Origin of the sequence: Schaalia odontolytica, assembly GCF_031191545.1 — a bacterium.
Lineage (GTDB): Bacteria > Actinomycetota > Actinomycetes > Actinomycetales > Actinomycetaceae > Pauljensenia > Pauljensenia odontolytica.
The window spans coordinates 1,785,174-2,246,546 of sequence record NZ_CP133472.1 but is presented as its reverse complement, the minus strand read 5'-3'; the positions used below and the strand labels follow the sequence as shown (position 1 = coordinate 2,246,546).

371 protein-coding genes, 8 tRNA genes, 3 rRNA genes, 1 other RNA gene, 3 pseudogenes and 2 riboswitches (2 of these 388 running past the window's edge) are annotated in these 461,373 nt (G+C 64.7%); of the genes and pseudogenes, 102 read left to right on the top strand and 284 right to left on the bottom strand.

Translation table 11 applies throughout. The annotated features are described in order from the left end of the window. Nucleotides 1–230, top strand: the 3' portion of a protein-coding gene (locus RDV55_RS09570) for a hypothetical protein (RefSeq protein ID WP_111824152.1). Its footprint begins 4 nt before the window's first position; 230 of the gene's 234 nt are visible here — the last part of the coding sequence; its start codon lies beyond the left edge, outside the window; the stop codon is at nucleotides 228–230. 17 nt (nucleotides 231–247) lie between these two features. Here the strand turns inward: RDV55_RS09570 and RDV55_RS09565 are convergent, their stop codons facing one another. The 9 genes from RDV55_RS09565 to glgA all read right to left on the bottom strand — a co-directional run bounded on the left by RDV55_RS09565 (nucleotide 248) and on the right by glgA (nucleotide 15,885). Further along, nucleotides 248–5,494 carry a tetratricopeptide repeat protein gene (locus RDV55_RS09565; RefSeq protein WP_165835863.1) on the bottom strand — a complete coding sequence of 1,749 codons (5,247 nt, stop codon included), beginning with the start codon at nucleotides 5,492–5,494 and terminating at the stop codon, nucleotides 248–250. 290 nt (nucleotides 5,495–5,784) lie between these two features. Continuing rightward, on the bottom strand, nucleotides 5,785–7,170 hold the full coding sequence (locus RDV55_RS09560) for an esterase/lipase family protein (RefSeq protein WP_111824150.1): 1,386 nt from the start codon (nucleotides 7,168–7,170) through the stop codon (nucleotides 5,785–5,787). 172 nt (nucleotides 7,171–7,342) lie between these two features. Then, on the bottom strand, nucleotides 7,343–8,014 hold the full coding sequence (locus RDV55_RS09555; RefSeq protein WP_111824149.1) for a histidine phosphatase family protein: 672 nt from the start codon (nucleotides 8,012–8,014) through the stop codon (nucleotides 7,343–7,345). Continuing rightward, nucleotides 8,011–10,947 (bottom strand): bifunctional [glutamine synthetase] adenylyltransferase/[glutamine synthetase]-adenylyl-L-tyrosine phosphorylase, encoded by a 2,937-nt coding sequence (locus RDV55_RS09550; RefSeq protein ID WP_111824148.1) that lies wholly within the window; start codon nucleotides 10,945–10,947, stop codon nucleotides 8,011–8,013. The genes RDV55_RS09555 and RDV55_RS09550 overlap by 4 nt, the downstream gene beginning before the upstream one ends. Then, a complete protein-coding gene (locus RDV55_RS09545) occupies nucleotides 10,944–12,284 on the bottom strand; it encodes a glutamine synthetase family protein (RefSeq protein WP_111824147.1) in 1,341 nt (446 codons plus the stop codon). The genes RDV55_RS09550 and RDV55_RS09545 overlap by 4 nt, the downstream gene beginning before the upstream one ends. 68 nt (nucleotides 12,285–12,352) lie before the next feature. Next, nucleotides 12,353–13,312 carry an SPFH domain-containing protein gene (locus RDV55_RS09540; RefSeq protein ID WP_111824146.1) on the bottom strand — a complete coding sequence of 320 codons (960 nt, stop codon included), beginning with the start codon at nucleotides 13,310–13,312 and terminating at the stop codon, nucleotides 12,353–12,355. Nucleotides 13,313–13,353: 41 nt separating this feature from the next. Continuing rightward, nucleotides 13,354–13,827 (bottom strand): NfeD family protein, encoded by a 474-nt coding sequence (locus RDV55_RS09535; protein WP_111824145.1) that lies wholly within the window; start codon nucleotides 13,825–13,827, stop codon nucleotides 13,354–13,356. Nucleotides 13,828–13,836: 9 nt separating this feature from the next. Then, nucleotides 13,837–14,625: an ABC transporter ATP-binding protein gene (locus RDV55_RS09530; RefSeq protein WP_111824144.1), complete on the bottom strand. Its 789-nt coding sequence runs from the start codon at nucleotides 14,623–14,625 to the stop codon at nucleotides 13,837–13,839. Nucleotides 14,626–14,661: 36 nt separating this feature from the next. After that, nucleotides 14,662–15,885 carry a glycogen synthase gene (gene glgA / locus RDV55_RS09525; RefSeq protein WP_111824143.1) on the bottom strand — a complete coding sequence of 408 codons (1,224 nt, stop codon included), beginning with the start codon at nucleotides 15,883–15,885 and terminating at the stop codon, nucleotides 14,662–14,664. Between the two features lie 171 nt (nucleotides 15,886–16,056). Between glgA and RDV55_RS09520 the strand changes: the two genes are divergently transcribed. Together RDV55_RS09520 and serB are read left to right on the top strand one after the other, a co-directional pair. Continuing rightward, nucleotides 16,057–17,292 carry a glucose-1-phosphate adenylyltransferase gene (locus RDV55_RS09520; RefSeq protein ID WP_111824142.1) on the top strand — a complete coding sequence of 412 codons (1,236 nt, stop codon included), beginning with the start codon at nucleotides 16,057–16,059 and terminating at the stop codon, nucleotides 17,290–17,292. 2 nt (nucleotides 17,293–17,294) lie between these two features. Beyond that, nucleotides 17,295–17,978 (top strand): phosphoserine phosphatase SerB, encoded by a 684-nt coding sequence (gene serB, locus RDV55_RS09515; RefSeq protein ID WP_111824141.1) that lies wholly within the window; start codon nucleotides 17,295–17,297, stop codon nucleotides 17,976–17,978. Between the two features lie 9 nt (nucleotides 17,979–17,987). Here serB and RDV55_RS09510 read toward each other — a convergent pair whose 3' ends face one another. The 12 genes from RDV55_RS09510 to RDV55_RS09455 form a co-directional block, all read right to left on the bottom strand. Further along, nucleotides 17,988–18,515: an NUDIX hydrolase gene (locus RDV55_RS09510; RefSeq protein WP_111824140.1), complete on the bottom strand. Its 528-nt coding sequence runs from the start codon at nucleotides 18,513–18,515 to the stop codon at nucleotides 17,988–17,990. Continuing rightward, complete coding sequence (locus RDV55_RS09505; protein WP_111824139.1) at nucleotides 18,512–19,360, bottom strand: PrsW family intramembrane metalloprotease; 849 nt, start codon at nucleotides 19,358–19,360, stop codon at nucleotides 18,512–18,514. The genes RDV55_RS09510 and RDV55_RS09505 overlap by 4 nt, the downstream gene beginning before the upstream one ends. Before the next feature lie 90 nt (nucleotides 19,361–19,450). Beyond that, nucleotides 19,451–21,367, bottom strand: coding sequence for a PrsW family intramembrane metalloprotease (locus tag RDV55_RS09500; protein WP_245907748.1), 1,917 nt, complete (start codon nucleotides 21,365–21,367; stop codon nucleotides 19,451–19,453). Between the two features lie 15 nt (nucleotides 21,368–21,382). Then, entirely contained in the window at nucleotides 21,383–22,678 is a 1,296-nt protein-coding gene (locus RDV55_RS09495) for a PrsW family intramembrane metalloprotease (RefSeq protein WP_111824138.1), read from the bottom strand. Nucleotide 22,679: 1 nt separating this feature from the next. Then, nucleotides 22,680–23,303: a hypothetical protein gene (locus RDV55_RS09490; protein ID WP_111824137.1), complete on the bottom strand. Its 624-nt coding sequence runs from the start codon at nucleotides 23,301–23,303 to the stop codon at nucleotides 22,680–22,682. Further along, nucleotides 23,303–24,481 carry a glycosyltransferase family 4 protein gene (locus RDV55_RS09485; RefSeq protein WP_111824136.1) on the bottom strand — a complete coding sequence of 393 codons (1,179 nt, stop codon included), beginning with the start codon at nucleotides 24,479–24,481 and terminating at the stop codon, nucleotides 23,303–23,305. Before RDV55_RS09485 ends, RDV55_RS09490 begins: the two co-directional genes overlap by 1 nt. After that, nucleotides 24,478–25,404 carry a phosphatidylinositol mannoside acyltransferase gene (locus RDV55_RS09480; protein WP_111824135.1) on the bottom strand — a complete coding sequence of 309 codons (927 nt, stop codon included), beginning with the start codon at nucleotides 25,402–25,404 and terminating at the stop codon, nucleotides 24,478–24,480. The genes RDV55_RS09485 and RDV55_RS09480 overlap by 4 nt, the downstream gene beginning before the upstream one ends. Further along, a complete protein-coding gene (gene pgsA / locus RDV55_RS09475; protein ID WP_309187916.1) occupies nucleotides 25,401–26,027 on the bottom strand; it encodes a phosphatidylinositol phosphate synthase in 627 nt (208 codons plus the stop codon). The genes RDV55_RS09480 and pgsA (RDV55_RS09475) overlap by 4 nt, the downstream gene beginning before the upstream one ends. Continuing rightward, the gene (locus RDV55_RS09470; RefSeq protein ID WP_111824134.1) at nucleotides 26,027–26,620 is read right to left on the bottom strand and encodes an HIT family protein; all 594 of its coding nucleotides are present in this window, start codon (nucleotides 26,618–26,620) and stop codon (nucleotides 26,027–26,029) included. The genes pgsA (RDV55_RS09475) and RDV55_RS09470 overlap by 1 nt, the downstream gene beginning before the upstream one ends. A 5-nt stretch (nucleotides 26,621–26,625) precedes the next feature. Next, complete coding sequence (gene thrS / locus RDV55_RS09465; protein WP_111824133.1) at nucleotides 26,626–28,659, bottom strand: threonine--tRNA ligase; 2,034 nt, start codon at nucleotides 28,657–28,659, stop codon at nucleotides 26,626–26,628. 72 nt (nucleotides 28,660–28,731) lie between these two features. Further along, nucleotides 28,732–29,757: a lipid II:glycine glycyltransferase FemX gene (locus RDV55_RS09460; protein WP_111824132.1), complete on the bottom strand. Its 1,026-nt coding sequence runs from the start codon at nucleotides 29,755–29,757 to the stop codon at nucleotides 28,732–28,734. A 103-nt stretch (nucleotides 29,758–29,860) separates the two neighbouring features. Beyond that, on the bottom strand, nucleotides 29,861–31,138 hold the full coding sequence (locus RDV55_RS09455) for a carboxylate--amine ligase (protein WP_111824131.1): 1,278 nt from the start codon (nucleotides 31,136–31,138) through the stop codon (nucleotides 29,861–29,863). 71 nt (nucleotides 31,139–31,209) lie between these two features. Here RDV55_RS09455 and RDV55_RS09450 point away from each other — a divergent pair, with 71 nt between their 5' ends. The 3 genes from RDV55_RS09450 (at nucleotide 31,210) to RDV55_RS09440 (ending at nucleotide 34,654) form a co-directional block, all read left to right on the top strand. Further along, nucleotides 31,210–31,938, top strand: a complete 729-nt coding sequence (locus RDV55_RS09450; RefSeq protein ID WP_111824130.1) for a hypothetical protein — start codon at nucleotides 31,210–31,212, stop codon at nucleotides 31,936–31,938. Between the two features lie 397 nt (nucleotides 31,939–32,335). Then, on the top strand, nucleotides 32,336–32,866 hold the full coding sequence (locus tag RDV55_RS09445) for a hypothetical protein (RefSeq protein WP_245907746.1): 531 nt from the start codon (nucleotides 32,336–32,338) through the stop codon (nucleotides 32,864–32,866). An 18-nt stretch (nucleotides 32,867–32,884) separates the two neighbouring features. Further along, entirely contained in the window at nucleotides 32,885–34,654 is a 1,770-nt protein-coding gene (locus tag RDV55_RS09440) for an alpha-glucosidase (protein WP_111824177.1), read from the top strand. 474 nt (nucleotides 34,655–35,128) lie between these two features. Here RDV55_RS09440 and RDV55_RS09435 read toward each other — a convergent pair whose 3' ends face one another. From RDV55_RS09435 to RDV55_RS09410, 6 genes are all read right to left on the bottom strand, one after another. Then, nucleotides 35,129–36,778: an Ig-like domain-containing protein gene (locus RDV55_RS09435; protein ID WP_111824128.1), complete on the bottom strand. Its 1,650-nt coding sequence runs from the start codon at nucleotides 36,776–36,778 to the stop codon at nucleotides 35,129–35,131. A 463-nt stretch (nucleotides 36,779–37,241) separates the two neighbouring features. Beyond that, nucleotides 37,242–37,316: transfer RNA gene (locus tag RDV55_RS09430), tRNA-Val, on the bottom strand. 1 nt (nucleotide 37,317) lies between these two features. Beyond that, nucleotides 37,318–37,388 (bottom strand) — tRNA-Cys (locus RDV55_RS09425). A 34-nt stretch (nucleotides 37,389–37,422) separates the two neighbouring features. After that, nucleotides 37,423–37,495 (bottom strand) — tRNA-Gly (locus RDV55_RS09420). A gap of 56 nt (nucleotides 37,496–37,551) precedes the next feature. Then, nucleotides 37,552–37,623 (bottom strand) — tRNA-Val (locus tag RDV55_RS09415). 1 nt (nucleotide 37,624) lies between these two features. Then, a tRNA-Gly gene (locus tag RDV55_RS09410) sits at nucleotides 37,625–37,697 on the bottom strand. 153 nt (nucleotides 37,698–37,850) lie between these two features. On the opposite strand from RDV55_RS09410, the gene glgX reads away from it, so the two are divergent. From glgX to RDV55_RS09395, 3 genes are all read left to right on the top strand, one after another. After that, a complete protein-coding gene (glgX, locus tag RDV55_RS09405) occupies nucleotides 37,851–39,962 on the top strand; it encodes a glycogen debranching protein GlgX (protein ID WP_111824127.1) in 2,112 nt (703 codons plus the stop codon). 140 nt (nucleotides 39,963–40,102) lie between these two features. Continuing rightward, on the top strand, nucleotides 40,103–40,627 hold the full coding sequence (locus RDV55_RS09400) for a DUF3000 family protein (protein ID WP_165835864.1): 525 nt from the start codon (nucleotides 40,103–40,105) through the stop codon (nucleotides 40,625–40,627). Then, nucleotides 40,628–41,872, top strand: a complete 1,245-nt coding sequence (locus tag RDV55_RS09395; RefSeq protein ID WP_111824125.1) for an HRDC domain-containing protein — start codon at nucleotides 40,628–40,630, stop codon at nucleotides 41,870–41,872. 10 nt (nucleotides 41,873–41,882) lie between these two features. Here RDV55_RS09395 and dxs read toward each other — a convergent pair whose 3' ends face one another. Next, a complete protein-coding gene (gene dxs, locus RDV55_RS09390) occupies nucleotides 41,883–43,784 on the bottom strand; it encodes a 1-deoxy-D-xylulose-5-phosphate synthase (RefSeq protein ID WP_111824124.1) in 1,902 nt (633 codons plus the stop codon). Between the two features lie 134 nt (nucleotides 43,785–43,918). Here dxs and RDV55_RS09385 point away from each other — a divergent pair, with 134 nt between their 5' ends. Together RDV55_RS09385 and RDV55_RS09380 are read left to right on the top strand one after the other, a co-directional pair. Further along, the gene (locus RDV55_RS09385) at nucleotides 43,919–45,919 is read left to right on the top strand and encodes a S9 family peptidase (protein ID WP_111824123.1); all 2,001 of its coding nucleotides are present in this window, start codon (nucleotides 43,919–43,921) and stop codon (nucleotides 45,917–45,919) included. Nucleotides 45,920–45,969: 50 nt separating this feature from the next. Beyond that, nucleotides 45,970–47,757 (top strand): chloride channel protein, encoded by a 1,788-nt coding sequence (locus tag RDV55_RS09380; protein WP_111824122.1) that lies wholly within the window; start codon nucleotides 45,970–45,972, stop codon nucleotides 47,755–47,757. Here RDV55_RS09380 and RDV55_RS09375 read toward each other — a convergent pair. Further along, nucleotides 47,754–49,100, bottom strand: a complete 1,347-nt coding sequence (locus tag RDV55_RS09375) for a class I SAM-dependent RNA methyltransferase (RefSeq protein WP_111824121.1) — start codon at nucleotides 49,098–49,100, stop codon at nucleotides 47,754–47,756. The genes RDV55_RS09380 and RDV55_RS09375 overlap by 4 nt on opposite strands. Continuing rightward, complete coding sequence (locus RDV55_RS09370) at nucleotides 49,097–51,175, bottom strand: APC family permease (RefSeq protein ID WP_111824120.1); 2,079 nt, start codon at nucleotides 51,173–51,175, stop codon at nucleotides 49,097–49,099. The genes RDV55_RS09375 and RDV55_RS09370 overlap by 4 nt, the downstream gene beginning before the upstream one ends. A 105-nt stretch (nucleotides 51,176–51,280) precedes the next feature. Between RDV55_RS09370 and RDV55_RS09365 the strand changes: the two genes are divergently transcribed. Continuing rightward, nucleotides 51,281–51,931: a potassium channel family protein gene (locus RDV55_RS09365; protein WP_245907752.1), complete on the top strand. Its 651-nt coding sequence runs from the start codon at nucleotides 51,281–51,283 to the stop codon at nucleotides 51,929–51,931. A gap of 2 nt (nucleotides 51,932–51,933) precedes the next feature. Then, on the top strand, nucleotides 51,934–52,632 hold the full coding sequence (locus RDV55_RS09360; protein ID WP_111824118.1) for a potassium channel family protein: 699 nt from the start codon (nucleotides 51,934–51,936) through the stop codon (nucleotides 52,630–52,632). Here the strand turns inward: RDV55_RS09360 and RDV55_RS09355 are convergent. Genes RDV55_RS09355 through RDV55_RS09340 form a run of 4 tightly spaced genes read right to left on the bottom strand, consistent with a single transcriptional unit; the run spans nucleotide 52,581 to nucleotide 54,575 of the window. Next, nucleotides 52,581–53,249 carry a DUF3159 domain-containing protein gene (locus RDV55_RS09355; RefSeq protein WP_111824117.1) on the bottom strand — a complete coding sequence of 223 codons (669 nt, stop codon included), beginning with the start codon at nucleotides 53,247–53,249 and terminating at the stop codon, nucleotides 52,581–52,583. The two genes, RDV55_RS09360 and RDV55_RS09355, sit on opposite strands and share 52 nt — an antisense overlap. Next, nucleotides 53,249–53,629: an OB-fold nucleic acid binding domain-containing protein gene (locus RDV55_RS09350; protein WP_111824116.1), complete on the bottom strand. Its 381-nt coding sequence runs from the start codon at nucleotides 53,627–53,629 to the stop codon at nucleotides 53,249–53,251. Before RDV55_RS09350 ends, RDV55_RS09355 begins: the two co-directional genes overlap by 1 nt. Nucleotide 53,630: 1 nt before the next feature. Next, on the bottom strand, nucleotides 53,631–54,263 hold the full coding sequence (locus RDV55_RS09345; RefSeq protein WP_111824115.1) for a DUF3710 domain-containing protein: 633 nt from the start codon (nucleotides 54,261–54,263) through the stop codon (nucleotides 53,631–53,633). Between the two features lie 9 nt (nucleotides 54,264–54,272). Beyond that, on the bottom strand, nucleotides 54,273–54,575 hold the full coding sequence (locus tag RDV55_RS09340; RefSeq protein WP_111824114.1) for a DUF4193 domain-containing protein: 303 nt from the start codon (nucleotides 54,573–54,575) through the stop codon (nucleotides 54,273–54,275). 166 nt (nucleotides 54,576–54,741) lie between these two features. On the opposite strand from RDV55_RS09340, the gene sepH reads away from it, so the two are divergent. Beyond that, complete coding sequence (sepH, locus tag RDV55_RS09335) at nucleotides 54,742–55,983, top strand: septation protein SepH (protein ID WP_111824113.1); 1,242 nt, start codon at nucleotides 54,742–54,744, stop codon at nucleotides 55,981–55,983. Between the two features lie 63 nt (nucleotides 55,984–56,046). Here sepH and RDV55_RS09330 read toward each other — a convergent pair whose 3' ends face one another. After that, nucleotides 56,047–57,195, bottom strand: coding sequence for an alkaline phosphatase family protein (locus RDV55_RS09330; protein WP_111824112.1), 1,149 nt, complete (start codon nucleotides 57,193–57,195; stop codon nucleotides 56,047–56,049). Then, nucleotides 57,188–57,724: a DUF5998 family protein gene (locus RDV55_RS09325; protein WP_111824111.1), complete on the bottom strand. Its 537-nt coding sequence runs from the start codon at nucleotides 57,722–57,724 to the stop codon at nucleotides 57,188–57,190. The genes RDV55_RS09330 and RDV55_RS09325 overlap by 8 nt, the downstream gene beginning before the upstream one ends. A 67-nt stretch (nucleotides 57,725–57,791) precedes the next feature. Here RDV55_RS09325 and RDV55_RS09320 point away from each other — a divergent pair, with 67 nt between their 5' ends. Beyond that, complete coding sequence (locus tag RDV55_RS09320; RefSeq protein ID WP_111824110.1) at nucleotides 57,792–60,260, top strand: DNA gyrase/topoisomerase IV subunit A; 2,469 nt, start codon at nucleotides 57,792–57,794, stop codon at nucleotides 60,258–60,260. A 70-nt stretch (nucleotides 60,261–60,330) separates the two neighbouring features. On the opposite strand, the gene RDV55_RS09315 is transcribed toward RDV55_RS09320, so the two are convergent. From RDV55_RS09315 to RDV55_RS09285, 7 genes are all read right to left on the bottom strand, one after another. Continuing rightward, the gene (locus RDV55_RS09315) at nucleotides 60,331–61,518 is read right to left on the bottom strand and encodes a S8 family peptidase (RefSeq protein WP_309187913.1); all 1,188 of its coding nucleotides are present in this window, start codon (nucleotides 61,516–61,518) and stop codon (nucleotides 60,331–60,333) included. A 5-nt stretch (nucleotides 61,519–61,523) separates the two neighbouring features. Next, nucleotides 61,524–62,969, bottom strand: coding sequence for a hypothetical protein (locus RDV55_RS09310; RefSeq protein WP_111824108.1), 1,446 nt, complete (start codon nucleotides 62,967–62,969; stop codon nucleotides 61,524–61,526). Nucleotides 62,970–63,805: 836 nt separating this feature from the next. Then, nucleotides 63,806–64,756, bottom strand: coding sequence for a PfkB family carbohydrate kinase (locus tag RDV55_RS09305; RefSeq protein WP_111824107.1), 951 nt, complete (start codon nucleotides 64,754–64,756; stop codon nucleotides 63,806–63,808). Continuing rightward, nucleotides 64,749–66,215 carry a sugar porter family MFS transporter gene (locus tag RDV55_RS09300; protein ID WP_111824106.1) on the bottom strand — a complete coding sequence of 489 codons (1,467 nt, stop codon included), beginning with the start codon at nucleotides 66,213–66,215 and terminating at the stop codon, nucleotides 64,749–64,751. The genes RDV55_RS09305 and RDV55_RS09300 overlap by 8 nt, the downstream gene beginning before the upstream one ends. A 219-nt stretch (nucleotides 66,216–66,434) precedes the next feature. Further along, entirely contained in the window at nucleotides 66,435–67,457 is a 1,023-nt protein-coding gene (locus tag RDV55_RS09295) for an N-acetyltransferase (RefSeq protein WP_111824105.1), read from the bottom strand. Nucleotides 67,458–67,475: 18 nt separating this feature from the next. Beyond that, complete coding sequence (locus RDV55_RS09290) at nucleotides 67,476–68,414, bottom strand: GNAT family N-acetyltransferase (RefSeq protein WP_309188129.1); 939 nt, start codon at nucleotides 68,412–68,414, stop codon at nucleotides 67,476–67,478. A gap of 185 nt (nucleotides 68,415–68,599) precedes the next feature. Further along, complete coding sequence (locus RDV55_RS09285) at nucleotides 68,600–70,720, bottom strand: DNA gyrase/topoisomerase IV subunit B (protein ID WP_111824425.1); 2,121 nt, start codon at nucleotides 70,718–70,720, stop codon at nucleotides 68,600–68,602. 235 nt (nucleotides 70,721–70,955) lie between these two features. Here RDV55_RS09285 and RDV55_RS09280 point away from each other — a divergent pair, with 235 nt between their 5' ends. The 5 genes from RDV55_RS09280 to RDV55_RS09260 all read left to right on the top strand — a co-directional run bounded on the left by RDV55_RS09280 (nucleotide 70,956) and on the right by RDV55_RS09260 (nucleotide 74,019). Next, nucleotides 70,956–71,171, top strand: coding sequence for a DUF7455 domain-containing protein (locus tag RDV55_RS09280; RefSeq protein WP_111824424.1), 216 nt, complete (start codon nucleotides 70,956–70,958; stop codon nucleotides 71,169–71,171). 237 nt (nucleotides 71,172–71,408) lie between these two features. Further along, nucleotides 71,409–72,509, top strand: a complete 1,101-nt coding sequence (locus RDV55_RS09275) for an ABC transporter permease (protein WP_111824423.1) — start codon at nucleotides 71,409–71,411, stop codon at nucleotides 72,507–72,509. A 1-nt stretch (nucleotide 72,510) separates the two neighbouring features. Beyond that, nucleotides 72,511–73,194 carry an ABC transporter ATP-binding protein gene (locus tag RDV55_RS09270; RefSeq protein WP_111824422.1) on the top strand — a complete coding sequence of 228 codons (684 nt, stop codon included), beginning with the start codon at nucleotides 72,511–72,513 and terminating at the stop codon, nucleotides 73,192–73,194. Between the two features lie 253 nt (nucleotides 73,195–73,447). Continuing rightward, a complete protein-coding gene (locus tag RDV55_RS09265; RefSeq protein WP_165835869.1) occupies nucleotides 73,448–73,642 on the top strand; it encodes a type II toxin-antitoxin system HicA family toxin in 195 nt (64 codons plus the stop codon). After that, complete coding sequence (locus RDV55_RS09260; protein WP_111824421.1) at nucleotides 73,639–74,019, top strand: antitoxin HicB; 381 nt, start codon at nucleotides 73,639–73,641, stop codon at nucleotides 74,017–74,019. The genes RDV55_RS09265 and RDV55_RS09260 overlap by 4 nt, the downstream gene beginning before the upstream one ends. Nucleotides 74,020–74,356: 337 nt before the next feature. Here the strand turns inward: RDV55_RS09260 and smc are convergent, their stop codons facing one another. From smc to RDV55_RS09230, 6 genes are all read right to left on the bottom strand, one after another. Then, nucleotides 74,357–77,965, bottom strand: a complete 3,609-nt coding sequence (gene smc, locus RDV55_RS09255) for a chromosome segregation protein SMC (protein ID WP_111824420.1) — start codon at nucleotides 77,963–77,965, stop codon at nucleotides 74,357–74,359. A gap of 20 nt (nucleotides 77,966–77,985) precedes the next feature. Continuing rightward, the gene (gene ndk / locus RDV55_RS09250) at nucleotides 77,986–78,456 is read right to left on the bottom strand and encodes a nucleoside-diphosphate kinase (protein ID WP_003792595.1); all 471 of its coding nucleotides are present in this window, start codon (nucleotides 78,454–78,456) and stop codon (nucleotides 77,986–77,988) included. Next, entirely contained in the window at nucleotides 78,453–79,205 is a 753-nt protein-coding gene (gene dhaM / locus RDV55_RS09245) for a dihydroxyacetone kinase phosphoryl donor subunit DhaM (protein WP_111824419.1), read from the bottom strand. The genes ndk and dhaM overlap by 4 nt, the downstream gene beginning before the upstream one ends. Beyond that, nucleotides 79,202–79,843: a dihydroxyacetone kinase subunit DhaL gene (gene dhaL, locus RDV55_RS09240; RefSeq protein ID WP_111824418.1), complete on the bottom strand. Its 642-nt coding sequence runs from the start codon at nucleotides 79,841–79,843 to the stop codon at nucleotides 79,202–79,204. The genes dhaM and dhaL overlap by 4 nt, the downstream gene beginning before the upstream one ends. A 28-nt stretch (nucleotides 79,844–79,871) precedes the next feature. Then, nucleotides 79,872–80,864 carry a dihydroxyacetone kinase subunit DhaK gene (dhaK, locus tag RDV55_RS09235; RefSeq protein ID WP_111824417.1) on the bottom strand — a complete coding sequence of 331 codons (993 nt, stop codon included), beginning with the start codon at nucleotides 80,862–80,864 and terminating at the stop codon, nucleotides 79,872–79,874. 119 nt (nucleotides 80,865–80,983) lie between these two features. After that, nucleotides 80,984–82,654 carry a bifunctional folylpolyglutamate synthase/dihydrofolate synthase gene (locus tag RDV55_RS09230; protein WP_111824416.1) on the bottom strand — a complete coding sequence of 557 codons (1,671 nt, stop codon included), beginning with the start codon at nucleotides 82,652–82,654 and terminating at the stop codon, nucleotides 80,984–80,986. 259 nt (nucleotides 82,655–82,913) lie between these two features. On the opposite strand from RDV55_RS09230, the gene RDV55_RS09225 reads away from it, so the two are divergent. From RDV55_RS09225 to RDV55_RS09215, 3 genes are read left to right on the top strand one after another with little or no spacing between them, the layout of a single operon-like run. After that, a complete protein-coding gene (locus tag RDV55_RS09225; protein WP_111824415.1) occupies nucleotides 82,914–83,390 on the top strand; it encodes a hypothetical protein in 477 nt (158 codons plus the stop codon). A gap of 39 nt (nucleotides 83,391–83,429) precedes the next feature. Next, on the top strand, nucleotides 83,430–84,146 hold the full coding sequence (locus RDV55_RS09220; RefSeq protein ID WP_111824414.1) for a hypothetical protein: 717 nt from the start codon (nucleotides 83,430–83,432) through the stop codon (nucleotides 84,144–84,146). After that, nucleotides 84,133–84,678: a hypothetical protein gene (locus tag RDV55_RS09215; protein WP_009211710.1), complete on the top strand. Its 546-nt coding sequence runs from the start codon at nucleotides 84,133–84,135 to the stop codon at nucleotides 84,676–84,678. The genes RDV55_RS09220 and RDV55_RS09215 overlap by 14 nt, the downstream gene beginning before the upstream one ends. A 118-nt stretch (nucleotides 84,679–84,796) precedes the next feature. Here RDV55_RS09215 and ileS read toward each other — a convergent pair whose 3' ends face one another. Next, nucleotides 84,797–88,075 (bottom strand): isoleucine--tRNA ligase, encoded by a 3,279-nt coding sequence (ileS, locus tag RDV55_RS09210; protein ID WP_111824413.1) that lies wholly within the window; start codon nucleotides 88,073–88,075, stop codon nucleotides 84,797–84,799. A gap of 531 nt (nucleotides 88,076–88,606) precedes the next feature. On the opposite strand from ileS, the gene RDV55_RS09205 reads away from it, so the two are divergent. The 7 genes from RDV55_RS09205 to RDV55_RS09175 all read left to right on the top strand — a co-directional run bounded on the left by RDV55_RS09205 (nucleotide 88,607) and on the right by RDV55_RS09175 (nucleotide 96,962). Next, entirely contained in the window at nucleotides 88,607–89,527 is a 921-nt protein-coding gene (locus RDV55_RS09205) for a permease (RefSeq protein WP_373462914.1), read from the top strand. Beyond that, nucleotides 89,524–90,372, top strand: a complete 849-nt coding sequence (locus tag RDV55_RS09200) for a TIGR03943 family putative permease subunit (protein WP_111824410.1) — start codon at nucleotides 89,524–89,526, stop codon at nucleotides 90,370–90,372. The genes RDV55_RS09205 and RDV55_RS09200 overlap by 4 nt, the downstream gene beginning before the upstream one ends. Before the next feature lie 134 nt (nucleotides 90,373–90,506). Further along, nucleotides 90,507–91,955, top strand: a complete 1,449-nt coding sequence (locus tag RDV55_RS09195) for a sugar porter family MFS transporter (protein WP_174703846.1) — start codon at nucleotides 90,507–90,509, stop codon at nucleotides 91,953–91,955. Nucleotides 91,956–91,997: 42 nt separating this feature from the next. Next, on the top strand, nucleotides 91,998–93,518 hold the full coding sequence (locus RDV55_RS09190; RefSeq protein ID WP_111824408.1) for a sulfatase family protein: 1,521 nt from the start codon (nucleotides 91,998–92,000) through the stop codon (nucleotides 93,516–93,518). A 156-nt stretch (nucleotides 93,519–93,674) separates the two neighbouring features. Further along, nucleotides 93,675–94,892 (top strand): ROK family transcriptional regulator, encoded by a 1,218-nt coding sequence (locus RDV55_RS09185; protein ID WP_111824407.1) that lies wholly within the window; start codon nucleotides 93,675–93,677, stop codon nucleotides 94,890–94,892. Then, complete coding sequence (locus RDV55_RS09180) at nucleotides 94,889–96,166, top strand: anaerobic sulfatase maturase (RefSeq protein ID WP_111824406.1); 1,278 nt, start codon at nucleotides 94,889–94,891, stop codon at nucleotides 96,164–96,166. Before RDV55_RS09185 ends, RDV55_RS09180 begins: the two co-directional genes overlap by 4 nt. Beyond that, a complete protein-coding gene (locus RDV55_RS09175) occupies nucleotides 96,156–96,962 on the top strand; it encodes a sulfite exporter TauE/SafE family protein (RefSeq protein ID WP_111824405.1) in 807 nt (268 codons plus the stop codon). Before RDV55_RS09180 ends, RDV55_RS09175 begins: the two co-directional genes overlap by 11 nt. A 40-nt stretch (nucleotides 96,963–97,002) precedes the next feature. On the opposite strand, the gene RDV55_RS09170 is transcribed toward RDV55_RS09175, so the two are convergent. The 5 genes from RDV55_RS09170 to glpA all read right to left on the bottom strand — a co-directional run bounded on the left by RDV55_RS09170 (nucleotide 97,003) and on the right by glpA (nucleotide 102,835). Then, entirely contained in the window at nucleotides 97,003–97,677 is a 675-nt protein-coding gene (locus RDV55_RS09170) for a hypothetical protein (RefSeq protein ID WP_111824404.1), read from the bottom strand. A gap of 226 nt (nucleotides 97,678–97,903) precedes the next feature. Then, nucleotides 97,904–98,659, bottom strand: a complete 756-nt coding sequence (locus tag RDV55_RS09165) for an SDR family oxidoreductase (RefSeq protein ID WP_111824403.1) — start codon at nucleotides 98,657–98,659, stop codon at nucleotides 97,904–97,906. Between the two features lie 62 nt (nucleotides 98,660–98,721). Continuing rightward, a complete protein-coding gene (locus RDV55_RS09160; protein ID WP_111824402.1) occupies nucleotides 98,722–100,005 on the bottom strand; it encodes an anaerobic glycerol-3-phosphate dehydrogenase subunit C in 1,284 nt (427 codons plus the stop codon). Continuing rightward, complete coding sequence (gene glpB, locus RDV55_RS09155) at nucleotides 100,002–101,252, bottom strand: glycerol-3-phosphate dehydrogenase subunit GlpB (protein ID WP_111824401.1); 1,251 nt, start codon at nucleotides 101,250–101,252, stop codon at nucleotides 100,002–100,004. The genes RDV55_RS09160 and glpB overlap by 4 nt, the downstream gene beginning before the upstream one ends. Continuing rightward, nucleotides 101,249–102,835: an anaerobic glycerol-3-phosphate dehydrogenase subunit GlpA gene (gene glpA, locus RDV55_RS09150; RefSeq protein WP_111824426.1), complete on the bottom strand. Its 1,587-nt coding sequence runs from the start codon at nucleotides 102,833–102,835 to the stop codon at nucleotides 101,249–101,251. The genes glpB and glpA overlap by 4 nt, the downstream gene beginning before the upstream one ends. Nucleotides 102,836–103,101: 266 nt before the next feature. Here glpA and RDV55_RS09145 point away from each other — a divergent pair, with 266 nt between their 5' ends. Next, nucleotides 103,102–105,129 carry a M13 family metallopeptidase gene (locus RDV55_RS09145; RefSeq protein ID WP_111824400.1) on the top strand — a complete coding sequence of 676 codons (2,028 nt, stop codon included), beginning with the start codon at nucleotides 103,102–103,104 and terminating at the stop codon, nucleotides 105,127–105,129. Between the two features lie 115 nt (nucleotides 105,130–105,244). After that, nucleotides 105,245–107,809, top strand: coding sequence for an aminopeptidase N (pepN, locus tag RDV55_RS09140; RefSeq protein WP_111824399.1), 2,565 nt, complete (start codon nucleotides 105,245–105,247; stop codon nucleotides 107,807–107,809). Nucleotides 107,810–107,999: 190 nt separating this feature from the next. On the opposite strand, the gene RDV55_RS09135 is transcribed toward pepN, so the two are convergent. From RDV55_RS09135 to RDV55_RS09075, 13 genes are all read right to left on the bottom strand, one after another. Then, nucleotides 108,000–108,923 (bottom strand): cell wall-binding repeat-containing protein, encoded by a 924-nt coding sequence (locus RDV55_RS09135; RefSeq protein WP_111824398.1) that lies wholly within the window; start codon nucleotides 108,921–108,923, stop codon nucleotides 108,000–108,002. Nucleotides 108,924–109,471: 548 nt separating this feature from the next. Then, nucleotides 109,472–110,401, bottom strand: coding sequence for a cell wall-binding repeat-containing protein (locus tag RDV55_RS09130; RefSeq protein WP_111824397.1), 930 nt, complete (start codon nucleotides 110,399–110,401; stop codon nucleotides 109,472–109,474). Between the two features lie 237 nt (nucleotides 110,402–110,638). Beyond that, nucleotides 110,639–112,393: a CAP domain-containing protein gene (locus RDV55_RS09125; RefSeq protein WP_309187910.1), complete on the bottom strand. Its 1,755-nt coding sequence runs from the start codon at nucleotides 112,391–112,393 to the stop codon at nucleotides 110,639–110,641. Nucleotides 112,394–112,718: 325 nt separating this feature from the next. Beyond that, nucleotides 112,719–112,791: transfer RNA gene (locus RDV55_RS09120), tRNA-Ala, on the bottom strand. A 136-nt stretch (nucleotides 112,792–112,927) separates the two neighbouring features. Further along, nucleotides 112,928–113,662, bottom strand: a complete 735-nt coding sequence (locus RDV55_RS09115) for a histidine phosphatase family protein (protein WP_111824017.1) — start codon at nucleotides 113,660–113,662, stop codon at nucleotides 112,928–112,930. Further along, nucleotides 113,659–114,084: a ribosome silencing factor gene (gene rsfS / locus RDV55_RS09110; RefSeq protein ID WP_111824016.1), complete on the bottom strand. Its 426-nt coding sequence runs from the start codon at nucleotides 114,082–114,084 to the stop codon at nucleotides 113,659–113,661. Before rsfS ends, RDV55_RS09115 begins: the two co-directional genes overlap by 4 nt. Before the next feature lie 13 nt (nucleotides 114,085–114,097). Continuing rightward, the gene (nadD, locus tag RDV55_RS09105) at nucleotides 114,098–114,808 is read right to left on the bottom strand and encodes a nicotinate-nucleotide adenylyltransferase (RefSeq protein ID WP_111824015.1); all 711 of its coding nucleotides are present in this window, start codon (nucleotides 114,806–114,808) and stop codon (nucleotides 114,098–114,100) included. Then, nucleotides 114,805–116,103 (bottom strand): glutamate-5-semialdehyde dehydrogenase, encoded by a 1,299-nt coding sequence (locus tag RDV55_RS09100; RefSeq protein ID WP_111824014.1) that lies wholly within the window; start codon nucleotides 116,101–116,103, stop codon nucleotides 114,805–114,807. Before RDV55_RS09100 ends, nadD begins: the two co-directional genes overlap by 4 nt. A 19-nt stretch (nucleotides 116,104–116,122) precedes the next feature. Continuing rightward, nucleotides 116,123–117,250 carry a glutamate 5-kinase gene (proB, locus tag RDV55_RS09095; RefSeq protein WP_111824013.1) on the bottom strand — a complete coding sequence of 376 codons (1,128 nt, stop codon included), beginning with the start codon at nucleotides 117,248–117,250 and terminating at the stop codon, nucleotides 116,123–116,125. After that, the gene (obgE, locus tag RDV55_RS09090) at nucleotides 117,247–118,770 is read right to left on the bottom strand and encodes a GTPase ObgE (protein ID WP_111824012.1); all 1,524 of its coding nucleotides are present in this window, start codon (nucleotides 118,768–118,770) and stop codon (nucleotides 117,247–117,249) included. The genes proB and obgE overlap by 4 nt, the downstream gene beginning before the upstream one ends. Nucleotides 118,771–118,845: 75 nt before the next feature. Next, nucleotides 118,846–119,103 (bottom strand): 50S ribosomal protein L27, encoded by a 258-nt coding sequence (rpmA, locus tag RDV55_RS09085; RefSeq protein ID WP_111824011.1) that lies wholly within the window; start codon nucleotides 119,101–119,103, stop codon nucleotides 118,846–118,848. A gap of 34 nt (nucleotides 119,104–119,137) precedes the next feature. Beyond that, entirely contained in the window at nucleotides 119,138–119,458 is a 321-nt protein-coding gene (gene rplU / locus RDV55_RS09080) for a 50S ribosomal protein L21 (RefSeq protein ID WP_003796298.1), read from the bottom strand. Between the two features lie 219 nt (nucleotides 119,459–119,677). Beyond that, nucleotides 119,678–122,467 carry an Rne/Rng family ribonuclease gene (locus tag RDV55_RS09075; RefSeq protein ID WP_111824010.1) on the bottom strand — a complete coding sequence of 930 codons (2,790 nt, stop codon included), beginning with the start codon at nucleotides 122,465–122,467 and terminating at the stop codon, nucleotides 119,678–119,680. A gap of 363 nt (nucleotides 122,468–122,830) precedes the next feature. Between RDV55_RS09075 and RDV55_RS09070 the strand changes: the two genes are divergently transcribed. The 5 genes from RDV55_RS09070 (at nucleotide 122,831) to RDV55_RS09050 (ending at nucleotide 130,706) form a co-directional block, all read left to right on the top strand. Continuing rightward, complete coding sequence (locus RDV55_RS09070) at nucleotides 122,831–124,378, top strand: cytochrome ubiquinol oxidase subunit I (protein WP_111824009.1); 1,548 nt, start codon at nucleotides 122,831–122,833, stop codon at nucleotides 124,376–124,378. 14 nt (nucleotides 124,379–124,392) lie between these two features. Beyond that, nucleotides 124,393–125,514, top strand: coding sequence for a cytochrome d ubiquinol oxidase subunit II (gene cydB, locus RDV55_RS09065; protein ID WP_111824008.1), 1,122 nt, complete (start codon nucleotides 124,393–124,395; stop codon nucleotides 125,512–125,514). Nucleotides 125,515–125,635: 121 nt separating this feature from the next. Beyond that, complete coding sequence (gene cydD, locus RDV55_RS09060; RefSeq protein WP_218017141.1) at nucleotides 125,636–127,312, top strand: thiol reductant ABC exporter subunit CydD; 1,677 nt, start codon at nucleotides 125,636–125,638, stop codon at nucleotides 127,310–127,312. Continuing rightward, a complete protein-coding gene (cydC, locus tag RDV55_RS09055; RefSeq protein WP_111824007.1) occupies nucleotides 127,309–129,063 on the top strand; it encodes a thiol reductant ABC exporter subunit CydC in 1,755 nt (584 codons plus the stop codon). The genes cydD and cydC overlap by 4 nt, the downstream gene beginning before the upstream one ends. Beyond that, nucleotides 129,060–130,706: a sensor histidine kinase gene (locus RDV55_RS09050; protein ID WP_111824006.1), complete on the top strand. Its 1,647-nt coding sequence runs from the start codon at nucleotides 129,060–129,062 to the stop codon at nucleotides 130,704–130,706. The genes cydC and RDV55_RS09050 overlap by 4 nt, the downstream gene beginning before the upstream one ends. A gap of 105 nt (nucleotides 130,707–130,811) precedes the next feature. Here RDV55_RS09050 and RDV55_RS09045 read toward each other — a convergent pair whose 3' ends face one another. The 9 genes from RDV55_RS09045 to RDV55_RS09005 form a co-directional block, all read right to left on the bottom strand. Then, nucleotides 130,812–134,348: an alpha-L-fucosidase gene (locus tag RDV55_RS09045; protein WP_245907732.1), complete on the bottom strand. Its 3,537-nt coding sequence runs from the start codon at nucleotides 134,346–134,348 to the stop codon at nucleotides 130,812–130,814. Between the two features lie 255 nt (nucleotides 134,349–134,603). After that, nucleotides 134,604–135,218: a response regulator gene (locus tag RDV55_RS09040; RefSeq protein ID WP_111824032.1), complete on the bottom strand. Its 615-nt coding sequence runs from the start codon at nucleotides 135,216–135,218 to the stop codon at nucleotides 134,604–134,606. A gap of 81 nt (nucleotides 135,219–135,299) precedes the next feature. Then, nucleotides 135,300–136,022, bottom strand: coding sequence for a ribonuclease III (gene rnc, locus RDV55_RS09035; protein WP_111824005.1), 723 nt, complete (start codon nucleotides 136,020–136,022; stop codon nucleotides 135,300–135,302). Next, complete coding sequence (locus tag RDV55_RS09030; RefSeq protein ID WP_111824004.1) at nucleotides 136,022–136,591, bottom strand: YceD family protein; 570 nt, start codon at nucleotides 136,589–136,591, stop codon at nucleotides 136,022–136,024. Before RDV55_RS09030 ends, rnc begins: the two co-directional genes overlap by 1 nt. Then, nucleotides 136,584–137,294 (bottom strand): F0F1 ATP synthase subunit B family protein, encoded by a 711-nt coding sequence (locus tag RDV55_RS09025; RefSeq protein ID WP_174703823.1) that lies wholly within the window; start codon nucleotides 137,292–137,294, stop codon nucleotides 136,584–136,586. Before RDV55_RS09025 ends, RDV55_RS09030 begins: the two co-directional genes overlap by 8 nt. 30 nt (nucleotides 137,295–137,324) lie before the next feature. Beyond that, a complete protein-coding gene (gene coaD / locus RDV55_RS09020; RefSeq protein ID WP_111824002.1) occupies nucleotides 137,325–137,795 on the bottom strand; it encodes a pantetheine-phosphate adenylyltransferase in 471 nt (156 codons plus the stop codon). Then, a complete protein-coding gene (gene rsmD, locus RDV55_RS09015; RefSeq protein ID WP_111824001.1) occupies nucleotides 137,792–138,430 on the bottom strand; it encodes a 16S rRNA (guanine(966)-N(2))-methyltransferase RsmD in 639 nt (212 codons plus the stop codon). The genes coaD and rsmD overlap by 4 nt, the downstream gene beginning before the upstream one ends. A 23-nt stretch (nucleotides 138,431–138,453) precedes the next feature. After that, nucleotides 138,454–140,601, bottom strand: coding sequence for an ATP-dependent DNA helicase RecG (locus RDV55_RS09010; protein WP_111824000.1), 2,148 nt, complete (start codon nucleotides 140,599–140,601; stop codon nucleotides 138,454–138,456). Continuing rightward, nucleotides 140,589–142,202: a DAK2 domain-containing protein gene (locus tag RDV55_RS09005; RefSeq protein WP_111823999.1), complete on the bottom strand. Its 1,614-nt coding sequence runs from the start codon at nucleotides 142,200–142,202 to the stop codon at nucleotides 140,589–140,591. Before RDV55_RS09005 ends, RDV55_RS09010 begins: the two co-directional genes overlap by 13 nt. A gap of 205 nt (nucleotides 142,203–142,407) precedes the next feature. On the opposite strand from RDV55_RS09005, the gene rpmB reads away from it, so the two are divergent. Further along, nucleotides 142,408–142,599, top strand: coding sequence for a 50S ribosomal protein L28 (rpmB, locus tag RDV55_RS09000; protein WP_003792657.1), 192 nt, complete (start codon nucleotides 142,408–142,410; stop codon nucleotides 142,597–142,599). A gap of 184 nt (nucleotides 142,600–142,783) precedes the next feature. On the opposite strand, the gene RDV55_RS08995 is transcribed toward rpmB, so the two are convergent. From RDV55_RS08995 to RDV55_RS08935, 13 genes are all read right to left on the bottom strand, one after another. Next, complete coding sequence (locus tag RDV55_RS08995; protein WP_111823998.1) at nucleotides 142,784–146,323, bottom strand: proline dehydrogenase family protein; 3,540 nt, start codon at nucleotides 146,321–146,323, stop codon at nucleotides 142,784–142,786. 272 nt (nucleotides 146,324–146,595) lie between these two features. Beyond that, nucleotides 146,596–147,240, bottom strand: a complete 645-nt coding sequence (locus tag RDV55_RS08990) for a TetR/AcrR family transcriptional regulator (protein WP_111823997.1) — start codon at nucleotides 147,238–147,240, stop codon at nucleotides 146,596–146,598. A 122-nt stretch (nucleotides 147,241–147,362) separates the two neighbouring features. Next, nucleotides 147,363–148,382, bottom strand: a complete 1,020-nt coding sequence (locus RDV55_RS08985; RefSeq protein WP_111824031.1) for a hypothetical protein — start codon at nucleotides 148,380–148,382, stop codon at nucleotides 147,363–147,365. A 377-nt stretch (nucleotides 148,383–148,759) separates the two neighbouring features. Then, a complete protein-coding gene (locus RDV55_RS08980; RefSeq protein WP_309187904.1) occupies nucleotides 148,760–148,999 on the bottom strand; it encodes a hypothetical protein in 240 nt (79 codons plus the stop codon). 320 nt (nucleotides 149,000–149,319) lie between these two features. Further along, nucleotides 149,320–149,511 (bottom strand): hypothetical protein, encoded by a 192-nt coding sequence (locus RDV55_RS08975; protein WP_111823996.1) that lies wholly within the window; start codon nucleotides 149,509–149,511, stop codon nucleotides 149,320–149,322. A gap of 80 nt (nucleotides 149,512–149,591) precedes the next feature. Next, nucleotides 149,592–150,587: a thiamine-phosphate kinase gene (gene thiL / locus RDV55_RS08970; protein WP_111824030.1), complete on the bottom strand. Its 996-nt coding sequence runs from the start codon at nucleotides 150,585–150,587 to the stop codon at nucleotides 149,592–149,594. Nucleotides 150,588–150,633: 46 nt separating this feature from the next. Next, a complete protein-coding gene (locus tag RDV55_RS08965; RefSeq protein WP_111823995.1) occupies nucleotides 150,634–151,482 on the bottom strand; it encodes a TrmH family RNA methyltransferase in 849 nt (282 codons plus the stop codon). Nucleotides 151,483–151,485: 3 nt separating this feature from the next. After that, a complete protein-coding gene (gene rplT / locus RDV55_RS08960; RefSeq protein WP_007587751.1) occupies nucleotides 151,486–151,866 on the bottom strand; it encodes a 50S ribosomal protein L20 in 381 nt (126 codons plus the stop codon). 27 nt (nucleotides 151,867–151,893) lie between these two features. Then, nucleotides 151,894–152,088: a 50S ribosomal protein L35 gene (gene rpmI / locus RDV55_RS08955; protein ID WP_003792667.1), complete on the bottom strand. Its 195-nt coding sequence runs from the start codon at nucleotides 152,086–152,088 to the stop codon at nucleotides 151,894–151,896. A 37-nt stretch (nucleotides 152,089–152,125) separates the two neighbouring features. Beyond that, entirely contained in the window at nucleotides 152,126–152,749 is a 624-nt protein-coding gene (infC, locus tag RDV55_RS08950; protein ID WP_281267700.1) for a translation initiation factor IF-3, read from the bottom strand. Between the two features lie 315 nt (nucleotides 152,750–153,064). Continuing rightward, the gene (locus RDV55_RS08945) at nucleotides 153,065–153,832 is read right to left on the bottom strand and encodes an SseB family protein (RefSeq protein ID WP_111823994.1); all 768 of its coding nucleotides are present in this window, start codon (nucleotides 153,830–153,832) and stop codon (nucleotides 153,065–153,067) included. Then, the gene (locus RDV55_RS08940; RefSeq protein ID WP_111823993.1) at nucleotides 153,829–154,554 is read right to left on the bottom strand and encodes a HisA/HisF-related TIM barrel protein; all 726 of its coding nucleotides are present in this window, start codon (nucleotides 154,552–154,554) and stop codon (nucleotides 153,829–153,831) included. The genes RDV55_RS08945 and RDV55_RS08940 overlap by 4 nt, the downstream gene beginning before the upstream one ends. Further along, nucleotides 154,551–155,198 carry a hypothetical protein gene (locus RDV55_RS08935; protein ID WP_111823992.1) on the bottom strand — a complete coding sequence of 216 codons (648 nt, stop codon included), beginning with the start codon at nucleotides 155,196–155,198 and terminating at the stop codon, nucleotides 154,551–154,553. The genes RDV55_RS08940 and RDV55_RS08935 overlap by 4 nt, the downstream gene beginning before the upstream one ends. A gap of 91 nt (nucleotides 155,199–155,289) precedes the next feature. On the opposite strand from RDV55_RS08935, the gene RDV55_RS08930 reads away from it, so the two are divergent. Beyond that, complete coding sequence (locus tag RDV55_RS08930) at nucleotides 155,290–155,520, top strand: RNA-binding S4 domain-containing protein (protein ID WP_111823991.1); 231 nt, start codon at nucleotides 155,290–155,292, stop codon at nucleotides 155,518–155,520. 54 nt (nucleotides 155,521–155,574) lie between these two features. Here RDV55_RS08930 and dnaE read toward each other — a convergent pair whose 3' ends face one another. The 19 genes from dnaE to mraZ form a co-directional block, all read right to left on the bottom strand. Further along, a complete protein-coding gene (dnaE, locus tag RDV55_RS08925; protein WP_111823990.1) occupies nucleotides 155,575–159,117 on the bottom strand; it encodes a DNA polymerase III subunit alpha in 3,543 nt (1,180 codons plus the stop codon). 125 nt (nucleotides 159,118–159,242) lie between these two features. After that, a complete protein-coding gene (locus RDV55_RS08920) occupies nucleotides 159,243–160,148 on the bottom strand; it encodes an RluA family pseudouridine synthase (RefSeq protein ID WP_111824029.1) in 906 nt (301 codons plus the stop codon). Between the two features lie 11 nt (nucleotides 160,149–160,159). Beyond that, complete coding sequence (lspA, locus tag RDV55_RS08915) at nucleotides 160,160–160,660, bottom strand: signal peptidase II (RefSeq protein ID WP_111823989.1); 501 nt, start codon at nucleotides 160,658–160,660, stop codon at nucleotides 160,160–160,162. A gap of 70 nt (nucleotides 160,661–160,730) precedes the next feature. Then, on the bottom strand, nucleotides 160,731–161,315 hold the full coding sequence (locus tag RDV55_RS08910) for a DivIVA domain-containing protein (RefSeq protein WP_111823988.1): 585 nt from the start codon (nucleotides 161,313–161,315) through the stop codon (nucleotides 160,731–160,733). Nucleotides 161,316–161,487: 172 nt separating this feature from the next. Next, a complete protein-coding gene (locus RDV55_RS08905) occupies nucleotides 161,488–161,799 on the bottom strand; it encodes a YggT family protein (protein WP_111823987.1) in 312 nt (103 codons plus the stop codon). 8 nt (nucleotides 161,800–161,807) lie between these two features. Continuing rightward, a complete protein-coding gene (locus RDV55_RS08900; RefSeq protein ID WP_111823986.1) occupies nucleotides 161,808–162,260 on the bottom strand; it encodes a cell division protein SepF in 453 nt (150 codons plus the stop codon). A gap of 177 nt (nucleotides 162,261–162,437) precedes the next feature. Continuing rightward, nucleotides 162,438–163,196 (bottom strand): purine nucleoside phosphorylase YfiH/LACC1 family protein, encoded by a 759-nt coding sequence (locus RDV55_RS08895; RefSeq protein WP_111823984.1) that lies wholly within the window; start codon nucleotides 163,194–163,196, stop codon nucleotides 162,438–162,440. Then, nucleotides 163,196–164,443 (bottom strand): cell division protein FtsZ, encoded by a 1,248-nt coding sequence (gene ftsZ / locus RDV55_RS08890; protein ID WP_111823983.1) that lies wholly within the window; start codon nucleotides 164,441–164,443, stop codon nucleotides 163,196–163,198. The genes RDV55_RS08895 and ftsZ overlap by 1 nt, the downstream gene beginning before the upstream one ends. 127 nt (nucleotides 164,444–164,570) lie before the next feature. Then, nucleotides 164,571–165,533 (bottom strand): cell division protein FtsQ/DivIB, encoded by a 963-nt coding sequence (locus tag RDV55_RS08885; protein ID WP_111823982.1) that lies wholly within the window; start codon nucleotides 165,531–165,533, stop codon nucleotides 164,571–164,573. Next, nucleotides 165,530–166,921, bottom strand: coding sequence for a UDP-N-acetylmuramate--L-alanine ligase (murC, locus tag RDV55_RS08880; protein WP_111823981.1), 1,392 nt, complete (start codon nucleotides 166,919–166,921; stop codon nucleotides 165,530–165,532). The genes RDV55_RS08885 and murC overlap by 4 nt, the downstream gene beginning before the upstream one ends. Continuing rightward, entirely contained in the window at nucleotides 166,914–168,038 is a 1,125-nt protein-coding gene (gene murG, locus RDV55_RS08875; RefSeq protein ID WP_111823980.1) for an undecaprenyldiphospho-muramoylpentapeptide beta-N-acetylglucosaminyltransferase, read from the bottom strand. Before murG ends, murC begins: the two co-directional genes overlap by 8 nt. Before the next feature lie 32 nt (nucleotides 168,039–168,070). After that, entirely contained in the window at nucleotides 168,071–169,327 is a 1,257-nt protein-coding gene (locus tag RDV55_RS08870) for an FtsW/RodA/SpoVE family cell cycle protein (RefSeq protein WP_165835856.1), read from the bottom strand. Next, entirely contained in the window at nucleotides 169,314–170,759 is a 1,446-nt protein-coding gene (murD, locus tag RDV55_RS08865) for a UDP-N-acetylmuramoyl-L-alanine--D-glutamate ligase (RefSeq protein ID WP_111824028.1), read from the bottom strand. Before murD ends, RDV55_RS08870 begins: the two co-directional genes overlap by 14 nt. Next, on the bottom strand, nucleotides 170,756–171,841 hold the full coding sequence (mraY, locus tag RDV55_RS08860; protein ID WP_111823978.1) for a phospho-N-acetylmuramoyl-pentapeptide-transferase: 1,086 nt from the start codon (nucleotides 171,839–171,841) through the stop codon (nucleotides 170,756–170,758). The genes murD and mraY overlap by 4 nt, the downstream gene beginning before the upstream one ends. Continuing rightward, entirely contained in the window at nucleotides 171,838–173,235 is a 1,398-nt protein-coding gene (locus RDV55_RS08855; RefSeq protein ID WP_111823977.1) for a UDP-N-acetylmuramoyl-tripeptide--D-alanyl-D-alanine ligase, read from the bottom strand. Before RDV55_RS08855 ends, mraY begins: the two co-directional genes overlap by 4 nt. A 17-nt stretch (nucleotides 173,236–173,252) precedes the next feature. Continuing rightward, complete coding sequence (locus RDV55_RS08850; protein WP_111823976.1) at nucleotides 173,253–174,986, bottom strand: peptidoglycan D,D-transpeptidase FtsI family protein; 1,734 nt, start codon at nucleotides 174,984–174,986, stop codon at nucleotides 173,253–173,255. 18 nt (nucleotides 174,987–175,004) lie between these two features. Beyond that, nucleotides 175,005–175,397 (bottom strand): cell division protein FtsL, encoded by a 393-nt coding sequence (gene ftsL / locus RDV55_RS08845; RefSeq protein ID WP_111823975.1) that lies wholly within the window; start codon nucleotides 175,395–175,397, stop codon nucleotides 175,005–175,007. Then, complete coding sequence (gene rsmH / locus RDV55_RS08840) at nucleotides 175,394–176,401, bottom strand: 16S rRNA (cytosine(1402)-N(4))-methyltransferase RsmH (RefSeq protein WP_111823974.1); 1,008 nt, start codon at nucleotides 176,399–176,401, stop codon at nucleotides 175,394–175,396. The genes ftsL and rsmH overlap by 4 nt, the downstream gene beginning before the upstream one ends. 113 nt (nucleotides 176,402–176,514) lie before the next feature. Next, nucleotides 176,515–176,946, bottom strand: coding sequence for a division/cell wall cluster transcriptional repressor MraZ (gene mraZ, locus RDV55_RS08835; protein ID WP_007587853.1), 432 nt, complete (start codon nucleotides 176,944–176,946; stop codon nucleotides 176,515–176,517). Between the two features lie 1,308 nt (nucleotides 176,947–178,254). On the opposite strand from mraZ, the gene RDV55_RS08830 reads away from it, so the two are divergent. Together RDV55_RS08830 and RDV55_RS08825 are read left to right on the top strand one after the other, a co-directional pair. Then, nucleotides 178,255–179,124: a DUF6318 family protein gene (locus tag RDV55_RS08830; protein WP_111823972.1), complete on the top strand. Its 870-nt coding sequence runs from the start codon at nucleotides 178,255–178,257 to the stop codon at nucleotides 179,122–179,124. Nucleotides 179,125–179,344: 220 nt separating this feature from the next. Further along, the gene (locus RDV55_RS08825) at nucleotides 179,345–180,064 is read left to right on the top strand and encodes a hypothetical protein (protein WP_245907729.1); all 720 of its coding nucleotides are present in this window, start codon (nucleotides 179,345–179,347) and stop codon (nucleotides 180,062–180,064) included. 183 nt (nucleotides 180,065–180,247) lie between these two features. Here RDV55_RS08825 and RDV55_RS08820 read toward each other — a convergent pair whose 3' ends face one another. Both RDV55_RS08820 and dinB read right to left on the bottom strand, forming a co-directional pair. Beyond that, nucleotides 180,248–180,664 carry a DUF3040 domain-containing protein gene (locus tag RDV55_RS08820; protein ID WP_111823971.1) on the bottom strand — a complete coding sequence of 139 codons (417 nt, stop codon included), beginning with the start codon at nucleotides 180,662–180,664 and terminating at the stop codon, nucleotides 180,248–180,250. Nucleotides 180,665–180,732: 68 nt separating this feature from the next. Beyond that, a complete protein-coding gene (gene dinB, locus RDV55_RS08815) occupies nucleotides 180,733–182,076 on the bottom strand; it encodes a DNA polymerase IV (RefSeq protein WP_111823970.1) in 1,344 nt (447 codons plus the stop codon). Nucleotides 182,077–182,123: 47 nt separating this feature from the next. On the opposite strand from dinB, the gene RDV55_RS08810 reads away from it, so the two are divergent. Then, the gene (locus RDV55_RS08810) at nucleotides 182,124–182,945 is read left to right on the top strand and encodes a spermidine synthase (RefSeq protein ID WP_174703822.1); all 822 of its coding nucleotides are present in this window, start codon (nucleotides 182,124–182,126) and stop codon (nucleotides 182,943–182,945) included. 71 nt (nucleotides 182,946–183,016) lie between these two features. Here the strand turns inward: RDV55_RS08810 and RDV55_RS08805 are convergent, their stop codons facing one another. Continuing rightward, entirely contained in the window at nucleotides 183,017–184,090 is a 1,074-nt protein-coding gene (locus RDV55_RS08805; protein WP_111823969.1) for a PAC2 family protein, read from the bottom strand. Between the two features lie 176 nt (nucleotides 184,091–184,266). Here RDV55_RS08805 and RDV55_RS08800 point away from each other — a divergent pair, with 176 nt between their 5' ends. From RDV55_RS08800 to RDV55_RS08790, 3 genes are all read left to right on the top strand, one after another. Next, nucleotides 184,267–186,540, top strand: coding sequence for a HelD family protein (locus tag RDV55_RS08800; protein ID WP_111823968.1), 2,274 nt, complete (start codon nucleotides 184,267–184,269; stop codon nucleotides 186,538–186,540). A gap of 59 nt (nucleotides 186,541–186,599) precedes the next feature. Beyond that, nucleotides 186,600–187,805: a phosphoglycerate dehydrogenase gene (serA, locus tag RDV55_RS08795; protein WP_111823967.1), complete on the top strand. Its 1,206-nt coding sequence runs from the start codon at nucleotides 186,600–186,602 to the stop codon at nucleotides 187,803–187,805. Nucleotides 187,806–187,890: 85 nt separating this feature from the next. Next, nucleotides 187,891–189,900, top strand: coding sequence for an AMP-binding protein (locus RDV55_RS08790; protein WP_111823966.1), 2,010 nt, complete (start codon nucleotides 187,891–187,893; stop codon nucleotides 189,898–189,900). A gap of 72 nt (nucleotides 189,901–189,972) precedes the next feature. On the opposite strand, the gene nrdR is transcribed toward RDV55_RS08790, so the two are convergent. Both nrdR and RDV55_RS08780 read right to left on the bottom strand, forming a co-directional pair. Beyond that, on the bottom strand, nucleotides 189,973–190,563 hold the full coding sequence (nrdR, locus tag RDV55_RS08785) for a transcriptional regulator NrdR (protein ID WP_111823965.1): 591 nt from the start codon (nucleotides 190,561–190,563) through the stop codon (nucleotides 189,973–189,975). Between the two features lie 55 nt (nucleotides 190,564–190,618). Then, nucleotides 190,619–191,083 carry a LysM peptidoglycan-binding domain-containing protein gene (locus RDV55_RS08780; protein ID WP_111823964.1) on the bottom strand — a complete coding sequence of 155 codons (465 nt, stop codon included), beginning with the start codon at nucleotides 191,081–191,083 and terminating at the stop codon, nucleotides 190,619–190,621. A gap of 187 nt (nucleotides 191,084–191,270) precedes the next feature. Here RDV55_RS08780 and lexA point away from each other — a divergent pair, with 187 nt between their 5' ends. Then, nucleotides 191,271–191,951, top strand: coding sequence for a transcriptional repressor LexA (gene lexA, locus RDV55_RS08775; RefSeq protein ID WP_111823962.1), 681 nt, complete (start codon nucleotides 191,271–191,273; stop codon nucleotides 191,949–191,951). 68 nt (nucleotides 191,952–192,019) lie between these two features. Here lexA and RDV55_RS08770 read toward each other — a convergent pair whose 3' ends face one another. From RDV55_RS08770 to hflX, 3 genes are all read right to left on the bottom strand, one after another. Next, nucleotides 192,020–193,009, bottom strand: a complete 990-nt coding sequence (locus RDV55_RS08770; protein WP_111823961.1) for an L-lactate dehydrogenase — start codon at nucleotides 193,007–193,009, stop codon at nucleotides 192,020–192,022. A 108-nt stretch (nucleotides 193,010–193,117) separates the two neighbouring features. Beyond that, the gene (locus RDV55_RS08765; protein ID WP_111823960.1) at nucleotides 193,118–195,052 is read right to left on the bottom strand and encodes an ATP-dependent DNA helicase; all 1,935 of its coding nucleotides are present in this window, start codon (nucleotides 195,050–195,052) and stop codon (nucleotides 193,118–193,120) included. After that, the gene (gene hflX, locus RDV55_RS08760) at nucleotides 195,049–196,581 is read right to left on the bottom strand and encodes a GTPase HflX (RefSeq protein WP_111823959.1); all 1,533 of its coding nucleotides are present in this window, start codon (nucleotides 196,579–196,581) and stop codon (nucleotides 195,049–195,051) included. Before hflX ends, RDV55_RS08765 begins: the two co-directional genes overlap by 4 nt. Before the next feature lie 85 nt (nucleotides 196,582–196,666). On the opposite strand from hflX, the gene RDV55_RS08755 reads away from it, so the two are divergent. Continuing rightward, nucleotides 196,667–197,281: a class I SAM-dependent methyltransferase gene (locus RDV55_RS08755; protein WP_111823958.1), complete on the top strand. Its 615-nt coding sequence runs from the start codon at nucleotides 196,667–196,669 to the stop codon at nucleotides 197,279–197,281. A gap of 69 nt (nucleotides 197,282–197,350) precedes the next feature. Here the strand turns inward: RDV55_RS08755 and dapF are convergent, their stop codons facing one another. Both dapF and miaA read right to left on the bottom strand, forming a co-directional pair. Continuing rightward, nucleotides 197,351–198,274 carry a diaminopimelate epimerase gene (gene dapF / locus RDV55_RS08750; RefSeq protein WP_111823957.1) on the bottom strand — a complete coding sequence of 308 codons (924 nt, stop codon included), beginning with the start codon at nucleotides 198,272–198,274 and terminating at the stop codon, nucleotides 197,351–197,353. A gap of 47 nt (nucleotides 198,275–198,321) precedes the next feature. Then, entirely contained in the window at nucleotides 198,322–199,311 is a 990-nt protein-coding gene (miaA, locus tag RDV55_RS08745) for a tRNA (adenosine(37)-N6)-dimethylallyltransferase MiaA (protein ID WP_111824025.1), read from the bottom strand. A gap of 60 nt (nucleotides 199,312–199,371) precedes the next feature. Here miaA and RDV55_RS08740 point away from each other — a divergent pair, with 60 nt between their 5' ends. Further along, nucleotides 199,372–199,818, top strand: a complete 447-nt coding sequence (locus RDV55_RS08740) for a histidine kinase (RefSeq protein ID WP_111823956.1) — start codon at nucleotides 199,372–199,374, stop codon at nucleotides 199,816–199,818. After that, nucleotides 199,811–200,353: a YbjN domain-containing protein gene (locus RDV55_RS08735; RefSeq protein WP_111823955.1), complete on the top strand. Its 543-nt coding sequence runs from the start codon at nucleotides 199,811–199,813 to the stop codon at nucleotides 200,351–200,353. The genes RDV55_RS08740 and RDV55_RS08735 overlap by 8 nt, the downstream gene beginning before the upstream one ends. 380 nt (nucleotides 200,354–200,733) lie before the next feature. Here the strand turns inward: RDV55_RS08735 and miaB are convergent, their stop codons facing one another. From miaB to rimP, 32 genes are all read right to left on the bottom strand, one after another. Then, nucleotides 200,734–202,272 carry a tRNA (N6-isopentenyl adenosine(37)-C2)-methylthiotransferase MiaB gene (gene miaB / locus RDV55_RS08730; protein WP_111823954.1) on the bottom strand — a complete coding sequence of 513 codons (1,539 nt, stop codon included), beginning with the start codon at nucleotides 202,270–202,272 and terminating at the stop codon, nucleotides 200,734–200,736. Nucleotides 202,273–202,283: 11 nt separating this feature from the next. Next, the gene (locus RDV55_RS08725; protein WP_165835859.1) at nucleotides 202,284–202,778 is read right to left on the bottom strand and encodes a CinA family protein; all 495 of its coding nucleotides are present in this window, start codon (nucleotides 202,776–202,778) and stop codon (nucleotides 202,284–202,286) included. 5 nt (nucleotides 202,779–202,783) lie between these two features. Beyond that, nucleotides 202,784–203,410 (bottom strand): regulatory protein RecX, encoded by a 627-nt coding sequence (locus RDV55_RS08720; RefSeq protein WP_111823952.1) that lies wholly within the window; start codon nucleotides 203,408–203,410, stop codon nucleotides 202,784–202,786. Nucleotides 203,411–203,413: 3 nt separating this feature from the next. After that, the gene (gene recA, locus RDV55_RS08715) at nucleotides 203,414–204,505 is read right to left on the bottom strand and encodes a recombinase RecA (RefSeq protein ID WP_111823951.1); all 1,092 of its coding nucleotides are present in this window, start codon (nucleotides 204,503–204,505) and stop codon (nucleotides 203,414–203,416) included. 252 nt (nucleotides 204,506–204,757) lie between these two features. Continuing rightward, nucleotides 204,758–204,982 carry a DUF3046 domain-containing protein gene (locus RDV55_RS08710; protein WP_111823950.1) on the bottom strand — a complete coding sequence of 75 codons (225 nt, stop codon included), beginning with the start codon at nucleotides 204,980–204,982 and terminating at the stop codon, nucleotides 204,758–204,760. Between the two features lie 3 nt (nucleotides 204,983–204,985). Continuing rightward, nucleotides 204,986–205,300, bottom strand: coding sequence for a helix-turn-helix domain-containing protein (locus tag RDV55_RS08705; RefSeq protein ID WP_034496157.1), 315 nt, complete (start codon nucleotides 205,298–205,300; stop codon nucleotides 204,986–204,988). A gap of 170 nt (nucleotides 205,301–205,470) precedes the next feature. Continuing rightward, on the bottom strand, nucleotides 205,471–206,190 hold the full coding sequence (gene pgsA, locus RDV55_RS08700; protein WP_111823949.1) for a CDP-diacylglycerol--glycerol-3-phosphate 3-phosphatidyltransferase: 720 nt from the start codon (nucleotides 206,188–206,190) through the stop codon (nucleotides 205,471–205,473). Between the two features lie 17 nt (nucleotides 206,191–206,207). Continuing rightward, on the bottom strand, nucleotides 206,208–209,048 hold the full coding sequence (locus RDV55_RS08695; RefSeq protein ID WP_309187901.1) for an FtsK/SpoIIIE family DNA translocase: 2,841 nt from the start codon (nucleotides 209,046–209,048) through the stop codon (nucleotides 206,208–206,210). A gap of 56 nt (nucleotides 209,049–209,104) precedes the next feature. Next, the gene (locus RDV55_RS08690) at nucleotides 209,105–210,004 is read right to left on the bottom strand and encodes a PfkB family carbohydrate kinase (protein ID WP_111824024.1); all 900 of its coding nucleotides are present in this window, start codon (nucleotides 210,002–210,004) and stop codon (nucleotides 209,105–209,107) included. A gap of 117 nt (nucleotides 210,005–210,121) precedes the next feature. Next, nucleotides 210,122–211,813, bottom strand: a complete 1,692-nt coding sequence (locus RDV55_RS08685) for a ribonuclease J (protein WP_111824023.1) — start codon at nucleotides 211,811–211,813, stop codon at nucleotides 210,122–210,124. 99 nt (nucleotides 211,814–211,912) lie between these two features. Further along, on the bottom strand, nucleotides 211,913–212,587 hold the full coding sequence (locus RDV55_RS08680) for an ABC transporter ATP-binding protein (protein WP_111823948.1): 675 nt from the start codon (nucleotides 212,585–212,587) through the stop codon (nucleotides 211,913–211,915). Between the two features lies 1 nt (nucleotide 212,588). Further along, nucleotides 212,589–213,797 carry an ABC transporter permease gene (locus RDV55_RS08675; RefSeq protein WP_111823947.1) on the bottom strand — a complete coding sequence of 403 codons (1,209 nt, stop codon included), beginning with the start codon at nucleotides 213,795–213,797 and terminating at the stop codon, nucleotides 212,589–212,591. A gap of 27 nt (nucleotides 213,798–213,824) precedes the next feature. Beyond that, nucleotides 213,825–215,015 (bottom strand): ABC transporter permease, encoded by a 1,191-nt coding sequence (locus RDV55_RS08670; RefSeq protein WP_111823946.1) that lies wholly within the window; start codon nucleotides 215,013–215,015, stop codon nucleotides 213,825–213,827. Then, on the bottom strand, nucleotides 215,012–215,893 hold the full coding sequence (locus RDV55_RS08665; protein ID WP_111823945.1) for a DUF6273 domain-containing protein: 882 nt from the start codon (nucleotides 215,891–215,893) through the stop codon (nucleotides 215,012–215,014). Before RDV55_RS08665 ends, RDV55_RS08670 begins: the two co-directional genes overlap by 4 nt. A gap of 13 nt (nucleotides 215,894–215,906) precedes the next feature. Then, complete coding sequence (locus tag RDV55_RS08660) at nucleotides 215,907–216,323, bottom strand: DUF4418 family protein (protein ID WP_174703821.1); 417 nt, start codon at nucleotides 216,321–216,323, stop codon at nucleotides 215,907–215,909. 225 nt (nucleotides 216,324–216,548) lie between these two features. After that, on the bottom strand, nucleotides 216,549–217,445 hold the full coding sequence (gene dapA, locus RDV55_RS08655; protein ID WP_174703820.1) for a 4-hydroxy-tetrahydrodipicolinate synthase: 897 nt from the start codon (nucleotides 217,443–217,445) through the stop codon (nucleotides 216,549–216,551). A gap of 103 nt (nucleotides 217,446–217,548) precedes the next feature. Continuing rightward, nucleotides 217,549–218,091: a GNAT family N-acetyltransferase gene (locus tag RDV55_RS08650; protein ID WP_111823943.1), complete on the bottom strand. Its 543-nt coding sequence runs from the start codon at nucleotides 218,089–218,091 to the stop codon at nucleotides 217,549–217,551. Next, entirely contained in the window at nucleotides 218,088–218,828 is a 741-nt protein-coding gene (gene dapB / locus RDV55_RS08645) for a 4-hydroxy-tetrahydrodipicolinate reductase (RefSeq protein WP_111823942.1), read from the bottom strand. Before dapB ends, RDV55_RS08650 begins: the two co-directional genes overlap by 4 nt. A 99-nt stretch (nucleotides 218,829–218,927) precedes the next feature. Continuing rightward, a complete protein-coding gene (locus RDV55_RS08640) occupies nucleotides 218,928–220,232 on the bottom strand; it encodes a M16 family metallopeptidase (protein ID WP_111823941.1) in 1,305 nt (434 codons plus the stop codon). A gap of 130 nt (nucleotides 220,233–220,362) precedes the next feature. Next, nucleotides 220,363–222,708, bottom strand: coding sequence for a polyribonucleotide nucleotidyltransferase (locus RDV55_RS08635; protein ID WP_111823940.1), 2,346 nt, complete (start codon nucleotides 222,706–222,708; stop codon nucleotides 220,363–220,365). A 183-nt stretch (nucleotides 222,709–222,891) separates the two neighbouring features. After that, entirely contained in the window at nucleotides 222,892–223,194 is a 303-nt protein-coding gene (gene rpsO / locus RDV55_RS08630) for a 30S ribosomal protein S15 (RefSeq protein ID WP_003792740.1), read from the bottom strand. A gap of 208 nt (nucleotides 223,195–223,402) precedes the next feature. Beyond that, nucleotides 223,403–224,392 (bottom strand): bifunctional riboflavin kinase/FAD synthetase, encoded by a 990-nt coding sequence (locus tag RDV55_RS08625; protein ID WP_111823939.1) that lies wholly within the window; start codon nucleotides 224,390–224,392, stop codon nucleotides 223,403–223,405. A 10-nt stretch (nucleotides 224,393–224,402) separates the two neighbouring features. Beyond that, complete coding sequence (gene truB, locus RDV55_RS08620) at nucleotides 224,403–225,455, bottom strand: tRNA pseudouridine(55) synthase TruB (RefSeq protein WP_165835855.1); 1,053 nt, start codon at nucleotides 225,453–225,455, stop codon at nucleotides 224,403–224,405. Between the two features lie 5 nt (nucleotides 225,456–225,460). Next, entirely contained in the window at nucleotides 225,461–225,910 is a 450-nt protein-coding gene (gene rbfA, locus RDV55_RS08615) for a 30S ribosome-binding factor RbfA (protein WP_111823937.1), read from the bottom strand. Nucleotides 225,911–226,009: 99 nt separating this feature from the next. Further along, a complete protein-coding gene (infB, locus tag RDV55_RS08610; RefSeq protein WP_111823936.1) occupies nucleotides 226,010–228,826 on the bottom strand; it encodes a translation initiation factor IF-2 in 2,817 nt (938 codons plus the stop codon). 136 nt (nucleotides 228,827–228,962) lie between these two features. Beyond that, nucleotides 228,963–229,238 carry a YlxR family protein gene (locus RDV55_RS08605; RefSeq protein ID WP_165835858.1) on the bottom strand — a complete coding sequence of 92 codons (276 nt, stop codon included), beginning with the start codon at nucleotides 229,236–229,238 and terminating at the stop codon, nucleotides 228,963–228,965. Nucleotides 229,239–229,294: 56 nt separating this feature from the next. Next, nucleotides 229,295–230,323: a transcription termination factor NusA gene (nusA, locus tag RDV55_RS08600; RefSeq protein WP_111823935.1), complete on the bottom strand. Its 1,029-nt coding sequence runs from the start codon at nucleotides 230,321–230,323 to the stop codon at nucleotides 229,295–229,297. A gap of 226 nt (nucleotides 230,324–230,549) precedes the next feature. Continuing rightward, nucleotides 230,550–231,464: an ABC transporter substrate-binding protein gene (locus RDV55_RS08595; protein WP_245907726.1), complete on the bottom strand. Its 915-nt coding sequence runs from the start codon at nucleotides 231,462–231,464 to the stop codon at nucleotides 230,550–230,552. Beyond that, entirely contained in the window at nucleotides 231,446–233,062 is a 1,617-nt protein-coding gene (locus tag RDV55_RS08590) for an ATP-binding cassette domain-containing protein (protein WP_245907725.1), read from the bottom strand. Before RDV55_RS08590 ends, RDV55_RS08595 begins: the two co-directional genes overlap by 19 nt. Next, the gene (locus RDV55_RS08585; RefSeq protein ID WP_245907723.1) at nucleotides 233,046–234,074 is read right to left on the bottom strand and encodes an ABC transporter substrate-binding protein; all 1,029 of its coding nucleotides are present in this window, start codon (nucleotides 234,072–234,074) and stop codon (nucleotides 233,046–233,048) included. Before RDV55_RS08585 ends, RDV55_RS08590 begins: the two co-directional genes overlap by 17 nt. Before the next feature lie 11 nt (nucleotides 234,075–234,085). Beyond that, the gene (locus tag RDV55_RS08580) at nucleotides 234,086–235,204 is read right to left on the bottom strand and encodes a phosphotransferase enzyme family protein (RefSeq protein WP_111823933.1); all 1,119 of its coding nucleotides are present in this window, start codon (nucleotides 235,202–235,204) and stop codon (nucleotides 234,086–234,088) included. Nucleotides 235,205–235,237: 33 nt separating this feature from the next. Continuing rightward, nucleotides 235,238–235,345, bottom strand: a riboswitch (TPP riboswitch). Nucleotides 235,346–235,441: 96 nt separating this feature from the next. Beyond that, complete coding sequence (rimP, locus tag RDV55_RS08575) at nucleotides 235,442–235,912, bottom strand: ribosome maturation factor RimP (RefSeq protein WP_111823932.1); 471 nt, start codon at nucleotides 235,910–235,912, stop codon at nucleotides 235,442–235,444. 70 nt (nucleotides 235,913–235,982) lie between these two features. On the opposite strand from rimP, the gene RDV55_RS08570 reads away from it, so the two are divergent. Further along, complete coding sequence (locus RDV55_RS08570) at nucleotides 235,983–236,987, top strand: hypothetical protein (protein ID WP_111823931.1); 1,005 nt, start codon at nucleotides 235,983–235,985, stop codon at nucleotides 236,985–236,987. Between the two features lie 90 nt (nucleotides 236,988–237,077). Here the strand turns inward: RDV55_RS08570 and RDV55_RS08565 are convergent, their stop codons facing one another. The 5 genes from RDV55_RS08565 to RDV55_RS08545 form a co-directional block, all read right to left on the bottom strand. Then, nucleotides 237,078–238,127, bottom strand: coding sequence for a 3-isopropylmalate dehydrogenase (locus RDV55_RS08565; protein ID WP_111823930.1), 1,050 nt, complete (start codon nucleotides 238,125–238,127; stop codon nucleotides 237,078–237,080). A gap of 143 nt (nucleotides 238,128–238,270) precedes the next feature. Continuing rightward, nucleotides 238,271–240,493: a sialidase family protein gene (locus tag RDV55_RS08560; protein WP_111823929.1), complete on the bottom strand. Its 2,223-nt coding sequence runs from the start codon at nucleotides 240,491–240,493 to the stop codon at nucleotides 238,271–238,273. Nucleotides 240,494–241,149: 656 nt separating this feature from the next. After that, nucleotides 241,150–242,175 (bottom strand): ketol-acid reductoisomerase, encoded by a 1,026-nt coding sequence (gene ilvC, locus RDV55_RS08555; protein WP_111823928.1) that lies wholly within the window; start codon nucleotides 242,173–242,175, stop codon nucleotides 241,150–241,152. 3 nt (nucleotides 242,176–242,178) lie between these two features. Beyond that, nucleotides 242,179–242,691, bottom strand: coding sequence for an acetolactate synthase small subunit (gene ilvN / locus RDV55_RS08550; RefSeq protein WP_111823927.1), 513 nt, complete (start codon nucleotides 242,689–242,691; stop codon nucleotides 242,179–242,181). Further along, entirely contained in the window at nucleotides 242,691–244,454 is a 1,764-nt protein-coding gene (locus RDV55_RS08545; protein ID WP_111823926.1) for an acetolactate synthase large subunit, read from the bottom strand. Before RDV55_RS08545 ends, ilvN begins: the two co-directional genes overlap by 1 nt. Before the next feature lie 337 nt (nucleotides 244,455–244,791). Between RDV55_RS08545 and RDV55_RS08540 the strand changes: the two genes are divergently transcribed. After that, nucleotides 244,792–246,384, top strand: a complete 1,593-nt coding sequence (locus tag RDV55_RS08540) for an aspartate:alanine exchanger family transporter (RefSeq protein ID WP_111823925.1) — start codon at nucleotides 244,792–244,794, stop codon at nucleotides 246,382–246,384. Between the two features lie 489 nt (nucleotides 246,385–246,873). Here the strand turns inward: RDV55_RS08540 and RDV55_RS08535 are convergent, their stop codons facing one another. The 9 genes from RDV55_RS08535 to gatC form a co-directional block, all read right to left on the bottom strand. After that, complete coding sequence (locus RDV55_RS08535) at nucleotides 246,874–247,041, bottom strand: hypothetical protein (protein ID WP_165835854.1); 168 nt, start codon at nucleotides 247,039–247,041, stop codon at nucleotides 246,874–246,876. Continuing rightward, on the bottom strand, nucleotides 247,038–248,333 hold the full coding sequence (locus tag RDV55_RS08530; protein ID WP_111824018.1) for a threonine/serine exporter family protein: 1,296 nt from the start codon (nucleotides 248,331–248,333) through the stop codon (nucleotides 247,038–247,040). Before RDV55_RS08530 ends, RDV55_RS08535 begins: the two co-directional genes overlap by 4 nt. Nucleotides 248,334–248,700: 367 nt before the next feature. Next, a 5S ribosomal RNA gene (rrf, locus tag RDV55_RS08525) occupies nucleotides 248,701–248,818 on the bottom strand. A 108-nt stretch (nucleotides 248,819–248,926) separates the two neighbouring features. Continuing rightward, nucleotides 248,927–252,052, bottom strand: a 23S ribosomal RNA gene (locus RDV55_RS08520). A gap of 341 nt (nucleotides 252,053–252,393) precedes the next feature. Then, nucleotides 252,394–253,933: ribosomal RNA gene (locus RDV55_RS08515) — 16S ribosomal RNA — on the bottom strand. Together the 16S, 23S and 5S rRNA genes form the textbook arrangement of a ribosomal RNA operon. A gap of 416 nt (nucleotides 253,934–254,349) precedes the next feature. Then, entirely contained in the window at nucleotides 254,350–255,777 is a 1,428-nt protein-coding gene (locus RDV55_RS08510) for an NAD-dependent malic enzyme (RefSeq protein ID WP_111823801.1), read from the bottom strand. Nucleotides 255,778–256,018: 241 nt separating this feature from the next. After that, nucleotides 256,019–257,515, bottom strand: a complete 1,497-nt coding sequence (gene gatB, locus RDV55_RS08505; RefSeq protein ID WP_111823800.1) for an Asp-tRNA(Asn)/Glu-tRNA(Gln) amidotransferase subunit GatB — start codon at nucleotides 257,513–257,515, stop codon at nucleotides 256,019–256,021. Then, nucleotides 257,515–259,020, bottom strand: a complete 1,506-nt coding sequence (gene gatA, locus RDV55_RS08500) for an Asp-tRNA(Asn)/Glu-tRNA(Gln) amidotransferase subunit GatA (protein WP_111823799.1) — start codon at nucleotides 259,018–259,020, stop codon at nucleotides 257,515–257,517. Before gatA ends, gatB begins: the two co-directional genes overlap by 1 nt. Further along, on the bottom strand, nucleotides 259,020–259,316 hold the full coding sequence (gatC, locus tag RDV55_RS08495; protein ID WP_111823798.1) for an Asp-tRNA(Asn)/Glu-tRNA(Gln) amidotransferase subunit GatC: 297 nt from the start codon (nucleotides 259,314–259,316) through the stop codon (nucleotides 259,020–259,022). The genes gatA and gatC overlap by 1 nt, the downstream gene beginning before the upstream one ends. An 18-nt stretch (nucleotides 259,317–259,334) precedes the next feature. Between gatC and RDV55_RS08490 the strand changes: the two genes are divergently transcribed. After that, the gene (locus RDV55_RS08490) at nucleotides 259,335–260,600 is read left to right on the top strand and encodes a phospholipase D-like domain-containing protein (protein ID WP_111823797.1); all 1,266 of its coding nucleotides are present in this window, start codon (nucleotides 259,335–259,337) and stop codon (nucleotides 260,598–260,600) included. 18 nt (nucleotides 260,601–260,618) lie between these two features. On the opposite strand, the gene ligA is transcribed toward RDV55_RS08490, so the two are convergent. Next, a complete protein-coding gene (gene ligA, locus RDV55_RS08485) occupies nucleotides 260,619–262,952 on the bottom strand; it encodes an NAD-dependent DNA ligase LigA (RefSeq protein ID WP_111823796.1) in 2,334 nt (777 codons plus the stop codon). Nucleotides 262,953–263,127: 175 nt separating this feature from the next. Between ligA and RDV55_RS08480 the strand changes: the two genes are divergently transcribed. Continuing rightward, nucleotides 263,128–266,160, top strand: a complete 3,033-nt coding sequence (locus RDV55_RS08480) for an FtsK/SpoIIIE domain-containing protein (RefSeq protein ID WP_111823795.1) — start codon at nucleotides 263,128–263,130, stop codon at nucleotides 266,158–266,160. 158 nt (nucleotides 266,161–266,318) lie between these two features. Then, nucleotides 266,319–266,570: a WhiB family transcriptional regulator gene (locus RDV55_RS08475; protein ID WP_111823794.1), complete on the top strand. Its 252-nt coding sequence runs from the start codon at nucleotides 266,319–266,321 to the stop codon at nucleotides 266,568–266,570. A gap of 89 nt (nucleotides 266,571–266,659) precedes the next feature. Here the strand turns inward: RDV55_RS08475 and RDV55_RS08470 are convergent, their stop codons facing one another. Continuing rightward, nucleotides 266,660–268,120, bottom strand: a complete 1,461-nt coding sequence (locus RDV55_RS08470) for a sensor histidine kinase (RefSeq protein WP_111823793.1) — start codon at nucleotides 268,118–268,120, stop codon at nucleotides 266,660–266,662. Nucleotides 268,121–268,219: 99 nt separating this feature from the next. On the opposite strand from RDV55_RS08470, the gene RDV55_RS08465 reads away from it, so the two are divergent. From RDV55_RS08465 to fumC, 6 genes are all read left to right on the top strand, one after another. After that, nucleotides 268,220–268,702, top strand: coding sequence for a DUF2505 domain-containing protein (locus RDV55_RS08465; protein WP_174703816.1), 483 nt, complete (start codon nucleotides 268,220–268,222; stop codon nucleotides 268,700–268,702). Nucleotides 268,703–268,787: 85 nt separating this feature from the next. Then, entirely contained in the window at nucleotides 268,788–269,213 is a 426-nt protein-coding gene (locus RDV55_RS08460) for an OsmC family protein (protein ID WP_111823791.1), read from the top strand. A gap of 1 nt (nucleotide 269,214) precedes the next feature. After that, nucleotides 269,215–270,018, top strand: coding sequence for a thymidylate synthase (locus RDV55_RS08455; RefSeq protein ID WP_111823790.1), 804 nt, complete (start codon nucleotides 269,215–269,217; stop codon nucleotides 270,016–270,018). Continuing rightward, nucleotides 270,015–270,548 (top strand): dihydrofolate reductase, encoded by a 534-nt coding sequence (locus tag RDV55_RS08450; RefSeq protein ID WP_111823789.1) that lies wholly within the window; start codon nucleotides 270,015–270,017, stop codon nucleotides 270,546–270,548. Before RDV55_RS08455 ends, RDV55_RS08450 begins: the two co-directional genes overlap by 4 nt. A gap of 78 nt (nucleotides 270,549–270,626) precedes the next feature. Beyond that, nucleotides 270,627–271,961, top strand: coding sequence for an MFS transporter (locus tag RDV55_RS08445; RefSeq protein ID WP_111823788.1), 1,335 nt, complete (start codon nucleotides 270,627–270,629; stop codon nucleotides 271,959–271,961). 77 nt (nucleotides 271,962–272,038) lie between these two features. Further along, nucleotides 272,039–273,448, top strand: a complete 1,410-nt coding sequence (gene fumC, locus RDV55_RS08440) for a class II fumarate hydratase (protein WP_111823787.1) — start codon at nucleotides 272,039–272,041, stop codon at nucleotides 273,446–273,448. 469 nt (nucleotides 273,449–273,917) lie between these two features. Here the strand turns inward: fumC and RDV55_RS08435 are convergent. The 5 genes and pseudogenes from RDV55_RS08435 to RDV55_RS08415 form a co-directional block, all read right to left on the bottom strand. After that, nucleotides 273,918–274,719 (bottom strand): annotated as a pseudogene (locus RDV55_RS08435) (sulfite exporter TauE/SafE family protein). 1 nt (nucleotide 274,720) lies between these two features. After that, nucleotides 274,721–275,032 carry a TfoX/Sxy family protein gene (locus RDV55_RS08430; RefSeq protein WP_111823786.1) on the bottom strand — a complete coding sequence of 104 codons (312 nt, stop codon included), beginning with the start codon at nucleotides 275,030–275,032 and terminating at the stop codon, nucleotides 274,721–274,723. Between the two features lie 229 nt (nucleotides 275,033–275,261). Beyond that, a complete protein-coding gene (locus RDV55_RS08425) occupies nucleotides 275,262–275,612 on the bottom strand; it encodes a hypothetical protein (RefSeq protein ID WP_111823785.1) in 351 nt (116 codons plus the stop codon). Between the two features lie 295 nt (nucleotides 275,613–275,907). Then, entirely contained in the window at nucleotides 275,908–276,540 is a 633-nt protein-coding gene (locus RDV55_RS08420) for a DUF4232 domain-containing protein (protein WP_111823784.1), read from the bottom strand. A gap of 114 nt (nucleotides 276,541–276,654) precedes the next feature. After that, a complete protein-coding gene (locus tag RDV55_RS08415) occupies nucleotides 276,655–278,157 on the bottom strand; it encodes an amino acid permease (RefSeq protein WP_174703815.1) in 1,503 nt (500 codons plus the stop codon). Nucleotides 278,158–278,371: 214 nt separating this feature from the next. Between RDV55_RS08415 and RDV55_RS10565 the strand changes: the two are divergent. Then, a pseudogene (locus RDV55_RS10565) lies at nucleotides 278,372–278,779 on the top strand (MgtC/SapB family protein); the annotation flags it as partial. Nucleotides 278,780–278,838: 59 nt separating this feature from the next. Here the strand turns inward: RDV55_RS10565 and RDV55_RS10560 are convergent. From RDV55_RS10560 to RDV55_RS08390, 5 genes are all read right to left on the bottom strand, one after another. Continuing rightward, complete coding sequence (locus tag RDV55_RS10560; protein WP_373462913.1) at nucleotides 278,839–279,042, bottom strand: sensor histidine kinase N-terminal domain-containing protein; 204 nt, start codon at nucleotides 279,040–279,042, stop codon at nucleotides 278,839–278,841. A gap of 86 nt (nucleotides 279,043–279,128) precedes the next feature. After that, a complete protein-coding gene (locus RDV55_RS08405) occupies nucleotides 279,129–281,249 on the bottom strand; it encodes a variant leucine-rich repeat-containing protein (RefSeq protein ID WP_111823781.1) in 2,121 nt (706 codons plus the stop codon). Nucleotides 281,250–281,393: 144 nt separating this feature from the next. Continuing rightward, nucleotides 281,394–281,470: transfer RNA gene (locus RDV55_RS08400), tRNA-Met, on the bottom strand. Nucleotides 281,471–281,573: 103 nt separating this feature from the next. Then, a complete protein-coding gene (locus RDV55_RS08395; RefSeq protein WP_111823780.1) occupies nucleotides 281,574–282,398 on the bottom strand; it encodes a hypothetical protein in 825 nt (274 codons plus the stop codon). Between the two features lie 183 nt (nucleotides 282,399–282,581). Further along, the gene (locus tag RDV55_RS08390; RefSeq protein ID WP_245907691.1) at nucleotides 282,582–285,692 is read right to left on the bottom strand and encodes a UPF0182 family membrane protein; all 3,111 of its coding nucleotides are present in this window, start codon (nucleotides 285,690–285,692) and stop codon (nucleotides 282,582–282,584) included. A 101-nt stretch (nucleotides 285,693–285,793) separates the two neighbouring features. On the opposite strand from RDV55_RS08390, the gene RDV55_RS08385 reads away from it, so the two are divergent. After that, on the top strand, nucleotides 285,794–286,363 hold the full coding sequence (locus tag RDV55_RS08385) for a PPA1309 family protein (RefSeq protein ID WP_111823779.1): 570 nt from the start codon (nucleotides 285,794–285,796) through the stop codon (nucleotides 286,361–286,363). A 101-nt stretch (nucleotides 286,364–286,464) separates the two neighbouring features. Here the strand turns inward: RDV55_RS08385 and RDV55_RS08380 are convergent, their stop codons facing one another. Further along, nucleotides 286,465–287,643 (bottom strand): YlbL family protein, encoded by a 1,179-nt coding sequence (locus RDV55_RS08380; RefSeq protein WP_111823778.1) that lies wholly within the window; start codon nucleotides 287,641–287,643, stop codon nucleotides 286,465–286,467. 135 nt (nucleotides 287,644–287,778) lie between these two features. On the opposite strand from RDV55_RS08380, the gene RDV55_RS08375 reads away from it, so the two are divergent. Beyond that, nucleotides 287,779–289,245 carry a zinc-dependent metalloprotease gene (locus RDV55_RS08375; protein ID WP_111823815.1) on the top strand — a complete coding sequence of 489 codons (1,467 nt, stop codon included), beginning with the start codon at nucleotides 287,779–287,781 and terminating at the stop codon, nucleotides 289,243–289,245. A 110-nt stretch (nucleotides 289,246–289,355) separates the two neighbouring features. After that, the gene (locus tag RDV55_RS08370; protein ID WP_111823777.1) at nucleotides 289,356–290,234 is read left to right on the top strand and encodes a hypothetical protein; all 879 of its coding nucleotides are present in this window, start codon (nucleotides 289,356–289,358) and stop codon (nucleotides 290,232–290,234) included. A gap of 1 nt (nucleotide 290,235) precedes the next feature. Here the strand turns inward: RDV55_RS08370 and RDV55_RS08365 are convergent, their stop codons facing one another. Both RDV55_RS08365 and nudC read right to left on the bottom strand, forming a co-directional pair. After that, nucleotides 290,236–292,251 carry an ATP-dependent DNA helicase UvrD2 gene (locus RDV55_RS08365; protein WP_111823776.1) on the bottom strand — a complete coding sequence of 672 codons (2,016 nt, stop codon included), beginning with the start codon at nucleotides 292,249–292,251 and terminating at the stop codon, nucleotides 290,236–290,238. Nucleotides 292,252–292,277: 26 nt separating this feature from the next. Then, nucleotides 292,278–293,213, bottom strand: coding sequence for an NAD(+) diphosphatase (gene nudC / locus RDV55_RS08360; RefSeq protein ID WP_111823775.1), 936 nt, complete (start codon nucleotides 293,211–293,213; stop codon nucleotides 292,278–292,280). A 36-nt stretch (nucleotides 293,214–293,249) separates the two neighbouring features. On the opposite strand from nudC, the gene rph reads away from it, so the two are divergent. Both rph and rdgB read left to right on the top strand, forming a co-directional pair. Beyond that, the gene (gene rph, locus RDV55_RS08355) at nucleotides 293,250–294,017 is read left to right on the top strand and encodes a ribonuclease PH (RefSeq protein WP_111823774.1); all 768 of its coding nucleotides are present in this window, start codon (nucleotides 293,250–293,252) and stop codon (nucleotides 294,015–294,017) included. Further along, nucleotides 294,014–294,628: an RdgB/HAM1 family non-canonical purine NTP pyrophosphatase gene (gene rdgB / locus RDV55_RS08350; protein WP_111823773.1), complete on the top strand. Its 615-nt coding sequence runs from the start codon at nucleotides 294,014–294,016 to the stop codon at nucleotides 294,626–294,628. The genes rph and rdgB overlap by 4 nt, the downstream gene beginning before the upstream one ends. Nucleotides 294,629–294,703: 75 nt before the next feature. Here the strand turns inward: rdgB and RDV55_RS08345 are convergent, their stop codons facing one another. Both RDV55_RS08345 and RDV55_RS08340 read right to left on the bottom strand, forming a co-directional pair. Continuing rightward, a complete protein-coding gene (locus RDV55_RS08345) occupies nucleotides 294,704–294,826 on the bottom strand; it encodes a hypothetical protein (protein WP_281267698.1) in 123 nt (40 codons plus the stop codon). Between the two features lie 253 nt (nucleotides 294,827–295,079). Then, a complete protein-coding gene (locus RDV55_RS08340; RefSeq protein WP_111823772.1) occupies nucleotides 295,080–295,412 on the bottom strand; it encodes a CBU_0592 family membrane protein in 333 nt (110 codons plus the stop codon). An 86-nt stretch (nucleotides 295,413–295,498) separates the two neighbouring features. Between RDV55_RS08340 and RDV55_RS08335 the strand changes: the two genes are divergently transcribed. Next, complete coding sequence (locus RDV55_RS08335) at nucleotides 295,499–296,416, top strand: LysR family transcriptional regulator (RefSeq protein WP_111823771.1); 918 nt, start codon at nucleotides 295,499–295,501, stop codon at nucleotides 296,414–296,416. Between the two features lie 46 nt (nucleotides 296,417–296,462). Here RDV55_RS08335 and RDV55_RS08330 read toward each other — a convergent pair whose 3' ends face one another. Genes RDV55_RS08330 through clpS form a run of 4 tightly spaced genes read right to left on the bottom strand, consistent with a single transcriptional unit; the run spans nucleotide 296,463 to nucleotide 298,967 of the window. Then, nucleotides 296,463–297,260 (bottom strand): MBL fold metallo-hydrolase, encoded by a 798-nt coding sequence (locus RDV55_RS08330; RefSeq protein ID WP_111823770.1) that lies wholly within the window; start codon nucleotides 297,258–297,260, stop codon nucleotides 296,463–296,465. Further along, the gene (murI, locus tag RDV55_RS08325; RefSeq protein WP_111823769.1) at nucleotides 297,257–298,087 is read right to left on the bottom strand and encodes a glutamate racemase; all 831 of its coding nucleotides are present in this window, start codon (nucleotides 298,085–298,087) and stop codon (nucleotides 297,257–297,259) included. The genes RDV55_RS08330 and murI overlap by 4 nt, the downstream gene beginning before the upstream one ends. 19 nt (nucleotides 298,088–298,106) lie before the next feature. Continuing rightward, complete coding sequence (locus tag RDV55_RS08320) at nucleotides 298,107–298,676, bottom strand: DUF2017 family protein (protein ID WP_111823768.1); 570 nt, start codon at nucleotides 298,674–298,676, stop codon at nucleotides 298,107–298,109. A gap of 3 nt (nucleotides 298,677–298,679) precedes the next feature. Next, on the bottom strand, nucleotides 298,680–298,967 hold the full coding sequence (clpS, locus tag RDV55_RS08315) for an ATP-dependent Clp protease adapter ClpS (protein WP_111823767.1): 288 nt from the start codon (nucleotides 298,965–298,967) through the stop codon (nucleotides 298,680–298,682). Between the two features lie 81 nt (nucleotides 298,968–299,048). Between clpS and RDV55_RS08310 the strand changes: the two genes are divergently transcribed. After that, nucleotides 299,049–300,392 carry a nicotinate phosphoribosyltransferase gene (locus RDV55_RS08310; protein ID WP_111823766.1) on the top strand — a complete coding sequence of 448 codons (1,344 nt, stop codon included), beginning with the start codon at nucleotides 299,049–299,051 and terminating at the stop codon, nucleotides 300,390–300,392. Nucleotides 300,393–300,493: 101 nt separating this feature from the next. On the opposite strand, the gene RDV55_RS08305 is transcribed toward RDV55_RS08310, so the two are convergent. The 7 genes from RDV55_RS08305 to RDV55_RS08275 form a co-directional block, all read right to left on the bottom strand. Next, nucleotides 300,494–302,236 (bottom strand): DEAD/DEAH box helicase, encoded by a 1,743-nt coding sequence (locus tag RDV55_RS08305; RefSeq protein WP_111823765.1) that lies wholly within the window; start codon nucleotides 302,234–302,236, stop codon nucleotides 300,494–300,496. Next, on the bottom strand, nucleotides 302,233–302,565 hold the full coding sequence (locus tag RDV55_RS08300) for a DUF3039 domain-containing protein (protein ID WP_111823764.1): 333 nt from the start codon (nucleotides 302,563–302,565) through the stop codon (nucleotides 302,233–302,235). The genes RDV55_RS08305 and RDV55_RS08300 overlap by 4 nt, the downstream gene beginning before the upstream one ends. A gap of 134 nt (nucleotides 302,566–302,699) precedes the next feature. Then, entirely contained in the window at nucleotides 302,700–303,473 is a 774-nt protein-coding gene (nagB, locus tag RDV55_RS08295; protein WP_007590223.1) for a glucosamine-6-phosphate deaminase, read from the bottom strand. Between the two features lie 44 nt (nucleotides 303,474–303,517). Then, nucleotides 303,518–304,228, bottom strand: coding sequence for a copper homeostasis protein CutC (locus RDV55_RS08290; RefSeq protein ID WP_174703814.1), 711 nt, complete (start codon nucleotides 304,226–304,228; stop codon nucleotides 303,518–303,520). Next, nucleotides 304,225–305,157, bottom strand: a complete 933-nt coding sequence (locus tag RDV55_RS08285) for an ROK family protein (protein ID WP_111823762.1) — start codon at nucleotides 305,155–305,157, stop codon at nucleotides 304,225–304,227. Before RDV55_RS08285 ends, RDV55_RS08290 begins: the two co-directional genes overlap by 4 nt. Continuing rightward, nucleotides 305,154–306,611, bottom strand: a complete 1,458-nt coding sequence (locus RDV55_RS08280; protein WP_111823761.1) for a M81 family metallopeptidase — start codon at nucleotides 306,609–306,611, stop codon at nucleotides 305,154–305,156. Before RDV55_RS08280 ends, RDV55_RS08285 begins: the two co-directional genes overlap by 4 nt. Further along, on the bottom strand, nucleotides 306,608–307,756 hold the full coding sequence (locus RDV55_RS08275; RefSeq protein WP_111823760.1) for an ROK family transcriptional regulator: 1,149 nt from the start codon (nucleotides 307,754–307,756) through the stop codon (nucleotides 306,608–306,610). The genes RDV55_RS08280 and RDV55_RS08275 overlap by 4 nt, the downstream gene beginning before the upstream one ends. 249 nt (nucleotides 307,757–308,005) lie before the next feature. Between RDV55_RS08275 and RDV55_RS08270 the strand changes: the two genes are divergently transcribed. The 4 genes from RDV55_RS08270 (at nucleotide 308,006) to RDV55_RS08255 (ending at nucleotide 313,809) form a co-directional block, all read left to right on the top strand. After that, a complete protein-coding gene (locus tag RDV55_RS08270) occupies nucleotides 308,006–309,811 on the top strand; it encodes a peptide ABC transporter substrate-binding protein (RefSeq protein WP_111823759.1) in 1,806 nt (601 codons plus the stop codon). 80 nt (nucleotides 309,812–309,891) lie between these two features. Then, the gene (locus tag RDV55_RS08265; protein WP_111823758.1) at nucleotides 309,892–310,851 is read left to right on the top strand and encodes an ABC transporter permease; all 960 of its coding nucleotides are present in this window, start codon (nucleotides 309,892–309,894) and stop codon (nucleotides 310,849–310,851) included. Further along, a complete protein-coding gene (locus RDV55_RS08260) occupies nucleotides 310,848–311,747 on the top strand; it encodes an ABC transporter permease (RefSeq protein ID WP_111823757.1) in 900 nt (299 codons plus the stop codon). The genes RDV55_RS08265 and RDV55_RS08260 overlap by 4 nt, the downstream gene beginning before the upstream one ends. Before the next feature lie 10 nt (nucleotides 311,748–311,757). Further along, nucleotides 311,758–313,809 carry an ABC transporter ATP-binding protein gene (locus tag RDV55_RS08255; protein ID WP_111823756.1) on the top strand — a complete coding sequence of 684 codons (2,052 nt, stop codon included), beginning with the start codon at nucleotides 311,758–311,760 and terminating at the stop codon, nucleotides 313,807–313,809. A 259-nt stretch (nucleotides 313,810–314,068) separates the two neighbouring features. Here the strand turns inward: RDV55_RS08255 and RDV55_RS08250 are convergent, their stop codons facing one another. After that, entirely contained in the window at nucleotides 314,069–314,350 is a 282-nt protein-coding gene (locus tag RDV55_RS08250; protein WP_003790058.1) for an HU family DNA-binding protein, read from the bottom strand. A gap of 162 nt (nucleotides 314,351–314,512) precedes the next feature. Further along, the gene (locus tag RDV55_RS08245) at nucleotides 314,513–314,797 is read right to left on the bottom strand and encodes a LacI family DNA-binding transcriptional regulator (protein ID WP_245907695.1); all 285 of its coding nucleotides are present in this window, start codon (nucleotides 314,795–314,797) and stop codon (nucleotides 314,513–314,515) included. A 192-nt stretch (nucleotides 314,798–314,989) separates the two neighbouring features. On the opposite strand from RDV55_RS08245, the gene RDV55_RS08240 reads away from it, so the two are divergent. Then, a complete protein-coding gene (locus tag RDV55_RS08240) occupies nucleotides 314,990–316,930 on the top strand; it encodes a solute carrier family 23 protein (RefSeq protein ID WP_111823755.1) in 1,941 nt (646 codons plus the stop codon). 410 nt (nucleotides 316,931–317,340) lie between these two features. Here the strand turns inward: RDV55_RS08240 and RDV55_RS08235 are convergent, their stop codons facing one another. The 10 genes from RDV55_RS08235 to RDV55_RS08190 all read right to left on the bottom strand — a co-directional run bounded on the left by RDV55_RS08235 (nucleotide 317,341) and on the right by RDV55_RS08190 (nucleotide 337,255). Then, nucleotides 317,341–321,321, bottom strand: coding sequence for a S8 family serine peptidase (locus tag RDV55_RS08235; RefSeq protein WP_111823754.1), 3,981 nt, complete (start codon nucleotides 321,319–321,321; stop codon nucleotides 317,341–317,343). A gap of 566 nt (nucleotides 321,322–321,887) precedes the next feature. After that, complete coding sequence (locus tag RDV55_RS08230; RefSeq protein ID WP_309187898.1) at nucleotides 321,888–324,632, bottom strand: leucine-rich repeat protein; 2,745 nt, start codon at nucleotides 324,630–324,632, stop codon at nucleotides 321,888–321,890. 472 nt (nucleotides 324,633–325,104) lie between these two features. Beyond that, on the bottom strand, nucleotides 325,105–331,746 hold the full coding sequence (locus RDV55_RS08225; RefSeq protein ID WP_111823752.1) for a leucine-rich repeat protein: 6,642 nt from the start codon (nucleotides 331,744–331,746) through the stop codon (nucleotides 325,105–325,107). Between the two features lie 304 nt (nucleotides 331,747–332,050). Then, nucleotides 332,051–332,368: a heavy metal-binding domain-containing protein gene (locus tag RDV55_RS08220; protein WP_111823751.1), complete on the bottom strand. Its 318-nt coding sequence runs from the start codon at nucleotides 332,366–332,368 to the stop codon at nucleotides 332,051–332,053. A 132-nt stretch (nucleotides 332,369–332,500) separates the two neighbouring features. Next, nucleotides 332,501–333,142, bottom strand: a complete 642-nt coding sequence (locus RDV55_RS08215; protein WP_111823750.1) for a GyrI-like domain-containing protein — start codon at nucleotides 333,140–333,142, stop codon at nucleotides 332,501–332,503. A gap of 472 nt (nucleotides 333,143–333,614) precedes the next feature. After that, entirely contained in the window at nucleotides 333,615–334,259 is a 645-nt protein-coding gene (locus RDV55_RS08210) for a DarT1-associated NADAR antitoxin family protein (protein ID WP_111823749.1), read from the bottom strand. Nucleotides 334,260–334,465: 206 nt separating this feature from the next. Then, nucleotides 334,466–334,831, bottom strand: a complete 366-nt coding sequence (locus RDV55_RS08205; protein ID WP_111823748.1) for an iron ABC transporter — start codon at nucleotides 334,829–334,831, stop codon at nucleotides 334,466–334,468. 166 nt (nucleotides 334,832–334,997) lie between these two features. Then, a complete protein-coding gene (locus RDV55_RS08200; RefSeq protein WP_111823747.1) occupies nucleotides 334,998–335,177 on the bottom strand; it encodes a DUF8730 family Cys-rich protein in 180 nt (59 codons plus the stop codon). Between the two features lie 92 nt (nucleotides 335,178–335,269). Further along, entirely contained in the window at nucleotides 335,270–335,575 is a 306-nt protein-coding gene (locus RDV55_RS08195; protein WP_111823746.1) for a metal-sensitive transcriptional regulator, read from the bottom strand. Nucleotides 335,576–335,584: 9 nt separating this feature from the next. After that, on the bottom strand, nucleotides 335,585–337,255 hold the full coding sequence (locus RDV55_RS08190) for an FAD-dependent oxidoreductase (RefSeq protein WP_111823745.1): 1,671 nt from the start codon (nucleotides 337,253–337,255) through the stop codon (nucleotides 335,585–335,587). Nucleotides 337,256–337,493: 238 nt separating this feature from the next. On the opposite strand from RDV55_RS08190, the gene RDV55_RS08185 reads away from it, so the two are divergent. Together RDV55_RS08185 and RDV55_RS08180 are read left to right on the top strand one after the other, a co-directional pair. Next, entirely contained in the window at nucleotides 337,494–338,138 is a 645-nt protein-coding gene (locus RDV55_RS08185) for a hypothetical protein (protein ID WP_111823744.1), read from the top strand. After that, nucleotides 338,122–339,252 carry an ImmA/IrrE family metallo-endopeptidase gene (locus RDV55_RS08180; RefSeq protein ID WP_165835852.1) on the top strand — a complete coding sequence of 377 codons (1,131 nt, stop codon included), beginning with the start codon at nucleotides 338,122–338,124 and terminating at the stop codon, nucleotides 339,250–339,252. Before RDV55_RS08185 ends, RDV55_RS08180 begins: the two co-directional genes overlap by 17 nt. A 932-nt stretch (nucleotides 339,253–340,184) precedes the next feature. Here the strand turns inward: RDV55_RS08180 and ssrA are convergent. The 16 genes from ssrA to RDV55_RS08100 form a co-directional block, all read right to left on the bottom strand. Next, nucleotides 340,185–340,562, bottom strand: a transfer-messenger RNA (tmRNA) gene (gene ssrA / locus RDV55_RS08175). Nucleotides 340,563–340,741: 179 nt separating this feature from the next. Then, on the bottom strand, nucleotides 340,742–342,946 hold the full coding sequence (locus RDV55_RS08170; RefSeq protein WP_111823742.1) for a YhgE/Pip domain-containing protein: 2,205 nt from the start codon (nucleotides 342,944–342,946) through the stop codon (nucleotides 340,742–340,744). Continuing rightward, nucleotides 342,943–345,642, bottom strand: coding sequence for a YhgE/Pip domain-containing protein (locus RDV55_RS08165; RefSeq protein WP_111823741.1), 2,700 nt, complete (start codon nucleotides 345,640–345,642; stop codon nucleotides 342,943–342,945). Before RDV55_RS08165 ends, RDV55_RS08170 begins: the two co-directional genes overlap by 4 nt. 18 nt (nucleotides 345,643–345,660) lie before the next feature. After that, nucleotides 345,661–346,188 carry an SsrA-binding protein SmpB gene (gene smpB / locus RDV55_RS08160; protein ID WP_111823740.1) on the bottom strand — a complete coding sequence of 176 codons (528 nt, stop codon included), beginning with the start codon at nucleotides 346,186–346,188 and terminating at the stop codon, nucleotides 345,661–345,663. 86 nt (nucleotides 346,189–346,274) lie between these two features. Beyond that, nucleotides 346,275–347,549 (bottom strand): peptidoglycan DD-metalloendopeptidase family protein, encoded by a 1,275-nt coding sequence (locus RDV55_RS08155; protein WP_111823739.1) that lies wholly within the window; start codon nucleotides 347,547–347,549, stop codon nucleotides 346,275–346,277. Between the two features lie 5 nt (nucleotides 347,550–347,554). Beyond that, nucleotides 347,555–348,469 carry a permease-like cell division protein FtsX gene (ftsX, locus tag RDV55_RS08150; RefSeq protein WP_111823738.1) on the bottom strand — a complete coding sequence of 305 codons (915 nt, stop codon included), beginning with the start codon at nucleotides 348,467–348,469 and terminating at the stop codon, nucleotides 347,555–347,557. A 5-nt stretch (nucleotides 348,470–348,474) separates the two neighbouring features. Further along, nucleotides 348,475–349,164, bottom strand: a complete 690-nt coding sequence (ftsE, locus tag RDV55_RS08145) for a cell division ATP-binding protein FtsE (protein WP_007588428.1) — start codon at nucleotides 349,162–349,164, stop codon at nucleotides 348,475–348,477. Nucleotides 349,165–349,355: 191 nt separating this feature from the next. Next, nucleotides 349,356–350,477 carry a peptide chain release factor 2 gene (gene prfB, locus RDV55_RS08140; RefSeq protein WP_111823737.1) on the bottom strand — a complete coding sequence of 374 codons (1,122 nt, stop codon included), beginning with the start codon at nucleotides 350,475–350,477 and terminating at the stop codon, nucleotides 349,356–349,358. Nucleotides 350,478–350,612: 135 nt separating this feature from the next. Next, entirely contained in the window at nucleotides 350,613–351,974 is a 1,362-nt protein-coding gene (gene gdhA / locus RDV55_RS08135; RefSeq protein ID WP_111823736.1) for an NADP-specific glutamate dehydrogenase, read from the bottom strand. A 73-nt stretch (nucleotides 351,975–352,047) separates the two neighbouring features. Then, nucleotides 352,048–352,488, bottom strand: coding sequence for a hypothetical protein (locus tag RDV55_RS08130; protein WP_111823735.1), 441 nt, complete (start codon nucleotides 352,486–352,488; stop codon nucleotides 352,048–352,050). Continuing rightward, the gene (locus RDV55_RS08125) at nucleotides 352,481–352,879 is read right to left on the bottom strand and encodes a 1-hydroxy-2-methyl-2-(E)-butenyl 4-diphosphate synthase (RefSeq protein WP_111823734.1); all 399 of its coding nucleotides are present in this window, start codon (nucleotides 352,877–352,879) and stop codon (nucleotides 352,481–352,483) included. Before RDV55_RS08125 ends, RDV55_RS08130 begins: the two co-directional genes overlap by 8 nt. Beyond that, nucleotides 352,876–353,277: an ABC transporter gene (locus RDV55_RS08120; RefSeq protein ID WP_111823733.1), complete on the bottom strand. Its 402-nt coding sequence runs from the start codon at nucleotides 353,275–353,277 to the stop codon at nucleotides 352,876–352,878. Before RDV55_RS08120 ends, RDV55_RS08125 begins: the two co-directional genes overlap by 4 nt. After that, nucleotides 353,249–353,419, bottom strand: coding sequence for a hypothetical protein (locus tag RDV55_RS08115; protein ID WP_165835851.1), 171 nt, complete (start codon nucleotides 353,417–353,419; stop codon nucleotides 353,249–353,251). The genes RDV55_RS08120 and RDV55_RS08115 overlap by 29 nt, the downstream gene beginning before the upstream one ends. A gap of 15 nt (nucleotides 353,420–353,434) precedes the next feature. Next, nucleotides 353,435–354,331, bottom strand: coding sequence for a type II secretion system F family protein (locus tag RDV55_RS08110; RefSeq protein WP_111823732.1), 897 nt, complete (start codon nucleotides 354,329–354,331; stop codon nucleotides 353,435–353,437). After that, nucleotides 354,328–355,206: a type II secretion system F family protein gene (locus RDV55_RS08105; protein WP_174703813.1), complete on the bottom strand. Its 879-nt coding sequence runs from the start codon at nucleotides 355,204–355,206 to the stop codon at nucleotides 354,328–354,330. The genes RDV55_RS08110 and RDV55_RS08105 overlap by 4 nt, the downstream gene beginning before the upstream one ends. Further along, nucleotides 355,191–356,405, bottom strand: coding sequence for a TadA family conjugal transfer-associated ATPase (locus tag RDV55_RS08100; protein WP_111823730.1), 1,215 nt, complete (start codon nucleotides 356,403–356,405; stop codon nucleotides 355,191–355,193). Before RDV55_RS08100 ends, RDV55_RS08105 begins: the two co-directional genes overlap by 16 nt. A 143-nt stretch (nucleotides 356,406–356,548) precedes the next feature. On the opposite strand from RDV55_RS08100, the gene RDV55_RS08095 reads away from it, so the two are divergent. Then, on the top strand, nucleotides 356,549–357,724 hold the full coding sequence (locus RDV55_RS08095; RefSeq protein ID WP_111823729.1) for a phosphotransferase: 1,176 nt from the start codon (nucleotides 356,549–356,551) through the stop codon (nucleotides 357,722–357,724). A gap of 126 nt (nucleotides 357,725–357,850) precedes the next feature. On the opposite strand, the gene RDV55_RS08090 is transcribed toward RDV55_RS08095, so the two are convergent. The 3 genes from RDV55_RS08090 to rfbA are packed head-to-tail and all read right to left on the bottom strand — an operon-like array spanning nucleotide 357,851 to nucleotide 359,868. Continuing rightward, nucleotides 357,851–358,243: a DUF2304 domain-containing protein gene (locus tag RDV55_RS08090; RefSeq protein WP_111823728.1), complete on the bottom strand. Its 393-nt coding sequence runs from the start codon at nucleotides 358,241–358,243 to the stop codon at nucleotides 357,851–357,853. Then, the gene (locus RDV55_RS08085; RefSeq protein WP_111823727.1) at nucleotides 358,240–358,995 is read right to left on the bottom strand and encodes a glycosyltransferase family 2 protein; all 756 of its coding nucleotides are present in this window, start codon (nucleotides 358,993–358,995) and stop codon (nucleotides 358,240–358,242) included. Before RDV55_RS08085 ends, RDV55_RS08090 begins: the two co-directional genes overlap by 4 nt. Next, a complete protein-coding gene (gene rfbA / locus RDV55_RS08080; protein ID WP_111823726.1) occupies nucleotides 358,996–359,868 on the bottom strand; it encodes a glucose-1-phosphate thymidylyltransferase RfbA in 873 nt (290 codons plus the stop codon). It abuts the gene before it with no gap. 195 nt (nucleotides 359,869–360,063) lie between these two features. On the opposite strand from rfbA, the gene RDV55_RS08075 reads away from it, so the two are divergent. Next, complete coding sequence (locus RDV55_RS08075; RefSeq protein ID WP_111823725.1) at nucleotides 360,064–361,491, top strand: sugar nucleotide-binding protein; 1,428 nt, start codon at nucleotides 360,064–360,066, stop codon at nucleotides 361,489–361,491. 646 nt (nucleotides 361,492–362,137) lie between these two features. Here RDV55_RS08075 and RDV55_RS08070 read toward each other — a convergent pair. The 6 genes from RDV55_RS08070 to RDV55_RS08045 form a co-directional block, all read right to left on the bottom strand. Next, the gene (locus RDV55_RS08070) at nucleotides 362,138–362,629 is read right to left on the bottom strand and encodes an HD domain-containing protein (protein ID WP_111823724.1); all 492 of its coding nucleotides are present in this window, start codon (nucleotides 362,627–362,629) and stop codon (nucleotides 362,138–362,140) included. Then, a complete protein-coding gene (locus tag RDV55_RS08065; protein ID WP_245907689.1) occupies nucleotides 362,626–363,513 on the bottom strand; it encodes an NUDIX domain-containing protein in 888 nt (295 codons plus the stop codon). Before RDV55_RS08065 ends, RDV55_RS08070 begins: the two co-directional genes overlap by 4 nt. Before the next feature lie 2 nt (nucleotides 363,514–363,515). Beyond that, on the bottom strand, nucleotides 363,516–364,796 hold the full coding sequence (locus tag RDV55_RS08060) for a CorA family divalent cation transporter (RefSeq protein WP_111823722.1): 1,281 nt from the start codon (nucleotides 364,794–364,796) through the stop codon (nucleotides 363,516–363,518). Between the two features lie 214 nt (nucleotides 364,797–365,010). Further along, nucleotides 365,011–367,071, bottom strand: coding sequence for an N-acetylmuramoyl-L-alanine amidase (locus tag RDV55_RS08055; protein ID WP_111823721.1), 2,061 nt, complete (start codon nucleotides 367,069–367,071; stop codon nucleotides 365,011–365,013). 275 nt (nucleotides 367,072–367,346) lie between these two features. Beyond that, nucleotides 367,347–368,525, bottom strand: coding sequence for a glycosyltransferase (locus RDV55_RS08050; protein ID WP_111823720.1), 1,179 nt, complete (start codon nucleotides 368,523–368,525; stop codon nucleotides 367,347–367,349). Beyond that, nucleotides 368,519–369,823 carry a nucleotide sugar dehydrogenase gene (locus tag RDV55_RS08045; protein ID WP_111823719.1) on the bottom strand — a complete coding sequence of 435 codons (1,305 nt, stop codon included), beginning with the start codon at nucleotides 369,821–369,823 and terminating at the stop codon, nucleotides 368,519–368,521. The genes RDV55_RS08050 and RDV55_RS08045 overlap by 7 nt, the downstream gene beginning before the upstream one ends. Nucleotides 369,824–369,895: 72 nt before the next feature. Here RDV55_RS08045 and RDV55_RS08040 point away from each other — a divergent pair, with 72 nt between their 5' ends. Continuing rightward, nucleotides 369,896–371,017, top strand: coding sequence for a glycosyltransferase (locus RDV55_RS08040; protein ID WP_245907688.1), 1,122 nt, complete (start codon nucleotides 369,896–369,898; stop codon nucleotides 371,015–371,017). A gap of 76 nt (nucleotides 371,018–371,093) precedes the next feature. Here the strand turns inward: RDV55_RS08040 and RDV55_RS08035 are convergent, their stop codons facing one another. Continuing rightward, entirely contained in the window at nucleotides 371,094–372,365 is a 1,272-nt protein-coding gene (locus RDV55_RS08035; protein ID WP_111823717.1) for an oligosaccharide flippase family protein, read from the bottom strand. 90 nt (nucleotides 372,366–372,455) lie between these two features. On the opposite strand from RDV55_RS08035, the gene RDV55_RS08030 reads away from it, so the two are divergent. Beyond that, nucleotides 372,456–373,562, top strand: a complete 1,107-nt coding sequence (locus RDV55_RS08030) for a glycosyltransferase (RefSeq protein WP_111823814.1) — start codon at nucleotides 372,456–372,458, stop codon at nucleotides 373,560–373,562. 9 nt (nucleotides 373,563–373,571) lie between these two features. On the opposite strand, the gene RDV55_RS08025 is transcribed toward RDV55_RS08030, so the two are convergent. The 3 genes from RDV55_RS08025 to RDV55_RS08015 are packed head-to-tail and all read right to left on the bottom strand — an operon-like array spanning nucleotide 373,572 to nucleotide 376,310. After that, nucleotides 373,572–374,555, bottom strand: a complete 984-nt coding sequence (locus RDV55_RS08025) for a Gfo/Idh/MocA family protein (protein WP_111823716.1) — start codon at nucleotides 374,553–374,555, stop codon at nucleotides 373,572–373,574. Nucleotide 374,556: 1 nt separating this feature from the next. Continuing rightward, the gene (locus RDV55_RS08020) at nucleotides 374,557–375,657 is read right to left on the bottom strand and encodes a DegT/DnrJ/EryC1/StrS family aminotransferase (protein ID WP_111823715.1); all 1,101 of its coding nucleotides are present in this window, start codon (nucleotides 375,655–375,657) and stop codon (nucleotides 374,557–374,559) included. Then, nucleotides 375,654–376,310 (bottom strand): acyltransferase, encoded by a 657-nt coding sequence (locus RDV55_RS08015; RefSeq protein WP_111823714.1) that lies wholly within the window; start codon nucleotides 376,308–376,310, stop codon nucleotides 375,654–375,656. Before RDV55_RS08015 ends, RDV55_RS08020 begins: the two co-directional genes overlap by 4 nt. 95 nt (nucleotides 376,311–376,405) lie before the next feature. Here RDV55_RS08015 and RDV55_RS08010 point away from each other — a divergent pair, with 95 nt between their 5' ends. From RDV55_RS08010 to RDV55_RS07995, 4 genes are read left to right on the top strand one after another with little or no spacing between them, the layout of a single operon-like run. Beyond that, nucleotides 376,406–377,086: a glycosyltransferase family 2 protein gene (locus tag RDV55_RS08010; protein ID WP_174703812.1), complete on the top strand. Its 681-nt coding sequence runs from the start codon at nucleotides 376,406–376,408 to the stop codon at nucleotides 377,084–377,086. Continuing rightward, the gene (locus tag RDV55_RS08005) at nucleotides 377,083–377,553 is read left to right on the top strand and encodes a DUF2304 domain-containing protein (RefSeq protein ID WP_111823712.1); all 471 of its coding nucleotides are present in this window, start codon (nucleotides 377,083–377,085) and stop codon (nucleotides 377,551–377,553) included. The genes RDV55_RS08010 and RDV55_RS08005 overlap by 4 nt, the downstream gene beginning before the upstream one ends. Next, nucleotides 377,546–378,865: an LCP family glycopolymer transferase gene (locus tag RDV55_RS08000; protein ID WP_245907687.1), complete on the top strand. Its 1,320-nt coding sequence runs from the start codon at nucleotides 377,546–377,548 to the stop codon at nucleotides 378,863–378,865. The genes RDV55_RS08005 and RDV55_RS08000 overlap by 8 nt, the downstream gene beginning before the upstream one ends. Continuing rightward, entirely contained in the window at nucleotides 378,862–380,244 is a 1,383-nt protein-coding gene (locus RDV55_RS07995; RefSeq protein ID WP_111823710.1) for an LCP family protein, read from the top strand. The genes RDV55_RS08000 and RDV55_RS07995 overlap by 4 nt, the downstream gene beginning before the upstream one ends. A gap of 97 nt (nucleotides 380,245–380,341) precedes the next feature. Here the strand turns inward: RDV55_RS07995 and galE are convergent, their stop codons facing one another. The 6 genes from galE to RDV55_RS07965 form a co-directional block, all read right to left on the bottom strand. Further along, entirely contained in the window at nucleotides 380,342–381,337 is a 996-nt protein-coding gene (galE, locus tag RDV55_RS07990; RefSeq protein ID WP_111823709.1) for a UDP-glucose 4-epimerase GalE, read from the bottom strand. Nucleotides 381,338–381,402: 65 nt separating this feature from the next. Further along, a complete protein-coding gene (purE, locus tag RDV55_RS07985; RefSeq protein ID WP_111823708.1) occupies nucleotides 381,403–381,957 on the bottom strand; it encodes a 5-(carboxyamino)imidazole ribonucleotide mutase in 555 nt (184 codons plus the stop codon). 67 nt (nucleotides 381,958–382,024) lie between these two features. Beyond that, entirely contained in the window at nucleotides 382,025–383,179 is a 1,155-nt protein-coding gene (locus RDV55_RS07980) for a 5-(carboxyamino)imidazole ribonucleotide synthase (RefSeq protein WP_111823707.1), read from the bottom strand. A 33-nt stretch (nucleotides 383,180–383,212) separates the two neighbouring features. Then, nucleotides 383,213–384,541: a HAMP domain-containing sensor histidine kinase gene (locus RDV55_RS07975; RefSeq protein WP_111823706.1), complete on the bottom strand. Its 1,329-nt coding sequence runs from the start codon at nucleotides 384,539–384,541 to the stop codon at nucleotides 383,213–383,215. A 12-nt stretch (nucleotides 384,542–384,553) separates the two neighbouring features. Continuing rightward, entirely contained in the window at nucleotides 384,554–385,231 is a 678-nt protein-coding gene (locus RDV55_RS07970; protein WP_111823705.1) for a response regulator transcription factor, read from the bottom strand. Between the two features lie 93 nt (nucleotides 385,232–385,324). Then, complete coding sequence (locus RDV55_RS07965) at nucleotides 385,325–386,359, bottom strand: adenylate/guanylate cyclase domain-containing protein (protein WP_111823704.1); 1,035 nt, start codon at nucleotides 386,357–386,359, stop codon at nucleotides 385,325–385,327. Nucleotides 386,360–386,585: 226 nt separating this feature from the next. On the opposite strand from RDV55_RS07965, the gene RDV55_RS07960 reads away from it, so the two are divergent. Together RDV55_RS07960 and dapD are read left to right on the top strand one after the other, a co-directional pair. Next, on the top strand, nucleotides 386,586–387,296 hold the full coding sequence (locus tag RDV55_RS07960) for a Maf family protein (protein WP_111823703.1): 711 nt from the start codon (nucleotides 386,586–386,588) through the stop codon (nucleotides 387,294–387,296). A gap of 44 nt (nucleotides 387,297–387,340) precedes the next feature. After that, a complete protein-coding gene (dapD, locus tag RDV55_RS07955; RefSeq protein ID WP_111823702.1) occupies nucleotides 387,341–388,297 on the top strand; it encodes a 2,3,4,5-tetrahydropyridine-2,6-dicarboxylate N-succinyltransferase in 957 nt (318 codons plus the stop codon). Between the two features lie 77 nt (nucleotides 388,298–388,374). Here dapD and dapC read toward each other — a convergent pair whose 3' ends face one another. Next, a complete protein-coding gene (gene dapC / locus RDV55_RS07950; RefSeq protein ID WP_111823701.1) occupies nucleotides 388,375–389,520 on the bottom strand; it encodes a succinyldiaminopimelate transaminase in 1,146 nt (381 codons plus the stop codon). 19 nt (nucleotides 389,521–389,539) lie between these two features. Beyond that, entirely contained in the window at nucleotides 389,540–389,881 is a 342-nt protein-coding gene (gene fdxA, locus RDV55_RS07945) for a ferredoxin (RefSeq protein ID WP_111823700.1), read from the bottom strand. Between the two features lie 52 nt (nucleotides 389,882–389,933). On the opposite strand from fdxA, the gene RDV55_RS07940 reads away from it, so the two are divergent. Continuing rightward, nucleotides 389,934–390,260 carry a putative acetyltransferase gene (locus RDV55_RS07940; RefSeq protein ID WP_111823699.1) on the top strand — a complete coding sequence of 109 codons (327 nt, stop codon included), beginning with the start codon at nucleotides 389,934–389,936 and terminating at the stop codon, nucleotides 390,258–390,260. Between the two features lie 22 nt (nucleotides 390,261–390,282). On the opposite strand, the gene typA is transcribed toward RDV55_RS07940, so the two are convergent. Next, nucleotides 390,283–392,202, bottom strand: a complete 1,920-nt coding sequence (gene typA, locus RDV55_RS07935; RefSeq protein ID WP_111823698.1) for a translational GTPase TypA — start codon at nucleotides 392,200–392,202, stop codon at nucleotides 390,283–390,285. Between the two features lie 248 nt (nucleotides 392,203–392,450). Here typA and RDV55_RS07930 point away from each other — a divergent pair, with 248 nt between their 5' ends. Genes RDV55_RS07930 through RDV55_RS07920 form a run of 3 tightly spaced genes read left to right on the top strand, consistent with a single transcriptional unit; the run spans nucleotide 392,451 to nucleotide 394,866 of the window. Further along, nucleotides 392,451–393,305 carry a D-hexose-6-phosphate mutarotase gene (locus RDV55_RS07930; protein ID WP_111823697.1) on the top strand — a complete coding sequence of 285 codons (855 nt, stop codon included), beginning with the start codon at nucleotides 392,451–392,453 and terminating at the stop codon, nucleotides 393,303–393,305. A gap of 47 nt (nucleotides 393,306–393,352) precedes the next feature. Then, nucleotides 393,353–393,931: a 1-acyl-sn-glycerol-3-phosphate acyltransferase gene (locus tag RDV55_RS07925; RefSeq protein ID WP_111823696.1), complete on the top strand. Its 579-nt coding sequence runs from the start codon at nucleotides 393,353–393,355 to the stop codon at nucleotides 393,929–393,931. Then, nucleotides 393,928–394,866, top strand: a complete 939-nt coding sequence (locus tag RDV55_RS07920) for a hypothetical protein (RefSeq protein WP_111823695.1) — start codon at nucleotides 393,928–393,930, stop codon at nucleotides 394,864–394,866. Before RDV55_RS07925 ends, RDV55_RS07920 begins: the two co-directional genes overlap by 4 nt. Before the next feature lie 61 nt (nucleotides 394,867–394,927). Here the strand turns inward: RDV55_RS07920 and RDV55_RS07915 are convergent, their stop codons facing one another. Beyond that, entirely contained in the window at nucleotides 394,928–396,421 is a 1,494-nt protein-coding gene (locus RDV55_RS07915) for a glutamine synthetase family protein (protein ID WP_111823694.1), read from the bottom strand. A gap of 372 nt (nucleotides 396,422–396,793) precedes the next feature. Further along, nucleotides 396,794–397,333, bottom strand: coding sequence for a GNAT family N-acetyltransferase (locus tag RDV55_RS07910; protein WP_245907686.1), 540 nt, complete (start codon nucleotides 397,331–397,333; stop codon nucleotides 396,794–396,796). Nucleotides 397,334–397,661: 328 nt separating this feature from the next. On the opposite strand from RDV55_RS07910, the gene RDV55_RS07905 reads away from it, so the two are divergent. Continuing rightward, a complete protein-coding gene (locus tag RDV55_RS07905; RefSeq protein WP_111823692.1) occupies nucleotides 397,662–400,676 on the top strand; it encodes a hypothetical protein in 3,015 nt (1,004 codons plus the stop codon). A 15-nt stretch (nucleotides 400,677–400,691) separates the two neighbouring features. Here the strand turns inward: RDV55_RS07905 and RDV55_RS07900 are convergent, their stop codons facing one another. After that, entirely contained in the window at nucleotides 400,692–401,771 is a 1,080-nt protein-coding gene (locus tag RDV55_RS07900; RefSeq protein ID WP_111823691.1) for an EcsC family protein, read from the bottom strand. A 151-nt stretch (nucleotides 401,772–401,922) separates the two neighbouring features. Further along, complete coding sequence (locus RDV55_RS07895; RefSeq protein WP_245907685.1) at nucleotides 401,923–403,005, bottom strand: EcsC family protein; 1,083 nt, start codon at nucleotides 403,003–403,005, stop codon at nucleotides 401,923–401,925. Between the two features lie 108 nt (nucleotides 403,006–403,113). Between RDV55_RS07895 and RDV55_RS07890 the strand changes: the two genes are divergently transcribed. Next, entirely contained in the window at nucleotides 403,114–403,932 is an 819-nt protein-coding gene (locus RDV55_RS07890) for a type III secretion system chaperone family protein (protein WP_111823690.1), read from the top strand. Nucleotides 403,933–403,994: 62 nt separating this feature from the next. Here the strand turns inward: RDV55_RS07890 and RDV55_RS07885 are convergent, their stop codons facing one another. The 3 genes from RDV55_RS07885 to RDV55_RS07875 form a co-directional block, all read right to left on the bottom strand. After that, complete coding sequence (locus RDV55_RS07885; protein WP_111823812.1) at nucleotides 403,995–405,482, bottom strand: alpha-amylase; 1,488 nt, start codon at nucleotides 405,480–405,482, stop codon at nucleotides 403,995–403,997. A gap of 118 nt (nucleotides 405,483–405,600) precedes the next feature. Beyond that, complete coding sequence (locus tag RDV55_RS07880; RefSeq protein WP_111823689.1) at nucleotides 405,601–406,608, bottom strand: hypothetical protein; 1,008 nt, start codon at nucleotides 406,606–406,608, stop codon at nucleotides 405,601–405,603. Between the two features lie 150 nt (nucleotides 406,609–406,758). After that, nucleotides 406,759–407,847, bottom strand: a complete 1,089-nt coding sequence (locus RDV55_RS07875) for an EcsC family protein (protein ID WP_111823688.1) — start codon at nucleotides 407,845–407,847, stop codon at nucleotides 406,759–406,761. A gap of 146 nt (nucleotides 407,848–407,993) precedes the next feature. On the opposite strand from RDV55_RS07875, the gene RDV55_RS07870 reads away from it, so the two are divergent. Then, complete coding sequence (locus RDV55_RS07870; protein WP_111823687.1) at nucleotides 407,994–408,866, top strand: EamA family transporter; 873 nt, start codon at nucleotides 407,994–407,996, stop codon at nucleotides 408,864–408,866. A gap of 19 nt (nucleotides 408,867–408,885) precedes the next feature. Here RDV55_RS07870 and RDV55_RS07865 read toward each other — a convergent pair whose 3' ends face one another. Further along, the gene (locus RDV55_RS07865) at nucleotides 408,886–409,470 is read right to left on the bottom strand and encodes a hypothetical protein (protein ID WP_309187894.1); all 585 of its coding nucleotides are present in this window, start codon (nucleotides 409,468–409,470) and stop codon (nucleotides 408,886–408,888) included. Nucleotides 409,471–409,801: 331 nt separating this feature from the next. Beyond that, on the bottom strand, nucleotides 409,802–410,512 hold the full coding sequence (locus RDV55_RS07860; RefSeq protein WP_245907684.1) for a DUF6318 family protein: 711 nt from the start codon (nucleotides 410,510–410,512) through the stop codon (nucleotides 409,802–409,804). A 497-nt stretch (nucleotides 410,513–411,009) separates the two neighbouring features. On the opposite strand from RDV55_RS07860, the gene RDV55_RS07855 reads away from it, so the two are divergent. Beyond that, on the top strand, nucleotides 411,010–411,975 hold the full coding sequence (locus RDV55_RS07855; RefSeq protein WP_111823685.1) for an Abi family protein: 966 nt from the start codon (nucleotides 411,010–411,012) through the stop codon (nucleotides 411,973–411,975). Nucleotides 411,976–412,041: 66 nt separating this feature from the next. On the opposite strand, the gene RDV55_RS07850 is transcribed toward RDV55_RS07855, so the two are convergent. The 3 genes from RDV55_RS07850 to RDV55_RS07840 all read right to left on the bottom strand — a co-directional run bounded on the left by RDV55_RS07850 (nucleotide 412,042) and on the right by RDV55_RS07840 (nucleotide 417,642). Beyond that, nucleotides 412,042–412,746 carry a hypothetical protein gene (locus RDV55_RS07850; protein ID WP_245907683.1) on the bottom strand — a complete coding sequence of 235 codons (705 nt, stop codon included), beginning with the start codon at nucleotides 412,744–412,746 and terminating at the stop codon, nucleotides 412,042–412,044. A gap of 211 nt (nucleotides 412,747–412,957) precedes the next feature. Next, nucleotides 412,958–413,659, bottom strand: a complete 702-nt coding sequence (locus RDV55_RS07845; RefSeq protein ID WP_309187893.1) for a DUF6318 family protein — start codon at nucleotides 413,657–413,659, stop codon at nucleotides 412,958–412,960. 1,004 nt (nucleotides 413,660–414,663) lie between these two features. Then, a complete protein-coding gene (locus tag RDV55_RS07840; RefSeq protein ID WP_111823684.1) occupies nucleotides 414,664–417,642 on the bottom strand; it encodes a DUF5979 domain-containing protein in 2,979 nt (992 codons plus the stop codon). 412 nt (nucleotides 417,643–418,054) lie between these two features. On the opposite strand from RDV55_RS07840, the gene RDV55_RS07835 reads away from it, so the two are divergent. Continuing rightward, nucleotides 418,055–418,759, top strand: a complete 705-nt coding sequence (locus RDV55_RS07835; protein WP_245907682.1) for a hypothetical protein — start codon at nucleotides 418,055–418,057, stop codon at nucleotides 418,757–418,759. 237 nt (nucleotides 418,760–418,996) lie between these two features. On the opposite strand, the pseudogene RDV55_RS10555 reads toward RDV55_RS07835, so the two are convergent. From RDV55_RS10555 to RDV55_RS07795, 9 genes and pseudogenes are all read right to left on the bottom strand, one after another. Next, nucleotides 418,997–420,079, bottom strand: a pseudogene (locus tag RDV55_RS10555) (zinc-ribbon domain-containing protein); the annotation flags it as partial. 331 nt (nucleotides 420,080–420,410) lie between these two features. Further along, entirely contained in the window at nucleotides 420,411–420,536 is a 126-nt protein-coding gene (locus RDV55_RS07830) for a hypothetical protein (protein WP_281267697.1), read from the bottom strand. A 13-nt stretch (nucleotides 420,537–420,549) separates the two neighbouring features. Beyond that, nucleotides 420,550–421,116, bottom strand: coding sequence for a type I restriction-modification system subunit M N-terminal domain-containing protein (locus RDV55_RS07825; RefSeq protein WP_218017139.1), 567 nt, complete (start codon nucleotides 421,114–421,116; stop codon nucleotides 420,550–420,552). Nucleotides 421,117–421,207: 91 nt separating this feature from the next. Next, entirely contained in the window at nucleotides 421,208–422,263 is a 1,056-nt protein-coding gene (mcrC, locus tag RDV55_RS07820; RefSeq protein ID WP_111823682.1) for a 5-methylcytosine-specific restriction endonuclease system specificity protein McrC, read from the bottom strand. Then, nucleotides 422,260–424,431: a DUF8426 domain-containing protein gene (locus RDV55_RS07815; RefSeq protein ID WP_111823681.1), complete on the bottom strand. Its 2,172-nt coding sequence runs from the start codon at nucleotides 424,429–424,431 to the stop codon at nucleotides 422,260–422,262. The genes mcrC and RDV55_RS07815 overlap by 4 nt, the downstream gene beginning before the upstream one ends. Nucleotides 424,432–424,550: 119 nt before the next feature. Further along, on the bottom strand, nucleotides 424,551–424,922 hold the full coding sequence (locus RDV55_RS07810) for a type II toxin-antitoxin system VapC family toxin (RefSeq protein ID WP_111823680.1): 372 nt from the start codon (nucleotides 424,920–424,922) through the stop codon (nucleotides 424,551–424,553). Further along, the gene (locus tag RDV55_RS07805) at nucleotides 424,919–425,113 is read right to left on the bottom strand and encodes a type II toxin-antitoxin system VapB family antitoxin (RefSeq protein ID WP_111823679.1); all 195 of its coding nucleotides are present in this window, start codon (nucleotides 425,111–425,113) and stop codon (nucleotides 424,919–424,921) included. Before RDV55_RS07805 ends, RDV55_RS07810 begins: the two co-directional genes overlap by 4 nt. 145 nt (nucleotides 425,114–425,258) lie before the next feature. Further along, the gene (ychF, locus tag RDV55_RS07800) at nucleotides 425,259–426,341 is read right to left on the bottom strand and encodes a redox-regulated ATPase YchF (protein WP_111823678.1); all 1,083 of its coding nucleotides are present in this window, start codon (nucleotides 426,339–426,341) and stop codon (nucleotides 425,259–425,261) included. Between the two features lie 37 nt (nucleotides 426,342–426,378). After that, nucleotides 426,379–427,446 (bottom strand): 4-hydroxy-3-methylbut-2-enyl diphosphate reductase, encoded by a 1,068-nt coding sequence (locus tag RDV55_RS07795; RefSeq protein WP_111823677.1) that lies wholly within the window; start codon nucleotides 427,444–427,446, stop codon nucleotides 426,379–426,381. 264 nt (nucleotides 427,447–427,710) lie between these two features. Here RDV55_RS07795 and xseA point away from each other — a divergent pair, with 264 nt between their 5' ends. The 3 genes from xseA to RDV55_RS07780 are packed head-to-tail and all read left to right on the top strand — an operon-like array spanning nucleotide 427,711 to nucleotide 430,309. Then, nucleotides 427,711–429,039, top strand: a complete 1,329-nt coding sequence (gene xseA, locus RDV55_RS07790) for an exodeoxyribonuclease VII large subunit (RefSeq protein WP_218017138.1) — start codon at nucleotides 427,711–427,713, stop codon at nucleotides 429,037–429,039. A 57-nt stretch (nucleotides 429,040–429,096) separates the two neighbouring features. After that, nucleotides 429,097–429,327, top strand: coding sequence for an exodeoxyribonuclease VII small subunit (locus RDV55_RS07785; RefSeq protein WP_111823676.1), 231 nt, complete (start codon nucleotides 429,097–429,099; stop codon nucleotides 429,325–429,327). 46 nt (nucleotides 429,328–429,373) lie between these two features. After that, nucleotides 429,374–430,309: a carbohydrate kinase family protein gene (locus RDV55_RS07780; protein WP_111823675.1), complete on the top strand. Its 936-nt coding sequence runs from the start codon at nucleotides 429,374–429,376 to the stop codon at nucleotides 430,307–430,309. A gap of 84 nt (nucleotides 430,310–430,393) precedes the next feature. Here the strand turns inward: RDV55_RS07780 and RDV55_RS07775 are convergent, their stop codons facing one another. Next, complete coding sequence (locus tag RDV55_RS07775) at nucleotides 430,394–431,155, bottom strand: isoprenyl transferase (protein ID WP_111823674.1); 762 nt, start codon at nucleotides 431,153–431,155, stop codon at nucleotides 430,394–430,396. A 178-nt stretch (nucleotides 431,156–431,333) separates the two neighbouring features. Between RDV55_RS07775 and trhA the strand changes: the two genes are divergently transcribed. Then, nucleotides 431,334–432,017 (top strand): PAQR family membrane homeostasis protein TrhA, encoded by a 684-nt coding sequence (gene trhA, locus RDV55_RS07770; protein ID WP_111823673.1) that lies wholly within the window; start codon nucleotides 431,334–431,336, stop codon nucleotides 432,015–432,017. Nucleotides 432,018–432,132: 115 nt separating this feature from the next. Then, complete coding sequence (gene greA / locus RDV55_RS07765; protein ID WP_111823672.1) at nucleotides 432,133–432,612, top strand: transcription elongation factor GreA; 480 nt, start codon at nucleotides 432,133–432,135, stop codon at nucleotides 432,610–432,612. 99 nt (nucleotides 432,613–432,711) lie between these two features. Here greA and RDV55_RS07760 read toward each other — a convergent pair whose 3' ends face one another. Further along, nucleotides 432,712–434,196: an AI-2E family transporter gene (locus RDV55_RS07760; protein ID WP_111823671.1), complete on the bottom strand. Its 1,485-nt coding sequence runs from the start codon at nucleotides 434,194–434,196 to the stop codon at nucleotides 432,712–432,714. Between the two features lie 100 nt (nucleotides 434,197–434,296). On the opposite strand from RDV55_RS07760, the gene msrA reads away from it, so the two are divergent. Further along, nucleotides 434,297–434,923 (top strand): peptide-methionine (S)-S-oxide reductase MsrA, encoded by a 627-nt coding sequence (gene msrA / locus RDV55_RS07755; RefSeq protein ID WP_111823670.1) that lies wholly within the window; start codon nucleotides 434,297–434,299, stop codon nucleotides 434,921–434,923. Between the two features lie 70 nt (nucleotides 434,924–434,993). Here msrA and RDV55_RS07750 read toward each other — a convergent pair whose 3' ends face one another. The 12 genes from RDV55_RS07750 to galK form a co-directional block, all read right to left on the bottom strand. Beyond that, complete coding sequence (locus RDV55_RS07750; protein ID WP_111823669.1) at nucleotides 434,994–435,392, bottom strand: FKBP-type peptidyl-prolyl cis-trans isomerase; 399 nt, start codon at nucleotides 435,390–435,392, stop codon at nucleotides 434,994–434,996. A gap of 40 nt (nucleotides 435,393–435,432) precedes the next feature. Then, nucleotides 435,433–436,458, bottom strand: coding sequence for a Bax inhibitor-1/YccA family protein (locus tag RDV55_RS07745; RefSeq protein WP_111823668.1), 1,026 nt, complete (start codon nucleotides 436,456–436,458; stop codon nucleotides 435,433–435,435). Nucleotides 436,459–436,607: 149 nt separating this feature from the next. Further along, nucleotides 436,608–436,684, bottom strand: a tRNA-Leu gene (locus RDV55_RS07740). Nucleotides 436,685–436,704: 20 nt separating this feature from the next. Continuing rightward, nucleotides 436,705–437,706, bottom strand: a complete 1,002-nt coding sequence (locus tag RDV55_RS07735) for a Ppx/GppA phosphatase family protein (protein ID WP_111823667.1) — start codon at nucleotides 437,704–437,706, stop codon at nucleotides 436,705–436,707. Nucleotides 437,707–437,766: 60 nt separating this feature from the next. Then, nucleotides 437,767–438,276: a DUF501 domain-containing protein gene (locus tag RDV55_RS07730; RefSeq protein WP_111823666.1), complete on the bottom strand. Its 510-nt coding sequence runs from the start codon at nucleotides 438,274–438,276 to the stop codon at nucleotides 437,767–437,769. After that, complete coding sequence (locus RDV55_RS07725) at nucleotides 438,273–439,022, bottom strand: FtsB family cell division protein (RefSeq protein ID WP_111823665.1); 750 nt, start codon at nucleotides 439,020–439,022, stop codon at nucleotides 438,273–438,275. Before RDV55_RS07725 ends, RDV55_RS07730 begins: the two co-directional genes overlap by 4 nt. 110 nt (nucleotides 439,023–439,132) lie before the next feature. Beyond that, nucleotides 439,133–440,410 (bottom strand): phosphopyruvate hydratase, encoded by a 1,278-nt coding sequence (eno, locus tag RDV55_RS07720; RefSeq protein ID WP_245907681.1) that lies wholly within the window; start codon nucleotides 440,408–440,410, stop codon nucleotides 439,133–439,135. Between the two features lie 184 nt (nucleotides 440,411–440,594). Next, the gene (locus RDV55_RS07715) at nucleotides 440,595–441,218 is read right to left on the bottom strand and encodes a hypothetical protein (RefSeq protein WP_245907680.1); all 624 of its coding nucleotides are present in this window, start codon (nucleotides 441,216–441,218) and stop codon (nucleotides 440,595–440,597) included. 27 nt (nucleotides 441,219–441,245) lie between these two features. Continuing rightward, nucleotides 441,246–444,830, bottom strand: a complete 3,585-nt coding sequence (mfd, locus tag RDV55_RS07710) for a transcription-repair coupling factor (RefSeq protein ID WP_111823662.1) — start codon at nucleotides 444,828–444,830, stop codon at nucleotides 441,246–441,248. A 54-nt stretch (nucleotides 444,831–444,884) separates the two neighbouring features. Further along, nucleotides 444,885–445,487: an aminoacyl-tRNA hydrolase gene (gene pth / locus RDV55_RS07705; protein ID WP_111823661.1), complete on the bottom strand. Its 603-nt coding sequence runs from the start codon at nucleotides 445,485–445,487 to the stop codon at nucleotides 444,885–444,887. Then, complete coding sequence (locus tag RDV55_RS07700) at nucleotides 445,477–446,340, bottom strand: SGNH/GDSL hydrolase family protein (protein ID WP_111823660.1); 864 nt, start codon at nucleotides 446,338–446,340, stop codon at nucleotides 445,477–445,479. Before RDV55_RS07700 ends, pth begins: the two co-directional genes overlap by 11 nt. Before the next feature lie 101 nt (nucleotides 446,341–446,441). After that, nucleotides 446,442–447,689: a galactokinase gene (gene galK, locus RDV55_RS07695; protein WP_111823659.1), complete on the bottom strand. Its 1,248-nt coding sequence runs from the start codon at nucleotides 447,687–447,689 to the stop codon at nucleotides 446,442–446,444. 132 nt (nucleotides 447,690–447,821) lie between these two features. Between galK and RDV55_RS07690 the strand changes: the two genes are divergently transcribed. Further along, nucleotides 447,822–448,370: a 2'-5' RNA ligase family protein gene (locus RDV55_RS07690; RefSeq protein ID WP_111823658.1), complete on the top strand. Its 549-nt coding sequence runs from the start codon at nucleotides 447,822–447,824 to the stop codon at nucleotides 448,368–448,370. Between the two features lie 362 nt (nucleotides 448,371–448,732). Here RDV55_RS07690 and RDV55_RS07685 read toward each other — a convergent pair whose 3' ends face one another. The 3 genes from RDV55_RS07685 to glyA form a co-directional block, all read right to left on the bottom strand. Further along, complete coding sequence (locus RDV55_RS07685) at nucleotides 448,733–449,560, bottom strand: exodeoxyribonuclease III (RefSeq protein WP_111823657.1); 828 nt, start codon at nucleotides 449,558–449,560, stop codon at nucleotides 448,733–448,735. 129 nt (nucleotides 449,561–449,689) lie between these two features. Next, nucleotides 449,690–450,598: a bifunctional methylenetetrahydrofolate dehydrogenase/methenyltetrahydrofolate cyclohydrolase gene (locus RDV55_RS07680; RefSeq protein ID WP_111823656.1), complete on the bottom strand. Its 909-nt coding sequence runs from the start codon at nucleotides 450,596–450,598 to the stop codon at nucleotides 449,690–449,692. 2 nt (nucleotides 450,599–450,600) lie between these two features. After that, the gene (glyA, locus tag RDV55_RS07675) at nucleotides 450,601–451,884 is read right to left on the bottom strand and encodes a serine hydroxymethyltransferase (protein WP_111823655.1); all 1,284 of its coding nucleotides are present in this window, start codon (nucleotides 451,882–451,884) and stop codon (nucleotides 450,601–450,603) included. Between the two features lie 39 nt (nucleotides 451,885–451,923). Further along, nucleotides 451,924–452,008, bottom strand: a riboswitch (ZMP/ZTP riboswitch). Between the two features lie 309 nt (nucleotides 452,009–452,317). On the opposite strand from glyA, the gene RDV55_RS07670 reads away from it, so the two are divergent. Further along, on the top strand, nucleotides 452,318–453,013 hold the full coding sequence (locus RDV55_RS07670; protein WP_111823654.1) for a sugar transferase: 696 nt from the start codon (nucleotides 452,318–452,320) through the stop codon (nucleotides 453,011–453,013). 1,649 nt (nucleotides 453,014–454,662) lie between these two features. Here RDV55_RS07670 and RDV55_RS07665 read toward each other — a convergent pair. From RDV55_RS07665 to RDV55_RS07655, 3 genes are all read right to left on the bottom strand, one after another. Beyond that, nucleotides 454,663–455,451 (bottom strand): WecB/TagA/CpsF family glycosyltransferase, encoded by a 789-nt coding sequence (locus tag RDV55_RS07665; protein WP_111823653.1) that lies wholly within the window; start codon nucleotides 455,449–455,451, stop codon nucleotides 454,663–454,665. Beyond that, nucleotides 455,448–458,912, bottom strand: a complete 3,465-nt coding sequence (locus tag RDV55_RS07660) for a fibrinogen-like YCDxxxxGGGW domain-containing protein (protein ID WP_111823652.1) — start codon at nucleotides 458,910–458,912, stop codon at nucleotides 455,448–455,450. Before RDV55_RS07660 ends, RDV55_RS07665 begins: the two co-directional genes overlap by 4 nt. A gap of 226 nt (nucleotides 458,913–459,138) precedes the next feature. Next, a protein-coding gene (locus RDV55_RS07655) for a fibrinogen-like YCDxxxxGGGW domain-containing protein (protein ID WP_111823651.1) crosses the window boundary here: on the bottom strand, nucleotides 459,139–461,373 show its 3' portion. Its footprint extends 1,215 nt past the window's final position; the window shows 2,235 of its 3,450 coding nt (coding positions 1,216–3,450); its start codon lies beyond the right edge, outside the window; the stop codon is at nucleotides 459,139–459,141.

Sequence of the window (461,373 nt, the reverse complement as noted above, 5' to 3'; positions counted from 1 at the left end):
CTCTGGGAGTCGAAAGCGCCTCGGGCATCTGCTCAGCGCGCGAATGCACGAACGCCGCGATCTATCGGATCGACTGGCGCAACCCTGCGATCCACCGCGGGCGCACGAAGACGTGGCTGGCGTGTGAGGAGCACCTGTCGCACTTGCGCAACTACTTCACGTACCGCTCGTTCCCTTTCGAGGTGTCAGCCTTCGTTGCACCCGATCAGGAGCAGCATCAAGACCACTGATCGAGGGGCTTGCCCGATCACTGTTGACGCGATCCCGAGTTCCTGGTCCACGAGAGGATGTCCGCGAAGGCTGGCGTGCATTGGTCGGTTCTGAGGGCCTTGTCGAGCAGGGCCTGGAGCTGCCTGCGGTGGATCGCGTCCATCTCCTCGTTCGCATGCTCGTAGAGTTCGCGCAGCCTCTGTACAGGTTCGTCGGTGACGGCTTCAGACAGCAGACGGGCGATACGCCCGTAGGTCGACTCCGCCACGGACGGGCGTAGTCCGAGGACAAGGATCATCGCCCGCCAATTGCGCGCTTCGAGGAACTCTCTGAGCGTGTCTTCGGCGCCTTCGTCGCTGCGTTGCGCATCGTAGGCGGTACTCTGATCAGCGAGTTGTGCGAGCTCAATTATTGCGTCCATAATGGCTACCTCATCCTCCGGGAGCGTTGCCGCCAGCACCTGGAGGACCCGGATTCTCATGTCGGGGTCGCCTAGGTCTTTCTCCCTTTCCTCTGGCTCTTGCTTGCCACCCTCGCTGATCTGGCCCTCGCCACGCGACGCATCGGGGTTGCCCCTCATGTGCTCGCGCAGGAAGCTTGCTCCTCTCCCGTTCAGGTGCGCCTCATACCAGTCGCGAGCAAGCAGCTGAGCTCGGTGATGGGTCCGCAGATCGGTTGTGACGGCCTGGATGCCGCTGTCAGCGATGCGCTCCACGAGGGCAGCGAGCTCGGCGACAGAGGGACGGTCCACGTTCAGCTCGGCAAGGGCGGCCAGCGTTTCTTTCTCGGAGGCCGACGGCGAGCTCCACTGCACTTCGAGGAAAGCCACCCGCTGCGCTAGATCGCTACACTCGAGCCATCCCTTAATCCTGGAAGTCGCCGACTCAGCGTCGACGGTGACCCAGCGGGGAAGACCCGTGCCCATTATTCCCGCATCGGTGATCACGCGGGCGATCATGCGGCGCACCGGGCCCAGGAGCACCGGATCATCAGTAGAGTCTGCTTCCCGGGCCGCCGCGACGACATCCCCCGCTTCTCCGCCGTCGTCGCGCCAGGTGGCCCTAGCCACCAGCAGGCGGGCACGCACAGCTGGCGAGAAGCAATCAAAGCCTTCAACGAAGGTCTCCAACGCCTCATTCCGCTCCCCCACCGCCGACAAAATGTTCGCCAGGTTAGTCAACGACATTGCCAGGTTCGGGGTGTAGGCCTGCGGGGAAGCCTCAGCCAGCGCCCGGCGCAAACGCACCGCCTCGCGGGCCGCCTCCAACGCCTCATCCTGCTTTCCCACCTCCGACAAAAAGGCCGCCAGGTTAGTCAACGACATTGCCAGGTCGGGAGCGTAGGCCGCCGGGGAAGCCTCAGCCAGCGCCCGGCGCAAACGCACCGCCTCGCGGGCCGCCTCCAACGCCTCATCCTGCTTTCCCACCGCCGACAAAAAGGCCGCCAGGTTAGTCAACGACCCAGCCAGGGCGGGGGCGTAGGCCGCCGGGGAAGCCTCAGCCAGCGCCCGGCGCAAACGCACCGCCTCGCGGGCCGCCTCCAACGCCTCATCCTGCTTTCCCACCGCCGACAAAAAGGCCGCCAGGTTATTCAACGACGCAGCCAGGTCGGGGGTGTAGGCCGCCGGGGTAGCCTCAGCCAGCGCCCGGCGCAAACGCACCGCCTCGCGGGCCGCCTCCAACGCCTCATTCCGCTCCCCCACCGCCGACAAAAGATTCGCCAGGTTAGTCAACGACATTGCCAGGTCGGGGGCGTAAGCCGCCGGGGTAGCCTCAGCCAGCCCACGATACAGCTCCACCGCCTCGCGGGCCGCCTCTAACGCCTCATTCCGCTCCCCCACCTCCGACAAACGATTCGCCAGGTTATTCAACGACATTGCCAGGTCGGGAGCGTAGGCCTGCGGGGAAGCCTCAGCCAGCGCCCGGCGCAAACGCACCGCCTCGCGGGCCGCTACCAACGCCTCATTCCGCTCCCCCACCTCCGACAAACAATTCGCCAGGTTAGTCAACGACCCAGCCAGCTTCGGGGTGTAGGTCTGCGGGGTAGCCTCAGCCAGCCCGCGATACAGCTCCACCGCCTTGCGGGCAGCCTCCAACGCCTCATTCCGCTCCCCCACCTCCGACAAACGATTCGCCAGGTTATTCAACGACATTGCCAGGGCGGGGGCGTAGGCCTGCGGGGAAGCCTCAGCCAGCGCCCGGCGCAAACGCACCGCCTCGCGGGCCGCCTCCAACGCCTCATTCCGCTCCCCCACCGCCGACAAAATGTTCGCCAGGTTATTCAACGACATTGCCAGGTCGGGGGTGTAGGCCTGCGGGGAAGCCTCAGCCAGCGCCCGGCGCAAACGCACCGCCTCGCGGGCCGCCTCCAACGCCTCATCCTGCTTTCCCACCTCCGACAAAAGATTCGCCAGGTTAGTCAACGACATTGCCAGGTCGGGGGTGTAGGCCTGCGGGGAAGCCTCAGCCAGCGCCCGGCGCAAACGCACCGCCTCGCGGGCCGCCTCCAACGCCTCATTCCGCTCCCCCACCGCCGACAAAAGATTCGCCAGGTTAGTCAACGACATTGCCAGGTCGGGGGCGTAAGCCGCCGGGGTAGCCTCAGCCAGCCCACGATACAGCTCCACCGCCTCGCGGGCCGCCTCCAACGCCTCATCCTGCTTTCCCACCTCCGACAAAAAGGCCGCCAGGTTATTCAACGACATTGCCAGGTCGGGAGCGTAGGCCTGCGGGGAAGCCTCAGCCAGCGCCCGGCGCAAACGCACCGCCTCGCGGGCCGCCTCCAACGCCTCATCCTGCTTTCCCACCTCCGACAAAAAGGCCGCCAGGTTAGTCAACGACATTGCCAGGTCGGGAGCGTAGGCCGCCGGGGAAGCCTCAGCCAGCGCCCGGCGCAAACGCACCGCCTCGCGGGCCGCCTCCAACGCCTCATTCCGCTCCCCCACCGCCGACAAAAAGGCCGCCAGGTTAGTCAACGACCCAGCCAGGGCGGGGGCGTAGGCCGCCGGGGAAGCCTCAGCCAGCGCCCGGCGCAAACGCACCGCCTCGCGGGCCGCCTCCAACGCCTCATTCCGCTCCCCCACCGCCGACAAACAGGCCGCCAGGTTATTCAACGACCCAGCCAGGTCGGGGGCGTAGGCCGCCGGGGAAGCCTCAGCCAGCCCACGATACAGCTCCACCGCCTCTCGGGCCGCCTCCAACGCCTCATTCCGCTCCCCCACCGCCGACAAACAATTCGCCAGGTTATTCAACGACCCAGCCAGGTCGGGGGCGTAGGCCGCCGGGGAAGCCTCAGCCAGCCCACGATACAGCTCCACCGCCTCGCGAGCCGCCTCCAACGCCGCTTTTCGCTCGCCAATGTCGGACAGACGAATGGACAGATTATTGGCCCAGTGTGCCTGTTGCTCCGGACTCCGCTCAGCGGAATTCGCAAGGCGCATGGTCGCCGCCAAGGCAGCTCCCGCCAACGCCGGGTGCCCGACAGGAATCGCATCATCAATCACACCGAGTGGCAGGGTCGCACCTGATTCGATGAGTGCTTCGAGAGCGGGTGCCAGCGGTCCTCCCTGAATGAGCGCGACGTCCAGCGCCTCCTTCCATAGGAATGGCCTCTCACGGAGAGCACGCCGGGCCAGGCGAAGTGCCACCTCTCTATCGAGAGAGGAGGCCCGTGTAATGGTCACGCACGCGTTGCGCGCCTGTTGGCCCATCTCGAGCGCACGCGTAACGACCGAGTCCTCAGCATCGGAGTCGTCTAAGCCAGGTAGCTGCGCCGGATCCTGTGGAACCACCCGATCCAGCAGTTCCGGATTCTTTCCGAATACGTCCAGGATGAGGTGTTCGGCAACCGGATCGGGCCGCAAGCTAACAGAATTCGCACCATCATCACGCAGAAGAGACTGCACCACCAGCTCTGCCAAACGATTGCGCAGCAGATGGTCTTGGTTCCACTCTGGAAGGCGGCTCAGGACGTCGTCGATCTCATCTGTGTCCCGCTTCGGGGCGAGCAGGCTGAGTGTGGCAGCCGCACGACGCAGATGGTCACGGCTGATCCCTTCCAGCTTCGGTTCCTTACGCCACCGGGCAAACTCAATCGATAAAACCCTGTCGTAGAGCTCTTCCCGGGTCGGGATGTCATTCTTAGCCACCTCGTCGTTATCGCACACGGCAAGCCATGCCCTCAACACCACGTCAAGAGCGGTGTCCCCCAGGCCCTCGGGAACCTCAACGTCTGTAGGAACAGCCTTATTGAGCTTGTCAGAGAATTGCTGAACCGCCCTGCGATACATGCGTCCGAAAAACCATGGATCCGCCTCCACCTGTTGCTTGCCCCGAATGGACATTGACAGCGTGTTACTCAGTGGGGTTCCCTCTTGCTCCGCCTCCTCGCGGAACTCCTCCCACCACGCGTCGGCACCACGCGCTGTCAACACGATCCGGGTCGGCGAGTGCCTCGCCCGCAGCTTGCGTACCACCCGTGCCACGAGACCTCGCCGAGCTTCCTCAGCGTAGTCCACCACCACCAGAAGCTCAGTGGTCACCTCCGTGAGAGCAGACAGCTCCTCATCCGTCACATCGACCGTCGAGGGCAAGAACCCCGCGTACCAACCAATCGAGGACAGTTCATGGCACAGCTGCGCGGCCAGGCGTGTCTTCCCGGATCCCCCCGTCCCCGTCACCACAGCGACAGCAATGTCCGCGTTATGTCCTCCCTGCGACGGTGCGGTAGCATCCGCCGTCGTCGTTGCCCACTCACGAAGCTGACGGATCTCATCACACTGCTGATATGGCACCGCACCATAACGCCCCCACATGAGCTGCAGGGGCGTGAAATTCTCGGGCAGCTCGGCATAAGCAGGGGCCAAGACCTTCTCGATGTGTCCCCCGGGAGGAAGCACACAATCAGGGGTACGGCTGCGCAGCCCCCCAACGTCCACACAGACGTCCCACTCCCAGTCGTGGACATACTCAGCGCCCAAAAACAGTGCAGTTTTCCAATTGCCATCTGATTCAGTGACCTGCTGTACGTCAATCGCCAGCCACGTACCCCCGGGATCATCGGCGGACCCGACCACGAGATCTCTCAGGTCTTCCCGATTAGGCAGCATCGGCTCGCGGCTGAACCCCTCGTCGATGAGGACGTCGCACCCCATGGCCCACTGACGTTCCATGGGCACCAAGACGATCGCGTGCCGCCGCTGCCCACCGTCAGCCGTCACCGTCAGGATCAGCGGGTAGATCCCGGCATCGAGCGCAGCGCAACAAAAGGCCACACACAGATCCACGCACGTCGCCTTTCGGAGACCGAGCACCTCGTTGACAGGCCGAATACGCTGCGCCCCAGGCTCGCTATCTGTCGGCTCCCCAACGTATCGAAGCCCCAGCTCGGCGAACTCCTCAAAAATCTTCCTCGCATGAGGGCCCACTCGCGTCTGTCCGTGAGCGACGAGGTCAGGCTCAGGACCAGGGAAACCGCTCCACTCCGCAGAGCTAAGCAAGCGCTGCACCCACCCGACGTGAACCATATCTACCAACCCCGTCGGGTGGTTGATTGAATCCCACAGATTGCGCTCATTCACGATGCTGCCCCCACACGCGTCTTCAACACAAGACGATCGACGTTGGGCACACCCGTCGCCGACAACATCAACGAGTGCACACCCTCCTCCAGCGCCGGAAGCTGGGCCGACCACCATCCGTCGTCACAGCGCTCTGCCCGGAACCGTTTACCGCCGACGTTGCCGCCGACATTCCCCACATCCAGTACACTGCCAGCCTTGTCTACAACGCGCAGCCTCACCTCAGCTTGAGTGCCCGCGAGCACGACATCCTCGAGATCAAGCTGCAGGTATGCATCGACATCATGTCGGCGAGCCCCCCTGGCCGCAGCGGGCAAACGATCCCGCGCATGCTCCGACACATGCTCAAACACCAACGTCTCTTCCACCAGGTCTTGATGCTTACCTCTCAGCCGCCGCCGGTGGGATACGTTGTCTTCGAGGACATCGGGAATCGCAGAAAACGTAGGAACCGTCCCGTCGCCACCATCCCAGCTCGCTGGGATCGCTCGCGGATTCCCCTTGGCCACCACGAGTCCATCCGAGTGAGTATCGATGCTGGCGTGCCCCAGAGTCGTGTGTCCCTGCGAGTAGTAGACGGTGAACGGGTTACTCCCACTCTCTGCAACCATATTGGCCAGTGCTTTATGCAAACATCGGTTCTTCTCATAGGCCACGCGCGCTTTACCTGAGAACCCAGCGACGGCCGATGTGATGCCAGAAGGCAATTCGTACGGGTACCGGTAGTTATCATTCCCGCTGACAACCTGGTAGTGGGGCAGCAGATCGAAGACCGAATCCCATGTCCTCACCGTGTCAGAAACAGCCTGAGTCGCGGGAAATGGCCCGATGCGCATCCCATTGACCAAGACATCGAGAGCCTTCGCCGCCCCGCGAAAGGGCGTACCAAGAGTAATAATCTGGTCGACATCGATCCCCTCACTCATGAAGGACCACCACCACGCGGCAACCAGGCCGCCCATCGAGTGCGCGACGAGTACAACGTGCCGTCCCTGCGCCCGCTCGCGCACGACACGGTCCAGATCGTTGGCGATCTGTTCCACCGACCGGCGAAAATCATAGGGAAAGGCGACGACGGTGGCGTCTCGATCAACCAGGTCCTCACCCGCGGTTACGACACGCCCCGGGGATAGTCCCAGTCCCTTGGTAATACCGCTCAGCAAGCCGTCGTAACCGGTAATGAATTGCCAACATATCAACGAACAGGGCCCGATGAGTCCGACCGGGCGCAGCTCGTTGTTCGGATCGAGCGCGCTCGGATCTCGCCCCACGCTGAGGAGAGAACCCAAACCAGCTCTATAGACGATTGTGCCGGACGCATCCGCGAGTTCACTTCCCCCGATACCGGGAATGACGACGACCAGTGGCAGGGAACGGGACATCGGTGTACCTCCTCGTTGTGGTGTCTTACATGACACTGACCACAAGCTCAGGGTACCTCGACTGACGGTTTGACGACAACAAACGGATCAACCGGTATCAGTTCTCATACAGCCCCCTACGAGGTCTCGCCCTTCGTCGCCCCGCCGCCGGACCGTCAGGCGCCGAGGCCGCTCAGTCCCACTGATCGAGGGGACGGTCGTTCCAGGTCAGGGCGTGGAGCCCCTTCGCCAGCTCGTCCGCGGAGGACGGGGTGAAGTCGGGCGCCCACTCGAAGGTGGACGTGCCCGTGTTGGACATGAAGTGCTTGGAGACGAGGTCCTCGTCGATGTCGGTGGACAGCCACGTGGCCAGCAGGCGCGTGAGGGCACCATGGATGACGAACACCGCGACGGCCTCGTCCCCAGCTTGCTCGCGTGCGGCCAGGCCCACCCGACGCACGGTCTCCAGCGAGCGGGCCAGGGCCTCGCGCCCGCTTTCGCCGCCGGGCATGTGATTATCCAAATCCCCGGCGCACCACGACAGGGTCGTGCGCACGTAGAGGGACTGCGATGCCGGGTCGGCCGCCATTTCGAGATCGCCGGAGCGTAGCTCGCGGATGCCGGGGTGCACCTGCGGGGTCAACCCGTAGGCGCTAGCCAGAGGCGCCGCGGTCAGGCGCGTACGGTGCAGCCCGGACAGTGCGATGACGGTGGGAGGCGGCGCAACCTCGGACTCCCATCGATCCGCGAGGCGCTGGGCCTGGAGGAGTCCTTCGGGAGTCAGCCCGAGACCGGGGCGCACCGTGTCGAGCGCACCGAGGCGATTCGCGGGGGTCTGTCCGTGCCGTACCAGCACAATCTTCACTGCTGCTCCCAGAAAAGTCGTTCCATGACGGCGCGCGCTTTGCGTCCAGCGCGCAGCCAGTCGTCTTCGAGGGCGTTTAGCCCGCCGCTACCGTACCCGAGGATCGCCGCAAGGGCACGCAGCTCCGCGCTGTCACGGGGTAAGACGTCGAGTTTCACTCCGCTCATGCGGCCACTTGCCAGCGTGTTGGCCGCGCGAATACGGGTTGCCATGTCCCACGCATCCAGCAGTGTGTGTGCATCGCTCGCTTCCAGCAATCCACCCTCGCGCGCCGCCAGAATCGCGCCCGTCGTGGAGGGCGTGCACAGGGCCGGCACCCGCTGCGCATCGCGCATTTGAATGAGCTGGATCGTCCACTCGACATCGCTGAGGCCGCCCGGGCCGAGCTTGACGTGGCGTGCAGCTTCGATTCCCCGCGGCAGACGCTCGTTCTCCATGCGCGCCTTCAGCAGGCGAATGTCACGCAGATCCGTTTCGCTCACTCCCCCATAGGCGAACTCCGCGAACAGTTCTCGGGCCCGATCAGCAAGGCGGCCCTCCCCGATCGGACGGGCACGCACCGCCGCCTGCCTCTCCCACGTCGAAGCCCAGCGCTGGGCGTACTCACGATGGGACTCGATCGTGCGGCTCATTGGGCCGTTCTTGCCCTCGGGGCGCAGGCCTAGGTCGACGACGATACCCAGCTGGCTCGTCGCCGACCCTAGTAGGCTCTTCACGCGGTTAACAATCGCGGTTGCACTGGCCGCCGCCTCAGCGTCGCAGACTCCGCCTACGGCCTCGTGTAGGGCGATCACGTCGGCATCGGAGGCGTACGAGCACTCGCGTCCACCGTAGCGTCCCATCGCGACGAAGACGACGTGGGCCCGCTCGCGCCCCCAGCGCTGGGCTTCCTCACGTTGGGCGATGGCGAGTGCGCCGAGAATCGCCGCGTCCGTTGCGTCTGCGATCGCGTGCCCACGCGGATCGACGCCGCCCAGCAGGTCGCTCATCGCGCAACGCGTGAGCTCACGCGTGCGCACGGCTCGGACTCGAGCGGCCGCCTCGGCCGCGTCCTCGTGACGGTCAATGAGGGCCGCAACTTCCCGAGCTAGCCGATGCGGCTCGCGCGGAGCCAACTCGCCATCGTCGTCGAGCCAGGCCACGGCCTCGGGACGCTTGGCGAGGGCCTCGGCGATCCAGCGCGAGTTCGGGAGCATGGTCGTGAGCCTGTGGGCAGCGACGCCCGAGTCTCGCAGAAGCGCGAGATACCAATGCGAATCGCCAATGTCCTCGGACAGGATCCGGAAGTTCAACAGGCCCATGTCGGGGTCGGCCCCACCGGCCAGCCACGAGATGAACACCGGAAGGAGGTGGCGTTGAATAGCCGCACGCCTGCTCGTTCCCTGGGTAAGTGCGCGAATGTGTGTGAGCGCTCCGGCCGGGTCCCGATAGCCGATAGCCGCCAGTCGGTCACGCGCACCGTCGGCATGCAGGGACGCCTCGTCCTCGCTCAGCGATGCCGTCGCGGCGATGATCGGACGGTAGAAAACGTCTTCATGGAGAGCCCTCACACGCGTACGAACCTCATCGATCCTGGAGGTGATCGACTCCGCGTCAGGGAAACGCGCCGGACCCATCGCCCGCCCGAGCACCCGCAGTTCGCGTTCCTTGTCGGGAATCAGGTGCGTGCGTCGCATGCGGGGCAACTGGGTCCGGTGCTCGACGGCTCGGAGGAAGCGATAGCACGAGGCGAGCTGACCCGCGTCGCTGCGGGCGATGTAGCCGCCCTCGCGCAGCGCGTCGATCGCGTCCAGCGTCGACCTCACGCGCAAAAAGGCATCGGTACGTCCGTGGACGAGCTGGAGCAGCTGGACGGTGAACTCGACATCGCGCAGGCCGCCGCGCCCGAGCTTTAGCTCGCGCGAGACATGAGAACGAGAAATGTTATCTTCGACGCGTCTGCGCATCGCGCGCGCAGCCTCGACGAATCCTTCGCGGGTGGCGGCACTCCACACGTAGGGCTGCGCGGCCTCCTCGAACGCTCGCCCAACGCTTTCATCTCCCGCGCAGGCACGCGCCTTGAGCAGCGCTTGAAACTCCCATGTTTGTGCCCACTTGTCCCAGTACTGTCGGTAGGATTCGACGGTGCGCACGAGCGCTCCGTTGCGTCCCTCCGGGCGCAAATTCGTATCGACGGTCCACAGCGGAGCTTCGGTGCCGGGTCCCGAGCACGCCGAGGCCGTTGCCGCAGCGAGGCGCGTCGCGACCTCAAGGACACCTCGTTCGTCTCCATCCGCCCCGGAATCGGCGACATAGACGACGTCAACGTCGGAGATGTAGTTGAGCTCGCGCGCTCCCGTTTTGCCCATCGCGATAATGGCGAGGGGGATGCGCCCCTGCGGGTCTATGTCGCGCCTCGCCAGGGCGAGGCTGGCTTCGAGGGTCGCGTCGACCAGATCCGCGATGCGCCGCCCGACCTCGGGCATCACGCCTTCAGGGTCGTCGCTCGTCAGATCGTCGGCGGCCAGGAACAGCAGCACGCGACGATAAGCGGCACGCAGGTGGTCCACAGTTGCCTTCTCCGAGGCCACGAAAGCCCCGGTGTCCAGCCTCGTCGCGCCCACGGACGCCAGCAGTAGCTGTGCGCTCTCCCCTGGATCCTCCCAGATCGCTGGCGCGCGGGCGGGATCAGCGATGACGTAGTCGCCAAGCCACTGGCTTGCCCCCAGGACGGCGCACAGTCGACGCCGCACACGCGGGTCATCGACAGCACTGCCCACGAGGCCGGGGTCGGCCTCGTGAAGACGGATCACCGCGAGCAGCGCCAGATCGGGGTCGGCGCTTGCCCCCAGATCTGGTGCCCAGGCCTCGGCCCCACCCGGAAGCTCCTCAAGGAAGCCGAGGGCGCGCTGAGGGTCCAGGAATCCTGCAACCCGTAGTTCGTCGGGCGTCACCGGGGAACGACCTTGAGGAATTGCTCGAGTTCCTGGCGAGTGATCTGCTGACGGTACTCCGTCCACTCCTTGCGCTTGTTCCGGATGACGTAGTCAAACACCTGCTCACCGAGGGTGGATGCCACCAGGTCGGAGCTCTTCATACAACGCACGGCGTCGGACAGGGAAGCCGGAAGGGCGCGAATACCCATGACCTGACGCTCACGGTCCGACAGATCCCACACGTTGTCCTCAGCCTCGGGCATGAGCTCCATCTTCTGTTCGATACCGTCCAAGCCCGCCGCGATGAGGACTGCGAAAGCCAGATATGGATTCGCACTCGGGTCGGGCGCGCGGTACTCGATGCGTGCCGCGGCCGCCTTCTTCGGCTTGTACAGCGGAACACGCACGAGAGCGGATCGGTTCAGGTGCCCCCAGCACACGTAGGACGGTGCCTCTCCCCCACCCCACAGACGCTTGTAGGAGTTCACGTGCTGGTTGGTGATCGCCGCGATCTCCTCGGCGTGGGCCAGCAAGCCCGCGATGAACTGGCGTCCGGTCGTGGAGAGTCGATACTGGCCCGCCGGTGAGAAGAACGCGTTTTCTTCTCCCTCAAACAGCGACAGGTGCGTATGCATTCCGGAGCCCGGGTGTTCTATGAAGGGCTTGGGCATGAACGTCGCGACGAGTTCTTCGCGCAAGGCGACCTCTTCGATGAGAGTGCGGGCGGTCATGATGTTGTCGGCCGCGCGCACGGGATCCACAGCGCGCAGGTCGATTTCGTTTTGTCCCGGTCCGCCCTCGTGATGCGAAAACTCGACCGGGATCGCCATATCTTCGAGCATGCGCACAGCCCGGCGGCGGAAGTCGTTCGAGTCCCCGCGAGCGACATGATCGAAGTATCCAGCCTGGTCCACAGGAATCATACGGTCGGGCGTGACGGGCTGGCGCAGCAGGTAGAACTCGATCTCGGGATGGATCATGACCCGGAAACCCGCGTCGGCGGCACGCTCCACCGCGCGCTCCAGAACACCGCGAGGATCGGAGGGCGCCGGTCGCCCGTCGGGCATAAGAACGTCGCAGAACATGCGCGCTACCGGGTCCTCGTTGGAACGCCAGGGCAGCAGCTGAAACGTCGAGGCATCGGGTTTGAGAAGCATGTCCGACTCATACACGCGCGTCAGGCCCTCGACGGCCGATCCGTCAAAGCCGATGCCCTCAGCGAAAGCCTCCTCGAGCTCGCCGGGGTCAATCGAAATCGACTTGAGCACACCCGCAACGTCCGTGAACCACAAACGGATAAAGCGAATGTTCTTCTGCGCTACCTCGCGCAGCACGTATTCCTGATGCGAATCCACCGCTGTCCTCCCATTGAGATAAAACGGGCCGACCGCAGGGACTGCGGTCGGCCCGGCACGGCTTCAGTTTACTTGCCCAGGTTGAAACCCTTCGAGATGGATTCCAGTGCGCCGGTGAGATCGGAAGGAAGCATCCACAGCTTGGACGCCTGACCGTCGGCGATCTTCGGCAGCATTTCGAGGTACTTGTAGGACAGAAGCTCGGGCGTAGCCTTACCCGCGTTAATCGCGGCGAAGACCGTCGCGATGGCCTCGGACTCGCCCTGTGCGCGCAGGATCTGCGCCTGGCGAGCACCCTCGGCCTGCAGGATCAGCGCTTCCTTCTGGCCCTTCGCCTGAAGAACCTGTGCCTCCTGCTGGGCAGAAGCTGCCAGAACGGCGGCCTGCTTAGCACCCTCGGCCTTCTTAATCTGAGCCTCGCGCTCGGCTTCGGCCGTCAGAATCGTCGCGCGCTTGGTGCGCTCAGCCGTGATCTGCTGTTCCATGGCCGCTAGGACTCGCGGCGGCGGCTCGATCGACTTGAGTTCCACGCGGGTCACGCGAATACCCCAGGGGCCCGTTGCCTCGTCGAGAACACCACGCAGCTGCTTATTGATCGACTCACGAGACGTCTGGGTCTGCTCCAGATCGAGAGAGCCAATGAGGTTACGCAGTGTCGTCGCGGTCAGCTGCTCGATCGCCTGCAGGAAGTTCGCGACTTCGTAGGTCGCGCTGCGTGGATCCGTGATCTGGAAGTAGATGACGGAATCGATCGACACCATCGCCTGGTCGGCGGTGATGACGGGCTGAGGCGGGAAATTAGCGACCTGCTCACGCAGATCGATACGGGCAGCGACGCGGTCCACGAAGGGGACGAGGAGGTGGAAGCCTCCCTGCATCACGGCCTGGAAGCGGCCCAGGCGCTCAACGACGTAGGCCTGAGACTGCGGGACGATCCGCACCGCACGCACGAGCGAGACGACGACGAAAACAATGAACGCAAGAACCACGATCACCACGATGTTGCCGATGACATCACCAGAACTCATAACGTGTTTCCTTTCTACTACACGAACCAGAAGATGAACTGTCAGGAGGCCGAGCCCTGATGCGGCTGGGTCGGCGACGGGACCGTCGGGTTGAGGGCACTGACGACGGCGGTAGCTCCGTCGATACGCTCGACACGAACCTCGGCACCCGCAGGAAGCTCAGGCCCCTCGGTTCGCGCGCTCCACTCACCGCCCGAAAACTGGATGCGACCGTGGCGCTCCCCCACGACCTCGGTCACGTAGCCGGTCTTGCCAATCAACCCATCCGTATTGCTCGGGACATAGTCTTTGGAGCGCTCGATCCGGCCCTTCAGGAAGGGACGCGCAGCCACCAGCAAAACGATTGAAACAACGACGAAGACGATGACCTGGATCGTGAGGTTCGCGCCAAACGCGCCCGCGATACCGGCAGCCAACGCTCCGATAGCGAACATGAGGAACACGAAGCTCACGCTCATGACCTCGACGATGCCACACACCAGGGCGGCGAGAATCCACAGCCACCAGGTAGTCATACTTCCTCCTTAGTCGGTGACGCCGTGCGCCCACCAGCGGCCATCGCTGCGACCCGCGAGCAACGGCATTCCATAGACCTGCGACAGGTTGAGCCCCGTCAATACGTCCTCGATGGGGCCTTGATGGGCGACCTGCCCCTGCGACATGATCGCGCAGTGCGTCACGCCATCGGGAATCTCCTCAATCTGGTGGGTCACCAGGATGATCTGCGGAGACTTCGAACCCTTCATGATCTCCGACAGCGCGGCGATGAGCAACTCGCGCGCGCCCAGGTCGAGTCCGGAGGTGGGCTCGTCGAGGACGAGAACCTCGGGGTCGGTCATGAGCGCACGGGCGAGCAGCACTCGCTGCGCTTCGCCCTCCGACAGGGTCGCGTACTCGCGCTCGGCGAGATGGTCGACTCCGAAGATCCCCATGAGCGCGCGGGCACGCTCGTCGTCGACCTGTTCGTATTCCTCGTCGTGAGCGACAGCCAGACCCCAGGCGGCGCTGCGCACCGTGTCGAGAACCGACTGCGTCGGCACGATCTTGGCACCCACCGCGGCCGAGGCGAGCCCGACGCGGGTCGCCACCTCAGCGGGATCAGCCTGCGCCAGATCCGTCTCTGAGACGGTCACCTCGCCGCTGTCCGCGGCGATGCGACCGGAGGCCACGCGGGCCAGCGTGGTCTTACCCGCACCGTTGGGTCCGACAATGACCCAGTGCTGACGCGGCCGCGTCGACCACGAAACGTCGGATAGGATCTGAGTGTCGCCTCGCTGGACGGACACGTGAGAGAGATTCAGGACATACGTCATGTATCTAGCCTAGTCGTCTGACGGGTGGCGTGCGCCCTAAACGAGCGAACGATACAGCTCGGCCGTCTTCAGTCCGATCGCTTCCCAGGAGAAGTGATCGCGTGCGCGAGCGAGTCCAGCCTCGCCCATGCGACGACCCAGCTCGGCATCGTCGAGGACCTTCACCAAGCGGTCGGCCATCGCCTCTTCGAAGGCACGCGGATCAAGCGGCGTTCCCGTACCGTCCTGCATCTGCTCGATTGGGACGAGGTAACCGGTCTCGCCGTCGACGATCACGTCGGGGATACCGCCGGTCGCGGTACCGACGACGGGCAGGCCCAAAGCCATCGCCTCCAGGTTGACAATCCCGAGGGGTTCGTAAACCGACGGCGTAATAAAAACCTGTGCCGAGGACAGGATCGCAGCAACCTCGGGCTGAGGGAGCATCTCGGAGATGAGCACGACGCCGGAGCGGCGGGCACGTAGATCTGCGACGAGGCCGTCGACCTCGGCCGCGATCTCAGGAGTATCGGGGGCACCGGCGCATAGGACCACCTGGACGTCATCGGGCAGAAGCTGGGCAGCACGCAGGAAGTAGGGCAGGCCCTTCTGGCGAGTAATGCGACCGACAAAAACGACCGTGCGGCGCGACGGGTCGATCCCGTGCTCGGCGAGCACGCGCGCACGCAGCTCCTCACCCTCATCGCCCACGGGCGCGTGCCACTTGTTCAGGTCGATGCCGTTGTGGATGACGTGCACGCGGTCAGGATCGACGCCCGGGTAGCAGCGCACGATGTCATCGCGCATGCCGTTGGAGACAGCCACAATCGCGCTCGCGGCCTCGTAGGCGGTCTTCTCCACGTAGGAGGACAGACGGTAGCCGCCTCCGAGCTGCTCGGCCTTCCACGGACGCAGCGGCTCGAGAGAGTGGGCGGAGATAACGTGCGGAATATCCCCGAGGAGTGAAGCGACGTGCCCTGCGAAGTTCGCGTACCAGGTGTGGGAGTGAACCACATCGGATCCCTCGCACGCAGCAGCGATCTCGAGGTCGACTCCGAGCGTGCGCAGGGCCGCATTAGCGCCGGCCAGCTGAGGCAGATCGGCATGACCGGTCACGCCCGGATCGGCACCGTCGGTCCCGGGTTCGCGCGGACCGTCAAACGCCTGCACGCGCAGGTCATCGACCAGACCACGCAGCACCTTGGCCAGTTCGAGCACATGGACACCGGCTCCTCCATAGACATGAGGCGGGTATTCGCGGGTAAGGAGATCAACGCGCATGATGGGATCCTTCCGACGGTAGCGACGTGTGAGAGATATCGTATCCGATCCCACGTCAGACGCGGTCGAAAACGAGACGGTGTAGCAAACGATAGACATTTGTAATACAGTGTGACCACTCCCACGGGCCTGCGCCGATGCAGGTCCACTCGACCAACGAAGAGGTGCCACATGGCAAAGAACCACGTTCTGGCAATCGTTCTCGCGGGCGGTGAGGGTAAGCGACTGATGCCCCTGACGGAGGACCGCGCAAAGCCGGCCGTTCCGTTCGGTGGTCACTTCCGTCTGATCGATTTCGCGCTGTCGAATATCGTGAATTCCGGATACCTCAAGATCGTTGTCTTGACGCAGTACAAGTCCCATTCGCTCGACCGCCACGTCACGAAAACCTGGTACACGTCTCCCCTGCTCGGCAATTTCATTGCCCCTGTTCCGGCCCAGCAGCGTCGCGGACCGCACTGGTACCTGGGTAGCGCGGACGCGATCTACCAGTCGCTCAACATCGTCGACGACGAGCAGCCTGAATACATCGTCATCATCGGTGCAGACAACATTTACCGCATGGACTTCTCGCAGATGGTCCAGCACCACATCGATTCGGGCCTGCCAGCCACGGTCGCCGGTATTCGTCAGCCCATCGAGCTGGCGTCCGCGCTCGGCGTCATCGACGGCGAGGACGGCGTCGTGAAGAACTTCCTCGAGAAGCCGAAGAACGCCGTGGGCCTGCCCGACGATCCGACGAAGGTTCTTGCCTCAATGGGCAACTACGTGTTCACCACGAAGGATCTGGTCAACGCCCTGCGGGAGGATGCCGCAAACCCCGATTCGAAGCATGACATGGGCGGCAACATCGTTCCGTGGTTCGTCGAGCGCGGCGAGTGCGGCGTCTACGACTTCCAGGACAACGACGTGCCGGGTTCAACCGACCGCGACCGCGACTACTGGCGTGACGTTGGCACACTGGACGCCTACTACGAGGCAAACATGGACCTGATCTCGGTACACCCGGTGTTCAACCTGTACAACCGTGAGTGGCCGACCATGACGATGATCGACGGTTCCCTTCCTCCGGCCAAGTTCGTCTACGGCGACGAGGATCGTCTGGGCCACGCGATCGACTCCTTCGTGTCTCCCGGTGTCATCGTCTCCGGCGGCGAGGTCGTGCGCTCGATCATTTCCCCGAACACTTACGTCCACTCGTGGGCGAAGATCGAGGATTCGGTCGTCATGCACGGCTGCCGCATCGGTCGCTACGCGCGGGTCGTGAAGACGATTCTGGATAAGAACGTCGTCGTCGAGGAAGGTGCCGAGGTCGGTGTCGATCTCGAGCACGACATCGAGCGCGGCTTCACCGTCACCGAATCCGGCATCACGGTCGTCCCCAAGGGCACGGTCGTCCGCAAGTGAGCATGATTCACCGTCTCGATGAGCCGGGTGCGCCGCTGCTGTTCGCCAGCGGGGCACCCGGCCTCGTCGTCACCGACGTCGACTCGACACTCATCAGCGAGGAAGTCATTGAAGAGCTGGCCGAGGCCGCGGGCACGCGGGCACGCGTCGCTGAGATTACATCTCGCGCGATGAACGGCGAGCTCGATTTCGGCGAGTCGCTGCGTGAGCGTGTCGCCACGTTGGCCGGTGTGCCCGAGTCTGTCTTCGCCAGCGTCTTGGCGTCCATCACCCCGACGAAGGGCGCTCGGGAGCTGATCGCCGCGGCCCATCGCGCAGGCGCAAAGTTCGGCGTTGTGTCGGGTGGCTTCGAGGAAGTCGTCGCTCCCCTGGCCACTTCCTTGAACATCGATTTCTACGCGGCAAATCGCCTAGAGGTCGCCAGTGGAGTGTTAAGCGGCCGCGTGTTGGGGCGCATCGTCACCTCACAGGTCAAGGTCGACTGCCTGCGATCATGGGCCTCGTCCCTGGATGTCCCCCTCGAGCGCACGGTCGCGATCGGCGACGGAGCAAACGACATCCCCATGATGCACGAGGCGGGGGTCGGCATCGCTTTCTGTGCCAAGCCCGCTGTGCGTGAGCAGGTGCCGGTCCAGCTAAATACGCCGGATCTATCCCTGGCGATCGCTCCCCTCGGCCTCGCCTGACCGGCACCCCTAGGGTTCTCGCGCGTCGGACAGGCGGATCATGTGTCCGTCCCAGCCTTCGCGCCACCTGCGCGCATACTCGAGGATCTGAGCAGGGTAGATTTCTCCGTTGATCTGTGCAGCTGCCTCGTCGATGTCCCACCATGCCTGAGCATCGATGACGGTGCGTTCCAGCTCGGTCCACCCGTCTCGACTCAACGCAGTCGACGGCGCCTGTGCGATGAAAAACCACTCGTCCTGTCGGGCGGTGACCGCCAGGAAATCGAACTCGGCGCTCCGGTACAGGACGGGACCGACCAAGTCGTCGGGGGCCAGCTCGATACCGGTCTCTTCAAAAACCTCGCGCACTGCGGCGCTGCGGGGGTCCTCCGCCTCCTCGATGCCGCCGCCGATCGTAAACCACCAGAATCGCTCCGGCTGGTCCTCGTCATGTCCTTTCGCCAAAAGAACGCGTCCCTCATCATCGAACAGAAGGACGCGGGCGGCCTCCCGGTGGGGATAGCCGTCCGCGTCCAATGGCCAGTCCAGCGTGCTCATGCCTCCAGGGTAGCCCGCTGGCGGCGCAGCCCCCACACGAGGAGCGCTGCGCTCACGACGAGTACGGGGATCTCGATAGCGCCATACGTCAAGTTCCACGAGTCCTCAGGGGCCACGAACCCAAGGCCGTTAGCCTGAGCGTGCAGCGCGAGCGCCCCGGCAAATCCTGCGATTCCGACAACGACTGCTCGCATGGCGTTACTGGCCCGCAAGAATGCCCAGGCCAGCGCGTAACCGAACACGCCGGTGAAGATGGCATGGGCGTACGCGCCAAGAATGGCCCGCACGAGGAACGATTCCCACAGTCCGCTCATGCCGTCTTCAAGTGCGCTGACGTAGTACCCTACATCCTCACCCCAGGCAAAACCCATGCCAACGAGGGCACCGATTGCACCGCCCTGGGCGGGACGTTCGAGAACCTCGCGCGCGGCGACAATCAGCACGAGCGCACCGAGGCCCTTGCCTGTCTCTTCGACGACTGGGCCCGTGAGCACAGACGTCGCGAAGTCGACGGTGTTCTCCCCGAGCCCCGACGCTTCGACAGCAGCATCCAGAAAGCCGTTTCCAAAGCCAGCGAAAATGAGGGCACCGCCAGTTCCCCATCCAAACGCTGCCAGCCACGCAAGAACCGTCGGCTTGATGCGCGCAAAGAACCCGAGAAACGCCAGGCCAATGAGCGCACTCAGGGTCGAGGCACCGACCGCCAGCCAGGCATCGGACGCAGACACACCCGCCAGGGCATTCGCAAATTCATAGATGGCCGCCGGGATGCTCAGCGCAATCAGGACGAGGGAGCTAACGACCAACGCCCGGGAACGTGGGCGCGTCGAAGATTCATGAGTCACGTAGTTTCCTTTCTGTCGACGCTATCGTGAGACACGAACCTGTGCGTGTCCTTTGAAAAGGCGATGCTCCGCCCGTGAGAAGCGAAACACTCACATGGGGCGGATACCCATGAGCGACTGGAATGTCAGGCGCTGCGTGGTCGCCTCTTGTATCTTCTGCTGAGTCTCCTCGATACGGATCTTCTCCGGTCCACGGACGTACATGACGACCTGGTCGAGTCCGACGGAAGCCAGGTTGTTCATGAAGGACTTCATCGCACCCTTGGCTGCCGGGCCACCGCTCGTCACCCAGGACAGAGCGCTGCGGCGAGCACCGGGATCGCAGACCATCTGTACCTCGCTGGGCAAGATCCATCCCTGGTTCACGTAGGGCATCAGGCCGGCAGCGATATCGCGCCGCTCGCGACGCATCGTGCGAGACACGAAGTACAACCAACAACAGAACAGGGGCATCTGAAGGATGAAGTAGACAAAATAGAAAGCAAGTCCACGACCCGTGAGCACGGCGGTACCGTTCCACACGCCGTGCATCGTCACGCCGATCAGGTAACCGAGTGCAATGACGCCGATGCCTGTGCCCACCGAACGCGTGCGTGTGACTGCCCATCCGATCGCCCAGCCAGTACACGTCGTGTACATAACGTGCCCGAACACACCCATCACGACGCGTACAAAGAAGGTATGGGCGAGGAATCCTTGGCTCGCACTCGACACAAAGTAGGTGAAATCTTCGACCACGAGGAAGCCCGCCGCTGAATATCCGGCGTAGACCAGCCCATCGAGCGGGGAGGAAATGCTGTTGCGCCGAAGCAACACGATCGCGAGCACGCCGAGGGCCTTGAAGAACTCCTCGCCGACTGGAGCGCCGACGACGACAGCAAAAATCTCTCCTATGTCACCGCTACCGGTCGCACCCGCGACGATACTACCGGCGAGGGTGTTTGAAATCTGAGCGAAGAAGACTGCCATTCCTCCACCCCATAGGAGCGCCGCGATCTTCGTCCACCAGGGCTCGGGCTCGAATCGATCGACAAACTGAAGGAAAGCAACAATGATGGCGAGGGGAACAAGGCAACAAATGGACAGGAAGAAGGCGAGGAACGGTCCACTGGCGAGAAGGAAGCCGCTGACACCCACGAGCATCAGCGCAGCACCGGCACCGATGACGACGGCTTCGAAAACCGGCGCCTTCTTGACGGCAGTGGGCATGGCCCACGACTGCACCTGCTGCGGTGCAGCCTGCGGGTACTGTGCGGCGCTCGGTCCGGGCATAGCTGGTGCGCTGTTCACGAACGACTGGAACGAAGAGGTGAACTGCGCTTCGGGCTCGAATCTCGTCATCGGATCCGGCGCGGGTAACTGCGCCGACGCGGACGCACCATCGGTTGAGGACTGCTGCGTGGCGGCAGAAGAGGGCGCGTAGGGTGACGCAGCCTGCGGCTGCGGAATCGGTACACTGTCGGGCTGAGGAACATCAGTTTCTCGCTGCGAAGTCGCATCGGAGGCACCGATTCGGGGATCGGACGACGGCTGCACAACGGCTGTGCTCTCCGATGCCTTGCCAGTGTCGACCTCCGGCTGAGGAGCGGGAGCATAGCTAGAGGCCGCAGGCGCACCAAACTGTCCACCCGGAACCTGCCCACCCTGCGGAGAAACGGGAGCATAACCAGAGGCCGCAGGCGCACCAAACTGTCCACCCGGAACCTGCCCACCCTGCGGAGAAACGGGAGCATAACCAGAGGCCGCAGGCGCACCAAACTGCCCACCCGGAACCTGCCCACCCTGCGGAGAAACGGGAGCATAACCAGAGGCCGCAGGCGCACCAAACTGCCCACCCGGAACCTGCCCACCCTGCGGAGAAACGGGAGCATAACCAGAGGCCGCAGGCGCACCAAACTGCCCATTCGAGGCAGGAGCGCCGTACTGTGGGTCGGGGTCAATCTGCCCCTGCTGGTTCGGCGAGACGTAGCCCTGCTGGGGACCGGGATGAGGGTAATTGTTACTCACGCGTTATCTTCTTTCTTATTGCGCCCGAGCCAGCCGGGACACGGCATCCGTCACGTCTTGCTGCTGCTCAGCGATAGAGGTCAAACGCAAGAATTCTCGCCGGTTTTCAACAGCTTGGGTGAGCATCTGTTGATCGTTCTCGATGCGCGCGTGGTCGGGTCCATACTTTGCCATGAGCCGTTGATCCATCCCCAGTGAAGCCACATTGACGAGGAACGAACGCATGGCTCGCTTCGCCTCACGACCACCGCTGCCCGCCCACTTGAGGGCAGCCCGGCGTGCGCGCCTATCGGTGACCATCGTGACCTCGCCGGGAATGAGCCACCCGGTACGCACGTAAGGTACGAGTCCAACGCGAATCTTCTCCGCCTCCTTGTGAGACAGGATGATGAGCGTGACTGCCCATACGAGGAAGGCTGGCACCCCGACGAGCACATACAGGAGGAAGAAGTACTGCCCCAAGAACGTTACGGTACCGTTCCATCCGAAGTGGACGACCATCGCGAAAAACCAGAACACCAGCACAACGCCGGTCTTGGACCAGCCTCGTTTGAATCTCATGAGCGCCAGGGCGAGGCCGATGCCGGTCATTGAGGTGGCCATCGCGTGCACGAAGGGGCTCGCCAGGCCTCGTATGACAAAGGTCCACAGGACGCCGCCGGCCTCGGGATTATCAAGCCTGACGAAGTACAGGATGTCCTCAGCGAACATGAATCCGCCGGCAGAAAAGCCCGCATAAACGACGCCGTCAATGACTGAGTTGATACTCGTGCGGCGTACGACGACGACGATGAGGACGCCCAACCCCTTGAGGGTCTCTTCCACGAGAGGAGCGATAAACGACGCACCAAGGGCCTGAGATTGCTGGAGATCGCCGGTCGAAAGGATGATGTTCTCCTCCAGGGCGGTATTGAGGATACCGGAGGACAGCGTTGCGACTCCCGCTCCCCACAGGAAGAGTGCCCCCTTTGTCTTCCAGGGCTCGGGCTCCCAGCGGTCGATGAACAGGATGAAGCTAAGGACAATGCTCAGGGGAACGACGGCGAGGAGAGTCGTCTTGGCAAGGGAAGCAATGCCAGACGAGGCGGGGCTGAGCCAGAAGACAACAAGGCCGAGAAGTCCGATGCTACCGACCGTCATCATAAGCACCTCGAACCACGGGAACGAGTGCAGCGCCTTCGGCGTCTGCCACACCGGCGCGGCGTCATCGGGGGCGGGTGCAGAGATGCCGTTGACCTCATTGATGTTCACACTACTGATTTTCTTCAGGCGGTAGTCTTCTCCCGGCCCTCCCCAGTGGGTCGCGTACATGTCAATATCCCCGTCCGCCGATGTGTGTATCGTCATCAAAGTCGATGGGCTCGGGAACCGGCGCGTGTCCGGCGAGCCGAAGCAATTTTACCATCCGTGCGGAACGCAGGGCGCGCACTCCTGCCACGTCGACGTTGTGGACGTTTCGTATCAGCTCGATGCGGTAGCAAGTTGCATCGAGGGCCTCAAGACGTGCGTTCGCCTGAGGATCCACCGCAATCTGCGCGCGCACGTCGGGCGTGAGAGTCTCCCGGATCGCGCGCGTGAGAGCCGATGCCCGCTCCAGGCGAGCGCGAACCTCGACGCGATCCGCCTGGCGCTGCGCACTCGTGCGCCTATCGAGTCCGTCAGTCGTCAGCAGATCACCACCGTCTTGGATGTAGGCACGCGCGGCATCGACAAGGCCCAGGTTTCCCGGGCTTTCGCATCCGGAAGCGTGCGCGAGTAGTTCCGCCTCGGAGGCGCGACGCAGCAGCAGTCGCGACAGCGAGTCACGGGAAGCAAGAATGCGCTGGTGGAGGCGGTCGAGGCGGCGGGCCCGGGAGACAGCGACACCGGCGATGACCGCCGCGATGAGGAAGCACACACACGCGAGAGCAACGCCCCAGATTGAAACATGAATCATCACGACTCTTCTTCCTCATCGTTACGGCCACGAATAAGGTCACGCGCCCGCCTCGTACCCGAATCCGCGGGGCTCCCCATGTCGATGGAAAGCTTGTAGACCTCGAACACCTTGTCTGCGACGACTTCCCAGTCGTACTGTGCGGAGGCGAGCTGGCCGGCATCTGCGAGGGCATCGAGTCTCTCGCGATCGCGCAGCAGCTCAAGGAGCGTTGCGGCAAGCGAGTCGGGGTTCCCTGTCTCGAAGAGCGCTCCCGCACGGCCATCATCCAAGACAGCACGGAACGCCGGGATATCGGAGGCGACGACGGTCGTGCGCGCCGCCATCGCCTCGACGAGGACAATGCCGAAGGACTCTCCGCCGGTCTGAGGGGCCACATAGATCGAGGCCCCCGCGAGCAGAGCTTCCTTCTCCTCGTCACTGATCCCACCCAGGAACGAGACGGACTCGCCAAAACGCGCAACAGCAGCGCGGGTCTCGGGAGCATCTCCGCGTCCCGCGATGAGGAAGCGCGTCCCTGGAACGCTCTCGAGGACACGCTCGATCGCTGCGGCGAAAATACTCAGTCCCTTGCGAGGCTCGTCGAGTCGACCAAGGAACACGATCACCGGACGCTCATCGGTCGCAGCCCACTGCTCCAGGGGCTGCGCACCCCGGAACGAGGCCGTCTCCACGCCGTTCGGGATGATGACGGCATCGCCGCCGTGGTGTTCGATGAGTGTGCGGCGGGCCTCCTCAGAGACGGCGATACGCACTCCGATACGCTCCATGTACAGGCGCATCGGAGCCGAGGCAATGGACCGGGACACTGATCGGCCGAGGGCCGCGTGGAAAGTACCCACGAGAGGAGCACTCGACAGCATCGCGGCAGCCATCGATACCGAGGGTACGACAGGTTCGTGGACGTGGACGACGTCGAAATCGTTGACCGCAAGCCAGCGCCGCGTTCGCGCCAGGGCCTTGGGCCTGACGGAAATATTCGCGACCGATCCGTTAAACGGAATAGACACGGACGAACCCGCGGAAGTAATCCACTCGGGTAAGTCCTCGGAAGTTGACGGTGTCAGCACCTGCACGTCGTGGCCACGCGAGCGTAGCTTCAATGCGAGGTCGCGAATATGAAAGCCTACTCCCCCGGGAACGTCCCAGGAGTAGGGGTTCACGATCCCGATCTTCATCGATTCTTCCTCTCGTGCTCGGCCCTCGCGCGCGCGAGCCGCTCGGGGTCAAGGTCTTCGACGAACACCCTCTGCATCATGTGCCAGTCCTGCGGCTTCGCTGCCATCATGGCGCAAAACTCATCCACCCACGCCTGCGTGAGCGCCTCGACGCGGTTCAAGCCAGGTCGTTCCTCGTCACCGGGACTGATCGGTCCGACGCAACGCACGCGCACGTCCGCACCCGTCGATGCCTCGTTCTCGTAGGTAATGCATGCGGCAAAGAGCGGCCGCTTCAGCTTGATTGCAAGCGCAGCGGGGCCGGCGGCGACGAGCGCCCGCCGAGTACCAAGGGTGACCTCAATACCGGAACCGGAAACATCCCGATCTGCCAGAAGAGGGACGATGACGCTCCGCCCACGAACACGCTCGACGAGCGTCGAGAAAACCGACTCCCCTTTCGCGACGCCGATGATCTCCATGCCGAGCCCCTCGCGCAGGGAGACGAAACGATGAAAGAGGCTGGGAGGCTCTACCTTTTCTGCGACGGTAACGATACCTCGACCCTGCGCGCACACCCACGCGCCAGCGCGGTCCCAGCTACCCGAATGCCCCAGGGCGAGCACCACCGGACCATCCTCGCTGGCCGCAGCCAGGGCCTCGAAGCCCTCAAAAGACACTCCTTCCAGCAGCGGAGCACCGCGACGTGAGCCGAGCATGAGCTGTTCCGCGTAGTTGCGGATGTGGGAGCGAACTGCGTCACGCAGCTCATCGGCAGACGGCTCAGTGCCGGCTAAACGTCCCATGTTGGCACGTAGCCGATCGATCATGGCCCCGCCACGCCTCGCTGCGATTGATGCGCCCGCATCGGCCACGCGCATGACGACGCGCAGCGGGAGGCGTGGAGCGAGTGCGAAAGCGAAGGACAGGGCCGAGAACGTCACCGGGGTCCCTCGTCGATATGACGTGCGGTGAACCAGATGCGCTGGCAGACGGTCACGAAGGACGCGAGGGCCACCCAGGTCAGGCCGAGCGCAAACACCCACTCCGGCAGGCCGAGGCTCATCAGCATAGCCGCGCCCATACCGACAATAAGGCGGTCGGTTCGCTCGGCGATCCCCAGCTTGGCCACGACTCCGACGGACTCGGCGCGGGCGCGCGCGTAAGGAACGGCGGCCGCGCCGACGATCGAACAGATACCGGCGATGATCGCCCACGTTCGCACGATAGAGTCATCCATCTGAAAGACCGCGTAGGCGGTGAGAGAACCGAAAACGGCTCCGTCACCCAGACGGTCCAGCGTCGAATCGAGGAAAGCCCCGAAGCGAGTGCCCCCCGTCGTCATGCGCGCAAGCGTGCCATCGACAGAATCGCCGAACATGATGACGGCCAGGGCGATGCCGCCCTGCCAGATCCAACCCTGAGGAATGCAAACAATCGCGATCGCGACCGTCGCAGCGGTGCCTGCGACCGTCACCATGTTGGGTGTTACGCCGACTCGCGCAAGAACGCGAGCGAGAGGCGTAAATGTGGCTTTCGCGATGGAACGCCCGTGATTTCCGAGCATCAGTTCTCCTTCGGCCAGGCGGCAGCAAGCCGGGCGCGAGCGTCCTCGAGGAGCTCGGGAACGGCCTTCGTCTGGGCGATGATCGGCAGGAAATTAGCGTCGCCCAGCCAGCGGGGAACGACATGCTGGTGAAGGTGAGCGGCAATACCCGCACCGGCGACCTCTCCCTGGTTCATTCCGAGATTGAATCCCGCGGGAGCGGCCACGTCGCGGGTCACTCGCATCGCGGTGGCCGTCAAGTTCCCCAACTCGACGCGTTCTTCGTCCGTCAGCTCCGTGTAGTCGGAGACGTGGCGGTACGGGCACACCAGCAGATGGCCCGAGTTGTAGGGGAACAGGTTCATCAGGACGAAGCAGGAGTCTCCCCGAAACACGATGAGCCCCTCGGCGTCGGGCTTTCCCGGGGCGCTGCAGAAGGGGCACGAGCGATCCGAGGCGTCGGCAGGCTTGCCTTCACCGCGGATGTAGGCCATCCGGTACGGAGTCCAGAAACGCCCGAAGCCGTCCGGGACGCCCGCAAGTGCGCGGGCGTCCTCCGTGGGCAAGGCCTCACGCCGCGCGCCGACGTTACCGGCGTCTGCGTCGGGAGTCATGGCTGTCACGCCTCGTCGAGGCCGTCGATCTGGTCGGCGTTGTTGCGCCCCTCGATGTGGGAGACGATCAGCTCGACGGCCCGCTCGACGGGTACGCCGTTGTGCTGCGATCCGTCGCGCAGGCGGAAGGACACGGCACCCGCCTCAACGTCGTCGCCGCCGGCGATGAGCGTGAAGGGGATCTTGTCCTTGGAGGCGTTGCGGATCTTCTTGCCGAAGCGGTCGTCCGACAGGTCGGTCTCGACGCGAACGCCTCGCTCGCGCAGTCGCGCGGCCACGTCGGTGACGTAGCCATCGAAGGCTTCCGCGACCGGGATCAGACGCACCTGGACGGGCGCGAGCCATGCGGGGAACGCGCCCGCGTAGTGCTCGGTCAGAACGCCGATGAAGCGCTCAACGGAGCCGAGCTTCGCAGAGTGGATCATGACGGGGCGCTGACGGCTACCGTCGGCTGCCGTGTACTCCAGGTCGAAGCGGTCGGGCTGGTTGAAGTCGTACTGGATCGTCGACATCTGCCAGGTACGACCGATGGCGTCCTTGACCTGCACGGAGACTTTGGGTCCATAGAAGGCGGCTCCGCCCGGATCGGGAACGAGGTCGAGGCCGGTCGCAGCGCAGGCATCCTCGAGAGCCTTGGTGGCGGCCGCCCAGTCCTCGTCGGAACCGATGAACTTGTCCTTCTTCTTACCGTCCTCGTCGCGCGTGGACAGCTCCAGGTAGAAGTCCTTGAGGCCGAACGCCGACAGGATCGACAGGAAAAACTCGATCTGGGTGCGAATCTCCTCCGAGGCTTGCTCGGGGGTGCAGTAGGTGTGTGAGTCATCCTGGGTGAAGCCACGCATGCGGGTCAGGCCGTGGACGACGCCGCTCTTCTCGTAGCGATAGTCGTGGCCCAGCTCGTAGAAGCGCAGCGGCAGCTCACGGTAGGAGCGTCCGCGCGATCGGAAGATAAGGTTATGCATCGGGCAGTTCATGGCCTTGAGGTAGTACTCCTGGCCCGCCTTGGTGACGTTGCCCTCCTCGTCGCGTTCCTCGTCGACGAGCATGGGCGGGAACATCGTGTCCGCGTAGTAAGGAAGGTGGCCCGACGTGTGGAAGAGGCCACCCTTGGAGATCTCGGGAGTGCGCACGAAGTCGAATCCAGCCTTCTTGTGGCGGTCAGTCACGTAGGACTCAATCTCGTGGCGCAGGATGCCACCCTTAGGGTGGAAGACGACGAGGCCGGGTCCGATCTCCTCGGGGAAGCTGAAGAGGTCCAGCTCAGCGCCGAGGCGGCGGTGGTCGCGGCGCTCGGCTTCCTTGATGCGCTCCTGGTAGGCGACAAGATCCTCCTTGGAGGCCCAGGCGGTGCCATAGATGCGCTGGAGTTGATCGCCCGCCTGGTCGCCCTTCCAGTAGGCGGCCGAGGCCTTGGTCAGCGCGAAGCCGTTACCGATCAGCTTGGTGGAGGGCAGGTGGGGGCCTCGGCACAGGTCCTTCCACGCGACGGAGCCGTCGCGGCGGACGTTGTCGTACATGGTGAGCGTGGCACCGCCGACCTCGACGGATGCCCCCTCAGCTCCCTTCCCCTTCGTGTTCACGAGCTCGAGCTTGTAGGGCTGCTCAGCGAGCTCGACGACGGCCTCCTCCTCGCGGATCTCGCGACGAACAAAACGCTGGCCTTCCTTGATGATGCGCTTCATGCGCTTCTCGAGGTCGCGCAGCAGCTCGGGAGTCACCGCATCAATGTTGCCGAAGTCGTAGTAGAAACCATCGGTGATGAAGGGGCCGATGCCCAGGTTGACGTCGGGGAAGACGTCCTGGACGGCTTGCGCGAGCACGTGGGTGGCGCTGTGGCGCAGAATGTTCAGGCCGTCCTCGCTGGCCAGGGTGATGCCTTCGACCGTCGTTCCTTCCTCGAAGGGGGTCTCCAGGTCGCGCGGAGTGCCGTCGACCTTGATAGCAACGACATCACGAGACTTCTCGAACCACGTCGTGCCCGTGGTCCCCGCCGGTACGGTGTGTTCATGTCCGTCGATGACGAGCGAGATATCGGGCACTGTGTCTCCTAGTTTCGTTGGATACGCGAGGTTGTGTTGTTAAGGGGATTCTATCCCCGTGGCGCGCTCGGTTCAGGAGCGGGCGCGCCAGTCCTTGACTGCTTTCGCGGCGCTCAGGGCGCGGTAGGTCGCTTTTTTGATCGGCATGTCCCAGCCGCCGGGTACGTCTGTGAAGTGTGAAGCAAATGCGCTCTTGTACTTTCCGACGCTGTAGAGGTCGGGGCAGCGCGGCGAGTGGGCACCCATGAGGTCGAATTCACGCACGCCGTCACGAGCGAGAAACTCGGCGGCCAGGAAATCCAGAACGGGAGGCTGGCGCAGGCGTCGTGCGGCCTCGGTGGAGGCACCGTACTCGGCCTGGGCACGGATTCCCTCGACGAGGCACAAATCCCAACACAGGATGTTTCCCTGCGCATCTCGCATCGAGAAGATGCGCGCATGCTTAGGGCCCAGCGTCGTCAGCAGAGTGAGGTAGTACTCCTTGGGGTGGGCGCGGAAACCGTCGCGCTTCGCGGTCTCTTCCATGACGGCGTAGTACTCGTCGATCACGTCGACCACGTTCGCGGTGTCCTCGTGGAACGTCACTCCCTCGGCCTTGCCCTTCTTCAGACCGGAGCGAATCGAGCGCTTACCAGCCTTGGGCATGGCGGCGAGGATCGCTTCCTCGGTCTTACCGGAGGTGTCGATGACGACGGTGCGGTCGTAGGAGATCGTCTGCAGCGGCATGACCAAGTCGGGGTGCTGATAGATGGCGTGCAGGCGCACGAAAGCAACCGACTTGTCCTTCGCCTTGATTTCGCGCAACAGGTCGGCGCGCAGGGCGGCCTCGCGGTCGGGGGTCGCCTCCTTCACCCACGCCGGTCCCCACTTTGCCCACAGGTAGTGCACGCCGCGCACGGAGTACTTGTACAGAGTGATGAACGCGATCTTAGAGTCGTCCTCACACCAGGCGTAGCGGCCCCACACCCCGTGTCCCTGGGATTCCTCGAACGCCTCCCACACGCACGCCTGTTCGATGGGCAGCGAGCGGTCCTGGAAGCCGGAGACCGCTGCGGTCTTATCGTCCTGAGAGATGGGCACGAGTGCGGTTATCGTCATGGTGTCCTCGTTGGTCGGGATGATCGGTCGAATAGGGGGTCAGTCTATCAGGACTCACTCCCCCGCCGACGAGGCCGTTGCCGGGCGGGGAGCGGACGTGACGTCAGTAGGACTTCTCGGTGGGCTCCGGGTAGTAGCGCGCAAACTTACGCCGGTGGTTCTGCTTCTGGAGCCACACGGTGAGGTTACGTCGCAGGTCCTTCTCCGTCGGGTTGAGGAGTAGGTCGAAGCGGCGCCCCTCACGGATAATTCTCTTCACGCGTGTACGCAGGTCAGCGTCGGAGATGTAATGCAGGAGCAGGGAGTCCGGGACGAGGGTGTAGAGGATCTCGTCGCGCGCCTGTGTCTGCTCGCACTCCTGTCCATCAATGAGGTCGGCGACCATGGGAATCATAGGGTTGGCACCGGCGGCGGCCATGTACCAGTTGTTGCGCCCGATCCGTGGGTTGACCTCGAAGAAGAGGGCGCGCCCGTCACGCGGATCGATCTTGACGTCGAAGTTCGCGAATCCGCGGTAGCCATTCTCGGTGAGAAGAGTGCAAGCGTGCGCCCACAGCTGCGGGAAGTCCTCGGTGATCATCGCGACCGGGTTGCCGATCATCGTGGGGGCGTGATCCTCGAGCAGTACCCGGGCAGATCCGATGAGGGTCACCTTCCCACGCGAATCGACGTAGGCGGTGATCGAACGCATCGCCGTATTGTCGCCGGGAATCAGCTCCTGGACGAGGAAGGTGTCGCGGAAACCCGCGTCCTTGAGGGTCTGCCACAGCTGCGTGAGTTCCTCAGGCGTGTCGATGAACCAGATCTTGCGCTTGCCGTCGAACTCGAGCACGTCGTAGGGCTCTCCCTTTGCGGACTTTGCCACAACCGGGAAGCTGAACGGAATCTCTGGGGCGGCCCAGGCCTCGTCCTCGACGCCAGAAAAATCGACGGCAAGCGTGCGGGGAGTATCGATTCCCGCGCGCTCACACGCGTGAGCGAATTCCTCTTTATCCGTGAGGCGATCCATGACCTCTTCGTTCGGGAATGGCAGCGCGTAGTGCCTCGACAGCGTTTCCATGTTACGCGCGACGAACGCCGAGAAGATGTCGTGATTCGCCATCAGGATGAGCTTCTTGTCCGCGTTCTCAGCGGCAATCGTCATTAGGATGTCAAGCAGCTGCGCGTCGCTCGCATGCGCGCTCACATGCCGAACGTCGAAAAAGCGCGACCGCGTGATCGACTCGGTCGGCTGGGAACCGACGCAGATGCAGCGGCACCCGAAGGCCTCATTGAAACAGCGTCCAATTCCATACACGCCGAAGTCTCCCCCAATGATGACGGGCAGGATGTCGTCGCGGGGCGACAGGGGGCGAGGCCGGGTCAGGTAGTCGATCGTCATGCCACAAGCCTAGCGCCTGGTAGGATACGGATCGTTCCCTGAGACTTCTTTCACCTCAACGAAAGTTCGCTATGAGTTCGCCATTTTCGCAGAATAACCAGCAGCCCTACCAGCCTCAGCAGGGCATGGGCGGATACGCGCAGCAGGGAGGCTATCAGCAGGGCGGGTACCCGCAGCAGGTCGGATATCAGCAGCAGGCGTCCCAGTCCAGCTACGGCACATCCCCGTACGGTCATCCTGCGTACCCGGGCGGGCCGATGGGGCCCCAGCCCTCGGGATCCAACAACGGCAAGCTCATCGCGATCATTGCCGGCTCATTCGTCATTGCGCTCATCGTCGCGGTGATCGTCACGTTCATCTTCACGTTTGCTTCATCTTCTTCCCAGAATGATCGATCAGCAGGCCCCTCACCGTCGAACTCTCCATCCTACGGATCACAGCCGACGAGCGGACATTCTCCGTCGCCCTCGTACGGCTCGAAGCCTCACCCGACGTCGGGCTCCGGCTCGGGTTCCTCGGGCGCTTCAAACGGTTCGAGCGGCAGTGCCGACCCTGAAGTCGAGCAGAGGATCAAGTCAACCTGCGATAGCCAGCTCCGCACGGCCGTACTCGGCGCGAACATCAGCAATCAGAAGTTTGAGCTGGTTTCGTCTTCTTCCGACAAGGAAAGCTACGAGTATACCGGCCACGTGACCGGTACGAGCGCCAAGAACAAGGGACAGGTTGACACGGACTTCATCTGCAAGGTGGACTACGACGTGTCCTCCGGCTTGATCGAGACAAGCCTGAGCGAGAAGTAACGCTGTTCCTGCCGCTGATCTCACTACCTACCATTCCTTCGGTCGCACTACGGTCGGCCAAGCGTTTTTCACGCCATGAGCCTATCGACATCAGGGAGTTCTCGTGTCTAATCCCTACGGACCCAGCCAGTCACCCCAGCGGGGTGTTTCTCAGGTTCCGAACGGCTACTATCCGGCCGAGTCTCAGGGCGGAGCATCCTACGAAGCTCCTTCGGGGCACCAGCAGCCCTCTAGCCCGATCGGAATGGGATACGTGCAGGGGCAGCCAAGCGTCACTCCACCGGGACAGCCGGGATATTACGGTGTTCCTACGCCCATGCCACAGGTGCTTCCTACGAGCGGTCCAAGTTATGGGGCTGGCGTTGGCGTCGCGCCGCGAAAGAGTTCCCACGCGGGGATGATTATCGGGATCGTCGCGGCCATCCTGGTTATTGTTCTGATGGTCGCTTTCGCCTTCATCGCCACGAGTAACAGACCCCGCACGTCGGGCCAGGCACCCGCGACTTCAACGCCAACGACCGGCGCATCCGCGGATTCAACGTCCGGGTCATCCTCCGGCACGTCGTCCGGGTCATCCTCCGGCACGTCGTCCGGGTCATCCTCCGGCACGTCGTCCGGTTCCGGCCACGGCTCGTCCAAGCCTCGGAACAAGAACGGCAATGAACCGCTCAGCGCCGACGAAGAATCCAATGTTGTTAGCCAGTGCAAGGCTTCCCTCGCTCGTGTCGTGGCATCGGGGAACATCACTGATTGGACGATGCAGCGTGACGGTGCGACCGACAAGGGCAATCTGCAGTACCTCATGAAGGGCACCTTTGAGGGGAAGCTTAACTCCGGCAAGAGCGGGACGTTTGGCTTCACCTGCAACGCCGTTCAGGACTTGAACAACGGCCAATACATTGCCACCGCTACGGTCGACACCAAGTAAGTCGATGTGCAGGTCCTCATGATTCACCGCCCACATCTGCTGCCAGCGGCACACACCCACGCCTCTCCCTGGTGGACAAACGCTGTCCTCTACCAGATCTACCCGCGCTCCTTTCAGGACACAAACGGCGACGGTTTCGGCGATCTGGAAGGGATTCGTCAGCGCCTGGACTATCTGGCGGACCTGGGCATCGACATCGTGTGGATCTGCCCTATCTACCGCTCACCTCAAGCGGACAACGGCTACGACATCGCGGACTATCGAGACATTGATCCTCTCTTCGGGGATCTTGATGCCTTCGACCGACTCATCGCTCGCGCCCACGAGCTCGGCATGCGTGTCGTCATGGATCTCGTCGTCAACCACACATCGATCGAACACCCGTGGTTCGTCGAATCCGCTTCCTCCGTGCACTCAGCGCGCCGCGACTGGTATTACTGGCGCGACGCGCGCCCCGGAATGCAACCGGGAGCGGCCGGTGCGGAGCCGAACAATTGGGAGTCGTTTTTCGGAGGATCGGCGTGGCAGTACGATCCCAATTCGGGCCAGTACTACCTCCATCTATTCGCCCGCGAACAGCCGGATCTGAACTGGGAGAACCCCCAGGTACGCGACGCCGTCTACGACATGATGAACTGGTGGCTCGATCGCGGCGTCGACGGCTTCCGGGTTGATGCCATCGACGTGATCTCCAAGGCACCGGGCCTACCGGACGGCGGTCCTGCACGCCCGCCATTCGGCGTGGGCCACGAGTGCTACGCGGACGGGCCGCGCCTGCACGAATTCTTGCAGGAGATGAACAGCCGAACCTTCGCTCATCATCCGGGTTCATTCACGGTTGGCGAGGCGTCGAATGCCTCCGCCGAGTCTGCGCTCTTATTCTGCGCGCCCGACCGTGGCGAGTTCAACATGCTCATTCAGTTCGAGCACGTGAATCTCGGGCTCGAAAACGGCAAGTTTACGCCTCGCCCCATGTCGGACGGAGAGCTGGCCGACGTGTTCACTCGCTGGCAGAACGCGCTCGGAGAGCGAGGGTGGAACGCTCTCTACCTGGAGAACCACGACCAGCCGCGATCGGTATCACGCTTCGGTGATCCCACAGCCTATTGGCGCGAGTCGGCCACGGCCCTGGCCACTGCGTACTTCCTGCAGCGCGGCACGCCCTTCATCTACCAGGGCCAGGAAATCGGAATGCTCGGAGGAGCGTTATCGACGCGTGCCGATTTCCGCGACGTCGAGTCCCTGAATTACCTCGATGGTCGCGAAGGCAACGAGGTACCGACCGGCCTGGCAGCCATGTCGCGCGACAATGGACGCACCCCGATGCAATGGGACGACTCCCCCACAGCCGGTTTCACCTCCGCCCACCCGTGGATCGGTCTTCCGCCTTCTTCCTCTTCCATCAACGTCGCGACACAGATCCAGGATCCGGGATCGATTCTGTCGTACTACAAGGCGCTTATCGACGCTCGCCACCGCATTCCCGCGTTGACCCAGGGCACCTTTGAGCGCATCGACGTCGGTGAGCCCGCACTCTTCGTCTACCGCCGCCACGCGCCGGACAGTGAGGTTCTCGTGATGGTGAACCTTTCGGGCGCCGTTCTCACCCCGCACTTCCCGGGTCCAGACGAGGCGTGGGTGCCGACGCGCTGGGCGCTCTATCTGGGTAATACGGATGTGCCGCATTCATCTGATTCTGTGCGTATGGGCAGCGATGAGGTACACGATGTATCTCCGCACGACGCGATGGGGCCGTGGGAGGCTCGCGTGTACCTCGTGGCGAACTAGCAACGAAAGGTTGCCCCCTGCGACTGTCTGCGCCTCCACTCCCAGCGGGTCAGCCTGATACAGAGGACCCCAGTCGAGGCCAACGCTGTCGTGAACAAGCGTCGTGGGCGAAGGGCAGATAAGGGCAACGCCGAACCCGGTGCCGGTCGTCAGCAGTTGTGCAGCGTCAATGACACTCAATCCCAAAGCAAAAGCTACAACAAGGGCGTCAAGCCGACTGCTCTACGACGAAGCCGTTACAATCTCTTATCGATGAGCATGAGCCGGTGGCACCTCGGATACCTACGGATAGAGTAACGCCGCAAGATGCCGGCCAGATCGCTCATTCGTGAAAGAACACCACCACAACATCGCGCGTCACAACAGCTGCCCGCGCCGTATCCGCGTCAACAAAAGAATGGGCGGGATGAGCAACGCTCATCCCGCCCACCGCAGTGTTCTCATGCCCTCAGGAGCAGGAGAAACACTTCATCGTCAGCGGTTGCGACGCTTGGCGACCACGAGGGACAGCCCCGCGATCGCGACGATTCCAGCCATCACACCCAAGCCTGCCGCGTCGGTACCGGTCTTGGCCAGCTGGGGAGCGGGCGACGGGGTCGGGGCAGGGGCAGAAGGCGTGGCCGACGGGGTCGGGGCGGGGGCAGAAGGCGTGGCCGACGGGGCCGGGCTGGGTGCGACCGTGTTGGTCAGTGTGAGCGAGTAGATCAGATCGTCAGTCAGGGTGAAGGTGGCCTCGCGCTTATCCGCCGAGAGTGTCACGCCACCAGCGGCCTCAAACACGCGGCTGTCACCGTCGACCCAGGTGATGCCAGCACCGGCGGGCAGATCACCCTCGGCTACCGTTACGACCGTGCCCAGAGGGAGGGACGTCGGGTAGGTGTAGGTCTCGCCAGCCTTGACGGTGGCCTCGACGGTCTTGTTCACAGCGGGATCCGCGTCATTCTTGAGCGTGATCGTCAGGGGATACTCAAGATCCTTCGCGGAGTCGGGCAGCGGACCCTCGATCTTCTTGGTCACCGAGAAAGTCTGGTGCGCGTAGGCATCGGCGGCCGCACCATAGCGGAGGACCTTCGTGATCGGCTCAACGACCTTACCACCGGGAACGTTGAAGTTAACGGTGTTGGCGAAGGCACCCACAACGTCGCCGGCACGCTTCGCACCCTCAATGTGGGCGGGGAGCAGAATGATCGCGGACTGGTTCGCGGGAATCTCCGCGAGAGTGACAGTCACCTTCGTGGAGGTGCACTCGATCTTCGCGGCGGCACCGAAGGCACCCTTCGACGTGTCATTGCCCTGGGCCAGCCCTTCGGAGGTGGTCGGATCAGTCACCAGGTAGGTGTGGTTCTTGGTGTACTCGTTAACGACGTCACAGTTGAAGCTCCAGTTAGAGCCCGCCGGCACCTCGTCGACGATCGACGCACCGGTCACAGCCTTGTCGCCGGCAGGGAAGACAACTCGCCACATGATGGCCTTATTCTCGTCGCCATCCTTGTCCTCGGAAAGGGTTAGCCAGCCGTCCTTCTGGTAGCGCGGAACCCCGGGGGTCCGACGCAGCATGTCAAGCTCACGCTCGACCTTGTCGCCGAGCTTGACGGTGTACTTCTCGCCACCGGGGCCGGTGTAGGAAGTAAGGCCGTTCGTCGAGATGTGGCCGTACCACTGTGCAGCAGACTCAACCTTGTCGTTGAAGACCACAGTCACCGTTCCGTCAGCAGCCCATGAGCCACACCCGACGACGACGCCATTGTTGGAGGTGACATCAAACTTACGAGCGACGTTGGGACGCAGGACGGACTCCCCCGTCGCGGCGTTGACGATCGACGCGCTGTAGGTAAAGTAGTCGCCCGCCTTAACGCGGCCCTCGGTGTTCCACGGCAGTTTGATGCCAAGACCCCACCAGTCGCCGACGGCGCGGGTTTCGCGACCCGCGTCATCAACGAGTTGGGCATTGTCCCAATCCAATGTGACCTTATTGCTGACATTCGTCGTAGGATCCGGGCAGCTCAACGGAACCGCGGCTGCCGGTGCCTGCGGGCCAACGACCTGCGCCAGACCCAAGAAACTCAGAACCAATGCGAAAACTGCAAGAAGAGCACCGAGGTAACGACGCTTTTGAGTAACCATAGAAAACTCCTGTCAAGGGGATGGGCGACAACGTCGCTTCATGCGTGTCCATCTTATGTCAATAATCTGCAAGGTGGTCAAGAATTAGCAAAAAGAGTTTTGCGTTCATCACATAATCCCAGGTCGACAAGCGTTGCTTTCCTTGTTCAATCGACACAATCCACAACGTGGCAACATTTGATATCCGTATGTGTCACTCACTGCACAAACACCCAACTGGGCAACTCGTCAAACTCATCAACCGCTCATGCATCAACAAAGAACGCTGCGGGCCACAACGTCACCGCCCCCGAGAACGCGCTTATCGAGCGGGGCATAGGCCGGAACGAGCAGACGAACCCATGCAGGCACAGGAGAGTTACGCCCTCAACAGCATGAGAGGAACACCGCCAAAATATGACGTCCCGCTCACCACCCAAAAGACGCGAATAAACAAGAAGCCGGATCGTCAGATCCGGCTTACTGGTGGGCGATACTGGGATCGAACCAGTGACCTCTTCCGTGTGAAGGAAGCGCGCTACCCCTGCGCCAATCGCCCGAGGTGGGTACGGGATTCGAACCCGTGTATACGGCTTTGCAGGCCGCTGCCTCGCCTCTCGGCCAACCCACCACACCCAATGGGATCGAATGGATTCCCGTTTGAGAGCGGATGACGGGACTCGAACCCGCGACCCTCACCTTGGCAAGGTGATGCTCTACCAACTGAGCCACATCCGCGTGAACCGCTTGTGCGGCCGGGCCATAGCCCGCCAATCCTGATTTCAGGATGACCGTGGGCGATACTGGGATCGAACCAGTGACCTCTTCCGTGTCAGGGAAGCGCGCTCCCGCTGCGCCAATCGCCCGAGCGGATGACGGGACTCGAACCCGCGACCCTCACCTTGGCAAGGTGATGCTCTACCAACTGAGCCACATCCGCGTTTCTCAGAACGTTTACCGTTCTTTGCAACGGGTAAAACCTTAACAGAAGATCCCCGCAGAACGCAAAACCAAAGCCCCGTTATCCAAGTCACATCGTCATAGTTGCGCGGATTATTGCCAGTCAGGAAGCATTCGTGGGACGCTTAGCGCTATGGAAACGCGACCCGGCAAGGCATACCCCCTGGGTGCCACCTTTGACGGAACCGGCACAAACTTTGCGATCTACTCGTCGGTGGCAACGTCCGTGACACTGTGCCTCCTAGATGACGACCTCAACGAGATGCGCATTCCCCTCACCGAGGTCGATGCCTATGTGTGGCACGTCTACGTCCCGCAGGTGCGCGCCGGCCAGCGCTACGGCTATCGAATCGAAGGACCGTGGAATCCTCACAACGGTCTACGCTGCGATTCTTCGAAGCTTCTACTGGACCCCTACGCGAAGGCGATCGAAGGACAGCTCACCGACTCCCTTGACCTTCTCTCCTACCGCGCAGACGATCCTCTCATGCTCAAGGGCGGGGATTCCGCGGACGCTACCATGCATTCGGTCGTCGTCAACCCCTTCTTCGACTGGGAGGGTGACTGCAGCCCGAGACACGACTATTCCGAGTCGATCATCTATGAGGCCCACATCAAGGGCATGACGATGCGTCACCCCGAGGTTCCCGAGGAGCTGCGCGGCACCTACGCCGGCATGGCCCACCCCGCGATCATCGAACATCTCACAAAACTGGGCGTCACCACGGTCGAGCTGATGCCGATCCATCAGTTCACAAACGACACGACGCTGCAGTCCAAGGGACTGTCGAACTACTGGGGCTACAACACGATCGGCTATTTTGCGCCGCACAACGCCTACGCCGCCACACGGGAGCCCGGTGCACAGGTTTCCGAGTTCAAGGCGATGGTAAAGGCGCTGCACGCCGCCAACATCGAAGTCATCCTCGACGTCGTCTACAATCACACGGCCGAGGGCAACCACATGGGCCCGACCCTGTCCTTCCGCGGCATCGACAACCCCTCCTACTATCGACTCGTCGACGGGGACCGCCAGCACTACTTCGACACGACGGGCACGGGCAACTCACTCCTCATGAGTTCCCCCCAGGTCCTGCAGCTCATCATGGATTCGCTGCGCTACTGGGTGACAGAAATGCACGTCGACGGCTTCCGTTTCGACCTCGCCTCCACGCTGGCCCGTCAGTTCGCCGAGGTCGACCGCCTGTCTGCGTTCTTCGATCTGATCCATCAGGATCCCATCGTGTCCCAGGTCAAGCTAATCGCAGAACCCTGGGACGTCGGCACCGACGGCTACCAGGTCGGCGGCTTTCCTCCCCTCTGGTCGGAGTGGAACGGTAGGTACCGCGACACGGTACGCGACTTTTGGCGCGGAGAGTTCTCCTCGCTGCCTGACTTCGCGTCCCGCCTGGCCGGCTCCTCGGACCTCTACGGGACGACGGGCCGCAAGCCGATGGCATCCATCAACTTCGTCATCGCCCACGACGGCTTCACGCTGCGCGATCTGGTGTCCTACAACGAGAAGCACAACGAGGCAAACCTCGAGGGCGGCGCGGACGGCGCGAACGATAACCGCTCGTGGAACTGCGGCGTCGAAGGCGACACAGACGACCAAGAGATTGTCGAGTTGCGCTACCGTCAGCAGCGCAACTTCCTAACGACCCTCATGTTCTCCCAGGGCGTTCCCATGATCGCCCACGGCGACGAGCTTGGCCGAACTCAGCGCGGCAACAACAACGTGTACTGCCAGGACAATGAGCTCTCGTGGATCAACTGGGATCTGGACGAGCATGATCACAAGCTCCTGCAATTTACCCGCCACCTCATTCACCTGCGCCGCGATCACCCGGTGATGCGCCGCCGTCGTTTCCTGGAGGGCCCCGCGCAGCGCGGCGGCGAGTCCGAACTCGGCGAGATCGAGTGGTTTACTCCCTCCGGCACACACATGACGGAGGAGGAATGGAACCAGCCGTGGGCACGTTCGACGATGGTCTTTTACAACGGCGACGCCATCCGCGAGCCTGACGCGAACGGGCGCCCAATCCTCGACGACGACTTCCTGCTGCTACTCAACGCGGCACCGGAGTCCGTCGACTTCACGCTTCCGGATACGAAGTACGGTCAGATCTGGCACACCGTCGTCGACACGGCCGGCGATGACGATCGCGACGAGTACCACTCGGGCGACATCGTGCACGTCGGCCCGAGGACCTCGTTTATTCTGCGCAACCCGCGCGGACTGTAGTGCAGACCCTCACCACCAACTTCCGGGTACGAGTGCCGGCTACTTATCGACCTGAGAATTGGCGGCGAGTCTGGCCCAAAAGGCATGTGCACACCCGTACGATTTGATTTGTGAATGAAAACGCGGTGCCCGAGGAGTTTATGCGGGCTCTGCTGTCCCTGCGTCAGGCGGACCACCTGCCGCACATACTCCTCGAGGAGGTTCCCCCTCCTAGTCGCCTTGCACCGTTTACTGCGGCGCTCGCGATGCGCACGACGGACGAGGATGAGGCCGGACAGCCCCTGTCGACTGGTCGCATGGTGATCCTGCACGACCCCGTGGAGCAGATCGGTTGGAACGGAACCTTCCGTGTCGTCGCTCAGATGCGCGCGCAGGTAGATTCGGAAATGATCGGCGATCCGATGCTCTCGGAGGGAATCTGGGGCTGGATGCTCGACTGCCTGGACACCGCAGGGGCCGGCCTCCGTGAGTTGACCGGTACAGTGACCCGGGAAATGAGCGAAACCTTCGGCGGCCTGGAGCTGCGAGGGTCTTCCCTGTTCGTCGAGGTCCGTGCGTCGTGGACGCCGAACAGTGAGTATCTTGGTGAGCATCTGTCCGGTTGGGCGGATGTGATGCGTCGGACGGCTGGAATCATACCAGCCCGTCATCTCGAAGGAGTCTGAGTGCTGGTGAACAATGGCGGCGGTTTGCCGCAGGGCGATACGGATAATCCGGAGCTTATCGCGCAGCCGCGTGGGGGCACCCCCGCCGTCATTGATACCCAGGTGGAGCTTGAGGCAGCAGCGCGCGCACTGAGCGCCGGTGCGACCCCGATTGCCCTGGACGTGGAACGCGCGCAGGGCTTCCGCTACGGGGCAGACCCGTATCTCGTCCAGATCCGACGCGAAGATGTGGGCACCTTCCTCATTGATACGCACGCGCTGCCGGAGCTATCCGTGCTTCAGCCGGGCGTGCAGGACGTGTGGCTGCTGCACGATTGTCTTCAAGATCTGCCGAATCTGCACCAGGTTGGCCTGCGTCCCTCGGCTCTCTTCGATACGGAGATCGCCGCGCGCCTCATCGGACTGGAGCGTTTCGGTTTGGCCGCCGTCACCGAGCAGGTTCTCGGCCTGGGACTCGTGAAGGATCATCAGGCCTCGGATTGGTCTGTGCGCCCTCTGCCTAAGGACTGGCTGCGCTACGCGGCTCTCGACGTCGAGCTGCTGACCGAGCTCTACTACCGACTCTCCAAGAGGCTGGATCAGATGGGTCGATGGGAGTGGGCGCAGCAGGAGTTCGCCTATGCCCTGTCGGTAACCCCCTCCGGCCCAAAGCCCGATCGCTGGCGTTCCGTTCCCGGAGCGGGCAAGATCCGTTCGCGCCGAGGCCTCGGCGTGCTTAAAGCCCTGTGGGAGACGCGCGAGTCGATCGCTATGCGCATCGACCTGTCCCCGGGGCGCCTCGTCCGTAACGCCGCGCTCGTGCGCGCGGCCTCGAATCCTCCGCGCAATAGGCGCGCCCTCATGAGCATCAGCGAGTTCCGCTCCCCCATTGCCCGCCAGTACGAGGCTGAGTGGATGCGGGCACTGGCTGCCGTAGCCGCAATGACGGAGGATGAGCTTCCCCCCAAGCGTCGGCCCGTTCAGCCCGGTTCGATCCCGGAGCCACGCCAGTGGAATCGCATTGACGAGGCCTCGGCCGCTCGCCTGGGAACGGTTCGTAACGCGGTCGCGTCGGTGGCGTCGAGCCTCGGGCTGGCACCCGACGTTGTGCTGGCACCCCAGGTACAGCGTTACCTGGCGTGGGCACCCCTGGACCCGTCGCGCCCGTCGGGCGACGAAGTTGAGGAGCGCATGGTCAATCGTGGCGCGCGCGACTGGCAGATCGATCTGACACTCGACCCGATCTGCGACGCGCTCGGCGTCTGATCGGGGTGCGTCAGCGGGCGCTGATGCACTCGAGCTGCTCGCGAACCGCACGCTCGATGCCGTCGGCGTCGAAACCAAAGCGTGCGATCATCTCGCCGCGATCTCCGTGTTCGGGGAATCCCTGCGGAACGCCCAGGCAGCGCACGGGCACTCCCGCATCTGCCACAGCGTCGCGCAGCGACCAGCCGAAGCCGCCCTGGACGATGCCATCCTCAACGGTGACGACGCAGTCGTATTCACGGGCAAGAGATGCCAGATCCGGCGAGATCGGAATCAACCACTGCGGGTCCGCGACCGTCACGCTCACGCCATCGCCAGCCAGGCGACGCGCGGCCTCGATCGCGTCGGGGGCGCACGCGCCTGTGCCAACGATGAGCACCCGAGCCGACGAGTCAGGCGCGGCCTCGTCGACGAGGATGTCCACTCCCCGCTCCGTGCGCAGCGCGGGCATGGGTTCGGGCAGCGAGCCCTTGCGGTAACGGATGACCGTGGGGGCATCGTCAACGTCGAGGGCCTCTCGCAGGCGGCAACGCAGAGTTTCCTCGTCGCGGGGAGCCGCCAGACGCAGGGTCGGGATCAGTGAGCACATCGCGATATCCCACACGCCGTTATGCGAGGCCCCGTCCGTGCCCGTCACACCCGCGCGATCCAGAACGACCGTGACTCCCGCTCGGTGCAGGGCCACATCCATGAGGAGCTGGTCGAAGCCACGATTCAGGAACGTCGCATAGAGAGCGACGACGGGGTGGGCACCCCGGAACGCCATGCCGGCGGCGGAGGTGATGGCCTCGGCCTCGGCGATACCGACGTCGATGACGCGCCCCGGGTAGGCCTCGTGCATGGGGCCCAGCCCAACGGGACTCATCATCGCGGCAGTGATACCGACGATGTCGTTACGCTTGGCCGCCTGGGCGCAAATCTCATCGGCGAAGACACCCGTCCAGCCGAAGCGTTCGGTAGCCACCGGCAACCCGGTCTCGGGGTGGATCGGGCCGACCGCGTGGAAGCGATCCGCGATGTCTTCCTCAGCAGGCGTGTAGCCGCGGCCCTTTTCGGTGATCATGTGGACGAGGACTGGCCCGTCAAGGGATCGCCCGCGGCGCAAAGCTGTCTCGACCGCGGCGATGTCGTGGCCGTTGACGGGGCCGATGTACTTGAGGCCCAGGTCTTCGAACATCACCTGGGGCATCAGCGCGTCCTTGATGCCCGACTTCAGGCCATGCAGCGCGTCGTAGGCCGCGCGTCCCGGCGTACCGTGACTGAGCAGATGCTGCTTGCCCCACGCCAGAGCCTTCTCGTACCTGGCGGAGGTGCGCAGCGCGTCCAGGTGGGCAGCGAGACCGCCGATCGTCGGCGCATAGGAGCGACCATTATCGTTAACGACGATCATGATGCGGCGCTTCTTCGACGTCGAAATGTTATTGAGCGCCTCCCACGCGAGGCCGCCGGTGAGCGCACCGTCTCCGATCACGCCCACGGTCCAGGTCCGATCCCCCTGGCGATGTTTCTCCCGCGAGATACCGTCCACCCACGCGATCGAGGCCGAGGCGTGCGAGGACTCGACGACGTCGTGTTCCGATTCGGCCCGCGACGGATATCCGGACAGGCCGCCCTGGCAGCGCAGCGAAGAAAAGTCCTGGCGCCCGGTGAGGAGCTTATGCACGTACGCCTGGTGGCCCGTGTCAAAAATAATCGTGTCTTGAGGGGAACGAAAGACCCTATGTAGGCCGATCGTCAGCTCGACAACACCCAGGTTCGGACCCAGGTGCCCACCTGTTCGCGACACGTTGTCAATCAGGAACCCGCGAATTTCCGCCGCCAATTCTTCCAGCTGCTCGCGTTCCAGGCGACGCAGCTCCCGCGGGGTGGTGCAGCGCGACAACAGGTCGCGTGACTCTCGTGTTCCAGACATGAGATCCAGTGTAGTTGCCCGAGCGTCTCATCTACGTATCAAAGTGCATGTCTGTCTCCTTCGGCCCGCGCAGGCGACAAGCGCGCGCACTAAGATGAGTGGTGTTGGCTCGCCGTACCGCTCAAGGAGGCACTATGTCCGTCACCGTCGCACCCCACGGCCTGTGGAAGTCGCCCATCTCGGGTGATTCCTTCACTGCCCGTTCGGTCACGCTCTCCCAGGTTCGTGTCGACGGACCCGACACCTACTGGGTCGAGGGGCATCCGCGCCAGGGCGGACGCGGAACACTGCTGCGTCGTCGCGGCACTGGCGAGACGGGCGAGGTTCTGCCCCTCATTGACGGCTCCCGCCTACCCGATGTCGGCACACGAGTCCACGAGTACGGCGGCAAGGCATACGCCGTTCACCACGGCGTTATCGTGTTCTCCGATCAGACCGACGGCCGCGTCTACGCCTTCGATACTGCCGATGCGCGCCGCGTCGTACGCCCCCTGACAACCCTGTCGAAGGTTCGCTACGGCGACTTCTGGATCGCGGACGTTCGCGACCTCGTCTACGCGGTGGCGGAGGACCACTCCGCCCCGGGCGATCCCGTCAACAAGATCGTGGCGATTCCGCTTGACGGATCCGCAGCCCGCGACGACAGCGCAATCATCACGGTGTTCGAGGGCACCGACTTCGCCCAGGCGCCGACGGTTTCCCCGGACGGCACGAAGATCGCCTGGCTCACGTGGAACCACCCGAACATGCCGTGGACCTATTCGCAGCTGCGCGTCGCGTCCCTGACCTTCGAGGGCACCATCGATCAAGAGGTCGTCCTGGTGGACCGCCCGGGTGTGTGCGTCTATGAGCCGCGCTGGAGCCTCGACGGCGACCTCATCCACGTCGACGACTCCTCCGGCTGGGCAAACCTGTACCGCACCCAGGGCTTCGTGTGGCGAGAGGGCGAGGACCTCAACGCGTGGGTCTCGCGTCTGCGAACGCGCGCGCTTCACCCGGGCACCCAAGCCTTCTCACACCCGCACTGGCAGCTCGGCCTGCACTCTTTCGACAACTACGACAACGACTACCTCATCTGTTCGTGGGCCGAGGACCAGGTCTGGCACATCGGCACCATCCGCATCGACAACGGAATGGCCGAGGAGTGGGCGACCGGCTGGTGGCCCATCGGTAACGTGGCTGCCGCGGACGGTCGCGTCGTCTTCCTGGCGGACTCCTCGACGCACACTCCCGCGATCATCGAGGTGTCGCGCGGCAAGACGAAGGTCCTGCGTCCTTCGTCCGAAGCGGAGGTGCCCACCGCTTTGGTCTCCGCTGCCGAGATGCTCACCTGGAAGACCTCGGACGGCGAGGAGGCCCACGGCTTCTACTACGCGCCCGTGAACCCCGACTTCGCAGCTCCCGAAGGCGAGCTGCCACCGCTTATCGTCAACGTGCACGGCGGCCCAACCAACGCGGCACGCCCCGGCCTGCAGGTGCCCTTCCAGTACTGGACCAGCCGCGGCTTTGCGGTTCTGGACGTGAACTTCCGCGGGTCGACGTCCTTCGGCCGTCCCTACCGTGAGCGCATCAACGGCAACTGGGGAGTCATGGACGTTCAGGACTGTATCGACGGCGCTCAGTACCTCATCGATTTGGGCCGCGTCGATCCGAAGAGGATCGCAATCCGTGGTCGTTCTTCGGGTGGCTTCACCGTGCTCAACGCGCTTGCGTCCTCCGACGTGTTTACCGCCGGCGCGTCGTTCTCGGGCATCGCCGACCTGGTCAAGCTGAAAGAAACCAGCCACAAGTTCGAGTCGCACTACGACGCGATTCTGCTCGGCACCGACGACACCTCCGACCCGGTGTGGGCGCAGCGCTCGCCCATCAACCGTGTTGGCGAGATTAAGGTGCCGCTCATGCTCCTGCAGGGCACCGACGACCCGGTCGTTCCCGCCTCGCAGGCCCAGGAGATGTACGAGGCCTTGCGCCAGGCGGGCAACGCTGTCGCACTCAAGCTCTACCAGGGAGAGGGGCACCGCTTCCGCTCGGCCATCAACATCAAGGATGCGTGGCAGTCGGAGCTGGCCTTCTACAGGACCGTCTGGGGCATCGCCACCGACGCCCCCATTCACGTGGAGATCGCAAACCTGTGACACCTCTTAGTCAGTCCCCGCAGCGCCAGGAACCGGCTGCGGGGACTCGCTTGCGCATCGGTCATGCGGTCGCTGCGCATCGTTCCTTGCTCGGCCTCGCCGCCGCGCTCGTTGGCGCGATCGTTGGCGCGGCAGCCGTTTTGTTTAATCTGGCGATTCGCGCGTGGACGTGGGTCTCCACCGGCTTCGACGAGTACACGAGCCACATCGGCGAGGCACACGGCGTGTGGGGGTGGGCACCGTGGCTGTTCCTACTCTTCTCCCCCGCGATCGCCGGCCTGCTGTACGGGCCGCTCATTCAGCGTTTCGCGCCCTCCGCAAAGGGGCACGGCATTCCCGAGGTGATGCTCGCGGTGCGTCGTAAGGGTGGGCGCATCCCGGGGCGCGTCGCCGTCGTGAAGATCCTGGCCTCGGCCCTGACCATCGGCTCGGGTGGCTCGGCGGGGCGCGAGGGCCCGATCGTGCAGGTGGGCGCGTCGCTGGGATCCACCATCGCGTCGTGGCTGCGCATGCCCGTTTCTCGCGTGGTCCTGTTGGCCTCGTGCGGCTCGGCGGCCGGTATCGCGGCCACGTTCCACGCTCCCCTCGCTGGAGCGGTTTTTGCGCTCGAGGTGATCCTCGTCGAGTTCACGGCAGAGACCTTTGGCTTCGTCGTGCTCTCGGCAGTCACGTCTTCGGTGGTCGCGCGTGTCCTGCAGGGCGATGAGATGGTCATTCGCGTCGCCGACAACCTGACCTTCGCGTCGATGTCCGACATCTGGTGGGTGGCGCTTCTCGGCCTCGTCGCGGGGCTGTGCGGGCTCGGATTCTCCAAGCTCCTGTACGCGTCGGAGGACGCGATCGACTGGGTCTGGGAGCGCACTCACCTGCCCGAGTGGGCTCGTCCGGGCGTGCTCGGTCTGCTGCTCGGTGCGGCCCTCGTCGCATTCCCCTACATGTTCGGCTCCGGCTATCCGCTTGAGGAAGAGGCGATCGCGGGCGACTACTCGATCGCGTTCCTGCTGGCCCTCATGCTCGGACGCGCCCTCTACACGTCTTTCACGATCGGTATGGGCGGTTCGGGGGGTGTCTTCGCGCCCACGCTGTTCATTGGCGCGATGGCGGGCGCGGCCTTCGGCAGCGTCGTCTCTGGCCTGTCAGATTCGCCCGTCGGCGTGTTCGCCGTGGTCGGAATGGGTGCCGCCTTCGCGGGGGCCGCGCGAGCTCCGATGACGGCGGTCCTCATCATCGTGGAGATGACCGGCCAGTTCTCTCTGATCCTGCCGATGATGCTCGCGGTGGTCATCGCGACGGGCGCATCGCGTTTCCTCACCCGCGCGACGATCTACACCGAGAAGCTGCGCCGCCGCGGCGACATCCTCGACGATCCGGTCGAGGGAACGCTACTCGGTACGCGTGCGGCATCCGAGTGGATGACGCAGGCTCCCGAAACGCTCACGTGCCGGGCGAGCGCGGCATCGGCGATCGCCGCTCTGCGCCGCACGAAGGAGACTGTGTTGCCCGTCGTGTCCGAGGACCGGCGCTTCGTCGGCCTCGTGTCCTCGCTGCGCCTGGCCGAGCTCACGCAGGAGGATGGCTCGCTCGACGCTCCCCTGTCCGATTTGCCCCTCATCGACGAGGCCGTGGCCGCCGCCGCTCCCCCGTCCGAGGTTCTCGGGGCGCTGCGGCGCACGGGCTTGCAGTCCCTGCCGGTCGTGGATACGGATCGCCGAGTCGTCGGCTGGGTGTCCGAGCGCGACCTGGTGGATCGCATGTACCGCGACCAGCGCCGAGCGATCGAGGCCCGCACGCAGACGTCATGGGGTTCGCGCATGCAGGAGCGCCGCAGAAACCGCTAGCGACTCAGGACCGAGACCATCTCGACGTGGTGGGTATGCGGGAAGAGGTCCCACGCCTGCAGTGATTGGAGGGCGTAACCGGCTTCGGAGAGAGCCCGCAAGTCGCGCGCACCGGCGGCCGGGTCGCAGGACACCAGGACGACGCGGGGGGCGCCCGTGGCCGCGATGGCCTGGCACACCTCGGCACCCGCGCCGGCGCGCGGCGGGTCGGCGACGACGACGTCGGGGACAGCTCCGAGCTGACCGGACAGATCAACGACACCCGCGCGGTCCACGTTCCCCGCAAACGCATCGACCCACGGGAAGGCGGCGAGATTCTCCCCCGCGTCACGCACGGCCCCCTCGTCTCCTTCCAGCGTCACGAGGTGCCCGCTCTGCCCGACAGCGCGCGCGAACGGCACGGAGAACAGGCCGGCACCCGAGTACAGCTCCATGACCGCCCGGCCGGCAGGCGCCTCGCCCCCGAAGGCAGCGGACAGGACGGCGTTCGCGAGCACTTCCGCGCCACGCACGTGCGTCTGCCAGAAACCGGAGGGACGCACATAGTATGACTCCACGCCGGAGGCGACGGGCACGTTCCATCGCACGACGTCGGTGTCGATGCGCACGCCGTCGGCCGCGTAGGTGTCCTCGCCGATCAGGACGACGGGATCGCCGCCGGAGGGGGCCACCGCCCGCACGCGGTCCCCCTGCTTCCACAGGGTTCGCCACGGCGTGTCCTCGTCGAACAGGCCGAGGTCACGAATCGCGGGCACAGCCAGCGGCATGTCCTCGAGTGCGATCACGCGGCGTCCGCGGAACTCGTGCATGCCGGCGCGCCCCTGTGCGTCGATGACGACATCGATTCGAGAGCGGCGACCGGTCAGCGGATCGCCTGGGCCCTCGTCCCCGGGCGCGGGTGCGACCCGCACTCCCCCGAGGTGTTCGACGGCCGCAGCCAGTGCCTCGCCACCCACGCGACGCAGCTGCCCAGCGATCACGCGGGCCTTCCACTCGCGCTGTGCGGCCGGGGTCAGGTGTGCGAGCTCGCCGCCACCGACGCCGCCCGGTCCAGCCTGAGGCCAGACGGACTCGACGCGGTCGCCCGAGGCCTCGACGACCTCGATGGCGTCCGCCCAGGCCAGCTTCTTCTGGACGGCAGTCACCCGCGCGCGGACGATTTCGCCGGGTGCCGCGTGGCGCACGAAGACGACGCGTCCACCGTCATCTCGGGCGACGCACGCGCCCCCGTGGGCTGGCTCACCGACGGTCAGCTCGAGGATATCGCCGAGGCCCTCGCGAGGCTGTACCTGAGCGGGACGGCGACGCGGCGACGGGCGACGATGGGACCGGCGGGGGCTCATGCGTTCTCCTCGGGGGCGGACTCGCCGCGGAGGTCGCCGGGCTCGTCGTTATGGGGCTGCGATTCATCGGAAGACGGAGCACCGACACGCAAGAAGGGGTCGTTGACGCGCTGGCGGCCCTCCACGACGTCGTCCTCGCCCAGCTGCCACGGGACCACGGTGATCACCACGCCCGGCACGCTCAGCAGCGCGGCCCGCAGACGCAGAGCCGACTGGTTGTGCACGAAATTCTCCCACCAGTGGGTCACGAGGAACTGCGGCATGTAGACCACGAGCATCTCGGTGGGCATCGCGCGACGGCGCCCGCGCACGTACTGCAGGATCACAGAGGCGATGTCACGGTAGGGCGCGGACAGGAGCGTCAGCGGCACGGGAACGCCGGAGGCCTTCCACTGGCGAAGGATCTTGTTCTCTTCCTCGTCGTCGGCGACGACGGAAACGAGCTCAATCGACGTCGGCGAGGACGCGCGAGCCGCCGCGATCGCTCGCATGGCGGGGCGCGACAGGGAAGACACGAGCACAAGGGCACGCACGCGGGTAGGCAGCGCACGACGGGCGTTCCAGTCGTCGACGCGCAGCTGTGAACTGACCGTCTCGTAGTGGCGGTGGATCGAAATCTGGAGACCGAAGGCCACAGCAATCATCAGCAGGGTAATCCACGCACCGTGGGTGAACTTCGTCGCCAACACGATGACGAGTACAATGCCGGTCATCATGAAGCCGACGATGTTGACGGCGCGCGAGCGCAGCACAGTCATCCGCTCCTGGCCCGACTGGCGCGAGCGCAGCTGCTTGTTCCAGTGCTTAATCATGCCCAGCTGGGAGAGCGTAAAGGAGATGAAGACGCCGACGACGTAGAGCTCGATGAGGCGTGTCGTCTGCGCCTCGAAGCCGACGATCAGCGCGATCGCCGCGACGGTCAAAACGACGATGCCGTTCGAGTACGACAGGCGATCGCCGCGACGCACCATCTGGTGGGGCAGGAAGGAATCGCGCGACAGGACGGATGCCAGCGTCGGGAAGCCGTTAAACGCCGTGTTGCCCGCGAGCACCAGGATGAAGCCGGTGACGACGGTGATGAGGATGAAGAGGATCGATCCCTGACCAAACACTGCGGAGGCGATCTGCGAGATCGCCGGGTCGATCGGCGTGTTCTCCGGGACGGGCGCGCCCTGGTAGGTCAGCTGGGAAGCAGCATCGTCGACGATCTTGACACCGGTCGCGCGTGCCAGAACGAGGATTGACATCATCATCGAGGCGGCGATAAGTCCGAGCATCGCCAGGGTTGTTGCCGCGTTGCGAGACTTGGGTCGACGGAACATCGGTACGCCATTCGAGATCGCCTCGACGCCAGTGAGGGCCGCGCAGCCCGAGGAGAACGCCCGCATGAGCAGGAAGGCACCGGCGAGTCCGGCGAGCCCATCGTTGTGCCCGGGGGCGGCCACGAGGTCGTAGGCGGCGGTTGGGGCAGCTCCCAGGTGCCCCGTGGCAAGCTTTGCGAAACCGACGACAACCATGAGCCCGATCGCGCCCATGTACAGGTAGGTGGGCACGGCGAAGGCGCTACCGGCCTCGCGCGTACCGCGCAGGTTCAGGGTGGCAAGAATGACGACGAGGGCCACCGCGATGGGGACCTCGTGTCCAACGAGGGCCGGGACGGCGGTCGTGATGTAGTTGGCTCCCGACGAGATCGACACAGCAACGGTCAGAATGTAGTCGACCAGCAGGGCCGAGGCGACGAGCAGCCCCCACGAACGACCCAGGTTCGTGGTGACGACCTCGTAGTCACCGCCACCGGACGGGTAGGCGTGCACCGTCTGGCGGTAGGAAGCGACCACGACGGCCAGCACGAGGGCAACAACGACGCCCACCCAGACGGATTGCAACGCAGCCATGGATCCGGCGAGCGCGAGCGTCAACAGGACTTCGTCGGGTGCGTAAGCAACCGAGGAGAGCGCGTCCGACGCGAAGATCGGCAGGGCGATGCGTTTGGGGAGAAGCTGGTGACCCATCGCGTCCGATCGCATCGGGCGCCCGATGAGCACGCGCTTTGCGTAGGCCAACAAGTTCGTCACGGGTGTTAAGCGTAGTCCAACTGACGCGGCAGTGACAGCGCCGACTGTCACACTTGGCTATTACGCGGGGACCGGAGTAGTTTGGTAGTCGTGCACTTTGTGATCATGGGTTGCGGGCGCGTTGGCGCTCGCCTGGCATCGACGTTGGACGCAGCGGGGCATTCCGTGGCGGTTATTGACCAAGATTCCAAGGCTTTCTCTCGTCTGTCGCCGGACTTTTCCGGTCGTCGCGTGACGGGCGTGGGCATGGACCGCGATTGCCTGCGTCAGGCGAACATTAAGGATGCGTACGCGTTCGCGGCCGTCTCATCGGGTGATAACTCGAACATTATTGCCGCGCGCGTCGCTCGTGAAGTCTTCCACGTCGAGCACGTGGTTGCCCGTATCTACGACCCTACGCGCGCTTACCTCTACGAGCGCCTCGGCATCCCGACGGTCGCTTCCGTACAGCGCACCGCAGAGTCGGTGCTGCGTCGCATGTTGCCACCGGACGCGTCGCTGATCTGGTCGCATCCGACGGGTGCCGTCGGCCTCGTCAACGCGACCCCGTCCCCCGGCTGGTACGGCCTGAGCTTCCAGCTCATCGAGGAGCTGACGGGCTCCCGCATCGTGTTCACTTCGCGCCTGGGCTCAATTCGAACGGCGTCGCCCGACCTGGTCGTTCAAGAGCACGACCAACTCTACTTTGCGATCAACGGCACGCAGACGACAGCTCTGCGTGATCAGCTGTCCAACCCGCCCAAGACCGAGGAGTGAGCATGAAGATCGTCATTGCTGGAGCCGGTTCGGTGGGGCGCAGCGTGGCCTTGGAACTCCTCGCTCACGGTCACGACATCACCCTGATCGACAACATGCCCGAGAAGCTACGTATTTCAACGGTCGCTGACGCCGACTGGGTGCTCGCCGACGCCTGTTCCCCCGATGCTCTGCACGACGCGGGAGTGGACGAGGCTGACGTGATGGTCGCGGCCACGGGTGACGACAAGGCGAATCTGGTGATTTCTCTGCTGGCCAAGACAGAGTTTGCTGTCCCTCGCGTCGTCGCCCGCCTGAACAACCCGAAGAACGAGTGGCTGTTCGATCAGGCGTGGGGTGTGGACGTGTCGGTGTCGACCCCGCGCATCATGACATCCCTCGTCGAGGAAGCCGTCTCGGTGGGTATCCCGGTGCGTCTTTTCTCCTTCAACACGGCGGCGGTATCAATGCATGCGCTCATCCTGCCGGACGATTCTCCGGTCGTGGGCAAGCGCGTCCATTCCCTTGAGTTGCCTGCACGAGCGGTGCTCGCTGCGCTCCTGCGAGACGGGCGTCCGCTCACTCCGAGTACCGACGACGTGTTCGAGGCAGCTGATGAGTTGCTTCTGCTCGTCCCCGACGCGGACGCCGACGAACTGGCGAATCTGCGTCAGTTGGTCGCCTCCCCGTCCACGGAAGAATCCGCGGGCGACGAGGAGTAGCGGCGCAGGCCCCACCAGGTCGCCCATGCGCCAAGAGCGAAGAGCGGCAGGCCGAGGATCAGTTTGGCCACGCCGAGCGCGGCGACCTGGCCGCCGAGCCACAGGGGTACCTGGACGAGAACGCGCAGCGCGAAGACAGCGGCCCACATCCACGTGAGTCGATTGCAACTACGGCGCAGGTTCGCGTACCTCGGATCTGAGTGCCAGCCCTTTGCCAGGCCGGTGAGCGGGCCGTAGAACTGTGCGACGAGGCCTCTCCTCACCAGGACAGACACGGCGAAGACGAGAGCCATGGCGACGTTGGTCACGATGCCCCACGCGAAATAGTTCTCACCGCGTCCCGTGGCCGCCGCGAAGATGACGCCGATCGCGACACCGAACAAACCGGACACCGCCTGCTGGAGCCCCTGCCGCTGGATGAGGCGGATGACGCAGGCGAGGAGGGCGACGCTCGACGCAGCGATCAGCGTCGGGACAAGCGCGCGGGTGGCCACGTAGACGAGAACGAACACGAGGCCGGGTGCGGTTGCTTCGATGACGCCGCGCGTGCCTCCGAGCGCGTCGGACCACGAGAAGTCGTCGGAGGTTGCCTGGCTCATCCAGCGCGGGGTCGGCATCAGCCTTCCCCCGCAATGACGCGATAGAGGGGGTTGACGATGACGAGGCGCTCCCCCGACCTCCCCACGGTGCCCTCGACTTCAAGGCGCTGACCGACGCTGAGCCCGGGAATGGAGGAGCGGCCTGGCCAGCGCAGCTCCATGGTGTCGGTGCCGTCGTAGAGCGTCGCGACTAGGACCCGCTGGGCTCCCTCCTCGGGCGGGTAGGTCATGCCCATGAGCGTTCCGAAGACGAGCGCGTGGCTCCGGTCGGTCACGTCGCGGATGGGCGTGACCCCACGTGCGGCGCGCGCCGAGTCCTCGTCAAGGGCCGCGTCCAGGGAACGTGTGTCCTTGTCGAGGCCGAGGGCCGCGCCGACCCGAGCGATCCACGAGGCCATGTCAGGCTTCCTGAGCACCCGCGGGCAAGTGCACCGGGAGTAGCTCCAGGCGCGTGCGCGGGTGATCGTCGCGTCGCACGACGATGCGGTCGATGACCTTCTCGATGTCGACGCCGGCTTCCGCGTTCGCCGCGGCGGGGCCGAGGACGTCGATGCGGGCGAACCAGCGGTCTCCTTCGCGGCCGATAATGCGCATGCGGGATGTCGCGGAGCGACCATCGGGCATCTGCATAGGCATATCGACGAGGAGCTCGTTGCCGTAGCGCGTCGGGTAGTCGGCGACCTTAGCGCCCTGCTCTTCGAAACCCTTACGGATTTCTTCACGCAGCTCGCCCCACACGCCGCCGGAGCGGGGCGCGGCGGCGACGCTCATCTGGATGCCGGAGCTACCGAGCACGACGAGGATCTGCAGGACGGTGGTGCCGTCGTCTGCGACCTGCGTGCGCAGCTGCATGCCCTGGACCGCGGGGAACAGGATGGACCCCATGTCGACGTAGCCTTCGGAGGCGTCGACGTCGCCGTAGTTGCGCGGGCCGGGTTCGTTCCAGATGTCCGCGTCTTCGTCGCTGAGTCGGGGCAGCGCCTCGACGTCTTCGATCTCGTCTTCGACAGTCTTCTTGTTGCGTCCGAACATCGCCCTACCTCACATCGCGCACTCGGTGCACACGGGGGCACCGCTGGCGTCCACGTGGTCGAGCTGCGACGCGTGGTGCACGAGGAAGCACTGCGAGCAGGTGAACTCGTCATCTTGACGAGGAACGACGTGAACGGTCAGTTCTTCCTTGGACAGGTCGGCACCGGGAAGCTCAAAGTTCTCGGCTGCCTCGTTCTCGTCTTCCTCGATCTCGGCGGAGCCGGCGTCGTTGCGACGGGACTTCAGCTCCTCGATCGAGTCCTCTGCGACCTCATCTTCGTTCTTGCGCGGCGCATCGTAATCGGTTGCCATGGTTCTCCCCTTTCGCCTCTCGAGCCGGTTTGCGCGAGTGGTCTATGCGCAGGGAGGATAACACTTGTGAGAGTAATGTGCCATCGTATGTGTGACACGCGCCCGGCTACGCGACATTCTTGGCTTTATTTGAGACGATTCGACCTAGACGTCTGAGGAGGAAGTGATGATTGAGCTCGAATTGCTCGGGACCAGCGCCGATGGCGAGTCCCTGGTGCTCACCGATGCCCAGGGTGAACGCTATTCCGTGTTGATCTCAGACGAGCTCCGCGGCGCGACGCGCCGCGACCGCCCGCGAGTGGAGCTCGCTCCCGCCCGTCCCACCCTTGCTCCTCGCGAGATTCAGGCCCTGCTGCGTGCGGGCGCGACTCCTCACGAGATCGCTTCCGAGCACGGGATGGAGGTTAGCGCGGTGCAGCGCTTTGAGGCTCCCGTGCAGGCGGAAAAGGACTATGCGCTCACCCGTGCGCGCGCCGTTCGCGTCGGTGACGGCGGTCCGACGATGGGTGATCTTGTCGTCGATCGTCTGGCCGCGCGTGGTGTTGACCCAGCGTCACTGGAGTGGGCGGCGACACGCGAAGCAGGTGAGCCCTGGCAGATCATCGTGACGTTCGTACAGGGAGCGGCGGAGCACGCGGCCCACTGGCACCTGTCTAGTTCCGGATCCCTGGAGGCTATCGACCAGGAGGCCCAGTGGCTGACCGAGCAGGTGTCCGTGTCCCCGACGGCCTCAATCTTCACTCCCCTGCCTCGCACCGCTCCCACCCCCGCGCCGGATCCGGACGAGGAGGATCTGCGTAATCGCGAGGCGATCCTCGATCAGCTCAACGCTGTGCGCGGCAAGCGCCAGCAGATTGACCTGGGTCTGGACGACGAGGTGGACGAGGAGGCCGAGTACCTGGCCGCGATCGCTGGGGAGGACGAGCCCGAGGTAAGCGAGCCCGAGACATCCACCGGCCCCATTTCGGCGCGCATCTATTCGCTTGCGTCGGCGCGCACGAAGGCCGAGACGCCGGCGCAGCCCGCCGACGATGCGCTGTTCCCCGCGACCGGCCAGATCCCCTCCGCTCGACCCGCTGCGACCGGCTCACTTCCCCTTGCTTCACGGCCCAGGAAGAACGAGGCCCAGGCCTCGTCGGGCGTCTTGCCATGGCTCGCTGCCGCCCCCGCATCCTCCCAGGATGAGGAGGCAGCCCCGCCCGAGTCCGAGGAGCAGCCGACCCCGGCTATTCCCATGAAGGCCGTCGCCCCCACCGATTCGGCGGTGCCCGCGAAGGCCGAGGAAGGCGCGACGGGGGCCGTCCCCTCCCATGGCGTCACAGGTTCGCGCATGGCGCGCTCGTCGTCGAAGAAGAACCGCAGGTCCGTGCCCAGCTGGGACGAGATCCTCTTCGGCTCAAAGTCCTGACTACACGCGTACGCAAACGGCCGCTCTCGTGGGAGGGCGGCCGTTTGTCGTATCAGAGCATACTCAGGACAAGGCGACGACGGGGATCCGCATCTCCGTGGAGGACAGCGACCCGTGAACGCCGGGCATCGCGATGGCTGAGGGGCTCTGGGTGCGCGAGTCGACGACTCCGCCCCTGCCTCGCGCGAGCACCAAGATGTCTCCGATCACCGACGCACCGTCACCCTCACCGATGAGGCTGGAGATGTCCCCGCCGGACACGATCCAGGCATTCTCCCCCAGGACATCGCGCCAGCGCGCCTCCACCTCGCCCGCACGTCCTTCCTCCGCGTGTACATGCACCGCACGCGTTTCCCCCGCGACGATGCGCACGCCCTCGCGCAGTGCGGGCGTGGAGGCGACGTCGACGATCTGCGTGGCGTCGACATTGATCATGCCGTGGTCGGCCGTCAGGATGGTACGCACCCCCGCGGGCAGCGACCTCAGCAGGCGCGAGAGGCCCGCATCGAACTCTTCGAGGCTGCCGATCCAACTATCTGAGCCGACCCCCGAGCCGTGGCCTGCATGGTCAATCTCGGACCAGTACAGGTACACGAGAGGCGTGCCCGCGCGCAGTTCGCGCAGGGCTGCGCTCACCCGATCGTCGAGCGTTTCCGCGGGGACGTGACGCGCGCCCCGCAGGGCGGCACCCGTCAGTCCGGAGCCCGCGAAACGCGCCGGAGAGACGATCGCGGAGGAGATGCCGGTCGCGGCTAGGCGTTCAAAGTACGTGGGGGTTGGCTGCCACTCGGTGGGGGCGGGCCCTCCCTCCATGGCAAGCAAATTCATGACGCCGCCGCCGTAGGCGACGGAAAAACCCACCATGTTCGTGACACCGGGGCGAGCGCCCGTCCCGAAAGCTGTGATCGCCGCAGCCGTCGTCGAGGGGACGACGGTGTGAATCGAGCGCATGTCGCCACGCACCCGGCGCAGCGTCGGGGTATGCCCGGCGTATTCCTGGATGAGTTCGTATCCAAGGCCATCGACCAGGATGAGGAGCAGCTGAGCGGCCCCGGCTTCGATACCGAGGGCTGCGGCCGCCTGCGCGGATGCACCGGGCAGCGCGGGATCGATCGACGCGAGGGCACCAGCAACGATGTCCGTGATGAGGGGATCGCCCGCGCCGGGCAGATCGGCACCGGGAAGGTCGAGTATCACGCCGCGCTCACTCACTGCGGGTTCCCATCAAAGACGCGAGATGGTCCACGAACACCATGGCCTCGTTGAGGGAATCTTGTCCGTCTGCGGCCGCGGAGATACGGAAGGTCATGTCGTCGGGGAAGGACGTGCCCGACAGGCCGTGGTCGGCCATGCAGTTGGGGTCGTCGCAGCGGGCGGGTTCAAGCTCCAGACGACGGGCACCGTTCAGGTCCAGCGCTATCGTCATCTCGGACAGACCGGTGGCGTTTTCGGGATCCGTGTAGACCTCCATCGTGGAGTATCCGGCGATGTCGCACACGCGATGCACGGCCGTCGCGATCGTGGCCGAGCCGCCATCCATCTCGTCAACGTGCAGCTGAACGATGGCGCGGTCCGTCAGCGATGCGACGGTGAGGTGACGGAACACCGATCCGCGGTCGAACCCTGTATCCACCTGGCACAGCGTAGCCAGGGGCTCTGTAGCGCCCAGAGCCCGGCGCAGCGCACGCTGCACCGCCTTGGGGTAGAAGCCCCCACGTTCAATACGGGTCCATGTGTCCATCCCCCAATTGTGCCCCGAAGCGGCGCGCCAGTCGAAATGAGGGCCGACCCGCGCAATAATTGCGCGTATGGCTAAGAAGGTCCAGGTCGTTGACATCCCCGAGAAGGACGAGAACATCTCCGAGATCGACGTGTCCGATGAGATGCGCGGCTCCTTCCTCGAGTATGCCGTCTCGGTGATCTACGCGCGTGCGCTCCCCGACGCACGCGACGGCCTCAAGCCCGTGCAGCGCCGCATCCTCTTCCAGATGGACCAGATGGGCCTGCGCCCCGACAAGGGACACGTGAAGTCCCAGCGCGTCGTCGGCGAGGTCATGGGTAAGCTCCATCCGCACGGCGATTCCGCGATTTACGAGGCATTGGTACGCCTCGCGCAACCCTTCAATCTGCGCGTTCCCCTGGTCGATGGACACGGCAACTTCGGCTCTCTAGACGACGGTCCGGCCGCCGCGCGTTACACCGAGGCGCGCATGGCACCCGCCGCGCTGGACCTGGTAATGGGCCTGGACGAGGACACTGTCGACTTCGTCCCCAACTACGACAACCAGTTCATGCAGCCCGACGTGCTGCCTGCCGCTTTCCCGCAGCTGCTGGTCAACGGGGCCTCGGGCATCGCCGTGGGCATGGCGACGAACGTCGCCCCGCACAACCTGTCGGAGACGATCGCGGGCGCGATTCACCTGCTGGATAACCCCTCGGCATCCGTCGCGGACCTCATGCGTTACATTCCGGGCCCCGACCTGCCCGAGGGCGGCGTCATCGTCGGCCTCGAGGGTATCAAGGAGGCCTACGAGACCGGGCGCGGCGCGTTCAAGACGCGCGCGAAGGTGCAGATCGAGCGCGTGACGGCCCGCAAGATGGGCATCATCGTCACGCAGCTGCCCTACATGGTGGGTCCCGAGAAGGTTATCGAAAAGATCAAGGAGAACGCGAACGCGGGACGCCTCAAGGGCATCTCCTCGGTTCAGAACCTCACCGACCGCATCCACGGCCTGCGCCTGGTCATCGAGGTGAAGAACGGCTTTAACCCCGAGGCGGTGCTTCAGCAGCTCTACCAGCGCACCCCGTTGGAGGATTCGTTCTCGATCAATGCCGTGGCTCTCGTGGGCGGCCAGCCGCGCACTCTGGGCCTCAAAGAGATGCTGCAGGTCTTCCTGGACCACCGCCTGGACGTCACGACGCGTCGCAGCCGCTTCCGCTTGAAGAAGTGCGAGGATCGCCTGCACCTGGTCGAGGGCCTACTCATCGCGATCCTGGACATCGACGACGTTATCGCGATCATTCGTTCCTCCGACGACGCCGAGATCGCGCGCGAACGACTCATGACGGCCTTCGACCTGTCCGAGGCCCAGGCCAACTACATCCTGGAGCTGCGTCTGCGTCGCCTCACAAAATTCTCCCGCATCGAGCTGGAGACCGAGCGTGACGAGCTGGCGGCCAAGATCGCCTCTCTGCGAGAGATCCTGGCGGATCCGGAGCTGCTGCGCGCTCTCGTGAAGAAGGAGCTGCACGAGGTCTCGGATCGCCTGGGCACGCCGCGCCGTACGCTGCTGCTGGCCTCGACGGGTACGCCCGTGGGCGTGGCCTCAGACGATGCCGCGCTGGCCGCACTGCCGTCGGTGTCGCGTTCGGGCAAGGGCCTGGACCTGCAGATTCCGGACGACCCATGCGTGGTGGTCCTGTCCTCGAGCGGTGCGCTCGCCCGCGTGGAGGGCGCGGATCCGCTGGAGCCCGGGCCGCGGGCGGCGTCGGACGGTTGGCGAGCGCAGCTGCCCTCGACGGCTCGATCGCAGGTTGCCGTGGTAACGCAGGACGGTATCGCGCACCGTATCGACGTCGTGGACCTGCCTGCGCTCCCCCGCTTCGAGACGGGCCTCTCTCTCGCCGGGGCGATGCCCGCCTCCTTGCTGCTGCACACGGACATTCCCGCCGTCGGTCTGCTGGACCCCGAGGGCACCGACGTCGTTGCGATGGGCACGGCTCGTGGTACGGTCAAGCGCCTGCGCCCCGACGTGCTCCAGCGAGACGAGTGGGAGGTCATCGCCCTGGAGGATGGCGACCGCCTGGTGGGCTTCGATCGTTGCTCGGACGAGGCGGATCTCGTGTTCATCTCGTCGGACGCGCAGCTGCTGCGCACGCCGGCCGCGAAGGTTCGCCCGCAGGGCCGCACGGCTGGTGGTATGGCTGGCATGAAGCTGAACGGCGGTGCCGAGGCCTTGGGCTTCTGGGTGGTCGAGGCTCCCATCGATGCGGTGGTGGTGACGGTGGCGGCGGCGCTGGGCGCTCTGCCTGGAACGGGCCAGACGACGGTGAAGGTGACGCCCTTCGATTGCTACCCGGCGAAGGGTCGAGGAGGTCAGGGGGTGCGCTGTCAGCGTTTCCTGCGCGGCGAGGATCGGCTTGACATCGCCTGGGTGGGCTCGAAGCCGGGACGCGCCGCTTCTGCGGATGGTTCCCCGATTGAGCTGCCGGCCGAGGACGAGCGCCGCGACGGCTCGGGCGTGCCGATCACCTTCGCGATCGCGTCGATCGGCTGACTCTTCCCTGTTGTCATGACGGTGGGGTGGCTGGGATTGCTCCCGGCCACCCCACCGTCGTCTCTACACACTATTTCGCGTGGTAGCGCGGGCTTGTTCCCAGGTGGGTCACCGAGGTGTTCATCGGGTCCGTCAGCTTCGATTCGTCCAGGCCACGATACGTGTAGGAGTTGTCATTGACTATCTGAGTCGGATCGACGACGCCGTCCGCGTACTGCTGCACTTCCTCCCGCGTGGGACTCGAGCCTCCCCCTTTATCGGCAAGCGGATTCTCGTCGGGGAATTGACTCGGGTCCGTGTTCACCATGGCAGCGGGATCAATGGCGCCATATCCCGTGTATTGGTTCCATCCATGATCGGGATTCAGTCCCGTCTTCACGAGAAGTTGAAGGAGCTGGTTGCTGGTCGCATTGGGCCACTTCTGACGCGCGAGGGCGAGGGTCCCAGCAACGATGGGCGCGGAAACGGAGGTTCCCGACACCTGTGTCACCTGCCCACTTACGTAGTCGTGTACCGCGAGTGGACCTCCAACTGCCGCAGTCGTAACTCCCTGACCCCACGACGAATAGTCCTGCCGACTGTTATCAATCCCAATTGCTGCAACGCCAACTACTCCAGACCATTGCGATAGAGAAGTCGCGTTACCATCGGTTGCATCGTTACCCGCAGAGGCAGTAATGATCGTCCCATGGTCCATTGAACGGGCGATTGCCCACTTTAACTCGTTTTCTTGGGAAATACTGGAGGACGATAGATTGATAATCTGCGCACCATCGTTCATTGCTGCGTTCAGCAACCATGCATAGCCGTACTTAATGTGTGTAGTACCGTCGATGCAATCGGAGGAAGGTTGGTCACCATCCTGCTTGGAACCTGTCCGATACGCCAGCAAGGTTGCATCTGGGGCGACACCATAATCTGGGGATACCAGAATTGAAGCCACCGAGGTTCCGTGACTTTTGGAAGCCAGAGACGAGTTGATCGTACATGTCTGCTTGTCCCGAATCGATGCGCTGGCAAGTTCGGCTGCACCAGTCTCAACTGGTCCATCGATCATCGCAATCGTGACGCCCGCACCGGTGTAGCCTTTCGCCCTGGCTTGATCGAGGTGATAGTAGGCGAAGTATGGCTGGTCGGCAGCCGTAATGGGGTCGGCCGCATGCGCTGGAGGAGTCGCTCCGACGAGCGAGACTGCCGCGAGAGCGACGGCAGAGGCAACGATGCCACAGCTCCGCCAAGGACGGCGAGTGGCCCTCATTGTTGTCACCATTGCCTCTCATCCCATCCGTCGTCCTTTGGCTTCACTGGCTCAATATCCTTATCCGATCCGTACGTCTGCGAGAGAGGATTGATGTAGCCCTCGGGCAGCTCGTCATCATCATCGACGCGAAATGGCGTGTATTTGCGACGACGCGCTTTCTTCTCGTCTTTTCCAGCACCGCCGGCACCTCCAGTTCCGCCCATGAAGCCGCCTTGGCCAGCTGTCCCACCACGATTAACAGACGCGCCAGACGCGGCGGAAGATGGTTTCGTTGTTCCCCTCGCCGCGAAGGAACCGTATCCCGCTCCCGAGTAGGCGCCGCCACGCAATGCGGTCATTCCGCTGATTGCGTTACCTGACGATGTCGAAGCGAAGCGTGCAGCTGCCCCCACTCCGAGGGCCCCCGCAGCCAGCAGTCCGGCTCCTCCGAGACGCGCGGAAAGCGAGCTCACGTCTCCTGGACCGCCGTTGACCTTCCATAGCGGATGATGACGATCGGTCGGCGGCGCGGGCGTATAACCACCAATGGTTCCATTCGCATGGCGATCCCCATTGACGCGTGTATGGAGCAGATCGATTCCCCTCAAGTCATCGGGGTCCATGATTGGATTCAAGCGCGACCCTGGCGCTCCTTCCTCGGCGAAACGATTCGGAATCCGCGGGGATGACATCACACGATCACTCATGGGGCCACCTTCGTCGTAGCCATCGGGATAGAGGCCGGAGCGCGGGCTTCGCAGATCGGAACGCCCATAGTCGTTATCCCTGTTTCCAGGATAGACGCCGGGTTGATGCGGAGAGACGTTAAGATATCCATCCTCAATGTCTTTACGCACAGACGGGGTAGAAGGTCCTTTAGAGGCCCATTGGTGTGAACCAGGGTCTTCCAGCTGAATGGTCTGCTCCGTAACCCCATTTGCAAGTTCCTGCATCGTATTGTTTGCGCGTTCCAGGATGTCCGTCGAATTGACTTCTCGCCGATCATTGGCTTGCGCGATCAGCGCTTGGAAGTAGGCGTCCGCAGAAACGGCGAGTGCATTGATCGGCTGTCCAAGTGGACCCAGATACCTTGTGACTGGCACAGCCACGTGCGCTGCATCCGCGAGCTGCTGGAGGCCCGAATCGATGAGGGTCGGTGAAAGCTGCCGGGCTTCCTCACAGATATGCTTCATCGCGCGTCGGGCCTCAACGTAGTATTCCATCGCCGAGTTATGACTATCTTTGATGCCTTGGACCCGCTTCATCGTCGCGTCCGCCCACGCATCGATCTCATTACCCGTTTGACCCGTAAATCCTTGGTACGCGCGCAAATGGTACGTGGAATTGTTTGCTTCATTCAAGCCGCAAACGATGGCGTTGTGCTCATCGTCGGATGCCACCAAGGCTTCTGCACCTTCAAGAGCCGATACAAGGCGCATAAGCCTGTCATACATGGGGCTATCAACCATAACTCTCTCCTGTTCCCTGCCTAGAACTCCGACGGTGCGTTCTGCACCGGCGCTTGGTCTGTCGACGGTGCGCCCGAGGATCCCCCAGTACCGCTGCCACCTGCAGCCCCACTGGTCGTTGCGCCGGAACCGGCAGCAGCGGAGCTACCACCGCTATTCGTAGTCGCACCACCGCCCGCGCTTGAGGACGATCCTCCGGTTGAGGATGTGGCACTACCTTGTGAGGAGCTACCGCCGACAGGCGAACCCGGCTGGGCGCTACTCGTCGATGAACCTCCTGATGTCTGGGAAGGAGGTGCGCTGGCAGATCCAGAACCCATCTGCCCGGATTCCATCTGAGCGAGAATTCGCGCTAGTTCATCAGTGTTTCCCTGCTCCGCAGCCGTGAATGCAGCAACGGCTGACCGCACATCCCCATCAAACTTCACGAAACGGCCTGTCTCGCCCCTGATGACCCGATCTTCCGTCTTGAGAAAGGAAATGAGGGCGGTACGCATCGCCAGGAAACCCGCTTCCTGCGACCAATGCTCAAGCTTCTGCGCTTCGACCAGACGTCCGATAGCCTCGCAGGAATTAGTCAGCGATTGCCCCCCCTTCTCCATATCTCCGTTTGTTTGTGCGTGCTTATCGGAGTCGAAGCCAACGTCGCCACTTCGCGCCTCCATGAAAACCGGACCTGAAAAACGTGCTCCACGGAACACGATGGGACGTTTGCAAGCATATGACCACTCGTTCACATTGACAAGCGCATCAGAGGAAACAGGCACTGCGACCAACGTGGGTGTGGGCCCGGCCAATTGGCCGGGCCCACACCCACCAGTAGAAGAACGCTCCCGTCAGCCTCGCAGCGTCGGGTCGGCGGCCAAAATTCCGGCCACCTCCTCGCGCGTGGGCGAGTACGCACCCTGGTACAGAATCGTGATGCCGGAGGTGATGATGCCGCGGTGGATGGCGGGTAGGATCTGGTCCCACGACGCCTCGCGCAGGCGCTGCTTCGCCTCGCCCGACCCCAGCAGGCTTGCGTCAACCAGGCCGGAGATCAGGCCGGCCATGAGCGAGTCACCCGCCCCCACGGTGTCCACCAGCTCGACGTCGAGCGGGTCGACGACGAGCATGTCGCGCTCGGCGGCAGCCTTGATGTAGACGCCCCACGGGCCGCGCGTGCACAGGATCAGCGACGGGCCGGACTGTGACCACTCGCGGATGACGTCCTCGACGGGGCGGCCCGGGTAGAGCCATTCGAGGTCCTCGTCCGATGCCTTCACGACGTCAGCAAGGGCCACAATCGCCTCAATGTGCGGGCGTGCCTCGTCGGGCGTGCCCAGCAGAGCGGGACGGATGTTCGGGTCGTAGGAGACGGTGCCGCGGATCGCCTGTCGCTTAACGGCGGCCAGGACCTTGTCGGCGCCGGGCTCGAGCACAACCGCATAGGAGCCGGTGTGCACGTGTCCAACAGTGTCCGGGTCCTCAACGGCGGGCACATCCCAGGACAGGTCAAACTCGTAGGTGGCGTGCCCCCTGTCATCGACGGTCGCATGTGCAACCGTCGTGAACTCGGCGCCGTCGCTGCCGGGTGTCAGGGTGACTCCCGCGGCCTCGGCGTGGGCGCGCACCTTGTCGCCGCGGGCGTCGCGGGCGAACCAGGTCGCCAGCTCGGAGTCGTGTCCGAGGCGCGTGAGGCCGGCTGCAACATTGAGCATCGAGCCGCCGACGACCTCGACGGGAGCGGTATTCGGGCGAGTAATCTCATCGATGAGCGCTTCACCGATGTTCACGATCCTAGTCATTCGTCAACCCCAGCTTCTCTTCCATTTCTTCGAGCGGAATGCCCTTGGTTTCGGGCATGACCTTCAGCACCCAGAATAGCTGACCAACCATCGCGAGGAAGAAGATTCCAAAAGCGTAGCCACCACCGAGTTTATCCGTGAGCACGGGGAATGCGTAGGTGGTAATGAAGGCAAACACCCAGTGCGTGAGCGAGCCCAGGGACTGACCGCGGGCGCGCACGCGGTTGGGGAAGATCTCCGAGATAAAGACCCAGATGACGGATCCCTGTCCGAAGGCGTGCGAGGCGATGAAGCCGAGCAGGCCGAGGAGTATCAGCCACACGGGGGCGGCGCTGCCTTCCTCAAAGTAGCCACCCTCGTAGGCAAACATCATCCCGGCGAGGAAGCCGAGGGAGATCAGGTAGCCGACAGATCCGACGATCATCAGCTGGCGACGGCCAATACGATCGATGACTGTGAGGGCAGCCATCGTGGCGATCAGGTTCATGAGGCCGACGATGACGGAACCGATGTAGGGGAAGGCGTCCCCCAGGACGTCGGCACCTCCGGCGAGCTTCATGACCTTGGGCGCGTAGTAGAGGATCGCGTTGATACCGGAGAGCTGATTGAACATTGCGATGCAGAAGGCCATGAGAATGACCTTGCGGTAGCGGGCCGTAAAGAAGGCAACCTTGCCGCCGGCTGCGTCCTCCGCGATCTGTGCTTTGATTTCGCCAATCTGCTCGTCGCACTCGGCCTGGGAGGTCGTGAGGCGCTCGGAGATCTTCACGGCGAGTTCCTCGCGGCCGTGCGAGAGCAGCCAACGCGGAGTCTCGGGCACGGTGGCCAGGAAGACCAGGAAGAACACGGCGGGCACCGCCATGACGCCAAGCATCCAGCGCCAGGCGGTCTCTTCGTGCGCGATCTCCCGGATCACGGCGTTCGAGGCGTAGGCCAGGAGGATACCGAAAACGATGTTGAACTGGACGAGGCCGACCAGGCGTCCGCGTACTCGGGCGGGCGCGATCTCTGCGGTGTAGATGGGGGCCACGACGGAGGACAGGCCCACGCCCACGCCACCGAGGAAGCGGAAGATCATGAAGAAGGTGATCGGGAACGCGGAGGAGGCCGACACACTTCCGTCTGCTGCGCTCACCAGGGTGGGCAGCGGGGCAAGCGCGGTGGCGAGAGCTCCGACACCGAAGAGGACGCCGATCCAGAAGAGGACGGGCTTACGACCGAAGCGGTCTGCGAGATTGCCGGCGATGATTGCGCCGACGATGGTGCCGATGGTTGCGATTGCCACGAGCAGGCCTTCGCCTGTGGACGATAGAGCGTAGAGCTCGGTGAGTTTTTCTTCCGCACCCGAGATGACGGCGGTGTCAAAGCCGAAGAGCAGGCCGCCGAGGGAGGCGACGATGGCACTTCGAATGACCAAGGGCGGAATGGAGGTGTTTCGTGCTGACGACTGAGGTGTCATGCTGGCTCCGCACTGTGGAGATGGGACGCGCGTGGCGCCGAGGCCGTACCTGCCTCTGCGGCGAGCCTACGAAATTAATTGGTCGGACAATTAGGACCTAGGCAGTGGTTATATGGAAACCTCAAACAGAAACAGGCGTACTCGCGGCCCATCGCAAAGAAAAAGTAACCACAGTTACACAAACACCTACGTAGAAATATCCACCATGCAAAACGGCGATCAGATTTCGATGGCGTAGAGCCTCGTCTGGCCCACCGTGCGGAAGCCAAGGTAGTCGTAGATAGCGAGCGCACCCGTATGGTTCGCCGACCCCACGCCCGTGCCCGAACGATCCATACCATCGCGCTTCTGCGCCCACATCGATGCCAGAATCAGAGCATCGGCGACGCGGCCCTCACGCCACTGCGAGAGCACACCCATCTGATCGATGTATCCCTCACGCCAGCCCAGTGCTGCCCAATCCTGCTCGTAGCGGGAAGCCAGCAGGAAACCGGCGACGCGAGGCCGGTCCCCGGTACGATCGACGGCCACGAAAGACCATTCGGGGGCAAAAGCGGTACGCCCCTGCATCCACTGCTCCTGAGTGAGCGGAGGGCGGCCCCACTCCGACTCATTCAGCCGGTTCGCAGCGCGCAGAGCAGGCTCCTCCCACTGGGGGGCCCAGGCCTCGATACTCGTGTACGATCCCAGGTCTGGCACCGGCGGCAGCCCCTCCAGGGACGCGCGCAGCTCGTAGTAGGTGCGTGCCCAACGGAAGCCGTGCACCTTCAGCTGCGCCTCGAGATCATCCTGACCGGACTCGACGTGACAGGTGATCTGAGCTGGGGCATCGCCCTCGACGCCGGCGAGCATCTGTCGGGCGGTGCCTTCCTGCCAGTCGACGATCGCATTGCCGAGGCCGATGCGGCGGAAGTCGGGATCCACTCCCCCGACGCACACGCATTCCACACGGCCGGGAAAACGAAGGACCACCTGCGCGAAGGCGACGACTCGTCCGGCCGCGATGCCCCTGCGGGCGATGCCAACGAGGCCTCGCCACTGCGAGGCACCGGAGAGCATCTCTTCGACCTCGTCCGGGCTGGTGCGGTACGGCGGATTGTCGCGAGCCTCCATGCGAGCAAAAAGGGCGGCAAGACCGACGTGGTGAGCAGCCGTCAGCTGCTCCCACTCGATCCCATGATGCTCGCCCGGGAAGGGGACGAACTCTGGGGCCTCTGCTCGCTGCGCGAGAGGAATGCTCATGCTCGCCTCCTTCCTTTCCTACTGATCGATCGTGTAATAAACCTCGGCGGCTTCATCGACGAAGCCAAGGTGCTCGTAGATACTATGCGCGCCATCGGGACTCGACATGTCGACATCCAGACCGATACAGCACGCTCCCGAGGCCGACGCTGCCGCGACCGTGTGTCCCACGAGGGCCGTCGCCACAGAACGCCCACGGTGAGCCTCGGCGACGCCCAGCAGGTAAATGTAGGCCTCCGGACGCCCCGTAGCCACCCAGCGCTGCGCGGGGCGACCCGTGATCGCGTAGCCAACCACCTCACCCGCGGAGTCGACGGCGAGAAAAGACCACCGCGGGTCGAAGTGGTTCATCGCGTCGTCCCACCACAGGGCGCGCAGCGGGGAGCGGAACGCCTGCTGGAATGCCTCCATGTGGATGGCGCGAATCTGATCCTGCGGAACCTGATTCCACGGCACGATCCTGTAGCCGTGGCGCGGCTGCGGGGCAACCTCACCGCCCGCAAGGTCCCGATACATCACCCGATAGGTGCGCTTGGCGAAGAAGCCCGCCGCGATATAGAGGCGGCGACGGTCGGTCATGTGCGCGTCGACGAGGTTCGAAATGGACACCGGCACCTCGGACTCGGCACCGAAAGCCTCGACGAGCATCTGGCGGGCGCGTCCATCCTGCCAGTACAGCAGGGCGCGGCCCACGCCTCGCCCACGCCAATGAGGGTGAATATACGCGCCGACGACGGCGGTCGCCGCCTCGTGAATGCCACGCAGCACGCGCACGGAGGCAACGGCACAGATGTTTCGTTTCGCATCGAGACCGACGATCGTGTCGACCCAATCGCGTCCGTTCTCCCCCTCCATCATGTCCGCGATGTCCTCGACGGACGTGCGCCTAATGGCGCTGTCGTGGTCTTCAATCAGCGAGATGAGTGCGTACACGGCGGGCGCGTCACGGCCGATCATGGGCCGCCAGCGCAACCCGAGGTGGTTGCCCGGGTACGGGACGGACCCGGGCGGCGTGAGTCGCTGCGCAAGTCCTGTCATGCGAATCATCTTACCGGCTGATAGGGCCTTTAGTCACACTGACTCTTGACATACGACCAACATACGCGAACATGTGTGCAACACGCGGGCTATTCTGCCCGCAATCACGCGTCGATACGCGTACGGTCCAGCCCCGCCGACTCCTCGACGATGAATTCCTTCCGCGGCCCCACGGTGGACCCCATGAGCAGCTCGAACACGTCCTCGGCCTGGCGCAGGGCCTCCTCGTCAGCCAACGTGATGCGGCGCAGCGAGCGATGCGCACGATCCATGGTCGTCTCCGCCAGCTGGTCGGCGTCCATCTCACCCAGACCCTTGTACCGCTGGATGGGCTCCTTCCATGTGCGGCCCGAGCGGCGCAGCGCGGCGAGCTTGCGGTGCAGCTCGTCCTCGGAGTAGGTGTACACGTACTCGCGCTTCTTTCGTCCCTTGCCCGCGACCTCGATGCGGTGCAGTGGCGGGACGGCGGCGTAGATGCGGCCGGCCTCGACCATGGGGCGCATGTAGCGGAAGAACAGGGTGAGCAGCAGGGTGCGGATGTGCGCGCCGTCAACGTCGGCGTCGGTCATGAGGATGACCTTGCCGTATCTCGCCTGAGACAGGTCGAAGGTGCGTCCCGAGCCCGCACCGATCACCTGGATGATGTTGGCGCACTCGGCGTTGGCCAGCATGTCGGCGGTCGAGGCCTTCTGCACGTTGAGGATCTTGCCTCGGATCGGGAAGAGCGCCTGATAGTGGGAGTTGCGAGCTGCCTTGGCCGTGCCCAGGGCGGAGTCGCCCTCGACGATGAAGAGCTCGGTCTCGGCGACGTCCTCGAGGCGACAGTCCGCGAGCTTGGCCGGCAGCGAGGACGTTTCCAGCGCGTTCTTCTTGCGCGAGATTTCCTTGTGGATGCGCGCGGAGACACGCGCCTTCATCTCTCCGACGACCTTCTCCATGAGGAGGGAGGTCTGCTGCTTATCGTCGCGCTTGGAGGAGGCAAACTTGGCTTTGAGCCAGTCTGAGACCACGCGGTTAACCACGGCGCGGATCTGCGGGGTGCCCAGCGTCTCCTTCGTCTGGCCTTCGAACTGAGGCTCGGGGAAACGCACCGTGATGACGGCGGTCATGCCGGCCTGCACGTCATCCTTTTCGGGGCGACCGTCCTTGGCGCCGACCTTGAGCTTGCGCGCATTCTTGTCGATCGCGGCGCGCAGGATCTTCAGGACCGCCTGCTCGAAGCCGGCGACGTGCGTGCCCCCCTTGGGGGTGGCGATGATGTTGACGAAGGACTGCACGGTCGTGTCGTAGCCGATGCCCCAACGCAGCGCGATGTCGACGTCGCAGGTGCGTTCGACCTCGGTGGCGCGCAGGTGCCCGGTCTCGGAGTCAAGGGCCTGCACGGTCTCGCTGTAGGTGCCCGACCCGGTGATGTGCCAGGTGTCGGTGACGGGGCCATCCGTGGCCAGCCAGTTCGCGAAGTCGACGACGCCGCCGTCGAAGCGGAAGCTCTCGCGCAGCTCTTCGTCGCCGCGCTCGTCGTAGCAGTTGATGGTCAGGCCGGGAACGAGGAACGCGGTCTGGCGGGCGCGAGACAGGAGGTTCTCCCACGAGAAGCCTTCGGTGGCCGGGAAGATCTGGAAGTCCGCCCAGAAGCGCACGCGCGTGCCGGTCTGCGACTTCTTGACCTTGCCGACGGTGGTGAGGGTGGAGCCGTCCACGAAGGGCGTAAAGGGTGAGTTGGGGGTGCGCTGCTTCGAGTCGTCGAACTGCCCGGGTTCACCGCGGCGGAAGCACATCTCATGCGTCTTGCCCCCACGATCCACCTGCACATCCAGGCGGGCGGAGAGGGCATTGACGACGGAAGCGCCGACGCCGTGCAGGCCGCCGGAGGCAGCGTAGGAGCCGCCACCGAACTTACCGCCGGCATGGAGCTTCGTGTAGACGACCTCGACGCCCGTCAGGCCCTGTCCAGGCACGATATCGACGGGGATGCCTCGGCCGTTGTCGGCAACCGAGGCGGAGTGGTCGGGGTGAAGGCGCACGTCGATCGTGTCGCAGTGACCCTCCAGGGCCTCGTCGACCGCGTTATCGATAATCTCCCAGAGGCAGTGCATGAGGCCCCTGTGGTCGGTCGAGCCGATGTACATGCCGGGGCGCTTGCGCACGGCCTCAAGCCCCTCAAGGACGGAGAGGTGTCGCGCGTTGTAGTCGGATGCGTCGGTAGGAGTCACGATGTGCATCATATGTGGCCCCGTGCGCGTTTGCGGGCAACGGTGCGCGTGGCGCGGGTTCTGGGACGCTTTCCACGATGGGCGAGGCCGGGGACGAATTGCGCTGTTGAGGGCCGCTTCACCCGGGCGCGAGACTCTGATGCCGGCGGATTTGCGCCCGGCGCCCGTAGCGTTGGCGGCCATGGAGGTGATTGCGCCCCGGGTGAACAGGGGTGCGCGGGGCGGGGTCATGGTGTGTGATGGAAGCATGAACGCACAGACTCTTGAACGCCCCATCCTGGACGGGCCGCAGCTGAACGCGGCGAATCGTTGCGACGCCTGCGGCGCTCGCGCCCGGGTTCGTGCGACGATGCCTTCCGGCGGCCAGCTGTTCTTCTGTGGCCACCACGCCAACGAGCACCTGCCCTCGCTGGTGGGCGCGGGCGCGCAAATCCTTGACGAGCGCCATTTCATGAACGACTGAGAGCGAGCCTCCCGCAGCGGCGGGACGCATGGCTTGCGGGTGCGGGCGGGGACCAACGGTTCCCGTCCGCACCTTTTCTCACAGTGTCAATATGCGCCCTGTCACGAAGACGCACTTCCTCGGCGATTTCATGAGATGACGTCGCGCACCTGTCAAAACTCCCGTGATACAGTTGCGCATCACTGTCGGGCACATACAGTGGTGGACCAACACCTTGCGCCCCAATGGAGCTCACACATGAAAATAGCGTGGAACGAAATTAAATACCAACCAAAGAAATTCGTTCTCATCGAGTTTCTGATCGCCGCGCTCATGTTCATGGTCGTGTTCCTCTCCGGCCTTACCAACGGCCTCGCATCCTCCGTATCCGCGCAGATCCAGAACTACGGGGCCGCGACGTACATCTTGTCGACGGACTCCGAGGGCGTCATCCCCTATTCCTCCGTGACGGAAGAGGACATCGAGGAGCTGGAAGCTCGCGGCTTGTCGGGCTACGCCGGCCTGGTCATCCAGCGAGCCGCCATCACGCGTGGCGATGACTCCAACACCCTGGACATCACCTACTTCGCGACAGACCATAACGAGGACGGCATTCTCGAGCCCGCGGTCATCGACTCCGACGTGAGCGTGTCTGGGCTCAATGAGAACGAGGTTATCCTGGATCGCGCGTTTGAGGACGAGGGGATCCGCTTGGGCGACCAGGTGATCGACAAGATGTCCGAGCAGGCGCTGACCGTCGTTGCTTTCGCGAAGAACGCCAACTATGGCTACAGCGACATCGGCTTCGTGTCCTCGCAGACCTATGCGGCCATGCGCACGAAGACCGACCCTAACTACCGGTGGCAGGCTCAGACGATCGTCACCTCGAAGGAGATTGCGGCCGACGATCTGCCCAGCGACCTCATGGTGGCCGACCGCCAGCAGGTTATCGACAAGATTCCGGGATACAAGGCTCAGAACCTCACCTTGAAGATAATGACCTGGGTGCTCCTCGTGGCCTCGTCGTCCGTCCTCGGCGTGTTCTTCTACATCCTGACTCTTCAGAAGCTTCGGCAATTCGGAGTGTTGAAGGCGATCGGTATGCGGATGCGGACCATCACCTACATCCAGATCTCCCAGCTGATGATCATTTCGTTGATCGGTGTGACGATCGGGCTGGGCCTGGCGGCTCTTGTTGCCCCCTTCTTGCCAAGTACCGTCCCGTCCATCATGACGCTCTCGGACACCGTGACAGTCGCGGTGAGTTTCGTCGTGACCTCGATCCTGTGCGGTGCGCTGTCGCTACTCAAGATCAAGAAGGTGGACCCCATCGACGTCATCGGCGGAAACGGAGAATAAAATGGCGATCATCGAACTGGACAACATCGGAAAGTCCTACGCCGACGGTGACGAGATCCACCACGTGCTCAGCGGGCTGAACCTACGCGTCGACAACGGCGAATTCGTCGCGATCCTGGGGCCCTCCGGTTCCGGTAAGTCCACTCTCCTCTCCATTGCTGGCCTGCTGCTGTCCGCTGACGAGGGGAGCATCAGCATCGCCGGACAGGATCTGACCAAGCTGAGCCAGAGGCAGTGGACGCGCAAGCGTCTGGAGCTCCTCGGCTTCATCTTCCAGGATCACCAGCTGCTGCCTCACATGAGGATCGGCGACCAACTTGAACTGGTTGCCAAGCTCAAGGGTGAGAAGGATAGGCATAAGCGCCACGCGGAGGTTCGTTCCCTGATGGCGGACCTTGGCATCGAGGATTCGTATCGCAAGTACCCGCGCCAGATGTCGGGCGGGCAGAAGCAGCGCGCGGCCATCGCGCGTGCCTTCATCGGCAACCCGCAGCTAATCTTGGCCGATGAGCCGACGGCGAGCCTGGACCCGGATCGCGGCCAGGAGATCGCGCAGCTGATCAGCAAGGAAGTCAAGTCCACCCACAAGTGCGCCATCATGGTGACCCACGATCGCTCGATCCTGCCCTACGTAGATACGATCTACGAGCTCAAGCACGGGACACTTATCCCGGTCGCAGCCTGAGCGCGTCGGGCGCTCGTTTCGTGCGCGCTGTCAAGGAGTCAGTACTAACGCTCTCCAAGACAAGCGCGGACTACGGAGCAACTAAGCAGAGCTCACCCGCTACTCGCGCGAGCATTGTACCCAGCTGCGCCAGGTGATAAAGCGCTTGACGCTCCCACCGGCGCACAGCTGTGGAGCACTGTGAGTCCCACCATCTGAGCTCTCCCGGATCACGGGTATTGTGCGACCAGTTTAGAGGGGCTAAAGTAACGTCATGACGCGACCGATGCCGTACCGCAAACTAAAGCGGGAGCTTCTCAAGGCGGGTTTCGTGGCGCGCCAGGGTAAAGGAGATCACGAGGTCTGGTCCAAGGACGGTATTCGCGTCGTTGTTACTCAAACGCGGGAAGTATCGCCGGCACTCACTCGACAAGCACTTGAGGCAATTGAAAGGAGCAAACAGCAATGACAAAGCTCATCGTCACCGCGCAGCGGTGGGACAGTAAACTTGGCGGCGGTTGGGAACTCCTGGACGGCGACCACGCAATGACGCAGGTTCGTCGGCTCTCTGACGCCCGCCAGCAAGTCATCGATTATCTGGACACGGTCGATCCCGATGTCGCGCACGCCGACTGGGACATCATCATTATCCCGGCTATCCCTCAAGCAACTTTGGTCGAACAGGCTAAAGCTGCGACCAAGGAAGCCGCTGACGCACAAGCCACAGCAGCCGCACAGTCCCGCGAGGTCGCTCGTTCGCTTCGCGCTTCTGGACTCTCCATCGATGATGCAGCCTGGATTATGGGAGTTTCCCGTTCTCGCATTTCCCAGCTCGCTCGCGCGTAGCGAACACAGCTTGCAACAAGTTTCCTCACATCCAACAGAGTCACCCTTGTCACACGCCAGTCTGTCTGGGCCGCTTCGTTTATTTCGTATTCGATGGGGGATTTGCCGCCGAGGCTGGTGTGGTTGCGGCGGCGGTTGTAGAAGTCTTCGATCCAGGTGGCGACCCCGGTGTAGACCTGGTCGCGGGTGGTGAGCACGCCTGTAGCAGTATTCGTTGTGAGCGTTGCCCGAGAGGTTTCCACCATGGCTCCACCTCAGCAAGCACCGGCCTTCCCCGCCCATTACATTCCCTTCACGGTCCACATACGGTGGACCGCCTCACCGCACAACGGGACTCTTAAGGATAGGTTTCTAGGCGCTGGGAGACCACCGTCGTGACGCCGTCGCGCATCGTGACGCCGTAGAGGGCGTCCGCGATCTCCATCGTGCGCTTCTGGTGCGTAATGACGATGAGCTGCGAGGTCTCCTGCAGCTCCTTGAAGATGGCGAGCAGGCGCGACAGGTTCACGTCGTCCAGGGCGGCCTCGACCTCGTCCATGACATAGAACGGGGAGGGCCGCGCCTTGAAGATCGCGACCAGGAACGCGATCGCGGCCAGGGAACGCTCGCCGCCCGACAGCAGCGACAGGCGCTTGACCTTCTTGCCCGCGGGCCGCGCCTCGATCTCGATGCCGGTCGAAAGCATGTCGTCCGGGTCGGTGAGCACCAGGTCACCCTGGCCTCCCGGGAAGAGCACCCCGAACACGTGTTCGAATTGCTCACGAGTTTCGGCGAATGCAGAGGCGAAAGCCTCCTGCACCAGGCGATCCACGTCCGCCACGATGCGCAGCAGGTCCGCCTTCGACTGCTTAAGATCCTGCACTTGGTCCACGAGGAACTTGTGCCGCGAAGCCAGCGCCTCGTGTTCCTCGAGCGCCAGCGGGTTCACGCGCCCCAACTTCGCCAGGTCCCTTAGCGCCTTAGCGAGCGCGCGCTCCTGCTCGGCGCGCACGTACGCGCTCGGCTCGGCGGCCGCGGCCTTCTCAACCTGATCGGGGTCGAGCGGCAGCATCGGTACCAGCGTCTGCGGCCCGAACTCGGCGAGCAGCTGCTCGGGCTCAAGGGACAGCTCTTCCAGGGCACGCCGCTGCAGATCCTCCACGCGCAGGCGCGTCTGCTCGGCGGCGATCTGCCCCTGGTGCGCCGAGGCCGTGGCCTCCGACAGCTCCGCGCTCAACCGGTCCAGGGCGCGGCGTGCGTCCGAGACCTCCTGGGAGACCTGGGAGCGCCTCTCGCTCAGGCGGTCGCGCTCGGCGGCAGCCCGGGACAGGGCTCGCTCTGCGGCCTCCAAGGCCACGCGCGCGGCTGCCTCCACGTCCGAGGCCGTGGCCAGCTCCGTCTTTCGCGCGGCCTCGCGCCGGGCGTAGCGGGTGCGCTCCTCGCGCTCGGCTGCAGCCGCCTGGCGCAGGGAGCGGGCGCGGGAGGCGGCGCGCCGCGATTGTTCTTCCAGGGCGCGAAGCGCCAGGCGCGCCTCGTTTTCGGCCTCGCGAGCCTCGCGCGCGGCGCGGGACGCGGCGTCGGCGCGGGCCTGGGCGTCTTCGAGGGACTCGGGCGGGCCTACCGTGTCGGCACCCTCGAGGCGTGCTCGCGCGGCCACGTCGCGGTCCCGGGCCCATGTCACCTGCTCGTCGGCGCGTCGGGCCACGTCGTGGGCGCGCTCGGCCTCGGCGCGCGCGGCCTGAGCGGCAGACTGGGCGCGGGCCAGCTCCTGGGCCTCCTTCGCGCGCTGGGCGTCCTCCTCGCGCAGTGCCTTCAGGGCGTCGTTCGCCTCGCGGATGCTGCGGTCTAGGTGTTCATTCGCCTCGCTGAGCTGGTCGGAAACCTCGGCCATGCGGGCCGTAGCTGCCGCGGCCTGCGCGCTGGCCTCCTCGAAGTCGGCGCGCACGGAGAGCACGGAGGATGCCCGGTGCCCGCCTTCGACGGACCAGCGGCGCAGCACATCGCCAGTCTCGGTCACAACCGCGCGTACGCCGGGCACGCCCAGCGCGGCCGCAGCGACTTCGACGGAACACGAGACGACCCCGTCCAGCAGGGACGCGAGCAGCGCGGCGGCACCCTCGCAGGTCACGGCATCGGCCAACCACGTCGCGCCCTCGGGCAGGTCGGCGCGGGCGGCCCCGCCGGTCACATCCGGAGAGTCGTCGGAAGAAGCGCAAGACTCGGATGCCACGACGAGGCGCAGCGAGCGCCCGGCTGCGCGTGCAGCGTCCAGCTCGCCAAGGCCTCGGGCCAGTGAGTCGACGACGACGGCGTCGGCGAAGGGAGCCAACGCGGCGGCGACGGCATCCTCGAAACCGGGGGCGACGTGCAGGAGGGGCGCGACCTGGCCGAGCACGCCGGGGTGTCCGAGCAGCTCGGCGGTGCCGTCCTCGGGGGCGAGCAGCTGCTCGAGGGCGTCGCGGCGCGCCTCCCAGCGCGCGCGGTCGGCGCGGGCCTCGCGCTCAATGCCGAGCAGCTCATCCACGCGCGCGCGGGCGGCGTCGCGGCGGGCCGAGGCCTCGGTGTGTGCGCGGGCCGCTCCCCCGCCGCTCTCCTCCCCGGAGGCGGACTCGACAGAGGCGGCAGAAGCATCGGAGGCCTCGTCCGCGGAGGAGAACAGACCGCCGCTCGCGGGCACGGCCTTCTCGGCGGCCTCGGCGCGTTCCTGCGCACCCCGGTACGCGCCCCACGCACGATCGGCTTCGGCGATGGCGGCCTCCAGTCGGGAGGCTGCCGTGGAGGCGTCGCCCGTCAGGCGCGCGACCTTCTCACGGTGATCGGCGATGACGCGGTTGACGCGGGCCAACTCACGAGAGGCCGAATCATCAGCGTCCTCCGCGGCCTCGCGCGCACGAGTCGCAGACGTGAGGGCACTGCGCGCCTCCTCCACCTGGCCGACCAGCGCGGTGTCCTCGGCCCCGGCGACGCGGGCGCGCTCGTCGAGCACGTCGGGATCTTCGCCGCCAGGAGGCAGCTCGGGGGTGGCACGCAGGGAAACCTTCTGGGTCGCGGCCATCAGCGTGCCACGTAGACGCTCAGTTATCGTGGTGAGCGACTGCCAGTCGGCAGACGCCTGCTCAAGCGCCGGCGACGAGGCGCGCTCGGCCTCCTCCAGGCGGGCAAGCTCGTTTCGCGAGGCGGCGATCTGTTCCTCGAGAGATGCCCGGCGGGTGGCGGCAGACTCATCCGATGCCTCGAGCACCGACAGCTTGGAACGCGCAGACGCCAGGTCGTCGGCGAGCAGGCGGGCCTTCGCGTCGCGCACGCGCGCCTGGATCAGCGAGGCGCGCCGGGCCACCCGCGCCTGGCGTGCCAGGGGCCCGAGCTGGCGGTGAATCTCGTTCGTCAGGTCGAGGACGCGCACGAGGTTCGCGTCCATATCGGCCAGCTTCTTGAGCGCGCGCTCCTTTCGACGACGATGCTTGAGTACACCAGCGGCCTCTTCGATGAATCCGCGACGCTCCTCGGGCGTGGAGGACAGGATCGCGTCGAGCTGCCCCTGGCCGACGATGACGTGCATCTGGCGGCCCATGCCCGTGTCGGACAGGAGCTCCTGCACGTCCAGCAGCCTCGCCGGAGTGCCGTTAATGGAGTATTCGGAGCCGCCCCCGCGAAACAGGGTGCGGCTGATCGTCACCTCGGAATACTCGATGTCGAGAAGCCCGTCGGTGTTGTCGATCGTCAGGTCCACCTGGGCGCGCCCGAGCGCCGCGCGCCCAGATGTCCCCGCGAAAATTACGTCCGCCATCTGCCCGCCGCGCAGCGCGCGGGCACCCTGCTCGCCCATCACCCAGGCGAGCGCGTCGACGACGTTGGATTTACCCGACCCGTTGGGGCCAACGACGCACGTGATGCCCGGTTGGAGGGCAAGCGTGGTCGCACTGGCGAAGGACTTGAAGCCCCGCAGCGTCAGGTTCTTGAGGTACACCCTTGCAGGTTAGCCCTGAGTCAGTAAATCTCCGGGAACCACAGGGAGATTTCGCGCGTTGCGTTATCCACAGAGTCCGAGCCGTGGATCAGGTTCTCCATGTGGGGGCTGTTCCATGCCCGTCCCAGGTCACCGCGGATCGTGCCCGCGGGGGCCGTCGTCGGATCGGTCGAACCCATGAGGACGCGCATGCCCTCGACGACGCGCTGGCCTTCGACGATGATGGCGACGACCGGTCCGGAGCTCATGAACTCCAGGAGGCCCTCAAAGAAGGGCTTGTCCTTGTGGTCGGCGTAGTGCTCGGCGAGCAGCTCGCGGGAGGCGATCATGAGCTTCAGCCCCTTGATCGTGTAGCCCTTGGCCTCGATGCGGCGCAGGATCTCACCGGTCAGGCCGCGCGCGTAGCCGTCGGGCTTCACGACGATGAGGGTGTGCTCCAGGGTGGGGTCGAGAAGGTGCTGGGGCTCCAGTAGAACACTCTTAGCGCTCACGTTGTCTCCTTTGATTCTGACGGTTGCTTGGTTGCGCTTTCAAGCATATCTGTCAGCGCCGCGACCGCCGCTGTGGCGTCGGCCCCATTGGCCTCGATGTGGACGCTCTGACCTTGGGTAATGCCCAGGGCCATGAGGTCCAGGACCGACCCTCCATCCGCCCCGTTGACGGTAATCTCGGCGTCGAAGGAACCCGCCAGTCGCACGAAAGCGGCGGCCGGGCGCGCGTGCAGGCCGACCGGGTCGGCGACGACAGCGTCTCCCTCCGCCCACATCGACGAGGCCGAGGCCGCTCCCCCTCCGGGCCCGGGGGCGGCTGGGCTGGGTGCCTCCTGGGCGGACGCGTCGTCCAGACGAGGGGCCAAGGCGGCTGCGACATCGGCAACCTGGTGAAGATCTTCGCCGAGCTGCGCCCGCACGGAGGAGGCGACGGCCCCTTCAACGAGGCAGGTGTCGACGAATCGCACGCGCTCGGGCTCGTCACTCATGTCGATGACGGACTCGACCGTCATCGTGGCCGACCCGAGGTCGGTCAGGACGATCACGCCGCTGCCGTCCCCGTCCACGGCCGCGAGGGAAGCCTCGAGGGCCGCTTCCACGCGGTCGTAGGAGGTGCCGATGCGGCCGTCGTCCGTGCCACCGGCGGCCTCAAAGTGCACGTCGGGGGCCATCTGTGCAGCCAGCTCGCATACTCCGCGGGCCAGCGCATCAGAGTGGGAGACGACGACGAAGGAGACGCGCACGCTCATGCCGCGCCGGCCTCGCCCGCTGCTCGCGCCGCGGCTCGCAGGATCAGGGAGGTGGAGACGGCACCCGGGTCGAGGTGACCGATGGAGCGCTCGCCCAGGTAGGAGGCGCGTCCCTTCGTGGCGCGAAGCGGCTCGGTGGCGGCCGCGCCGGCCTCGGCTGCCGTGGCTGCGGCCTCAAGGACTGCCGCCCCGTCGCTCCCTGCCTCGGCGGCCGCGCGTGCGGCCTCGAGTGCTGGGGTCCACGCGTCGACCATGGTCTTCTCGCCCGTCACGGCCTTGCCTCGCGCCCGGATTCCCTCGAGTGCGCCCGCGATCACGGCGGCCACGCCCGCGCCGTCCAGCTCACCGTCCCCAGCGGCCTTCGATGCACGCAGGAACGCAGTCCCGTACAGGGGCCCGGCGGCACCGCCGACCGTCGACATGAGGGTCTTGGCCACCGTCTTGAGGGCCTCGGCGACGCTGCCCGGCTGGGCCTCGCGCAGGGCCTCGACAGCGGCGGTGAATCCGCGGTCCATGTTTTCTCCGTGGTCACCGTCCCCGATTGCTCGGTCCAGGTCCACCAGGTAGTCGCGCTGCTGGGCGACATCGGCCGCCGCCAGCTCGATCCACCGCAGTGCCCACTGCGCATCTAGGCTCATCGCGATCCTCCTCGTCCTTCCTCGTCGCTTACTTCCACGCAACCGTTGTCACAGGCGCGTCAAAGAGCTCAAGCAGCTCGTCGTCGGCGCGCATGAGGGTCACCGAGACGCCGGGCATCTCCAGGCTGGTGACGTAGTTTCCGACCATCTGCCGGGCGATCTCGATGCCATCCGACGCCAGGAGGGCGCCGAGGGCGCGGAAGCAGATGTAGAGCTCGGAGAGCGGGGTCCCTCCCATCCCGTTGATGAGGGCCACGACGCGCTCACCCTCGGTGAGGCCAAGATCATCGCGGACGCGCTCATAGAGCTCGGCGACGAGGCTGTCGGCGCTCTCCATGGCACCGCGACGATATCCGGGTTCGCCGTGGATGCCGATACCGAGTTCGATCTCATCCTCGCCCAGGTCAAAGGAGGGCTTGCCCGCGTGGGGCACGGTGCAGGGCCCCAGGGCCAGACCCATGGAGCGGGTCTGGTCGTTGACCTTGGTCGCGATGCGCGTAACTTCCTCGAGGGAGTCTCCGCGCTCGGCGGCCGCGCCAGCGATCTTTTCGACGAAGATCGTTCCGGCGACGCCGCGGCGCCCCGCCGTGTAGAGGGAATCCTCGACGGCCACGTCATCGTTGACCACGATCGTGGCGACCTTGATGTCTTCCATGTCGGCCAGCTCTGCGGCGGTCTCGAAGTTGAGGACGTCACCCGTGTAGTTCTTGACGATGTGCAAGACCCCAGCGCCGTGATCAGCGGCCTTCGTGGCCTCCAGGATCGGGTCGGGCGTGGGCGAGGTGAAGACCGCGCCGGGCACGGCCGCATCCAGCATGCCTTCTCCGACGAAGCCCGCGTGCAGGGGCTCGTGACCGGATCCGCCACCGGAGACGAGGCCGACCTTGCCATCAGCCTTAGGGGCGTGGCGGGTGACGAAATCCGGCGAGTAATGGACATCGACGAGGTCGGAGTGGGCCAGGGCGAAACCTTCGAGGGTTTCGCGCACGACGGCGTGGACGTCATTGACGAGCTTCTTCATGATGCCTCCTTGCACATTGCTCATCTGTCATTGTATGCATGCTCAATCGTGCCACCTTCGAGCACAAAATCCCAACCGTGGCGGCCACCACGATGCGGCCGCCACGGTCGGGTTCCATCCTAGCGGGGAGAGTGCCCGGCCAGGGCCAGCATCTCCCCGGCCAGCATCACCGATCCAAACACGAGGACTCCACTGCGATCCGCGGACTGCGCCCCCGCCTCGGCGATCTCGGCTGCACGATGGACTGCGTCGGCGAGGGACTCTCGCACGTCTACCCGGTCGGGACCGAATACGTCCTCGGCGATCTCGGCCAGGCTGGCGATGTCGGCCGCGCGCTCGCCCGGCATCTGTGTGACGACGAGGTGATCGATGAAGGGCTCAACCTCGGACAGGACGCCCTCGACGTCCTTGTCCCCCATCGCGGCGTACACGCCAGCGATGCGCGCGAAGGAGAAGGAGGATTCCACGGCCTCGCGCAGGGTCGCGGCGCCCGCGGGGTTGTGCGCGGCATCGACGATGATCGTGGGCGAATGGCGCACGACCTGCATGCGGCCCGGGCTGGAGGCGTTCATGAGGCCCTGCTCGACGATGCGACCGTCCAGGCCGCGACCGCCCATGAAGGCCTCGACGGCGACGAGTGCGGCCGCCGCGTTGTGCGCCTGATACTGACCGAACAGCGGGACGAATACGTCCTGGTAGACGGCGGAAGGCGTGCGGATGGTGACCATCTGGCCGCCCACGCCGATCTGGCGATCCACGACCTCGAAGTCACGGCCCTCGACGCGGACAATCGCGTCGACGGAACGAGCCTGGTCTAGGAGGACGTCGAGGACTTCCTCCTGCTGTTTCATGATGACGACAACCTGACCGGGCTTGATGATGCCGGCCTTTTCGACTGCGATCTCTTCGATCGTGGAACCCAGCCACTTCGTGTGATCCAAGGCAATCGGGGTGATGACGGACACGCCGGCGTCGATGACGTTCGTGGCGTCCCAGCGTCCACCCATGCCGACCTCGACGACGGCGGCGTCGACCGGATAGTCGGCGAAGGCAGCGTAGGCCATGATGGTGAAGACCTCGAAGAAGGACAGGCGGGGGCCGCCCTCCTGCGAGCTGCGCTCGTCCACCATTCCGACGTAGGGTTCGATGTCCTCCCATGCGCGCACAAAGCCCTCGCGCGTGATCGGGTGGCCCTCCAGCGAGATGCGCTCGCGCACGTCGAGCAGGTGCGGGCTCGTGAAGCGGCCCGTCTTCATGCCGAAAGCGGTGAGCAGCGAGTCGATCATGCGCGAGGTGGAGGTCTTGCCGTTCGTGCCCGTGATGTGGATCGACGGGTAGGATCGTTGCGGGTCGCCGAGGATGTCGAGGGCGAGCTTCACGCGCTTCAACGTGGGGTCGATGTCGTGCTCGGGGGCTCGCGCGACTATGGAGCGGTAGATCTCCTCCACGCGCGCGTCGAGCTCAATGTCGTCCTCAGCGCGGGCCAGGGCGGCTTCGTGGGAGGCACGCTCGCCACGTTCCTGAGCGGCATCGTCGGCAAAGTCTTCGTCCACCTCACCCTCGATCTCGGCGAGGACGGAGGGGTCGGGGCCCAGCAGCAGCGAGTGCTCGACGAGGGCGCGCAGCGCGGCCTCGCGCTCGCTCTCCTCGGCCTGCGCCTCGGTGCCCTCCCCCGCATCGGTCTCCTCGACCTCGTCGGCTGCTTCCAGGTACGGGATCAGGTCGGCCGGGATACCACCCTGGGTGTCCTCGTGTGTGGGGTCTTGCCCGAAGAACGATTCGCCTGCCATGTTTCCTCCGCTGCTTGCGTCTGTCCCCAGTAGTGTAACGGCAGGGAGGCGGCACGCGAGATATGCGCACCGTCGCGCAGCTCTCGTTCCCACTCTCACGATCCGCGCGCCGAGCGCCACTCGGGGCGCGGACGATTGCGCTCCATGGGCGGCCCCGCAACGAAGCTGGTGAGACGAACCCGCTCCACCCCTGTTTGAGTTTCTGTCGGGCGGCTACACTTCCCCTCAGGGGCAAAACCCTTGGACGGAGGACAATCTCATGGGAAAGTGGTTTGGTCAGGCCGCCGAGATCGAGGCGCTGCGCGCCGAGAATCACCAGTTGAAGGGCCAGGTGGCGAGCCTTGAGGCGCGCCTTCGCGCGGCTTACGGCGAGGCAGGGATCACCGCGCTCGCGCAGGAAGCACCCGCTCCTTCCGGGGGCGGCGAGGCTGGCCCCACCGTCCCTCCCGTTGGGGTGGGTGTAGCGGAGCTGACCGAGGCCGAGCGTGCGCTGGTGGCCTCAGGCCGCAAGATCGCAGCCATCAAGGCCTACCGGGATCGCACCGGGGCTGACCTGTTGCACGCCAAGGAACTCATTGACGAGGCCGCGGCGATCAAGCGAGTGAGCCCGGACCTGACCGAGGAGGAACTCGCGCTGGTGGCCTCGGGCCGCACGGTCGAAGCCGTCAAGGCCTACAAGGACCGCACCGGCGTGAGCCTCAAGCAGGCAAAGGCGGCCATTGGCGCGGCGCGTTGACATACTCCCCCAACCGCCCTCGATGAAAAGTGAGGTCCAATGCCACAAGAGCTACCTGCCGCCAACGACCGGGAACACATCGCGACCCAGAGCGCTTACTTTCTCACCCGAGCACCCGGCACCGGGGATATGTTGCCCAACTCAGAGGAAGGCCTGGGGGAACGCTACCGGTGCGGTGGCGATGTGACCATGTCCAGCGCGTGGCAGATGTCCCGTGGCACAGATCCCGAGATTCGCTCAACCAACGCATGGCTAGAGTCGCGCTATGCGGTACCCGGGTGGGGATACCCGGCGTGGCGAGAGGATCGAGACCACGCAGAGATCCCCAACAGCGACCGGTACTTCCTTGACAAGTCCGAGTTCATCAGGGCCTTCGATATCGACGGGCTAGACCACATCGGCCATGTCGGTTTACGCACCCTGACCCCGATCATTAACGGAACGGTTTTCCCGTCGGAGTTTCGCTCGGGACCGCCCGCCAACTTCAACGAGCTATACCGCCAGTTCCGCTTGACTCATGCGCCTCTCCCCGAGGACGTCGTTATCGAGATAAGCCTGCGCGATGAGGACATGGGATCCTTCGGGCAGACGCCGCAAGTGCGCGTCCTCGAGAGGGCGATGGCGGATAACTGGGTACCCATGACCATCGACGAACTGATCACGCAACGCATTATCGAAGGGGTCTCGGAGCATGTTGGAGAAGTTAGAGACGTTGATTGGGAATCTCTGTACGGGTACTTTCTTGGCCCAAGCTGACTTTCAGGACGGCCACGGATACTCATTTTCAAGCTACAACACCGACTTTTTCGCAGTGTGGGAAACGTCGGGCAGCTACCGCTTCAGTTGGTCCGAACGCCACCCCAGCGCACGCTTTACGATGGAGACGCGTAGCGACGTCATGGCCTCGTACATGCTGATCACCGAACTCGGTGCCCGACGACGGGCCAGTCTGTGGTTTCCGCCCATCGTCATCCCCGGCGAAGCGCCATCGGATCAACGCTGGAAGGTCTCAAAAACCCGCTGGCCGCGAGTCACGCGTTACACGAGCACCACCGATCCCACGATGAGTGTCGAAGCAACAAACAGCCTCGAACTGCGCAGGCTTCTCTTTTCCACACAATTCCCCGACGAGGACTACCTGGAATCCTACATGTACCCGGATGCCTATCCCCTCTTGCACCCGTATCTTTCCTCGATCACACCCTATCTGCAGCATCTGCATGACGCCGGCGTCGTCCTGCCGGAACAACCCGGCTACTACGGCTTCTCAGACACGCTGACGCTCTAGCGTCTCCTCACACGCGGGCAAGCGACGAGCCACCGCCATGAGAGGGACCTCTCGCGGGTCAGACGCGTCAGTGGGCGGGCTCGGGAGTAGTTTCTCTCGAGCCCGCCCACCGGTTCACTCAGCGTTTGGCGACGCTCACGGCGAGCTTGTCGCCGGGCTCGATCGCAACCGACAGGGCGAGGGTCTCGGCGGCGATCATGTCGCGCCAGGTCTCAACGTCGGCCACGTGATCGGACGGAACCGTCAGCGACAGGTCGATGCGATCAGCGATGTGTAGGCCGGCGTTCTTGCGCTCGTCCTGGACCGCACGAACCACGTCGCGGGCGTAGCCCTCGGCCTCCAGCTCGGGGGTCAGCTCCGTATCGAGGACCACGAAGGTGCCCGAGGCGAGCACGTCCGCGACCTGGCCCTCGGCGGCGTCTACGGAGGTGGACACGGAGAACATGTCGCCCGTCAGCTCCAGCGGAGCGCCATCAAGCTGCACGCCCGGGAAGCGGCATGCGCCGTCCTCGGTGATCTCCCACTCGCCGGCCTTCTGTGCCTTGAACAGCTGGCTCGTCAGCTTACGAACCGACGGCTCGAAGGCGCGCGGGTTCAGGGCGAGCTCGGTGCGCACGCTCAGGCCCGAATTCTGCGGGTCGTTGAAGACCACGGACTTCACGTTCACCTCGGAAGCGATCAGATCCGCGAAAGGCTCCAGGTCCGCGAAGTTCTCCGACACGACCTGCAGGGAGGCCAACGGCTGGCGCACGCGCAGCTGATGCGTCTTGCGCAGCGCGTGGGCCGCCGACACGGTCGAGCGAACCTCGTCCATGGCCGCCACGAGCGCGGGGGCCACCACGGCCTCGTCGATAACCGGGAAGTCGACCAGGTGCACGGACTCCCCACCCGTCAGGCCGCGCCAGATCTCCTCGGTCAGCAGCGGCAGCAGGGGCGCAGCCAGCTCCATGAGGGTCACGAGCGCCGTGTACAGCGCGTCGAAGGCCGAGGCATCCTCATCCCAGAAGCGCTGACGCTGGGTACGCACGTACCAATTCGTCAGAACATCCAGGTACTCGCGGATCGCCTCGCAGGCACCTGCGACGTCGTACTCATCCAGGTCGGCGCGCACGTCCTCCGCGAGGGTGAGCGTGTGGGCCAGCAGGTAGCGGTCCATCTCCGGCAGGGCAGCGACGACGTCGGCCGAGGACAGGTCCAGACGACGCGCCTCGTAGCCCTCGCCCTTGTTGCATGCTCCCGCGTACAGCGTGAAGAAGTAGTACGTATTCCAGATGGGCAGAAGCACCTGACGGACGGTGTCGCGGATCGACTCCTCCTTGACGATCAGGTTGCCGCCGCGCACGACCGGGCTCGACATGAGGAACCAACGCATGGCGTCAGAGCCGTACTTGTCGAAGACCTCGGCCACGTCCGGGTAGTTGCGCAGCGACTTAGACATCTTCAGGCCGTCGTCGCCCAGGACGATGCCGTGGGAGACGCAGGAGCGGAACGCGGGGCGATCGAAGAGTGCCGTCGCCAGGACGTGCAGCGTGTAGAACCAGCCGCGCGTCTGACCGATGTACTCGACGATGAAGTCGCCCGGGTAGTGGTTCTCGAACCATTCCTGGTTCTCGAACGGGTAGTGCACCTGCGCGAAGGGCATCGATCCGGACTCGAACCAGCAGTCAAACACGTCGGAAATGCGACGCATCGTCGACTTGCCCGTCGGGTCGTCCGGGTTCGGGCGGGTCAGCGAGTCGATGAAGGGACGGTGGAAGTCCGTGACCTTCACGCCGAAGTCTGCCTCCAGCTCGGCGATCGAGCCGTAGACGTCGGTGCGCGGGTATGCCGGGTCGTCAGAGACCCACACGGGGATCGGCGCGCCCCAAAAGCGGTTGCGCGAAATCGACCAGTCGCGAGCACCCTCCAGCCACTTGCCGAAGATCCCGTGTTTGGTGTGTGCAGGAGTCCAGGTGATCTCCTCGTTCAACTCCACCATGCGGTCGCGGATCTCGGTGACGCGCACGAACCAGGAGGACACGGCCTTGTACATCAGGGGCTTGCGGCAGCGCCAGCAGTGCGGGTAGGAGTGCACGTAGGACTTCTCGCGCACCAGAACGGCGCGGATCTCGGGCGCACGGCGCGCGATCGGGCCACCCTGCTCGCGCAGGTCGGCCACAACGTAGCGGTTCGCGTCAAAGATCTGCATGCCCGCGTAGTCGCTCACCTCGGAGGTGAAGACGCCGCCGTCGTCGACGGGCAGGACGACGCCGATGCCGTACTCCATGCAGGTCCACATGTCGTCCTCACCGAAGGCCGGAGCCTGGTGGACCAGGCCGGTGCCGTCCGTGGTGGTCACGTAGTCGGCGGCGATGATGGACCAGCCGTTGGGGCCGGGGGCGCCGCCCTCGGCGCGGCGTTCGGGGGTGTCGAAGTAGTCGTAGATCGGGTGGTAGTGGACGCCGACCAGCTCCGAGCCCTTGTAGGTGGCGACGACGGCGGGTTCCTCGCCCAGTTCCTTGGCGTAGGCGCCGACCAGGTCGGTGGCGATCAGGACGCGCTCGCCCGCGAGGACGCCCTCGTGGTCGGCCGCGACCTCGACGAGTGAGTACTCGATGTCCGGCCCCACGGCGACGGCCGAGTTCGACGGCAGGGTCCAGGGCGTGGTCGTCCAGATGAGGGCCAGCTCGGGGCGCGCCGAATCCTCGCGCAGCTTGGTTTCGAGGCGCAGGCCCACGGTCACCGTGTTGTCGGTGCGGTCCTGGTACACGTCGTCGTCCATCTTGAGCTCGTGGTTGCTCAGAGGCGTGCGGTCGTTCCAGCAGTAGGGCAAGACACGGTGGCCCTGGTAGGCCAGGCCCTTGTCGTAGAGCTGCTTGAACGCCCAGATCACGGACTCGGTGTAGGACATGTCGAGCGTCTTGTAGTCGTTCTCGAAGTCCACCCAGCGAGCCTGGCGGGTGACGTACTCTTCCCATTCCTTGGTGTAGCGCAGGACGGAGGAGCGGCAGGCTGCGTTGAACGCCTCGATGCCGACGCCACCCTCGCGGGTGATCTCGGTGACGTCCTCGATGCCGAGCTGGCGCTGCGCCTCGAGCTCGGCGGGCAGGCCGTGCGTGTCCCAGCCGAAGCGGCGCTCGACGCGGTGGCCCTTCATGGTCTGGTAGCGGCCCACTACGTCCTTGACGTAACCGGTCAGGAGGTGACCGTAGTGGGGCAGGCCGTTGGCGAAAGGCGGGCCGTCGTAGAACACGAACTCGTTGGCACCGTTCTCGCCGGCGTCACGCATCTCAATGGACTTGCGGAAGGTGTCGTTGCTGGCCCAGAAAGCCAGGGTGCCAGCTTCCATCGTGGGGAAGGAAGGGCTGGGGTCCACCTCGTCTTGCCGGTGGCGGGGGTAGAAGCCGTGCTTCGTCATGAGTGTCCTCGTCTCGCGCCTATACAGGGACGAGGACCGGCGTCGCCGGCACCCGCGGTACCACCCCGCTTGCCGCTCCCTCACTGGGTGCGGCCGCTTCGTTGGGGCTGTGTCGGGCCCTCCCGTCCGGTTCTACTCGAGGGGACGAGGCCGTGGCCGGCTCTCGCGTCCTTCTTTCTTCCGGATGCTCCCCGGTGATGCCCCGTTGCCGGGCCGGATCGTAGCGAGAACCCAGTGTAGCGAAGAAATGCTCGTGCGCCCACCGGGCGCAGCGTCTGCCTGACCACAGCACAGCGCTTGCTCGTCGCGGTCTGCCCGAACATGGCCTCGCCCCCTAAGAATCGACACCCCGCGGCACCCACCGGCGCCGCGCTGGCCTCGTCTCGCATCGCCTCGGCGCGTGCTCGCGAGGACCGCGCTGCCCTGCCCTAGAGTTGTGGGGTGATTGAAATCGAAACGACACGCACCGTACGCCCCTGGGGCGCACTGATCGGCGCATGTGTTCTGGCCGCGCTGATTGCCGTGTGGGCGATGCAGGGAGCTATTTCCGCAACGGGGCTACCCATTGGCCGCGCGGCGACGATCGCCGTGGGAATGACGCTGCAGGCGATTCCCTTCCTGCTGCTGGGCGTGTTCGTCGCCGAGCTCATCGAGGCATTCGTTTCCCCATCACTGATCGCTCGCGTGTTCCCGACAAACCCGGTCGCATCCGTGTTTGCCGCGCTCATTGCGGCGTTCCTGCTGCCCGTCTGCGACTGCTCGGCGGTTCCGATTTTCCGTTCGCTGCTGCGCAAGGGGGTGCCGCTGTCGGCCGCGACGACCCTCATGCTGGCGTCTCCCGCTATCAACCCGCTGGTGATCGCCTCGACGTATTATGCCTTCGGCTCATGGTCGCTGGTGGGCGCACGCATCGGGCTGAGTATCGTCGTCGCACTCACGGTCGGCCTGTCTATGTTGGTCTCCTCTCCGCGCGCTCTGCACGAGGAAACGGATCTCCACGGCAGCAACACGTGCGGGTGCGAGGGTGGCTGCGCGGTTCCGGATCGATCAATCTCGGGCGTTCTGGGCGCGACAGGTCAATCTTTCGGCAGGATCCTGCCCTACCTGCTCGGAGGCGTTGCCGCGTCCACACTCGCTCAGGTTTTCTGGCCGGTGTCGTCTCTGCTCGCAGGACTGCCCGCGCCCGGCGCGTTGGCGCTCATGATGGGTGCCGGTTTCGCTCTCTCCCTCTGTTCGTCTTCTGACGCGGTGATCGCCCGATCTTTGGCTTCCCTCGCCCCAACGGGCGCGCTCATGGGCTTCATGGTCTACGGGCCGATGATGGACATCAAGAACGTAGCCCTCCTGGCTTCACAGTTCCGCATCGCGTTCGTGGTTCGTTTGTTCGTGACGGTGACGGCTGTGGCAGCGCTCGTTATCGGCTGCGCCTGGTGGATGGGGGCACTCTCGTGAAGGTTCTTGATCGACTCGCTCCGATTGCGCAGTCGCTGTCGCTGGCATGCCTGGGTGGCGGACTCCTTTGGCTGTCGCTCTCGGGCCGTTACGCGTCGTTCGTGCCCCCGTCCGCGCGCCTGGGGATCATTGCTTCGGGAGTTGGCTTGCTTGCCTGTTCGCTCGCCCTGTCCGCTCGGCTCGGCTTGAGCGAACACGCACAGAACGACAGCGATCAGGCTCGTCATGCGCTGACGCGCACCTTTGTCGCGCTCGTTGCGAGCGCACTCATCGTTCTTCCTTTCCACGTCTCTCCGTCGGAGTTGGCATCCACCGCGTGGAGCGCCCGCGGGGCTGACGCGGGTGCGAACCCCGGCCTCGACGCTGGCAATGAAGAGACTAGCTCCGCGCCGACTTCCTCCTCGGACGGCGACACCCCCTCCACCGATAGCCAGAGTGGGGGCGCATCTGCGGTGCCGTCGGCGGGGACGCTCGAGCTCACGACGGACAACTTCTACGGGCAGGTCGAGGAACTGATCGCCAACGGGCGCGCTCACGACGGCCAGCGCATCGACCTCGTCGGTTTCGTGGTGAGTCCGGAGGCAGCCCGTGGCCAGGCTTCCATTCCACGCGTGACGGAGGAAGAGAGTTTCGCTGTGGCTCGCATGGCGATCTGGTGCTGCGCGGCTGACGCGTACCCGGTTGGCTTCGCGGTGCGCTGGAGCGGCCCCACCCCCGAAGCCGATAGCTGGGTGCACGTGAGCGGCACGCTGCGGGTACGCGGCACGAAAGCACTGTTGATCGAGGCTGACTCGGTGACGCCGGCGGATACTCCAAATCCGGAGTTCGTCCTTCAGACACGCTAAACTCACACATTCTAGTGACCTAGTTCACTACGTCTGTTTATGTCCGTTACTTCGGACACAAAAATGCGCGCGTACGGTGAATGAAGCGCACACGGCAGGCGCGGGCGCATCACCACACCTTCAAGGATGAAGACATGTCATCGACAACCACACTCACACCCCGCGAGAAGCAAGCGAGGCGCTACGCAACGACTCTCGCTCTCATCGCCACCCTCGGCCCCTTCTTCTACGGATTCGAGGGCATGGTCCTCAACGCCGCCATCAAGGCCGTGGGATCCACCTTCGAGCTCGGCCCGATCCTGCAGGGCGTTGCGGGCGCGGCAGGTGTCATCGGCGGCCTGATCGGTGCCCTCGCCGCGGGACGCATCTCCGACAAGATCGGCCGCAAGACCACGCTCATGTGGGTCGGCCCCTTCCTGCTTTTTGAGGCCCTCCTCGGCCCCATCTCTCCCCTCCTGGGCAGCTTCGGCTATCCCTTCCTCCTCCTGACCCGCATCGTTGGCGGTATCGGCTTCGGCGCGGCGACCACGGTTGCCCCCGGCTACGTCGCGGAAATTGCGCCCGCAGACATCCGCGGGCGTCTCATCGGCTTCCGCCAGCTCGCGATCATCCTGGGCCTGTTCTTCGCCGGCCTCATCAACACCGCGGTCGTCTCGATCACAGGCGGCGCCGCTAAGCCGGCGTTCGGCGGCCTCATGACCTGGCAGGTCCTCTTCGCCTGCCTCATCATCCCGGCCCTCCTCTTCGTCATCTTCACGGCGAAGATTCCCGAGTCTCCCCGCTACCTCGTCTCCGTGGGCCGCACCAAGGAGGCCGAGGAGATCCTAGCCAAGCTGTCCGGCGAGGAAGACCCCGCAGACCGTGTCGAAGCCATCGCCCAGTCCCTGACAATCACGGGCGGCGCGAAGCTGTCGATCGGGCAGATCCTGTCCTCGCAGTGGCGCGGCCTCGTGTTTGTCGGCATGGCGATCGCCGCGTTCCAGCAGCTCACCGGCATCAACGGCGTCTTCTTCTACTCCAACTCCCTGTTCGCCGCAGTCGGCTTCACCGAGTCGATGGCCCTGGCCCAGACCCTGCTCATCACCGCCTTCAAGATCGTCGGCGTCCTGTCGGGCATCATGCTGGTGGACCGCGTGGGCCGCAAGCGCATGCTGATCTACGGCGGCACCCTCATCTTCGTATCGCTGGGCATCGTGGCCACGGTCTTCACGGTCGCCCCCACCGTCGACGGCAAGCCGGATGTCGCAGACTCCCCCGTCCTGGCATTCCTGGCGGTCGCGGCCTTGTGTACCTTCCTCCTCGGATTCACCTCCTCGTGGGGCCCCATCTTCTCCATCGTCATGGGCGAGATGTTCCCCAACTCGATCCGCGGTGGCGCCATGTCGCTCGCATCGGGCGCCGACTTCCTCGTCAACTTCCTGGTTGTCCTCCTCTTCCCCTTCCTCATCGGCTGGTCGCCCGCTGGCACCTACTGGATTTACTGCGCCTTCGGCGTCCTCGCAGTCATCTTCACGGCGAAGTTCCTCACCGAGACCAGCGGTGCCGAGCTTGAGGACATGGACAAGGTCATCACCCAGAAGTGAACACTCCCCCCCCTTCTATTTCAACGACGAAAAGGCATTGCAATGACTGATACGACTCGGGATATTCCCGACAACGTGCGCAACGTCCTGGTCATTATGACCGACCAGCATCGCACCGACACGATCGGCTGCCTGGGCAACCCCCATGCGCGCACCCCCGTCATCGATGCGATGGGCGAATCCGGATTCGCCTTCACCCACTGCTTCACCCCCACAGCTATCTGCACGCCGGCGCGCGCCTCGCTGCTCACCGGCAAGCGCCCAGGTAAGCACCAGGTGCTGGCCAACCCCGAGTGGAACATCGCCTACCAGGTCTCGATCCCCGAGGGAACGTGGACATACACGCAGGAGCTGCGCGACGCCGGATACAACGTCGGCATCGTGGGCAAGTACCACTGCGGCTACAACCTGCCCGACAAGTTCGGCGCGGACGACGACACCTACTGGGGTGCCGAAAATCCGGTGGCCAACGAGTTGTACGTCGCCTGGCTCGAGGCCAACAACCTCCCGCCTGTTCGCGCGCACGACCTGTGGCGCGGCAAGCTGCCCGGCGGGCGCGACGGCCACATCATCGCCGCGCGCCTCGACCAGCCCGAGGAGGCCACCTTCGAGCGCTTCCTGGCGGACCGCGCGATCGAAAAGTTGCGTGAGTACGCGGCCGACTGGAAGGACTCGGGACAGCCCTTCTGCCTCGACGTGCACTTCTTCGGCCCCCACCTGCCTTACTTCCTGCCCGACGAGTGGTTCGACCTCATCGATCCAGACGACGTCGAGCTGCCGGAAAACTTCGGCGACTCCCTCATCGGCAAACCCCCAATCCAGGAGAACTACGCGACCTACTGGTCCACGTCCTCGTTCACGAACGAGCAGTGGAAGAAGCTCATCGCGGTCTACTGGGGATACACGGCCATGATCGACTTCGAGATCGGGCGCATCATGGACGTGGCGCGCGAGCTGGGCATCCTGGACGACACGGCGGTCTTCTTCTGCGCGGACCACGGTGAGTTCACGGGCTCGCACCGCCTCAACGACAAGGGCCCGATGATGTACGACGACATCTACAACGTCCCTTTCATCGCCCACATCCCCGGCGTCTCGACCGTGGGCCGCTCCGACGCGTTCGTCTCCCTCATCGACCTGCCGGCCACGGTGCTCGACATCGCGGGTCTGGACACCTCGCTCGTGGAGGATGGCCGCTCGATCGTGGACCTGACCCGCGGCGAGGACGTCGAAGGCTGGCGCGAAGACATCGTGTGCGAGTTCCACGGCCATCACTTCCCCCTCCAGCAGCGCATGCTGCGCACGCGGGACTTCAAGCTCGTCATCAACCCCGAGTCGATCAACGAGCTCTACGACCTGCGCCTGGATCCGGCGGAGATGAACAACGTGTACACCGTGCCCGTCTACGATGAGATCCGCAGGGAGTTGGCGACGAACCTGTACCTGCAGCTGCGCGAGCGCGGGGACCATTCCTTCGCCAAGTGGATGGCGGCGATGACGGACTTCGACGTCCCGCTGGTGAACACGGCTCGCTCCGACCTCGACGAGGTCACGAGCGACTAACCCCCGGCCTCGGCGGCGGGAGGACTGACGCGCCCCCGCCGCCGAGGCAAACTCGCGCCCTACACACCCCTCACAGTGACGCGTATCATAGAAACTGTCAACGAGGTCGAAGCGCCCCGATCGGGCACCAAAGATGAAGCGTCGGAAAGGAGAGGCATGCAATACCCCACACGCAGACCTCTGCCCACCCTCGAAGACCGCATCGTCGCCCGCCTGACCAAAGCCCCCGCGACGCGCTCCCAGCTATGCGAGGCGCTCGACACCTCGCGCACGAACCTGGGGCGCGCGCTCACCACCCTCCTCGACGAGGGCTCAGTGACTCCGGTGCGCACGAACGCCCCCGGACGAGGCCGGCCCACCCAACTCCTCACCCTCAACTCCTCGGCGGTACACTGCGTCGGCCTGAACGTCACGCGCACGTCATGCGCGGGCGTCATGCTCTCGCGCAACGGCACCGTCCTGGCAGCCGTCCACATCGTCTCCCCCACCTCCCCTTCCCTCCAGCTCTCTCTCGAACAGACCTGCGAGGCCCTCGCCGCGAGCGCGGCCCGTCAGGGGATCGACACCTCGACGGTGCGCGCGGTGGGCGTGGGGGTTCCCATTCCGATGGGGCGTAACGCCAGGCTTTCCTCGGACGCATACCCAACCATGGAAGAGCTCAGCGAGCTCACGCGTCGCTGGTGGGATCCGCTCCCGGTCGTCGACAACACCGTGCGTGTGGCGGCACTGGCGGAGGCCTTGTGGGGCGCGGGCGCGGACATGTCCTCGTTCATCTATCTGCGCCTGTCGGGAGGCGTGGGCGGCTGCGTCGTCTCCGATTTTCGCCTGGTTGGCGGTGCGGGTGGCCTGGCCGGGGAACTGGGACACATGACGGTGGGGTCCAATGACTCACCCTGCGCCTGTGGCAAGCGTGGGTGCCTCGAGACGCTGGCCTCCGTCCCGGCGCTGTGTGAGCGCGCGGGCGTTGCCGATATTGCTCAGCTGCGAGCCGCTGTCCTCTCGGGTGACACGCATGCGCGCGAGGCCCTGGAGCGAGCGGCGCAGGCCGTCGGCTATGTCCTCGGGTCGGCCGCGCTCCTCATTAACCCGAGGGCCATCATCGTTGCCGGCGAAATCGTCGACGCGTTCCCCTCCCTGCGATCCGACATAGCGGCCTCCATGTACGGGGAGCTCCTTCCCGTCATGGAGTGGGACATCGACGTCGTGGGGGCATCGCTGGGGCCCCTGGGCGCTGCTCAGGCCAGCGCGTATATAGCCGCCCATCCCTTTGAGGAGGACGACCCGGCTGCCCACTGCCCCGAGGAAGGCTCACCCCAGCGGGAGGAGCCGGCCTCGTCGTTGAGGGCGAGCGTCGTTCGAGGGGAGCGGCCGTGACGCGCCCAATCCCCTTCTCCGTGGTCACTAAACCGACGGGAGCAGCCTGCAACCTGGATTGCCAGTATTGCTTTTTCCTGTCCAAGGAACTGCTCTACGACGCTGCCGCGCAGACTATGTCCGAGCAGACCTTGGAACGTTACGTCGAGGCGTTCCTGGACTCGAGCACCGACGGCGAGGTGACGATGCTGTGGCAGGGCGGGGAGCCGACCCTGCGCGGTCTGCCTTTTTTTGAGCGCCTCATCGAGCTGTGCGAGGCCTACCGCCGACCCACCCAGCGCGTGCGTCACGCACTGCAAACCAATGGCACGCTGGTGACCGACGCGTGGGCCCGCTTTTTCGCGGACCACAACTTCCTCGTGGGCGTGTCCATTGACGGGCCCGCTCCCCTGCACGACGCCTACCGGCTCAACCGTGGCGGGCGCGGCACCCACGCGATGGTTGTGCGCGGCTGGGAGGCCCTCGCCCGCGCGGGCGTGGAGACGAACATTCTGTGCACGGTCAACGCCGCGAACGAGGACCACGGGGCCCGGGTATACCGCTACTTCCGTGACGATCTAGGGGCCCGATATCTGCAGTTCATCCCCATCGTCGAGCGTGTGCGCGCCGCCGACCTGGCCCAGGCCGAGCGCGGCTGGCGCTCGGGCACTTCTGCGCTCCTGTACCGACAGGATGGGGACTGCGTGACGAGCCGTTCCACGACTCCAAGCCGCTACGGGAACTTCCTATGCGAGGTGTTCGACCAGTGGCTGGCATCCGACGTCGGCGAGGTCTTCATCCAGGACGTGGACTCGACCCTGTCGGCCATGTTCGGCTCGGCCACGGTGTGCGTGCACGCACCCCAGTGCGGGGCGAACATGGCAATGGAATTCAACGGGGACGTCTACGCCTGCGACCACTGGGTGGAACCCGACTGGCTGGTCGGCTCTATCAACTCTTCGTCGTTTGCTGATCTGGCTGCCTCCGAGAAAATGCGTGACTTTGCGCGACTCAAGCCGGACGTCGACGATGAATGCCAAGCGTGCCCGCACCTGCGCCTGTGCTGGGGCGGATGCCCGAAAGACCGTTTCGTCGAACGCGGCTCCTCCAGGCATAACTACCTGTGCGAGGGGTACCGCGCCTTCTTCGAGCACGCGATGCCGGCCCTACGCGCAATGGGCATGCTGATAGCGGCGGGCAGGCCGGCCTCGGACATCGCGGACCCCACCGTTGCTTCGTCCCTCGGCTTGTCCCTATCGCAGCCAATTGTGTCGAAGGCTGGTCATGATCGTTAAAGCACTCATTGTCGGCGCATTCGTCGGCATCGTCGTCGGATCTCTGGGTGCGGGGGGAGGCATTTTGTCCGTGCCCATCCTCGTCTACGTCCTGGGGCAGGAACCGCATCAGGCAACCGGTCTATCGCTCATCATCGTGGGTCTCACTGCCGCGGTATCACTGGTAACACGGATGCGTTCCGGGAACGTCGCCTGGCGCGAGGGTTCTCTCTTTGCTCTGGCCGGCCTTGTGGGCACGTGGGCTGGCTCAACACTGGGGCCTTTCGTGTCTGCGCGCGCTCTCCTGTTGTCGTTTTGCGCCCTACTGGGACTGGTCGCGCTGTTCATGGTGCGCGCGCAGCTGTCCCCCGCTCATTCTTCTCCGCCCGCTTCGACCAACGCATTGTCCTATTCCGGCGCTCACACGCCCTCACGGATCTCGACCGCCGCTCGGGTGATTGCGTTGGCGACACTGACGGGATTCCTCACGGGCTTCTTTGGCGTTGGCGGCGGCTTCGCCATCGTGCCCGCTTTGCACCTGGCGCTGCGCTACCCAATGAAGAAAGCCTCGGCCACGTCCCTGCTCGTCATGCTGATCACAGCCGCCTTCGGCTTGGCCTCACGACTTCTGGGCGGGACCCTGACGATCACGCCCGAGGCCGGGGCTTTGGTCGCACTGTTCGCCGCGGCTTCGATGGGCGGCGGCATCGTGGGAGCCAGGCTCACCAAGAGGGTGTCGAATCGGGTGCTCGGCCTCGTTTTCGCGGCTCTTCTCGCGATTGTCGCAGTCTCGACGCTGGTCGCTACCCTCGCCTGAGGGCTCGTGAGACACTCGTAGTCTCGCGCGCCCTCAGCGTTCAGCTGGTAGTCGTTCCCTCTCCCTGCATTGAGATGTCACGACTGCCCTGGCCTCCGCTGTTGCTTCCCGGTCCTCGTCCACCTGGGGCAGGTGCGCCCGGACGGGTACCGCGGCTGTCGCTCTGCTGGCCGCTACCGGGGCCTTGCTGACCATTGCCCGGCCCATGCTCATCATCATCGCCGGAAGCAACATCCTCGTCCTCGCTGCCGTCTCCCTGGTCGCTGTCGCCGTCCTCGTAGCCGTCCTCGTATCCACCCTCGTAGCCGTCCTCGTAGCCCTGCTCGTAGTGGTCGTAACCATCTCCCACGACGGCGGCGTGGGTGATCATGCCGACGCCGAACCCAAGGGACAGGAAGGCTGCGGCGGCACCGGCGATCGCTGCACGCTGTCCCCACGACGATTTCTTCGCCCCGGACTCCGATACCTGAGCGACAGCCGCCACGGCCTCCTCGCCCGGGTGTTCGTCGCCAGAAGGGCGCGCGACGGACTCCAGCGGCGTGCCGGCGAACGCGCTGGTACCCTCCTGATGCGAGGCGGAGGGCATCTGAGTCGTCTTCGCCTGGGGCGTACGCGTGGGCAAAACCTCCGTCTGATCTGCGCCCTGGGCACCCGACTGGGGCAGGATCGAAGTGCGCTCGGTCTCACCTGCGAGGTTCTTGTTGTCGTCCGCCATGAGGGGCGCTCCTTTTCTGCTGATTGTGCTTCGTTGCTTCGCAGATTAAGGGCGCTCCATAAGCGGGCGTTATGGCCCACCTGTGAAAAGGCTGTGAATGACAAGAGGCCTCTTGCGATCCGTCACATGGCCTTGCTTGTCGGCGCATGCCCGAAGCTGGGACCGCTGCGCGCACCCAGCACGCGAGCGGCCCCGGCCTCGTTCCCCCGACATCAGCGCCGCGGCACTACTGTCCGGGAATATTCCTGGCCACGAGAGTGTTCGTCGCCTGAGCGACTGGGCGCACGATCATGGAGTCGATATTGACGTGGGACGGGCGCTCAAGGGTCCACGCGATCGCCTCGGCGATGTCCTCGGCAATGAGCGGCGCAGCAACCCCCTCGTACACGCGGTCGGCGGCCTCCTGGGAGCCGAGCCGGTTGAGAGCAAATTCCTCGGTGCGCACCATTCCAGGGGCGATCTCGATGATACGCACGGGCTCCCCCACCAGCTCCTGGCGCAACGTGTTGGCGATGATGCGCTCGGCGTGCTTGGCAGCAACGTAGCCCCCGCCACCGGGATAGGTGTCGTGAGCGGCGGTTGAGGTGAGGAATACGAGGTCTCCCCCGCGCTCGCGCATCGCCGGAAGGAAGGCCCGCGAGCAGTGCAGGGCCGTCAACACGTTGCGCTCGAACATCGCGCTCCACGCGGCGGGATCCGCATCGGCGACGCGGTCCGCGCCGATCGCCCCGCCTGCGTTGTTCACCAGGGCATCGACGGGTCCGCCCTCCATGATGCGAGAGGCTATGTCCTCCACCTGCGCCGCATCGGTCAGATCCGCCGCCCAGTACTCGCAGCCGATCTCGTCAGAAAGGGCCTCCAGGCGTTCGCGGCGCCGAGCCACGGCGACAACCCTCCACCCTCGCTGGGCCAAGAGTCGGGCGGTGGCCTGCCCGATTCCAGTGGAGGCTCCAGTGACAACGACGCGGCGCGAGATACTCATGGCTCGATAGTATATCCCCGGGCACGCATCGAGGTGCGCGCCCGGGGATACTCGTTGAGGCCTCAGCCGTTGGGCAGGCCGTAGGCCTTGTGGATCAGCCAGATCGGGTGAACAACGTTCGCGCCCGTGGCCGTGCGCAGCTGCCAGCGGCATGTCTCCGTGTCGCAGGCCGCCAGCTCAGCGTTGACCTGTTTGATGAAGTCGAAGACGGGGGCGCCGACGGCCTGGGCGATCGCATACTTTTCTTTCTTCATGCCGTAGGTGCCCGCGATGCCGCAGCAGGGCTGCTCGGAATCCTTAACGGTCACGCCGGGGATCAGGCTCATGAGCTCGATCGCAGGCTTGCCCAGTCCCTGGGACTTGACCTGGCAGGGAGCATGGTACGGGATGGTGACCTCGATGCGCTGGAAGTTCGTGTCCAGCTCACCCTGGTCGTACAGGTGAAGCAGGAACTCGCTAATATCCCACGTGCGTGCGCCCACGTCGCGCAGCTCAGGGGTGTCCATCTCGAGGATCTCGTGAGCCTCGTGGCGCAGCATCCCACCGCACGAGCCCGACGCGGAGATGATCGGGGCGTCGCGGTTGACGCTACGCAGGTCGTTGGTCAGCTTCGAGACGTATTTGCGCGCGTCGTCGTACAGGCCGTTGGACTGCAGGGCCAGGCCGCAACAGCCGTGCTTGGGGACCAGGACCTCGTAGCCCAAGTGTTCGAGGACCATGACCGAGTGGATCGAGGTCTCGACCTCGAAGTACTGGCCGGCGCAGCCGTGGAAGAAGATCACCTGGCCGCGTGTGCCCGAGTTCGGCAGCGGCGTATGCTTCTTAAACCATGACTCGAAGGTGCGTCCATAGGCCCGAGGCATGGGAGCGGAGCGGTGCACACCAATGATTGCCTCCATCACCATGCGGATGGGCTTGACGTCGAGCGCCCAGTTCGCGATGGGGGCGACCGGCGTCATCATGGTGCCGATCAGGGAGGTGCGTCCGATAAGGCGGTCGCGCATGGGGATGCCGTGGGCTTCCTTCATGGCGGTGCGACGGTGGTGAATGATCTCGGTGACCTTCACGCCCTGGGGGCACACCAGCGAGCAGGTGCCGCACGAGGAGCAGTAGTCGATGGACTTATCGACCATCTGCCCGTCCTTGCGGAAGCGCTCGGCCTGGGGGCCGGAGTACTTGGGGCCGGCGAACAGGTCGGCGACGCGCATGACCGGGCACTGGGTCTCGCAGATCGTGCACTTCACGCACGAGTCGAGGCTGGCGCGCAGCGCGGCATCGCCGGTGAGGGCGAAGACGTCCTCTTCTTCCACGCCCGGTCCCATCAGCGTTGACATTTCCAGGGTCATTTCAGTTCCTCCACGATCGAGTCGACGGCCGCGAGCGCGCTGGCCAGCGCGATTCCTTCGCCGCTCTTTTCGCGCCAGCGGGTGGCGCCGGCCAGGTTGCCTCCGGCGGCGTACAGGTTGGCGCACACCGGTGCGCCTTCCTCGTCGAGGACGCGCATGCTGTCGTCGACGGCGAGTCCGGACAGGAAGAGGGGCTGGTCCTCGCCCCAGAAGTCCGCGTGCAGGAGTTGCCCGGATGCACCCATGACGGGCAGCCCGCAGATGGTCTCGCGCACGGTGCCGTACGAGTCCATGTCCAGGGCGCCGGATTCGAAGCCGCCGGCGGCCAGGATCAGGGACCGAGTGTGAACGATCGTTGAGCGTCCCGCGCTGGCGTATTCGACTGCGCTGACGCGTCCGTTGTTGGTGTGGACGGCCTTGATCGCGGATCCGAGGATGACGCGGCACTTGTCGGAGGCGATGCGCGTGAGCAGAGCGTTGAGGCGCATGCCGGGAACTGACGGCGGCTGGATCGGGATCTCGAAGACGGGGTGTCCGAGCTTGTCCGCAAGGTCGCGCCACGCGTTCGGATCGTCGAGGCCCAGGACCGCGGGCAGGCCGACGATCTCACCGTCTTCCAGGAGGGGGCGAATCTGGTCTGCCAGGCGTGCGCGCTTCTCCTCGTGGTCGAGGCTGCGCGCGAGGTTCGTGCCGCTCGAGTCGATCTCGCCCTCGCGCACGACGTAGTCCACGGATAGGGCACGCGCCTTGATCGGGATGCCATCGGGCCCGTTCTGTCGCGTGAGGTTTTCGGCGACGAGGCCGGGGTAGAAGTCCTTGAAACGGGTGAGGCCCACGATGGCGTAGCGGGCACCCGCCTGAGGGATGCCGGCCTCCATGGAGGGCGGAATCAGGCAGGTGGGGCGTAGCGCGCCGACCCCGGTGGGGATGAGCACGTTGCGCTTCTCATTGCCGACGAGGAAATCGGAGCCGACGAGGTCTCGCAGCCACGCGACGGAGGTGCCGACGTGGTCGGGGGTGACGTGGCTGTATGGGTGGGTTGGACGGGAGGCCACGTGGGCTTCCAGCGCCTCGAGCGGATTGTCGACGGGCTCGGGGCGGTAGCCGAGGATGTCGACCGTGCCTGTACCGAGCTGGATGCCACCCACGCCCTTCGTGACGAGAGTGACGCTCAGACCTGCGTGAGCGGCTTTGATTGCGGCGGCCAGGCCTGCCAGGCCAGCGCCGATAACGACGACGTCTCTCATCGAACAACCTCCTCGCTGGGTGCGGGCAGGTGCTCGACATCGAGCGTGCCCTCGTGGATCCAGGCATCCAGCGCGGCCTGCCTGGCTTGCTTGCCGAAGATGATGGGCCACAGACCGATCCAGCGGTTCTTCAGGAAGAGACGCAGGAGGGAGTTAGCGCGCATCGAGTCGATGTCACCGCGCTCGTGGGCGATGCCAGCGGCGCGCTGGGAGCAGAAGCCGCCCTGGCAGGGTCCCATGCCCAGGCGCATCTGGCGACGCACGTCATCGAGCTGTCCCTTGGGCAGGGTGTCCATGACGTTTTCGAGCATTGCGCGCGTGGCCATCTCACACTCGCAGATGATCTGCTCGTGGGAAGGGGATTCGTTGCGCGATTCGACGTTGTCGAGGCGGTGGCCGATCGTGTAGAGGCGCTCTTCCTTGGCGGGCGGGACGGCCTCGTCGGCGGTTTTGCAGGCGCGTTTCTCGCCCATCTCCTCGCACATGATGTCGACGATGCGCTCGGCCATGAGACGGTAGGTGGTGAGCTTGCCGCCCGCGATTGTGAGCATGCCGTAGATGCCGTCGCGCGTGTTGTGGTCGATGATGCTCATGCCGCGCGCCATGTGTCGGGTGTCAGTTGCGGACACACGTGAGTCCTTGACGAGGGGGCGCGCGCCGGCCCAGGCGTGCACGGCGCGGGCCTTTCGGAAGCCGGGGATCATGGCCTCGCCGGAGTCGAGCATCTGCTGGACCTGGTCGGCGGGGATGGATAGACGATCCGGGTCCTCGGCCTTGAGGTCGGTCGTGCCAATGATGCACACGGTGTGGTCGGGCACAAGGATGTCGCCGTCGGCGGGCCACACGCAGCGGTTGATGACTGACTGGCTGATGCGGTGGTTCATCGCGATCATGATGCCGGCGCCGGGGACGACGTCAACGCCGTGACAGTCAGCCATGGCGGCGATCTGTCCCGCCCAAGGGCCACCGCAGTTGAGGACGAAGCCACATTCGATGCGCACGTCCTCGCCCCCGCGCTCGTCATGAACGATGACGGCGCTAATGCGCTCCCCCTCGCGCTCAATGGAGGTCACGCGATGGTAGGTCAAGAGCTGGGCCCCGTAGGCCTGCGCGGAGCGAATCGCTCCCCACGTCATCTGCCATCCATCGACCGTGCCATCATGGACCTCGAAGGCTCGCTTGATGCGAGGATCGAGTCGTGGTTCGCGGCGCAGCGCCTCAGCGATGGAGATTTCTGCGGCAGGCACCTTTGCAGCCGCTGCGCGGGCCAGGAACTGGTCCGCGTATTCTTCATCGTCGTGCGCCGTTACCACGAAGAGGCCTCCGGTGGCCTCGACCGCGTTGGCGTTGATGCGCTTGACGATCTCATTTTCTTCGGCGCATTCGGTGGCCGACTCTGGATCGGATGCGATGTAGCGGCCACCCGAGTGGAGCAGGCCATGGAAGCGACCGGAGGTTCCCTGAGCGATATCCGCCCGGTCGACGAGGACGGCTGAGAAGCCGCGCATGGCGACGTCGCGGACGACGCCAGCACCGGTGGATCCGCCACCGATGACACACACGTCAGTGCGAAGTGTCTTCACCGTAAAAAATCCCTTCACCTCGTGATGAGGAAGTGCTTCGTTGCTCCTTCCATGATGCCCTTTCAGAGCCCCTTTGCACGAATGCACACAAGACTCTGCACATACGTGCACAATGGGGCCCTGTCAAAGTCGCATTCGCACTCGCCCACACAAATCCAGTCAAAAACGACGAATAACATCCCCTCGGTATCACGTAAATCGACACACGCGTCGCCCGAGGGACGCTCATATCACCTCACCCGTGTCTTTCCCCCTAGAGTTAAGGCATGACAAATACAATGCTGGCTCGAGTCCTCGACACCGCGTACATCGATTCGACGACACGCCCCCAGGACGACTTCTACCGTCACGTCAACGGCACCTGGCTGGCGACGCACACGATCCCCGCGGACCGCCCCATGGACGGAGTGTTCCATACACTGCGCGACGCTTCTGAAAAGTACGCGCGCGCAATCGCACAGGATGCCGCCGACGGCTCCCTGGATGATCCGGACGCGCAGCGCATCGCAACGCTGTGGAACCAGTTCCTCGACGAGGACACCATCGAAGAAGCGGGGGCTGCTCCCCTGCGCCCCGATCTCGACGCAATCAACGCTTGCGTGACCCGCGAGGAGCTCGCCCAGGAGATGGGCCGGTTGATGCGCGAAGGCGTTGGAGGCCTCGTCGGAGCTTACGTGGGCACGGATCCCCACGACTCGTCGCGCTACATGGTTTCCCTCGTTCAGTCCGGCATCGGACTGCCCGACGAGGCCTACTACCGCGAGGACGACTACGCGCCAATCCGGGATGCCTACGTCGCGCACACCGCCCGCCTCCTCGGCCTCGCCGCAATGCCCGACCCCGAGGGAGCGGCCGAGCGCACCATGGCACTGGAGACCGCGATCGCCTCGAACCACCGCGACTCCGTATCCAACCGCGATCCCCTGCTCAGCGACAACCCCACCCCCTGGGATGACATCACCGCGTTGGCGCCCGGATTCGACTGGATCGCCTGGGCAGAGGGCGCACGCATGCCCGCCGCCGGCCTCGTTGTCAACGTCGACCAGCCCGACTTCCTGCGCGCCGCCGCCGGCCTGTGGGCCAGCACCGATCTGTCCGTCCTCAAGGAGTGGCTCAGCGCTTCGGTAATCGATTCCCACGCCTCGCTCCTGTCCAGTGACTTTGTCAACGAGAACTTCGACTTCCACGGCCGCACTCTGTCCGGCACGCAAGAGCTGCGCCCGCGTTGGAAGCGCGCGCTCGGCCTCATCGAGGCCTGCCTCGGCGAGGCAATGGGGCGCGCCTGGGTGGCCCGGCACTTCCCGCCCAACGCTAAGGAGTCGATGGATGCCCTGGTGCGCCGCCTCCTCGACGCCTATGGCGAGTCGATCCGCGGCCTCGACTGGATGAGCGAGGACACCAAGGTCAAGGCACTGGACAAGCTCGCGACCTTCAACCCCAAGATCGGCTACCCCGTCAAGTGGCGCGACTACTCGACGCTGCACCTGGATCCCGGTGCCACGCTCGTTGAGAACGTGCGCGCCGCTAACGCCCACGCCACCGACCGCGAGTGGGCCAAGCTGGGCCGCCCCGTTGACCGCGATGAGTGGTACATGACCCCCCAGACGGTCAACGCCTACTACAATCCCAGCCAGAACGAGATCGTCTTCCCTGCGGCGATCCTGCAGCCTCCGTTCTTCGACACCGAAGCCGACGACGCGGTGAACTTCGGGGCGATCGGCGCGGTCATCGGCCACGAGATCGGGCACGGCTTCGACGACCAGGGCTCTCGCTACGACGGGCAGGGAAACCTGTCAAACTGGTGGACCGACGAGGACCGCGCAGCCTTCGAGGAACGCACCCACGCTCTCATCGAGCAGTATGACGCACTCACCCCCGCGATTCTGCTCAACGATGCCGAGGACACGGAGACCGAGCAGAGCGGTGAACGCACGCTCCCCCACGTCAACGGCGCACTCACGATCGGCGAGAACATCGGTGACCTCGGTGGTCTGACGATCGCATGGAAGGCCTGGGCGGCTTCGCTCGCCGAGCAGGGACTCACCCCTCAGACAGCTCCCGTCATCGACGGGATCTCAGGCCCGCAGCGTTTCTTCTACTCGTGGGCTCGCGCCTGGCGAACGGCCACCCGTCCCCAGTTCGCGCGTCAAATGCTGGCTATCGACCCCCACTCCCCCGCGGAGTTCCGTTGCAACCAGGTACTGCGAAACCTTGACACTTTCGTCGAGGCGTTTGACGTCACCCCCGACAACGCAATGTGGCTCGATCCCTCTCAGCGCGTTACCATTTGGTAAAAACGTGTCCGAGCCGACAAAAGTCGGCGCGCCACGCGCAATCATTCCAATCGCATGACAACATAGGAATATTGAGCGCAACAGCGCCCCCATTCCATCGACGGAAAGGCACCACATGCCCGGCCTGAACCTGACTCGCGAGGAAGCGACCGAGCGAGCCTCGGTCATTTCCTCTGTGACGCGCTACGAGATCTCCCTGGATCTCACGCGCGGAGACACCGACTTCGGTTCATTCACCCGCATCGAGTTCGACGCGCGCGAAGGAGCCTCCACGTTCGCTGACCTCGTCTCTAACAACGTCCACTCGATCACATTAAACGGTCACGCCCTGGACCCTTTCTCGGCCCACCAGGACAACCGCATCGCGCTAGACAACCTTGCCGAGCACAACGTCCTCGAGGTTGAGGCGTCCTGCCAGTACATGCACACGGGCGAGGGCCTTCACCGCTTCGTCGACCCCGCCGACGGACAGGCTTACACGTACTCCCAGTTCGAGGTCCCGGATGCACGCCGCGTCTACACGACCTTCGAGCAGCCCGATCTAAAGTCCACCTTCACTCTGACGGTGAAGGCCCCCAAGGGCTGGAAGGTCTTCTCCAACGCCCCTACCCCCACCCCCGAGGAAGAGGGCGAGACCTGGGTCTACCGTTTCGCGACGACCGAGGTAATGTCGACCTACATCACCGCAATCGTTGCCGGCCCCTACGAGGGCACCACGGCCACACTGACTTCCTCCGATGGGCGCACGATCGACCTGGGTGTCTACGCACGCGCGTCGATCGTCAAGCACCTGGACGCCGACGAGATCATCGACATCACCCGTCGGGGCTTTGAGTTCTTCGAAGGTGCCTACGGCATCGCCTACCCCTTCACCAAGTACGACCAGATCTTCGTGCCCGAGTACAACGCGGGTGCCATGGAGAACGCTGGCTGCGTGACCTTCCGCGATGCCTACGTGTTCCGCACGCGCCCCACCGAGGCTCAGATGGAGGCGCGCGCCAACACGATCCTGCACGAGCTGGCGCACATGTGGTTCGGCGACCTGGTGACCATGAAGTGGTGGAACGACCTGTGGCTCAACGAGTCCTTCGCCGAGTTCATGAGTCACCTGGCCCTGGCCGAGGCCACCAAGTACACCGAGGGCTGGACCGGCTTCATGGTTCGCAAGGACTGGGGCCTGAAGCAGGATCAGCTGCCCACGACCCACCCGATCACGGCCGAGATCCGCGACCTGGCCGACGTCGAGGTCAACTTCGACGGCATTACCTACGCTAAGGGTGCCTCTGTGCTGCGCCAGCTCGTCTCCTACGTGGGACGGGACGCGTTCTTCGCTGGCCTGCACGAGTACCTGACGAAGCACTCCTACTCCAACGCTACCCTCGAGGACCTGCTCTCCGAGCTGGCCGCCGCCTCGGGCCGTGACCTGGCCTCATGGTCGAAGGTGTGGCTGGAGGAAGCCGGCGTGACTCTCCTACGCCCGGTCGTCACGACCGCCCCCGACAACACCATCGAGCGCCTTGAGATCACCCAGGAAGCCTTCTCCGAGGGTGCCTCCCTGCGTCCGCACCGCTTGGGCGTGGCCGGCTACTCGCTGACCGAGGAGGGCACACTGGCCCAGGTGTTCCGCGAGGAGCTCGATGTCGACGGTGCCTCAACGGTCGTCGAGGCTGCCGCGGGCATTGCCCGCCCGGACTTCATCCTCGTCAACGACGGCGACCTCGGCTACGCCAAGGTTCGTCTCGACGAGCAGTCGCTGACCTTCGCGATCACCAACATCACCCAGTTCACGGATTCCCTGACCCGAGGCGTCGTCATGGCCTCCGCGTGGGACATGACCCGTGACGGTGAGATGCCCGCGCGCGACTACCTGAACCTGGCTCTGCGTGCTGTGCCCGTCGAGGACAACATGAGTCTCTTGACGCTCACCCTGCGTCACATCGACGAGGCCGTGCGTACTTTCGTCGCTCCGGAGAACCGCACGGAAGCTGCCGAGGACACGGGCCGTCGCCTCCTCCTCCTGGCCCGCACGGCCACCTCCGGATCCGACGCGCAGCGCATGCTCGTCGCAGCCGCTGCCCGCAATGCAACAAGCCCCGAGCAGTTCGAGGCAATCCGTGCCCTGTACGACGGCACCCAGACCCTGGACGGCCTGGATCTCGACGTCGACCTCAAGTGGGGCCTACTGATTGCGCTCGTGCGCGGCAACGCCGCCACCGAGGAGGACATCGCCGCGCTGGAGGCCACCGACGACACGATGACCGGCCACCAGAACGCTGCTGCAGCTCGTGCGGCTCGTGAGGGCGAGTGGGTCAAGGCCGACGTGTGGGACAAGGTCCTTACCGACACCGCAATCCCCAACGACACCCGCTGGGCGATGATCTCGGGCTTCTGGGCGCAGGCACGCACCACCCCTTCCACTTACGCGACCTACGTGGGCGAGTACTTCGATGCGCTCGCCGGCATCTGGGAGACCTTCACCTTCCACACCGCGGAAGACCTCACGACCCTGCTCTTCCCGACCGCACTGGCGGGCTACACCACCGAGGTCGACGTGGTCGGCTCCGGCAAGGCATGGATCGAGGCTCACGCGGACGCATCCGCCGGAACCCTACGCATCATCCGCGAGCTCATCGACGTGTGTGAGCGTCAGATCGCCAACCAGGCGGTGGACGCGGGCTGATAGGCCCTCACGGGTATTTTGGGGGCGTGGCCGCTTGGCCACGCCCCCTTCGTCTAACGTCGCGACTCCCTCAGGGCCACCTACCGTCACATACACGGGCCCCGACCTCGTTACCGTGAACGAGGCCGGGGTCTTGCGTGTGCGATTGCGTCCGAGTGAGCGACGCTCACTCACGGCTCATGCGCGCCGATCAGTTCCAGGCACCCCACCAGGTGCCGTTGTGGAAGAACCAGTGACGCACACCGTCGATCCACTGCGTACCGGTGACCATCGCGCCCGAGGCGTTCAGGTAGTACCAGGAACCCTCAACCTCAACCCAGCCGATGAGCATGACGCCCGAGGCGTTCAGGTAGTACCAGGAGCCGCCGACCAGGGTCCAGCCGGTAGCCATCGCACCGGAGTCGGTCAGGTAGTACCACTCGTTGTTGTAGTGGACCCAACCCATGGCCATGTCGCCCGAGGCGTTCAGGTAGTACCAGGAGCCGTCAACGTTGATCCAGCCGGTCTGCATGAAGCCGGTCTCGGGATCCAGGAAGTACCAGGAGCCGTCGATAACGTTCCAACCGAAGGCCTGGGCACCGGAGGAAGCAAAGTACTCCCACTCGCCCTCCTGGTTGTGCCAGCCGGTGATCATGTAGCCGTTCTCATCAAAGCGGTAGATGACGTCATCAATCTCGATGAGTTCGTTCTTGGCGTAGGTTCCATCTCCGAGGTCGAACCACCAGCCTTTGCCGTCCTGCTTCCAGGAGGCAGCACCATCGTCGGCGGCCGCACCGTCGTCAGCGGGCTGCTCCTCGGAGGCGGCACCGTCGGCGGGCTGCTCCTCGGAGGCGGCACCGTCGGCGGGCTGCTCCTCGGAGGCGGCACCGTCAGCGGGCTGCTCCTCGGAGGCGGCGGCGACCTCGGCGGGAGCGCCGGGATCGGTCAGCTCGGCCGCGTTGGCGGGAACGACGGTTCCGGCGAGAACGGCAGCGCTCACGGCGGCGATCATAAGAGTGCGAACATTAATGGGGCGCATGGGCTTTCCTTTCGTGAGGCGCACATCCTGCGTAGGCTTCGTTGGAACGAACGTGAATGGCGCCAGCTCAGTCACTAGGGTTTTGTAGTAACGCATTGCCGAGTATACACAACGGTTTCTTGATAATCAAGCGCACATGTCAAAGTGCCTCGAAAACCAAAGGACAAACGGAGACGGCCAGCCCTATCCCTCACGGTCAGGCCGGGATCTTTTCCCAGCTCGACGGGGTGTTCACAACACGCATTCACACCCTCGCCCGCACTGTCTAACCTCGCCACCTCGCTCCCCTCCAGGAGCGTGAGGGATAGAGTCAGGGACTCTTGCCCTTCGGGATACACGCCACGTTCCCACACCTCACCCGATCCAGCTATACCGCGGCACTAAGAGCCGACACGTCGTTAACACAACGGAGCCAGGGCATCGGAACGCTCGTCGCCGCGCCCCTTAATTCACAGTGAGGGCCACGTCTGAGACAAAGGCGTCCACCGGCGTGGCCGAACAACCTCGGCGAGCTCCAAAGTTTCGCGGACTCGGAAACTCGGAGACGATCGCAGCGCCTCGACGCCAAGAAAAGGTCCCGTCGGCAAGCGCTCTTGCCGACGAGACCACCGATGATGCATCACCGCGCACGAGCACTCAGAAGGTCACCAACCGTACCCAAGCTTCCGCGCAATTCCGCGATGGCCCGCACACATACCGCGATAGTCCTCAACACCCGGGGCAGAGAAGCTCTCAGACCCGTCATGGCATATCGCCTTATAGCGGTTACCCGTCGCAGCGCCCGCCGACCCCGACCCGCCACTGTGCGACGGCACAGGATACAGCCCCCACCAGGCACCGGAGTCGTAGAACCAGTGGCGCTCGCCGGAGATCCACTGGGTGCCGGTAACCATGACACCCGAGGAGTCAAAGTAGTACCAGGTACCGCCCTGATTCATCCAGCCGATGGCCATCGCACCCGACGTGTTGAAGTAGTACCAGGAGCCACCGATCGTGTTCCACCCGGTGACGGCTACGCCAGACGCATTGAGGTAGTACCAGGCTCCACCCTGTGTCATCCAACCGGTGACCATGGCGCCCGAGGCGCCCAGGTAGTACCAGCTGCCGTCAACCGTCGTCCATCCCGTGCGCATGACACCGGTACTCATGTCGAGGTAGTACCACGTTCCAGACACGTTGGTCCATCCGAGCGCCTGAACACCGGAGGCAGCGTAATACTCCCACGCGCTGCCCGTATTGTGCCAACCCGTGACCATGTAGCCACGAGAGTCGAAGCGATAGGTCGAACCGTCGATCTCACGCTTCTCGTCACGAACAAACGATCCGTTGTCCAAGTCGTACCACCAGCCCACGGAATCCTTCTTCCAGGAGGGCTTCGGCGCGGGTTCGGGATTCGGGTTGGGTTCGGGATCTACGATCGGCTCGACCGCAGGCACATCGACAGCGGCGTCGCCGCCGGGCACATCCTGACCGTAGGAGACCGGGGCCGCGTAGGACGGAACCAGTGTTCCAACGACGAGTACTGCAGCTCCCACGGCCGCCACCATGCTCCTACGCATATTGATGGAACGCATATCTCTTCCTCTCAAAGAAGCAGTCGGCGAGCCAGGCGCATACACCGATGCCACAGCCTCGCTCATCCGACGAATGTGCCTTAGTTACGCAACGTTCCTTTACCGACTATGCACAGCAGTATGCGACACTCCAAATATGCGACGACCGCTGTTATCAGACAGACCAAAGGGGCATCGACGGGTGCGAAAGAGCCCCTCCAATGAGCATGCTCATCGGAGGGGCTTACGCAGGTTGCATCAGCGCCTGGAGCGGCGCGATGCGACGACCGCACCGACACCAGCAACGAGAACAGCGACCGCCCCGACGCCAACCCACACACCCGATGCGCCGGTGGCAGCCAGCGTGTTCCGGCGCGTCTGGGCCGGGGTCGAGGTGGGGGCATCGCCCCGCGCCGGGCCAACAGTGGCGGGCGCCACCGGGACCTGAACAGAGGGAACCTGGGTCACGGGATCATTCGCAGCGGGAGCCGAGACAACGGGGGCAGGCGTCTGCTCGCCACCAACGGAGGGGGCCGAAGGAACCGCGGGATCACTAGGATCCTGAGTATCCTGCTCCCCCTCACGAATCGACGGATTCACAGGATCCGAGGTACCGACGGACGGCGTTGTGCAGCGTGTCAGAGCGTCGCGGTAGTCAGTAGCCGTAAGGTAACGCCCCGCCTGATCGCCAGACCTCAGGGTCACTCCACCATCCTTCTCCGGATGAACGGAGGTCTGAGCAGCAATAGAGTCAGCGACGCGATCAAGCTCCACATCAATGTCAGCGAGGCTCACGGCAGGCTTCTCATCGGCCACGGATGCGAGGTACGCATCGAGAGCGCTCTGAGCCTCGTTCACGGAGGCCTGAGCGTCGATGACTGCCTGCTGCTTATCCACATCGGCAGCGGGTGCAGCCGGAGCGGGCGTCGAAGTCGAGGCAGTGGCAGATCCGCCCTTGCTAGGAAGCACCGAGACGTCAACCGGAAGAGCAACGCCAGGGAGAGCTCCGACCTTGTTCTGCCACGAGTTCGCACGCTGCTCGTCTCCGCCGCCAGCCAGGCCGGAGACATAGTTCGTATTGTCAGCGTTGTAGGCTCCACTGTTGAAGCCGTAGGCGGAAGCAGCGTCGCCCGTCGTGTGGAAGCGAGAGACGTCGGGCGACCCACCGGTGATCGCGTAGAACTTCTGCGTGCCGTAGATGCGAGTGAACTCGCCATGCTGAGCGATGTGCACGCCCACGCCCACCACATTGTTCTGCGCGAGCATGTTCTTGTCATGCCCCGGAGACTTCTTCCACTGGTCGAAGAGCGCGTTCGCCGCCTGCATCGGATTCTTGGTCGTGCCGTACGCTCCCCACTCGTCTCCGAAGTTCTCGCGGTGGTTGTAGGCGATGTTCTCGCCCGCGTAGGTCGTGTCACCACCATCAAGCTTGCCCGCACCGAAGTACCTATAGTCCGGATCGTGATTGAAAGTGTCCGTCTCGGACATGTGCTGGCTCCACGAGCGCGCATCCGTGGTCACGGTATCGGAGACAACCAGCTCGGGCAGGCCGGCATTCGCTCGGTACGCGTTCATCTTCTGAACAATGAGCGCTTCGATAATGCGGGCCTGAGTGGCATCATCTACCTGCGACCAGTCGACCCAGTCCAGGCCACGGTCGGTCGTGGTCAATGCTGCTCCGGCATCGCCAGTCGAAGGAGTGGAGCCTAGCGCAGCCTGCCGAGCAGCCTCGAGAGCAGCCTGCGCATCGGCCAGCGCCGCACGAAGCTCAGATTCACGGGCTGGATCTGCAGTGGAGACAGAAGAACTACCTGCGGCCGCAGCGGCGTAGCTGGCGAGCAGGGGGTTGTATTCCTCTGTAATTCGGCCCTCCGCACCGGACAGAGAGTTGCAGAACGCATCCTCGGACACAGCGGTACCCTCAGCGAGCGTAGGAATAACAACAAGGGATGCTGCGATTGTCGTGGCGGCAAGTACCACCGACGTATGGGCGCGAGTGAGCTGGAACGACACCGGTTATCGACCTAACACTATGAGACAAAGATGGGTAAATCTTTCCATGCGGTACGTCGTAGATCAAGATTTTTTCAGTAAGTCATTACAAGGAAATATCAGATGTAACAACGCTTATAGGGTTTGACAGACTTTAATGGTCCCACATGTTGATACGAGAATATTATTCTTTGGAACAATTCCCTGACCAATATGTAATCAGTGCGTCCACCATGAGCAAGAAATACGCCGCACCCTGCTGCCCAACATCGCAAGAGACGGCCCGAACGACACTCCACCGGTAACAAAAAACCGACACCCACAAACTGAGTGTCGGAATATTTTGTGGAGCTAGGGGGATTCGAACCCCCGACCTCTTCCATGCCATGGAAGCGCGCTACCAACTGCGCCATAGCCCCGTTATTTTGTTCGTCGCCGTGGCGACCTGATAAATGATAGCGGACCCTGAAACAATTGCGCAAATCCAATCAAGTGCCCCTCATCACAATATGTGAAAGCCATGTTATTCTGCGTCAACAATGGTCCCGGGGACCGTCACGCCCCCAGAATGTCTTCGCGGGAGCCGATATTGTGCGATGCGAGTCGCCAACCGCTGACCGCCGCGCTCTTCGACGTCGACATGCCCACGGGCACGAGCTCCGACCAATGACAGTTGTCCACACCTCGAAGGCCATTGAACACAGCGGGATCCAGTCCCAGCAAGGAGACGATGCCACGAGCAATCGCGGAGCCATGCGAGACCACGATCAGAGATTGGTCGTCGCGGCACAACCGCGCTGCCTCTAGGACAGCGTCACGGACCCGTTCGCCCACGACCTCGGAGCGTTCCACCTCGGCGAGGTCGCACTCTCCGTACGCGCGATACTGGGCATATGCCTCGGGCTGCTCGCGTGCGATCTCCTCGTAGGTCTTGCCCTCGAAGGTCCCGTAGTAGCGCTCCGTGAGCCGATCATCGAGCTGTGGCCCTTCGCAGGGGTAGCCCGCGATATCGAAAACACGCGCGACGATCCTCGCGGTATCCACCGCTCGTCCCAGGGGCGAACTCACAATGCGCACTCCCCCATCGTCGTAGCTGCGCCCGTCCTCGGCGGCGATCATGCCCACCTCGGCGCTCGGCTCGCACAGGCGACTGACGAGCACGCCGGCGGCACCGGCCGCCTGGGATCGTCCGGCCTCGTTCAGAGGTTGATCGATGCGCCCCTGAAAGCGCCTCGCCACGTTGAAGTCCGTCTGCCCGTGGCGCAGTAAAACGATCCGTGAGGCACTCACTGCGAGGCCTCCACACCGTGCGCGGCTGCACGCTCTGCGGCGGCGGCGCGCGCCTCATCGGTATCGACGCCGATCGGGACGGCCGGGCAATCTCCCCACAGCCGCTCCAGGGCGTAGTACTCGCGTTCGTCCTCAGACAGGACGTGCACGAGCAACTCGGAGTAGTCAAGAAGCACCCACGTGCCCTCGGCGCGGCCCTCGATGTGCGTAGGACGGCGCTGATGCTCCGCCCAGATGCGGTCCATGATGTCCTCAGCGATGGCGCGCACCTGGCGGTCCGTCGGAGCCGAAACGACCACGAATGCATCCGACAGGGCGAGCTTGCTTGTCACGTCGACGAGCACCGGGTTGATGCCGCCACGGTCGTGGGCGGCACGGGCAACCAGGCTCGCCAATTGTGAGGTAGCGTCGGGAAGGCTCACGTTTCTCCTTGAGTTAGGAACGGTACAGGCCGTACTTGTTGATGTATTGGACGACGCCATCGGGCACCAGGTACCAGACCGGCTTCCCTTCTTCGACGCGCGTGCGGCAGTCAGTCGACGAGATCGCCATAGCGGGGACCTCAAGCAAAGACACTGCCTCGTGGGGCAGTCCAGGGTCCGAGAGGTTGTGGCCAGGGCGAGTCACACCGATGAAATGCGCCTGCTCGAAGAGCTTATCGGCATCCTTCCACCGCGCGATCTGAGCTAACGCGTCGGCACCCGTAATGAAGTAGAAGTCCGACTCCGGGTATTCGAGCGACAGGTCCGCCAGCGTATCGATCGTGTAGGTCGTCCCCCCGCGGTCAATGTCGACGCGAGAAACCGCGAAGCGCGGATTCGACGCTGTAGCAATCACCGTCATCAGGTATCGGTGCTCAGCCGAGGTCACGTGACGACCCGCCTTGAAGGGCTGCATCGCGGCCGGCACGAAGACGACCTGGTCGAGGCCGTAGACGTCCATCACCTCGGACGCCGCGACGAGGTGACCGTGGTGGATGGGATCGAATGTGCCGCCCATGATGCCGATCGCCCGACGCCGACGCAACGCGCGCGGCGGGTGCTGGGGCGAGGCCGGGGCAGCGGTCGCTCCCGCCGTGGCCTCGGTGGTCTTCTCGATCGCAACCTCCCCCGAGGCCTGCTCCGTCTGCGTGTTCGTGGCGCTCACGGGCGAATCGTTCCTTCTCCCTCGTAGATCCACGTCGTCGTCGTCAGCTCGGTGAGCCCCATGGGGCCACGCGCGTGCAGTTTCTGTGTCGAGATCCCCACTTCGGCACCCAGCCCCAGCTGCCCACCGTCCGTGAAGCGCGTCGAGGCGTTCACCGCGATTGCTGCGGCATCGATACCCGAACGGAACGCACGCACAGTGGCGACGTCGGATGCGACGATGCCCTCTGTGTGGCCCGACGAGTAGCGACGAATGTGCTCGACCGCCTCATCAACGTCGGCAACGACGCGCACCGCCAGGTCCATCGACAGATACTCGGTCCCCCAGTCCTGCTCAGTCGCGTCGACGATCATGTCGGAGTCAATCGAGGGCTGTCCATCGACGATAGCCCGGGTGGCCTCGTCGGCATGGATTGTCACACCGGCAGTCGTCAGGCGGGTAACCGCAGCAACGAGGAAGCGCTGCGCGACGTCAGCGTGCACCAGGAGCGTCTCCGCTGCGTTACACACCCCTACACGCTGCGTCTTGGCGTTCATGATGATGGCTTCGGCGGCCTCCAGGTCAGCGGAGGCATCCACGTACACGTGGCAGTTACCGGTGCCGGTCTCGATGACAGGGACGCGCGATTCCTCCACGACGGCGTTGATCAGCCCCGCTCCCCCACGCGGAATTAGCGCATCGATCGCGCCACGCGCACGCATCATCGCACGTGCGCCCGCGCGTCCCCACGGGTCAACGGTGGTAATTGCGTCGGCGGGAAGCCCCACGGATGCCAGAGCATCACGACAGACCTCAATAAGAACGCGGTTCGAGGACTGAGCGGCGCTTCCACCACGCAGGACCACCGCGTTACCGGCCTTGATCGCCAGGGTCGCTGCATCAATCGTCACATTCGGCCGGGCCTCGTAAATGATGCCGACAACACCCAGCGGCACACGCTCCTGGGTGACGCGCAGACCGATATCGGTGCGCATGCCGCGCACGACCTGGCCAACCGGATCAGGTAGGCCCGCAATCTCACGAACGGCCTCGGCGATTCCGCGAATCCGATCGGAGGTCAGCGCGAGCCGGTCCAGCAGGCCCTCGCTCATCTGCTCCGCGCGACCGCGAGCCACGTCCTCGGCATTGGCTGCCAGAATCTGGTCACTACGCTCGATCAACGCAGCGGCAATCGCCTCAAGACCGCGATTCTTCGCCTGCGTGGTCGCATTCGAGAGAACACGAGCAGCCATACGTGCGGAATCGGTCACCTGAGAAATATCTGCAGCAGTATTCACTCGGACATAATGACACACCTCAGCGCGTCAAGCCGCGTCAGTCAGCGCTGAGCGCAGAAAATGCGTCACCCAACACCGCCAGGTCGTCCCGATGAATCGCCGGCCTGGGATGCTCGTATCCCGCAGCCTCCAGCTCGGCTCTCCCCGCCCCGGCAATCTCTGCCAGCGTATCGGAGTCGTATCCCGACACTCCTCGAGCGACAAGACCCGTCGGAGAGGCCACATCCACAACGTCGCCCGCCTCGAAGTGGCCCAGCACCGAACGTACGCCGGCGACCAGCAAAGACTTCTTGCCGACCGTGATTGCCTGCGCGGCCCCCTCGTCGACGATGATCTCGCCGCGCGATGGTGCCACATGCGCAATCCACAGACGACGCGAGGCCGGACGCTCCTGGGACGGCTCAAACCACGTTCCCACGCGCTGGCCGACAAGCACCGACGCGAGCGCGTCTGCACACGCAAGCTGCACACCGATACCGCTGGTGCTCGCCAGCATCGCGGCCTGCACCTTCGTCGCCATACCGCCAGTGCCCACCCGTGATCCCGCTCCGGTGACGAGCACACTCATGAGGTCGTCCGCACTCTCAACGCGTTCAATCAGCGCCGACCCCGGGTGATCCGGAGGCGCCGTGTAGAGGCCGTCGACGTCAGTCAACAACACGAGGGCGTCGGCCTTGATCATCTGCGCGATGAGCGCGGCAAGACGATCGTTGTCGCCGAAACGCAGCTCACGGGTGGTCACCGCATCGTTCTCATTGAGAATCGGTACGACACCGAGCCCGAGAAGACGCGTCAGTGACGCCCGCACGTTCGTGTAGTGGTCCCGACGCATCACGTCGTCGGTCGTGAGCAGTACTTGAGCTGCATCAAGGTGATGCGCCTGGAAGGCGGCCGTCCAACGCGCCATCAGGAGCCCCTGCCCCATGGCTGCAGCAGCCTGGACGCTCGGCAGATCCTTCGGCTTCGACGTAAAACCCAACGGATCAAGACCAGCTGCGACCGCGCCCGAGGACACGATGACGACCTCGCGGTCCGCCCCGCGCCAGCGCGCAACGAGGCGCGCAACCGAGTCAATACGATTCAGGTCCAGACCGCCATCCTCGCGCGTGAGCGACGAGGAGCCGATCTTGACGACGATGCGGCACGCCGAAGCAACTCCGCTCATGACTGGTCCGAGGCGTCGGTCCAGTGACCGGCCTGGCGCTCCGTCCACAGCTCATCACGCGCGGCAGACTTGGCATCCATGACCTGGTGGTACACCTCGCGGCGTTCCTTGCGGCTCGGACGAGCGTTCTGGTCCAGGCGCAGGTCGGTGCCGCGCGAACCGAGCAGCTCGGGACCGGTCGTCAGGGTCGGCTCCCAGTCAAAGACGACTCCACCATCAAGGTCCCCGATCACGACGGTGTCGCCGGCAAGCGCACCAGCTTTCATCAGTTCATCCTCGACGCCCGCGGCATTCAGGCGATCCGCGAGGTAGCCCACGGCCTCATCATTGGCAAAGTCGGTCTGGCGTACCCAACGCTCGGGCTTGTCGCCGCGCACCTGAAAGACGTCCTCCCCGTCCTTACGGGTCTTGCGCACCGTGATCTCCACGCTGCGTCCAACCGCCTTCGGACGGATAACGGGGCGAGCTGCCTCGAGGGCAGGACGCTTCGCCCGCTCCTTCTCGACAATGCTTGCCAGCGCGAACGACAGCTCCTTGAGTCCCTCATGGGACACGGCGGACACCTCCAGCACGGGCCAACCGAAGGACTCAAGGTCCGGGCGCGTGATCTCAGCCAGATCACGGCCGTCCGGAATGTCGATCTTGTTCAGCACGATGACGCGAGGGCGCTGCATGATCGGCACGTAGCCCTCGACCTGGGTCAAGTCACCCTGGTAGGCCTGAAGCTCAGCCTCGATAATGCGCAGATCCTCAACGGGCTCACGATCGGTCTCGAAGGCAGCGGTATCCAGCACGTGTACGATGACCGCGCAGCGCTCGATGTGGCGCAGGAAATCCAGGCCAAGGCCACGCCCCTGAGATGCTCCGGGAATCAGACCGGGAACGTCAGCGACCGTGTACCGCGTATCGCCAGCTGAGACCACACCAAGGTTGGGCACGAGAGTGGTGAACGGGTAGTCGGCGATCTTGGGGCGCGCCGAACTCAGCGCAGCGATCAGGGAGGACTTGCCCGCCGACGGGAAGCCGACGAGAGCAACATCCGCGACCGACTTGAGCTCGAGGATGACATCGCGCTCCTCGCCTGGCTCGCCGAGCAGAGCAAAACCGGGAGCCTTCCGTGCCTTAGAGGCCAGCGCCGCGTTACCCAAGCCACCGCGACCGCCCTCAGCCACGATGAAGCGCGCGCCGGCACCGGTCAGATCGGCGAGAAGCTCACCCGACATGGACTTAACGACAGTGCCGTCGGGAACCGGAAGGATGATGTCCGCGCCTGTCTTACCCTGGCGGAAGTCGCCCATGCCGGGCGTTCCGTTATCCGCACGGCGGTGCGGGCTGCGGTGATAGTTCAGCAGCGTGGTCTCCTGCTCGCTCACCTCAAGGATGACCGAGCCGCCGTTGCCGCCGTCTCCGCCATCAGGGCCGGCCAGCGGCTTAAACTTTTCACGCTTAATCGAGGCAACGCCGTTACCACCGTTGCCACCCATCGCGTGCAGAGTCACGCGATCCACGAAGTCTGCCACTGCTGCTCCTGACGACTGAAAATGAATGTTGAAAAGGGCGCCCGGCAACGCCGGACGCCCTTTATGCGCGCGGTCTCAGGCAGAGACCGGCGAAACGCTGACGACCTTGCGACCGCGCTTACGGCCGAACTCGACCGCACCGGCGCGCAGGGCGAACAGGGTGTCATCCTTGCCACGGCCGACGCCGTCGCCAGGGTGGAAGTGGGTGCCGCGCTGACGAACGAGGATCTCACCAGCGTTGACCAGCTGGCCGCCGTAGCGCTTCACGCCGAGGCGCTGGGCGTTCGAGTCGCGACCGTTACGGGAGGAACCAAGGCCCTTCTTATGTGCCATCAGTTGCTACTTTCTGCTCGTGGGAACGTCGGGTTCAGGCGATCTCGGTGATCTTGACGACCGACATCTTCTGACGGTGTCCCTGGCGCTTGCGGTAGCCCGACTTGTTCTTGTACTTAATGATGGAAATCTTGGGACCCTTGGCCGAGTCAACAACCTCAGCCTTGACGGAAACCTTGCCCAGCTTGGCTGCGTCAACAGTGATGGCGTCGCCATCCACCAGCATCAGCGGCTGGAGCTCAATGCTCGAACCGATTTCTTCTGCCAGCTTGTCGACGACGACGACGTCACCGACGGACACCTTTTCCTGCCGGCCGCCAGCCTTGACGATCGCGTAGACCACGTTGGAGCTCATCTCTTCTCGTATTCGTAACCGGAATCGCGCCTCGAAACTGCCGAGGACTTGTCTCATTGTCATGATTCCGTTGGCGCTTGTTGCGCCGACGATCAAATCTAGCCGATTCGCACGCCAGAACGCAAGCCGGCACGGTCACGGTCGGGCGTGAAGCACTGTGCGATTCCACACCCTGCGCTCAGGGGAGGGCGGATCGCACCTCCCCCGAGCGCACGTGCGCTATCCGGCGTCGACGATGCCGGTCGACGCGGCGCGACGACGACGCTTGACGCGAGGTTGATCGCTCGCTTCCGGAAGCGCAATGTCATCGGTCGAACGAGTCGGGGCCGTGGGGGCGCTCGCTTCGGAGCGCGCGGGCAGGTCGAGGACAACGGAAGCCGGAGCCGCATCGGGCTCGACGACGCCGGTCGAGACGGCGGCGCGACGCTTGCGCGTCTTGCGCGGCGCAGCGGGCGCGTCCTCCACGATCGGTGCTGCCACCGCAGCCGGTGCCGCACCTTCGGGCTCCCGCACCTCAGGGGCACTCGTCTCAGCGGAGACTGCACGACGACGGGTCTTCTTCGGCGCGGGAGCCTCGGTCGGTTCACTCGACGAGGCCGTCACAGCCTTGCGTGAGGTGCGACGGCGGGTTGTCGGCGCCTTGTCGCGATGCTCGGGTATCTGAATCTCAGACGCATCCTGCACGGGGGCCGCAGGCTCACCCGAGTGATCAACCGGCTCAGGCAGGTCGACATGAACGGGCAGGTCGGGCAGCGGTGTGGAGTCGGCGACGCGACGGCGGCGCCGCGGACGCTTGGTCGCGTTTTCTTCGCCACCGTCGGTACCTGACTTATCCGCGGGAGCCTCGGACAGCGCGGACTGTTCAGCACCCGAAGCCTCCGGCTCCCTGGCCTCGCTCGACACTGCCCGCGTTCGACGCTTCTTCGCGGGAGCCGCCTCTTCGGCCGCCCCTTCCTCTTCCTTACGCGTGGACGCAGCGGCGATCGCGCTCAGGGCTTCCTTGGCACGCTCATGGTCGACATTATCCTCGATTCGGCGAGGCTCAGCCTTCTTCTGCTGCTTCTTCGACCCCTTCGATCCCCTTGAGGATTGCTCACCTCCGGAGGTCTCCACCGGATGCTGATGAACGATGAAACCGCGTCCTTCACAGGCCTCACACGAGGAGGAGAAGGCCTCGACAAGGCCCTCGCCCACGCGCTTTCGGGTCATCTGAACCAGGCCGAGCGACGTAATCTCGGTGACCTGATGGCGCGTGCGATCACGTCCCAGGCACTCCACCAGCCGACGCAGCACGAGATCACGGTTGAATTCGAGAACCATGTCCACGAAGTCGATGATGACGATGCCACCAATGTCGCGCAGGCGAAGCTGACGGACGATCTCCTCGGCAGCCTCGAGGTTATTTCGGGTGACCGTCTCCTCGAGCGTGCCACCGGCGCCGATGAACTTGCCCGTATTGACGTCGATGACGGTCATCGCCTCGGTACGGTCAATGATGAGCGTGCCACCAGAGGGCAGCCAGACCTTGCGATCCATCCCCTTGGCGAGCTGCTCGTCAATGCGGTGCGCGTGGAAGACATCCTCCGTGCCCACCCACTGCTCGACGCGGTCGGAGAGCTCGGGGCTCAGCTCATCGACGTACTCCTTGACGGTCGCGTAGGTGTCGCGCCCCTCGATCACGAGCTTGGTGAAGTCCTCATTGAAGATGTCACGCACGACGCGAACAGCAAGCTCCGGCTCACCTCGCAGAAGGGTGGGAGCGCTCTTGGTGGAGGTGCGCTTCTTTTCAATGTCCTCCCACTGACGGGTCAGGCGTGCAACGTCATCGCGAATCTGCTCTTCCGTGGCTCCTTCCGCCGCGGTGCGAACAATGACGCCCGAACCCGAGGGCACGACGGCCTTGAGGATCTTCTTGAGGCGAGCGCGTTCCTTGTCCGGGAGCTTGCGAGAGATGCCCATCATGGATCCACCGGGAATGAGGACCAGGTAGCGTCCGGCCAGGGTGATCTGCGACGTCAGACGCGCACCCTTGTGGCCGATCGGATCCTTCGTTACCTGGACGAGGACGGGATCGCCGGACTTGAGGGCGGCCTCGATACGACGAGGCTTACCCTCCATACCGACGGCGTCCCAGTTCACCTCGCCGGCGTACAGGACGGCGTTGCGACCGCGCCCCACGTCCACGAATGCAGCCTCCATCGAGGGAAGGACGTTCTGGACGCGCCCCAGGTAGATATTGCCGACCATCGAGGACTGGGTGCGGCGCGCAACGTAATGCTCGACGAGCAGGCCATCTTCAAGGATGGCGATCTGGTCGAGGCCATCCTGGTCACGGATGACCATCGTGCGCTCGACGGACTCGCGGCGTGCCAGGAACTCCGACTCGGAGATCGAGTGGCGACGACGACCCTCACGTCGCCCTTCGCGGCGACGCATCTTCTTTGCCTCAAGGCGTGTCGAACCCTTGAGAGCCTGGACCTGGTCGGCGGGATCACCGCCCTCGTCGGAGGCGGAGGAACGGGCGCGACGGCGGCGGCGACGGCGGGTGGAGGAATCCTCATCATCCGAAGAGTCCGATTCGTCGCTCGTAGCGCTGTCCTTGTCGGCGCTATCCTCAGCGGGGGCCGAGGCCTCGTCCGCCTTCTTCGAGCGACGGCGACGACGGGTCTTGGGCTCAGCGGGAGCCTCCTCAGCCTGATCCTCGTCGGCGGGTACCTCGGAGGCATCCGCAGCCTCGGCATCGTCCGCAGCCTTCTTGGAGCGACGGCGACGCTTGGGGGCCGCCTCTTCGCGAGGAGTGGATTCTTCCTCCGCGGCGGCAGACTTGCGACGGCGCTTCGGTTCGATTTGATCGTCGACGATGGCCGCGGGGGCAACCTCGGGGGCAGCCTGGAAGACGGGTGCCTGGAACAGCAGCGACGCGGCGGGGGCCACGGGCGTGGTGGATTCGGTTGTCACGGTTCTCCAATGGTGGGTGCGCGCCCCGTGCCTGGACGCACCCTCTTTCATCGCCCGCGAGGGGCGGAAACCTAGTGGAGCGCAGTTGCGCAGCTGCCGGCGGCTCATAAAGACGTCATCGCTCGGCTCTCGTCACGGGGGCACTCCCGCGACATCCATTCGTCTCCCATTGTCGCACAACAGTGCGACCTATCGACGGTGGGGTGATCAGAACAACGCGCCGCCAGTCAGTATTTCACGGAGAAACCCATGGCAATTTTTCGGACGCTTATGTCACAAAAGCGACTCGGAACCGGCATTTCGCCCGATCCCACGGATGAAATTGGGATACATTAGCAACAACCCGTGACATAGGTCCCACAGGCTCTCATCGCGGGACAATCGACCCAAATCCCAACACGAGAAGGTCCCATCATGACCCTCGCGCAAACAGCGCTCGACGCGGTCACCGTCGGACGATGGCAGTTCGGTGTCACCACCGTCTATCACTTCGTCCTCGTGCCGCTGACGATCGGCCTGTCCCTGTTGGTTGCCATCATGCAGACCGCGTGGCACCGCACCGGCAAGGAATACTGGCTGCAAGCAACCCGATTCTTCGGCAAGCTCCTCCTCATTAACTTCGCCCTCGGTGTCGCAACCGGCATCGTGCAGGAGTTCCAGTTCGGCATGAACTGGTCGGAGTACTCCCGCTTCGTCGGCGACATCTTCGGCGCTCCCTTGGCCATCGAGGCCCTCCTCGCTTTCTTCCTCGAGTCGACCTTCCTCGGCCTGTGGATCTTCGGCTGGGGTCGCCTCTCTCAGCGCATGCACCTGCTGACAATCTGGTGCGTCTCCCTGGGCACGATGTTCTCGGCAGCCTGGATCCTCGCGGCCAACGCGTGGATGCAGCACCCGGTCGGCGCCCGCTTCAACCCCGACACCGGCCGCGCTGAGCTCGACGGAGCGGCCGGCTTCCTTCAGCTCGTCACCTCGGGCGTGTACTTGAGCGAGTATGCCCACGTCATCACGTCCGCATGGCTGGTCGCAGGCTCTTTCGTTGCCGGCATCTCCATCTGGTGGATGGTGCGCACCGCTCGCGAGGGCAGCGACGAGGCCATGGCTCAGTCCCGCGACGTATGGCGTCCCCTCGCCCGCTTCGGCCTGATCGTCGTCCTCGTCGGTGGCCTCGGCACCGCCATCTCCGGCCACGTTCAGGGCCAGGAGATGGTCAAGTATCAGCCCATGAAGATGGCCGCCGCCGAAGGCATCTGCATGGACACGGACGGCGCGGCGTTCACTGTCGCCCAGTTCGGCTCTTGCCCCCTCGGCGAGGACGGCGCACAGCCGACCCAGCTCATCAGGGTCCCCGGCGTCGCGTCCTTCTTGTCGCACAACTCCTTCACCGCCTCCTCCGAGGGTGTTGCCGACATCCAGGAACGCATGGTGGAGCTGCTTAACTCCGACGCTAACTTCACCGCCAAGTACGGCGATGCCTCGCAGTACGACTTCCGCCCACCGCAGATGGTGACCTTCTGGTCCTTCCGTTTCATGATCGGCCTGGGCATGGTTGCCTTCCTACTGGCCGCATGGGGGCTGTGGGCCACCCGTGGCGGTAAGACCTCATCTTCGAAGCTGCTGAGCGTCCTCGCTCTGGCGAACCTGCCACTGCCATTCATCGCCATTTCCTTCGGCTGGATCTTCACCGAAATGGGACGTCAGCCATGGGTTGTGGTTCCGAACCTGCAGGCTCTGTCCATGGGCTCCGGCCTCGGTTCCGTCAACATGATGACCGACATGGGCATCTCGCCCAATGTCCCGGCCGGCCAGGTGCTCGCCTCACTCATCCTGTTCACCCTCCTGTACGGTGTCCTCGGCATCATGTGGTACATCCTCATGAAGCGCTACGCCGTTGAGGGCATCCACTCGTCCAAGGCCGATAAGGCTGAGGACGAGGCTCCGACCGACCTGTCCTTCGGCTACTGAGAGGAACACCGATCATGACTCTGTCTATCCTGTGGTTCGTTCTCATCGCTGTTCTGTGGACGGTGTACCTGATCCTTGAGGGCTTCGACTTCGGTGTCGGCATGCTCCTGCCCCTCGTCGCCAAGGACGACCGTGAGCGCACCCAGACTGTGCGCACGATCGGCCCCCACTGGGACGGCAACGAGGTGTGGCTGCTCACCGCCGGTGGCGCGACTTTCGCTGCCTTCCCCGAGTGGTATGCGACCATGTTCTCTGGCATGTACCTCGCCCTCTTCCTGATCCTGGTCTGCCTGATCATCCGCGTCATGGCGCTGGAGTGGCGTTCGAAGGTCGCCACCGCACGGTGGCGTAAGGCCTGGGACTGGGCACACTCGATCAGCGCGTGGCTCGTTCCGCTGCTGCTGGGCGTCGCCTTCGCGAACTTCGTGCAGGGCATGCGCATTGAGGTCGTTGACGTAGCCACCGGCACCGTCATCGACCCGACCCTGGTGGATCAGTCCCTCGCGGGTGCGACCCACCAGATGACCGGCGGGTTCTTGTCCCTGTTGACGCCCTACACGCTCCTGGGTGGCCTCGCCGTCCTGGCCGTGTGCCTGGCTCACGGCGCACAGTTCCTGGCGCTCAAGACGACGGGTGAGGTCCACGACCGCGCCAACGCGATCGCCGCCCCCGCGACGATCGGCGCGACCGTGCTCGCCGCCGCGTGGCTGATCTGGGGACAGTTCGTCTACACGACGAACGTCCTTGCTTGGATCCCGCTCGTGGTCGCCGCGCTCGCGATCATCGCATCTGCTGCCCTGTCGCAGTCCACGCTGCGGCGCGAGGGCATGTCGTTCGTGGCCTCCTCCGTCGCGATCGCCGGTACCGTCGCGTGGGTGTTCACCTCGATGGCCCCGGCCGTCCAGAAGTCTTCGATCAACCCGGCGTACTCGCTGACGATCGATCAGGCTTCGTCGACGAACGCGACACTGACCGTCATGACGATCATCACGGCCTGCCTGCTGCCGATCGTCCTGATCTACATCTTCTGGTCCTACTGGATGTTCCGTGCTCGTGTGGGCGCGCAGGACGTCGAGACGCAGACGGGTCTGCTGCTCAAGAAGGTTCGCGTCGGCGAGAACTTCCTCGCTGGCTGATCCCCTCACTGATAGACGCGCCCGGTCCCTCACGCAGGGGCCGGGCGCATTCGTGTGTGCTGCACATGCAGGGCCGGGGACCTTCGACCCATAACGATGCTTTTTCAGGCACAATAGATACGTGCGCCCCTTTGATCCTCGTTTGTTGCGTTACGCCCGCTCTGCCCGCGGGCCAATCGCATTGACAGCCCTTCTTGGAACGATCACAGCATTGCTGGTGCTCGCCCAAGCGCTGCTCATTTCCGCAGCCCTCTCCCCCGTCGTGTCCGGCAGCGCGACCCTTCACGATGTCGCGCCTATTGTCGGTGCCATCGCAGCTGTCTTTATCTGCCGCTCGCTTGTCCTCGCGGCCCGCGAGGCAGTCAGCACACGCGCGGCAGCCGCAGCAGTGTCCGAACTTCGCGGACGCGTCGTTGACGCGAGCATCGCACTCGGCCCGCGTTGGCGAGCGACGAACGGAGCCGAGACGGCGACGCTTCTGTCAACCGGCCTGGAAGATCTGCGCCCCTACTTCGTATCTTTCCTGCCTCAGCTGGTTCTCGTGTGCACCGTGACGCCGGCAGCCCTCGGCGTCATCGTCCTCCTCGACTTCTGGTCGGCTCTCATCGCGCTCCTCGTGATCCCGCTGATCCCGATCTTCATGATCCTCATCGGGCGCTTCACGCAGGCAGCGTCGGAGGACAAACTGGCGTCGATGAAGCGCCTCACGGCCCAACTGCTTGACCTCATGTCCGGGATTCCAACGCTGCGGGCACTCGGACGGGAGAAGGCACCGCGCACCCACCTGCGAGCTCTCGGAGCCGCAAACACGAAGGCCACGATGGCCACGCTGCGTGTTGCTTTCCTCTCGGGCGGTGTCCTGGAGTTTCTCACGACCCTGTCGGTGGCTCTCGTGGCCGTCGAGGTCGGCATGCGCCTCGTGTTCGGTAACATCTCGCTGTTCCACGGACTCGCGGTCATCATGCTGGCGCCAGAAGTCTTTGAACCTCTGCGTCAGGTTGGTGCCCAGTTCCACGCGTCTGCAAACGGCGTCACGGCCTCGCGCGCAGCATTTGACATCATCGAGGAGGCTGAGTCGGTGGATTCCCCTGGTGTCGCGAAGTGCCCCGACCTGTCGTGCACACAGATCGTTCTGGACGGCGTCGGCGTGCGTGCACGCGGCGCTTGGGCTCCTGCCCCAACCTCGGGTGTCATCGCTCCCGGCAACGTGACAGCGCTATCCGGACCCTCGGGTGCCGGAAAGTCGACAATCGTCGCCTGTCTGCTGGCAGACATGACCCCGGATGCGGGGCGCGTCGTCCTGCGTGGGTCGGACTCGTCCTCCACGCGCGAGGAGATCGCTCTGTCCGAGGTTGCCCCTTCCGCCTGGCGCGATCAGATCTCCTGGGTTCCCCAGTCTCCTACCCTCGTCCCGGGTACGATCCTGGACAACATGGGAGACCTACCCCACGATGCTCTCAATGCTGCGGCTGAGGCCACCGGCTTCGACACCGTCCTGGCTGCCACCCCCGATGGATGGAACACTGCTATCGGTACCGGCGGCGTTGGCCTGTCGGTTGGCCAGCGCCAGCGCTTGGCCCTGACGCGCGCCCTCGCAGCGCGCTCCCAGGTCGTCATCCTGGATGAGCCGACCGCCCATCTCGATGCCCTCAGCGAAGAAACCGTCGTTCGCGCTATCGACGAGATGCGCCGCGAGGGGCGCACCGTCATCGTCATCGCACACCGCGCCGCCATGATGGAAGCCGCTGATGCCGTCATCGACGTCCGTTCCGCCACCGAGGAGGAGGAACGCTCATGAACCTCTTCCTGACCCACACAGAGTCGAGCGCACTGCGTCGCTGCATCTCCATGCTCCGGGTGTCGCGCTCCGGGTTTGCTCTCTCATTGTTCCTCGGCGTCACTGCCCTCGGATCGGCGATCGCTCTCGGCGGCACCGCCGCATGGCTGATAGCTCGCGCATCCCAGCAGCCCCCAGTCCTGTATCTGAGCGTCGCGGCTACGGCGGTTCGACTCTTTGGTGTCTCACGCGCTCTTGCCCGTTACTTCTCGCGCCTCGCCTCACATAGGGTCGCGTTGGCAGGCATGGATGCGCTGCGCGCCAACCTCTACGATCGACTGTCCGAGGCACCGACGGCGACGCTGACGACGCTGCGACGCGGCGATCTCATGACACGCGCAGGTTCAGACGTCGACGAGGTAGGAAACGTCGTCGTCAAGACGCTGCTTCCCTCCCTCGTTGCCATCATTGTCGGGGTGGGGACAGTCGGTGTTGTCACGGTCATCTCTCCCGCCGCTGGCGCGATCCTTGCCTGCGCTCTCATAGTCTCTGGCGTCGTGGCACCCGCGCTTATCGCGCGATCGGTTCGACTCGCCGAAGCCCAGGGATCGCAGGCGCGCACCGACATCGCGGCGACCACCCTCGCGGTTCTAGAGGGTGCCACCGAGCTGTCGGTGGCGGGCACGCTCGACCACGCGAAGCGCTCCCTCGCTCACTCCGAGGGCCACCTGTCCGCCGCTCTAGCCCGCTCGGCGCGCCTGTCCGCCTTGGCTCGTGGTCTCGACGTGTGCGCGATGGGTGCAGCCGTTGTCGGTGCGCTGCTGATCGGTGTTCCCCAGACGAGCGCGGGCACGCTCGCTCAGGTACTCCTCGCCGTCATCGTCCTTGTCCCGCTGTCATCCTTCGAGGGAGTGGCCGAGCTCGCCCCTGCCGCTGCTCAACTGGTGCGAAGCGCCCAGGCAGCGAAGCGAATCTGCGCGCTCCTGGAGGGCGAGACGCCACCAGATCCGCACGACATCCCCGAGGGCGCGACCGTCATCGAGGCGCACGACCTGGCTATCGGATGGCCTGGGGGGCCGACGCTCGCGACCGGGATCTCGCTCACGCTCCGTCCCGGCTCCTCCCTTGCCGTCGTGGGAGCATCCGGCATCGGCAAGACCACGCTGCTGGCGACCCTGACGGGCGTGATCCCACCCAAGTCTGGTTCCGCTCTCATCAACGGCGTTCCCGCGTGGGGAGCCAAGCGTGACCAGCTCACCGGCCACATCTCGATGACAGCCGAGGATGCCCACGTCTTCGCGACCACCATCTACGAGAATCTGCGCGTCGCGCGCGCTTCTCTCACGCGAGACGAGGCCTCGGATCTCCTTTCCCGAGCCGGCCTCAAGGAGTGGGTCGCTTCCCTGCCGGACGGCATCGACACGCTCGTCGGTTCCGGCGCAACGACCGTGTCGGGAGGCGAGCGTCGCCGCCTGCTCATGGCCCGCGCTCTTGCGGCCCCCGCTCCCGTCCTCGCGATCGACGAGGCCTCCGAACACCTCGACGCTGCCACCGCGGACCGCCTCATGGAAACGCTCCTCACCCCGTCTGCCGACCGCGCTACCCTGGTCGTCACGCACCGGCTCAGCGCGCTCGACCAGGCCGACCACGTCCTCGTCCTGGCAGCGCAAGAGCCCGGCGGATGCGCACGCGTCGCCGCGCAGGGAACGCACGAGGACGTGACACGCATTCTGCCCGCCTACCAGTGGGCTCTCGAGCAGGAGGAACAATGAGCCACGAGCGTACGGATTTCACGCTTCTCCAGGCGGCACTCGACCTGACGAGTTCGCTCGACCTGAGATCTGGCCTGCAGAACTTCGTTGATCAGGCCTGCGCCCTCACCTCTTCGCCGCACGCCACGCTGTCCGTCCTCGACACGTGGGGAGCGACAACGCTCCAGCTCGAGTACCACGACTCCCGGCCACTGCCCAACGTACCCTCCGCACTCATCACGGCGATCCCAGCGTCGGAGCCGCTCCTGGTCAACTCCCCCTCGGATGCGCCCGACCTCGAGCTTCCCGCGCACACTCCCCCGTTTCTGGGGGTCTCCGTCCTCGTGCACGAACAGGTCTATGGCCGCCTGTACCTTGCCGGCAAGCCCGGCGGATACACGGATGCAGACGCCGCGGTGTTGAGCGCGCTCGCGCCAGCCGCCGGAATCGCCGTCGAGAATGCCCACCTCTACGCTGACTCCAAGCGAACCGAACGGTGGATCAGCGCCTCCCAGTCGCTGACAACAACGATGCTGGAAGGCACCGACGAGGAGGAGGCACTTGAGCTCATCGCCAAGACCGTGCGCGAGGTCTCTCACGCCGACACGGCGATCATCGTCCTGCAGTCCGTCGGCGACACGTGGGCCGCCGAGATTGTCGACGGCAAGAACGCTGCCAACCTGCTCGGGCTCGTCTTCCCGACCGAGGGACGCGCCATGAGCGTGCTACACGAGGGCACCGGCATGATCGTCGACTCGATGTCACGCGCGCAGACAATGCGTGTCCCCGAGTTGGCTGCGTTTGGTTCCGCGCTCTATGCCCCCCTGCGCTCCCGTGGTGTCTCATCCGGCGTCCTCATCCTCCTGCGCCAGATCGGTGCCCCCGAGTTCGATGCCTCGGAGCTTTCTCTCGCGGAATCTCTCGCTTCACAGGCGACGCTCGCTCTCGAGCTGGCTTCCGCTCGCCACGCGCAGGACGTGGCCGCTCTTCTCGACGAGCGTGACCGTATCGGGCGCGACCTGCACGACTTCGCCATCCAGCAGCTCTTCGCAACCGGCATGGCACTAGATGCAGCGAAACAGAAGGTAGCGGCCGGCCAGGCCGACCCAGCCTCCGTCGAGGCGCTCATCGATTCATCCCTCGCTTCCATCGACGAGGCGGTCCGCCAGATTCGCACGATCGTGCACAATCTGCGCGAACGCGACAAGGCCGTCGGGCTCGTCGAACGGATTCGCCGCGAGTCTTCGCTCACCCGCTCTGCCCTTGGTTTCGCGCCGTCGCTACTGATTACTCTCGACGGAAGCGCCATCAACTCCGACCTAGATAACGAGCTGGTCGTCATCGATGAGTTCGACGGACGTGTCGACCCCGACCTATCCGACGACGTCGTCGCGGTCGTGCGCGAAGGCCTGTCGAACATTGCCCGTCATGCCCACGCAACTGCCGCGACCGTATGCGTGGATGTCTCTGGGTGGGGAAAGTCTGGGCGAGTGCGCATTACGATCAACGACGATGGGCGCGGTATCGAGCCGAGCCGGACACGTAACTCCGGCCTGGCCAACATGGCTGAGCGGGCCCGGCGACACCACGGCAGCTTTGACACGGACACGGGCGATGGCGGCGTCGGCACGCAAATTCGCTGGATTGCACCGCTTGAGGGCTAAGCCCACGCGAAGCAGAGATGGCGGTGGGGGCGAACGTTCCGATTGGAACTCCACCCCCACCGCATTGGTACGAGAACTGTTTATCTCCCGGATCTCAGCTGAGTATCATCCCAGCCACTGCCCGTCGCTGCCGAAGGTGTACCAGCGCCAGCCGATCCAGTGGCGGCCCGTGTACATATCGCCTCCGGTGCCGAAGTAGTACCAGGCACCGCTGATCTGCTGCCATCCGGTGGACATCTGGCCCGAGGCACCAAAGTAGTACCAGGCGCTCCCCACAGGCCTCCAACCGATGGTCATGGCACCGCGCTCGCTCATGAAGTACCAGTGCGAGCCCAGCTGGAGCCAACCGGTGTGCATCGCGCCGCTAGGATCCAAGTAGTACCACTGTCCGTTCACGTGGAGCCAGCCGGTACTCATCACTCCGTTGGCAGCAAAGTAGAACCACTTGTTCTCCACCATGTGCCAGCCCGTGACCATCGCACCGCTGTCGGGCATCAGGTAGAACCAGGCCCCTCCCAGGTTCGCCCAGCCGGTCATCTGCGCACCGTCACCGTTGTGGTAATGCCACGCGCCGTCCCAGTACACCCAACCGCTGAGCATGTAGCCGTTCTGATCGAAACGGTACACGGAACCACCGAGGATGAGGGTCTCGTTCTTGGCGTAGCCACCGCCGGTGATCTTCCACCACCAGCCGACTCCGTCGTTCATCCACGTCCCCACCGTGTGATCAGGCACAGGGGCCGGATCAGGGGTAGGAACCGGGTCAGGGGTCGGATCCGGGCTAGGCTCGGGCTCCGGCGAAGGCTCGTCGGCCAGTGCGAGGGCCACGAGGCCAGACTCCGCAACCCCGGCCTCGTTCATTGCCATCACCCGGATGACCGAACCGTTGTTCTCACCGTCAATCGTGAGGGTCAGCTCGGGACCATTCTCGTCGTCCAGGATGGCCCACGAGTCCGAGCCCTGACGCTTGATCTGCCAGAAGAGGGCAGGCGCGGGCTTGCCACTGACCTCGGCCTTGATCGTGACCTCGGTTCCTTCCTTGGCCGTCACGGTACGGAAAGCTCCGTCGCCAGAGATCTGCGCATCCGCAGCCGGATTAGCGGTGACCGTCAGCGGCGCGAAGGCTGGGGGCTCCTGCTCCTGCGGATCCGGGGTCGGTGTGGCGGGAGCAAACGCCTCAACCTCCGCAAGCGCGAACTCACCGAATTCGGTGGGCTGGATGACGCGGATATAACGTGCCTCGAAACCCTCAAAGTCGACCGCGCTCGGGCGGCCACCGACCCCGTCAACCTTGATCATGTGGACGCCGTCCACCGCACCGGCAGAGGCCGGGTTGAAGGTATCGGAAAGATGCTCAGTGGAGGCCACAACCCAGAAGTCGTGCAGGCGCTGATCGCAGGAGACTCCCTGGCAGTTGTCGGAGGAGGAACGGTTCCAGACGTTCACGACGCCGAGGGGGTGGTTCTCGCCGAGGTCGACCTCCCACCAGGGGTTCGCCTGCTTGCCCGTGTGGGCCACCGATCCGTGATCCCACACGCCGTCCGTGTCACCGTCAACGGCGCGCGAGGCGGTGCCTCCCCAGCCCATCGACGACATGGACGCCGTCTTGTTGAGGGCGAGGTTATCGCTGCCCTTGGTGACGGTCAGGGTCGCACGCTGCGAGGTGACGGATCCGTTGGCGTTCGTCGCGACTGCGTAGAACTGCGCGCCGTCATCCTCTAGCGTCGTCGTCAGGGTGTACATGGCACCGGTCGCGCCGTCAATCGCCGTGCCTTCGGTCGATCCCTTGGGGACGCGGTACCACTGAATGGTGGCGGCCGGGCGGCCCGAGGCCACGACGGTGAAGGTGGCGCTCTCCCCCGCCTTGACTGAGACCGAGGAGGGATCGGTGGCAATGACGGGAGGCTGCGTGGCGGCGTTGTCTCCGTAGACATGCACCGTTGCGCTCACGGAGTGCAGACCAATCGGGTCGGCGTAGTAGGAGGGGTGCGCCAGCTCCAGGCGCAGGGGCGTGATCTTGTGCGGCTCGAGAGCGAGTCCCTCTCCGACCTCGCCGGCCTCGATCTGAGCGCCGGTCGCCTCAACAGACTTCTCGCCGAGGGTGATCTTGTAGGTGGTGGTCGGCGAGAAGTTGCCCGAGAACTTCAGTGTCAGGTCGGTGATGGCCTTGTCCGTCTTGTTCACAAGGTAGGCGTCGTATGCCTGTGCGCCGGAGTAACGCAACGCGGAGGCTCGTGCGAAGAACTGCTCGGACGATATCGTCGCGCCATCAACGGCGGTCACCGTCTGGGTGGGTACGTAGGTGGGAGCGGCGTCGAAGGTGACCTTAATGACGGGACGCAGGCTCGGCTCGGGGTTGTCGCCGGACATGGTGACCGTCAGGGTCGTGCCGTCCTGTTTGTATTCGAGGGCACGCTCAGTCCCGTCCACGGTCACTCCGGTGACGTGTCCACCCACGCCGGGAAGGGTCAGTGTCTTGCCGGGGCTCCACAGTTCGGGGAAGAAGTACAGGTCGTTGCCCTTGGTCATGACCTTGCCCCAGTTGGGTGCGGGGAACCAGGTCGGGCGTGCGCCCGTGATGGCGTCGGGGTGGCGTGCCATCCACTGGCCGACCTCGGTGACGACGCCCGAGTCGAACTCGTCGATGGTGCCATCGCCCTTGGGACCGATGTTGTATGCGAACTGGCCGCCCGAGGCAACGGTGCCGATCAGGTTGTTGACCAGCTCGCGTTCCTTGTAGCTCTTCGCGTTCGCGTCGCGGTTCGCCCACGAGCAGTAGCCCCAGCAGGCAGGGAAAATAGAGCGGATCGATTCCCATGGACCCATGTGGAAGTCGGTGGTCACCGAGTTGTCGCCGCCGACCTCGAAGTCACCGGCCTTGTTCCACACGCGCGAGTTCACCATCGTCTCGGGCTGGAGTTCGTGAACCCACTGGGCCATGCGCTGGGACTGCTCGGCGGTGGGGCCGCCCATGTCGAACCAGAGCTCGGCGATCGGGCCGTAGTTGGTGAGGAGCTCGGTCAGCTGGGGCTTGATGACGGTCGTCATCAGATCTTCATCGATGGGGTTGACGTTGCCGTAGGGCTCGGGGGTCTGTTTCGTCCAGTCGATGATGGAGAAGTAGAAGGCGAGCTTGACCCCGAGCTTGTTGCATTCGGTCGACAGCTCCTTCATCGGGTCCTTGCCGTAGTTGGATTGCTTGACGATGTTGTAGTCGGTCGTCTTCGTGTCCCACATGGCGAAGCCGTCGTGGTGCTTCGACGTGATCATCAGGTATTTCATACCCGAGTCGTGGGCCGTCTTGCAGATAGCCGCGGCGTCAAAGTTGGCGGCGAGGTCCTTGGCCTTGAGCAGGTAGTCGTCGGTGGGGATTTTCTCCCATGCCTTGATCTGTTCGGGGTAGCCCATGGCTTGCCGATGACCGTTGTAGTAGCCGCCGTAGACGGAGTAGACACCGAAGTGCATGAACATTCCGTACTGGAGTTCCTGCCACTTGGCGATCTTGGGGGTTGAGCTGAGAGGGACAGCTGCGGGGATACCGGTGGGCGTTGGTGGCGCGTCGGCGAAGGCAGGGGCGCTCATGGGTGCGAGCACCATTGCCGCGGCAACCGCACAACCGGCAAGCGTTCGCTTGAGGTTCACGGGGGATCCTTTCAGGGGGACGGTGGACGACGGTGTCCATCCTCAACAATGAGGATGAGGCGTACGTTACCCCACGGGACTTATCCATGAACCAGTTTGATGGTAGCTTTCTCACAAATCAGGGTTTTCCCTGTTTAGAACGAAACTACAACGACCGTACAATTCATGCTTCTACCTCGGGGAGACACGACAAGCGGGCCGGATAATCCGACCCGCTCCAATCGTCCTCGCTCCCCGCAGGGACGAGGCTGTAGCTCAGTTACGCCACGCGGCAGCCCTCTGTCCGGCAACCCAGGCGGCGACCTGCGTGCGACGCTGCAGGCCCATCTTGGACAGCAGAGACGTGATGTGGTTCTTCACGGTCTTCTCCGCAACACCGAGCTTCTCTCCGATCTCGCGGTTCGACAGGCCATCACCAATCAGGTCCAGGACCTTGCGCTCCGAAGGCGTCAGATCAGCCGTCGGATCCTCGTGGTCGACACGTCGACGCGTCAGAGTGCGTTCGTCGAGCAGAACGCGACCATCCGCGACCGCCTTGATGACATCCGTGATCTCCGCACCGCGTACAGTCTTGAGGATATACGCACGCGCGCCTGCCTCCAGGGACTCAGCCAAGGCCTCGTCGTCATCGAAGGACGTCAGGACCACCGGGAGGATCTGCGGATGAGCGGCACGCAGGCGATTCATGATATCAATGCCCGTGCCGTCGGGCAGCTGCAGGTCGACGAGGATGACGTCGGGGCGCACAAGGTCGGCACGACGCACCGCGTCCGCAACGGACCCGGCCTCAGCGACAACCTCGAGCGCCTCGTCTCGGTCAACGATCTCAGCAATGCCGCGTCGAACGATCTCGTGATCGTCGACGATCATGACGCGCGTACGCGCAGCGGTATTTTCACTCACGTGTCTGATTCTAACGGTCGGGAGGACGAACGCCCTCAGCTACTACTTCTACTGCCCCGGAGACAGGCGGCTCATCGCATCCTGTGCGGCCGCGTTCTCCGCGTGTTTCTTCGACGAGGCCTGCCCGGACCCGATCGCATCCGAACGCTCGGAGACGAAGGCCTGCGCGGTAAACACCCGCTGATGGTCCGGTCCCCGGCCCGCCACCTCGTAGGAGACCCCGCCCAGGCCATGCGCCTGCGCGTGCTCGATGAGTATCGTCTTCCAGTCCTGGTGCTGCCCGCGCGAGGGGGCATCCACGAGCAGGAAGCTCAGACACTCCAAGATGACGCGGCGAGATTCTTCCAGGCCGCTCGTCAAATAGGTTGCGCCGATCAGAGCCTCGAAGGTGTCGGACAGGATGGAGTCCTTATCGCGCCCGCCGTGGGTCGACTCCCCCTTACCCAAGAAGACGAAGTCACCCAAGCCGATTCGCCGGGCCGCCGCAGCGAGGGGCTGCTGCGAGACGGTGGCCGCGCGCATGCGCGACAGGTCCGACTCGGCGACGTCCGGGTACTGCTCGTACAGTTTTTGGGCGACGACGATCGACAGCACCGAGTCACCCAGGAACTCGAGACGCTCGTTGTTGGCAATCCCGCCGGCCTCGTTCGCGTAGGAACGATGCACGAGTGCGAGCTGCAGAAGCGGCGCATCGACGTGTGTCCCCCAGGCTTCCACGAGGGCGTCGGTATCGGTGCGCGGCGGTACCGGCAGGTGCTTTGATCGTCCCATCAGGCACGCCCCGACTCGGATTCCTCCCCCAGCAGGGATGCCAGGGAAGCCAGACGCGGATCGACGACGAAGTGGTCGTGCCCCTCGGGCAGATCTGCCCACTTCTCGCCGCACACGTCGCATAGGCCCGCGCAGTCGTCACTGCACAACGGGCGTGGGTCCACGAGGGGAACGATCGCGTCGCGCAGCTGGGTCTCAATGCAGATCGTGTCGCGCTCGCCGATGACGAACAGGTCCTCGGCCTCGTCGTCCTCGTCGTCCGCAGGAGTCAGGGCGGGAGAACCTGGCTCGAAGTAGACCTCCGTACTGACGATGTCGTGATGGTCGCGAACCTCGTCGAGGCAGCGTACGCATTCTCCAACCAGGTCGACGGAGGTAGCCAGCTGGACGAGAACGCCGTCCTCGACGCTGGTCATATCCACGGAGATATCCAGCGGCACGCCCGGAACTGCTGACATGGAGGGTGTGCCCATGTCATCGGGGGTGACCCACTGAAGGTCCTCGTGCAGGGTGGACCCGAGCGTGCGAGGCAGGCGCGCCAGGGGCAGAACCAGCGTCTGGTCACTCATTGGTCAGGTCCACATCGGTGACGTCGACGCCACGACGCTCGGCGATCGCGCGGCGGCCGGCATCCGTGCGGCGTGCCAGATCGGAGATGAGGTGGGAGAGCTCGTCGAGGGAACTCGCGACGTAGTCGTCGGCACCCTCGCGCAGCGCGGCTGCCGATCGCTTCGCATCGGAGACGATCTCACGCGCGCGATCCTCAGCCATGCGCACGATGTTTTCGGTGGAGACGATGCGAGCTGCCTGCGCGTTTGCATCGGCGATCGCAGCCTCGGCGTCCGAACGCGCCTGAGAAACAACAGCGGTCGCTTCATCGTCTGCGCGAGAGCGCGTGCGCTCAGCCTCTTCCTCCGCGTCAGAGAGAATCTGCGCGGCACGCTCGTTGGCCTGATCGAGGGTCGAAGACGCACGCGAGTTCGCCTCGGCAATGCGGGTTTCCGCAGCCGAGTCCGCCCGTCCCAGGACCGCGTCCGCATCCGCAACGACAGCGTCGGCGGCGACGAGGTCTTCCGGCAGGGCCTCGCGCGCCTGATCCAGCAGGTCGAGCAGCTCGGCCTTGTTGATCACGATCGAAGCGGAGAGGGGAACGGTGCGCGAAGACTCGACGAGGTCCTCGATCTGATCGAGGGCGGCAATCACCGTGGACGGACCGTAGACGGTTTCCTCGTTCCACTCATCCTGAGTCTGGTTGTCGGTCGTGTCAGCCATGGTTCCCTCCTGCGTTCCACCGGGCATGATTCAGCTTCTATTGTCGGTCAGATATCGCTCAACCGCTGGCGGGACATACCGAGAAATATCCTTTTTGAGACCCAATAACTCCCGGATGGCGCTCGATGAGACGTGCGCAAGGGCGGGACGGGTCGGGATCCACCAGGTGTCGATGCCGCCGACCTCATCGTTAAAGACGGCCTGCGGTGCCTCGTAGTCGAGGTCGATGGATGAGCGTACCCCCTTGACGATGAGGGTTGCACCGAGCCGGGCGGCCTCGTCCATCGTTGCCCCCTGCAGGAGGACCACCTCAACGCCCGTCAGGTGAGCGGTGGCTTCTTCAATGAGCGCGACCCGCCGGTCAGGATCAATGAGGCCGCGCTTAGCGGGGTTGGTGCCGACGCCGATGATGAGACGCTCGGCGATGGCGCAGACGCGCTCGGCGACATCGAGATGACCGTTCGTGAAGGGGTCGAAAGAGCCGGGGAACAGTGCGATCATCGAGTTTCCTCCACGTTGGCCGACGAGGTCGGGGCGTCCGCGACCGCATCGGCACCGTCCTCGGGTTCGTTCTTGGGCAGCGGCGGACCGGCAAAGTAGGCGACGGTTTCACCCCATGTTCGCTGATCCTCGAGGACGAGGAACGGGGGCCACGTCGGAGCGGGAGCTCGGGTCGATCGCTCCACGACGACCAGTGCGTCGGGGCCGATCCACGGGCCGAGCGAGGACAGCACGGAGGTCATGTCGGCCTCGGCGATGTCGTAGGGCGGATCGATGAAGACCAGGTCGATGTCTCCGCGTAGTTCCTCCCCGGTGCGTGCGGCGAGAAAGGAGCGTGCGTCTGCCGTGATGACGCGGGCGGGTAGGCCCGTCGAGCGGACGTTGGCGGATGCGACGCGCGCCGCCGACGACGCTTTTTCGACGAGGGTTGCGTGAGCGCTACCGCGCGACAGGGCTTCCAGGCCGAGTGCGCCCGTCCCGGCGTACAGGTCCAAGACGGTGGTCCCAGCGAGGACGTTCATGTGGTCGAGGCGCGAAAAGAGGGCCTCGCGCACGCGCTCGGACGTGGGACGTGTGCCGGACTTGGGCACGGCGAGGCTGCGGCCCTTGGCACTACCTGCGACGATCCTGGTCATGGCTCTACCCTACCGGGCGGGCCTTAGGAGCGTTGCATCCACTCGACCTGGCCCTCGGATGCGCCGCGCAGGGCACGCGCCAGGTCCGGGTGTCTCTCCAGCGTCGGATCGGCTTCCAGGAGAGCATCGGCAGCGTCCTTGGCGGAACGGATGAGGGACTCGTCGCGGCGAACGGAGAGGAAGCGCAGGTGCGTGGCTTTGCCGGACTGGCCAGCGCCGAGCACATCGCCTTCCTTACGCAGGCGCAGATCCGCCTCTGCCAGCTCGAAACCATCTATCGTCTCCGCAAACGCCTGCAGCCGCGCGAGCCCCGAATCGGTGAGGTCATGTCGATGCATCGCAATGCACAGGGAGGGCAGAGAGGATCGACCGACCCGACCGCGCAGCTGATGGAGCTGAGCAAGCCCGAACTGCTGGGCGTCAAGGATCACCATGAGGGTCGCCTCGGACACATCGACGCCGACCTCGATGACGGTGGTGGCAACAAGGAGCGGGGCACGCCCGGCGGAAAAGTCCTCCATGATCTGCGCTTTCACGGGCGCGGGCGTGCGCCCCGTCAGCTCGTGGATCGCCACGCCCGCGAGCGCGCGGTGCCCTCGCAGGTAGGCGGCAACTTCTTCGACGGAGGCCAAGGGGCGCGCGTGTTCTTCATCGGCGTCGCGCACCTCGTCGCTCGCGTCGATGCGCGGGCAGACGACGTAGACGCGCCGCCCCTGCGAGATCTCCTCGGCGGCTCGCCCCCACGTGCGCTCCACCCACGCGGCGTTTGCGGAATCCGCGAGGTAGGTGGCGACGGGCGTACGCCCGCAGGGCATGCCGCTCATGCGGGTTTCGTCCAAGTCGCCGAACACTGTCATCGCGATCGTGCGAGGTATCGGCGTCGCCGTCATGACCAGCTCGTGGACGCCGCGCCCGTCCTCACGAGCCCGCCTCAGGGCGGCGCGCTGCTCAACGCCGAAGCGATGCTGTTCGTCGACGACAACGAGCGCGAGATCAGCGAAACGCACGGATTCCTGGAACAGGGCGTGCGTGCCAACGACGATGAGAGGGACGGCGGAGTTCATGGCGGCCAGAATCTCGCGACGAGCCGCCGGGGTGGTTGAACCCGTCAGGAGACGCACGTCGGGAGCTCCCTCCCCCAGGGGGGCGAGGAGGGAGCGCAGGGATGACGCGTGCTGTTCGGCGAGGACTTCGGTCGGGGCGACGAGTGCGCCCTGATGGCCGGCCGCGACGACCTGCAGGAAGGACATGAGCGCGACAACCGTCTTACCCGAGCCGACATCCCCTTGGAGGAGGCGCTGCATCGGAATGTCGCGATCGAGGTCGGCACCGATCTGCGCGACGGCCTCCTTCTGGGAGTCGGTGAGCTCGAAGGGCAGAGATTCGCGGAATCGCTCCAGGAGGGGGGAACTGTGGGGGGAAGCGAGCGCCGGGGTGGCGCGCGCGCCGCGTCGGCGCATCGCCAGTCCCACCTGGAGCACGAATGCTTCCGTAAAGGCCAGGGCGCGGCGGGCCTGCCGGTAGTCCTCGTCAGTCTCTGGTTGGTGCAGGCGACGCAGGCTCTGAGCGTGGTCAGCAATGCGAACAAGTTCGCGCACACGCGCCGGGACCGCGTCGGGAACGTCCGCGTCGTTGAGGTGGTCCAGGACCATGCCGACGGCGCGCGCGATCGCCCACGATGCCAGGGAACCGGTCGCAGGGTAGATCGGGATGGGACGAGACGCGATTCGCTCAATGTCTTCCCCGTCGACACCCTCAAAGGACGGGTGAGCGAGTTGCAGCTTGCCGCGGTAGGCACCCACCTTGCCGGCGAAGAGGAAGGACTGGCCCGGGGTGAGTATCCTCTCGATCGGCGCGAGCTTGTACTGGTTTTTCGCGAAGAAAGTCGCGGACAGGAACTGAATGCCGTCGGTGAGGGTAACCTCCAGGCGCACGCCCGAGCCGGAACGGTTAGCGATCAGGTGAGCGGAGGCAACCTCGGCGAGGATCGTGACGTCCTCACCCTCACGCAGGGAGGACAGAGGAGTGAGCCGCCCCCAGTGGTAGTACCTGCGAGGGGCCACCATGAGCAGGTCGCCGACCGTCGCAACTCCCGCACCCTCGAGTGCCTTCACGGTCTTCTTAGGTAGGCGCAGGGACAGGGGAACATCAAGCGCGCTCACAATGAGCACCCTGCCACAAGGCTCGGCCCGCTCTGTCCGCCGTCCCATGTCTCCAGGTCGATCGAGGACGACGCGTCACGCGTGGACAGCAGCTGGCGCACCGTCGCCACCGTGTAGGGACCGTCGTCCTCGCGCGCGACCAGCAGCCGCCAGGACTGTCCTCCCCCGCGTGCGGCCTCAGCCAGGGCCTCGGCGATACCTTCGGGGTCACCATCCAGTGGCAGCTGGGCGCTCGTCCACGCTAAGAGCGCATCGTGGGCACCGTCGCGCAACATCCGCGCGAGCGTCGGGGCGGCGCCGAGGCCGCCGGGTTGGGGGACGAAAAGCGGGGCGCACGCGCGAGCGACGGCAAGAACACCGAGATCGTCCCTGCTGGCTGCCCGAAGTATCGCGGGCACGCCGGGAGCCGGAGAGGGAAGAACAGAGGCGACGGTACTAACCAGGGCCGCGCTGGCCTCGTCGCAGGGGGCGACGAGCGTCACCCCTGTCCGCGAGCTGGCCGCGGACACGATGCCGGCGGCGTCGCTGGAGTTCAGGTCCAAAAAGACGACGGCTCCGGCACGAGCAAGATCCTCCACGAGCCCGGGGGCACGCGTGCATGCGACCACGCGAGCACGCTCGACGCGCCGCATCGGGCGACGCTGCAGGAGACGCACGCCGCGGTGGCTCAGGCCTTCATCGGCCAGCTCGTCAATGCCGATCTGCGCGTCGGGGCGCGCGTCGCACACCTGGAAGCGTACGACCTGCCCGGACGTGGGGTGCGCCGCGAGCAGTGCGGAGGTGTCCACGTGCAGGCGCCACTCCCCCATGCCGAAAAGATCCACACGGCCCACGTAGGACAGGCGCGCCCCCAGACCACCCAGGCGCACGAGGAGTGCGCGCAGGTCTTCCTCGGTTCCTTCCAGGATGATATCGACCGTGAAGTCCCGGCCGGGCGGAGGCGTGGCTGCTTCCGGGGCACGCGAGTGACGCTGCGCGAGATCCGCGAGCATCGCGGTGAACGACTGCAGGATTCCGACGTCGTTACGCATTGATGCGTCAATGCACGCGAGCACCAGGGCGATGAATGCACCACCCGGGTCGATGCGTCCCGTCGCCTCGTTCGTCGCCTCCACGAGGCCGATCTGCGCCTGGGTCGAAAAACGGGAGAACACGTCCTCGACCTCGGGAAGGGTATCCCCTATCTCCGTGAGCTCTCGGACGGCTCCTCCAAGCATTTCGACGAGGGCGTCCGACCATTCGATGGCGGAGGCTACGGGTGTCAGCGATGCCGCGAGCATGCGGCGCGCCACGAGAGGCGTCACCCTGTGTTCATCGCCGAGGGCACCGGCCCACGCTTCAAACAAGGCGCCGAGCGCGAGACCGCTGTGCCCCAGGCCTCGGCGGATGATCGTCTCGACGCCGGCCTCGAGGGCCAAACGCAGGTGGGCGCGAGGCTCGAGGGAGTCCATCGCGGCGGCGAGGGCAGCCATCGTGGCGGCAGCGTTCGCCCCCGTGTCACAGTCGGCGCCGTCCCATCCATCCAGGTCGTCGAGGAAGGGTGCGAGCCGCGCAGCCTCCTCAGCACCGGCACGGCACGCCTCGATAATGACCGCAGCATTGAGCTCCATGACTCCCCTTTCCTGCCTCGTCCCATTGTCCACGCGACGGTTGCTGTGTGCGACCTGACACGACCAATCACGCGTGCGACTTGTTGAAAGCGCGCATCATCCGCTATTCTGTCATGGTTGCCTTCGGTTCAAGCACCGGAGGATGCGTTCCCCGCGACCGTGGGGAGCCAATGACTGAACTGGAAGACATACCGAGGAGAACATCGTGGCTGCCGTTTGTGACGTGTGCGGTAAGGGACCCGGCTTCGGCAAGAGCGTGTCGCACTCGCACGTTCGCACCAACCGCCGGTGGAATCCGAACATCCAGCGCGTTCGCGCCCTGGTCAATGGGACGCCCAAGCGCCTGAACGTCTGCACCAAGTGCCTGAAGTCCGACAAGGTCGCCCGCGCGATCTGATTCGACGACACTGACGCAACGCTGGAGGGGCGAGCCGATGGCTCGTCCCTCCAGCGTTTACCCCTATCTGTGCGCTAGCCGACGCTATCTAGGCAGGCACGGGTGAACGCCCGCGACGATTGGTCGCGGGCGTTCACCCTGCGCCCTCAACTCGCAGTCCTCTTGCCGTCGGGGCGCGTGAGAGTTACAGAAGCTCTGCCGCCAAATCGAGCGGAGTTCCGAAACGGTGGTTCGTGATCGAGACCGCCTGCTCGCGTAGGAAGGGCAGCAGTTCCGAATGCGGGCACGGGGTCACGTCACCCGTGTACAGCGCGACATCGGGGCTTCCCGAGCTCGCTCGGCTCGCGCGCGCCCAGCGTTGCTCCGAAGCTTCGTCGCGCGGGCCAAGGACGCGCACGCGAATCCCCAGACCACCGGATTGTGCCACCAGTGCCAGGCGATAATCCCATGAGTCCGCGTCTTCGCACGTCACCTCGATGTCTGATGCCTCCAACAGCTCTCGCACGGACTCGGGAAGCCGGTCGGCGACCGACAGTCCGATAGGGCCACCCGCCAGGAGACCAGCCGCCAGGACGCGGAGAAGATCCACCAGGGAGGTTCCGCTTCCAGCGCGCACCAGAACAGGAGTGGCACGGTAACGCAGGACGTTTCGCTCGCACGCCAGGCCGGTCACATCGCGATTGGCACCGTAATCGGAGGCCCAGGCTAGCGCATCAGCGCGAAGGGCACGGGTCAGCTCGGCCGCCTCATCCGCGCTCAGGTCAGAGGCAGCCGCCCGGCTCAAGGCAAGCACGCTCGGAGCAAGCGCCACGGCGTTCGAGGCTCCCTCCCCCGCCGCAGTGCCGCGGACGGGCTCGACCTCACCCAGACCCAACAGGTAGGAGGGGCCGCCGGCCTTCGTGGTCGATCCGATAGCCGATCGCTTCCACCCGCCGAAGGGCTGACGGCGCACAATGGCGCCGGTGATGCCTCGGTTGACGTAGAGATTGCCCGCCTCGATACCGTCCAGCCACGTGGCAAGCTCAGAGCGATCAAGGGTGTGGAGGCCGGATGTCAATCCGTAATCGACCTCGTTGACGGCATCTATAGCTTCCTCGAGGGTGTCGACGCGCATGACGCCGAGAACCGGCGCGAAGTATTCGGTCAGATGGAATTCGCTTCCAGGCCTAACGCCCGCACGGATACCCGGGGTCCACAGCCCCTCCCCCAGATAACGAGGCGTGAGCACCCAGTGCTCGCCCTCCCCCAGGGTGGTCAGGCCACGAACAGCCTTCTCATCGTCGGGCACGACGACGGGGCCGACCTGGGAGTCCAGCGATGCCGGCAGACCCACTCGCAGCGAAGCGGCCGCGTCCACGAGCTGGCGCGCAATACGGGAGGAGCGTCCCGCCGATCCGACCAGGATCAACAGGGAGGACGCCGAGCACTTCTGTCCCGCGTGAGCGAATGCCGAGTGGACGATGTCGCGCACCGCCAGATCGGGGTCGGCCGAGGGGGTGACGATGATCGCGTTCTTGCCGCTCGTCTCACCCAGCAGATGCATGTCGTGCTTCCAGGAACGGAAGAGACGAGCCGTATCATAGGAACCCGTCAGGATGACACGGTCAACTCCCCTATGGGTCACCAGGTAACGCGAGACGTCCCCATCCTCGAGCGGGGCGAGGGACACGAGCTCCGGTGGCACCCCCGCTTCGTGAAAGGCCGCGACGAGCTCCGCCGCGCAGCGCTTGGCAGGCGGTGCAGGCTTGAGGATGACCGCGCTTCCGGCTGCGAGAGCCGCTGCGACACCGCCCACGGGAATAGCCACGGGGAAGTTCCACGGCGAAGCCACGACCGTGACGTCAACGGGCACGAATCGCGTTCCCGCCACGTACATCTCGTCGGCAAGCTGCAGAGAGGCACCCGCGTAATGGTGACAGAAGTCGACTGCCTCGCTGACCTCCGGGTCGGCCTGATCAATCGTCTTTCCGGCCTCGGATCCGGCGACCTCGATGAGCTCACCTCGGCGCGCAGCGAGGACGTCTCCGACGCGATGCAGCGTAGCGGCTCTCTCTTCGACAGAAAGAGCCTGCCAGGAGCGTGCAGCTCCAGCGGCGGCTTCGACGAGAGCATCAACCGCCTCGTTGGTGGCTAGGGCCTTCGCACCGGCGCGCACTGCCTCACTGCCCCTGGTCGAGGCCGGGATCGCCGCAGCGATGTCGCGTGCCCACTGTCGATTGGCTGCCAGGGCGGGATCGGAATCTGCTTCGGATTCGAAGGGACGACGCGCACGCTCGGCGACGCTGCCCCGCTCGGCCAGACGGTTCTGAGCGCGGTTGGGCGTCGGCACGGGAGCATCCGGATCGACGTCGGACAGTGCGGCGAGGAAGCGATCGCGTTCACGGGCGAACACATCCTCGTTCTGGGCGATGTCGAAAACGCCGGACATGAAGTTTTCGGGCGCTGCGTTTTCCTCGAGGCGACGCACCAGATACGAGATAGCGACGTCAAACTCGCGAGGATTGACGACCGGAACGTACAGGAGGAGGGAGCCTACGTCGCGGCGTACAACCTCCTGAATACCTGTGGCCATGCCGGAGAGCATCTCAAATTCGACGCTGTTTTCGACGCCGCGCGCGGCGCGCAGCTCGTAGGCGAACGCGATGTCGAAAATGTTCTGTCCCGCCACGCCGAGTCGGATCGCGCGGGTGTGCTCGGGTGTCATAGCCCAGCTGAGCATCCGCTTGTAGTTGGTATCGGTAGCCTGTTTGGAGGGCCAGGTCGTCAGCTCCCAGCCGTGGATCTGTGCATCTACCTTCTCCATGGAGAGGTTTGCGCCCTTGACGATGCGGACTTTGATGCGCGCGCCTCCCGCATCGACGCGCGCACGCGCCCATTCCTGGAGGCGCTCGAGAGCACCGAGGGAATCCGGCAGGTATGCCTGGAGGACAATGCCGGCCTCGTATCCGCCCATATCCGGCTGGTCGAGGATAGCAGTGAACACCGCGATCGTCAGATCGAGATCCTTGTAGTCCTCCATGTCGAGGTTCAGGAATGTCCCATTATCGCGGGCGAGGCGATAGAGCGGCAGGAGCGCGCGCACGCCGTGGTCGACGACCTCCTCGAAACCCCAGGGATTATGCGGGCCGGTCACCGCAGAGACCTTAATGGACACGTAATCGACGTCCTCGCGCATCACGAGCCGGGAGACCTCGCCCAGGCGATGGGACGCTTCCTTCTCGCCAAGAACCGCCTCGCCGAGGAGGTTCACGTTCAGGCGGTGACCGCCCTTGCGCAGACGACCCAGCGCCGGGCCCAGCCCCTTGTCCGTCGCGTCGACGACGAGGTCTCCGACGATCTCACGGAACACGCGGCGCGCCGTGGCCGTCACCGCATGAGGAGCGAGGCGCGAGGCCGTCGCCCCTAGCCCCATCGCCACCGCGAGAGCCGGGGGTAGAAAGTCCTTGCGGCCTGCCGACAGACGTTTCATGGCTGCGCTGGCCACATCCAGATCCGAGGGCCGCACAACGTCATCAACGAAGCGGGTGGTGAAGGTCAGTCCGTCCGGATCGGAGAGGATACGAGAGAGAAGTTTGGCTGATTGCGGCGTGGGTTCATGAGCCGATTCGTCGGCCCACCGGCGGGCCCGAGCAATTGCTCTGTGCCCCAGCGCCCACAGGTCATCGGGACAGCGCCTAGTACCGGGATTGCGGCTGGGCGAGGTGGGAACGGCGGCGTTCGTCATGCGTAGACCTCCAGGCGTGAAAGAGCGACGGACTCTCCGCGTCGCGTGCAGCGGCATCGCTAGGCACGCTCGGCACAACTCCCGTCGTCGCGAAGTATGCTGGTTTGTCTATGCTAACGCTTGTTGCACTCGTCTATGGTCCTGGCGCGAAACCCCACGCGAAGCCAACAAGGGACCTAAGCCCCTAATGTTGCGAAACAGCGGCAAACAAGAATTCCCTGTGCCGCGTTTCACACTGAGGTCGTCTCATGCGGAGGCAATCAGCGCCACGTTCAGGGACGAATAAGCCAGCGAGCTTTCACGTCTTCGACGACTCCGGCCGTCACCTCATGCATATTGAAGTCACGGTCCCCATTAGCGCGCAAACATAGCCACTGAACCTGCAGGCCATCGGAAAGCGCCACGAGCTTACGGGCGATCTGTTCACTCGGCGCATCTGGATGAACCGCGCCTTGCGCCTTGCCAGCCTCAATCGCATCCACCAGATACTGAATCGCACCGAGAAGGTGCTGGCGGAACCACGGGTGGGCCTGATGCTGCGCATCGATAACCGCGGCAGACATCGCCGTGTAGAGGGCAACGCCATCAGGATGGCGCTGGTTGTTGGCGACCATGTCCACCCATGCGTCGAGGGCAGCCTCAGCCCCCTCCTCGGCACGCGGCAGACGGCTCACAGTACGCCGATCACGCTCATCAAGGACAGCCGCAAGCAGCTGATCCTTCGATACGTAATGGTGTAGGAGGCCCGCCTTGGAGATATCGGCAGCGCGCGCAATATCCGCCAGTGAGGTCGCGACGTAGCCCCGGGTTGAAAACAAAGTCAACGCCTCCGATAGGATACGCGCCTTCTTATCCTCACTGCCAGCCTTCGGACGACCGGGCTTGCGGGTGTTTGTTGCCTTGGCCTCATTGCTCATGCGGCTGCTCCACTTCCACTGCGACAGAGTTACCAACAACTCATCATAGCGGTCCGCGCCCGACTCGACACCCGTTGCGTGAGCCTGCACGGTGGGGGTGTTGGAGCCGGGCGCGGCGTGTACTACGGAGCGACCGTGCCGAACTCTATGTCGAACTCCGGCTTACCTGACGCATCGAGCTTGAGCTTTCCTTTGTCGTCGAAGGAAGCGTTCACCGACACATCGGTCTCCAGATCGTAGGGCTTGGTGTCCAACCAGCCCGGCGTTTCCTGGAGCCTAAACACGACCTCGGCATAGTATCCGTCAGCACCGCGGGGGGCGGGCTTCATCGAGGTCGGCAGCTTCTTGACCTCCAGGAGAGTAAGCGTCTTGGACTGGACCGAAGGGGGGCAGATCTTGTCAATGTTGCCCGGCACGCTACCGCAGGAGTTGGTCGCAGCGACGGCCGCATCAAGCGCAGCCTGTTCCATCTTCTCGGTGAACGTGGCTTTGAAGTACACGGTTGCCACCGAGCCACCCTCAGAGCCATCCTCGCTGGCTGTGACGGCAACTGTGTTCGCATCGGCTTGCACGTACTCACCCAGGTCCTCAGCGGTGAAGGTATACACGCCGGGGTAGAGCATGACCGTTGTCCCTCCGGTTTCCGTCCACGTCTTGTTGGACTTCACTCCCCCGATGGAGAAACCTGGAACATGGCGTCCGGACACATTCACGCCTGAGACCAACGAGTTCTGAATCTTCCAGTTTTTCAACACTCCCAGCGTCGAGCTGCCCTGGCTCACCTGGAAAAGGTGCGTAAATCGCTCACCATTGAGCCTCATGGTCGCAACAACGGCATAGTCTTTGGACCTGCCCGAATCCACAGCTTCGATCTCCTCGATCTCCAACCGGGAGCTCGCCGCGGCCATAACCTCGTCGGTGAGGAACTCGCGCTCCTCGTTGGCCAGGTCGGGATCGACCATCGCGGTGGCAGCGCTTGCTTTGCCTGCCGCCAGGAGCTCCAGATACTCGCGCACCTTGGCCTCGGGCGTGCGCGTCCAGTTGGCGATGGTGACTCCGAGGACTCCGACGACCGCCAGAATCACACAGGCAACGATCACGAGCGCGATGCGCTTGGAGTTATGGCGGGGCTTATCCGACATCGGCGCGACAGGTGCTGCGGACTGTGCGACAGGCGCACCTGCCCCCTGATCGAACGCCCGCCAAGAAGCCTCGCCCGATGGTGCAGAGGCAACCCCAGAGGGAGGGGGGATCGGAGGGATATTTCCTTGGTTCGTGCCATTTGGATAGGCTTCCATGTGCTGATTCCTCACGTGTTGATGGTTCCAGGTCAGGAACGCACGACGCGCTCGCTCTCCGGCTTTCGATTCTTGACAGCTGGCCAAGCTTCTCACATCTGCATGCGCGTCTTCAAGGAGATCCCAATAGTGGATGAGAGTTGCACGGATCCCTGCAACCTTGGCAGCGACGGTCTCTGGCACGAGACCATGACAGGCCACACCGAGGCACTGTTTCCGTATCATTCATGAGCTGAGACGACACTGACGAAGCTCCCTTGCCGCCGGGGGCGATGAGGCTTCACTGCTTCGTTATCCTTGCGTCTTCGCTCCAGTGAGAAGGTATGAGTAAAACGGTCACCGTTGAGGCGAAGCGTTGCCGTCACTTGCTTCGTGTCAATATATCCACCGCCATAGGTCGGCTTACTGACCGATTCAATGACGATTCTAGATGAGGCGGCCGTCAGCACCTCGTTCGTCACGAGTGTGCTTTCCTCGTCCGTCATCGGACGCGTCAGCATGGCACGCGCCGATTCGGCGTCGCCGTCGGCGAGGTAGGTCAGGTACCGGCGAACGGTGTCTTCAGGATTCGCGCGCGGTATAACCGCCAGCTAAACCGCTCCGAGCGCAAGCAGAGCGACAGCGACCATGGCAACGACCCACGCCTTCTTATCAGCCCTTCGTTACTTCTCGGACACGACAGGAGGCGGCGGCGAAGACCATCCGCCGACGGGCTGCCCAGGTCCACCCAGATGCATCGCGCTCATCGCTGCCTCTAGGAGTGGACTCCGCTACGACGCCCTCAGTCGACTGCGGCGTCCTTCGTATCGACGACGGGCAAAGCCTTCGTCGGCGGCACGCAGGCGTCACCCTGCAGCGCGGGCAGGGACAGGCCAGCGGTCGCGGGGATCTCCTCCGATGACTCCGCGAGCTTACGTGCCACGCGCGACATCGGTCGGGTCGAGGCCTGAAGACCTTCGGTCGATCGATTCATCCTCACACTATTCCTCTCTGGCACCCATGCCATTGACGTCATTCGACAGCGACGAGACAGCCGCCACGGCCCACATCACACTAGTCTACGGAATCGGGGGAAAAATGATCCCACGCACCGCGCAGGACCGCCCCATCCATCATCGCCTGCGGTTCTTCCTCGGCCCGGCATGCTCGCACCACGCCGACAACGCGGAAGCCGTCGGGCAGCTGCACATCCGGCGGAAAAACGGCGATCATGCCGTGTTCCTCTCCCCCTTGCAGGACCCACCGCACGGGATCGACCGCGCAGACGCGGGCGGCGGGAGCGAGCTGGCTCGCCTCCGCCTCGATGGCATCTCGATTGAACTCAATGACGACACCCGATGCCTTGGCGATGCGTGCAGCATCGGTCGCGGGCCCATCCGACAGGTCCATCATGGCGCGAGCGCCCGCAGCCGCAGCCGCCACGCCGGAGCCCAGCGGAGGCCTCGGCGCGCGGTAGGTCTCGACAAAGGGAGCCAGGTCTCCCAGCTGTTCGACGCCTCGCGCCGACGGGTCGATGTGCCCGCCCTCCAGGAGCTCGAGACCCGCGTAGGAGTAGCCAAGCGTGCCGCTGACCGCGACCACGTCACCGGGACGCGCGCCGTCACGGCGCACCACCGGGCCCGGGCAATAGCCGAAGGCCGTCACCGAGATGACGAGCTTCTCCCCCGCGCTCAGGTCTCCCCCGACGACGCCAGCGCCGGCCTCGCGGGCACGATCGCCCAAGCCTCGAACAACGTCGAGAAAAACGTCGGCGTCCATGTCGCGCGGCGCCACGACCGAGGCGACCAGAGCCGAGGGGTGCCCGCCCATCGCGTCAATGTCGGCAAGGTTCTGAGCGGCGACGCGCGCGCCAACCTCGTAACCGCTCGACCACGACATATGGAAGTGCTGGTCCTCCACCATGACGTCCGTCGTCACGATAAACGATCCCTCGGGTGTGGCGACCTGCGCACAGTCGTCGCCGATACCAATCATCGTGCGCTCGCCACGCGGAAAAGACTTGCGAAAATGAGACACCAGCTGTGCCTCGGACAGGTCAGATAGCTTCATGAGAACCAGACTAGTCGCGTACGCGCCGATGCGCCGCGAGGCCACGTCAGTTCCCGACACCCCGCACGGTCTGAGAGGCAAACAGGCAGGTCGCGGCGGCGCTGGCCACGTTCAAGGACTCAGCCTCCCCCGCCATCGGGATCGACACGAGGGCGTCACACAGGCGCATCTCCTCGCCCGACAGACCTCGCGCCTCGTTGCCGAACACCCACGCGTGGGACTGGGACAGGCGCGAACGAGCCGATAGACCCTGCACGAGGAGGTCGGACAAGCTGAGCGAGCCGGCACCGCCGCTCGTCCCCAGCAGGGCCGCACTGCGGACGTGAACGAGCGTGCGCGCGTCAGTGAAAGAGGCGACCACGCACACAGGAATATGGAATACGGAACCCGCACTTGACCGCACGACCTTCGGGCTCGACGCGTCCACGGTGCCCGCGACGACCACGACGCCGACCGCTCCGAACGCGTCGGCCGTGCGGATGATGGTCCCGACGTTGCCGGGGTCGCGCCCCTGTGCGATGACGACGATCGTCTCGCCGACGCTCGGCTCGGGCAGTTCACGGGAGATCGCGTCCACCGAAGCCACCGCGCAGATACCCTGGGAGTCGCCGGACATGGCCGTCGAGACCTCAGCGGTCACGGGATGCACCCAGCGCGTCGCGCGCCGGGCAGCGTCCACGACGTCCGCGTGCGTTTGCCACGCGTCCTCGCGCACGTACACGTCGCGCACCGCATCCGGTCGGTGCGCAGCAAGTTCGCGCACGGCCTGCGGACCCTCGACCAGCATCAGGCCCGAGCGTGAACGCGCCGAGCGCCCAACCAGACCCGACACCCTGCGCACGCGATCGGCGCGGGGATTATCGAGAACGGTCAGGCGCTCGGCGAAAGAGCTCACCAATCAGGCCTTGGGGGCGTTGATGTCGGCGGGCAGGGCGTCCTTGGCGACCTTCACCAGGGCGTTGAACGCGTTGATGTCGTTCACGGCCAGCTCGGCCAGCATGCGACGGTCGACCTCAACGCCGGCCAGGTTCAGGCCCTGGATGAGGCGGTTGTAGGTCAGGCCCTGGGCGCGGGACGCAGCGTTGATGCGCTGGATCCACAGGCGACGGAAGTCGCCCTTCTTGGCCTTGCGATCGCGGTAGGAGTAGACGAAGGAGTGAGTGACCTGCTCCTTGGCCTTGCGGTACATGCGCGAGCGCTGGCCACGGTAGCCGGAGGCCTGCTCGAGTACGGTACGACGCTTCTTCTTGGCGTTGACAGAACGCTTGACACGTGCCATTTTCTACTGTTCTCCTCTTACTCGAGCTCAGATGCCCAGCATGCGCTTGACGCGCTTGACGTCAGCGGTCTCCAGGACCTGGTCGGTCGCCAGACGGCGGGTCTTACGGCTGGACTTGTGCTCCAGCAGGTGGCGGGCGCCGGCCTGCTCGCGCATGATCTTGCCCGAGCCGGTCGTACGGAAGCGCTTCTTAGCACCGGAATGAGTCTTGTTCTTCGGCATTTCTATTCCTTCGTTGTGAGGCGAATTGGTATCGCCGTCAGTCCTGTTCGTCAGCCTTGTCGGCTGCCACTCGGGCCTGGTCCTTGCTGGCGCGCTCCGCGCGCTTGCCCCGGCGCTCGGCGCGCTCGGCCTCGCGGCGCTTACGCTGCTCAGTCAGGGCATCAGCCTTTCGCTTGGTGGGGGCCAGCACCATCGTCATGTTGCGTCCGTCCTGACGGGGCATCGATTCGACGGTTGCAAGCTCACCGATCTCCTCGGCGAGGCGCTGCAGGAGGCGAACGCCGGCCTCGGGGCGAGACTGCTCTCGACCGCGGAACATGATCATGACCTTGACCTTGTCGCCGGCGGACAGGAAGCGCTCCACGTGGCCCTTCTTAACGCCGAAGTCATGATCGTCGATCTTCAGTCGGAAGCGGATTTCCTTCAGCTGCGTGTTCGCCTGGTTGCGGCGAGCGTCGCGTGCCTTCTGGGCGGCTTCGTACTTGTACTTGCCGTAATCCATGAGCTTTGCGACGGGCGGCTTAGCGTTCGGCGCAACCTCAACCAGGTCAAGCCCGGCCTCTTCGGCCAGACGCAGCGCGTCCTCAACTCGGACGACGCCGACCTGTTCACCTCCGGGTCCCACGAGGCGAACCTCGGGGACTCGAATACGCTCATTGATGCGAGTCTCGCTGATGAGCGGCTCCTTCCACAGAATCCTTATGCGCGTAACAAAAAGCCTCCGTTACGCGACGCGCACGGAGGCTTCCATAGGGCCAACACACGCGGGTGTTGACTGCCGAACCCGATCCCCTGCGCAACGCCCCTGCGGGCGGCATCCTCTCGAGTGAGAGGCGGGTATCCAGGTGGGATTTCTCCGCTTGCGTTCCGGGCTTTCGCCCAGACGGTCGCCTCTACTGTAGCAGAAACGGCGCAAGACCGCCAGATCAGTAATCATTGCGCGCCTCACGCTTTGCCGAGCGAACCCGACTCAGACTCAGCGCAAAACGGGAGCGATTTCGACCCGGTCGGCACCGGCTACGAGACGGGGGCTCGAGCCCATGCGGGACAAAGCCTGGGACAGCGTCTCTTTCATGGCCGAGGCATCATCCGCCTGGGCGAAGGAGGCTCGGTCCACCGAGACGAGGACGCGGGTCAGGCCGTCGCCCGCGTAGGTAATCTCAAGATCACTGATCGCCGGGCATACCGTGGCGGCCTCGACAAGGAGAAGCTCGCGCAGCTCCTCATCTCGCCAAGCCGGTAGCCATTCGTCCCCCTGGGCGAGAGCCGCGACGGCCGGACGCGGCAAGAGCACCGCGTCGGTGCCCGGGTTGACGACGATGCGCCCGCCGGTCTCGACGAGGGCGGTCAGCCCAATCGTACGAAAGTCCAGGGCCATCGGACGGTCGCCGGGGCGGTGAGCGGACAGCGCCTGCGCCGACGAGTAGATGGCGAGCGCCTCCCCCGCGGGAGTCTGAGCCCGCACGAAGTCGATCGGGTTGTGTCCGTTCTCCCCGGCATGCACGCCCGTCACGCGCGGGTCGGGCTCGACGTCAATGGGGACGATGACGCGCTCGAAGACGAGCGCATCAACGAGGGCCTCCAGCCTGGCAGCCCCCGCGTCACTCCCTCGCCCCAGCGCCAGCGCACGCGCGGTACGAGGTAGCCCCTGACCGACGTCCGCGCGGTCGTGACTCATCATCGACAGGCGCTGCGCCAGTCGATTCCTCTGTTCCTCGGTGAGGTTAGGAGGCGTAGACGTCATGCACTCTCCTCAATTCCTGCAACGGCCAATGCGTCAGCCATGGTGAAAGCACCCTGGTACAGTGCTTTCCCGACGATCGCCCCTTCGATACCCAGGGCGCGTAGCGCCTCGATGTCAGCCAGGGAGTTGACCCCGCCCGAGGCGATGACGCGGGCGGGAGTTTCCTGCGCGACGCGAGCCAACAGGTCGCGGTTCGAGCCGTTCATCTGGCCGTCGCGGGTCACGTCGGTGACAACCAGCCGGACCACCCCCGCCTCGTTCAGGATACGCAGAGCATCCCAGACGTTACCGCCCTCGCCGCTGCCGCCGCGCGCGAACAGACGATCGCCGCGCACGTCCAGGCACACGGCAACGCGTTCACCGAAAGCGCCGACGGCCTCGCACACGCCATCAATGTCGTTGAGGGCCTGAGTGGCGATATTGACGCGTTCGGGACCCATATCCAGCCCGGCCTCGATGGCCGATCGGCTCGCGATGCCTCCCGACAGCTCGACGCGCACGGGAACCTCACGGATCACCCGGGCAAGCAGCTCGGAGTTATCACCGCGACCAAACGCCAGGTCCAGGTCCACGAGGTGCACCCACCGCGCCCCGGCCTCGACGAAGGAGCGAGCGACGTCGAGGGGACTGCCCCAGGAACCCTCGTCGATCGATCCCGAGGACAGGCGCACGGCCAGCCCGCCCGTCACGTCAATCGCGGGCAGTAGTTCGAGGATCGTCATGATTGCTTGCGTCGCAGCCAGCCGAAGGGCCCACCACCCTGGGAGCTTCCATCAGCAGCCACGGAATCCTTGTAGTCGGCGGGCGTCGTGCGCCCCAGCAGGAGGTCCTCCGTCGCGGCGGGCATGGCACCCAGCAGCAGGCCGGCGGGAATCGTCTCCTCCGGTTCACCGCTGACGTAACGCTGAGCAGAAATACGACCCGAGACGCCCGGCTCCACGCCGTCGCCCTCCACGAGCCAGCTCATGAGCGCAACGGCCCCGTACTTCGACAGGTTCGATACGGCCCGGGCGACACGATCCACCGCGTCAGGCATCGGACGCTGACCGGTCAACAGAGCATCGAGTTCTTCTTCATCGGTCGGTGTCGTCTCGACACGCAGCCACACGGCAGTCCACGGCTTGAGACGCACGATCGACTCGCGCACGCCCGTCAGCGCGAGCAGCGAGTGCAGCGCCTCCGGGTAGGAAATCGGTGCGAGCACAAGAGCGACCGACAGGCGGCCACCGTCCAGATGCAGGGAGTCGTCGACAGGCGTATCGTCCGGGTCAAGGGGCGGCAGGGAATCGCCCGCTGTGGGCGTCGATCCCAGCGATGCAACCAGCGACTGGAACTCCGCATCGATATCGTCGTTGTGAGCGCTCACCGCTCCTCCTTATACTGTGTGTCTCTATCCAAGGATACTGTTCATCGACGACCGCGCGCGTCATGCGCTCTGACAGCGAAAGGACCCCACCATGAGCACCCCGACGATCCCCGTGCGCGGGGAGATCAAGCTCGGACAATTCGTGAAGCTCTCCTCCCTCGCGGAAGACGGCGCACAGGCCCGCGAACTGATCCAGGCCGGCGACGTAACCGTCAACGGTGAGGTGGAGACGCGCCGTGGCCACCACCTGAGCGCCGGCGACCTCGTGGAGGTCGATGCCCCCTGGGGCAAGGCCGCCGCGATCGTTGGCTCTCCTTCCTGAGCGACTTCCTCCAACGACACGAGCCGGGTCCATACGGGCCCGGCTCGCATCATCTCAGGGCGAGGTCACGACGCCACCAGCACCGACCACGGCCTTGATGTGACTGAAGAAAGCGCTCGTCTGTTCAACACGCAGCCTCGGGTCAAGCTCAACAACCGTCGTGCGCCCCGGCTCCGTCAGATGCAGACGCACCGGGGAACCGCCGGGATAAGACTCGAGGACAGCGCGCAGGTCGGTGAGGAGCTCCGGGGTACAGCGCGCCGCAGGCAGGCGCAGGTCGAGGGGTAGGTCTGCCCCGCCCGACAGGTCCAGGAGGGTCATCGACTGGCCGTAGATCGTCATGCCCTCCTCGCGCACGTTCACCTTTCCTTCGATCTGAACGATGATGTCCTGGGCGAGGTAGGTTTGAATCGACTCGTAGGAGCGCGGGAAGAAGAGCACATCCACGGAGCCCGACAGGTCCTCAATCGTCGCGATCGCCCAGGCGTTGCCCTGCTTCGTTACCTTCGTCGTGACGCCGGAGACGAGGCCCGCGATCTTGACAATGCGGTCCGCCATGGCGCCGTCCGAGCCCACTACCTGGGCAATCTCGTAGTCCTGGTGGCGTGCCAAGGAGGCCTCCACGCCTCGCAGCGGGTGGTCGGAGACGTACAGTCCCAGCATCTCGCGCTCGGCCGCGAGCTTCGTTTTGCGGTCGAACTCAGGCAGATCCGGGATGTCGATCGTCAGGCCAGAGCCCGTGTCCTCGTCCTCCCCCAGCGCACCGAACAGGTCAAACTGTCCGATCGCCTCGTTGCGCTTGACGTCGATGATTGCATCCACGGCCTCGTCGCAGCGCGCGAGGAGTGCGCGACGCGTGTGCCCCATCGAGTCGAAAGCGCCGGCGCGGATGAGCGACTGGATCGTGCGCTTGTTGCACACCACCTGGGGTACCTTGTCCAGGAAATCCTGGAACGAGGAGAAACGCCCCTTCTGCGCGCGAGTCTCCACGATCGCATCGACGACCGGGCCGCCCACGTTCTGGATCGCATTCAGGCCGAAACGGATCGCCTCACCGTCAGGCGCGAAGTTACCCATCGACGCGTTCACGTCCGGGGGCAGGACCGTGATGTCCATGTGGCGACACTCCGCCAGATACAGGGCTCGGCGATCCTTGTTGTCCTTTGTCGAGGTGAGCAGGGCCGCCATGTACTCCGTCGGGAAGTTCGCCTTGAGGAAGGCCGTCCAGTAGGAGACGAGGCCATACGCGGCAGAGTGGGCCTTATTGAAGGCGTAGGCGGAGAAGGGGACGACGACGTCCCACAGGGCCTTGATCGACTCCTCCGAATAGCCGTTATCAACCATGCCCTGGCGGAAGCCCTTGAACTGCTGGTCCAGGACCTCCTTCTTCTTCTTACCCATGGCCTTACGCAGAATGTCCGCCTGACCCAGCGAGTAGCCCGCCAGCTTCTGCGCGATCTGCATGACCTGCTCCTGGTACACGATCAGACCGAAGGTCGTTCCCAGAATGTCCTCGAGCGGCTCCGCCAGCTCCGGGTGAATGGGCGTGATCTCCTGGCGACCGTTCTTACGCAGCGCGTAGTTCGTGTGCGAGTTCGCGCCCATCGGGCCGGGGCGGTACAGGGCACCGACGGCCGAGATATCTTCGAAGTTGTCAGGCTTCATGAGCTTGAGGAGGTCGCGCATGCCGCCACCATCGAGCTGGAACACTCCGAGAGTTTCGCCTCGTCCCAGCAGCTCATACGTCTTCTTGTCGTCAAAGGTCAGGTGATCGAGGTCCGGGTCCTGCTTGCCGTTGAGCGCGATATTCTCGAGTGCGTCGGACACGACCGTGAGGTTACGCAAGCCCAGGAAGTCCATCTTGAGCAGGCCCAGCGTCTCACACGTCGGGTAGTCGAACTGGGTGATGATCGCGCCGTCCTGCGGACGCTTCATGACCGGGATGATGTCGGTGAGCGTGTGAGAGCTCATGATGACCGCGCAGGCGTGCACACCCCACTGGCGTGTCAGGCCCTCCAGGCCAAGCGCGTACTGGACGACCTCATGCGTGTCAGGGTTCTCCTCATAGAACTTACGGAACTCCGAGGCCTCGGCGTAACGCTTGTCCTTCTCGTCAAAGATGCCGTGGACCGTGATGTCCTTGCCCATGATGGCCGGAGGCAGCGCCTTGGTGAGCTGCTCGCCAACCTTGAAGTCCTTTCCAAGGATGCGCGCGGAGTCCTTCAGGGCCTGCTTGGTCTTAATCGTGCCGTAGGTGACGACCTGGCTGATGCGGTCCTCGCCGTACTTGCGCTTAACGTAGCTGATGACCTCGTCGCGCCTGCGTTCGTCGAAGTCGACGTCGAAGTCAGGCATCGAGATTCGTTCAGGATTGAGGAATCGCTCAAAAATCAGACCGTGCTCAAGGGGATTGAGCTCGGTGATCTTCAGGGCGTAGGCGACCATCGAGCCCGCACCCGAGCCGCGCCCGGGTCCCACGCGGATACCCTGGGACTTCGCCCAGTTGATGTAGTCAGCGACGGTGAGGAAGTATCCGGGGAAGCCCATGTTGATGATGACGTCTTCCTCGTATTGCGCCTGCTTGCGCACGTCGTCGGGGATGCCGTTCGGGAAGCGGTCGCGCAGGCCTCGTTCAACCTCCTTGATGAACCACGAGGTCTTGTCTTCGCCTTCGGGCACCGGGAAGTCGGGCATGTAGTTGGCACCCTCCTTCGTGGTCGTGAAGTGCACGTCGCAGCGCTCGGCAATCTCGAGGGTCGAGTCGCAGGCGCTGGGCAGCTCGCTCCACAGCGAGCGCATCTCGTCCGAGGAACGGATGTAGTAGCCGTCGCCGTCGAACTTGAAGCGATCGGGGTCGTTGATGCGCGAACCGGAGTTGATGCACAAGAGCGCGTCCTGGATCTTGCGATCATCGCGCTTCACGTAGTGCGCGTCGTTGGTGGCCACGAGTGGCGCGTTCATGAGCTTCGCGATCTCAAGAACCTGCTGGTGGGTGCGTCGCTCAATGTCGATGCCGTGATCCATGACCTCGACGTAGAAGTTCTCCGAGCCGAAAATGTCGCGAAGTTCTGCGGCCTCGGCCACGGCCTCGTCCCACTGCCCCAAGCGCAGGCGCGTCTGCACGGCACCCGAAGGACAGCCCGTGAACACGATGAGGCCCTCGTGGAACTGGCTCAGCAGCTCCTTGTCGGCACGCGGCCACTTGCCGAACTGGCCATCCGTCGAGGCGTAGGAACCCAGGCGGAAGAGGTTGTGCATGCCCGTTGTGTTGTAGGCAACGAGGGTCAGGTGATTGTAGGAGCCGCCTGCACTCACGTCGTCGGCGCGTTGCCACGGCTCGCCCCACAGGACCTTCTGACGATCAAAGCGCGAGGTCCCCGGCGTCACGTAGGCCTCGAGGCCGATGATGGGCTTGACGCCCGCGTTCTTGCAGTTCGTGTAGAAGTCGAAGGCTCCGAAGAGATAGCCGTGATCCGTCAGGCCGATCGCGGGCTGCCCCAGACGGGCGGCCTCCTCCGCCATCGCTTTCGTCTTCGCTGCTCCATCGAGCATCGAATACTCGGAGTGGTTGTGAAGGTGCACGAAGGAATCAGCCATGCATCGATTCTACTGTCCTGGGAGCGAGCCACCACGCCGAACGCACCGGCCGGGGCGGTCGTTCATGTCACGGCGTGACGCTCACGAGACGGGGCCTGGCAACGTCGGCGCATCGCCAGCGCGGCTCAATTGCGCGGGTGGCGTAGCTCCTCGAGGGCATCCGCGAGATCGGTCGGGTACGGGCTGGACACGCTCATCGGCATGCCCGTACGCGGATGCGCGAAGCCGAGGCGAACGGCATGCAACCATTGGCGAGTCAGTCCGAGTCGTTGCGCCTGCGTGGGGTCGGCACCGTAGAAGGTGTCTCCCACGCACGGATGTCCCACGGCTGCCATATGCACGCGAATCTGGTGGGTGCGCCCCGTCTCCAGGTGTACCTCGGTCAGTTGGGCGCGGGCCATGAGCTCGAGGGTGTCGTAGTGGGTGACGGCTCGCTTACCTCCGTCAATGACGGCCATCCGCCATTCACGCGAAGGGTGACGGCCGATGGGCGCGTCGATCGTGCCCGACGCGGGGTCGAGGTGACCGGCCACGACAGCGTGGTACACCTTCTCGATCGTGCGCTCTTTGAACGCGCGCTTCATGACCGTGTAGGCAAGCTCGGACTTGGCAACCATCATCGCGCCCGACGTGCCGACGTCGAGACGGTGGACGATGCCCTGGCGCTCGGGGGGACCGTAGCTGGTGATGCGATAGCCAGCGGCCTCCAGGTTGCCCAGAACCGTCGGCCCTTCCCATCCGGGGCCGGTATGAGCCGCGACGCCCACCGGCTTGTCGACGACCACGATATCCTCGTCGTCATACAGGATCGCCATGTCCGTGACCGGGGTCGGCTTACTCTCGGGTTCCGGGATCGTCACCTCGATGATGTCGACAGCACCCAGACGATCCGACTTCCCAGCAGCAGCGCCATTGATGAGAACGTGCCCCTCCCCCGCCAGCTCCGCGCAGCGCGAGCGCGATAGGCCGAGCATACGTGCCAGAGCGGCATCGACCCGTTCGCCCACGAGGGCGTCGGGAACGGGAAGCATACGCGAGCTCACTATGCGTCCTCCTTCGAGGGCTCACGGGAGAGCGCGAGGGCAAGAAGCGGTGCTCCGAGAACGATCCAGATATCGGCGACATTGCCGACGAACCAGGTGCCGTAAGCGATGAAATCGGTGACGTGGCCAACGCCAAAGCCGGGTTCGGCGATCAGGCGATCAATGAGGTTGCCGACGGCACCACCCGTCAGCAGCGCGATCGCCAGCAGCGTCGACGCGCGATGAACACGTCGAGCGAGCACGGCGAGCACCCCGATAATGATGACGGTGAAGATCGTGAGAACCCAGGTCTTCCCGGCCGCGAAAGAAAAGGCGGCTCCCGAGTTGTGAACGAGGCGCAAAGACAGCCACTCGCCAATGAGGGGACGGGGCTCCTGGCTATCGAGGGCACCGCGCGCCCATATCTTCGACGCCTGGTCGGTGATAACAGCGGCAGCGAACACGAGGCCCGCATAGAACCACGTCGAATGGGTACGGATCGGGTGGGAGGAGTCAGCCATGGTTCCCTATCTTAAACGAGCGGCGGCGGCGCACCACGAAGTGCGCCGCCGCCGACCAAAGCGATTGCGATCAGTTCTCGCCGTTGTCGACCTCGTTGAGGAGGCTCTCGAGGTGGCTGCGCAGGTTCGTGCGGTACTCTGCTTCGAAGGTACGCAGGCCGTTGATCTTGTTCTCGAGCAGCTCGCGCTCCTGGTCGAGCTGGGAGAGCAACGAGTCCTTCTGCTTCTGAGCGTCGGCGATGATCGACTCGCGCTCGGCGTTGGCCTCAGCGATGATCTTCGCGCTCTGCTCTTCGCCATCGCGCACGTACTCGTCGTGGACGCGCTGAGCGAGGGCAAGCATCGAGGTAGCAGACTCGGCGTCCTGCGGGCCGGTGAAGGCCGGGGCAGCCGCGGGAGCCGGGGTCTCGACGACCGGGGCAGCCGCGGGGGCGGGGGTCTCGGCCGGGGTGTAGTCGGAGTTGGACAGCTCGGCAATGCGGCGCTCAGCCGCCTCGAGCTTCTCCTTCAGATCCTGGTTCTCCATCTGCAGGGAGTAGATGGTGGAGACAACCTCGTCGAGGAACTCATCAACCTCGTCCTGGTCGTATCCCTCGCGGAACTTGACGTACTGGAACTTCTTGTTGAGGACATCCTCGGTGGTGAGCAGGGCCATTTCTTCACCTCTCGGTCGTTTCGATTGGACGCGCGGGAGCCGCACGCCTAGACGACGGGCAAGGCCGCCCGCGATCACGTCACGAAAATAATAACTGAAATTGTCACACTAGCAACATCCATCACGAGAAGAGAGACGATTTTGTGGGGCCTCTCATCTCGGAATCTGATCACTACACGCTCATAAAGTAGAGAACATTAGCCAAACGCTGCCCGATGATGAGGACCAGGAACAACACCATAAAACCGACATCAATTGCCATGCCGCCGCCGACACGCAGCGGAGGAATAAAGCGCCCGATCCAACGAATCGGAGGATCGGTCAGCGCGTAGAGAACATTCGCGACGACGAGCAGGATTCCCGAGGGACGCCATCCGCGCGCGAAAAACTGGATCCAGTCCAGAATGACGCGCGCGAACAGCACCATCATGTACAGGTTGATAACGACACTCAGCGCCCACCCGACCCAGCCGAGGATGATCACGGAGATTCTCAACCCTGGTTGTACAAGGAGCCGCGACGGCCCGACATGTTGTCCCCCTGGACCTCAACCGAAGCCGGAGACAGGAGGAACACGCGGCTGGTCACGCGCTCGATCACGCCGTGGAGGCCGAAGGTCAGGCCGGCGGCGAAGTCCACGAGACGACGAGCCTCTTCCTCGCCCATGTCCGTGAGGTTGATGATGACGGGCGTACCATCGCGGAACGCCTCGCCGATTGTCACCGCGTCGGAGTATGCGGTGGGGTGGATCGTCACGATGCGCGTGAGATCCTCGACCGGCTCTTCGCGGCGGATGCTCGTCAGGGTCGGACGGGACACGGGAGTAATGTCGGCCACGGGTGCTACCTCTTCCACCTCGTCGAATTCATCGAATTCATCGATGGGCTCCTCCGGTGAGTACCAGCCCATGAACTTACGTGCGCGTGCACCGAACGACTCGCTCATTGTTCCTCCTTCAGCCGATGCATAGCCACAAGCTACAGTTACCCGGCGGAATCGCACCGCAGGGCGCTCGGCGCGTCGCGAGGAGGGCACCGGCGACCCTTATCACGCGCCCGTCCATCGCCGAGGTCGGGGCACGGTGAAGAACGCGCACCGGACAAACGCGCACGCGAGAAGAAGTCAGGCCGGAACGATGATCAGCGCCTGCCGACCACACGAGGAGTCGCGGCGGTAGGAGAAAAGAGACGGTTCTTCAAGGGTGCATCGCTCATCGATCTCAACGCGCACCCCCACGGCACGCAGAGATGAAGCGGCCGCGTGGGGCAGGTCGAGCGCGGGCGTTCCCCAGGACGTCAGAGCACGAATCCCAGGCATGAGATCCTCACTCTCGTCCGCCATGTCTGCAGGAACCTCGTAGCAGCGCCCACAGATCGCCGGACCGATAAGTGCGTCAACGGGACCATCGACAAGGGAGTGCATGCGCTCGACCGCCCGGGCGAGTATCCCTCCGAGAAGACCACGCCTACCCGCATGCACGGCAGCGACAACCTGTCCCGACGACGCGGATAGGACGACGGGCAAACAGTCGGCGGTCTGTACGGCGAGGGCCGGAGCGCCCTGGCAGCCGCGGGCATCAATGACAACACCGTCGGCGTCGACGGGCCCCCACTCCCCCCGCGCCGGCCGTCCAAGCAACGCGTCGGTGTCCGCATTGACAAGCTCGCCACCGCGCATCCGAAGAAGATCAACCCGGATCGAATGGGTCTGATCCATCCAGACCACGTCACGTCCCAATCGCCGCGCGAGCGAGCGTCGCCGCTCGCGCACAAGAGAGGGATCGTCGCCCACATGCAGGCCAACATTGCCGCATAGTGCGCCGGTGCCCGGGTCCACCTCGGTCAGGTGGACCCGGGCACCGGCCCAGAGCAAGTCACTCATCAACGCAGGAAGGGAGGGATATCCAGCTCTTCCTTCACGGGAGCCTCGGGGTAGACGCGAGGAACCTCGAAGGAATGCTCGGACTCTTCATACTCCGTAGCCTCGGGTGCATCGACGGGGGCCGCAGCGGCCTCACGAACCGGAGCGGCAACGTCGGCACGATGCTGGGGGCGACGCGTCGACACCTGGCTGATCCGAGTGGTCTCGGCGGCGGGGGCCTTCGCTTCCGGGGCGGCGGGACGCTGCTGGGCAACGGGCGGCGCAACACGAGCGGCGGCGGGACGCGACAGCTGAGCGTCGGTCGCATCGTCGAATCCGGCAGCAATGACCGTGACACGAATCTCATCACCGAGGGCATCGTCGATGACGTTACCGAAGATGATGTTGGCCTCGGGGTGTGCGGCCTCACGCACAAGCTGCGACGAAGCAAAGACTTCCTGCAGGCTGAGGTCGGAGCCACCCTGGAAGAACATAAGCACGCCATGGGCACCGTCGATCGAAGCCTCGAGCAGCGGGGACGAAATCGCGCTTTCGACAGCGCGCAGGGCGCGATCCTCGCCGGTCGCAGCACCGATACCCATGAGAGCCGAACCGGCGTCCTTCATGACCGACTTGACGTCGTTGAAGTCCACGTTAATCAGACCCGGGGTCGTGATCAGCTCGGTGATGCCCTGAACGCCCGACAGCAGGACCTGGTCGGCTGCACGGAATGCATCGAGCACGGAGATGTTCGCGTCAGAGATCTCCAGGAGACGATCATTCGGGATCACGATGAGGGTATCGACCTCTTCGCGCAGCGTGGTCACGCCCCCCTCGGCCTGGGCCGCACGACGGTTCCCCTCGAAGGAGAAGGGTCGGGTGACGACACCGACTGTCAACGCGCCAGCATCGCGGGCGATCTTGGCGACAACGGGGGCCGCACCGGTACCGGTGCCACCGCCTTCACCGGCGGTCACGAAGACCATGTCCGCGCCCTCGAGTGCGGCGGTAATCTCGTCGATATGGTCCTCGGCAGCCTTGCGACCGACCGCGGGATCCGCACCCGCGCCGAGGCCGTGCGTCAGTTCACGGCCGATGTCGAGCTTCGTCTCGGCATCAGACATGAGCAGAGCCTGCGCGTCAGTGTTGACGGCAATGAACTCAACGCCCTTGAGGCCGACCTCGATCATTCGGTTCACGGCATTAACTCCGCCGCCGCCGACGCCGACGACCTTGATCACTGCCAGGTGGTTTTGCGGTGTCGTCATGGATGTCTCCCTTGCATCAGACCCTCAACCTTTAGTTGAAGGTTGATGTTTAACGTGCTTCGTGTCGGAAAGAAACTAGGGGTCCGCGCGCGATCCTTCAAGCCAACACGCGGACAACGCCGAAGGCTTAACTGGTCACAGGGTGATTCGGCGACGACACGTCGTAGGTCGTAGCCGTCACATTCGCGAGCAACGTGGCGAGCACTCGAGCCTTCTGCGGAGCGTCCTCATTCGTTCCCCACTTGACAGTCTGGCCGCCACGCAGCGTGAAACTCACCTGTGTGCCCGTGGACGTCACAGCGGTCACCTGCGAGCGTGTCTGTCCATCGAGCGCACCAAGCGCCGAGGCGATATCGGCTGCGCCGACACGACGATCCTCCGGCAGCGTCACCACCGGGTAGTCCCCCGCGCTGGCAACCTGCTGGAACGCCACACCCTGGTCGTCCACCAGCTGATAGCCGCCGACCGCTACCTCCGCAGCCATCGGGGTTCGCATCGTCACCGAGATGCGCAGACTCGTCGGCCAGTGGCGCGTGACGGTGGCCGAACGCACCGCCACATTCGATTCGACGGCGCGTGCGACCGCAGACGTGCTCAGTCGCGTCAGCGGCACGCCTTCGAAGGATGAAACCGATGAGCGCACAGAATCGGCCGTCACCAGCGTCCCATCCTCACCCGAGACGATGACAGCCGACGAAGAGAAGGCAAATACCGGCGAAAAGAACGCAACCCACGCTGCGCCGCTTGCCAGGCTGAGCGTCACGACCGTAAGCGCGATACGACGTAGGAGAAGCATGCGACGCGCACGGTGGCGTTCGCGCAGGCGATCGCCCAGGTCCGCCATCTCCTCGCCTCCCAGCACGGACGCGGCGTCGGCGACCGGCGTCGGCCGTTCGACCGCCGAGCCACCGAGGCGACGCTCCACCGCCGAGACGGATCGAGGCCTCGGCTCCTGCCCGTCCTGGACTTCTTCTCCCTCGGGCACCGCAGTGATGATCTCGTCGAAAGAGGGACCGGCACCGTCTGTGCGCGACGGACGTTCCTCGTGAGGGCGAGAACCTCCCGGACGCCTCGGAGAAGGCGGCCTCATGCCTCCATCCGCTTCCACTCCTCCAGCACGTCGGACGCGCAGTGAGTGATCGAGCCTGCTCCCATCGTCAGGCAGACGCCTCCTTCGGGTGTCAGCGTCGCAGCCAGGCGGGCGGCCTCGTGCATGTCCTCGACGTAGGATGCTCCCTCGACACGGGAGGAAATAAGCGTGGAGTCCACGCCGGGTTCCGGATCCTCGCGGGCACCGTAGATGCCCGTCAGGACGACGTGGTTCGCGCCCGACAGTGCCTGAGCGAAGCGCTCGGCGAAGATGCGCGTGCGCGAGTAGAGGTGCGGCTGAAACACGACGGTTACCTCACCTTCGCCCGAGACAACCTGGGCCTCGCGAATCGCCGCTTCAACCTCGGTCGGATGGTGGGCGTAGTCATCAAACAGACGGCGGGTCCCAACATGGCCGCGTGCCTCGAAGCGACGGGCCGCACCCGTGAACTCACCCAGACCGTCAGCAATCACCTGGGGCTCAAGTCCGCACTCGATGCCGGCCACCCACGCGGCCGTTGCGTTAAGGACGTTGTGTTCGCCGGGAACACGCAGCGTAAGCGACGCGGCGTGCTCCCCCCACGTCAGCGACGCGCCGGCACCATGGGCCTCGTCACGCACGTCGGAGATCACGACATCGGGCGTATGGGGCGAGCGGTCCACACGCCCGTAGGTGACGACACGCAGACCTTCGCCGCGCGCGGACTGCGCCAAACGCACAGCGCCCTCGTCCTCCGCGCACGTCACCAGCAGGCCACCGGGAACCAGACGGCGAGCAAACTCGACGAAGATCTCCTCGAATTCCTCGCGCGAATGGTAACGATCCAGGTGATCGGGCTCCACGTTCGTCACGATCTCAATGACCGGAGAGTAGTTCAGGAACGATCCGTCCGATTCATCAGCCTCAGCAACAAAGACGTCGCCGCCCCCCAGATGCGCGCCGGTACCCAACTGGGGTAGAACGCCACCCACGGCCACGGACGGATCTAGGCCGCACGCCGACAAAGCGATGGCCAGCATGCCGGAGGTCGTCGTCTTCCCATGCGCGCCGGCCACACCCACAAAACGCATACCCGAGGCCGCCAGTGCGAGGGCCTGCGAGCGGTGGATCACCGCCTGGCCGCGCTCGCGCGCGACCGCCAACTCAGGATTATCATCGCGAATCGCGGTCGACACCACGACCACCGAGGTCGCATCCAGGTGCGAAGCGTCGTGCCCGACAAACGTGCGCACGCCAACGGAGCGCAGGTGCTCAAGGACCGCGGATTCCTCACGGTCCGACCCTTCCACGATTGCGCCTCGCGAGGCCAGCAGCTCGGCGACGACGCTCATGCCGGCACCGCCGATACCGATCAGATGATAACGATCGTGCAACGTCGGCTCACTCATTGCTGTTCTCCTTCACCTGGTCCAGCGCCAAATCCGCCAAAGCGCGGGCCGCACCCGCACGCCCCAGCGACTGCGAGGCGGCGGCCATATCCGCCAGGCGCGTCGAGCCCAGCAGCGGAAAGACGTTACGGCGAACGAAGTCCGCCGTGAATTCCTCATCATCGATGAGCTGTGCTCCACCAGCGGCCACGTGGTCCGCGGCGTTCAAGCGCTGCTCACCGTTACCGATCGGCAGTGGCACATAGATGCAGGGCAAGCCCAGGGCCTCCATCTCAGCCACGGTGCCCGCACCCGACCGGCACACGACGAGGTCTGCGACAGCCAGCGCATCCTCCATCGTCGTCAGGTAATCAATGACGTGCCAGCGATCCGACAGCCCCGCCGCTTCGACGGAGGCGCGCACGGACTCGTCCTTGCCCCGACCCGTCAGGTGCACGACTTGCACCCCCTCCGGCAGCGCATCGACGGCCCCAGTCATCGACTCGTTCACGTGCAGCGCTCCCAGGGATCCACCCGTGACGAGCAGCGTCGGAGCATCAGGGTTCACGCCCAGACGCTCAGCGGCCTCGCGGCGTGCCTGCGCCGCGCCCTGCGCGTCCTCGCGGCGGCTTGCCAGATCCGCGATAGCCGCACGCAGAGGAAGACCCGTCACGACCGTATTCCCCAAACGCGCGCTCAGGGGCGTAGCCGGGAAGGTCAGTGCGACGACCGCAGCATTGCGCGCACCCACCTTGTTAGCGAGGCCCGGGCGAGCATTCTGCTCGTGAATGACGATCGGGACACCCGCGCGCTTCGCCGCTATGTACGCGGGTGTCGACACGTAGCCGCCGAAACCAACGAGGACGTCGGCCCCCTCCAGTGCCTGGGCACAGCGCTTCACGGCGTCCAAGAAACGTGACGGCAGCGTGAAGAAGGCGAGCGAAGGGCGGCGCGGCAACGGCACGCGGGGAATCTCCACGAGTGGGAAACCTGCAGCGGGAACCAGATCCGATTCCAATCCGGCCGCTGTCCCCAGGACCACAACCTCCGCACCGCTCTCACGCAGCTGTGCGGCCGTCGCCAGCAGAGGATTCACGTGGCCGGCGGTCCCGCCGCCAGCCATCACTACCTTGACCATATGCGTCTCCTTTACGCGTGCATAACCCCAGTTTAGCGAGCCGCGCGCCTGCGGGGTGCCACGCGGGGGTCACGCCCCGCCGATGCCTCGTCGGGCCGACCAATCATCCGCATCCCGGCTCGGGCGCGCGCAAAGGACGCCACGACCGCGATCGCGGTGATCGTAAAGAGGAAGGACGAGCCACCGTAGGACACGAGCGGCAGAGGAACACCGATGACCGGACCCAGCCCCGTCACCGACAGCACGTTGATGATCGTCTGGATGCCGATCCACGACGCAACGCCCGACGCAACGACGACGACAAACAGGTCCGAAGACTCGCGCGCCACGCGTATCATGCCCCACACCAGCAGCCCCAGGCAGACCAGGACAGCGAGGGTACCGAACAGCCCGAATTCCTCGCCCACGATAGCGAAAATGAAGTCCGTGTGGGCCGCCTGCAGATAATTCCACTTCTCACGCGACGCGCCCGGGCCGAGGCCGGTCAGGCCGCCCGAGCCCAGCGCCCACAGCGAGTGGTCGATCTGCTCGGGAGCGGACTCGTCCGATCCCTTCGACGTACCCGGCAAGATAGCGAGGATACGGCGAATACGAGTGGGGTTGGACAGCACGAGCAGCACCATCGTGGGCACGGCGATCATGAGGAGGCCACCAAACCAGCGCTTGGGCAGGCCGGCCACCCACACGGCACCCAGAGCACCCACCGCGACCACCATCGCAGTGCCCATGTCACGTCCGAGCATGACTGCTCCCAGAGCGACGAGGATAGGCATTCCCACGGCCACAGCCATCGCGCGCAGATCCGAGCGCTTCGAGGCCGACTTTGAGACCATCAGTGCCAGGAACACGATAAGGGCGAGCTTGAGGAACTCCGAGGGCTGGGCCATGATCGGGCCGATCTTGACCCAGTTTGCGTTGCCACCCTCAGAGCGTCCGAGGGGGCTCAGAACCAGCGACTGGAAGACAAGAGCGCCCACGAACATTATCGGCGACAGATAGACGAACCATCGTTGGGGAACCAGCTGAACGACCGTAGCAATCAGCAGGGAAACCACGATGATAGCCAGGGGGCGAGCGTACGCAGAATAGGGATTCTCTCCCTGCGCGATCGACGTGACAGTTTGCGCCGAAAAGCCCATCACGAGGCCGAAAACCGAGAGCACAACGGCCGGCAGGACGACGAGATAGTACGTCATCACCGGATCATGCTGACGCTCCTTTCCGGACCCGAAGCGGATCCGAGGCAGCGTGACCGTCGGGATGTGCCACCCGCGCTTATTCGTCACCACCGGCGCTCCCCCACTGGGCGGCCAGGCGCGACACCGCGTCGGCGAAGGCATCGCCACGCTGACCGTAGTTATCGAACTGATCCCAGGATGCACACGCCGGCGCAAGCACGACGGTATCACCTGGCATGGACAGGGCCACAGCCTCGTTGACGACGGAGAACATCCAGTCCTCGTGGCCGTCAACCTCGACGAAGGGCACCTGAGGCGCACCGTCGGACAGCGCGGAAACGAGAGCCGAGCGGTCCTCGCCGATAACGACGACGCCGCGTAGGATCGGCTCGACTTGCTTGATGAGCTCCGTGAAATTCTGGCCCTTCGCGTCGCCACCAACGATCCAGATAGCGCTACGCGGAGGCAAACCCGCCAGTGAGGCGCGCGCCGCGTGAGCATTCGTCGCCTTCGAGTCGTCCACCCACGTCAGATCCGCCGCCTCGGCAATGATCGCGCGACGGTGACCTGCCGGACGGAAGGACCGCAGTCCCTCCTCCACGGCCTCGGGCTCAACGCCATACGCGCGGGCGAGCGCGGCAGCCGCCAGCGCATCGCACAAAATGGCGGCCGACGGGTGAGGCCCGTACGCACCCGACAGATCGGAGACGTGCGCGAGGGCCGCTGCCTGTCGCGCGCGGTCCTTCACGAACGCACGGTCAACGAGGAGGCCCTCGACGATACCGAACTGCGACACCGACGGCGCACCAAGCGTTAGGCCGATGGCGCGTGCACCTTCGACGACCTCTGCGTTCTCCACCATGGCCTCGACGCGACGATCGGATGCCGGATAGATACACGCCTTGATCGTGTTTTCGTAGACGCGGGCCTTGTCGGCCACATAGGCCTCAACGCTGCCGTGCCAGTCCAGGTGATCCGCGTCCACATTCAGACAAATCGACGCCAGGGGCGACACCGTATGCGCCGTGTGCAGCTGGAAGCTCGAGAGCTCAACCGCAAAGACCTCCGCCTCGGAGTCAATCGCGCGTGTAATCGGTGTTCCAATGTTGCCAACCTCTTCGACGTTGGCACCCGCGCAGCGCAGGATCTGGCCAAGCATTCCCACAGTAGTGGTCTTACCGTTCGTCCCGGTCACCGTCAGCCAGGGACGTCCCGCGTGAGGGCCTTCCTCCTGCAGACGCCAGGCGAGCTCCACTTCCCCCCACAGGTCAATGTCAGCCTGCTCGCAGGCACTAAACACCGGGTGGTGCGCAGGCACGCCCGGGGACACGACGACGAGGTCGGGGCCGGCCGCAACGATCGCGCTGGCGAGGGCAGCCGGGTCCTCCTCGACGTGGACTGCAACTGCACGGACATCATCGAAGAAGGAGGGCTGCCCTCCGCGCGCGTCGAACGCACGCACCTTCCAGTCGCGGGCGAGCAGCGCTCCCGCCGCTCCCTGTCCGGACTTGCCCCAGCCGACGACAGCAGCGAGACGACTCATCGACGCGACACCCACTCCGCATAGAACAGACCCGCACCTGCCACTGCCGCGATCGCGGCAATCAGCCAGAAACGGATCACGATCGTGACCTCCTTCCACTCGAGAAGCTCGAAGTGGTGGTGCAGAGGGGCCATGCGGAACACCCGCTTACCCGTCGCCTTAAATACGCCGATCTGGATGACGTCCGAGAGAACAACGGCAACGAAGAGACCGCCGACGACAATGGCAAGCAGCTGTGTCTGCGTGAGGATCGACAGGCCGGCGACCGCGCCGCCGAGGGCAAGAGCTCCCGTATCACCCATGAAGATCTGAGCCGGCGACGCATTCCACCACAGGAAACCCGCCAGCGCGCCGATCAGCGCGGCGCAGAAAATCGCCAGGTCAAGTGGGTCTCGCGTCGAGTAGCAATTCGCCTGGTTGGCTCCCAGCTGCGTGCAGGACTGGATGCGCTGGAAGTAGGTGATGAAGGTGTAGGCACCGAACACGAAAATAGACACACCCGCAGCCAGACCATCCAGGCCGTCGGTCAGGTTCGTCGCATTCGACCACGCCGTCACGATCAGGTTCGTCCAGACCAGATACAGGGCGATGCCCACGCCAAGTCCGGCGAATCCCAGCGTCAAGGCCGTGGGACGAGCGACGGAGATCTCCAAGGTACCCGCGTATTCACCGAATTCGTTCGGCATGATCAAGGTGCCCAACGCAAACAGCGAGGCCACGGCAACCTGTCCGATGATCTTTCCCGACGGGTGCAGGCCGAGGGAACGCTGACGCATGATCTTGATACCGTCATCGAGCAGGCCGATAACGCCCAAGCCAACGAACAGGAGGACCAACAGCAGGCCGGACCACGACGGTCCTGCGCCGGCGACCATCGAGCCGATCAACCACGCGACGACGGTCGCCAGGATAATGACAACGCCGCCCATCGTGGGCGTCCCGCGCTTGGTGAGGTGCTGGGTCGGACCGTCCTGGCGAATGAACTGACCGTATTGGTGCAGCACCAGGAAGCGAATGAGCAGCGGCGTGCCTGTCACGGACAGCGCCATGGCGATAATGAAGGCCGAGATAAGTCCAATCACCGGTTCGTTCCCTTCTCTCGCAGGATGTCTGCGACCTGCCACGAATGTGATCCGTAGGAGCCTTTGACGAGGATGACGGAACCATCCGCGGCGTGTTCAATCACCAGGCGTGCGGCCTGCTCGGGATCCGAGGCGACCTCGCGATGGGGCACGTGCGGTGCTCCCTCTAGATAGTAGTGGGCATCCGTCCCCAGGCCAATGAGTGTGTCGATACCCGCATCGGCAGCCATCGCTCCGACCTGCTCGTGCAGCGGCTGGGAGTCATCGCCCAGCTCCAGCATCTCGCCAAGGACCGCGATCTTTCGGGCGTCCGAGCCGATCGAGGCCAGCGCCGCGATACCCGCACGCATCGAGTCCAGGTTCGCGTTGTAGGAGTCGTCGATCAGGGTGATCGCTGTGCCCTCCACGGTGAGCTGGTGAACGTCCATGCGGTGGGGGCTCAGGGCACGGGCACTCGACAGGACGGTGGCCACGGTCTGAAGGTCAACGCCGAGGGTCAGAGCACCCGCAGCAGCAGCCAGCGCATTCGCCACGTGGTGTCGTCCGACGATTTTCAGGTCGATGTGGGCCTCGCCCTGGGGGGCCACGAGAGTGAAGGAAGCACGGTCCGCGCGATCAAGATGCACGTCGATTGCGCGCACGTGCGCGCGGGGGTCACCCGAGGCAGAAAAACGAATCACGTCGCCGGTTGCCAGAGGTGCCATTGCCTCGACATTCGGGTCGTCTGTGTTGAGAATGACGGGACCGCCCGGGCGCGTTCCCCGAATGAGCTCAGCCTTCGCGGCCGCGACGCCTTCGAAACCACCAAAGCCGCCCACGTGGGCATGCCCCACGCACAGCTCGATCGCGACATCCGGAGACACAATGTCCGTCAGGTAGGTGATATGTCCGGGGCCCGAGGCACCCATCTCGAGGACGAGATGACGCGTCGTTTCATCCGCCATCAGAACGGTCAGCGGCAGGCCGACCTCGTTGTTGAAGGAAAGCTTGGGAGCCACCGTCGGCCCGTCCTCGCTCATGATCTGCGCCAGCAAGTCCTTCGTCGTGGTCTTGCCCACCGAACCCGTCATCGCGATGACGTCAAGGACACCCCCTCTGCGCAGGTTGTCCACGTGTGCCCGCGCCAGGGCTCCCAGCGCCTCGGTGGAATCATGGACGACGATCTGAGCCACGGCCTCGTCGACTTCATGCTCAACGATGACGGCGACGGCACCGCGCTCGACGGCCCCTGCCACAAAGGAGTGTCCGTCGGCGGCCTCGCCGCGGCGAGCCACGTAGAGCGAACCCTCGGCTGCCTCACGCGAGTCAGTGACCACCGGGCCTGTCACGAGTACATCGGGACCGACCAGGTGCCCCGACACTGCCTCAGCAATCCACTGTGCTGCTGCCTGCATGTTCTACTCCTTCAGACTCACGGCGTCGTCGGATACAGGTTAGCGGACGAGGTGGAAGCGGGGATACCCAGGTTGCCGACGGCAGTGCGAGCAATGTCGCCAAACAGCGGCGCCGACGAATCAGATGAGACCGACGCCACCCTCGGGTTGTACAGGACGACGGCGATTGCCAGGCGCGGCGCGTCCGCGGGAATGATGCCTGCCGTCGTAGAGACGAGGCCCGACGCGCCGTCGATGATCGTCTCAGCGGTACCGGTCTTGACACCCACTCGGTAGCCCGGGACCTTGGCCGCACCGGCGGTGCCCCGATCGTCTTCGACGACGGATTCCATCATGGTCAGCAACTGCGATGCCGCCGTCGCGTCCATGGCCTGCACCGGCTGGCTTCCCTGCGGCACCTCGACCGTCCCATCCGCGTTCGTCCACGACTTCACGATGTGGGGGGTAATACGCACTCCCCCGTTCGCGATCGTCGCCAATGCGGATGCCTCCTGCATCGCGGTAATCGCATAGGCCTGGCCGAACATCGTGACGTAGCGGTCACGCCCCTGCCACTCGTCTGCGCCGCGAATAAGGCCCGCGGACTCGCCGGGCAACTCAATGCCCGTCTCCTCGCCGAAACCAAACGCACGCATCATGGCGTAGCGCTGGTCGTCGCCGATCGTCTGACCGATCAAGACGGTACCGGTGTTCGACGACTCCGCGAGAACGCCCGTGGCCGTCAGTGTCTCGCCGTCATGCTCGTGGAAATCGGTGATGGGACCACCCGCATCGGACAGGTTCAGCGCGTACGGCACCTGGAAAACGCTCGTGGGTGTGATCGTCCCTTGGTTAAGGGCGGCCCCCACGGTGACGAGCTTGCCCACAGAGCCGGGCTCGAACGCGTCCTGGACGGCGTGCACTTTCTGGGGCTTAGCGTTGTCCGGCTCCTTGGAGTTCGAATCCGCCATCACGAGCACGTGACCCGTTGCGACATCCTCAATGACGACTGCACCCCAGTCAGCCTGATGCTTCGCAACGCGAGCGTCCAGCAGGTCTTGGACCTGATGCTGCAGGTCGGCGTGCAGCGTCAGCTCCACGTTTCCGCCGTCCTTCGGCTCGACGGTCGTCCTTTTTCCGCCGGGCATGACCGCGCCGTTGGGCGCAATCTCAAAGGCCTGCGCGCCGGGCGTACCCGTCAGGAGCGCGTCGAACTGGGCCTCCATGCCGGAGGATCCCTGCCCCTCCGCGTTGACTGTCCCGATAACGGGGGCTGCGACGTTGCCGTTGGGGTATTCGCGCTCGAAAACGGACTCCCATTCGATGCCGTAGATGTCGAGCTTTCGGATCTCACGGTAGGACACCGCGTCCACGTTGCGCTTGATGTACTCATAGGTAGAGTCACCCAGCATCATGCCGCCAAGCTCCGCCTCGTTGATACCAAGAATGGGGGCCAGGAGGCGGGCCGCTTCCGCGGGACCGCGGCCGACCTCGTTGCCGTCATCGTCGCGGTTGACGAAGGCGCGAATGTTCACCTGGTTAACCGCGATGTCGTAGGTCTGGATCGAGTTCGCCAGGACGACGCCCGTGGCATCGGTGATTGTGCCGCGCGCAGCGGCGACCTCCGTTGAGGAGGTACGAACACGCTGCCCTTGGGCGGCCAGCGACGGCCCCTCGATGATCTGGAGCTGGACCAAGCGCACACCGCAGATACATAGGGCACCGACAAGGATGCCTACGATCCATCGCGAACGCGTGACGACGGTATCCATGGGTCCTCGCCTTCCGGGTTACTTCGCGGGGGTCCCGGCCTCGACAGTACCAGTTTCGAGGGTGATGAAGCCCGATTTGCCCGCGGGCACCATGCCGTTCGCCTGCGCTGCTTTCTCGAGCTCGGTCGGCGAGGCCTTGCGATCCAGCTCCGCGCGCATCGTCCACGACTCGGCCTCCAGCTCGTTGAGGACGAGCTGCTGCTCACGAATCTCAAAGGAGGTTTGAGCCATGCGGGTGTTCAGGACCATCGACGCGACGACGGAGGCCAGGGCGACGGTGACGAAGAGCATGAGGATTGCCGCAATCGAACGGCGAGGACGGGTGCCCTCGACGATGCGCAGCTCGCGGGCCTCTTCGCGGCGCAGCTCGGGACGTGCTGCGGGACGTGCCTTCGCAGTTGCTGCACTCATGTGAGGTCCTTCCATTCGCGGATGAGTTCCGCACCGCGCAGTCGCACGGATGCAGATCGGGGGTTATGGTCTTGTTCGGCCTGATCGGCCCTGTTGGCACCCTTCGTCAGCAGGCGCAAGCTGGGAGCCATCTCCTCTGGGATGATCGGCAGTCCGGGAGGAGCGCTACTGGTTGATCCGCAACGCAGCACGTCCTTGACTATCCGATCCTCAAGACTCTGGTACGACTCGACGACCAGGCGCCCACCCACTCGCAGGCTGGCGAGGGCTCTGGGCAGTGCCCGTTCCAAGATCGTCAGCTCGTCGTTGACGGCTACGCGCAGCGCCTGGAACGTGCGCTTGGCGGGGTTGCCGCCGGTTCGTCGCGCGGGCGCGGGGATGGCTTCGCGGATGATGTCCACGAGCTCACCGGTGCGCTTGATCGGCGCGACATCTCGACGCCGAATGATGAGCCGGGCGATGCGCGGCGCAAACTTCTCTTCGCCGTAGGTGCGCAAGATCCGGATCAGTTCGCCTTCCGAGGCCGTGGCCAGCAGGTCGGCGGCGCTGGGGCCGGTGGTCGAATCCATCCGCATGTCGAGGGGCGCATCCTTGGAGTACGCGAAGCCACGCTCGGCCTCGTCGAGCTGCAGGGAGGAAACCCCCAGGTCCATGAGGATGCCGTCCACACGCGCACCCTGACCGAGCTGGTCTGTGACCGCCTCATCGATGTTGTCGTAGGTGGTGTGGACCGCGCGGAAGCGCTCACCAAAGCGCTCGAGGCGCTCGGAAGCGAGGGCGATCGCCTGCGGATCACGGTCGATGCCGATGACCGTCAGTTTCTCGAAGCGCTCGAGTGCACCCTCGGTATGTCCACCCATTCCCAGGGTGCCGTCCACGAGGACAGCGCCGGGGCGATCGATCGCGGGGGCCAACATGTCGAGACACTCCGCGAGGAGCACGGGCACATGTCGCTCACTTGCGGGGCGCGACGAATCGCGCACCGACTCCGATGCATCGCGCATGCCGCGCCTCCTTCACGTCTCTCGTCATTAGATCCGTCCCCCCAGGTCCCCCACCGTGCTCCGCCATCGGGGAAGTGATGTCGGAACAGCGGGCGGAGACCTGGGAGTACGGGTCAGAACATCCCCGGAATGATCTCTTCTGCTGTGTTGGAGAAGACCTCCTCCTGGACCGCGAGGTAGTCGCGCCAGGCCGAGGCGTTCCAGATTTCGGCTCGCGAGCCCGCACCAATGACGGCGAGTTCGCGATCCAGACCGGCGTAGGCACGCAGGTCCGCGGGGACGCTGATCCGCCCCTGCTTGTCCGGGATCTCCTTATAGGCACCCGAGAGCATCACGCGGATCCAGTCACGCGCCTGCTTTGACGACAGGGGCGCGCGGCGCAGTTCCGCGGTCATGTTCTCGAATTCCGCTGCAGGGAATGCGTAGATACAGTGCTCTTGGCCGCGAGTGAGGACGATTCCGCCCTCCATATCCTCACGAAAGCGCGCGGGCAGGAACATGCGACCCTTGTCGTCGAGCTTGGGCTCGTACGTACCGAGGAACATGTCACCGCCCTCCCCTGTTCGGAACTTTTCCCCACTTTACCCCACTAGACCCCATACTTATAGAGAAACTTACGGCGTGGCGCGAAAAATAGAAAGCAGAAACGGCGTTATTTCAATGAAAAATTTAGGTGGAGAAAAGTGGGGGAAATCTTGCACACACTCGGAGTGTCACACCGGCGACGACACCTCCCCCACCGACCACAACATCGGACAAAGAACGCCGTTTTCTTTGACATTGCAGCGTTTTCACGAGTCTTAGACTCGATCACCGAACTGTGCCCCCACTCTCGGGGAGGAAGGTGGGGAGCAGGGTGGGGAACCTCGGGGAGGGCGGTGGGGACCCCGGGGAGGGCGGTGGGGACCCCTGAGCATCCCAGGAAAGGCCATGGGGGGACGACGGAGGCCTCATAGAACACGCACCGGCGAGGCCCCTGAGCACCACAGGCGACGGTCCTTCGCCTCCTCCCGCATCCCACTCCTCTTGCACGATTACACGAGGCCATCAGCCCCGCTATCGACGCGAACACAACCCACACTGATACCCATGACACCAGTGTCAAGGCGCGCACAACCCACACCGAAACCAACGACACCACCGTCGACACGCGCACTGACAACACTGAAACCAACGACACCACCGTTAACGCGCGCACAACCCACACCGACACCAACGACACCACCGTCGACACGCGCACTGACAACACTGAAACCAACGACACCACCGTCGACGCGCGTGCAACCCACACCGACACCAACGACACCACCGTCGGCGCGCGTACTGACAACACTGAAACCAACTACACCACTATCAACACGACCTCAAGCCAGTACGAAACCCCTGGCACCACCGTCGACACGCGCACTGGCAGCACTGAAACCAACGACACCACCGTCGACACGATCTCAGGCCAGCATGAAACCCCTGGCACCACCGATAGCCACAACCGGAGTATTTAGGGCGTTTTTTGCGCGACGGAGGTGCCGACGGTTTCACTCGACCAGCATTGCCCTCCGACAGTGGTGCTGTCGGTTTCAAAGTCCAGCCTCTCATGCACACACTGCCCGCCGCGCCCCACCAGGAAGACCCCACACCGTCAACTCACAACACACGATCCACGTAAGACCACACTCAGCCCCAATACCTCATGCACGTTTGTGCGTTTCTTGGCTTTTGGGTGGGAGGATGTGCGTGATGGTTGCGCAGCATTCTTGGTGTTTCGTGTCGGTTCTGCGCGTATCCTGACAGGTAAGGGTCCGCCCCCAACGGCGGGGGTGGACCACCACGCATCTCATCATGGAGGGCGCACCATGGAGAACTCACCCCTATCCGATCAACCCACCAGCGAGGACGACGCTGCAGTCTTCCCTGGCTCGGGCTCGCGCCGCGAGCAGCGCTCGCACGACCGTGAGCTGCCCGCTCGGGCTGCCACCCACACGCGGGGAGCGCGCCCCCGGGTTCGTTCCTGGATGCGTGCAGGCGCGCTTGATTGGGGTATCCGCATCGCAGTTGTGGGCCTGGTGATTGGCGGATTCTTGGCCATCTACCTCAACGGCGTCAATGAGGGCTGGTGGCACCCCTGGGGTCACACACCCACCGTCACAACCACAGGCCCCACAGCAGTGCCCACACCCGCGCCCACAGCGTCGAGTGAGCCCGCCATGTCGGGCGGTTACCAGATCGGCCCCGACGGCGTGCTCGTGAGACCGGCCGAGTATGCGGCAGAGACCTACCCCAAACCCGAACTACCCGAAGCCGCCAAAGAAAACACAGAACGCGGAGCAGAGGCCGCGGCGGAGCACTACCTGGCAGTTGCAACGTATGCGTGGAACACCGGAGACACTTCTGCTATCGCAGCTCTTTCTGACGATTCGAGTGGCTTTGCTCAGTCATTGATCAACAAGATCGACGCTGTCTACTCTAATGGTTGGGCGTACGGAGACACGCTGACTGTTAACCATGTTCTCCTCCTTGAGCCTGTTCCTGCGAATGGCGCGGATGTGCCCCCTAACACAATCGGGGTGAAATTCGGTGTGACGGCAGTTGATGGTACGAGATGCTCGGGTCAACGCGTCACTATCAAGAATGAGGAGTATCAGGCGACAATCTCTTTGTTTATGACCTGGCAGGGCGATCGGTGGATTGAAACGCAGGGAAGGGCAGAAGCCAATGAGCACTAAGTTCACCGATTATCGGCCTGCTGGTGTGGCATTAGCCGCTATTTGTGTCCTATTCATTCCATTGTCAACAGCGTATGCGCATGGCTGGGATGATACGCCCCATGATTGGGATCAGATCGTTGAATCTGACGGAGGAAGTGGTATCAAAGTAAGCGCTGACGCCAAATGGGGACAGAACTCTGCGGCTGCACAATCTCCAGCGTCATCCCAAACAAACGCAATGGATGATGCGGTTCGTCTTTCAAACGAGACTGACGCGGGTCCTGCGGCGCTGGCTTACGCCAATGATGATCTGTGTGACGGCACAACGTCGCACACCGAGACGCTGCCTGACGGCACCGAGTCTGAGCCATTTGTGTGCGCACACTTCTCCCGCGCAGACACCAATGCCCCCGCCGGGTACGTGCCCACCACGCGCGAGATCTTGTACTACGCCGCCACGACCATCCACGCCGATGGCGCGGGCCTGCACAAGCGCCCCACCGACGTGTCCTACACCAACAAGTACGTGCCCACGCTCGTGGCAGCAACCCACCCCACACAAACCCACACCATCAACCTGCTGGGCCACGACATCACCATCACCCTGACAGCCACGAACTACCAGTGGAGCTGGGGAGACGACACCCCAGACCTCATCAGCACCTCACCGGGCACCCCCTGGCACAAGGGCATGGACCCCAACACCGACCCCGCCCTCATCCGCCACTACTACACCCCACCGGGCGGCTGGCGCTCCCGATTCGACGGCCCCTACCCCAACGCCACGCGCACCATCACACTGACCACCACCTGGGCAGGCACGGCCACCAACCCCTTCACAGGAGACACCCAAACCATCAACGGCCTGGTCACCACCACCGAAACAACAGGCCCATTCCCCCTCTCCCACCTCCTCATCAGTAACACCGACACCTGGGAAGAAAGCCAAGGACACTAAAACAGCGCACACCTCCTCGTGCGCCACCTCCGATGCCACCAATCCCAGACTCATGCGGGTAAGGACCACGGGCGGGTGGATGCGACGCAACCTCTCAGCCCGCACTCACAGTCGATGTACGACGAAGCGGGGTGCCCCGGTCTCCCAGCGCGCCCCGCTTTCGGCAGCAATATGTGTGCTTCGTCAGTCGTTATCCTTGCGATTATCCCAGCGGCGTTCCTGATCCTGAATGAAGGAATCCCATCCGCCGCCCTTGTTCTTCTTGCCGGAAGCGGAGCGTTCAGCCGCATTCCCTTTACCACCTGGTCGAGAGAGCGCATAGAGCACACCGGCAACAGTCAGGGAGAAACCGGCGATCCCCAGGAGGATAGACACAGCGGAGTAGCCCAGGGAGACAGCGACAACCAGGACAACCATTCCGAGGACGGCCCCGGTCAGGCCGAGCGCAATGCGGCGAGGACCGCGAGGTCCCGCGGGCACCTCGGCGTCAGATTCTTCGGAGACGGGGGCAGACATCTGCGAGGCCAACGCCGGATCTTCCTCGCGCAGAGATTCTTCCATCTGCTCGAGAACCTTCTTCTCATACTCAGTGAGAGCCATTGGCTGCCCCTTTCACACGCGTGTTACCGACAGCTTAGCGCGTCCACTATGTCGGAGACGAACTGGCACTACAGGAGGGTCCCCTGGTGTGGCTCACCGCCACCCAACCGAGCTATCCGCGCAGAGCCTCGTTGATTCGAGGGAGCCTCAACAGAGGATGCGTCCGGATCCTCCGCACCGAAGGAGCGTCTATCGGGCGTCTTCTTACCGAGCAGCGTGGCGGGAGCCAGCGCACCCGCGCCAAACCTTGTGCGAATCTGATCCATCGCCCGTTCCGAAGCAGCCGGTCGCTCATCCCGGTCCAGAGTCACGGCCACTCCCCCAGAACGCGACTGCAGGCCTTCGACGCGCACGCCAAAGAGGCGGACCCCGCCAATCGGCATGTTCTCGCGCGAAAAGAGCTCGCGCGCGGCTCTCGCGATATCTCTCCCGGTGTCCGTGGGGGCCACGAGGCTCACGCTACGCGTGATCGTATGAAAGTCCGCGCCGCGCATCTTGATAGCGACGGTCCACCCGACGACGCCGCCCGCACGTAGTCGGCGAGCGCAATCGTGGGAGGCCGCCAAGATGAACTCCTCGATCTGCGCCCGCGAGCACACGTCGTCCTCGAAGGTGCGCTCCATGCCGACTGACTTTTCGGCGCGCACAGGGCTGACAGTCCTCGGGTCGATACCCCAGGCGAGGTCGTGCAGGTGGTGAGCCGAGGCGAGGCCGAGGAGTTTCGTCAAACGGGCAAGGGGCGCGTGAGCCAGGTCGCCGATCGTATCGATCCCCTCGCGCTCGAGAACCGCGCCGGTACGGCCACCTACACCCCAGAGGGCGCCCACGGGCAGGCCGTGCAAAAACTCAACCGTGGCCTCATGAGGAATGAGCAGCAGGCCATCGGGTTTTGCGTGCGAGGAGGCGATCTTCGCCACCGACTTGGTCGAGGCGATGCCCACGGAGGCGGGCAAACCGACGCTCTCGCGGATGCGAGAGCGGATCAGGGTCGCGATCTCAAGAGGCGATCCGAGGCGCCGCCTCGCCCCAGACACATCCAGAAAAGCCTCGTCAATCGAAACCTGCTCCAGGTCGGGAGTAACGGTACCCAGAATCCTCATGACCTCGCGGGAATATCGCTGATAGGCAGCGAAGTTGCCCGGAATCAAGGCGGCACTCGGGCACAGTGCACGAGCGCGAGAGGTCGGCATGCCGGCGCGCACGCCCAGGGCACGAGCCTCGTAGGTGGCGGAGGTGACGACGCCGCGCCCCGAAGTGCCGCCGACGATGATGGGGCGCCCAACGAGGCTCGGGTCCTCGCGCATCTCGACCTGGGCGTAGAAGGAGTCCATGTCGACGTGGAGGATCGGGGTGGCAGAGTCGTCCGATCCCCAGTCGCGCTTCGCGCGCGCGTCCCTGGGAGCGTTTGACATGTCACCTCCTCTGCCTGTCGGTGTCCCACGTGATTACAGTGTCCACCATGGCACGCTCATCTTCGTCACGCGACATCTCATTCGACACGGATTTCGGCTCAGCGCGTATCCGGTGGGATGGTCCGCGCGCGACGCTCTTCCTGGGGGACGTTGAATCGTCGGCGGTCGACACGTCCGATCCGACCTTCCTGGAGTTCGAGTACATGCAGCACATGGACGCGGTCGTGTCCTCCCTGTGGGGATCACAGGAGCGTTTCCGTGCGCTTCACGTGGGTGGCGCCGCCTGCGCGCTCGCGTGCGCATGGTCGGCGTCACACGCGCAGTCTCGTCACGTCGCCGTCGAGGTCGATCGCTTGCTGGCCGAACGGGTGCGCGAGCACTTTCCCATCCCGAAGGCCCCGAAGGTCAGGATTCGCGTCGGCGATGGACGTGCAGTCCTGGATCAGACACGCGAGGGGTCCTTCGATGTGGTGGTACGCGACGCATTCGCATCGGGGGTGACCCCGGATTCACTGCGCACCGTTGAGTGCGCACAGCGGGCACGCGCAGCACTTGGCTCCGGCGGCGTCTACCTGGTGAACTGCGCGCACGGTGGACCGGCTAACGCACGCCAGGACATCGCTGCCCTGCGTGAGGTTTTCCCCTTCGTAGCGTCCATTCAGGATCCGAAGGTCGGACGGAGCGGGCGCCGCGGCAACGTCGTTGCCGTGGCCTGCTCGGAGGGCGTCGTCGATGTCGATCAGATCGATCGCGCGCTGCGCATGTTGGCGCTTCCCGCTCGGATCACTCGCCCGCGCGACCTGGAGCGGTGGGTGGCTGGAACTGCCGCGCTCACGGACGTCCAGGTGGGGTATCAGCAGGCCGACTAACGAGGCCGTGGCGCGCGGGTAGCGCCACCGCGGCAGAACGCGGGCTCAGTGCTTCCTGACGCGCAGCTGCCTCAGGCGCGGTGGCGCGGCGAGGAAGGTCCGGGGCCTTCTCCCCTGCGTCGCGCTTCAACACGAGCGAGAACGTCCTCGATGGTGTCGGGCTTGGCCGGTTCCTCCGCGTCTTCGTTGCGCGGCGCACGCTGGACGGACTCGATTTCCGCGTCCTGGGCACGAGAGACCTGCGCGAGGTATGCCTCGATGACATCGCCGATGTCCTTCGGGATCATCTCCTCGTTGCTGGTCGCAGGAGGATGTCCCATGCCGGGCAGCGGGATCGCACCCGTGCCACCGGTCCACGCATCGAAGTGCTCCTCGAGGGCGGAGACCGTGTGCGAGATCTCCGGGTTGCCCTCGACGAGCTTCTCGATGCTCTCCTGATCCTGGGCGGCACCCTGTTCGAGGTCACCGACTGGCAGCGAGAGGTCCGCGAACTTGGCAAACGAGGTCAACAGGGCCGAGGATGCTGCGGGGTAGCCGGTGTCCGCCATGTAATACGGAACTGCTCCAAGTAGCGCGAGCCCACCGATCCCCTGCTGCCCCATGCGGATCTGCATGAAGGTGGACAGCGGCGAGGGGAATTGCATGTGGTTCGCGATCTGGCCACCAGAGGGCAGGAGCGACTCGTCAGTCGCCTGGACGTGGACGGGCGTGGGGCGCGTGTGCGGCACGCCCGAGGGGACTCCGTGCAGCGAGAAAGTGATCTCCACGCCCGCGCGTTCGCAGATGTCCCGGATGGCGGCGGTAAAGGACTCCCAGTGGGCATCGGGCTCGGCACCGTGCAGGACCAGGATCGGGTTCCCCATGTCGTCTTCGACGAGGTCGAGGACGGTTTCGGGCATCACCATGTCCGGGGAAGACACCCAGTTGTCCACGGTCACGATGGGCCGATGGGAGCGGTAGTCCATGAGGGCGTCGGCGTCGAACGTAGCGACGCGCTCATTGTGCAAGGAGCGAAGGAGCTGGCGGATGGCCATTCGCCCCGCCGCCCCGGCGTCAATCGCCCCATCGAAATGGATGAGGAGAATCTTCGCCTTCGCGCCGGCGGCGGGGCCGTCGGCATACAGATCAGTCGCGTTGATACTCACGTCTCCTCCTCATTCTCATTCGTCTACCTCATGTCTAACGTACCCGCGCCTCCCCCGCCGCGTCACGCGGGAAGCGTTATTGAGCTTGGGGCGAAGTCGCATACACACCCCGGACTGTGGAAGCGCAGGCGGCAAAAGTAGGGGACAATAGAGGGCCAAAGAAACGAGGAGGAGCCATGGCCACGAGCACTCATGACGAGCCGTCGACCGACCTTCCGTTGCCCGAACAGGATTTCGTTGACAGCGCCTACGAGCGTCTGGACGCGCTGCGGGCCTCCTACCGCGAGCGTCAGGGGCGCGTGCATTCCACCCACGGCGTCGGTAATGCGCAGGGTTGGACCGAACGCGAAGCGCTATCTGCTCACCTGGGAGAGATGGCGGCTCGCCTCGAGGGCGTGGAGGAACGCCTCGTCTTCGGTCGCCTCGACATGGTGGATCAGTCGGTGCGTCACGTGGGTCGCCTGTCGCTGTCTCACGAGGACGGCACCCCCCTACTCGTTGACTGGCGCGCGCCCGCCGCACGCCCCTTCTACCAGGCAACATCGGCCGAGCCGGACGGCGTCGTTCGCCGCCGCCATATTTCGACGCGTGACCGTCGAGTGACCGCTCTGGAGGACGAGCTCCTGGACGCGGCGAACGCTTCGGGTCTGGAGCTTCAGGGCGAGGGCGCTCTCATGCGTGTGCTGAGCGAGGCGCGCGACGGTCGCATGGGCGACATCGTCGCCACCATCCAGTCCGAGCAGGACCGGATCATTCGCGCCTCCGACAAAGGCCTCATGGTGGTCCAGGGCGGACCGGGCACCGGCAAGACCGCGGTTGCGCTGCACCGCATCGCCTACCTCTTGTACGCCCACCGCGAGCGCCTCGAGCGCTCGGGGGTCCTCCTCGTGGGTCCGTCGCGCCTGTTCCTGCGCTATATCGAGCAGGTGCTTCCCTCTCTGGGCGAGACGGGTGTCGTGTCCGTGACCTTGGGCGATCTGGTGCCTGGCGTGCACGCTCGAACCGAGGACGACGAGGCCGTGGCTCGGATCAAGGGATTGCCCGAGTGGGCGAAGATCGTCAAGGAGGCGGTGCGCGCACTCGCGAAGCTGCCTCAGGACGACCAGGTCTTGCGCGTGTGGAACCGCGAGGTGACGCTCACGCGCACCGACGTGGAAACTGCGCGCCGCCGTGCCAAGCGCTCGGGGCGTCCCCATAACGTGGCGCGTGAGTCCTTCGCGCGCGACCTCATGGATGTGCTCGCACTGCGCCTGGCGCGCGAGGCCGGGGACGCGGACTCAGAGGGCGGCGTCGATCCGGAGGTCAAGCGCTCGTGGCTCGTTGAGATCCGCGATTCGGTGGATTGTAGGCGTGCGATCAACACGGCGTGGATGCCGACGAGTGCCCAGACACTGCTGCGCCGCCTTTACGCTCGCCCCGAGGTGCTAGCGGCGGCAAATCGCAAGGCTGGCTCTCCCCTGCGTCCAAACGAGCTGGCGGCTCTCATGCGCCCACGCTCTTCACCGTGGACGGTCTCGGACGTACCGATCCTGGACGAGTGCGAGGAGCTCTTGGGTCCCATGCCCACGACCTCCGCATCTTCTCGGGAGTCCGACGAGGGCGCAATCGAGCACGCCCGCGAGGCGATCGAAGCTCAGAACCTGGGCGGCGGCATCGTCACCGCCCAGATGCTCGCGCGCCAGGTCGCGGGGCAGGAGTCGTGGATGCCCCTGTCCGAGCGCGCCGCCAAGGACCGCACGTGGGCGTTCGGCCACATCGTGGTCGACGAGGCCCAGGAGCTCTCCCCCATGGCCTGGCGCGCCCTGCTGCGCCGCTGCCCCTCGCGCTCCTTCACGGTCGTCGGGGACCTCGATCAGCGGCGTGGGAGCAAGCGACCGCCGACGTGGGAAAAGGCTCTCGGCCCGGCGGCGCGCGCCTTGGCCGCCGAATACGCGCTGACGGTCTCCTACCGCACGCCCGCTACCCTCACAACACTCGCCGAGGGCGTGGTCGCCCGTGCGGGCGTCCCCGTGCTGTACCCGATGACCGCCGTGCGCGATGTCGAGGGCTGCTACCGCGTCACTCACCTGGATGCGCCCGAGGAACGCCCGACCTCGTCGCGGGAGAACAGCCCGCTGTGGCGTGCCGTCGTCGATGCCCAGCGTATGGCCGAAGAACGCCTCGACCGCGAGGCGGGCGCATCCCGGGGCCGCATCGCCTTGATCGTCGGGCAGGAACGCGCCCGGGCGTGGGGTGCCGACGTCGACGGAGAGAGTGCTCTATCCGAGCGTGTCTCCCTCCTATCCGCCGTCGCCTCCAAGGGCCTCGAGTTCGACTCCGTCGTCCTCGTCGAGCCCGCGGAGATCATGAACGACGGCGTCGGCGACCTTTTTGTCGCTTTGACCCGCGCGACCCACGATGTCCACGTCGTCCACAGCGCCCCGCTTCCCGCCGGAATGGAGGAGTGGTAGGAGCGCCCACTCCCTGACACCGCGTGTCACTGTGCGCCCGCGTCTGCCATGATGGGGGCATGACACGCGCACTGCTCCTGGAGAACCCGCACGACATCGCCGATGATATCTTCGCCAAGTTCGGTATCGAGGTCACTCGCGTGACCGGTGCCCTGTCCGAGGATGATCTGATCGACGCACTCGAAGGCGTGGACTACCTGGGCCTGCGGTCAAAGACAGAAGTCACCGAGCGAGTGCTGCGCGCACGTCCGGGCTTGAAGGCCATTGGTGCCTTCTGCATCGGCACGAACCAGATCGACCTGGCCACGGCCACCGAGATGGGCGTCGCGGTGTTTAATGCCCCCTACTCCAACACGCGCTCCGTCGTCGAACTCGCTATCGGCGAGATCATCGACCTGTCGCGCCGCGTGACTGTGAAGAACTCGCGTCTGCATCGCGGCGTGTGGGATAAGAGCGCCGACGGTGCCCACGAGGTGCGTGGTCACACGCTCGGCATCATCGGTTACGGCAACATCGGCACCCAGCTCTCCGTCCTCGCCGAGGCCATGGGTCTTAACGTCATCTTCTACGACGCGGCCGAGCGCCTCGCGCTGGGCAATGCCACGCAGATGGCGACGATGGAGGCGGTTCTGCGCGAGGCTGACATCATTTCCGTTCACGTGGACGGCCAGGAGTCCAATACGAACCTCATCGGGCGCGTCGAGTTCGAGCTGATGAAGCCCGGTGCGCTGTTCATCAACCTGTCGCGCGGGCACATCGTCGACGTTGATGCTCTGCACGCGGCCCTGGTGTCTGGTCACCTGGGCGGCGCGGCAATCGACGTGTTCCCCGAGGAACCGCGCGCCAACGGCGACCCCTTCACCTCGCCGCTGGCGACCCTCGACAACGTCATCCTCACTCCCCACATCGGTGGCTCCACGGAGGAAGCTCAATACGATATCGGCCGTTTCGTGGCTGCCAAGATCGGCGAATACCAGGCCAGCGGGTCGACCGACATGAGCGTGAACCTGCCGAACCTGACGATGAACATTGGCAAGCGCTCGCGCTACCGTGTGCGCCTCATCCACCGCAACGTTCCCGGCGTCATGGCACGCGTCAACCAGATATTCGCTTCCTCCGAGGCGAACGTCGACGCGCAGATCCTGGCGACCCTCGACGAAGTTGGCTACGTGCTCACCGACATTTCGGCAGGCCTGGGCCGTGAGGCGCTCGAGGAGCTGAGCCACCTGCCCGAGACCATCCGCCTGATCGCGACGCCTCTGTAAAACAGTCATAGTCATCGCGTCCCAGCTGGTCAAACAAGGCTCACCTTACGGTATCGTGGGTAGCATCGTTCCCGAAGGAGGATAGATGGAGCTCACGACGTCGATGCGCGCCCTGTACGCACCCGGTGTTGCCTACGAAATTGCAACGCCCGAGCGTCCCATCCCTGAGATGGTCCTGGAGGTCGCGTCACGCTACCCCAAACGTGCCGCCATCGACTTTTTCGCACGCCAGCTCACGTACGCGGAACTCGCCGAGGAGATGCGCCGTTGTGCGGGTGCGCTCCACGAGGCGGGCGTGCGCCCCGGAGACCGGGTTGCCCTCATCATGCCGAATTGCCCGCAGCACGCCGTCGCCGTCCTCGGCACGATGCTGCTCGGCGCAATCGTCGTCGAACATAACCCCCTGGCACCCGCGGGCGAGCTGGAGGGCGAGTACGAGCGTCACGGCGCTCGCGTCACGATCGCATGGTCGAAGACGCTGGAGAAGCTCACCTTCCTCGGGCGAGGCCACACCACCTTCTGCATGGACCTGACGACGGCTCTGCCCACGGCCTCGCGCCTGGCTCTGAAGCTGCCGGTGAAGGCCGCGCGCGAGAAGCGCGATCAGCTCTCCAGCCCACGCCCCGGTTGGGCACGTTCCTGGGCGCGAGCGATGCGCTTGGCCACCCCCTGGCAGGGTAGCTGCCCGGCCGCCATGGAGGACGTCACCCTCCTCATCCACACGGGTGGCACGACGGGAGTCCCGAAGGCCGCCGCACTCACGCATGCGAACCTGTCAGCGAACGTCGAGCAGTCGATTGCCTGGGTTCCCGTCCTGCACGAGGGAGCCGAGGTCTTTTACTGCATCCTACCGCTCTTCCACGCCTTCGGTTTCACGATCGGATTCCTGGCGGGCCTGCGCCTGGGCGCGACGATCGCTATGTTCCCCAAGTTCGACACCGCCCTGGTCCTGGCGGCGCAGCGCCGCCTGCCGTGCACCTTCTTCCTGGGCGTTCCGCCCATGTATGAACGCCTTCTCGCAGCGGCCGAGGGGACGAACGTGGACCTGTCCTCCATCCATTTCTCCCTGTCGGGCGCGATGCCCCTGTCAGCATCCCTAGCCGACGCGTGGGAGCACGCGACCGGTGGCCTCATGATCGAGGGCTACGGTATGACCGAGGCGTCCCCCATCATTCTCGGATCCCCCCTGGCATCGTCGCGCGCACGCGGGGCTCTCGGCATTCCGTTTCCCTCCACGCAGGTGCGTATCGTGGATCCCGAGAATCCGAGCCGCGAGGTTGCTCCGGGCGAGGTCGGAGAGCTCATCGCCCGCGGACCTCAGGTGTTTTCCGGCTACTGGAACCAGGACGATGAGACCGCCGAGGTGTTCACACAGGGCGGGTGGCTGCGTACAGGCGATCTGGTCCAGGTACGCGACGGCTTCATCTACATGGCCGACCGGCGCAAGGAGATGATCAACTCCTCGGGATTCAACGTCTACCCCTCACAGGTCGAAGAGGCGGTGCGTTCAATGCCGGGCATCGTTGACGTCGCAGCCGTCGGCGTGCCCGCGGGTGAGTCCGGCGAGGACGTCGTTGCAGCCGTCGTGCTCGAGGCCGGCGCTTCAGTGACACTCACTGACCTGCGCACCTGGGCGGAAAGGTCTCTCGCTCACTACGCTCTCCCCCGCCAGATCGTCGTCATGACCGAGCTGCCGCGCTCGCAGCTCGGCAAGGTCATGCGCAAGAAGGTGCGTGAACAGATCATGGGTGCGCAGGCAGCCGCGACGGACGCCGTAGTCGGGGCGCGCGAGGCCATGGCCGGGGCCCGCGAAACCGTCTCCGAGAAGGTCGCCGAAGCACGCGGAGCCGCATCCGAGGCAATGGCAGGTGCGCGCGAGGCCGTGTCAGAAAAGGTCGCCGAGGCGCGCGAGGCCGCGTCCGAGGCGGTGGCGGGTGCGCGCGGCATCGTCTCCGTTGCCGTCGCCGGAGCCCGCGATTCCAAGTCCCATACTGTCGAGGCAGTTCGCGGGGCCACGAACGATGATCAGCTGCGTTCAACGGCTGACGAACAGGTGGACAACCCGGCCACGGATGCGAAGTCCAACAAGCGCTAGACGCTGACTACAGCACCGAAGAGGAGTGCCCGGTTCCCCCTTCGAGAACCGGGCACTGCTCATGTCACGCGATCAGTTGTCTCCAAGCAGCGTGGGAGCGGTAGAGGCAACGCGCTTGCGAGATGCGCGAGCCTTACGAGGTTTCTTCGCAGGCGTGGGGGCAAGCGGCGCGGCATCGTCGCGCGTCACGGGTATATCGGCACCGCTAGCGCTGCCGTGGTAGCGCTCGCGCAGCGCGTGGATAGCCTGTTCGAAATCTTCGAGGGTGTCGAACTGACGATAGACGGAGGCAAATCGCAGGTAGGCGATGACGTCTAGGTCGCGCAGGAAGGGCAGGATCGCTTTGCCGACCTCGTTCGTCGACACGTTGGACACACCGGTCGAACGCAGCTGCTCCTCTACCTGCTGGGCAAGAATCGCAAGCTGGTCATCTGAAACGGGACGCCCCTGGCACGCCTTCTTCACACCCGAGACAACCTTGTTACGGGAGAAAGATTCAACGACACCAGATCGCTTGACGACCTGGAAGGAGGACGTTTCCAGGGTTGTAAAACGCTTCTTACAGTTCGTGCACTCGCGACGACGCCGAATCGAGGCGCCGTCGTCCGCAATGCGCGTATCGACGACGCGCGAATCCGGGTTATGACAGAAAGGGCAGTGCACCCTTCAACGGTACACGGTCATGCCCCGTCTGTCACAGGAGTCCCACGCGCCACCATCAGCGGACCGGCACGACGACGCGCTGCCCCGGCTGGAGAGCACCCTCAACATCATTGAGACGCTCAATATCGGCCACCACCTGTTCCACAGGACGATCCGTCTTCACGTTCTGCGCGAGCGACCACACGGAGTCGCCGCTCACGACAGACTTCGTGACCGTCGGGCCATCGTATGCGGCAGGCTGGATCGCTAGGCCGAGAGCACCGGCACCCACGGACAGCACGAGCGTCGCAAGCGCGCCGGCAACAAGGCCACGGCCTGAGGAGCGAGCGCGGCGACGCGGAGCAGCGGGCGCGCGAAGGAACGATGGGTCATCTCCGCGCTGCGCATCAAGTCGACGGCGCGCCGACGGTGCCGTTGAGATATCACGAACGGTCGCAAGCGGCGCACCCTCGACGACGCGAAGCGGAGAGCGACGCGCAGAGAACGAGACCGCGGTCTTCGTTGCAACGGGAACACTCATGAGAACCTCCAGAAAACTCAATCGAACATCTGTTCGTCGAACACTTGTACGATAGCACGCTCACCAAGCAATGTCGAGGCACACTCGAACATATGTTTCATTCTGCGTGAAATCGGCTTATCCTTGACGTATCCAGTGGACACCGACCCATGCACATCTGCGTCCACCCCGATGCGAAGGAGAAGCCATGACCGAGCGTTCGCTGAGTGATCGACACCGTGCGATCTTGCGAGTCATCAACGAAAAACTGGCCTCCAGCGGCTTTCCACCCTCTGTGCGCGAGATCGCATCCGCGGTCGGATTGGCATCACCATCGACGGTCAAGCACCATCTCGACGCGCTTGAGGCGCACGGGTATCTGGTGCGCGAGCCCGGATTGCCTCGCGCCCTGGACTTGACCGATCGTGCGCGCACGGAGCTTCATCTCCCCTCCTTCGCGCAGGCCTCGGAAAAGGTCGTCCGCATCGAGGTCCCCATCTCACACGTGGAGGAAGACGGCACGGCAATTCCGCTCGTCGGCCGCATCGCTGCCGGCACCCCCATCACCGCCGAGCAGCATGTGGAGGACGTTTTCCGACTGCCGACCTCCATGACCGGCCACGGTGATCTCTTCATGCTCGAGGTCAGCGGCGAGTCTATGATCGACGCCGGAATCTTTGACGGAGACTACGTCGTGATCCGCTCGCAGAATGAGGCCCGCAACGGCGAGTTCGTGGCCGCCATGATCGACGGAGAAGCCACGGTCAAGGAGCTATCGGTGACGGGTGGACACGTCTGGCTTCTTCCGCACAACCCGGACTACTCACCGATCCCGGGCGACGAGGCTACCATCCTCGGCAAGGTCGTCACCGTCATCCGCTCACTCTGACGCACCGCATAAGACAGTGGCACCACCCCTGACGGGTGGTGCCACTGTCTTATGCGGAGGAAGGAGCCTCAGAAGCCCAGGTCGCGGGCGACCTGGCGCAGGCGCTGAGCCGAGGCGGTCAGGCCATCGCGCTCGTTGAGCGTGAGCGGCGGGTGCAGGACACGTCCGGCACCGTCGCGGCCGACGATGGTCGGGGCAGCCATGACGACGTCGGAAATGCCTTCCCAGTCCTCGAGCAGGGTCGAGATGGTCAGGACGCGCTGCTCATCTCGCAGCACCGCACCCGCAATCTTCGAGGCAGCCAGGCCGATCGCGTAGTTCGTCGCGCCCTTACCCTCGATGATCTTGTAGGCGGACTGAACGACCTCCTGCGCGATGGAGTTACGCAGAGCGGAGTCAAAGATGCCGCCATTGAGCGTCGGGCCCCACTGAGACAGCGGGACGTTACCGATCTCCGCGCTAGACCACAGGGCGACCTCAGAGTCACCGTGCTCGCCGGCCACGTAGGCGTGGATGTTCTGGGTAGCCACGCCGGTCTCACGCGAGACCAGGTAGCGAAGACGGGAGGTGTCGAGCACCGTTCCGGATCCGAAGACCTGATTACGGGGCAGGCCCGTGATCTTCAGCGCAGCGTATGTGACAACGTCGACCGGGTTCGTGATGAACATAAGGTGAGCGTCGGGAGCGACGTTCTGCAGGTTCGGCACGATCTTCTTCATCAGGTTGACGGTCGAGCCAGCCAGCTCCAGGCGGGACTGTCCGGGCTGCTGCTTCGCGCCAGCCGTGACGATGATCAGGTCGGAACCGCGTACGATCTCAACGTCGTCCGAGCCCTCGATCGAGCCGGCAGGCGTGAACTGGATGCCATGGGCCATGTCGAGGGCTTCGGCCTCGACCTTGGCCTTGTTGATGTCCTGAAGAACGATCGAACGGGCATCGCCGCGCATCGCGCACGCGTAGGCGACGGCCGTACCAACGGCACCGGCGCCGATGATAGCGATCTTGGAGGGACGTCCGGAGGACTTTGACGGGTACAGGGTCTGGGCTTGGTTTTCCACGAGTGTCTCCTTGAGTCTGCGGGCACCCTTATTGTCGCAGATAGTTGCCCCGTTCGCGCCAGTTGTCCACGCAGCGTTTTTGACCGCTCGTCGGGGTTAGCGGACGCCTCAGCGGGGTTCGGACAGACGCCGCAGGGCACCGCGAACGACCTCCGGATCCGTCGTCGGCCACATAGGCGGCAAAGAACGCATGATGAAACCACCGTAACGCTTGGTCACGACCCGCGGATCGAGGATTGCCACAACGCCCCGATCGTCGGTCGATCGCAGCAGCCGCCCCACGCCCTGGGCCAGCATGAGCGCAGCGTGCGTCAGGGAAACCGACACAAAGCCGTTCCCTCCCCTGCGCTCGACATCCATCGAGCGGGCGCGCGAAACCGGATCATCCGGACGTGGGAACGGGATCTTGTCGATGACGACGAGACGACACGCATCACCGGCGACGTCGACGCCCTGCCACAGAGACATCGTGCCCACGAGGCACGAATCGCGTTCCGCGCGGAAACGCTGGATCAGCTGCGCCAACGTCTCTTCGCCCTGCAGATAGACCGTCAGGTCCGTGCGCTCGCGCAGGGCTTGGGCCCCCGCCATCGCACCACGGCGCGACGCGAAGAGAGCGAGCATCCCACCTCCGGAGGCCTCGGCCAGTTCCACAAGCTCAGCCAGGAGCTCTTCGGAGGGGCCGTGCCGCCCGGGCAGGGGCAAATGGGTCGCGACGTAGCGGATACCCTGTCGACCGTGGTCGAAGGGAGAGCCCACATCGATGCCGTGCCATGGCACGCCGGAGACAGCCATGCCGGCCTGGGCGGCCATGAAGTCGAAGTTTCCCCCGAGCGCGAGAGTCGCCGACGTGAGGATCGCGGGACGTTCGCCAATGCCGCTTCCGCCGATCGCGGCAGACACGTCGAGGGGCCCCACCGTCAGCCGCGCATTGTCCGATTCGTCCTTCGTGATGTAGGCGATCGACTGGTCGGGGTCTCGTCCCCACGCGTCGAGCGCACCGATCAGCTCATCGATGGCAGCGCGGGCCAGGAGCTTGGCGGCGGGTTCTCCCTGCGCCTCGGACACCTCGTGGCTGGCACGCCGGGCTGCGCCATCCAGGACGATCATCGCGTCGACGAGGGCGCTCGGCCGGTACTCGAGAAGTCCCGCTTCCAAGGGTGCCATTGCTGCACCCAGCCCGGCCCCGGCCTCGTCCAGGTCCGTGGAATCAATCGACAGATGTGAGCGCAGGGAGCGCGCCACCCGGCTCACGCGGGCAACGGTCAGGTCGGCGGCAGCCTGCGAGCGGACGCGGTCAGCCAGCTCGTGGGCCTCGTCGATGACGACGGCGTCGTACTCGCCAAAGAGTTCACCCTCACCGCAGGCGTTGATGCCGAAAAGGGAATGGTTCGTGACGACGACGTCCGCTTCTGCGGCTTCCAGGCGAGCGGAGTGCGCGAAGCACTCCTCGAGGAGCGGGCAGTGCTTTCCCAGGCATTCAGGCTTTGCGACAGATGCGTGGTACCAGGCGCGATCCGACACGCCGGGCACCAGGTCGTCGCGGTCCCCCGTCGTGGTCTCGCTCACCCACTCGCGGATGCGCACAATCTCCTTGCCGAGTTCGCCCGTCGGGCCGACGCTGATATCCCGGTCCTCAAACAGTGTGCCTTCGGTGGGGTACCCGCCGTCTAGCTTGTGCAGGCACGCATAATTCGACCATCCCTTGAGCACCGCCACCTTCAGGCGCACGCCCGTCGCCGAGGCCACCGCATCGACAGCCACAGGCGCGTCCTTGACGAGAATCTGGCGTTGCAGCGCGAGCGTCGCCGTAGACACGACCCCGCGCACTCCATTCGTCGCGCAGTGCGTCAGCAGCGGCACCAGGTAGCCGAGCGACTTCCCGGTACCCGTGCCCGCCTGCACGAGGAGGTGATGACGATCCTCCAGGGCCGCGGCTCCTTCGGCGACCATCGAAGCCTGCCCTTCGCGCGCGGACCCGCCCATCCGGGCGACGACCGCGTCGAGGACGCGACCCGAGGCCTCGACCAGGTCCTCGCTCACGCTCCGTTCACCGCCGCCTCACCCACGGCGGGGCCCACCGCCTCGCGTTCAATGACGGCGGCCAGGGCTTCGTCGACGTGCGCGACAATACGCGTTCCGGCCTCCACGTACTCCTCGCGCTCAACGTCTCCCTCCTCATGGATTCGATGCACGAGGGAACCGGCCGAGTACGGCAGAACCGCATCGATGGCGACGCGAGGCCGGGGCAGCATGTCCTCAAGGGCCCCGCGCAGCGCGTCCACGCCCCAGCCCGTGTGGGCACTGAGCGGCACGGCATTCGGGAAGACAGTGCGCAACAGCGCGATCTGCTCGGGCGAAGCCAGGTCGGCCTTGTTCAGGGCGATCAGCTCGGGGATGTCCGAGGCACCATCGATCGTGTCGATGACCGATCGAACGGCTTGCACCTGAGAGACCGGATCAGGGTGCGCGGCGTCCACGACGTGCACGATGACGTCGGCCTGGCCGACCTCCTCCAGTGTCGATCGGAAGGCCTCGACCAGCTGGGTGGGCAGGTTGCGCACGAAGCCAACCGTGTCGGTGAGCGTATACTCGCGTCCGTCGGCGGCACGTGCGCGACGCACCGTCGGATCCAGCGTCGCGAACAGCGCGTCCTGGACGAGGACGCCCGCATCCGTCAGACGGTTCAGCAACGTCGACTTGCCCGCGTTCGTGTATCCCGCAATCACCACCGACGGCACTGCCCCGCGACGACGGGAGTTGCGCTGGGTACGACGGGCGGGTTCCATGCGCGCGATGTCCGCGCGCAGCTTCGCCATGCGCGTGCGGATGCGACGACGATCCAGCTCGATCTTGGTCTCACCGGGGCCCCTCGAACCGATACCCGCGCCGCCCGCGACGCGCCCACCGGCCTGACGGGACATCGACTCACCCCAGCCGCGCAGACGCGGCAGCAGATACTCAAGCTGAGCGAGCTCCACCTGCGCTTTGCCCTCGCGGGACTTAGCATGCTGGGCGAAGATATCGAGGATGAGGGCGGTGCGGTCGACGACCTTGGCATCGACGACGTCCTCCAGACCGCGACGCTGGGAGGGGGCCAGTTCCTCGTCAACGATCACCGTGTCAGCCTCGACCGAACGCACGATCTCAGCCAGTTCGCGGGCCTTACCCGAGCCCAGGTAGGTCGCCGGATCCGGCTTCATGCGACGCTGGATGATGCCGTCGAGCACGCGCGAACCGGCGGTCTCCGCGAGCGCAGCGAGCTCGCGCAGCGAGTTCTCCGCCTCTTCTTCACTCTGCGTGGTGCGCAGGCCAACGAGCACGACCTTTTCGAGTCGCACCTGGCGGTATTCGACCTCGGAGATGTCCTCTCGGTCGGAGGCACCCGTATCAACGCGGCGCGTGCCCGCACGAGCCTCGCGCTCGAGGGCACCCGCGTCCTGGGAAGTGTCCTGACCCGTCGTCGATGCGAGCGCCGTTCCCGAGCGCGCGAGGATACGCGCGACAACGTCGTTGACGCGCTGGTCGCGCTCTTCAGTCGAGGAGTCCGCACCTGTGTGGGTCGTGTCCATAACCATCCTTTTCATGGGGACTTCTAGTGTCGCACGCGCAGCCCCCATCTGCGCCTGCGCGCGCGGGCACGATAGGCTTTCTTCCGTGGACGAACAGTATTTCTCCGACTCTTCCCCTGCGAGCGCCGAGGAGACTCGTACGATCGAGGTGACGGCGCGCGGCTTCGACCTGTCGATGCGCGTGTCGTCGCGGGTGTTTTCGGGTTCCAAGCTGGATCTGGGCACGCGTCAGCTCCTGGAGATCGCCCCGGATCTGCCCGAGGGCGGGACCTTCCTTGACCTGGGCTGCGGGTGGGGTCCGATTGCCACAATCATGTCGCTGGAGTCCCCGAACGCCGCCGTGTGGGCGGTGGACGTGAACTCGCGCGCGGTGGATCTGACGCAGCGCAACGCGCAGTCCAACGGGGCGAGCGGGGTGCGCGCGCTCAAGGCGCAAGAGGCGCTGTCCTCCTCGGCGGAGTCAAATACTCGCTTCGACGTCATCTGGTCGAACCCGCCCGTGCGCATCGGCAAGGACGCGATGCACGAGATGCTGGCGGCGTGGCTGGGTCGCCTCGCCCCCGCCGGCGTCGCCTACCTGGTCGTCCAGAAGAACCTGGGTGCCGACTCCCTCATCACGTGGCTAAACGGCCAGGGCTTCCAGGCCTCGAAGTACGCGTCGAAGAAGGGCTTCCGCATCATCGAGGTTCGGCCCGCCTGACGCGCTCTTCTGCGTGGACGAGGCCGGGTCCTCGTCGCGCTCTCCGGCGGTGTCTTCTCGTGGCCGTCTTCAGGGCAGACGTATCTCCGCGACCCGGGTCGCGGGGCCGGTGAGGAACACCGAGGCATCCGTGATGCGGGGGCCTTCCCCCGTCCAGTCGATAACGCCGTCCAGGCCGACGACGACCCTACCTCCGGGGATGTCGACAACCCACTGGGTTGGTGCCTCTGGTCCGCGTCGCAGGGCCGTGGCGAGAGCCGCCGCGCAGCATCCGGTGCCGCACGCCTGGGTCTCTCCCACGCCCCGCTCCAGCACGCGCATCGCGATGTGCCCGCGTTCGTCGCCGGGCTCGGTCAGGTCGACGACCAATTCAAGGTTCGTGCCCGCCTGCGGCTCGGGGTCGTAGGAGGGGCGTTGGGCCGTCGGGATCTGGGAGACATCGACCGTCGGCAGGAACACTGCGCGCAGGCTCTCCTCGTCGGTGAGCTCGACAACCGTGTGCGGGTTGGGCATATCCACCCACATCCCATCCATAATGCCCTCGATGCCCGGAACCGTCACCTTGATCGTCGCACGAGCGGGCGAGGCGGCAGCTCCCATATCGACGCGGTAGCTCGCACCCCGCCCCTCGTCTTCGGACTCGGGCGTGACGCGCTTGATGCCGCCACGCGTGGCCACATCCAGCGTCTGGCCGACGGGCAGATCCACGAGGCCCTCACGGCGCAGGTGATCGACGAAGACGCGCACGCCATTACCACACATCTCTGCCTTCGAACCGTCCGCGTTGCGGTAGTCCATGAACCACATACCGTCTCGTTCGACGGCCCGGATGAATCCATCCGCGCCGATCCCGAAGGCCGGGGAACACAGCGTCGCGACCTCGTCCACGCTCGGATCGTAATCGTCGTGGCGGTCCGTGGCGACGACGAAAGAGTTACCGGCTCCGTGGGCCTTCACGACGCGGGCGTGGGCGGGCAGCTGCGTATTCATCATGGATCCACCGTAGCCGTCGCACCCCGACCGCGCAGCCCGCGGTCGTATTACGACCGTGCCAGGGCCGCTTCCGCCTCGCGCTCGGTTAGCTCGACGACGCGACGCACGACGGCCTCGTTCGAGTCGAATTCCTCCACGTCCAACCAGTGCACGCGCGGGTCTGGGCGCAGCCACTTGACCTGGCGGCGTGCCAGCTGACGTGTCGCCAGCGCGATGGATTCCACGGCTTCGTCCTCATCCATCTGCCCGTCGATGACTGCGAGCGCCTGCGCGTAGCCAGTCGCGCGGGAGGCAGTCTTTGCCTCGCGCAGACCGCGATCGATGAGCGCGCGCACCTCCTCGATGAGCCCTGCGTCCATCATGGTGCGGGTACGCACCGCGATACGCTCGTCGAGCTCGCTCATCGGGCGACGCAGCGCCACCATGAGCGCTGGTGCCACAAACTCGTGGCGAGGCATAGAAGCCGAATAGGGGTGCCCGGTCAGCTCAATGACCTCAAGGGCGCGAATGATCCGGCGGACGTTATGCGGATCGATGCGCTGCGCCGAGACCGGGTCCAGCTGGCCGAGCCGATCATGCAGGCCGCGCGAGCCCAGCGGTCCCAGCGCTTCTTCCTCGAGGCGGGCCCGCACGACGGGGTCCGTACCCGGGAACTCGATGACATCCAGTAGGGCGCGCTGATAGAGCCCGGAGCCACCCGCGACCACGGCGACACCCCCGCGCTCGTGGATACCAGCCACGTCGGCGCGCGCGTGCGTCTGATAGGCGGCCACCGAGGCCTCATCCCGAACCTCGAGCACGTCGATCTGATGGTGGACAATCCCACGGCGTTCCTCCACCGGCGTCTTTGCGGTACCCACGTCCATGCCGCGGTAGAGCTGAAGCGCATCCGCGGACACGATCTCGCCCACGCCCGCGGCTCCGAGCGCGCCGGGGAGCACGCAGGCCAGCTCCAGGGCAAGGTCCGACTTTCCCGAGGCCGTGGGCCCCACAACCGCGCACACGACGTCCGACGCGCGCCTCACCGATGTCTCCATGGCCACCAGTGTACGGGTGCCTCCCGCAGATACCACCCAACAGCGGCTAGGCTTACTACCATGAGCACAACTGATACTCCCCCGGTCACCCTTGACCGGGTTACCCAAGCGGTCGAGGCCGTCGGACTTGTTCCGTTCGTTTCCTCCACCGGACAGGTCGCCGCGATCCTGCCCAACCGCACTGTCCGCATCGCCGTGCCCGAGGGGCACCCGGTCCAGGGGGTCGCGGACTACCCTCGCTTCTTCGATCCCTCGCACGCCGAGGCCATCGCCTCCGTGGTGCGCCGCCTCAACGCCTCCACCTACCTGCCGAAGATCACCTCCGGCACGACGGAGACCGGCGCGATCGCCCTGCACCTGCAGCACACCTTCAACTGGGTTGTGGGTGCCACCGACGCGCAGGTTCACGCCGAGGTTTCCCAGTTCATCATGGCGTCCGTCGCCATGATGAACCAGCTTGACATCATGTTCCCCGACCAGTGGACCAAGGAGGGCTCCGATGCCTGAGTGGAAGAGCTTCACCTTCGGCGATGACGGCGAGGCAAAGGCCTCGCCACTGCCCGCCCCTGCCGCTGTCTCCCCGGCGATGGAAGCCGATGAGTACGCCGCCAAGTGGGGGACCGAAGTGTCCACACTGACGATCAAGCGCATCGAGAAGGTGCTTGAGGGCGACGGCCTGCCGCACGGTTCAAACGAGGTCATCGCCGTCACCCAGCTGGAGGACGTGCACTTCCAGATTCATCGTGAACCCGCGGACGCTCCCTGGGCACAGATCGAGACGCGCATCGCGGTGCCCGGTGAGGGACACACGGAGATCTCGCTGCAGGAAAAGGCCAACGAATGGAACCGCACTCACCTGCAGCCGACCATCTTCCCGATCGAAGACGGTGATGGATGGGTCCTGATGGCCGCGTCGCGTTTCTTCGTCGGCGAAGGCCTGTCGGATCGCCAGATCCATGCGATGCTGCGCCGCGGCCTGAGCATCGGGCTGTCCGCCGCTCAGGAAGTACCCACGCTCTTTGCCGAAGGAGCCGAGGAGTAATCACCGCCTCAACCCATATGAGTAGTGCCCCGCACCTCCGACTGGAGGAGCGGGGCACTCTCGGTTGAGTGTGCGCCGACTGCATGCGAAGGCGCGGCACGTACCGCTTACGCGGGCAAGCCACGGGTCGCATAGGGGGGCTCGAATCGACCCGCACTACCGAGAGTGCTCCCGCATGTCGATCGTCTCGTCGTCGTGACGATCGCCACGACACAAAAGTAGCGCACGCGGCGCGCGTCACATGTGTGTTTGGTGAAGACATTTTCTCACTTCTTCACGATCAAACGGTCAAACGTGCAGCTACGTCCCTAGCCCCACTACCGACGCGCATCCTCCCCAGGCGAAACACCCAAGGAAGCTCGAAGCGGCACGGCGCGTTATCAGCTCGGAGCACCCACGCGAAGGGTTGGGATGCCCAAAGACACCGTATTGTCTGGTTCTTCCTTGGCCTGACGAGCCTCCCAGGCGTCTCCGGCGCGCGTGCGGCGCACCTCGAAGAGACCTCCCTGGGTGCCCGAGTCGGCAATCAGATGGTGCGGAGCCCCGTAGGTGACGGTCGCGCGAATCATGTCGCCCGGGCGCGGACGGTCGGCCTCGGCCAGTGTGTCGGGCAGGGCAACGTGCACGAGGCGGTTGTCGCGGGCGCGACCCGAGATACGGTGCGTGGCACCATCCTTGCGCCCATCCCCCTCGGACACCAAGACCTCGACCTCAGTACCTGCCAACCCTGCGTTGTCCTCGGCGCAGATGCGCTCCTGCAGCTTGATGAGGCGCTGGTAACGCTCGAGCGCCACGTCGTCGGGCACCTGGTCCTCGCGGTCGGCTGCGGGCGTGCCCGGACGCGGGGAGTACAGGAAGGTGAAGGCGGAGGAGAAACGTGCCTGCTCGACGACGTCGAGGGTCGCCTGGAAATCCTCCTCGGTCTCACCCGGGAAACCAACGATGATATCCGTCGTAATCGCGGCCTCTGGGATGGCGGCGCGTACGCGGTCCAGGATACCCATGAAACGCTCGCGACGGTAGGAGCGACGCATCTGGCGAAGGATCGCATCCGACCCGGACTGCAGGGGCATGTGCAGGCTCGGCATAACCGTGGGAGTCTGTGCCATCGCAGCGATCACGTCGTCCGTGAAAGCTGCGGGGTGAGGCGAGGTAAAACGCACGCGCTCAATCCCCTCCACGCGGCCCACGGCACGCAGCAGCTCAGCAAACGCGCCGCGCTCACCGAATCCCACGCCGTAGGAATTGACGTTCTGGCCGAGCAGGGTTACCTCGATGGCGCCCTGCGAGGCAACGGCCTCGACCTCGGCGAGGATGTCGCCGGGGCGGCGGTCGCGTTCCTTTCCGCGCAGGTGCGGAACGATGCAGAACGTGCAGGTGTTGTTACAGCCCACGGAAATGGACACCCAGGCCGCGTACGCGCTCTCGCGATGGGTGGGCAGGGTCGAAGGGAAGACCTTGAGGGATTCCTCGATTTCGACAGCGGCCGCGTGGTTGTGCTCGGCGCGGCGCAGAAGGGCAGGGAGCACGTCAATGTTGTGGGTGCCGAAGACGGCATCCACCCACGGTGCCTTCTCGACGATGCCGTCGCGCATCTGCTGGGCGAGGCAGCCTCCAACCGCGATCTGCATGCCGGGCCGCTGGCGCTTGACGGAGGCAAGCTGACCGAGGTTGCCGAAGAGGCGGGTCGCCGCGTTCTCACGCACGGAACACGTATTGATGACGATCACGTCGGCACCCATGTCACCGGCGTCCGTCGCACGGGCGGCGGCCTCGGGAACCTGTTCAACGGGGACGAGGCCGGCCTGCTCCAGCAGACCCGCCATGCGTTCGGAGTCGTGTTCGTTCATCTGGCAGCCGAGGGTACGCACCGCGTAGGTGCGCGGCGCCGCGGAGCCGTCCTGCGTCATCGTATTCATCGCATTGAAGTCTAGTCGTCCGCCCCCGAGGCGGCGAAGTCGAGCACGTCACGCACGAGGATGAGGGCAGCGTTAATCGCGCCTGCACGCACCGCCGCGCGGTCGCCGTCGAGGTGCAAGAGACGATGCTCTTCCCCCCTCGGATGCGCACACGCTATGTGAACCGTGCCCGCATCGAATCCATCGGCGGGGCCGGGGCCCGCGACACCTGTCGTCGATACGCCGATGTCGGAGCGGAACAAAGCGCGTGCCCCGCGGGCCATCTGGCGGGCAACCTGCTCGTCGACCGGGCCCGTCAGCGCCAGCTGGCTCTCCGAGACTCCCAAAACCGAGGCCTTCGCGTCGACCGCATAGGTGCACGCACCCCCGCGCACGACGTGAGAGGCACCAGGGGTGTCCACGAGACGCGCGACGAGGCCTCCGCCTGTCAGCGACTCCGCCGTCGCAATCGTCAGGCCACGCTCCGTGAGAGTGGTTATCAGCTCGGCGAGCTCCACGTCGTTCATCTCGATCACAGTCCCCACTGCCGGGCCTCCTCAGCGCTGCCACCCTCGTTACCCCACACATCAAGGGCATCGCGCACCGTAGTAGCCACGACGGACGGTGAATATCCCTTGCGCGCGAGCATGGAACTCAGTCTACGGTAGGCGGTTTCACGCGCAACGCCCACGAGGGAACGACGCTTGCGGGCCACCAGCTGAGCGGCACGCTCAGCCTCATCGTCACGATCGATCTGCGATAGGGCACGCTCGATGGTCGCGGAGTCCAGCCCCTTGCGCGCGAGGACCTCACGCAGGGCTCGACCGGACGCACCCGTCCCGGAAAACCGCGAACGGACGAGCGCATCCGCATATGCCTGATCATCGACGAGGCCGACGGCCTCGAGCCGATCAACAACCTCGGTCGCAAGCTCGGAACTGAAGCCACGTCCTTCGATCGCGCTCGTGAGTTCTTTGCGGGAGCACGCGCGCGCGTCGAGCTTACGCAGGGCGATCTCGCGGGCCGCTTCGACTGCTGCCGTGCCAGTCAGGCGCGCATTGCTTTCGCGGGCGCGAGCCAACCTCTCACCCGGGGAGGAGCGCCGACGGCGCTCCTCCCCCAGCTCGGGGTTGTCTTCGGGATCCAGGTAACGGACCACGACTCAGAAGCCCGCGTCCTCATCAGGATCGATGTCTGGCACGTCCTGGGATGCCTGGTCCGGATCCGGGGCATCACCGATACCCAGCGACACGAGGATCTTCTGTTCGATCTCGTTGGCCAGCTCGGGGTTGTCCACGAGGAACTGGCGCACGTTCTCCTTGCCCTGACCCAGCTGGTCGTCCCCGTAGGTGAACCACGATCCGGACTTGCGCACGATGCCGGCCTCGACGCCCATGTCGATGATCGAGCCTTCGCGCGAAATGCCCTTGCCGTAGACGATATCGAATTCGGCCTGCTTGAAGGGCGGAGCCATCTTGTTCTTGACGACTTTGGCGCGCGTACGGTTGCCGACGGGCGCACCGGCTTCCTTGAGGGTCTCGATGCGGCGCACATCGATGCGCACCGATGCGTAGAACTTCAGAGCCTTACCACCCGTAGTCGTCTCCGGAGAGCCGAAGAACACTCCGATCTTTTCGCGCAGCTGGTTAATGAAGATGGCGGTGGTGCCGGTGGCGGACAGTGCGCCCGTGATCTTACGCAAGGCCTGGCTCATGAGGCGGGCCTGCAGGCCGACGTGGGAGTCGCCCATCTCGCCTTCGATTTCGGCCTTGGGCACGAGCGCGGCAACGGAGTCGATGACGATGATGTCGATGCCGCCCGAACGGATCAGCATGTCAGCGATCTCAAGGGCCTGCTCACCCGTGTCGGGCTGGGAGACCAGGAGGGAGTCGGTGTCCACGCCCAGGGCGCGAGCGTAGACAGGGTCGAGGGCGTGCTCGGCGTCGATGAACGCGGCGTTACCGCCAGCCTTCTGGGCGTTAGCGACGGCATGCAGGGCGACCGTGGTCTTACCGGAGGACTCGGGGCCGTAGACCTCGATCACGCGGCCGCGCGGCAAGCCACCGATACCGAGGGCAACATCGAGCGCGAGGGAACCCGTGGGGATCACCTGAACCGGCGGGCGGTTGTCGTCGCCCAGGCGCATGACGGAACCCTTACCGAACTGCTTGTCGATCTGCGACAGGGCGACTTCGAGCGCCTTGTTGCGATCGTTGGTCGCGGGCTTTGCGGCGGGTGCTTTACGGGCTGCCATGGTGATCCTTTCGTCTGCGGCCTCTCCGGCCTGCGGGTGTCCTGGCCTGGGAATGTCACCCCTCTCCGAGGCGACATGACGAGTATGCGACCGGCCATCGTCATCTGCGTCCCGCGCGCACCCCCCTTGTGGACGACACGCGTCGGAGCTTCGTCGCCCACAAGCTTAAATGGAACACATGTTCGACGCTCGATCGACACGCCGACGCCGCAACGTGCAGATATCGATCACACGAACTGAGGCGAGAAGGGCTCAGCGTCCCCGCTCGCGCGGATCGACGCGATGGATCCAGCGCACATCCTCACGCCCGGTCTCCTCGCACAGGGCTGCCCAGACCTCGTCCGGATTCACACCGGCGAACAGGGCATCACGCGCGGTCGCCCCCAGCGAGGCAAGGTACAGATCGCAAACATACGAGCGGCCGAGGGCCGACCCGAAAGTCGCCTCGACCGCCTCGTAAAACTCAGAGTGCTTCACGCGTCAAGAAATCAGCGTGACGGGCATGATGTCATCGGGCACCGCGTCCGGGATAACCGCACCATCGATAATCGCCATACGCTCGGAAACCTCGCGAAGGACGAACCAGAGCGGGACTCGCAGGGCGGAGGTGATGGCCTCGAGCAGCTCCGAGGAGGCTTCCTTCTGGCCGCGCTCAACCTCGGACAGATAGCCGAGGGAGACCTGGGCCTCCGAGGAGACTTCGCGCAGGGTTCGACCCTGGCGCTGACGAATGCCGCGCAGGACATCGCCGAGTTCGCTGCGCAGCAGCGGGGTTTCGCTCAGTGTCTTTTCCATAGTGTTACTGTAGCCGTTCTGTTTTGAGGGGCGCAGTGTTAGCTCGCGGATCGAAACACCGTGACGCTGCGCCTTTACTCCACGGGTTGCATTCATACCTACTCAACGCGAGCCATATCTAGCTTATTCCAAGGACTAGTCAATTCGCGTATGGGTTGCGTCACCCAGGCTCAACTCTGGACGTGCTGCCCAGCCACGCCACGCTTCGAAGACTCCTCCGCGGCATCCTCGCTCGCGGACTCCCGCACAGCCTCCGCCCCCGCCTCGTCCGCGGACGAGGCGCGCATGAGCCGCGCACCATCAATGACATACATGACGCCGGAGTAGAGCGTGAGCGCGAGAGCGATCCCAGCAAAAATCTGCCCGAGGCGAATGAGCATGACAACCCATCCCTCATTGGCTTCGTTCATCGCCACGAAGTGCGCCCACGGAATCAGCAGCGTACCCAGAGCCACCATCTGCATGAAGGTCTTGAGCTTGCCCGCCTGGTTCGCCGACACGACGACGCCTCGGCGCAGGAAGAAAGCACGCATCGCGGTGATGCCCAGCTCCCGCATGGCGATGAGAATCGTGAGCCACCAGGGCAGGAATCCCTGGTAGGACAGCAGACCGAAACCGCACAGGGTCAGCGCCTTGTCGGCGATGGGGTCCGCGATGCGCCCAAAATCAGTGATCTGCCCCCACGAGCGGGCGAGTTTCCCATCGAAACGATCCGTAATCGCTGCGATGGCAAAGACGACGAATGATGCCCATAGCGCAGGCCAGGACTGCTGGAGGCCCAGGATGATGAAGACGGGGACGAGAAGCAGGCGCAAGACGGTCAGCGCGTTGGGCAAGTTCACCACGGGAACCTTGCTGTCTCGCTGCACGCGCGACACGTTCTCGCTCATGACCGTTTCCTTCCTGCTCAGCGGCCCGTGAGCTGCCAAGCGTCCTCGTTGTCCTCAGGCTCTTCGTCGACCCAGTCGGGAGAAGAACCACCAAAGTTATGACCAGAGTACGGGTCAACCCCACCGGCGCGCGAATCGCCGGCGGGTGCCGTTCCCATTTCGTAACCGGATGCGACAGCAACATTGGCCTGCGACGAGGCCGGGGCCTCCCCTGCAACACCCGCGGCGGTGCCGACGGCCGGGTTGGGTGCCCCCTCGACGGGAGTGGCAGCGGGCGCGGGGGTGGGCTCAGCCTCGGGTTCGGCGATGCTCGCGGACTCGCCGCGCAGCATGGCGAGAACCTCGGGGAGCTGCTCGGGGGTGACGAGCACCTGGCGTGCCTTGGACCCTTCGGAGGGGCCGACGATCTCACGAGACTCGAGCAGGTCCATGAGGCGGCCCGCGCGGGCGAACCCGACACGCAGCTTGCGCTGAAGCATCGAGGTGGAGCCGAGCTGCGTGGAGACGACGAGTTCGGCGGCCTGGAGAAGGTCTTCGAGATCGTCTCCGATGTCCTCGGCGACCTTGGTTTCCTTCTTCTCCGGCACGACATCGTCGCGGTAGTGCGTCTCCATCTGGCTCTTAACGTGCGAGACGATCTGGTGGATCTCAGATTCCGAGACCCAGGCCCCCTGGACGCGCATGGGCTTGGAAGCGCCTGCGGGCAGGTAGAGGGCGTCTCCCTGGCCGATGAGTTTCTCGGCACCCGGCTGGTCGAGGATCGTGCGCGAGTCGGTGAGCGAGGAGGTCGCAAAGGCAAGACGCGAGGGAATATTGGCCTTGATGAGGCCGGTGACGACGTCAACGGAGGGACGCTGCGTAGCCAGGACCAGGTGGATGCCGGCGGCGCGCGCGAGCTGCGTGATGCGCTGGATGGAGGCTTCCACGTCGCGCGGTGCGACCATCATGAGGTCGGCGAGCTCGTCGACGACCACGAGCAGGTACGGGTAGGGATGCAGCGTGCGCTCAAGGCCGGGCTTGGCCTGGACCTGGCCGGCGGCCACCGCCTTGTTGAAGTCGTCGATGTGCTTGAAGCCGTAGTCGGACAGGTCATCGTAGCGGGCGTCCATCTCCTTGACGACCCATTCGAGGGCCTCTGCAGCCTTCTTGGCGTCGGTGATGATGGGCGAGATGAGGTGCGGGATGCCCTCGTAGATAGTGAGCTCCACGCGCTTGGGGTCGACGAGGATCATGCGCACCTGCTGGGGCGTCGCACGCATCATGATCGACGTGATCATCGAGTTGACGAAGGAGGACTTACCGGAGCCGGTCTGGCCTGCCACGAGCATGTGCGGCGTCTTGGCGAGGTTGGTGACGACGTAGCCGCCTTCGACGTCCTTGCCGACGCCGACGACCAGCGGGTGCTGGTTGCGGCGTGCGGCCGCGGAGCGCAGGACGTCGCCGAGGGCAACGTTTTCGCGGTCGGCGTTGGGGATCTCGATGCCGATGGCACTCTTACCGGGGATGGGCGCAAGGATACGTACGTCGGCGGATGCGACCGCATAGGCAATGTTCTTCGACAGGTTAGTGAGCTTGTCGACCTTCACGCCGGCACCGAGGACGACCTCATAGCGGGTGACTGTCGGGCCGCGAGAGAAACCGGTGACGCGCGCGTCGACGTTGAAGTCCGCGAAGACCTGCCCCAGCGCTGCGACGACCTGGTCGTTGACCGAGGAGCGGGTCATGTGGGGCGGGCCGGAGACCAGGAGGTCCTCGGACGGCAGCGTGTAGCTGATCGAGTCGTCGAGGTTGGGCTGGAAAGCCCCCTCGGGCTCGTCGGTGATCGGCGGGGGTGCCGGCTCATTCTCGGGCTCCGGCTCGGGCTCGGGAACGTGTGCGGGCACGGGAGCGGGGGCCACGGCCGGACGCATCCGGGTGAGCATCTCGGTGGGTGCGTCCGGCGTCGACTGACGAGGCCGAGGTGCGGGATCAGCCGTGGGAGCGGCAATGGGACCCGATTCGAGGAGGCGCGTCTGCCCCACCGACTCAGTGTCGGTCGCCTTGCGGAAGGACTCGTCCCCGTCGTATTCGTCGAGGAAAGCATCATCGCCGGCCGCAAGGTCCTTGCGCGCCTTGCTGCGTGCCTCCTTGGCGGGGTCCGCGGCCTGCTCGATGGATTCGTCCTCCCCCTTGGGGCGCTCACCGCTCAAGTGGGCGGCGAGGTCGCGTAGGCGTGCCGGCACATCGGCGACGGCCGTACGGGTGGCAAGGAGGATCGAGTATGCCAGGAGCAGGATCATGAGGGCACCCGCGCCCCAGCCGGACAAAAGAAGGGCCAGGGGGCGCGCGACGAACCAGCCGATGAGGCCACCAGCTGCCTCAATGCCCGGATCAGTCCCCAGCGTGGGATTGCCGCGCGAGATGTGCACGAGGCCCGTCAGCGCGGCGGTGATGCCGATTCCACCAGCGACATGGTGTGGCAGAGCCGAGCGCCCGGAGCGCGCGGAAACGAGTTCAACCGCAAGGGCGATCAAGACGAGGGGCACAACGACCGAGAAGATGCCGAACAGACCTGCAGAGGCGTGGTGGATCGCATCCCCTGCCTCACCGGAAATCTGGAACCATTCGCGCAGCGCGATGACGATGGCTACGGCGACAACGACGAAGGCGGCGGCATCACGCTTGACCTGTGAATCAGTCGCCTTCCACATGCGGAGGGCACCAAGGGCCGCGCGACCGACCGCCGAGAAGACACGCGCCAGGAAACCGGGCTGCGTCGGTTCGGTCTGGGGCGTTCGAGCGGGCCGAGAGGCCCCTCCCTTCGCGCGAGGGCGCGCGGGAGCCTTACCTGACGAGGAGCGTGGAGACGATTGTGCCATGATCGTTCCACCCTATCGCCCACAGCGGCACTGCTCCGGAGGCGCGCCGCATGAGATCAGCGCAGGATATTCGTAACAACTCCGGTTTCAAGCACGTTCTCGACCTGATCGCGCGTCGGAACGGGAAGGGCGGACTCGTGGGAGACCGCCAGGGCCGCGCCCGCGTTCGCCATCAGGCACGCGGTCTCCAGGTCGTAGCCCATGACGAGGCCCGCGCACATCTCGGCAATGTGCGTATCCCCCACGCCCGCGGTGTCCGCGATGGGCGCCTGGAACGCCGGAATCGAAATGACGGGAGCGTCAGCGAACTTCTGCAATTCGCATCCTCGCTCCCCCGAGCGGCGCACCGTGGCAGCGTCGGGACGCATGTAGGTGCGGATCGTCGAGCCGCGCTGATGTGCATCCAGGGCACTAGACAAGGCAGCCGCCTCCCAGCTGTTCATCGTCACGACGTCTGCGCGAGAGAAGATCGTTGCCCACGCTTCGACGGGCACCTGGGCGACAGCCGGGGACACGGAGACGACGAGGGTCACGTAGGGAGGCAGGGCGGCGGCCCACTCGCTCAACTCAGAGGCGGCGTGCGCGCTCGTCATGTCCGATGCGGCCACGTGCACGACATCCCCCTCGCGCAGCTCGATGCGCTCGAGGGCCTCGCGCGACGGCTCGGACTCGACTCCAGCCGTCACGACTGAGCGCATCGAGCCGTCCTCGACGATCAGCTGGATGACAACGCCGATGTCGCCGACCAGTTCGGGGGTCAGGACGTCGACGCCGGCCTCGACCAGCTGCTGACGCACCGCGAAGGAGTTCGGTCCCGTTCCCAGTGGCGACGCGGCCGCAGCGGGAACCCCCATGGCAGCTGCGGCGCACAGGGTCGTGAAACCGCCGCCGGGACGCGAGCTAGCCGCGTCCGCGTGAACGGAGCCTCCACGATCCGGCATGTACGCGATATGCATCGGCAACACGAGAGCGACAGAATGCGTCGAAATGAAACGACCCGACACGTATCTTCCTTCCTTCAAGCGCGCGCTACCGCCCAGCACGCCGGGGCCCCGTCGATGAAGACTGCCCGCTTACTGCTCGGTTACGACCGGAACGATCATAGGACGACGACGCAGGCGTCGCGCGACCCAGCGGCCGATCACGCGGCGCATGGCCTGCTGCAGGACGTAGGGGTCCTGGCCGCCGGGCGCAGCCGCGTCCTTCAGGGCCTGCGCAACGTCAGGAAGGATCTCCTCGAACACCGAATCGTCCTCAGCCATGCCGAAAGCACGAATCTCTGGGCCAGCCAAGACCATGCCCGAATCGCGCTCGACGACCGCGAAGATCGAAATGAAGCCTTCGGAGCCCAGGGTGCGGCGTGTCTCCAGCTCGTCCTCGGAGATCTCTCCAATCGAGCGACCATCCACGTACACGTACTCGCACGGCACGATGCCAGACACTCGCGCGACGCCGTCCTTCAGGTCGACCGTCACGCCGTCCTCGGCCAGAACCACGTTCTGCGGGTCGATACCCGTCTTGACTGCCAGCTGGCCGTTGCCGACCAGGTGGCGCACCTCGCCGTGAATGGGCATCACGTTCTTGGGCTGGACGATGTTGTAGCAGTAGATGAGCTCGCCGGCGCTCGCGTGGCCGGACACGTGCACCTTCGCGTTCTCCTTTGACACGACGCGCGCACCCAGGCGGGTCAGGTCATTGATGACGCGGTAGACAGAATTCTCGTTACCGGGAATCAGCGAGGAGGCCAGCACAACCATGTCGCCGGGTTCAATCGTCACGGTGCGGTGCGATCCCACCGACATGCGCGACAGGGCTGCCATCGGCTCGCCCTGCGAACCGGTCGCCATGTAGACGCGCTGGGAGGGCGGCAGCTCACCGATTCCCTTGAGGTCCACGATGAGGCCGTCGGGAATCGACAGATAGCCCTTCTCCTCTGCGATGCGCATGTTGCGTTCCATGGAGCGGCCCACGAAGGTGACGCGACGCCCGTGGTGGGCGGCGGCGTTGATGACCTGCTGGACGCGGTGCACGTGCGAGGCGAAGGATGCGACGACAATCTGACCAGCGGCTTCGCCGAAGACCTGGTCAAGAACCGGACCGATCTCGCGCTCAGGGGTGATGAACCCGGGAACCAGGGCGTTCGTGGAGTCCACCATGAACAGGTCGACGCCCTCCTCACCCATGCGGGCGAAAGCACGCAGATCGGTGAGGCGGCGATCCAGGGGCAGCTGGTCCATCTTGAAGTCGCCCGTGATCAGGACGTTGCCTGCATCCGAGCGCACGAAGACCGCGAGCGCGTCGGGGATCGAGTGAGTGACGGAGACGAACTCGAGGTCGAAGGGGCCGACGGTGAGCCGGTCACCCTCGGCGACGACGTTGAGACCGGGTTCGGGCAGGCGGTGTTCGCGCAGCTTGGGGGCAACGAAGGCCAGGGTCAGGTCGGAGCCGTAGATCGGAATATCGTTGCGCAGCTTGAGCAGGTAGGGAACGGCACCGATGTGGTCCTCGTGGCCGTGTGTCAGGACGAGGCCGACGACATCGTCCATGCGATCCTCGATCCAGGAGAAATCCGGCAGAATGAGGTCGACGCCGGGTTGGGTTTCCTCGGGGAACAGAACGCCGCAGTCCACCACCAGGAGCTTTCCCCGGTATTCGAGGACGTTCATATTACGGCCGACCTCGCCGAGACCTCCCAGCGGGATCACTCGCAGTGCGCCCTCTTCCAGGGGCGCGGGTTCGCTGAGGTTCTCGTACAAAGACTTCATGATGCCAGTGTGCCACGTCGGCGCAGCTTTACCCGAATCGGGAGCCATGTCGGACGGGTCGGCCCCCTCACACTTGGCGCGGTCGGGGGCCACCTGCCGTCACTGCTGGCTCAGGTGGCCGTCTTCCATCGTGTAGCAGCGCTGCGCGTAGCGGCTGGCCTCTGCCTCGTGCGAAACGACGAGAACTGCTGTCCCCGCGTCAGCGGCGTTACGCAGGAGGGTGAGGACCCCGGCCGCATTCGGGCTATCGAGGCCGGCTGTCGGCTCGTCCGCGAGGATAATCGACGGGTTCATGAGGAGGGCTCGGGCGATCGCCATGCGGCGTAGTTCTCCGCCCGAGAGCTCGGTGGGCTTGGCATCGGCGAGGTCACCAAGCCCCACGTTGTCCAGGAGCTCGCGGGCACGTTCGGCGGGTGCCTCGGCCCTGTTGTAGAGGACCGAGGGCAGCAGGACATTGTCCAGGACCGTCAGGGCGCGCAGGGCCGTGTGCCCCTGGGGGACGAGGCCGATGCGTTCGTTGCGCAGGCGCGAGAGTTCCTCGTCGCGCAGCGAGTACAGGTCGGTGTCGTCGATTCGAACGCTTCCCGCCGTGGGGGTGAGCATGCCGGCAAGCATGTTGAGCAGGGTGCTCTTGCCGCTCCCAGAGTGGCCGGAGACGAGGGTCAGCTCGCCCTCGTCCAAGCCGAGGTCTAGCGGGTGGACGGCGGTAAAGACTCGTGCGCCTCCACGCGCCCTGGCGAAGTCTTTTGTCAATGCCGTTGCCTCGATGATCATGTCATTCCCCTTCCTTCAGGGCCAGGCTTGCGTCCATCCTCGTCACGTACCGTAGCGCTATCCACGAGGACACGAGGGCGACGAAACCCACCGACGCGAGAGCTCCCAGCGCAAGGAGCGCCATCGTAGGAACGGACGGGACCAGGAATCCCCCTCCCAGACCTTCGCGCACGAGGCCTGAGAAGGACACGAGGAGGACGCCCGACACGACGATGCCGCCGGCACCTCCGAGGAGGTTAACCGCGAGAGCCTCGCGGATGATGATTCCGGAGATCATGCGCCGGTGGGCCCCCGCCGCGATAAGGGTGGCGAACTCTCTCCTGCGCTCCTGGATCATCAGGACGAACACGAGGGTGATCATGAGCAGTCCGACGGCCCACGCGAGGGCGATGAGGACGGTGACGGTGCGCGAGGTTGCATCCAGCGACTGCGCGATGCCGCTGACCAGATTCGTCGAGGTCGCCACCGAGACACCCGGCACCTGCTGGCTGATCTGCGCGGCCACTGCCTCGGCGTCGTGTCCGGCCTTGACCTTGACCATGACCGTGGAGATGATGTTGTCTGTCTCCAGAGTCGAGTACTTGTTCAGTCCCTTGCGTAGCGATGAGTCGATGACCATTTTCGCGGTGTCAAAGTTCATGTAGACCGCGTTGTCGAGGTTCGAGCCGGTGGGGTCGAATTGGCCGACGACCGTGAGCGTGTTGTCGAAGAGCTGGAAGTTATTCGGGTCGTTGGCAAGCACGTTGGCGCCAACGATCACCTCGTTGTCACCCAGCTGCGTCCGTCCCACTGCGTCGCTCATCCACGGCTGGATGGTGAAGTCGGTGGAGGGGTCGTAGGCGATCACCTGGTAGCGGCCCGAGCAGCAGCTTGCCCTCGCCGAGGCCAGGAAGAGCTGGGAGGAGGCCGCTTCGACTCCGTCGATGGCGGCGACTTTCTCGCGCGTGGCCGCTTCCATATAGAAGTAGGACGGTTCGGCGCTCACAAGGAAGGTCTGCGCGTCGAAGTCCGTGTCGGCCTGGGCAGGGGTGACCATGATGTCGGCCCCGAGTCGCGACTGGACGGTGCGCAGGCCGTGTTCGATTCCTTGGATGACCAGGGTTCCACCGAAGATCGTCATCGTCATGAGCATGGAGAACACAATCAGGGTTCCCGTCCGCACGGGGTACCCGCGCAGGTTCATCCACGGAAGTGCCGAGAGCGACAGCATTGCGTCATTCCTCCTTGACCATTGTTCCTAGACCAGAAGCGTCTTCTGCCCCGTCGCCGCGCGGTTGACCCGAGCGAGCGCGAGCCGCGTCCCGCCGATTCCCACGCCAATCACGACCACTATCGAAACCGCTGCTAGCGGCAGCGACGCGGCTGGGGCGCGCAGGGCATCGACGACGCTCCCCTCCCCCGCCAGGGACAGTGCGAGGGCTGTGATCCCCACGCCCACGATCGCTCCCGCGCCGTGGAGAAGCGCTGATTCTCCCACCATGATGCGACTCATGACTCCGCGCGAGGCGCCGATGGAGCGCCACACGGCAAGTTCGCTCCGGCGTTCGTTCATGAGGGTGAGCTGGACGACGCCGAGCGCTCCGAGGAGCACCAGCCAGATGCCACCGAGCACCCCGATCGCGACGAGGCGATGCGATCGAATGCCCGCCCCCGCGTCCACGAGGGCCTCGTTGCTGCGAACGGCGGTCACCTTGCGCACGTAGAGGTTGATCCAGTTGGTGACGCTCTCGATCGCGTCACTGTCCGAAGCTCGCACGAGCGCAGCGGAGTAGTCGCGGCTCGGATCGACCGCGGCGAGGGTGGCCTCCCCCGATGCGGAGGCATCCGCCACGATGTCGGAGAGTGTGTCCATGCTGACGAAGACGGCGTTGTCCAGCTCCGAGCCGGTCTGCATCAGACGTGCGCCGATCGGTCGGGGCATCCCGAACACGCTCAGCGTTTGCTCGCTGTCAGATGCCACGGCGCTACCCACCAGGACAGAGCCGCGCGGCAGTGGCGCGCCTTCCCCCTCGCGCGTCCAGGGACCCAGTACGAAGTCGGTCTCCGGCTCGAAGCCGACGACCCACCGGGAACTGCCATCCATCAGCGTTTCGGAGACATAGAGCTGGTAGGACACCGCGACGATGTCCTCGTTGGCGGACATGCGTGCCAGGGCCGCGCGTGGCTGATGGCAGCCCACCGGGGTTCCCAGCATGAGCAGACGCTTCTTCTCCACAAGGTTCAGGCAGTTCGTCGGATAGACAACGAGGTCGGCACCGAGCCTGCGCTGAGCCAGCGACAGCTCGCTCCTCATCGTATCGACAAGAGCGAACCCACCGAAGACGCACGCCGCCTGCGAAAGTGCGAGGATCGCTATAACGATGGATCGGATGGGGTGTGCGCCGATGTTCATGAGGGGAACTCGGCGCAGCGACAGCGCCTTGTTCATCGCTTCTCCTCACCGGCTCCCGCAACGTTGATCCACAGGGCCGGACGCACCCCGTACTGCAGGTCGACGTTCGCTCCGCTGAGCGACGGCGTGCCCGAAGCATCGACGAATTGCGTCGCGAATCCGTAGGTTCCGGGAGAACGAAGCCACCAGTCGGCCGTCCCGTCCTCGCTGACGCTCAGCGGACCGGCGGCCGCGTGCTGGCTGGCGAGCGCGGCACCGATATCACTGCGCGCGGCGGGGGTGTTGAGGTAGATGAGGCTCTCGGTCTCACTCAGCGCAAAGACTCTGTCATCGGTCGCGGCCCCGCCAGTTGCGCCGGTGATGGACTGATCCGCGTTGTCGTTGTGCACCGTCGCGATGAGGCCACGCTGATCGAGGGCGAATGCCGCCTCGTAGAAGTCTGCGTTCATCCACGCTCGCAGGTCGGAGTGTTCCCACGTGACCTCTTCGAAGGGCACGTGGTGATACTGACGGGCCTCGATGACATCGGCACTCAGGAGCAAAAGTTGTCCATCGATCTTGTCCAGAACGATCCACCGAATCGGCTCCGGACCGTTCTCCACGTTCCCGTCCTGCTCGTAGGCCCCGAAAGACACCGTGTCTCCCTTGGAGGCGGATCGGTACGGTAGCGCCGGGTCTGCGGCCACGAGGGCCTGCGCGCGCTGCGCGGCATCGCCGTAGCCACCCAGAGAACGGAAGATCTCGTAGGCCCCCTGGGCGTCCCCGGCCTCGTGACGAGCGATGGCCTCACCGTAACGCATCGCATTGCGAACGACGACGCCGAGGATGAGGACGAGGGATAGCACGAGGACAACCGCGCCGACGCGCACGGTTTTCCGACGAAGTAGGACCCTCACGCCGCCATTGTCTCCCATCTGAGCCAATACGTCAGGCGGAAGGCTTCGAACCCTTCTTCCAGGAGGCGACCAACGCACCGACGCCGCTGCCGGCAACCAGGACACTCATGATGCGCACGAAGGGCTGGAAGACCGTATGGCAGCGCATCGTCTTCATCATGCACAGAGGGCAAATGCCGCCGGGGATGAAGAACACGACGACGCTGGCAATGACCGCAAGCGCGAGGAGGACCAGGCGGGCGGGCTTGTTCTTGACGAGGGCCGACGCGCCGTACATTGCGATGAGGCCGACGGCACTGCCGGCCACCATGTTCTGGCAGTGGTGGCAGTGCATCCACGAGCCGTCGGGCCTTTGCTCACACGCGGAGAAGACGGTCACCCCTCCCGCGAGCAGCAGGGCGCTGAGAGCGGCGGGAACGAGAGGAATGATAACGTCCTTCTTTGCCACGGTCTTCAATCCTTCAAGCAATATGTGAGCGTTGATGAACTTTACTTAGGTATATTAAGCCTAATTACAAAGACTCGTCAACGGTGTCGAAGCGCTGTTCCACCCCCTCAGAACGCTGGCGTCCTGCCCGCGCGAAGCGCTCACGCGACACGCCACCAGCGGGTCTTCGGCGCGCATACACTTCACCCCCGACGAGACGCGCCGGGGGCCAAGGATCAGGAACGCTCAGAGCAGATCGGCTGCCAGAAGCGCGCGGCGCAGCGCCGATACCTCGTCATCGCTGATGCCAACCATCGGCAGGCGAACGGCCGGACTGTCGATGACGCCTTGGAGCCACAGAGCATACTTGGCCATGACCGCACCCTGACCGCCACCCATGATGGCGTGCACAAGGGGACGCAGGGAGTAGGACAACTCGCGTGCCTCCCACACCTGGTCGGTGTCAAGCAGCTCGATCATCCGACGATAATGAGCCGAGGCAACGTGCGCAACCACCGAGATAAAGCCCGAGGCACCGCCCGTCATCCACGCGAAGTTCAGGCCGTCATCACCCGAGTAGTACTCCAGGCCCGTGCGGTGCATGCGCTCCACTCCGGTCTCCACGTCGCCCGTCGCGTCCTTGACGCCCAGGATGCGCGGATGCTGAGCCAGGATGTCGAGCGTTGCATCAGAAAACGCGATGCCGGTACGACCGGGGATGTCGTAGAGCATGACGGGCAGGTCGGTCGCGTCCGTCACGGCACGCACGTGCGCGCGCAGGCCCTCCTGGGAGGGACGGTTGTAGTACGGGGAGACGATCATGATGCCATCCGCACCATGCTCCTGAGCCCCCTCGCCGATGCGCACCGCGTGCGCAGTGTCATTCGAGCAGGCACCGCACAGAATGAACGCCCGATCGCCCACGGCCTCACGCACCGCATCCGTCAGGTCATTCTTCTCCGGCTGATGAGTCGTCGGCGACTCGCCCGTCGTACCGGACAGCAGGATCGTGTCGCAGCCTTCATCAACCAGCTTGATCGCGAGGCGCTGCGCGGACTGCAGATCAATCTCACCGCCGGCGGTCATCGGCGTGACCATGGCGGCTGCGAGGGAACCGAAGCGGCGGGGAGGAATGTTATTCATGCGTCCCATGATACGCACGGCCCCTGACAACGGGCGCAGTCGTCCCCGACGTGGACGCGATGCCACGCCCGCACGCGCGTGGCGTCGCTCGCGCCGTGGGCCCTTAGTCGCGCTGCGCCCACCACATGTGCTGCGAGGGTCCATCGCCCAGGACGCGCGCCGCGCCCGACGGGGCAAAACCCGCAGACGTGTAAAATCGCTGACGCTCCTCGTCGTCGACTCCGACCCACACGCGCAACTGGCCGCTCGTCAGGTCCGCCACCGCCGACAGCAGGCGCGAAGCGTGCCCCGATCGCCGGAAGTTACGATCCACCGCAAGCTCATAAACCTGCGTCGCGGCCACCGCGGCGTCACCCGACTCAGCGGAGGCGTCCGACGCAATCCCCCCCTCGTCGGGACCGGCAAGCGCGAAGCCGACAATCGTATTCCCGTGCAGGGCAACGAGGAGGGCGGTGCCACCCGGTCTCGGAGAACCCAGCGTCGCCTCCCACTGTGCCGCGAGGACCTCCTCCGTGATGCCCTGAGCATCGAGGGCGTCGCGACCCATCAGGGAACACCAGGCCTCGCACTGCAGGCGAGCGATGGCGCGCGCGTCGCCGCTCTGAGCGGGGCGCACGGAGCGATCAGGCACCACCGAAGAACTCACAGGCCCATCACCTGATCAAGGCCAATCGTCAGCCCCGTGCGGCCGATCACGCGACGCACGCCCAACAGAACGCCGGGCATAAAGGAGACGCGGTCGAAGGAATCGGTACGGATGACGAGCTGCTCGCCCGCGTTACCCAGGAGGATCTCCTCCGAGGCTGTCAGGCCACGCAGGCGCACGGCGTGGACCGGAATCCCATCCACCCGGCCGCCGCGGCTGCCCAGCTCGTCTATCTCGGTCGCGTCGGGCATCTCGCCGAGGCCGGCCTCGGCGCGAGCCTTGGCAATGCCGCGCGCGGTCGCCACGGCGGTACCCGAGGGGGCATCCACCTTGGCGGGGTGGTGCATCTCGATGACCTCGGCGGACTCAAAGTACGGAGCGGCCATCGCCGCAAACTTCATGGCGAGCACCGCACCCATCGCGAAGTTCGGGGCGATCAGGACGGCGCGCCCAGCGGACTCGGCATGCTCGCGCACGCGCGCGTAGGACTCATCCGTCCAGCCGGTCGTCCCCACGACGACATCCACGCCCGCATCGAGAAGCGCGTGCACGTTGGACTCGGTGACGCCGGGGATCGAGAAGTCGACAGCCACCTGCGCGCCGTTCACACTCTCGGCCGTGATCGTGTCCCCCGCATCGAAGAGTGCAACGACCTCCATGTCCGGGGCATCCGTCACCGCAGCCACGACGGTCGATCCCATACGGCCCTTGGCTCCTGTCACTGCCACGCGAATCATTGCTCTCTCCTTCTTACGGTTAACTGGCTGTCTTCAGGGTATTCCCACGTCGTCGGCGACGAGCGCGGATGGACAGGGTGTTTCTCACTCCCCCGCTTCTCACTGCGCTGGCAGGACGAGGGCGCGGCAATCCAGCTTGGCGATGAGGGATGCCGCCAGGGAGCGCACGTCGGCAACCTCCACCGCATCGAACTCGGCGAGAGACTCGTCGATGGGACGGTACCGTCCGATAATCTCCGAGCGTCCCAGTCGCATCATGCGCGACCAGTTGTCTTCCAGGCCCAGGACGACGCCGCCGCGCACCTGTCCGCGGACGCGCATCATTTCCTCCTCGGTGGGCCCATTGCCAGCCAAGTCCTCCAGCTGGGCTCGCATGATGGCCTCGACCTCGTCGACCTTGTCGGGGCTGCAGCCCGCGTACATGCCAAAGGTTCCGGTATCGGAATAGGCGACGTCGAAGGCGTAGGTCGTGTAAGCCAGTCCGCGCTTTTCACGCACCTCCTGGAAGAGACGCGAGGACATGGATCCACCCAGGACGGACAGCAGAACGCTCATCGTGGGGCCCGCCGGATCCGTGGCCGACAGGCCCTCACAGCCGATGATGACGTGCGCCTGGGTCACGTCGCGCCTGCGTGTGATGTCCTTGTCGTGATCGTCAATCGGGGTCACCGTCGTGGATCGACGAGGCCGGGGCTCGGACGCGCTGCGTCCGTCCCAGGGCGAGCCCTCCAGAGCTGCCTGGACGCGCTCGCACACGTGGTCGTGGTCGACGTTGCCTGCGGCAGCGACGATGAGGGACGAGGGGCCATAGTGCGCCTGATAGTGCTCCCACACGTCGGCCCGTTCCACGTCGCGGATCGCCTGAGCTGTTCCCCCCACAGGACGTCCGACTGGACGATCACCGTGGACGGCCAGCTGGAAGGCGTCATGAACCGTATCGGTGGGCGAGTCCTCCCCCATCGCCAGCTCGTCGAGGATCACGCCGCGCTCCATCGCGAAATCTCCCTCGTCCAGACGAGAGTCGGTGACCATGTCGGCCAGCGTCTCGATCGCCATATCGAGGTCCGCGTCGCGCACGCGCGCCCAGTAGGCGGTGTGCTCGCGTGCGGTCTCCGCATTCGACTCCCCGCCCACGCTGTCAAAGGCAACGGCGATGTCGAGGGCGGAGCGCTTGCTTGTCCCCTTGAAGAGGAGATGCTCGAGGAAGTGGGTGGATCCGGCCGTACGGGGGCCCTCGTCGCGCGAGCCGACGGGAACCCACAGGGATACGCCCACGCTCTTCGTCGCGGGAATAGCCTGGGTCAGGACGCGCGTCCCGGCTCCCAGGATCGTGCGATCAATACGGGTGTCACCGTCCTCGATAGACAGACGGGCCTCATCGAGCGGCAGCGGCTTGGGCGTCATTTTTCTCCTCTTGCGTCCCCGGGGCGGGGTTGGCACGAAACGTTCACAGTGTAGCCGTAAAAGGGCCGGTGGCCGGGCGGAGCACATGCCCCGTCCCGGCCACCGGTCTGATTCAGCTAGCGGGAGCTGCTCACTCCTCGGAAGCGCCCTCCTCGCGCTCGTCGTCACGGCGGCGACGGGTGCGGGTACGGGGGCGACGCTCGCGGCGCTCGGAGCGATCGCGGCGCTCACGACGCTGCTCGGTCTGCTCGCCCTCGGGGGGCTCGAGCTCGCCGGCCTCGCCGTCGATGACGGCGTGCAGGCTCAGCTTGCCGCGGTCACCGATCTCAGCGATCTCGACCTCGACCTGCTGGCCGACCTGCAGGACGTCGTCCACGGAGTCGATGCGCTTGCCGCCCACGAGGCGACGGACCTGCGAGATGTGCAGCAGACCGTCCTTACCGGGGGTCAGCGACACGAAGGCACCGAAGGACGTGGTCTTGACGACCGTGCCGACGAAGCGCTCGCCGACCTCGGGCATCTGCGGGTTCGCGATCTGGTTGACCATCGTGCGGGCGGCCTCGGCGGAGGCACCGTCGGAGGAAGCGATATAGACGGTGCCGTCATCCTCGATGGTGACGTCAGCGCCGGTCTCGTCCTGAATCTGGTTGATCATCTTGCCCTTGGGGCCGATGACCTCGCCGATCTTGTCGACGGGGACCTTGACGGTGATGATGCGAGGAGCGTTCGGGCTCATCTCATCCGGGCCGTCAATCGCCTGGTTGATCAGGTCGAGAATCGCCAGGCGAGCGTCACGGGCCTGGGCCAGCGCGGCGCGCAGGACCTGGGAGTCGATGCCGTCGAGCTTAGTGTCCAGCTGCAGGGCCGTGATGAAGTCGCGGGTGCCGGCGACCTTGAAGTCCATGTCGCCGAAGCCATCCTCGGCGCCCAGGATGTCGGTCAGGGTGACGGCCTTGGACACGCCGTCGACCTCGCCGGTCATGAGGCCCATCGCGATGCCCGCGACGGGGGCGCGCAGCGGCACGCCTGCCTGGAGGAGGGACAGGGTCGAGGCGCAGACGGAGCCCATCGACGAGGAGCCGTTGGAGCCCATGGTCTCGGAGACCTGACGGATCGCGTAGGGGAACTCCTCGCGCGAGGGCAGGACGGGAACCAGGGCGCGCTCAGCCAGGTCGCCGTGACCGATCTCGCGGCGCTTCGGGGAGCCGACGCGGCCGACCTCGCCCGTGGAGAACGGGGCGAAGTTGTACTGGTGCATGTAACGCTTGGCGTTGATGGGCGACAGGTTGTCGATCTGCTGCTCCATGCGCAGCATGGCCAGGGTGGTCACGCCCAGGATCTGCGTCTCGCCACGCTGGAAGAGGGCGGAGCCGTGCACGCGGGGCAGGACCTCGACCTCGGCAGAGAGCGAACGGATCTGGCGCGGGGTACGGCCGTCCATACGGATCTCTTCGCGCAGGGTGCGGTTACGGATCGTGGCCTTCTCGAGCGAACGGAACGCAGCCTTGAGGGCCTTCTCCGACTCGGGGAAGCGCTCGGCCAGAGCCTCGAGCATCTCTTCCTTGACGGCGTCAACGGCCTCGTCACGGGCGAGCTTGCCCTCGGTCAGCAGGGCCTGGGCAACCTTCTCCGCCGCGAATTCCTCAACCGCGGCGTACTCTTCGTCGGTGTAGTCCAGGAACAGCGGGAACTCGACGGTCTCCTTAGAGGCCTTCTCGGCCACCTTGAGCTGAGCCTCGCACAGGGCCTTAATGAAGGGCTTGGCGGCCTCGAGGCCGTCGGCCACGACATCTTCGGTGGGAGCGGTGGCGCCGGCCTGAATGAGCTCCCACTCGTTCCTGCCGCCGCCGGCCTCGACCATCATGATCGCGACATCTTCGGAGCCGTCTTCCTTGGTGACGATGCGGCCAGCGACAACGATGTTGAACACGGAACGCTCAAGCTCGCTCCAGCGCGGGAAGGCGACCCACTGGCCGTCGATCAGCGCCAGACGGGTACCACCGATCGGGCCGGTGAAGGGCAGGCCGGCGATCTGGGTGGACATGGACGCGGCGTTGATCGCCAGAACGTCGTAGGCGTCATCCGGATCGATCGTGAGGACGGTCTCAACGACCTGGACCTCGTTGCGCAGGCCCTTGACGAAGCCGGGGCGCAGCGGGCGGTCGATGAGGCGGGCGGCCAGGATGGCCTCGGTGCCCGCGCGGCCTTCGCGGCGGAAGAAGGAACCGGGGATGCGACCCGCAGCGTACTGACGCTCTTCAACGTCGACGGTCAGCGGGAAGAAGTCGAACTGGTCCTTGGGGTTCTTGCCCACCGTGGTGGCGGACAGAACGGTGGTGGAATCATCCAGGTAGGCCAGGGCGGAGCCGGCAGCCTGCTTGGCGAGACGGCCGGTTTCGAAGCGCACGATACGCTTGCCGAAACGGCCGTTATCGATAATCGCCTCTGCGGCGACGATGTCGGAGCCTTCCATCATGGGGCGTTTCTCCTTGGTTTGTTGGTGTCGCGCTCCACTTCGGCCTTCGATCGAAGCCCACGGATAAACCTCCGTAGGCCACTGTCGAAAACCGGCGGTTTTCGCGCGAAATATGACGGTTTGCCCGAGGCGGGCGTGTGAAAACCGGCCCGTCTCCGCTACGGGAGGCGGGCCGGCCCAAAATCAGCGGCGCAGGCCGAGACGCTCGATCAGCGAACGGTAACGCTCAATGTCGATGTCAGCCAGGTAACCCAGCAGACGGCGACGACGGCCGACCAGCAGGAGCAGGCCACGACGAGAGTGGTGGTCGTGCGTGTGGGTCTTGAAGTGCTCGGTCAGATCCTTGATGCGGCGGGTCAGCAGCGCGATCTGCACCTCGGGGGAACCGGTGTCGCCCTCGTGGGTCGCGTACTCGGCGATGATCTGGTCCTTGACGTCCTTGCTCAGCGGCACAGGCTTCTCCTTTGTGTTCGTTGCGCGGGGCATCCGGGCTCCTCCCGGGTGCTGACAGTCCGCGGCCGGTGTACGGCCTTTCTACAGTAGCACGCCACCGGCATAAACCCACGATGAGCGACCAACCTAACGATTCCGCACTCTCACGAGGCCTTCTCCCCTCCCCCGCCCTCCGTGTCTAGGCCTCGGGCGGGGTGGGTAGGCCACCACGGGCGCTGGGCACAGCGACTGGGAGGGTGCCCTATCGGGCGGTGACGGAGTCCGGATCGACGCGCCCGGCGACACCGATACCGAGGACGGAAGCCGTCTGACGCAGGTCGTCGTCCATCTGAGTGAGCAGTCCGTCAAGGGAATCGAAGGAGAGCATGGGGCGGATGCGTGACACGAAGGTCACCGCGATGCGCTCCCCGTACAGGTTGAGGTCCGAGCGGCCCAGGACGTGGGCTTCGACGGTGCGTTCCTCGCCGTTGAACTGGGGGTTTGTGCCCACCGAGATGGCGGCGGGGAGGAACTCGGCGGACTGGGTGCCCGGCACGGCGCGCACTACCCATCCGGCATAGACGCCGTCGGCAGGGATGACGCCTTCGACGTCCTCGGACAGGTTCGCCGTCGGGAAGCCGAGGGCGCGTCCTCTCTTGAAGCCGTGGCATACGGTGCCGCGGATTCGGTGGAGGTGACCGAGGACGCGGGCGGCACCGGACACGTCACCAGCCGCCAGGAGTTCGCGTACCCAGGATGAGGACCAGCGACGTCCCTCAGGGGCCTCGATGTCGGTCACCGTGATGACGTTGAAGCCGTGGCGGCGCCCGAGCTCTCGCAGCGTGTCGATCGTCCCCGCGTTGCCCCGTCCGAAACGGAAGTCTTCACCGACGACGACCTCGCGCGCACCGCAGCGTTCCACCAGGTATTCGTACACGAACTCGTCGGCCTCGAGGCTGTAGACGCTCGCGTCGTAGTGGGCGACGAGCGTCCCGTCCAGTCCGGCAGCGCCCATCGCGTCGAGTCGGTCGCGCAGCGGGGAGATGAGCTGGAGACCTACCTCAGGCTTGTGGACCTGGATCGGGTGCGGGTCGAAGGTGATGGCCACGGCATCGACGCCGAGCTTGTGAGCGCGCTCGATGCAGGTGGAGATGACCTTCTTGTGTCCGTTGTGCATGCCATCGAAGTTGCCGATGGTGACGACACTGGCCTCGTTGCCGGGAATGTCAGACAGGGAATACCAGACGTTCATATGTCTCTTTCTAGAAAACCAGGACGGTACGCAGGCGCGCCGCGTCGATGCGAAGCAGGCCCAGGACGGTGCCGTCGGGTGCGACGGCGGCGATCGGCGAGGCCTCCTCCTCGGGGGCGTTCTGCGGGCAGTAGCCTACCTCGCTCACCCATTGGGCCAGCTCGCCACGCGAGCGCCTGGGGGCCTGGCCGTGCGCGAAGGCCCCGGCCTCGGACTCGGACAGGTGGAGGGAGGGGAACATGGTGCGCGCCGCATCACCGAGTGGGACGAGGGGTAGGATCGGCTCCGCGTCCGACTCTCCTTCGGCGGTTGCCGCCTCGACGGCTGCGCTCAGTTCGCCGAGCGTCATTGCCGCCTCCAGCGGGACGTCCCCCACGCGCGTACGGCGCAACGCCGTCAGGTGCGCGCCCACGCCGAGCGCCTCGCCAGCGTCGCGCGCCAGGGCGCGCACGTAAGTGCCCGAGGAGCACTCGACGACGACGTCAACGTCCACGACCCGGACTCTTCCTGGCGGGACCGCGCGATCGGGAGCGGTTTCAGGGTCGGGCTCGTCGAGGATGCACCACGCGGGGCGCGGGGGTGCAAGGACCTCCAGGCGCGAGATGCGCACCGGGCGCGCGGCCAGCTCGACGTCCTCGCCTGCACGGGCGAGGGCATAGGCGCGCTTGCCATTGACCTTGATCGCCGAGACGGTCGAGGGAACCTGCATGATGTCGCCGCGCAGCGAAGCGAGCGCGGACTCGAGGTCCGCCGCACTCAGCGACTCACAACCGGGGGCAGCGGTGACGATGCCCTCAGCATCGTCCGTGTTGGTCGCGACGCCCAAGCGGATCGTCGCCCGATACTCCTTGGAATGACCGCTCACCCAGGTGAGCAGCTTCGTCGCCTTCCCGATGCCGATGACGAGGACTCCCGTGGCCATCGGGTCCAGGGTGCCGCCGTGCCCCACCTTGCGGGTGTGGGCCAAGCGTCGCACGCGCGAGACCACGTCGTGGCTGGTCAAGCCCTGCGGCTTATCAATGACGAGCAGGCCGGGACGAGGATTATCGGGGCGACGAGCCATGAGGGTCAGGCCCAATCCTTTTCGGCCTCGTCCTCTTCGTCGTCGTGACGGTAGGGGTCGGCGTCGCCGGCGTAGGTGGCTCCCTGCGAGGCCGCGGCGATGGCTTCGTCCTTCGCCTTCGCCTTGGCTAGGGCGTCCTCCAGCGCGGCGGCGCTCTCAGGCAGGGCGTCGGGGATGAACTCCAGGGTCGGCGTCAGGCGCAGACCCAGTGCCTTGCCCACGCGCGAGCGGAAGAGCCCCTGCGCGGATGCGAACGCGCGGCCGGCCTTCTCGCGCTGCTCGTCGTCGCCGAGCACCGTGTAGAAGATGGACGCATGCTGCAGGTCACCCGTCACTCGCACGTCCGTGATGGTGATGAGTTCCAGCCGGGGATCCTTCACGTGGCGTCCGATCATCGACGCGACGGTCTGCAGGATTCGCTCCTGCACCTTTCGAACGCGAGCTTCGTCAGCCATCGCGCCCTCCTTTCGGGCGGTGTCGCCCTCGTCAAAACACTTGGTGAGAGAAGATCGGGGTCCGAGCATGCCCGGACCCCGATACTTTACGCCATGCGATCAGTCACGAGCCTTCTCGCGCATCTCCCAGGTCTCAATGATGTCGCCTTCGGCGATGTCCTTGTGACCCAGGGTGATACCGCACTCGTAGCCCTCGCGGACCTCGGTGACGTCGTCCTTCTCGCGACGCAGGGACGCGATCTCGAGGTTCTCAGCGACAACCACACCGTCGCGCACCAGGCGAGCCTTGGTGCCGCGCTTGATCGTACCGGAGCGGACGATCGAACCGGCGATGTTGCCGAACTTGCCGGAGCGGAAGACCTGACGGATCTCCGCGGTGCCCAGCTGGACCTCCTCGTAGATCGGCTTGAGCATGCCCTTGAGGGCAGCCTCGATGTCGTCGATCGCGGAGTAGATGACGTTGTAGTACTTGATCTCGACGCCTTCGGCATCCGCCATCTCGGCCACGCGCTCGGCGGGACGGACGTTGAAGCCGATGATGACCGCGTTGTCGACGGTCGCCAGGTTGACGTCGTTCTGCGTGATCGCACCGACACCGCGGTGAATGATACGCAGCGCGACCTCGTCGCCCACATCGATACGCAGCAGCGAGTCTTCCAGGGCCTCGACGGCACCGGACACGTCGCCCTTGATGACCAGGTTGAGGGTGTCGACCTCGCCCTCGGCCAGGACCTTGTCGAAGTCCTCCAGGGAGACGCGCTTGCGGCGCTTAGCCAGGAGGGCCTGACGCTCGGCGGCCTCACGCTTGTCGGCGATCTGGCGGGCCGTGCGGTCATCCGAAGCGACGAGGAACGAGTCGCCGGCACGCGGGACGGACGTGAGACCCAGGACCGCGACGGGGGTCGACGGACCGGCCTCGGAGACGTCGTTACCGGCGTCGTCGAACATGGCGCGCACGCGGCCGTAGGACGAGCCGACCACGAGGGAGTCGCCCACGTGGAGCGTGCCGCGCTGGACGAGCATGGTCGCGACTGCGCCGCGGCCCTTGTCCAGGTTCGCTTCGATGGCGACACCGCGCGCATCGGTCTGCGGGTTGGCCTCGAGGGTCAGGGCCGCGTCGGCGGTCAGCAGGACGGCCTCGAGCAGCTCGCGGATGCCCTGGCGCTGCTTGGCGGAGATGTTCACGAACATGACGTCGCCGCCGTACTCTTCCGCGACCAGGCCGTACTCGGTGAGCTGGGAGCGAATCTTCTCCGGGTTCGCCGTGTCCTTATCGACCTTGTTGACCGCGACGACGATCGGCACGCCGGCCGCCTGGGCGTGGTTGATGGCCTCAACCGTCTGGGGCATGACGCCGTCATCGGCCGCGACCACGAGGATCGCGATGTCGGTGACCTGGGCACCACGGGCACGCATCGCCGTGAAGGCCTCGTGACCGGGGGTGTCGATGAAGGTGATCGGTCGAGCGGTGCCGTCCTCAGCCTTAACGGTGACCTGGTAGGCGCCGATGTGCTGGGTGATGCCGCCATGCTCGGTATCGACAACGTCCGTGTGGCGGATCGCGTCGAGCAGCTTGGTCTTACCGTGGTCGACGTGACCCATGACGGTGACGACCGGGGGTCGGGGCACCATGTTGTCTGCGTCGTCGAGCTCTTCAGCTTCGAGGTCGATGTCGAAGGACTCGAGCAGCTCGCGGTCCTCGTCCTCAGGCGAGACGACCTTGACGTCGTAGCCGAGCTCCGCGCCCAGGGCCTCGAAGGTGTCCTGGTCGAGGGACTGCGTGGCGGTCGCCATCTCTCCCAGGGCGAAGAGGACCGTCACGAGCGCTGCGGGATTGACGTCGATCTTCTCGGCGAGGTCAGCCAGGGATGCGCCCTGACGGATGCGGATCTGCGCGCCGCCTCCGCGCGGGATGGACACGCCGCCGATGACGGGCGCGTTCTGCTGCTCGTACTCTTGACGCTTCGCGCGCTTCGACTTGCGTCCGCGCTGCGAGCGGCCGCCTCCGCGACCGAATGCGCCGGGCGTGGAGCCGCGACCACCGCGGCCACCGCCGCGGGGACCGCCGAAACCGCCGGCGTTGTTCTGGGGTGCGCCTGCACCCGCACCTGCGCCGCCGGGACGAGCAGTGCCGCGACCGCGGCCACCACCGCGACCTCCGCGCTCGCCGCCGCCGTTACCGGAGGCAGCGTTACGAGCGAAGTTCGCCTGGCCGGGCATCATGCCCGGGTTGGGGCGGTTCCCACCCGGACGCGGAGCGCCGGAACGCGAGCCACCGTTACCGGAGGCACCCTGACGCGGCGCACCGGGACGGGGGCCACCGTTACCGGAGGCACCCTGACGCGGACCGCCGGGACGCGGACCGCCGGAGCCACCCGGACGGGGCATTCCCTGGGAGGAGGCGTAGGGGTTGTTACCCGGGCGCGGGCCGCCGGGACGCGGACCGCCGGGACGAGCCGGGCGCGGGGCGTCGGTGCGACGCGGCGCGGGCTTGGGCGCCCCAGCTTCCGCGGGCTTGCGGCCGGCGGGCTTGGGGGCACCTTCGGGCTTCTTGGCACGAGGCTTGGGCGCACTCTTGGCGGACGCGGCGGGCTTGGGCGCGCCGGGCTTGGGGGTATCCGCCTTAGGGGCGCCGGGCTTGGGGGCCGCTTCAGCGGTCGCTTCGGCGGGGGTCGTAGCCTTCTTCGCGGCGGGCTTGGCCGCGCCGGGCTTGGGGGCGTGCGCGGTAGGCTTGGCCTCCGCGTTCTTGGTCTTGGGGGCCGCCGCGAACCTCTCGCGCATCTGCCGCACAACGGGCGGCTCGAGCGAGGACGACGACGACTTGACGAATTCACCTGCTTCCTTCAGGTGACCCATCAGTTCTTTGCTGGTGATTCCGAGCTCTTTGGCGAGCTCGTGGACACGCAACTTTGCCACATTTCTCCATTCCGGAAGCGTCTCCGGTCCGGAGACGCCTTACTGATATTGCTGGCAGCTCATCGCTGGGTACTCATCGGGTGCCCATCAGCTTCCAACCCGCTTCCATTTTCTCGGCGTTGATGGCGCGTGGCCATCACTGGTGGTTGATCAACTCCTCCACGTCGTCCCACACGCTTTCCGGCAGGTTTCCCGCTCGGAATGAGCGCGCGAGGCCACGCCTGGCTCGGGCTTTCTGGACGCACCCCTCGTCAGGGTGGACCCAGGCTCCTCGGCCTGGAAGAGTCGCCGCTCGGTCGAGGTGAATCGAGCCGTCCGGCGAGCGAACGATCCGTACGAGGACGGATCGGTGTGCCTGCGTGCCGCATCCAATGCAGGTGCGCTGGGGCCCTGAGGTGGGCGCTGGCGGCACAGAATACGACACAACCCCCTAGCTTAGTCCAGCTAGGGGATTGCTCGTCTCAGATTCTATGAGCGACTTGTCACGTCGTCGGGCGTCGAGACGCGCGAGGCAATCGCGTCGTCACCGGTTTCCGTGTCGGCGTGAATGTCGATGTGGTAGTTCGTCAGTCGCGCGGCGAGGCGTGCGTTCTGTCCTTCCTTGCCGATAGCGAGGGAGAGCTGGAAGTCCGGAACGATCGCGGTGGCCGTACGGTTATCCACAGAGTGGACGACGACGCGGGTGACGCGAGCCGGGGACAGCGAGTTGGCGACGAAGCGCGCCGGATCGTCGGAGTAGTCGACGATGTCGATCTTCTCACCGCCCAGCTCGGCCATGACGGAACGCACGCGCGCGCCCATCGGGCCGATGCAGGCACCCTTGGCGTTGATACCCTCGCGGGTGGCGGCGACGGCGATCTTCGTGCGGTGTCCAGCCTCGCGGGCAATGGCCTTGATCTTGACGAGGCCCTGCTGGATTTCCGGGACCTCACGCTGGAACAGGCCGGCGACAAGGCCCGGGTGCGTGCGCGACAGGGTGATGCGCGGACCACGCTCGGTGCGCTCGACACCCACGACGTAGGCACGGATGCGATCGCCGTGGCGGTAGGACTCACCGGGAACCTTTTCGCCGTCGGGCAGGACGGCCTCGAAGTCGTCGGAGACCTGGACCATCGTTGGACGCCCTGGGCGCGGAGCCTGGACGGTGCCGGTGATGATCTGCCCTTCGCGGCCGGCGAAGTCGCCGAAAACTCGCTGGTCGTCGGCGTCGCGCAGCCGCTGCATAATGACGGAACGAGCGGTGGACTGGGCGATGCGACCGAAGTTCTTCGGCGTATCGTCGAATTCGCCTATGGGGTTGCCATCTTCGTCCTCGTCCATCGCCATGACGGTGACGCGTCCGGTCTTCTTGTCGATTTCGATGCGGGCCTGGGAGATGGCACCGGGCAGGTTGTGGTATGCCTTGAGCAGCGCCTCTTCGATAGCGTCAACGAGGGTCTCAAGGCTGACGCCCTTCTCGTTTTCCACCATCCGCAGAGCGGTCATATCGATTTCCATGGTCTCCTACTTCCCCGTTCCAAAGTCGACGCGCAAATGCGCCTTTCTCATGTCCTGATACCCCATGGTAATCGATTCGACGACGTTGGTGGTCGTTGAGCCGGTCTCGCCCATCCTGCCCGTGGGGGGGGTGATGGCAGCTCCGAGGACAGCCGCCTCAGCCGGACCTTGGGTCGGAGGAGGCGGCTGTCGCGCTGCTCGTGCAAGCAAGCGCTTGCGGGGAGCGTCAGGGCAGGAAGTCGTTTGTCCAGGCACCCTCCAGATCTTCGATGCGGCTACCATCTTCGAGCCAGCCGCCCTCGTCCATCCACGTCGTGTAAGAGGTGACGAGGTCTTCCTGGATCTCACCCCAGCGTCCCTCGGGGGTGAACCAAGAGTCTCGGATAGCACGCAGGGAGGCGCGGAGGACGTCGGGACGCACATGACACATTGGCCAGCTCATCGCCTCGACGGCACCATCCTCGTCTTCCATCGCTTCGCGGTAGCCGTTGGCCGCGGCGGCTAGGAAGGAGCGCACGAAGTCGGGGTTACGATCGAGCATGTCTTGGCGCACCGAGAGGAAGTAGGAATGATGGGGGGCGACTCCCACCGAGTCGAATTCGAGGACCACGACCTCATCGAGAGGCGTGTTTCCCTGGAAGGGTTCCCACGCGCGCACGTTCATGACGGCGTCGTAGAGGCCCTGTTCGACGGACCTCACGTCGGGTTCCCAGTTGCCGGGGTCCGCGAAGCGCACGAGCGCGGGGTCTGCTCCGTCGGCGGCTACGGCCTCGCGCACCTCGCGGATGAGGCGAGCGACGGGAGGAACTGCCACGGTCTTGCCTTCCAGGTCGGCGAAACGCGCAATCCCGGTCTCGGGCGTCGTAATGACGGAGCCGAGCTGGCGTTGGTTGAGTGTCGCGACCGCGACGAAGGGGGTACCGGTGGATCGCGATTGGAGGACGTGGCCCAGACGCAGGGAGGCGATGTCGTATTCTCCGCGGGCGAGGACCTCGGGCGCCCCTCCCCTGTCGTATCCGTCTGAGAGGAGGTCCACATCAAGTCCGGCGCGGGCGAAGCCTCCGTTTCGTCGGGCGAGGAAAAGTCCGGCGTGGTTGGGCCACGGGTGGACGTATTCGAGCATTACTCGTGTGACTGGCATGGTGTTCCTTCGTGTTGGGTGCGCCCGTTGTTGGTAGTGAGGGCGTCTTCCACGCGGGCGCACAGGGCGTGGAATCGCTCGAGTCGGCGGGTACCGCGCCCGCGCGGGTGCGGCAGGTCGATGCGGATACTGTCGGTGATGTGACCGGGCCGGGCACTCATGACGTGGACGGTGTCCGCGAGCTGAACGGCCTCGAGGATGTCGTGGGTAACGATGACTGTTGTCCGCGGATCCTTGTGGAGTAGGTCGGCGAGCCAGTCGCATACCTGTGCCCGGGTGAGTGCGTCGAGCGCCCCGAAGGGTTCGTCGAGGAGCATCGCCGACGTGGGGGTGAGCAACGTGCGAGCGAAGGCGACGCGGGCGCGCATACCCCCGGAGAGCTCGTCTGGCCGGTGGGAGGCGAAGGATCCCAGCCCGAGGCTGTCGAGGGTGGCGTCAGCTCGGGTGAGGGCGTCGCGCTTCGACGCACCGGCCAGGACGAGGGGAAGCGCCACGTTGTCCCGCACGCGCAGCCAGGGCGCGAGGGAGTCTGACTGCGGCATGAGGGCGCAGGACGCCGATTCGCTCGCCTTCCCTTGGCCTATCGCATTGTCCGCACGCTCGAGTCCGGCGGCGATGCGGATGAGGGTGCTCTTCCCGCATCCGGATGGCCCGACCACGGCGGCAATCGTCCCCTCCTCAACGATGAGGTCTGCGCCGTCCAATGCGCGTACCTCTCCCTGGGAGGATCGGTAGGTCTTCGACACTGACGTCATCTCGATACGCCCAGGCGCGACCTGTTGTCTGCCCGGCGCGCGCCGCCACCGGCCTGGGAGGGAGCTGCGAGAGGTCAGGGCCTCAGCAGCAGCAACGATCGCGTACAGGATGATCGTCATGACCACGAGGGTGCCAGCGCCAGCGAAGACGAGGTCCGTACGGAACGAGGACTGGGCACTCAGGAGGAACACACCGAGTCCTCGTTTGGCCCCCATGAACTCCGCGGTTGCTGCGGATGCGAAAGCATAGGTGGCGGCGATGCGGATTCCAGAGAAGAGGTGGGTGTGCGCCCAGGGCAGGCGCGCGTGCAGCAGGATCCATATACGCGAGGCCCCTGCAACTTCCATCGGGTCGGTGAGCGAGGCCGGTACACGCCCAAGCCCGCGCAGCAGGGCGAGAGCCACGGGAAATGCCGTGAAGACGGCGACAACCACGATCTTCGAGGCCATGGTAAAGCCCATCCAGATGACCATGAGGGGCGCGACGGCCACGAGAGGGACCGTTTGGGAGACGACCAGGATCGGCATGGCGACGTGGGTGAGGCGCGGCCATAGCGAGGTGGTGAACGCGATGACGATGCCCACGGCGATACCCGCGATCATTCCGGCGATTCCTTCGACGCCCGTCGCCCAGGCGGCAGCGCTGAGTGAGGGCCAGCTGACGACGGCGGAGGCGAGGATAGTCGTCGGAGCAGGCAGGATACGCTGCGAGAGGCCCGAGGTGAGGTGGGCAAGTTGCCACACCACTACGACCACGCTCAGGGAGACACACGCCCATGCTGCGCGCGTGGCGTTGTCTCGCACGCGCGCAGCGACTGGGGTGGGGCTATTCGAGGAGGTCATTGCTCACCATGTCTGCTCCGGACAGCGGGGCGGACGCGGGTGCCCCGGACGCATCTTCGAGGAGTCCTTGCGCAAGCAGATAGTCGATGTAGCCCTGCCAGCGAGCCGGGTCGCCGTGGCCGACGCTTCCAGAGGAGTCCTGCCAGTACTTTGAGGAAAGAAGCTCCTGGCTGCGCGATGCTAGTTCGCGGTCGATCGCAGCGTCGGGGTTAGTGCTTATGAGGGCGTCCACTGCGGCAGACGGATCGGCGATGGCATCCTTGTATCCGCGCTGGGTCGCCCGGATGAAACGCTTAGCCAGGTCGGCGTGGTCCCGCAGGTAGGTGGGGGTTGTGACCAGTCCGAGCTCGGCGGGGGTCGTTTCGACTCCGTAGTCGGCGGGCATAAACCACTTCAGGGGAGTGCCTGCGAGTTCGGCTTCGATGCCTTCCCACGTCGTGAGGCCTTCGGCGTAGTCTGCGGTGCCGTTGTAGACGGCGGCATAGGCGCTGGTGCCGAGGAGGGCCGTCTCCACGTTTCCTTGCCCGCCGTCGTTGCGGATCATCGTTTGCACCTTCGCGACGCCCTCGGCCGCTCCCCACGTAGCGAAGAGTTTGCCGTCGAGATCAGCGGGCCGAGTAATGTCCGTGTTATCCGCGCGCACGGCGATCCCCTGCGAGGATTGTTGCTGGAGGTTGAACACCATGGTCATCTCGTCCCCTCGAGCGCGTCCGCTGATGACCGAGTAGGCGCCCTCGAAGGCGAAGTCTGCTCCCCCTCCGAGTAGGACGGAGGCGGAACCCGCTTCGGAGTAGGGCAGGATATCCACATCGATGCCCTCTTGTTCGTAGTAGCCACGCGCCATGGCGAGGTAGACGCCGGAGTGGTTGGTATTCGGGGTCCAGTCCAAAACGACGCTCACGCTTTGGCGTTGTGGGCTGCTCTGTGGGGTGCTCGCGTTGCCTGCACACGATGCGAGCGCGAGCGCGCAGGCGGGCAGGAGGGCAGTCAGTGCTGCGAGTGGTCGTCTCATCGTTGGTCCTTTCAGTGGTGTGAGATCGCGTCGTCGAGCCATGCGAGGTAGTCGCGCCCGGGTTGGCGGGTGAACCATCGCGTGTGCTCACCGAAGAAAACGTCCAGGCACCAGTCGGCACCGGGCATGGATTTGGTCGCCCCGTACTGGTATTCGATCCAGTTCAGGCCGGATTCGGCTTGAATCAGGGGCATGAGGGCGAGGAGGCCTCGCCGCTCGAGCGGGCTGAGGGGTCGCATTTCCTCGTATCCGTCGATGAGGGCGAGGGTGATGTCGCGGTGGACTGCTTCTTCGTCGCCGTCGACGATGCGAGTCCATTCGAAGGCGTTTCGTTCGATGATGAGAGCCAGGTCGTAGACGGAGGGGTTGCGGTCTGCCAGTCCGAAGTCGATGAACTGGGAGGGGGCCAGGCCCTTCCAGAAGACGTTGGAGACGTGCAGGTCTCCGTGCGTCCAGGAGGTGGGCAGCTGGGCGGCGATGGGGGCGTAGGCGGCCGCGAAGTCGAGGTGGGGTGCCCACTGGTCCTCGATGCGCCTACCGGAGTCACGCAGGTAGGCCCGGACACCGGGACGCTCAGCGAGCCACTGGGGCAAGTCGCGGCGAGGGTCCTGCGCAAAGAGTCGCATCCGCGATTGATAGGCGCTCGGCGGGTTGAGCGCGGCGTGATAATCCGACGAGGCCAGGGCGAGGCGGGCGGTCATGGATCCGAGGGCGTGAGCTTCGTCGAGCGTGCCGGGAATCGTCCACGTGGGGTCGTCGCGGTAGCGGTCCTCGCCGATGGCACCCTCGCACACTTCCCACGTCCCCGTCGGCGTTTCCCAGACGGTGTCAGAGTCGGCGAAGGGTAGGAATGCGGGGGTGGGAAATCTTCTCGCGCGGATGTGTGCGACGAGGCCGTGGACTGCGCGCAGATGGTCGGCGGGGACGGCACCGGGTGCGTAGCGTTTGATGAAGACTGTCGAGGTGCCTGCGTCGACGAGGATTCCCGCTGCTGTGGGGCGGTTGGAGACCTGCAGGACGGTACCTGTGAGAGGGGTGGCGAGGCGGGCAAGCACCCGCTCACATTCGTCTTCGGAGATGACGGGCCAGACCCTGGTCGTCACGTCGAGGTGTTTGTTGCTGTCGCTCACTACGGCTCTTTCGCGTGCGCGCACGAGCCTTCGTGGAAGAAGTGTCTGCGTCCCTACGCCGGTATGATCCGGATCAGGTGTGTCGGTCGGAGGATCGCCTCCCTCTCAGCCCCCTACTGTCAGGGCTCCCGTGCATCGCGTCACACTCTACACCCCGACGGGGAGATATATCAACTAGATCACAGAAATATGCCCGGCTGCGTGGACGCAGCCGGGCACGTGGGCGGTGTGAGGAGCTTAGTCCCCCGACCCAAAGTCGACACGGGAGCGCGCCTTCCTCATGTCCTGGTAGTCAATGATCGTCGTTTCGCCGTCAACGTCGATCGTCGCGCTGGTCTCGTCGGCCGCGACGACGCGACCGGAAACGTAACCGCCGGCACGCAGCTTGATCCGCACTAGGCGTCCGATCTGTCGCATCCAGTGCCCGACCTTCGTGAGCTCGCGTTCGGCCCCGGGAGTAGACACTTCCAGCAAGTATTCGCCGTCGATCGGGTCCGCTGCGTCCAGGGCTTTCGACACGGCGCGGGACACGTCTGCGAGCGTGTCGGAATCAATTCCGCCTGCGCCGATCGGTGCCTCGACGATGACCCGGAGGAGCGGCATCGCATCTGAGCGCGAACGGATGACTGAGTCCAGTTCCAGTCCCGACTGTGCGACCACGGGAGCCAGCAGCTCCTCGAGCGGTCCCTCTGACGTGGACGATGCCATATGTGCCTATCTTTCTGTCGCGTAAGCGGGTCAGTTCCCTATCCTACCCGGGGTGTGGGATGATGCGGATGTGCGTTTCGCAAAACTGACTTTGACCACACGTCGCCTCCCCGGCCTCGCTGCGACTGGAGCGGCGCTTCTCGCGCTGTCCGCGTGCTCGTCCTCGTCCCTGCCGACTCTGTCTGGTTTTGACGCGGTGCGCGACCAGGCCGCGCGTACGGAGGCGGCAGCATCCGAGCGCGCGACCCAGCTCGCTGAGGTCGCGACGGAGTGCGCATCGTGTTCGGCTGCTCTGCGTTCCGTCGCGTCGGCGTCACATGAGCGGCTCGAGGTGCTGGGGGGCCTGTGGGATCCGTGGGGAGGGGCGACGCCCGAGGGCGAGTCCGCTCCGGCCCCAGTCTCCGAGGCTCCCACCGACGTGTCTGCTTTCGTCTCGTGGCTGGCCCGCACAGCGACCCGCGACCTGGAGATCGCCGCTGACCCCAATCGCACGTCCTCCGAGGAGGCCCGCACGCTGTCGGCCGCGTCGCTTGGCCGTTACGCGAGCGCCGTGACGATCGCCCACGCGTACGGCATCGAGGTGGACACAGGTCTGGATCAGGCGCTCCTTGTCAATGATCGAGTGAATATTGCTTCGCGTCAGGGAGTCCAGACCTGGTCCATTGATCTCTTTGACGCTCCGACGCTCTCCTCTTCCTTTGCCCCCTCGGGCAAGAAGCTGCCCGACTCTCAGGAGCTGTCGACTGCGGTCGCAACCTGGGATTGCACGGCGTCCACCCTGCCGAAGGCTCAGGTCAGCGCCGGCTCCCTGTCCGACGCGTACGCCGTGTCGGGCGAACTTCTGGTTCGCGTAGACATCGCCCTGCGTGCCGGTGCGACGGATACCCGTTCTCCTCGCTGCAACCTCGGTTTCCTTGACGCCCCGTCTCTAGCCGCAAATCTGCTGGCGGCGGACGCCGCGATGCTAGCCAGCGACTCCGCCGACGTGCGGGCAGCGGGGGCAAGCGCAGCATTGGCGGACATCGAGCAGTGGGCGCCTCGCACGACACTTCCCGCCCTCATCGGCACACGCTGAGGCATTCCGCCAACGCCCAGCAGGGGCGACCATAGGCAAACTACAGGGCCGCTCCCCGTTCGGGGAGCGGCCCTGCGTCATTGTCTGGGGTCAGACCCTGGCTGCGATATCGTCTCCGATCTGGGAGGTCGATCGCACGAGGGGGCTGCCGCTGGCCGCGGCCTCGGCGCGGGCGGCCATGTCTGCGTCGATCGCGGCGCGCACACGCTCCGCTTCCTCGGCGTAGCCCATGAAGTCCAGCATGAGCGCGACCGACGAGACGGTCGCGGTCGGGTCGGCCTTGCCCTGCCCGGCGATGTCGGGGGCGGAACCGTGCACGGGCTCGAACATGGAGGGGAAGACGCGCGAAGGGTTGAGGTTGCCGGAGGCGCTCAGGCCAATGCCGCCGGTGACGGCCCCGGCCTCGTCGGTGAGAATGTCTCCGAAGAGGTTGTCCGTGACGATGACGTCGAAGCGGCCCGGGTCGGTGACCATGTAGATGGTCGCGGCGTCAATGTGGCAGTAATCGACGGTCACGTCGGGGAACTCCTCCCCCACCTCGTCGACGATGCGTCGCCACATGTGTCCCGCGTTGACGAGGACGTTGTGCTTGTGGACCAGGGTCAGATGCTTCTTGCGAGAGGACGCCGTCTCGAAGGCGTAGCGCACGACGCGCTCGACGCCGTAGGCGGTGTTGACGCTGACCTCGGTGGCGATTTCGTGGGGGGTGCCCACGCGCACGGCCCCGCCGTTGCCGCAGTAGAGGCCCTCCGTGCCTTCGCGAACGACGACGAAGTCGATGTCGCCGGGGTCAGCCAGCGGACTGGGCACGCCCTCGTAGTATTTCGAGGGGCGAAGGTTCACGTAGTGATCGAGGGCGAAACGCAGCTTGAGGAGCAGTCCGCGCTCAAGGACTCCCGAGGGAACGGAGGGGTCGCCGACCGCACCCAGGAGGATGACGTCATGGCGCTTGATGGCCTCGAGGTCTTCGTCGGTGAGGGTGTCGCCGGTCGCGTGCCAGCGCTCGGCACCCAGGTTGAAGAGAGTCGTAGAGTACTCAATACCCTTGTCCGCCAGAACGCGGTCCAGGACCTTGAGGCCTTCAGGGACGATTTCCTTGCCGATGCCGTCTCCGGGGATTACTGCGATGTTCAGTGTCATGTCTCCATCTTCCCCCGGCCGCGTGTCCGGCGACGGAATCGTTCCACCACGTGGGCCGATTCCCAGGTGACGTCTCCCATAGACGAGGCCGGGGCCGGGAGGGTGCTCACGCTCCCCCGGCCCGGCCTCGCGTCAGACACGGATCAGATCCACGCACCCGACGGCGCGAAGAAGTACCAGCGGCCGTCGATCATCTGCCAACCGGTGACCATGTGGCCGTCGCCGGCGAAGTAGTACCAGGCGGAGCCGAGCTGCTGCCAGCCGGTGAGCATGGCACCCGACGGGGCCAGGTAGTACCAGCTACCGGCGTGCTGCCAGCCGGTGAGCATCGCGCCGGAGGCGGAGAAGAGATACCAGGTGCCGTCGATCTGGGTCCAACCGGTGGCCATCGCGCCGGTCGCAGGATCGAGGTAGTACCAGCTACCGGCGTCCGTGAGCCATCCGCTCGCGCGAGCGCCGTAGGCATTGTAGTAACTCCACACGCCGCCCTGGTTATCCCAGCCGGTGACCATCATGCCATCTGCGCCGAAGCGGTAGGTGGCCTCGCCAATGACGATCGTCTGGTTCATCGCGTAGCTGGAGTCTTCCAGCTGCCACTTCCAACCCGAACCGGTATTGACCCAGTGGGCGGGAGTGGCCGTCGGGTTCGGTTCCGGGGCGGGCTGCGGCTGCGGGTCCGGCATGGGCTCGGGCTCGGGGGCGTCCTCTTCGCCGGGGTCGGTCAGGCCGAGGTAGTCGGCATCCAGGCGCATGAATTCGATGTTCTTGTATCCGCCTGACTCGTACAGCAGGCCCCAGGTACCGTCACCGAGGGGGTGCAGCGTCGAGTAGGCCATCTCGCCGCTCTCGAAGACCTTACCGTCGTTCCAGGTGAAGCCGTCATCGTAGGAGATGCGAATCGTACCGTTGGCGCGGGCACTGGAGGAGTCGGCGTTGGAGAAGAGCAGGACGCGGGCTCGCGCGGAGCCTTCGGGGGCATCCGGGTAGGCGCGAACGATGGAGGCGTTGTTACGCGGGTCTGTCAGGTCCCAGTTGTGGCGGAAGGGGCCCCAGGTCTCGCCGCCGTCGTAGGAGATGGCTTCGAGGCGTTGTCCCGCAGTTCCCTGCGTGCGCGAGTTGAGCAGTAGACGGCCGTCGGAGAGCTCGACGACCTTGTTCTCGTCCGCGCTTCCCTCGGTGGGCGCGCCGGGCTTCCAGGTCACGCCGTGGTCGTCGGAGTAGACGGAGACGGCCTTGAGGGAGGTGGTTCCCGCGTCGGCGACGGCGTACTGCTGGATGAGGCGGCCCGAGTAGGCACCGTAGCGCAGCTGAATACCCTCGCCGGAGGAGGCGAAGCGAGTAAACCACCTGTCGGTGTAGCCGGCGCTCACCTGGTCGGTAATGGTGCGGGGGTTGACCCAGGTCTCACCGTTGTCGTGGGATTCAACCACGTGGGCGTGCAGGATGTTACGAGCCTCGGGGTCGGTGCCAAGCTGAGACTGGAAGAGTCCCGCATCGTAGGACTTGACCGAGAAGAGGAAGATCGTGCCGGTTGTGCGGTCGACGACGAAGGAGGGATCGGAGTAGCCGATCTTGTCGGCACCGGGACTGCCAGCCAGGGCCGTCTTGATCGGGGTCCAGGACTTTCCGCCGTCCTTGGAGATTCGGTAGACGATGGAGTTGGCCTGAGGCGCGTCCTGACAGGTGTTGGGGCGGCCGTCCCAGGAGGCGATGATCCAGCCGTTGTTCGCGGTGGTCAGCGCGGGGATCCGGTGGCAGGTGAAGCCTGCGAGGCCGGGGGATGCGAGGCGAACTTTGTCGCCAATCGCGTAGTCCTGGGGGGTTTCGAGCGGGTCGGGAGCCGGGGGATGCGCCCCCTGAGCGACGGTGATCGGATCACTGTTGGCGGTGATACCGCCGGCGATGACGTCGGTGCCATTGCGGTCACGGGTGGCTGCCCACGTTGAGGTGGGGGTGAAGCTACCGGCTGCTACGTCTGCTGCCGTCACGGTGTGGGTGGCGGTCGTGCACTGCTTGGTCGTGTGCGCGGCCAGGTTATGCCAGCGGCAGTTGGGGGCACCGGTGGTGAGAACGCCGGACAGGTTGGAGTCCACCGGGAAGACGGTGAGCGCATTGTCGGTGTTGTTGGTGTAGGTGAAGGTGACGGTGATGAGGTCGCCCTCGTACACCTTGTCTCCGTGGGAGTCGGTGCGTGTGGCGGTGACGGTGATCGGGGCCGATTCTTCATCGGTTGCCGCGACCACCGTGGGAGCGGCGGCGTCAGTGTCACTGGTGGGCGTTGCAAACGCGGGAACTGAGAGCGTCGCGCATAGCAGCGCTGCTCCCGAGACGGCCGCGAGGGCACGCCCGTAGTGGCGGAGGGTCATCGTTGGTCCTTCCGATGTGGGTGGTCATTCTGAGGCGAGCAAGTCATATCTTCCTCTCCACAAGATTCATCATACAAATTTAGATGCTGACCAACCAGTTATACGACATATATGTGCCACACCAGACCCCATGGATAACGCAAAACCATAAGGACGCGAACAACTGTCACACCCAGCTTTCTCGCCAGCTTCGCCCAGAAGGAGCCAATAGCACCATCCCAACGCACACGAACAGCTTCGGATGTCACACTCTGCGCCAGCGCCGCGATAGCGATGCACTTCGCGCCAACAAGCCAGCTCCCAATCGGTCAAACCCCAGCTCTATTGACCGAGTGACAGAGCTTGAACTCACACCCGAAACACGCTCCCAGCGCGAAGAGAGGATTGACTTGGGACAACGATGGGACCGCGCGGGATCGCGAGCACGACACCACGACGCTACAAGCTCCTAATTGTTGTCTCGCTCGAGCTCACGACAAGCGGCGCACGCATTGCCATCAGCACTGAAAGGCCCTCGGTCCGTCTTGGCGCATCCACAGAGGCCAAACCCGAGCGCCGCCTCTAGCTGCCTGCAGACGAGCGCATAGAACAGCCCCGGCCTCGTCCATAAGAGGAACGAGGCCGAGGCTTGAGACTTGCCGGAACTTAGCTCGAGATCAGCGCGCGGCGCTGCCCTCGGTGTAGTCCTCGTCGGTGTCGGTCCAGCCGAAGGCCTTGCGCAGCTTCTGGCCGGTCTTCTCGATCGGGTGGGCCTCTTCCTCGGCGCGCAGCGCCTTGAACTCGAGGGCGCCGTTATCCTGATCGGCGATGAACTTGCGGGCGAAGGTGCCGTCCTGGATGTCGGCCAGGACGTCCTTCATGGCCTGCTTGGAGGACTCGTTGATGACGCGCGGGCCGGAGACGTAGTCGCCGTACTCGGCGGTGTCGGAGCAGGACCAACGCTGCTTGGTGATGCCGCCCTCGTTGATGAGGTCGACGATCAGCTTCATCTCGTGGCAGACCTCGAAGTAGGCAATCTCGGGCTGGTAGCCGGCCTCAACCAGGGTCTCGAAGCCGGCCTGGATCAGGTGAGAGACGCCGCCACACAGGACAGCCTGCTCGCCGAACAGGTCGGTTTCGGTCTCCTCGGTGAAGGTCGTCTTGATGACGCCGGCGCGGGTGCCGCCGATGGCCTTCGCGTAGGAGAGGACCAGATCCCAGGCCTGGCCGGAGGCGTCCACCTCGACGGCGACGACGTCCGGGGTGCCCTTGCCCTGGGTGTAGGTCTCGCGGACCTTGTGGCCGGGACCCTTGGGGGCGACCATGACCACATCGTGACCCTCGGGGACCTCAATGTAGCCGTAGCGGATGTTGAAGCCGTGTGCGAAGAGAAGGGCGGCACCTTCCTTCAGGTTGGGGGCAACCTGCTCGGCGTACACGGAGCGCTGGACCTGGTCGGGCAGCAGCAGCGAGACGACGTCGCCCTCGGCGACGGCCTCGGCCACGTCCTTGACCTCAAGGCCCGCGGCCTCAGCCTTGGCCCAAGAAGAGGAACCGGGGCGCAGGCCGACGACCACGTCAACTCCGGAATCCTTCAGGTTCAGCGCGTGCGCGTGACCCTGCGAACCGTAACCGATGATGGCAACCTTCTTGGACTGGATCAGCGACAGATCTGCGCCGTCGTCGTAGATGATTTCTGCCATTTGTCATTTCTCCTTCAGTTGATCCGTGATCGAGCGTGACCCGCGGCCGATGGCCACGGCGCCCGACTGGACGAGTTCGGTGACGCCGTAGGGCTCCAGGGCCCGCAGCAGCGCCTCCAGCTTGGGTAGGGAGCCGATCGATTCGATGACGACCGACTCGGGTTGCACGTCGACGACGTGTGCGCGGAACAGGTCCACGATCTGCAGGACCGAGGTGCGACGGGTCTCGTCAGCCTGGACCTTCATCATGAGCAGACGCCGTTCGACGGAGTCTTCGGGGTCAAGCTCCACGACTTTCAGGACGTTGATGAGCTTGTTGAGCTGCTTGACCACCTGCTCGATGGGCGCGGAGTCGGCGTCCACGATGATGGTCATGCGGGAGATTTCGGGATGCTCCGTCTCCCCCACGGTCAGCGACTTGATATTAAAGGCGCGGCGGGCGAAAAGCGCGGCGACGCGGGTAAGCACGCCGGGCTTGTTCTCGACCAACACGGCCAGAGTGTGACGGTTTGTCATCAGTCTTCCACCTCCCAGTCGGGCGCCATGCCCTTGGCGTAACGAATTTCATCGTTGGACACGCCCGCGGCAACCATCGGCCAGACCATCGAGTCCTTGGAGACGCGGAAGTCAATGAGGACGGGGCGGTCGTTGATCGACATGGCCCAATCGATGGCCTCGTCGACCTCGTCGATGGAGCGCACGGTACGCGCCGCCATGCCGTAGGCCTGCGCGAGCATCTCGAAGTTCGGGATCTGCTCCCCCTCAACCGGGTTGAGCGTCGTGTTCGAGTAGCGCTTGCCGAAGAACAGGGACTGCCACTGGCGGACCATGCCCAGCACGGAGTTGTTGATGAGGGCGACCTTGATCGGGATGTTGTTGATCGTGCAGGTGGCCAGCTCCTGGTTGGTCATCTGGAAGGAGCCGTCGCCGTCGATCGCCCACACGACCTTGTCGGGGACGCCAACCTGAGCGCCCATGGCTGCGGGAATGCAGTAGCCCATGGTGCCCGCACCGGAGGACGACAGGAAGCTGCGCGGGTTGTCGAGGGTGATGAACTGGGCGGACCACATCTGGTGCTGGCCAACGCCCGTCACGTAGACCGCCTCGGGTCCGACCCTGTCGGAGAGCTTCTTGAGGACCTCCTGGGGTGCCATCATGCCGTCTTCGGGATCGGCCCATCCGATCGGGTACTTGGTGCGCAGGCGGTCAAGGTAGCGCCACCATCCGGAGATGTCGGCCTTGTTCTGGGACGAGGCCTGGGCGATCTCGTCGGTGAGGATCGGCAGGGCGGTCGCCAGGTCGGCGACGATCGGAATGTCGGCGTGGCGGTTCTTCGAGATCTCCGCGGCATCGATGTCGATGTGCACGACCGCAGCGCGAGGAGCGAAGGAGTCGAGGCGACCCGTCACGCGGTCGTCGAAGCGTGCGCCGAGAGCCACGATCAGGTCGGCGCGCTGAAGGGCACCGACGGCCGCTACCGTGCCGTGCATGCCGGGCATGCCGAGGTTGTGACGGTCGGAGTCGGGGAACGCGCCACGCGCGGTCAGCGTGGTAACGACGGGGGCGTTCGTCGCCTCAACGAGGTCGATCAGCGCGGCGGTAGAACCGGAGCGCACGATGCCGCCGCCGACGTACAGCACGGGGGCCTGGGCGTCAGCGATGGCGCGGGCAGCCGCGCGCACCTGCTTCATGTTGGGCTTATCCGCGACCCGGTAACCGGGCAGGTCAAGAGCCGGAGGCCACGAGAAGTCCATCTCGGCGACCTGCGCAGACTTGGTGATGTCCACGAGGACCGGACCGGGGCGGCCCGTGCCCGCCAGGTGGAAGGCTTCGGCCAGGCGCGCGGGAATCTCTGCGGGATCCGTGACGAGGAAGGAGTGCTTGGTGATGGGCATCGACGTACCCACGACGTCGGCTTCCTGGAAGGCGTCGGTGCCGATCAGGGAAGCTCCGACCTGACCGGAAATGACGACGATCGGAACCGAGTCCATGCAGGCGTCGCCCAGCGCCGTCAGCACGTTGGTGGCACCGGGGCCGGAGGTCACGATCGCGCAACCGACCTTACCGGTGGCAAGGGCGTAGCCTTCGGCGGCGTGGCCAGCGCCCTGCTCGTGACGGACAAGGATGTGGCGGATTGACGTCGACGCCATCAGCGGGTCGTAGGTCGGCAGAATTGCGCCGCCGGGCATACCGAACACGTCGGTGACGCCCAGTGCCTCGAGGCTGGCCACGATAGCCTCGGCTCCGGTCAGGCGGGTGATGTTGGCGGTGTCGCTCACCTTTCGTCCTCTCAATCGTTGGGACCGTCTCAAAGAAAAAACCCCGTCAGATCCGGCAAATGCGCGGATGCGGGGAGTTCGGCGTGCGATCCATCCTCACGTTACACGGCAGGCATCGCACGCCCGGGTACGATGACCAGGGCGAGGATTCCGATTCCGCGAACGTTAAGCATGCCTTTACCGTATCGCTCCTGAGCTCTACGCTCCTCGCCATCTCATTGTGCGGACCTTTGGGCTCTGATCGCTATCTAGGACAATGGACTGAGATACACAGCACGTATTACTGGTTTAATTGACTCATACCTCATATCACAGTCCACAACACGGAGATTTCATCGTGCATCAGGTGTTCGAGATTCTGAGTGAACAGCCAGTTCTGTTCCTCTTCCTTCTCATCGGTATAGGCATGGCATTTGGCCATGTGAAGATCAAGGGCATTAGCCTCGGTGCCGCCGCCGTTCTGTTCTTTGCGATCGTGACGGCTGCATGGGCGCAGTCTTACGGTATCGAGCTGCGAGTCACCCCCCAGCTGGGCACTCTCGGCCTCACGCTATTCACTTTCGCCATCGGCATCAACTCAGGCGCGTCTTTCTTCCACAACCTGAAGACTGCCATCGGTCCGCTTCTGACGATGGTCGCTCTCTACGGCATTACTGCCACGGTCGGCCTCTACCTCGGTAAGGCCATGGGCATGGACGTTCCGCTCATCGCCGGTACCTTCGCAGGCTCGGTGACCAACACGCCCGCTCTGGCCGCCGCCGGCGAGGCCTCCGGCGATCCCGCTCGGGCGACTGTCGGTTACTCAATCGCGTACCTCTTCGGTGTCATCGGAATGCTCGCTGCCTCGATGGCGGCCCTGCACTACGGACGCAACGACAAGGACGCTCCCTCTCCCCTGTCGAATCGCACGATCCGCGTCGAGCGCGACGACCACCCGTTCGTTGGTGACATCTACGAGAAGCTCGGCGAGAGGGTTTCATTCTCCCGTCTGCGTCGCGGCGAGACCGGCCCGATCACCCGTCCCCAGATGTCCGACACACTCGATCCCGGTGACCTCGTGACGGTCGTCGGTCCCCGTGAGCTCGTGGCTCGCGCGGCCACCGAGCTTGGTCATGCCTCCTCGCACTCCCTCATGCAGGATCGCTCCTACCTGGACTTCCGACGCATGACAATCTCCAACCCGAAGATCGCCGGCCGCACTGTCGCCTCCCTCGCTCTTGCCAAGGAGTACTCCGCGACGATCTCGCGCGTGCGCCGCGGTGACGTCGACATGGTCGCCGAGCCAGGCCTCGTCCTCCAGGAGGGCGACCGCGTGCGCGTCGTCGCTCCCACGTCCAAGATGGCCGAGATTACGAAGTTCTTCGGTGACTCGAGTCGTGGTCTCACGGATCTCAACCCGATCGCCCTGGGCATCGGCATGGCGCTGGGCATCGCGATCGGCGAGCTGCCGATCCTGACCCCCTCCGGGGAGTATTTCTCAATCGGTTCTGCCGCCGGCACGCTCATCGTGGGACTTATCTTTGGCCGCCTCGGGCGTATCGGTCCGGTCGCGACGGCTCTGCCCTTCACGACCTGCCAGGTGATGGCCGAGCTCGGCCTGCTCATCTTCCTCGCGCAGGCAGGTGCGAAGGCCGGTGGACAGATCCTCGAGGCCTTCACATCGGGCGCATGGATCAGCATCTTTACCCTCGGCTTCATCATGACGTCGATTATGGCGATCGGCCTGTACTGCACGATGCGTTGGGTCTTCAAGATGGGTGGCACGAAGCTTGCCGGTCTGCTCGGTGGCGCTCAGACGCAGCCCGCCGTCCTCGCCTTCGCCAACGGCCGCACCAACGCCGATCCTCGCGTGGCGCTCGGCTACGCGCTGGTCTACCCGGTAGCGATGGTTAGTAAGATCATCGTGGCCACAATCCTGGGTGGCATGTAGCGGCTAGACCTAGCGCTCACTGCGCGACAGCAATGGGGCCGGCCCTTTGGGGTCGGCCCCATCTGTATGCTGTCATGCCCTCTCCTGGGCGCGTCACGGAACTCACCTCCCCTGTGCGCGTATCAGAGGCGCTGCGAGTCCCGGTAGCCGCCAACCGCAGCCCCGAGTGTTTGGAGGCTGACGCACGGCCTGCGGGACCGGGCTGCGGCGCCCGTCTGCGGATGGGGGGCTGAGGGGCCTGGCTGCGATGCCCGTGGGCGGTGGCGGGGCCTGGCTGCGGTGCCCGTGGGCGGTGGCGGGGCCTGGCCGGGCTTCGAGACGACGCGCCGAGCCTTTGGGCTCGCGGCGCGGACGGCTCGCGGGCGGGCCGCCGCCCACGGGCACACAAAGCAGCCGGGCCGGGGCCGCAGCTCGCCCGCCGACAGTAGACCGGCGGCAGGAACATACAACGAGGCCGCGACCGGTTGCCCGGCCACGGCCTCGAACGCGTCACTGGTTCCTAACGCGCACGAGCAGCGCCCGGAGTACTCGGGCGACGATGACGCCCCCGAAGACAATCGCGATGTTGCGACCGACTGCGCGGATCTCCTCGCGATTGATCTCGTACTCGGCGCTCACGCGCGGCGGCATCACCGCCACCTCTATCTCGACTCTCATGCGTTTTCCTCCTCGTATTCCCATAGGTTGGGGACTCGTTCCTGCTTTTCGACGAGCCAGTTCTTATCGGTGAGCATGCGCGAGAGCGCCAGGCCCATTCCGATGGCGACGATCGTGAACATGACGGTAAAGAGCGCGGCAAGAGCGTCGTCAATCTGCTGGTTGTTCAGGTAGGTCAACGCACGGTACAGCGGGACGCCGGGGATCATGATGACGACGGCCGGCACGGACAGGGTCACGCGGGAGAATCGCGTCCTGCGGGCGATGAACACGGCAAGAAGGCCTGCGGCGAGAGCGGCGAGGCCGACGGCAGCCGGAGAGGGAACGTCGAGTTCCAGGTGCAAGGCGATACGAGCGGTGTTGATCGACGCTCCAATGACCGCGGCGGTTGCGCAGACGCGCTGTGGTGAATTGAAGAGCATCGCGAAGCCATATGCGGCGACGAAGCTGGCGAGGAAGCGGAGTAGATAGTGCAGCCAAGGAACGAGGGACACACCGTACTCGGGGGTCACCGACCAGCCGAAAACTGCAGAAATGGCCCACACTGCGACGCCGGCGGACATGACGAGCATCGTCACGTAGACGAGGCGCCCCAACCCTCCCTGGAAGTCCTGCCGCACCAGGTCAATCAGGCCGGTGACGAGCGGGAAGCCGGGAACCAGGAACAGCAAAGCGGAGATGAAACCAGCCTGGTGGGTCGATTCGATACCGAGGAAATGCTGGGCCGGGGCCACGAGAAGAATGTAGATCATCGCGGCGAGAGCACCGCATGCCATCCACACGCCAAAGTGGTTCATGTGCCGGATCAGCATCTGGCGACGGAGCGCCTGGCCGAAGAACGAAGCGACGGCGACGGCTGAGCACTCCACCCATCCCCCGCCGTTGAGGAAGGCGAATGCGGCACAGGCAAGCCCAGAGGCGAGCGCATTGGAGAACCAGTCGTAGAGGCCGGGAACCTTCGCGATCCTATCGAGTTCGTCGGACACGTCCTCCACGCGAACGGACTTACCGTTGAGCGACGCGACGTAGTTGTTGATGCGGTCGATCTTGTCGGCGTTGACACCCATCAGGCGCTGTTCAGCGAGCTCCGTACGGAATGTGCCGTTCGCGTATGCGGTGGCAATGATCTCCGTGTAGGTGACCTGCGCTCGATGCTCGGAGATGCCAACGGCACGGGCGACGTCTGCCATCGATTTCTTGACGCGATACGCGCTCGCACCGAAGGACAGAAGCATCTGGCCGAGACGGAGAACTACCTGGGACTGATGGGCAAGGCGGTCGTGCGCCGCCATGCGTTGAGCGAGGACCGCGTCTTTGCCACCGTGGTGGGCGGAGCCTCGCGAATGAGCAGAAGTGACCATAGGAATAGCATCGCACGCATCGGGGCTCAATGTGGGCGACGTTGGTCCGTGACGTGTAATTAACTCGTCTGTTGAACACACCGGACGCGCGAACGGCAGGGCATCGCCTCAATCTAGCCAGAGTGGCCGAAGCGACCGGGAACGACGCAACACGCTCTCCCCCTCGCTCCTTGTGCCTGGTGCGCGATGCGCGTTCAACCACCCAATACTAGACGACGGGCGGTACCGGAGCGGCACTAAGCCGTGAAAAGGAGAGGGACGGCACGCAAAAGCGCGCCGTCCCTCTCTATTGGTTGTGTTGTGGCGGTGTCCTACTCTCCCACAACCTGTCGGTTGCAGTACCATTGGCGCTGCCGGGCTTAGCTTCCAGGTTCGGAATGGAGGCTGGGCGTTTCCCCGGTGCTGTGACCACCACAAGATTGTGTGTTCTTCCGTGTCCCACTGGTGTGTGGGTGTGGGTTGATCGTGGTTTGTATAGTGGTTGCGGCGTTGTTCGCTGTTGTTGTGGGCCCGTTGTGTTGGGTGTTGTTTAGTGTTGGCCAATTAGTACCAGTCGGCTCTCGAGCACATTGCTGTGCTTCCACCTCTGGCCTATCGACCCGCTAGTCTGGCGGGGGCCTCTCACCCCACGGGGGGGCGTGGAAACCTCATCTTGAAGCAGGCTTCCCGCTTAGATGCTTTCAGCGGTTATCCCTTCCGAACGTAGCTAACCAGCCATGCACCTGGCGGTACAACTGGCACACCAGAGGTTCGTCCATCCCGGTCCTCTCGTACTAGGGACGGCCCTTCTCAAGTTTCCTGCGCGCACAGAGGATAGGGACCGAACTGTCTCACGACGTTCTGAACCCAGCTCGCGTACCGCTTTAATGGGCGAACAGCCCAACCCTTGGGACCAACTCCAGCCCCAGGATGCGACGAGCCGACATCGAGGTGCCAAACCATGCCGTCGATATGGACTCTTGGGCAAGATCAGCCTGTTATCCCCGGGGTACCTTTTATCCGTTGAGCGACCACGCACCCACGTGCCATGGCCGGATCACTAGTTCCTGCTTTCGCACCTGCTCGACCCGTCGGTCTCACAGTCAAGCTCCCTTGTACACTTGCACTCGCCACCTGATTACCAACCAGGCTGAGGGAACCTTTGAGCGCCTCCGTTACTTTTTAGGAGGCAACCGCCCCAGTTAAACTACCCACCAGGCACTGTCCCCAACCCGGATCACGGGTCTAGGTTGAGGTGACCGCTTGAACCAGAATGGTATTTCAACGACGACTCCACCACCGCTGGCGCGGCGCCTTCACAGTCTCCCACCTATCCTACACAAGTCCAAGCGAACACCAATACCAAGCTATAGTAAAGGTCCCGGGGTCTTTCCGTCCTTCTGCGCGAAACGAGCATCTTTACTCGTACTGCAATTTCACCGAGTTCGCGGTTGAGACAGCGGAGAAGTCGTTACGCCATTCGTGCAGGTCGGAACTTACCCGACAAGGAATTTCGCTACCTTAGGATGGTTATAGTTACCACCGCCGTTTACTGGGGCTTAAATTCACCGCTTCACAACCACAAAGGGGTTGTTGACGGTTCCTCTTAACCTTCCAGCACCGGGCAGGCGTCAGTGCGTATACATCGCCTTACGGCTTCGCACGCACCTGTGTTTTTGATAAACAGTCGCTTCTCCCTATTCTCTGCGACCCCACAACCCCACCACCGCGCATGACGGAGGGAAGTCACGGGGTCCTCCTTATCCCGAAGTTACGGAGGAATTTTGCCGAGTTCCTTAACCACGATTCACTCGAACGCCTCGGTATACTCTACCTGACCACCTGAGTCGGTTTAGGGTACGGGCGCGTTATGCCCTCACGTCGAGGCTTTTCTCGGCAGCTTAGGATCACCACAAGTCCACACACGCGTGTGTCCCTCATCAGTTCTCACCCACAATGCCCCCCGGATTTACCTGAGGAACGGGCCACAACCTTAAATACGCACAACCATCGGCGCACTGCAGCTACCTGTCTGCGTCACCCCTGTTAACACGCTTGCCTACCATCACCGGGGCCCCAAGACCCACACACACCAACACGCCCGAAGGCATGGAAGCGGCGTGAGCAAATTGGTTAGCACAATGACTTCAGCATGGGCGGTCATAACGCGGTACCAGAATATCAACTGGTTGTCCATCGACTACGCCTGTCGGCCTCGCCTTAGGACCCGACTAACCCAGGGCGGATAAACCTAGCCCTGGAACCCTTAGTCAATCGGCGCTGCGGATTCTCACCGCAGATTCGTTACTCATGCCTGCATTCTCACTCCCACACAATCCACCAGAAGTTCCCTCCAGGCTTCACCTCGTGCAGGACGCTCCCCTACCCAACAACACACCGACATCCAGTTCCTGGTGCCAGCAACGCGTGTTGTTGCCACAGCTTCGGCGGTACGCTTGAGCCCCGCTACATTGTCGGCGCAGAACCACTTGACCAGTGAGCTATTACGCACTCTTTCAAGGATGGCTGCTTCTAAGCCAACCTCCTGGTTGTCACCGCGACTCCACATCCTTTCCCACTTAGCGTACGCTTAGGGGCCTTAGCTGATGATCTGGGCTGTTTCCCTCTCGACTACGAAGCTTATCCCCCGCAGTCTCACTGCCGCGCTACACCTAATGGCATTCGGAGTTTGGCTGACGTCAGTAACCCATAGGGCCCATCGGCCATCCAGTAGCTCTACCTCCACCAGGGACCACGCGACGCTGCACCTAAATGCATTTCGGGGAGAACCAGCTATCACGGAGTTTGATTGGCCTTTCACCCCTACCCACAGTTCATCCCCCAGGTTTTCAACCCTGGTGGGTTCGGTCCTCCACACAGTCTTACCTCTGCTTCAACCTGACCATGGGTAGATCACCCCGCTTCGGGTCTAGAACACGCGACAAACGCCATCTTTCAGACTCGCTTTCGCTACGCATACCCCACACGGGTTAAGCACGCCACGTATCACTAACTCGCAGGCTCATTCTTCAAAAGGCACGCCATCACCCCACAAGGCTCTGACGGCTTACAGGCACACGGTTTCAGGTACTATTTCACTCCCCTCCCGGGGTACTTTTCACCATTCCCTCACGGTACTATGCACTATCGGTCATCAAGTAGTATTTAGGCTTACCAAGTGGTCTTGGCAGATTCACACGAGATTTCACGAGTCCCGCGCTACTCGGGCACCACACCCACACCACACAACACCAGTTTGTTTACACGACTCTCACGCTCTACGGTCAGCCTTCCCAAACTGTTCAACTCCCAGCATCACATGGTGCGACCCCCCGGCAGAAGAGTCCAACATGGCCCCACAACACCAAACACGCAACGGCCGCCGCCTCTTACACGCATCTGGTTTAGCCTCCTCCGCTTTCGCTCGCCACTACTCACGGAATATCTTTTCCTGCGGGTACTGAGATGTTTCACTTCCCCGCGTTCCCCCCACCACCCTATACACGTTCAGATGATGGTAACCCAGCACAACCCAGGTTAGGTTCCCCCATTCGGACACCCTCGGATAATAACGCTCGCTCGCCAGCTCCCCGAGGCATATCGCAGGCCGCAACGTCCTTCATCAGCTCTTGATGCCAAGGCATCCACCGAATGCCCAATAAAACTAAACAAAATCACAAAAACAGTACAGAACAAATATGCTCGCAACCACTATACAAATCACAAACAACCCACCACACACAACCCACACCAACAACATCAAGCCGCCGGCTGGCTGCGCAGGCAACCACCACCCTCAAGGCAGCGGACGCTCACACGGTGTTGAACGTGAACCCGACAGTGTGCTTGTCTGCCACAAAACTATTATGCCCAACCCCAAAAAAACGCACCCACACCCACCACCCACCACGGGCAGCGAACGAATGCAGGCACAAGAAGAACAACCCACCACACCAGCCACATGGGCCCGCGCAGTAAAAGAATTGCTCCCCCACACAACAGGGCTCCCTAGAAAGGAGGTGATCCAGCCGCACCTTCCGGTACGGCTACCTTGTTACGACTTCGTCCCAATCGCCAATCCCACCTTCGACCACTCCCCCCGCACAAAGCGGTTAGGCCATGGGCTTCGGGTGTTACCAACTTTCGTGACGTGACGGGCGGTGTGTACAAGGCCCGAGAACGTATTCACCGCAGCGTTGCTGATCTGCGATTACTAGCGACTCCACCTTCATGGGGTCGAGTTGCAGACCCCAATCCGAACTGAGACTGGCTTTAAGGGATTCGCTCCACCTCACAGTATCGCAACCCTCTGTACCAACCATTGTAGCATGCGTGAAGCCCAAGACATAAGGGGCATGATGATTTGACGTCATCCCCACCTTCCTCCGAGTTAACCCCGGCAGTCCCCCACGAGTCCCCACCATCACGTGCTGGCAACATAGGGCAAGGGTTGCGCTCGTTGCGGGACTTAACCCAACATCTCACGACACGAGCTGACGACAACCATGCACCACCTGCACACGACCAACTAAATGCCACCACATCTCTGCAGTGCCGCCGTGCATGTCAAGCCTTGGTAAGGTTCTTCGCGTTGCATCGAATTAATCCGCATGCTCCGCCGCTTGTGCGGGCCCCCGTCAATTCCTTTGAGTTTTAGCCTTGCGGCCGTACTCCCCAGGCGGGGCACTTAAAGCGTTAGCTACGGCGCAGAAACCACGGGTGGCCCCCACACCTAGTGCCCAACGTTTACAGCGTGGACTACCAGGGTATCTAATCCTGTTCGCTCCCCACGCTTTCGCTCCTCAGCGTCAGTAACGGCCCAGAGACCCGCCTTCGCCACCGGTGTTCTTCCTGATATCTGCGCATTCCACCGCTACACCAGGAGTTCCAGTCTCCCCTACCGCACTCAAGTCAGCCCGTACCCACCGCACGCCCCCAGTTAAGCCAGAGGATTTCACGGCAGACGCGACCAACCGCCTACAAGCCCTTTACGCCCAATAATTCCGGACAACGCTCGCGCCCTACGTATTACCGCGGCTGCTGGCACGTAGTTAGCCGGCGCTTCTTTACCCACTACCCTCACCACAACCACTGTTGCGGCTTGACCATGAGCGAAAGAGGTTTACAACCCGAAGGCCTCCATCCCTCACGCGGCGTCGCTGCATCAGGCTTTCGCCCATTGTGCAATATTCCCCACTGCTGCCTCCCGTAGGAGTCTGGGCCGTATCTCAGTCCCAATGTGACCGGTCACCCTCTCAGGCCGGCTACCCGTCAAAGCCTTGGTAGGCCATCACCCCACCAACAAGCTGATAGGCCGCGAGCCCATCCCCCACCAGAACAAACCTTTCCACCAACCCCCATGCGAAGATCAGTGAATATCCAGTATTAGCACCCGTTTCCGGGCGTTATCCCAAAGAAGGGGGCAGGTTACTCACGTGTTACTCACCCGTTCGCCACTCATCCACCCAGCAAGCTGAGCTTCAGCGTTCGACTTGCATGTGTTAAGCACGCCGCCAGCGTTCGTCCTGAGCCAGGATCAAACTCTCCGAACAAAAACAAAAACGTTAAAGCCCAGAAAAACCAACCAAACAAAACGCCCAGTCAGCAATCCCAACCAAAAACACTCAAAAACAAAAAACAGGCATAAAAAACAAACAAACACACTATCGAGTTCACAAACAACACCCACACACCACAGACAACCAAGCCAAAACCCAGCGCCCACAGCAGTGAACCACCACCACAAACCCACAAACAAGCTCGCGGCGACAGGTGAATAATCTACCCACCCCCACACCCAAAGTCAAACCAAAACACCGTGACCCCCACCACACACAACACAAACCCAACAAACACAACGAAAAGTCACCGTCGATTCGTGTTGCGACTCCCTACCTCGGCGCACAAATGAGGGGTCCGGCCGCGCATCCACTGCGCGATCGGACCCCTCAAACAGCCGAAATGACTCTCAGTTCACATCCATGTCGGGCTGAATGGGGATATCCACGGTCGGAAGATCGCGAACCGCGCGGCGCACTGCCTTGGAGACGGCGGGAGCAACGCGCTTATCGAAGGCACCGGGGATGATGTAGGACGGCGAGAGCTCGTCCTCGGAGATGACGGAAGCGATGGCCACGGAGGCGACGCGCAAAACCTCGGTCGTAATCTCCTTGACCTTGGCGTCCAGGAGTCCTCGGAACAGACCCGGGAAGGCGAGCACGTTGTTGATCTGGTTCGGGTAGTCGGACCGGCCGGTGGCGACGACGGCGGCATACTTGCCGGCACCGATCGGATCGACCTCGGGAGTGGGGTTGGCCAGGGCGAAAACGATCGCGTCTCGCGCCATCGTCTCGACGTCCGACGGGTCAAGGATGTTGCCGGAGGAGACGCCGATGAAGACGTCGGCACCCTTGAGGACCTCCTTGAGGGAGCCGTGCACGTGGCGGGGGTTCGTCGCCTCCGCCAGGGCCTTACGCGAGGGGTGCATTCCCTCGGTGTCATCGCCGGACAGCGCGCCATCGCGACCGCAGCCGATGATATCGCGCGCGCCCTGGGCGAGCAGCAGGCGGATGATCGCGTTGCCGGCCGCGCCGACGCCGGAGACGACGATGCGCACGTCTTCGATCTTCTTGCCCACGATCTTCAGGGCATTGATGAGCGCGGAGAGGACGACGATAGCGGTGCCGTGCTGGTCGTCGTGGAAGACCGGGATGTCGAGCTCGGCACGCAGACGCTCTTCGATCTCAAAGCAGCGGGGCGCGGAGATGTCCTCCAGGTTGATGCCGCCGTACGCGGGGGCGATGGCCTTGACGATAGAGATGATCTCCTCGGTGTCCTTGGTGTCCAGGACGACCGGCCAGGCATCAACGCCGCCGAACTCCTTGAACAGGACGGCCTTTCCTTCCATGACGGGCAGGGCGGCCTCCGGGCCAATGTCGCCCAGGCCGAGCACTGCGGTGCCGTCCGAGACGACCGCGACAGTGTTGGCCTTCATGGTCAGCATGTGGGCCTTCTGCGGCATGTCATGGATGGCGGTACACACGCGGGCGACGCCGGGGGTGTAGGCGCGCGACAGGTCGTCGCGGTTACGCAGCGGCACCTTGGAGTGGATCTCCACCTTGCCGCCGATGTGGCTCATGAAGGTCTGGTCGGCAACCGAATCGGCGGTCACGCCGGGCAGCGCGCCGATAGCCTCGCGCACCTCGCGGCGGTGCTCGGAATCGCGCATGTCGCACGTGAGATCGATGATGATGCGCCCACGGTCGGAGTCGGCCACATCCAGGCCCTTGATCTCGGCTCCAGTCGAAGAGACTACGTCAACAATGGACGCGATGGAAGTCGTCTTCTCGTCCACCTCGATACGGTATGAGGCGGTGTACGACGGCGATGTGCGCATGTCTGTCCTTTCGTTGAGCGCCCGACCACAGGCGGCCAGGCTGTCCTCAAACGCTCATCCTAAGTAACTTTGCGCTCCCCCAGGAAGGGGAAGGCCACAACGTGGACACGCGCGAAGGGGAGGGACGAGGCCGGGACTCAGTCTTCGGGCGGCGTGGACCAAGCCGACACGCACGGTCACGACACGACGAAGGGGGCCGGGATCGCACTCGATCCCGGCCCCCTGCTCAGTCACGGTGACGTCAGGCGCCAACCATCTCCATGATCAGCTCACGCACGCGGGCGGCGTCAGCCTGCCCGCGGGTGGCCTTCATGACCGCGCCGACGAGGGCGCCGGCAGCCTGGACCTTGCCGCCCTTGATCTTGTCGACGATGTCAGGGTTGGCGTCCAGGGCCTCCTGGACGGCCGCCGTCAGGGCGCCGTCGTCGGAGACGACCTCAAGGCCTCGGGCCTCAACGACCTGCGCCGGGTCACCTTCGCCCGCGAGGACCCCCTCGAGCACCTGGCGAGCCAGCTTGTCGTTGATACGGCCCGAGTCGATAAGACCCTGCAGCTGCGCGACCTGAGCGGGGCTGACCCCAGCCTCGCCGAGGGAGACTTCGCGTTCCTTGGCGCGGCGCGAAATCTCGCCCATCCACCACTTACGTGCGGACGCGGGGTCGCAGCCCGCGCCGACCGTGGCCTCGATGAGCTCAAGGGCACCGGCGTTGATGACGTCGCGCATCTCCATGTCCGCGTAGCCCCACTCGGCGCGCAGGCGACGACGCTTGGCGACGGGCAGCTCGGGCAGCGAGGCGCGCAGCTCCTCCACCCATTCGCGATCCGGGCGGATCGGCACCAGGTCGGGCTCGGGGAAGTAGCGGTAGTCCTCGGAATCCGACTTTTCGCGGCCGGACGACGTCGAGCCGTCCTCCTCGTGGTAGTGACGGGTCTCCTGCAGGATCGTGCCGCCCTCGGACAGGATCTGGGCCTGGCGCGACATCTCGTAGCGCACGGCCGAGGCGATGCCGCGGAAGGAGTTCACGTTCTTCGTCTCGGTACGCGTACCCAGGGGCGACTCCGGCGTCGGGCGCAGCGACACGTTGATGTCGGCGCGCACGTTGCCGCGCTCCATGCGGGCCTCGGACACATCCAGGGCGCGGAAGATGTCGCGCAGGGCCTGCACGTAGGCGGCGGCCACCTCGGGGGCGCGCTCTCCGGCTCCCTCGATCGGACGGGTCACGATCTCCACGAGCGGCACGCCCGCACGGTTGTAATCCACGAGCGAGTAGTCCGCGCCCTGGATACGGCCGTCCGCGCCACCGATGTGCGTGTTCTTGCCCGCGTCCTCCTCCATGTGCGCGCGCTCAATCTGCACGCGGAACATGGTGCCGTCCTCGAGCTCAACGTCCACGTAGCCATCGTGAGCGATCGGCTCGTCGGACTGAGAAGTCTGGAAGGCCTTCGTCAGGTCCGGGTAGAAGTAGTTCTTGCGCGCAAAACGGCAGTACTGCGCGATCTCGCAGTTCAGCGCCAGGCCGATCTTGATCGCGTACTCAACCGCCTGACGGTTGACGACCGGCAGGGAGCCGGGCAGACCCAGCGACACGGGGGTGACGAAGGTGTTCGGCTCGCCGCCAAAAGCGTTGGGGGCGGCGTCGAACATCTTGGTCTTGGTGCCCAGCTCGACGTGCACCTCAATGCCGAGAACCGGGTCGAAGCGGCGGGCCGCCTCGTCGTAATCCATGAGCTCAGTCATCACTTCTCCTCCCAGTTAGCTGCGGGGCACTGACCCGCGACGTCATCGCTGAGCGCCTCAACCAGGGACGCCACCTTGTACATGACCAGGTCGCCGCGCGCGGGGGCCAAGACCTGGAAGCCGATGGGCAGGCCCTCCGAGGACACCGCGTTAGGCACGTTCACGCCGGGGATCCCCGCCAGGTTCGCGGGGATCGTCGCGACGTCGTAGAGGTACATGGCCAGCGGGTCCGCGGTCTTCTCGCCAAACCTGAAGGCCGTCTCGGGAGCCGTCGGGGACACGAGGACGTCAACCTGGGAGAACACCTCGTCGAAGTCACGCTGAATGAGCGTGCGCACCTTCTGTGCGCTGCCGTAGTAGGCGTCGTAGTAGCCGGCCGAGAGCACGTGCGTGCCCAGGATGATGCGGCGCTTGACCTCGTCACCGAAGCCGGCCTCGCGGGTCGCGGCCATGACACGCTCGGCGGTCACGGGTCCCTCGGTGGGCTCGACGCGGATGCCGTAGCGCATGCCGTCGAAACGGGCCAGGTTCGAGGAGACCTCGGCGGGCATGATCAGGTAGTAGGCACCGAGCGAGTACTCCAGGTGCGGGCAGGAGACCTCGACGATCTCGGCACCGGCCTCACGCAGCTTCTCAACGGTGGCGTTGAAGGCGTCGATGACGTCCTTCTGGTAGCCCTCGCCGCTCAGCTCCTTGACGACGCCGACCTTCAGGCCCTTCATGGAACCCTGCGCGGCGACGGACTCGACGGCCTGCGTGAGCGCGGGAACCGGCTCGTTCAGGGAGGTCGAATCGTTGGGGTCAAAGCCGCCGATCAGCTCGGTGAGGGCAGCCGCATCAGCGACAGTGCGGGTGACGGGGCCGATCTGGTCCAGGGACGAGGCCATGGCCACCAGGCCGAAACGGGACACCGCGCCGTAGGTGGGCTTCGCGCCGACGGTACCGGTCACGAACGCGGGCTGGCGGATCGAGCCACCCGTGTCGGAGCCGAGGGCCAGGGGCACCATGTAGGCCGCGACAGCGGCAGCGGAACCACCGCCGGAGCCACCCGGGATGCGCTCTGTGTCCCACGGGTTCTTGGTCGCGCCGAAGGCAGAGTGCTCGGTGGACGAACCCATGGCGAACTCGTCCATGTTGGTCTTGCCGACGATGGGCAGGCCGGCTTCCTTGATCTTGGTGGTGACGGTCGCGTCGTAGGGAGGCTCCCAGTCACCCAGGATCCTCGAGGCGCAGGTGGTGCGCAGGCCGCGCGTCACCACGTTGTCCTTCACGGCGATCGGCACGCCCGCCAGGCGGTGCAGGGTCTGCCCCGCCGCGCGGCGTGCGTCCACGTCTGCTGCGGTCGCCAGTGCGCCCTCGCGGTCGACGGTGATGAAGGCGTTGACGCGGTCGTCGATGGCGTCGATACGGTCCAGGCATGCCTGGGTCAGTTCAACGGAGGTGATCTGGCCGTCGGCCAGCATGTCCGCCAGCTCCAGGGCGCTCTTCTTCAGTAGCTCGTTCATCAGTCCTCCCCCAGAATCTGCGGAACCAGGAACATACCGTCCTGGGCGGCGGGTGCCGCAGCGAGCACCTCGTCGCGGTCCACGGTCTGTCCAATCTCGTCTTCGCGCCACACGTTGGTCAGCGGAATCGGGTGGGACGTGGCGGGAACCTCGGGGGTCGCGACCTCGGACACCTTAGAAACGGTGTCTGCGATCGCGTCGAGCTCACCCGCGAAACGCGTGATCTCCTCGTCGGTCAATGCGATGTGGGCCAGGCCCGCAACGCGGGCGACCTCGTCAGTACTAATGCGTGACATGTGTGGCATCCTACCCGTATGGCCTTTTCACAGCGACGCCAACTCACCAGGCAGACGTGGTCGATCGTCAAAAAAGCGGGAATTGCGCTGGTCGCCGCCCAGGCGGCCGCAGTCGTGACCGTTCACGCGATCGACCGCATGCGCACCGCCCGCATCCCCGGCGGCGTGCACGGTTTCCCAACTCTGCCTCCCACCGACACCGTCATCGGCGACACGGTGGCGCGCACCTACACGGAGGGCACCTCGCTGTACGAGGACATGCTCGAGGCCATCGACGACGCACAGCATCACATTTATTTCGAGACCTTTATCTGGCGTTCGGACCGATGGGGACAGCGCTTCAAGGAGGCTCTCATTGCCGCAGCCACGCGCGGCGTCGAAGTCTTCTGCGTGTGGGACGGGTTTGGCGTCCTCAACCAGGACCCGCGCTTCTACACATTCCCGTCGATGCCGAATCTGCACGTGCGCCGATTCCCGACGCTGCGATCGGGTTTCTTCACGTTGAATATTCGCCGCACAGGCCAGGATCACCGCAAGATCCTGGTCGTGGACGGCGAGGTCGGTTTCGTGGGCGGCTACAACATCGGGGACCCGTTTGCTAATGAGTGGCGCGACACGCACGTGCGCATCACGGGCGAGGCCGTGTGGGAGCTGGAAAACGGCTTCGTGGACTTCTGGAACCATTTCCGTCCCAAGACGTGTCCCGAGCTGCCCGATCAGGGAGCGCGGGCATGGAGCGCGCATGTCACGGCGCAGTTCAACCTGCCCCACAACCTGCTCTACCCCATCCGCGGCATGTACATCGACGCGATCGAGCGTGCGACGGAACGCGTGCTCATCACGACGGCGTACTTCATCCCGGACCGCGAGGTTCTGGCGTCACTGATCGCCGCGGCGCGCCGGGGCGTGCGCGTGCAGGTGCTCATCCCCGAGTATTCCAACCACATTTTGGCGGACTGGGTGGCGCGTCCCTACTACGGCGAGCTGCTGCGCGAGGGCGTGGAGATCTGGCTGTATCGCCACGCCATGGTCCACTCCAAGACGATGACGGTGGACGGGCGCTGGTCGACGATCGGCACGGCGAACATCGACCGTCTGTCGATGCGCGGCAACTACGAGGTGTGCCTGCAGTTCTTCTCGCGACCGCTCGCCGCGCGCATGGAGGAGATCTTCGCGAACGACCTCACGACTGCCCGTCGGCTGACGATCGACGAGTGGGAGAAGCGCTCGATGCTCACCCGCGTCGGCGAGATGCTCCTGGGCCCCTTCGAGCCACTCGTCTGAGCCCCCGCCCCGGCCTCGTCACAGGCCGACTCCCGCCAGGCCTCCCTCGAGGAGATCGGCGAATTGCTGCTCGGTGATGACGGGGACGCCCAGGGCTTCGGCCTTGGCGGCCTTGGAACCCGCGCCCGGGCCAGCGACCACGAGCGAGGTCTTCTTCGAGACCGAGCCCGCCGCCTTGCCGCCGCGCGAGGTGATCGCCTCCTTGGCACCCTCGCGGTCGTAGCCCGGCATGGCTCCCGAGACGACGATCGTGAGCCCGGCGAGCACGTCCGAGGCGGGTTCGGGGGCCTCGTCGGCCATGCGCACGCCCGCGCGCGCCCACGCCTCCAGCACGTCGCGGTGCCAGTCGACCGTGAACCACTCAAGCAGGGAGCGGCCGATCTCCTCTCCCACGCCCTCAACGGCGGAGAGCTCCTCGATCGATGCTTCGCGCAGGGCGTCCATCGAGCGGAATTTCTCTGCGAGTGCGCGGGCCGCCGTCGGCCCAACGTGGCGGATGGACAGGGCGACCAGGACGCGCACGAGGGGTTGGCTCTTCGCTTTCTCCAGCTCTGCGAGCATCTTCTCGGTCCCCTTGGAGGCGGCTGGTTCGATGGGCTCAAACACCGTCTGTCCGCGCAGCTTTCGGGGCTTGTAGGCCTTGGTCCAGAAGTAGCGAACCTGCTTCCAGTCCCCGGTGTCCTCACCCTTCTTCTTGACGGGCTTCCACACCATGACGTCGCGCAGGTCCTCGGCGCGCAGGTCGAAGAGCGCGGCCTCGGTGCGCAGGGCGGGTTCCTGCGGGGCGGGCAGGAGCTCCTCGGCGCGGGTAATCTGCTCGCCGTGGGGCAGCTCACGGCCGCCCTCGAGGGTGAGGACGGTACCGTCCTCCAGGGTGACGCTGTGGCCCGCGACCAGGGCGGCCGCCACCTCGTCGCGGTTGTTCTCGGGTTGGGTCATGGCCAGGGCGGATTCGTCACCGAGGCCCTCGACATCCAGGGCGCTTCTCGCGCCCACGTGGGCGAGGCGCTCGGTGATCTGCGCGGGGCAGGCACCCTTGTTCGGGCAGCGCAGGTCGACGTCGCCTTCCTTCTCCTGGACGAGCCCAGTCCCGCAGGAGGGGCACTGCGTGGGCATCACGAACGCGCGCTCAGACCCGTTGCGCGCGTCCTCGACGGGGGCAACGATCTCGGGGATGACGTCGCCCGCCTTGCGCAGGACGACGAGGTCGCCGATGAGGACGCCCTTGCGGGCGACCTCCTGGGCGTTGTGCAAGGTCGCGCGCGCGACGTTCGAGCCCGCGACAAGCACGGATTCCATGACACCGTAGGGAGTGACGCGGCCGGTGCGCCCCACCTGGACGCGGATGTCGAGCAGGCGCGTGTGAACCTCTTCGGGCGGGAACTTGTAGGCGGCCGCCCAGCGGGGCGTGCGCGAGGTCGAGCCGAGGGAACGCTGGAGGTCCAGGTCATTGATCTTGACGACGACGCCGTCGATTTCGTGTTCAAGATCGTGGCGCTTTTCTCCAAGCTCAGCAATGCGCTCTTCGATGGCCTCCCGTCCCGTCAGCACTCGGGTGTGGGGCGAGACGGGCAGGCCCCAGTCGCGCAGCTGCTCGTACCAGCCCATCTGGGTGGTCGGCTCGGTGAACGTCTCCCCTGCCTCGACGAAGCCGATGCCATGGGCAACCATCGCGAGGGGGCGCTTGGCGGTCTCGGCCGGGTCCTTCTGGCGCAGGGAGCCGGCGGCGGCGTTGCGCGCGTTGACGAAAGTCTTTTCCCCGGCCTCGACCCGGGCCTCGTTGAAGGCGGCGAAGTCGGCGATCGGGAAGTAGACCTCGCCTCGCACCTCGACGCGGGCGGGCACGTTTCCTTTGAGCTTTTGCGGGATCGAGGCGATCGTGCGCGCGTTGGCGGTCACGTCTTCGCCGACGTAGCCGTCTCCTCGGGTGGCGGCGCGCATGAGGCGGCCGTTCTCGTAGAGGAGGTTGATGGAGAGGCCATCGACCTTCACCTCGGTCGTCATCTCCAGGTCAGAGATGCCGGTGGCCTCGGCCATCCGGGTCTCCCACCCTGCGAGTTCCTCAAGGGAGAACACGTCGTCGAGCGACATCATCTGGGCGAGGTGGCGGACCTCGGCAAAGCCGGAGTCCACGCCACCGCCCACGCTCATCGTGGGCGAGTCGGCTCCGCGCAGCTGCGGGTAGCGCTCCTCAATCTCCTCGACCTCGCGGTACATGCGATCGTAGTCAGCGTCCGCAAGGGTCGGCGAATCACGGTCGTAGTAGGCGGCGCGGGCCTCGTTGATGCGGTCAACGAGGTCGTTGTAGCGGTCGCGTGCGGTCTCGAACGTGGAGTCAGCCATGGGGTCCATTCTTGCATTTCGGGAGGCTCGCTGGTCGGCGGGCAGAGCACTTGGTCGGAGGAGGTGGTCATAGACACACGGGCGTGCGCGGCGCTTATCCACAGGGATCTTATGTTGTCCCCGGTTATCCACATGCCTTCTCGCGCCGCTTGATCCCGTGGAAGCGCGAAGGGATCGTTGATGCATGAAGGAATCCAGATGCCTCGCCAGATCTGCCCTTCGCACCGACCTGCATCTGGCGTGCGTGGAGGGCCCCGACGTCGGTATCGCGCTCGCACCCGGCACAGTGGGACGGGCGGGAGAGGTTCCCCTGTCGTGCGCGAGCGTGGCACGCGAGCACGCCTTCCTCTCCACGAGCGGTGGCCGGGCCTTCCTCGACTCAGCGCCGGGTTCCCCACCGTTTCAAGCGCACACTCGGCTGTTTGGGTGGAGGACCCAGCGCACGCGACGGGCGCTGAAGCCGGGGAGCCGCCTACGCCTCGGCGACGACATCTTTGAGGTCCGCCCACGCCCGCTACGCCTCACATGGCCGGAGGTCGAGCGACGAGGCCGGGGCACGTTGACGGGCGCGTCCCTCCTGAGGGGAGCTCCCCTGGTATCCCTCATCGTGATGGCCGGCTTCATGGTGTGGCGTCTACAGGTGGCCGCGAACGCTCCACGGGTGTTGGCAGGTGTTAGCGCGGCGGTCCTCGCCCTTGTGTGCGCGGTGGCGATCCTGCTGTATTGCCGTTCTCGTCGGCGGCGGAGGGGATGGGACGGGGCGGCGCTCGCCCTGGTGCTCGCTGGCCTACCCGACTCCGGTCCCGCGCCGCGTCTCATCCGGGCCAGCGTGTGGCCCGGACGGGCAACTACCACTCGCAGACGCATCCTACTGTCCACGGCGACGGACGAGCCGGGGCAGTGCGCAACACTCGGTGTCGCGGGCTCCCACGCCTCGCAGTGCGCGCTATGGTGCGCGGGTCAGGTTGCCGCGCAGGTGGGAGGGGCACGAGTGTGGTGGAACAGCTCGGCACCCGTCCTACTCGGGCATGCGGGCGTGGACATCCACGTGAGCGCAGGCGATGATTGCCCGCACTGCGCGCGCGGCTCCGAGAGTGACAGGCCAACCGTGCACATTGGGTACGCTTCCACCGTCGCGCGCCTGCCGCCATGGTGCGCGCAGGTGTGCGTCACCGAGGATCTGCCGGTGGCTTCCCAGTGGTGGTGGACAGTCACACGCGCCGACGGAGACGACGCTCTCCCCTCTCAGGTGGACTGGAATCCCGATCGCTCGCGGGGCTCCTCCGGTGTCCTGAGCGTCCGAATCGGGATGTCGCCATCCGGTCCGGTGGAGCTGGACCTGGTCTCGGACGGCCCACACGCCCTCGTCGCCGGGTGCACGGGTTCCGGAAAATCTGAGGCTCTGATCGGCTGGCTCGCCGCGATCGCGCACTGTTACCCCCCGGATAAGGTCCGCTTCGTCCTCATCGACTACAAGGGCGGATCGACGTTCGCACGACTGCGGGGGCTCCCCCACACGCACGCCCTCCTAACTGACCTGGATCCCGGGGCGACCACGCGTGCACTCGAGGGGATCGCTGCCGAACTGCAGCGCCGAGAGGAGCAGTTGAGCGCACTCGCATTCCCCGACCTTGCCACGTGGGAGTGCGCCCACGAGGACGCCCCGTCCGCCGTCCCACCTGCCCCGGCACGGCTCGTGGTCGCCATTGACGAGTTCCGTTTCCTCGCGCAGACGCACCCCGACTCGATGGAGATCCTGCTCCGGCTCGCCGCGCAAGGACGCAGCCTGGGTCTGCATCTCATCGCCGCGACGCAGCGCCCCTCCGGGGCAGTGAACGCACAGATGCGAGCCAACATGGACATTCGCCTCGCCCTGCGTTGCGTGAGCGCCGCCGACTCGACCGACATCCTGGGGGACACACGCGCTTCCGTACTGCCGCGTATACCGGGGCGAGCCGTCCTCGACGGCACCGGCATCATCCAGCTGGCCTACATGAAGGACATCGCCTCCGTCGTCTCCCACTGCGCTCGCACATGGCCGCACGATAGCGTCCCAGAGCTATGGGCTCCTGCGCTTCCCGAGGCCATCACGTGGGATGAGGTCGATGCGGCTTGCCCATCGGCGGAGGCAGGGGCGGATCCGCGCTCCGGTGGACCGCTGCTCAACGGGCAGACTCTCACCCTTGGCCTCGTCGAGGGGATCGACAAGCATGCTCCCGCCCTCTGGGACGGGGGAAGCATCCAGATTCAGGCCAGCGCGCACGAGGCAGCACTCGCCTCTCGCTGGGCTCTCTCCATCGCGACGCGCATCGCGAGCGCACGCGACTGCCCTCTCCACGTGATCGGTGAGGAGGATGTACCCGGTTGTGCGTCGCATCTGCGCGCCGAGGATGCTTCCGCGATTGACCTGCTCGAAGGGATCCGCGAACACGGTCCCGGCGTCCTCGCAATCACCGACGTTCCCACGCTGCGTAACGCGCTCACCCGGTCACTGTCGGCCCCGCAAGCGGAAACCCTCTGGACGACCCTGCTGGGCGCGGCACGGCGCTCGGACGTCACGATCGTCGCCGCCTACGCGGGCCGCTTCACCGCCTCGAGTGCCACGATGGGAGCCTTCTCGACACGTCTCGTCCGCGCGCGCGACGCGGACGAAGCCCTCCACGCCGGCATCTCCCCCACCGATCTGCGCACGCTGACTGCCGGGCAGGCGCTGCTTGCTCGCCCCGGAGAACCTACTGTCCTCGCCTGCGTACCCGACACCCCGTGTGACCTGGGCATGCAAAGCGAACGAACGGCGAACGCATGGCACATTCCCGACCCGAGGAGATCCTTGGAACTGGTCAGCAAGGCGGCAGCTCCAGCCCTGATCGGCCCCACCTACGACGAGCCGCGATGGGATCAGCCGTTGCCGTGGATCATCATCGGCGCACGGGACGATGCGACCGTCATCGAGGCGCTGCATGCCTACCTCGGGTGGGAAAAGCCAACGATTGCTGACGTTATTCCTGCCAGCGCGTGGGCTCGTATCGCCAGATGGGACGATCACAGGGTCCTCGCGATGAACCCCACCAACAACGTTATTCGCGCGTTAATTCAACACTGCCGCACCTCCCCTCTCTCCGCTCTCGCGCGACGCTGGAGCCCTGCATGCGGAGTGATCTGCGATGGAGATAGCCTCACCAGCATCCAACTGACCGAACGGTTATTTAATACCTAAGTCCCACCTTTTTCGCACTCCGTGAGCAGCCACATAGTGACTTGTGCGTTTCGCTGTTGACACCACCTTGCGCGACTATGATGAGCTAACGGACACTAGCTAGAGAACAAAGTGAAACACCCCAAACGCACGGTACTGCGAGGAGCGAAAAACACATCATGGATTGGCGCAGTAAGGCGGCATGCCTGACAGTTGACCCGGAACTCTTCTTTCCTATCGGTAATACGGGTCCGGCGATCATGCAGGTCGCCGAGGCAAAAGCCGTGTGCCGCAGTTGCTCCGTCGTCGGCGTGTGCCTCCAGTGGGCCATCGACAATAACCAGGATGCCGGCGTGTGGGGCGGCTTGAGCGAAGAAGAGCGCCGCGCCCTCAAACGCCGCGCCGCACGCGCACGGCGCGCCGGCTGCTAAGCCGAGCCGCCCGCACGGACGATCAAGGCCGGAGATCCCACCGTGGATCCCCGGCCTGAATCGTCAGCGGGCAGGGCCAAGCGGGTACATCAGGCGGGGTCGAGATTGGCGACGAGCGTAACGAGCGTTCCGCCGCCCTCGCGCGGGGCCCACTCGATAGACCCCTTGAGCTCGCCGCGCACCATCTGGTGGACGATCTGCGTGCCCAGGCCACTCATCGGCGTGCCCGGCACGAATCCCACGCCATCGTCGGCCACGGTAATCGTCATGGAGGTCCCCTCGCGCACGGCGCGCACCTCGATGCGCCCGTCGCGATCCGCCAGGCCATGCTCGACGGAGTTTGCGACCAGCTCATTGAGCACGGTGGCCAGGGCCTGAGCCTGATCGGCCTGAATAGTGCCGAAGCTACCTGTCGTGATGACCTCCACGCTGTGGTCGGTGGACGCAATCGCACCGGCCATGCGCACGATCGTGCGCGCGACCTCGTCGAAATCGACCGACTCATCGACGTTCTGAGACAGGGCTGCGTGCACGGTCGCGATGGCCTGCACGCGGCGCTCGGCCTCAGCGAGCGCGACCTTGACCGCTTCCTCCGAGGAGCGGCGCGACTGGAGGCGCAGCAGGGCGGAGACCGTCTGCAGGTTGTTCTTGACGCGGTGGTGGATCTCGCGGATAGTCGCGTCCTTCGTCATGAGCTCCTGCTCGTGACGGTGGACCTCGGAGACGTCGCGCGTGAGGATGACGGCGCCCAGGCGCTTGCGTCCGTTGACCAGGGGCAGGGCGCGCATACTGACGGTGGACGCGCGCGCGGCGATCTCGACACGCCAGGAGGCTCGGCCCATGACAACGACGGCCATCGATTCTTCGATGAGGGTGCCGTCGCCGATGACCTCGGTGATCTCCTGGGCCAGGACCTTGCCGGTCACGTGGGTTCGGATGCCGAGGCGGCGCAGGCAGGACACGGCGTTGGGGGTCGCGTGTTGGACGCGTCCCTCGGCATCGAGTAGGAGCGCACCGTCCAGGACACGCGGCACACCGTGGGAGGTGACCTGAGGGGTCGAGTCGTAGGGGTACTCGCCGCGTGCCATCATCTGACACAGGGTGTCGGCCGCGGCAACGGTCCAGCCCTCGAATCCGAGGGACAGGCGGGGGCTGGACAGGTTCGCCTCGCGGGTAACCACGGCGATGATGCGTCCCTCGTGGCACACGGGCACGCAGGTTTCCATCATCGAATAGGTGCCGGCCCAGCGCGCGGCGGGTGAGCGCACAACTTCCCCGCTGTGCAGGGCGCGCCGCAGGTCGATTTCGCGGGCGGCGGGCAGATGCAGGCCGATGATGTCGTCCACGTGAACGGTCGTGGAGGTCGCTGGGCGGCAGTGGGCGGCGGCGATGAAGCGTCCGTCGTCCGCGGGCAGCCACAGGACCAGGTCGGCGGCCGCCAGGTCGGCGAGCACCTGCCAGTCCGCGAGGAGGAGGTGCAGCCAATCGATGTCATGCTCCGACAGCGGTGTCGAAGAGGCTTCTTCAGCTAACTGCATGAGACTACGCATGCATCTACTCTAAGGGGAGAGGGGCCGCGCGCGCGGACCTTGGTTGTAAAAATGAGCGCCGGGCCACGATTCGGCGCCGCTCGTCTCGTAAGGAGAGCCATGCAGTTTACGCAGTCCGTTTCGTACCCCGGCACGGTCGACGAGGTCGTCGCCATGTACCTGACCCCCGATTATCTGGAGCGACGCTTCGGCCAGTTCGTCGTCGCGGGCTCCTCCACTGTGTCGGTGGAGGGAGAGCGCGTCTCGTTTGCTGGCACCGTGCGCCCGGAGCTGATCCCCTCGGCCGCCTCACGCTTTGTCAAGTCCGATCTGCGCATCTCCTTCACCGAAGAGTGGACGAGCAACGAGGCAGGGGCTCGCTCGCGCACGTCGGTGACGGTTGACGGGGCCCCGGTGTCCGTTGAGGCCACCTCCACACTGACGGGCACCGGGACGGGTTGCTCCCGCGCGGTGAGCGGCAACGTGTCGGTGCGCGTTCCGCTGTTGGGCGGGCGCATCGAGAAGGAGGCGGTGGCGCACCTGGGCCGCGTTGTGGAGCGCGAGGAGGCGCTGGCTGCCACCTGGCTGGCCGAGCACAGCTGAGCCGGCGCTACGCTCTGCGAAAAACCCCGCCCTCCCGGCGTTTCCCACCGGGCGGGCGGGGTCATTTCGCGACACAATGGTGCCCATGAGTGATACCCCTAAGTCTCTGTACATGCAGCGTACGGGCGTGCGTCAGTACGTCGCCCGCAACCAGGACGGCGCCGAGATCCGCATCGGCCACGGTCCCGGCCTCTTCTCCCCCGGTGACCTGCTCAAGCTCGCCATCGCGGGTTGTAACGCGATGAGTTCGGACGCGCGCATGGCTTCTCGCCTGGGCGACGATTTCGAGCAGTTCGTCGGCGTGTCCGGCGACTACGACAATGCCAACGACCGCTTCACGCACGTGGACGTCGAGCTCATCCAGGACATGTCCGCCCTGTCCGAAGAGGAGATCGCGGATCTGAAGCGTCGCGCCGATGCCGCGATCAAGCGCAACTGCACGATCGAGCACTCGGTCGTCGACCAGGCGCTGCCGGCCTCGCACACGTGGACGAACGAGCGGATCGACTGACGTGAGCGCCCCCGACCGCCAGTACGAGGACCTGCTGGCGCGCGTCACGGCCGAGGGCACCCCGAAGGGCGACCGCACCGGCACGGGCACGCGCTCCGTGTTTGGGGCGCAGCTGCGCTATGACCTGTCCAAGGGCTTCCCGCTGATCACGACGAAGCGAGTGCACTTCAAATCGGTGGTCGGCGAGCTCCTGTGGTTCCTGTCGGGTTCGTCGAACGTGTCCTGGCTGCGCGATAACGGGATCCGGATCTGGAACGAGTGGGCGGACGAGGACGGCGAGCTGGGCCCGGTGTACGGCGTCCAGTGGCGTTCGTGGAACGCCGGGGATGGTCGCCACATCGACCAGATCTCCGAGGTCCTGAAGACCCTGAAGACGAACCCGGATTCGCGCCGCATGGTGGTGTCCGCGTGGAACGTCGGCGACCTGCCGGAGATGGCCCTGGAGCCCTGTCACGCGTTCTTCCAGCTGTACGTGTCGGGCGGGCGACTGTCGTTGCAGCTCTACCAGCGCAGCGCGGACATGTTCCTGGGCGTGCCCTTCAACATCGCGTCCTACTCGCTGCTCACTCACATGTTCGCCCAGCAGGCGGGCCTGGAGGTCGGCGAATTCATTTGGAGCGGCGGGGACTGCCACATCTACTCCAACCACACCGAGCAGGTGACCGAGCAGCTCAGCCGCGAGCCCTACCCGTTCCCGCGCCTGGAGCTGGCCAAGGCACCGTCGATGTTCGAGTACTCCTTCGACGATATTTCGGTGACGGACTACCGACACCACCCCACGATCAAGGCTCCGGTCGCCGTATGACGAAGCTGGGAGCGATTTGGGCCCAGGATTGCAACGGCATCCTCGGGACGGGAACGGCCATGTCCTGGCACGTTCCCGCTGATTTCCAACACTTCAAGGAGTCCACGATGGGGTGCCCGATCATCATGGGTCGCCGCTCGTGGGAGGCGCTCGGGCGCGCCCTGCCCGGTCGCACGAACATCGTCATCACTCGCACGCCCGGATACGAGGCCGAGGGCGGTCTTGTCGTTTCTTCCGTCGAGGAAGCGCTTGAGATTGCGCGCGAGGAGACCGCGCGCACGGACGCCCCCTACATCTGGATCACGGGCGGTGCGCAGCTCTATGCCGACACCCTCCCCCTCCTGGACGAGGCGATCGTATCCGACCTGGAGCTGGACGTGGCCGCGAGCGCGCCGGAAGGATCGACCTTCGTGTACGCGCCACCGCTGGATCCGGCGCTGTGGCGCAGGGATGAGGAGCGCAGCGACGCCCAGTGGCGCGAGCGCTCCGGGGACGCTCGCTGGAAGGTGAGCACCTGGGTGCAGCGCTAGGCGCGCACCTTCGCCCCATTTGGACACTGTACGGCAAGGCCCCGCGCAATGCGCGGGGCCTTCGTCGTAGGATGCACTGTGCCCTCATCACCTTTGCTGACGAATCCGACGCTGCGCGCTCTCGTTGCGATCGCGCTGTTTACGTACACGGCGCAGAACATGCTCAACGTGTCGATCGCTCCCCTGTCGCGCGCTCTGGACCTGCCCGAGTGGATCGTGGGCGCGGCGGTGTCCCTGGCGGCCGCCGCGGTGACGGCGCTGAGCCAGTTCTGGGGACGTCGCTCGATCGCATGGGGGCGCAGGCGAGTCATCCTGTTGGCGCTGTTCTTGGCGCTCACGGCGGGCACGCTCTTTTCCGCGGCCGTGTGGGCGCGCGCGGCCGGCTCCATCGGCGCTTTTCTAGCTGCGGGGGCGATCATGGCGGCGCGCGGCCCCTTCTTCGGCGCGGCAGTCGCGGCAATCCCGCCGACGGGCCAAGCCCTCGTCGCCGAGGTCACCCCCGACGAGGCCTCGCGCGTGCGCGGCACGTCCGCGTTCTCCGGCGCGATCAATCTGTCCGTCATGGTCGGCTCCCTCGTCTCCTCGGCGCTGGGCGCCTGGTGGATTTATGGCCCCGTGCACGCCACCCCCGTCTTCGTCCTCGTTGCACTTTCGATCGCCCTGATCTGGTTGCCCCGAGACGGGGCCGCCACGCGCCCAAGGACGCACTTGCCTCGCCTGACGGAGGAGGAGACGGCACCGAAGAACGCGGCCACGGCCTCGTCGGCCGAAGCAGCGAAGGACCCCACGAGCAAGGGGAAAGCCAGCACAGAACTGCCCCCGCGCGTGAGGTGGACCGACGGGCGCATTGCTCCGTGGATCGCCTCGGTGTTCGGCATCTACTTCGCGAACGGCGTCGTTCAGATCACGATGGGTTTCCTCGTCCAAGACCGGGGTGGACTCGAGCCCGAGCCCGCCGTTTCCGTCACCGCCCTCATGCTGCTGGCTAACGCCGCCGGAGCCATGCTTATGCAGCTAATCGTCGTTCCTCGCCTGGGATGGACTCCGCGCACCCTCCTGCGCGCGGGCATGACCCTCGCTCTCGTCTCCCTCACGTGCCTGACGATCGCGCCGACGCTCTGGGCGCTGGCGGCCTCCACCTTTGCGATGGGCGTCGCCTCGGGCATGGCGTCCCCGGGCTACTCGGCGGGCGCGTCCCTCGCGGTGAGTGCACGCGAGCAGGGCGGCATCGCCGGCGTCATCAACGCGACCGGCGCGATCACCTGGATCGTCGCACCCGTGAGTGCCACGGCCCTGTACGGCTGGATGCCGCTGTCGCCCTTCCTGCTGGCGCTTTCCCTCGTCGCCCTGTCGTGCGCGTGCGCCTGGTGGCTGCTGCGCCGAGGTGACGTCGAGGCTCGCGCCCGCGACTAGGACGAGTGCCCCACGCCTCATTGCGCGAGCGGCGCTATCCTAGTGGGGTACGTAAGCCCTACGCGAAGGAGCCACCTGTGGCACAAGAAACCCGTACCGAAACCGACTCGATGGGCGCCGTTGAGGTCGCCACGAACCGCTACTGGGGCGCTCAGACCGAGCGTTCGCTGCACAACTTCGACATTGGACGCAACACCTTCGTGTGGGGTCGCCCGATGGTGCGCGCCCTCGGCATCCTGAAGAAGGCCGCGGCCCTGGCCAACGCGGAGCTGGGCGAGCTGCCCGCCGACATCGCGGACTTCATCGCGCAGGCCGGTGACGAGGTCATCTCCGGCAAGCTCGACGACAACTTCCCGCTGGTTGTCTTCCAGACCGGTTCGGGCACGCAGTCGAACATGAACGCTAACGAGGTCATCTCCAACCGCGCCATCGAGATCGCGGGCGGCGAGATGGGTTCCAAGGCCCCCGTTCACCCCAACGATCACGTGAACCGCGGCCAGTCCTCGAACGACACCTTCCCCACCGCCATGCACATCGCGGTCGTTTCCGAGCTGCACGACATGTACCCGCGCGTGCGTCAGCTGCGCGACACCCTCGACAAGAAGGCCAAGGAGTACGAGGACGTCATCATGGTGGGCCGCACCCACCTGCAGGACGCGACCCCGATCCGCCTGGGCCAGGTCATCTCCGGTTGGGTCGCCCAGATTGATTTCGCCCTGGACGGCATCGAGTACGCGGACACTCGCGCGCGCGAGCTGGCCATCGGCGGCACCGCCGTGGGTACCGGCCTGAACGCCCACCCGAAGTTCGGCGAGCTCACCGCGAAGAAGATCTCCGAGGAGACCGGCATCGAGTTCACGCAGGCCGACAACCTGTTCGCGGCCCTGGGCGCGCACGACGCGCTCGTGCTGGTCTCGGGCGCGCTGCGCGTCCTGGCCGACGCGCTCATGAAGATCGCGAACGACGTGCGCTGGTACGCCTCCGGCCCGCGTAACGGCATCGGCGAGCTGATCATCCCTGAGAACGAGCCGGGTTCGTCCATCATGCCGGGCAAGGTCAACCCGACCCAGTGCGAGGCCATGACCATGGTCGCCACCCAGGTGTTCGGCAACGACGCGACGGTCGGCTTCGCCGGCTCGCAGGGCAACTTCCAGCTCAACGTCTTCAAGCCCGTCATGGCCTGGAACGTCCTGGAGTCCATCCGCCTGCTGGGCGACGCCTGCGTGTCCTTCGATACGAACTGCGCGTACGGCATCGAGCCGAACTACGAGAAGATCCAGCACAACCTGGACATCAACCTCATGCAGGTCACGGCCCTGAACCGCCACATCGGCTACGACAAGGCCTCCAAGATCGCGAAGAACGCGCACCACAAGGGCCTGTCGCTGCGCGAGTCCGCCCTCGAGCTGGGCTTCCTGACCGCCGAGGAGTTCGACGCGTGGGTCGTGCCCGCCGACATGACGCACCCCAGCGCCGCCGACGAGTGATCGGCTCGTCGCGCTAGCGGCTGGCGATTCGGCCCCGGCCTCGTGTGCGAGGCCGGGGCCGGTTTCCTATCTACGAGGCCGGGGCCGCGTTCTGTGTTTGGGTGCCGGTGGGCGGTTGGCCCTCTCACCCGCCGTCATCGGCACCCGGCATCCCCTCTGTTGTCGGTTGCAGTTGCCCGTTGTGCCTCAGCGCTTAGCTACTGTGCGGCTGCAGTTGCCCGCTGTTACGTCCGCCCTCTGCCCCGCTGCCGTTGCTGACAGCTTTCCTGCTGAGCCCATCGCCCGTACTCGCGGATAGGTTACGGGCACGCGGATAGGTTACGAAGACGTGGATAGGTTATTTACCTATCCACAAGCGTCTAGCCTATCCACATGCGAACAACCTATCCGTGAAGATGCCTACCCCGGCGACGCCGCGGTGGGCTACGCGACGGGGCTCGCGATGCTACCTGGCCGAGGCCTCAGCCCCCTAGTTCTGAGCGCGCGCCTTCTTGCGCATGCGCACGACCGTGGAGGCGATGATGGACAGCAGGAACATGTTGAAGAGGATCGCGCCGACGCCCGGAGAGACCCACGTGGCACCCAGGCGCCCGGCGGGGGCCGTGGCAGCCGCACAGACGCCGACGATGAGGCCGACGCGCAGGTCGACCATGCGGTGGCGCAGGTTGGTGACGGTTCCGGCGATGCCGGTGGGGATCATGACGAGGAGGGAGGTGCCGCGGGCGATGAGGTCTCCCGCGCCGACGGCGAGTTCCATGCCGGGAACGATGACGGATCCGCCGCCCACGCCGACGAGGCCGGAGAGGATCCCTGCGCACAGGCCGACCAGGATCAGGAGGGCGCACGAGGCCGGGGTCAGCGAGACGGCTCCCTCGCGTGTGGGGACGTGCAGGTATTGGGAGACGATGACGAAGATCGTGAAGGCAATGAGGATCCACGGCAGGACGGGTGCTGGGAGGCGCCGCAGGAGCAACACGCCAATCTGGGAGCCCGCGAGCGCGCCGACCACGAGGAGGGCGGCTCCGGCCCACGAGACCTCTCCGTGCAGGGCGTAGGTTGCCCGAGCCGACGGCTGCGGTAACGATGATGGCGGCCAGGGACGTGGCCGAGGCTCGGCGCTGATCCATGCCCAGGACAGCCACGAGGGCGGGCACGATGACGAGGCCGCCTCCCACCCCGAAGAGTCCGGAGAGGAAGCCCGCACCCACTCCCGTCAGGGCGACAAGGAGCGTCCGACGCGGGGTGAGAGCTACGGAGTCGTTGGTGGCAATGTCATTTCTTCCGTTTGGGGGCGGGCAGGTCCTCCCACATCGCGTCCATGACGTCGCGCAGGACTGTGCGGTCTTCTACCTCGACGAGAATCATGTCCTTCGCGCCTTCGTAGGGGGTGGCACGCGCGGCGTCGGGTAGGAGGCGCTGGGAAGCGGGGGTGATCTTGAGGAGGAAGCGGTCGTCGTAGATACCGCCCACAACCTTGCCTCGGTAGTAGAGGATGTACTCGCCCATCATTGCCCGATGCGTCACGTCCTCGAGGCCGTCCAGGAGGGCGAGCACGCGCTCGATGCTCTCGGGTTGGGAGGTCATGCTTGGCCAGCTTCCTTCCGCTTGGATTCTCTCGTGCTCGACCTTATCTGGGTGCGAGACCGTGGGCAGCGAGGCACTGAATTGCTCGACGTGTGCCACGGTGTGTTTCCTCAATTGTGCTGCGGACGATCGTGGGGTTCAACTACTCCCCCACGCCCGGAACACACGAGGGCCAGCCCCGGACTCGTACATTTACGAGGCCGGGGCCGGGCACAGCGCGAAGCGACCGTCAGGAACGGGCGACCTCCACGGCGGGGACACCAGCCAGGTTCGACAAAGCGGTGATGTAACGGCCGATCATCGCACGGTTACGGCTGTCCTGCATGAGGTTAGGCAGGCCCTTCGTGGAACAGGTGATCTCGACGACGGTGTTTCCCTCTCCGGGGATGAAACCAACGATGATGTTCTCACCCCAGGACATCATGCCCATCGGGGTGTCGAAGGTGACGACGCGACCGGCCATGTCGGCACGCGTCAGCGTGGCCTTCTCAACCGCCTGAACGGCCGAGGAGGCGGCCTGGAAGAGCTGCTCGAACGGAACGTTGAACTGGAACGACTGCATCGTGGAACGCATGCCCATGAGTGTCTCCTTTATAAGATCATGGATACCTGGGGCCCGCGCGGGTCGCGCGCGCCGGTGAAGAGGGGCGCGCGACCCGCAGGATCGCGTCGGCGTGACGCTGCGGACGCACAACTTCTTACAGCTGGTCCAGCCTATCAGGTGTCGACAGCGAACAAGGCCACGGTCCAGATTCTCCCTGCACGCGAATGCGTTCCCCGGAGAAACCGAAGAAGAACGCCGAATGAAGACGGGCAGGAGCCGGACGATTCAATGATCGCGCCTCCCGCCTCACGTATCGGCTACGCCCACGCGCTCAGGAACGCGGCTCGAAAGAGCTCACCGCCACCGACGGTATCTCCCGGCACACGCGCAGGGACAGCTGCAGGCTCGTCGCGCCGCTGCCGGCCTCCGGCATGATGTCAATAAGATCGGAATCTGCAGGACCACATCCCTCGACACCGTCCGTCGACTCTGCCGTCAGGGTCACGCCCACGCGGCCACCCGGAGCCACCGTGTACACATTGCCGGGTGCCTCACCGTCGCGCACCGCGGTGGAGATGACGGAGCCGCCACCGGAGAAGACGATGTGCGGGAATCCGTCGATCCAGCACGACGGGCCCTCATTCGTGAATCCGATGTCCACGTACGTGGTGCCGCCCGCCTCCTGCTGGGAGTCGATGGCGGCCTGCAGGTTCGCCAGGTCGCAGCGCTGATCATTGTCGGCGACGTTGACCTCGGGCGCTTGGCTGCCCCCTTCGGGCACGCCGCTCTGCGGGCTCGAGCCGCTCTGTGCGGGCATGCCACTCGGGGAGGGGGAGGCGCTGGAGGAAGCGGACGAGGCCGTCGACCTCGACTCGGGCTGCGCACCCTGCGGGGAGCAGGCGGCAACACCCAGGGAAAGAGCGGACAGGGAGGTCACGGCAAGAATGCGTCGCGTGTTGATCATGAGCCCATCCTATGAAGGACGGCACCCAAGGCGTACTGCCACGCCGGGCGACACCCAGCGGTGACACGCCGCGCACCGAGCGCAACGCCCCTCCGCGCCCCGGCCTCGTCGCCGTCAGTGAGAAACCGGCTCAATGTGTACGGGCGCAACGTCCATCTCTTCCAGGGACACCGTGCGATCCTTACGCGCAACGTGATAGCCCCACCAGACGACGCCGAAGAGCGGCAGGCCGATGTAGGACGAGGCGACCTCCCACACCTGGCCGTTGATGACGGCCTCATAGTTCTGTCCGGCCATGACGACCAGACACATGACGAAGGCGATGATCGGGCCCGCAGGGAAGAACGGCGAACGATACGGCAGGTCCTCAAGGCGGTAACCCTGCTGTAGGTAGGCGCGACGGAAACGAATGTGGCTGACCGCGATGCCAAGCCACATGATGATGCCGGAGATGCCGACGATGTTGACCAGCCAAATGTAGGCGTCATTGAAGACCAGCTGCGTGAGGAAACCGCACGCCGCCGTCACAGTCGTCACCGCCATCGCGTGCACGGGTACGCCGCCCTTCGTGACGCGCGCGAAGATCGCGGGCGCCTGGCGCTTGAGGGCCATCGAGTGCAGCATGCGCGAGGCCGCGTACAGCCCCGAGTTACCCGCGGACAGGATCGACGTGAGGATGACAGCGTTCATGACGGCGGCCGCCGCACCGATCCCCATGCGCGCGAACACGAGCGTGAAGGGAGACTGCGCGATGTTGTTCGCGGAGTCGTCGGCAGCGCTGAGCAGACTCGGGTCCGTGTAGGGCAGCAGCGTTCCAATGACCGCGATCGCCCCGATGTAGAAGAACATGATGCGCCAGAAAACGGTGCGGATCGAACGAGGCACGTCCCTGCGCGGGTTCTCAGATTCGCCCGCGGCCACGCCCACCAGCTCGGTTCCTTGGAAGGAGAAACCGGCGATCATGAAGACAGCGATGACGCCGACAAATCCGTTATGGAAGGGCGCGTCCCCGATCGTCCAATTCGACAGTCCCGGCGAGTTTTCGCCCATCACGCCAGCGATCATGAAGACGCCTGACAGGACGAAGACGATGACGATGACGACCTTGATGGCGGCCAGCCAGAACTCAGCTTCACCGTAGACCCGCGCCGATAGCGCGTTCAGCCCGACGACGATGACGAGGAAGCCGACCGCCCAGATCCACGAGGGGACGTTCGGGAACCAATACGCCATGACGAGGCCCGACGCGACCAGGTCTGCGGCCACCGTCACCGCCCAGTTGAACCAGTAGTTCCACCCCATGGCGAAGCCAAAGGACGGGGAAATAAACTTGGTGGCGAAGGTCTGAAAAGAACCCGCGACCGGCTGGTGCGCGCTCATCTCGCCCAGGGACTGCATGAGGAGCAGCACCATAAGGCCAATCGCCGCGTAGGCGAGGAGTGCGCCACCCGGACCGGCGTTCGCGACCGTTGCGCCGGAAGCCAGGAACAGGCCCGTTCCGATCGCGCCGCCGATGGCGATCATCTGCATATGGCGCGACGCCAGTCCGCGCTTGAGCGCGGTGTTGGAGCGCTCCTGCACACCGTTGGCAATGTCGTCGGGGGTGGGGGTTGCCATGAGTTGGTTCCTCATCTGTCGATCGTCGCCTCCCATCTTAGTCCCACATTGGCTTGTGGCAACGTTGGTAGATTCTTTTCTCATTCTTTAACGAGGCCGGGGTTGGCTCCCCTGGAAACACGACCGCTCTGGGCCCCGACCTCGTGCGTGAAACGCGCCTCGCACAGTTCGGGCGGTTACACTAAACCCACCCACGCCACCGCAGGAGGTTCCTATGACGCAATCCCTCATGAGCATCGGGTGGATGCTCCTCGCCCTCGTCCTCTCTGCATCCATCGGCCTCGAGCGTCAGATCCGAGGCAAAAGCGCGGGTATCCGCACCCAGGCCATCGTCGGCCTCACCGCATGCCTGATGATGCTCATTTCCAAGTACGGCTTCTCCGACATCCTCATCGACGGCATCACCCGCTACGATCCCTCGCGAGTGGCTTCGCAGATCGTGTCGGGCATCGGCTTCTTGGGCGCGGGGATCATCCTCACCCGGCACGGAGCTATCCGGGGCCTCACGACCGCGGCCACCATCTGGGAGACCGCCGCAATCGGCATGGCATGCGGAGCGGGCCTGTGGTGGCTCGCCTTGGCCGGCACCGTTCTGCATTTCATCGTCATCGCCCTGCTGACCCCGCTCGTCCAGTTCATTCTGATGCGCGCTCACGGACACAAGGTCACTTTGACGGTCCACTACTCCCCGGGCCACGGGGTACTGTCGACGCTGCTCAGCCAGGTATCGGCTCTCGGCTGGAGCGTCTCCGCAATATCTACCCGAACGGACTCTGACGGCCGCGCGACAACGGCACGCTTCACCGCAGCAACGCGCCAGGATCTGTCACGTTCCCTCCTCGTGACGACCCTCGCTGATCTCGACGGTGTCGCGGGCGTGGACATCAACGAAGACGACGACGAGTGACCCTGTTTTGGACATAGTGGGAGGGCCCGCGGCGTGTGCCGCGGGCCCTCCCACCTGCTTCATCTCAACGGGTTCCGAAGGGGTTGTAGGGTTTATTGCCCTGCTGGCCCTGATCGTAGCCCTGCTGGCCGTACTGGCCCTGTGCACCCTGGGGAGCCTGGAAGCCCCCCTGCGGCTGAGCGCCCGGGTACCCACCCTGCTGCTGAGCACCATACTGCTGCTGGCCGTACTGACCCTGCTGAGCCTGGAAGCCACCCTGGGCCTGAGCGCCCGGGTACCCCCCCTGCTGCTGCTGAGCACCGTACTGCCCCTGCACACCCTGGGGAGCCTGGAAGCCCCCCTGCGGCTGAGCACCCGGGTACCCACCCTGCTGCTGCTGAGCACCATACTGCTGCTGGCCGTACTGACCCTGCTGAGCCTGGAAGCCACCCTGGGCCTGAGCGCCCGGGTACCCCCCCTGCTGCTGAGCGCCGTATTGCCCCTGCGCACCCTGGGGAGCCTGGAAGCCACCCTGTGCCTGAGCGCCATACGGTGACTGCTGGCCAGCCTGATTCATAGGTGCCCCACTGAAGGCACCCCCAAGAGCGTTCGGGGTGTCGACCGGTGCAACCTTCCCGTTCTTCAGCTCGAGGAGCAGGACGACGCCGGAAGCACCAAGGCCGAGCGAGGCGAACAGGAAGATAATGCCCCCGAAACTCAGGGTGGCACTGCCGAGAACACCCAGCACCTGGAAAACGCCGAGGAGGGCAACAAGGATTGCGACGATACCAGAGGACAAGAAAGTCCACTTCTGATTCGTGATCCAGTATGCGCCACCCAGGCCGACAGCGATCAGCATGAGGAAGATGTGGAAGAACGCGTAGGCTCCCGCGGCGAACATCGTGAAGGAAGCGCCGTAGAACGATGCGAAGGGCAGCATCATCGACACGATCGACAGGACGAAGCTGGCAGCCATGCCAATCAGCGCGTAGGTGGCGCGCACGGAGCGTCCGTTTACTTTGCCGGTCTCCGTGACGACGGCGCTCTGGAACTGGTTGAACGCCGTATTGGCTGCCGCGCCGAACTGCTGCGCAGCAGCCCCAAACTGCTGGCCAGCCGATGCGCCCTGTTGAGGGCCCTGTTGAGCGCCCTGAGCCGCGTACGGGGACTGCTGACCTTCCGGAGCATATCCCTGGGCACCGCCCGCCGCGCCGTACTGGGGCTGCGGATTCGTCTGCGCGCCATACTGCGCCTGATCGTATCCCTGCTGCTGGCCCTGGGCGGGGTTCTGCCCGTAGGCAGTAGCCTGCGCGGCAGCGTTCTCCTCGGCGACGACCTCAGCCATGGAGCGCTCGCGCGTTCCCTCAACGATCGTTCGCTCGAGGTCCTCATCCGAGATCGAGGGAAGCTCCTCCGAAGGTGTTTCCATCAGGGGTGCCAGTTGAGGCTCCTCGGCGAGGGGCTGGACGTCGTCGACAGTCTGCGGGAGTTCGTCCACGACGGGCGCGGATTCGGTGACCGGCTCAGGCTCCACCACGGGAGCAGCAGGCTCGTCCTGCGGAGCACCCCAGCTCTCAGGCTGCACAGGCTCAGCCTCCACGACAGGCTCAACCACAACAGCGGGCTCTTCAACGACCGGCTGCACATCCCCCACCATGGGAGCGACAGGCTCGCTCTGCGGAGCACCCCAGGCCTCAGGCTGCACAGGCTCGCTCTGCGGGCCGCCCCACGCCTCAGACTGCACGGGCTCGTCCTGCGGAGCACCCCACGCCTCAGGCTGCACAGGCTCAGCCTCCACGACAGGCTCAACCACAACAGCGGGCTCTTCAACGACCGGCTGCACATCCCCCACCACGGGAGCGACAGGCTCGCTCTGCGGAGCACCCCACGCCTCAGGCTGCACAGGCTCGTCCTGCGGAGCACCCCAGGCCTCAGACTGCACAGGCTCGCTCTGCGGAGCACCCCACGTATCGGAGTGGACGGGAGCAGTGTCAACCACAGGAGCGGGCTGCGCCATGGGAGGTTGAGCAGGAACGACACCCCGGTTTGCCAGCCACTGAGCGAGCGCAGGATACAGCGACGGATGCGTCGCCACGTAGGGGTGCAGATCCGCACGTGCGGCCGTGATATCGGCAAGGTCCTGTGGCGTCAGCGCCGGATTGCTCATGTCGGCAGCGGTGAGCTGCGACAGATCAAGAGTGCTCATCTCTATTCCTCTCGCACCCGAAGGCGCAGTACCTGATTAACATGCAATACTATCGCTTTGCGACGCAGATTAGTCAAGGCGTTTGCCCACTGAAATACAGGTGACAAACAAAAGACCCGGCCCCTCACGGGACCGGGTCTGTGGTGGTAGCGGGGACAGGATTTGAACCTGCGACCTCCGGGTTATGAGCCCGGCGAGCTACCGAACTGCTCCACCCCGCGTCGGCTCTAGATAGTCTAGAGCATCGACCAGGAGGGCACAAACCGAAATCGGTGATGTACGTCCTAGCCGAAGCACGCTGTCAGGAAGTCGAGAACTAAAGCCCTACTCGGAGGCCTGCGCCGCATCTGCCGGAGTCCCGGGCAGGATTGGGGCACCACTCGGAGGCGCAAGGACCGGGCTTGAGTTGTGAGCAGGGCTTCCCGCGGCCGTCGCACGCTGAGCCGTCGGCATCTGCACGGGAGCGCCCTGGGGCACCGCAGGCTGAGCCGGTGCCGCCGCATGAGGCTGGTAGCCGACGAGAGTACCACTAGGAGCGGGCGTGGCACCGCGCTGCGTTCCGGCCGAAGCCCTGAAGTCCGGGATCACCAGCGCACAGGCGGCGATGATGCACAGCCACTTGAGGCACCACATGAACAGCGCACGCAGGACCACCACCACGGGGCCACCACCCAACTGCGGCGGAGTGAAGGTGACGAACCAGCCCCCACCGAAGCTGTGGACCAAAACGGGCAGGATGATGAGGTAATCCACGAGTACAATCGCGGCAGCAAGGTATCGCAGAGGCTTGATTCCAATACTCACGTACAGGAGCGCACACACAACGATCACAGTATCGAGCATCAGCCACATCCAGAACGTGCCGGTCGTGAACTGTTCAACGTAGCGCTCAAGATCCTCAAGACTGTTGGGAATGAAGACGCTGACGATGAAAATGAGCTTGACGACGATAACCACCCACGCGGCGATCCGTCCACGCGCGGACAGGGCGGTCCGCTTCGGGCTCGGAGAGGGAACGGGGACGGGGGCCGGCGCGTAGCCACCCAACGTTGGGGCGGGCATCGTCGGAGTAGCCGGCGCGGTCACGGGAGCCTCGCCGGGCTGAGGCACACCCGTGGGAGCAGGCAGAGCGCTGCGGGGGGCAGTCATGGGTTTCCTTCCCTGTCGTTGATGAGTCCGCGCTGCGGACGCTTCGCCCCATAGTAGTGAAGCGCCATGAGTCGCACATTCGCATCCGTTCCGAGCCCCACTTATCCCACAGACACAGAGGCACCCGACCCCGCGTCACACGTCGTGATCAGCAGGGCCGGGCGCATCAGCGATCGGCGGCGATTAGGAACCGCTTTGCGTTCCCGATTGGGCTGGAGTAGTGGCACTCGGGCTGGGCGTCGGCGAGGTCGAGGCAGCCGACGAGGACGTACCGAGGGCCGTCTGCGCAGCCTCTGCGCGTGACAGGGCATCGCGCAGGCGCGTCTGAGCTTCACCGTAAGCGGTCCAGTCGGACTTACTCATCGCCGCATCCGCGTCACGCATTGCCTGCGCGGCGTCGGCGATGGCCTGTGCCAGCTGGGCGTTCGCATCGCTGGCGGATGTTCCCGGCTGCGAAGTATCCCCCGGTGAAGGGGTCGCAGCGCCGGGAGACGAGCTTGAGCTTCCATCGTCGGAGACGAGCTGGCGCAGCGATTCCTCGAGGGTGGGCGCGAAGCCAACCTTGTCACCGAAGGCGGTCAGGACCGAGCGGAGCACCGGGTAGGAGGCCGAGCCGGTGCCCTGCACGTAGACGGGCTGGACGTAGAGCAGGCCGCCACCGACCGGCAGGGTCAAAAGGTTGCCACGGATAACCGTCGAGTCTGCCTGGTTCAGCAGGTTGAGCTGGGTGGCGATCTTCTCGTCTGAGTCGTACTTGTTCTGCACCTGGCCCGGACCGGGTACGGTCGTCGACGAGGGCAGGGCAAGCAGGCGGAGCTTGCCGTATCCCTCGCGCACCTGTCCGGGCGCACTGCCCGTCTCAGAGTCGACAGCGAGGAAGCCAGCCATGGCCTCGCGCCGTCCCTCGCCACCGCCGCCTGGGACGAACACCGAGGTCAGCGAGAATTCAGCGCTCTCCTGTCCGGGCATCTGCATGGTCAGGTAGTACGGGGGCTGCAGGGCCGTCGGGGCGGGCAGAGGATTTCCCAACGCATCGACTCGCGGGCTCGAAGCGGTCGAAGATGACGCGCCGTAGGTCGAAGTCTCCTCAGCCAGGCGCCAGCGGTCACCGCCGGAGTAGAAGCCCGAAGCGTCGGTCACATGGTAGGTGGCCAGCAGGTTGCGCTGCACCTTGAACATGTCCTCGGGGTAGCGCAGATGGCTCATCAGATCCCCGGAGATGGAGGAGATGGGTTCGACGCTGCCGGGGTAGATCTTCTCCCACGTGCGCAGGATCGGATCGGCGTCGTCCCAGCGGAACAGGCGCACTGAACCGTCGTAGGCATCGACAACGGCCTTGACGGAGTTACGCATGTAGTTGATCTTGTTCGCCTGGACGTACTGGCCCACCTGAGTGGAACGGGAGTCGACGGTGGCGTCCGAGAGGGCCTCGTGCTGGGCATAGGGGTAGTTGTTCGTCGTCGTGTATGCGTCGACGACCCAGACGAGGCGCTTAGGGGTCGAGGAATCCCCGTCCATATCGACGACCGCCGGGTAGGCGGACTGCTCAAGCGTCAGGTAGGGCGCAACCTTCGAGACACGCTGGAGGGGGTCGCGGTCATAGAGGATCTGGGAGGCCTCGTTCGTCTGGGAGGAGAAGAACAGGTCCGTGGAACCGAACTTGATCGCGTACAGGAGCTTATTCCATACGTTGCCGACGGAGGGGCCACCGTTACCGACGAAGGTCGTGGAGACTTGGCCGCCCACAGCGGTGTCGTCCGGATAGTCGAGCTCCTGCGGCTCAGCGCCTTCGGGGGCACCGACGATCGAGTACTCGGGCGAACCGGGGCTGAAGTAGACGCGCTCCTCGTAGTCGCCCATTTCGCCGACCGAGGGTACAGCCTGCTCCCAGTAGGACGGCAGGCCGTCGCTGGTCAACTGATTGCCGTAGGCGGCGACCGCACCGTAGCCGTGGGTGTAGACGGTGTGCTGGTTGACCCAGGTCTGCTGCTCGGCTGACAGGCCGGAGAGGTTGAGCTCACGCACGGAGATGACGGTGTCGCGACGCTCGCCGCCCACGTTGTATCGGTCGACCTTCATTCCGGAGTTAAAGCCGTAGTAGAGGCGCGACTGCTGGAGCTGCTGAACGGTCTTCGTGATGACCTGCGGATCGAGCAGACGCACCTGAGAGGTCAGCGATTGGGTATCGAACTGCCCCGCCGAGGCCGTGGTAGCAGCGTCGTAGTTGGTCTGATAATCGACATTTTCGAGGCCGTAGGCGGCCAGGGTGGCGTCGATGTTTCGCTGAATGTAGGAAGACTCGAGGCTGCGCTGGTTGGGACGCACGCGGAACTGCTCAACGAGGGCAGGGTACGCGCCGGCCAGGACGAGGGCGGCGACGACCGTCACGGCGACACCGGTGACCGGCAGGCGCCACGTGCCCTTGAAGGCCGCGACCACGAAGAGGACCGCGACGAGGCCGGAGATGACGGCGAGGATCGAGTGGGCGGGAAGCGTCGCGTTGATATCGGAGTACATGGCGCCGTGGATGGAACCCGAGTCCGAGGTGAGTAGCTCGTAGCGGCCCAGCCAGTAGTTCACGCCAATGAAGAGGGACAGGCAGGCCGCCATCATGCCGGCCTGCAGTCGCGCCTGCTTGGAGGCGTGAGGGCGCGGAGTCAGTCGGATCGTCCCGTACAGGTAGGACACGATGATTGCCGCGACCAGGCCGACGCTGATGACCGTCATGAGGAAGGAGACGAGTACCTTGACGGCGGGAAGTACGAACACGAAGAAAGAGATATCGAGGCCGAACTGAGGGTCGACCTGCCCGAAAGAGGAGCGGTTGAGGAATTGCAGGAGCGTCTGCCATTCGGTGGCCAGGCGAGCACCGTTGGAGAAGCCGAAGAAGAGGGCGACACCCCAGAAAGCGAGACGGCGCATCGGTTCGAGCGCCTCCTGGTATCCGCGCAGCGCGGCCGAGGCTTCGCCCCTCGACGACGAGGTGCGGTGACGGTACGCGAAGGCCATCGAGAAGTACACGAGCGCGGTCGCCACGACGAAGCCAACGACGAACAGGCCGATGTGCGCTCCCCACTGGGTGAGGATGACGCGCGTGGCGCTCATCTGGCGGAACCACAGGATCTCGGTCCACACGGTGGAAGCCGCGTAGATGACAGCTCCGATGATCAGCAGAGCGGCGATCGTGATGCCGGCGGGACCGGGCTTGCGCAGCTTGCGTTCCGCGGGCGCTCGACCAGGATCTCGAGGAGCGCGGGCTCCACCCGGGGGAAAGACTGAAAAATCGAAGCTCACGGCATTCCTCTCTGTCAAACCGATAGCTCCCATCCAGTGTAGCCGCGCACAGGTGTAACTTCGCCTCGGTCTTATTCGCTCTCCGTGAGATTATGGGAGGCATGACTGTTGAGATGATGCCGAGTGCGCGCGAGATCGCGCTGGCCAATGTGGTTGTCGATATCGAGAAGGGTGCCGCCCGGGTGGGATGGGATCACGCGCCCTCTATCTACGCGCTGGTCCCGACGGCGATGCTGCTGGCTGACCCGAACCTACCGGCTGATATCGCCGAACAGCTGCGTTCGGGCTGGGACGGCAGCGATGATCACCTGAGCGCGATCATCCAGGAAGACCTGGCCGACGACGATATCGAGCAGGTCCTGGCCCACCTTGCGTGGCCGGAGACGGTGCCGGGTGCTGCGATCACCGTCGAGCGCATCGTCGTTCCCCCGGAGGTTGAGGACGAAGCCCCCAAGGATCCCGAGGAGGCCCTCGCGTTCGTCGCCAACCACCCGCTGCGCACCGATGTGCGCCTGGCCGTGGGCGTGATGCGCACGGGCGAGTCGTGGTGCGCGCTGCGCACCCGCGCCTTCGATTCCGACGACAAGGTCGGGCAGGGCTCGGCGCTCGTTCCCGCACTGGTCGACGCCCTACGCGCCTCCCTCGAGCCGGTGACGGACGAGGACGCCTGAGAGCACAGCGGAGGCCCCGGCCTCACCCCACACCGAGAGGGGACGAGGCCGGGGCCTTTTCGTCCCCACCTACCCGTGGGCGGTGGGCGGGCCGAGGAGGGCTACTGGCAGGTCGGCAGTGCGTCTGCCGTACCGTCGGCTATGGAGCGAACCGCGTTGGCCGCCTCGTCGAGGGTGGATACCGAGACGACGCGTAGGCCGTCGGGGACGTGTCCGACGACCTCGGAGCAGTTGGAGCTCGGGGCGAGGAACCACTGAGCACCGTCGTCGTGGGCGCCCCACAGCTTCTGCTGGATGCCGCCGATGGCACCGACCTGGCCGTCGTAAGACATGGTGCCGGTCCCGGCGATCGCATTGCCACCCGTCATGTCGCCGGGCGTCATGCGGTCGATGATGCCGAGGGAGAACATCATGCCCGCACTGGGCCCTCCCACGCCGTCAAGGTTGAAGGAAATCGCGACGGGCAGCGTCGGGTTCACGGAAAGATAAATGCCCAGCTTGGAACCGCTTTCCGAGGCCGAGGATGCGACCGAGTCGAAGGAGAGATCGTGAGTCTCCCCGTTTCTTTCGACCGTCAGGCTCATCGTCGATCCCGCAGGGACCGCGCGCATGAGCGAGAACGGCGTGCCCGCGTCTGCGACCTCGTGGCGCGTTCCGTCCGGGGTGGTGATCGCGCGCAGGATATCCCCCTGCTGGACGATGCCCTCTGCGTTGGACCCCTCGACCGCGCCCTCGATCGTGACGGTAGCGGGGACGTCCCAACCGAGGTATTCGAGCGCGGCTACCTGGGAGGTCGTCTGCGAATTGCGCATCATCGCCAGCTGGGCGTCGCTGACCTGTTCGCGCGTGGTTCCCTCGGGATACACCGACTCGTAGTCGACGATCTTGCTGTGCTCATCGAAGTAGGCTCCGATCAGCTGGGCGAAGTTGAGGCGATTTCCAGGCCCTCCAGATTCGGATACCGTGACCATGCGCAGCTGCCCCTGACCCGGCTTCGCCTTGCCGGTCACGGGGGCCGACTGCGGGTCATCGAGCTGGACGTTCTCCCCCGTTGCGGGATCCGTTCCTTCGATCTCGATCATGGACTCCCCGTCTGCTGTCCCGAGGACGTTGAACGTCGGTCCGGGGCTGGAGACGACGAAGGGGACGGGGATCAGGAAGAGGATCACGACCATCGCGAGGAGAGCCAAGGCCGCCGTCAGAAAGCGCCAGCTAACGATCGGCTGGCGCTTCGTCGGGGCCTGTTCAAAAGCCAGTAGATGGTCGACCGACGAGGTCATCTCCGTATCATTCACCGTGTCATTGTGTCCCACGCGAGCAACCGACGCACGTCCGCCGCGCGTTCCCCTTCAGCTCTCAGCGTTTTCGCAGGCGATTGTCAGCCCTCGCGAACAAGGGGCGGCTAGTCTGTGGTCATGAGTGAGAACGAGTCTGGCACCCCCTTTGAGGATTTCCTGCGCTCCGTGTTGGGCGACGAGGCAGCGGCCGAGGCCGCTCGCGCTCTTCAGGCCCAGGGCTTCGATCCCGCGAACCTGCCCGCGGAGTTTTCCGATCCTGCTCGCATGCGCGCGGCGATGGGCCAGTTCCAGTTCCTCATGAATACGACTGCCGGCCCGGTCAATTGGCGTCTGGTGGAGGACGGCGCGAAGCAGGCCGCCTACGCCAGCGGCGATCCCGCTCCCACGGCCACCGAGGCCGAGGCAGCGCGTCAGGCGATGACGGTCGCGGACCTGTGGCTCGACGCCGTCACGGATTTCGCCTCTGGTCCTGTGACCCGCGACGTATGGAGCAGGGTGTCGTGGGTCGAGCACACGATCCCGACGTGGAAGCGCATCTGCGAGCCAATTGCTTTGAACGTGTCGCGCGCGCTGTCTGCGGCACTGTCTGAGGAGTTTGGCGAGGGTGGCCTCGAGGATTCTGCGTCGCTGCCCGACGGGATGGCGGCGATGCTTGGTAAGACGCAGGAGATGATGCCGCGCCTGTCCGCGATGATGTTCTCGGCTCAGATTTCCCGCGTCCTGGCGGCCCTGGCAGGCGAGTCCTTCGGGACGTACGACACGGGCATTCCCCTGTCGGACGCCTCGCACGCGGCGCTCCTGCCCCACAACGTCGCCCAGTTCTGCGAGGGGCTCGACATCCCCTTCGACGAGGTTCGTCAGTTCCTCGCTGTCCGCGAGGCCGCCCACCGGCGTCTCTTCGCCTCCGTGCCGTGGCTGGAGGGCGACCTTGTGCGCGCGGTCGAGCGCTACGCCTCCCAGATCGCTATCGACACGGAGGCGATCACCGAGGCTGCCCGTTCGGTCGATCCTTCTGACCCGACGTCCGTGGAGTCGGCGCTCAGCGGCGGTGTGTTTGCTTTGTCAACGACTCCGGACCAGCGCCGCGCGCTCACCCGTCTGGAGACCATGCTGGCCCTCATCGAAGGCTGGGTTGAGGTCGTCACAGCCCGCGCGACCCTGCCCTACCTCCCCCACGCGGATGCGCTGCGCGAAATGATGCGCCGTCGCCGCGCCTCGGGCGGCCCTGCGGAGGAGATTTTGGGTTCCCTCGTGGGGCTCAAGATGCGTCCGCGCCAGGCTCGAGGAGCCGCCTCCATCTTCACGCTGGTGGAGGCCGACGGCGGTCGCGATGCTCGCGAGGCCCTGTGGTCACACCCGGATATGGTGCCCTCGGAGACGGAGCTGGCCACGCCCGACACGTTCCTAACGCTTCGCCGTGCTGCGGCTGAAGAGGACGCGGATATCGACGCCGCGCTCAACTCTCTTCTCGATGGGACGCTCGGCTGGGCGGACGGGCTCGAGCCGGGGAGCGAGGCCTCGGCTGCCTCGGACGACCCCTCCCCTGACACCGAGGAATCGGACGACTCTCGCGAGAAGAACTGATTCGTTCCAAAAAGATCTGACAAGTTTTCCACAGATTTTTCAAACGCCCCCGCGCGCGTGCCGTGCGGGTCCATGATGACTCCATCAGGTACGAACTGAAGGAGACTGACATGAACCTGGCACACAATACGGCTATCCTCTGGCGAGGCCCCGGCAGCGTACAGGTCGGCGGCGACCGCAGTCGGCACATCCTCCTGAGCAATCTGCACGCGAGCGACCAGATCTGGCTGAGCCAGCAGGCACACCCCACCCGCGAGCGCGGCGACGTTCAGGCCTCGCCCGAGCTTCTCGCGGCGCTGGCCGAGGCGCGCCTCACCGAAGGAAGCGATTCCCTCCCCCGCCTCGCGCTCGGCATCGCCGGCGCGGTTCCGGCGACGCTCCTCGCACTCCACAGTCTCGTCGACACGCTCTCACTATCGCTGTCGATCGAGACCCACGCCCTCGTCGACGAGGATTGGGATCGCGTTTTTGGCGGCCACTACACGGGAACCCCGCGCCACCGCGCGGTGCGCCGCACGCTCCGCGATCTCATCCCGCTGCCACAGCTCTACGCCCAGGGAAGCCCCGAGCTGACGATCGTGTCAGCGGATCGGGTTGTCGATCCGGGGATCCCGTTCGAGCTCACCGCGCACGACACCCCTCACCTCATCGTCACGCGCGGCGAGCACTCCTACGAGGTTGGCCCGTTCGTCATCCCCGGGGCTACCCCCTGCTACCAGTGTTCCCAGCTCGCTCGCGCGGCGTCTGATCCGTTCCACCTAGCGCACCTGCGCGAGCTGGAGAACTGGCCTCTCGCACCGCTGGCCCTGCTGACTCACTTTGCGGCGGCCCAACGCGTGGGGCAGCTGGTAGTGGACTTCGTCTCGGGCACTCTGACCGAGTCGCAGTGCGCGCAGGTCGCAACCATCTGCGAGGACGGGTCGGTGCGGGTTGAGGACGTGGAACCTGCTCGCCGCTGCGTGTGCGGCATCAACGGGCTCGCCTCCTAGCTCAGGCACCCTCGTCGACGATGACCTCTTCGCCGCGCACGATCGCAAGGACGGGGGCGGCGAAGCGCTGCACCTTCACGTCACCGATGCCGCGGATGACGCGCAGCTGCGTCGTGTTCTTCGGCATGGCCACAGAGATATCGCGCAGGGTCTGATCCGTAAAGACCGCGAAGGGTGGCACACCCGCCTGGCGTGACACCTCGAGGCGCCATTTTTTGAGACGCCCGAAGAGCTCGATCGCCTGGGGCGATGCCTCCTCTTCGAAGGCCCGGTTGAGGGCTCGGGTGGAGGCGCGCGCCTTCTTCTTGGGCGCGCCAACGCCGACCTCCTCGGGCCAGATACCGTCGAGCAGGCGGCTTCGTTTGCGTTTGCCCCGCCCGTCGGCACCCCGCGATCGAGCCCACGACACGGTCAGCAGGTCGCGTGCACGCGTCACGGCTACATAGAGCAGGCGTCGTTCCTCCTCGCGCGCGGCGGCGGTCTTTGCATACGAGATCGGCAGGAGGCCCTCCGCGACGCCCACGAGGAAGACGGCGTCCCACTCGAGGCCCTTGGCCGCGTGAATGGTGGCCAGCTCGACGCCGGCCTTGTCCGGTTCGACCTGGTAGGCGACGCGCTCATCGAGTTCGGAGACGAAGGCCACAAGAGTGTCCGCCGAGCTGTCGTCCGCCCAGCCGACGATCGCATTCATGTTTGACCACCGCTCAGAACCCGCCTGGCCGGAGGGTGCCTCGGGTGACCAGCCGACGCCCGAGAGGACGTCTCGGACGATCTCAGCCACGCGCCCCTGGTCGGTGGCGGCCGCCGCCGCGGCCCGCAGGCGTGAGATGGCGGTTCGCACGTCGTCTCGAGCGAAGAAGGGCTTGCCCCCGGCGACGGCCACGGGGATACCCCTCACACCCAGAGCCTCTTCGAACGCCTGGGATTGCCCGTTGGTGCGCATGAGGACGGCGATCGAATGGGGTGCCACGCCCCCCTCGATGAGGTCGGCGATCGACGCTGCGACGCCCTCCGCCTCGGCCCGATCATCGTCGTAGGTGCGATAGGCGACCTGAGCACCACCGTCGCGTTGGCTGGACAGGCGCACCGTGCCCTCGCGCTGCGTAGAGCGGGCAAGGACGTCGTTAGCGAGAGTGACGATTTGCGGGGTTGAGCGGTAGTCGCGGGTCAGCTCCACGATGCGAGCACCCGGGTGCTTGCGCCCGAAACCCGTCAGATAGTCCGGGGACGCGCCCGTGAACGAGTAAATGGTCTGGGCGACGTCGCCGACGACGCACACGTCGTGGCGCCCACCGAGCCACAGGTCGAGCAGGCGAGCCTGCAGGAGGTTGACGTCCTGAAACTCGTCGACGACGAAGGAGCGGTACTGCTTGCGCACGATCGAAGCGACGTCCGCGCGTTCCTGCAGCATCCCGCACAGGTAGATGAGGATGTCTTCAAAATCGATGACGCCGCGTTCGTTCTTCGCGTCCTCGTATACGTCGAGGAGCCTGGCCATGTCCCCCGCGTCCAGCCCGGCGGGCACGTCGCGGCGCAGACGAGCCACGCGCGAGGCGTAGTGGGCGGCGTCGATCATCGACACCTTCGCCCATTCGACTTCGGCCGCGATATCGCGCACGTTCGTGCGGTCGATCGTGATTCCCAGGCGCGCGGCGGAAGCCGCGACGAGGGAGGCCTTGTGCGGGATGACGTCGGGCAGGGGTCCGCCCACGACGGTGGGCCAGAAGTGGCGTAGCTGGCGCAGCGCCGCAGAGTGGAAGGTTCGAGCCTGGGCCTTGGGAACCCCCAGCTGAGCCAGGCGGTGACGCATTTCGAAGGCAGCGCGCTGCGTGAAGGTTACGGCGAGCACATTGGACGGGTCGAAGGCACCCATGGCCGCCCCGTACGCGATGCGATAGGTGATCGCACGAGTCTTACCGGTGCCCGCGCCCGCCAGAACGGCGAGCGGACCGGCCACCTGCGTGGCGACGGCGCGCTGATCGGGGTCCAGGGCGTCCAGCAGTTCCTCGGGGTTCATGCCTCCCATTGTTCCATCGCCCATGCTCAGTTGCGTCCCGCGCCATCCGGGCCGTTCGGAAGGTCGCAACCGTACCATTCGCGCAGCAGTGCGTAGGCGATCGAAGCGCGTCCGAACGCGCTGATCTCCCCGGTTTCTAGCGCGCACGTCAGCTCGTCGCGACTGTAGAAGCGCGCCCACTCGATTTCCACGCCATCCGCCTGCGGGGTGGGGCTCGGCTCGAGGGTACGAGCACGGTAGCCCATCATCTGCGAGCGCCCAAACGGCCAGGGCTGGGTTGCGACGTAGGTCGGGGTCTCAATCTCAACGCCGACTTCCTCGGCCACCTCCCGAGCAACGGTGACGTCCGGCGACTCCCCGGCCTCGACATAACCGGCGATGATCGACACGAAACCCGGCGGCCACGCAGCATTGTGCGCCAGAAGCACGCGTCCGTCGTGATCCTGGACGAGAACGATGATGGCGGGATCCTGACGCGGATACTCGAGCCGGTCGCACGCGCCGCATTTCGCGGCCCAGCCGCCGGACACGAGCTCGACCGGGGAGCCGCAACGCGAGCAGTATCGGTAGGTCGCGTGCCAGCCCGCCAGTGCCAGGGCCGTCAGCGCCAGGGCGGCGTCGTCGCCGTCGAGCTTCCAGCCGACAGCCCTCAGGTGCTCCCAGCACCCCGAGGCCTCATCCCTGCTCGTCTCGACCGCGACGACAGGCCGCCCGTTCGCGACCCCGATGAACGAGGCCGTGGTCCCCTCCAGCGCACGCACAGCCTCGTCCCCGACCAGGCGTCGCAGCAGCGGACTATCCGAGGACAACGCCTCGGCCTCGTCGAGGAGGACGAGGCCGTGCGCATCGACGACGATGATGTCAGCCTCACCGGCGCGCACCAGCGCTGCCGGAACCACCGCTTCGCGCAGCTCGACGGCCGGATCAACATGACCGCGGACGAGAGGTAGATCAAGACTCATAACTCCACGGTAACGCGGTGGGCTACCCTAGGCACTATGACAGATACTCCCCTGCGCGCCGATGGGCGCACCCCGTCCCAGCTCCGTCCCGTCTCCATTACCCGCGGTTGGTCGGGAACCGGTGAGGGCTCCGTCCTCATTGAGTTCGGTAACACCCGCGTCCTGTGTGTTGCGTCTTTCACCGAGGGAGTGCCGCGCTGGAAGCGCGATTCCGGTGAGGGCTGGGTGACCGGCGAGTACTCGATGCTCCCGCGCGCGACCGAGCAGCGTTCTTCCCGCGAGTCCGTGAAGGGCAAAGTGGGTGGCCGCACCCAGGAGATCTCGCGCCTCATCGGCCGTTCCCTGCGCGGCATCGTGGATGTGTCCGCGCTTGGAGAGAACACCATCGTCCTGGACTGCGACGTTCTGCGCGCCGACGGCGGCACCCGCACGGCGGCCATCACGGGCGCTTACGTGGCCCTCGCCGACGCGGTGACCTGGGCGAAGGAGCAGGGCATCCTCAAGCCTTCCGCCACAGTTCTCACCGACTCGATCTCCGCGATCTCTGTGGGCGTCATCGACGGCACCCCCATGCTGGATCTGCCCTACGTGGAGGATGTGCGCGCGCAGACCGATATGAACGTCGTGCAGACCGGCGACGGCCGCTTCATCGAGGTGCAGGGCACCGCCGAGCACGCCCCCTTCAGCCGCGACGAACTCAACGAGCTGCTGGACCTGGCAACGCTGGGCAACGCGCGGCTGGCTGCCGCCCAGAAGCTCGCGCTCGAGGCTCCCCTGATGGAGCGCGTAGAGGTGCGCCCGTGAGCGCGCGCCTGGTCTTTGCGACTTCCAACGCGCACAAGGTCAGCGAGCTCGAGGCCATCCTCGCCCCCGCATGGGAGGGCTTCGAGTCCGGATGCGTGGCACGCATGAGCGATTTCGACGTGGCCTCCCCGGTCGAAGACGGCATCAGCTTTGAGGAAAACTCACTGATCAAAGCGCGTGCGCTGGCTCGCGCGACCGGCCTGGCAGCGATTGCCGACGACTCCGGCATCACGGTGGACGTGCTGGGCGGGGCACCCGGCATCTTCTCCGCGCGCTGGGCTGGCTCCCACGGCGATGACGCGGCGAACCTGCGTCTGCTCATCGATCAGCTCTCCGACGTTCCCGACCGCCACCGCGGGGCTGCCTTCGTGTCGGCCGCCGTTCTCGTGACCCCCGAGGGCCGCGAGTTCGTCGAGCGTGGCGAGGTGCGCGGCACGCTGACGCGTTCCCCGCGCGGTGAGGGTGGATTCGGTTACGACCCGATTTTTGTCCCCGAGGGCTTCGAGGTCACGACTGCGCAGATGAGCGCCGAGCAGAAGAATGCGATCAGCCATCGCGGCATCGCCTTCCGCGCGCTCATGCCTCGCATCGTCGAATACCTGCGCGGCTGAGAATCATCGCATGCACAAATGTGCCGGGCACCCGTAGGTGTCCGGCACATGCGTGTTGCGCCCTCGGGCGCTCCATCAACGGGCGACGAGATTACCGAAGATGGGGCGGTCCATCGAGAACTGCAGGGGGTTGCGTTGTTGACGCACCCTGCGGGGATGGGAGAGGCGACGAAGGAGTGATACGACGAAACGAGACATGGTGTGCTCCTCTTTGAGTACAGTGCGATGGATCTGTCACCGCGTCATACTGACATAATGCGCCTTATCGCCCGCTTTCTCCATCGATGTTTTCTAACCTTTCTATGAAGATCTTCTTACAGACTTTTCCTTGGTTCGGCTTGGAAAAGTCTTGACCAAGGAGATCCATCGTTCTTAATTGATCGGGCGGTGGATAGAGTGAGGGGGCAGGCCCGCGGGCCTGCCCCCTCACATCCCCCGATTCAACGACGAATCAACGGGCGCGCGCCAGGCGCGCGCGGCGCGGCAAGTAGCGGCGCACATCAAAGAAACGGATGACCTGCATGACTCGGCGCGCGAGGCGGCTTCGCACGCGCCAGATCATGGTGCAGCCGACACCGATGAAGATGGCGTTGGTCAGGAAGGACGGCCACGCTCCAGTGGACGCGCAGGCGAGGGCCAGCAGAATGCAGCTGGAGACGTTCAGCGAGTGGTAGCGCAAGGAATCAGGAGCGAATCGTTTGGAGGACACCAGGTAGTAGGCGACGATAGAAGCGGCCGCGCCAAGCCAGCCGAGGATTGTGATTGCCAGAGATGAGATCGTCATGACTCATATGATGCACCTTCCGGTGGTCAAGCACAATTGAATGGTTCTATAGTTATCTTACAGTTTCACTTAACGAAGGAGTTCGTGTGGACATCGACCCCCGCCGCTTACCTTTCCTTCTGTCCGTCGCACGTGAAGGCGGCATCGTTGCCGCCGCAGACATCCTCATGGTCTCCCCCTCAGCCGTCTCACAGCAGATCCAAAAACTCGAAGAAGAAGTCGGCCTGAAGCTGGTCGAACGCACCACTTCCGGCGCCATCTTGACCCCCGCCGGCACCATCGTCGCCGAGGCCGGAGAACGTATCAACGCCGACATCGAGGAAGCCCTCAAGGCCCTGCGACCACTGACGGGACAGGTCACGGGAACGGTCACCATCGGGGCGTTCCTGACCATTTGCCGGTCCACCCTCATCCCAGCGCTCCCCGACATCCTGAACGCACTGCCTGGAGTCGACCTGCGCATTGAGGAAACTGAAGAGACAACCGGAATGGCGGCCCTGCGCACGGGCCAGTACGACATTCTCGTCATCGAACGCGACGAAGACCCCGGTCTCCCTCCGCGCGGTTACACGGACATTCCGTTCATCGACGAGCCCTGGGTACTCGTCACCCCCGACTCCGCTCCCCCGATTGGCTCCATCGAAGACCTCGCCGACCTGACATGGTTGCGCGTCAATCCGGGCACCAGTGGCGACCATGTCATGCGCCGCATCACGAAGGCGTTTCCGGATACGCGATGGGCACCCCACCTGTACGCGACGTACGAGGCCGCCCGCGCCCTCGTACGCGCCCGCACGGGCTCGACGATTCTCCCGGCCATGGCGCTGGCCGGAGCGCACACAGACGGCATGCGCATCACACCGTTGCCGTCGCTGGGTACGCGCAAGATCCTGCTGCGGCACAAGAATCATGGCTGGTCCAAGGCCGCAGGCCCCACTCGCGTGGCCGCGTACCTGGCCGAGTGGAAGCGGCACAACGCCGCGTACTCCACGCCCGGCGAGTGACTGGGCAGTCTCCTCGCTTCACCCCACAGGTGGGGCGAGGGACTGCTCAGAGGCTGATCTGCATCCCGGAGGTCGCAAAATCCAGGGGCCCGGACCAGGTCTGTCGCACTTCCGAGGCAACCCGCTCACGGGGCGTCCACGGCTGGATGTGGGTCGCGATCATGCGGCCAACACCGGCCTTGGTTGCCACCTCGCCGGCGCGCATGCCGTCCATGTGCATGTCCGGCTCGGTCTCGTCGCTCGTGAAGCCGACCTCACTGAGGAGGAGGTCGACACCGCGCGCACCCTCGATGATGGTGTCGCATAGGTCGGTGTCGCCCGTGTAGAACATGGACACGAGACGCTCGGGATCCTCCTCGGAGGGCCCTTCGATGCGCAGGCCAAAGGCCTCGACCGGGTGCAGGGCCCGGTACGGACGGATCGTCATGGGACCGACCCGATAGGCCTCCCCCAGCTGCATGCGAGTGAAAGCAAATTCAACCTTGTACGCCTCATCGTCTGGGGCGTCCTCGATCTGGCGCACGCGACGCATCGTCTCCGCGGGCCCATACAGGGGCAGCGCAGATGCGGCCGTTCCCGGCCCCCACTTGCGATACACCTGAAGGGAGATGATGTCGCCCATGTGGTCGGCGTGGCAGTGGGACAGTGCGAGCGCGTCGAGCTCGCGCGGGCACACGTGCGCCCATAGCGCCCCGAAAGACCCCGGCCCCAGGTCGCACACGAGCGAGAACGTCCGTTCTTGCCCTGACTGCGGGTCGACTCCGCGGGCTTGAACCAGGTAGGACGAGGCGGGCGACTCCGGGCCCGACATCGAACCGGTCGCGCCGATAACAGTGAGCTTCATGCGACACCACCACCGGTATTCACGCGGACAACGGAACCCACCTCGGGGCCAAGGAAACGACGAGCCAAATGAGGGAAAGACTCGGAAGCACCCGTGGCGAGGAACTGGTGGCTCGGCCCCTCGCCCGCGGGCCACGGGTCATGCAGGAGGCCGCGATCCACCAGCTCGTTGTAGGTGACGTTTGCCGTGGCCTCGGAGGAAGTCACAAGCGTGACGCCCTCGCCCATGATGCGGCCAATGACGCCGGTCAGCAGCGGATAGTGGGTACACCCCAGGATCAACGTATCAACGCCCGCTTCCTTTAGGGGGGTCAGGTACTCGCGCGCCACGGCCTCGATCGCGTCACCCGTAGTCACCCCGGCCTCGACGAAGTCGACGAACGCGGGGCACGCCTGCTGGCTAACCGCGAGCCCGGGGACGGCCGCGAGCGCGCGCAGGTACGCCTCGGACTCGATGGTTGCCTTCGTGGCGATGACGCCGACGTGATGGTTACGGGTAGCGATGACGCTCTGGCGAGCGGCGGGGGTGATGACCTCGATAACGGGGATGCCAGCGTCGATCCAGTATCGTTCCCGAGCGTCCGCGAGCGCGGCGGCGGTGGCCGTATTGCAGGCGATGACAAGAGCCTTTACACCACGCGAGGCCAGCTCATCAAGGGCGGACAGCGTCAGCGAACGCACCTGCGCGATAGCGCGTGGACCATAGGGCGTGTGCTCGGTGTCGCCCAGGTAGATGATCTCTTCGTCGGGCAGTTTGTCGATGACTGCACGAGCCACCGTCAGCCCACCTAGGCCCGAGTCGAAAATTCCGATCGGGGCGTTGTTCATGTATCGACCTTATGCGTTACTAAGGATTATTGACGGCTTCAAGGAGTGAGTCCTGCCACCATGTAACGAGCATATAGATCGCGGCGACAGTCTGCGAGCGCTCCCCCGTCGGCTCGCGCATCGCTAATTCTTCGATGCGCCGCGCATCACTCTGGTTCGATAGGTCCAGCTCACCGGCCAAGCCAAGGCGTATGTCGTTGAGGGCACCCAGCCACGACCACACGTCATCGGGGCGTATGACGAGGGTATCGGACCCACCGTGGACGATGTGGTCAAGATCGCTGACGATTGAGCGCAGCCGAACCGACTTCTCGCGGCGCAGCAGGTCCTCGGTGAGGGCACGCATCCGCGCGGCGTCATCACCGTTCTCACTCATGGAGGGAAGCAGCATCCGCAGGGTTCGTTCACGCGGGGCATCCCTGCGCAGTTCAGTTTCGGTGAGCGCACTGAGCATCGACGAGGTCATGCCAAAGTCACCGGGATCGTCGAGGACGACGAGCACCTCGGTGGCCAGCTGACGCAAGAGCAGTGCTTCGTCTCTACTCATCGACGAAGCAAAGCCGCCGTCTCGAGGAGCGAAACCTTCCATTCGTCAGTCTCTGTCCTCTTCGATGGTGGCGCGCAGCCCATAGGAGTGCATTGCCATCACGTCGGCTTCGATGCGCTCACGCACTCCCGCTGAAACGGTGGCGCGTCCGCGCGTGTGGACAGCCATCATGAGCTCGTCAGCGCGGGCCGCGGAATAGCCGAAATACTGCCGAAAAACAGCGCTCACGTAGCTCATGAGATTGACAGGATCGTCCCACACGACGGCGCGCCAACGCGGCACCGCTGTGGGTGCTTCGTGCGCGCGAGACGCGGGTTGGAGGATCGTTGTCATACGTCAACACTAGGGGGTATTGACGTGTCAGGGAAGCTCATTCGCACCCCGGTGATGCGCTTCTCAGGGTAGGCTCACACTATGCCTGCATCGACATCCACTTCATTACTGACCGATATGTACGAGCTCACGATGCTCGACGCCTCCTTGAAGGATGGCACCGCGCATCGTCGCTGCACGTTTGAGCTGTTTGGCCGTCGCCTGCCCGCCACCCGCCGCTTCGGCGTCGTGGCTGGAACCGGCCGTATTCTCGAGGCCCTGGAACGCTTCGAGTTCGACGAGGAGCAGATCGACTGGCTGAAGGACCAGGGAATCATCTCCGAGGAAGCCGCCCAGTTCCTGGCGTCGTGGCGATTCGCGGGCGATATCTGGGGCTACGCCGAGGGCGAGTGCTACTTCCCCGGTTCTCCCCTGCTGACCGTTGAAGGCACTTTCGCGGACTGTACGCTCCTGGAGACGCTGCTCCTGTCGATCCTTAATCACGACTGCGCCGTGGCTTCTGCTGCCTCGCGTATGACGATTGCCGCCCACGGCCGACCCTGCATGGACATGGGTGCGCGCCGCGCCCATGAGCGCGCCGCCGTTTCCGCCGCGCGGGCCGCCATCATCGGCGGTTTCCAGGGCACCTCCGACCTCGAGGCCGCCAAACGCTACGGGATCCGTTGCATCGGCACGGCTGCCCACGCATTCACGCTTCTGCACGACACCGAGCGCGACGCTTTCGATTCCCAGGTCTCCAAGCTGGGTCCGGGCACGACGCTGCTCGTGGATACCTATGACATCAAACAGGGCGTCATCAACGCCGTCGAGGCTGCGCGCGCTGCGGGCGGCGAACTGGGCGCGGTGCGTCTGGACTCGGGCGACCTGGTCGCTCAGGCGTTCAAGGTGCGAGGACAGCTCGACGCGATGGGTGCCACGACCACGAAGATCACGGTGACCTCCGACCTGGACGAGTACGCGATCGCCGCCCTGGGCGCTGCCCCGGTGGACTCCTACGGCGTGGGCACCAAGCTGGTGACGGGCTCGGGCGTTCCGACGGCGGCCCTGGTTTACAAGGTCGTCCAGCGCGAGGACAGCGATGGGCATATCGTGTCAGTCGCCAAGAAGGCCGAATCGAAGTCCACGGTCGGCGGACGCAAGGTTGCCGGCCGCATCATGGGCGAAGACGGATACGCGACCGAGGAGCTCCTGCTCGTCGGTCCATCCTTCGAAGAGGGGCAGGCTATCCTGGCCGAGCGCGGTGCCCGCCCGCTGCAGGTGCAGCTGGTTCGCGGCGGCCAGATCGATGCTGCCGCCTGGGGCCCCGAGGCGCTGTCCCGCGCCCAGGATCGCCACCTGCGCGCCCGCAACGAGCTGCCCTACCAGGCGTGGCGCCTCTCCGAGGGTGAGGTCGCGATCCCCACGCGCTACGAGCAGGTCGACTGAGCGCAGCCTCTTTCTACGAAGCTCCGGCCTCGTCCCTCTCTGTGAGGGACGAGGCCGGAGCTGGTGATACGTCGAGGCGCGCCCCGCGGTGCGGGGCCGCGTCAGTGGCGGCCGACGAACCACTCGCGCAGCAGGGCGATGCGTGCCTCAATCTGCTCGGTCGTGGCCTGGGCGACCTCGGGGCCGCCGCATCGCGAACGCAGGCGCGAGTGGATGGTCGCGTGGGTTTCACCGGAGCGACGCGACCACGTGGAAACCAGATGCTGGAGCTCCTTGCGCTTGGCGGCACGCAGCTTGTGGGCCGGAATGCCGGCATTGTCTTCGCGCATCTTCTGCGCGGCGCGGGTCTTCTTCTGGGCGGCGACCTGGTCAGCTTGGCGGGCGCGAAGCAGGGTCGTCACCTGATCGGCGTCAAGCAGGCCGGGGATACCGAGGTATTCCTGCTCTTCCTCGGAGCCCACCTCGGCACCCGCACCCCACGCGGCACCGTCGAAAAGGACGCCGTCGAACTCGGCGTCCGCCCCCAAGACCTCGAACTGAGAGAGCAGGTCGGAGGACGCCTTTTCCTCACGGTTCGCCGCGGCGACCAGCGCATCCTCGGGGTTCCACATGTCGTCTTCGCTGGCCTCCTCCCGCCGGGGACGATCCAGCGCGTGGTCGCGCTCGACTTCCATGCCACCGGCAAGGGTCAGCAGAGGCACGACAGAGGGGATGAAGACGGTGGCCGTCTCGCCACGTCGCCGGGCTCGCACGTACCGGCCGATGGCCTGGGCGAAGAATAGCGGCGTGGAAGCGTTTGTCGCATAGACACCGACCGCAAGGCGCGGCACATCGACGCCCTCGGAGACCATGCGCACGGCGACCATCCACTTGTCGGCGGAGCCGGCGAACTCGGAGATGCGGTCGGAGGCGTCCGCGTCATCGGACAGCACGATCGTGGGGGCCTTGCCGGTAATGAGGCGCAGGTGACGCGCGTAGGCGCGCGCGTGGTCTTGGTTGGAAGCGATGACAAGGCCGCCCGCGTCAGGCACGGCGCGGCGCACCTCTTCGAGGCGCAGGTCAGCGGCTCGCAGGACGGCGGGAATCCACTCGCCCTTGGGGTCCAGCGCGGTGCGCCAGGCCTGCTTCATCATGTCCTTCGTGAGGGGCTCACCGAGGCGAGCGCTGACCTCGTCTCCCGCGTTGGTACGCCAGGCCATCTGCCCCGAGTAGGACATAAACAGGACGGGCCGCACCACGTTGTCCTTCAGCGCATCGCCGTAGCCGTACGTGTAGTCGGCGCGCGAGCGTCGGATGCCCTCCTCGTCCTCCTCGTAGGTGACGAAGGGGATCGGAGAGGTGTCGGAGCGGAAGGGCGTGCCCGTCAGGGCCAGGCGACGTGTCGCGTCCGTGAATGCTTCGCGCACGCCATCACCCCACGACAGGGAGTCACCGGCGTGGTGGATCTCATCGAGAATGACGAGGGTGCGATAGGCGCGGGTGCGCGCCGCGTGGACGGCCGGGTTGGAGCCGATCTGCGCGTAGGTGACGGCCACCCCGTCGAAGTGCGAGCCAGCCACGCCCTGCGCGTTCGTGAAATCAGGGTCGATGTGGATGCCGAAACGCGCCGCACTCGATGCCCATTGCCCCTTCAGGTGCTCGGTGGGGCACACGACGGTCAGCTTGTCGACGATACCGCGGGCGATCAGCTCGGTCGCGAGAGTCAGGGCGAAGGTCGTCTTGCCTGCGCCCGGGGTCGCGACCGCCAGGAAGTCGCGCGGGGAGGTCGCCATATAGCGGTCCAAGGCAGCGGCCTGCCAGGCGCGCAGCCTGCCAACGGGTGCGCGCCGGGTTATCTCGCTCACTTGTCGGAGCCCTTTCCGCCGTCGGAGAATGGCCAGTTACGGCCATTCTTCCCCATCGAGTCGCGCAGTTCCTTGCAGGTGGGGCACACCGGGTATTGCGAGGCGTCGCGGGTGGGGATCCAGACCTTGCCGCACAGGGCGACGACGGGCTGGCCCGTGACCATCGATGAGTTCGCCTTGTCCTTGCGCACGAAGTGGGCGAAGCGGTCGCCGTCCCCGCCCGTGTGCTCCTTGCGGGTCTCGGTACGCTCCAGCAGGCCGGTCGAGGACGCGGTGGAGGGACCGGAGGGCGCGGAGGGGCCGGTGGGTTCATCGAGGGCATTACGCATGGGGTCCATTGTACGTGCCCGTGGGTGCTGACAGCGGGTGGCGCGCGTGCGCCGGGAGCGAAGAAGCGACGCGCACAATAGGGCCCCGGCCTCGCTGTTACGAGGCCGGGGCTCGGTCGGATGGGGAACCTATCTCACAGGTGTTCCTTCTCCCAGACCTCCTTGTAGAAGTCTGCGAGCTCGAGCTTGGAGGCGGCAGCCTCGTCAAGGAGCACGGTGACGTCGGGGTGGTGCTGGAGGATGGAGGCGGGCCAGCGCTGGGTGACGCCGCCCTCGATCATGGCCTTGACCGCGTCGGCCTTACCTTCACCCGTGGCGATGAAGATGTGGGCGCGCGAGTCCATGATCGTGCCCAGGCCCTGGGTCACGCAGTGGGTGGGGACCTGGTCGATGTCGCCATCGAAGAAGCGGGCGTTATCGCGGCGGGTCTGCTCGGTCAGGACGCCCACGTGGGTGCGCGACGCGAGGGTGCCGCCGGGCTCGTTGAAGCCGATGTGGCCGTCGCTTCCGATGCCGAGGACCTGGATGTCGATGCCACCATCGGCCTTGATGGCCTCGTCGTAGGCGGCAGCGCCAGCCTCAAGGTCATCGCACCATCCGTCGGGGCCGTGTGCCGCGCCCTCGGGCATGTCGACGAGGTCGACGAGGTTGCGGTGGATGAAGTTCGCGTAGCCCTCGTAGTGGTCGCGGGGCAGGCCCACGTATTCGTCGAGGTTGTAGGAACGAACCTGGGCAAAGGAGATCTGACCTGCCTCGTAGCGGCGCACGAGCTCTGCGTAGAGCTTGAGCGGCGAGGAGCCGGTCGCCAGGCCGAGCACGAAGTTCGGCTTAGCACGGTACACCTCAAGGATGCGGTCCGCTGCGAGGGACGCGATCTGATCTTCGTCGTTGAAAATTCCAATTCTCATGTGTTTAACCTTACACCCCCATCAGCGATTTGTCAGACGAATCGCTATGCATTTGTTGGAATGCGTGAGCCGGGTGAGCCGTGCAGGGCAGAGACGATCCGCTCAACCTCGGCCTGGTCTGTACCGGAGGGACCGGGGGCACGCATGTGGACCTCGCGCGCACCGCAGGCTGCCACAACTTCGGCGACGTTGTGAGCGCGCAGACCACCCGACACCAAGATGACGATATCCTCTCCCCCGCGCTCCACGAGGCGGGCGAGAGCGCGCGGCTGTGCAACGGCCGGATCACCACCCGTCGTCAGCACGCGGTCATAGCCGAGCTCCATGAGAACGTCGAGACCTCGATCCTGATCTATCACCTGGTCGAAGCCACGGTGGAAGGTCAGAGGCGCGTCCTCAGCCGTATCACGCAGGCGCGCGGCTGCATCCACGTCGATGTTCCCGTCGCGCGTCACAACGCCGACGACAAAGCCAAGTCGCACCGGTGCGCCCCGACCGATCGACGAGAGGGTCTCAATATCAGAGGCGATGCGATCGACCTCCTCGCGAGTGTGGACGAAGTCACCTGGGCGCGGGCGTACGAGCACTTGGACACCGCCGGAGGGAGCCACCTCCAGGGCAGCCTGCACATCGTCGAATGCGGGAGTCAGGCCGCCACACGACAGGTCGGTGCAGATCTCGATGCGATCCGCTCCCCCGTCTCGCGCACGGCGCACACCCACAGCGTCTTCGACGCAAATTTCAACAATCGTCACGGCTGCCACCTCTCGTAGCACGTCGAGCCGCCAACGCGGGCGGCCAGGATCGCAGCACCCCAGCGACCGCCGCCTCCCCCGAGGGAAGCACGCACGATCTCAGGGGCCTCGCGGAATGTCAGCATCGACGCGAATTCCGCTCGCAGCGGTGCCAGTAGGTTCTCCCCCGCGTGCGACAGGCCTCCGCCAATGATGATGCGCTCGACGTCGACGGTGAGCGTCATGTGGGTGAGGGACAGCGCAAGGGCGCGAACAGCGGTATCCCACACCTCAGTCGCGACCGGGTCGTTGCCGATGGCGTCCTCGATGGCCTTCGCGCCAATGTCCTCGCCCGTTGCCTGTTCGTAGCGTCGGGCGATGCCCTTCGCGGAAGCGTAGACCTCCAGGCATCCACGCGACCCGCAGCGGCAGGATTCACCACCGGGGAAAACAGGCGAGTGCCCGACTTCCCCGGCGCTGAACGTCGCACCGCTCCACAGGTTGTCTCCGAGCATGAGGGCGACGGAGATACCGGTCCCGATGGGCATCATGAGGAAAGACGAGGCCCCGCGACCCGCGCCGAGGAGTCCCTCGGCCAGGCCCGCGGCGCGCCCATCATGCATGAGCGCGCAGGGCACGCCCGTAGCATCCTCGACCGCGCGCGCCAGTTGGACGCCGCGCAGTTCAAGGTTTGCCGCGTACACGACGGTCCCGCTCGTCTCATCGACGAGGCCGGGGCATATCAGTCCGAATCCGATCAGTCCCGGATAGCCACCCGCCAGCCCTGCACCGATGCGCCCCACCTGTGCGGCCACGGCCTCACGCTCGGTTGGCTGGTTGCCCTGCGTGAGAATCGTACCGGCCTCGTCGACGATCATCCATTTGATGGAGGTGCCGCCGATGTCGATTCCCGCGAATACGGGGCCCTGGGAATCCCTGACGGCACTCATGGCACAACGACCTGTGCATGCAGATCAGGATCTGCCATATCCGAATCGAAGGGGTACATCGGGCGCTCAATCTTGTGGTGACCGAGGCGGATGAGATCCTGGTCGACGCCGCCGGGGGTCAGCGCCATGAGCCAACCCTTCTGGGTCTCGTACAGGTCGGGCTCGAGGTAGCCGATCTTGACGACGACGACGTCGGCGGTGGTGATATCCACGCCGAGCAGCTCGAACTGGCTGTACATCGTGTACTGGTTGCGGTTCGTGGTCACGATGAAGCGCAACCCGCCCGTGCGCAGCAACGCGGTGCGGCCACCCATGGGATCGTCGGCGAGGGCCTCGACTCTCGCATGAACGTTGAGCGGTCCGGGTTCGCGGGTGTCGATGTGTCCGCCGACCTCGAGGTCGACCTCGGCACCGACGCCTGCCTCCCAGGCGGCACCCGCCGCGACGGGGTCAATAATCGAGGCGTAGACGATGTCGAGCGTGGCATCTTGGACGGGCTTCCACTCGAGCAGAGCCTTCAGTGCAACCGTCACGTCATCCGCGCCACCGGCCCCCGGGTTGTCACCGGAGTCGGAGATGAAGAAGGGCTTGGGGCCATCCTCTGCGGCAGCCAAGCACTCTTTCATGGAGGCGACGGGGGCGACGAACTCGAAGGCATCGCGCACGTCCCAAAAGTACTGGCCGATGCGCTCGGCCTGCTCCTTGACGAGGCCCGCATCGTCGCCCGTGACGACGACCGCCCCCTTGCAGCGGGGCTGGTCGGCCCACGCGAAGCCGATCCAGATCGCGGCGTCCAGGATGCCGTCCATCTCTTCGATGGGGTCGATCATCTTGTAGAGAGACTTCGCGGGCTCGATGCGGGTCGAGGTCTTTTCTCCGGGCAGCAGGACGGGGACGTGAACGAGGGCCTTCACTGGCTTGGGCTGCCCGTTCAGGAGGCGCATGCCCAGGTTGTAGGCGGCGCGGCGGCGCGACTCGAGGGCATCCTCATGGGGCGCGAGGCGGTAGCAGGTGAGAATATCGCAGCCGTCGAAGAGATCCTGGGAAACATTCCCGTGCAGGTCCATCGACGCACTCACCATGGGATCGGGGCCGATGACACCGCGGATCGCGTTGATGAGGTCACCCTCTGCGTCGTCCATGCCCTGGACGCTCATGGCGCCGTGAATGTCGAAGAAGAGGCCATCGAGGGGACCCGCGCCAGCGAGTCCTTCGAGGATTTCCGCCTTCCACGCGTCGTAGGCACCGCGCTCAACGACGCCGCCGGGCAGGGCGCGCGAGTGCAGGACGGGGATCCATTCGATCTGGGTGGCCCAGTCCTCATCACGCCAGTAGAAGCGGTCCATGAGTTCTTCGCCACGGGTGACAATGAAGTCGTCGGCGGTGGACATATAGGGCGTGAACGTCGAGGATTCGATGTGGATTCCGGCGACCGCAATACGGGGTTTGGTCATGAGCGATTCTCCTTTGAGAACTTGGTCGGGGTGAGTGTCGAAAGCCCCCAGAGCGCCGCTTCGCGCCCTGATCGAGATGATTCGGTCACGAGGTTTTCCATGATCGAGGGGAGGCAGGATTGGTGGAGGGCTGCGCGCACTCCGGCTGTGAAGGCGTCGACGGCGGAGAGGGCTCCTCCGACGATGACTGCCTGAGGTGCCAGAAAAGACACGAGGTGAGCGAGGCAGTGCCCCAGGAGGGCACCCGCATGCCGGATGGCGGTTGCAACTTCGGGGACGCCATCGCGGGCGGCGGCCAAAAGCTGAGCGTTGTTTTCGTAGACGAGGCCGGAGGCAGCCAGGTCAGCGCGGATGGAGTCGGCGGACGCGATGGTCTCGAGGCAGCCGACGTTGCCGCACTTGCAGGGACGGCCAGCGGCGGCTTCGACGGGTATGTGGGAAACATCCCCTGCCAGTCCGCCCTGCCCCACCTGGGGCACGCCTTCAACGAGGTAGGCACCTCCGATGGCGGATCCAGCCTTGACGTAGATGAGCGTGTCAATGGGCGTGACCCCTTCGAGGCGACGTCGGAAAACGGATTCGCCGATGGCTCCCGCGCGCGCGTCATTCTCAATGAGGGCGGGTAGGCCGCAAAACTCCGTCACGACCTCGGCGACGTTGATGCCGTCCCACCCCGGCATGCGGGCGGGACGGATGACGCGCGAGCGCTGTGCGTCGACGGGGCCGGGGACCGCTATGGTGAGGCCACCGACCCGCACACCGGCAGCATCTTCCTGGCGGGAGACTTCGTCCATGACGGCATCGAGCACCGCCCGGGGTCCTTTCGCGATGTCGACGAGGAGACTGGTTGCCTCCCCAACTCCGCGAACCGGATCCGTCAGGGCGACGAGGCCGTGGTGGGCCCCCAACTCGACGAGGGCGAGCGCGCCCGCCCCGTCGGAGGTGATGAGGCGGCGCGCACGCCGCCCGCCGGTGGAGACGGAGTGGTCCGCCTCGGCGATGACCCCGGCCTCGACGAGGCGCGAGACGGCGGCTGACACCGTTGAGGGTGCGAGACCTGTCTGCTTGACAAGAGCGGGCCTCGTATCAGCTTGACCGGATCCAATCAGTGTCAGAACAGTCTCGTCGACGTCATGCGTAGCCATGACACCTCCTCTGCGTACCTATGCGGTAACTACAACGTTACACCGCGCTCATCATTGAGAACAGGATCAATTATGCCTCATCGAAGAAAGTCCGACACTTCTTTCATCGAAATTCATCGTTATTTTTTCGTAACATTCCGTATTTTGGCGAAAGTGGCAACATTCGCTAACGAACTGTCATATGATGAACGTCATCTGACAGGGTTGTCATCCGTCAGTGTCCCCGATCAACGTTGATTTGGAGCAGTCATGAACCTGAGAAAGAAGCGGTGGATGATCACCGGAGCGGCGCTCGCGATGGTCGCCTCTCTCGGACTGTCCGCCTGCGGCGGCAGCGGAAGCGGCGGTCAGGCCGCCACCTCCGAAACCGGCAAGAACGAGGTCACGATGGCCTCGCGTACCCCCAACTGGATCTTCCCGGTCTCGGCCAAGGGCTACACCCAGGGCGAGAACGGTCAGTTCATCCAGGCGATGTACCGTCCCCTCTTCGCCTACAAGTCCACCTCCGAGACCCCCTACAAGATCAACCTCCCCAAGTCCCTGGGCACCGTTCCCGAGGTCTCCGAGGACGGGATGACCTACACCATCAAGCTGCGCGACGATGCCAAGTGGTCCGATGGCACTCCCGTCACCTCCCGCGACGTCGAGTTTTGGTGGAACCTCGTCACCAACAACAAGGAGGAATGGGCTTCCTACAAGAAGGGCTTCTTCCCCGACGGTGCCGATCTGAAGATCGTCGACGAGCACACCTTCTCCATCACCACGGAGACCAAGTTCGCCCCGGCCTGGTTCATTGACAACCAGATCAACAAGGTCGCACTCCTCCCTCAGCACGCCTGGGACAAGTCCAGCGCCGACGAGGCCGTCTCTGACATGGACCGCACCCCCGAGGGTGCCCAGGCTGTCTTCGCGTACCTGCAGGGCGAGGCTAAGAACCTGTCCTCCTACGCCACCAACCCCCTGTGGCAGACGGTCAACGGCCCCTGGAAGCTCGCGGAATTCACTCCCGACCAGGGCCTCAAGCTCGTTCCCAACGAGAACTACTGGGGCGAGGACAAGCCCAAGATCGACGCGCTGATCTACAAGGCCTTCACGGGTGATGACGCCGAGTTCAACTCCGTGCGTTCGGGTGCCATCGACTTCGGTTACATCCCGGCCGCGCAGTACAACCAGCGCTCCGCTGTCGAGGGCAAGGGATACAACGTCTTCCTGTGGCCCGGCAACTCCATCACCTACCTGGCTCTGAACTTCCACGAGAAGGCTCCCGGCTCGAAGTTCATCAACCAGAAGTACATCCGCCAGGCGATGCAGCAGCTGATCGACCAGCCGACCCTGTCTGAGAAGATCTGGTCCGGCACCGCCTCCCCGACCTGTGGCCCGGTCCCGATGGCCGCCGACAAGGTCGGCACCACCGAAGGCTGCGTCTACAAGTTCGACCCCGAGGCCGCCAAGAAGCTCCTCGAAGACCACGGCTGGAAGGTCGTTCCTGACGGCGATAGCACCTGCGAGAACCCCGGCACCGGTGCCAACCAGTGCGGCGAGGGCATTGAGGCCGGCGACAAGCTCAGCTTCAAGCTCGTTTCCCAGTCGGGCTTCGTCTCCACCCACCAGATGTTCGAGGAGATTATCTCCCAGTTCGGCAAGCTCGGCATCAAGATCGACATGAACGAGGTTCCCGACTCGGTCGGCGCCTCGCAGGCATGCGACGACGAGACCCCCTGCACGTGGGACCTGTCCTTCTTCGGCTCCCAGACCTCGTGGGGCTTCCCGATCTACGCCTCCGGCGAGCGCCTCTTCGCTTCTGACGCTCCCGTCAACCTCGGCCAGTACAAGAACCCCGAGGCCGACAAGCTCATCGAAGAGTCGACCCGCTCCTCCGAGCCAGGCGCTCTCCAGGCATACAACGACTACCTCGCGGAGGACCTCCCCGTTCTGTGGATGCCCAACCCGTACTACCAGATCACCGCTGTGAAGAAGACGCTCGACCTGGGCGAGCTCGACGCCACCGGCGACACCTGGCCCGAGGATTGGTCGTGGACGACCGAAGGTAAGTAGTTCCTTTGCCTTGACGCCTCATGGGGCAGGCGCCCGCACCCGCACATGCGGGCGCCTGCCCCCTAACCGCGGAGTTCGCAATGTTCCAATTCATCCTCAAACGCCTCGGCCAGGCGGTCATCGTTGTCTTCCTGGTCACGATCATCACCTTTATCCTCCTCCAGTCGCAGCCGGGCGGCGCAGCCCGCGCGGCACTCGGTAAGGATGCGACCCAAGAACAGCTCGCGGCCTTCGATCACGAAAACGGTTACGATCGCCCGATCCCCGAGCAATACGTCAACTACCTGAACAAGATTGCGCACGGCGACTTCGGCTACTCCTACCAGCACAACCAGTCCGTCAACGACCTGCTGGCGGCCCGTCTGCCCCGCACTATCTTCCTCTCCCTCCTGTCCACCATCCTGGCTCTCATCGTCGCGATCCCCCTGGGTGTATGGCAGGCCGTCAAGAGAAATAAAGCGCCCGATTACGTCGTGACGATCGCGTGTCTGCTCGCCTATTCGACGCCGATCTTCTTCGCGGGCCTCCTCCTCATCGTCCTCTTCTCCCAGGTGTGGCCAATCCTTCCCAACGATGCTCCACAGGGCGAGAATCTATCAGTCATGTGGGAGCAATGGGATCACCTCATCCTTCCCGTGTGCGCCCTGTCGATCGGCACGATCGCCGCTTACGCCCGCTACGTGCGCTCCTCGATGGTGGATAACCTCAACGAACAGTACGTGCGCACCGCCCGAGCGAAGGGCCTGTCGGAGTTCCGAGTCGTCTTCGTTCACACCCTGCGAAACGCGATGTTCCCCGTCATCACGATGATCGGCCTATACATCCCCGCGATGTTCTGTGGAGCCCTCGTCATCGAGACCCTCTTTAACTTCAACGGCATGGGCTTCATGTACTACCAGGCGACAGGCAGGCGCGACTACCCAATCCTCCTTGGCGTCGCCCTGATCGTCTCCTTCGCGACGGTCATCGGCGCGCTCCTGGCAGACTTCCTCTACGCCCTGGCTGATCCCCGTATCCGACTGGCAGGACGTGCCAAATGACCACTGTAACCGCACCCATTGCCGCGCCTGCCAAGGCGCGCAGCGCCCGCAAGTCGACGAAGCTGCAAGGCCTACAGGTCTTCATGGAGAACAGGCTCGCCGTCTTCGGAGTGTGCCTGATCCTCATCCTGATGGTCTTCTCGTTCATCGGCCCCATGTTCTATGTGACCGACCAGGTCCACACGGACCTGTCCAACTCTGCTCTGGCCCCCTCCTCCGAGCACCCGCTCGGTACCGACATGGTCGGCTACGACCAGCTCGGACGCCTCATGAAGGGCGGCCAGACCTCGATCATCGTCGGCCTGTTCGCTGGCATCTTCGCAACTACGATCGGCACGCTGTACGGCGCGATCGCCGGCTTCGTCGGCGGTTGGATCGACGCGATCATGATGCGCATCGTTGACGCGCTCATGTCCGTGCCCGTCCTGTTCCTCTTCATGCTGATCGCCACGATGATCCCGCCGACCGTCCCGGTCCTCATCATCATCATGTCGGCCCTGTCCTGGCTGGGTACGTCCCGATTGATTCGAGGCGAGGCCCTGTCCCTGCGCACGCGCGAGTACGTCGTCGCGATGCGCGGCATGGGCGGATCAATGCCCCGCGCAATCCGGACGCACATCGTCCGCAACACGATCGGAACAGTCATCGTCAACGCGACCTTCCAGGTCGCAGACGCTGTCCTCTACGTCGCCTACCTGTCGTTCCTCGGCCTGGGTGCCCAGCCTCCCGCCACCGACTGGGGAGCCATGCTCTCCAACAGCCAGTCGCACGTCTACTCGGGCAACTGGTGGCTGCTCTACCCGCCGGGCATCCTCATCATCCTCCTGGTCCTGTCGTTCAACTTCATCGGCGACGGCCTGCGTGACGCCTTCGAAGTTCGACTGCGCAAGAGGTGAGCACTGAACTATGAACACTCCACTCCTTCAGATCAAAGATCTACACACAGACATCGAGATCCGTTCCGGCGTGGTTCGCGCCCTGTCGGGTGTCGACCTGCACGTGAACCCGGGCGAGACCCTGGGCATCGTGGGCGAGTCCGGCTCCGGCAAGACCATGACGGCACTGTCCCTCATGGGTCTGCTACCCCAGGGCGGCAAGGTCTCCTCCGGATCGATCATCCTTGACGGACAGGACCTCACCCAGCTGCCTCTCAAGGAGAAGCGCAAGCTGCGCGGCACCAAGGTCGGCATGATCTTCCAGGATCCGCTCACCTCCCTGAACCCGACCATGAAGATCGGACTTCAGGTGTGTGAGCCGCTGCGCGTACACGAGAAGCTTTCGAAGAAGGAAGCTCTCGCGCGCGCGGTGGAGATCCTCAAGCGCGTCGGAATGCCTCGCCCCGAGGTGGTCATCAACAACTACCCGCACCAGCTGTCGGGCGGCATGCGCCAGCGCGTCATGATCGCCATGGCCCTCGTGTGCAAGCCGCGCATCCTCATCGCGGACGAGCCCACGACGGCCCTGGACGTGACCACCCAGATGCAGATCCTCGACCTCATCGACGAGCTGCGCGACGAGTACAAGATGGGCGTCATCCTCATCACCCACGACCTGGGTGTCGTCGCCGGTCACACCGACCGCGTCGCCGTCATGTACGCCGGGCGCATCGTCGAGACGGCCCCGACGAAGACACTGTTCACGGAGCCGAAGCACCGCTACACAAGCTCGCTCATGGCTGCGCTGCCCGAGCGCGCCCTCGCGGCCGGCACCAAGCTCTTCTCGATCCCGGGCGCTCCCCCGTCGCTGACCAACCTGCCGGTAGGATGCCGCTTCGCAGCCCGCTGCCTGTGGGCCACCGACGAGTGCCGCGCAGCCTACCCCGACCTGAGCGGGGACGAGAACCACACCTTCTCCTGCTTCCACCCGGTGCATGAAGGAGACGAATCTCCCGCGGTCCTGCAGGCCAAGCTGGATTCCGGCAAGGTCGCGGATGCGGCCGACGGCACGGCGCAGATCTCCCACGAGGTCCTGCTCGACGTCAAGGAAGCCTCGCGCGAGTATGAGTCTGCTGGATCCGGCTTCTTCAAGCGCGACAAGGGCGTTGTCTCCGCCGTCGACCGCGTGTCGATCACAGTCAAGAAGGGCGAGACATACGGCCTGGTCGGCGAGTCCGGCTGCGGTAAGTCAACCGTGGGCCGCCTCATCGCGGGACTGGAGCCCCCGTCAGGTGGTGCCATCGAACTGGATGGACGCGACCTGGCCACGCTCAGGGGACGCGACGCCGTGCGCATCCACCGCGACGTGCAGATGATGTTCCAGGACTCCTACGCGGCGATGGATCCGCGCATGCGCATCGACCAGATCCTGGCCGAACCCATGAGCATCCAGAAAACCGGCAACGCCCGTCAGATCGCCGCGCGCATCATGGAGATCCTCGAGCAGGTCGGCCTCACCGAAGAGATCCTAGACCGCTACCCGCACGAGTTTTCGGGCGGACAGCTCCAACGCATCGGCTTCGCCCGCTCGCTCACTCTCGCCCCCGATCTCATCGTGGCCGATGAGCCGGTCTCCGCTCTGGACGTCTCCGTCCAAGCGCAGGTCCTCAACCTCATGAAGGATCTGCAGCTGGAGTTGGGTCTTTCCTACCTGTTCATCAGCCACGACCTGGCGGTCGTTCAGTACATGGCGGACCGCATCGGCGTCATGTACCTGGGGCGCATCGTCGAGGAAGGCCCAGCGCACGAGGTCGTCTCGAATCCGAAGCACCCCTACACGAAGGCACTCATCGACTCGATCCCCGTGCCGGACCCCGAGTACGTCCACGACGAGAGCGCCATCAAGCTCACCGGCGAGCCGCCGAGCGCGGTCAACCCGCCCAAGGGTTGCCGTTTCCGCCCGCGCTGCCCGTTTGCCGGAGAGGAATGCAAGGTACAGCCCATTCTGACGGATGAGACGCACCGCGTGGCCTGCCACCATCCCCTCCTGCAGCTGAGCGTCAAGGAAGAGGTGGGCGTCTGACACACGGATCCATGCGAACTCCATGAGTTGCTCCCGGCCCGAGAATCGGGCCGGGAGCAACTTCATACGGACGGATGCTCGGTCGAGCCTCTCAGCGAATGTCTGGCAGCTAGCGAGTACGAGTCCCTTCCAGGTGGCGCAGGCCCACAAACAAGCATCCGTAGGGCCGACACGCTGGCGGGATCGTGGGTGCCCGGAGACGCGTATGGGGCGCGACCACGCGGTCGCGCCCCATAGGCAATTGGCTGTCGTCAGCGCGTCACTTGGAGACGGCCTTCTTCAGGGTGGAGCCAGCGGAGAGCTTCACGCCGTAGCCAGCGGGGATCTTGATCTCTTCGCCAGTGCGGGGGTTGCGGCCGGTGCGGGCGGCGCGCTCAACACGCTCGACCGAGAGCAGACCGGTGACCTTGACGGCCTCGCCCTTGGCCAGGGACTCAACGAGGACGGCCTGGAAAGCAGCCAGGGCCTCGTCAGCCTTCGCCTTGGTCAGGTCGGCGCGTTCGGCAATCTGAGCGACAAGCTCGGTACGGTTCACGGACATTGAGAAACCTCATTCCTGTTCGTTCTTGGTTACCACTGTCGTGGCCACGAATGACACACTACGAAATCTCTGAGGATTTCGCCGACTTTAGCGCCAGATTTCGCGGATTTCACGAAAATATCTCGTTTTTTCACCCAAATACCCTCAATTCTGTGTGACAGCTCACTCAAACTTGCCGACTGGTTGCAGTTCAGAGGCTCTCAAATGCGCCGCCATCGGCGCATTTTTCGTCACGAGAACTCTCTGACATGGCACCCGCGCCGAGAGTTCACCCCTCTCAACGCAGGGGGCACAGACACCCCCGAAGCATCGCCACACACTCGCTAAGGAAGTACCGATGGCGCCCTGCACGCGCTCGCGCGTCCGAGGCGACACACACCCCTTGCCGTTCACCACGCGAGACACCGTCTGATGAGAGACTCCGACCAATTCGGCCACGTCCACCATCGACGGAGGACGACCATTGCGCGTCATACCCGCCTCCCTCCCGCATGTGTCCCGCTTTGTTCACATCGTAAACGACAAGGGCCCGTGACATATAACTCGCCACACTTTGTGAATAACCTGCTAATCGCATCGGCTGATCACAGAGAATGGAGGGGTCCCTTCAACACTTGGATAAAGGTCCAGGAGACACAGATGGCATCAAGCCCCTCGTCCGCTCCCCACCCCGTCGATCAAGTCCCTCCCTTTGGGAAACTCACCATTCTGGGCATTCAGCACGTCCTCGCGTTTTACGCGGGTGCCGTGGTCGTTCCCCTCGTTATCGCCTCCGGCCTCGGGCTCGACAACCACACGCTGGTCCACCTCATTAACGCCGATCTGCTCACCTGCGGTATTGCTACCATCATCCAGTCGGCCGGCATCGGCCGCTTCATCGGCGTGAAGCTTCCCCTCATTCAGGGTGTCACCTTCACCGCCGTCTCCCCTCTCATTGCTATCGGAGCTGCGGCCACACCCCCCGGCGCCGACCCGAAGACCGGCCTGGCCACCATGTACGGCTCCATCATCGCCGTCGGCCTTCTCGTCTTCCTGGTCGCCCCCTTCTTCGCCAAGCTCCTGCGTTTCTTCCCACCGATCGTCACGGGTACGCTCCTGACCGTCATGGGCACGACGCTCCTGTCCGTCTCCGCCGGTGACATCGTCGCCTGGGCCGATCGGGCCGCCGATGACGCAGCGAAGGCAACCGCGACATTCGAGGCACTCGGCTTCGCTTTTGGAACGATCGCGATCATCGTCATCATCCAGCGCCTCTTCAAGGGCTTCATGGGCACGCTGTCCGTGCTCCTTGCTCTGCTCATCATGACAGCCGTTGCCTTTGCGATGGGCAAGACCGATTTCTCGGGCGTGGGAGAGGCCAGTTGGTTGGGTATCACCACGCCCTTCTACTTCGGCATCCCGAAGTTCTCGCTCACCGCGCTCCTCGCCATGATCATCGTCATGGCCGTGACCGCCGTGGAGACCACGGGCGACGTCTTCGCCACCGGCGAGGTCGTGGGCAAGCGCATCGCCCCGCGCGACATCGCTAACGCCCTGCGCGCCGACGGCCTGTCCACCCTGCTGGGCGGCGTCCTCAACTCCTTCCCCTACACCTGCTTCGCGCAGAACGTCGGCCTCGTGCGCCTCACCCGCGTGAAGTCCCGCTGGGTCGTCACCGCGGCGGGTGTCTTCATGATCTTCCTGGGTCTGCTGCCCAAGGCGGCGGCCATCGTCGCGGCGATCCCGCAGCCCGTCATCGGCGGCGCCTCCCTGGCCATGTTCGCCAACGTCGCAGTCGTCGGCATCCAGACCCTGGCGAAGGTCGACCTGCGCGACAATCGCAACGCCGTCATCGTCTCCACGTCAATCGGCCTCGCCCTCCTCGTGACTCTGAAGCCCGGCATCGTGAGTGTCATGCCCTCCTGGCTGCAGATCATCTTCGGCTCCGGCGTGACCATCGGCTCGCTGACGGCCATCATCCTGAACCTCCTGTTCTTCCACATCGGACGCCAGGCCTCGCCGGACGTGGCCCTGGTGGACGGCAAGAAGATCAACCTGGACGACGTCAACGCGATGGATCGCGACCAGTTCGTCGCCACCTTCTCGACGATGTTCTCCTCGCACACCTGGCCGGTTGAGCGCGCGTGGGAGTCTCGCCCCTTCGCCTCCGTGACCGAGCTGCGTTCCTCCTTCGAGGACGCTGTCCTGGCGGCCAGCCCCGAGGAAGCCGAGGAGCTCATCGCGTCCTACACGGACGTCGTCTCCCTGGTCCTCGACGGAGCGGGGGACGAACAGTCCAGCTCGGACACCTCATCCCTGTCAGTGGGCGAGGTGACCCCCGAGGAAGCGGAGGAGCTGCGCGCCCTCGCCGCCGCCTACCACGAGAAGTTCGGCCGACCCCTCGTCATCTGCGTGGACAACGTGGTGGACCGCAAGCACCTGCTGTCCTCGGGCTGGCGCCGCGTCGAACACTCCCCCGCCCGCGAAGCACGATTCGCCCTCGGCGAGGTCATCGACATTGCGGACCTGCGTTTCGATCAGCTGGTCGCCGACGCGAACCCCATGCGCGCCGCGTGGGACGCGGGTTTTGAACGTCTCTGAGCGTTCTCGATCAACGAGGCCGGGGCACGTCGGGCAGTGTGCCCGACGCGCCCCGGTTTTCCGGCCACGTACCGCATTCCAGGTGGAGATGCCAGCAGGGATGCAGATACGTCGAGGGGCCGACCTAATGGTCGGCCCCTCGACGTATCCCATCAACACAGTGCAAGTTAACCCAGAAAGCTCCTCAATGGTGTCTCGTCGGCATTGCTCGGGCCCGAGTGGCCCGTGCCGTGTTCCCTTGTGATGACACCTACTGTAGGAGCCCAACCTTGCGACGCCAGCAATGGGAACTGAGAAAGTCCTGGAATTGTAACCCCGCAGGCAGCTAATGGGTCACAGACCAGTGCGCGCCCCCGGAATTGCTCCGGGGGCGCGCACGACCGGGTAGGCTCAGCGCCTCCCCTGCAATGTCAGCCGATCCACTGGCCGTTATCGGCGAAGCGGTACCACTGCCAGCCGATCCATTGCCAGCCGGTTGCCATCGCTCCGTTGCCGGGCGTCAGGTAGTACCAGTGATCCCCGTCCTTGAGCCAGCCGGTTGCCATCGCTCCGTTGCCGGGGGACAGGTAGTACCAGCGTCCCCCATCCTTGAGCCAGCCGGTGACCATGGCACCGGAAGCGGTGCTGAGGTAGTACCAGGAACCACCATCGTGTAGCCAGCCGGTTGCCATCGCACCACGACCGGGCATCAGGTAATACCAGGAGGGACCGTCCTTAACCCAGCCGGTCGCCATGACGCCAGTGGTGGGATCCAGGTAGTACCAGGTCATGCCGTCGAGCACCCAGCCGCTGGCTTGTTTACCGGAGGAGACGTGGTAGTACCACGAGTCGCTCTCCCACACCCAGCCGGTGCGCATGTAGCCGCGCTCGTCGAATCGGTATGTGCCTTCGTCGATGACGGCCACGCCGTTGCTCGGGTAGGTGCCGTCGTTGTAGCGGTACCACCAACCCACACCGTTCCACTTCCACTCACCGGCTTGCGGGGCGGGGGCCGGCCCGGGTGCCGGGCTCGGGTCACTGTGGAGGCGCACTTCCTGCTGGGCGGGGTTGAGGCCCCAGTCCCAGGCGAACAGGTAGGAGGTGGCCGGGGCTTCGCCCGTGCGGCCCATCTCCTGCCAGGCTCGGTTCAGCTCGGCGACGGAGACCTCACAGTGGTAGCGGTGCGTACCGTCAGCTTGGATCTCACCGTCGTCTTCGATGAGCTTGCGGAAGTACCACGCCCCGCCGGCGGACTCGTGGAAGTCGATGCCCGTCAAGGGCGAGTCGTCGGCGACATCGAAGGAGATCGTGCGTTCCTCGCCCTCACCATGGACCGTCACGTTGGAGATGACGGGGGCCTTCGTATCCAACGTGAACTCGTAGCTCATCTGGTGGGTCTGTGAGGAGGGGCCGTCCGTTGCCGCCTCGAGCGTCAGCGTGTAGCGTCCGTCAGGCAGCGCCTGACCCGACTCGTCGTACCCGTCGAAGACGGGTTCCTCACCGGAGAACTCACCGGGCTTCGTCCAGCCGGTCGCCAGGTCGTACAGAGACTTGCGCACGCGGTTGATCGTGTAGGAGTTTACGGTTTGACCTGCGGAGTTGCGATAGGTCAGCCTCACCGATGGGACGGAACGCAGCATGCCCGTGAGAGGAACGATCTCGTCGGGGGCATTGGCAAGCCCGGCACGCGACGCGATGAAGCGGTCGGGGTTGATCTTGCCGACCAGGTTCACGTACTGCTTGTCCGACAGCGGATTCAGAGAACCCAAGGGGATTGAGGAATGGGCGTTGACCAGTGCGGATCGGTAGACGTGCACGGGTGTCGTCTCGTTATCTGACCACTTTCCGTCGAATACGTTGGGGATCCCCCACGATCCGTAGAAGCCCAGGTACGGCACCGTCAGGCTCGGCGTTTCGTCGACGCTGGCGAAGGTTACGGCACCGTCGATGAATGTTCCCTTCGGGGTGTTTTCCTCGGCGGCGGTGATGAAGTCGGCCTCGGGCGTGACGGTGACGGTCACGGTCGCGCTCGACCGAGCGGGAACGGAGATCTGCTGAGCGTCGCCAGCCTCGACCACTGCCTCACCCGAGAAGGCCAGGGAAATTCCCTCTCCCACCCAGTTCCGGGAGTGTTCGAGGAGGATTCCCTCCTGCGCAAGTTCCGACAGTGCCTGACCGCCGAGCGTGTACGTGTGGGCGGTGTCGGAGAGGTTCGAGAGCTGTACCTGGAAGGTCCAGCCCGTCGTGCCGTCACCCAGGTCAGCTTTGGGGCGCGAGGGGTCGGCCGCTCCGATGACCGTCGGGTAGACGCTCGCGGTGGTCGCGGCGAGCGCATCGACGGCACCAGCCCCCACCTTGCGCGGTGAATAGTAGCTTCCGTCGCCCAGCTCGACGTCGATGAGCGGGCGGGCGGTTCCCATGAGGAAGTTCGTGACGAGCGCGCTCTTGTCCGCGTCGGACTTGCCCGCAAACAGAGGATCAGTCGCGATGCGCTGGCGCACGAGAGCACTGATGCCAGCGACCTGCGGGGACGCCATCGATGTGCCGGAGAGCCGCTGGTAGTCGTTCCCAAGGACAGCCGAGAGGATGTCACCACCGGGTGCCGCGATCTCGGGCTTGAGAGTCAGGTCGGGGGCGACACCCCACGAGGAGAACTCTGACGCCGTTGGGTTGTTCGAGGCCAGTACGACGCCCGAGTGGGTGACTCGCACGAAGACGTCTGCGCCATCAGCGTCCGCGATGGCCTCAATGATTGCCTTGGCGTCCATCTTGGAGATGGTCACCGTCGGGATCGTGCGGGTCGAGCCCACGAGCGCCTGGTAGGGGGTCTCAGCCTCGTCGGTGTCCGCGATCATGAGGGCCGCGGGTGCGTGGCTGAGGGCTGCCAGATGAGAGGCCTTGAGCTCGTCGGTCATTGTCTGCCCGCTGCGAGTATCAGTCCCGCCCTTGTTCTCGAGAACGATCACGTCAGATAGATCGCTTCCCGTGAGATGCTCGAGCTCGTCGCTGCCTCCCGCTCCTGCGAAGACAACACGGTAGTTCTTGTCGACGATGTCGCGCAGGCCGGGCACGTTCTCACCCCGATCGTCGAGGGCGTTGCGGTAGGCGATCTTTCGGTCACCCAGCTCCACGTAGGGCAGAGCTTCCTGGTTGTCGATCGAGGCTACCGCCAGGGTTGACTTATAGGAGGCGGGTTCACCGAGCGTACCCGTGTCGGGGTCTGTCGCGAAGGGCTTGTTCTGTCCGCTGTTGTTGCCGTATGCATTGGAGAAGGCGTTACCCGCGGCAGCGTTGACGGTGATCCCCGCGTCTGCCAGGGCTTTGTACACGTCGGCGAAGATTGTTCCGGCTTCGCTGCTCATACCGGCGTCGTCACCGAGGGAAAGGTTGATGACATCCGGCTTGATGACGAGTGCGTCGTCGAGGGCAGCCAAGATGGCGCTATCAGTCAGGGAACCATTCGCATCGGATGTCACCTTGGCGACGACGATCTGAGCATGGGGTGCTGTCCCCTGTAGAACGTCCCCATTGGCCGCCGCGATCGCGGTCACATGAGTGCCGTGGGACAGGTCCTTCGCGGAGTGGGGCACGACGTCGGCGTCATTGTCGGCATAGTCGTAGGCGAAGGGAATCTTACTGTTGACGTAGGTGCCGGTCTTGCCGTGGGCGAGCGTGGAGGTGAAGGCAGCCACGTCGGCCGCTGTCATCCGCACGTCGACGCCATCCATGGAGCCAGAGAAGGCGTCGTGATCGAGCTGTAGGCCAGAGTCGATGACCTCGATGACCTGGCGATCCCCCTTCTGGGTCGCCTCGTTGGCGCGAGTCATCGCCAGGGATGAGGCGTTCTTGAGGGTGGGGTTGCCCGCCCCGTCGGCGCTGGTGTCCATGGTGGCGCGCACGCGTTCAATGAAGGCAGCCTTCACTCCGTCGGTCGCCTGGATAGCTGCAAGCGCGGAGCCGGGCGCTTCGATGGCGAAGCCGTCAAAGGCGTGAGAGTAGTCGCGCACTGTGGTGGTCTGAGCGCCGGGAACGATGTCAGCGACGGCGGAGGAGATGCGCGCCTTCACCTCGTCGTGCTTTGTGCTCGAGGACAGACCGAAGACGCGGCGGTGCCAGGGAACGCCCGCGTCGCCCTCCTCAAGCTGGACGATGATCGTCGTCGGGGTGTCGTCGACCGATTCCCGCGTGTTCGAGGCATCGGGCAGGGTCAGCCCACCGGCGTCGGCCTGGCGGACGGAGAGGAGAACGTCCTCAACCTGTGTGCCTGGCTGGTCCTTGGGTGACGAGGCCGGGGCTGCGGGGAGCACATCGCCCGGCGCAGTGGTCGCCGCGAAGGTCGGAGAGTTCACGCCGCTAAGGGTGAGGGCTCCGGTCGCGACGAGCGCCAGTACCGGGATTGGTCGTTGGGACATGTATCGCTCGCTTACGTGTCGACTAGGTGACGATCATGGTCGCGCCTGGAGGAGGCACCGCCCCATTATCCAGAAGTTGCTTCACTTGTGCAGTATGCGTTTGTTGCCAACGGTACCTAGCGGTGCGCCGCTTTCCGCCTGCGCAGCAGACGCAAAGAGGCGCAATCGTGCGATTGTGTTACCCCACGATCGGAGCGTGAGTCGCGAGTGGGTCGCCGACACGAAGCACGCAAGAACCACTCTCCCGGCTCGATCTGTCCATACCTTGATATTTTGTGCGAGCTCTCCGGATATGCCGAGGGGTCGACCTTACGGTCGACCCCTCGGCATATCCCATCAACACAGTGCAAGTTCTCCCAGAAAGCTCCTTGAAAAAGTTTCGCCGGCATGTCCCGAGCCCGTGTGGCCCGTGCCGTATTCCTTTGTGACGACTCCTAATGTAGGAGACCAACCTTGTGACGAAGACAAAACAACCTGAGAAACACCTGGGATTTTGGAGCCGACACCTCCGGGGAAGCCGAAGGTGCCGGCGCGGTGACATAGGATTCACCGTCTGAATGCGGGTTCTAGCCGATCAGCTCGCCCATCTGCGAGAAGGTGTACCAACTCGAGAAGATCCGCAGTCGGCCCGTGGCCATCACGCCGCTTCCGTTCTTCAGGTAGTACCAGGACGAAGCATCCTTAAGCCAACCCGTGGCCATGGCACCCGTGTTCGGATCCAGGTAGTACCAGGACGAACCATCCTTGACCCATCCGGTCTGCATCTTCCCCGTGGCCGGGCTCAGGTAGTACCAGGACGAAGCATCCTTAAGCCAACCCGTGGCCATGGCACCCGTGTTCGGATCCAGGTAGTACCAGGACGAACCATCCTTGAGCCAACCGGTTTGCATCTTCCCCGTGGCCGGGCTCAGGTAGTACCAGGAGGAGCCGTCGAGAACCCAGCCGGAGGCCTGCTCGCCCGAGAAGCCGTGGTAATACCACGCGCCCCCCTCGAAGAACCAGCCGGTGCGCATGTTTCCTTTGGCAGTAAAGCGGTAGGTCTGTCCGTCGATCACGAGCGAGGTGCTCGTGGCGCGTGTACCGTCCGCGTAGTGGTACTGCCAGCTGCGACCGCTGCGCACCCACTTTCCATGCTTGGGCGCCGAGGCCGAGGAGGCCTTGAAGGTCACGGTCGTCGAGCTCACGAGTTTCGATTCGTCACGCACGTCGATACGCGCGACGATGCCGTCGCTGGCCGGGGTCCAAGAGAAGGAGCCCGTCGAGGTGGCGGTGTCCGAGCTTTCTGACATCGCGGCCCAGTCCTGCAGGACGGTTTCACGCCCGTCGGACTCGATCTGGACGAGACGCATCTGGCGTGTGCCCAGGACACCGGCCTGAGCGGAGACAGACACCGTCGTCGGGACGCCAACCGCTGAGGTGAGCGTGTACCCGGCCCCGGCCTCGTCGATGCCGGTGCCCGATACACTCAGGGCCGGCTCGGCGTACTCGAAGAGGTTGGCCGTGTTGTACCCAGCTTGCTTCATGGCAGCCTCAGCGATCTGCCACGCCTGAGAGCCCCTGGGAGCTGCGACGTAGACGGCGGTGTCGGCCTTCAGGTCGGCCGCCATATCCTCGGCGAGCTTGAGCTCCTTCACGGTCGAAGGCAGGACCAGAACGCGGGGCGTGTCAAACCAGAAGGTGAAGCGAGTCATCCCCTCGCCGAAGAAGGCGCTGTCGGGACGTCCGTTGGTGGCCTTACCCTCGTAGTAGAATTCGCCATCGGATCCGCCTCGCACGATGACGTGACGCGGGGTCGGGGTGTTACGCGGAGTCATCCACAGTTCCGTGACCTGAGAGCCCAGTTCGATCATGTCCAGGCCGTTGTTGACGAGGCCGCGGGCCACCTGCACGGAGTCGGGAATGACGATGTCGGCCAGGTTGTCGCAGCCATCGAAGGCACCAAAGCCAATGGTGGTCAAGCCCTCGGGAAGGACAACGCGACGCAGGGACGTGTTGTTCGAGAACGCGGAGTCAGCGATCTCGACGGTGCCTTCGGGCACCGTGAACTCGGTAGCCGCGTTCGTGGGCAGAGACAGGACGAGAATCTGGCCCGCGTCGGAGCGCTGGTAGAGGACGCCACGATCGACGGAAAACACGGGGTTGGCCGAAGACACAGTCAGCGAAGACAGAGACTTTGTCCCGAAGAACGCCGATTCTCCGATCGAGGACAGCCCCGCACCCAAGTGCAGGCGGGTCAGGGAACTGTTGCCAAAGAACGCGCTCTTGCCGATGCTCGTCACCGAGTCGGGCACCGTGACAGATGCAAGCGGCGCGTCCTCGAAGGCGTAGTCGGACACCGCGGTGAGGCGTTTCAGGTCCGGGCGGAAGTTCACCTCGGTCAGCGCCCTATCGTAACGGAAAGCACTGTCCGCGACCTTCGTCGTTCCACCCAGGTCGACACGCTGGAGCTTGGGCATGTACCAGAACGCCATGTCATCCATGGATTCGAAGCCGTCGGGAAGCGTCAGGGAGGTGATCTGCGCGCCCGCGAACGCGGTCTTTTCCACGTGGCGCAGGGACGAGGGCAGGGTGACGGAGGTGATCTGAGCGTAGGAGAATGCATCCACGCCGATCGTCTGGGTCCCTTCGGCGAGCGCATAGTTACCGCCGGCGTTCTTCGCTGGCGGGTAGGTCGCCAGTTGAGTCAGGCCCTTTGTGTACAGGACGCCGTCGAGGCTCTGGTAGCTCTGGTTGGCCGTGTCGACGTCAATGCGCTCCAGGCGCGGAGAGCGCGCGAAGGCGTACAGTAGAGCGCCCTCTTGCATGCTCGGGCCAACGTGGATAGAACGCAGCTTCTCCATCTCGGCAAAAGCCTCCGTGCCGACCATCTCGAGGGCGCGGGGCAGCGTGATGTGCTCCAGCGGCGTGTCAATGAAGGCGCGCTCTCCGATGTACGTCAACTGCGAGGGGTGGGCATCGTCATCCTGGAAGGTGATCTCTACGAGGGGCTGGTGAGCGAAGGCATAATCGTCGATTTCGCGCACGGACGCAGGAATCCACATCTTCGTCAGATGCGCGTTGGCGAAAGCGCTGGTGCCAATCTTGGTCACGCTCTCGGGGATGCGTACCTCGCTGGCACCACCGGTGTAGCCCACGAGCACGCCGTCGGCGTTGATGATGAAGCCGTCGGTGTCTGCGCTCAGCGAGGCGGCAGCGTTAGCCTGCCCGGCGGCGTCAGCACTGACCGCATGGGCAGCAGGCGCGCCAAGCGCAGTCAGCGACAGGGTGCCGGCAAGCGCAAACGCCAGCACCGCGAACTTTGAATGGGACATCTGTGAACCCCTAAATTAGCATTCGGTAGGAGAAGGCCTCGCATTGCGATCAAGGCCATTGATGTCAAACATATCGCTTTTTAGGGTTTTCGGATACCCCTACGACCCTTTTCTCAACATATGTCGGCCGATTCACCCGCATCTGCGCAAGTAGTAGCATACTTATCCCCTTCATAGAAGCCTGGCATCACCCAGCTGATTCACCTCCTTCTCATCGAGTTTATCTAGGGTTTTGTTGCATCTTTCCACTCAATCTGTCAAGAATGCCAACAACCTATCTTGATCCCATCTGACAACGGTCTCAACCGCCCGTTATGCAGGCGATTTACTTCATGATCGACCGAATGGTCGAACAAGATGCGCACGTCGCACCCTGGGTTGACCCGCCATGGCGACAAATGACGAATGGGTGGCGAGACAAGCACACGCCCCCGGATGATCTCCGGGGGCGTGTGGGAAGCCTGGTAACAGGTCAGTTCATCAGCTGTCCTGAGTCAGCAAAGCGATAGGAACGCCAGCCGATCCGCTGGGAGCCGGTGGCCATCACTCCGCTGCTCGGGTCGAAGTAGTACCAAGCTCCGTCCAGCTGCAGCCAGCCGGTCGCCATGGCACCACCCGCGGGGTACAGGTAGTACCAGGAGACCCCCAGTTGCAGCCAACCGGTGACCATCGCACCGGAGTCGGTGCTCAGGTAGTACCAGGCACCGCCGTCCTTGACCCATCCGGTCGTCAGAGCACCACTGGGCTGCATGAAGTACCAGGAGGACCCATCCTTCACCCAGCCGGTCGCCATCGCGCCACGTCCGGGCGTCAGGTAGTACCAGGTCGGACCCTCAAGCAGCCAACCGGTGACCATCTGACCGGACGCCGGGCTCAGGTAGTACCAGGACGAACCATCCTTGACCCAGCCACTCGCCTGGGCACCCGACGCATCATGGTAGTACCACGCACCATCCTCACTCGCCCAGCCGGTGCGCATGTAGCCATCCGCACCAAAGCGGTAGGTGGAGTTGCCGATCTGCACCTTCCGACCCGCCGGGTAGGTCCCATCCGCATAGCGGTACCACCAGCCGGCCGAATCGCTCACCCACCGGCCATCCTGCTGAGCAGGAGGCTCCGGGGACGGCGCAGGCGTCGGATCAGGGGTTGGCGCAGGCGTCGGATCAGGGGTTGGCGCAGGCGTCGGATCCGGGGTCGGCTGCGGCTCGGGCGTGCCCGGCTGCTTCAGCACGAGAGTGTTCGTCAGGTAGGAGGCGTCGCGCACCTGAACACGCAGGCTCGCGTCCGCCGCCGACGGGGTCCATGGGAAGGTCACCGAGGAGGCCACCGCGCGGTCCCCTCCGTCCATCACCGTCGTCCAGTCACGCACGAGCGTCTCGGTGCCATCCGCGCCGATCTGAACGGCGCGCACCTGCTGGGTCGCGGCGATACCACCGGCAACCGTCGCTGTCACGTCGACCGATGCCCCGGCCTCGCCCGAATACGTGTAGCTTCCCCCGGCCTCGGCGATTCCCGCGCCGGACAGGGTCATCGATGCTGCCGTAAACGTGTGCAGGTGGGAGGCGTCGATGCCCGCGGCCTCAAGAGCGGCCTTGGCGACGTTCCACGCCGGCGTTCCCTCGGCCGCGGCGACGTACACGTGCGTGTCTGCCTTCTTCTCGTCGCTCAGCTCCGGCTCAAGGTCGAGGCGGGTCAGCGTCGAGGGCAGGACGAGGACACGCGGGACGTCCACGCCGAAGGACACTCGGGTCATGCCCTCACCGAAGTAGGCGCTCTGGCGACGGCCATTGGTGGGTCGGCCGTCGTACACGAAGGAGCCGTCGACGCCGCCGCGCACGACGATGCGACGAGGCATCGGAACCCAGCTGCCTTCCATGCGGATCGAGCTCACCTTGGTGCCGTACTCGACGACCTCCAGGGAGTTGCCGACGACGCCGGTCGAGCGCTCGACCGAGTCCGGGATGACCAGCTCAGTCAAGGCACTGGTGCCTGCGAACGCATCGTCGCCGATCACCTTCAACCCCTCGGGCAAGACAACGCGCGTGAGCGTCTTGTTGTTGGCGAAGGCCGTTGCGCCGATCTCGACCGTGCCCGCGTGCACCGTGTAGTCGGTGAGCGTGTTGGCAGCCGGGGAGAGCATCAGGTGCAGGCCGTCGTCCACCTTGCGGTACAGGACGTTGTTTTCGGCGGAGTACACCGGATTATGGGTGGACACGGTCAGCGTCGCGATCTTGCGGTCGTTGTACAGGGCGGTCACTGCGAAGGAGGTGACGCCCGCACCGATGTGGAACGAGGTCAGGGCCGTGTTCTCCGAGAACGCCTGCTCGCCGACCGTGGTCACTGAGTCGGGCAGCGACACCGAGGCGGGCGCGGTGCGACTAAACGCGAAGTCGCCGATCGTAGCCAGTCGTCCCAGCTCGGGGCGGAAATTGATTCCCGCCTTGGCCTTCGTGCTTTCGAAGGCGCTACCGCCCACCGTGATCGTGCCGCCCAGGTCGATGCTGTCAAGCTTGTCGGCGGAGCAGAAAGCGCACACGCCCAGGGTCTCGAATCGTTCGGGGAGAGCCACCGCGGTTAGCGCGGAGAGGCGGAAGCCCTCTTCGCCGATGGAGCGCAGGGAGTCGGGCAGCGTCACGCTCGTGATGGACGCCTTCTGGAAGGCGCGATACGCGATCGTCTGCACCCCGTCCAGGACCGTGTAGGCCCCGCCTGCGTTCTTCGCCGCCGGGTAGATGAACAGCTTCGAGTGGTCCTTGGAGTACAGGACGCCGTCCACGCTGTCGAAGTTCGGGTTCGCAGGGTCGACCTCGACGCTCATGAGCGCGCTGGTCTCCGCGTAGCCGCCGGTCACCGAGGAGACATCGACGTTCGGGCCCAGCTTGATCGAGGTGAGAGCCGAGTTGTAGTCGAAGACCCCAGCGCCTATCGTCACGACGGAACGCGGCAGCTCAATAGCCTGAAGACTCGTGTTCGCAAACGCGCGGTCGGCGATCGTGGTCAGCTGGGCGGGGCGGGCCGCGTCGTCGGCGAAGCTGATCGTCTTCAGCGAGCTGTAGATGAAGGCCTCCTGGCCGATCGATCGCACCGAGGCAGGGATCGTCACGTTCTCCACGCTGGAGCTCGCGAAGGCCCGCTCGCCGATGGAGGTCACGGTCTCGGGGATCGTCACGTCCGTGGCGGAGCCCTTGTACTTCACGAGGACGCCTTCCTCGTTGATCTCGAAGTCGTCGGCGTCAGCGGCGCGCACGGTCACGGGGATAGTCGCGGTCTTTACCGCGCCGGCCCCAGTGGTGACGGTGGCGGTCAGCGTGCCGGAACCCGCGTGATCGCCAGCGGTCAGTGTCGCCTTGCGCGTGTCGGTGTCGGCGACAACCGTGGCCAGGTCGGCCGGCTCCACGCTCCACGTCACAGCGCGGTCCTTGAGCGAGGGAGCCAGGTACACCTTCACGGGGGCGCTCTCACCCACCTTGACGCTCACCGCCGCCTCGGCGGCCTCAATACCCGCGTCTTCGGAGATGGTACGCACGTGGACCTGCGCGCTGGCAGACAGTGTCGGCTGGGATGCGTCGGTCGCGGTGATCGTCGCGTCGCCGGCGGTCAGCGTCTGGACCTCGCCGTTGTCGTTCACGGTCGCCACGCCCTCGTTCGAGGAGGTCCACACGAGGTCGGTGACGTTGGCGTTGGTCGGCTCATAGGAGGCGCTCAGCGCGACCGTCTCGCCCGCGACGACCGAGGAAGACTCAGGCGTCACAGACAGGGAGGTCATCGGGATCGTGTGGAAGCGGATCACCTGACGTGCCTGGTTCTTTCCCCAGTCCCATGCGAAGAGGTAGGCGGTTGCCGGGTCGGAGGAATCCGCGCGGTCGATGAGGTCTGCCCACTTGATCTCGTAGTGCTTGGCGTAGGTGCCGTCGGCCTGGCGGTTGGCACCCACGGCCTCCTTCTCGTCGTAGTATCGACGCGAGGTCAGCGACTCGGAGAAGGCGATGCCCGCCAGCGGCGAGTCGTCGGTGACGTCGAAGGAGACGACGCGCGCATCCCCCTCGCCGGTCACGACCAGGTTGGAGATGACGGGAGCCTGGGTGTCCAGGGTGAAGTCCCACGTCATCTGCTGGGAGACGCTCGAGGGAGCGACCGAGGCCGCGTCGATCGTCAGCTTGTAGCGGCCCGCGGGCAGCTCCTTGCCGTCCTTGTCGAATCCGTCGAAGACAGGGTTGTTGCCTTCCTGGCTTTCGATGGGCTCGATCCTGCTGGCGTGATAGTTGAACAGGGACTTGCGGGCGCGCTCGAAGGTGTACTCGCGCACGACGTCGCCGGCCTCGTTCGTGTAGGTGTAGGTCACCTTCGGGGAGTTACGCAGCAGGCAGGTGCGCGGCAGGAGACGCGAAGGGGCGTCGGGCAGCGCCGAACGCGACATGATGAAGTACGCGGGGTCGACCGCGCGCACGTCGTCGATCTCCTGGCCGACGAGCGGGTTCAGCGCGCCGAGGGGCACCTCGGTCGCGGGGTTGAGCAGCGTCGAGGCGCAGGAGTGGACCGCGTTGGTCGTGCCGTCGAACCACTTGGCGTCAAAGACGGAGGGTGAGCCCCAGGAGCCGTAGAAGCCCATGTAGGGAACGGTGAGGTCGGGGGCACCATCAGTGCTCTCGAAGGTGACCGCACCGTCGATGAAGGTGCCCTTGGGGGCGTTCGCGTTCGCGTACGAGGCGAAGGCTGCCTGCGGGGTCACGGTGACGCTCACGGTGGAGGTGCCCTTGGCGGGCACGGTCACGGAGTCCGCGGAGAAGGTCAGGTCGATGCCCTGCCCCGCCCAGTTCTTGGAGTGCTCCGTGAACAGGCCGCCATCGACGATCTCGGAGAGTGCCTGGCCGCCCAGGGTATAGGTGCGAGCGGTGTCGGAGACGTTCGTCAGAGTGACCTGGAAGGTCCAGCCGTTCGTGCCCTCACCCAGGTCGGCCTTGGGGCGCCACGGGTTTTCCGCGCCCACGACGCTGGGGTAGACGAACGTGGTCGTGGCCGCGAGCGCGTCCACCTGGCCGGCACCCACGCGGCGAGGCGAGTAGTACGCACCATTGTTCTGGTCGATGTCGAGCAGCGGGTGGGCGGTGCCCATCATGAGGTTGGTGACGACCGCAGTCTTATCGGCCTCCGAGAGGCCTGCGAAGGCCGGATCCTCGTTCACGCGCTGGCGAACGAGGGCGGCGATGCCGGCGACCTGCGGGGTCGCCATGGACGTTCCCGACATGGAGCGGTAGGTGTTGCCCAGGACGGCGGCAACGATGTTGCCGCCGGGGGCGGCGATCTCGGGCTTGAGCTTGAGGTCGGGGGTGACGCCCCACGACGTGAAGTCGGAGATCGACGGGTTGGTTGAGGCGAGCTGCAGGCCCGAGTGCGGGTTCGCAATCGTGATGGAGCCTGACTCGCTGGCCTTGATGGCCTCGATGAGTGCGTCCTTCTCCTTCTGGGTGATGGTCACGGTCGGCATCGTGTGGGTGGCCTCGATGGTGGCCACGTACGGGTTTTCTGCGACCTCGGAGTCGCCGATGATGAGGGCGGCGGGCTTGGAGGCGAGCTGCGTGAGGCCCTTGACCTTGGCCTCGTGGGTCATGTCCGCGCCGGTGGCGCTGTCGGAGCCACCGCGGTCTTCCAGGACGATGACCTTCGAGAGGTCGCCGGGGTGCTCGGCCACCAGCTTGTCGAGGGCTGCCGCGTCACCAATGCCGGCGTAGACGAGGGTGTAGGTTCCCTCCTCGATGTCCGTGAGGCTCGGCACGACGGCATCCTTGAGGCCGCGGGACTTGCGGTAGACAACCTTGCGATCCCCCACCGTCAGGTAGGGCAGCGCGTCCTGGTTGTTGACCGAGGCAACGGCCAGGGTCGAGCTGTAGGACGCGGGTTCGGAGAGCGTGCCCGCGTCGGGGTCGGTCGCGTAGGGGCGGTTCTTGCCGCTCTTGTTGGAGTAGGCGCTCGAGTAGGAGTTGCCCGCGGCGGCGTTGACGGTCACGCCGGCGGCGGCGAGGTTCTTGTAGACCTCCGCGTACATGGTTCCGGCCTCGGTGCCCATGCCTGCGTCCTCGCCGAGAGAGAGGTTGATCGAGTCGGGCTTGATGACGACAGCGTCGTCGAGGGCCGCCAGGACGGTGCTGTCCGGGATCGATCCGTCCTTGTCGGAGGCGACCTTCGCGACGATGATCTGCGCGTGGGGTGCGGTGCCCTGCAGGTCGGCTGCGTTGGCGGCGGCGATCGCGGCGACGTGGGTGCCATGCGAGAGGTCCTTGCTGGACTTGGGCAGCACGTCGGGGTCGTTGTCCGCGTAGTCGAAGACGAAGGGGATCTTCTTGTTGATGTAGCTGCCGGTCTTGCCGTGCGGGAGCGTGGCGGCGAGGGCCTCGACGTCGGCCTGGCTCATGCGCACGTCGACACCGTCCATGGAACCGGAGAAGGCCTGGTGGGTGGCCTCGATGCCGGTGTCGATGACCTCGACGACCTGGCGGTCGCCCTTCTGGGTGGTCTGGTTGGCGCGCGTCATCTCCAGGGAGGATGCGTTCTGCAGGGCGGGATCCACGGCATCGGTACCCAGTGTGCCCCCGTCGCCCTCGACGACCATGGGCTTGTGGTGGCGCTCGATGAAGGCGGCCTTCACGCCCTCGGTCGCCTCGATGGCATCCAGGGACGAGGCCGGGGCCTGGATCGCGAAGCCGTCCAGAACGTGCGTGTAGTCCCGCACGTCGGTGATGTCCGCACCGGGAACCACGGCCTCGACCGCGGTCTCGATGCGGTCTTTGACCGTCTCATGCTTGGTCGAGGAGGACAGCCCGAAGACGCGGCGGTACCACGGGATGCCGACCGCTCCATCTTCGAGCTGGACGATGATTGTCGTCGGGGTGTCGTCGGAGGGGAAGCTCTCGGGGGTGGTGGTCGGGTTCTCCGCACCGGCCTCGTCGGCACTCCCCGACTGCGGGGCTCCGGAGCGCGCGTCGACGGAGGAGGCGGGGGCACCCGACTGGCTTTCCTCGCGTGCGTCCGCGGCGAATGCTGCCGGGATACTCACGGTGGTCATGGCGAGGGTGCCCGCGGTTAGCAGCACCAACGCCGAGGTTTTGCGATGGGACATCTATGGCTCACTTGGTTGACAACTGGGTCAGGGATAGGCCGCAGATACGGCACAACCCAGAGTCTAGGATAGGGTTACCTATCCTGACCGAGAAGCCCCGTTCGGTGTTCTTCTCACCATCCGAAGAGCGCTTTACCAAGGCACTTCTTCGACGTAAACTGACCCCCCTTAGGGTTACCTTAGCAACTATAGCCACGCATAAATTGTGCTGGTGGGGGCAAAACAACGAACCCGCCAGCGTAGGCCCATGCGAGCCCCTTTTGGCGGGTTGTTCTGCGCGAGCCGAGCGCCGCGCGAGCGACTGTCAGAGGATGACCGCGGTGCCCGTCGCGATGGCGGCAAGCATGCCGTTGTCGGCACCGGCGGTGAAGTAGTCGACCTTCACGCCGACGACCGCGTTCGCACCCATGGACTGCGCGCGTGCGCACATTTCATTGACGGCAGTCGCGGAAGCGTTACCGATCTCTTCCTCGTACTGGGAGGCGCGGCCACCGAACATGTTGGACAGGCTCGCACCGAAGTCCTTGAAAAAGTTCACGCCGGCGAAGGTCTCGCCCGACACCATGCCGATGTAGCGCTGAATCGGCGCGCCTTCAACGGTCGGGGTCGTCACTACAAGCATCATTCACTCCTTGAAACGGGGTTAACAGGTCAACACTACCCGCGTTCCCACGCTAAGGCTAGTAGGCCACTGGCCGCACGAGCACGAAGCTCCTAACACCTCACACCCGCCAGGCTGCCGCTATTCGGACTGTCAGCCTTTGCCCGCGGGTTTGATCGGATGACGCACGATGGTCTTCAGCTTGTCAGCTGCAACCTTGCGAGCGTCCGACAGATAAACCTCGTGGTGGCGCCGCTCCTCCGACAGGTCGATCTCGTAGCCTTGCTCGCGCGCGAAGGCATCCATGGCCTCGACCGTGGCAGGCTCGTCGTCGTAACTACCGACGTGCAGACACTGGACGCAGAGCCCCTCACACACCCGCAGATATTCCGCGATCGAGCAGTCAACCTTCTTCTTCGCCGTCGCTTCCTCGACCGCCCAGCCGAAGACCTCCCGTGTCACGAAGTCGGGTAGACGGATAACGGCAATCCAGTTGAAGGCTTCCTTGTGGGCGTAGTCGACCCCCTCCACGGCGTCCTGCCACCAGAAGCCTTCCAACGGCGGGACGACGAAGTCGGTATAGCCCTCGATCTGGCGGCTACCTTTCTTGCTCATTTTGATCGTGTAGGAGATGGCGTACAAGACGGCGAGCGCCTGCTGGTAGGCCCCGCCTTCTTCGTTAGGGTCGCCGCTGCCGCGCACCGCCACGTAGGTGACCGGCGGGACCTCGATGATGCCCGGCCCCTTCTTGGGGGCGTAGAGTTCCTTGTATTCCTTCTTGAAGTCAAAGGCCATGTCAAACTCCTTCGTTCGCGACAATGGTACCGCAAGTGCTATCTGTCATTCTCCTCACTCCCCTATCCGGGCGGCTAAGGGATCCGATTGTCGACTCAGTTCACGGGCGCTTCTGCGCTCCTGCGCTCCTGACGAGCGATTCCGCCATTGAACCCTGAAGCGGGGCTGCGCGTCTGGGCGGGGTGGGGGCACTGGGAATACATGAGCCGCGACTCGGTCGCCTACGGGGCAATGCTAGGCACGCTCGTCCGAGAGGGGTGTTAGCTCCCGCTGTCGCGTGGAGCAAACGGCTCACGCGGATAGGTTATGCGGATACGGATAGGTTATTCACTTGCGGATAGGTTAATAAGCTATCCACATGCTCGTGACCTATCCGGATGTTCGCAACCTATCCGCGTATGCGAGCACGGAACCCCGATCCGAGATCACACTATTCCTCCACTGTCGAACAAAGTGACAGGTCAACAAGAACCTATTGATACCCGAGTTCCAGAAACGCTCGAGGCGACTGCAGGGCATCCTCCAGAAGCCCCGCGCGGGCAAGACCCACCACTTTGGCCACAGTCCTTGCCTGACAGTTGATCGACCGCTCAGGATTATGCTCGATATCGGTGAATGCATCGAACATCATTACCTGCTCAACGAGCTTGTCATCGCGACAAAGAGCCGAGGCGTACAACCAGTCGTAAAAATAGGTCTTCGGCTCTAATGGGAATTCATGTGCAAAATACTTGAAACCGACGAGCTTTCCACTTTCCCTCAATCGCCGATCTGTTTTTGCCGCACGACTCGAGACATCGAAAAGATCAACAAACGGGCCACCATGCGCAAACACTTTTGAAGCCTGGAAAGCACATTCAACACTATAACTTCCACGTCCTGGATGCGCAATCATCAAATTGAACGCGCTTAGCTGAACTCCAAGGTCTCTTGCACTCTTAGAGGACACCTCCAGAACACGCGATGAAGGAAACTTAGCCACATACGACGCATGCAAACTTGCAATCGAACGCTGCTTCTGCTGAATAGAAGATCCAGACAAATGCTCAAAATCCACAGACAATTCCGAAACATACGGACTCTCAGAGTCAGGTACAAACACCAGCCTACGAGCCATGACGAGCCACCTTCTCACTCAACACGGTATCGAAACAATCAAGGAAAGCAAAAATGCTCAAACTCTCGAGAATTTTCACTTTCCACTGACCACAAATACCTTCATACTTATTCAAACTCCGCAACATTGCGCGCTCATTTTAGGAAATTATCCTTCACGAACAAATCGCTCGTTCCACTGCAAAGCCAGCCTGATATCAGGCTCTACTATTGCCCCCTCGCACGTCCACGATAGGCCAGCGTGCCGAGGCCGTGGGCCGCGAAGCCGAGCAGGCTATAGCCCACCCCATAGGACAGGGCGCTGACATTGAAGAACAAGAACATCGGTGCCAGGAAACACGCGAGAGGCGCGAGCAGCCACAGGAAGCTGAAGCCCTCCTTCACACCATCCCAGGTGCCGAAAACCATCGCGAGTACCGGCAGGATCGCTAGCAGAATCAGGAACGCGGCGCTCTTGACGATGTCCATCGAGTCCGAGAAGGACATGAAGCTGAACCAAGCCGCCGGCACCAGCATGTAGAGGCCGAACAGCACGGCGATACGAATCCACGTTGATCTTGTCGCCCATCTCATGAATCAATGATACGTGAATGATCAGAAAGAAGAAGGGATTCAACACCCGAGTGGCTCCGGTGACATGACTATGCGTCGATGGAGCCAGCACCAAGGCTGGACCCCATCGACATGAAGGCTGCACACCCCTCAGCGTCCCCACGAGGAGACGGCCTCGGGGCACCAGTTAGCCGCAGAAGCTTCCGAAGAGGCCGCGCTTCTTAGGGACAGCGGCATACTCCTCGTCGGTGTGCTCCTTGTTGCACCACTGATCCGCGGGCACCTTAGCCTTCACCGAGTCGATGTGTTTGCCGCAGCCCTTCCAGGTGGTCTTTCCGCATACTTCGCAGGTGGTGGGTCGACACATGATTATCTCCTTGACAGTCGCGCCTCGGATCCTTTGGGGAGTCGTTGCGCATTGATGGTTGTTCTATTCGTGATAGTAGATCTGTCGCCGCGCTAGGTCAGGCGGAGGAAAAGCTGCTCAAGCTCCTCCATCGTCACCCTGTCCCCAGCCACGAACGATTCCTTGTGCGCCGTCCGAGAGTGGGCCTCGTCTCGCGAGCCGACAGCCTCCTGCGCGCACTGCGACATGATCGTCGCTACCGCGAGGTAGCTGGCTCGTTTCATCGCGGAGTTGACGGCCGCGAACTGAGTCAAGACCTCCCGGCAGTTACCGTCCCCGCTTTCCAGCTGCTCGATGAGGGCGTCAAGCTGCCCTCGAGCGCGCTTGAGTCGGTTTACAATCTGCGTCTGCGTCGCCATGCCTCTCCCCTATTCTTTAACGAGCACCGTGGCGGCGCGGTCGCCGAGCCACGCGCGCAACGTTTGAATGCCGCCCGACAGCATGGTCACGTCAAAGCCTGCCGCGCGCACGATGCGGTAGCCGATCCAGGAGCGCACGCCGGCTGCGCACATAACGACGAAAGGTTGCTCGCCGGCGTTCTCATCGACCCAGGCGCGCACCTCGTCCAGGCGATCGCGCAGCTGCGTGTGGGGAATGTTCAGGGAGTTGGGCATGTGCCCGGCAGCGTATTCGCCGGGCGTGCGCACGTCGAGGACCGGCATGTCCTCGGTGAGGGCGTCCGGGCCGGTGAGGATGAGCTCGCCGGTCGCCACGTTGTGGGCGACCATGCCGGTCTGGTTGACGGGGTCTTTGGCCTGGCCGTAGGGCGGCGCGTAGGCCAGGTCCAGGTCGATCAGGTCGGCTGCCTTCAGTCCCGCACGCATCGCGGTCGCGATGACGTCGATGCGGCGATCCACGCCGTCGGTGCCCACGGCCTGCGCGCCAAGGATCTCGCCACCTGCGCCCACGTGCATGAGGATGTGCACGGGCTGGGCACCGGGGAAATAGCCCGCGTGCTGATTGGCGTGCGTGTGCACCGTGAAGTACTGAGTGCCCGAGGCATCGAGCGCCTGGCGGTTGGCACCGGTCATGGCGGCGGTGAGGCTCCCGATCCGGACGATGGCCGTTCCCTGGGGGCTTGGGATAGGTCGGGCGGTGGCCTCGCCGTGTTCGGCGTCGGCGATCTCGTCGGCGATGAGGCGTCCGCCGCGGTTCGCGGGACCGGCCAGCGCTACCGGACGGTCCTGGTCGCAGCCGATCGTGCCGTCGCCGATCGCGTAGATGTCGTCGGCGCTGGTGCGTCCGTGATCGTCGAGGACGACGTAGCCCTGGCGGGTCTGGATGCCAGCTGCCTCGACGACCGCAGTGTCTGGGCGGACGCCGGCGGACAGGACGATGACGTCGGCGTGCAGGACGGTGCCGTCGGAGAGGGTCACGACATCGTTGTTGTCAGCCTGGGCGATGGCCTGGGCGGCAACGCCCGCGTGGACGTGCACGCCCAGGTTTCGCAACTCTCGGGTAACCAGCGTTGCCATCTCGACCTCGAGCGGCGGCAGGACGTGCTCGGCGAGCTCGACGAGGTGGGTTTCGAAACCGCGAGCGGCGAAGGCCTCGGCGGCCTCGATGCCGATGAATCCGGCACCGAGCACGATGGCGCGGGTGCCCGAGGCTTCGCGCAGGGCGAGGGTATCGTCAACCGTGCGCAGGGTGTGTACGCGCGGGGAGTCGAGGCCGTCGATCGGCGGACGGGCGGCGAGCGCGCCGGGTGAGAGGATCAGGTAGTCGTAGGAAAGCGTGTAGGCCTCGCCGGTGCCCGTGTTAGAGACCGTGACGCAGTGGCCGTCGGGGTCGATCCCGCTGACCTCGGAGTTGATGCGCACGTCCAGGTTGAGGGCTGCCTTGAGGGATTGCGGGGTGTGCAGGAGGAGCTTGGCGGAGTCTTCGATCTCGCCGCCGACGTAGTACGGGAGGCCGCAGTTCGCAAAGGACACGTAGTTCCCCCGCTCCAGGACGATGATCTCGGCGCCCTCGTCGCGCCTGCGCAGGCGCGCCGCCGCACTCATGCCACCGGCGACTCCGCCGACGATGACTACTCGCATGTTCCGCTCACTTTCTGTCTCCAATGCCGAGGCACCTGCCACAACGAGACCAATAATACCCCTGGGGGTATTAGGAGGCAACGGTAACTCCACGCCCAACCATCACGACATCGCGCCTCAGCACACAAGACCCCGGGTTTCCAGCAAACACCCGGGGTGGGAATACGTGGGCATCACCCCATGGCGGAACATGTTTTTTTGACGCATAATATTCCCCGTAGGTACGAGGAGGAGTGTTATGCTCGAAAAGGACATGATTGCAGTTATCCAGCACGCAGCCGAAGCTCTCTCCCCTGCCATGTGGGCCGCACATGGGGCAGCGCTTCAGGACGCCGATTCGCGTATGCGCGGCCTCGCGCACGAGAGATACCCTGCGCTGCGTCCGCTCGTCGCGCGCGCGAGTCTGCGCGAGTTCCTGATGGCCGATGAGATTCTGCCTCCGGGGTGGCGTGTTGCCGGTAGGCCGCAGCAGATGGCGCAACTGATCATAGAATCGGACGATGTCACTGCGCGATTCTTGAAGGAGTCGCCGGCTATTTTCCCCGGCGGGGTTCCAGCTGCGGGCAGGAATGGGGCACGACAGGCCTTTTGGCAGCCCTCTCTCCTTGAGGTCGACAGCCCGATGCCTCAGTTAAACCTTCTGCTTCTGTGGGACTACAACACCCCTGGCAGCGCGGATGACGGTTTCACCCTGCGCCTGGTTCACCCGAAGGGGCCGGGTAGATACCTGGGGAGGACTCCTATCGATGCGAGCATTCCCCTGAGCGAGGACCTCAACTGGCTGAAGTCTTTGCGGTTCACTGATGCGCAAGAGGACACGCAGGAGGATTTCTTCGCGCAGATCGACGCCGACGAGGCTGAGGGACATGGCTTCGCAGGCTAACTACTACGGTGGGCGCCTGGGGGTTCTCCTTGACCTGGAGGGGATAACGCAAGCACAGGCAGCCGAGCGGCTTGGAGTATCGCAGGGAGCTGTCTCGAAGGTAATCCACGGCGTATCACCACTTTCCGAGGACCTGGCTGTTCGGCTCGCCGCCGAATTCACCGTTCCCCCCTCGTTCTTTGCGCGCGTGCCGCGTCCATCAGATGCTGCTGCGGTGACGTTCCGCAAGAAGGTATCAACGAGAGCCTTCGAGGAGCGTAGGATCGGCGCGCTCGCGCAGCTTGCGGGAGATCTGTGGCGTGCAGCGTCGCAGCGTTCGGGATACTATCCGTTCACACCTCCCGACGTTCTGGACATGGATGCGGACGACGCAGCCACGGCGGTCCGTGAGGCCGCAGGATTAGGAGCGGACGCCCCGGTCGCATCGATGACTCGCATGGTGGAGCGTATGGGCGTTGCGGTCGTCGCAAACCTGGACCCACAACGTTCCTATGGAACGACAATGGCGGGCGTATCGCGCCCCTCTGCCAGCGAGAATCGGCCCGTGATAGCAACCTTGGGACCCGATCGGGGCGACGTACAGCGTATGACGATCGCCCACGAACTCGCTCACCTGCTCTTCGACCACGACCTGGTGACCCCTCCTCGTGCGAGGTCGCCACGTGAACGCATGGCCTTCGAATTCGCGGGAGCGCTCCTCCTGCCGGCAACCCCCATGCGCGCGTCAATTGGCGAGCGGTCGACGATTCCCGATTACATGCGCCTCAAGGCACGATTCGGGGTGTCACTCATGGCCATCGTGAAGCGCGCCGAAGGGCTACACCTGATCTCGCCCGGACGCGCGAAGAGCATGTACGGACAGATCAACGCGCGCGGCTGGCGCCTGAACGAACCTGTTGACGTCCCCGCCGAAAGACCCTCACTCCTCGCCCAGGCAGCCGAACGCGCCTGGCCGGGCACCCCCTTCAAACGAATCAGCGAAGCAACAGGCGTGCCCACCACGCTTATCGCCGCTTGGATAGGCACCAACTCCAACACAGCCCACCGGCAGCAGGGCGCCGAGGTAATCAACCTCGCCGCTAGACGAGCGACACTCTCAACTACCTCACGATGACCCGCCCCAGACCATACTCCGGCGAGACCCACATGGGCGCTCGAGGGAGTCATTTTGCGCTGGGCGCATGAACAGTGCCCGTTATGGGTGTATGCTCGGTCACTCAGGAGTGGCGTTCTGTCTGGGCGCGGCACTACCAGGCCTTAGCCAGCGCACCGATCAACGATCGCCACAGCCACAAAGGCCGACAAGACGTGATACCCTTCTTCACGAGCAATTCTTTCGCCTGCTCTCGCGCCCCTGCGTTGCAACCGCTGGGGCGCATCTCTTTACCTTCTTCGCTGGTGAGCTTCGTTCCTCGGGACGGCGTGGGCGGTCTACCAGGTGCTCGCGAGAATCCGAATCGGCAGGGTGAATCTTCTCGAGTGGGTGGGGGTTATGACGCCTGACGGCATGACTCGCGCCGACATCGAGGGTGAGACCGGGATGCGCAGTCAGGAGAGCGGCATGCCGTGAGTCCAACTCGATAACATCGTCGTCTAAGCGCTGATCGGACTGGTGGGGATCGCCTGCGGCAACCTCATCAGCGGGCGGTAGCAGCGGCACGTCGAGCACGAACACTCCCGTCTCGCGGAGCTCACACTGGCGTTCGACGCGATGAAAACGGAACTCGAGCGGCTGCCGTCGCCTCGAGAAGGACCTGGAGGCAGCAACACTCAACCTCGACCAGCCGCAGGCTCGCTACCGAGCGGCGCTCGGCTGGGGCCATAAGCTCCGCCGCATCATCGAGGATCTTCTCTTGACGCTCCCGAAAGGGGACGACGCTTCCGCTCGTCCCGGACCCTCCAAGCGAGATCACGCCCGACATCTCACTAACAAGCAGACCCCGTCCACCGGAAGCAAAACCTTCCAATGGCCGGGGCCGCTCTGTTGTACCCACCACGTACCCATTCGAGGCGGATATCGCTGCAATTGCAACGATTGGTGGGAATCTGTGGAGATGGGGGGAATCGAACCCCCGTCCAATAGCCGGCCCCGAATTCTTCTCCGAGCGCAGTCTACGGTTTTATTTCTCAGCCCCCAGCATTGCGTAGACTCACCGCTGGATAGGCTCAGTTGATTAAGTGTCGGAGGCACCCCACCAACATGGGCGACTCCCAGTGGCTCCCTAGACGACGCCAGACACCGGGCCGGAAGCAACTCCCGGGCTGACGGACTAAAGGTTCAGGCTGCGATATCAGGCAGCGAGAACGTAGTCGGTGCGATTCTGTTCGGCACCTATTGGTTTGCACGCATCGTTAACGAGTTGAGCGTACATTCTCGGCTCGCTTCACTTCGATCGACGACCACTGTCGAAACCGATCATCCCCTCTTGAGTTTTCAACCCACCGACGCCCGCGTTGCCGCAGACCGTCGGACACATCAGTTTACGCCCGGGCGGACCGCTCGTCAAGGCAAAGCCCGACCATCCGAAAAATCGATGGACCCCGACACTCGGCCATCGCCTCGTCCCGGACCGAAGCTCTACACGGCCCCGACGACGGAAGGCTCAGAGTAGCTTCGTCGCCTCCAACGTTTCCACCATGCGGCGGTTCTTGCCCACCAGAAGCGGGCGAAGCACCAGCCCCAGGAATGCAGCGAACAGGATAAAGGAAGCGAGGAACCACATGGCGTCCGCATACTCGTGCCCCGAGTATCCTGCGATCGACGCGCGCAGCGCCGTGATCGCGTGCGTCGCGGGCAGGAACGGCGAGATCGCGGAGAAGAACGACGGCAGGATCGCCAGGGGGAACGCTCCCCCGGCGCCCGAGATCTGCAGGACGAGGAGGAGCACCCCCAGCGCCTTGCCTGCGTTCCCGAACGTCGCGATCAACGTGTACATGAGGAAGGAGAACACGATGGCCGTCAGCCAGAGGGTGCCCATGAACTGCAGCGGGTAGACGTGCTGGACCTTCAGGAAGTACAGGTCACCCAGCCCCACTAGGGTCGCCTGTGCAAGCGCGATCGTCCCGAAAATCAGGTAGCGGCCCAGGTAGCCGGCGGCCAGGCCGACGGGCTTCGCGGTGAGGGTCGCGCGCAGCAAGTCACCCTCGGGTAGGCCTTCAGCAACGTTGGAGTTGGTGACGTCCGAGCGCATGGACACGACCATGAGCACGGACCCGACCCACAGAGCCAGGATCGAGTACAGGGGTGCCATCTGGGAACCGAAGTTCGCGACCGGGTAGACCGGGGTCTTCTCCACGCCCACGGGCGCCGCGATGGCCGCAGCCAGGGCCTCGGGATTGTTCCCGATGATCGTCCCGAGCGTCGTCAGATCTCCCCCGGAAAGCACCTCACTCACGGACGCATGCAGGGAGTCAAGCTTTCCGGCCGCCTCGCGCAGGCTCGTGGCCGCGCCAGTCAGGTTGTCGCGCAGCTGGGTCATCCCCTCACGCGCGCTCCCACTGCCGTTCGAGGCAGCGGACGTCGCACCCTCCAGTGACGTGCGGGCAGCGTTCAGTGAAGACTGGGCCGAGGCCAGGGTGGATCCCAGTGACGCAAGCTGAGGACGCAGGTTGTTCTCGTAGTCGGAGGACAGCCCATCGACCGCTGAGCGCGCCTGGGCGATCAAGCCGTTCACCGTCGCGTGCCCAGCTTCGGCATTCGCGACCTTGGAGTCCAGCTCGGACGCGGCGGCGCGCAGACCGTTTGCAACGGCAGTCAGCCGGTCGGAGGCCGCCTGCAGGCGATCCAGCGAGGACTGGGAGACGGGCGAGCCCGGCAACCCCTCGAGCGTCGACTTGATCGACGCGAAGCTGCTCGCCTGCGTGTCCAACACGGTGGCCTGGGAGCGCAGCGTCGAGGCCGCGTCCGACCCGCTCGTCGCCCCCTTCGCATACACATTGTCAACGGCCGTTGACAGGGAGGTCAGCGAGGACTGGGAGGAGGAGATCGCGTCGGACACCGAAGAGACCGCCGCCGACGCAGCTGCTCCCAGTCCATCCGCCCCGGCCTGAGAGCTAGAGGCCGCGGACTGCGCGGAGCCCTTCGCGCTCCCAAGCCCGTCCACGAGCGTGGCCGTCGAGTCGATGAGCGTCACCGAGGAGCCCACGAGCGACGCGTAGGCGTCCGCGCTGTCCGCCGCCGTGCGCAGGCGCGAGGCCACGGTCTGCACGCGGTTATCGAGCGCCGTCACCGTATTGGCGGCCGTCGGAGACGACAGTGCACCCCCGACCGACGTCGCCGTATCGAGGGCGACCTCGGAGAGTGTCTGCACGAAGATCTGATTCACCTGGGCGCTCACGGCCTCGGCGCCCTGGCCCGCGATCTTCGGCGAGATACCGTTCTTCTTCTCGTTGACGTAGTAGGTCATCGGCGCGGAAGATGCTCCCCCGTCGAAGAAGGTGAGCATCTCTCGCGAAAAGTCCGACGGGATAACGATGGCCGCGTAGTAATCGCCCGAGCGCGTCCCTTCGATAGCGGCATCCTCGGAGTCGATCACCCAGTCGAAGCTGTCGTTCTTGCGCAGCGCGGACACCACGGAATCGCCGATGTTGATGCGCAGCGGAACCAGGTCCGCCTTGTAGCCCGCGTCCGTGTTCGCGATCGCGATACGCAGGGAGCGTGTGTTCCCGAAAGGATCCCACGACGCAGCCACGTTAAACCACGTAAATAGCGACGGGATGACAACCAGGCCCAAGACGACGACGCTGGCGATGATCGATCGGTGAGCGCGACGCAGGTCAGCACGGTAGATGGCCCAGATGATTCTCACTTCGCTTCCTCCTCATCCTGCGCACCCTCAGGCGCGGGGGTAGCCGTGTCGTCAACGGGCGGGGCGGCTGCGCTCTCATCAGCGTCGCGCGCAGCATCGTACTGGGTGAGAGAAGCCTCCAGGGCCGACGAGATCGACGCGCTCACGGCGGCCGCCCCCAGCGCGATGCGCGAGCGCGCACCCTGAACGCGGCGGGTGAGCAGCGAGCGCACGTCCCCCTCATCCATAGCGCCGAGGAGCTGCTGACGCTCGAGAGCCTCGCGCACGTACTGCAGGCCGATCAGGAAGGAAATTACGAGGAGGACCCACACAATCCACGCGCCCAGCACGATCGGCACCTCCGCGACGTTCGCGACCGACAGCACGGCGAGCACCACTGGCACGATAATGCCGAGGAAGATCGCCGCGCGTCGGATCCTCGGGTAGCGGCGCTCGAAGCGCGCGGCCCGGCCGCTCACCGAGCGCTGGAAGCCCTCGTGGTCCGCCAGGGCCGCCACGATATGGGTGAGGCGGTAACGGTTCGAGGGAACACGAGTCGCCTCGGCCAGGAAGAGACCAGAGGAGGACAGGTCGCGAGTGATCATCGCGTTCAGGTTCACCAAGAACGGGCGCAGCGCCAGGCCAATCGCAAAGGCGACCAGCGCCTCGGCACCGAGAACCGCCAGGCAGGAGAGGTAGGTGCGCCCGTAGAATCCCCCGACGATTTCACGCAGCGCGTTAATGCCATAGGTGAAGGGGAACAGCGGATGCAGGAACCGGAAGAAGGAGGGTAGCATCTCGACCGGATACAGGCCGGCCGAGCCGGGAATCTGCACGACCATGATGATGACGCACAGGCCCTTGCCGATGTGCTGGAAGCACGTCGAGAGCATATAGACGATCGACACGAACACCAGCGAGATCGCGATCGATGTCCCCACGAAACCCAGTCGGGACACCGCCTGCACGCCGATGACAAGGTCACCGATCGACACGACGAGCGCCTGGATGACACCCATGAAGGCGAGCAGCATCCACCGGCCCATGTACTTGGCGGCCGACGAGGTCGGGCCGATGCCCTCTTCATCCACGTCGAGCTTGAGAAGGAGGACGAGCGAAAACGCGCCGATCCACAGGGCCAGGTTCGTGAACAGCGGAGCCATCGCCGAGCCGTAGGCAGCCACGGGATACACGGCCTTCGTCTCAATCTGCGTCGGCGAGGCCATGAAAGAGGCGATCGATTCGGCGTTGACCCCCAGGGAGTCCGCGAGGTCACGCAGGGTATTCGAGGAAGACAGCGACGATATGTCCGTCGCCACCGAATCGAGATCAGTCTTGATGGCGGCAACGTTCGTGGCGCTCGTCTGGGTCGCCGTCTTCGCCCCGTCCAGGAGAGAATCGAGCTGGTCGAACAGGCCCGACACCTGGTCGCGCTGACTGCGCAGCGTGTCCAGAGAGCCACGCATCGATGAGGATGCACTCGAGAAGTCGTCGAGCGCCGAGGAGATCGCGGGCAGCTGGGACGATACTCCGCTGCGCGCATTCGTGACCGCAGTCGACACGGCCGCGGACGCGTCAGAGGCTGACGTCAGCGCGTCCGACATCGACGTGGACGTGGCCGACAGGTCAGAGTTGAGAGTCGTCAGGGTACCCAGGGCCGTCGACAGCGCGGCGTTTTGATTCGTCAGGTCGGTCAGTGCCGTGCTCGCCGCGGGCAGATTCCCGATCCCGAGAGCATTCAGCTCCGCGAGCACGCCGGCCACCGAGTCGTTGATCGACGCTCCCTCGGCCAGCAGGCCGCCCACGCGCCCGGACGCACCCTGCACAGCGCCGTCGAGGGTTCCCGCGTTCCCGGACACGCCCGCCAGGGCGCTCGCCGCGTTCGATGACAGGCCGTCAAGGGCCCCGCCCATCTCGCTCGAGAAGGATGCCAGCGAGGTGCGCGAGTCACGCACCAGCTGGTCCGCCTGGTCCAGGGACGTCGACAGCTCCGAGGCTGCAGAGTCCAGCTCGCTCAGGGTCGTGCGCGCCGAGGCAACTGAGGCCTTCGCCGCATCGATCTTGTCCCCCATGCCGTCCAGGGTCTGCGAGGCGCTACCAAACTTGGCCGAGGCCTCGGACACCGACGCGGACACGTCCGAACGCTTCTGGTCGGCCTTGTCCGCAATACTGATACCGGCCTCGGACGCCTTGTCTGTCAAGGCCTTCGCCACCGAAGAGACGAACGCAGAGTTGATCTGGCGGTCGAGAGCCGTCGCGCCCGCACCCGTGATCTTGGGGGCCACCGCGTTGTTCTTCTCGTTGACGTAATACTGGATGTTCGGCTTGACGTACGTGCCATCAACGATGCCCGTCAGGTCGCGTGAAAACGACGCCGGGATCACGAATGCCGCGTAGGAGTCTCCGCGTTCCACCTCGGCGCGCGCCTCGTCGGCGCTCACGAAGTGCCAGCCCAGCTGATCGTTGCCCTTCAGCTGAGTCTCGAGCATCGCACCCACATTCACGGTGCCGATCTGATCCTTGGTCGCTCCCTCGTCCTCGTTCGCGACGGCGACGCGGATGTGGGAGGTCTGCGAGTACGGATCCCAGAATCCCGTGATGTTGAACCACGCGTAGAGCGCGGGCACGAACGCCATACCGATGATGACAATCCATGCGGCCGGAACACGCACCAGCCTCAGAAGATCACGACGAAAAATCCTGACGGAACCTCGCACGCAATCGCCTTCTTTCCCCTACCTGCGCGCCTGCTTCACGTAGCGGCGCATCGCACGCTCGGCCTCGCGCTGGTCCTGCTTCTCGCGCAGGGCCTGACGCTTGTCCCATTCCTGCTTGCCCTTGGCCAGGGCGATCTCGACCTTGACGCGCCCCCCGATGAAGTACAGCTCCAGGGGAACGATCGTGTAGCCCTTCGCCGCCACGCGGTCCTGCATTCGGTTAATCTCCGCGCGGTGTAGCAGCAGCTTGCGCTTGCGCGTCGGAGCGTGATTGGTCCACGACCCCTGCGAGTACAGGGGGATGTTCGCGCCGTACAGCCATGCCTCTCCCCCGTTGATCTCCACCCAGGCGTCCACGAGGGACGCGCGGCCCATGCGCAGCGCCTTGACCTCGGTGCCCATGAGGGCCAGGCCGGCCTCCCACGTGTCCTCGATCGTGTAATCGTGACGCGCCTTCTTGTTCCGGGCGATCGTCTTCTTCGCGTCGGAGGCAGCCTTGGCGCGCTGCCCCTCGGTGGGCTTAGGCTTCTTCCATTCCTTGGGCATGCTGCCTCCCTTCAGACTCGGTTTCCGCTCAGGACACGGAAAGACCCTCGCAGCGCAATCGCTACGAGGGTCCATCCTAACGCGGATTACAGATAATCCATCGGTTCAACATAACTTCCGTTCTGAAGAACACCAAAATGCAGGTGGCAGCCCGTCGCGTAGCCGGTCGAGCCGACCTCGCCCAGGGCGTCGCCCGCGTTCACGTACTGGCCCGGGGACACGTACTGGGCCTGCATGTGCAGGTACTCGGTGATGACGGAATTACCGCCGACGAGGCCGTGGTTGATATCCACGTAGTTGCCCGCCGACACATCCGAAGACACCGCGTTCACATAGCCCGAGGCCACGGCTCGAATCACCGTGCCGCAGTCGGCTGCCATGTCGGTACCCGAGTGCCCCTTCATGACGCCCAGCACAGGGTGGTAGCGCATGCCGAAGGGGGACGTGACCACGATCGGGATGTCGAGGGGGTTACGGAAGCCGGAGGCCGACACGTAGGAGGCACCCGACGCGCGGTTGGCCGCGTCGATGGCCGACAGCTCCGCGCTGCGCGCCTGGTAGTCGGCTTCCGCCTGGCTGAGGGAGGCCTCGACCTTGCCCTTCTGGGCATCCCATTCGGCCTGCTTGGCCTGGGCCTGTTCCTTGAGATTGTTGAGCTCGGTGAGCTTAGCGTCGGCCTCGTTCTTCGCGGCCTTGGCCTCGGCCTCGGCCTGCGCGGCCTTCACCTCAAGATCGGCGACGCGGTCCGTGATCGCGTTCTGGCGAGTCGCCTTCGTGCGCTGAGACGAGGACACATCCAGCGCCGCCGTCATCGTCTGACTCTCCGTGCGCAGAGCCATATCGGCGGCCGCGGCACGGTCGGTGATCGACTCCGTGCCACCCGCCGTCAGGGCCACGGCGACCGGATCGACGTTACCCTCGCGGTACTTGCGACGAACGAGGTCGGCGATCGCGCGCTGCGCGCCATCAGCCTGCGTGGTGGCCTCGGTGAGCGACTGATCGATACGGTTCTGTTCGCCCTGTGCGGCATTCAGCTCACCGAGGATCGTCGCATGCTCGCGCGACTTCGCGTCGTAGGTCGCGGTCGCAGCCTCGTAGGAAGCCTGGGCCACCGGAATCTGCGTGTTGAGAGCCTGCAGGTCAATGAAGACCTGAGCCAGCGACGCGTCGATGCCCTCAAGCTGCGACTGCAGGGCTTTGACCGTGGCTTCGGCCTCGGCGGCAGCATTCGCGGCCGCATCGCGCTCGTCGTCGGCGTGAGCGGGCAGCGCCTGGCTCATCGCCGCGAAGGAGGCGACCGCAAGGGCCAGCGAACCGAAACGCAGCGCGCGACGGCCGGGACGATGCAGGAAACGGGACATGAGACTTACGCCTTCGTGTACTTCGCGAGCGAGAACGCCGACGCGATAACCGCCAACGCGACCGCCGCCAGGACGAGGATCGGCGTCATGATCGCCACCTCGCCCATGCCAATAAAGTTCGTCCACTTAAATGCGGGGGCCATCCACCCCTGAACGACGAAGTGAACACCGGCGAACAGAGTGCCGATCGCGAAGGCGGCACCCACCAGCGCGGCCAGAGCACCCTCAATCATGAAGGGAGCCTGGATAAACAGGTTCGAGGCACCCACGTATCGCATGATCTGCGTTTCCTGCTCGCGGCTCATAGCGCTCAGGCGGATCGTCGTCGAGATCAACAGGATCGCCGCGACGACCATGACGGCACCCAGGCCCAGCGCAGCCGTGCGGGCGGCACCCAGCACGCGGAACAGGGGTTCGACGACCTCACGCTGATCGCGTACCTCGGACACTCCAGCGGTCCCGGAGAACTCCTCCTTGACCACCGAGTACTGCTCGGGGTTGACCAGCTTGATGCGGAACGCGAACTGGAGCATGTCCGGCGTGGTCCACTGGGTCAGCGCATCGTTGCCGTTGAGCCGCTTGAAGTTCTCGTAGGCTTCTTCTTTCGTCTCCTCGTACACCTTGGCCACGTACGGGCTCATCTCCGCGGACGCCAGCTTGGTTCGCACCGCGTCGATCTGTGCATCGCTCGCCTCGGTCGCGTTGCAGTTCGCGGCAGCGTCGTTGATCGCGCACATGTAGATCGTGACCTCGATCTTGTCGTACCACTCCGACTTCATCTTGGACACCTGCATCTGGGTCAGACCCGCGATGCCCACGAAAAGGAGGGACACGAAAGTGACGAGGATGACGGCGACGCTCATCGCGCGGTTACGCGACAGGCCCTTGCCGACCTCCGACAGAATAAAACGAAGCTTCACTGGTCTTACCTCCCGGCCCCGTAGACGCCGCGGTTCTGATCGCGGATAACGTCGCCGGCCTCAAGCTCGATAACTCGCTTACGCATCTGGTTGACGATGTCCGCGTCGTGAGTGGCCATGACGACGGTCGTACCCGTGCGGTTGATTCGGTCCAGAAGACGCATGATTCCCAGCGACGTCTCCGGGTCCAGGTTTCCGGTGGGCTCGTCCGCGAGCAGCAGCTCAGGACGGTTCACCATGGCGCGTGCGATCGCGACGCGTTGCTCCTCGCCACCGGAGAGCTCGTGCGGCAGGCGAGATTCCTTACCGGACAGACCCACCAGCTCGAGGGCGTCGGGAACGGACGTCTCGATGGCGTGACGCGGCTTGCCGATGACCTGCATGGCCAGCGCAACGTTCTCGTAGACGGTCTTGGAGGGCAGCAGTCGGAAGTCCTGGAAGACCGTGCCGATCTGGCGACGCAGCTTCGGAACCGCCCACGTGGACAGCTTGGACACGTCCTTGCCGAGCACCCACACCTTGCCGCTGGTCGCCTTCATTTCGCGCATGACGAGCTGCAGGAACGTGGACTTGCCGGAACCCGACTTGCCGACGAGGAACACGAATTCTTCGCGTTCCACCTCTAGCGAGACGTGGTCCAGCGCGGGCTGGGCACCTGGCGTGTACACCATGGTGACATCATCAAAACGAATCATGGGACCGTCCGATCGGGGTCAATAGTCCCTGTCAGGTTAGGTAACGATCGGGTCACAGCCCGGCTGCGACACGCGGAAAACCACCGGTGTGGCACTCAGCCCCGCGCCGGAGGGGACGTGGGGATGCGCCCGGCCCCGGCCTCGTTCATGAATCGACGAGGCCGGGGCCGGATGATGCGCGCAGGCGAGGCTCAGTCCTGAGCGGCCTTCTGCTCGTTCTTGCGCCAGCGGATACCGGCGTTGATAAAGCCGTCGATGTCGCCATCGAAGACGGACTGCGGGTTGCCGGACTCGAACTCGGTGCGCAGATCCTTGACCATCTGATACGGCTGGAGGACGTAGGAGCGCATCTGGTCGCCCCACGAGGCCTTGACGTCGCCGGCGAGCTCCTTCTTCTTCGCCTGCTCCTCCTCGTGGCGCAGCACGAGGAGGCGGGACTGCAGGACTCGCAGAGCGGCCGCACGGTTCTGGATCTGGGACTTCTCATCCTGCATCGACACGACGATGCCCGTGGGGATGTGGGTCATACGCACGGCCGAGTCGGTCGTGTTGACGGACTGTCCACCGGGGCCAGAGGAACGGAAGACGTCGACCTTGAGCTCGGACTCGGGGATCTCGATGTGGTCCGTCGTCTCGATGAGGGGGATGACCTCGACGGCAGCGAAGGATGTCTGGCGGCGACCCTGGTTGTCAAAGGGGCTGATGCGCACGAGACGGTGCGTGCCGGCCTCGACACTCAGCGTGCCGTACGCGTAGGGGGCCTGGACCTCGAAGGTCGCCGACTTCAGGCCGGCTTCTTCCGCGTAGGAGGTGTCCATGACCTTCGTCGGGTAGCCGTGACGCTCCGCCCAGCGCAGATACATGCGCAGGAGGATCTCGGCGAAGTCAGCGGCATCCACGCCGCCCGCGCCGCTTCGGATGGTGATGACGGCGTTGCGCTCGTCGTATTCGCCGTCCAGCAGCGTGCGGATCTCTAGGTCACCAAGGTCCTTGCGGAGCTTGTCCAGGTCACCCTCCGCCTCGGCGAGAATGTCGGCGCTCTCGTCCGGATCCTCAGCAGCCATGTCCACCATGGCCTCCAGGTCGTCGATGCGCTCGCTCATCTGCGTGATGCGATCCAGCTCGCTCTGGCGGTGGCTCAGCGCGCTCGTGACGGCCTGGGCAGCGCTCGGATCGTCCCACAGGTCGGGCGCGGCCGCCTTCTCGTTCAGCTCGGCGATCTGCTCGCGCAGTTTGTCCGGCTGCACGACCGCGATGATGTTCTCCATCGTGGTGCGCAGGGACGGGATCTCTTCAGAAAATTCAATGGCCACCCATCCAGGGTAGCGGATCGCGCGCCCAACCAGGAACGCTAGGGGGCTACGGTGGCGGGGCTTACTCCCCGATCGACCACAGATACGACGGTGCCCCAGCGCCGAAGGAGACGCCGGGGCACCGACAAGGGTGGATCAGATCAGACCCATCGCGATCATCGCGTCGGCCACCTTACGGAAGCCCGCAAGGTTTGCGCCGGCAACATAGTCGCCCGCGACGCCGTATTCCTCGGCGGTGGCGACGGTGGTGGCGTGAATGTCGACCATGATCTGGTGGAGCTTCGCGTCGGTCTCCTCGAACGGCCACTGGGTACGCCCGGAGTTCTGCTGCATCTCGAGGCCGGAGGTGGCCACGCCGCCCGCGTTGGAGGCCTTGCCGGGCGCGTAGGCAACGCCCGCGGCCTGCAGTGCCTCGATCGCCTCGGGAGTGGTGGGCATGTTGGCACCCTCGGCGACCAGCTGGACGCCGTTCTTGATGAGGGTTTGTGCAGCCTCGAGGGGAAGCTCGTTCTGGGTCGCACAGGGCAGGGCGACGTCACAGGGGACATCCCAGATGGATCCGTCGGACACGAAGACGACACCGGGGCGCTCAGCCGCGTAGTCAGAGACGCGTCCGCGACGCACCTCCTTAATGTCCTTGAGCAGCGCGACGTCGATGCCGGCCTCGTCCAGGACGTAGCCGGAGGAGTCGGACACGGCGACGACGGTCGCGCCCAGCTGCTGGGCCTTTTCGGTCGCGTAGATCGCGACGTTGCCCGAGCCGGAAACGACGACGCGCTTGCCGTCGAAGCTGGTTCCCTTCGCGGCGAGCATCTCGGCGGCGAAGTAGACGAGGCCGTAGCCGGTGGCCTCGGTGCGCACGTAGGAACCGCCCCAGCTCAGGCCCTTGCCGGTCAGCACGCCCGCGTCGAAGCGGTTCTTGAGGCGCTTGTACTGGCCGAACATGTAGCCGATCTCGCGCCCACCCACACCGATGTCGCCTGCGGGCACATCCGTGTCGGGGCCGATGTGGCGGGAGAGCTCAGTCATGAAGGACTGGCAAAAACGCATGACCTCGGCGTCGGACTTACCCTTGGGGTCGAAGTCCGCGCCGCCCTTTCCGCCACCCATGGGCAGGCCGGTGAGGGCGTTCTTGAAGATCTGCTCGAAGCCGAGGAACTTGATGATCGACAGGTTCACGGAGGGGTGGAAGCGCAGGCCGCCCTTGTAGGGGCCCAGAGCGGAGTTGTACTCGACGCGGAAGCCGCGGTTCACATGGACGTTACCCTTGTCGTCGGCCCACGGGACGCGGAACTGGATCTGTCGCTCGGGCTCGACGATTCGGTCGATGATCGACAGGTCGGCGTATTCGGGATGACGCTGCGCCAGCGGGGCGATCGTCAGGAGGACCTCGTAGACGGCCTGATGAAACTCGGCCTGGGCGGGGTCGCGGCGCCGGACAGATTCAAAAACGGATGCCAGCACGGGGGAAAGTCGCGAAGTATCAAAGCTGCTCATGGCCTAGAGTTTACGTTTCGTTTACCCTGACCTCCGGTTTCGTCCCACAATGTGACCGTCACAAACGCCACTTTTAGCCTCTCGGCTGAGCATCGCGCAGGCGCGCACTCGACGTCCTCTCGAGCTCGGGGACCGCACTTGCACGCAAGAATGGCGGCACAAGCGAGACGATCGGCCGCGCCCGCACCGCAACCTCCACCTCGACGCCGCGCACGCTCACCTCGGTCACGACCACACCTTCCCCCACCCTGCACGTGGAGTCCGACAGGGCCGAGCGAGCCTCCTCAACCCGAGAGAGAGCCGAGGCCTCGTCCACCCCCATCGGATCCCCCGCCTCGAAGAAGTCGTCAGACGAAGCAGAACCGACCCCGGAACTGGCGAGGGCATCGGCGCAGGACACGAGCCTGCGGTCCTGCAGCGCGACCTCGGTGAGTGCGATGGACACGAAGAGGAACAAACACACGAACGCACAGCCCGCGCACATGAGAATGCCAACGCGCCCCTCCTCATCCATGGGCCACCACCTCCCGCACGGGCACTCGCGCGCTCGAGGAGACACCGATACCGGAGCTCCCCATCCACGCGGGCAGGAAGGGAAGTGGGACACGCACGGAGACCTGTACGTCAACGACTCCCCCATCCGCCTCACACCCCACGCACGTCGATTCCACATCAGCCTGGGCGTCGATCCCAAAGTCCTCAATGATCAGAGCCACGGCGTGGGACGCGTCGGCTTCGCGCTCCGGATCGTCTGCCAGGATGCGCGCTGCTTCGCGAGCACCCGCATCCACCGCCATCGCGCCAGCGCTGACCTGGCCGACCGCGAGCACGATGTAGAGGACCGGGATGACCAGGACAACCAGGATGCCCAGGAATTCGACGCTGGCGTCCCCACGCTCGTTCACGGCCCCTCCACGAGGGCGCGACCGTGGACAGTGAGCCAGCGCGGGCCAAAGCCGCCGACGAGAGGCAGGCGCGTGCGCACCGTGACGATGAGGATATCTACTCCCCCATCGCGCTCGCGCACCACGTCAATCTGGCGGTCCCTCGCAGCACCCACGAGCGAGTCGAGAAGTTCGCTCGTGCGCGCGGCCGCCTCGACTTCGTCCCCGCCCAACAGACCGCCCCGACGCGCACCTTCCGACGCCGCACTCACGCTCATCGTGCGCACGTGCGAGGCGAAGGCCAACTGGGCGAGCAGAAGGATCACGAGGACTACGAGGCCCTGAACGAGGACCGTTGACACGACCTCCGAACCGCGCTCGGGATGCGCGTCAGATGCCCGAAATTGAGTCCATCGCACGATTAAAGATCTCCACGAGCCGTTCCGAGGCAACGCCCCAGATGAGAACAACGAGAGCGGCCGTCATCAGCGTGATGAGCACCCACCCTGGCACGTCGCCGCGATCCCCGAGGGGATCCTTCCACGCGAACAGTTTCTTCATGACGGTTTCCTTCCTTCATGGGGTGAAATCCAGGGCGATAAGGCCCGGATAGAGGGCAAACATGACGGTGACAGGCAGGATGAGGAAGACGACGGGCAGGAGCATGGCGATCTCGCGGCGCCCGCCCTCCTCCATGAGGGCAGCGAGCGAGCGCTCCCGCTGGTCGCGGGCCTGGTCGTGCAGGACCGAGGCCAGGGGCGAACCACGCTCGATCGCGGTGGTGAGCGTACGGCTCAGTCGCGTCAGCGCAGGCGATTCGGTGCGCTCGTCGAGGTCCGCCAGAGCGCGCACGGAGGGCGTGCCGTTGCGGATGTGCCCGGCGGTCAGCGCGAGTTCGATTCCAAGGGAACCTCCCGCACAAGCGGCGACCCGCTCGATAGCGGCGGGGATAGACTCCCCCGCCGCGACAGCGAGCGCGAGCAGCTCCGCGCAGTCAGGAACGGCAGCGTCGATGGCGCGCTGCCTGGCGTGTGCCCGAAGGGTAAGGAAGCGGTCCATCCCGGCTACTCCCAGCAGCGATCCAATAAGCGCGCAGGCACACAGGGGGATGATCGAGGCCCGCAGCGACGAGGAGGGGCGCGCGGCGACGATCGTACACGCGACCACAAGTCCAGCTATCCCCGCGAGCGCCTGGTGCAGCCGAAAGACGGAGACCTCCGGCGCCATTCCCGCCAGAGCGAGGCGCCGCGCGACCGATTCTGTGGTTGAACCCAGGGATTCGAGGGCAGCCGCGCTGGCGCGTCGAGCCCACACGGTCAGGGGCGAGGGCGCCTCCTGGCTGACGCGCCCTTGGGCGACGCGCGCTACGAAGGAGGGTCGGCTCGCGAACCACGCAGCGAGCAAGAAAGCGACGCCTCCCGCGGCCAGGGTTCCGACCAGCACATCGAGAACCCAGAACATCCAGGGACTCACATTCCACCTCCCAGGTTGCGCGGATCCGAGCTGAGCCGACTCGCCGCTTTCATTGCCAGGTATGCGATGACGCAGATACCGGCTCCAGCGCACAGGACTGCGATGCCGCCCGGGGAGTTCCACACACTGGCACTCGCGCCACCACCCGACAGGAGGAGGAGCACGACCCAGGGCGCAGCGATTCCCAGGCGAGCCGCCCCCACCGTCCAGGACTGACGGGCCTCTAGCTCGCCGCGCACGCGCGAGTCCTCGCGCAGGAGGGAGGCCAGGTCCTGGAGGAGTCGTGTGAGGTCAGCGCCACCCACGGAGCGCGCGATGCGCAGAGCCTCGATGATGCGGTCGGCGACGGGGTCTGCGACCTCTTCCTTCATCCGATCCAATGCGGGAGCGAAACGTCCGTTAGCGCTGTAGTCGCGCGAAAACGCCTCGAAGGCGAAGCGCACGGGGACGGGGCCTTCCTCGGCGAGATCACACAGGACCTGGGGCAGCGAGGTGCCCGCTCGCACGCCGGAGACCATCGCGTCGATGACCTCTGGCCACGCGGCGCGCACAGTTTTGGCATGTGCACGCACACGCGAGACGACCCACGCGTGAGGAAGGAAAGCCACACCCAGTGACACAATGAGCGCGACCGGCCAGGCGTCGGTCACTGCAAGAACCACCGCTGCCACGACCACCCCGATGGCGGCGCTCAGCATCACGAGGCGCGCCGCGGTCAGACCGGGTACGCGGGCACGAGCAACATCGTCACACACGCGCTTCCAGGGCCCCCAAGGCCTCCACTCCGGCGCGGCCATGAACCACGGAGAAAGGGCCAAGACGAGACCTATTCCGAACACGAGCCCGCAGACAACCGCTATCACAGCGTCCCCCATTCCAAGAGGGAGGCCAGATCATAGCCTGCGGCCGCGAATCGGTCGTGCAAGTCAAGTCCACCGCTGCCTCGCTTGCAGCGGATCCCGTCGTAGGTGAAGAGCGTCGCCATCTCGATTCTCTGTCCTTCGACGCGCCCAGGCACAGCGAGAATCTCGGCGACGTAGCGGCGCCCATCCGTGCCTCGTTCAACGTGACACACGAGGTCGATCGACGACGCGAGGGTGGGCGTGACGAACGCCGTCGTCACGTTTTCGCCAGCGAGCAGCGGGAGGATCGAGAGTTTATCGAGGGCCTCCCGCGCCGAGTTGGCGTGCACGGTCGCCATGCCCGGCACGCCTGCATTGAGGGCGACGAGGAGGTCGAGGGCTTCGGGCCCTCGTACCTCTCCAACGATCAGATACTCCGGACGCATGCGGAGCGATTCACGCACGAGGTCACGCAGGGTAATCTCCCCCGTCCCCTCCGCTCCCGCCGGACGTGTCTGCATCGCGACGTGATCCCAGTTCGCCAGCCCCAGCTCGAAGACCTCCTCGCAGGAGATCACTCGGCGCGAACGCGGCAGCTCCCCGGCGAGGGCGCGCAGCAGCGTGGTCTTTCCCGCCTGAGTACCGCCCGAGACGAGCACGGAGAGTCCGCAGTAGACGGAAGCCGCCAGGAAGTCACACATCGGCGCAGCGATCATCTCCACCGCGAGTAGATCCTCCAGGGTGCGCGCCCGCTGGATGTGTTTGCGGATGTTGACGCTCCACGATGAGCCCGTCACCGGCGGGATGACGACATGGAGGCGTTCCCCACCCGCGAGCATCGCGTCCACGAACGGGCTCGAAAGATCGAGTCGGCGGCCCGAATGATGCAGCATTCTCTCCACCAGAGCCCTCACGTCTTCGTCCGTGAGGATAAGGCTGGTCAGCTCGGCGACGCCCGATCTGGCCACGAACACGCGCGAGGCAGCGTTGATCCAGATTTCTTCTACCGACGGATCGTCCATGAGGGCTTGGAGCGGGCCGAGGCCACAGATGTCGTCCATGAGTGTCGCTTCAACCTGCTCTCGGGCCGAAGGCAACAGATCCGGGGCATAGCGATCGATGGCGCGATCTATCAGGGCGCGCACCGCCCTGGGGTCTCGGGCCGCGTCAATGCCGCCCGCAGCTAAGCCCTCGCGGACACGCGACGCGAGGGAACGCGTCATGGCTTCCATGGCTGTGCCTCCTCGCTACAGACCGAACCATTGTGTCGAAAGTAACAGAGTTTGTCAGAAAGGAGCAAACCCACACACGCCCAATCTCACCCGCCTCCGCGCGGGGAGGCGCGCCCCGGCCTCGTGCGCGATACGTTAAGGCAATGACCTCCGCGAAGAGCCCCCTCGAACTGGCAGCCCTGGCCACCGCAGCCGTCCCCGGCATGCGCGTCACAGCCCTGCGACCGCCGTCCTACAGCGACGAGCTCTCCACCGTCACCGGCATCGAAGACGCCACGGGCAACCGCTGGATCGTCACCTGCCACCACGAAGAGGTCTCGGGCCCCGCCCTTGAGGCAACCTCCGGAATCCTCAACCGCCTCGGGCAGGCCTACGACCACGACTACATCCCCTTCGACGTGCCGCGCCTCGCCGGCCAGGCCAGGCTTGAGCACGGAGAAAACGTCTACGTTCACCGGGATCCGGGAGGCTGCGCCCCCACGGACGAGGACCTTGACACCGACCCCCTCCTGCCCGCATCCCTCGGACGCGCCCTCGCAGCACTTCACAATCTTCCCGAGACCGTGTTCTCATCGATCGGCCTGCCCACCTACACGGCCATCGAATGCCGCGACCGCAACCTCGCCCTCCTCGACGAGGCGGCCCGCGAGGCCACCATCCCCGCCGCCCTGTGGAGCCGGTGGGAGGCCGCCCTCGAAGACGTGTCCCTGTGGCGCTTCCCCTCCGCTCCGATTCACGGCGACATCCAGGAACGCTGCCTGTCCGTCAAACGGGGCTCTCTGCTGGCCATCGGCGGCTGGACGAGCGCGCAGGTGGGCGACCCAGCCCTCGACATCGCATGGATCCAGGCCAGCGCCTCCGACGCCTTCCTCGAACGATTCCGCGAGACCTACGGACATGAACGCCGCGCAACCGACCTACATGTTTTCACGCGCGCCCAGCTCCTCAGCGAGATCGCCCTGGTCCGCTGGCTCGTCCACGGCATCCACGCCGAAGACTCCTCCATCATCGACGAGGCCCGCTCAATGCTCGACGACCTAGCCAAGGACCTCGACGGCGAACCTTTGCTGCCCTCGCACGCATCCGCGATGGGGGCCCGCATCTCCCTGACTCCCGTCGAGTCCCCCTCCGCCTCCCCCGTCGAGGCTCCGATGCCGAGTAACACCGATGAAGACGACGACAGCAACTCCAGCGAGGACACCGTCCCCGTATCGCGCCCCGCATCCGCGCTCAAGCGCAAGCTCGCCGAGGGCGAGGTTGACCCCGCAGCACCCACCGAGCGGCTAAGCCTTGGCCCGGACGGCACACTCCTGCGCTAACGGTTTCGCACCGCCCACGGCCCACCCGCCCGAGGGCGCTCCTACGCAACGAAGCGGGGCCCGTCAGGTTCACACCCGACGAGCCCCGGCCTCGTTCGTTGCGCTGCAGGCGCAAGCGCCCGCACGTCAGTGGGACTGGCCCTCCCCCTCGCGCGGCGCTTCGAGGGTATCGACTCGACGGCGCAGATCCTCCACCTGGAGGCGCAGGATCGCGGCTTCCTCGGTCAGACGTCGACGATCCTCATCGGAACGCGACAGGTCCACCGAGAATCGCAGCGAGAGCATCAGCAGGACGACGCCGGCCAGGAAGAAGCCCAGGTTCAGCGGGACGACAACACCCAGCTGAAACGCCGTCCACTTCAGGATCTGCGGGAAAATCGACAGCAACGCCGTAAAGAAGGCGATGCAATACCACCACAGACCGTAGCGCTCCTTCAGGCCCGAGTTACGCATCTTCACGAACACCAGCAACAGGATGATGATCGCGAACACCAGTCCGAGCACGTACGTAGGGCTCATGCGTCCTCCTCCGACGCCTGGGCAGCCTTTTCGCCGGGACGCGACAGAGAGACCGCGAGGGCCATCGTCGCGCGCACCAGGAAGAGCGCAGATTTGATCGGATTGTGGGAGGGCTCCCCGCCCGCACGCGGGTGCATCTGCACGCCCACCTCGCGCACGACTAGACGCGATCGCGCAGCGATCACGAGCGCGCCAATCGTGTCGCCCAGATACTCGGCCGGGTAGTTGTGCGCAAAAAGCGACAGCGCCCGGGGACCGTAGAGCTTGAAGCCGCTCGTCGTATCGCTCAGGCGAGTCTTGCACACGCGCGAGAGGATGACCGAAAAGAGGTTCATCGCCCACTTGCGCGGGCCTCGCGCCTGATAGTCGCCCTTGCCCGCGAAGCGCGAACCGATGACGACGTCCGCGTGCTCGCTCGAAGCCGTCTCGATGAGCGTGTTAATCTCGCGCGGATCGTGCTGGCCGTCCGCGTCGAGCTGGCACGCATACTCGTAGCCCATGCGCCGCGCGTACTGGAAGCCGGCACGCATCGCACCGCCGACCCCCAGGTTGAGCGGCAGGTCGAGGACGGCGACGCCCGCGGCGCGCGCTATGTCGGCGGTCGCGTCCATCGATCCGTCGGAGACCACGAGAATGTCGGCATGAGATGGCTTTTCGGCCTTCACCATCTCAAGGACATCACCGAGTACCTCCTCCTCGTTCCACGCGGGGATGATGATAAGGAGGCGCGACTGAGCAGTGGGGTGCGTCACTCAGCGGCCCTCTCGCTCAAGCAGCTCGAGAAGGTAGGCACCGTAACCGGACTTGACCAGGGGCTCGGCGCGCTTGCGCAGCCCCTCGTCGTCGATAAAGCCCATGCGCCACGCGACCTCTTCGGGGGCGCCGATCTTCATGCCTTGGCGGGCCTCGACCGTGCGCACGAAGGCCGTGGCATCCGCGAGGGAGTCGAAGGTACCGGTATCGAGCCACGCGGTGCCGCGCGGAAGAACCTCGACCTTGAGCTTGCCTGCCTCGAGGTAGGAACGGTTCACGTCGGTGATCTCGTACTCGCCGCGCGCACTCGGCTTGAGATTGCGGGCGATCTCGACCACGTCGTTGTCGTAGAAGTACAGGCCGGGCACCGCGTAGTTCGACTTGGGGTGCTCGGGCTTTTCCTCGATGGATAGCGCGTTGAAGTCTTCGTCGAATTCCACGACGCCGTACTCACGCGGGTTGGACACGTGGTAGGCGAAGACGGCACCGCCGTCGGGGTCGACGTGGCGGCGCAGCTGGGCACCCATGCCGGGGCCGTAGAAGATGTTGTCACCCAGGACCAGGGCGGCACTGTCGTCGCCCACATGGTCGGCACCGAGCACGAAGGCCTGCGCGAGGCCGTTGGGTTCATGCTGGACGGCGTAGGAGATGTTGACGCCGAGCTGGCTTCCGTCGCCGAGCAGGCGATGGAAGGAAGGCGCATCGTGCGGGGTGGTAATGACGAGGACATCGGAAATGCCCGCCAGCATCAGAGTCGACAGCGGATAGTAGATCATCGGCTTGTCATAGACGGGGACGAGCTGCTTCGATGTCCCCAGCGTGATCGGGTTGAGGCGGGTGCCCGAGCCGCCCGCCAGGATGATGCCTTTCATGTTGCCTCCGCTTCCCGGCGCGTCCTCGTGTGGGTCGCGCGTCGTTGACAATTATCCCTATACAACAGTATTTTTCCACAACTTTGCACCTCCGCGCGCCCATGGGGCGGCGCACACCGCCGCGGGGGTGCAGATCGGATAGTATTTACATGGAATGTTGCGTCCGCACAAGTACCACGCACGTAAGGAAGAACCATGGCGCCCACCGCTAAGCCCCTGGGGATTACGACCACGCCGATCCCCGGCTTCTTGCGCATTGATCTGACTGTTCACGGCGATAACCGAGGCTGGTTCAAGGAGAACTGGCAGCGCGAGAAGATGGTCGCGCTCGGCCTGCCCGATTTCCAGCCCGTGCAGAACAACATCTCCTTCAACGACGAGGTCGGGGTGACGCGAGGCATTCACGCGGAGCCGTGGGACAAGTTCGTGTCGGTCGCGACCGGCCGCGTGTTCGGCGCGTGGGTGGACCTGCGCGAAGGCCCCTCTTTCGGCACCGTCTACACGACGATCATCGACCCGGGCGTGGCGGTGTTCGTCCCCAAGGGCGTGGGTAACTCCTACCAGACCCTGGAGCCGAACACGGCCTACACGTACCTGGTCAACGACCACTGGTCACCGGACGCGCGCTACACCTTCCTGAACCTGGCCGACGAGACGGCCGCCGTGGATTGGCCGATCCCGCTCGAGCGCGCCATCCTGTCCGACAAGGACAAGGCTCACCCGCGCATGGCGGACGTGACCCCCTTCCCCGCTCCGGCCACCGCGGGGCGCCGTGCGCTCGTGACGGGCGCGAACGGCCAGCTGGGCCGCGAGCTCATGCGCGCGCTGCCCGAGGCCGGCTTCACTGTGACGGGCGTGGACCTGCCCGAGGTGTCGATTTCCGACGCCGAGCAGGTGGCAGCCCTGCCGTGGGACGACATCGACGTGGTGATCAACGCGGCCGCGTGGACGAACGTCGACGGCGCTGAGACGCCCGAGGGCCGCCGCGCGACCTGGCAGGCGAACTCGACGGGCCCGGCGATCCTGGCCCGCGAGGCCACGGCTCACGACGCGACGATGGTCCACATCTCGACGGAATACGTCTTCGATGGCACGCAGGACATGCACGTTGAGGACGAGGCCCCCTCTCCCCTGGGCGCCTACGGTCAGTCGAAGGCCGGCGGCGATGCCGCTGTGGCCTCGACGCCCAAGCACTACATCGTGCGCACCTCCTGGGTCGTGGGCGACGGCAAGAACTTCCTGAAGACCATGGCGTCCCTGGCGGATCAGGGTGCCTCCCCCTCGGTCGTCTCCGACCAGGTGGGTCGCCTGACCTTCACCTCCGACCTGGCCAAGGGCATCATTCACCTGCTGACCAGCGGAGCCGAGTTCGGCACCTACAACCTGTCGGGCGAGGGCCCGATCATGAGTTGGGCACAGGTGGCCAAGCGCGTCTTCGAGCTGTGCGGGCGCGATCCGGAAGACGTCACCGAGGTGACGACGCAAGAGTACTTCGCTGGCCGTGAGGTAGCTCCGCGCCCCCTGTCTTCCGTGCTGGACCTGACGAAGATCAAGGCCGCGGGCTTCACCCCCGAGGATTCCTCCCAGCACATCGACTCCTACGTCGCCTCCCTGCGCGGCTGACTTCCACACGAACGAGGCCCCGGTTGCTTTTCGTGAGCGCTCGTGGCCTCGTACATGCCGAACCAGCAGCAGGATTGAAGACACTGGCTTCACGAACCACCTGTCACGCGGCCTCACAGACGATGCTAGAAGCGCGACTGGACGCAGAGCACGCGGATAGGCTACGACGATACGGATAGGTTAGGAGCATGCGGATAGGTTAATAAGCTATCCGCATCCGAATAACCTATCCCCATGCGCACAACCTATCCAGACGATCATTGCGCGTAGACGAACGAGTCCATGTACGACCCCCGTCAGGCAAATCTCCAAGACCACAAACAAGATGCTCCTATCGGGCGGCTATGCCACGTCCTTAACTCAGACAACCAAAGGTGCACGTGTCGCAGGTTCAGGTACGGAGCCTGAGCGCGACTGGACGCAAAGCACACGGATAGGTTACGACGATACGGATAGGTTAGGAGCATGCGGATAGGTTAATAAGCTATCCGCATCCGAAGAACCTATCCGCACGCGCAGAAGCTATCCGCGTACGAGCATCCCACCAACATCAGGCTCGTCACCGGACCGCGAGCACAACCTATCCGCGTGGGCAGAGCCGCAGAGGACTGTTGAGGCACGCAGCCGATTCGCCCCAAACGTGCGCTCAGAGCAGCTGGCTCAGGACGTCCTGCGACCCGCCGATCTCCCGCACCTGCGCGATGAGAACATCTGCGAGTTTCTTCGCCGCCACATACTGCGTTGATTCAACGCCGTAGCGGCTCGCGATGTCCGCAAGACGCACAGGTATGGTCGTAGCACTGCCGTCCTTCGATATCAGCATGTCCGCCAAATTGAGCACCAGGAGTTCATCCGACTGGTAGGCGCTGTCGGGGTTGCCGTGGTGGAAGATTTCCGCCCAATACATGAACCCCAGGGAACGCAGCAGGGTGCCTCCGAGTTCCTCGTGCTCGGACTGTTCCTGGGCAAATTGATAGCCAACATCGTGCAAGTAGCCCATCACGAACATGTCGCGGCACTTCTCATCCGACCAGCCAAACAGGGTTCGCCCCAGCTCGGAGGCTTTCATCCCCACCCCATGGCAGTGGCGCAGCCGGTTCTCGTCCATGCCGATTTCAGGCGTCAAGTCAGTCATCATGCAATCCTTTGCGTGCCGTCGGCCAGATACCGCAGGAGATCCGCCAGTCTGCGGCGCTGAGAGTCAGCGAGGCGCAGATCGAGGAGCTTCTCCTTGCGCACCCACTGGAAACCCGTGGACTCGGAGTCGAGGGACACCTCGCGGCCCTCGGACACCCCGTGAAACACGACGGTGAACTCCTGTCGTACTTCCCCGTCGGAGTATGCGATGCGCACGTCCGGGTCCGTGTAGGTGCCGACGATCCCGCTCACCTGCACGTCGAGACCGGTCTCCTCCTGAAGCTCACGAACCACGCATTCGGCGAGGCTTTCGCCGAATTCGAGGGTGCCGCCAGGGAGCGTCCAATTCCCGCTATCCCGGCGCTGGAGCATGAGGATGTGACCCTCGTGCTCGATAGCGACCGCTGCCGCGGGGACGATCGAGTTGGCCGCCGGTGCATCGGGATCGTGGGAGTAGTCTACGCGCGTCGTCGTCAGGGCCGAGGTCAGCCAGGCCTCGACATCCGGGCCGGGGGTGACGACGTTCTTGTCGTTGGTGGAGGGAACTTTGATGAAGAGGATCTGCGTCCCCCGCTTCGAGCGCTGCGCGTACGTCGTTCCGGGTTCGATGACGTAGAAGTCGCCCGATCGAAACTCATGTTCCTCACCGGTGTCCACATCCAGGTACTGCGTCCAGCCGGACAGCATGTACTGGTACTCGGTAGCTCGCGTATGGAAGTGCGGCTGCTCGCACGCGTCGTCGGAATAGGACGTGATCCCGATTTCAAGATCGCTCGTGTCGTAGTGCGCGACCGCCTGCGGCCGAGAGAGGTTGCCGGCCAGGTACTGGCGCGACACCTGCTCCAGCGCCTGCCGGATCTCATCTGACGCAATGGTGGAGAACATCCTCATCGCCTCCTTGGGGCCATATGTCGACTCTTCCTCAGCTGGCGCCTCAAGACAACAAGAGCGCCGATCGCGACGACCACGCTCGCCAGGCACAGGGCAAGCACGAACCACAGCGAGGGAAGAGTCTCGCCCTGGTTGAGACCAATGATGGACATCGAGAAGAAAGAGATGATGAGCGTCGGCACGAAAAAGACTGCGGACGCGAAGGTGAGGAACGTGTTCGTGCGTTCTGCGGCCTCGGCATTCTCCTGGTTCGCGACGGCCTGGACTGACTGAGCGGTGTTCGCGAGCAGGCCGGACGCCCGCTCGAGCAGCCGTCGGTACTCTTCGATCGTCGCCTTGAGTTCGGCGACCTTACGCGTCGCGAGGCCCTGCAGGGCCTCATTCCCGGTCACGAGTTCGTTGACCTTGGAACGGCGTTCAAGGTTCCTAGACACGAGGAACGCCGTCGTCACGAACTGGGAGAGCACGCCGATTTCTCGCTGCGCCCGCCCGAGGCGCTGGGCGGCTTCCTCAGAATCGTCACTGATCATGATCTGGAAGGGCTCGTTCTCCCAGAATTCGAACTCGATCCGCCAGTTCTCGAGGTTGTATTGCTCGTACTTGATCGGGATCGAGAACGCCTCAACGATGTCGCCCACGTCCGAAGGTTCGGTGAAGTACCCCTGCCCACGGTTCAGCCAGATGCCATTGTGTGGCCAGCGAAGATTGTCGAGCTGCTGCGGCGCGACCGGCTGATAGATCGTGACGGTGCCGTTGCCCATATCGAAGATCCGGCACCAGCGATGGAGGGCACGAAGCGGCTCAGAGGTATCGCCGGAACGGGCCGGTAGGTTCTGGGTCAGCAGATCAAAGTATGCGATCCGCGTGTCGGCATCGATCTGCAGGGGCACATTCGTTTTGTTCGCAGACACCCGCTGAATCATCTCGGGCATGGATGCCATCAGCGCGTGAGCGACGGCCGGCGCCATGAGCATTTCGAGGAGCGAGGAGATCTCGCCGTCGTGCGCACCGTCGAGCGACACTTCGAGCTCGTACCTGTCGATATCACTCCACGGGTCCTTACGATGGGATTCGATGTCGATGGGGCAGTACCGGTAGCCCTCATCGTCGTCCAGCGGGGGCATGACGATCGGATTCTCGAACTCCATCGCCCGGCGATGCCATCCGGACAGAATCACTGCCTGCGCCCCATCCGTGTACTGACACTTCAGCAGGAAGCTTGGGCCCTCATCCCAGAGCTGGGGATCAGACGCGTACGTCTTGCTGTAGGAGCTCATCGCCCGGGCACCTCCATTCGAAGTCGTTGACACCTAGTCGTCCGCAGCGCAGGCGGCCCGAGGCCGCGGGGACCTACCGCTCTTTGAGATTGTAGTCGCTCGCGCAGATACCGCGCCGGAGCGCAGCATATGTGCGCGGCGCAGATAAAGGAAGCCGGGGCCAGCCACGCTTTCTCGCGCGGCCGGCCCCGGCCTCGTCACTGAAGGATTGGCCTTAGAAGTAGGCCTTCATCATGGACACCAGGTCGTAGCCATAGTTCTTGGCCGCCGCCCAGCCGGTGTGGTTGGGGTTCTCCTGAATGCCCAGGTGTTCGACCACGGGCGCGGCACCCTTGCGCACGTACGCAAAGCGCGGGTCGACGACCTGGTTCGTGAGCGACGCCGTGGTCACCGAGGAGTCCGCGTAGGCGCGCAGGTGCTGGACCTGGGCACGAATGCCGGTACGCACATCCGGGAAGGAGGCACCCTTCGCGCCTCCACCGACTGCACCGATGCCGGAGAAGTTGTACTGGCTGACGGACACGTCGCCGCCAAAGCGCAGCCAGCCCGTCTCCTTCATGGCCTGCACGAAGACCAGCTCGGGGGACACGCCCTCGGCCACGGCCTCGTCGTAGACGATGGACGCGAACTCGCGGATCGTCTGGGCTCCGCCAGCACTCAGAGCGCTCGGATAGCTGTAGCCAGCCTCATCCCAGGCCTCTTCCATCGCGTCGATGAGCTCCGCGCGCGAGGCGGTGGGCGCGGTCATGATGAGGCGCTGACCGGACGCATTCGTGACAGACGCGCTGCTCGAGGCCGAACGGGAGGCCGCCGGAGCCTCGCTGCCGTCCGCATAGCCAAGCCACGCGCCGGACGAAGCGAAAGTGGACGCGCGGCCCTCGACGGTGACCGTGCCGGTCGCCATGGCGCCCGAGTTCGAGTCCAGCCAGTACCATGCACCATCCAGGAGCCAGCCGGTGCTCATCGCGCCGGAGGAGCTCAGGTGGTACCACGTGTCACCGACCTTGGTCCAGCCGGTCTTCATAGCGCCTTCGTCGTCCAGGTAGTACCACTTGCCGCCGTCCAGAAGCCATCCGGTGACCATCTGACCGTTGGGTCGCATGTAGTACCAGCGATTGTCATCCTCGGTCAGCTGCCAGCCGGTGAGCATGCGCGCATCATCTTCGAAGAGGTACCAGGCACCAGCGACGTTGGTCCAGCCGGTGGCCGCCGCTCCGTTGGAACGAAGCCAGTACCAGTTGCTTCCATCCTTGAGCCAGCCGGTGAGCATGACGCCTTCAGAGTCCATGTAGTACCAGGAGCCGGCGACCTTCACCCAGCCGGTGGCCATGTCGCCGCCGGAACGCAGGTAGTACCACTTGTCATTGTCCTTCTTCCAGCCCGTGACCATCGCGGTCGAGCTGTCAAAGAAGTAGCGTCGACCGTTGATGGTCGACCAGCCACGGATGGTGCGCTCGTCGGAGCCAGCCCAGTACCAGCGACCGCCGGTGGAGAACCAGCCGGTCTTGGCTACGCCGTTAGAGATGAATCGCCAGGAGTCACCAGCGACGCGCCAGGTGCCCTTGCTCAGGCCATATGCCTGGGCGATGCCCGTCGCATCGGCGACACCGAGGGAGCGCACGAAGCTTTCGTCGCGCAGGAGGGCAGCATCCGAGGGCGACGTGAGGAATGCATGCTCGACGATGATGCCGGTCATGTTCTCCTCGCGGGACTGACGGATGATGGCGTAGTAGTCGCCGGTCGAGCCATCCGGGTAGTCATAGTAGGGGTTGTCACGCGTCTTGATGCCGCGATCGGCCAGTCCGAGGCCGGTGAGCTGTTTCTGGATCGCGTCCGACAGGGCGCGTCCCTGCGTGTGGGTACCGTAGTTGTACGAGGAAGAGTTCGCGTACCAGACCTCGGCACCCTTCGCGATCGGCGAGCCCGAGTTGAAGTGGATGGAGACGAGGGCGTCCGCATTCGCAGCGGCAGCCATGTCGACGCGGCTGGAGAGGTCAGTGCTGATGTTCTCCGAGGGGCGGGTGTCCGTCGTGCGGGTCATGACCACACGCACGCCGTCGTAACTTTCGAGTTCTTCCTTCAGGGCCAGAGATACCGCAAGGGTCAGGTCCTTCTCACGCAGGCCATTGGCGACCGCACCGGGGTCAGAGCCTCCGTGCCCGGGATCAATGGCGATGGTAATGCCTGCAGCGTGGGCCGGCGGCGCAAAGGCAGCAATGGCTGCCCCAACGGCCAGTGACAGGCCGGCGACGAGTGTCCTCCACGAGGAGCGCATGGTTATCCTTCGAGTTGCTAATGTGACAGTCGTGATTGTAGGTACTTATGTTGTAACTGTAAACATGAAAATAGTTACATATATAGACCGCCACGAACTTAGAAGATCATTTCCGCTCTTATGAGACGAGGCCGGCTCACCCCACCACGCCACGCAACCTCCGACGAGCTGCCCTGGCACTGCGCCGAAACACGCGTAGCCGCAAAGAAATCGCGCATGAAAAACCTCACGCACATCGAGGAGGGCTCACGAGGGACAAACATCCCCCAGCAGGGCTACAAAGCCGACCGAACCACCGAGGCAGCAGTGCGCGACGAGGCCTCAACCGACCGGTGCGTGCGCACCCAGGAACGCGCCCCCTCGGCCCCCACCCAGGGGGCGGTACCCGACGCGAGGGCAACCATTGCCTCGGCGATCGCATCGGAGTCGAGAGAGCACGCCACCCCAAGTCCGTTGTCTGCGACATCGCGGGCGGCCGCGCCCCGACCCGCATAGATGACCGGCGTCCCCTGCGCGAGGGAGGCAAGGATCTTCGTCGGATAGGCATAGTCATACCCACCCGGCCGCAGCGAGGCGAGTGTGGCAGTGGCTCGCACCATCCACCGATCCGCCTCATCCGCGCTGACGGCGGGGATCATCTCGACGCCGACCACGCCTCGAGACCGCTGCGCCAGTTCATTCCATCCGCTCCCCTGCCCCACAAACACGAGTCGGGCATCCCCGAGCCGACCATGCGCACGCTCGAAAGCCTCGACGAAGACCTCCGGGGCGAGCCACTGGGCGACCGTGCCCGCATAGACGAAGACGGGACCTTCGCAGGCGGGGAAGCCGTCGGGATCACCGGAGGCCACCGCCTCGGGCACACCCACCCCGTTAGGGACAACCGCGACGTCGCAGGCCCCCAACTCCCTCGCGCGACGAGCGACCCCGTCGGAGACAGCGATGACTCGGCGAGCTCCCCTCAGCGCGAAAGACTCCAGGCTTACGACCGCTCGCACGACAATGCCGGGCACACCCGCGAGCGCCGCGGCATCCGAGACGATGTCGGCACAGTAGTAGACGTAGGGGACGCGGCGCGCCGCGCACGCGAGGCGTACGGCGACGCCGGTCGTTGGCGGGGGCTCGCAGACGACCACGTCGGGGCGGGGAGTCGTGAGCAGCCTCAACACCAGGGGGACATCGAAGGACAGGTAGGAGAGGTAGCCGCGCACCGCTCCCGTAGGGTCGCGCAGGACCGGGGCACGACGCACCTCGACGAGGCCGCGATTGCGGCCAGCATCATCGCCGGCTTGTCCGTTTTCTCGCGCGTCGCGGGCGACGGTGGGCGCCAGGCGCGACGTGAGGACCCGAACCCTATCTCCACCTGCGGCGAGTGCGCGAGCGAGCGCCCCGAGGCGCAGCGCGGCGGCCGTCGGCTCGGGTGTAAAGGTGCGTGTCGCCAGGGTGACTAACATGCCGGAGCCGCTCCCCCACCGATGGTGATGCGCGGGGTGCCGATCCAGGCCTCGGGAGAAGTGATGGCGCGGCCGTCGACGAGGAGGCGCAGCCCGGGCAGGTCGCTGGGGACCAGGTCGCGGTAGGTGGCGTGGTCGGCCTGGACGATGGCGACGTCTACCGGCTCACCAAGGTGGTAGGCCTCCCACCCGAAGGCCGCCAGTTCGTCATCGGAATACAGCGGATCGTGAACACTGGAATGCGCGCCGGCCTCGTGCAGCGCCTGGACGACGCCGAAGACGCCAGAGAACGCTGTTTCCTTGACCCCGCCACGGTAGGCGGCACCCAGGACGGCGACACGAAGCCCCTCAAGGGAGCCCATCAGGGAGGTGGCGCGGGAGACCGCGTAGGCGGGCATGGCAGCGTTGGCGGCGCGCGCGGCGGCCACGACGGTCGCGTTCGGGTCTCCGGCCAGGTACAGGCGCGGGTAGACGGGGATGCAGTGGCCGCCTACCGCGATACCGGGCCTGTGGATGTGAGAGTAGGGCTGGGAATTGCAGGCCTCAATAACGCGCGCGACGTCGATACCGGCCGCGTCCGCGTAGCGAGCGAATTGGTTGGCCAAGCCGATGTTGACGTCCCGGTAGGTCGTCTCGGCGAGCTTTGCCATCTCGGCAGCCTCCGCCCCGCCCATCGGCCACACGCCGTTGGGGCGCGGCAGGTCGTCGCGCTGATCGAAGGAGAGGACAGCTTCATAAAAGCGAACGCCGCGCGCCTCGCCGGATTCACTGAGCCCACCCACGAGCTTCGGGTAGCGCGCCAGGTCGGCGAAGACCCGGCCGGTGAGGACGCGCTCCGGGGAGAACACGATGTCACAGTCGCGGCCCTCGGCCAGTCCGGAGACTTCCTCGATGAGGGGCTTGTAGCGCCCGCGCGTCGTGCCCACGGGAAGGGTCGTCTCGTAGGAAATGAGGGTGCCGGGGCTCAGGTACGCTGCCATGGAGCGGGTGGCCGCGTCCATCATGGTGAAGTCGGGGCGACTGCGGTCATCGACGACAAGAGGGACGACCATGACGATGGCGTCGGCACCGGGGATCGCCTCGGCGTACTCGGTCGTGGCGCGCAGGGCGCCGGATGAGACGAGCGGGGGCAGGTACTCCGCCAGGTGCGCCTCGCCCGGGAATGGCTCGACTCCTCCGTTGATGAGGGCGACCACTCGGGGGTTCACGTCGACGCCAACGACCGTATGCCCGCCGCGCGCGTAGTGCACCGCCAGCGGCAGACCGATCTTGCCCATGCCGACGACCGCGATGCGCATGGGGCCCCCTTTCCGTCTCCGGCCTCGTTGTTCCCCTCCAGTGTAGTTCCCCGCGCCTCCTACAATGGGGGCGTGGATCGCGCGCTCAATCTCCTGCTCTACCCGTCGAACCTGGCCTCGCCCGGACGCCTGGTGAAGATCGCGCGCTCGCTGGCCCCGCTGTTTTCCCAGACCCACATCGTCGGCATCGACCAGGGCGGCCTACCCGCGGACGAGGCCGTGGCCCCCACAATCCTCCTGACGCGCGTGCGGGGTACTTCCCTGGGCGCGCCCCTGGGCGGGGCGAGGGTCGTCGCGGCGTGGGGCGCTCGCGTGTACCGGCGGTTCGCAGGGCAGCGCGTTGCTGCCGTCTCCGCGCAGAACCTCTTCCTCCTTCCCCTCGCACACGCGCTGGCACGGCGCACGGGCGCGGTGTTCGCCTACAACGCCCACGAGCTCGAGACGGAGACGGTGGGGTCGGCGGGCCTACGCCAGCGCCTCCAGCGCGTAATCGAACGCCGCTATATCCACCGGGCGGACGTGGTGTCCGTGGTCAACGAGTCGATCGCGCAGTGGTACCGCAACGCCTACCCGGGCGTGGATCCGGTCGTGGTGACGAATGCCCCGACGGGCGCGGACGGAGTCATTGACCTGCGCGCACGTTTGGGGATTCCGGAGGAATCACTCCTGTACCTGCATTCGGGTTACTTGGCACCGGGGCGTAATATTCCCTTGATTCTGCGCGCTTTTGCGCAGGTGAGCCGCGCGCACGTCGTCTTCGTCGGCTCGGGCGCACTGCTGCCCGAGGTCGAACGGGCGGCCGCAATGTACCCGAACATCCACCACCTGCCGCCCGTAGAGCCGGACCGGGTTCTGGCGTTGACGCGCGGGACAGACGTGGCACTGTGCCTCATCGAATCCGGGTGTCTGTCGCATCGCATGTCCACACCCAACAAGATGATGGAGGCCTTCGCGGCCGGGGTGCCCGCGCTGTGTTCTCCCCTCTCCGAGGCCCGCCGATACCTGGGCGATCAGGCCGACACGTGGGTGCTGGAGGATCCCGAGCGCGACCTTGCGTGCACCCTGGAACGCATCACGCGGACACACATCGAGGCTTTCACCGCTCCCGCGATTCCCACGTGGGAGGAAGGGGCAGCGCGCCTGCGCGAGGCCTACGTCCGGGCTCTCGCTCACAAGCGAGCCACCCGCGGCTAGCATGCCGTTATCGGGCTATCGCCGCGACCATCGCACACCAGCGGCACTTCCCCACTCATGTCGCGTGCAATTGCCTTCAGGATCGATTCTCGCCTCGGTCGTAAGCGCGCGCCGTCGCCCAGGCCATGACGAGCAAGCCCACCAGTAAGACCGCCATGAGGGCACCAAGCACGGCGACCGTGGTCTCCACACCGTAGGGACTGCAGGCAAGCCACGTGAGCGGAGCCACGCAATACAGGCACGCGAAGGCCAGCATGCGGCGCTGATGATAGGTCGCCACGAACACGTTGGACAGCGGGGAGGTCGCGACCGTAAGGGCCAGCCACGGGGCTAGGGAGCGAGCAAAATATCCGGCCTCCTCCCAACGCTGCCCAAATACGAGGGGGAAGAGCGCGGGGCTGACGCAGGCGAGAAAAGCAAACACCGGAATCGAGCAGGCAAGCGCGAAACACCCAACGCGCACGACAACACGGGTCATCTCACCGGGACGGGTATCGGACAGGCGCGGCAGGTAGACCTGGGACAGCGCCCCAGCGATGAGGGCGACCGGTGCCTGTAGGGCCAACCATGCCATGTTGAACTGACCGAGCGAGGCCACGGAATACGTGGCGATGAGCATGGGGATCGCGCTCGTGCGCACCGCGTCGACAACGACGTTCGGCACACCCACGAGGGCCATTTTCCGGTATCTCGAGGCCACCTCACGCAGGGGCGGGTCCTCAGCCTCGCGCTCGCGGGCATCTCGGGCACACCACGACAGGTAGGCGACGGCGAGACCCTGCCCCGCGATCGTCGCCCCAATCGCGCTTCCCAGGCCACCGCCGGCGGCGAAACCGCAGACCAACTGCACAGAAGCGATAGCGAGTGAACGAACGACGGATGAGCTTGCGATCGCCCGGAACCGCCGGCGACGGGTCAGCCAGTAGGAGCACACCTGCCCCTGAGCCAGAAATAGGACGGAGACGCCGACGGCGAGCAGCCAGCCCGCGAGCGCATGACCGTAGCGCGCGGATACCCACGGCCAGGCGGCGGCCGCGATCAGGGTAGCCAGCGCGGAGGCGACGAGCACGCAAAGCGAGGCCAGGCGGGCCAGGGAGCGGGCCGAGGCCTCATCGCCCGGTGCGGGCAGGACGATGCTGAGGTCGAAGCGCGCGCCAGCGACGGCCGCGCCGAGCGTGGCCGCGGAGGTGAAGATGCCCAGGTACCCCAGATCCGTATCCGTGTAGAGGCGGGCGATACCGATCTGAGCACCGAAGGCGATGAACTGGGCCAGGAGCGTACCGCTCAGGAGGGTGAGAACCTGCGCGAGGACGCCCGAGCGGGCGGGGCGTGCAGGTTCGTTCGTCATGGACTCATTTAATCACCTGGGGCGCGCGGCTTGCCCCTAGGATGGTGGCATGCCCGCTCCCCGCTCCGCTCCCACCCGCCGGTGGCTCTCGTGAGGGTCGCCCTGGCCAAGGGAACCCTGCTGGTTCCCCCGACGTACTTTGCACTCTCGCACGCCCTCGCGATGCCGGAGCTGGATTGGCGGGCTTTCACGCTCGCGGCGCGCCTGGGCGATCCGACGGCGACGATCCCCGTTGACGAGGCCGCGCCCCGCGCGCTCGGCTCGCCCCTCCCCTTTCGCGTGGCCGCGCAGGCACGAGGCCTGGGCCGGATGCGCCGCGCGATCACCGCGTGGCATCCAGACATCGTTCATCAGCACCAGGCGACTTGGTCGCTGCCTGCCGTCGGTGCCGCGCGGGACGCGGGGGTCCCCCTCGTGGTGACGCTGCACGGCGGGGACGCGTATCCGCGGCTCGGGCGCGGAGCGGGCGGCGTGTGGAACGCCCACAATCAACGGGTGGCTTTCGAGGGGGCGAGCCGATTGCTGGCGGTCTCCCGCTACCTGGCAGATGTCGCCTTGGGCGCCGGGGCCGCTCGGGAGCGGCTGAATGTGCATTATCAGGGCGTGGACACCCACTGGTGGACACCGAGCGCCCCCGACCGCACAGAATCGAGCGGGGAACCCATCGTCCTCTTCGTGGGCGCGCTCAGCAGCCTCAAGGGGGTAGACGACCTGGCCCGCGCATCCACCGCCCTCGTCGGACGCCGCCCGCATCGCCTCATCCTCGTCGGCAACGGGCCGTTGGCGACATGGCTGCGCGCACACGCACCCGCCCACGTCACGTTCGCGGGGTCGTTGGATCGCGAGGGTGTGCGCGAGTGGATGCGCCGCGCCCATGTCCTCGTCCTTCCCACGAAGCCGACGCGAGGCCGGCAGGAGGCCGCCGGCCTCGTGCTGCTCGAGGCGCAGGCGTGCGGCGTTCCCGTCATCGCCTATTCCACGGGAGGCACGCCGGAGATGGTGACACCGGGAGCCTCGCTGCTCACGCAGGAGCACTCGCCGGACGCTCTCGCTCGCTCCATCGACGAGGCCTTGGCCTGGTCGGAGGACGAACGCGCGGATCGAGGAGCGGCGTGCCGGGCGTGGGTAGCACGCGAGCACTCGCTGCGAGGATCCGTGGATCAGCTGCGCGCAATCTACGCCGACGTGACGCGCTAACGCCGCGCTCTACAGGTCGACGGAGCGGCCGGTGGCGGCTGAGGACAGGATGGCCTCGACGACACGCAGGTTGTCCAAGGCCTGTTCCATCGTCACGTGCTCGCTTCCCACTCCGAGGATCGCGTCGCGGAAACGCTCGTGCTCGAGGGCGAGGGGCTCGCGCTTGGTGAGGGCGTAGCGTACGACCTGCCCCTCGCTCACCCCGCGGAAGGCCGCGATGGCGTCCCACTGCAGGGGCGCGTGTCCGTTCTCGTAGAAGGTCAGGTCCCCCATCGCGGTGTCGGCGACGAGCGCACCCCGCTCGCCCGTGACGATCGTCGTGCGGTCCTTGTAGGGGGTCAGCCAGTTGACAAGGTGGTTGACGAGGATACCGCCAGCAAGCACCCCCGAGGCGACCATCATGTCTTCGTGCGGCCTGCCCGAGCGCGCGGACGTGCGCGCGTAGATGCTCTCGTAGGGGGCACCGGCCACCCACGCGGCCAGGTCCACGTCGTGGGTTGCCAGGTCCTTAACCACGCCAACATCGCTGATCCGGGCGGGGAATGGCGACTGGCGACGCGTCGCAATCTGCTCGATCTCCCCGAGCTGTCCCTCCGCGATGCGCCTGCGCATGTCGATGAGCGCCGGGTTGCAGCGCTCGACGTAGCCGACGGCACCCACGAGGCCTGCACTGGCGAAGGCGTCGCGGATACGCTGGCCTGCTTCCACGCTCATGGCAAGCGGCTTTTCGACGAGCGTGTGCACCCCGGCCTCGGCCAACGCCAGGGCGGCGGCCTCGTGGTGAGCGGTCGGGGCGGCGACGATCGCGGCGTCAATGCCAGCCTCGACGAGTTCTTCGACACCGCCCAAGACGGGCAGGTCGCCAGCCACGCCGAAACGGTCGCCGCCCGGGTCCGCGAGGGCAACGAGGTCCACGCCCCGCGTTGCGCGGGCGTTGCGCACGTGGTGTCGGCCCATCGAGCCGATGCCGAGGATTCCCAGGCGAATGCTCATGTCAGGCCCCCGCTTCCGCGAGCGCGTTGACGGCCTCGACGATGCGTTCGAGCTCGGAGGCTGTCAGCGACGGGTAGACGGGCAGGGAGAGGACTTGGTCGGCAGCCTCGCGCGTAGCCGGCAGCTCCAGGCCGGGGGCGAAGCGAGCGAGGGAGGGCAGCTCGTGGTTCGGGATCGGGTAGTAGACGCCCGATCCGACGCCGTATTCCTCGCGCAGGGCGGTGGCGAATCCGTCGCGGTCCTGTCCCACGCGGATCGTGTACTGGTGGTAGACGTGTGTAGCTCCGGGGGAAACGTGCGGGACGGTGACGCCGCGCAGGTGGGCGCTCAGGAAGGCGGCGTTGTCCTGGCGCTTGCGCGTCCACGAGCCGACCTTGGTGAGCTGCACACGCCCGATGGCCGCGTGGATGTCGGTCATGCGATTGTTCAGGCCCACCCTCTCGTTGGCGTAGCGGGTCTCCATCCCCTGGTTGCGCGCGAGCTTCACGCTGCGGATGACCTCGGGGTCGGCGGAGGTGACCATGCCTCCCTCCCCACTGGTCATGTTCTTAGTCGGGTAAAAGGAGAAGGCCGCGAAGGTACCGAAGGAGCCGACCGCGCGCCCGTGCAGGGTCGCACCGTGGGCCTGGGCGGCATCCTCGAAGACCATGAGTCCATGTGCGTCGGCGATCGCCTGGAGCGCGTCCATGGGCGCGGGGTGCCCGTAGAGGTGGACGGGCATGATGGCGCGCGTGCGCGGCGTGATCGCGGCTTCGACGGCGGCCGGCGACAGCGTGAACGTGAGCGGGTCAATGTCGGCGAACACGGGGCTCGCTCCCGTGATCGCCACCGAGTTCGCGGTAGCAGCGAAGGTGAAGGAGGGAACGATGACTTCGTCCCCCGGTCCGATTCCGGCGGCGAGCAGGCCCAGGTGCAGCGCCGAGGTTCCCGAGTTCACCGCGACGGCGTGGGTTCCGGGGACGAGGGCGGCGGAGAACTCTTGCTCGAAGGCGGCGACCTGCGGCCCCTGGGCGATCATGCCGGTTCGCATGACGGCCGCGACCGCGTCGATCTCCTCCTCACCAATGATCGGGCGTGCGGGCGGAATGAACGGCTGGGTCACTGCTGTTCCTCACGGGTTTGGTCGAACGTCACGGTCTTCTTCGGGGACGAGACCTGGGGTTCCTCCGGCGAGAGGGCACCGTCTCGCTCGACGTAGCGTCGGCCCGAGGCAGGACACACCCACGTGCGTTCCGCGGCCTCGTTCCCGGCATCCTGGAGGGGCACGCCGGCCTCGCCGACCCACCCGACGCGGCGCGCTGGAACGCCGACGACGAGCGCGTAGGGGGCCACATCACGGGTGACGACGGCACCCGCACCGACCGACGCCCACGCGCCGATTCGCACGGGTGCCACGCAGACGGCACGCGCGCCGATGGCGGCACCTCGCTCGACGGTGACGCCGACGCGATCCCAGTCGCTCGCACTCTTCAGAGTGCCATCGGCGTTGATCCCGCGGGGGCAATGGTCGTTCGTGAATACAGCAGCGGGGCCGACGAACACTCCGTCCGCCAGGGACGCGGGTTCGTAGACGAGGGCGTAGTTCTGGATCTTGCAACGATTACCAACACGAACGCCTTCTCCGATGTAGGCCCCTCGCCCAACGATCGTCTCCTCCCCGATGACTGCTTCCTCGCGCACCTGAGCGAGGTGCCACACGCGGGCGCTGGGCGCGACAATCGCGCTGGGTGCCACATCGGCGCTGGGCTCGATCACGGTGTCTCCCTATCGTTGTCACTGCACGCGCGGGTGTGCTCTCGGATACCCAACACTATAGGCGCGCGCCCGTCCCGATGTGCGACACTAATCGAATGCAGATGCGCTCCGACACGTGGGTCGTTATCCCCGCGTTTAACGAGGCACCCGTGATCGGGGGTGTCGTCGCGGGCGTGCTTACCCTTTTCCCGCAGGTGCTCGTCGTCGATGACGCGTCGATCGACGACACGGCGGCCCGCGCCCGCGCTGCGGGTGCATACACGGCTTCCCACCCCGTCAACCTCGGTCAGGGTGCGGCGTTGCAGACCGGCTTCGAGGCGGCGCTCGCGCGCGGCGCTCGCTATGTCGTCACCTTCGATGCCGACGGTCAGCACGATCCCACTGATGCGGCGGCGATGGTGGATCGGGCGCGCAAGGAGGACCTCGCTTTCGTCCTTGGTTCCCGTTTCCTCGACGGGGCAAGCGCGCGCGTCGGTGCCGCCAAGCGTGCAATTCTGCGCATGGGGGCACTCGCCGCGCGCCTGCGCACGGGCATGGCCCTCACGGACACCCACAACGGGCTGCGTGTAATCCGCGCCGACGCCCTGGCCCACGTCCACCTGACCCATGCACGCATGGCACATGCCTCGCAGATCGTCTCGCAGCTGGCTGGCAGTAACCTGCCCGGCGCCGAGCACCCAGTGTCGATCTCCTACACGGACTACTCGCGGGCCAAGGGGCAACCCCTGCTCAACTCCGTCAACATCGTCGTGGACCTGGCGTTGGGGGGACGATGAGCGCTTACCTCGTGATTCGCATCCTGTTACTCATCGCCCTCGCTATCACCGCTTGGTGGCTGGTGCGACCCGTCTCCTCGGCCTCGTCGCTGGCGGTGCGCCGCATCGGTATCGGATTCCTCGTAGTGGCAGCCGTCGTGGCTATCCTCGTCCCCACCCTGGCAAACACCGTCGCGCGTGCCATCGGTGTGGAGCGAGGGGTCAACCTGATCGTCTACGGCCTGGTCGTGGCGTTTATCGCGCAGATGGTGACCGGTTACCGACGCGAGGCGAGGGCAGAGGCACGCATGGCGACTCTGGCCCGTTCCCTTGCCCTCGCGCACGTGCTTCCGCCCGATACTCAGGTCGACAGCAACGGCGCCGCGACCAGCTCGAAGCGTGATGCACGCGGAGTGGAACTCGCCGCTAACGGCCCCGATTTCCCGACAAATACGTCAGATAACGATATGGTTACAAATGATGAGTAACGTGAATCTACGACCGATCCAGCACTCGGCCGTCAACTATGGACGCTTCGGCCTCCTGCGCGGCTCGCTCGCCGCGCTCCTGGCCGGCGTGCTCTTCGTCGTGTCCTCGGCGGGTTTCGTCTACGCCAGGCTGAGCACTCAGTTCGCCGACCGCGTCGTCGACATCAACGCGTACACGACCGAGGAACAAAACAGGGCAACACCCGATTCCTTCGATGGCCGCGCCGTCAACATTCTCGTGGTCGGCACCGATTCCCGTAACGGTGCCAGTGGTGAACTCGGCGCAGGTGACGAGGAGGACGTTCCCGGCCTGCGCAACGACTCGACGATGGTGATTCACGTCAGCGCCGACCGCTCCCGAGTGCAAATCGTGTCTATTCCCCGCGACACGCTGGTAGACATCCCCGCATGCATGCACCGCGACGGCTCCACCAGCGAGCCCGTCAGCGAGGAGATGTTCAACAACGCCATGTTCTACGGCGCGGACGGCGGCGACTCTCCAGAAGATATTGCCCCCGGCATTGCCTGCGTCCGCTCGACCGTCGAAAAACTCTCCGGCATGACCATCGACGCCTTCATGGTCGTTGATTTCGCGGGCTTTATTAACATGATCGACGCTCTCGGCGGCGTCTGGTTCAACATTCCCGAACGCATCGATGACGAGTCCGCCCAGCTCTACATCGACGAGGGCTGCTGGAAGCTGTCGGGCACGCACGCTCTCGCCTACATGCGCTCGCGCAAGGCCCAGGGAGACGGCTCCGATATTTCACGAATCGGCCGCCAGCAGCAGCTGATTTCCGCCATGCTACGCGAGCTGCAGTCGAAGAACTACGTGACGGACCCCGGCTCGCTCATCAACTTCCTGCAGGCCGCGATTTCCGCCGTGAACGTTTCCTCGAACCTGGGAAATGCCAGCTCGGACGCTTCCCTGCTCATCAACGTGCTGCAGAAGGTCGACCGCTCCAACATCCAGTTCGTCACCATGCCGGTCGAGGAGCCCTCCTGGGATCCCAACCGCCGCATTCCTTCCGAGCCGATGGCCCGCAACGTGTGGAGCGCCCTGGAGAACGACCAGGCCCTGCCCGTGGGCACGACCTACACCGATGGCAACGGCGCGCAGCTCGTGGTCCCCGACCCGACCGCAACCCCCGCTCCGTCTGCGAGCGCATCGGCCACGGATCCGGCAACCACTCCCGGGTCGGAGGCATCCTCCACGGACAACACCGAGCAGTCCGCCTCCGTCGACAATAACGCTGCCAACGAGGAAGCTGCCAAGCAGAATGCAGCTACTTGTCCGCCGAGGAACCAATGAGCAATCCTCCTTCTTTCGCTCCGGACCCGAAACGGCGCCGCCCAGGATCCGACGACGCTCACGTCGTCGGTGAAGAGGTGCCAAGCAGCGCTCCTACTCCCCCTCCTGAAGCCTTGGCGCCACAGATGTGGAGAATCTCCGATCACGAGGCCGATGCCTCGCGTCCGTTGATGCCGCGCACGCTCGACCAGCCGCAACGCGAGCCTCAGTCGATTTTCCCGCGCCGCGCTCCGGCACCGCAGCCGCCCTCGTTCCAGCCGGCCTCTGCGTCGAACCCTCCATCGTATGCGCCGGGATCCGGCCGTACTGCCGGCTCGAACACCTACGCGCCGTCCGGAAACGGACCTCGCCAGGTGACGATCAATCGTTCCCAGAGCACGCCTGCGGCACCACCCGCGCCCGTCGCTCCCTCCGCTCCGGCAGCCAAAGCGCGCCGCAGGAAGCGCCGCCACCCGATCCTGAAGACCCTATGTCTGATTCTGGTCGTCATCCTCGCTTGGGGTGGTTTCCTCGTGTGGGACGCCAATTCCAACATGGGCCGCGTCAGCGCGCTGTCCGGAGCAGCCGACACCGCGGGAACGACATACCTGCTGGCCGGATCAGACTCCCGCGCCGACGGTGCCGTCAAGGATGGCTTCGACGAGTCCGAACGCGCCGACTCCATCATGCTCGTCAACGTTGCCCCGAACGGGCAGGCTGTCGCCCTCTCAATCCCCCGAGACACCTACGCGCAGATACCGGGAGTGGGCTGGGACAAGATCAATGCTTCCTACGCATACGGCGGCCCGCAGCTGCTCGTGGAGACCGTGGAGAAGCTCACCGGCCTGACCGTCGATCACTTCGTTCAGATCGGCATGGGTGCCGTACCGGACATGGTGGATGCCGTCGGCGGCGTCGAGCTGTGCTACGACAACGACGCGGACGACCAGTATTCCGGCCTGAAGTGGACCGCCGGCTGCCACACGGTAGACGGTACGACCGCCCTGCAGTTCTCTCGCATGCGCTACCAGGATCCCGAGGGCGACATCGGCCGTACAAAGCGCCAGCGTCAGGTGATTTCGAAGGTCATTTCCTCGGCTGCTTCGCCGTCGACCCTCGTTAACCCCGTGAAGACGCTGCGCGTGGAGCGCGCCGGCTCCCGGTCATTCACGGTGGACGAGGATTCTTCGGTCCTCTCGGTCGCTTCCCTCGTGTGGGCGCTGCGCAGCGCATCGTCGAACCAGATGATGGGTGTTCCCCCGATCGAGTCGCTGAACTTCACCACGAACGCCGGGGCCTCGGCCGTGCTACTGCGTGACACGACCGCAGACGACTTTTTCGCCAAGCTCCGCGCGGGCACGCTCACTGCCTCGGACCTCAACCAGGTCGACGGAGTGTAGGACTCGCCCCGCGCGACCGCGCGCCGGCCTCAACAAGAAGCCCGGCCCCGTTCCCCATCGGGGACGAGGCCGGGTTCTTCGCGTCCTACGGGCGCGCTCAGGCTCCTGGCACGGTGATCGGGCGGGGACCAGCCTGCCAGCCTTCCCACGCGGAGGTGAGGATCTCCTCGACCCCGTTGTTGGCCTTCCAGCCGAGGTCGACACCGATTGAGAGCGGGTCGCCAATCAGCTTGGGCGGGTCGCCGGCACGGCGATCGAGCTCCTCGACGGGGAATTCCCAGCCCATGACGCGGCGCAGGCCGTCGACGATCTCTCGCACGGAGGTGCCCAGGCCGGTGCCCACGTTGTAGGTGTGGTGGTCGGGCTGACGCCCCTCGGCAAGCACGTCGAGGGCGGCAATGTGCGCCTCAGCGAGGTCCAGGACGTGGATGTAATCGCGGATGCAGGTGCCGTCGGGGGTGTCGTAATCGGTACCGAAAATCTTGGCGCTCTCACCACGCTCAACGCGGTCCAGCACCATCGGGATCAGGTTCATGACCGCTTCGTCGGCCAGGTCGGGCCATCCGGCACCCGCCACGTTGAAGTAGCGCAGGCCGATCCATTTCAGGTCCCACGCCCGCTCGCAGTCAGCCATCAGCCACTCGCCGATCAGCTTGGTCTCGCCGTAGGGGTTAATGGGGCGACCAGCCATGTCCTCGGTGATGACGGGAGCGTCGGGCATGCCGTACACCGCAGCCGAGGAGGAGAAGATCATCTGATCGACGCCCGCGTCCTCCATTGCCAAAAGGACGTTGGCCATGCCGCCAATATTCTGGTGGTAGTACCAGGCGGGGCGGGCGACCGACTCGCCGACCTGCTTACGCGCAGAGAAGTGGATGACGGCGGTGACGTCCTCGTCCACCATGAGAGTGGACAGCGCCGAACGTGCTTCATCGAGCGTCACGTCGAGCTTCACGAGCTTGGCGTCACCGACGCGCGATGCTTTGCCGCTTGACAGGTCATCGACGACGACGACGCGATCCCCGCGCTGACGCAGGAGGCGGACAACGTGTGCGCCGATGTAGCCGGCGCCGCCACAAACGAGAATGCTCATGGGTTCAGGATACGCTGCGCAGGGTCCCTGCGGCTACCCACGCGGGACTTGTGTTCGCGTCTCGCTCAGTGGGCCTCGGAGACTCGCTGGGCGAGGGCCGCGCCCTTTGCGCTGGCCACGTCGCGCAAGTCCTTCTGGAAGGCGCGCATCGAGGCACGCAGAGACTCGGCGCGCTCCCCTTCACCCGCGCCGAGGATGCGCGCGGCGAGAAGGCCAGCGTTACGAGCACCGGCGATCGACACGGTCGCGACGGGCACGCCCGCGGGCATCTGCACGATAGAGTGCAACGAGTCCACGCCATCGAGGTGCTTGAGGGCGACGGGGACACCGATAACAGGCAGTTCCGTGAGGGCGGCGAGCATGCCGGGCAGATGAGCCGCTCCCCCGGCTCCGGCGATGATGACGCGCAGTCCGCGCGCCGATGCAGCGCGCCCGTAGGCGACCATGTCTTCGGGCATGCGGTGCGCTGAGACGACACCAACCTCGCAGGCAATACCGAACTCAGCGAGGGCACTGACGGCGGCCTCCATCGTGGGCCAGTCGGAGTCGGAGCCCATAACGACGCCGACAAGTGGGTTGTCACCGGTGGCGGTCAGTTGGATGTCGAGGTCGGTGGTCACGGGCGATCCTTTCGAGAGGGGACGAGGCCGGGGCATCCGGTCCCTCGCCGGCGGACGGGTGGATGGGTCAGTCAGTGGGGTTCTCGCCCCGGAGGGCGCTCACTGCGGCCCGGGCTCGCTCAAGGCCAACGGAGGGATCCGCGTCTACGACGGTGACGTGGCCAAGCTTGCGTCCGGGGCGCACTTCCTTGCCGTAGAGGTGGACCTTCGTGTCCGCCCCTCCGGCGGCAAAGGCGGCGGCGAGGGCGCGCGCGGGTTGAGCGCAGGAGGAACCCAGCAGGTTGACCATGACTGCGTGCGTGCCCGGTGCCCTCAGCTCAGTCGAGCCAAGCGGCAGGTCGAGGACTGCGCGCAGGTGCTGCTCGAATTGGCTGGTAACCGCACCGTCGATGGTCCAGTGACCCGTGTTGTGAGGGCGCATGGCGAGCTCGTTGACGAGAACGCGTTCGTCCGCTCCGTCCCCGACGACGAACATCTCCACGGCGAGGACGCCGGTGACCCCCAGCTCGGATGCGATGCGTTCGCCGATGCGTCGCGCCTCGGCGGCAGTCTCCGGGCGGATGCCGATTGCGGGAGCAGTGACCTCGGCGCACACGCCGTCCACCTGCACGGTGGAGGCGACGGGCCACGAGGCGACCTCGCCCGAGGGGGTGCGCGCCAGCAGGGCCGCGACCTCGCCGGTGAAGGGGACCAGGGCCTCGGCAAGGAGGGGCCCATTGCCCCACCAGGACTCAACATCCGCTGCACTGTGGGCGATAGCCACGCCGTGCCCGTCGTATCCGCCGCGCGGGGTCTTGACGATGAGGGGCCATCCGATCGTCGTGGCGAACTCCTCCAGCTGACCTTCATCCTCGACGCGCGCCCACGCGGGACACGGGATCCCCATCTCGGTCAGGCGCTCGCGCATGGCGATCTTGTCCTGGGCGTACAGGAGGGCGCTGGCCGGAGGCTGGACGGAGACCAGCCGTGCGGCCTCCTCCATCGTGGCCGCTGGGATGTGCTCGTGTTCGAAAGTGAGGACATCCGCGCCGTCAATGAGCGCAGCGACTGCGTCCAGGTCGGCGGGTGCGCCCACCGCTTTGTCGACGGTCACCTGCCCGGTAGACCCATCCGAGGCCTCGACGAGGGCCCGAAGATTAATGCCGAGCGCGACCGCGCTCTGTTGCATCATGCGTGCTAGTTGCCCGCCACCAATCACGGCAACGGTGGGAGGGGTCGACATCTCGTGTTCCACGCCTTCCAATCTACTCCGCTCCTAGAAGCGCCGCGAGCGGCGTCCCATAGACATGAGCGGCCCTTCAGGCATGACGCGGTCCGGATCAAGTGAGGCTGGGATTGCGGCGACCGAGACCGTGAACACCGCAGGCTTGTTCGTCTTGAGTTCGAGGCGCCCGCCCATCGCCTGAGCCAGGTCGTGGGCCAGCGCCAGGCCGATGCCCGTCGAGCCGTGCCCGGACACACCCTTTTCAAAGATGTCGGGAGCCAGGTCGTCGTCGATTCCCTCGCCTTCGTCTGTGACCTCGATGACGACGCCGCGCTTTGACGTGCCCGCATGCGCCCACACGCGCGTGGTCCCAGCCCCGTAGCGCAGGGAGTTTTCGATGAGGGTCGCCAGGACCTGTCCAAGTTTTCCGGCATCGGCCAAGATGGGTCGCTCAGCCTCGTCGTGGAAAACAAGGGGGCGACCAGCCGCCTCAAACTGATCCTCCCACTCCTCGCGGGCGGTGTTGAAGACCTCGAGGATGTGAATAGCCTCCGTCTGGCTGGTCGAACGTTTGGAGACATCGAGCAGCTCCGTGACGACGTTCGTCATGCGCTCGACCTGTTCGAGGCACGTGCGGGCTTCGGCGCGCACCTCGTCTTCCGTGGAGACCAGCTCGATCTCCTCCAGGCGCATGGACAGCGCGGTCAAAGGTGTGCGCAGCTGGTGAGAGGCGTCGGCGGCTGCCTGGCGTTCTGCGGCCAGGCGTCCCGCCATCCGCTCGCCCGTGCGCGCGAGCTCCTCGGAGACCAGATCGATTTCCTCGATGCCGGACTTCTCCATGCGGGCGCGCACACCGCCCGAGCCGATCTGTTCAGCTTGGGCCGCCAGGTAGATGAGCGGGGCGGATAGCTCTCGTGATAGCGAACGTGCAAGCAACCAGCCGATGAGCATGGATGCAACCATGCCTCCGCCGAAGAGCGCACAGGCCCAGGTGATGCGGGTGATCGCATTCGAGGCCGACGCCGTGAGTTGGACCGAGACGCCGCTGGGCGATGATGCCAGCGCCGTCATTGTTCTTCCGGGAATCACCGTTCCACTGGTGACGAGGTTCGCCTCGGGCACCTTAATGCGGTAGCTGAGCTCCCCACCGCGGCTGTTCGCCTGATCGGCGACCAGCGAGGCAAGAGTGGCAGGGTCATTCCCCTCCCCAACGGCACGCCTGCGCTCGATATTTTGGAGGATCAGCTGCGCTTGAACGTCGAGACTACGCTGCTCAGAAGACCAGATGGACGCCGACGCGAAGAAAGCCCCGGGCAGCCCCATCAGCACGCACACGACGGCGACGATGGAGACGATCATCCTCACCGCGCGTGCGCGCATGGCGGGCCTCCCTCAGCGCACGTTCTCGAAACGGAATCCCATGCCGCGCACGGTCGTAATGTAGTGCGGGTCGGTCGCGTCGTCCCCGAGCTTGCGGCGCAGCCACGACACGTGCATGTCGAGGGTCTTCGTGGAGCCGGTCGGATCCGAGCCCCACACCTCGCGCATGAGGGTGTCGCGGGCGACGACCGAACCGGCCTCGCGCAGCAGGACGCGCAGAAGGTCAAACTCCTTGGCGGTCAGGCTCAGCTCGGCATCACCGACGAACGCGCGATGCGCAGCGACATCCATGCGGATGTCCTGGGCGCGCAGCTCGCCTTCGGCGGGTTCTGCAGCCTGGCGACGCAGGAGGGCCCGCACGCGAGCGAGGAGCTCCGCGAGTCGGAAGGGCTTCGTCACGTAGTCGTCAGCGCCCGCATCGAGGCCGACGACCATGTCGACCTCGTCCGTGCGCGCAGTAAGGATCAGAATCGGAACTCGGTTGCCTGAGGAGCGGATCTCGCGGGCGACATCCAGACCGTCCATGTCGGGTAGGCCGAGGTCCAGGACAACCAGGTCAATGCCGCGAACATCAGCGAGGGCTTCAGCGCCCGTCGCGTGCGCACGCACGTCGTAGCCCTCCCTGCCCAGTGCACGGGTGAGGGGCTCGGAGATGGCCGGGTCGTCTTCAACGAGGAGAACTGTAGTCACGCTTACATCTTAGCAATTCTGAACCAAACCTTGCACTGTTCTTGACCCATTATGCGGGCCGGTCGAGCACTCGTTCACACTGCGAGATGAGCATTATTTGACAACGCTCGAGAGCAGGTACGGCGAGACGGGACCGAAACCGCGCAAGTCCGCGGTCGGGAACTCTTCCAGTTCGTACCCGTCGCCAACCTCTCCGGCGGCAATAGCAGCAGCCGTGGTCGGATCGGTGAGGATCTTACCCACCGGAGCAATGTCCACGAGGCGAGACGCGAGGTTCACCGTAGGACCGAACACATCGCCCGACCGCGAGAACACGTCGCCTCGCACGAAGGAAGCTCGCACGGGAAGCGTTTCGTCGTCGGCGTTGAGCCGTTCAACGAGGGCAGTGGCAACGCGCAGGCCGGTCGGCAGGTCATCGGCGATGTAGAGGACGGCATCACCGATCATCTTCACGACGCGACCTCCCTCCTCAATGACAGCGTTACGACTCTCCTCCTCGAAGCGCTCAATGAGACCCACGAGGGCATCCCCGAGGATCGTCGAGGAAGACGTGTAGGACACCATGTCAACGAAGCCGAGGCAGCGGTTGAGCGGGAAACGGTTATGACGCTCCTCGTGGCCGCGCTGAGAGACCTCACGATCAAAACGAGACAAAGTCGCCTCAAGCTGACGTTGCCACGCGTAGGTGAACATCTCCTGAAAGACGTCGATGTACTCGCGCATATGGTCCAGCACGTACATGCGCGCCGTCGTGTCGTCCAGCATGAGGCGACGCACCGAGTCCTCTACCAGGGCCTCGAACTGCCACAGAGCCAATCGGTCGGCCAGGTGAGCATTCGCGCGCAGGAGAGAACGAGACGTGGACGTATCGATACCGCCCGATTCGACGAGGTCATGCCAACGACTGAAAACATCCAAGTCCCGCTGGGAGAAGACCTTGTCGTCGGCAGTAGGAGCCTGGAAGCCGAGGGCAATCCAAAAACGGAAGACGCGCTCAATGGGCGTATCCGTCGCCTCTGCGATCTCACGGGCGGAATACAGCAGCTGACCACCGAGAAGCTGAGGAACGTAGCTAGTTGCGGTCAGCTCATCGGGAGTTGCAGGGGACGAAGCCGCACGCTCATCCATCGCAGGTCCCTCCTCGTTGGGCCGACTCAACATCACATCAGCGGGTAACGGTATATCAGATCACTTTTCAAAGTCACATCGAGAATGCGACCTCACACGTTGACAATTGTAGTAGTCTGATGGCTTTTTCACCAGAGAATTGCACGTTTACCTGCGAAAACTGATATTCCTGCACCAAATTGCAGCTTGTCTGCACGTCTGAGACTCCTTAGGAGAAAATGTCCTCATGCGCCTTGTTCTTGCCTCCGCTTCTCCCGCCCGCCGCGCCACGCTGATTGCAGCAGGCATCACCCCAATCGTTCAGGTGTCAACGGTTGACGAGGACGCAGTGCTCGCCGCGCTGCCGGGCGGGCGCGCATTTTCGGGCGGGACAACAACCCCGGCCGATGAGGTTGCGGCTCTCGCCGCGGCCAAGTGCGGTGACGTCTGCAAGGCTCTGAGCGCACCCGGCGCGCACGCAGAACTTCCCGAGAGTCAGGCAGTGCTCGTCGTCGGCTGCGACTCCATGCTCGAAATCGACGGCCAGATGCTCGGAAAGCCCCACACCCCCGAGGTAGCCCACGAGCGAATCCGCGCGATGCGCCGCACGACTGCCGTCCTGTGGACTGGGCACTCGGTCGCGATCCTCGCCCCCGCCTCGTCGGCGCAGGGCGTAGAGCCGGGAGGCCGCGTCGTGACCGCGACCGTCACATGCTCGGCCTCTACTCAGGTCCACTTCGGGGACATCTCGGATGCCGAGATTGACGCGTACGTGGCCTCCGGGGAGCCGCTGCACGTGGCGGGGTCCTTCACCGTCGACGGACTTGGAGGCCCCTTCATCGAAGGGGTGACGGGCGATTATCATTCTGTCGTCGGCATCTCATTGCCTCTGCTACGCTCCATGGCGTCCGAGCTCGGAGTCTTCTGGCCGGACCTGTGGGATGCGCCGCGCCCCTGAGTTTCAGCCCCAATCACCCCGGCCGCGCCCCGTACTGTAGGGGCATGGACAACAGCACTGCATGGGGCATCGGCCTCGCAACGATCACCCTGGACGGAACGACACTCGACACGTGGTACCCCGCCCCGCACCTGGGCGAGCCCGGTGCTGACGAGGAGCTGGCGACCTCGCTGTCCGTGCTGGAGCGCGTCGATGACGCGCGTCGCGTGCGCACGGTTGTCGTGACCACGACGATTGACCTGTCGCAGGCCCCCGCCTCGACGGAGGACGCCTATCTGCGTCTGCACCTCCTCTCCCACCGGCTCGTGAAGCCCAACACGATCAATCTGGACGGCATCTTCGCGGTACTGCCCAACGTTGTATGGACGGACGCCGGCCCCTGTGCCGTGGCCGATTTCGAGGCGACCCGCCTGCGCCTGCGCGCTCGCGACGGCCACCCCGTGACCGTGCAGGGCGTCGACAAGTTCCCGCCGATGGTCAACTACGTACTGCCCTCCGGTGTGCGCATCGCCGACGGAACGCGTGTGCGTCTGGGAGCCTACCTCTCCGAGGGAACGACCGTCATGCACGCGGGCTTCGTCAACTTCAACGCGGGCACGCTGGGCCGCTCCATGGTCGAGGGTCGCGTCTCGCAGGGCGTCGTTATCGGTGACGGATCCGACGTCGGTGGCGGCGCCTCCACGATGGGCACCCTCTCGGGCGGCGGTAAGCAGCGCGTGCGTCTGGGCGAGCGCTGCCTGCTGGGCGCAAACTCGGGCCTCGGCATCGCGCTCGGCGACGACTGCGTTGTCGAGGCCGGCCTGTACGTGACCGCCGGCGCAAAGGTCACGCTCATTGATTCCTCCGGCGAGGCCGAGCCGCGCACGATTGCCGCACGCGACCTGTCTGGCGCGTCGAACATCCTGTTCCGCCGCAATTCTCAAACCGGCCGCATCGAGGCCATCGCCCGTGCAGGCGTCGTGGGCATCGAGCTCAACGACGCACTGCACGCATCGAACTGAGCGTTGACATCAACGAGGCCGGGGCCGCCCGCACGCACTGCGCTGGGTAGCCCCGGCCTCGTTCGTCGCGTTGGATGTCAGCGCGTCGCCCAGGCCTCGCGGATGCGGGCAGCGGCCACCTGGACTCGCTCGTCAGTGGCGGTCAGGGCGACGCGGACGCGCCCGCGGGCCGCCGTGCCATAGAAGTCGCCGGGGGCCACGAGGATGCCGAGATCTGCCAAGCGGTTCACCAGTGCCCACGAGTCACGCGGGTGGGCGGGATCGGCGACCCACAGGTATAGGCCGGCGGCGCTATCGGGATCGACGTCGAGGCCGGCGTCGGTCAGTGCATCCAGGAGGAGGGCGCGACGCACCGCGTAGACGCTGCGCTGACGCTCCACGTGCTCGGTGTCACGAAGGGCCACCGCCATCGCGTGCTGGACGGGGGCGGGCACCATCAGACCGGAGTGCTTACGCGTGCTGACGATCGGGGCAACTAGCTGGGGATCGCCGTAGATGAGAGCCCCGCGGTAGCCTGCAAGATTCGACTGCTTGGACAGCGAGTACAGGACCAGCAGGCCGCTCGCGTCTGCGTCACACACGTCCACATCAAGCAGGGAGGGAACGCCCTCGCTCACGTAGGGCTGCGACCAGGGCAGGGCAGCGTAGCACTCGTCGGAGACGACGACGGCACCGTGGGCGCGCGCCCAGCCAACGACTGCTCGTAGCTCGTCCTTGCTCATGACGTGGCCGTCCGGGTTGCCCGGGGAGTTCAGGTAGACGAGGGCGGCATCGGGCCAGCTGTCGGGATTCGTCGGGTCGACGGCGACGGGGGTGGCACCCGCGAGTCGGGCACCAATGTCGTAGGTCGGGTAGGCGACCTCGGGAACGAGGATCGTATCCCCCGCGCGCACGCCCAGGAGGGCGGGGATCCAGGCGACGGCTTCCTTCGAGCCGATCGTGGGAATCACACCGCCGTGACCGACATCGACCATACCTCGGCGCGCGCCCCACGCCAGGATCGCATCGCGCACCTCGGCGGTGCCAATCACCGTCGGATAGCCGTGCGCGTTCGAGGCATCGGCGAGGGCCTCGCGGATGAACGCGGGGGTGTCATCAACGGGGGTTCCGACGCTCAGATCGCAGATTCCCCCGGGATGTTCAGCTGCGCGCGCCTTGGCGGGCGCCAGCTGATCCCAGGGGAATTCGGGCAGGTCAAGAGGGCGGGGAAGGATCGTTGTCATACCCCTACCCTATCGACTGTCAGAGGTTCTCGGCCTTCCATTCCTCATTCTGAGGAGGCAACGCGGCGATCATCGGATCATCGAAGTCCTGGACGCCGGTTTTCTGGGCACCGCCGGGGCTACCCAGGTCGTTGAAGAAGTCAACGTTGGCGCGCAGGTAGTCGGACCACTCGGAGGGCAGGTCATCCTCGTAGAAGATGGCCTCGGTCGGGCACACGGGTTCGCACGCGCCGCAGTCCACGCACTCCTCGGGGTGAATGTAGAGAGTACGGGCCCCCTCGTAAATGCAGTCGACGGGGCACTCGTCCACGCAAGCGCGATCCTTGACGTCCACGCAGGGCTGCGCGATGACATAGGTCATGAGACGTTCCTCCTGGTCGGTTCTAAAGACTCGTTGATTCTATTATTCACGTATGAGTAGCCCCGAGTCACCCCGCGTCCGCCACAGCTCTGCGATCGGTGAAAATGCGCCGATCGCGTCGAACACGGCTGACTGCGCGCATGAGGAAATTTCCGCACGCGCGCCTGGCGCAATTCCCGATCTACCCTGGATGGGCTTCTCGGTCGGCGAGAGGATCGTCATCCGCTACCGCCTGGCGGACGGCTTGCACGACGCTCTGGGGGAGGCGCTTGAGGTGGCCCCCACACACGTCACGGTCGCGACGAGGCGTGGGCCGGTTCGCGTGGATGCTCGCACGATGGTGACGGGCAAGCGTGTGCCTCCCCCGCCCACGATTTAGCGGGCGAGGGACGCGGCGCTGATCAGCGGTTGGCGCGACGCTCGCGAGCAGCGATCTTGAAGCGCTCCTGGGCGTCCAGGACGACCTTGCGCACGCGCACGGCCTCGGGCGTAACCTCGACGCACTCGTCGTTGGCCGCAAACTCAAGGGATTCCTCGAGCGTCAGCTTGCGAGACGGGGTCAGCGACTCGTACACGTCGGCGGTCGCGCTACGAGTGTTCGTTTGCTTCTTCTCGCGGCAGATGTTCACGTCCATGTCCTCGCCGCGCGGGTTTTCACCCACAACCTGGCCCTCGTAGACCTCGGAGGAAGGCTCGACGATGAAGGAGCCGCGCTCCTGCAGGTTGGTCATCGCGTACGGGGTGGCCTGACCAGCGCGGTCGGCGACGAGGGAGCCGGTGAGGCGCTGCTCGATGGAGCCCTGCCAGGGGGCGTAACCCTCAGAGATGGACGAGGCGATGCCGGTGCCGCGCGTTTCGGTGAGGAAGCGCGTACGGAAGCCGATGAGGCCGCGGGCGGGAACGACGAACTCGAGGCGGATCCAGCCCGAGCCGTGGTTCGCCATGGTCTCCATGCGGCCCTTGCGGGCTGCCATCAGCTGCGTGACGGCGCCGAGGTATTCCTCGGGGATGTCGATCGTCATGCGCTCCATGGGCTCGCTGAGCGTGCCGTCGATCTCCTTGGTGACGACCTGCGGCTTGCCGACGGTCAGCTCGAAGCCCTCGCGACGCATCTGCTCGACGAGGATCGCCAGGGCGAGTTCGCCGCGGCCCTGAACCTCCCAGGCGTCGGGGCGCTCGGTGGGCAGGACCTTCAGAGACACGTTGCCGATAAGCTCACGGTCCAGGCGGTCTTTGACCTGGCGGGCCGTAACCTTGGCGCCCTTGACGCGACCAGCCATGGGCGAGGTGTTGATGCCGATGGTCATGGAGATGGCCGGATCATCCACCGTGATGAGCGGGAGGGGACGCGGGTCCTCGAGGTCGACGAGGGACTCGCCGATCATGATGTCCTCAATGCCGGCGACGGCGACGATGTCGCCGGGGCCAGCGGAGTCGGTGGACACGCGCTCGAGGCCCTCGGTGGCCAGCAGCTCGGAGATGTGGACGCGTTGGATGGTGCCGTCGTGACGCGCCAGGCCCACGTCGGCCCCCTTCTTGAGGGTGCCGTTGTGGATGCGCAGGAGGGCGAGACGGCCCAGGAACGGGGAGGCGTCCAGGTTGGTGACGTGGGCCTGCAGCGGCATGTCCTCGTCGTAGCTGGGGCCGGGGATACGGTTCAGAATGGTCTCGAACAGGGGCTCGAGGTTCTCGGTGGGCAGCTGGGCGTCACCGGGGTTATCCAGGGAGCACTTGCCGGCCTTGGCGGAGGCGTAGACGACGGGCACGTCCATGAGGGAGTCCACGTCGATGTCGATACCCTCGTTCATGAGGTCCTCGCCCAGCGACAGGAGCAGGTCGGTCGTCTCGGAGACAACCTCCTCGATGCGCGAGTCGGGGCGATCGACCTTGTTGACGACGACGATGACGGGTAGATGCGCCTGAAGGGCCTTACGCAGCACGAAGCGGGTCTGAGGGAGCGGCCCCTCGGAGGCATCGACCATGAGGACGACGCCGTCGACCATCGACAGGCCACGTTCGACCTCGCCCCCGAAGTCGGCGTGACCGGGAGTGTCGATAACGTTAATGATCACACCGCTCTCGAGGCCCAGGGCCTGGGCGGCGGGGCCGGTGTAGTGGACGGCGGTGTTCTTGGCGAGAATGGTAATGCCCTTCTCGCGCTCCAGGTCGCCGGAGTCCATGACGCGCTCACCGGTCTTTTCGACGGTGTCGCGCTCGGAGAATGCTCCGGACTGCCAGAGCATTGCGTCAACCAGCGTGGTCTTTCCGTGATCGACGTGAGCGACGATCGCGACATTTCGCAGGTCGGGACGCGTGGACATATGTGGACTCCTCAAATGTGGATACAGAATTATGCGTGTGAGTATGCGTGTGAGGGGGCACAGATGCCTCGGACACGACCGGTTCGAACCAATTTCACGCACATGGGCCTCCAGAATATCGGCTGAACAAGGGACGATGCGATCCTCGTGTTGCGAATTCCACCACGTCGCGGACACCGCGTGGACATATGAGGCCCCATCGGCCGTTCTAGTTGCTCGACAACGAACAATGGCGTTAACTGAGTTCTATGACTGACATCGCCACGCTCAGCGCGCAAGTTTCCGGGGCCTCGGCCCTTGTCACCCCTTTCGGTGCGCACCTGCTGTCGTGGCGTCCCACATGCCACCCGGACGTCCTGTGGCTCTCCTCCCACGCGGTGCTGGACGGCACACGGGCGATTCGTGGAGGCATCCCCCTGTGCTTGCCCTGGTTCGGCAGTCCCACCGACTCCCCGGCGAGGCCCGGGGAAGGAGCAAGCACCCACGGCTTCGCCCGCACGACCCCCTGGACCCTGCTGTCGAGCACGCAGCCCGCAGACGATGCCCCGGCCTCGTTCTCCTTCGAATTGCACCACACGGGCGAGACGTCCGCCCTCTATCCGCACTCTTTCTGTGCGCGCCTGGACATCGCCGTGGGGGCCGAGCTCAACATGAGCCTGACCCTCACGAACGAGGACGACCATCCCTTTGCGATCGAAGCCGCCCTACACACCTACCTGCGCGTCGGCGATGTCAAGGACGTAACCATCGAGGGTCTGGACGGGGCACGCTACTACGACAAGGTCCGCGAGCGCTACGCCATCCAGAGCGGCGACGTGACCTTCATTGGGCCCACCGACCGCGTCTACACCTCCACTCACCAGGTCCAGGTCGTCGATCCTAAGCTGGGCAGACGCATCATCGTGGATAAGAACGGCTCAGGCTCGACGATCGTATGGAATCCCGGGTCCCAGGGCGCGGCCACCATGAGCGACGTTGGTGAGGGCGAGTGGCAGGACTTCGTGTGCGTGGAAACCGCGGCGGTGCGCGAGCGGGCACTCACGCTGTGGCCGGGACACCCTCACATCATGACGCAAACCCTCGCGGTGGAGACGCTGGACTGACCGGACCGCGGGTAGGATTGGCTCCAGCTACGAACAGAAAGGCTCTCATGGCTCTCACCTCCGCGATTGCCTCCGCATACCTGTCCGTTTCCCGTTGGAAGCTGTCCACGCAGCCCCTGCCGGACAAGGTCATCGTGATCGGAGCCCCGCACACATCGAATTGGGATGGCGTCTTCATGGCAATCTCCATGTGGAAGTGCGGGCGCACCTTCTCGTTCCTGGTGAAGGACTCCATCGTCAAGGCCCCGATCCTCGGCTGGTTCGTCAAGAAGATCGGCGCGGTTCCCGTGGAGCGCAGCGCGGCGCACGGCCTTGTTGAGCAGGTCGCCCAGCGCATCCGCGAGGCGGACACGTTCACGCTGTGTATCACTCCGAAGGGCACGCGTTCACCGCGCGACTTCTGGAAGTCCGGCTTCTACCGCATCGCGATGGAGGCGGGCGTACCGATTCAGCTGGGCTTCATCGACCGCAGCACTCTCACGTTCGGCTGGGGTCCCACGTATCAGCTCACCGGTGACGTGCGCGCCGACATGGAGGTGATCCGCGCGTTTTACGCCGAGAAGGTCGGCGTCCGCCCGGAGAAGACCTCGGTTCCGCGCCTGCGCTCGGAGGACGAGGCTGAATGAAGCTCGCGCGAGCGCTGCTCGGCATCGCTGGGGCTCTCACCCTGACGACGGGCGGAACAGCGGCACTCGCCGATGATCCCACGCAGATCCGCCTGAGCGAGGTCTATGAGATGACGCCGGGCGTGAGTGCCACCCACCAGGTGACTCTGTCGACGTCTGAGCCTCTGATCGGCGAGCAGTGCCAGTCGATGGGCACGGCGGCCAAGGCGACGTCTTCTCTCCTTGTGACGGTTGATGGGGTGGACTCCTGCCGTTTCACCTGGGAGCTTGAGGACGGCGGTGCTGAGGTCGTTTCGGTCGACGACGGCGGCGTGTTCCATTTTGAGTCGACGTCGGCCCGCCTCCTGGGGGCTTTTTCCTCCCCGGATGCGTCCGCCACCATCGAGTCGGTGACCCTGGTCGCACACGCTTCCTTCGTCGCTGAGGCCTCTGAGGGCGGGCAGATCTCCAACCCCGGAGCATCGACGAAGATAGACGCGAGCACTGTCACCTGGCGTGACGTTACTGGCGACGTGAGCGCGACGGGCACTGTCGATGCTGACGTGTCCTCGGCAACAGCCTCCCCTACGCCTTCACCATCGCCTTCCGTTTCCCCCCAGGGACGAGGCCATGGCTCCACCGCGGGGTCACTCGCCCCGATCGCGGCGATCACGGCAGGGGTCCTCATGCTCGCCGTCATAACCGGACTCCTGCATCATTCGAAGCGTTCTCGCCAGGCTGCTGCCGACGCGCAATTCGATCGGGAGGCGGCGCTGCGCAAGGCGCGGCTGCGCGCCGCCTCGGCGGAGAAGTCGGCTGCCGCTCCCTACGGCAAGCGTTCCCTCTCGCCGGCATCGTCGGGCCGAGACGAGACGACGCCCGCGCGCCCTCAGCCTCCCGCCAGTTCTGGGGCCGAGACGGACGATAAACGCTTCCGTCCACCGGACCTCGCCTAACAGGCTGAGTCACGCAGGGCCCCGACCTCTGACGCGAGGTCGGGGCCCTGCGTATGCTGCGCTATCCAACGTGGAAGTAGCGCGTCACGAGTTCTTCGACGGACACCTTCGAGTCTGCCAGGTCGTCGCGTAGGTGCATATCCCCCATCTCCATGAGGTGGGACGCCCACGAGTCGATGAGCCCGGCGGGAAAGACCCCGAGCGCCTCGTAGTCCTCACGCTGCGCAATGAGCCTGCCCGCAGCCTCGAAGCAGGAATCCGGCAGCTGGTCCAGACCCGGTGTCTGGGACGCGTCCCCGTCAACCTTGCGCTCACGGGCGTAGTCTGCCATCCCCGGCTCCGTCAACCCGATGCGGGCCGCGACGGCGATACCGGCAAGCAGCAGGTGGATCGCGGCAGATCCGTCGGGGCTACGCAGCTCGATGGTCTGAGAATCATTGGGCATATGCGCGATCGGCGCCTCGCTGGGATTGGCGTCCCGGAACATCGAATCGTCGATGTTCTGCCAGCCGAGGGGCACGCGCACGAGGACGGAACGGTTGCGATCTCCCCAACAGATCGAGGTCGGCGCCTCCTGATGAGGAACGAGACGCAGGAACGATGTGGGAACGGTGTTACCAAACGCGGTGAGCGAAGCAGCGTGCGACAGGTAGCCACCGATAACCTGGAGTGCCTTCTCAGTCAGCCCTTCACCGGTCGAGAACTGGTTGACACCATCCTTCACGAGGCGCGTGTGGAAGTGCATGCCGGATCCAGCCTGACCGACGGCGATCTTGGGCGAGAAGGACACCTCGATGCCGTAGGAGTGGGCAACCTCGCGAAGCACCCACTTAGCGAGCACCATCTGATCGGCCGCGTCCATGACATCGACGGGCAGAAACTCTATTTCCTGCTGGATCATCTGACGCCCGTCAGCGACGAAGTTGCCGACCTCGGAGTGCGCGTACTTCACGGCGCACCCCATGCTCACCAAGTGAAGCAGGGTCTCGGTACGCACGTTTTCCCACTTCGAGAAGGGCCCGGACTCGTGGTATCCACGCTGCTCTTCGACCGGATAGAGGCTGTCTTGCGAAGAGAACAGGTAGTACTCAAGTTCTCCGAGAGCCTGCAGCTCGCACCCGGTCGCCGCAGTGAGGGCACGCTGAGCCTTCCGCAGAATTTCTTGAGGAGCCGACGCGAGAGGCTTTCCCTCCACGTCGTAGAAACTACAGAGGATGTCCAGCGTCGGGATGGATGCGAAGGGATTAAGGAAAGCCGTCGACAGACGCGGGACCACATACAGGTCCGAGGAAGTCGCCTCGACGAATGTGAACAGAGACGAGCCATCGACGCGCTCACCGAGTGTGAGGACCCGATCGAGGTGAGCTTTCGATTGGATCGCAAAGTTGAGCGTTTTGAGTCGACCGTCTCCGCCGACGTATCGAAGGTTCAGCATCGGGATGTGGTTGTCTTCGATGTAGCCGATAATGTCGGCTTTCGTGAAGTCCTTAGCGGGTTTTCCGAGGGCCTGCACGAGCGGGTTGGGGCTGAGAGACACAGTATCGGTCGACAGCATGAATCACTCCTCTTCGAGTATGGCTGGCTTCACATCATTGTGACATACTTGAACGCCGAAAGACGTTTCACTAACGAAACGATTGACACCATCGTCCGCCGCAGAACCACCCCGATGCTTGAGTGCCACTTGTTGCACTGTGGGCGGTCTGCTTCTAGGAACCACGGCGGCGACGACATCTTCTGTCATCCCCACGATCCGAAGAAGCCGCCGGCCGGCTCAGGGCGCGGCCTCCTTTCTTCATCGACCGTGCTATGCGCACGCTTCCCTTCTAGGGACGACGCGCAGCCACGTGGGACACTGCGACCCGCGAAACGCCAGGCTGTTAGATGCGGGAATGCCCCTCAGTCCGATCGGGTCGCGCGGCAGCACTCAGAGGAGTTTCGCGCGCCTCTGGAAAGACCAGATCGGACAGGTCTCTTGGCGCATACGCACGTCGAAACGATCGAGGAGCTCGCATCCACCATTGAGGTAGAAACGTGCATTCTTTTCGGTGGAGGTGACAAATCCATACGCCCGCCCCGCACGCTTTGCCACGTAGTCCGGAAGCACCTGCGAGACCAGCCAGCGACCAACACCGCGCCCACGCATGCTCTCATCAATCGAGAGCACCTCGAGATACCAATCGAAATCCCCCGTGTCAATCGTCACCTGATCGGCATAATCCACGACGTCAGAGAACTCCTTCACGAGCAGGGGCGACGCATAGCGATAGAGCTCGTACCCACCGCTGAGGAAGCTGCGCACAACACCAACCTTGCGATCATGCATCAGGGCGGTTCCCACAACTCGCCCCTCATGCTCAACGACGAGGGCGTGGCGAACCCTTTGGTACGAATCCGCCAGCATCCGATTGATCACGGTAAGACATTCGGGGTAACGCTCCGGCCGGTAGAGGTACGGCTCGAGCATGACGTGCAGAGGGTAGTCAAGGAATCCTTCGGTGATAATTCGCGTCATCTCAGGAATGTCAGCACGCGTGGCAGGTCGACACTTCATGGAACCCCTCCTCAATTCAATCAGATTTTCACAAAACAACCATCGAAAACCTGACCTTAGGTAGATACCTGTCATACTACGCGATGGATCGCGATCCCACCTTGTCAATGAGCGCTATTTTCCTTTGACAGTGCTCTCAACTTCACTTGACGACTGGTCAGCCAATCTCGCACGTTGCGCCCCTCGTTGCTTTGTATCCACGAAGAGACGATAATCGAGTGGTTCATATCAGGAGGACTGCATGCGATTCTTTCGCGCCCTGTGCGCCACGCTCGGGGCTCTACTCATCACGTCGACGGTCGTATTCGGCGCTCACGCGGCGGACGGCCCGACGCTGTCCGAGGCGTACGTCCTAACCAAGGACGGCCAGCTCGTCGATACATTGACCGTCGTCGACCCCTCGCGCACGATGAGCGAATCCACATGCACCCCGTACGCGGGTAGCTCGACGGATCAACACGTCGAGTACGTGACACGTGACGACGTGACGGTCTGTCACATGCAGCTCATGTACACCCGGGCGCAGGACGAATCCGAGTTCACTCTCCAGGACTCGGGCGCCTTTGTTCTCTCCGCTCGCACTGACCGAACCCTGGCCGAATATCGCAAGGCCTTCGGCTCTTCCCTCACCCTCATTTCTGTCTCCCTGAGCGTTGAAGGGGAGGTCAAGTCAGCGACGTCCGGCGCGGCCACCTCGGCAACCACCTACGAGGGACGCGCCCTGTCGGTGACGACATGGACTGACGCTGTCCCCCAGGTCATCACGGTGAACGGCTCCCTTGCTCCCGGTGGAGATCCCGCAGCTGCGGACGGCGCGAATGCCCTGAAGGACCCATGGGGCGCGACACCTATCCCTGGAGATGGAAACTCCACTGACAGCGTCTCCCCCGCCGCATCCGATTCTTCTTCGGGCCCCTCTCTGGGGCTTCTTATCGCCTTGATCGTCGGCCTGATCGTCATCGTGCTGGTCGTCGTCATCGTCATTTACGCGATTCGCTCGAAGCGATCGACGGAGACCACCCCGGGTGTTGAACATAGCGCGCCCCCATCCCACGTGCGACGCCCCTCCGCTCCTCAGGGGACCCAGGCCTCGGCACCCCACGCCCCGCCGCGATCAACGGCTCTCCCGACACAGAGTGCTGCCAATCCCGCGATGCACCAGGGCATCGGGGCCACAACCTCACCCGATGCCTCTCGAGGCACTTCGCCGACCGATTCTAAGCAGCCGGATCTCTCCTCACTTCCGCAGCCTAAGCCGCGTGATACCGGCTTCGTGTGGCAGCACAAGTCTCATCCCGCACCTGCCGCACCCGCACCCATGACGCCAGCTCAGCCAACTCAGTCACCGAAGCGCAAGCGCTCGCCCGGCGGGCACCGCCCAGCCGTTTTCCCCGCACAGCCGGCGCGTCCGATGATGCAGGATCCCACCGTTCCCTCTACGGGTCACGCTCCTGGTTTCGCACAGGGACAGGGGATGCCTCCGACCGCCAGCGCTGCTCAGGCGTCAGCCGAGCGCTATGCGCCGGCTATCTCGTCGACTCCTGCTCCTGCTCCTGCTCCTGCGGACATTCCTACGCCCGCTCGTGGGATTTCCGCCCCCGGGGCTCCGCAGGCTGTCGCGCACGGCTACGAGGCCGAGACGCAGCATGCTGTCCCCGCTCTCGAGCGCGCGTCCTTTGACTCGGCTGTCTCGTCGCCGGTGCCGGCACCTCCGGGAGACATGGAGGAGGCACCCGAGACAATGCTGATTCCGAAGGTTCAGCATGCGCTCGTTCCCGAACCGGAACCCGTCGTCGTTCCCGAACCGGCACCTGAGCCCATCGTCGTCCCCGAGCCCGTCGCGGTGCCCGAGCCCAAACCCATCGTGGTGCCCGCACCGGAACCCGTCGTCGTTCCCGAACCTGCACCCGAACCCGTCGTGGTCCCCGAGCCTGAGCCGGATCCCCTCGTCGTTCCCGAACCCGCACCCATCGTGATCCCCGAACCGGAGCCGGAACCCCTCATCGTTCCCGAACCGGCACCTGAGCCCATCTCGGTCCCCGAACCCATCGTGGTCCCCGAACCGGAGCCGGAACCCGTCGCGATCCCCGAACCCATCGTGGTGCCCGCACCGGAACCCGTCGTCGTTCCCGAGCCGGAGCCGGAACCCCTCGTCGTTCCCGAGCCCATCGCGGCCCCCGAGCCCGAACCCATCGTGGTGCCCGAGCCCGAACCCATCGTGGTGCCCACATCGCAACCCGTCGTCGTTCCCGAGCCGGAGCCGGAACCCCTCGTCGTTCCCGAGCCCATCGCGGACCCCGAACCCGAACCCATCGTGGTCCCCGAGCCGGAGCCGGAACCCCTCGTCGTTCCCGAGCCCGTCGCGGCCCCCGAACCGGCCCCCGAGCCCGTCGCGGTGCCCGAGCCCGAACCCATCGTGGTGCCCGCACCGGAACCCGTCGTCGTTCCCGAGCCGGAGCCGAAACCCCTCGTCGTTCCCGAGCCCGTCGCGGCCTCCGAGCCCGAGCCCGTCGCGGCCCCCGAGCCCGAACCCATCGTGGTGCCCGCACCGGAACCCGTCGCGGTCCCAGAGCCGGAGCCGGCCTCGTTCGTGTCGGTGGCCGATGAAGCCGAGATGCCCACCGCACAGTTTCCGCGTGTTCGTCGGGTGGATGCCGGTGCCTGGTCCACGAGCTCGCGCAGTGAGTCCGGGCCGGCGGCAACCGAGCCGACCTCAGCCTTTGCTCCCACTCCCCCGGTGGCGTCTCCCCTCCAGGGGAGCGCTCCCGCAGCACCGGCGGCACAGACTCCGTCGGCGGTGCCCTACACACCAGCTGTTCCTCAGGTCGCGCCGATGCAGGAGCCCCCGGCAGCCATGCCTCAGGCACCGATCGCACCTCAGGCACCGATCGCACCCCAGACAGCCCCGTCTCCGTTCACACCCCAGGTCACACCCCAGGTGCCTCCCGCACCCCAGGCACCTGCTATGCCTCAGGCTCCTGTGACACCGCAGGAACCGGAGATGTCCGCCTCGTTCCAGGAGGACTGGAACTCCGAGTTCTCGTGGAATGAGGAGGCCAGCCGCGAGCAGGAAAGCGAGCCGAAGCGTCGCAAGCGTTGGGGGTGGGGCAAGCGCCGCAAGCAGCGCGAAGAAAACAATCAGCCCATCGAGCATGAGGTTGAGGAGCATGCCTCGTCCGCGCGTATGCCGATGATTTCGGTCGACGCTCAGGACGACGACTGGAATGACTGGCAGAACTGGAACTCGCGGAGCTGACCCAACCGGGGCGTGCTAGCCGCGATTCTCTGCCTTGGCCAGCTCGATGTAGCGTGCGACTTCCGCATCCAGATCCTCCTCGTCGTCGGCTTCTTCGAGATCGGACGCGGAGTCTTCCTGTCCGTATCGCTCGATGAGAAGACGTTCACGGTAAAGGTGATCGGCGGTCACGCCGATGGTGCGCATGAGGGAGGCGTTGAGCACCATCCCTACGATGATGCCGATGATCGGCACGACCTGGGCCATTTTCAAGCCAACAAGACGTGCTCCGAGCGTCGCAAACAAGGAATTTACCGACGCGCTCAGCGCGTTGTTCCCGACGGTGCCCATTGATCCACTCTTGGCGAGCTTACTCATCACTTTATTGAAAGCAAGCATCGAGGTTTTCTTCTCCATGGCGAGCTCATCGCCCGCATTTGCCGGAGAGATCGCCTGCGATAGGACCATCGTGGAGAAAAGCACCTCAGATGGGTCCTGAGTGTCATACCCGTAGTAAGCGGCCGTGTGAGACACCAGGCGGGACGACGACGCCAAGAACGTGATGACATCCAGCGAGATGGCACCGGCCGTGATGCCGACACCGGGCGCGGAAGCGATACCCAGTCCGAGGAGAGCTGCCACAGATCCTCCGGACGAGAGCACTCCGCTAATCGCCCCCTCGGTGGCGGTGATGCTCGCATAACCCACGACAAGATTCGGCTTCACTGCGCGGATCTGGTCCAGGCTCAGCCCGCGAATGTCCTCCAGACACTCAACGTCATTGTCAGCCTTGCGATACGCCTTCAGGATGCGGTCACGACGCACGGAGGACTCTGCCGCAGACGTTGCGCGACCAAGCGCACCGAGAACGCGAGACTCCAGGGCATCGAGCAGGGCGGCACCACCGGGGATTCTACGCGCTGCCTTCATAACCAGCGTCAGGGGCGCAAGCACATATGAACGGATACGCTGCACGATAACGCCAGCTTTGCTGGGACGAAGTTGCTTGTCCTTCCACTCCTGGATGGCGTCCCACTGGGCGCGATCATCCTCGCTCATGCGCTGACGCATGACATCGGTGGTGTCGTCGGCAGTATCCTCGCTGGTATTGTTCATGTGTTCTGATCACTCCTTGTCTCCCAAGACTACATGGCGGCGAAGCAGCCGCACCTCCGCCGGGTGGACCTCCGGAGAGACCGACGTCCCCCGGACCACCAGATTCCAGTGCGCACCTCGCGGCCTCAACAAGCGGCCACGGGCTCTCGGTCTAGCGGCTCTCAGCCTCGGCGAGCTCGACGAAACGCGCGACGTCGTCGCTGAACCCCCGGGAGCCGGTCGAGGGCACGAGGTCCGTCGACGCGCCGCTTGCCTCCACCTGTCCGTAGCGCTCCGCGAGGAAGCGCTCCCTGTAGAGGTGGTCGGCTGTTTCCCCGATGGCACGCATGAGTGCCGCGTTCATGCCCGCGCTAACAACGATTCCGGCGACGGGGACAATCTGCGCGAGCTTACGGGTGGCCAGGCGCACGCCCATCGCCGAGAACAGTGATTTCATGGCGCTGACGATGACGCTTCCTCCCAGTGTTTCGATGGAGCCACGCTGAGCGAGATCCTGCATCACCTTGTTGAACGCGAGCATGGTCGCCTGCTTTTCAATGATGAAATCGCGCCCCGCGCCGGCGGGGTCAATCGCCTGGGAGAGGACCATCGTGGAGAACAGGCGCTCGGTGGGATCCTCAGAGTCGTAGCCGTAATAGGCGGCCGTGTGGGCGACGAGACGCGTGGCCCCAGCAAGGAAGGTCGTCACATCGACGGCCATCGCCGAGGCTGTGACGCCCACACCGGGTGCCGAGGCAACGCCCATGCCGAGAATGGCGGTGACGGTCCCTCCGGAAGCGAAGACACCGCTGAGCGCTCCTTCAGCCGCTGCCGTGCCCGAGTACACAAGGCTCAAGCGTGGCTTGACCGCGAGCACCTGATCGAGGGACAGCGCACGGATGTCCTGCAGCTGTGTCACGTCGTGCCCTGCAGTTCGGTAGGCCTTGAGGATACGCTTGCGACGCACCGAGGCCTCGGACGCGGAAGCCGCCAACTCAACGAGCCCGAGGGCCGCGGAGGAAACGGTTCGGGTCAGAGCTTCGCCCCCCGGGACCTTGCGGGCGATGGACACTGCTTTGCCCACCGGAGCCAGGGCAGCGGACTTCATCTTCTCGGTGATGACGCGGGGACGCTTGTAGCTCAGCTGAGCAGCTTTCCACCGTTGAATCTCGTCCCACCGGGCGGCGTCGGCCTCGCTCATGCGCGCACGCAGGCCATCGTTCACGCTGTCGTCATTCATACCGATCTGGTTCATTCTGTCAGCCTACACAGCAAGCGCTTCCTCAGGGGATTCGACGCTTGCGCGCGCCCTGTTATGCTTGTGACCAGGCAGTCATATTCGACATCGTTTGAAGGAGATTCCGTGGATTCTCGCTCGTCGCTCATCGACCAGATTAATCTCTTGCACGAGGAGAAGGAACACCAAAAAATCATCGCGCTCATCGAAGGACAACCTCCCTCGGCGATGGACTATGAGCTAACGAGCCTGCTAGCTCGCGCCTACATCAACTACGCGCAGCCCTACATGGACTCTTTCCGCGACCACATCAAGCACGCGACCGAGCTGCTGCGCAGCGTCGAAGCTGAGGGTATGGCGGACCCGCGCTGGTACTACCGAATCGGTACGGCCCTGTACTGGCAGGACCAAGAAGAGAGCGCGCTGACCTACCTGGAGCAGTGCGTTGCCATGGACCCGTCTAACGAGGACGCTCCGGAGATCATCGCCGAGTGCAAGGCGGCTATTCAGCGCCGCACGGTCGTGCGCCCCCTCGAGGTCCGCAGGCTCATCGATTACTTCGATCGCAACGACTTCAACTACAGGGTGGAGGACCAGAGCCTGCACATGGGTATTGGGCGCGGCTACTTCATCTTCTCGATCGCCAACGATGGCACGGACCTGAGCATGTGGGCCGCGATCCCCGAGGACGTGTCGATGGAGCTTCGCCAGCGCCTCATCCAGGCGTGCAACGACTGGAACGGTGCCACCACGTGGCCCAAGGTCTACGTGGCCTCGCTGGACGACGGCCGTCAGCGCCTGTGCGCCGAACAATTCGTGACAGCCCGCTATGGCCTGACGGACGCGCAGGTGTCGACCAGCATTGAGCGTTTCGTCGCGTCGGCTGAGGCCTTCTTCAAGGATCAGATCGAACGCATCCCCGCCCTGGGCGGCACCCAGGAGTAGCGCACGTGCGTCAATTTTTCCCGGCCTCGTCACCATCGACGAGGCCGGGGCTTGTTGTGCGCTCAGGCGCGCGGCACGTAGACGCTGAGGCCGCCGTCGCTGACCGCTCCGGTGAGGGTCCCATCGTCGGCGACGCGCACGCTCGCGTGGCCTCCGATGATGCACTCCCACTCCTGGCCTGCGTGACGCTGCCCCACATAGAGTGTCTTCTCAGCGCCCATTCGATCGGAGAGGATGACGGCGCAGCCGGAGCCGGGGATCTCGCCCATGCCTTCGCGGGCAAAGCCGACCACGTCGGGATGATCGAAAGCGCCGTGTTGCGGGCCAACGGCGGCCCGAGCGCGGATTTCCATGAGGATCGGCAACTCGTGTACGGCGGGTAGGTCGCCGGTCTCCGGGGTGCCCAGGAGGTCACCCCAGAAAACGCAGGGAACCCCGGCCTCGGTCAGGAGAATGAGGGCGTATGCGGCCGCCTTGAACCAGGATGCGACCGTGGAGGCCAGGGACTGGCCGGGCTGGGTGTCATGGTTTTCGACGAAAGTCACGGACTTGTCCGGGTGGGAGGCCGTCAGCGTGTTCTCCCACAGGCGAGAGAGGTCCACGTTGCCGTCCGAGACTGATGCCTGGTGGAGGTGGTAGTGCAATGGCACATCGAAGAGCATCGCGTTGGGGACCCGCTGGAGGTAGTCCTCGAGCTCGCGCACGTCCCCGCTCCAGTACTCGCCGACTGCGGGCAGCAGGCGGCCCGTGGAGGTGCGCAGGTCCTCGAGCCAGCGCGCGTAGAAGTCGGAACCCACGTGCTTGACGGCATCCAGGCGCAGCGCGTCCACGCCGGTGGTCTCGACATACCATGCGCCCCATCGGTCCAGCTCTTCGCTGACCCGAGGCTCCGTGACGTGTACGTCGCAGCCCATCAGGTAGTCGTAGTTACCAAACTCCGTGTCGACGGACTCGTTCCACTGCTTGCCCTCGAAGAGCCACAGGCCCTTGCGCTGGGTGGCCGCATCCCAGTCGATGCCGTGGAAGCACGTCCAGTCCCAGGTGAAATCCGAGTAGGTCCCCGCGCGGCCGGGGAAGGTGAAGCGGGTCCACGCTTCGATGGTCTCGGGTTCGCCGATGGCCTCATGGCGCTCCTGCGGGTTGATCGGCGTGGCGAGCACGGTCTCAGACGCGTCAGCGCTCATGCGGTGGTTGAGCACGATGTCGGCCGCAACGGCGATACCCGCCTCGTGCAGGGCATCGATGGCGTCCAGGTATTCGTCCTTCGTCCCATACTTCGTGGGCACGGAACCCTTCTGGTCGAACTCGCCCAGGTCGTACAGGTCATAGACGCCGTAGCCAACGTCGTTGATGCCGGCTTGCCCCTTGAATGCAGGAGGCAGCCAGATGATGGTGACGCCCAGGTCCGCAATCTCCTGGGCGTGCTGGGCGAGGTAGCGCCAGTGGCTCGAGTCCGGTGCCATGTCCCAGGCGAAAGCCTGCAGGATCAGCGGGCCCGCCTCCGTCAGGGACGAGGCCAGGGCCGATGTCATTGTCTCATTCACCCGGATATGGTGGCAGGTTTGCCCGCTGTCCGGCGCGCAGGGAGGGCAAACAGTGGCCGGGTAGACACGCCAACAAGGCCGGGGCGCAGCGTCACAGTCAAGTGCGGCCTCAGCCCGGGCCTCGTTACTTACGCCGACCGATGCGCCCCTTGACGCTGCCGGCGATAGTGGAAGCGGCGCTCGTGGCACCATCGGCGATGCCCGATGCCGCACTCTTCACGCCGACCACGACGACGCGCGCCTTACCGCGCAGGCCCTTCCTCTCGATGGTCTCAACCGTGTCCGCAGCCCGCGTCCTATGGGATACGTCGCGGAGGCTTTGATTCCATTCCTCGGCGTCAACGCCGGGAGGCGGAATCTTGCGCAGATGCTCCTTGAGGAGGGAGGACTGGGACTGGAGCGCCATGAAGGTCAAGCCGCTGGATACGAACCCGCCGACAAGGGGGACGATCTTCGAGAAGCCCTTGGCGAGGCTGTTTTTCGTGATGTTGATACCGATGATGCGCAGGCTGTATTTGATGACCGGGTACCAGCCGATGCTCATGAGAGCGCGTTTAGCCGCCTGGTTCTGGTAGGCGGTCTTTGCGGCCACGCGCGCGAACGCCGTCAGGGACTGAGCGGCACCGCCCACCCCCAGCATGACACCGAAAAACAGCGCGAGCAGGCTAATCGTGTCGTCGTCGGCCTCGCCGTCCTCGCCCAGTAGGTCGCGCCAACCGTACAGGTAGGCGAGTTTTTGCATGATCCGCAACGCGTGCACGTAGTACTGCGTGAGGTCGGCGGGGATCGTGCCGAGCATCGCGAAACCGCCAGGAATGCCCGCGGCGAAGGAGAGCGCCGCCGACTTGTTCGTTTCGTAGGAAATCGCCTCGTCCGCGAGTTTGTCCAGCTCCGCCAGCGTAACGCCCACCGCCGCGGGGTCGGAGTCGAGGGCTCGCCTGATCGCGTCGTCGTTCGTGCCCAGCTTGAGCAGTTCCTGGCGCAAGAACTCGTCGCGGTTGATGCGCACACCCGGGATACGTACAACCTTCTTGAGGAACTCGAGTGCGCGGCCTTCTGCCTCGTGTTCGTTCCTGGAGGAGCCTCCGCGCGCCTCAACATCCTGGCCACGGGCTTGCTTTCTATCGAACATCGCGTTCCTCCTTACCTGGCTGCACGCCGACGACGCGCACATGTGGACCCACTCTAGCGGGTATCTGCTCCCCTCGGCCCGGGATTGACGAGGCCGGGGCTGAGCGCCGCGTCAACGCCCACCCGGTCCCGGCCTCGTCACTCAGCGTCGTTACTTGCGCCGACCGAAGAACCCCTTCACGCCGCCGGCGATGCCGGAAGCCGCGGTCATCGCTCCTTCGGCGATACCTGTGGCCGCCGTCTTCGCTCCACTCGCGACGGCCTGAGTCGTGCTCTCAAGCGCCTGCTGGGCGCTGTCGAGCACGCTTGGCTCCTCGTCGTCGGGAGTCGCGTCGATGACCGCCTGCTTCCAGACCTCGGCGTCCACTCCGGGAGGCGGCAGTTCGCGCAGGTGATTCTTGAGGCGAGAGGACTGGGATTGGAGCGACACGAAGGTCATACTTCCCGACACGACGCCGCCAATCAGCGGGATCGCCTTCGACACCCCCTGTGCGAAGGTCTTCTTCGTGAGGTTGATGCCGATGAAGCGCAGGCAATGCTTCATAACCGGGTACCAGGAGGTCTTCGTCAGTGCCTGCTTCGTGATCTGCTTCTGAAGCGCCGGCATGGCCACCGTGCGTGCGAACATTGTCAGCGACTGGGCTGCACCACCAACCCCCAGCATGACGCCGAAAAACACCGCGAGGACCCCGATTGTCTCATCGTCCACCTCGTCCATGTCGCTGATGAGTTCGCGCCATCCGTACAGGTAGGCGAGCTTCTGCATGATCCTGAAGGCGTGGACGTAGTACTGCGTGAGGTCGGCGGGGATCGTCCCGACCATCGCAAAACCACCGGGAAGGCCCGCCGCAAACGACATGGCCGCTGATTTGTTCGTCTCGAAGGAGATGATGTCCTCTGCGAGCTTGTCGAGCTGTTCGAGCGAGACGCCGGCGAGCACCGGGTTCGAGTCGACCGCGCTCGCAATCGCTTCGTCTCCCATGTGGAGCTTGCGCAGCTCCTGACGCAGGAACTCGTCGCGGGTGATGCGCACGCCTCGGATGCGCACGACCTTCTTGAGGAACTCGATCGCGTACTTTTCGGCCTCCGAGTCCTGCTGCGCCAGCGTTTCGCGCAGCTCCTCAACATCTTCCTGCACTGAGTCGTTCAGGTCGGCTTCGCCGCTCGTGTCGATCACGATCTCGCGGCCGTCTTCGTCGAATTCGCCGTTGGCACCAAGGTCGTTGATGCTATCGCTCATCGTTGTCCTTTACACGTCGTTGTCGCCTCACAACGAGGCTTGGATACATGACAACTATAACCCAGTTTTCGTCCCTGATAACGTTCATGGCACACCGTCATGATGCTCGGCTGTGAGGACGTCGGGAACGGACGTACTCTGTTCTCATGTGGGTTCTCGCCGCCGCCCTGTCAGCCCTGTTTGCGGGTCTGACTGCCGTACTGGCGAAGGCGGGGGTCGCCTCGACGAGTTCGACGGTTGCGACGGCGCTGCGCACGGCCATCGTGGCCGCGGGGGCGTGGGGCATGGCGGCGCTGACGGGAACGGCTTCCGGCGTTGCGTCCGTCGACGGGACTTCTGCGCTGTTCCTGGTGTTGTCCGGGTTGGCGACGGGGGCCTCGTGGCTGTGCTATTTCGCTGCGCTGTCTCGAGGGGATGTGTCCCGCGTGGCACCGATCGACAAGCTGTCGACGGTCCTGGCGATCATCCTCGCACTCGTCTTGCTGGGCGAGCCAGTGAGCTTGTGGGGTACGGCCGGGATTATCGCGATCACGGCGGGGACGCTTCTGATGGTGGAACCCACTGAGTTATCGAGCCTTCCTCGAGCGCTGCGCGAGGGCGGGAGCTGGCTGGTCTACGCGCTCGCGTCGGCGTTTTTTGCGGCACTGACCTCGATCCTCGGGAAGGTCGGTGTCAGCGGGGTGGACGCCACCCTGGGGACGGCGGTGCGCACGCTGGTGGTGCTGGCGATGGCGTGGGTGATCGTGGGAGCGCAGGGGCGTCTGGGTGAGGTGCGGTCGATTCCGGGTCGCGAGCTGGCGTTTATCGTCGCGTCGGGCGCTGCAACGTGCGCGTCGTGGCTTGCTTACTATCACGCGCTGAAGGATGGGCCCGCCTCGGTCGTGGTGCCCATCGATAAGCTGTCGATCCTCGTGACCGTCGCCGTCTCAGCCGTGGCGTTTCACGAGCGTTTCACGCCCCGCTACCTGATCGGCCTCGCCCTCATGTGCGCGGGCACGGTGGGCATGGTGGTGGCGTAGGCGTTTGCGCGGGCCACGTTTAGTGGCCTTGGCTTTCTTCCCAGGTGTCGGTGTTACTGATGAGGAGGTGGGAGAGGGGGAATGGTCCTGTTGTTTCGGTGGTGGTGACCAGGCCGTTGATGGTTTGGGTGTCTCCTGTGAAGGGGTTGGTGGCCGTGCCTGCCCAGGTGGTGGTCAGGGTGATGGTGCGCGTGGCGTTGGGGTAGGGGCCGTCGAATCGGGAGCGCCAGCCGTTTGGTGGGGTGTAGTAGTGGCGGATGAGGGCGGGGTCGGTGTTGGGGTCCATGCCCTTGTGCCAGGGGGTTCCCGGTGAGGTGGTGACAAGGTCTGGGGTGTCGTCTCCCCAGCTCCACTGGTAGTTCGTGGCTGTCAGGGTGATGGTGATGTCGTGGCCCAGCAGGTTGATGGTGTGGGTTTGTGTGGGGTGGGTGGCGGCCACGAGTGTGGGGACGTACTTGTTGGTGTAGGACACGTCGGTGGGGCGCTTGTGCAGGCCAGCGCCGTCGGCGTGGATGGTCGTGGCGGCGTAGTACAAGATGTCGCGCGTGGTGGGTACGTACCCGGCGGGGGCAGTGGTGCCCGTGCGGGAGAAGTGTGCGCACACGAAAGGCTCAGACTCGGTCCCGTCAGGCAGCGTCTCGGTGTGCGACGTTGTGCCGTCACACAGATCATCATTGGCGTAAGCCAGCGCCCCAGGCCCCGCAGAAGCAGAGTTCGACTGACGAATTGTGTCATCAGTTGGCGATTCGTTACTTGCCTGAGTGGCCGGGTCATATTGTTTGATTCCTTCCCTCAGGAGTACCGCGATGGTATCGTCATGCGCATTTGTTTCATAGAACGGCGGGAGACCGGGTTCTTCGGCAGTCGCCGACTCGGTAGTGAATACGAACGACAAAAGAGCTAGGGCTGTCGATAGAGAGAAGCGGAGGAATTTCTTAAGCATTCGTCTTTTCCATTCCTGCTTGAGTCACAACCCACCGGTCGTTCTCCCACGTCATCACTAACGCGAAGATGGAATGGTATTTCTGATCGCGAAGATAGATGTTCTTGTTCTGGCAGATCGTCCCGTCCGATGAGTTGATAGCGAAAACAACATTCACCGCATTGGAAGCGCTCTCCTCATCCGCTGCTTCTGTAGGCTCAAGCTTGAGAACACGCTCCACAACAGAGCTATTGTCATATGCCCAACCATTACCGTAGAGATCATTGATCTTCTGCGTAACCTCATGCGCGAACTTCGAGTCACTAGCCGACATATCAGCGAATGGCTGCGTGTCTCCGGTGTTCCACGCGTAAACAAGCAGTGCGAGGTAGTGCTCCGCCGCTGCTTCTGCGCCGCGTTCTGTGTTTTCTTTGGCGGCTTCGGGTAGTTCGGGTTTGGTGTAGGTCTCTGGCGCATACTCGGCCGGTCTCACGAGCACGCCGTCGGGGCCGATCTGGTAACCGCCCGACATGGCCGGCTCACTCGATCCTGTGGGCGCGGCGGTTGGCTGTGCTGTGGGGCCTGTGGTTGTGACGGCGGGTGTGTGACCCCAGGGGTGCCACCAGCCCTCATTGACGCCGTTGATGTAGATGGCGAAGAAGCCACCAATCACCAGCCCCACAACGGCGATGCGGATACCCCAATCAAGCGCGCCTGCACGCATCCAGGAACGAACCTGGGTCCGCGCTCCCCTCGGGCTCGCGTGGGTGGCAGCCCGAGCGGGCAGCTCACGGTCGTGCGAGGACTGCTCGCGTCGCGAGCCCGAGTCAGGGAAGACTGCAGCGTCGTCCTCGCTGGTGGGTTGATCGGACAGGGGTGAGTTCTCCATGGTGCGCCCTCCACGGTGAGATGCGTGGTGGTCCGCCCCCGCCGTTGGGGGCGGACCCTTACCTGTCAGGGTACGCGCAGAACCGACACGAAACACTAAGAATGCTGCGCAACCATCACGCACATCCTCCCACCCAAAAGCCAAGAAACGCACAAACGTGCACACTCAGCCCGGCCTCGTCCGTTGAGTGCGTGAGTTCACGTACAACAGACAGGAGGACTACAGGAGGACTTGAGTCCGAAACGGACAACGTTGTAAACTTCAGTTAACCGTTCAGCCCGCCGCTCCCTTGGAGTGGACGGGCTGGATTTCTATCTGGAAGGTCAGATGGTATGGACGAGCATGTCAAAGATCCGACTACTATTGACGAACAGATCCGCATCTTGTCTGAGCGAGGCATGCACGTGGATATCGATCTCGCGCAACAGTGGCTTCGCAGTGTCTCCTACTACCGACTGTCCGGCTACTGGTACCCATATCGCGAGCAACTTCAGTCGGCCCCCAGAACACCAGCCCGCGCCGACACCTTTGTACCGGGGTCAACCTTCAGCGAAGTAGCCGACTTGTACGAGTTCGACCGCAAGCTACGCACCCTCGTCCATGATGGCATCGAACGCATTGAAATCGCATTGCGCACCCGCGTCGGCGAGTGGATCGTCACCCACGGGCCACTAGCACATCAAGAAAAGAACCTATTCCGCCCAGACTTCGATCACAAAACGTGGCTGAAAACTGCTCGCAGGCGCATCCAGCGCGCTGAGGGCAATAATGCTGCAATCAGGCACTACACAGACAAGTACGAGGGGTACCCATTTTGGGTACTCGCTGAAACACTCGACTTCGCCGACATTTCGAAGCTCTACGCTGGACTCCCCATCAACGCACAACACGAGATATCACGTAGCTTCGGCTTTATCGTCGAGCCTACGGCATTGAAGGGAAAGCACCGGAAGAAGTACTACACACGGGATCCCTTAGCTCGATGGTGCGAACAGCTGACAGTGGTACGTAATGTTTGTGCTCACCACGGACGTCTGTTCAATAGAAACCTTCTGCCGGTATCGACCGTCGCATTTCGCACTATCGACAGATTAAGTCCTCTTCCCGAAGGACAAAGCGACAAAGTTTTCGGAGCGCTTCTCGTCATGGGTTTCATGCTGCATAACATCTCACCCGGCACAAGCTGGGCACGCAAACTGAGCAACTTGGTGCACGACGATTACGATCAACTCACTCTACGGTCAGTCAACGAGATGGGTTTTTCACCCGATTGGGCTAGTAGCTTCACTCACCTATAAGGCAAACGACACGAGCATCGTATCACTATGGATCTAGTCAGTTTCAGCGATTATCCATGCAACTGCCTAATGTCCTTGGCTTTCTTCCCAGGTGTCGGTGTTACTGATGAGGAGGTGACCCAGGGGGAATGGGCCTGTTGTTTCGGTGGTGGTGACCAGGCCGTTGATGGTTTGGGTGTCTCCTGTGAAGGGGTTGGTGGCCGTGCCTGCCCAGGTGGTGGTCAGGGTGATGGTGCGCGTGGCGTTGGGGTAGGGGCCGTCGAATCGGGAGCGCCAGCCGTTTGGTGGGGTGTAGTAGTGGCGGATGAGGGCGGGGTCGGTGTTGGGGTCCATGCCCTTGCGCCAGGGGGTTCCCGGCGAGGTGGTGACGAGGTCTGGGGTGTCGTCTCCCCAGCTCCACTGGTAGTTCGTGGCTGTCAGGGTGATGGTGATGTCGTGGCCCAGCAGGTTGATGGTGTGGGTTTGTGTGGGGTGGGTGGCGGCCACGAGCGTGGGCACGTACTTGTTGGTGTAGGACACGTCGGTGGGGCGCTTGTGCAGGCCAGCGCCGTCGGCGTGGATGGTCGTGGCGGCGTAGTACAAGATCTCGCGCGTGGTGGGCACGTACCCGGCGGGGGCAGTGGTGCCTGCGCGGGAGAAGTGTGCGCACACAAATGGCTCAGACTCGGTCCCGTCAGGCAACGTCTCGGTGTGCGACGTCGTGCCATCACACAGATCATCATTGGCATAAGCCAGCGCCCCAGGCCCCGCAGAAGCAGAGTTCGTCAGCATAGGAACATCGTCGGAGTGATTATGATTATATGAACTTGCTCCTTGGGTGGATTCCCGTCCTCCAATTGAACCGCTAATCGTAGCAGTGTCATTCTCAGTCGTTGTGTCGAAGTTTGAATCCCAAGGTATTTCTGCATATGTAACTTTTGCCATCAAAGATGTTACAAATGTTGCTGTTAGACTTAGTATTGCAACCAAGCGCCTAGATTTGCTATTCATCCCGGATCACCCGCCCTTGAATTTCAACCCACTTTCCTTCTCTCCATGTGAAAATTAAGGACAGTGTCGAACCGTACTCGGGTGTCTGTTCCTTTGTTCGAACTCCTTGGCATTTGATTCCATCAATGGAAACAATATGGAACTTAACGAGAATGGAATTATCTGGAATGTCTGTACCATTTGCTGGAACCGGTTCGACGCGATGAACATCCGTAATCCTAGAAGACGTTCCATAGGACCATCCACCGTTGTAGAGATCGTCAATGTTGGTGATGTAGGTGTTAGCGAAATCTGATTTGGCGTCTGACATGTCTGCGAGTGGTTGTGTATCGCCGGTGTTCCACGCGTAGACCAGCAGTGCGAGGTAGTGTTCGGCGGCTGCTTCTGCGCCTCGTTCTGTGTTTTCTTTGGCGGCTTCGGGGAGAACGGGTTTGGGGTAGCTCTCTGCCGCATACTCGGCCGGTCTCACCAGCACGCCGTCGGGGCCGATCCGGTAACCGCCCGACATGGCGGGCTCACTCGAGGGCGCGGGTGTAGGTGCCGCTGTGGGGCCTGTGGTTGTGACGGTGGGTGTGTGACCCCAGGGGTGCCACCAGCCCTCATTGACGCCGTTGATGTAGATGGCGAAGAAGCCACCAATCACCAGCCCCACAACGGCGATGCGGATACCCCAATCACCAGCACCTGCACGCATCCAGGAACGAACCTGGGGACGCGCTCCCCGCGTGTGGGTGGCAGCCCGAGCAGGCAGCTCACGGTCGAGCTAGGACTGCTCGCGACCCGAGCCCGAGTCACGGAAGACCACATCGTCTTCCTCGCTATTGGGTCGATCGGACAGGGATGAGTTCTCCATGGTGCACCCTCCATGATGAGATGCGTGGTGGTCCACCCCCGCCGTTGGGGGCGGACCCTTACCCGTCAGAATACGCTCAGAACCGACACGAAACACCAAGAATGCTGCACAACCATCACGCACATCCTCCCAGCCACATTCCCGAAACCGCACAAAAGTGCACACCCAGCCCCGACCTCGTCGGAGTTTTTTTGAGAGACGGTTCACTACCTCGGGAACTGCGCCGGCCCAATCCCATCCAGCTGTGCGCGGATCTCATCGAAAGCCCGATCCAAATCCAGTGTTCACGCGGCTATCTGGTTGCCACTCGTGCGGTAGGTAAAGCCGGGCTGCCCTTTCTCGTCAGTAGCCGTATTGAGGAGGATTCCTAAGGCCACGATACGCTCCCCAGCACGCCCAGGATAAGCACCGCACATCTGCGCTTCGCTTGGAAAAGCTGATGATCTTTCCAGCCGAGTCGCGAGGAAACGGCTTGGCCGATCGCTTCCTACCATAGGGGCGCGTCCGCCTCCCAGAAACAACGACAATCCCTGGCTGCGGTTTCGAGCGTGGAAACAACGCACCCGATGAAGAACCGCTCAGAGCGCTCAACAATTTCGGCGCTAGCAAAAGGAAAGCACACTACCTCAAGACAATTGCAGGCTCGCAAGTCTCTTAAGACTATTCATTCTTTCCTTGTCTCCCGGACGGCTCCCCGCGGGTTGGCTGCAGCTACAACGCTTTCAATTCATTGCGCCGCCAGTATTCCAGACGCGTAGGCGAGCGCCCCCATCCCCGTGCAGTGGGATGAGGGCGCTCACTCTTTGCCTCAGCAAGCTGTTAACAGCCGCTGCGGCCCCGCGACATCACAGATCGTCGCGACGGCGACGCTTCATCGCGATAAGGACACCACCGGCCCCTACCAGCAAGGAAACGACAATGGCGACCACCACGACGCTCGAAGCGCCCGTCTTGGCCAGCGGCTTGGCGGGAAGCTTCGGCGTCGGCACCGGCGTGTACGTGTTCGTCGCCTTCACGGCAACCACCACGTCCTTGTCAGTGATGGTGACCTTACCGTCATTGGACAGCTCAGACGCAACCGTGTAACCGTCGCGGTTTGCCGTCTGAGCGCGCTCACTCAGCGTGCATGCCGTGCCCGTAGGCACTCGCGGACCCTCCACGATCGTGCCATCACCCGGAACGTCAAGGCGCCCCTCGGCGCCATCCGCACACACGTAGTCGAAAACGAACGTGTCCTGCACGAAAGAATCCTGACCGCCCACAACCGCCTTCGCGACTGAGAAGGAGCCACGATCACGCACGTAGGTGTTGGTGGCAGCAACCTTGACGGTAGCGTTGTCCATCACGTCGAAGACCGCGGTGCCGTTGTTCACACCGTTGGCAGAGCCGTCAACTGTGAGAACAGTGCTCAGGCTGGCACCATTGATCGTGGCATCACGTTCGGAGACGGAGCACGAACCGACGGGGACATCAGAGACAGCGTGGTTCTCGCCGCCCTTGATATCTACCGTTCCCTTCACCTGGGCGACGCCGGAGGTCGGCGTGCACGTGTAGTCGAAGGTGAAACGCGCGTCCTTGGCTAGTTCGGCTCCGTCACCGTCCACGGTCTTGGAGATCACGAAACCACCCTTGAGAGGCGTATAGGTGTTAGTCACCGTCACCTCAGGGTTCGGGGTCGCAGTCGCCACGGTTACCTGGCCTGCGGAGTATACCGTGGCCACGGCGTATCCTGCGCGCTGCGCGGTGTCGGCGTTCTCCTTGATGGTGCAGGAAGTACCGAAGGGAAGGGAGGGGCTCTGGACCGCGGTGCCGTTACCCGTCAGCGTCAGGGTGCCAGCCTTTTGTTCCTCAGTGAGCGCCACCGAGCCGTGCGTGCACGCGTACTGCACGGTGAAGTTGTTGTCGGCACCAGTAAAGGCAGCGCCCTTAGTGACCTTCTTCACCGAGAAGGAACCCTTGTTGAGCGTGTAGGTGTTCGTGAAGGTGGCGGCGACCGTCGGTTCGCTAACCAGGCCGATCGTCACGTTCTGGGCGTCATGGCCCACTGGGTCGAGGGTGTAGCCGTCGATGCCGGCCCCTTCGGTGTCTTCAGTAACCACACAGGTGGTGCCGACCGGGAACTTTTCAGGGCTGGACACGGGGGTCGAGTTACCCAAGACATCCGTGATCTGTCCCTTTTTCTCGGTCTTGTCCGGGAGGGTGCACGTGTACGTGAAGGAGTACTTTTTCGCGTCCGCCCCCTCGGCACCGCTGGCTGTCTTGATCACTTGGAATCCATTGTCGGCAGCTCCGACGGTATTCAACAGGTCGACCTTCGTGGTCTTCTGGTCTTCGATCGTCAGGCTCGTGCCAGCACCGGCACCGATGGTGAACTTCGGGTCCTTCCACACGTAGCCGGCAGGCAGAGTGGGGTTGGCCGTCGAGGTGTCCTCACGCAGGTTGGTGATCGTCGTACCCATTGGGAACGGTGTAGCGAAGCTAGTCTCCTGGCCCCGCTTGACAACCATCGTGGCCGTGCCGGTGCGCTTGTCAGAATTGAGCGTGCTGCTCTGGTCTTCGTTCGTAGGCGGCGTCCATTTCGGGTAGTTGTCTACCGTGGTGCCCGCAGGAAGCTCATAGTCGAAGGTCACCTTGAAGCTGACGTCTGCATCTACGTGTTGGACATAGTCGGAGGCGATCGTCTTTATGACACTGAAGGTACCCTCACCTTGCCGCATCTCAACCTCGACGGACCCCGCCACAGTGAAATTCGTAGTCTTCTTCCATCTAAACTTGGTTCCTTCAACCAAAATACTGTTGGTGTAGTCGGTTCCCGGAAGCGCCGTCCCGCCGACGAAGAGAGTCTTGTAGGAGATTGAATAGTTCGTCTTTGCCCTGAAAGGGCCCTTGGCTACGATGGTAATCGGAGTCGTTCCATCGGCTTCCATCTGCTCGCACTCACCAGTGACCTCGAAGGTCCCCTGCGCACCGGTCGTTGCCCCTGCCTCGGGTCCTTTGTCCAGGAGGACCCATTGCGAGGGGTTTTCCTCAGATTCGATGGCAGTGAGGTGGATCGACGTCATCGGGCAAGTCATGCCCGCGCCGAGCGTATCCTTGAAGGTGATGGTCTGTTCCGTCTGGCCATCGAAGGTCACGCCGAGCGCTTTCATGAAGGTCGGCCCACCGAAGTTGAAGTACCAGTTCGTCTCAGTGTCCCCTTCCTTCATTACTCCGATGTAGCTCTTGTAGAACTGTATGTCCGGACGGTAGGAACTTGTGGGCTTGGGGATGCCGCCAGTCCCCGGGAGATCAACGTTGACGGTCTTGTCACGGTTGATGATGAAGGGCAGCTCTTCCTTGCTCGTGTGCGAAACGACACCGAGCTGAAACTTTCCGGTCCCTCGGATGTCCTTGTTTCCAGCCTGGACCAGCGGCGTGATCCCAGCGTCGAACGCGCAAGTCAGAGTGTCGCCTGCGACGGTACACTGACCCACCGTCTGATCGCCGTACTTCATGGGTACCGCAAAAGTCGAGTGGAACTTGAACTCCGCAGGCAAGCCGATTGCGAAGGAGTCACCCTCCTTCGGCGTTATTTTCGAGGCATCCCAGTTGAATGTGAGCAGCGTCAGGCCCTTCACGTAGAGCTCACCGCTCTGCTCCTCGTTGGCAGCATTCACCTTGGTCAGGCTCAGGTCGGTCACCTCGATCTGAGGGTTGACAGCGGCCACTGCTGGCGCTGCCAGCCCGTGGGCCACCATAGCCAGGGCCGCCAGGAGGGTGACGGCAACGCCGGTCAGCCTCGATCTCACTGCCTTCAGTAGCAGGCTGCTTGTCGATGTCTGCATGCACGGACCTTCCACGTTGAAAATGGGATGAGAAAACGACGGATGAAGGACATGGCGAAAAGCCGAATCCTCACGGATATTTACAAAGAAATCCTACCGCACCTGTTGGACACATTTCGAGATAGTTACAGTACAAGTGTGCGTGAGATCACGCAAACCGCTCACTTGAGCACCGTTAGCCCCAAAGGCGCTAGGTCTTTGACCTGCTTTTTTACTGCTGCAGGCTCGCAAACGTCCAGTTGGCTGCGATCTGCGACCGCTGCATCCCGCTTTCCCTTCAACTTTGTCACTGAAGGCAAGTCTGAACATCAGGAAATACTTACGTGCTGAACCGAAACTCCACCACGTCACCTTCCGCCACATTTACCGGCTCTTCCGAGTTGAGTGTGGGTGACCGGGTGTTGGTCGGGGGTTGCGGGTAGAGGTCAAGGGCCTTGGCGAGGCAGTAAATCATGGCCATTCGGGGGTTGGAGGAGCCGGTTTCACCCCTCCGGCCCGATGCACGACCCCGCACGTCAGCAAAGAGCAGGTCACGGCAGCGTTCCTCGACGCCGTCCACCACCTCATCGCCAGCCGGGACCAGGTCGACGAGCTGGTCGACCAGGCGGTGCGTGCCGAACTCGACACCACCGACCTACATATCGAAGCCGACCAGCTCTTCGCCCGCAACGCCCGCGTCGCCCAAGACCAAGCCGTATACCAGCGCCGCTTCGACAAACTCACCAGCGAACACGCCACCCTCCTAGAGGAGTACCGCCGGCTCCTCGACCAGACAAGCGACCTCGACAACCGGCAAGCCGCCTACCGCTACTACAAGGAACAACTCGCCACCCTCGATCCGGCCAGCATCGAGTTCACCCCATACCTATGGCACACCCTCGTCGACCACGCCGAAGTCAACGTCGACGCCACCATCACGTTCAGTTCAGGGATGGAAGGTCGCAGGCGATCTCACTCAAGAAGTGATCATCTCAGCAATAACTGCGACATCGTGTACAGGGTCTTGAGCGCCGGGGTATACGTTGATCTCCCGGTAGTTCGGGTGTGCGATGTTCAGCGAAGGGAGTGGGGCTTCACGGAGTCGAGCAACAATGAACCCGTCTGCAAGGAGATCTAAGCTCTTGACGCGATCAACGTCGGCCTTGTCGCGATGCCAGTACGAGCCGTCATATTCGATGGCGAGCTGTTTCCCGGATGGAAGATCCACGCAAATATCAACAGTCCAGGAAGAGTGAGCCTGGAACTTTGCAGAATGAATGCGGGAACCAGATTTCGCGTTTCCCCAGTGCGCAAGGGCTGCCGAATGGTATTCGGTCTCGATCCGAGATTTTCCTGTTTCGATGCACTCCGGGCATTGCGACCCATTGACTCGCGCTGCTGGCATAGCCCGCCACCTGTGAGCCGGATCGTTCTTGCATACCCAAAGGGGCGGCTCAGCTAGCTGCGAGGTGTTCGGACGGATCTCCCACGACGAGAGCGGATTGTCTGGTGACCATTCTTCGGCAACCTCTGGATAATGGTATGCCAGCGAATCAAGGATGGTATGGCACACAGGACAGCGATACCGCTCATATTTATCGCGTTCTCGGGGAGTGGCTTGGAACTCATGTCCGCAGACAGGGTCTCGCCACCAGACAATGCGACGAGACTCGGGAGAGACGTCTGCAAGGCGCAAATCGCCATTCTTGGTGGGGTGCCACTGGCTGCTGATCTCTGGTGTCAACCTGCTCGCGGAGGGATCAGCTGCCGCAGCATCCGCATTTGCTTTCCTGGTCTTAATCGCCTTGCAAGCAGAACAGCCCCCAAACAGATAGCTGAGAGGTTGGCGCGTGTTTCGGTGACCAGAAGGACACCGGAATCTATAGCCCGAACCCCAGTGGTTCTCGTCGACTCGAACACTCTCAGGAGGGAGGTCGTCGTCCCAAGCGGCCAGCAGCTCGGGTACATCAGCGATAGTCTTACCTGCAAAAGAAGCTCTTTTCTCTTCCCAGGCGACCCGTCGAATCTCCTGACACTCAGGGCAGGAGAAATAGTCATTTGTAACATCTAGGATGCGAGCCTTGAACGAATGCCCTTCAGGGCAGGTCCACCATGCTTCTCGGCGCGCTTTTAATGTAGCTGTGTCCCAGAGGGATTCCGGATTGCGGTCGTGAGCCCACCATTCGACAGCTCGGTTACGGGAGTTCTTGAGGAGGTTAGCACCTCGGGCCTTATTGGTTCCTGCAGTTGCAGACTTCGGGTTCCGTCGACAGGGACAACCCCAACCAATATCTCCATTGCGTTGCGCCTCGATCCTGCCGCAGAAATTGCAGCGCGTGGCATGAGGATCATCCTCCAAGCTGGGATTAGTCAGTGGCCCCAGATATGTGTAGCCATGAGCCTCGGCGTTCTTCTTGACGGAAGATATCTCCACGGGCTGATCGGAACAGCCCGACATGGCGCGGGCTCCCTTCACCCAGGCACGCCAGTAACAAGCTCGGCAAACAAGTTCATCGGCTTGCAACCGCTCAAGAACATATTCGAAGCGGTAGTGCCCCTCAAAGCCGCAACGCGAACACCGAGTCAGCAAGTAGGCAGACGCCTTGGTGAACTCTTCAAGCAAGGTAAGGCCACCCTGAGAGTAAAGCTGATGGAGGTGATCGAGACACCACGTCGGCCGCGTGCGAGTAGTAAACGCTCCGGGTTGGCCGCACCCTTCCACACAGCAAATCTTCACCCTAGTACCTCATTTTCCCTGAACTGAACCAATGGCCTCCCATTTGAACCACTCACGCCGCGAGCGCAACCGTGCCGCCATTTTGTATCCAAGTCGGACTGAAAGGTTCATAGATCGAGCGCAGCACGTCCTCCCCCACGAGCGACTCCGCATCGGCAGCGAAAAGCACGTCAACCATCAGCTTGATCGCATCACGCGGCGTATAGAAAGCACCCGCAGCCTTCCCCTTTTTTATCGAAGGCCCGATACATGACATCCTCGAAGATGTCACCCATCATCGAGTCCTCAACGCTCGTCGATCCCAGCGACAGCGTCGAGAAGTGCTTAACCACTGCAAGCAGGCGATTCGCCGCACTCAGCTTTTCGACCAACTTCGGAAACTCGAACGCGGTCCAGATATCCGCGATGTTGTGCGAGAAACCGTTGACGTAGCTCAGCACCCCCTTGTCCACGTTATGGTCCACTGACGCAATGTGCGCCAGATTCAACGGGGAGACGTTATAGACACTCAAGCCAAAACCCTCAGCGACCGCGATATCGATCAGGATCAGCGGCATCCCGCTACGTGCCTCGACGAACTCAATGACGTCTTCCTTCGTGTCCTCTAACAGAAACTCGAGACGACGCAGGACCGTGAACGGCAAGATGTAATCACCGTACTCCTGCGGTTCGACGACGTTGCGCAGGTACTTGTCAGCCGTGGCCCACACGATCCGGGCGGTGGTGGATGCCGCCGCACGCGCTGCCTCGTTTGTCATGCCTGTTACTCCTTTCTCCCGACGCTTTTGCCAAGACATGCGGATGCCCCATCAACGTACCTGTGCCATTGGATACCCATAGACACCCATCCTACGGCCCTACCCCTGACGGAGCAGTCACCAAAGCCACGATCCCGTCCAGCTGCGCACGAATCTCCTCGAAGGGGCAGTCCAGGTCGAGCGTCGTTGCACTGATGCGGTTGCCGCTCATGCGGTAGGTGGCGTCGGGTTGGATGTCCTCGTCGGTGGCGGCGTAGAGGAGCATGCCCGAAACCTCGGCGCTCTCCCCCGCGCGCTCGAGGGCCACCTGCTTGTTCTTCACGTACGCGAAGATCTGGTACAGGTTCCCTGAATGCACGGTCCTCTTGTCGAAGTTGCTCTGCATCGTGGACGCGTAGTACTTCGCGTCGATGATGAGCACACGGCCGCGAGCGCTCAGCGTGATGTCGCTGCGCATGGCGGGTAGGCCATCCGAAATCCCGTCATCGAGCACCCAGTCGATGAACGAGGCGCTGGCATGCAGGTGCGGGTGTTCCTTACGGTAGTACTCGAGGATGAACTTCTCATACAGACGGCTCATGCACTGTTCGTCGAAGAAATCCATCATGTGCACGCTGCCGTTGCTCTGGGTTTGAAGCAGCCCTTTGACGACGAGCCAGCATACGGCCATCAGCATGCGGTAGGTGCGGTTGTTGCGGTCATAGCGCATGTTCCAGTCGACGGTGTGCAGGTCGATCTCGCACACGTCCGCGAAGAAAACCATGAGCTTCTTCAGGCTCTTCTTGCGAGCCTTCGAGATATCCGAACGCACGAGCAGCGCGACCGTCGCCTTGATGACGCGATTCATCGTCGTGTCGACGCTGAACTCGTCGTAGGAGCACACGAGCTGTCGGCGTAGGATCGCCTGCGATTTCACGGACTCTGTGACCTCGATTTTTCCGCGCAGTGAGGAGCGCGCCTCGGTCCGGCTCACGTACTCCTGCCCGAGGCCTCGTTTGAGTTGCAGGGACACGCCACGCTCAAGGATGGCGGCGCACAGCTCGGCGGCGTTGTTGAAGTCCTCCGTGGCCACGGCGCGGTAGCCCTGCTCGCGCAGCGCCGAGAAGGCGTAGGCGAGCATGTGGAAGACGTTGCGGACGCGAATCACCGCAGGGACCTACGCAGCCTGTCGCTCCACTCACGGACCTTGCCGGGCTCGTCAAACCAGTATTCCTTGAGCATCGGAATGAGCTCGTAGTCCACGATCGAGGCCAGGGACGCGTCGGTGCAGGTCTCAGGTTTCATGTTGCAGAAGTAGCTGTGTCCGATGCAGAAGCCCTCACCGAGAGACTCATCCTCCGCGATCTCACGGTTGAGGGATTCCACCTCGCGTACCAGGGCCTCGAACCTCGGATTATCGAGGCCGGAGCAGTAGTCGCGGAAGCCGTCGGAGTCGAAGGCGGGGCACAGTTCAACGAATGCGAAGCGGCGGCGCAGCGCGTAGTCGAGCATGGCGAGGCTGCGGTCCGCCGTGTTCATCATGCCGATGATGTGGACGTTAGCGGGAACGCTGAACAATTCGCGTGAGTAGAGGAGCTGGAGTTTGTTCTTCGGTCCGCGTTTATCACTCTCGATGAGCATGAACAGCTCGCCAAAGATCTTGGAGAGGTTACCGCGGTTAATCTCGTCGATGATGAAGAAGTAGTCGTTCTCCTCGTCATCGGCGGCCTTCTTGCAAAAGGAATAGAACGCACCCTTGACAAGCTCGAACCCCGCGCCAGAGGGACGATACCCCTCGATGAAATCCTCGTAAGAGTAGCTCTGGTGGAACTGAACGAGCTTGACGCGCGAAACGTCTTTGACGCCCATCATCGAATAGGCGAGGCGCTTGGCTGCATAGGTTTTACCGACGCCGGGTGCGCCCTGCAGGATGATGTTCTTCTTTGTTTTGAGTAGACCCACGATCACGTCGTAGCGTTCCTCGGACATATAGACCTCGTTGAGGAATTGCCCGGCGGAGTACTCCGGGAAGATTACTAGCGGTTCCTCACTCTCAACGTCGTCGTCACTGTCCTCGAAGAACGTCTCAATGCGAGAAAGGAGTTCAGGGTAGTCGGTGATCTCGGTGAGAGTCTTCATTGCCAGTCGTTCGTCGATTGGCCAGTTTCCTGCGGACGTCCAGCGGACCTCCCGACAGTTCGGGTAGTGGCCGCCCTCCGGATCGTAGACGTAGTCACCCGCAACAATTCCTCGCCCGAGAATCTCTGAACGTCCCTTCTTCACGAAAACGACATCGCCCGGCTTCATCTCGTTCGCAAACTGCCACAGGGCGTGAATGTCGTTCTTCTGGGTACCGTTTTCGGGATAGGTCTGGAGCATCTGCGCCTTCAGATCTTCCTTATGTGCGTAGGCAGTCAGATCCCCTATCTCGCCCCATGCCAGTCCCATGATTCCGCGCGAGTAGAACTCGTCCCACATGCAGGCGCCCCGGCCGGGGGCGTAGAGCCAATAGCGCACGGTCTCCACGTCGGCGTCCCCCAGGGCAGCCTCCTGGGTAACTTCTTCCTTCTCTTTGTCAGAGTCTTTTTTCTCACGGTTGACCTGTTCGGAAACGCGCCACGCGTATGCCGAAAGCTCGGGGAACGATGCGTACTTGTAGGTTCCGGATTTCAACACCGACAGAATGCTGTCACGAATCCGCAGGTATTCAGCAGATCCGGGCACTTTCTTTATCGACGCCAGCACAGAACGAACCGATGAAGGCATCCGGTCGGGCAGCGCGAGGAACCATCGGTCTCGCGAGCTCAGGTTGACGTAGGCGTATGGGCGAATCCAGAAGAGTCCCATCGTGACGTTCCAGCTAGCATGGCGCTGTTGAAGAACTGCATCGTAGGCGTGACGGAACACTGCTTCTGTCTGTTCAGTCGACTGATCCGCGTAGGCCAGCGCAACCGCAAACAAGTCCCACAGCCTTTCGATATCCCCATCGTCCCTACGCACCTGGTCGTAGAAGGTCGCGTTGATGTTCAGCAGGACGGGGACCCCGACAAAATCATCATGCAGAGGGGCCTGCACGCCGAGAGCACCACCAATTCCGAGGGCAACCACCCGGCGCTTATTGTCTGTGAGGCCTCGATTGAAGAGGCCGTAGACCGTGAAAGGATCAATATCCGTCGGAATACCGCCGGAGTCAAGCGTCGGCAGGTCCATACCGAGTTCGGCGTAGACATGCTGCAACGTCGCAATGAGAGCCTGCCGATCTTCCTTGAAGGCGAGCAGTTTGTCCGCTAGTTCCATAAAAAAGCGCGGCCATGAGTACTGGCTATCCCTCGTCATGGCCACACACTACCACTCAGGTGCACGGCGACACGGTTCACACTCATACTCCCCCAACAGCAAGGCCGGGCCACGCACTCGCGCGCCCCAACCACTGCCTCGAAGAAGACGCGGAACCCTCAGTCAAGGTCCGCCAACACGCCCACGTCACGCGCAGCCTGCCGCAGGCGCTTATCACGCGTCCACAGCACCACACCAGGGGTTACGACAGCACTCGCCACAAGCGCCACGTCGACAGCACTGAGGCCCCTCCCCCATAGCCGCCGCTCCTCGACGAGATGCCGCACACCCTGATCATCAACACTGCGCACGATCATCAAGCGCTCAAGCGCTTTCAGGAAAATCGATCGATTCTTGAGATTCCCCAACGCCAGTTCAGTGATGACACTCTGATGCACGCACGCCTGGTCACGCTCGAGCAGATCAACCAGAGCCGGCTCAGTTTTCCGCAGGTGATCGATCCAGATGTTCGTGTCAACGAGGACTCTCATACGCGCTCTCGACTCCGAGGCGCAGCCTCCGCCGCGGAATCACTGCCACCGAGCGCAGCGAGCTGCCGACCACTCTCAATTCGAACGAGGAGTTCTACCGCATCCCTGATCAAAGCGGATCGTTCTCTGACCCCGGTCAGCTCCTCGGCGCGCGCAAGCAAGTCATCATCGAGTGTCACAGTGGTTCTCATAGCTACCTCCACATTCAGGATAGCATCTCGAGCACCATCATTTGATTCGATTGGTGATGCTCCCTCACGCTCACGCACCCTCTGACCAACAGCAAAGCCGGGCCACGCCCTCGCGCGACCCGACCACTGCCTCGTAGAAGAAAACTCACACGTTGAAGCGGAACTCCACCACATCCCCGTCTTCCATCACGTAGTCCTTGCCTTCCATGCGGACCTTGCCGGCGGCCTTCGCGGCGGCCATGGAGCCGGCCTCGACCAGGTCGTCATAGGAGACGACCTCGGCCTTGATGAAGCCCTTTTCGAAGTCCGTGTGGATGACGCCGGCGGCCTTGGGGGCGGTGTCGCCCTTGTGGATCGTCCAGGCGCGCGCTTCCTTCTCACCGGCGGTGAGGTAGGTCTGCAGGCCAAGAGTGTCGAAGCCGACGCGGGCCAGCTTGTCCAGGCCGGACTCGTCCTGGCCGGATTCGGCGAGCATCTCGCGGGCATCCTCGTCGTCCAGTTCGACCAGCTCGGCCTCGAACTGGGCGTCCAGGAAGATGGCTTCGGCGGGCGCGACGAGGGCGCGCAGCTCGTCCTTCATCTCCTCGTTGTCCATCTCGGCGGCGTCCATGTTGAACACGAAGATGAACGGCTTGGAGGTCATGAGCTGGAAGGTACGCAGCGCGTCCTGGTCCAGCTTGGCGCCCTCGGGGCCGGACAGCAGCTCGCCGCGCTCCAGCAGCTCCAGGGCGGCGCGCGCGGTCTCGAGCACGATCGGCTCGGTCTTCTTGCCGCGCACCTCCTTCTCCAGGCGCGGGATCTGCTTCTCGACGGTCTGCATGTCGGCGAGGATCAGCTCGGTCTTGATGGTCTCGATGTCCGAGGCCGGGTCCACCTTGCCGTCGACGTGCACGACGTCGGGGTCGGAGAAGGCGCGCGTCACCTGGCAAATTGCGTCGGCCTCGCGAATGTTGGCGAGGAACTGGTTGCCCAGGCCCTCACCCTTGGAGGCGCCTCGCACGATGCCGGCGATGTCCACGAAGGACACGGTGGCGGGCAGGATGCGCTGGGAGCCGAAGATCTCCGCGAGCTTGTTCAGGCGCGGGTCGGGCAGGGGGACGACGCCGACGTTGGGCTCGATGGTCGCAAACGGGTAGTTCGCGGCGAGCACGGTCGCGCGGGTCAGGGCGTTGAACAGGGTGGACTTGCCGACGTTGGGCAGTCCGGCGATACCGATAGTAAGAGACACGCACCCATCCTATCGGAGCGGGCCAGGTGGCGTTGCCCTACTTCGTGTGGTTTGGCCCGGCGACGCGGGGCGCGTGGGGGCGCGCGGGTGCCATGCCGGCCTTCTTGAGGTCGGCGCGCAGGTCGCGAGGCAGCGCGAAGGTCGTCGATTCGGTCTCGGTGCGTGCCACCTCGACGGTGGGGAATCCGCGGTCCTGCAGCCATTCGATGACCTCGCGCACGAGGATTTCGGGCACGGATGCGCCGGAGGTGAGACCCACGGTGCGGGTGCCCTCGAACCAGGAGGGCTCGAGTTCCTCGGCCTTGTCGACCCGGTAGGCGGCCCCGGCCCCGGCCTCGAGCGCGACCTCGACGAGGCGCACCGAGTTCGAGGAGTTCGCCGAGCCGACGACGACCATGACGTCCACCTGGGGCGCGATATGCTTGACGGCGACCTGGCGGTTCTGGGTGGCGTAGCAGATGTCGTCCGACGGCGGGTCGATAAGCTGGGGGAAGCGCTGGCGCAGACGGTCCACCGTCTCGCGGGTCTCGTCCACGGACAGCGTGGTCTGGGAGATCCACACGACGCGCGAGGGGTCGCGCACGACGACGTTGTCCACCTCGTCGGGGGTGCCGACGACCTGGATGTGGTCGGGCGCCTCGCCGAAGGTACCCTCGACCTCCTCGTGGCCCTGATGGCCCACCAGGACGATGTCGTAGTCCTCCTTCGCGAAGCGCACGGCCTCCCGGTGAACCTTGGTCACGAGCGGGCAGGTCGCGTCGATCGTGGCGAGGTGACGGGTGGCGGCGGCCGCGTGGACCGCCGGGGAGACGCCGTGCGCGGAAAAGACGACGCGGGCACCCTCAGGGACTTCGTCGGTCTCCTGCACGAAGATCGCGCCGCGCTTCGTCAGCGACTCGACAACGAACTTGTTGTGGACGATCTCCTTGCGCACGTACACGGGCGCGCCGTACAGCTCGAGGGCCTTCTCCACGACGTCGACGGCGCGGTCCACTCCGGCGCAGTATCCGCGGGGAGCCGCCAAGAGGATGCGGCCAGTGCCCTCGCCGTGGGAGGCGGGCAGGGGGGACTCGGCGCTGGCGCGCAGGTCGACGTTTTCATTCATGCGTCCACCCTAGCGCCCACGGCCCGGGGCGTGCGCGCGCTCGTGGCAATCCCACACGCCCTCATCGATGAGGCCTCCCCACCCCCGCTCCCTGGCGGCCCGGGCGCGCTGGGCCCGAGGCACCCTTCGCGCTCACCCGGCCTCCTCGGCGGCGCTCCACTCGAAGGGTGCGCCCGGCCCGGGCACCCCTCACGCTCCCAGATCTTCACGGGGGGCTGTCCACAGGCGCATGGCGCGACAGCGCGGCTCGGAGTTTCCTGTGGCATGCTGAGTGGCGTGACATTGCCTGATACTCCTGCTGCACCACCTCCCGGCGGCTCGCCCCAGCCTCGTCCCCCCGCCGCGAAGGCGGCCGATACGACGCGGGATAATCCGTGGCCGCTGCGCAGGCTGACGGAGAACATCAAGGTGTACGTGGACCGCATGAGCCCCCTGTGGGTGGAGGGCCAGGTCGTCGAATACAAGGTCCGCCCGGGCGCGAAGATGCACTTCTTGACGCTGCGGGACCTGGACACGGACACGTCGATGACGGTAACCGCGTGGGCGGGCGTCATGGATTCCACTCCCCTGACCGAGGGCGCGCGGGTTGTGACCCGCGTGAAGCCGGTGTTTTGGGAGCGCTCGGGCCGCCTGAACCTGCAAGCCGCGGAGATTCACCTGCAGGGCGTGGGCGACCTGCTGGCCCAGATCGAGGCTCTGCGTGCCCGCCTGGCCGCCGAGGGCCTATTCTCTGACGCACGCAAGCAGCCCCTGCCGTTCCTGCCGCGCACGATCGGCCTGATCTGTGGCCGTAACGCCAAAGCGAAGGACGACGTAGTCGTCAACGCGTCGGACCGCTGGCCCACGGCACGCTTTGAGATCCGCGAGGTCGCCGTGCAGGGCGATCACTGCGTGCCCGAGGTGGGCCGCGCCCTGCTCGAACTGGACGCCATGGAGGGCGTGGACGTCATCGTGATCGCGCGCGGCGGAGGGTCGGTCGAAGACCTCCTCCCCTTCTCCGACGAGCGCCTCGTGCGCGCCGTCGCGGGTGCCCGAACGCCCATCGTGTCCGCGATCGGCCACGAGGGGGATTCTCCCCTGCTGGATCTGGTCGCCGACTACCGGGCCTCGACCCCGACGGATGCGGCCCGCCGCATCGTCCCGGACCGCGCCCGCGAGCGCGACGGCATCACCCAGTCTCTGTCCCGCATGCGCGGGGCACTCGGCGCGCGCCTGGCGACGGAGCGCTCGAACCTGACGCTCATCGCTTCGCGCCCGGTGCTCCAGGGCCCGGAGGCGATAGTCGAGGGGCACCGCGCGGCCCTCACCCAGCGCGTGACGGCGCTGCGTTCGGCGATTGAGCGCCGTCTGTCCTCGGAGCGCCAGCAGCTGACGCGCTCGCGCGCGACGCTGACCGCCCTGTCCCCGCAGGCGACGCTGGATCGCGGCTACGCGCTCCTGAAGACCCCGTCGGGCGCGCTCATCACCTCGTCGGCGCGGGTGAAGAAGGGCGACCTCATCGAAGGCATCCTCGCTTCGGGCCGCATGGTTGCCCAGGTCGTGGGTGCGACGACCCCGACGCCCCCACCGGACGCGACGCCCCAGGATGCGTAGCCCCACGAGGCAACCCCGGCCTCGTCCCACGGACCCTCAACGCAAAGGAACATCCACATGACCACGAATGACCAGCTCCCCGATCCCCAGTCCCTGGGCTACGAGGAGGCGCGCGACGAGCTCGTGCGCATCGTCCAGACCCTCGAGGGCGGGCAGGCCCCCCTCGAAGATACCCTCACGATGTGGGAGCGCGGCGAGGCCCTGGCTGCCCGCTGCTCCCAGATCCTCGACGGCGCCCAGGCGCGCCTGTCTGAGAGGACCGCCACGCCCGGCACCGAAGCACGCTAATCTAAGTCCTACGGAATTGACCGCACCTGCAGGCTGAGGAGACGTCATGACGGTGCAATCTGAGCCCCACGTGCTCGCGATCGGCGAAGCGCTCATCGATGTCGTGGTGACGTATGAGCAACCCGATTTCCCCGTCGAAATCCCGGGCGGTTCACCCGCGAACGTGGCCATGACGCTGGGGCGACTGGGCCGGCCCGTCGCGCTGGCCACGTGGTTCGGCGCGGATACGCGCGGGCGCCTCATCGACTTCCACATGAACGATTCGGGTGTGCACGTCACCCCGGCATCGCGCGGGGCCTCGCACACGTCGACCGCGCTGGCACGCCTGGACGCGTCGGGTGCCGCCTCCTACACCTTCGATCTCGAGTGGGCACCAACCGCGCCCATCGAGGTCCCCTCCACGGCTCAGGTCCTGGAGGCCGGTTCAATCTCCGCGATCATTGAACCCGGCGCATCAGCGGTCCTCGACGCGCTGGCCCGCGGTCGCGAGCACGCGCTCGTATTCTTCGACCCGAACGCGCGCCCCTCGATCATGGGTGAGCCGGAGGAAGCACTGACCTCCCTCGAGCGCTTCATCGCCCTGGCGGACGTCGTCAAGGTCTCCGACGAAGACATCGAGTGGCTGACGGGCGGTGCCTCCATCGACGAGGTCGTGGATCGTTGGTTGGGAATGGGCCCCGCTCTCGTGGTCGTCACGCTCGGCAAGCACGGGAGCGACGTCGCCACTGCCTCCGGCCTGCGTTTCACGAAGACCCCGAGCGACGTCAAGATCGTCGACACGGTTGGCGCCGGCGATGCCTTCATGGGCGGCATGATCGACGCCATGTGGGGCATGGGCCTACGCGGCGCCGACGCGCGCGAGGCCTTACGCTCCCTGCCCGAGGAGCAGGTCCGCGCCATCATCGACCGCGCCAGCGCCGTCTCCGACGTGACCGTCTCGCGCAAGGGCGCGAACCCGCCCTGGGCACACGAGCTGTCCTGAGTACGCCACACACGTGACGAGGCCGGCCTCCCCACATCGGGGTCCGGCCTCGTTCATCGAACGCGCGGCACGTTCGGCGCGCGTTTACTTGCCCATGCGGCGTTCGCGCTGCGCGTAGGAGCGCAAAGCACGCAGGAAGTCGACGCGGCGGAAATCCGGCCAGTAGACCTCGCAGAAGTAGTACTCAGAGTGCACGGACTGCCACAGCATGAAGCCCGACAGGCGCTGCTCCCCCGAGGTGCGGATGACGAGGTCGGGGTCGGGCTGATCCTTCGTGTACAGGTGTGCGGTGATGTTCGCGTCAGTGAAAGAATCAGCGAGCTCGTCGAGGGTCTCGCCCCGGGCCGCGGCCTCGCGCATCATGGCGCGCACGGCCTCGGTGATCTCGTGTCGACCACCGTAGCCGACCGCAATATTCACGGTCATGCCCTGCACGTCGGCGGTGCGGGCGACGGACGAACGCAGGTCGTCGGCCACGTTTTCTGGCAGCAGCGACAGGTCACCGACGACGGCCAGCTTCCATCGTCCCTGGTCCGCTAGGAGCGACACGGCCTCGCAGATGATGCGCAGCAGCTCGCCTAGTTCTCCCGCATCGCGAGACAGGTTGTCGGTCGACAGGAGCCACAGCGTCACGATCGAGACGCCCGCATCGTCGGACCACTGGAGGAACTCACTAATCTTGCCAGCACCCGCCCGGTGCCCCTGCGACGCGGTCGCGCCCAGTGACTTTGCCCATCGGCGGTTACCGTCCAGGATGACGCCAATATGGGCGGGTACGGCGGCGTCAGACAACTCGGCTTTGAGGCGACGCTCGTACATGTCGTAGAGCATGTTCCACTGGGCCATGATGTCCCTCCTCCTACTGTCGCGTGCCTTGACGCAGCGTACTCTTGTGTCATCAAGGGTATCGCGCCGGGCGTCACAGGGAAACAGAAGTGCTCTCGGAGTGCGAGAACGCGCTTCTCACAACAAGTTACGGCATAGTAACCTACGGACTCGTAAGAATCATTGACAGGGGGACCGGATGAAGATCGCATCGCTGACGCCCAAGGAGTGGTTCTCGGGCCAGCTCATTCAGATCAAGCCCAAGCTGCGCGGCTGGCTGCACCTGGCCGCCGCCCCACTCTCTCTCGCGGCATCCATCGTCCTCGTGTGCCTGGCCCCCACGACTCCCACGAAAATCGGATCCGCAGTCTACTTGGCGTGCTCCCTCGTCCTTTTCGGCGTTTCCGCGGCGTACCACCGCTTCTACTGGGCCCCGCGCTGGGAGATCATGTGGAAGCGCCTGGATCACTCCAACATCTTCCTGCTCATCGCAGGCACCTACACGCCGATCACGATCGCGCTTCTGGACCGATCCGACGCGGCTGTCCTCCTATCGGTTGTGTGGGGCGGAGCGGTCGTCGGCATCCTCCTCAACCTCTTCTGGCCCACCGCCCCACGCTGGCTGACGACCCTCGTCTACGTCGCACTCGGATGGGTCGCAGTCTGGTACCTGCCGCAGCTGTGGGCGGGCGGCGGTCCCGTCGTCGTGTGGCTCATCGTTGCGGGCGGTGTCCTCTACACGCTCGGTGCCGTCGTCTACGGAACGAAGAAGCCCGACCCATCCCCCGCCTGGTTCGGCTTCCACGAGATCTTCCACGCCTTCACCGTCGCTGCGTGGGCGTGCCACTGCGTGGCCGTGTACCTGGCGGTCCTGGCCTCCTGACGCGCCGCCCGGGCAGGCTGTGCCCGTGGCCTGGCGCAATGTTGCTACACTCGACACCATGCGCGCCGGCACCAGTGTGTCGGCGCTCGGTTACTGACACGTCATTGGAGGAACCATGGCTGACACACAGTGGCTCACGCAGGCCCAGTACGACCTGCTCGCAAACGAGCTGAAGGAACGCGTCGAGGTCAAGCGCGTCGAGATCGCGCGCCTTATCGATGCGGCCCGCCAGGAAGGCGACCTGCGTGAGAACGGCGGATACCACGCTGCACGCAACGAACAGTCCATGAACGAGACCCGCATCCAGGCCCTCCAGGCAATGCTTGAACACGCCGAGGTGGGCGAGACGCCCGCCGACGACGGCATCGTCGAGCCCGGTATGGTCGTCACCGCCTTGGTTGCGGGCCGCGAGCAGAAGTTCCTTCTGGGCTCGCGCGATGCCGGCGGCGACCTGGGTATCCAGGTCTTCTCCGCTCAGGCTCCCCTGGGTGCCGCCGTCATTGGCCACAAGGCCGGCGACAAGCTATCCTTCGAGGCGCCCACCGGCCGCATGATTGACGTCGAGATCCTCGAAGCTAAGCCTTTCGAAGGCTGAGCCGAGGCTCGGGCGGGCCCACGGGGCCTTGCGAGCCACGTGTACACACAGCGGGTCCCACCACTTGGTGGGACCCGCTCGCATATACCGCAGTGAGAGCTAGGACTCCGCGGGACGTGTCGGAGTCTCGGTCGACTTCTCCTTCTCGGAAACCGGCACCGCCTCCCGGGTCTCGTCCCCATCAGCCTCGACGCAAGCCTCGACGTCGTTGTCCGCCGACGCCGGCTCCTCCTCCTCTTCAGAGTCGACGCGCGACAGGTACGGACGCGTATCGGGCTTACCCGCGTAAGAGGCGGCGATCTCCTCTTCGAGGATGCCGGGAGGACCGCCAGGACGGTCCTGCGCGGTCGCCAGCTCGGGCAGCGGGTCATAGCCGTGCAGATACATGATCGTCGCGTTGATGAACGCCGCGATCGGCACGGAGAAGATCGCGCCGGCGATACCCGCAATTGCGGAACCTGCGGTGATGACGAGCATGACGGCGACGGGGTGCAGCGAGACCGCGTTCGACATCATGAAGGGCTGCAGGATGTTGGACTCGACCTGCTGGACGACCAGGATAATGACCAGCATGATGATCGCCTTCGTCAGGCCACCGTTGACGGCCGCAACCAGGACCGCGATGACGCCCGAGGTCAGGGCACCCAGAATCGGAACAAAGGCGGCGAAGAATGTGATGACGCCAATCGGGATGGCCAGAGGCACGCCGAGGAAGAAAGCGCCCAGCGCGATGCCGATAGCGTCAATCGCGGCGACCTGGATCTGCGTGCGCACGTAGGACCCGAAGGTCGCCCAGCCGCGGATCGCGCTCTCGTGGACGGGGACGCGGGCGGGTGCGGGCAGCAGGCGCACGCACCACAGCCAAATCGATCGGCCTTCCTTGAGGAAGAAGAACAGACAGAAGAGCATCGTTAGGCCGGAGGTGGCCAGCGTGCCCACCGACGAGGTGATGTTCAGGGCACCGGTCGCCAGAGTTTCCTTGTTCGTGTTGAGCCAGGAGACCATCTCGGAGCGCAGCTGATCGGCGGCGGCAGTCAACACGGTCGTATCGATCTTGAGCGGTCCATCTTGGAGGAATTCATTGTGCAGGATCGCGTCGATCAACGCGCGGAAGCCATCGGCAGCCTGCGCGGCCAACTGGGGAACCTGCTGGATGAGCTCGGCGGCGGCCTGGCTGAGCGCACCGGCGACGACAGCGAAGAAGATGAGCAGGCCGACGGTCGCCGCCAGCGACGACGGGAAGTGCAGGCGGCGACGCATCCACGACACGAGGGGCTCGAGGAGCACCGCGACGGTCAGCGCGATCGCGACGGGCATGATGACGATCGTCAGCCGGGCCATGCCCCACAGCACCGCCATGACGACTCCGGCAACGATCAGCGCGCGCCACGAAATCGCTGCGGCCACACGCAGAGAACGCGGGACGGCAGCGGCGACGTCACGATCGTCTTGGTGCTCCTCGCGCACAGACACCATCACGGGCGCGGGCGCGGGTTCGTCGACATGCTTCACGGGCAAGGCCGCAGAAAGCCTGCCCATAAGGTCAGATAGCTTCCAACGCGGCTGTTCCTGAGTGTCGGCCACGGTTCCCTCCTTATCAATTCTCTCTAAGCATACCCACCTACTGCATCATCTCGGTCCCTGCGCCGCGCCCTTTGCACGCACGAAGCGCATACTGACTGTTATGAGAAACATTTTCAATCTCGCGCACACGGACATTCACGCCACGACTCACGCGGTCCTCGGTTCAAACATGAGGGACGAGGCCGGGGCAGGCCAGGAGGTCATCTACCTTGCGGCTGGCTGCTTCTGGGGCGTCGAGAAGGCCCTGTGGAACATGCCCGGCGTCGTGACCACGGCGACGGGCTACATGGGAGGACACACCCCAGACCCCACCTATCGCCAGGTGTGCGCACACTCGACCGGCCACGCCGAGGCCGTTCGCGTCGTCTTCGACACCGCGCTGACGAGCGCTGCCAACCTGATTCGTCTCTTCTTTGAGATCCACGATCCCACGCAGGTGGGAGGCCAGGGCAACGACATCGGCGACCAGTACCGATCGCAGATCTGGACCACCACGCCCGCGCAGCTGCGCGAGGCGACCGCCCTGCGCGATGCCTATCAGGAGGTGCTCTCCGAACGCGGCTTCGGCCCGATCCAGACCGTTATCTCCTCCGCTCCCGAGGCCGACTCCCCCGCGCATTTCTGGTACGCGGAAGACTATCACCAGCAGTATCTGTTCAAGAATCCAGGCGGCTACGAGTGCCACGCGCGCACGGGTGTTGCCTGCCCTGCTCTCCCTCAGGAGTAACCGGGGAGTCAGGTATGACGCGGGGCGGGTCGGCACGTGTGTGCCGACCCGCCCCGCGTTGACGATACGATCAGTTCACGCCGAGGATGTCGGTAACAAACACGAGGGTCGCGCCGCCGGGGATACCCGCCTGCGGGACTCCCCGCTCACCGTAGCCAAGATCGGCGGGAATGGAAAGCAGGACGCGGTCGCCCACGTGCTTGCCCACGAGGCCCTCGTCCCATCCGGGGATGACCATGCCGACGCCGATCTGGAAGGACAGGGCGCCGCCGCGATCAAACGAGTTATCGAAATCGTTATCGGAGCCGAAGACCGCGCCGTAGTAGTGGCAGGTAATGGTGTCGCCAGCCTCAACCTCCTGGCCGTCTCCCGCGTGGAGGACCTCGACGACGAGCTCGTCGGACGGCGTCCCCTCGAAGGAGAGGACGGGCTTGCGACCAAATTCGCCGGAGACAGAGATGTTTTCCATGATGTCTTTCCTTAGGTGTCGGTGAAACGGTAGCGGCGCGTCAGTCGCGGCGCATGAAGTAGGACAGGATCTTGAGGATCTCGAGGTAGATCCAGATGACATCGGTCATGATGGCGAAGGTGCACAGCCACGCGTAGCGCTGCGGCACGCCGTTGGCGACGCCCACCTTGACGGCGTCGAAGTCACGCACGAGGCACAGCACGCCGATGAAGACCGCGAGAACCCCGATGATGACGCCGAGCGGAATACCGAAAACGGAGATGTTACGCACCGCAGTCATGTTCACGAGGCCGGAGGCCGACAGGAAGATGCTGGCCCCGTAGTAGATGAAGAACGCGAACGAGCCGATGCCCGCGACACGGGTGAGCGTGTTCGAGTTGCGCACGAAACCCATCGTGAAGGCAACCAGGGTCACGCCGATGACGACGAGGGTCGCCAGAACAGCACTGAGCACGATGCCCGGGAACATCGCTTCAAAGGCGCAGGACAGGGCCCCGAGAACGAAACCTTCGATGAGCGAGTAGGCGACGATAGCGCCGGGGCGCACCTTCTTCGAGAACTGGATGAACAGGGCGAGTCCGAGAGTGACAGCGCAGGCTGCGAGCGCAACCATCATCGCCGCGCCAATCGCCACCAGGCCGGTCATCCATCCGGCGGTCGCACCCACGAGAAGCAGGCCGAAGCACATGATGGACTTCACCACGACGTCGTCATAGGTCATCGCGCCGCGGTCCACCGCGTCGGCGGCGGGGGCGTTCATCATCGCCTCGTAGGACGCCATCGGGTCGTCGTATCCGCCCTGTTGCCCCTGCGGGACGCCATAGACGGGCGCGCCCTGAGGCGCAGCGTAGGTGTTCTGCGCGGCGTAGTCGGGGCTGCCCTGTGGGTAGCCGTACTGCGCCGAGGGATCGACACCGCCCTGAGCGTAGGGATTCGTCGAGCCGCCGTAGGGATTCTGTGCCTGCTGCGAGGCTGGCTGGTAGCCGGGCATCGCAGGGTATCCGGCGGGAGTCGTCTGCTGTTTCGACCAGTCTTTGACGATCGAATTCATCACCGGGTTGGCCATGTTTCCTCCTTGGTCAGTGATGTGCTGCCTCTAGTGTCGCACGAGGTGCCCACGGGTGGGAAACGCACCCTTATGCGCGCAGCGCAACTCCGCGTTCAGCGAGGGAAGGGATGCGCGCAGGCCACGGCCTCGTCGATGAGGCGGCTGAATGGTACCCCCGGTGGGACTCGAACCCACAACACACCGATTTTAAGTCGGTTGCCTCTGCCAATTGGGCCACGGGGGCGCGACGAGCGCACGTCCAGCCTACGGGAGGCTAGCGTTCGTCTCAAGCTCCTGACGGATCATCGCCTGGGCGATGCCATCGAGGATGTCGTGCTCGGAGGTGACGACCTGATCGATCGGATGGCTGGCGGCCTGCGCACGCGCGAGCACTCGCTTCACGATCCGGCTCCAGATGAGCGCGCCGGCGGCGATGACGTCCTCGCGTCCCTCGGGCATGAATCCCAGGGAGGCCTTCACGGACGTCGGCTGATCGACCATAAAGCGCACGGCCTCGTCGAACTGGGCGGCGCTCAGTCGGGCTCCGTGAATCCTCTCGGGCTGGTATGTAGCCAGTCCGAGAGCCTGCGCGGTGAGGGTCGTCACCGTACCCGCGACGCCGACGAGGGAGCGTACGCGCGCTAGGTCAACGGACTTTTCGGCGCGATCGAGCTGCTCATCGATCCACGCGATCGCCCGCTCCTGGTCCTCGGAGGGCACACCACCGGCCGGATCCACGTGGGAAAAGAACTTCTCGGTGACGCGCACGGCTCCCATGTCGATCGAGATCGCCTGCTCGACACGCGTCGCACCCAGAACGAGCTCGGTCGAACCGCCGCCAATGTCGACAACCAGCATGGGTGCGCTCACCGACTCGCCCAGGCCGCTGAGCGCTCCATTGAACGACAGCGACGCTTCCTCAGTGCCAACGACCACTTCCGGTTCGACGCCGATAACAGCCTCAATTTGGCGTACAAAGTCCGCGCTGTTGGAGGCGTCGCGCGTCGCCGAGGTCGCGACGAAACGGGTGCAGCTCGCGCCCAGCGCCTCGATCATGCGCTGATACTCGACGGTGGCCTCGACCGTACGCTCGATCGCCGCGGGATCCAGATAGCCGCGCGCATCCACGCCTTGTCCCAGGCGCACGATGCGCATCTGACGGGTCAGGTCGGCGAGTTGAGGGCGTCCGTTCTCGTCAATGTGCCCGTCGGCGACGAGCAGTCGGATCGAATTGGTTCCACAGTCAATGGCAGCTACGCGGGTCATCGCTTCGTTTCTAGTGATAGGAGTCCCGGACGAGGCCGGGGAGAACTTCGGAGGGGCAGCTCAACAGGAGCAGCGCTCGACGGAGAACAGGCCGCGCTCGGCAAGCATCGCGAGCGCACGATCCCCAATCGGATTGACGCCGGGCCCCGCGGCCAGAGAGTGGCCAACGAGAGCGTGCAGGCACTTGACGCGCGTGGGCATGCCGCCCGCACTGACGCCGGAGATCTCGGGGACGTCGCCCAGGCTCAGGCGCGCATCGATGTAGGCCTGGTGCGCGCGCGCGTAGGCGGCGCGCAACTCCTCATTCTGAGCGAGCTCCTCGTTCAGGGTCTCCATGACGTGCTCGGCCTCAAGGGTCGAGGCGCCCTTCACCGCGGCAGGGTGCGTCAGGTAGTAAGTAGTGGGGAACGGCGTGCCGTCGGGCAGACGAGGCGCAGTGGCAACGACAGTGGGCCGACCGCACACGCAGCGCGCGGCAATACCGATGACTCCTCGGGGCACGCGCCCCAGCTGGGAACGCAGAACATCAAGGTCCTCTTCGGTTGCGTCGGTGGTGTTAACGAGGCTCATTCTCCACTTTCTTGGCCGGTGGTAGTCGCCTGACCCGACTGGCTGACGTCAGCTGACGGGATGGGCGTCGCGTTCGGCGGTTGATCCGCCTTCCCCACTAGGATAGCGAGCTGCTGTACCCAGGGGCGTGCCGGTCCGGTCGAAGGTGCGGCCGCAGCCATGGCAGAGTCCTGGTATTGCGGCCCCGGATCCACGACCGTGTATTGAGTCTCACCGGGGCGAACGTAACCGAGGCGCTCACGCGCCTGCGTGGAGATGTAGTCGGGGTCGTTCCACAGGTCCAGCTGTCGCTGCATGTCGGCGTTCTTCTGCTGCTGTTCGGCCACCTGGGCCTTGATCTGCGCAAGTTCGTGCTCCTGCTGCCACCACTGATAGAGGCTGGGCACCAGCATGACGGACAGGATGGCCGCGACAGTGAGGACGACGACGAGGCGGGCCGACACGTCAAGGCCACCGATCGACAGGACGGAACGTCCCTCCCTTACGGGCCGCGTCGAAGCCTTCTTCTCTCTTCGCTTCTCCGAAGGGAATGAACTGCGACCCGATCCCTCCCGCGTCTTTTGTTTCCGGGCCTTCTTGCGCGTTGCCGCCGAGGCCTTGTCCCCCTTCGAGGATTTCGCTGCCTGCGCTGCGGCCCTGCGCTGGCGCGACTTCTCCGCGTTGATCTCACGCGTCGTACGCGGTGCATCCGAGGACGATGAGCGGCGACGTGGGGAAGGGCGGGAGGACGGACGACGACTAGGCATTCTTCTATCGTGCCCTAAGTCGGCTCGTTTAGCTCAGCCCCACGCCGATAAAAACGCTCCGCGCGGACCCTGACGGGCCCGCGCGGAGCTATGCGGCTAGTTGCCTAGGCTCACTTGAAGCGAGGGAAGGCAGAGCGGCCGGCGTAAACGGCGGCCTCGCCCAGCTGCTCCTCGATACGCAGCAGCTGGTTGTACTTGGCGACGCGCTCGGAGCGAGCGGGAGCACCGGTCTTGATCTGGCCGGAGTTGGTGGCGACGGCCAGGTCGGCGATCGTGGTGTCCTCGGTCTCGCCGGAGCGGTGCGAGGTCATCGAACGGTAGCCGTTGCGGTGCGCTTCCTCGACGGCGTCGAGGGTCTCGGTGAGCGAACCGATCTGGTTCACCTTCACGAGCAGCGCGTTCGCGGCACCCAGCTCGATGCCCTTCTTCAGACGGGCGGGGTTGGTGACGAACAGATCGTCGCCGACCAGCTGCACGCGGCCGCCGATCTCGGAGGTCAGGGCCTTCCATGCATCCCACTCGTCCTCGGAGAGCGGATCCTCGATGGAGACCAGCGGGTAGTTCGAGATGAGTTTCTCGTAGTACTCGACCATGTAGTCAGTCGAGCGGCCTTCGCCCTCGAACTGGTACAGGCCGTCCTTGAAGAACTCGGAGGAGGCGACGTCCAGGGCAAGGGCGACGTCCTCGCCCGGCTTCAGGCCGGCCTTCTCGATGGCGGAGACGATCAGGTCGAGGGCCTCGGCGTTGGAGTCCAGGTTGGGGGCGAAGCCACCCTCGTCGCCCAGACCGGTGGACAGGCCGCGCTCCTTCACGACGCCCTTGAGCGTGTGGTAGACCTCGGCGCCCCAGCGCAGAGCCTCACGGAAGGAGGGCGCACCGATGGGGGCGATCATGAACTCCTGGATGTCAACGTTGGAGTCCGCGTGGGAGCCACCGTTGAGGATGTTCATCATGGGGACGGGCAGGACGTGGGCGTTGGGGCCGCCCAGGTACTTGTAGAGGGGCAGGTCCGCGTACTTCGCGGCAGCCTTGGCGACGGCGAGGGAGACGCCGAGGATGGCGTTCGCGCCGAGCTTGCCCTTGTTGGGGGTGCCGTCCAGGTCGAGCATGGCCTGGTCGATGTAGCGCTGGTCGTCAGCTTCCTCGCCGATGAGCTCGGGGGCGATCTGATCGACGACGGCGTCAACGGCGTCCTGGACGCCCTTGCCGAGGTAGCGACCCTTGTCGCCATCGCGACGCTCGACGGCCTCGAACGCGCCGGTGGACGCGCCGGAGGGAACGGACGCGCGCGCAGCGGTGCCGTCCTCGAGGACGACCTCGACCTCAACGGTCGGGTTACCGCGCGAGTCGAGGATCTCGCGTGCACCAATGCCTTCAATAACTGCCACGTCATTCTCCAATCGATGTTGTTGCGTGGAAGCGGTCAGTACAACGGTAATACGGACCGCCATATGTGGTCACCCCCGGCGAGGGGGACGTTGTGTTGTGCGGGGTTCTCAGCCCCTTCTTTGTGCTCGGACAAGCGACATTAGTCCCTGCCGGACGCACTGTGAGCGAATACTCACAGGCTCATCAGTTGGCCTTACCGCCACCCGTTGGCGCTGCCAGAGGATCATGCTGGCCACCAGAAATGGCGTCGCCGAACATGGGCGTCGTTGCCCCCTGCGCGCCGCCCAGCGACGGCTGGACGAAGCGCGGATTAACACGCGCGTCGGACTTCTCGCGAGCCTCGGCAATGACCTGGTTGAGCTTCTGCACAGCCGAAGGATCTGTTTGCGCGACCTGGTTGAGAGCCTGGGTTAGCATGATCGACTTCACGGTGGCGCGAGTGGCGGGGCCAAGCGTGAACGTTCCGTCACCCGATTGTTCGGCCGCGCGCTCGCCGACCTGGTCAATCTGCTCGTCGGAGACGACCGTACCGACAGAAGCACCGGCCGCCTCAAGGAGGGGCAGGTTCACCAGCTGGGAACGAATCTGCGCGTCGGCGACCTTCTGTCCACCCAGGAGCACGGACATCTGCTGGGCAGCCTGCGCGACCTCTTCGTTGGAGTACGAGCCGGACGAGCTGACGACGGCGGCACCGGGGTGGGCTGAGCAGGCCCCCATTCCCAGTCCGGCGGCCACAATCAGGGCGGCGGTGGCGAGCTGGCGTGTGTAGCGCACGAGCGTTCCTTCCTCAGATGTGTTGCGACGCAATAGCACCAGTGTATTCCACCACAGGCACTACTCGCCAAAAGGCACAAGAATCTTCGTCACCAGAGTCTCTACCCACTCCAGGAGAGGGCCGTCGGTGAGCGGAGAACCGCCGACGCGAGAGGTAAGCGGCAGGGGGACGAGGACCTGACGGACAGCGGCCTTGATAACGGCGCCCGGGTGCAGTCGCTTGAGGCGCATAACCTGAGAATCGCGCAATTCGACGGGCGAGACGCGCAGGTACTTACCCTGCGTGACGATCTCGGCGATCCCGGCGCGGCGCACGACCTCACGCAGCCGAGCGACGGCGAACAGCAGGTCGACCTGGGGCGGAATGGGGCCGTAGCGGTCCACAAGTTCCTCACGCACGTCGGCTTCCTGCTCGGGCGTGGAAATGGCCGCGATCTTTGCGTATACCTCGAGGCGCAGACGCTCGCCACGCACGTAGCCATCGGGAATGTGTGCGTCCACCTGCAGGTCCATGCGCACGTCGGTCTTTTCGGTCGGGGCATCACCTCGGTAGGCGGCGACCGCGTCGGACACCATACGCACGTACAGGTCGAATCCGACACCTTCGACGTGGCCGGACTGGGCTCCTCCCAGGAGGTTTCCGGCGCCTCGGATCTCGAGATCGCGCTGGGCGACAGCCAGGCCGGCTCCCAACTCGGTGTTCGCGGCGATCGTCTTGAGACGCTCGTGCGCGGTCTCAGTGAGGGCCTTGTCACCGGGGTAGAAGAAGTAGGCGTAGGCGCGTTCACGGCCACGTCCAACGCGCCCGCGCAGCTGGTGGAGCTGAGACAGACCAAAGGTGTCGGCACGGTCGACGATGAGGGTGTTCGCGTTGGAGATGTCCAGGCCGGTTTCGACGATGGTCGTACACACGAGGACGTCGAACTCGTGGTTCCAGAAGTCCAGGATGACGGCCTCGAGCTGATGCTCGTTCATCTTGCCGTGAGCGGTGCGCACGCGCGCCTCGGGAACCAGCTCGGTGATGTGGGCGGCGACAGAGGAGATCGAGTCGACGCGGTTGTGCACGTAGAAGACCTGGCCATCGCGCAGGAGCTCGCGTCGGATCGCAGCGCTGACCTGGGCATCCGTGTGGGCACCGACGAAGGTGAGGACCGGCTGGCGCTCCTCGGGTGGGGTCTGCAGGATCGACATCTCGCGAATGCCGGAGATCGCCATCTCGAGGGTACGCGGGATTGGGGTCGCCGACATGGATAGGACATCCACGTCGGCACGCAGGGCCTTGAGGGTTTCCTTGTGCTCGACGCCGAAGCGCTGTTCCTCGTCGATGATGACCAGGCCGAGCTTCTTGAAAGAGACAGTGCCGGTTAGCAGCGAGTGCGTGCCGATGACCAGGTCGACCTCGCCCGAGGCCAGCCCAGCCTTGACTTCCTCGGTCTCCTTGGGGGTAGAGAAGCGCGAGAGCGTGCCGATACGCACGGGAAACCCGGCGTATCGCTCGGCGAAGGTTTCCGCGTGCTGCGTGACAAGCAGGGTCGTGGGCACGAGGACGGCGGCCTGGTAGCCGTCCTGGATGGCCTTGAAGGCGGCGCGTACCGCGATCTCGGTCTTGCCGTAGCCGACGTCGCCGGTGAGCAGGCGGTCCATGGGGACGGCTTTTTCCATGTCGGCCTTGACCTCGTCGATTGTGACGAGCTGGTCGGGGGTTTCAACGTAGGGGAAGGCGTCCTCCAGTTCACGCTGCCAGGGTGTGTCTGGGCCGAAGGCGTGGCCCTTGGTCTGCTGGCGCAGCGCGTACAGGCGGATGAGTTCCTTGGCGACCTCGTTGACTGCCTTCTTGGCACGCGCCTTCGTCTTGGCCCAGTCGGCACCGCCCATCTTGGTGAGGGAGGGCTCGTCGGATCCGGTGTACTTGGAGATCTGGTCGAGCGCGTCGGTGGGCACGAAGAGCCTATCGGCGGGCTGTCCACGCTTGGAGGGCGCGTATTCGATGACGAGGTAGTCGCGCGTGGAGGCGGCATCCCCGCGCCCGATCGAGCGAGAGACGAGCTCAATGAAGCGTCCAATGCCGTGCTGGTCGTGGACGATGTAGTCCCCGGGATGCAGTGTCAGCGGATCGACACCCTTGCGCCTGCGCGAGGGCATGCGGCGCATATCGCGGGTGGACGCTCCCGCGCGCCCGGTGAGGTCACCCTCGGTCAGGATCGCGACCTTGAGGTGTGGCGCGACGAAACCGACGCCGGCCTGCGCGGTCGTGATCGTCACGAGCCCGGGGTCGGGCTGGGTTTCCACGCTATCCGCGAGCGCGGCCGGGCACGAGGCGTCGGTGAGGATGGAGCGAATACGGCGGCCGGGGCCGGGGCCTTCGGTGGTGACGACGATGCGCCAGCCGTTACGGGCCAGGTCGGTCAGGTCGGCGGCGGCGCGGGCGAAGTCGCCGCGGTAGGGGCGCACGTCGCGTGCTCCCACGCGCATGAGGGTGGGCGAGACGACGACCGGGGCGGGTCCGTCCGATGAAGGCGAGTCGGCCTCGGCCTCGTCGATCGCGGAGGCGAGGTCAGCGGGCGGCAGGTCGGTGAGCTCCCACCAGGGGCGATTGCCGCTCCCCCACAGGTCACCCAGGTCGAGGAACGAGGCCTTGGAGGCCTCGAGCGGAGTGTCAGCTCCCCCGGCTGCGGCGCTCCACGCGGCGGCGAGGAATTCCTCGGTCGTGGCGACGAGGTCGGCGGCGCGTGCGCGGATGCGTTCGGGCTCGGAGGCGAGGATCGGAGAGTTCGCTGGGAGCAGGTCGATGAGGGATTCCATGCCGCCCACGAGGATGGGGGCAAGGGATTCGATGCCGGGGGCCGGGATTCCTTCGGCGGCGAGGCTGAGCATCTCGGCGGCACCGGGCAGCCGATCGGCGGCTTCGCGGACTCGTGCGCGCACGGCCTGGGTCAGGAGTAGCTCGCGGCATGGAACGGCCCACAGGCCGTCGGCGGCCTCGCCTAGGGTTCGTTGGTCGGAGACCGAGAAGGCGCGAATGTCGTCGACTTCGTCGCCCCACAGTTCGACGCGCAGGGGGTGGGGTTCCTGGGGCGGGAAGACGTCAAGGATGCCGCCGCGCACGCTCATCTGGCCGCGACCTTCGACCATATCGACGCGCTCGTAGCCCAGCTCGGCCAGGCGCTTCGTCGCGTCGGTGAGGTCCAGGATGTCGCCGCTGCGAACGCGCACGGGTTCGAGGTCTGCGAGGCCGGAGATGATCGGCTGGAGGAAGGCGCGGATGGGGACGACGAGGACGGAAATCGGACCCGCGCTGTCGTCTCCTTCGATGGGGTGGACGAGGCGGCGCAGAACCGAGATACGCCTGGCCATCGTGTCGACCTGGGGCGAGAGGCGCTCGTGGGGCAGGGTCTCCCACGCGGGCAGCATGGCCACGCCGGGGATCCACGAGGCCAAGGCGTTGGTGAGCGACTCGGCGTCACGCCCGGTGGCCGTGAGGACCACGAGGGGCGTTGTCGCACGGGAGGCGACTGCCGCGAGCAGGGGCGGCCGAATGCCGACGGGGGCGACGATAACTCCCGAGCGGCCAGCTTCGACGGAGTCAGTGGCCGTCTCGATCGCGGGATCGGTGGTGATGTCCGGGAGAAGTCCGGTGAGTAGCACGCGCTGCCTTTCGCGATGAGGGTGCGTGCGGCGCCCGGAGGGACGCCGCCTCGATTAGGACCCGGTGTGCAGGGTCATCTGGGTGGGGGCAAAACCCTTGGTCACGATGTCTTCAACGACGTCGGCGGCCTGCTCGAAGCTGACGTCCCAGTCGGGGCGCTCCTTGGAGGGCAGGGTGGCCAGGACGTAGTCGGCGGGGTCCATGCGCCCCGGGGGACGGCCCACACCGATACGCAGGCGCGCGTAGTCGCGCGTTCCCAGGTGCTGGCTGAGGGACTTGAGGCCGTTGTGTCCACCCTCTCCCCCGCCGACCTTGAGGCGCAGCGTGTGCGCGGGCAGGTCCATGTCGTCGTGGATGACGAGGATGCGCGAGGGCTCGATCTTATGGAAGGACGCGAGCGCGCTGATCGGACCGCCGGAGGTGTTCATGAAGCTGTCGGAGCGCGCGAGGATCACGCGGGGTCCGGGTACTCCGCCGGGGCCGATTCCCAGGCGAACATCGGCGGTGTGCGTGCGCGAGCGGTGCGAGGTCAGGGTCGAGCCGCCGCGCGAGGCCAGCACGTCGAGGGTCAAGTACCCGACGTTGTGTCGGGTGGAGGCATACTGTGCGCCGGGGTTACCTAACCCGACGACGAGCCACGGTCCGTCAGTCGTCATACTCCGATTGTGCCACCCGCGCCGAGAGCATGTCCCAGCGGGGAGCGTCATCGACGACGGGGGCTGCCTCACGTCGGGACATCGCCCACGCGTCTGCGAAGAGCTGCGCCCACTTGGCGTAGGCCGCCGAGTTGGGGTGGAAGAAGTCGGCTGCGTGGTAGGCGAAGGTGTAGGTCGGAAGGGAGTATTCCTGCGTGAGGGAGCGCAGGTCGACGAGGTGCGCGTCACTGTCGGCGACGGCGGCTCCGATGCGGTCAGACATGTCCTGGGCGCGGCTTTCCTGGGGCATGATGCCAAAGGATGGGATCGTGGAGACGAGGGCATCGGCGGGCAGGTAGCTGAGGACGCGGCGCAGGCGTTCCTCGAACTGTCCGGGGGCCATGTCCTCGGTCATGACGTCGTTGCCGCCGATGGTCAGCGTCACCAGGTCGGGGCTGCAGGGGCCGTCCAGGAGACCCAGGCCGCGCATCTGCGGGATCTGGGTCAGTTCGACCGATTCGATGGTGGCTCCCGACAGGGAGAGGTTGAGCAGGAGGGTCTCGCGGTCCAGCTGAGCGTTGATCGAGGAGGCCAGGCATGCCGGGTAGGACTCGGTGACGCGCGAGGCACCGACGCCCTGCACGGAGGAGTCGCCGAGGGAGACGATCAGGTAGGGGCGCTCGCCTTCGGGGTGTTCATCGAGCTGCCGCAGGCGCTCCAGGGTCGCCAGGTTGTGGTTCTCCCACGCCTTGCGGTAGTCACCGCGCTGGGAGTCCAGCCGCAGGAGACGCCCGATGGCGAGGCCACCGCCGAAGAGGCTCGCGCCACCGGCTGCCGCGCCCGCTACCTGCCATGCCCGTTTGCTGATTCCCATTGGAATGTCCTTCCCTCGTGTCTGCTGCCCCTCAGTGTAACGAGGCCGGGGCCGGTGCTTCAAATGCTGAAGCACCGGCCCCGCGGTTTGTCACAGATCGCTCAGGCCAGGCGGCCGGCGGGTGCGCCCGGGAGGGAGCGGATGAAGTGGGGAGGCTGCCAACCTCGCTCGGCGTAGGCGGACGCGACTGCGCGCGCAACACCCACGACGGAGTCCGCGTCGACGAGCGCAATGGCGCTTCCGCCGAATCCGCCACCCGTCATACGCGCCCCGTGCGCGCCGGCCGCACGAGCGGCATCCACGGCGACATCCAGCTCCTCGCAGGAGACTTCGTAGTCGTCGCGCAGCGAGTCATGAGAATCGTTGAGGAGCGCACCCGCCACCTTCAGGCGCGTGCCCTCCAGCGGCCCCTCGTCGAGAAGATCAATGAAGGCACGAGTGCGCGCGATCTCGGAAACAACGTGGCGCGTGCGCGCGGCCAAGCGGTCATCGTCCAACGCGGCCATGGCCTCGTCGAGGTCCTCCACGTCGACGAGCTGGCCGACGCCCAAGGCGCGCGCCGACTCCTCGCAGTCCGCCCGACGCGAGCCGTACTGGCCATCCGCGAGCGAGTGCTTGGCGCGGGTATCAATGACGAGAAGCTCAAGGCCGACCGCGCCCAGATCGAAGGGAACCTGACGCGTCGACATATCGCGGCAGTCGAGGGCCAGCGCGTGACCCTCGCGGCAGCGAAGGGACGCCGTCTGGTCCAAGCCGCCCGTATTCGCGCCGGCCACCTGGTTTTCCGCGGCGCGCGCCGCGTCCACGAGAACCTTGCGTCCTTCGTCGTTGGGCGCATCGATCGTGCCCGCCAGTCCCAGGGAGCAGACCTCGTCGAGGGCGACCGCCGTCGCACACTCGAGCGCAGCGCTCGAGGACAGGCCTCCACCGAGAGGCACGCACGACCACAGGGCCGCGTCAAAGCCGGGCAGCGGCCCGTATCCGGCTTGTTCGAGGGCCCACGCGACGCCCGCGAGGTAGGCGGTCCAGTGGTTGGTCACCTCACCGGGCGTCCCCTTCGGACCGATCACATCCAGGTCGAGGACATCGATCGCTTCGCGCGTCTGCGGCGAAATCAGGCGGATCACGCGATCCTCGCGGGGCGACAGGGCGACGTAGGCGCGATGCGGCAGCGCGATCGGCACGCACGGACCACCGTTGTAGTCCACGTGCTCTCCGATGATGTTGACGCGCCCAGGCGCGCTCCAGACGCCCCGAGGCTCGTAGCCGAACGCTTCACGGAACAGGTCTGCGGCCCGCGCGGCCCCTTCATCGGGAGTAGCGGCATCGGCCCACACAAGATCAGTCACACGATCCTCCTTGGTCTCACTAACTCAAGGCTACGTGAATGCCCTCACACCCTTCAAGCGCTGCGGCCTCACCGCTCGCCGGCCGACACCCGGTACAGTGGAGCCACCGTATCCGCGACACAGGCAGGCCTCATGTTCCTCCCCCAACGACTCCCCGGCCAGGACTGGCTCGGCGTCGTCGTCGCGATCCCCGAACCGTGGGTCACGCAGCTCACCGACCTGCGCCTGCGGCTGGGAGACCTCGCCGGATCACGCATCCCCGCACACATTACGCTCATGCCTCCCACCCCCGTGGCACGTGATGCCCGCGCCGACGTCATCGACCACCTCCGCTCGATCGCCTCGCGCCACGCCCCCTTCCGCGTCACCCTCTCCGGCACAGATTCCTTCCGCCCCATCTCCAACGTCGCCTTCATGACGCTGACCGAGGGCGCTTCCGCCTGCGCGGACCTCGCCGAAGAGATCCGCTCCGGACCCCTCGACCACGAGACACGCTTTCCCTACCACCCGCACGTGACGCTGGCGCAGGACGTGGACGACATCGCCCTGGACCTCGCGCTCGACATCGGTGCGACCGTCGATGCCTCCTGGATCGTTCCCGGTTTCCGCCTGGACCGCATCGATCCATCGGGGATTTACTCCTCAATGGCGCTCTTCGACTTCGACGCCTCCATGCACTGACTTCCTCCTGCCTGACTCACCCGCGAGAAACCTCCCCGCTGGGCCAGGCTGCTCGGTGTGCCCGTGTGGGCCGGGCTGCTTGATGTGCCCGTGGGCGGCGGCCCGCCCGCTCGCCGTCCGCGCCGCGAGCTGCGCTCGGCGCGTCACCTCGAAGCCCGGCCAGGCCCCGCCACCACCCACGGGCACCACAGCCACACCAACCCACCGCCCACGGGCACCGCAGCCACACCAACCCACCGCCCACGGGCACCGCAGACACGCCAAACCACCGCCCACGGGCACCGCACCCCACACACGCGAAAGGCCGCGACCGCCCGGGATCTTTGCAGTCCCGGGCCGGCCACGGCCTCGTCGATAAAACGTCAGATCTCGTATGACACCGAGACCGGCGCATGATCCGAGAAGCGCTCCGCGTACTCGTCGGCACGGCCAATCTCGAAGGAGCGGGCACGCTCCCCCAGGGCAGGCGTCGCGTACTGGTAGTCAATGCGCCAGCCCGCGTTGTTCACGAAGGCCTGACCGCGCCACGACCACCACGAGTAAGGCCCCTGCACCTCGCCAGCCAGGTCGCGTACGGTGTCTCGCCAGCCCTCGTCCACCCACTGATTGAGGAAGGCAATCTCCTCGTCGAGGACGCCGGCGCGCTTGTTGTGGTTCGGCTTCCAGTTCTTGATGTCCGCCTGCGAGCGCACGACGTTAAAGTCGCCGCATACGAGCGAGGAAATGCCGCCCGAAGCTTCCTCGGCGATCAGCTCGGCCATACGGGCACCAATGCGAGGCAAGTGGGCCATCTTGGCCTCCTGCTTGGGCGTGTCCTTCTCGCCCGAATGGAAGTAGGCCGAGACGACCCGCACGGGGGTGTCGCCACCCTCGGGGCGAACGACAGCCTCGAGCCAGCGACCCGAATCCACGTCAGTCTCAGCATCGTCAAGAATCAGGCGAGGCTCGCCCTCCAGGAGGGCGCGGCCGCGTCGCACGGCCACGCCCACGCCCGCGCGACCCTTGATCCGGCAGGGAACCCACACGCTGTCCCACGCCTCGCCCATGATCTCGCGGGAGATCTCCTCGGGGGCGCGCACCTCCTGCATGAGCAGCACATCCGTGTCGGACGCCTCCAGCCAGTCGAGGAAGCCACGCTTGTGGGCGGCACGGATGCCGTTGAGGTTCACGGTCACAACCGTCAGAGTCATCATTTTCTCCTTACGCGAGTTTTCTTCAGTCTAGAGGAACGGGGAGGCGCGGCGAGGAATGGACATCCTCACCGCGCCTCCGATGTGTTCGCCCGCGATCTCCTCGCATCACGAGGCGTTCAGCGCTCATCAGTCCACGCTGATTCCCGCCTGGCGCTCGGCCGCCTCGACGACGTTCGTCACGAGGAGGGCCCGCGTCATCGGGCCGACGCCTCCAGGATTGGGGCTCAGCCAGGCGGCCACCTCATCCACCCCGTCAGCGACATCGCCCATCAGGCGAGCCTTGCCGCCCTCGCCCTGCACGCGACTCACGCCGACGTCGAGGACGATCGCGCCGGGTGCCACCATGTCGCGGCTAATCATCCCAGCGGAACCCGCCGCTGCCACGATGACGTCCGCTCGGCGCACGTGATCGGCCAGGTCGGTCGTGCCCGTGTGACACACATCGACCGTCGCATTCACTTCCTTGCGCATCAGGAGCAGGCCGATTGAACGGCCCACGGTCACGCCTCGTCCAATGACGCACACGTTCTTTCCGGCAAGGTCGATCCCATGGCGCTCCATGAGCTCGATGACCGCGCGCGGCGTGCAGGGCAGCGGCGAGTCGATGGGCCCCGAGCCGCGCAGCACGAGACGTCCGAGGTTCATCGGATGCAGGCCGTCCGCGTCCTTCGCAGGGTCGATACGCTCCAGGACGGCGTTCGTATCGATTCCGCGCGGCAGCGGCAGCTGCACGATGTAGCCGGTGCAGGCAGGATCGGCGTTGAGCTGATCGATCGCGGCTTCCACCTGTTCCTGCGTCGCGTCTGCGGGCAAGTCCACGCGGATAGACTCCGCACCAATGTCCGCACAGTCACGGTGCTTTCCGGCAACGTAAGCGACGGACCCGGGATCCTCGCCCACGAGGATCGTGCCGAGGCCCGGGACGATTCCGGCCTCGCGCAGACGATCGACGCGTTCCTTCAGCTCCGCCTTAATGGCGGCTGCGGTCGCCTTTCCATCCAGGACCCCTGCGGGCCCTTCCCAAGGTGCCCTCACGATCAGAGTCCGGCGTAGAGCGGGTGCTTGTCCGTCAGCTTCTTGACGCGGGCGCGCAGGGCGTCCACCTCAACGTTGCCGCCGGACGCGCCCTGGGCCAGGGTCGTGCCGATGATGTCCGCGACCTCGGCGAAGTCCTCGGCGTCGAAACCGCGCGTGGCGAGGGCGGGAGTGCCGATGCGCAAGCCCGAGGTGACGGCCGGCGGACGCGGGTCGAAGGGGACGGCGTTACGGTTGACGGTAATGCCGACTTCGTGCAGCAGATCCTCAGCCTGCTGACCGTTGAGTTCAGAGTCAACCAGATCGACGAGGACCAGGTGAACGTCGGTGCCGCCGGTGACCAGCTTAATGCCAGCATTCTTCGCATCGTCGGCGCCGAGGCGCTCGGCGATAATCTGCGCGCCCTCGAGAGTGCGGCGCTGGCGATCCTTGAATTCGTCGGTCTGCGCGACCTTCATGGCGATGGCCTTCGCGGCGATCGCATGCATGAGGGGGCCACCCTGCTGGCCGGGGAACACGGAGGAGTTGAGCTTCTTGCCCCACTGCTCGCCGCGCGAGGACAGGATCATGCCGGAACGAGGCCCGCCCAGGGTCTTGTGGACCGTCGTCGTCACGACGTCGGCGAACGGGACGGGGTTCGGGTGCAGGCCGGCGGCCACGAGGCCAGCGAAGTGCGCCATGTCCACCCAGAGGGCGGCGCCGACCTCGTCCGCGATATCGCGGAAGGCCTGGAAGTCAAGGTGACGTGGGTAGGCGGACCAGCCTGCGATGATGACGCGCGGGCGCTCCGCGAGGGCAGCCTCTCGAACCTTGTCGGGCTCGATGCGCATGGTCTCACGATCAACCTCGTAGGCAACAGCCTTGTAGTTCTTACCCGAGAAGTTCAGACGCATGCCATGAGTGAGGTGACCGCCATGAGCCAGGGACAGGCCGAGGATGGTGTCGCCAACGTTCGCCATCGCCATCAGGGCGGCGGCATTGGCCTGCGCGCCCGCGTGGGGCTGAACATTGACGTAGTCACCGCCGAAGACCTCCTTCGCACGCTCGATGGCGAGGGACTCTGCGACATCCACGAACTCGCAGCCGCCGTAATAACGACGACCCGGGTAGCCCTCTGCGTACTTGTTCGTCAGGACCGAGCCCTGCGCCTCAAGCACAGCGCGGGGAACAAAGTTTTCCGAGGCAATCATCTCGAGCGTGTCACGCTGACGACCGAGTTCGGCGTCCAGAACGGCCTGAATCTCAGGATCCAGCTGCGCCAGTGTCATGTCATTGAGGGAATCCATGGGGTTCTCCTATTGATCATCCGGTGATGGTTGGCAGTGGCCTCTAGCCCAGGCGGGCGGCTATCGATGCCGACGCGTCGCTCCCCGGTGGTGGCCCACCTGTTCGCCAGTCACGACACGCTTACCAGTCTATCGCTCGGTGGTTTTCCATGCATTCTGCCAAGGTGTCAACGCCCTACCAGCCGGTCACATGAGGTTTCTAGCGCTCCTGGAAAACTCTCGCCGTGCACGAAATCACAGCCATTTTTCGCTTGTACTTGACCCTTTGGTTAGCAACCAAGCTAACCATGTGGATAGACTAGAGTTAACACCTAACGGTGACTGAGTTGCGCAGTTGATATCTGCCCAGTAGATATCCCAGTTCGGAGCGGTTTTCACCGCTCTAACCATCACGCAGCATTTGAGTTTGAGGAAGTAGAAGGAAGACGCACAGATGACAACTTTGACGAAGCCCACTGCACGAGCCGCCTCGACGGCTCTCGCGTTCGAGCACGCGTCCGATCTTGCCGCCTCCGCCGACAATGCGATTAAGCGCATGTGCGACTTTTTCGCTGCCCTCATCGGCATCATCCTACTGACGCCACTCTGGATCATCGTCGCCCTCATGGTGCGCCTGAGCGACGGCGGCCCCGCCTTCTTCACGCAGGAGCGCGTCGGCCTCAACGGAACAACTTTTACCATGTACAAGTTCCGCACCATGCGAGTGGACGCTGAAGAGCTCAAGGCATCCCTCATGGAAGCCAACGAAGCGGACTCCTCTGCCGGAAATTCGATCATGTTCAAGATGGCGAACGATCCGCGTGTCACACGCATCGGGGCCTTCCTGCGCAAGACCTCCATCGACGAGCTTCCCCAGCTTTTCAACGTGCTGCGTGGCGACATGTCGCTCGTCGGGCCGCGCCCTCCGCTCCCCAACGAGGTCGCTCAGTACGAGTCGCGCGTCATGGGAAAGTTTGCCGTTCGCCCCGGCATTACGGGCCTCTGGCAGATCTCCGGCCGCTCGAACCTCTCCTGGGATGAGACCGTCCACCTGGACCTCTCCTACGCCCAGCACCGCTCCCTGACGCTCGACGCGTGGATCATGCTCCAGACGGTCCCCGCACTGCTACGTCTCGAGGGCGCCTACTAAGCGTTTTTTCTGTGTGTGATTGGGTGTGGCCCGAGCCGAAAGGCTCGGGCCACACCTTTTCTCTCCCGGCACCGCAACCACACCCAGAGTCCCCACTCTCACGCAGTCCGACCACAACATCATCAGCATCAACCAGTGACCGACCCCAGCACTTCGCTTGTCCCTCGCGCACGAACAAACCCACAGACCAACACACCCCCGCAGCGGGGCCACCACACCCTCTCGGGAGCGCACCGCAAGCCCCGCTGCAGTACCCAGAGAAGCGCCCAACCCTTTTTCTAGGTCACCCTGACAAACATGCCGGAGCGATGAAGAACAACTCACATATGCCCGACACTCCACCCTTCCGACACGCCAGTCGAACTGTGGGAGTTTGACACCTATATGTAGGTAGCCATTGCCTCGCTCACCCTTCGTGTACTTGTCAGACACCTAAGGGAACTTATGTGGGCTAGACCATTCACCACATAATCCTTTTCCCGTATCTATCATCGAGCCTTTCGAGCAGGTCGAAGCGCGACATTGACGCACCATTGCGCACCATGCGCCGAAGGATTCAGACTCTCTCTGTGCGCACCTCACAACACTCACGACCCGCACATTTGCTTGTCCTGTCGCCGCTGGTCCACGGCGTATCGAGACGAGGGGACGAACAGCTCCACCTAACCCGCGCACTTCCCGCTGACAGCCGGAGCGGACCTCGGGCTAGTCCAGAAGATGGCGGACTGATCCCACCGATGCTCGCACGCGCACGATCGACTGCCGCTGGTGCCTCTGTATGCACAGACCGACCGATGTGCCCGGCTGTTCCCTAGGCGGAAGCGCAGACTCATTATGCGCACCTTCCGGCAGCAAACAGCACACTCGGCCCTATGAGGGTGCAGTCGTAACCTCTCATTCGGTTCATCCATGTGAGCGGAGGTTGCTTCTATTCATCTCTCTGTATGCCATCAACCTTCTCGACTTCGAGTTGTGGGTGACGCTGCCAGTAGGGTCGAACAGAAGCCACGAACGACCGGAGACAACGTCGCGCGGCGGTAGAAGTAACAGCCCAGCTCACGCCAGCCAACATGCTGAGTTCGTTACCTGCGCGGTGATCACCCGGCCGGATGTACCGCGATCATCAATCATCAGCCTGTACGACCGTGTCTTGGCGATGCGGATAGGATGCGCCAATGCGGATAGCTTATCGGCGTGCGGATAGGTCAATAAGCTATCCGTATTCGCATAACCTATCCGCATGCTCGTCACCTATCCGCGTGCACGCCAAGCCCCTCGACCGGAGAGGACGCGACAGGGGCTCCGCCTCGCAAACTGAGTAGGAGAAGACAAATCGGATGGTTCGTAGCGTTCCGGATAGGAACATGGCCTGTACTGAGGCACCGTTCCTATCCAGGACGCGCTGGCAAACCACGCACTGCCGGCACCAGCACCGCCACTGTCGAGGCCGCCGAGAGACCAACGAGGGCTTCCCCGCTTCACGCAGACACACTGCCCGAAAGCGCAGCACAGACGACAAGAGGGCGCACCACGCGTCTTCCAAGGACCCCAACACGTAGCAATCAGACGCGGACACGAACGCACAGCGTACGAAGGAGGCCGGACCCCGAAGGGTCCGGCCTCCTCATGAGCGTACGCGCTAGCCTCCTTTAGCGAAGCGAGGCACCAACAACCAGTCCGAGATCATCGAAGCCGCCCATGGCTTCAAGCCGAGAAATGAGCTCGGGAGCGTGGGCGACGAAGTCGAGGGCTTCGACGGTGTAGCGCTTAGTGAGGCGCTTGGGCTCGTGCGCAATGCGCCAAGCCCAACCAAGCCGGGCGGCGTGCACCCAGTCCGGGAAGTAGTCATCGGCAGCGCGTGCAAACTGGTCGATCCAGCCGCCGGCGGTACACACGGAGGACTCGGGAACAAGATCGAGCGCGACGGAAGCAACGACTTCCTGCAGCCCCGCCCCCAGGCCGACGATGACGAGTCGCGGATCGAAGGCGGTAAGCACGGAAGGGTCTGCCTTGAAACGGCGTAGCCCGTCGTATCCGTCGATGACCTGCACGTCGAAGCGATCCAGGCGCTCGGCGGCGGCCTGCCCGGCCTCGGGCACGGCACCGATCAGGGTGATGCGGCAGCCATCATCGAGACGGTCGAAGACGTGGGGCAGGACGAGGTCGGCAGAGGTGCGGGCGACCTCGTGTCCGGCTGCGCGCAGGCGCAGCTGCAGCAGCGTTCCGTCAAAGCCGACGGCGTGCATGCGTGCGAGGGCACGGAAGTCTGCGTGCAGGAGGGACCAGTGGTTGAGCCACGTGGTGGCGTGCCCGTGGGTGAGCACGCGCTGCGCCATCGCGCCGAAGGCGGGGTCGAACGCCAGGGCATCGACCGTGGCGGCGGCTTCAGGCTCCCGCGAATGGCTGGTGGGGGTTGACGTGTCGGTCATGGGTGTCACCTCAGCAGACTTGCTTTGAGATCGAAGGAGGACGATGCGGCTCCCGCGTAGTTGGCGTGCTCTTCGACGGCAATACGGTTGACGCCATCGATGAGAACCTTGCGCGGGACCACGATGCGCGCGATGTTCTGCTTTGCGGCCGCCAGGCCCACGTTCGAAGAAGCGCGAGTGCTTCCATCCACGTGGCCTTCCGGCATGTTCACACGCTGGATTTCGGTTCCGTTGATGTAGATGATCGCACCGTCGTCGACGCGCACGTTGAGGACGAGTTCGAAGTCAGCGCTGATGGTTCCGAAGTTGACGTCACGCACGAAGTAGGTCGTGATGGGGCGGTCGGCGGGCGCCAGATTGAACGGCGTTCCAGCATCAGCGTCGCCCCAGCCGAGGGGGCTCGCACCATGCTTCCACCCGGACAGGTCGGCCGTCGAGTTCCACGCGGCGTCGGGAGATTCCTGCGAGTTCCAGTAGCTCCAATACAGGCCTGGGTACAAGAAGTTACCGTGATTCATACCGGAGACATCGAGAGCCTCAAGAGGCTTGTTCGGGTCAGGCACGAGCGACATGTCGGGCGCGGGCAGCGGCTCCGGCTGAGGGTCAGCATGCGGTTCAGGATCGGGCTCGTTGCCCTTGGCGACCACCTTCACCGTACCGTTAATCGTCATTGACGAACTGGATCGATAGTTGAGGTGTGTTTCCACGGCGAGGGTATTCGTCCCGGAAACAAGAGAGGAGGCAGGAACGAACACACTCTGGCGGTCCGCGTTGGCCGAGCGCGTGGCGACGGCCGCGTTCGCGAAGGTCGAGGCGTCAAGCACTCCGGGGTTAAGGCGTTGACGCCCCACCTCAGTGCCGTTGACGTAGACCACGGCACCGTCATCGGCGATGACAGAGACGTCAACGCCGCTGATAGCCGCTGGATCAGCGACCGTGAAGTTGACGCGCGCGTAGGTGGCGATGGGGCGGCTCTTAGCGGCGCCCGGGGTCAGCTTCGTGTTGATCCCGGGTCCTCCGTAGCCGATTGGCGTGGCACCGCGACTCCAGGAGGAATCATCGAACGAGGTCTGGGTCCAGTTCTTGGCGACCGGGTCGGTCGACCAGTGGTACGCCCAAGTGTCGCCCTCGTCGACCAGCAGCGCCGCGTCCGCGGGTCGGCTCGGCTTACCGTTGGCATCGACCACGTAGGCGGGGGTCGAGGCGCCGCGCAGGCCATCAGAGGCGACAGCTCGCACGAAGAACCGATTGTTACCGCCGAGGGGGACGGTGACAGTGTTCGAGGTCGTCGAGGCGATCGGGCGATCGTCACGCAGGATGTCGTATGAAACGGCACCCGGAACGGAGGACCACTCGAGGGTCACCTGCTGGGAGTTGCCGTCGGAGGCGCGCAGGTTCTCTGGCACTGCCGGGGCAGTGGCGTTACGTGGGGCCATCCGCACGAAGCCACCGGACCATTGCCCTGCTGTGATCGACGTGTAGGAGAAGTTGAAGTCGCCTCCGGCCCACAGTGCCCCGTCGTCGGCCATCTCGAGTGCCCATCCTCCGGACGAGCGCTGGGAGGACAGTCGGTAGGGGGTCCATCCGAGCTGACGCCCCGTGGCCTCGTCCCAACCGCCGACCCACTGGATTTCGTCGGCGCGAGTCCAGGAGGTGCCGAGCGTCAGATACTGATAGGCGTCCTGGAACGTGTAGTCGGAACAGTGGCACGAAGCGTAGACAACACCCGACGCGGAACGAGTGCTGGCCTGAAGGTCTCCACCGTTGTACATGACGATCGAGCCCGAGGTGCGTGTCATCGTGTCGGAGTTGTATCCGAAGAGAGAGTGCTGCGAGCCGCCGAAGTAGACACGCCCATGAGCAGCGGTGACGGTCTGCTGATACTTGCCGATCAGGTAGGAGTGACGGAATGTCCAGGACTGGTCGAGTTCGGCTCCGGCAGCGGTGGACAGTCGGCCTGCGTTCTCGACGACTCGGTTGCGCGAGCGCGTGAAGTAACCGGCCGCGTAGTAGTAGGACTCGTTCTCGTCGACATCGACATCGATGACAGTGCCGTTAAACTCGGGGTTCCACGTGCGGTCGGGCTTGCCGTTAATGTCGAGGCGTGCACCATTACGCGCGTACACCCAGGATGCCCCATTGCCCTGGAAGTGCGTGAAGTTGCCGCCGAGGTAGATGTGCTCGCCGATGATCTTGATGGACTTGACCGAGACACGACCGCCGTTGGAGCCGGTGCGCGCCTGCAGGGTCCACGAGGGGTCAATCTGTCCGGTCGCCGGGTCAATCAGGACGGTTCCGACGTGGGTTTCCCCGTTAACCTGAGTGAAGTCGCCGGCTACGAGGAGTTTCCCGTTGGGCAGCTCAACCAGGTCCTTAACCTGGTTGTTGAAGGAGAACCTCTGGCCGTTCCACTCCCCCGTCGTCGCATCGAAGCCGGCGAGGCCAGAAGAGGCAATCTCCTGTCCATTCTTGCCCTTTTGCACGCCGGTAAAATTACCGCCCACGTACATGGTTGAGCCGATCTGCTCGAAGGCTTGGACTTGGATGTTGCCTTCTTTGACGGAACCGTTGAGGTTGCCGGTGACGCCCCAAGACATAGGCGTGGCGAATTCGGACACAGAGGCCTTCTGCGTCTGAGCGGCTGTACCGCCATCGCCGATCGTACGGAAGCCGGAGTCAGTGGAGCGCAGCTGCGGGCGCACGTAGGCCTCGGCGTAGGGGGCGATGATCGAGCCGACGCGGTGGAAGTACGAAGTCGCCGAGGAGGTATCCTGCCAGGAACTGGCGGCGGGACCGTAACTCCAGCCGAGCGTGTACTTGTTCTGTGCGGAAGCGGTGAGGTTGACGTAGCCCCAACCGGTGTTGGTACCAAAACCGGACCACACGATGCCTCCGCGAACCCACCAATCGCGATTGAACTTTACGTCCACGGGGTGAGCGCTCTTGAACGGCCAGATGAAATCGCGCATCTTCGGGAAGCGCATGCGCACGGTCTGGTACGAGCTGCCGTGTTGGTTCCATGCGCGCTGGACCATCAGGCCATCCTCGAGGTCCGACACAGACGTACCGCCGAGGAGCCCGTTGACGGTCCGATGGGAAGCCTGCACGACATCAAAGTCGCCGGGGGTACGCGCGCGGGTCTTGAGCTTGTCCTGATTGCCCCGTCCCTGGCTCCACGTTTCCCATCCTTCGCGGCCTCGTCCAATGAGGACCCATCCGCCACCTTCGGTAGTCTGATCGCAGAAGAACTGGCCGGGCGCCTCCATGGTAGGGGTTTGCAGCCAGTAGGTTCCATCCGCAGAGCTTGGGTTGTTCTGCTTGATTTCCCAGCACGAGGCAGCGGCGGTTGCTGCGCTCGCACCATCATGGAGCGGATCGATTGCTGCGTGGGCAGCCGGGGAGAATGCCAGCACACTGAGGCCGGTCAATGATGCCAGCCCAAGCGCCAGGCAACGGCGCATAAATCTCATTAGACTCTCACAGGTATTGCGTAAATGGTTACTTCTATAGTGTCACGTTAAGCCCCATCGCTCAACCACTCGGTTAGTGTAACCCGGGAGGCTTTTGCCACATACGCACTAGCCCCTGCCGAAACGGCAGGGGCTAGCTGCATCAACGCACCCTACAGGTTATACAGCAACCTATTCGCGAACTCAGGCCGCTCGCGCAGGCGTGCGGAGAAGATCAACTCCTCCCCTATTTGACAAGCGTCGCGTTCAGATCGAATGTCATCGAAGGGGTACCCCGGTAGTTGAGGTGTTCCTCGACGCCGATTCGGTTCACACCACTTGTCAAGAGGCTGGCAGGGATGGTGACCTCGAGCAGATCAGACGCCGCCTTGGAGGCGGTCACGGCCGCATTCGCGTACGTCGTGTGAGTAATGTTGCCCTCAGACATGCGTTTCGTTTCGACGATCGTTCCGTTGACCCGAAGGACGACACCGTCATCTGCGCGAACCTTGACGGTCAGGGCGGTGTTAGGGGTTATTGCGCCCAGGTCGATGTCACGGGCAAAGTAGTACGTGACGGCACGATCCTTCTTGGCAATGTCGAGGGCTGTCGCCGCGTCGGAGTCTCCCCAGCCGATCGGTCCGGATCCACGGGCCCAAGTCTGGAGCGAGCCGGTTGTGGCCCAGTCGGAGGCTGGGGCGCTTGTCGACGTCCAGTAGTTCCATTCGGTGCCGGTGGAGATCACCGAACCCGACTTGACCGAGGTCGCATCGATGGGCGCAGTGGCGTCGTCGACCGTGGCAGAGGGCCCGCGCGCACCACCGTTGTCGTCCGCAGTGCCCTCGACGCGGAAGACGGAGGCCTGCATGGACACCGTTGCTGTGCGCATGTAGTTCACGTGCGTTTCCACTGCAATGACGTTATCGCCGGTGTTGAGGGCCGAGGCGGGAACGAAGATCTCCGACGGGGCCGCGGAGGCCGCCGCGTAGGTGGGGGCAGAGTCGGCGCGCGTGGAGTAGCTGACGATTCCGTTACCCATTCGGGTGCGGTGGACCTCGACACCGTTGATGTAGACGACAGCTCCATCATCGGCCTGGTACCTCACGGTGACCCCCTTGAGGTCGGCCGCGTCGGGCACCTGGAATTTCGTGCGGTAGTAGGTCGTCACGGGGCGGTTGCCCTGTGAGGCGATCTGGGTTGCGATGGAGCGATCACCGTAGCCGAGGGGGGCTGCGCCGGTCTTCCAGGAGGAGTCGTCGAACGAGGCCTGGGCCCAGTCGGCAGGGGCGGCGCTTGCCTCGTCGCGGTAGCGCCAGGAGGCACCCATGTCGACGAGAACCGGGCTGGAGTTGTCTGCGCTACCGAAGGCGGGGGCCTGGTAGACGCTGGAGGTCGCGGAGCGGTTGCCCGCTGCGTCGACGGCGCGCACGAAGAAGCGGTTCTCGCCGCCGCGCGGGACCTCGACACTAGTGGAGTCCGTCGTGGCGATCGGGCGATCGTCGCGCAGAATCTCATAGGAGACGGCGTCAGAGACGCCTTCCCAGGCAAGAGTCACGGTTGAGGCAGTCGCGGAGGAGCTGCGCACGTACGAGGGCGTGCTCGGGGCATCGTTGTCGCGGTTGTCGAAGCGAGCGAAGCCACCGTTCCACTGGGTGCGCGTCTGATCGATGTGGGAGAGCGTGAAGTCGCCGCCAACCCACAGGTTGCCATAGTTGTCCGTGGTCAGCGCCCATGCTCCGGTCTTGCGACGAGAGAAGAGTTCGAAGGGGGTCCACTGGACGTTTTCTCCGGTGGCTGCGTCCCACGCGCCGACCCATTTGATCTCGTCGGCACGCGACCAACTGAAGTCCATCTGCCACATGTACATGTCCTGGTAGGAGGCATCGGAGCAGTGGCAAGACGCATAGATGATGCCCTTCGAGGACACGGTACTGGCCTGCAAGTCGCCGCCCCTACTGAAGGTCACGGAGCCGGAAACACGCTTGTTGGAGCCGGTGTCGTAGCCGAAGAGCGAGTGCTCGGAGCCGGCGATGTACACGCGGTTGCCGGCCGTCGCGATGGTCTGCTGGTACTTGCCGGCGGTGGTCGTCGAGGGCTCGAACACGAAGGAGGTGTCCTGGGCGGCCCCGGGCTGAGTGGAGAACTTGGCGGCGTACCAGGCACGCTCGGTGCCGTGAGCCTTGGTGAAGTGGCCGCCGGCGTAGAAGGAGCTGTTGGCTTCGGAGACGCCCACAGCCTGGACTGAGCCGTTAATCTCGGGGTTCCACGAGCGGTCGGGGCGCGAGGAGAGGTCAACTCGGCCGGCATTTCGGGCGTAGACCTTGGAGCGACCACCACCGCTGAGATGCGTGAAGGATCCACCAATGTAGACGTTGCCATCGTAGTAGGCGAGCGAACGCACGCTCACTGCACCACCACGGAGAGCATTCGAGACCTGCAGGTTCCACGACGAGTCGACCTGGCCGGTCGACGGATCGATGAC

Bases quoted from the DNA above. Each gene is read 5' to 3' on its own strand.
- RDV55_RS09560 (WP_111824150.1), bottom strand. From the start codon at position 7,170: ATGTCCCGTTCCCTGCCACTGGTCGTCGTCATTCCCGGTATCGGGGGA.
- RDV55_RS09540 (WP_111824146.1), bottom strand. From the start codon at position 13,312: ATGAGTTCTGGTGATGTCATCGGCAACATCGTGGTGATCGTGGTTCTT.
- RDV55_RS09535 (WP_111824145.1), bottom strand. From the start codon at position 13,827: ATGACTACCTGGTGGCTGTGGATTCTCGCCGCCCTGGTGTGTGGCATC.
- RDV55_RS09530 (WP_111824144.1), bottom strand. From the start codon at position 14,625: ATGACGTATGTCCTGAATCTCTCTCACGTGTCCGTCCAGCGAGGCGAC.
- glgA (WP_111824143.1), bottom strand. From the start codon at position 15,885: ATGCGCGTTGATCTCCTTACCCGCGAATACCCGCCTCATGTCTATGGA.
- RDV55_RS09520 (WP_111824142.1), top strand. From the start codon at position 16,057: ATGGCAAAGAACCACGTTCTGGCAATCGTTCTCGCGGGCGGTGAGGGT.
- serB (WP_111824141.1), top strand. From the start codon at position 17,295: ATGATTCACCGTCTCGATGAGCCGGGTGCGCCGCTGCTGTTCGCCAGC.
- RDV55_RS09510 (WP_111824140.1), bottom strand. From the start codon at position 18,515: ATGAGCACGCTGGACTGGCCATTGGACGCGGACGGCTATCCCCACCGG.
- RDV55_RS09495 (WP_111824138.1), bottom strand. From the start codon at position 22,678: ATGTACGCGACCCACTGGGGAGGGCCGGGAGAAGACTACCGCCTGAAG.
- RDV55_RS09490 (WP_111824137.1), bottom strand. From the start codon at position 23,303: ATGATTCATGTTTCAATCTGGGGCGTTGCTCTCGCGTGTGTGTGCTTC.
- RDV55_RS09485 (WP_111824136.1), bottom strand. From the start codon at position 24,481: ATGAAGATCGGGATCGTGAACCCCTACTCCTGGGACGTTCCCGGGGGA.
- pgsA (WP_309187916.1), bottom strand. From the start codon at position 26,027: ATGCTCGGAAATCACGGGCGTTCCATCGCGAAAGCCACATTTACGCCT.
- RDV55_RS09470 (WP_111824134.1), bottom strand. From the start codon at position 26,620: ATGACTCCCGACGCAGACGCCGGTAACGTCGGCGCGCGGCGTGAGGCC.
- RDV55_RS09460 (WP_111824132.1), bottom strand. From the start codon at position 29,757: ATGACGATAACCGCACTCGTGCCCATCTCTCAGGACGATAAGACCGCA.
- RDV55_RS09455 (WP_111824131.1), bottom strand. From the start codon at position 31,138: ATGACGATCGACTACCTGACCCGGCCTCGCCCCCTGTCGCCCCGCGAC.
- RDV55_RS09450 (WP_111824130.1), top strand. From the start codon at position 31,210: ATGAGTTCGCCATTTTCGCAGAATAACCAGCAGCCCTACCAGCCTCAG.
- RDV55_RS09445 (WP_245907746.1), top strand. From the start codon at position 32,336: ATGATTATCGGGATCGTCGCGGCCATCCTGGTTATTGTTCTGATGGTC.
- RDV55_RS09440 (WP_111824177.1), top strand. From the start codon at position 32,885: ATGATTCACCGCCCACATCTGCTGCCAGCGGCACACACCCACGCCTCT.
- RDV55_RS09435 (WP_111824128.1), bottom strand. From the start codon at position 36,778: ATGGTTACTCAAAAGCGTCGTTACCTCGGTGCTCTTCTTGCAGTTTTC.
- glgX (WP_111824127.1), top strand. From the start codon at position 37,851: ATGGAAACGCGACCCGGCAAGGCATACCCCCTGGGTGCCACCTTTGAC.
- RDV55_RS09400 (WP_165835864.1), top strand. From the start codon at position 40,103: ATGCGGGCTCTGCTGTCCCTGCGTCAGGCGGACCACCTGCCGCACATA.
- dxs (WP_111824124.1), bottom strand. From the start codon at position 43,784: ATGTCTGGAACACGAGAGTCACGCGACCTGTTGTCGCGCTGCACCACC.
- RDV55_RS09385 (WP_111824123.1), top strand. From the start codon at position 43,919: ATGTCCGTCACCGTCGCACCCCACGGCCTGTGGAAGTCGCCCATCTCG.
- RDV55_RS09375 (WP_111824121.1), bottom strand. From the start codon at position 49,100: ATGAGCCCCCGCCGGTCCCATCGTCGCCCGTCGCCGCGTCGCCGTCCC.
- RDV55_RS09365 (WP_245907752.1), top strand. From the start codon at position 51,281: ATGGGTTGCGGGCGCGTTGGCGCTCGCCTGGCATCGACGTTGGACGCA.
- RDV55_RS09360 (WP_111824118.1), top strand. From the start codon at position 51,934: ATGAAGATCGTCATTGCTGGAGCCGGTTCGGTGGGGCGCAGCGTGGCC.
- RDV55_RS09355 (WP_111824117.1), bottom strand. From the start codon at position 53,249: ATGCCGACCCCGCGCTGGATGAGCCAGGCAACCTCCGACGACTTCTCG.
- RDV55_RS09350 (WP_111824116.1), bottom strand. From the start codon at position 53,629: ATGGCCTCGTGGATCGCTCGGGTCGGCGCGGCCCTCGGCCTCGACAAG.
- RDV55_RS09345 (WP_111824115.1), bottom strand. From the start codon at position 54,263: ATGTTCGGACGCAACAAGAAGACTGTCGAAGACGAGATCGAAGACGTC.
- RDV55_RS09340 (WP_111824114.1), bottom strand. From the start codon at position 54,575: ATGGCAACCGATTACGATGCGCCGCGCAAGAACGAAGATGAGGTCGCA.
- sepH (WP_111824113.1), top strand. From the start codon at position 54,742: ATGATTGAGCTCGAATTGCTCGGGACCAGCGCCGATGGCGAGTCCCTG.
- RDV55_RS09325 (WP_111824111.1), bottom strand. From the start codon at position 57,724: ATGGACACATGGACCCGTATTGAACGTGGGGGCTTCTACCCCAAGGCG.
- RDV55_RS09320 (WP_111824110.1), top strand. From the start codon at position 57,792: ATGGCTAAGAAGGTCCAGGTCGTTGACATCCCCGAGAAGGACGAGAAC.
- RDV55_RS09315 (WP_309187913.1), bottom strand. From the start codon at position 61,518: ATGAGGGCCACTCGCCGTCCTTGGCGGAGCTGTGGCATCGTTGCCTCT.
- RDV55_RS09310 (WP_111824108.1), bottom strand. From the start codon at position 62,969: ATGGTTGATAGCCCCATGTATGACAGGCTTATGCGCCTTGTATCGGCT.
- RDV55_RS09305 (WP_111824107.1), bottom strand. From the start codon at position 64,756: ATGACTAGGATCGTGAACATCGGTGAAGCGCTCATCGATGAGATTACT.
- RDV55_RS09300 (WP_111824106.1), bottom strand. From the start codon at position 66,215: ATGACACCTCAGTCGTCAGCACGAAACACCTCCATTCCGCCCTTGGTC.
- RDV55_RS09295 (WP_111824105.1), bottom strand. From the start codon at position 67,457: ATGAGCATTCCTCTCGCGCAGCGAGCAGAGGCCCCAGAGTTCGTCCCC.
- RDV55_RS09290 (WP_309188129.1), bottom strand. From the start codon at position 68,414: ATGATCGGCCGTGACGCGCCCGCCGTGTACGCACTCATCTCGCTGATT.
- RDV55_RS09285 (WP_111824425.1), bottom strand. From the start codon at position 70,720: ATGATGCACATCGTGACTCCTACCGACGCATCCGACTACAACGCGCGA.
- RDV55_RS09280 (WP_111824424.1), top strand. From the start codon at position 70,956: ATGAACGCACAGACTCTTGAACGCCCCATCCTGGACGGGCCGCAGCTG.
- RDV55_RS09275 (WP_111824423.1), top strand. From the start codon at position 71,409: ATGAAAATAGCGTGGAACGAAATTAAATACCAACCAAAGAAATTCGTT.
- RDV55_RS09270 (WP_111824422.1), top strand. From the start codon at position 72,511: ATGGCGATCATCGAACTGGACAACATCGGAAAGTCCTACGCCGACGGT.
- RDV55_RS09265 (WP_165835869.1), top strand. From the start codon at position 73,448: ATGACGCGACCGATGCCGTACCGCAAACTAAAGCGGGAGCTTCTCAAG.
- RDV55_RS09260 (WP_111824421.1), top strand. From the start codon at position 73,639: ATGACAAAGCTCATCGTCACCGCGCAGCGGTGGGACAGTAAACTTGGC.
- dhaM (WP_111824419.1), bottom strand. From the start codon at position 79,205: ATGAGCGTGCGCGTCTCCTTCGTCGTCGTCTCCCACTCTGATGCGCTG.
- dhaL (WP_111824418.1), bottom strand. From the start codon at position 79,843: ATGAGCCTAGATGCGCAGTGGGCACTGCGGTGGATCGAGCTGGCGGCG.
- dhaK (WP_111824417.1), bottom strand. From the start codon at position 80,864: ATGAAGAAGCTCGTCAATGACGTCCACGCCGTCGTGCGCGAAACCCTC.
- RDV55_RS09230 (WP_111824416.1), bottom strand. From the start codon at position 82,654: ATGGCAGGCGAATCGTTCTTCGGGCAAGACCCCACACACGAGGACACC.
- RDV55_RS09225 (WP_111824415.1), top strand. From the start codon at position 82,914: ATGGGAAAGTGGTTTGGTCAGGCCGCCGAGATCGAGGCGCTGCGCGCC.
- RDV55_RS09220 (WP_111824414.1), top strand. From the start codon at position 83,430: ATGCCACAAGAGCTACCTGCCGCCAACGACCGGGAACACATCGCGACC.
- ileS (WP_111824413.1), bottom strand. From the start codon at position 88,075: ATGACGAAGCACGGCTTCTACCCCCGCCACCGGCAAGACGAGGTGGAC.
- RDV55_RS09205 (WP_373462914.1), top strand. From the start codon at position 88,607: ATGCAGGGAGCTATTTCCGCAACGGGGCTACCCATTGGCCGCGCGGCG.
- RDV55_RS09195 (WP_174703846.1), top strand. From the start codon at position 90,507: ATGTCATCGACAACCACACTCACACCCCGCGAGAAGCAAGCGAGGCGC.
- RDV55_RS09190 (WP_111824408.1), top strand. From the start codon at position 91,998: ATGACTGATACGACTCGGGATATTCCCGACAACGTGCGCAACGTCCTG.
- RDV55_RS09185 (WP_111824407.1), top strand. From the start codon at position 93,675: ATGCAATACCCCACACGCAGACCTCTGCCCACCCTCGAAGACCGCATC.
- RDV55_RS09175 (WP_111824405.1), top strand. From the start codon at position 96,156: ATGATCGTTAAAGCACTCATTGTCGGCGCATTCGTCGGCATCGTCGTC.
- RDV55_RS09170 (WP_111824404.1), bottom strand. From the start codon at position 97,677: ATGGCGGACGACAACAAGAACCTCGCAGGTGAGACCGAGCGCACTTCG.
- RDV55_RS09165 (WP_111824403.1), bottom strand. From the start codon at position 98,659: ATGAGTATCTCGCGCCGCGTCGTTGTCACTGGAGCCTCCACTGGAATC.
- RDV55_RS09160 (WP_111824402.1), bottom strand. From the start codon at position 100,005: ATGACCCTGGAAATGTCAACGCTGATGGGACCGGGCGTGGAAGAAGAG.
- glpB (WP_111824401.1), bottom strand. From the start codon at position 101,252: ATGAGAGACGTCGTCGTTATCGGCGCTGGCCTGGCAGGCCTGGCCGCC.
- RDV55_RS09145 (WP_111824400.1), top strand. From the start codon at position 103,102: ATGACAAATACAATGCTGGCTCGAGTCCTCGACACCGCGTACATCGAT.
- pepN (WP_111824399.1), top strand. From the start codon at position 105,245: ATGCCCGGCCTGAACCTGACTCGCGAGGAAGCGACCGAGCGAGCCTCG.
- RDV55_RS09135 (WP_111824398.1), bottom strand. From the start codon at position 108,923: ATGCGTTACTACAAAACCCTAGTGACTGAGCTGGCGCCATTCACGTTC.
- RDV55_RS09130 (WP_111824397.1), bottom strand. From the start codon at position 110,401: ATGCGTTCCATCAATATGCGTAGGAGCATGGTGGCGGCCGTGGGAGCT.
- proB (WP_111824013.1), bottom strand. From the start codon at position 117,250: ATGAGCGGAGTTGCTTCGGCGTGCCGCATCGTCGTCAAGATCGGCTCC.
- rpmA (WP_111824011.1), bottom strand. From the start codon at position 119,103: ATGGCACATAAGAAGGGCCTTGGTTCCTCCCGTAACGGTCGCGACTCG.
- rplU (WP_003796298.1), bottom strand. From the start codon at position 119,458: ATGAGCTCCAACGTGGTCTACGCGATCGTCAAGGCTGGCGGCCGGCAG.
- RDV55_RS09075 (WP_111824010.1), bottom strand. From the start codon at position 122,467: ATGAAAGAGGGTGCGTCCAGGCACGGGGCGCGCACCCACCATTGGAGA.
- RDV55_RS09070 (WP_111824009.1), top strand. From the start codon at position 122,831: ATGACCCTCGCGCAAACAGCGCTCGACGCGGTCACCGTCGGACGATGG.
- cydB (WP_111824008.1), top strand. From the start codon at position 124,393: ATGACTCTGTCTATCCTGTGGTTCGTTCTCATCGCTGTTCTGTGGACG.
- cydC (WP_111824007.1), top strand. From the start codon at position 127,309: ATGAACCTCTTCCTGACCCACACAGAGTCGAGCGCACTGCGTCGCTGC.
- RDV55_RS09050 (WP_111824006.1), top strand. From the start codon at position 129,060: ATGAGCCACGAGCGTACGGATTTCACGCTTCTCCAGGCGGCACTCGAC.
- RDV55_RS09040 (WP_111824032.1), bottom strand. From the start codon at position 135,218: ATGATCGTCGACGATCACGAGATCGTTCGACGCGGCATTGCTGAGATC.
- rnc (WP_111824005.1), bottom strand. From the start codon at position 136,022: ATGGGACGATCAAAGCACCTGCCGGTACCGCCGCGCACCGATACCGAC.
- RDV55_RS09030 (WP_111824004.1), bottom strand. From the start codon at position 136,591: ATGAGTGACCAGACGCTGGTTCTGCCCCTGGCGCGCCTGCCTCGCACG.
- RDV55_RS09025 (WP_174703823.1), bottom strand. From the start codon at position 137,294: ATGGCTGACACGACCGACAACCAGACTCAGGATGAGTGGAACGAGGAA.
- coaD (WP_111824002.1), bottom strand. From the start codon at position 137,795: ATGATCGCACTGTTCCCCGGCTCTTTCGACCCCTTCACGAACGGTCAT.
- rsmD (WP_111824001.1), bottom strand. From the start codon at position 138,430: ATGACCAGGATCGTCGCAGGTAGTGCCAAGGGCCGCAGCCTCGCCGTG.
- RDV55_RS09005 (WP_111823999.1), bottom strand. From the start codon at position 142,202: ATGGAGCTCAATGCTGCGGTCATTATCGAGGCGTGCCGTGCCGGTGCT.
- RDV55_RS08995 (WP_111823998.1), bottom strand. From the start codon at position 146,323: ATGACGAACGCCGCCGTTCCCACCTCGCCCAGCCGCAATCCCGGTACT.
- RDV55_RS08990 (WP_111823997.1), bottom strand. From the start codon at position 147,240: ATGAGCAATGAGGCCAAGGCAACAAACACCCGCAAGCCCGGTCGTCCG.
- RDV55_RS08985 (WP_111824031.1), bottom strand. From the start codon at position 148,382: ATGTCGGATAAGCCCCGCCATAACTCCAAGCGCATCGCGCTCGTGATC.
- RDV55_RS08975 (WP_111823996.1), bottom strand. From the start codon at position 149,511: ATGAATCGATCGACCGAAGGTCTTCAGGCCTCGACCCGACCGATGTCG.
- thiL (WP_111824030.1), bottom strand. From the start codon at position 150,587: ATGAAGCTATCTGACCTGTCCGAGGCACAGCTGGTGTCTCATTTTCGC.
- rplT (WP_007587751.1), bottom strand. From the start codon at position 151,866: ATGGCACGTGTCAAGCGTTCTGTCAACGCCAAGAAGAAGCGTCGTACC.
- rpmI (WP_003792667.1), bottom strand. From the start codon at position 152,088: ATGCCGAAGAACAAGACTCATTCCGGTGCTAAGAAGCGCTTCCGTACG.
- RDV55_RS08945 (WP_111823994.1), bottom strand. From the start codon at position 153,832: ATGACGTCTACGCCTCCTAACCTCACCGAGGAACAGAGGAATCGACTG.
- RDV55_RS08940 (WP_111823993.1), bottom strand. From the start codon at position 154,554: ATGACGATCCTCGAACTACTGCCCGCGATTGACGTGACGGGCGGGCTG.
- RDV55_RS08930 (WP_111823991.1), top strand. From the start codon at position 155,290: ATGAGCACCCCGACGATCCCCGTGCGCGGGGAGATCAAGCTCGGACAA.
- dnaE (WP_111823990.1), bottom strand. From the start codon at position 159,117: ATGGCTGATTCCTTCGTGCACCTTCACAACCACTCCGAGTATTCGATG.
- RDV55_RS08920 (WP_111824029.1), bottom strand. From the start codon at position 160,148: ATGCTTCCCGTTCCCGACGCCCTCGTGGGCGAACGGGTCGATGCCGCT.
- lspA (WP_111823989.1), bottom strand. From the start codon at position 160,660: ATGGCTGACTCCTCCCACCCGATCCGTACCCATTCGACGTGGTTCTAT.
- RDV55_RS08910 (WP_111823988.1), bottom strand. From the start codon at position 161,315: ATGGCCCTGCTCACCACCGAGGATGTCCTCAACAAGAAGTTCCAGTAC.
- RDV55_RS08900 (WP_111823986.1), bottom strand. From the start codon at position 162,260: ATGAGCGAGTCGTTCGGTGCACGCGCACGTAAGTTCATGGGCTGGTAC.
- RDV55_RS08895 (WP_111823984.1), bottom strand. From the start codon at position 163,196: ATGAGTGACTTGCTCTGGGCCGGTGCCCGGGTCCACCTGACCGAGGTG.
- ftsZ (WP_111823983.1), bottom strand. From the start codon at position 164,443: ATGACGACACCGCAAAACCACCTGGCAGTGATCAAGGTCGTCGGCGTC.
- RDV55_RS08885 (WP_111823982.1), bottom strand. From the start codon at position 165,533: ATGAGGCCGCCTTCTCCGAGGCGTCCGGGAGGTTCTCGCCCTCACGAG.
- murC (WP_111823981.1), bottom strand. From the start codon at position 166,921: ATGAGTGAGCCGACGTTGCACGATCGTTATCATCTGATCGGTATCGGC.
- murG (WP_111823980.1), bottom strand. From the start codon at position 168,038: ATGGTCAAGGTAGTGATGGCTGGCGGCGGGACCGCCGGCCACGTGAAT.
- murD (WP_111824028.1), bottom strand. From the start codon at position 170,759: ATGAGTCGTCTCGCTGCTGTCGTCGGCTGGGGCAAGTCCGGACAGGGA.
- RDV55_RS08855 (WP_111823977.1), bottom strand. From the start codon at position 173,235: ATGCAGGCAGCAGCACAGTGGATTGCTGAGGCAGTGTCGGGGCACCTG.
- RDV55_RS08850 (WP_111823976.1), bottom strand. From the start codon at position 174,986: ATGGATACCGTCGTCACGCGTTCGCGATGGATCGTAGGCATCCTTGTC.
- ftsL (WP_111823975.1), bottom strand. From the start codon at position 175,397: ATGAGTGCAGCAACTGCGAAGGCACGTCCCGCAGCACGTCCCGAGCTG.
- rsmH (WP_111823974.1), bottom strand. From the start codon at position 176,401: ATGCGCGATGCATCGGAGTCGGTGCGCGATTCGTCGCGCCCCGCAAGT.
- mraZ (WP_007587853.1), bottom strand. From the start codon at position 176,946: ATGTTCCTCGGTACGTACGAGCCCAAGCTCGACGACAAGGGTCGCATG.
- RDV55_RS08830 (WP_111823972.1), top strand. From the start codon at position 178,255: ATGGAGAACTCACCCCTATCCGATCAACCCACCAGCGAGGACGACGCT.
- RDV55_RS08825 (WP_245907729.1), top strand. From the start codon at position 179,345: ATGGATGATGCGGTTCGTCTTTCAAACGAGACTGACGCGGGTCCTGCG.
- RDV55_RS08820 (WP_111823971.1), bottom strand. From the start codon at position 180,664: ATGGCTCTCACTGAGTATGAGAAGAAGGTTCTCGAGCAGATGGAAGAA.
- dinB (WP_111823970.1), bottom strand. From the start codon at position 182,076: ATGTCAAACGCTCCCAGGGACGCGCGCGCGAAGCGCGACTGGGGATCG.
- RDV55_RS08810 (WP_174703822.1), top strand. From the start codon at position 182,124: ATGGCACGCTCATCTTCGTCACGCGACATCTCATTCGACACGGATTTC.
- RDV55_RS08800 (WP_111823968.1), top strand. From the start codon at position 184,267: ATGGCCACGAGCACTCATGACGAGCCGTCGACCGACCTTCCGTTGCCC.
- serA (WP_111823967.1), top strand. From the start codon at position 186,600: ATGACACGCGCACTGCTCCTGGAGAACCCGCACGACATCGCCGATGAT.
- RDV55_RS08790 (WP_111823966.1), top strand. From the start codon at position 187,891: ATGGAGCTCACGACGTCGATGCGCGCCCTGTACGCACCCGGTGTTGCC.
- RDV55_RS08780 (WP_111823964.1), bottom strand. From the start codon at position 191,083: ATGAGTGTTCCCGTTGCAACGAAGACCGCGGTCTCGTTCTCTGCGCGT.
- lexA (WP_111823962.1), top strand. From the start codon at position 191,271: ATGACCGAGCGTTCGCTGAGTGATCGACACCGTGCGATCTTGCGAGTC.
- hflX (WP_111823959.1), bottom strand. From the start codon at position 196,581: ATGGACACGACCCACACAGGTGCGGACTCCTCGACTGAAGAGCGCGAC.
- dapF (WP_111823957.1), bottom strand. From the start codon at position 198,274: ATGATGAATACGCAGCTGCCCGCCCACGCCCGCGTCGTGAAGGCCCAC.
- miaA (WP_111824025.1), bottom strand. From the start codon at position 199,311: ATGGAGACATCGGTGAGGCGCGCGTCGGACGTCGTGTGCGCGGTTGTG.
- RDV55_RS08740 (WP_111823956.1), top strand. From the start codon at position 199,372: ATGAGCACAACTGATACTCCCCCGGTCACCCTTGACCGGGTTACCCAA.
- RDV55_RS08735 (WP_111823955.1), top strand. From the start codon at position 199,811: ATGCCTGAGTGGAAGAGCTTCACCTTCGGCGATGACGGCGAGGCAAAG.
- miaB (WP_111823954.1), bottom strand. From the start codon at position 202,272: ATGAATACGATGACGCAGGACGGCTCCGCGGCGCCGCGCACCTACGCG.
- RDV55_RS08725 (WP_165835859.1), bottom strand. From the start codon at position 202,778: ATGAACGACGTGGAGCTCGCCGAGCTGATAACCACTCTCACGGAGCGT.
- recA (WP_111823951.1), bottom strand. From the start codon at position 204,505: ATGGCAGCCCGTAAAGCACCCGCCGCAAAGCCCGCGACCAACGATCGC.
- RDV55_RS08705 (WP_034496157.1), bottom strand. From the start codon at position 205,300: ATGGAAAAGACACTGAGCGAAACCCCGCTGCTGCGCAGCGAACTCGGC.
- pgsA (WP_111823949.1), bottom strand. From the start codon at position 206,190: ATGAGCGAGAACGTGTCGCGCGTGCAGCGAGACAGCAAGGTTCCCGTG.
- RDV55_RS08695 (WP_309187901.1), bottom strand. From the start codon at position 209,048: ATGGCACAATCGTCTCCACGCTCCTCGTCAGGTAAGGCTCCCGCGCGC.
- RDV55_RS08690 (WP_111824024.1), bottom strand. From the start codon at position 210,004: ATGCATATCGCGTACATGCCGGATCGTGGAGGCTCCGTTCACGCGGAC.
- RDV55_RS08685 (WP_111824023.1), bottom strand. From the start codon at position 211,813: ATGAAGTCTTTGTACGAGAACCTCAGCGAACCCGCGCCCCTGGAAGAG.
- RDV55_RS08680 (WP_111823948.1), bottom strand. From the start codon at position 212,587: ATGATCATCGAGGCAACGGCATTGACAAAAGACTTCGCCAGGGCGCGT.
- RDV55_RS08675 (WP_111823947.1), bottom strand. From the start codon at position 213,797: ATGCTGTCGCTCTCGGCACTTCCGTGGATGAACCTGCGCGGGTACCCC.
- RDV55_RS08670 (WP_111823946.1), bottom strand. From the start codon at position 215,015: ATGAACAAGGCGCTGTCGCTGCGCCGAGTTCCCCTCATGAACATCGGC.
- RDV55_RS08665 (WP_111823945.1), bottom strand. From the start codon at position 215,893: ATGGGAGACAATGGCGGCGTGAGGGTCCTACTTCGTCGGAAAACCGTG.
- dapA (WP_174703820.1), bottom strand. From the start codon at position 217,445: ATGAATAACATTCCTCCCCGCCGCTTCGGTTCCCTCGCAGCCGCCATG.
- dapB (WP_111823942.1), bottom strand. From the start codon at position 218,828: ATGATTCGCGTGGCAGTGACAGGAGCCAAGGGCCGTATGGGATCGACC.
- RDV55_RS08640 (WP_111823941.1), bottom strand. From the start codon at position 220,232: ATGACGCCCAAGCCGCTGCCGCTCGATGAGGCCCGTCTGTCTATCGAG.
- RDV55_RS08635 (WP_111823940.1), bottom strand. From the start codon at position 222,708: ATGATGGAAGGCTCCGACATCGTCGCCGCAGAGGCGATTATCGATAAC.
- rpsO (WP_003792740.1), bottom strand. From the start codon at position 223,194: ATGCCCCGCGCAACGAACACAAAGGAGAAGCCTGTGCCGCTGAGCAAG.
- RDV55_RS08625 (WP_111823939.1), bottom strand. From the start codon at position 224,392: ATGAACGTCTGGTATTCCCTGTCTGACATTCCCGGCAACGAGGCCAGT.
- truB (WP_165835855.1), bottom strand. From the start codon at position 225,455: ATGGCTCGTCGCCCCGATAATCCTCGTCCCGGCCTGCTCGTCATTGAT.
- rbfA (WP_111823937.1), bottom strand. From the start codon at position 225,910: ATGGCTGACGAAGCTCGCGTTCGAAAGGTGCAGGAGCGAATCCTGCAG.
- nusA (WP_111823935.1), bottom strand. From the start codon at position 230,323: ATGGAAATCGATATGACCGCTCTGCGGATGGTGGAAAACGAGAAGGGC.
- RDV55_RS08595 (WP_245907726.1), bottom strand. From the start codon at position 231,464: ATGCCAGTCACACGAGTAATGCTCGAATACGTCCACCCGTGGCCCAAC.
- RDV55_RS08590 (WP_245907725.1), bottom strand. From the start codon at position 233,062: ATGACCTCCTCGAATAGCCCCACCCCAGTCGCTGCGCGCGTGCGAGAC.
- RDV55_RS08585 (WP_245907723.1), bottom strand. From the start codon at position 234,074: ATGAGACGACCACTCGCAGCACTGACTGCCCTCCTGCCCGCCTGCGCG.
- rimP (WP_111823932.1), bottom strand. From the start codon at position 235,912: ATGGCATCGTCCACGTCAGAGGGACCGCTCGAGGAGCTGCTGGCTCCC.
- RDV55_RS08565 (WP_111823930.1), bottom strand. From the start codon at position 238,127: ATGACACTGAACATCGCAGTAATCCCCGGAGACGGCATCGGCAAGGAA.
- RDV55_RS08560 (WP_111823929.1), bottom strand. From the start codon at position 240,493: ATGACCCTCCGCCACTACGGGCGTGCCCTCGCGGCCGTCTCGGGAGCA.
- ilvC (WP_111823928.1), bottom strand. From the start codon at position 242,175: ATGGCAGAAATCATCTACGACGACGGCGCAGATCTGTCGCTGATCCAG.
- ilvN (WP_111823927.1), bottom strand. From the start codon at position 242,691: ATGACAAACCGTCACACTCTGGCCGTGTTGGTCGAGAACAAGCCCGGC.
- RDV55_RS08535 (WP_165835854.1), bottom strand. From the start codon at position 247,041: ATGAGAGTCGAGATAGAGGTGGCGGTGATGCCGCCGCGCGTGAGCGCC.
- RDV55_RS08530 (WP_111824018.1), bottom strand. From the start codon at position 248,333: ATGGCGGCGCACGACCGCCTTGCCCATCAGTCCCAGGTAGTTCTCCGT.
- RDV55_RS08510 (WP_111823801.1), bottom strand. From the start codon at position 255,777: ATGCGCACATCGCCGTCGTACACCGCCTCATACCGTATCGAGGTGGAC.
- gatB (WP_111823800.1), bottom strand. From the start codon at position 257,515: ATGACTGAGCTCATGGATTACGACGAGGCGGCCCGCCGCTTCGACCCG.
- gatA (WP_111823799.1), bottom strand. From the start codon at position 259,020: ATGAACGAGCTACTGAAGAAGAGCGCCCTGGAGCTGGCGGACATGCTG.
- gatC (WP_111823798.1), bottom strand. From the start codon at position 259,316: ATGTCACGCATTAGTACTGACGAGGTCGCCCGCGTTGCGGGCCTGGCC.
- RDV55_RS08490 (WP_111823797.1), top strand. From the start codon at position 259,335: ATGGCCTTTTCACAGCGACGCCAACTCACCAGGCAGACGTGGTCGATC.
- ligA (WP_111823796.1), bottom strand. From the start codon at position 262,952: ATGGACCCCATGGCTGACTCCACGTTCGAGACCGCACGCGACCGCTAC.
- RDV55_RS08480 (WP_111823795.1), top strand. From the start codon at position 263,128: ATGAAGGAATCCAGATGCCTCGCCAGATCTGCCCTTCGCACCGACCTG.
- RDV55_RS08475 (WP_111823794.1), top strand. From the start codon at position 266,319: ATGGATTGGCGCAGTAAGGCGGCATGCCTGACAGTTGACCCGGAACTC.
- RDV55_RS08470 (WP_111823793.1), bottom strand. From the start codon at position 268,120: ATGCGTAGTCTCATGCAGTTAGCTGAAGAAGCCTCTTCGACACCGCTG.
- RDV55_RS08465 (WP_174703816.1), top strand. From the start codon at position 268,220: ATGCAGTTTACGCAGTCCGTTTCGTACCCCGGCACGGTCGACGAGGTC.
- RDV55_RS08460 (WP_111823791.1), top strand. From the start codon at position 268,788: ATGAGTGATACCCCTAAGTCTCTGTACATGCAGCGTACGGGCGTGCGT.
- RDV55_RS08450 (WP_111823789.1), top strand. From the start codon at position 270,015: ATGACGAAGCTGGGAGCGATTTGGGCCCAGGATTGCAACGGCATCCTC.
- RDV55_RS08430 (WP_111823786.1), bottom strand. From the start codon at position 275,032: ATGACCTCCCAACCCGAGAGCATCGAGCGCGTGCTCGCCCTCCTGGAC.
- RDV55_RS08425 (WP_111823785.1), bottom strand. From the start codon at position 275,612: ATGGGCATGCGTTCCACGATGCAGTCGTTCCAGTTCAACGTTCCGTTC.
- RDV55_RS08420 (WP_111823784.1), bottom strand. From the start codon at position 276,540: ATGATCAACACGCGACGCATTCTTGCCGTGACCTCCCTGTCCGCTCTT.
- RDV55_RS08415 (WP_174703815.1), bottom strand. From the start codon at position 278,157: ATGGCAACCCCCACCCCCGACGACATTGCCAACGGTGTGCAGGAGCGC.
- RDV55_RS10560 (WP_373462913.1), bottom strand. From the start codon at position 279,042: ATGTCCACGCCCGCGACACCGTCGAGATCAGCGAGGGTCGTCACGAGG.
- RDV55_RS08405 (WP_111823781.1), bottom strand. From the start codon at position 281,249: ATGAGCACTCTTGATCTGTCGCAGCTCACCGCTGCCGACATGAGCAAT.
- RDV55_RS08395 (WP_111823780.1), bottom strand. From the start codon at position 282,398: ATGACTGCCCCCCGCAGCGCTCTGCCTGCTCCCACGGGTGTGCCTCAG.
- RDV55_RS08385 (WP_111823779.1), top strand. From the start codon at position 285,794: ATGACTGTTGAGATGATGCCGAGTGCGCGCGAGATCGCGCTGGCCAAT.
- RDV55_RS08380 (WP_111823778.1), bottom strand. From the start codon at position 287,643: ATGACCTCGTCGGTCGACCATCTACTGGCTTTTGAACAGGCCCCGACG.
- RDV55_RS08375 (WP_111823815.1), top strand. From the start codon at position 287,779: ATGAGTGAGAACGAGTCTGGCACCCCCTTTGAGGATTTCCTGCGCTCC.
- RDV55_RS08370 (WP_111823777.1), top strand. From the start codon at position 289,356: ATGAACCTGGCACACAATACGGCTATCCTCTGGCGAGGCCCCGGCAGC.
- RDV55_RS08365 (WP_111823776.1), bottom strand. From the start codon at position 292,251: ATGAACCCCGAGGAACTGCTGGACGCCCTGGACCCCGATCAGCGCGCC.
- nudC (WP_111823775.1), bottom strand. From the start codon at position 293,213: ATGAGTCTTGATCTACCTCTCGTCCGCGGTCATGTTGATCCGGCCGTC.
- rph (WP_111823774.1), top strand. From the start codon at position 293,250: ATGACAGATACTCCCCTGCGCGCCGATGGGCGCACCCCGTCCCAGCTC.
- RDV55_RS08345 (WP_281267698.1), bottom strand. From the start codon at position 294,826: ATGTCTCGTTTCGTCGTATCACTCCTTCGTCGCCTCTCCCATCCCCGC.
- RDV55_RS08340 (WP_111823772.1), bottom strand. From the start codon at position 295,412: ATGACGATCTCATCTCTGGCAATCACAATCCTCGGCTGGCTTGGCGCG.
- RDV55_RS08330 (WP_111823770.1), bottom strand. From the start codon at position 297,260: ATGAAGCTCACTGTTATCGGCGCGACCGGTTCGATGTCGGGCCCGGAG.
- murI (WP_111823769.1), bottom strand. From the start codon at position 298,087: ATGAACAACGCCCCGATCGGAATTTTCGACTCGGGCCTAGGTGGGCTG.
- RDV55_RS08320 (WP_111823768.1), bottom strand. From the start codon at position 298,676: ATGGAAGGTTTCGCTCCTCGAGACGGCGGCTTTGCTTCGTCGATGAGT.
- clpS (WP_111823767.1), bottom strand. From the start codon at position 298,967: ATGACAACGATCCTCCAACCCGCGTCTCGCGCGCACGAAGCACCCACA.
- RDV55_RS08310 (WP_111823766.1), top strand. From the start codon at position 299,049: ATGCCTGCATCGACATCCACTTCATTACTGACCGATATGTACGAGCTC.
- RDV55_RS08300 (WP_111823764.1), bottom strand. From the start codon at position 302,565: ATGCGTAATGCCCTCGATGAACCCACCGGCCCCTCCGCGCCCTCCGGT.
- nagB (WP_007590223.1), bottom strand. From the start codon at position 303,473: ATGAGAATTGGAATTTTCAACGACGAAGATCAGATCGCGTCCCTCGCA.
- RDV55_RS08285 (WP_111823762.1), bottom strand. From the start codon at position 305,157: ATGAGTGCCGTCAGGGATTCCCAGGGCCCCGTATTCGCGGGAATCGAC.
- RDV55_RS08280 (WP_111823761.1), bottom strand. From the start codon at position 306,611: ATGACCAAACCCCGTATTGCGGTCGCCGGAATCCACATCGAATCCTCG.
- RDV55_RS08275 (WP_111823760.1), bottom strand. From the start codon at position 307,756: ATGGCTACGCATGACGTCGACGAGACTGTTCTGACACTGATTGGATCC.
- RDV55_RS08270 (WP_111823759.1), top strand. From the start codon at position 308,006: ATGAACCTGAGAAAGAAGCGGTGGATGATCACCGGAGCGGCGCTCGCG.
- RDV55_RS08265 (WP_111823758.1), top strand. From the start codon at position 309,892: ATGTTCCAATTCATCCTCAAACGCCTCGGCCAGGCGGTCATCGTTGTC.
- RDV55_RS08260 (WP_111823757.1), top strand. From the start codon at position 310,848: ATGACCACTGTAACCGCACCCATTGCCGCGCCTGCCAAGGCGCGCAGC.
- RDV55_RS08255 (WP_111823756.1), top strand. From the start codon at position 311,758: ATGAACACTCCACTCCTTCAGATCAAAGATCTACACACAGACATCGAG.
- RDV55_RS08250 (WP_003790058.1), bottom strand. From the start codon at position 314,350: ATGTCCGTGAACCGTACCGAGCTTGTCGCTCAGATTGCCGAACGCGCC.
- RDV55_RS08245 (WP_245907695.1), bottom strand. From the start codon at position 314,797: ATGGTGGACGTGGCCGAATTGGTCGGAGTCTCTCATCAGACGGTGTCT.
- RDV55_RS08240 (WP_111823755.1), top strand. From the start codon at position 314,990: ATGGCATCAAGCCCCTCGTCCGCTCCCCACCCCGTCGATCAAGTCCCT.
- RDV55_RS08235 (WP_111823754.1), bottom strand. From the start codon at position 321,321: ATGTCCCAACGACCAATCCCGGTACTGGCGCTCGTCGCGACCGGAGCC.
- RDV55_RS08230 (WP_309187898.1), bottom strand. From the start codon at position 324,632: ATGTCCCATTCAAAGTTCGCGGTGCTGGCGTTTGCGCTTGCCGGCACC.
- RDV55_RS08225 (WP_111823752.1), bottom strand. From the start codon at position 331,746: ATGTCCCATCGCAAAACCTCGGCGTTGGTGCTGCTAACCGCGGGCACC.
- RDV55_RS08220 (WP_111823751.1), bottom strand. From the start codon at position 332,368: ATGCTTGTAGTGACGACCCCGACCGTTGAAGGCGCGCCGATTCAGCGC.
- RDV55_RS08215 (WP_111823750.1), bottom strand. From the start codon at position 333,142: ATGGCCTTTGACTTCAAGAAGGAATACAAGGAACTCTACGCCCCCAAG.
- RDV55_RS08210 (WP_111823749.1), bottom strand. From the start codon at position 334,259: ATGGCTCGTAGGCTGGTGTTTGTACCTGACTCTGAGAGTCCGTATGTT.
- RDV55_RS08205 (WP_111823748.1), bottom strand. From the start codon at position 334,831: ATGAGATGGGCGACAAGATCAACGTGGATTCGTATCGCCGTGCTGTTC.
- RDV55_RS08200 (WP_111823747.1), bottom strand. From the start codon at position 335,177: ATGTGTCGACCCACCACCTGCGAAGTATGCGGAAAGACCACCTGGAAG.
- RDV55_RS08195 (WP_111823746.1), bottom strand. From the start codon at position 335,575: ATGGCGACGCAGACGCAGATTGTAAACCGACTCAAGCGCGCTCGAGGG.
- RDV55_RS08190 (WP_111823745.1), bottom strand. From the start codon at position 337,255: ATGCGAGTAGTCATCGTCGGCGGAGTCGCCGGTGGCATGAGTGCGGCG.
- RDV55_RS08185 (WP_111823744.1), top strand. From the start codon at position 337,494: ATGCTCGAAAAGGACATGATTGCAGTTATCCAGCACGCAGCCGAAGCT.
- RDV55_RS08180 (WP_165835852.1), top strand. From the start codon at position 338,122: ATGGCTTCGCAGGCTAACTACTACGGTGGGCGCCTGGGGGTTCTCCTT.
- smpB (WP_111823740.1), bottom strand. From the start codon at position 346,188: ATGCCCAAGGAATGGAAGAAGCCTAAGCCCACCGAGGGGCAGCGCGCC.
- RDV55_RS08155 (WP_111823739.1), bottom strand. From the start codon at position 347,549: ATGTCCCGTTTCCTGCATCGTCCCGGCCGTCGCGCGCTGCGTTTCGGT.
- ftsE (WP_007588428.1), bottom strand. From the start codon at position 349,164: ATGATTCGTTTTGATGATGTCACCATGGTGTACACGCCAGGTGCCCAG.
- gdhA (WP_111823736.1), bottom strand. From the start codon at position 351,974: ATGAGCAGCTTTGATACTTCGCGACTTTCCCCCGTGCTGGCATCCGTT.
- RDV55_RS08130 (WP_111823735.1), bottom strand. From the start codon at position 352,488: ATGGATGAGGAGGGGCGCGTTGGCATTCTCATGTGCGCGGGCTGTGCG.
- RDV55_RS08115 (WP_165835851.1), bottom strand. From the start codon at position 353,419: ATGAAGAAACTGTTCGCGTGGAAGGATCCCCTCGGGGATCGCGGCGAC.
- RDV55_RS08105 (WP_174703813.1), bottom strand. From the start codon at position 355,206: ATGGGGGACGCTGTGATAGCGGTTGTCTGCGGGCTCGTGTTCGGAATA.
- RDV55_RS08100 (WP_111823730.1), bottom strand. From the start codon at position 356,405: ATGGAAGCCATGACGCGTTCCCTCGCGTCGCGTGTCCGCGAGGGCTTA.
- RDV55_RS08095 (WP_111823729.1), top strand. From the start codon at position 356,549: ATGACCTCCGCGAAGAGCCCCCTCGAACTGGCAGCCCTGGCCACCGCA.
- RDV55_RS08090 (WP_111823728.1), bottom strand. From the start codon at position 358,243: ATGAGCCCTACGTACGTGCTCGGACTGGTGTTCGCGATCATCATCCTG.
- rfbA (WP_111823726.1), bottom strand. From the start codon at position 359,868: ATGAAAGGCATCATCCTGGCGGGCGGCTCGGGCACCCGCCTCAACCCG.
- RDV55_RS08075 (WP_111823725.1), top strand. From the start codon at position 360,064: ATGGCGCCCACCGCTAAGCCCCTGGGGATTACGACCACGCCGATCCCC.
- RDV55_RS08070 (WP_111823724.1), bottom strand. From the start codon at position 362,629: ATGATGACTGACTTGACGCCTGAAATCGGCATGGACGAGAACCGGCTG.
- RDV55_RS08065 (WP_245907689.1), bottom strand. From the start codon at position 363,513: ATGTTCTCCACCATTGCGTCAGATGAGATCCGGCAGGCGCTGGAGCAG.
- RDV55_RS08060 (WP_111823722.1), bottom strand. From the start codon at position 364,796: ATGAGCTCCTACAGCAAGACGTACGCGTCTGATCCCCAGCTCTGGGAT.
- RDV55_RS08055 (WP_111823721.1), bottom strand. From the start codon at position 367,071: ATGCGCTCCTCGTGGAGGACACTCGTCGCCGGCCTGTCACTGGCCGTT.
- RDV55_RS08050 (WP_111823720.1), bottom strand. From the start codon at position 368,525: ATGTTAGTCACCCTGGCGACACGCACCTTTACACCCGAGCCGACGGCC.
- RDV55_RS08045 (WP_111823719.1), bottom strand. From the start codon at position 369,823: ATGCGCATCGCGGTCGTCGGCATGGGCAAGATCGGTCTGCCGCTGGCG.
- RDV55_RS08035 (WP_111823717.1), bottom strand. From the start codon at position 372,365: ATGACGAACGAACCTGCACGCCCCGCCCGCTCGGGCGTCCTCGCGCAG.
- RDV55_RS08025 (WP_111823716.1), bottom strand. From the start codon at position 374,555: ATGAGCATTCGCCTGGGAATCCTCGGCATCGGCTCGATGGGCCGACAC.
- RDV55_RS08010 (WP_174703812.1), top strand. From the start codon at position 376,406: ATGCAGATGCGCTCCGACACGTGGGTCGTTATCCCCGCGTTTAACGAG.
- RDV55_RS08005 (WP_111823712.1), top strand. From the start codon at position 377,083: ATGAGCGCTTACCTCGTGATTCGCATCCTGTTACTCATCGCCCTCGCT.
- RDV55_RS08000 (WP_245907687.1), top strand. From the start codon at position 377,546: ATGAGTAACGTGAATCTACGACCGATCCAGCACTCGGCCGTCAACTAT.
- RDV55_RS07995 (WP_111823710.1), top strand. From the start codon at position 378,862: ATGAGCAATCCTCCTTCTTTCGCTCCGGACCCGAAACGGCGCCGCCCA.
- galE (WP_111823709.1), bottom strand. From the start codon at position 381,337: ATGAGCATTCTCGTTTGTGGCGGCGCCGGCTACATCGGCGCACACGTT.
- RDV55_RS07980 (WP_111823707.1), bottom strand. From the start codon at position 383,179: ATGTCGACCCCTCCCACCGTTGCCGTGATTGGTGGCGGGCAACTAGCA.
- RDV55_RS07975 (WP_111823706.1), bottom strand. From the start codon at position 384,541: ATGCGCGCACGCGCGGTGAGGATGATCGTCTCCATCGTCGCCGTCGTG.
- RDV55_RS07965 (WP_111823704.1), bottom strand. From the start codon at position 386,359: ATGGATGAGCGTGCGGCTTCGTCCCCTGCAACTCCCGATGAGCTGACC.
- RDV55_RS07960 (WP_111823703.1), top strand. From the start codon at position 386,586: ATGCGCCTTGTTCTTGCCTCCGCTTCTCCCGCCCGCCGCGCCACGCTG.
- dapD (WP_111823702.1), top strand. From the start codon at position 387,341: ATGGACAACAGCACTGCATGGGGCATCGGCCTCGCAACGATCACCCTG.
- dapC (WP_111823701.1), bottom strand. From the start codon at position 389,520: ATGACAACGATCCTTCCCCGCCCTCTTGACCTGCCCGAATTCCCCTGG.
- fdxA (WP_111823700.1), bottom strand. From the start codon at position 389,881: ATGACCTATGTCATCGCGCAGCCCTGCGTGGACGTCAAGGATCGCGCT.
- RDV55_RS07940 (WP_111823699.1), top strand. From the start codon at position 389,934: ATGAGTAGCCCCGAGTCACCCCGCGTCCGCCACAGCTCTGCGATCGGT.
- typA (WP_111823698.1), bottom strand. From the start codon at position 392,202: ATGTCCACGCGTCCCGACCTGCGAAATGTCGCGATCGTCGCTCACGTC.
- RDV55_RS07930 (WP_111823697.1), top strand. From the start codon at position 392,451: ATGACTGACATCGCCACGCTCAGCGCGCAAGTTTCCGGGGCCTCGGCC.
- RDV55_RS07925 (WP_111823696.1), top strand. From the start codon at position 393,353: ATGGCTCTCACCTCCGCGATTGCCTCCGCATACCTGTCCGTTTCCCGT.
- RDV55_RS07920 (WP_111823695.1), top strand. From the start codon at position 393,928: ATGAAGCTCGCGCGAGCGCTGCTCGGCATCGCTGGGGCTCTCACCCTG.
- RDV55_RS07915 (WP_111823694.1), bottom strand. From the start codon at position 396,421: ATGCTGTCGACCGATACTGTGTCTCTCAGCCCCAACCCGCTCGTGCAG.
- RDV55_RS07910 (WP_245907686.1), bottom strand. From the start codon at position 397,333: ATGCTCGAGCCGTACCTCTACCGGCCGGAGCGTTACCCCGAATGTCTT.
- RDV55_RS07905 (WP_111823692.1), top strand. From the start codon at position 397,662: ATGCGATTCTTTCGCGCCCTGTGCGCCACGCTCGGGGCTCTACTCATC.
- RDV55_RS07900 (WP_111823691.1), bottom strand. From the start codon at position 401,771: ATGAACAATACCAGCGAGGATACTGCCGACGACACCACCGATGTCATG.
- RDV55_RS07895 (WP_245907685.1), bottom strand. From the start codon at position 403,005: ATGAACCAGATCGGTATGAATGACGACAGCGTGAACGATGGCCTGCGT.
- RDV55_RS07880 (WP_111823689.1), bottom strand. From the start codon at position 406,608: ATGTTCGATAGAAAGCAAGCCCGTGGCCAGGATGTTGAGGCGCGCGGA.
- RDV55_RS07875 (WP_111823688.1), bottom strand. From the start codon at position 407,847: ATGAGCGATAGCATCAACGACCTTGGTGCCAACGGCGAATTCGACGAA.
- RDV55_RS07870 (WP_111823687.1), top strand. From the start codon at position 407,994: ATGTGGGTTCTCGCCGCCGCCCTGTCAGCCCTGTTTGCGGGTCTGACT.
- RDV55_RS07860 (WP_245907684.1), bottom strand. From the start codon at position 410,512: ATGCGTGCAGGCGCGCTTGATTGGGGTATCCGCATCGCCGTTGTGGGG.
- RDV55_RS07855 (WP_111823685.1), top strand. From the start codon at position 411,010: ATGGACGAGCATGTCAAAGATCCGACTACTATTGACGAACAGATCCGC.
- RDV55_RS07850 (WP_245907683.1), bottom strand. From the start codon at position 412,746: ATGCTGACGAACTCTGCTTCTGCGGGGCCTGGGGCGCTGGCTTATGCC.
- RDV55_RS07845 (WP_309187893.1), bottom strand. From the start codon at position 413,659: ATGCGTGCAGGTGCTGGTGATTGGGGTATCCGCATCGCCGTTGTGGGG.
- RDV55_RS07840 (WP_111823684.1), bottom strand. From the start codon at position 417,642: ATGCAGACATCGACAAGCAGCCTGCTACTGAAGGCAGTGAGATCGAGG.
- RDV55_RS07830 (WP_281267697.1), bottom strand. From the start codon at position 420,536: ATGGTTGACGTGCTTTTCGCTGCCGATGCGGAGTCGCTCGTGGGGGAG.
- RDV55_RS07825 (WP_218017139.1), bottom strand. From the start codon at position 421,116: ATGACAAACGAGGCAGCGCGTGCGGCGGCATCCACCACCGCCCGGATC.
- RDV55_RS07815 (WP_111823681.1), bottom strand. From the start codon at position 424,431: ATGACGAGGGATAGCCAGTACTCATGGCCGCGCTTTTTTATGGAACTA.
- RDV55_RS07810 (WP_111823680.1), bottom strand. From the start codon at position 424,922: ATGAGAGTCCTCGTTGACACGAACATCTGGATCGATCACCTGCGGAAA.
- RDV55_RS07805 (WP_111823679.1), bottom strand. From the start codon at position 425,113: ATGAGAACCACTGTGACACTCGATGATGACTTGCTTGCGCGCGCCGAG.
- RDV55_RS07795 (WP_111823677.1), bottom strand. From the start codon at position 427,446: ATGAATGAAAACGTCGACCTGCGCGCCAGCGCCGAGTCCCCCCTGCCC.
- xseA (WP_218017138.1), top strand. From the start codon at position 427,711: ATGCTGAGTGGCGTGACATTGCCTGATACTCCTGCTGCACCACCTCCC.
- RDV55_RS07785 (WP_111823676.1), top strand. From the start codon at position 429,097: ATGACCACGAATGACCAGCTCCCCGATCCCCAGTCCCTGGGCTACGAG.
- RDV55_RS07780 (WP_111823675.1), top strand. From the start codon at position 429,374: ATGACGGTGCAATCTGAGCCCCACGTGCTCGCGATCGGCGAAGCGCTC.
- RDV55_RS07775 (WP_111823674.1), bottom strand. From the start codon at position 431,155: ATGGCCCAGTGGAACATGCTCTACGACATGTACGAGCGTCGCCTCAAA.
- trhA (WP_111823673.1), top strand. From the start codon at position 431,334: ATGAAGATCGCATCGCTGACGCCCAAGGAGTGGTTCTCGGGCCAGCTC.
- greA (WP_111823672.1), top strand. From the start codon at position 432,133: ATGGCTGACACACAGTGGCTCACGCAGGCCCAGTACGACCTGCTCGCA.
- msrA (WP_111823670.1), top strand. From the start codon at position 434,297: ATGAGAAACATTTTCAATCTCGCGCACACGGACATTCACGCCACGACT.
- RDV55_RS07750 (WP_111823669.1), bottom strand. From the start codon at position 435,392: ATGGAAAACATCTCTGTCTCCGGCGAATTTGGTCGCAAGCCCGTCCTC.
- RDV55_RS07745 (WP_111823668.1), bottom strand. From the start codon at position 436,458: ATGGCCAACCCGGTGATGAATTCGATCGTCAAAGACTGGTCGAAACAG.
- RDV55_RS07735 (WP_111823667.1), bottom strand. From the start codon at position 437,706: ATGACCCGCGTAGCTGCCATTGACTGTGGAACCAATTCGATCCGACTG.
- RDV55_RS07730 (WP_111823666.1), bottom strand. From the start codon at position 438,276: ATGAGCCTCGTTAACACCACCGACGCAACCGAAGAGGACCTTGATGTT.
- RDV55_RS07725 (WP_111823665.1), bottom strand. From the start codon at position 439,022: ATGCCTAGTCGTCGTCCGTCCTCCCGCCCTTCCCCACGTCGCCGCTCA.
- pth (WP_111823661.1), bottom strand. From the start codon at position 445,487: ATGACGACTGACGGACCGTGGCTCGTCGTCGGGTTAGGTAACCCCGGC.
- RDV55_RS07700 (WP_111823660.1), bottom strand. From the start codon at position 446,340: ATGGGAATCAGCAAACGGGCATGGCAGGTAGCGGGCGCGGCAGCCGGT.
- RDV55_RS07690 (WP_111823658.1), top strand. From the start codon at position 447,822: ATGTTCCTCCCCCAACGACTCCCCGGCCAGGACTGGCTCGGCGTCGTC.
- RDV55_RS07685 (WP_111823657.1), bottom strand. From the start codon at position 449,560: ATGACTCTGACGGTTGTGACCGTGAACCTCAACGGCATCCGTGCCGCC.
- glyA (WP_111823655.1), bottom strand. From the start codon at position 451,884: ATGGATTCCCTCAATGACATGACACTGGCGCAGCTGGATCCTGAGATT.
- RDV55_RS07670 (WP_111823654.1), top strand. From the start codon at position 452,318: ATGACAACTTTGACGAAGCCCACTGCACGAGCCGCCTCGACGGCTCTC.
- RDV55_RS07660 (WP_111823652.1), bottom strand. From the start codon at position 458,912: ATGAGATTTATGCGCCGTTGCCTGGCGCTTGGGCTGGCATCATTGACC.